The organism is Citrobacter sp. 21OH12SH02A-Citro, from assembly GCF_027919895.1.
Lineage (GTDB): Bacteria > Pseudomonadota > Gammaproteobacteria > Enterobacterales > Enterobacteriaceae > Citrobacter > Citrobacter braakii.
The window spans coordinates 346,029-807,401 of the sequence record NZ_CP114801.1 but is presented as its reverse complement, the minus strand read 5'-3'; the positions used below and the strand labels follow the sequence as shown (position 1 = coordinate 807,401).

451 protein-coding genes, 7 tRNA genes, 4 rRNA genes, 1 other RNA gene, 10 pseudogenes and 1 riboswitch (2 of these 474 running past the window's edge) are annotated in these 461,373 nt (G+C 52.3%); of the genes and pseudogenes, 214 read left to right on the top strand and 259 right to left on the bottom strand.

Annotation, left to right across the window (positions count from 1 at the left end):
• The 4 genes from O6D90_RS03985 to tkt form a co-directional block, all read right to left on the bottom strand.
• Positions 1-876 carry the 5' portion of a zinc-binding dehydrogenase gene (locus O6D90_RS03985; RefSeq protein WP_016157434.1) on the bottom strand. It extends 402 nt beyond the left edge of the window, so the window shows 876 of its 1,278 coding nt (coding positions 1-876); its start codon is at positions 874-876; its stop codon lies off the left edge, out of view.
• 24 nt (positions 877-900) lie between these two features.
• Complete coding sequence (locus O6D90_RS03980; RefSeq protein WP_016157435.1) at positions 901-2,280, bottom strand: PTS mannitol transporter subunit IICB; 1,380 nt, start codon at positions 2,278-2,280, stop codon at positions 901-903.
• Between the two features lie 27 nt (positions 2,281-2,307).
• Positions 2,308-2,751 (bottom strand): PTS mannitol transporter subunit IIA, encoded by a 444-nt coding sequence (cmtB, locus tag O6D90_RS03975; RefSeq protein WP_016157436.1) that lies wholly within the window; start codon positions 2,749-2,751, stop codon positions 2,308-2,310.
• Between the two features lie 316 nt (positions 2,752-3,067).
• Positions 3,068-5,059 carry a transketolase gene (gene tkt / locus O6D90_RS03970; RefSeq protein WP_016154386.1) on the bottom strand — a complete coding sequence of 664 codons (1,992 nt, stop codon included), beginning with the start codon at positions 5,057-5,059 and terminating at the stop codon, positions 3,068-3,070.
• A gap of 279 nt (positions 5,060-5,338) precedes the next feature.
• Between tkt and O6D90_RS03965 the strand changes: the two genes are divergently transcribed.
• A complete protein-coding gene (locus O6D90_RS03965; protein WP_016157437.1) occupies positions 5,339-6,097 on the top strand; it encodes a M48 family metallopeptidase in 759 nt (252 codons plus the stop codon).
• A 111-nt stretch (positions 6,098-6,208) separates the two neighbouring features.
• Here the strand turns inward: O6D90_RS03965 and speB are convergent, their stop codons facing one another.
• The 4 genes from speB to O6D90_RS03945 all read right to left on the bottom strand — a co-directional run bounded on the left by speB (position 6,209) and on the right by O6D90_RS03945 (position 9,617).
• Positions 6,209-7,129: an agmatinase gene (gene speB / locus O6D90_RS03960; protein WP_016154388.1), complete on the bottom strand. Its 921-nt coding sequence runs from the start codon at positions 7,127-7,129 to the stop codon at positions 6,209-6,211.
• Positions 7,130-7,271: 142 nt separating this feature from the next.
• Positions 7,272-9,248, bottom strand: coding sequence for a biosynthetic arginine decarboxylase (speA, locus tag O6D90_RS03955; RefSeq protein WP_016154389.1), 1,977 nt, complete (start codon positions 9,246-9,248; stop codon positions 7,272-7,274).
• 8 nt (positions 9,249-9,256) lie between these two features.
• Complete coding sequence (gene yqgB / locus O6D90_RS03950) at positions 9,257-9,388, bottom strand: acid stress response protein YqgB (RefSeq protein ID WP_049041971.1); 132 nt, start codon at positions 9,386-9,388, stop codon at positions 9,257-9,259.
• 91 nt (positions 9,389-9,479) lie between these two features.
• Positions 9,480-9,617: a hypothetical protein gene (locus O6D90_RS03945; RefSeq protein ID WP_271143251.1), complete on the bottom strand. Its 138-nt coding sequence runs from the start codon at positions 9,615-9,617 to the stop codon at positions 9,480-9,482.
• Between the two features lie 538 nt (positions 9,618-10,155).
• On the opposite strand from O6D90_RS03945, the gene metK reads away from it, so the two are divergent.
• The 8 genes from metK (at position 10,156) to ruvX (ending at position 17,403) form a co-directional block, all read left to right on the top strand.
• On the top strand, positions 10,156-11,310 hold the full coding sequence (metK, locus tag O6D90_RS03940; RefSeq protein ID WP_003027071.1) for a methionine adenosyltransferase: 1,155 nt from the start codon (positions 10,156-10,158) through the stop codon (positions 11,308-11,310).
• A 398-nt stretch (positions 11,311-11,708) separates the two neighbouring features.
• Positions 11,709-13,103 (top strand): galactose/proton symporter, encoded by a 1,395-nt coding sequence (galP, locus tag O6D90_RS03935; protein ID WP_016154390.1) that lies wholly within the window; start codon positions 11,709-11,711, stop codon positions 13,101-13,103.
• A gap of 77 nt (positions 13,104-13,180) precedes the next feature.
• A complete protein-coding gene (locus tag O6D90_RS03930; RefSeq protein ID WP_016157438.1) occupies positions 13,181-13,678 on the top strand; it encodes a SprT family zinc-dependent metalloprotease in 498 nt (165 codons plus the stop codon).
• Positions 13,679-13,772: 94 nt separating this feature from the next.
• The gene (endA, locus tag O6D90_RS03925; protein WP_016157439.1) at positions 13,773-14,480 is read left to right on the top strand and encodes a deoxyribonuclease I; all 708 of its coding nucleotides are present in this window, start codon (positions 13,773-13,775) and stop codon (positions 14,478-14,480) included.
• Between the two features lie 75 nt (positions 14,481-14,555).
• Positions 14,556-15,287 carry a 16S rRNA (uracil(1498)-N(3))-methyltransferase gene (gene rsmE, locus O6D90_RS03920; protein WP_016154393.1) on the top strand — a complete coding sequence of 244 codons (732 nt, stop codon included), beginning with the start codon at positions 14,556-14,558 and terminating at the stop codon, positions 15,285-15,287.
• A gap of 12 nt (positions 15,288-15,299) precedes the next feature.
• Positions 15,300-16,247 carry a glutathione synthase gene (gene gshB / locus O6D90_RS03915; RefSeq protein ID WP_016154394.1) on the top strand — a complete coding sequence of 316 codons (948 nt, stop codon included), beginning with the start codon at positions 15,300-15,302 and terminating at the stop codon, positions 16,245-16,247.
• Between the two features lie 176 nt (positions 16,248-16,423).
• Entirely contained in the window at positions 16,424-16,987 is a 564-nt protein-coding gene (locus O6D90_RS03910; protein ID WP_016154395.1) for a YqgE/AlgH family protein, read from the top strand.
• The gene (gene ruvX, locus O6D90_RS03905) at positions 16,987-17,403 is read left to right on the top strand and encodes a Holliday junction resolvase RuvX (protein ID WP_003825428.1); all 417 of its coding nucleotides are present in this window, start codon (positions 16,987-16,989) and stop codon (positions 17,401-17,403) included. The genes O6D90_RS03910 and ruvX overlap by 1 nt, the downstream gene beginning before the upstream one ends.
• On the opposite strand, the gene O6D90_RS03900 is transcribed toward ruvX, so the two are convergent.
• Complete coding sequence (locus O6D90_RS03900) at positions 17,400-18,380, bottom strand: type IV pilus twitching motility protein PilT (protein ID WP_016154397.1); 981 nt, start codon at positions 18,378-18,380, stop codon at positions 17,400-17,402. The genes ruvX and O6D90_RS03900 overlap by 4 nt on opposite strands.
• A gap of 17 nt (positions 18,381-18,397) precedes the next feature.
• On the opposite strand from O6D90_RS03900, the pseudogene O6D90_RS03895 reads away from it, so the two are divergent.
• Positions 18,398-18,568, top strand: a pseudogene (locus O6D90_RS03895) (YggS family pyridoxal phosphate enzyme); the annotation flags it as partial.
• Positions 18,569-18,573: 5 nt separating this feature from the next.
• Here O6D90_RS03895 and O6D90_RS03890 read toward each other — a convergent pair.
• From O6D90_RS03890 to O6D90_RS03880, 3 genes and pseudogenes are all read right to left on the bottom strand, one after another.
• A complete protein-coding gene (locus O6D90_RS03890) occupies positions 18,574-18,993 on the bottom strand; it encodes a DUF3828 domain-containing protein (RefSeq protein WP_016157440.1) in 420 nt (139 codons plus the stop codon).
• The gene (locus O6D90_RS03885; RefSeq protein ID WP_369707200.1) at positions 18,993-19,430 is read right to left on the bottom strand and encodes a hypothetical protein; all 438 of its coding nucleotides are present in this window, start codon (positions 19,428-19,430) and stop codon (positions 18,993-18,995) included. Before O6D90_RS03885 ends, O6D90_RS03890 begins: the two co-directional genes overlap by 1 nt.
• A 272-nt stretch (positions 19,431-19,702) precedes the next feature.
• Positions 19,703-19,828, bottom strand: a pseudogene (locus tag O6D90_RS03880) (type IV pili twitching motility protein PilT); the annotation flags it as partial.
• Positions 19,829-19,845: 17 nt separating this feature from the next.
• Here O6D90_RS03880 and O6D90_RS03875 point away from each other — a divergent pair.
• From O6D90_RS03875 to O6D90_RS03840, 8 genes are all read left to right on the top strand, one after another.
• Positions 19,846-20,550 (top strand): YggS family pyridoxal phosphate-dependent enzyme, encoded by a 705-nt coding sequence (locus O6D90_RS03875; protein ID WP_016154400.1) that lies wholly within the window; start codon positions 19,846-19,848, stop codon positions 20,548-20,550.
• 18 nt (positions 20,551-20,568) lie between these two features.
• On the top strand, positions 20,569-21,135 hold the full coding sequence (locus O6D90_RS03870) for a YggT family protein (protein ID WP_016154401.1): 567 nt from the start codon (positions 20,569-20,571) through the stop codon (positions 21,133-21,135).
• A complete protein-coding gene (gene yggU / locus O6D90_RS03865; RefSeq protein ID WP_005123286.1) occupies positions 21,132-21,422 on the top strand; it encodes a DUF167 family protein YggU in 291 nt (96 codons plus the stop codon). The genes O6D90_RS03870 and yggU overlap by 4 nt, the downstream gene beginning before the upstream one ends.
• Before the next feature lie 7 nt (positions 21,423-21,429).
• Positions 21,430-22,023 (top strand): XTP/dITP diphosphatase, encoded by a 594-nt coding sequence (locus O6D90_RS03860; RefSeq protein WP_016154402.1) that lies wholly within the window; start codon positions 21,430-21,432, stop codon positions 22,021-22,023.
• A complete protein-coding gene (hemW, locus tag O6D90_RS03855; protein WP_016157443.1) occupies positions 22,016-23,152 on the top strand; it encodes a radical SAM family heme chaperone HemW in 1,137 nt (378 codons plus the stop codon). Before O6D90_RS03860 ends, hemW begins: the two co-directional genes overlap by 8 nt.
• A 313-nt stretch (positions 23,153-23,465) precedes the next feature.
• Positions 23,466-24,452 carry a TRAP transporter substrate-binding protein gene (locus O6D90_RS03850; protein WP_016157444.1) on the top strand — a complete coding sequence of 329 codons (987 nt, stop codon included), beginning with the start codon at positions 23,466-23,468 and terminating at the stop codon, positions 24,450-24,452.
• A 44-nt stretch (positions 24,453-24,496) separates the two neighbouring features.
• The gene (locus O6D90_RS03845) at positions 24,497-25,000 is read left to right on the top strand and encodes a TRAP transporter small permease (protein ID WP_016157445.1); all 504 of its coding nucleotides are present in this window, start codon (positions 24,497-24,499) and stop codon (positions 24,998-25,000) included.
• Positions 25,000-26,301, top strand: coding sequence for a TRAP transporter large permease (locus O6D90_RS03840; RefSeq protein ID WP_016157446.1), 1,302 nt, complete (start codon positions 25,000-25,002; stop codon positions 26,299-26,301). The genes O6D90_RS03845 and O6D90_RS03840 overlap by 1 nt, the downstream gene beginning before the upstream one ends.
• Positions 26,302-26,364: 63 nt before the next feature.
• Here the strand turns inward: O6D90_RS03840 and ansB are convergent, their stop codons facing one another.
• From ansB to trmB, 4 genes are all read right to left on the bottom strand, one after another.
• Positions 26,365-27,411: an L-asparaginase 2 gene (ansB, locus tag O6D90_RS03835; RefSeq protein ID WP_016154404.1), complete on the bottom strand. Its 1,047-nt coding sequence runs from the start codon at positions 27,409-27,411 to the stop codon at positions 26,365-26,367.
• Positions 27,412-27,599: 188 nt separating this feature from the next.
• Complete coding sequence (locus tag O6D90_RS03830; protein WP_016157447.1) at positions 27,600-28,319, bottom strand: DUF2884 domain-containing protein; 720 nt, start codon at positions 28,317-28,319, stop codon at positions 27,600-27,602.
• A 49-nt stretch (positions 28,320-28,368) separates the two neighbouring features.
• A complete protein-coding gene (locus O6D90_RS03825; RefSeq protein ID WP_016154406.1) occupies positions 28,369-28,695 on the bottom strand; it encodes a YggL family protein in 327 nt (108 codons plus the stop codon).
• A complete protein-coding gene (gene trmB / locus O6D90_RS03820; RefSeq protein ID WP_016154407.1) occupies positions 28,695-29,414 on the bottom strand; it encodes a tRNA (guanosine(46)-N7)-methyltransferase TrmB in 720 nt (239 codons plus the stop codon). The genes O6D90_RS03825 and trmB overlap by 1 nt, the downstream gene beginning before the upstream one ends.
• A gap of 160 nt (positions 29,415-29,574) precedes the next feature.
• On the opposite strand from trmB, the gene mutY reads away from it, so the two are divergent.
• From mutY to O6D90_RS03800, 4 genes are all read left to right on the top strand, one after another.
• The gene (mutY, locus tag O6D90_RS03815; RefSeq protein ID WP_032932009.1) at positions 29,575-30,627 is read left to right on the top strand and encodes an A/G-specific adenine glycosylase; all 1,053 of its coding nucleotides are present in this window, start codon (positions 29,575-29,577) and stop codon (positions 30,625-30,627) included.
• A gap of 27 nt (positions 30,628-30,654) precedes the next feature.
• On the top strand, positions 30,655-30,930 hold the full coding sequence (locus tag O6D90_RS03810; protein ID WP_016154409.1) for an oxidative damage protection protein: 276 nt from the start codon (positions 30,655-30,657) through the stop codon (positions 30,928-30,930).
• Positions 30,931-31,024: 94 nt separating this feature from the next.
• Complete coding sequence (gene mltC / locus O6D90_RS03805; protein ID WP_016154410.1) at positions 31,025-32,110, top strand: membrane-bound lytic murein transglycosylase MltC; 1,086 nt, start codon at positions 31,025-31,027, stop codon at positions 32,108-32,110.
• Positions 32,111-32,320: 210 nt separating this feature from the next.
• Positions 32,321-33,577, top strand: coding sequence for a nucleoside permease (locus O6D90_RS03800; protein ID WP_016157449.1), 1,257 nt, complete (start codon positions 32,321-32,323; stop codon positions 33,575-33,577).
• A 55-nt stretch (positions 33,578-33,632) separates the two neighbouring features.
• On the opposite strand, the gene O6D90_RS03795 is transcribed toward O6D90_RS03800, so the two are convergent.
• Positions 33,633-35,768, bottom strand: a complete 2,136-nt coding sequence (locus O6D90_RS03795; protein WP_016157450.1) for an ornithine decarboxylase — start codon at positions 35,766-35,768, stop codon at positions 33,633-33,635.
• Between the two features lie 468 nt (positions 35,769-36,236).
• Here O6D90_RS03795 and O6D90_RS03790 point away from each other — a divergent pair, with 468 nt between their 5' ends.
• From O6D90_RS03790 to O6D90_RS03780, 3 genes are all read left to right on the top strand, one after another.
• Positions 36,237-36,944, top strand: coding sequence for a DUF554 domain-containing protein (locus O6D90_RS03790; protein ID WP_016157451.1), 708 nt, complete (start codon positions 36,237-36,239; stop codon positions 36,942-36,944).
• A 105-nt stretch (positions 36,945-37,049) separates the two neighbouring features.
• Positions 37,050-37,125: transfer RNA gene (locus tag O6D90_RS03785), tRNA-Phe, on the top strand.
• Between the two features lie 161 nt (positions 37,126-37,286).
• On the top strand, positions 37,287-38,546 hold the full coding sequence (locus O6D90_RS03780; protein WP_016157452.1) for a tyrosine-type recombinase/integrase: 1,260 nt from the start codon (positions 37,287-37,289) through the stop codon (positions 38,544-38,546).
• A gap of 141 nt (positions 38,547-38,687) precedes the next feature.
• On the opposite strand, the gene O6D90_RS03775 is transcribed toward O6D90_RS03780, so the two are convergent.
• The 16 genes from O6D90_RS03775 to O6D90_RS03700 form a co-directional block, all read right to left on the bottom strand.
• Complete coding sequence (locus O6D90_RS03775) at positions 38,688-39,074, bottom strand: hypothetical protein (protein ID WP_146111733.1); 387 nt, start codon at positions 39,072-39,074, stop codon at positions 38,688-38,690.
• 8 nt (positions 39,075-39,082) lie between these two features.
• Entirely contained in the window at positions 39,083-39,409 is a 327-nt protein-coding gene (locus tag O6D90_RS03770; RefSeq protein ID WP_016157453.1) for a hypothetical protein, read from the bottom strand.
• Positions 39,393-41,657, bottom strand: coding sequence for a type VI secretion system Vgr family protein (locus tag O6D90_RS03765; protein ID WP_016157454.1), 2,265 nt, complete (start codon positions 41,655-41,657; stop codon positions 39,393-39,395). The genes O6D90_RS03770 and O6D90_RS03765 overlap by 17 nt, the downstream gene beginning before the upstream one ends.
• Before the next feature lie 55 nt (positions 41,658-41,712).
• Positions 41,713-42,114: a hypothetical protein gene (locus O6D90_RS03760; protein WP_016157455.1), complete on the bottom strand. Its 402-nt coding sequence runs from the start codon at positions 42,112-42,114 to the stop codon at positions 41,713-41,715.
• 6 nt (positions 42,115-42,120) lie between these two features.
• Positions 42,121-42,813, bottom strand: a complete 693-nt coding sequence (locus O6D90_RS03755; RefSeq protein ID WP_016157456.1) for a hypothetical protein — start codon at positions 42,811-42,813, stop codon at positions 42,121-42,123.
• A gap of 2 nt (positions 42,814-42,815) precedes the next feature.
• Positions 42,816-43,004: a hypothetical protein gene (locus O6D90_RS03750; protein ID WP_016157457.1), complete on the bottom strand. Its 189-nt coding sequence runs from the start codon at positions 43,002-43,004 to the stop codon at positions 42,816-42,818.
• A gap of 296 nt (positions 43,005-43,300) precedes the next feature.
• The gene (locus tag O6D90_RS03745; RefSeq protein WP_016157459.1) at positions 43,301-43,948 is read right to left on the bottom strand and encodes a hypothetical protein; all 648 of its coding nucleotides are present in this window, start codon (positions 43,946-43,948) and stop codon (positions 43,301-43,303) included.
• An 86-nt stretch (positions 43,949-44,034) separates the two neighbouring features.
• Positions 44,035-46,656 (bottom strand): type VI secretion system ATPase TssH, encoded by a 2,622-nt coding sequence (gene tssH, locus O6D90_RS03740; RefSeq protein ID WP_218731568.1) that lies wholly within the window; start codon positions 46,654-46,656, stop codon positions 44,035-44,037.
• A gap of 161 nt (positions 46,657-46,817) precedes the next feature.
• On the bottom strand, positions 46,818-47,309 hold the full coding sequence (tssD, locus tag O6D90_RS03735) for a type VI secretion system tube protein TssD (protein ID WP_003024437.1): 492 nt from the start codon (positions 47,307-47,309) through the stop codon (positions 46,818-46,820).
• Positions 47,310-47,325: 16 nt separating this feature from the next.
• The gene (locus O6D90_RS03730) at positions 47,326-48,990 is read right to left on the bottom strand and encodes an OmpA family protein (protein ID WP_016157461.1); all 1,665 of its coding nucleotides are present in this window, start codon (positions 48,988-48,990) and stop codon (positions 47,326-47,328) included.
• 3 nt (positions 48,991-48,993) lie between these two features.
• Entirely contained in the window at positions 48,994-49,635 is a 642-nt protein-coding gene (tssL, locus tag O6D90_RS03725) for a type VI secretion system protein TssL, short form (protein ID WP_016157462.1), read from the bottom strand.
• A 5-nt stretch (positions 49,636-49,640) separates the two neighbouring features.
• On the bottom strand, positions 49,641-50,978 hold the full coding sequence (gene tssK, locus O6D90_RS03720; RefSeq protein WP_016157463.1) for a type VI secretion system baseplate subunit TssK: 1,338 nt from the start codon (positions 50,976-50,978) through the stop codon (positions 49,641-49,643).
• Positions 50,979-51,001: 23 nt separating this feature from the next.
• Positions 51,002-52,531 carry a type VI secretion system contractile sheath large subunit gene (tssC, locus tag O6D90_RS03715; protein WP_016157464.1) on the bottom strand — a complete coding sequence of 510 codons (1,530 nt, stop codon included), beginning with the start codon at positions 52,529-52,531 and terminating at the stop codon, positions 51,002-51,004.
• A gap of 65 nt (positions 52,532-52,596) precedes the next feature.
• On the bottom strand, positions 52,597-53,094 hold the full coding sequence (gene tssB, locus O6D90_RS03710) for a type VI secretion system contractile sheath small subunit (RefSeq protein ID WP_016157465.1): 498 nt from the start codon (positions 53,092-53,094) through the stop codon (positions 52,597-52,599).
• Positions 53,095-53,565: 471 nt separating this feature from the next.
• Positions 53,566-55,428: a bifunctional glutathionylspermidine amidase/synthase gene (gss, locus tag O6D90_RS03705; protein WP_016154486.1), complete on the bottom strand. Its 1,863-nt coding sequence runs from the start codon at positions 55,426-55,428 to the stop codon at positions 53,566-53,568.
• 153 nt (positions 55,429-55,581) lie between these two features.
• Positions 55,582-57,870 carry an FdhF/YdeP family oxidoreductase gene (locus O6D90_RS03700; protein ID WP_016157466.1) on the bottom strand — a complete coding sequence of 763 codons (2,289 nt, stop codon included), beginning with the start codon at positions 57,868-57,870 and terminating at the stop codon, positions 55,582-55,584.
• A 218-nt stretch (positions 57,871-58,088) separates the two neighbouring features.
• Between O6D90_RS03700 and yghU the strand changes: the two genes are divergently transcribed.
• Positions 58,089-58,955 carry a glutathione-dependent disulfide-bond oxidoreductase gene (yghU, locus tag O6D90_RS03695; RefSeq protein ID WP_016154488.1) on the top strand — a complete coding sequence of 289 codons (867 nt, stop codon included), beginning with the start codon at positions 58,089-58,091 and terminating at the stop codon, positions 58,953-58,955.
• Positions 58,956-59,005: 50 nt separating this feature from the next.
• Here the strand turns inward: yghU and hybG are convergent, their stop codons facing one another.
• The 11 genes from hybG to yghX form a co-directional block, all read right to left on the bottom strand.
• A complete protein-coding gene (gene hybG / locus O6D90_RS03690; RefSeq protein ID WP_003024459.1) occupies positions 59,006-59,254 on the bottom strand; it encodes a hydrogenase maturation factor HybG in 249 nt (82 codons plus the stop codon).
• 30 nt (positions 59,255-59,284) lie between these two features.
• A complete protein-coding gene (gene hypA, locus O6D90_RS03685) occupies positions 59,285-59,626 on the bottom strand; it encodes a hydrogenase maturation nickel metallochaperone HypA (RefSeq protein ID WP_016157467.1) in 342 nt (113 codons plus the stop codon).
• Complete coding sequence (gene hybE / locus O6D90_RS03680; RefSeq protein WP_016154490.1) at positions 59,619-60,107, bottom strand: hydrogenase-2 assembly chaperone; 489 nt, start codon at positions 60,105-60,107, stop codon at positions 59,619-59,621. Before hybE ends, hypA begins: the two co-directional genes overlap by 8 nt.
• Complete coding sequence (locus O6D90_RS03675) at positions 60,100-60,594, bottom strand: HyaD/HybD family hydrogenase maturation endopeptidase (RefSeq protein ID WP_016157468.1); 495 nt, start codon at positions 60,592-60,594, stop codon at positions 60,100-60,102. Before O6D90_RS03675 ends, hybE begins: the two co-directional genes overlap by 8 nt.
• On the bottom strand, positions 60,594-62,297 hold the full coding sequence (gene hybC, locus O6D90_RS03670; protein ID WP_003024476.1) for a hydrogenase 2 large subunit: 1,704 nt from the start codon (positions 62,295-62,297) through the stop codon (positions 60,594-60,596). The genes O6D90_RS03675 and hybC overlap by 1 nt, the downstream gene beginning before the upstream one ends.
• Entirely contained in the window at positions 62,294-63,472 is a 1,179-nt protein-coding gene (gene hybB, locus O6D90_RS03665) for a Ni/Fe-hydrogenase cytochrome b subunit (RefSeq protein WP_016154492.1), read from the bottom strand. The genes hybC and hybB overlap by 4 nt, the downstream gene beginning before the upstream one ends.
• Positions 63,462-64,448: a hydrogenase 2 operon protein HybA gene (gene hybA / locus O6D90_RS03660; protein ID WP_003828357.1), complete on the bottom strand. Its 987-nt coding sequence runs from the start codon at positions 64,446-64,448 to the stop codon at positions 63,462-63,464. Before hybA ends, hybB begins: the two co-directional genes overlap by 11 nt.
• 2 nt (positions 64,449-64,450) lie before the next feature.
• A complete protein-coding gene (gene hybO / locus O6D90_RS03655) occupies positions 64,451-65,569 on the bottom strand; it encodes a hydrogenase 2 small subunit (protein ID WP_016154493.1) in 1,119 nt (372 codons plus the stop codon).
• A 189-nt stretch (positions 65,570-65,758) separates the two neighbouring features.
• A complete protein-coding gene (locus O6D90_RS03650) occupies positions 65,759-66,046 on the bottom strand; it encodes a DUF2623 family protein (RefSeq protein ID WP_016154494.1) in 288 nt (95 codons plus the stop codon).
• Between the two features lie 85 nt (positions 66,047-66,131).
• The gene (locus O6D90_RS03645; protein ID WP_016157470.1) at positions 66,132-67,772 is read right to left on the bottom strand and encodes a methyl-accepting chemotaxis protein; all 1,641 of its coding nucleotides are present in this window, start codon (positions 67,770-67,772) and stop codon (positions 66,132-66,134) included.
• 214 nt (positions 67,773-67,986) lie between these two features.
• On the bottom strand, positions 67,987-68,874 hold the full coding sequence (gene yghX / locus O6D90_RS03640) for a YghX family hydrolase (RefSeq protein WP_016157471.1): 888 nt from the start codon (positions 68,872-68,874) through the stop codon (positions 67,987-67,989).
• Positions 68,875-69,029: 155 nt separating this feature from the next.
• Between yghX and O6D90_RS03635 the strand changes: the two genes are divergently transcribed.
• Positions 69,030-70,070: an aldo/keto reductase gene (locus tag O6D90_RS03635; RefSeq protein WP_016154497.1), complete on the top strand. Its 1,041-nt coding sequence runs from the start codon at positions 69,030-69,032 to the stop codon at positions 70,068-70,070.
• 68 nt (positions 70,071-70,138) lie between these two features.
• On the opposite strand, the gene O6D90_RS03630 is transcribed toward O6D90_RS03635, so the two are convergent.
• On the bottom strand, positions 70,139-70,642 hold the full coding sequence (locus O6D90_RS03630) for an ESA_00282 family adhesion-associated protein (protein WP_016154498.1): 504 nt from the start codon (positions 70,640-70,642) through the stop codon (positions 70,139-70,141).
• A gap of 104 nt (positions 70,643-70,746) precedes the next feature.
• On the opposite strand from O6D90_RS03630, the gene O6D90_RS03625 reads away from it, so the two are divergent.
• Positions 70,747-71,151 carry a hypothetical protein gene (locus O6D90_RS03625; RefSeq protein WP_016157472.1) on the top strand — a complete coding sequence of 135 codons (405 nt, stop codon included), beginning with the start codon at positions 70,747-70,749 and terminating at the stop codon, positions 71,149-71,151.
• Position 71,152: 1 nt separating this feature from the next.
• Positions 71,153-71,560 carry a hypothetical protein gene (locus O6D90_RS03620; RefSeq protein WP_016157473.1) on the top strand — a complete coding sequence of 136 codons (408 nt, stop codon included), beginning with the start codon at positions 71,153-71,155 and terminating at the stop codon, positions 71,558-71,560.
• A 71-nt stretch (positions 71,561-71,631) separates the two neighbouring features.
• Here the strand turns inward: O6D90_RS03620 and exbD are convergent, their stop codons facing one another.
• Both exbD and exbB read right to left on the bottom strand, forming a co-directional pair.
• Complete coding sequence (exbD, locus tag O6D90_RS03615; protein ID WP_016154501.1) at positions 71,632-72,057, bottom strand: TonB system transport protein ExbD; 426 nt, start codon at positions 72,055-72,057, stop codon at positions 71,632-71,634.
• 6 nt (positions 72,058-72,063) lie between these two features.
• Complete coding sequence (gene exbB, locus O6D90_RS03610) at positions 72,064-72,798, bottom strand: tol-pal system-associated acyl-CoA thioesterase (RefSeq protein ID WP_016154502.1); 735 nt, start codon at positions 72,796-72,798, stop codon at positions 72,064-72,066.
• A gap of 250 nt (positions 72,799-73,048) precedes the next feature.
• Here exbB and metC point away from each other — a divergent pair, with 250 nt between their 5' ends.
• Together metC and yghB are read left to right on the top strand one after the other, a co-directional pair.
• A complete protein-coding gene (gene metC / locus O6D90_RS03605) occupies positions 73,049-74,236 on the top strand; it encodes a cystathionine beta-lyase (RefSeq protein WP_016157474.1) in 1,188 nt (395 codons plus the stop codon).
• A 131-nt stretch (positions 74,237-74,367) separates the two neighbouring features.
• Positions 74,368-75,027, top strand: a complete 660-nt coding sequence (gene yghB, locus O6D90_RS03600; protein ID WP_016154504.1) for a DedA family general envelope maintenance protein YghB — start codon at positions 74,368-74,370, stop codon at positions 75,025-75,027.
• Between the two features lie 77 nt (positions 75,028-75,104).
• On the opposite strand, the gene O6D90_RS03595 is transcribed toward yghB, so the two are convergent.
• A complete protein-coding gene (locus tag O6D90_RS03595) occupies positions 75,105-76,004 on the bottom strand; it encodes an AraC family transcriptional regulator (RefSeq protein ID WP_141195433.1) in 900 nt (299 codons plus the stop codon).
• A 194-nt stretch (positions 76,005-76,198) separates the two neighbouring features.
• Here O6D90_RS03595 and yqhD point away from each other — a divergent pair, with 194 nt between their 5' ends.
• From yqhD to O6D90_RS03580, 3 genes and pseudogenes are all read left to right on the top strand, one after another.
• Entirely contained in the window at positions 76,199-77,362 is a 1,164-nt protein-coding gene (gene yqhD / locus O6D90_RS03590) for an alcohol dehydrogenase (protein WP_016157476.1), read from the top strand.
• A gap of 306 nt (positions 77,363-77,668) precedes the next feature.
• Positions 77,669-78,496, top strand: a complete 828-nt coding sequence (gene dkgA / locus O6D90_RS03585; RefSeq protein ID WP_016154506.1) for a 2,5-didehydrogluconate reductase DkgA — start codon at positions 77,669-77,671, stop codon at positions 78,494-78,496.
• Positions 78,497-78,544: 48 nt separating this feature from the next.
• Positions 78,545-78,725, top strand: a pseudogene (locus O6D90_RS03580) (hypothetical protein); the annotation flags it as partial.
• Positions 78,726-78,810: 85 nt separating this feature from the next.
• Here the strand turns inward: O6D90_RS03580 and O6D90_RS03575 are convergent.
• Complete coding sequence (locus tag O6D90_RS03575; protein WP_003024532.1) at positions 78,811-80,982, bottom strand: YgiQ family radical SAM protein; 2,172 nt, start codon at positions 80,980-80,982, stop codon at positions 78,811-78,813.
• 199 nt (positions 80,983-81,181) lie between these two features.
• Here O6D90_RS03575 and O6D90_RS03570 point away from each other — a divergent pair, with 199 nt between their 5' ends.
• Positions 81,182-82,657, top strand: coding sequence for a TrkH family potassium uptake protein (locus O6D90_RS03570; RefSeq protein ID WP_016157477.1), 1,476 nt, complete (start codon positions 81,182-81,184; stop codon positions 82,655-82,657).
• Positions 82,658-82,673: 16 nt separating this feature from the next.
• Here O6D90_RS03570 and ftsP read toward each other — a convergent pair whose 3' ends face one another.
• From ftsP to O6D90_RS03550, 4 genes are all read right to left on the bottom strand, one after another.
• On the bottom strand, positions 82,674-84,086 hold the full coding sequence (ftsP, locus tag O6D90_RS03565; RefSeq protein ID WP_016154508.1) for a cell division protein FtsP: 1,413 nt from the start codon (positions 84,084-84,086) through the stop codon (positions 82,674-82,676).
• 71 nt (positions 84,087-84,157) lie between these two features.
• Entirely contained in the window at positions 84,158-84,895 is a 738-nt protein-coding gene (plsC, locus tag O6D90_RS03560; RefSeq protein ID WP_016154509.1) for a 1-acylglycerol-3-phosphate O-acyltransferase, read from the bottom strand.
• 195 nt (positions 84,896-85,090) lie between these two features.
• Positions 85,091-87,349, bottom strand: a complete 2,259-nt coding sequence (gene parC, locus O6D90_RS03555; RefSeq protein ID WP_016157479.1) for a DNA topoisomerase IV subunit A — start codon at positions 87,347-87,349, stop codon at positions 85,091-85,093.
• A 118-nt stretch (positions 87,350-87,467) separates the two neighbouring features.
• The gene (locus O6D90_RS03550; RefSeq protein WP_016154511.1) at positions 87,468-87,863 is read right to left on the bottom strand and encodes a YgiW/YdeI family stress tolerance OB fold protein; all 396 of its coding nucleotides are present in this window, start codon (positions 87,861-87,863) and stop codon (positions 87,468-87,470) included.
• 152 nt (positions 87,864-88,015) lie between these two features.
• Here O6D90_RS03550 and qseB point away from each other — a divergent pair, with 152 nt between their 5' ends.
• The 4 genes from qseB (at position 88,016) to O6D90_RS03530 (ending at position 91,057) form a co-directional block, all read left to right on the top strand.
• Positions 88,016-88,675, top strand: coding sequence for a quorum sensing response regulator transcription factor QseB (gene qseB, locus O6D90_RS03545; protein WP_016157480.1), 660 nt, complete (start codon positions 88,016-88,018; stop codon positions 88,673-88,675).
• The gene (gene qseC / locus O6D90_RS03540; protein ID WP_016157481.1) at positions 88,672-90,021 is read left to right on the top strand and encodes a quorum sensing histidine kinase QseC; all 1,350 of its coding nucleotides are present in this window, start codon (positions 88,672-88,674) and stop codon (positions 90,019-90,021) included. The genes qseB and qseC overlap by 4 nt, the downstream gene beginning before the upstream one ends.
• 109 nt (positions 90,022-90,130) lie before the next feature.
• Positions 90,131-90,712 (top strand): NAD(P)H-dependent oxidoreductase, encoded by a 582-nt coding sequence (locus O6D90_RS03535; protein ID WP_016157482.1) that lies wholly within the window; start codon positions 90,131-90,133, stop codon positions 90,710-90,712.
• Between the two features lie 30 nt (positions 90,713-90,742).
• Positions 90,743-91,057 (top strand): putative quinol monooxygenase, encoded by a 315-nt coding sequence (locus O6D90_RS03530; RefSeq protein ID WP_016154515.1) that lies wholly within the window; start codon positions 90,743-90,745, stop codon positions 91,055-91,057.
• 100 nt (positions 91,058-91,157) lie between these two features.
• Here O6D90_RS03530 and parE read toward each other — a convergent pair whose 3' ends face one another.
• Genes parE through nudF form a run of 5 tightly spaced genes read right to left on the bottom strand, consistent with a single transcriptional unit; the run spans position 91,158 to position 95,563 of the window.
• The gene (parE, locus tag O6D90_RS03525) at positions 91,158-93,050 is read right to left on the bottom strand and encodes a DNA topoisomerase IV subunit B (RefSeq protein WP_016157483.1); all 1,893 of its coding nucleotides are present in this window, start codon (positions 93,048-93,050) and stop codon (positions 91,158-91,160) included.
• Between the two features lie 28 nt (positions 93,051-93,078).
• Entirely contained in the window at positions 93,079-93,660 is a 582-nt protein-coding gene (yqiA, locus tag O6D90_RS03520; RefSeq protein WP_016157484.1) for an esterase YqiA, read from the bottom strand.
• Complete coding sequence (cpdA, locus tag O6D90_RS03515) at positions 93,660-94,487, bottom strand: 3',5'-cyclic-AMP phosphodiesterase (protein ID WP_016154517.1); 828 nt, start codon at positions 94,485-94,487, stop codon at positions 93,660-93,662. The genes yqiA and cpdA overlap by 1 nt, the downstream gene beginning before the upstream one ends.
• 24 nt (positions 94,488-94,511) lie before the next feature.
• Positions 94,512-94,934, bottom strand: a complete 423-nt coding sequence (locus tag O6D90_RS03510) for a DUF1249 family protein (protein ID WP_003024582.1) — start codon at positions 94,932-94,934, stop codon at positions 94,512-94,514.
• The gene (gene nudF / locus O6D90_RS03505; RefSeq protein ID WP_016154519.1) at positions 94,931-95,563 is read right to left on the bottom strand and encodes an ADP-ribose diphosphatase; all 633 of its coding nucleotides are present in this window, start codon (positions 95,561-95,563) and stop codon (positions 94,931-94,933) included. The genes O6D90_RS03510 and nudF overlap by 4 nt, the downstream gene beginning before the upstream one ends.
• 199 nt (positions 95,564-95,762) lie before the next feature.
• Here nudF and tolC point away from each other — a divergent pair, with 199 nt between their 5' ends.
• The 3 genes from tolC to O6D90_RS03490 all read left to right on the top strand — a co-directional run bounded on the left by tolC (position 95,763) and on the right by O6D90_RS03490 (position 99,232).
• A complete protein-coding gene (gene tolC, locus O6D90_RS03500; RefSeq protein ID WP_088583064.1) occupies positions 95,763-97,241 on the top strand; it encodes an outer membrane channel protein TolC in 1,479 nt (492 codons plus the stop codon).
• A gap of 147 nt (positions 97,242-97,388) precedes the next feature.
• Positions 97,389-98,066, top strand: a complete 678-nt coding sequence (locus O6D90_RS03495) for a DUF1190 family protein (RefSeq protein ID WP_016154521.1) — start codon at positions 97,389-97,391, stop codon at positions 98,064-98,066.
• A 5-nt stretch (positions 98,067-98,071) separates the two neighbouring features.
• Positions 98,072-99,232, top strand: coding sequence for a glutathionylspermidine synthase family protein (locus O6D90_RS03490; RefSeq protein WP_016157486.1), 1,161 nt, complete (start codon positions 98,072-98,074; stop codon positions 99,230-99,232).
• Positions 99,233-99,317: 85 nt separating this feature from the next.
• Here O6D90_RS03490 and ygiD read toward each other — a convergent pair whose 3' ends face one another.
• Positions 99,318-100,106, bottom strand: coding sequence for a 4,5-DOPA dioxygenase extradiol (ygiD, locus tag O6D90_RS03485; protein WP_016157487.1), 789 nt, complete (start codon positions 100,104-100,106; stop codon positions 99,318-99,320).
• 147 nt (positions 100,107-100,253) lie between these two features.
• Here ygiD and zupT point away from each other — a divergent pair, with 147 nt between their 5' ends.
• Positions 100,254-101,027 (top strand): zinc transporter ZupT, encoded by a 774-nt coding sequence (zupT, locus tag O6D90_RS03480; protein ID WP_016157488.1) that lies wholly within the window; start codon positions 100,254-100,256, stop codon positions 101,025-101,027.
• A gap of 65 nt (positions 101,028-101,092) precedes the next feature.
• Here zupT and O6D90_RS03475 read toward each other — a convergent pair whose 3' ends face one another.
• Positions 101,093-101,269 carry a hypothetical protein gene (locus O6D90_RS03475; RefSeq protein ID WP_016154525.1) on the bottom strand — a complete coding sequence of 59 codons (177 nt, stop codon included), beginning with the start codon at positions 101,267-101,269 and terminating at the stop codon, positions 101,093-101,095.
• Between the two features lie 397 nt (positions 101,270-101,666).
• Between O6D90_RS03475 and O6D90_RS03470 the strand changes: the two genes are divergently transcribed.
• The 3 genes from O6D90_RS03470 to dsbI are packed head-to-tail and all read left to right on the top strand — an operon-like array spanning position 101,667 to position 104,847.
• A complete protein-coding gene (locus O6D90_RS03470; RefSeq protein WP_016157489.1) occupies positions 101,667-103,463 on the top strand; it encodes an aryl-sulfate sulfotransferase in 1,797 nt (598 codons plus the stop codon).
• A gap of 23 nt (positions 103,464-103,486) precedes the next feature.
• Complete coding sequence (locus O6D90_RS03465; protein WP_016157490.1) at positions 103,487-104,155, top strand: thiol:disulfide interchange protein DsbA/DsbL; 669 nt, start codon at positions 103,487-103,489, stop codon at positions 104,153-104,155.
• Positions 104,156-104,169: 14 nt separating this feature from the next.
• Positions 104,170-104,847 (top strand): protein-disulfide oxidoreductase DsbI, encoded by a 678-nt coding sequence (dsbI, locus tag O6D90_RS03460; protein ID WP_016157491.1) that lies wholly within the window; start codon positions 104,170-104,172, stop codon positions 104,845-104,847.
• An 83-nt stretch (positions 104,848-104,930) separates the two neighbouring features.
• On the opposite strand, the gene ribB is transcribed toward dsbI, so the two are convergent.
• Complete coding sequence (ribB, locus tag O6D90_RS03455) at positions 104,931-105,584, bottom strand: 3,4-dihydroxy-2-butanone-4-phosphate synthase (RefSeq protein WP_271143250.1); 654 nt, start codon at positions 105,582-105,584, stop codon at positions 104,931-104,933.
• A gap of 106 nt (positions 105,585-105,690) precedes the next feature.
• A riboswitch (FMN riboswitch) is annotated at positions 105,691-105,840 on the bottom strand.
• Positions 105,841-105,972: 132 nt separating this feature from the next.
• On the opposite strand from ribB, the gene ubiK reads away from it, so the two are divergent.
• Positions 105,973-106,269 (top strand): ubiquinone biosynthesis accessory factor UbiK, encoded by a 297-nt coding sequence (gene ubiK / locus O6D90_RS03450; RefSeq protein ID WP_003024618.1) that lies wholly within the window; start codon positions 105,973-105,975, stop codon positions 106,267-106,269.
• Positions 106,270-106,303: 34 nt separating this feature from the next.
• Here the strand turns inward: ubiK and glgS are convergent, their stop codons facing one another.
• The 4 genes from glgS to O6D90_RS03430 all read right to left on the bottom strand — a co-directional run bounded on the left by glgS (position 106,304) and on the right by O6D90_RS03430 (position 112,578).
• Positions 106,304-106,510, bottom strand: coding sequence for a cell surface composition regulator GlgS (gene glgS / locus O6D90_RS03445; RefSeq protein WP_019077704.1), 207 nt, complete (start codon positions 106,508-106,510; stop codon positions 106,304-106,306).
• Between the two features lie 307 nt (positions 106,511-106,817).
• Entirely contained in the window at positions 106,818-108,251 is a 1,434-nt protein-coding gene (hldE, locus tag O6D90_RS03440; protein WP_016157492.1) for a bifunctional D-glycero-beta-D-manno-heptose-7-phosphate kinase/D-glycero-beta-D-manno-heptose 1-phosphate adenylyltransferase HldE, read from the bottom strand.
• A gap of 59 nt (positions 108,252-108,310) precedes the next feature.
• The gene (glnE, locus tag O6D90_RS03435) at positions 108,311-111,151 is read right to left on the bottom strand and encodes a bifunctional [glutamate--ammonia ligase]-adenylyl-L-tyrosine phosphorylase/[glutamate--ammonia-ligase] adenylyltransferase (RefSeq protein WP_016157493.1); all 2,841 of its coding nucleotides are present in this window, start codon (positions 111,149-111,151) and stop codon (positions 108,311-108,313) included.
• Positions 111,152-111,276: 125 nt separating this feature from the next.
• Positions 111,277-112,578: an inorganic triphosphatase gene (locus O6D90_RS03430; RefSeq protein WP_016157494.1), complete on the bottom strand. Its 1,302-nt coding sequence runs from the start codon at positions 112,576-112,578 to the stop codon at positions 111,277-111,279.
• Positions 112,579-112,819: 241 nt separating this feature from the next.
• Between O6D90_RS03430 and O6D90_RS03425 the strand changes: the two genes are divergently transcribed.
• Entirely contained in the window at positions 112,820-113,440 is a 621-nt protein-coding gene (locus tag O6D90_RS03425) for a TIGR04211 family SH3 domain-containing protein (RefSeq protein ID WP_016154533.1), read from the top strand.
• A gap of 61 nt (positions 113,441-113,501) precedes the next feature.
• Positions 113,502-114,737, top strand: a complete 1,236-nt coding sequence (locus O6D90_RS03420; RefSeq protein WP_271143249.1) for a multifunctional CCA addition/repair protein — start codon at positions 113,502-113,504, stop codon at positions 114,735-114,737.
• A 52-nt stretch (positions 114,738-114,789) separates the two neighbouring features.
• Here the strand turns inward: O6D90_RS03420 and bacA are convergent, their stop codons facing one another.
• Entirely contained in the window at positions 114,790-115,608 is an 819-nt protein-coding gene (gene bacA / locus O6D90_RS03415) for an undecaprenyl-diphosphate phosphatase (protein WP_016154535.1), read from the bottom strand.
• Positions 115,609-115,694: 86 nt separating this feature from the next.
• Positions 115,695-116,063 (bottom strand): bifunctional dihydroneopterin aldolase/7,8-dihydroneopterin epimerase, encoded by a 369-nt coding sequence (gene folB, locus O6D90_RS03410; RefSeq protein WP_003828442.1) that lies wholly within the window; start codon positions 116,061-116,063, stop codon positions 115,695-115,697.
• A 106-nt stretch (positions 116,064-116,169) separates the two neighbouring features.
• Between folB and plsY the strand changes: the two genes are divergently transcribed.
• Entirely contained in the window at positions 116,170-116,787 is a 618-nt protein-coding gene (gene plsY, locus O6D90_RS03405; RefSeq protein WP_016154536.1) for a glycerol-3-phosphate 1-O-acyltransferase PlsY, read from the top strand.
• A 31-nt stretch (positions 116,788-116,818) separates the two neighbouring features.
• On the opposite strand, the gene ttdR is transcribed toward plsY, so the two are convergent.
• Positions 116,819-117,760 carry an L-tartrate utilization transcriptional activator TtdR gene (gene ttdR / locus O6D90_RS03400; protein ID WP_016157496.1) on the bottom strand — a complete coding sequence of 314 codons (942 nt, stop codon included), beginning with the start codon at positions 117,758-117,760 and terminating at the stop codon, positions 116,819-116,821.
• A 212-nt stretch (positions 117,761-117,972) separates the two neighbouring features.
• Between ttdR and ttdA the strand changes: the two genes are divergently transcribed.
• The 10 genes from ttdA to ureG all read left to right on the top strand — a co-directional run bounded on the left by ttdA (position 117,973) and on the right by ureG (position 126,048).
• The gene (gene ttdA / locus O6D90_RS03395; RefSeq protein ID WP_016154538.1) at positions 117,973-118,881 is read left to right on the top strand and encodes a L(+)-tartrate dehydratase subunit alpha; all 909 of its coding nucleotides are present in this window, start codon (positions 117,973-117,975) and stop codon (positions 118,879-118,881) included.
• Positions 118,878-119,483 carry a L(+)-tartrate dehydratase subunit beta gene (gene ttdB, locus O6D90_RS03390; RefSeq protein WP_016154539.1) on the top strand — a complete coding sequence of 202 codons (606 nt, stop codon included), beginning with the start codon at positions 118,878-118,880 and terminating at the stop codon, positions 119,481-119,483. Before ttdA ends, ttdB begins: the two co-directional genes overlap by 4 nt.
• Positions 119,484-119,531: 48 nt before the next feature.
• The gene (locus O6D90_RS03385) at positions 119,532-120,995 is read left to right on the top strand and encodes an anion permease (RefSeq protein WP_016157498.1); all 1,464 of its coding nucleotides are present in this window, start codon (positions 119,532-119,534) and stop codon (positions 120,993-120,995) included.
• A gap of 123 nt (positions 120,996-121,118) precedes the next feature.
• Positions 121,119-121,943: an urease accessory protein UreD gene (locus O6D90_RS03380; RefSeq protein WP_218731584.1), complete on the top strand. Its 825-nt coding sequence runs from the start codon at positions 121,119-121,121 to the stop codon at positions 121,941-121,943.
• A 10-nt stretch (positions 121,944-121,953) separates the two neighbouring features.
• Positions 121,954-122,256 carry an urease subunit gamma gene (locus O6D90_RS03375; protein WP_016154542.1) on the top strand — a complete coding sequence of 101 codons (303 nt, stop codon included), beginning with the start codon at positions 121,954-121,956 and terminating at the stop codon, positions 122,254-122,256.
• Between the two features lie 9 nt (positions 122,257-122,265).
• A complete protein-coding gene (locus O6D90_RS03370; RefSeq protein ID WP_016154543.1) occupies positions 122,266-122,586 on the top strand; it encodes an urease subunit beta in 321 nt (106 codons plus the stop codon).
• Positions 122,579-124,282, top strand: coding sequence for an urease subunit alpha (ureC, locus tag O6D90_RS03365; RefSeq protein WP_016157500.1), 1,704 nt, complete (start codon positions 122,579-122,581; stop codon positions 124,280-124,282). Before O6D90_RS03370 ends, ureC begins: the two co-directional genes overlap by 8 nt.
• Before the next feature lie 9 nt (positions 124,283-124,291).
• The gene (ureE, locus tag O6D90_RS03360; RefSeq protein ID WP_016157501.1) at positions 124,292-124,750 is read left to right on the top strand and encodes an urease accessory protein UreE; all 459 of its coding nucleotides are present in this window, start codon (positions 124,292-124,294) and stop codon (positions 124,748-124,750) included.
• Positions 124,750-125,421 carry an urease accessory protein UreF gene (locus tag O6D90_RS03355; protein WP_016157502.1) on the top strand — a complete coding sequence of 224 codons (672 nt, stop codon included), beginning with the start codon at positions 124,750-124,752 and terminating at the stop codon, positions 125,419-125,421. The genes ureE and O6D90_RS03355 overlap by 1 nt, the downstream gene beginning before the upstream one ends.
• Positions 125,422-125,430: 9 nt before the next feature.
• Positions 125,431-126,048 (top strand): urease accessory protein UreG, encoded by a 618-nt coding sequence (gene ureG, locus O6D90_RS03350; RefSeq protein WP_016157503.1) that lies wholly within the window; start codon positions 125,431-125,433, stop codon positions 126,046-126,048.
• 48 nt (positions 126,049-126,096) lie between these two features.
• On the opposite strand, the gene tsaD is transcribed toward ureG, so the two are convergent.
• Positions 126,097-127,110 carry a tRNA (adenosine(37)-N6)-threonylcarbamoyltransferase complex transferase subunit TsaD gene (gene tsaD / locus O6D90_RS03345; protein WP_003024694.1) on the bottom strand — a complete coding sequence of 338 codons (1,014 nt, stop codon included), beginning with the start codon at positions 127,108-127,110 and terminating at the stop codon, positions 126,097-126,099.
• 235 nt (positions 127,111-127,345) lie between these two features.
• On the opposite strand from tsaD, the gene rpsU reads away from it, so the two are divergent.
• The 3 genes from rpsU to rpoD all read left to right on the top strand — a co-directional run bounded on the left by rpsU (position 127,346) and on the right by rpoD (position 131,556).
• Positions 127,346-127,561: a 30S ribosomal protein S21 gene (gene rpsU, locus O6D90_RS03340; protein WP_001144069.1), complete on the top strand. Its 216-nt coding sequence runs from the start codon at positions 127,346-127,348 to the stop codon at positions 127,559-127,561.
• A 240-nt stretch (positions 127,562-127,801) separates the two neighbouring features.
• Positions 127,802-129,547, top strand: coding sequence for a DNA primase (dnaG, locus tag O6D90_RS03335; protein WP_271143248.1), 1,746 nt, complete (start codon positions 127,802-127,804; stop codon positions 129,545-129,547).
• A gap of 164 nt (positions 129,548-129,711) precedes the next feature.
• Positions 129,712-131,556: an RNA polymerase sigma factor RpoD gene (gene rpoD, locus O6D90_RS03330; RefSeq protein ID WP_016154549.1), complete on the top strand. Its 1,845-nt coding sequence runs from the start codon at positions 129,712-129,714 to the stop codon at positions 131,554-131,556.
• A 45-nt stretch (positions 131,557-131,601) separates the two neighbouring features.
• Here the strand turns inward: rpoD and mug are convergent, their stop codons facing one another.
• Positions 131,602-132,108, bottom strand: a complete 507-nt coding sequence (gene mug / locus O6D90_RS03325; protein WP_016157505.1) for a G/U mismatch-specific DNA glycosylase — start codon at positions 132,106-132,108, stop codon at positions 131,602-131,604.
• A 125-nt stretch (positions 132,109-132,233) separates the two neighbouring features.
• On the opposite strand from mug, the gene O6D90_RS03320 reads away from it, so the two are divergent.
• Positions 132,234-132,309: transfer RNA gene (locus tag O6D90_RS03320), tRNA-Ile, on the top strand.
• A gap of 284 nt (positions 132,310-132,593) precedes the next feature.
• Here the strand turns inward: O6D90_RS03320 and O6D90_RS03315 are convergent.
• Positions 132,594-133,740 (bottom strand): annotated as a pseudogene (locus O6D90_RS03315) (IS3 family transposase).
• A 63-nt stretch (positions 133,741-133,803) separates the two neighbouring features.
• Between O6D90_RS03315 and O6D90_RS03310 the strand changes: the two are divergent.
• Positions 133,804-134,025 (top strand): annotated as a pseudogene (locus O6D90_RS03310) (phage portal protein); the annotation flags it as partial.
• Between the two features lie 458 nt (positions 134,026-134,483).
• Here O6D90_RS03310 and O6D90_RS03305 read toward each other — a convergent pair.
• The 7 genes and pseudogenes from O6D90_RS03305 to O6D90_RS03275 form a co-directional block, all read right to left on the bottom strand.
• Positions 134,484-135,701, bottom strand: coding sequence for an acyltransferase family protein (locus O6D90_RS03305; RefSeq protein WP_050566580.1), 1,218 nt, complete (start codon positions 135,699-135,701; stop codon positions 134,484-134,486).
• Positions 135,702-136,000: 299 nt separating this feature from the next.
• Positions 136,001-136,200: pseudogene (locus O6D90_RS03300) on the bottom strand (DinI family protein); the annotation flags it as partial.
• A gap of 447 nt (positions 136,201-136,647) precedes the next feature.
• Positions 136,648-136,971, bottom strand: coding sequence for a DUF1889 family protein (locus O6D90_RS03295; RefSeq protein WP_071524484.1), 324 nt, complete (start codon positions 136,969-136,971; stop codon positions 136,648-136,650).
• Positions 136,972-137,084: 113 nt separating this feature from the next.
• A complete protein-coding gene (locus O6D90_RS03290) occupies positions 137,085-138,896 on the bottom strand; it encodes a diol dehydratase reactivase subunit alpha (protein WP_271143247.1) in 1,812 nt (603 codons plus the stop codon).
• Positions 138,897-138,906: 10 nt separating this feature from the next.
• Positions 138,907-139,335: a diol dehydratase small subunit gene (locus O6D90_RS03285; RefSeq protein WP_016154578.1), complete on the bottom strand. Its 429-nt coding sequence runs from the start codon at positions 139,333-139,335 to the stop codon at positions 138,907-138,909.
• A 2-nt stretch (positions 139,336-139,337) separates the two neighbouring features.
• Entirely contained in the window at positions 139,338-139,922 is a 585-nt protein-coding gene (locus tag O6D90_RS03280) for a propanediol/glycerol family dehydratase medium subunit (RefSeq protein WP_016154579.1), read from the bottom strand.
• Between the two features lie 11 nt (positions 139,923-139,933).
• On the bottom strand, positions 139,934-141,601 hold the full coding sequence (locus O6D90_RS03275) for a propanediol/glycerol family dehydratase large subunit (RefSeq protein ID WP_016157510.1): 1,668 nt from the start codon (positions 141,599-141,601) through the stop codon (positions 139,934-139,936).
• 391 nt (positions 141,602-141,992) lie between these two features.
• Here O6D90_RS03275 and O6D90_RS03270 point away from each other — a divergent pair, with 391 nt between their 5' ends.
• Genes O6D90_RS03270 through O6D90_RS03255 form a run of 4 tightly spaced genes read left to right on the top strand, consistent with a single transcriptional unit; the run spans position 141,993 to position 144,508 of the window.
• A complete protein-coding gene (locus O6D90_RS03270) occupies positions 141,993-142,421 on the top strand; it encodes a GlcG/HbpS family heme-binding protein (RefSeq protein WP_003828504.1) in 429 nt (142 codons plus the stop codon).
• 22 nt (positions 142,422-142,443) lie between these two features.
• Entirely contained in the window at positions 142,444-143,607 is a 1,164-nt protein-coding gene (gene dhaT / locus O6D90_RS03265) for a 1,3-propanediol dehydrogenase (protein WP_016157511.1), read from the top strand.
• 16 nt (positions 143,608-143,623) lie between these two features.
• Positions 143,624-143,977 carry a glycerol dehydratase reactivase beta/small subunit family protein gene (locus O6D90_RS03260; RefSeq protein WP_016157512.1) on the top strand — a complete coding sequence of 118 codons (354 nt, stop codon included), beginning with the start codon at positions 143,624-143,626 and terminating at the stop codon, positions 143,975-143,977.
• The gene (locus O6D90_RS03255) at positions 143,978-144,508 is read left to right on the top strand and encodes a cob(I)yrinic acid a,c-diamide adenosyltransferase (RefSeq protein WP_016157513.1); all 531 of its coding nucleotides are present in this window, start codon (positions 143,978-143,980) and stop codon (positions 144,506-144,508) included.
• Here O6D90_RS03255 and dhaR read toward each other — a convergent pair.
• Positions 144,486-146,411 (bottom strand): dihydroxyacetone kinase operon transcriptional regulator DhaR, encoded by a 1,926-nt coding sequence (gene dhaR / locus O6D90_RS03250; protein WP_016154585.1) that lies wholly within the window; start codon positions 146,409-146,411, stop codon positions 144,486-144,488. The genes O6D90_RS03255 and dhaR overlap by 23 nt on opposite strands.
• A 92-nt stretch (positions 146,412-146,503) precedes the next feature.
• Positions 146,504-147,601: a glycerol dehydrogenase gene (locus O6D90_RS03245; RefSeq protein ID WP_016157514.1), complete on the bottom strand. Its 1,098-nt coding sequence runs from the start codon at positions 147,599-147,601 to the stop codon at positions 146,504-146,506.
• A gap of 561 nt (positions 147,602-148,162) precedes the next feature.
• Here O6D90_RS03245 and O6D90_RS03240 point away from each other — a divergent pair.
• Positions 148,163-149,821: a glycerone kinase gene (locus O6D90_RS03240; protein WP_016157515.1), complete on the top strand. Its 1,659-nt coding sequence runs from the start codon at positions 148,163-148,165 to the stop codon at positions 149,819-149,821.
• A 65-nt stretch (positions 149,822-149,886) separates the two neighbouring features.
• Here the strand turns inward: O6D90_RS03240 and cfa are convergent, their stop codons facing one another.
• Entirely contained in the window at positions 149,887-151,041 is a 1,155-nt protein-coding gene (cfa, locus tag O6D90_RS03235; RefSeq protein ID WP_032931831.1) for a cyclopropane fatty acyl phospholipid synthase, read from the bottom strand.
• Between the two features lie 67 nt (positions 151,042-151,108).
• On the opposite strand from cfa, the gene O6D90_RS03230 reads away from it, so the two are divergent.
• A complete protein-coding gene (locus O6D90_RS03230; protein ID WP_016157517.1) occupies positions 151,109-151,957 on the top strand; it encodes a helix-turn-helix domain-containing protein in 849 nt (282 codons plus the stop codon).
• On the opposite strand, the gene O6D90_RS03225 is transcribed toward O6D90_RS03230, so the two are convergent.
• On the bottom strand, positions 151,958-152,731 hold the full coding sequence (locus O6D90_RS03225; protein ID WP_088583066.1) for a siderophore-interacting protein: 774 nt from the start codon (positions 152,729-152,731) through the stop codon (positions 151,958-151,960). It lies immediately after the preceding gene.
• 234 nt (positions 152,732-152,965) lie between these two features.
• Here O6D90_RS03225 and O6D90_RS03220 point away from each other — a divergent pair, with 234 nt between their 5' ends.
• Complete coding sequence (locus tag O6D90_RS03220) at positions 152,966-153,640, top strand: PadR family transcriptional regulator (RefSeq protein ID WP_185654424.1); 675 nt, start codon at positions 152,966-152,968, stop codon at positions 153,638-153,640.
• 53 nt (positions 153,641-153,693) lie between these two features.
• Here O6D90_RS03220 and O6D90_RS03215 read toward each other — a convergent pair whose 3' ends face one another.
• Entirely contained in the window at positions 153,694-155,214 is a 1,521-nt protein-coding gene (locus tag O6D90_RS03215; protein ID WP_016157520.1) for a methyl-accepting chemotaxis protein, read from the bottom strand.
• 430 nt (positions 155,215-155,644) lie between these two features.
• Between O6D90_RS03215 and ygjG the strand changes: the two genes are divergently transcribed.
• The gene (gene ygjG / locus O6D90_RS03210; protein WP_049259762.1) at positions 155,645-157,024 is read left to right on the top strand and encodes a putrescine aminotransferase; all 1,380 of its coding nucleotides are present in this window, start codon (positions 155,645-155,647) and stop codon (positions 157,022-157,024) included.
• Between the two features lie 90 nt (positions 157,025-157,114).
• Here ygjG and O6D90_RS03205 read toward each other — a convergent pair whose 3' ends face one another.
• Positions 157,115-157,447: a tRNA-binding protein gene (locus tag O6D90_RS03205; protein ID WP_016157522.1), complete on the bottom strand. Its 333-nt coding sequence runs from the start codon at positions 157,445-157,447 to the stop codon at positions 157,115-157,117.
• Between the two features lie 209 nt (positions 157,448-157,656).
• Between O6D90_RS03205 and ebgR the strand changes: the two genes are divergently transcribed.
• The 4 genes from ebgR to O6D90_RS03185 all read left to right on the top strand — a co-directional run bounded on the left by ebgR (position 157,657) and on the right by O6D90_RS03185 (position 163,885).
• On the top strand, positions 157,657-158,640 hold the full coding sequence (ebgR, locus tag O6D90_RS03200; protein ID WP_016157523.1) for a transcriptional regulator EbgR: 984 nt from the start codon (positions 157,657-157,659) through the stop codon (positions 158,638-158,640).
• A gap of 207 nt (positions 158,641-158,847) precedes the next feature.
• Positions 158,848-161,940, top strand: a complete 3,093-nt coding sequence (ebgA, locus tag O6D90_RS03195) for a beta-galactosidase subunit alpha (protein ID WP_016157524.1) — start codon at positions 158,848-158,850, stop codon at positions 161,938-161,940.
• The gene (locus O6D90_RS03190; RefSeq protein WP_016154597.1) at positions 161,937-162,386 is read left to right on the top strand and encodes a beta-galactosidase subunit beta; all 450 of its coding nucleotides are present in this window, start codon (positions 161,937-161,939) and stop codon (positions 162,384-162,386) included. The genes ebgA and O6D90_RS03190 overlap by 4 nt, the downstream gene beginning before the upstream one ends.
• Before the next feature lie 65 nt (positions 162,387-162,451).
• Positions 162,452-163,885: an amino acid permease gene (locus O6D90_RS03185; RefSeq protein WP_016154598.1), complete on the top strand. Its 1,434-nt coding sequence runs from the start codon at positions 162,452-162,454 to the stop codon at positions 163,883-163,885.
• Positions 163,886-164,097: 212 nt separating this feature from the next.
• Here O6D90_RS03185 and O6D90_RS03180 read toward each other — a convergent pair whose 3' ends face one another.
• The 5 genes from O6D90_RS03180 to O6D90_RS03160 are packed head-to-tail and all read right to left on the bottom strand — an operon-like array spanning position 164,098 to position 169,725.
• The gene (locus O6D90_RS03180; protein WP_016157525.1) at positions 164,098-165,156 is read right to left on the bottom strand and encodes a glycoside hydrolase family 130 protein; all 1,059 of its coding nucleotides are present in this window, start codon (positions 165,154-165,156) and stop codon (positions 164,098-164,100) included.
• On the bottom strand, positions 165,140-166,723 hold the full coding sequence (locus O6D90_RS03175) for an alpha-glucosidase (RefSeq protein ID WP_016157526.1): 1,584 nt from the start codon (positions 166,721-166,723) through the stop codon (positions 165,140-165,142). The genes O6D90_RS03180 and O6D90_RS03175 overlap by 17 nt, the downstream gene beginning before the upstream one ends.
• Before the next feature lie 11 nt (positions 166,724-166,734).
• Positions 166,735-167,562, bottom strand: a complete 828-nt coding sequence (locus O6D90_RS03170; RefSeq protein ID WP_016157527.1) for a carbohydrate ABC transporter permease — start codon at positions 167,560-167,562, stop codon at positions 166,735-166,737.
• Positions 167,563-168,429 carry a carbohydrate ABC transporter permease gene (locus tag O6D90_RS03165; protein WP_016154602.1) on the bottom strand — a complete coding sequence of 289 codons (867 nt, stop codon included), beginning with the start codon at positions 168,427-168,429 and terminating at the stop codon, positions 167,563-167,565.
• A gap of 9 nt (positions 168,430-168,438) precedes the next feature.
• Positions 168,439-169,725 (bottom strand): ABC transporter substrate-binding protein, encoded by a 1,287-nt coding sequence (locus O6D90_RS03160; protein ID WP_016154603.1) that lies wholly within the window; start codon positions 169,723-169,725, stop codon positions 168,439-168,441.
• A gap of 211 nt (positions 169,726-169,936) precedes the next feature.
• Between O6D90_RS03160 and O6D90_RS03155 the strand changes: the two genes are divergently transcribed.
• From O6D90_RS03155 to O6D90_RS03140, 4 genes are all read left to right on the top strand, one after another.
• A complete protein-coding gene (locus O6D90_RS03155) occupies positions 169,937-170,983 on the top strand; it encodes a LacI family DNA-binding transcriptional regulator (protein WP_016157528.1) in 1,047 nt (348 codons plus the stop codon).
• Between the two features lie 25 nt (positions 170,984-171,008).
• Positions 171,009-172,397: a phosphomannomutase CpsG gene (locus O6D90_RS03150; RefSeq protein ID WP_271143246.1), complete on the top strand. Its 1,389-nt coding sequence runs from the start codon at positions 171,009-171,011 to the stop codon at positions 172,395-172,397.
• Positions 172,394-173,461, top strand: a complete 1,068-nt coding sequence (locus O6D90_RS03145; protein ID WP_016157530.1) for an ABC transporter ATP-binding protein — start codon at positions 172,394-172,396, stop codon at positions 173,459-173,461. Before O6D90_RS03150 ends, O6D90_RS03145 begins: the two co-directional genes overlap by 4 nt.
• A 141-nt stretch (positions 173,462-173,602) precedes the next feature.
• A complete protein-coding gene (locus tag O6D90_RS03140) occupies positions 173,603-175,621 on the top strand; it encodes an FAD-dependent oxidoreductase (RefSeq protein WP_016157531.1) in 2,019 nt (672 codons plus the stop codon).
• A 56-nt stretch (positions 175,622-175,677) separates the two neighbouring features.
• On the opposite strand, the gene rlmG is transcribed toward O6D90_RS03140, so the two are convergent.
• On the bottom strand, positions 175,678-176,814 hold the full coding sequence (rlmG, locus tag O6D90_RS03135) for a 23S rRNA (guanine(1835)-N(2))-methyltransferase RlmG (RefSeq protein ID WP_016157532.1): 1,137 nt from the start codon (positions 176,812-176,814) through the stop codon (positions 175,678-175,680).
• An 83-nt stretch (positions 176,815-176,897) separates the two neighbouring features.
• On the opposite strand from rlmG, the gene O6D90_RS03130 reads away from it, so the two are divergent.
• The 4 genes from O6D90_RS03130 to sstT all read left to right on the top strand — a co-directional run bounded on the left by O6D90_RS03130 (position 176,898) and on the right by sstT (position 181,196).
• Positions 176,898-177,398 (top strand): M48 family metallopeptidase, encoded by a 501-nt coding sequence (locus tag O6D90_RS03130; protein ID WP_016157533.1) that lies wholly within the window; start codon positions 176,898-176,900, stop codon positions 177,396-177,398.
• 72 nt (positions 177,399-177,470) lie between these two features.
• Positions 177,471-178,469 carry a Gfo/Idh/MocA family protein gene (locus tag O6D90_RS03125; RefSeq protein ID WP_016154610.1) on the top strand — a complete coding sequence of 333 codons (999 nt, stop codon included), beginning with the start codon at positions 177,471-177,473 and terminating at the stop codon, positions 178,467-178,469.
• Between the two features lie 271 nt (positions 178,470-178,740).
• Entirely contained in the window at positions 178,741-179,709 is a 969-nt protein-coding gene (locus O6D90_RS03120) for a TerC family protein (RefSeq protein WP_016154611.1), read from the top strand.
• Between the two features lie 242 nt (positions 179,710-179,951).
• Positions 179,952-181,196, top strand: coding sequence for a serine/threonine transporter SstT (sstT, locus tag O6D90_RS03115; RefSeq protein WP_016154612.1), 1,245 nt, complete (start codon positions 179,952-179,954; stop codon positions 181,194-181,196).
• A 14-nt stretch (positions 181,197-181,210) separates the two neighbouring features.
• Here the strand turns inward: sstT and O6D90_RS03110 are convergent, their stop codons facing one another.
• The 3 genes from O6D90_RS03110 to uxaC form a co-directional block, all read right to left on the bottom strand.
• Entirely contained in the window at positions 181,211-181,765 is a 555-nt protein-coding gene (locus O6D90_RS03110; RefSeq protein ID WP_016154613.1) for a YgjV family protein, read from the bottom strand.
• Positions 181,766-181,971: 206 nt separating this feature from the next.
• Positions 181,972-183,459 carry a UxaA family hydrolase gene (locus O6D90_RS03105; protein WP_016157534.1) on the bottom strand — a complete coding sequence of 496 codons (1,488 nt, stop codon included), beginning with the start codon at positions 183,457-183,459 and terminating at the stop codon, positions 181,972-181,974.
• A 15-nt stretch (positions 183,460-183,474) separates the two neighbouring features.
• Positions 183,475-184,887: a glucuronate isomerase gene (uxaC, locus tag O6D90_RS03100; RefSeq protein WP_016157535.1), complete on the bottom strand. Its 1,413-nt coding sequence runs from the start codon at positions 184,885-184,887 to the stop codon at positions 183,475-183,477.
• Positions 184,888-185,359: 472 nt separating this feature from the next.
• On the opposite strand from uxaC, the gene O6D90_RS03095 reads away from it, so the two are divergent.
• From O6D90_RS03095 to O6D90_RS03045, 11 genes are all read left to right on the top strand, one after another.
• Positions 185,360-186,661, top strand: a complete 1,302-nt coding sequence (locus O6D90_RS03095) for an MFS transporter (RefSeq protein ID WP_016154616.1) — start codon at positions 185,360-185,362, stop codon at positions 186,659-186,661.
• A 134-nt stretch (positions 186,662-186,795) separates the two neighbouring features.
• A complete protein-coding gene (gene exuR / locus O6D90_RS03090) occupies positions 186,796-187,572 on the top strand; it encodes a transcriptional regulator ExuR (RefSeq protein WP_016157536.1) in 777 nt (258 codons plus the stop codon).
• 348 nt (positions 187,573-187,920) lie between these two features.
• Entirely contained in the window at positions 187,921-188,583 is a 663-nt protein-coding gene (gene yqjA, locus O6D90_RS03085) for a DedA family general envelope maintenance protein YqjA (protein WP_003024820.1), read from the top strand.
• Between the two features lie 18 nt (positions 188,584-188,601).
• Positions 188,602-188,970, top strand: a complete 369-nt coding sequence (mzrA, locus tag O6D90_RS03080; protein ID WP_029139667.1) for an EnvZ/OmpR regulon moderator MzrA — start codon at positions 188,602-188,604, stop codon at positions 188,968-188,970.
• A 147-nt stretch (positions 188,971-189,117) separates the two neighbouring features.
• Positions 189,118-189,486 (top strand): DUF1090 domain-containing protein, encoded by a 369-nt coding sequence (locus O6D90_RS03075; RefSeq protein ID WP_016154619.1) that lies wholly within the window; start codon positions 189,118-189,120, stop codon positions 189,484-189,486.
• A gap of 33 nt (positions 189,487-189,519) precedes the next feature.
• Entirely contained in the window at positions 189,520-189,825 is a 306-nt protein-coding gene (locus O6D90_RS03070; protein WP_003024832.1) for a DUF883 family protein, read from the top strand.
• Positions 189,826-189,827: 2 nt separating this feature from the next.
• Complete coding sequence (locus O6D90_RS03065) at positions 189,828-190,223, top strand: phage holin family protein (RefSeq protein WP_016157537.1); 396 nt, start codon at positions 189,828-189,830, stop codon at positions 190,221-190,223.
• Positions 190,223-190,522 (top strand): YqjK-like family protein, encoded by a 300-nt coding sequence (locus O6D90_RS03060; protein ID WP_003024845.1) that lies wholly within the window; start codon positions 190,223-190,225, stop codon positions 190,520-190,522. The genes O6D90_RS03065 and O6D90_RS03060 overlap by 1 nt, the downstream gene beginning before the upstream one ends.
• A gap of 174 nt (positions 190,523-190,696) precedes the next feature.
• Positions 190,697-191,089 carry a DoxX family protein gene (locus O6D90_RS03055; protein ID WP_005131473.1) on the top strand — a complete coding sequence of 131 codons (393 nt, stop codon included), beginning with the start codon at positions 190,697-190,699 and terminating at the stop codon, positions 191,087-191,089.
• A gap of 71 nt (positions 191,090-191,160) precedes the next feature.
• The gene (gene yqjG, locus O6D90_RS03050; protein WP_016154622.1) at positions 191,161-192,147 is read left to right on the top strand and encodes a glutathionyl-hydroquinone reductase YqjG; all 987 of its coding nucleotides are present in this window, start codon (positions 191,161-191,163) and stop codon (positions 192,145-192,147) included.
• A gap of 124 nt (positions 192,148-192,271) precedes the next feature.
• Positions 192,272-192,637 carry a DUF805 domain-containing protein gene (locus O6D90_RS03045; RefSeq protein WP_016154623.1) on the top strand — a complete coding sequence of 122 codons (366 nt, stop codon included), beginning with the start codon at positions 192,272-192,274 and terminating at the stop codon, positions 192,635-192,637.
• 64 nt (positions 192,638-192,701) lie between these two features.
• Here O6D90_RS03045 and yhaJ read toward each other — a convergent pair whose 3' ends face one another.
• Complete coding sequence (gene yhaJ, locus O6D90_RS03040; RefSeq protein WP_016154624.1) at positions 192,702-193,598, bottom strand: DNA-binding transcriptional regulator YhaJ; 897 nt, start codon at positions 193,596-193,598, stop codon at positions 192,702-192,704.
• 104 nt (positions 193,599-193,702) lie between these two features.
• Here yhaJ and O6D90_RS03035 point away from each other — a divergent pair, with 104 nt between their 5' ends.
• Positions 193,703-194,404, top strand: a complete 702-nt coding sequence (locus O6D90_RS03035; protein ID WP_016157539.1) for a pirin family protein — start codon at positions 193,703-193,705, stop codon at positions 194,402-194,404.
• Positions 194,405-194,430: 26 nt separating this feature from the next.
• Positions 194,431-194,580, top strand: a complete 150-nt coding sequence (locus tag O6D90_RS03030; protein WP_016157540.1) for a hypothetical protein — start codon at positions 194,431-194,433, stop codon at positions 194,578-194,580.
• A gap of 53 nt (positions 194,581-194,633) precedes the next feature.
• On the opposite strand, the gene O6D90_RS03025 is transcribed toward O6D90_RS03030, so the two are convergent.
• The 8 genes and pseudogenes from O6D90_RS03025 to O6D90_RS02990 all read right to left on the bottom strand — a co-directional run.
• Positions 194,634-195,944, bottom strand: coding sequence for a serine dehydratase subunit alpha family protein (locus O6D90_RS03025; RefSeq protein WP_016157541.1), 1,311 nt, complete (start codon positions 195,942-195,944; stop codon positions 194,634-194,636).
• Positions 195,945-195,968: 24 nt separating this feature from the next.
• Positions 195,969-197,300 (bottom strand): amino acid permease, encoded by a 1,332-nt coding sequence (locus tag O6D90_RS03020; RefSeq protein WP_016157542.1) that lies wholly within the window; start codon positions 197,298-197,300, stop codon positions 195,969-195,971.
• A 326-nt stretch (positions 197,301-197,626) separates the two neighbouring features.
• On the bottom strand, positions 197,627-198,991 hold the full coding sequence (tdcG, locus tag O6D90_RS03015; protein ID WP_016157543.1) for an L-serine ammonia-lyase: 1,365 nt from the start codon (positions 198,989-198,991) through the stop codon (positions 197,627-197,629).
• Between the two features lie 87 nt (positions 198,992-199,078).
• Positions 199,079-199,474, bottom strand: a complete 396-nt coding sequence (locus O6D90_RS03010) for an enamine/imine deaminase (RefSeq protein WP_016157544.1) — start codon at positions 199,472-199,474, stop codon at positions 199,079-199,081.
• 13 nt (positions 199,475-199,487) lie between these two features.
• Positions 199,488-201,782, bottom strand: a complete 2,295-nt coding sequence (pflB, locus tag O6D90_RS03005) for a formate C-acetyltransferase (RefSeq protein WP_016154631.1) — start codon at positions 201,780-201,782, stop codon at positions 199,488-199,490.
• Positions 201,783-201,810: 28 nt separating this feature from the next.
• Entirely contained in the window at positions 201,811-203,019 is a 1,209-nt protein-coding gene (gene tdcD / locus O6D90_RS03000; RefSeq protein WP_016154632.1) for a propionate kinase, read from the bottom strand.
• Between the two features lie 31 nt (positions 203,020-203,050).
• Positions 203,051-204,382: a threonine/serine transporter TdcC gene (tdcC, locus tag O6D90_RS02995; protein ID WP_016154633.1), complete on the bottom strand. Its 1,332-nt coding sequence runs from the start codon at positions 204,380-204,382 to the stop codon at positions 203,051-203,053.
• Between the two features lie 22 nt (positions 204,383-204,404).
• Positions 204,405-204,947, bottom strand: a pseudogene (locus O6D90_RS02990) (pyridoxal-phosphate dependent enzyme); the annotation flags it as partial.
• A gap of 56 nt (positions 204,948-205,003) precedes the next feature.
• Here O6D90_RS02990 and O6D90_RS02985 point away from each other — a divergent pair.
• Positions 205,004-205,701, top strand: a protein-coding gene (locus O6D90_RS02985) for an IS1 family transposase (RefSeq protein ID WP_151884388.1) whose coding sequence is annotated in 2 segments (ribosomal slippage) — positions 205,004-205,253 and positions 205,253-205,701 — 699 coding nt in all. Because the reading frame shifts where the segments join, the coding sequence is not laid out codon by codon here.
• A gap of 2 nt (positions 205,702-205,703) precedes the next feature.
• On the opposite strand, the pseudogene O6D90_RS02980 reads toward O6D90_RS02985, so the two are convergent.
• From O6D90_RS02980 to garP, 7 genes and pseudogenes are all read right to left on the bottom strand, one after another.
• Positions 205,704-206,171 (bottom strand): annotated as a pseudogene (locus O6D90_RS02980) (pyridoxal-phosphate dependent enzyme); the annotation flags it as partial.
• A gap of 98 nt (positions 206,172-206,269) precedes the next feature.
• Positions 206,270-207,208: a transcriptional regulator TdcA gene (gene tdcA, locus O6D90_RS02975; protein ID WP_003828596.1), complete on the bottom strand. Its 939-nt coding sequence runs from the start codon at positions 207,206-207,208 to the stop codon at positions 206,270-206,272.
• A gap of 989 nt (positions 207,209-208,197) precedes the next feature.
• An RNA gene (gene rnpB, locus O6D90_RS02970) (RNase P RNA component class A) lies at positions 208,198-208,574 on the bottom strand.
• A gap of 32 nt (positions 208,575-208,606) precedes the next feature.
• Positions 208,607-209,752, bottom strand: coding sequence for a glycerate 2-kinase (gene garK / locus O6D90_RS02965; RefSeq protein ID WP_032931837.1), 1,146 nt, complete (start codon positions 209,750-209,752; stop codon positions 208,607-208,609).
• Positions 209,753-209,817: 65 nt separating this feature from the next.
• Positions 209,818-210,708, bottom strand: a complete 891-nt coding sequence (gene garR / locus O6D90_RS02960) for a 2-hydroxy-3-oxopropionate reductase (protein WP_016154635.1) — start codon at positions 210,706-210,708, stop codon at positions 209,818-209,820.
• Between the two features lie 30 nt (positions 210,709-210,738).
• On the bottom strand, positions 210,739-211,509 hold the full coding sequence (gene garL, locus O6D90_RS02955; RefSeq protein WP_016157546.1) for a 2-dehydro-3-deoxyglucarate aldolase: 771 nt from the start codon (positions 211,507-211,509) through the stop codon (positions 210,739-210,741).
• 15 nt (positions 211,510-211,524) lie between these two features.
• Entirely contained in the window at positions 211,525-212,859 is a 1,335-nt protein-coding gene (garP, locus tag O6D90_RS02950; protein WP_003024898.1) for a galactarate/glucarate/glycerate transporter GarP, read from the bottom strand.
• Between the two features lie 403 nt (positions 212,860-213,262).
• On the opposite strand from garP, the gene garD reads away from it, so the two are divergent.
• Positions 213,263-214,834, top strand: coding sequence for a galactarate dehydratase (gene garD / locus O6D90_RS02945; RefSeq protein ID WP_016157547.1), 1,572 nt, complete (start codon positions 213,263-213,265; stop codon positions 214,832-214,834).
• A gap of 59 nt (positions 214,835-214,893) precedes the next feature.
• Here the strand turns inward: garD and O6D90_RS02940 are convergent, their stop codons facing one another.
• On the bottom strand, positions 214,894-215,703 hold the full coding sequence (locus tag O6D90_RS02940; protein WP_016157548.1) for a DeoR family transcriptional regulator: 810 nt from the start codon (positions 215,701-215,703) through the stop codon (positions 214,894-214,896).
• 267 nt (positions 215,704-215,970) lie between these two features.
• On the opposite strand from O6D90_RS02940, the gene kbaZ reads away from it, so the two are divergent.
• The 12 genes from kbaZ (at position 215,971) to O6D90_RS02880 (ending at position 226,395) form a co-directional block, all read left to right on the top strand.
• Positions 215,971-217,248 carry a tagatose-bisphosphate aldolase subunit KbaZ gene (kbaZ, locus tag O6D90_RS02935; RefSeq protein WP_032931839.1) on the top strand — a complete coding sequence of 426 codons (1,278 nt, stop codon included), beginning with the start codon at positions 215,971-215,973 and terminating at the stop codon, positions 217,246-217,248.
• Between the two features lie 19 nt (positions 217,249-217,267).
• Positions 217,268-217,741: a PTS N-acetylgalactosamine transporter subunit IIB gene (agaV, locus tag O6D90_RS02930; protein WP_016157550.1), complete on the top strand. Its 474-nt coding sequence runs from the start codon at positions 217,268-217,270 to the stop codon at positions 217,739-217,741.
• Positions 217,742-217,751: 10 nt separating this feature from the next.
• Positions 217,752-218,531, top strand: a complete 780-nt coding sequence (gene agaW, locus O6D90_RS02925; protein ID WP_016157551.1) for a PTS N-acetylgalactosamine transporter subunit IIC — start codon at positions 217,752-217,754, stop codon at positions 218,529-218,531.
• A complete protein-coding gene (gene agaE, locus O6D90_RS02920; RefSeq protein WP_003024929.1) occupies positions 218,521-219,399 on the top strand; it encodes a PTS N-acetylgalactosamine transporter subunit IID in 879 nt (292 codons plus the stop codon). Before agaW ends, agaE begins: the two co-directional genes overlap by 11 nt.
• A 16-nt stretch (positions 219,400-219,415) precedes the next feature.
• A complete protein-coding gene (gene agaF, locus O6D90_RS02915; protein ID WP_016157552.1) occupies positions 219,416-219,850 on the top strand; it encodes a PTS galactosamine/N-acetylgalactosamine transporter subunit IIA in 435 nt (144 codons plus the stop codon).
• The gene (nagA, locus tag O6D90_RS02910) at positions 219,847-220,980 is read left to right on the top strand and encodes an N-acetylglucosamine-6-phosphate deacetylase (protein ID WP_016157553.1); all 1,134 of its coding nucleotides are present in this window, start codon (positions 219,847-219,849) and stop codon (positions 220,978-220,980) included. The genes agaF and nagA overlap by 4 nt, the downstream gene beginning before the upstream one ends.
• A 301-nt stretch (positions 220,981-221,281) precedes the next feature.
• The gene (locus O6D90_RS02905; RefSeq protein WP_016157554.1) at positions 221,282-222,436 is read left to right on the top strand and encodes an AgaS family sugar isomerase; all 1,155 of its coding nucleotides are present in this window, start codon (positions 221,282-221,284) and stop codon (positions 222,434-222,436) included.
• A 12-nt stretch (positions 222,437-222,448) separates the two neighbouring features.
• Positions 222,449-223,324 (top strand): tagatose-bisphosphate aldolase subunit KbaY, encoded by an 876-nt coding sequence (gene kbaY, locus O6D90_RS02900; RefSeq protein WP_016157555.1) that lies wholly within the window; start codon positions 222,449-222,451, stop codon positions 223,322-223,324.
• 185 nt (positions 223,325-223,509) lie between these two features.
• Entirely contained in the window at positions 223,510-223,986 is a 477-nt protein-coding gene (agaB, locus tag O6D90_RS02895) for a PTS galactosamine transporter subunit IIB (RefSeq protein WP_016157556.1), read from the top strand.
• A gap of 54 nt (positions 223,987-224,040) precedes the next feature.
• Positions 224,041-224,841: a PTS galactosamine transporter subunit IIC gene (agaC, locus tag O6D90_RS02890; protein WP_016157557.1), complete on the top strand. Its 801-nt coding sequence runs from the start codon at positions 224,041-224,043 to the stop codon at positions 224,839-224,841.
• Complete coding sequence (agaD, locus tag O6D90_RS02885; protein WP_016157558.1) at positions 224,831-225,622, top strand: PTS galactosamine transporter subunit IID; 792 nt, start codon at positions 224,831-224,833, stop codon at positions 225,620-225,622. The genes agaC and agaD overlap by 11 nt, the downstream gene beginning before the upstream one ends.
• Positions 225,623-225,675: 53 nt before the next feature.
• Positions 225,676-226,395, top strand: coding sequence for a galactosamine-6-phosphate isomerase (locus O6D90_RS02880; protein ID WP_016157559.1), 720 nt, complete (start codon positions 225,676-225,678; stop codon positions 226,393-226,395).
• A 149-nt stretch (positions 226,396-226,544) separates the two neighbouring features.
• On the opposite strand, the gene rsmI is transcribed toward O6D90_RS02880, so the two are convergent.
• Entirely contained in the window at positions 226,545-227,408 is an 864-nt protein-coding gene (gene rsmI, locus O6D90_RS02875) for a 16S rRNA (cytidine(1402)-2'-O)-methyltransferase (protein ID WP_016154652.1), read from the bottom strand.
• A gap of 63 nt (positions 227,409-227,471) precedes the next feature.
• On the opposite strand from rsmI, the gene O6D90_RS02870 reads away from it, so the two are divergent.
• Genes O6D90_RS02870 through dolP form a run of 4 tightly spaced genes read left to right on the top strand, consistent with a single transcriptional unit; the run spans position 227,472 to position 231,086 of the window.
• Entirely contained in the window at positions 227,472-229,523 is a 2,052-nt protein-coding gene (locus O6D90_RS02870) for a penicillin-binding protein activator (RefSeq protein WP_271143245.1), read from the top strand.
• Positions 229,481-229,876: a YraN family protein gene (locus O6D90_RS02865; protein ID WP_016157561.1), complete on the top strand. Its 396-nt coding sequence runs from the start codon at positions 229,481-229,483 to the stop codon at positions 229,874-229,876. Before O6D90_RS02870 ends, O6D90_RS02865 begins: the two co-directional genes overlap by 43 nt.
• Before the next feature lie 34 nt (positions 229,877-229,910).
• Positions 229,911-230,501 carry a DnaA initiator-associating protein DiaA gene (gene diaA / locus O6D90_RS02860; protein ID WP_003024948.1) on the top strand — a complete coding sequence of 197 codons (591 nt, stop codon included), beginning with the start codon at positions 229,911-229,913 and terminating at the stop codon, positions 230,499-230,501.
• A 9-nt stretch (positions 230,502-230,510) separates the two neighbouring features.
• Positions 230,511-231,086 carry a division/outer membrane stress-associated lipid-binding lipoprotein gene (dolP, locus tag O6D90_RS02855; protein WP_003024954.1) on the top strand — a complete coding sequence of 192 codons (576 nt, stop codon included), beginning with the start codon at positions 230,511-230,513 and terminating at the stop codon, positions 231,084-231,086.
• A gap of 50 nt (positions 231,087-231,136) precedes the next feature.
• Here dolP and O6D90_RS02850 read toward each other — a convergent pair whose 3' ends face one another.
• Both O6D90_RS02850 and O6D90_RS02845 read right to left on the bottom strand, forming a co-directional pair.
• Positions 231,137-231,772 (bottom strand): NAD(P)H-binding protein, encoded by a 636-nt coding sequence (locus tag O6D90_RS02850; protein WP_016154656.1) that lies wholly within the window; start codon positions 231,770-231,772, stop codon positions 231,137-231,139.
• Positions 231,773-231,809: 37 nt separating this feature from the next.
• Entirely contained in the window at positions 231,810-232,238 is a 429-nt protein-coding gene (locus O6D90_RS02845) for a YhbP family protein (protein ID WP_016157562.1), read from the bottom strand.
• Positions 232,239-232,281: 43 nt separating this feature from the next.
• Between O6D90_RS02845 and O6D90_RS02840 the strand changes: the two are divergent.
• Positions 232,282-232,591: pseudogene (locus tag O6D90_RS02840) on the top strand (GIY-YIG nuclease family protein).
• Here O6D90_RS02840 and O6D90_RS02835 read toward each other — a convergent pair.
• Positions 232,578-233,081, bottom strand: a complete 504-nt coding sequence (locus O6D90_RS02835) for a GNAT family N-acetyltransferase (RefSeq protein ID WP_016157563.1) — start codon at positions 233,079-233,081, stop codon at positions 232,578-232,580. The pseudogene O6D90_RS02840 and the gene O6D90_RS02835 overlap by 14 nt on opposite strands.
• Positions 233,075-233,599: a ubiquinone anaerobic biosynthesis accessory factor UbiT gene (gene ubiT, locus O6D90_RS02830; protein WP_016154660.1), complete on the bottom strand. Its 525-nt coding sequence runs from the start codon at positions 233,597-233,599 to the stop codon at positions 233,075-233,077. Before ubiT ends, O6D90_RS02835 begins: the two co-directional genes overlap by 7 nt.
• 219 nt (positions 233,600-233,818) lie before the next feature.
• Between ubiT and ubiU the strand changes: the two genes are divergently transcribed.
• The 3 genes from ubiU (at position 233,819) to O6D90_RS02815 (ending at position 236,789) form a co-directional block, all read left to right on the top strand.
• Positions 233,819-234,814, top strand: coding sequence for a ubiquinone anaerobic biosynthesis protein UbiU (ubiU, locus tag O6D90_RS02825; protein ID WP_016154661.1), 996 nt, complete (start codon positions 233,819-233,821; stop codon positions 234,812-234,814).
• A gap of 8 nt (positions 234,815-234,822) precedes the next feature.
• Positions 234,823-235,701 carry a U32 family peptidase gene (locus O6D90_RS02820; protein ID WP_016157564.1) on the top strand — a complete coding sequence of 293 codons (879 nt, stop codon included), beginning with the start codon at positions 234,823-234,825 and terminating at the stop codon, positions 235,699-235,701.
• A gap of 80 nt (positions 235,702-235,781) precedes the next feature.
• The gene (locus O6D90_RS02815; protein WP_016154663.1) at positions 235,782-236,789 is read left to right on the top strand and encodes a luciferase-like monooxygenase; all 1,008 of its coding nucleotides are present in this window, start codon (positions 235,782-235,784) and stop codon (positions 236,787-236,789) included.
• An 89-nt stretch (positions 236,790-236,878) separates the two neighbouring features.
• On the opposite strand, the gene mtr is transcribed toward O6D90_RS02815, so the two are convergent.
• The 12 genes from mtr to O6D90_RS02755 form a co-directional block, all read right to left on the bottom strand.
• On the bottom strand, positions 236,879-238,123 hold the full coding sequence (gene mtr / locus O6D90_RS02810; protein WP_016154664.1) for a tryptophan permease: 1,245 nt from the start codon (positions 238,121-238,123) through the stop codon (positions 236,879-236,881).
• A 153-nt stretch (positions 238,124-238,276) separates the two neighbouring features.
• Entirely contained in the window at positions 238,277-240,208 is a 1,932-nt protein-coding gene (locus O6D90_RS02805; RefSeq protein ID WP_016157565.1) for a DEAD/DEAH family ATP-dependent RNA helicase, read from the bottom strand.
• Positions 240,201-240,281 (bottom strand): protein YrbN, encoded by an 81-nt coding sequence (gene yrbN, locus O6D90_RS02800; protein WP_010723222.1) that lies wholly within the window; start codon positions 240,279-240,281, stop codon positions 240,201-240,203. The genes O6D90_RS02805 and yrbN overlap by 8 nt, the downstream gene beginning before the upstream one ends.
• Before the next feature lie 106 nt (positions 240,282-240,387).
• On the bottom strand, positions 240,388-241,272 hold the full coding sequence (gene nlpI / locus O6D90_RS02795; protein WP_003024982.1) for a lipoprotein NlpI: 885 nt from the start codon (positions 241,270-241,272) through the stop codon (positions 240,388-240,390).
• A gap of 109 nt (positions 241,273-241,381) precedes the next feature.
• Complete coding sequence (pnp, locus tag O6D90_RS02790) at positions 241,382-243,514, bottom strand: polyribonucleotide nucleotidyltransferase (protein WP_008785911.1); 2,133 nt, start codon at positions 243,512-243,514, stop codon at positions 241,382-241,384.
• A 246-nt stretch (positions 243,515-243,760) separates the two neighbouring features.
• Entirely contained in the window at positions 243,761-244,030 is a 270-nt protein-coding gene (gene rpsO / locus O6D90_RS02785; RefSeq protein ID WP_000059465.1) for a 30S ribosomal protein S15, read from the bottom strand.
• A gap of 272 nt (positions 244,031-244,302) precedes the next feature.
• Positions 244,303-245,247, bottom strand: a complete 945-nt coding sequence (gene truB, locus O6D90_RS02780; RefSeq protein WP_016157566.1) for a tRNA pseudouridine(55) synthase TruB — start codon at positions 245,245-245,247, stop codon at positions 244,303-244,305.
• The gene (gene rbfA / locus O6D90_RS02775) at positions 245,247-245,651 is read right to left on the bottom strand and encodes a 30S ribosome-binding factor RbfA (protein ID WP_003024988.1); all 405 of its coding nucleotides are present in this window, start codon (positions 245,649-245,651) and stop codon (positions 245,247-245,249) included. Before rbfA ends, truB begins: the two co-directional genes overlap by 1 nt.
• Before the next feature lie 220 nt (positions 245,652-245,871).
• The gene (gene infB / locus O6D90_RS02770) at positions 245,872-248,562 is read right to left on the bottom strand and encodes a translation initiation factor IF-2 (protein WP_016154667.1); all 2,691 of its coding nucleotides are present in this window, start codon (positions 248,560-248,562) and stop codon (positions 245,872-245,874) included.
• A gap of 24 nt (positions 248,563-248,586) precedes the next feature.
• Positions 248,587-250,074 carry a transcription termination factor NusA gene (gene nusA / locus O6D90_RS02765; protein ID WP_003024992.1) on the bottom strand — a complete coding sequence of 496 codons (1,488 nt, stop codon included), beginning with the start codon at positions 250,072-250,074 and terminating at the stop codon, positions 248,587-248,589.
• A gap of 28 nt (positions 250,075-250,102) precedes the next feature.
• Positions 250,103-250,555 carry a ribosome maturation factor RimP gene (gene rimP, locus O6D90_RS02760; protein WP_003024996.1) on the bottom strand — a complete coding sequence of 151 codons (453 nt, stop codon included), beginning with the start codon at positions 250,553-250,555 and terminating at the stop codon, positions 250,103-250,105.
• A 207-nt stretch (positions 250,556-250,762) separates the two neighbouring features.
• Positions 250,763-250,839, bottom strand: a tRNA-Met gene (locus O6D90_RS02755).
• A 334-nt stretch (positions 250,840-251,173) separates the two neighbouring features.
• Here O6D90_RS02755 and argG point away from each other — a divergent pair.
• Positions 251,174-252,517, top strand: a complete 1,344-nt coding sequence (argG, locus tag O6D90_RS02750) for an argininosuccinate synthase (RefSeq protein ID WP_003024998.1) — start codon at positions 251,174-251,176, stop codon at positions 252,515-252,517.
• Positions 252,518-252,721: 204 nt separating this feature from the next.
• On the opposite strand, the gene O6D90_RS02745 is transcribed toward argG, so the two are convergent.
• From O6D90_RS02745 to O6D90_RS02735, 3 genes are all read right to left on the bottom strand, one after another.
• Positions 252,722-252,808, bottom strand: a tRNA-Leu gene (locus O6D90_RS02745).
• A gap of 9 nt (positions 252,809-252,817) precedes the next feature.
• Complete coding sequence (secG, locus tag O6D90_RS02740; RefSeq protein ID WP_003025000.1) at positions 252,818-253,150, bottom strand: preprotein translocase subunit SecG; 333 nt, start codon at positions 253,148-253,150, stop codon at positions 252,818-252,820.
• Positions 253,151-253,317: 167 nt separating this feature from the next.
• Positions 253,318-254,211, bottom strand: a complete 894-nt coding sequence (locus tag O6D90_RS02735) for a LysR family transcriptional regulator (RefSeq protein WP_016154668.1) — start codon at positions 254,209-254,211, stop codon at positions 253,318-253,320.
• Between the two features lie 148 nt (positions 254,212-254,359).
• On the opposite strand from O6D90_RS02735, the gene iadA reads away from it, so the two are divergent.
• Positions 254,360-255,493: a beta-aspartyl-peptidase gene (gene iadA / locus O6D90_RS02730; protein ID WP_016157567.1), complete on the top strand. Its 1,134-nt coding sequence runs from the start codon at positions 254,360-254,362 to the stop codon at positions 255,491-255,493.
• A 10-nt stretch (positions 255,494-255,503) separates the two neighbouring features.
• The gene (dcuC, locus tag O6D90_RS02725) at positions 255,504-256,970 is read left to right on the top strand and encodes a C4-dicarboxylate transporter DcuC (protein ID WP_016157568.1); all 1,467 of its coding nucleotides are present in this window, start codon (positions 255,504-255,506) and stop codon (positions 256,968-256,970) included.
• 45 nt (positions 256,971-257,015) lie between these two features.
• Here the strand turns inward: dcuC (O6D90_RS02725) and glmM are convergent, their stop codons facing one another.
• The 4 genes from glmM to rlmE form a co-directional block, all read right to left on the bottom strand.
• Positions 257,016-258,353 (bottom strand): phosphoglucosamine mutase, encoded by a 1,338-nt coding sequence (gene glmM, locus O6D90_RS02720; protein ID WP_016157569.1) that lies wholly within the window; start codon positions 258,351-258,353, stop codon positions 257,016-257,018.
• A complete protein-coding gene (gene folP, locus O6D90_RS02715) occupies positions 258,346-259,194 on the bottom strand; it encodes a dihydropteroate synthase (protein ID WP_016157570.1) in 849 nt (282 codons plus the stop codon). Before folP ends, glmM begins: the two co-directional genes overlap by 8 nt.
• 98 nt (positions 259,195-259,292) lie before the next feature.
• Positions 259,293-261,227, bottom strand: coding sequence for an ATP-dependent zinc metalloprotease FtsH (gene ftsH / locus O6D90_RS02710; RefSeq protein ID WP_019077783.1), 1,935 nt, complete (start codon positions 261,225-261,227; stop codon positions 259,293-259,295).
• Positions 261,228-261,326: 99 nt separating this feature from the next.
• The gene (gene rlmE, locus O6D90_RS02705) at positions 261,327-261,956 is read right to left on the bottom strand and encodes a 23S rRNA (uridine(2552)-2'-O)-methyltransferase RlmE (RefSeq protein ID WP_003025015.1); all 630 of its coding nucleotides are present in this window, start codon (positions 261,954-261,956) and stop codon (positions 261,327-261,329) included.
• A gap of 125 nt (positions 261,957-262,081) precedes the next feature.
• On the opposite strand from rlmE, the gene yhbY reads away from it, so the two are divergent.
• Positions 262,082-262,375, top strand: coding sequence for a ribosome assembly RNA-binding protein YhbY (gene yhbY / locus O6D90_RS02700; RefSeq protein WP_003025016.1), 294 nt, complete (start codon positions 262,082-262,084; stop codon positions 262,373-262,375).
• 153 nt (positions 262,376-262,528) lie between these two features.
• Here yhbY and greA read toward each other — a convergent pair whose 3' ends face one another.
• Entirely contained in the window at positions 262,529-263,005 is a 477-nt protein-coding gene (gene greA, locus O6D90_RS02695; RefSeq protein WP_016154674.1) for a transcription elongation factor GreA, read from the bottom strand.
• 248 nt (positions 263,006-263,253) lie between these two features.
• On the opposite strand from greA, the gene dacB reads away from it, so the two are divergent.
• The gene (dacB, locus tag O6D90_RS02690) at positions 263,254-264,687 is read left to right on the top strand and encodes a serine-type D-Ala-D-Ala carboxypeptidase (protein WP_016157571.1); all 1,434 of its coding nucleotides are present in this window, start codon (positions 263,254-263,256) and stop codon (positions 264,685-264,687) included.
• A 95-nt stretch (positions 264,688-264,782) separates the two neighbouring features.
• Here the strand turns inward: dacB and cgtA are convergent, their stop codons facing one another.
• The 4 genes from cgtA to rplU form a co-directional block, all read right to left on the bottom strand.
• Entirely contained in the window at positions 264,783-265,955 is a 1,173-nt protein-coding gene (gene cgtA / locus O6D90_RS02685; protein WP_016154676.1) for an Obg family GTPase CgtA, read from the bottom strand.
• Positions 265,956-265,970: 15 nt separating this feature from the next.
• Positions 265,971-266,936, bottom strand: coding sequence for a DMT family transporter (locus tag O6D90_RS02680; RefSeq protein WP_016154677.1), 966 nt, complete (start codon positions 266,934-266,936; stop codon positions 265,971-265,973).
• A gap of 127 nt (positions 266,937-267,063) precedes the next feature.
• On the bottom strand, positions 267,064-267,321 hold the full coding sequence (rpmA, locus tag O6D90_RS02675) for a 50S ribosomal protein L27 (protein ID WP_003025030.1): 258 nt from the start codon (positions 267,319-267,321) through the stop codon (positions 267,064-267,066).
• A 19-nt stretch (positions 267,322-267,340) separates the two neighbouring features.
• The gene (gene rplU / locus O6D90_RS02670; RefSeq protein ID WP_003025032.1) at positions 267,341-267,652 is read right to left on the bottom strand and encodes a 50S ribosomal protein L21; all 312 of its coding nucleotides are present in this window, start codon (positions 267,650-267,652) and stop codon (positions 267,341-267,343) included.
• 257 nt (positions 267,653-267,909) lie between these two features.
• On the opposite strand from rplU, the gene ispB reads away from it, so the two are divergent.
• Both ispB and sfsB read left to right on the top strand, forming a co-directional pair.
• Positions 267,910-268,881: an octaprenyl diphosphate synthase gene (ispB, locus tag O6D90_RS02665; RefSeq protein WP_019077785.1), complete on the top strand. Its 972-nt coding sequence runs from the start codon at positions 267,910-267,912 to the stop codon at positions 268,879-268,881.
• A gap of 222 nt (positions 268,882-269,103) precedes the next feature.
• Positions 269,104-269,388 carry a DNA-binding transcriptional regulator SfsB gene (gene sfsB / locus O6D90_RS02660; protein WP_016154679.1) on the top strand — a complete coding sequence of 95 codons (285 nt, stop codon included), beginning with the start codon at positions 269,104-269,106 and terminating at the stop codon, positions 269,386-269,388.
• A 59-nt stretch (positions 269,389-269,447) separates the two neighbouring features.
• Here the strand turns inward: sfsB and murA are convergent, their stop codons facing one another.
• The 7 genes from murA to mlaF form a co-directional block, all read right to left on the bottom strand.
• Complete coding sequence (murA, locus tag O6D90_RS02655) at positions 269,448-270,707, bottom strand: UDP-N-acetylglucosamine 1-carboxyvinyltransferase (protein ID WP_003839949.1); 1,260 nt, start codon at positions 270,705-270,707, stop codon at positions 269,448-269,450.
• Positions 270,708-270,760: 53 nt separating this feature from the next.
• The gene (gene ibaG, locus O6D90_RS02650) at positions 270,761-271,015 is read right to left on the bottom strand and encodes a BolA family iron metabolism protein IbaG (RefSeq protein WP_003025040.1); all 255 of its coding nucleotides are present in this window, start codon (positions 271,013-271,015) and stop codon (positions 270,761-270,763) included.
• Between the two features lie 169 nt (positions 271,016-271,184).
• Positions 271,185-271,478, bottom strand: a complete 294-nt coding sequence (gene mlaB / locus O6D90_RS02645; RefSeq protein ID WP_016154680.1) for a lipid asymmetry maintenance protein MlaB — start codon at positions 271,476-271,478, stop codon at positions 271,185-271,187.
• Positions 271,478-272,113 (bottom strand): phospholipid-binding protein MlaC, encoded by a 636-nt coding sequence (gene mlaC / locus O6D90_RS02640; RefSeq protein ID WP_016154681.1) that lies wholly within the window; start codon positions 272,111-272,113, stop codon positions 271,478-271,480. Before mlaC ends, mlaB begins: the two co-directional genes overlap by 1 nt.
• 18 nt (positions 272,114-272,131) lie before the next feature.
• Entirely contained in the window at positions 272,132-272,689 is a 558-nt protein-coding gene (mlaD, locus tag O6D90_RS02635; protein WP_016154682.1) for an outer membrane lipid asymmetry maintenance protein MlaD, read from the bottom strand.
• A 4-nt stretch (positions 272,690-272,693) separates the two neighbouring features.
• On the bottom strand, positions 272,694-273,476 hold the full coding sequence (mlaE, locus tag O6D90_RS02630; RefSeq protein ID WP_003025053.1) for a lipid asymmetry maintenance ABC transporter permease subunit MlaE: 783 nt from the start codon (positions 273,474-273,476) through the stop codon (positions 272,694-272,696).
• A gap of 7 nt (positions 273,477-273,483) precedes the next feature.
• Positions 273,484-274,296 (bottom strand): phospholipid ABC transporter ATP-binding protein MlaF, encoded by an 813-nt coding sequence (mlaF, locus tag O6D90_RS02625; RefSeq protein ID WP_016154683.1) that lies wholly within the window; start codon positions 274,294-274,296, stop codon positions 273,484-273,486.
• 214 nt (positions 274,297-274,510) lie between these two features.
• Here mlaF and O6D90_RS02620 point away from each other — a divergent pair, with 214 nt between their 5' ends.
• From O6D90_RS02620 to npr, 11 genes are all read left to right on the top strand, one after another.
• Positions 274,511-275,488: a calcium/sodium antiporter gene (locus tag O6D90_RS02620; RefSeq protein ID WP_016157573.1), complete on the top strand. Its 978-nt coding sequence runs from the start codon at positions 274,511-274,513 to the stop codon at positions 275,486-275,488.
• A 13-nt stretch (positions 275,489-275,501) separates the two neighbouring features.
• Positions 275,502-276,488 (top strand): arabinose-5-phosphate isomerase KdsD, encoded by a 987-nt coding sequence (kdsD, locus tag O6D90_RS02615; RefSeq protein ID WP_016154685.1) that lies wholly within the window; start codon positions 275,502-275,504, stop codon positions 276,486-276,488.
• 20 nt (positions 276,489-276,508) lie between these two features.
• Positions 276,509-277,075 (top strand): 3-deoxy-manno-octulosonate-8-phosphatase KdsC, encoded by a 567-nt coding sequence (kdsC, locus tag O6D90_RS02610; RefSeq protein WP_016157574.1) that lies wholly within the window; start codon positions 276,509-276,511, stop codon positions 277,073-277,075.
• Entirely contained in the window at positions 277,072-277,647 is a 576-nt protein-coding gene (gene lptC / locus O6D90_RS02605; protein WP_016154687.1) for an LPS export ABC transporter periplasmic protein LptC, read from the top strand. The genes kdsC and lptC overlap by 4 nt, the downstream gene beginning before the upstream one ends.
• A complete protein-coding gene (gene lptA / locus O6D90_RS02600; RefSeq protein ID WP_016154688.1) occupies positions 277,616-278,164 on the top strand; it encodes a lipopolysaccharide ABC transporter substrate-binding protein LptA in 549 nt (182 codons plus the stop codon). The genes lptC and lptA overlap by 32 nt, the downstream gene beginning before the upstream one ends.
• A 6-nt stretch (positions 278,165-278,170) precedes the next feature.
• The gene (gene lptB / locus O6D90_RS02595) at positions 278,171-278,896 is read left to right on the top strand and encodes an LPS export ABC transporter ATP-binding protein (RefSeq protein ID WP_003025073.1); all 726 of its coding nucleotides are present in this window, start codon (positions 278,171-278,173) and stop codon (positions 278,894-278,896) included.
• A gap of 46 nt (positions 278,897-278,942) precedes the next feature.
• On the top strand, positions 278,943-280,376 hold the full coding sequence (gene rpoN, locus O6D90_RS02590) for an RNA polymerase factor sigma-54 (protein ID WP_016154689.1): 1,434 nt from the start codon (positions 278,943-278,945) through the stop codon (positions 280,374-280,376).
• 22 nt (positions 280,377-280,398) lie between these two features.
• Positions 280,399-280,686: a ribosome hibernation promoting factor gene (gene hpf / locus O6D90_RS02585; RefSeq protein ID WP_003025078.1), complete on the top strand. Its 288-nt coding sequence runs from the start codon at positions 280,399-280,401 to the stop codon at positions 280,684-280,686.
• Between the two features lie 83 nt (positions 280,687-280,769).
• Positions 280,770-281,261, top strand: coding sequence for a PTS IIA-like nitrogen regulatory protein PtsN (gene ptsN, locus O6D90_RS02580; protein WP_016154690.1), 492 nt, complete (start codon positions 280,770-280,772; stop codon positions 281,259-281,261).
• Positions 281,262-281,306: 45 nt separating this feature from the next.
• Entirely contained in the window at positions 281,307-282,161 is an 855-nt protein-coding gene (rapZ, locus tag O6D90_RS02575; RefSeq protein WP_003025085.1) for an RNase adapter RapZ, read from the top strand.
• The gene (gene npr / locus O6D90_RS02570) at positions 282,158-282,430 is read left to right on the top strand and encodes a PTS phosphocarrier protein NPr (RefSeq protein ID WP_003828770.1); all 273 of its coding nucleotides are present in this window, start codon (positions 282,158-282,160) and stop codon (positions 282,428-282,430) included. The genes rapZ and npr overlap by 4 nt, the downstream gene beginning before the upstream one ends.
• A gap of 86 nt (positions 282,431-282,516) precedes the next feature.
• On the opposite strand, the gene mtgA is transcribed toward npr, so the two are convergent.
• The 4 genes from mtgA to O6D90_RS02550 form a co-directional block, all read right to left on the bottom strand.
• Positions 282,517-283,236, bottom strand: a complete 720-nt coding sequence (gene mtgA, locus O6D90_RS02565; protein ID WP_016157575.1) for a monofunctional biosynthetic peptidoglycan transglycosylase — start codon at positions 283,234-283,236, stop codon at positions 282,517-282,519.
• Complete coding sequence (gene elbB, locus O6D90_RS02560) at positions 283,233-283,886, bottom strand: isoprenoid biosynthesis glyoxalase ElbB (RefSeq protein ID WP_016154692.1); 654 nt, start codon at positions 283,884-283,886, stop codon at positions 283,233-283,235. Before elbB ends, mtgA begins: the two co-directional genes overlap by 4 nt.
• 229 nt (positions 283,887-284,115) lie before the next feature.
• Positions 284,116-286,452, bottom strand: a complete 2,337-nt coding sequence (gene arcB, locus O6D90_RS02555; protein ID WP_016154693.1) for an aerobic respiration two-component sensor histidine kinase ArcB — start codon at positions 286,450-286,452, stop codon at positions 284,116-284,118.
• A 167-nt stretch (positions 286,453-286,619) separates the two neighbouring features.
• Positions 286,620-287,549, bottom strand: a complete 930-nt coding sequence (locus tag O6D90_RS02550) for a TIGR01212 family radical SAM protein (RefSeq protein ID WP_049040958.1) — start codon at positions 287,547-287,549, stop codon at positions 286,620-286,622.
• Positions 287,550-288,233: 684 nt separating this feature from the next.
• Here O6D90_RS02550 and gltB point away from each other — a divergent pair.
• From gltB to O6D90_RS02530, 4 genes are all read left to right on the top strand, one after another.
• Positions 288,234-292,694, top strand: a complete 4,461-nt coding sequence (gene gltB, locus O6D90_RS02545; RefSeq protein WP_016157576.1) for a glutamate synthase large subunit — start codon at positions 288,234-288,236, stop codon at positions 292,692-292,694.
• 12 nt (positions 292,695-292,706) lie between these two features.
• Positions 292,707-294,125, top strand: coding sequence for a glutamate synthase small subunit (locus tag O6D90_RS02540; protein WP_016154696.1), 1,419 nt, complete (start codon positions 292,707-292,709; stop codon positions 294,123-294,125).
• A gap of 184 nt (positions 294,126-294,309) precedes the next feature.
• Complete coding sequence (gene codB / locus O6D90_RS02535) at positions 294,310-295,560, top strand: cytosine permease (protein ID WP_016154697.1); 1,251 nt, start codon at positions 294,310-294,312, stop codon at positions 295,558-295,560.
• Positions 295,550-296,830 (top strand): cytosine deaminase, encoded by a 1,281-nt coding sequence (locus tag O6D90_RS02530; protein WP_016157577.1) that lies wholly within the window; start codon positions 295,550-295,552, stop codon positions 296,828-296,830. Before codB ends, O6D90_RS02530 begins: the two co-directional genes overlap by 11 nt.
• Positions 296,831-296,892: 62 nt before the next feature.
• Here the strand turns inward: O6D90_RS02530 and nanQ are convergent, their stop codons facing one another.
• The 6 genes from nanQ to nanR form a co-directional block, all read right to left on the bottom strand.
• Positions 296,893-297,360, bottom strand: coding sequence for an N-acetylneuraminate anomerase (gene nanQ / locus O6D90_RS02525; RefSeq protein ID WP_016157578.1), 468 nt, complete (start codon positions 297,358-297,360; stop codon positions 296,893-296,895).
• A 2-nt stretch (positions 297,361-297,362) separates the two neighbouring features.
• Positions 297,363-298,232 (bottom strand): N-acetylmannosamine kinase, encoded by an 870-nt coding sequence (gene nanK / locus O6D90_RS02520; protein WP_016157579.1) that lies wholly within the window; start codon positions 298,230-298,232, stop codon positions 297,363-297,365.
• Positions 298,229-298,918 carry an N-acetylmannosamine-6-phosphate 2-epimerase gene (locus O6D90_RS02515; protein WP_016157580.1) on the bottom strand — a complete coding sequence of 230 codons (690 nt, stop codon included), beginning with the start codon at positions 298,916-298,918 and terminating at the stop codon, positions 298,229-298,231. The genes nanK and O6D90_RS02515 overlap by 4 nt, the downstream gene beginning before the upstream one ends.
• 47 nt (positions 298,919-298,965) lie before the next feature.
• Positions 298,966-300,456: a sialic acid transporter NanT gene (gene nanT / locus O6D90_RS02510; protein ID WP_016154702.1), complete on the bottom strand. Its 1,491-nt coding sequence runs from the start codon at positions 300,454-300,456 to the stop codon at positions 298,966-298,968.
• Between the two features lie 116 nt (positions 300,457-300,572).
• Positions 300,573-301,466, bottom strand: a complete 894-nt coding sequence (gene nanA / locus O6D90_RS02505; RefSeq protein ID WP_016157581.1) for an N-acetylneuraminate lyase — start codon at positions 301,464-301,466, stop codon at positions 300,573-300,575.
• Positions 301,467-301,600: 134 nt separating this feature from the next.
• On the bottom strand, positions 301,601-302,392 hold the full coding sequence (gene nanR / locus O6D90_RS02500) for a transcriptional regulator NanR (protein ID WP_016154704.1): 792 nt from the start codon (positions 302,390-302,392) through the stop codon (positions 301,601-301,603).
• A gap of 359 nt (positions 302,393-302,751) precedes the next feature.
• Between nanR and dcuC (O6D90_RS02495) the strand changes: the two genes are divergently transcribed.
• Complete coding sequence (gene dcuC / locus O6D90_RS02495) at positions 302,752-304,119, top strand: anaerobic C4-dicarboxylate transporter DcuC (RefSeq protein WP_016157582.1); 1,368 nt, start codon at positions 302,752-302,754, stop codon at positions 304,117-304,119.
• 44 nt (positions 304,120-304,163) lie between these two features.
• Here dcuC (O6D90_RS02495) and sspB read toward each other — a convergent pair whose 3' ends face one another.
• From sspB to zapE, 5 genes are all read right to left on the bottom strand, one after another.
• On the bottom strand, positions 304,164-304,667 hold the full coding sequence (gene sspB / locus O6D90_RS02490) for a ClpXP protease specificity-enhancing factor (protein WP_016154706.1): 504 nt from the start codon (positions 304,665-304,667) through the stop codon (positions 304,164-304,166).
• Positions 304,668-304,672: 5 nt separating this feature from the next.
• Positions 304,673-305,311 carry a stringent starvation protein SspA gene (gene sspA, locus O6D90_RS02485; RefSeq protein ID WP_003025132.1) on the bottom strand — a complete coding sequence of 213 codons (639 nt, stop codon included), beginning with the start codon at positions 305,309-305,311 and terminating at the stop codon, positions 304,673-304,675.
• Between the two features lie 316 nt (positions 305,312-305,627).
• Positions 305,628-306,020 (bottom strand): 30S ribosomal protein S9, encoded by a 393-nt coding sequence (rpsI, locus tag O6D90_RS02480; RefSeq protein ID WP_003025138.1) that lies wholly within the window; start codon positions 306,018-306,020, stop codon positions 305,628-305,630.
• Between the two features lie 15 nt (positions 306,021-306,035).
• Positions 306,036-306,464 carry a 50S ribosomal protein L13 gene (gene rplM, locus O6D90_RS02475; RefSeq protein ID WP_003025141.1) on the bottom strand — a complete coding sequence of 143 codons (429 nt, stop codon included), beginning with the start codon at positions 306,462-306,464 and terminating at the stop codon, positions 306,036-306,038.
• A 218-nt stretch (positions 306,465-306,682) separates the two neighbouring features.
• Positions 306,683-307,810: a cell division protein ZapE gene (gene zapE / locus O6D90_RS02470; protein ID WP_016157583.1), complete on the bottom strand. Its 1,128-nt coding sequence runs from the start codon at positions 307,808-307,810 to the stop codon at positions 306,683-306,685.
• Positions 307,811-308,002: 192 nt separating this feature from the next.
• On the opposite strand from zapE, the gene zapG reads away from it, so the two are divergent.
• The 3 genes from zapG to degS all read left to right on the top strand — a co-directional run bounded on the left by zapG (position 308,003) and on the right by degS (position 311,094).
• Positions 308,003-308,401, top strand: a complete 399-nt coding sequence (gene zapG / locus O6D90_RS02465; protein ID WP_003025147.1) for a Z-ring associated protein ZapG — start codon at positions 308,003-308,005, stop codon at positions 308,399-308,401.
• A 168-nt stretch (positions 308,402-308,569) separates the two neighbouring features.
• Positions 308,570-309,937, top strand: a complete 1,368-nt coding sequence (gene degQ, locus O6D90_RS02460; protein WP_016157584.1) for a serine endoprotease DegQ — start codon at positions 308,570-308,572, stop codon at positions 309,935-309,937.
• Positions 309,938-310,026: 89 nt separating this feature from the next.
• Positions 310,027-311,094 (top strand): outer membrane-stress sensor serine endopeptidase DegS, encoded by a 1,068-nt coding sequence (degS, locus tag O6D90_RS02455; RefSeq protein ID WP_003025154.1) that lies wholly within the window; start codon positions 310,027-310,029, stop codon positions 311,092-311,094.
• Between the two features lie 119 nt (positions 311,095-311,213).
• Here the strand turns inward: degS and mdh are convergent, their stop codons facing one another.
• Positions 311,214-312,149 carry a malate dehydrogenase gene (gene mdh / locus O6D90_RS02450; RefSeq protein WP_008785953.1) on the bottom strand — a complete coding sequence of 312 codons (936 nt, stop codon included), beginning with the start codon at positions 312,147-312,149 and terminating at the stop codon, positions 311,214-311,216.
• A 436-nt stretch (positions 312,150-312,585) separates the two neighbouring features.
• Between mdh and argR the strand changes: the two genes are divergently transcribed.
• Both argR and yhcN read left to right on the top strand, forming a co-directional pair.
• The gene (argR, locus tag O6D90_RS02445) at positions 312,586-313,056 is read left to right on the top strand and encodes a transcriptional regulator ArgR (protein ID WP_003025162.1); all 471 of its coding nucleotides are present in this window, start codon (positions 312,586-312,588) and stop codon (positions 313,054-313,056) included.
• Positions 313,057-313,431: 375 nt separating this feature from the next.
• Positions 313,432-313,698, top strand: coding sequence for a peroxide/acid stress response protein YhcN (gene yhcN / locus O6D90_RS02440; protein ID WP_003025165.1), 267 nt, complete (start codon positions 313,432-313,434; stop codon positions 313,696-313,698).
• 56 nt (positions 313,699-313,754) lie between these two features.
• Here the strand turns inward: yhcN and O6D90_RS02435 are convergent, their stop codons facing one another.
• The 4 genes from O6D90_RS02435 to aaeX all read right to left on the bottom strand — a co-directional run bounded on the left by O6D90_RS02435 (position 313,755) and on the right by aaeX (position 317,269).
• Complete coding sequence (locus tag O6D90_RS02435; protein ID WP_016154709.1) at positions 313,755-314,033, bottom strand: barstar family protein; 279 nt, start codon at positions 314,031-314,033, stop codon at positions 313,755-313,757.
• Between the two features lie 119 nt (positions 314,034-314,152).
• A complete protein-coding gene (aaeB, locus tag O6D90_RS02430; RefSeq protein WP_016157585.1) occupies positions 314,153-316,120 on the bottom strand; it encodes a p-hydroxybenzoic acid efflux pump subunit AaeB in 1,968 nt (655 codons plus the stop codon).
• Between the two features lie 5 nt (positions 316,121-316,125).
• A complete protein-coding gene (aaeA, locus tag O6D90_RS02425) occupies positions 316,126-317,058 on the bottom strand; it encodes a p-hydroxybenzoic acid efflux pump subunit AaeA (RefSeq protein WP_016154711.1) in 933 nt (310 codons plus the stop codon).
• A 7-nt stretch (positions 317,059-317,065) separates the two neighbouring features.
• On the bottom strand, positions 317,066-317,269 hold the full coding sequence (gene aaeX / locus O6D90_RS02420) for a p-hydroxybenzoic acid efflux pump operon protein AaeX (protein WP_003025177.1): 204 nt from the start codon (positions 317,267-317,269) through the stop codon (positions 317,066-317,068).
• A gap of 184 nt (positions 317,270-317,453) precedes the next feature.
• Here aaeX and aaeR point away from each other — a divergent pair, with 184 nt between their 5' ends.
• Positions 317,454-318,383, top strand: a complete 930-nt coding sequence (gene aaeR, locus O6D90_RS02415; RefSeq protein ID WP_016157586.1) for an HTH-type transcriptional activator AaeR — start codon at positions 317,454-317,456, stop codon at positions 318,381-318,383.
• A gap of 94 nt (positions 318,384-318,477) precedes the next feature.
• Here aaeR and tldD read toward each other — a convergent pair whose 3' ends face one another.
• The 8 genes from tldD to csrD all read right to left on the bottom strand — a co-directional run bounded on the left by tldD (position 318,478) and on the right by csrD (position 330,912).
• Entirely contained in the window at positions 318,478-319,923 is a 1,446-nt protein-coding gene (tldD, locus tag O6D90_RS02410; RefSeq protein WP_016157587.1) for a metalloprotease TldD, read from the bottom strand.
• Positions 319,924-320,070: 147 nt separating this feature from the next.
• A complete protein-coding gene (gene yhdP / locus O6D90_RS02405) occupies positions 320,071-323,871 on the bottom strand; it encodes an AsmA2 domain-containing protein YhdP (protein WP_016157588.1) in 3,801 nt (1,266 codons plus the stop codon).
• A gap of 114 nt (positions 323,872-323,985) precedes the next feature.
• A complete protein-coding gene (gene rng / locus O6D90_RS02400; RefSeq protein ID WP_003828822.1) occupies positions 323,986-325,455 on the bottom strand; it encodes a ribonuclease G in 1,470 nt (489 codons plus the stop codon).
• On the bottom strand, positions 325,445-326,038 hold the full coding sequence (locus O6D90_RS02395) for a Maf family protein (protein ID WP_016157589.1): 594 nt from the start codon (positions 326,036-326,038) through the stop codon (positions 325,445-325,447). The genes rng and O6D90_RS02395 overlap by 11 nt, the downstream gene beginning before the upstream one ends.
• A gap of 7 nt (positions 326,039-326,045) precedes the next feature.
• Positions 326,046-326,534, bottom strand: a complete 489-nt coding sequence (gene mreD, locus O6D90_RS02390) for a rod shape-determining protein MreD (protein WP_003025196.1) — start codon at positions 326,532-326,534, stop codon at positions 326,046-326,048.
• The gene (gene mreC, locus O6D90_RS02385; protein ID WP_016154716.1) at positions 326,535-327,557 is read right to left on the bottom strand and encodes a rod shape-determining protein MreC; all 1,023 of its coding nucleotides are present in this window, start codon (positions 327,555-327,557) and stop codon (positions 326,535-326,537) included.
• Between the two features lie 64 nt (positions 327,558-327,621).
• Positions 327,622-328,665, bottom strand: a complete 1,044-nt coding sequence (gene mreB / locus O6D90_RS02380) for a rod shape-determining protein MreB (RefSeq protein ID WP_000913396.1) — start codon at positions 328,663-328,665, stop codon at positions 327,622-327,624.
• 306 nt (positions 328,666-328,971) lie between these two features.
• Entirely contained in the window at positions 328,972-330,912 is a 1,941-nt protein-coding gene (gene csrD, locus O6D90_RS02375; RefSeq protein WP_016154717.1) for an RNase E specificity factor CsrD, read from the bottom strand.
• 225 nt (positions 330,913-331,137) lie between these two features.
• Here csrD and O6D90_RS02370 point away from each other — a divergent pair, with 225 nt between their 5' ends.
• The 12 genes from O6D90_RS02370 (at position 331,138) to O6D90_RS02315 (ending at position 341,612) form a co-directional block, all read left to right on the top strand.
• The gene (locus O6D90_RS02370; RefSeq protein ID WP_016157590.1) at positions 331,138-332,112 is read left to right on the top strand and encodes an MDR family oxidoreductase; all 975 of its coding nucleotides are present in this window, start codon (positions 331,138-331,140) and stop codon (positions 332,110-332,112) included.
• A 119-nt stretch (positions 332,113-332,231) separates the two neighbouring features.
• On the top strand, positions 332,232-333,236 hold the full coding sequence (gene msrP, locus O6D90_RS02365; RefSeq protein ID WP_016157591.1) for a protein-methionine-sulfoxide reductase catalytic subunit MsrP: 1,005 nt from the start codon (positions 332,232-332,234) through the stop codon (positions 333,234-333,236).
• Complete coding sequence (msrQ, locus tag O6D90_RS02360) at positions 333,237-333,836, top strand: protein-methionine-sulfoxide reductase heme-binding subunit MsrQ (protein WP_016157592.1); 600 nt, start codon at positions 333,237-333,239, stop codon at positions 333,834-333,836.
• Between the two features lie 392 nt (positions 333,837-334,228).
• Positions 334,229-334,699: an acetyl-CoA carboxylase biotin carboxyl carrier protein gene (accB, locus tag O6D90_RS02355; protein ID WP_003025210.1), complete on the top strand. Its 471-nt coding sequence runs from the start codon at positions 334,229-334,231 to the stop codon at positions 334,697-334,699.
• Positions 334,700-334,709: 10 nt separating this feature from the next.
• Complete coding sequence (gene accC / locus O6D90_RS02350) at positions 334,710-336,059, top strand: acetyl-CoA carboxylase biotin carboxylase subunit (protein ID WP_003828838.1); 1,350 nt, start codon at positions 334,710-334,712, stop codon at positions 336,057-336,059.
• Between the two features lie 107 nt (positions 336,060-336,166).
• Positions 336,167-336,409 (top strand): YhdT family protein, encoded by a 243-nt coding sequence (locus O6D90_RS02345; protein ID WP_016154721.1) that lies wholly within the window; start codon positions 336,167-336,169, stop codon positions 336,407-336,409.
• On the top strand, positions 336,399-337,850 hold the full coding sequence (gene panF / locus O6D90_RS02340; protein ID WP_016157593.1) for a sodium/pantothenate symporter: 1,452 nt from the start codon (positions 336,399-336,401) through the stop codon (positions 337,848-337,850). Before O6D90_RS02345 ends, panF begins: the two co-directional genes overlap by 11 nt.
• A 12-nt stretch (positions 337,851-337,862) precedes the next feature.
• A complete protein-coding gene (prmA, locus tag O6D90_RS02335; protein ID WP_046275075.1) occupies positions 337,863-338,744 on the top strand; it encodes a 50S ribosomal protein L11 methyltransferase in 882 nt (293 codons plus the stop codon).
• A gap of 360 nt (positions 338,745-339,104) precedes the next feature.
• Positions 339,105-340,070 carry a tRNA dihydrouridine synthase DusB gene (gene dusB / locus O6D90_RS02330; protein WP_003025224.1) on the top strand — a complete coding sequence of 322 codons (966 nt, stop codon included), beginning with the start codon at positions 339,105-339,107 and terminating at the stop codon, positions 340,068-340,070.
• Between the two features lie 25 nt (positions 340,071-340,095).
• Entirely contained in the window at positions 340,096-340,392 is a 297-nt protein-coding gene (fis, locus tag O6D90_RS02325; RefSeq protein ID WP_000462905.1) for a DNA-binding transcriptional regulator Fis, read from the top strand.
• A gap of 88 nt (positions 340,393-340,480) precedes the next feature.
• Entirely contained in the window at positions 340,481-341,365 is an 885-nt protein-coding gene (gene yhdJ / locus O6D90_RS02320; protein ID WP_016157595.1) for an adenine-specific DNA-methyltransferase, read from the top strand.
• A gap of 82 nt (positions 341,366-341,447) precedes the next feature.
• Positions 341,448-341,612: a DUF2556 family protein gene (locus O6D90_RS02315; RefSeq protein WP_003025279.1), complete on the top strand. Its 165-nt coding sequence runs from the start codon at positions 341,448-341,450 to the stop codon at positions 341,610-341,612.
• 40 nt (positions 341,613-341,652) lie between these two features.
• On the opposite strand, the gene envR is transcribed toward O6D90_RS02315, so the two are convergent.
• A complete protein-coding gene (gene envR / locus O6D90_RS02310; protein ID WP_016157596.1) occupies positions 341,653-342,315 on the bottom strand; it encodes an acrEF/envCD operon transcriptional regulator in 663 nt (220 codons plus the stop codon).
• A gap of 413 nt (positions 342,316-342,728) precedes the next feature.
• Here envR and O6D90_RS02305 point away from each other — a divergent pair, with 413 nt between their 5' ends.
• From O6D90_RS02305 to O6D90_RS02275, 7 genes are all read left to right on the top strand, one after another.
• The gene (locus O6D90_RS02305; protein ID WP_016157597.1) at positions 342,729-343,892 is read left to right on the top strand and encodes an efflux RND transporter periplasmic adaptor subunit; all 1,164 of its coding nucleotides are present in this window, start codon (positions 342,729-342,731) and stop codon (positions 343,890-343,892) included.
• Between the two features lie 11 nt (positions 343,893-343,903).
• Entirely contained in the window at positions 343,904-347,017 is a 3,114-nt protein-coding gene (locus O6D90_RS02300; RefSeq protein ID WP_016157598.1) for an efflux RND transporter permease subunit, read from the top strand.
• A 272-nt stretch (positions 347,018-347,289) separates the two neighbouring features.
• Positions 347,290-347,511 (top strand): lipoprotein, encoded by a 222-nt coding sequence (locus O6D90_RS02295; protein ID WP_003025292.1) that lies wholly within the window; start codon positions 347,290-347,292, stop codon positions 347,509-347,511.
• 460 nt (positions 347,512-347,971) lie between these two features.
• Positions 347,972-348,997 (top strand): amino acid ABC transporter substrate-binding protein, encoded by a 1,026-nt coding sequence (locus tag O6D90_RS02290; RefSeq protein ID WP_003025295.1) that lies wholly within the window; start codon positions 347,972-347,974, stop codon positions 348,995-348,997.
• A 69-nt stretch (positions 348,998-349,066) separates the two neighbouring features.
• Positions 349,067-350,248, top strand: a complete 1,182-nt coding sequence (locus tag O6D90_RS02285; RefSeq protein ID WP_016157599.1) for an amino acid ABC transporter permease — start codon at positions 349,067-349,069, stop codon at positions 350,246-350,248.
• Between the two features lie 9 nt (positions 350,249-350,257).
• Positions 350,258-351,361 carry an amino acid ABC transporter permease gene (locus O6D90_RS02280; protein ID WP_016157600.1) on the top strand — a complete coding sequence of 368 codons (1,104 nt, stop codon included), beginning with the start codon at positions 350,258-350,260 and terminating at the stop codon, positions 351,359-351,361.
• Between the two features lie 7 nt (positions 351,362-351,368).
• Positions 351,369-352,127: an amino acid ABC transporter ATP-binding protein gene (locus O6D90_RS02275; RefSeq protein WP_016154732.1), complete on the top strand. Its 759-nt coding sequence runs from the start codon at positions 351,369-351,371 to the stop codon at positions 352,125-352,127.
• Positions 352,128-352,211: 84 nt separating this feature from the next.
• Here O6D90_RS02275 and rrf (O6D90_RS02270) read toward each other — a convergent pair.
• The 7 genes from rrf (O6D90_RS02270) to O6D90_RS02240 all read right to left on the bottom strand — a co-directional run bounded on the left by rrf (O6D90_RS02270) (position 352,212) and on the right by O6D90_RS02240 (position 357,655).
• Positions 352,212-352,327: ribosomal RNA gene (gene rrf / locus O6D90_RS02270) — 5S ribosomal RNA — on the bottom strand.
• A gap of 38 nt (positions 352,328-352,365) precedes the next feature.
• A tRNA-Thr gene (locus O6D90_RS02265) sits at positions 352,366-352,441 on the bottom strand.
• 14 nt (positions 352,442-352,455) lie between these two features.
• Positions 352,456-352,571 (bottom strand): 5S ribosomal RNA (rrf, locus tag O6D90_RS02260).
• Positions 352,572-352,667: 96 nt separating this feature from the next.
• Positions 352,668-355,574, bottom strand: a 23S ribosomal RNA gene (locus O6D90_RS02255).
• Between the two features lie 207 nt (positions 355,575-355,781).
• Positions 355,782-355,857, bottom strand: a tRNA-Ala gene (locus O6D90_RS02250).
• A 108-nt stretch (positions 355,858-355,965) separates the two neighbouring features.
• Positions 355,966-356,042: transfer RNA gene (locus tag O6D90_RS02245), tRNA-Ile, on the bottom strand.
• A gap of 71 nt (positions 356,043-356,113) precedes the next feature.
• A 16S ribosomal RNA gene (locus O6D90_RS02240) occupies positions 356,114-357,655 on the bottom strand.
• Together the 16S, 23S and 5S rRNA genes with 3 tRNA genes alongside form the textbook arrangement of a ribosomal RNA operon.
• A 469-nt stretch (positions 357,656-358,124) precedes the next feature.
• Here O6D90_RS02240 and O6D90_RS02235 point away from each other — a divergent pair.
• Complete coding sequence (locus O6D90_RS02235; RefSeq protein ID WP_016154733.1) at positions 358,125-358,679, top strand: gamma carbonic anhydrase family protein; 555 nt, start codon at positions 358,125-358,127, stop codon at positions 358,677-358,679.
• Here O6D90_RS02235 and O6D90_RS02230 read toward each other — a convergent pair.
• From O6D90_RS02230 to dprA, 6 genes are read right to left on the bottom strand one after another with little or no spacing between them, the layout of a single operon-like run.
• Complete coding sequence (locus O6D90_RS02230) at positions 358,655-358,912, bottom strand: DUF1488 domain-containing protein (RefSeq protein WP_016154734.1); 258 nt, start codon at positions 358,910-358,912, stop codon at positions 358,655-358,657. The two genes, O6D90_RS02235 and O6D90_RS02230, sit on opposite strands and share 25 nt — an antisense overlap.
• Positions 358,909-359,730 carry a shikimate dehydrogenase gene (gene aroE / locus O6D90_RS02225; RefSeq protein WP_016154735.1) on the bottom strand — a complete coding sequence of 274 codons (822 nt, stop codon included), beginning with the start codon at positions 359,728-359,730 and terminating at the stop codon, positions 358,909-358,911. Before aroE ends, O6D90_RS02230 begins: the two co-directional genes overlap by 4 nt.
• A gap of 1 nt (position 359,731) precedes the next feature.
• Positions 359,732-360,304, bottom strand: coding sequence for an L-threonylcarbamoyladenylate synthase type 1 TsaC (gene tsaC / locus O6D90_RS02220; protein WP_016157601.1), 573 nt, complete (start codon positions 360,302-360,304; stop codon positions 359,732-359,734).
• Positions 360,305-360,308: 4 nt separating this feature from the next.
• Positions 360,309-360,851 carry a DNA topoisomerase family protein gene (locus O6D90_RS02215; protein WP_016154737.1) on the bottom strand — a complete coding sequence of 181 codons (543 nt, stop codon included), beginning with the start codon at positions 360,849-360,851 and terminating at the stop codon, positions 360,309-360,311.
• Positions 360,852-360,877: 26 nt separating this feature from the next.
• Complete coding sequence (gene smg / locus O6D90_RS02210; protein WP_003031162.1) at positions 360,878-361,351, bottom strand: DUF494 family protein Smg; 474 nt, start codon at positions 361,349-361,351, stop codon at positions 360,878-360,880.
• Positions 361,323-362,447 (bottom strand): DNA-protecting protein DprA, encoded by a 1,125-nt coding sequence (gene dprA, locus O6D90_RS02205; protein ID WP_016157602.1) that lies wholly within the window; start codon positions 362,445-362,447, stop codon positions 361,323-361,325. The genes smg and dprA overlap by 29 nt, the downstream gene beginning before the upstream one ends.
• A gap of 129 nt (positions 362,448-362,576) precedes the next feature.
• On the opposite strand from dprA, the gene def reads away from it, so the two are divergent.
• From def to mscL, 5 genes are all read left to right on the top strand, one after another.
• Positions 362,577-363,086, top strand: coding sequence for a peptide deformylase (gene def, locus O6D90_RS02200; protein ID WP_003031159.1), 510 nt, complete (start codon positions 362,577-362,579; stop codon positions 363,084-363,086).
• Positions 363,087-363,100: 14 nt separating this feature from the next.
• Positions 363,101-364,048: a methionyl-tRNA formyltransferase gene (fmt, locus tag O6D90_RS02195; RefSeq protein ID WP_016157603.1), complete on the top strand. Its 948-nt coding sequence runs from the start codon at positions 363,101-363,103 to the stop codon at positions 364,046-364,048.
• A gap of 51 nt (positions 364,049-364,099) precedes the next feature.
• Positions 364,100-365,389 (top strand): 16S rRNA (cytosine(967)-C(5))-methyltransferase RsmB, encoded by a 1,290-nt coding sequence (gene rsmB, locus O6D90_RS02190; RefSeq protein ID WP_271143244.1) that lies wholly within the window; start codon positions 364,100-364,102, stop codon positions 365,387-365,389.
• 21 nt (positions 365,390-365,410) lie between these two features.
• Positions 365,411-366,787, top strand: coding sequence for a Trk system potassium transporter TrkA (gene trkA / locus O6D90_RS02185; protein WP_003031153.1), 1,377 nt, complete (start codon positions 365,411-365,413; stop codon positions 366,785-366,787).
• 141 nt (positions 366,788-366,928) lie between these two features.
• Positions 366,929-367,342 carry a large-conductance mechanosensitive channel protein MscL gene (gene mscL / locus O6D90_RS02180; protein ID WP_016154742.1) on the top strand — a complete coding sequence of 138 codons (414 nt, stop codon included), beginning with the start codon at positions 366,929-366,931 and terminating at the stop codon, positions 367,340-367,342.
• Here mscL and arfA read toward each other — a convergent pair.
• The 33 genes from arfA to O6D90_RS02015 all read right to left on the bottom strand — a co-directional run bounded on the left by arfA (position 367,339) and on the right by O6D90_RS02015 (position 384,278).
• Positions 367,339-367,557: an alternative ribosome-rescue factor ArfA gene (gene arfA / locus O6D90_RS02175; protein WP_016157605.1), complete on the bottom strand. Its 219-nt coding sequence runs from the start codon at positions 367,555-367,557 to the stop codon at positions 367,339-367,341. The genes mscL and arfA overlap by 4 nt on opposite strands.
• A gap of 56 nt (positions 367,558-367,613) precedes the next feature.
• Positions 367,614-368,039, bottom strand: coding sequence for a Zn(2+)-responsive transcriptional regulator (zntR, locus tag O6D90_RS02170; RefSeq protein ID WP_016154744.1), 426 nt, complete (start codon positions 368,037-368,039; stop codon positions 367,614-367,616).
• A gap of 10 nt (positions 368,040-368,049) precedes the next feature.
• The gene (locus O6D90_RS02165) at positions 368,050-368,418 is read right to left on the bottom strand and encodes a DUF1992 domain-containing protein (RefSeq protein WP_016157606.1); all 369 of its coding nucleotides are present in this window, start codon (positions 368,416-368,418) and stop codon (positions 368,050-368,052) included.
• A gap of 106 nt (positions 368,419-368,524) precedes the next feature.
• Positions 368,525-368,908, bottom strand: coding sequence for a 50S ribosomal protein L17 (rplQ, locus tag O6D90_RS02160; protein ID WP_001216370.1), 384 nt, complete (start codon positions 368,906-368,908; stop codon positions 368,525-368,527).
• Between the two features lie 40 nt (positions 368,909-368,948).
• On the bottom strand, positions 368,949-369,938 hold the full coding sequence (locus tag O6D90_RS02155) for a DNA-directed RNA polymerase subunit alpha (protein WP_003031139.1): 990 nt from the start codon (positions 369,936-369,938) through the stop codon (positions 368,949-368,951).
• A 25-nt stretch (positions 369,939-369,963) separates the two neighbouring features.
• Complete coding sequence (gene rpsD / locus O6D90_RS02150; RefSeq protein WP_003031138.1) at positions 369,964-370,584, bottom strand: 30S ribosomal protein S4; 621 nt, start codon at positions 370,582-370,584, stop codon at positions 369,964-369,966.
• A 33-nt stretch (positions 370,585-370,617) separates the two neighbouring features.
• Positions 370,618-371,007: a 30S ribosomal protein S11 gene (rpsK, locus tag O6D90_RS02145; protein WP_003031137.1), complete on the bottom strand. Its 390-nt coding sequence runs from the start codon at positions 371,005-371,007 to the stop codon at positions 370,618-370,620.
• 16 nt (positions 371,008-371,023) lie between these two features.
• Positions 371,024-371,380, bottom strand: coding sequence for a 30S ribosomal protein S13 (gene rpsM, locus O6D90_RS02140; protein ID WP_003031135.1), 357 nt, complete (start codon positions 371,378-371,380; stop codon positions 371,024-371,026).
• 146 nt (positions 371,381-371,526) lie between these two features.
• On the bottom strand, positions 371,527-371,643 hold the full coding sequence (gene rpmJ / locus O6D90_RS02135) for a 50S ribosomal protein L36 (protein WP_000868187.1): 117 nt from the start codon (positions 371,641-371,643) through the stop codon (positions 371,527-371,529).
• A 30-nt stretch (positions 371,644-371,673) separates the two neighbouring features.
• Positions 371,674-373,005, bottom strand: a complete 1,332-nt coding sequence (gene secY / locus O6D90_RS02130; protein ID WP_001118864.1) for a preprotein translocase subunit SecY — start codon at positions 373,003-373,005, stop codon at positions 371,674-371,676.
• A 7-nt stretch (positions 373,006-373,012) separates the two neighbouring features.
• Positions 373,013-373,447 (bottom strand): 50S ribosomal protein L15, encoded by a 435-nt coding sequence (gene rplO / locus O6D90_RS02125; protein WP_003031132.1) that lies wholly within the window; start codon positions 373,445-373,447, stop codon positions 373,013-373,015.
• 3 nt (positions 373,448-373,450) lie between these two features.
• Positions 373,451-373,630: a 50S ribosomal protein L30 gene (gene rpmD / locus O6D90_RS02120; protein ID WP_001140434.1), complete on the bottom strand. Its 180-nt coding sequence runs from the start codon at positions 373,628-373,630 to the stop codon at positions 373,451-373,453.
• A gap of 3 nt (positions 373,631-373,633) precedes the next feature.
• On the bottom strand, positions 373,634-374,137 hold the full coding sequence (rpsE, locus tag O6D90_RS02115) for a 30S ribosomal protein S5 (RefSeq protein WP_003031131.1): 504 nt from the start codon (positions 374,135-374,137) through the stop codon (positions 373,634-373,636).
• 14 nt (positions 374,138-374,151) lie between these two features.
• On the bottom strand, positions 374,152-374,505 hold the full coding sequence (rplR, locus tag O6D90_RS02110; protein WP_000358960.1) for a 50S ribosomal protein L18: 354 nt from the start codon (positions 374,503-374,505) through the stop codon (positions 374,152-374,154).
• A 9-nt stretch (positions 374,506-374,514) separates the two neighbouring features.
• Positions 374,515-375,048 carry a 50S ribosomal protein L6 gene (gene rplF, locus O6D90_RS02105; RefSeq protein ID WP_003031129.1) on the bottom strand — a complete coding sequence of 178 codons (534 nt, stop codon included), beginning with the start codon at positions 375,046-375,048 and terminating at the stop codon, positions 374,515-374,517.
• Positions 375,049-375,060: 12 nt separating this feature from the next.
• Positions 375,061-375,453, bottom strand: coding sequence for a 30S ribosomal protein S8 (gene rpsH / locus O6D90_RS02100; protein WP_003031127.1), 393 nt, complete (start codon positions 375,451-375,453; stop codon positions 375,061-375,063).
• Between the two features lie 30 nt (positions 375,454-375,483).
• A complete protein-coding gene (rpsN, locus tag O6D90_RS02095; protein ID WP_003031125.1) occupies positions 375,484-375,789 on the bottom strand; it encodes a 30S ribosomal protein S14 in 306 nt (101 codons plus the stop codon).
• Between the two features lie 14 nt (positions 375,790-375,803).
• Positions 375,804-376,343 (bottom strand): 50S ribosomal protein L5, encoded by a 540-nt coding sequence (gene rplE / locus O6D90_RS02090; RefSeq protein WP_003031123.1) that lies wholly within the window; start codon positions 376,341-376,343, stop codon positions 375,804-375,806.
• A gap of 14 nt (positions 376,344-376,357) precedes the next feature.
• Positions 376,358-376,672 carry a 50S ribosomal protein L24 gene (gene rplX, locus O6D90_RS02085; protein WP_003031122.1) on the bottom strand — a complete coding sequence of 105 codons (315 nt, stop codon included), beginning with the start codon at positions 376,670-376,672 and terminating at the stop codon, positions 376,358-376,360.
• A gap of 10 nt (positions 376,673-376,682) precedes the next feature.
• Positions 376,683-377,054 (bottom strand): 50S ribosomal protein L14, encoded by a 372-nt coding sequence (gene rplN / locus O6D90_RS02080; protein WP_000613954.1) that lies wholly within the window; start codon positions 377,052-377,054, stop codon positions 376,683-376,685.
• A 163-nt stretch (positions 377,055-377,217) separates the two neighbouring features.
• Complete coding sequence (rpsQ, locus tag O6D90_RS02075; RefSeq protein ID WP_003031120.1) at positions 377,218-377,472, bottom strand: 30S ribosomal protein S17; 255 nt, start codon at positions 377,470-377,472, stop codon at positions 377,218-377,220.
• Positions 377,472-377,663 (bottom strand): 50S ribosomal protein L29, encoded by a 192-nt coding sequence (gene rpmC, locus O6D90_RS02070; protein WP_000644742.1) that lies wholly within the window; start codon positions 377,661-377,663, stop codon positions 377,472-377,474. The genes rpsQ and rpmC overlap by 1 nt, the downstream gene beginning before the upstream one ends.
• Positions 377,663-378,073 (bottom strand): 50S ribosomal protein L16, encoded by a 411-nt coding sequence (gene rplP, locus O6D90_RS02065; protein ID WP_000941212.1) that lies wholly within the window; start codon positions 378,071-378,073, stop codon positions 377,663-377,665. The genes rpmC and rplP overlap by 1 nt, the downstream gene beginning before the upstream one ends.
• Before the next feature lie 12 nt (positions 378,074-378,085).
• Entirely contained in the window at positions 378,086-378,787 is a 702-nt protein-coding gene (gene rpsC / locus O6D90_RS02060) for a 30S ribosomal protein S3 (protein ID WP_000529945.1), read from the bottom strand.
• Positions 378,788-378,804: 17 nt separating this feature from the next.
• Positions 378,805-379,137: a 50S ribosomal protein L22 gene (rplV, locus tag O6D90_RS02055; RefSeq protein WP_000448832.1), complete on the bottom strand. Its 333-nt coding sequence runs from the start codon at positions 379,135-379,137 to the stop codon at positions 378,805-378,807.
• Between the two features lie 14 nt (positions 379,138-379,151).
• The gene (rpsS, locus tag O6D90_RS02050) at positions 379,152-379,430 is read right to left on the bottom strand and encodes a 30S ribosomal protein S19 (RefSeq protein WP_001138115.1); all 279 of its coding nucleotides are present in this window, start codon (positions 379,428-379,430) and stop codon (positions 379,152-379,154) included.
• A 16-nt stretch (positions 379,431-379,446) separates the two neighbouring features.
• Positions 379,447-380,268 carry a 50S ribosomal protein L2 gene (gene rplB / locus O6D90_RS02045; protein WP_016154746.1) on the bottom strand — a complete coding sequence of 274 codons (822 nt, stop codon included), beginning with the start codon at positions 380,266-380,268 and terminating at the stop codon, positions 379,447-379,449.
• A gap of 17 nt (positions 380,269-380,285) precedes the next feature.
• A complete protein-coding gene (gene rplW / locus O6D90_RS02040; RefSeq protein ID WP_000617546.1) occupies positions 380,286-380,588 on the bottom strand; it encodes a 50S ribosomal protein L23 in 303 nt (100 codons plus the stop codon).
• On the bottom strand, positions 380,585-381,190 hold the full coding sequence (gene rplD / locus O6D90_RS02035) for a 50S ribosomal protein L4 (RefSeq protein WP_003031119.1): 606 nt from the start codon (positions 381,188-381,190) through the stop codon (positions 380,585-380,587). The genes rplW and rplD overlap by 4 nt, the downstream gene beginning before the upstream one ends.
• Before the next feature lie 10 nt (positions 381,191-381,200).
• Positions 381,201-381,830: a 50S ribosomal protein L3 gene (gene rplC / locus O6D90_RS02030; protein ID WP_003031117.1), complete on the bottom strand. Its 630-nt coding sequence runs from the start codon at positions 381,828-381,830 to the stop codon at positions 381,201-381,203.
• Between the two features lie 32 nt (positions 381,831-381,862).
• A complete protein-coding gene (gene rpsJ / locus O6D90_RS02025; RefSeq protein WP_001181005.1) occupies positions 381,863-382,174 on the bottom strand; it encodes a 30S ribosomal protein S10 in 312 nt (103 codons plus the stop codon).
• Positions 382,175-382,380: 206 nt separating this feature from the next.
• Positions 382,381-382,764, bottom strand: a complete 384-nt coding sequence (locus O6D90_RS02020) for a hypothetical protein (RefSeq protein ID WP_016157607.1) — start codon at positions 382,762-382,764, stop codon at positions 382,381-382,383.
• Complete coding sequence (locus O6D90_RS02015) at positions 382,764-384,278, bottom strand: peptidoglycan-binding protein (RefSeq protein ID WP_016157608.1); 1,515 nt, start codon at positions 384,276-384,278, stop codon at positions 382,764-382,766. Before O6D90_RS02015 ends, O6D90_RS02020 begins: the two co-directional genes overlap by 1 nt.
• A 166-nt stretch (positions 384,279-384,444) precedes the next feature.
• Here O6D90_RS02015 and gspC point away from each other — a divergent pair, with 166 nt between their 5' ends.
• From gspC to O6D90_RS01955, 12 genes are read left to right on the top strand one after another with little or no spacing between them, the layout of a single operon-like run.
• Positions 384,445-385,242: a type II secretion system protein GspC gene (gene gspC / locus O6D90_RS02010; RefSeq protein WP_016157609.1), complete on the top strand. Its 798-nt coding sequence runs from the start codon at positions 384,445-384,447 to the stop codon at positions 385,240-385,242.
• Between the two features lie 17 nt (positions 385,243-385,259).
• Positions 385,260-387,245, top strand: coding sequence for a type II secretion system secretin GspD (gene gspD / locus O6D90_RS02005; protein ID WP_016157610.1), 1,986 nt, complete (start codon positions 385,260-385,262; stop codon positions 387,243-387,245).
• 6 nt (positions 387,246-387,251) lie between these two features.
• Positions 387,252-388,742 carry a type II secretion system ATPase GspE gene (gene gspE, locus O6D90_RS02000; protein WP_016157611.1) on the top strand — a complete coding sequence of 497 codons (1,491 nt, stop codon included), beginning with the start codon at positions 387,252-387,254 and terminating at the stop codon, positions 388,740-388,742.
• Positions 388,739-389,950 carry a type II secretion system inner membrane protein GspF gene (gene gspF / locus O6D90_RS01995; RefSeq protein ID WP_016157612.1) on the top strand — a complete coding sequence of 404 codons (1,212 nt, stop codon included), beginning with the start codon at positions 388,739-388,741 and terminating at the stop codon, positions 389,948-389,950. The genes gspE and gspF overlap by 4 nt, the downstream gene beginning before the upstream one ends.
• Before the next feature lie 54 nt (positions 389,951-390,004).
• A complete protein-coding gene (gene gspG / locus O6D90_RS01990) occupies positions 390,005-390,397 on the top strand; it encodes a type II secretion system major pseudopilin GspG (RefSeq protein WP_047358922.1) in 393 nt (130 codons plus the stop codon).
• Positions 390,398-390,402: 5 nt separating this feature from the next.
• Complete coding sequence (gspH, locus tag O6D90_RS01985) at positions 390,403-390,894, top strand: type II secretion system minor pseudopilin GspH (RefSeq protein WP_016157613.1); 492 nt, start codon at positions 390,403-390,405, stop codon at positions 390,892-390,894.
• Positions 390,891-391,277, top strand: a complete 387-nt coding sequence (gene gspI, locus O6D90_RS01980; RefSeq protein WP_016157614.1) for a type II secretion system minor pseudopilin GspI — start codon at positions 390,891-390,893, stop codon at positions 391,275-391,277. The genes gspH and gspI overlap by 4 nt, the downstream gene beginning before the upstream one ends.
• The gene (locus O6D90_RS01975) at positions 391,261-391,833 is read left to right on the top strand and encodes a type II secretion system protein GspJ (RefSeq protein ID WP_016157615.1); all 573 of its coding nucleotides are present in this window, start codon (positions 391,261-391,263) and stop codon (positions 391,831-391,833) included. The genes gspI and O6D90_RS01975 overlap by 17 nt, the downstream gene beginning before the upstream one ends.
• A complete protein-coding gene (gspK, locus tag O6D90_RS01970; protein ID WP_016157616.1) occupies positions 391,830-392,816 on the top strand; it encodes a type II secretion system minor pseudopilin GspK in 987 nt (328 codons plus the stop codon). Before O6D90_RS01975 ends, gspK begins: the two co-directional genes overlap by 4 nt.
• Before the next feature lie 10 nt (positions 392,817-392,826).
• Positions 392,827-393,972: a type II secretion system protein GspL gene (gspL, locus tag O6D90_RS01965; protein WP_016157617.1), complete on the top strand. Its 1,146-nt coding sequence runs from the start codon at positions 392,827-392,829 to the stop codon at positions 393,970-393,972.
• Entirely contained in the window at positions 393,969-394,436 is a 468-nt protein-coding gene (gene gspM, locus O6D90_RS01960) for a type II secretion system protein GspM (protein WP_016157618.1), read from the top strand. The genes gspL and gspM overlap by 4 nt, the downstream gene beginning before the upstream one ends.
• Positions 394,433-395,212 carry a prepilin peptidase gene (locus tag O6D90_RS01955; protein ID WP_016157619.1) on the top strand — a complete coding sequence of 260 codons (780 nt, stop codon included), beginning with the start codon at positions 394,433-394,435 and terminating at the stop codon, positions 395,210-395,212. Before gspM ends, O6D90_RS01955 begins: the two co-directional genes overlap by 4 nt.
• 37 nt (positions 395,213-395,249) lie before the next feature.
• Here O6D90_RS01955 and bfr read toward each other — a convergent pair whose 3' ends face one another.
• The 11 genes from bfr to fkpA all read right to left on the bottom strand — a co-directional run bounded on the left by bfr (position 395,250) and on the right by fkpA (position 403,454).
• Positions 395,250-395,723 (bottom strand): bacterioferritin, encoded by a 474-nt coding sequence (gene bfr / locus O6D90_RS01950; RefSeq protein WP_016154761.1) that lies wholly within the window; start codon positions 395,721-395,723, stop codon positions 395,250-395,252.
• A 71-nt stretch (positions 395,724-395,794) separates the two neighbouring features.
• Positions 395,795-395,989, bottom strand: a complete 195-nt coding sequence (bfd, locus tag O6D90_RS01945; protein WP_003031111.1) for a bacterioferritin-associated ferredoxin — start codon at positions 395,987-395,989, stop codon at positions 395,795-395,797.
• 185 nt (positions 395,990-396,174) lie between these two features.
• Positions 396,175-397,359, bottom strand: coding sequence for an elongation factor Tu (tuf, locus tag O6D90_RS01940; protein WP_003031109.1), 1,185 nt, complete (start codon positions 397,357-397,359; stop codon positions 396,175-396,177).
• A gap of 69 nt (positions 397,360-397,428) precedes the next feature.
• Positions 397,429-399,543: an elongation factor G gene (fusA, locus tag O6D90_RS01935; RefSeq protein ID WP_016154762.1), complete on the bottom strand. Its 2,115-nt coding sequence runs from the start codon at positions 399,541-399,543 to the stop codon at positions 397,429-397,431.
• 96 nt (positions 399,544-399,639) lie between these two features.
• Positions 399,640-400,110 (bottom strand): 30S ribosomal protein S7, encoded by a 471-nt coding sequence (rpsG, locus tag O6D90_RS01930; RefSeq protein ID WP_016154763.1) that lies wholly within the window; start codon positions 400,108-400,110, stop codon positions 399,640-399,642.
• A 95-nt stretch (positions 400,111-400,205) separates the two neighbouring features.
• Complete coding sequence (gene rpsL, locus O6D90_RS01925) at positions 400,206-400,580, bottom strand: 30S ribosomal protein S12 (protein WP_003023654.1); 375 nt, start codon at positions 400,578-400,580, stop codon at positions 400,206-400,208.
• A 125-nt stretch (positions 400,581-400,705) separates the two neighbouring features.
• Positions 400,706-400,993, bottom strand: a complete 288-nt coding sequence (gene tusB, locus O6D90_RS01920) for a sulfurtransferase complex subunit TusB (protein ID WP_016157620.1) — start codon at positions 400,991-400,993, stop codon at positions 400,706-400,708.
• 7 nt (positions 400,994-401,000) lie between these two features.
• The gene (tusC, locus tag O6D90_RS01915; RefSeq protein WP_016157621.1) at positions 401,001-401,360 is read right to left on the bottom strand and encodes a sulfurtransferase complex subunit TusC; all 360 of its coding nucleotides are present in this window, start codon (positions 401,358-401,360) and stop codon (positions 401,001-401,003) included.
• Positions 401,360-401,746, bottom strand: a complete 387-nt coding sequence (tusD, locus tag O6D90_RS01910) for a sulfurtransferase complex subunit TusD (RefSeq protein ID WP_016154766.1) — start codon at positions 401,744-401,746, stop codon at positions 401,360-401,362. The genes tusC and tusD overlap by 1 nt, the downstream gene beginning before the upstream one ends.
• Complete coding sequence (locus tag O6D90_RS01905) at positions 401,746-402,468, bottom strand: helix-turn-helix transcriptional regulator (protein WP_003023643.1); 723 nt, start codon at positions 402,466-402,468, stop codon at positions 401,746-401,748. The genes tusD and O6D90_RS01905 overlap by 1 nt, the downstream gene beginning before the upstream one ends.
• A gap of 167 nt (positions 402,469-402,635) precedes the next feature.
• On the bottom strand, positions 402,636-403,454 hold the full coding sequence (fkpA, locus tag O6D90_RS01900; RefSeq protein WP_016154767.1) for an FKBP-type peptidyl-prolyl cis-trans isomerase: 819 nt from the start codon (positions 403,452-403,454) through the stop codon (positions 402,636-402,638).
• A gap of 232 nt (positions 403,455-403,686) precedes the next feature.
• On the opposite strand from fkpA, the gene O6D90_RS01895 reads away from it, so the two are divergent.
• Positions 403,687-403,905 carry a protein SlyX gene (locus tag O6D90_RS01895; RefSeq protein WP_003023639.1) on the top strand — a complete coding sequence of 73 codons (219 nt, stop codon included), beginning with the start codon at positions 403,687-403,689 and terminating at the stop codon, positions 403,903-403,905.
• Between the two features lie 49 nt (positions 403,906-403,954).
• Here the strand turns inward: O6D90_RS01895 and slyD are convergent, their stop codons facing one another.
• The 4 genes from slyD to kefG form a co-directional block, all read right to left on the bottom strand.
• Positions 403,955-404,560, bottom strand: coding sequence for a peptidylprolyl isomerase (gene slyD, locus O6D90_RS01890; RefSeq protein ID WP_003023634.1), 606 nt, complete (start codon positions 404,558-404,560; stop codon positions 403,955-403,957).
• Positions 404,561-404,654: 94 nt separating this feature from the next.
• Entirely contained in the window at positions 404,655-404,855 is a 201-nt protein-coding gene (locus O6D90_RS01885; protein ID WP_016154768.1) for a YheV family putative zinc ribbon protein, read from the bottom strand.
• A gap of 8 nt (positions 404,856-404,863) precedes the next feature.
• Positions 404,864-406,669: a glutathione-regulated potassium-efflux system protein KefB gene (kefB, locus tag O6D90_RS01880; protein WP_016154769.1), complete on the bottom strand. Its 1,806-nt coding sequence runs from the start codon at positions 406,667-406,669 to the stop codon at positions 404,864-404,866.
• Positions 406,669-407,220 carry a glutathione-regulated potassium-efflux system ancillary protein KefG gene (gene kefG / locus O6D90_RS01875; protein ID WP_003023629.1) on the bottom strand — a complete coding sequence of 184 codons (552 nt, stop codon included), beginning with the start codon at positions 407,218-407,220 and terminating at the stop codon, positions 406,669-406,671. Before kefG ends, kefB begins: the two co-directional genes overlap by 1 nt.
• A gap of 132 nt (positions 407,221-407,352) precedes the next feature.
• Here kefG and O6D90_RS01870 point away from each other — a divergent pair, with 132 nt between their 5' ends.
• The 4 genes and pseudogenes from O6D90_RS01870 (at position 407,353) to O6D90_RS01855 (ending at position 411,565) form a co-directional block, all read left to right on the top strand.
• Positions 407,353-409,254, top strand: a complete 1,902-nt coding sequence (locus tag O6D90_RS01870; protein WP_016157622.1) for an ABC transporter ATP-binding protein — start codon at positions 407,353-407,355, stop codon at positions 409,252-409,254.
• 104 nt (positions 409,255-409,358) lie between these two features.
• Positions 409,359-410,427, top strand: a pseudogene (locus O6D90_RS01865) (hydrolase).
• Entirely contained in the window at positions 410,424-410,642 is a 219-nt protein-coding gene (locus O6D90_RS01860) for a YheU family protein (protein ID WP_003023615.1), read from the top strand. The pseudogene O6D90_RS01865 and the gene O6D90_RS01860 overlap by 4 nt, the downstream one beginning before the upstream one ends.
• Positions 410,643-410,695: 53 nt before the next feature.
• Entirely contained in the window at positions 410,696-411,565 is an 870-nt protein-coding gene (locus tag O6D90_RS01855; RefSeq protein ID WP_003827751.1) for a phosphoribulokinase, read from the top strand.
• A gap of 93 nt (positions 411,566-411,658) precedes the next feature.
• On the opposite strand, the gene O6D90_RS01850 is transcribed toward O6D90_RS01855, so the two are convergent.
• Positions 411,659-412,066 (bottom strand): OsmC family protein, encoded by a 408-nt coding sequence (locus tag O6D90_RS01850; protein ID WP_016154773.1) that lies wholly within the window; start codon positions 412,064-412,066, stop codon positions 411,659-411,661.
• Positions 412,067-412,374: 308 nt separating this feature from the next.
• Here O6D90_RS01850 and crp point away from each other — a divergent pair, with 308 nt between their 5' ends.
• Together crp and O6D90_RS01840 are read left to right on the top strand one after the other, a co-directional pair.
• Positions 412,375-413,007, top strand: coding sequence for a cAMP-activated global transcriptional regulator CRP (crp, locus tag O6D90_RS01845; protein WP_000242758.1), 633 nt, complete (start codon positions 412,375-412,377; stop codon positions 413,005-413,007).
• A 51-nt stretch (positions 413,008-413,058) separates the two neighbouring features.
• A complete protein-coding gene (locus O6D90_RS01840) occupies positions 413,059-415,146 on the top strand; it encodes a YccS/YhfK family putative transporter (RefSeq protein ID WP_016154774.1) in 2,088 nt (695 codons plus the stop codon).
• A gap of 42 nt (positions 415,147-415,188) precedes the next feature.
• On the opposite strand, the gene argD is transcribed toward O6D90_RS01840, so the two are convergent.
• From argD to ppiA, 5 genes are all read right to left on the bottom strand, one after another.
• Positions 415,189-416,406 (bottom strand): bifunctional acetylornithine/succinyldiaminopimelate transaminase, encoded by a 1,218-nt coding sequence (gene argD / locus O6D90_RS01835; protein WP_016157624.1) that lies wholly within the window; start codon positions 416,404-416,406, stop codon positions 415,189-415,191.
• An 85-nt stretch (positions 416,407-416,491) separates the two neighbouring features.
• On the bottom strand, positions 416,492-417,055 hold the full coding sequence (gene pabA / locus O6D90_RS01830; RefSeq protein WP_016154776.1) for an aminodeoxychorismate synthase component 2: 564 nt from the start codon (positions 417,053-417,055) through the stop codon (positions 416,492-416,494).
• Between the two features lie 31 nt (positions 417,056-417,086).
• Positions 417,087-417,689, bottom strand: coding sequence for a putative adenosine monophosphate-protein transferase Fic (locus O6D90_RS01825; protein WP_016157625.1), 603 nt, complete (start codon positions 417,687-417,689; stop codon positions 417,087-417,089).
• A complete protein-coding gene (locus O6D90_RS01820) occupies positions 417,679-417,846 on the bottom strand; it encodes a YhfG family protein (protein ID WP_016157626.1) in 168 nt (55 codons plus the stop codon). The genes O6D90_RS01825 and O6D90_RS01820 overlap by 11 nt, the downstream gene beginning before the upstream one ends.
• A gap of 106 nt (positions 417,847-417,952) precedes the next feature.
• A complete protein-coding gene (gene ppiA, locus O6D90_RS01815; RefSeq protein ID WP_003023595.1) occupies positions 417,953-418,525 on the bottom strand; it encodes a peptidylprolyl isomerase A in 573 nt (190 codons plus the stop codon).
• 264 nt (positions 418,526-418,789) lie between these two features.
• Here ppiA and tsgA point away from each other — a divergent pair, with 264 nt between their 5' ends.
• The 6 genes from tsgA (at position 418,790) to O6D90_RS01785 (ending at position 426,029) form a co-directional block, all read left to right on the top strand.
• Entirely contained in the window at positions 418,790-419,971 is a 1,182-nt protein-coding gene (tsgA, locus tag O6D90_RS01810) for an MFS transporter TsgA (protein WP_016154778.1), read from the top strand.
• 327 nt (positions 419,972-420,298) lie between these two features.
• On the top strand, positions 420,299-422,842 hold the full coding sequence (nirB, locus tag O6D90_RS01805; RefSeq protein WP_016154779.1) for an NADPH-nitrite reductase large subunit: 2,544 nt from the start codon (positions 420,299-420,301) through the stop codon (positions 422,840-422,842).
• Positions 422,839-423,165, top strand: coding sequence for a nitrite reductase small subunit NirD (gene nirD, locus O6D90_RS01800; RefSeq protein ID WP_016154780.1), 327 nt, complete (start codon positions 422,839-422,841; stop codon positions 423,163-423,165). Before nirB ends, nirD begins: the two co-directional genes overlap by 4 nt.
• A 187-nt stretch (positions 423,166-423,352) precedes the next feature.
• Positions 423,353-424,162 carry a nitrite transporter NirC gene (gene nirC / locus O6D90_RS01795; protein WP_016157627.1) on the top strand — a complete coding sequence of 270 codons (810 nt, stop codon included), beginning with the start codon at positions 423,353-423,355 and terminating at the stop codon, positions 424,160-424,162.
• Between the two features lie 11 nt (positions 424,163-424,173).
• On the top strand, positions 424,174-425,547 hold the full coding sequence (cysG, locus tag O6D90_RS01790; RefSeq protein ID WP_016157628.1) for a siroheme synthase CysG: 1,374 nt from the start codon (positions 424,174-424,176) through the stop codon (positions 425,545-425,547).
• A 311-nt stretch (positions 425,548-425,858) separates the two neighbouring features.
• The gene (locus O6D90_RS01785) at positions 425,859-426,029 is read left to right on the top strand and encodes a YhfL family protein (RefSeq protein WP_016154783.1); all 171 of its coding nucleotides are present in this window, start codon (positions 425,859-425,861) and stop codon (positions 426,027-426,029) included.
• A 309-nt stretch (positions 426,030-426,338) separates the two neighbouring features.
• Here the strand turns inward: O6D90_RS01785 and trpS are convergent, their stop codons facing one another.
• The 12 genes from trpS to O6D90_RS01725 all read right to left on the bottom strand — a co-directional run bounded on the left by trpS (position 426,339) and on the right by O6D90_RS01725 (position 436,501).
• Positions 426,339-427,343, bottom strand: coding sequence for a tryptophan--tRNA ligase (trpS, locus tag O6D90_RS01780; RefSeq protein WP_016154784.1), 1,005 nt, complete (start codon positions 427,341-427,343; stop codon positions 426,339-426,341).
• On the bottom strand, positions 427,336-428,094 hold the full coding sequence (gph, locus tag O6D90_RS01775) for a phosphoglycolate phosphatase (protein ID WP_016157629.1): 759 nt from the start codon (positions 428,092-428,094) through the stop codon (positions 427,336-427,338). Before gph ends, trpS begins: the two co-directional genes overlap by 8 nt.
• Positions 428,087-428,764, bottom strand: a complete 678-nt coding sequence (gene rpe / locus O6D90_RS01770; protein ID WP_003023561.1) for a ribulose-phosphate 3-epimerase — start codon at positions 428,762-428,764, stop codon at positions 428,087-428,089. Before rpe ends, gph begins: the two co-directional genes overlap by 8 nt.
• Before the next feature lie 17 nt (positions 428,765-428,781).
• Positions 428,782-429,618, bottom strand: coding sequence for an adenine-specific DNA-methyltransferase (gene dam / locus O6D90_RS01765; protein ID WP_016154786.1), 837 nt, complete (start codon positions 429,616-429,618; stop codon positions 428,782-428,784).
• A gap of 117 nt (positions 429,619-429,735) precedes the next feature.
• Positions 429,736-431,022: a cell division protein DamX gene (gene damX / locus O6D90_RS01760; protein WP_016157630.1), complete on the bottom strand. Its 1,287-nt coding sequence runs from the start codon at positions 431,020-431,022 to the stop codon at positions 429,736-429,738.
• Between the two features lie 96 nt (positions 431,023-431,118).
• On the bottom strand, positions 431,119-432,207 hold the full coding sequence (aroB, locus tag O6D90_RS01755) for a 3-dehydroquinate synthase (RefSeq protein ID WP_016154788.1): 1,089 nt from the start codon (positions 432,205-432,207) through the stop codon (positions 431,119-431,121).
• Between the two features lie 57 nt (positions 432,208-432,264).
• Positions 432,265-432,786: a shikimate kinase AroK gene (gene aroK, locus O6D90_RS01750; RefSeq protein ID WP_003023552.1), complete on the bottom strand. Its 522-nt coding sequence runs from the start codon at positions 432,784-432,786 to the stop codon at positions 432,265-432,267.
• Positions 432,787-433,190: 404 nt separating this feature from the next.
• On the bottom strand, positions 433,191-434,438 hold the full coding sequence (hofQ, locus tag O6D90_RS01745) for a DNA uptake porin HofQ (RefSeq protein WP_016157631.1): 1,248 nt from the start codon (positions 434,436-434,438) through the stop codon (positions 433,191-433,193).
• Entirely contained in the window at positions 434,341-434,754 is a 414-nt protein-coding gene (locus tag O6D90_RS01740; RefSeq protein ID WP_016154790.1) for a HofP DNA utilization family protein, read from the bottom strand. The genes hofQ and O6D90_RS01740 overlap by 98 nt, the downstream gene beginning before the upstream one ends.
• Positions 434,744-435,199 (bottom strand): hypothetical protein, encoded by a 456-nt coding sequence (locus tag O6D90_RS01735; protein WP_016157632.1) that lies wholly within the window; start codon positions 435,197-435,199, stop codon positions 434,744-434,746. Before O6D90_RS01735 ends, O6D90_RS01740 begins: the two co-directional genes overlap by 11 nt.
• On the bottom strand, positions 435,183-435,722 hold the full coding sequence (locus O6D90_RS01730) for a PilN domain-containing protein (protein ID WP_016157633.1): 540 nt from the start codon (positions 435,720-435,722) through the stop codon (positions 435,183-435,185). The genes O6D90_RS01735 and O6D90_RS01730 overlap by 17 nt, the downstream gene beginning before the upstream one ends.
• Positions 435,722-436,501 (bottom strand): hypothetical protein, encoded by a 780-nt coding sequence (locus O6D90_RS01725; protein ID WP_016157634.1) that lies wholly within the window; start codon positions 436,499-436,501, stop codon positions 435,722-435,724. Before O6D90_RS01725 ends, O6D90_RS01730 begins: the two co-directional genes overlap by 1 nt.
• A gap of 120 nt (positions 436,502-436,621) precedes the next feature.
• On the opposite strand from O6D90_RS01725, the gene mrcA reads away from it, so the two are divergent.
• Positions 436,622-439,174 (top strand): peptidoglycan glycosyltransferase/peptidoglycan DD-transpeptidase MrcA, encoded by a 2,553-nt coding sequence (mrcA, locus tag O6D90_RS01720; protein WP_016157635.1) that lies wholly within the window; start codon positions 436,622-436,624, stop codon positions 439,172-439,174.
• 58 nt (positions 439,175-439,232) lie between these two features.
• Here the strand turns inward: mrcA and nudE are convergent, their stop codons facing one another.
• On the bottom strand, positions 439,233-439,793 hold the full coding sequence (gene nudE, locus O6D90_RS01715; protein WP_016157636.1) for an ADP compounds hydrolase NudE: 561 nt from the start codon (positions 439,791-439,793) through the stop codon (positions 439,233-439,235).
• 322 nt (positions 439,794-440,115) lie between these two features.
• Between nudE and igaA the strand changes: the two genes are divergently transcribed.
• The 4 genes from igaA (at position 440,116) to hslO (ending at position 444,297) form a co-directional block, all read left to right on the top strand.
• Positions 440,116-442,251 (top strand): intracellular growth attenuator protein IgaA, encoded by a 2,136-nt coding sequence (igaA, locus tag O6D90_RS01710; RefSeq protein WP_032931903.1) that lies wholly within the window; start codon positions 440,116-440,118, stop codon positions 442,249-442,251.
• Between the two features lie 62 nt (positions 442,252-442,313).
• The gene (gene yrfG, locus O6D90_RS01705) at positions 442,314-442,982 is read left to right on the top strand and encodes a GMP/IMP nucleotidase (RefSeq protein WP_016157638.1); all 669 of its coding nucleotides are present in this window, start codon (positions 442,314-442,316) and stop codon (positions 442,980-442,982) included.
• A 10-nt stretch (positions 442,983-442,992) separates the two neighbouring features.
• Positions 442,993-443,394, top strand: a complete 402-nt coding sequence (gene hslR, locus O6D90_RS01700) for a ribosome-associated heat shock protein Hsp15 (protein ID WP_271143243.1) — start codon at positions 442,993-442,995, stop codon at positions 443,392-443,394.
• Between the two features lie 24 nt (positions 443,395-443,418).
• Complete coding sequence (hslO, locus tag O6D90_RS01695) at positions 443,419-444,297, top strand: Hsp33 family molecular chaperone HslO (RefSeq protein ID WP_016157640.1); 879 nt, start codon at positions 443,419-443,421, stop codon at positions 444,295-444,297.
• A gap of 82 nt (positions 444,298-444,379) precedes the next feature.
• Here hslO and O6D90_RS01690 read toward each other — a convergent pair whose 3' ends face one another.
• Positions 444,380-446,098 carry a DUF4153 domain-containing protein gene (locus O6D90_RS01690; protein ID WP_016157641.1) on the bottom strand — a complete coding sequence of 573 codons (1,719 nt, stop codon included), beginning with the start codon at positions 446,096-446,098 and terminating at the stop codon, positions 444,380-444,382.
• A 378-nt stretch (positions 446,099-446,476) separates the two neighbouring features.
• Here O6D90_RS01690 and pckA point away from each other — a divergent pair, with 378 nt between their 5' ends.
• Positions 446,477-448,099: a phosphoenolpyruvate carboxykinase (ATP) gene (gene pckA / locus O6D90_RS01685; RefSeq protein ID WP_016154801.1), complete on the top strand. Its 1,623-nt coding sequence runs from the start codon at positions 446,477-446,479 to the stop codon at positions 448,097-448,099.
• A 74-nt stretch (positions 448,100-448,173) separates the two neighbouring features.
• Here pckA and envZ read toward each other — a convergent pair whose 3' ends face one another.
• Both envZ and ompR read right to left on the bottom strand, forming a co-directional pair.
• A complete protein-coding gene (envZ, locus tag O6D90_RS01680; protein ID WP_006687412.1) occupies positions 448,174-449,526 on the bottom strand; it encodes a two-component system sensor histidine kinase EnvZ in 1,353 nt (450 codons plus the stop codon).
• Positions 449,523-450,242, bottom strand: coding sequence for a two-component system response regulator OmpR (gene ompR, locus O6D90_RS01675; protein ID WP_001157751.1), 720 nt, complete (start codon positions 450,240-450,242; stop codon positions 449,523-449,525). Before ompR ends, envZ begins: the two co-directional genes overlap by 4 nt.
• Positions 450,243-450,467: 225 nt before the next feature.
• Between ompR and greB the strand changes: the two genes are divergently transcribed.
• From greB to O6D90_RS01645, 6 genes are all read left to right on the top strand, one after another.
• Positions 450,468-450,941, top strand: a complete 474-nt coding sequence (gene greB / locus O6D90_RS01670; RefSeq protein ID WP_016157642.1) for a transcription elongation factor GreB — start codon at positions 450,468-450,470, stop codon at positions 450,939-450,941.
• Positions 450,942-451,039: 98 nt separating this feature from the next.
• Positions 451,040-453,373, top strand: a complete 2,334-nt coding sequence (locus O6D90_RS01665; protein WP_016157643.1) for a Tex family protein — start codon at positions 451,040-451,042, stop codon at positions 453,371-453,373.
• Between the two features lie 432 nt (positions 453,374-453,805).
• A complete protein-coding gene (gene feoA, locus O6D90_RS01660; RefSeq protein WP_003023519.1) occupies positions 453,806-454,033 on the top strand; it encodes a ferrous iron transporter A in 228 nt (75 codons plus the stop codon).
• A gap of 18 nt (positions 454,034-454,051) precedes the next feature.
• Positions 454,052-456,370, top strand: a complete 2,319-nt coding sequence (gene feoB / locus O6D90_RS01655; protein WP_016157644.1) for a Fe(2+) transporter permease subunit FeoB — start codon at positions 454,052-454,054, stop codon at positions 456,368-456,370.
• Positions 456,371-456,381: 11 nt separating this feature from the next.
• Complete coding sequence (feoC, locus tag O6D90_RS01650; RefSeq protein WP_003023516.1) at positions 456,382-456,618, top strand: [Fe-S]-dependent transcriptional repressor FeoC; 237 nt, start codon at positions 456,382-456,384, stop codon at positions 456,616-456,618.
• 236 nt (positions 456,619-456,854) lie between these two features.
• Complete coding sequence (locus O6D90_RS01645; protein ID WP_016157645.1) at positions 456,855-457,817, top strand: Rpn family recombination-promoting nuclease/putative transposase; 963 nt, start codon at positions 456,855-456,857, stop codon at positions 457,815-457,817.
• A gap of 44 nt (positions 457,818-457,861) precedes the next feature.
• Here O6D90_RS01645 and bioH read toward each other — a convergent pair whose 3' ends face one another.
• A complete protein-coding gene (gene bioH, locus O6D90_RS01640; protein WP_271143242.1) occupies positions 457,862-458,632 on the bottom strand; it encodes a pimeloyl-ACP methyl ester esterase BioH in 771 nt (256 codons plus the stop codon).
• 37 nt (positions 458,633-458,669) lie between these two features.
• Between bioH and gntX the strand changes: the two genes are divergently transcribed.
• From gntX to gntT, 3 genes are all read left to right on the top strand, one after another.
• Complete coding sequence (gene gntX / locus O6D90_RS01635) at positions 458,670-459,353, top strand: DNA utilization protein GntX (RefSeq protein WP_016157647.1); 684 nt, start codon at positions 458,670-458,672, stop codon at positions 459,351-459,353.
• Positions 459,354-459,411: 58 nt separating this feature from the next.
• Positions 459,412-459,987, top strand: a complete 576-nt coding sequence (gene nfuA, locus O6D90_RS01630; RefSeq protein WP_003023509.1) for a Fe-S biogenesis protein NfuA — start codon at positions 459,412-459,414, stop codon at positions 459,985-459,987.
• A gap of 379 nt (positions 459,988-460,366) precedes the next feature.
• Positions 460,367-461,373 carry the 5' portion of a gluconate transporter gene (gene gntT / locus O6D90_RS01625; protein WP_003023507.1) on the top strand. It continues 310 nt past the right edge of the window, so 1,007 of the gene's 1,317 nt are visible here — the first part of the coding sequence; the start codon lies at positions 460,367-460,369; its stop codon lies beyond the right edge, outside the window.

The following is a 461,373-nucleotide window of genomic DNA, read 5'->3' as shown; positions in this document are numbered from 1 at the left end:
GTCCGTAGGGCCGGCAAAAAAATTCAGGCAACCATCTTCCGCGAGTAAATCATCAGCCATCTCAACAACTGCAGGCACTGCCGCATACACAAAGACATCATCAAAACCTGCGTCATGAGTTAACGCTCGCAGCATCGCTGTCGGAGAATCCATGCCAGTAGTATTCACATAGATGAGCTCAATCCCCTTTTCTGCCGCCAGCTCAACGGGCAACAGTTTTTTAGCCTGCGCCAGTCGTGCTTCGTCAATGTCGACCACCACCACGCGTGACGGCTGAATATTTCCGTTAATGGCATAATCTATTGCACCAATACCCATCGGCCCGGCGCAGGCCAGAAGCGCAATGTTCCCCCCTGGCTTAATCCCCATGCGATGCTCATAAACGTAAGGCGTGGTATGAAAATTCGCGTTATACGCGCCAATAATGCAGCACATCGGTTCTGCCAATGAGGCGGCGGCAAAATAAGAGCCGTGGTAAGGCAAAACGCATCCCAGGTTAATCGCCACTTCCGGGATAATCATATATGTCGCATTGCCGCCAAAATATTCGTAGCTGTATCCCGCTGAATATCCACTTGGCAATCCCATCGCGGGTTGCAACACAAAACGCTGACCTTTCTTATATTTATCCGTCAGGTTTTTCCCCACCTCAACAATGATACCTGCACATTCATGTCCGGTAATAACCGGATGATTTTCCAGATCGTCCGGTACGCGTTTATGATCGCTCCCCAATGCTGCTGCTTTCCAGGTGGACAAACAAACGCTATCGGATATTACGCTTACTAACAATTCATTATCTGTAATTGCAGGCAGTTCAAATTCGCGGATACGAATATCCTGCTTGCCATATATGGCAGCAACTTTCGTTTTCATATTCACTCCAAAAATAGAAGAAGGCTAGTTCGCAGTAATGCGTTTAAATAAATCATCCAACAATGGGTCACCAATATAGTTCTTAATCAGCACTAATGGCTTTTCACTTACACGTTTAACACGACCTTCAAGACTGGCATGGGTGACAATAATATCGGCATCTTGCGGAACGTTTTCGATAGCATAATGCGTCACAGTAATATTCAATCCCGCTTTCTCCAGACGCTTACGAAACGTGGTTGCCCCCATAGCACTGGAACCCATTCCTGCATCACAGACAAAAGCGACGCGTTTAATGTTTTTATAAGAGAATTTCCCTTCCTGCTTCATCGCTTTGACGGCTCTGGCTGATTCAGCAAAGTCATCTTCACTTTCTGTTTCAACGTTCTTTTCCATTTTCAGGATGACAGAGGTAATAACAAAAGTAACAACGGTTCCCGCGGTAACTCCTGCAATGGTCGCGAGGAAAGAACCTTTCGGCGTTAATGCCAGATAGGCAAATATGGATCCTGGGCTTGGCCCCGCAACTAACCCACCGTCCAGCAGGTGGAATACCCACGTCCCGGTCATTCCCCCGGCAATCATCGCGATCAGGGTCAGAGGCTTCATCAGCACATACGGGAAATACAGTTCATGAATACCACCGAGGAAGTGGATAATCATGGCGCCTGGTGCAGACTTTTTACTCATTCCTTTACCAAAGATAGCAAAGCCGAGTAACAAACCTAATCCCGGCCCTGGGTTAGATGCCACCATGAAGAAAATTGATTTTCCCGTTTCAGAAGCTTGCTGCATCCCCAACGGATAATACACCCCCTGATCGATAGCATTGTTCAGAAAGAGGATTTTTGCCGGCTCATTGATTACGGATAGCAACGGCAGATAGCCCGCATGAACCAACGCTTCAATACACTCCTTCACGAAATTATTGGCAATGAGAACCGCCGGGCCGATAACTTCAAACCCCAGCAAGCATAAGAGCATTCCCGCAATACCAAGAGAGAAATTATTGATAACCATCTCGAAGCCTGCAGGAATGCGTTTTTCCAGCAGACGGTCGATATGCTTAATCACCCAACCGCCAAGCGGCCCCATTACCATCGCGCCAAGGAACATCGGGATATCCGCGCCCACAATAACGCCAATAGAACCAATGCCCCCCATTACCGCACCGCGTTTCCCGCCAACCAGATGTCCCCCTGTGGAGCCAATCATGACGGGCAGTAAATAGGTAATCATCGGACCGACAATTTTAGCGAAATGCTCATTCGGCATCCAACCGGTAGGAATAAATAATGCGGTAATAAAACCCCAGGCAATAAACGCACCGATGTTGGGAATGACCATTGCAGTCAAAAACCCACCAAAAGCCTGGACTTTGGCACGAGCAGACTTGTTTTCCATAATAATGTCCTGAAAGGAAACCGTTAATTATGCTTGAGCGATAATATCCGCCAATTGTTTTTCTGATTTAGCCGCTAACAAAGCGGTTAGTGCTTCCTCTTCACATAATAATTCGCTTAAGGCCTGAATAGCGCCAATGTGTGAATCAGCATTAGCCGCCGACAATCCGATTAATAATCTGATACCTTCATCATCTTCGGCAAATTTCACTTCCTGTTTGAGAAGCGTTAATGACATACCGGTTTTTAACGCGCCACACTCCGGTCGAGCGTGCGGCATGGCGACGCCTGGCGCTAAAATATAATAAGGACCATTGTTAATCGTTGAGTCTTTAATGGCCTGAATATAATCTGAATTGACATAATGATTGGCAAGTAAGGATGACATAGAAAAGTCAATTGCCTCCTGCCAGTTCTTTGCTGAATTTTTTATTGAGATAGATGATTCGGGAAAGTAATCAATCAGCCGCATACATTTTCCTTATTTTATTTTTAGGGTACGAGTTAGCGTTAAAAATAAAATACGCGCACGGCGAAATGAAATCAATCGAGGAGAAAACTACATACAGCGCAGAATGTTTTTTGGTGATGCCTTTAAAAACAATGGATTGAGAAAAGAAATATAAAAATCAACGGTAATAATGTGATTCAAGTTGCAAATATGAAACATCGCTAAATATCATATTTGTGATGCAAATCTACATTTTCGGGTTGCGCACGATCAAATAAATTTACTTACTTTAAAAAAACGGGCCGCATAAGCGACCCGTTTTCACCTGTAATCAAAATTACAGCAGTTCTTTTGCTTTCGCGACAACGTTGTCGACAGTGAAGCCAAACTCTTCAAACAGCAGCTCAGCCGGTGCAGACTCACCAAAGGTAGTCATACCAACGATAGCGCCGTTCAGGCCCACGTATTTGAACCAGTAGTCTGCGATACCCGCTTCCACTGCAACACGTGCGGAAACAGCTTTCGGCAGTACGGACTCGCGATAAGCGGCATCCTGTTTGTCGAACGCGTCGGTAGACGGCATGGAAACCACGCGCGCTTTAACGCCTTCAGCGGTCAGTTTGTCCCAGGCAGCCACAGCCAGCTCAACTTCAGAACCGGTAGCGATGAAGATCAGTTCCGGCTGACCGGCGCAATCTTTCAGCACGTAACCACCGCGCGCGATGTTCGCCAGCTGCTCTTCGGTACGTTCCTGCTGTGCCAGGTTCTGGCGGGAGAGGATCAGCGCGGTTGGACCGTCCTGACGCTCTACACCGTATTTCCATGCAACGGCAGATTCAACCTGGTCACACGGACGCCAGGTGCTCATGTTCGGGGTCACGCGCAGCGAAGCTACCTGCTCTACCGGCTGGTGAGTCGGGCCGTCTTCGCCCAGACCGATGGAGTCGTGGGTATAGACCATCACCTGACGCTGTTTCATCAGCGCAGCCATACGCACCGCGTTACGGGCATATTCCACAAACATCAGGAAGGTGGAGGTGTACGGCAGGAAGCCACCGTGCAGGGAGATACCGTTAGCGATAGCGGTCATACCGAATTCACGTACACCGTAATGGATGTAGTTACCGGCAGTATCTTCGTTGATAGCTTTAGAACCAGACCACAGAGTCAGGTTACTTGGTGCCAGGTCAGCGGAGCCGCCGAGGAATTCAGGCAGCAGAGGACCAAACGCTTCAATCGCGTTCTGAGACGCTTTACGGCTGGCGATTTTCGCCGGGTTAGCCTGCAGCTTAGCAATGAACTCGTTCGCTTTTGCATCGAAGTCAGACGGCATTTCACCTTTCATACGACGGGTGAATTCAGCGGCTTCCTGCGGGAAGGCTTTCGCATAAGCAGCGAACTTCTCGTTCCATGCAGCTTCTTTTGCCTGGCCTGCTTCTTTCGCATCCCACTGCGCGTAGATTTCAGACGGAATTTCAAACGGCGCGTATTTCCAGCCCAGCTGTTCGCGGGTCAGTGCGATTTCTGCATCACCCAGCGGCGCACCGTGAGAGTCGTGGGTACCAGCTTTATTCGGGGAACCGAAACCGATGATGGTTTTGCACATCAGCAGGGACGGTTTGTCGGTCACAGCGCGAGCTTCTTCAACTGCGCGCTTAATCGCGTCAGCATCGTGACCATCAACGCCACGAACCACGTGCCAGCCGTAAGCTTCGAAACGCTTAGCGGTGTCATCGGTGAACCAGCCTTCAACGTGGCCATCGATAGAGATGCCGTTGTCATCGTAGAACGCTACCAGTTTACCCAGCTTCAGCGTACCGGCCAGGGAACATACCTCGTGAGAGATACCTTCCATCATGCAGCCGTCGCCCATGAAAGCATAGGTGAAGTGGTCAACGATGTCGTGACCAGGACGGTTAAACTGCGCCGCCAGCGTTTTTTCGGCGATAGCCATACCCACAGCATTCGCAATGCCCTGACCCAGAGGACCGGTAGTGGTTTCAACACCCGCGGTGTAACCCACTTCCGGGTGACCCGGCGTTTTGGAATGCAGCTGACGGAAGTTCTGCAGCTCGGACATCGGCAGATCGTAGCCGGTGAGGTGCAGCAGGCTGTAAATCAGCATGGAGCCGTGGCCGTTGGACAGCACGAAGCGGTCACGGTCAGCCCAGGACGGGTTAGTCGGGTTGTGGTTCAGGAAATCACGCCACAGGACTTCGGCAATGTCAGCCATACCCATCGGGGCACCCGGGTGACCGGATTTGGCTTTCTGTACTGCGTCCATGCTCAGCGCACGAATAGCATTGGCAAGCTCTTTACGTGAGGACATTTTGACTCCAGATCGGATAATGAAGGCTGAGCCCTTAACGACTTGACGACAGCGCGTTTTGGGCTACGCCGGAAAAAAGTGCCAACAATGTAACCCAAGCCGCGTGTCATGTACATGGAGCATCCTTTTACCGCTTCAGAAATCTCTGGATCATGCGCGCAAGTTGCGCAATCTTCTCGCCCGCTGAATGTTCTTTTCTTTATACTAAGGCCGAGCGTCGGTTTACCTGCAAACGACGCATTTTTTAGAAAAATCCTGACTTTGTGCGGAAGAGAAAAAATGAAAATTCGCGCTTTACTGCTTGCTACGAGCATGGCGGCGGCATTGACCGGCTGCCAGAACATGGACTCAAACGGACTGCTTTCTTCTGGCGCAGAGGCTTTTCAGGCCTATAGTCTGAGCGATACTCAGGTAAAAGCGCTGAGCGATCAGGCCTGTAAAGATATGGACAGCAAGGCTACTATCGCCCCTGCCAGCAGCGAGTACACAACGCGTCTTGGCAAAATCGCCGCCGCGCTTGGCGACAACATTAACGGCCAGCCGGTGAACTACAAAGTCTATATGGCGAAAGATGTGAATGCCTTTGCCATGGCGAACGGTTGTATCCGCGTGTACAGCGGCCTGATGGACATGATGACCGATAACGAAGTCGAAGCGGTGATCGGCCACGAAATGGGCCACGTCGCGCTGGGTCACGTGAAAAAAGGCATGCAGGTCGCGCTGGGCACTAACGCCGTACGTGCAGCAGCGGCTTCCGCTGGCGGCATTGTCGGCAGCCTGTCGCAGTCGCAATTGGGCGATCTTGGCGAGAAACTGGTGAACTCGCAGTTCTCCCAGCGTCAGGAATCCGAAGCAGATGATTACTCGTATGATTTGTTGCGCAAACGTGGGATCAATCCGGCAGGACTGGCCACCAGCTTTGAGAAACTGGCTAAACTGGAAGCAGGACGCCAAAGCTCAATGTTTGACGATCACCCGGCATCTGCAGAACGTGCGCAACACATTCGCGATCGCATGAGCGCAGACGGGATAAAATAATCCTCGAACAGTGCCGGATGGTGGCGTGAACGCCTTATCCGGCCTACAAATTCAGCAATAATGTAGGCCGGACTAGCGTCAGCGACATCCGGCAAAATAGTCCAAAACCCGTTATTCGCCTTTCTTCGCCGCCTGGATATACAGCATTTCCAGTGCCAGCGTAGCCGCCGCCAGCGCGGTGATCTCTGACTGATCGTAGGCCGGAGCTACTTCCACCACATCCATCCCGACGATATTCAGATCTTTCAGACCACGTACCAGCTTGATCGCGCGATCGGAAGTCAGACCGCCGATCACGGGCGTACCGGTTCCTGGAGCAAACGCCGGATCGAGGCAGTCGATATCAAAGGTCAGATACACCGGCATATCACCAACAATCTGCTTAACCTGGGCGATGATGTCATCTACGCCGCGATCGTTCACCTGGCAAGCATCCAGCACGGTAAAGCCGTTATCTTTGTCGAACTCGGTACGAATACCGATCTGCACAGAGTGATTCGGATCGATCAGACCTTCGTTCGGCGCAGTGTAGAACATGGTACCGTGGTCGAATTCACAGCCGTTAGCGTAGGTGTCGGTGTGGGCATCAAAGTGCACCAGCGCCATTTTACCAAAGTGTTTAGCGTGCGCGCGCAGGAGCGGCAGCGTGACGAAGTGGTCACCGCCGAAAGAGAGCATGCGCTTACCAGCAGAAAGCAACTTCTCAGCATGCGCCTGCAGTTTTTCACTCATTTCACGGGCATCACCGAACGCATAAACCAGATCGCCGCAGTCCACCACGTTCAGGCGCTCGCGCATATCGAAGTCCCACGGGAAGCGATTGTGTTCCCACGCCAGGTTAGTGGAAACCTGACGGATCGCAGCCGGACCATGACGACCGCCCGCGCGGCCAGATGTTGCCATATCAAACGGTACGCCGGTGATCACCCAATCGGCGTCGCTGTCGTACGGCATGAAGTTCATCGGCAGACGCAAAAAACCAAAGGCGTTAGAAACCAGGGAGTTGTCGTATTGATGACCTAAGGTGCTCATGTACTGACCTCTTTTAAAATCGGTGAAAAAAAATCCCCTCCGCGTCGTTAAGCCCGACGAGGAAGGGATTGATTTACGTGACTACTTGTATAGGCGAATTATCGCCGTTAATTTGTTCAGGTTCAAGTGAACCCCAACAGCATTACTCGTCTTCGAGATAGGTATATCCGTACAGTCCTGCCTCAAACTCTTCGAGGAACTGCTGCTGCAACTCGGTATCCAGATCGGTGTTTTTCACCTGGTCACGGAACTGCGTTAGCAGGGTGTTCGGATCCAACTGCACGTATTGCAGCATATCCGCCACGGTATCCCCTTCGTCAGACAGCTCAACTTCCACGCTGCCGTCAGGGAAGACGAACACGTCAACCGCTTCAGTATCACCGAACAGGTTGTGCATGTTGCCAAGGATCTCTTGGTACGCACCCACCATAAAGAAGCCCAGCATCGGTGGGTTCTCCGGGTCGTATTCCGGCATCGGCATGGTGGTCGCAATGCCGTCACCATCAACATAGTGGTCGATAGCGCCATCAGAGTCACAGGTGATATCCAGCAGCACCGCACGGCGCTCAGGAGCCTTGTTCAGCCCTTCCAGCGGCATCACCGGGAACAGCTGATCGATCCCCCACGCATCCGGCATCGACTGGAACAGCGAGAAGTTGACGTAAATCTTATCCGCCATACGCTCCTGCAACTCGTCGATAATCGGACGGTGCGCGCGGTTGCTCGGGTCGAGTTGTTTTTGCACATCGTGACACATGTTCAGATAGAGCTGTTCTGCCCACGCGCGTTCCTGCAGGCTAAAGGTGCCTGAAGAGTACCCAACGTGAATATCGTGCAGATCCATCTGGCTGTCGTGCAGCCATTCACGCAGCGAACGACGGGTTCCCGGCTCATGCATCTCTTGCCAGGTTTCCCACATGCTTTGCAGGGCACGCGGCGCATCGTCAGCCGGAGGCGTTGCTTCGGTATGCTCGCTACGCTCAACGCCGATAATATTAGACACCAGCACGGTATGATGCGCGGTAACAGCGCGACCGGATTCGGTAATTACCGTCGGGTGCGGCAGACCGTGCTCTTCACAGGCGTCGCCAATGGCCCAGATGATGTTGTTCGCGTATTCGTTCAGGCCGTAGTTTACGGAGCAGTCAGACTGCGAACGGGTACCTTCGTAGTCCACGCCCAGGCCACCGCCCACGTCGAAGCACTGGATATTTACGCCAAGCTTGTGCAGCTCAACGTAGAAACGCGCCGACTCACGTACGCCGGTGGCAATATCACGAATGTTCGCCATCTGTGAGCCGAGGTGGAAGTGCAGCAACTGAATACTGTCCAGACGACCGCGCTCGCGCAGCATTTCTACCAGTTGCAGCACCTGGTTTGCCGCCAGGCCGAATTTCGATTTCTCTCCGCCGGAGGACTGCCATTTGCCGGACCCTTGCGACGCCAGACGCGCACGCACGCCCAGACGCGGAACAACATTCAGTCGTTCAGCTTCATCCAGCACGATAGCGATTTCAGACATCTTCTCGATGACCAGGTAGATCTTATGGCCCATCTTTTCGCCAATTAGCGCCAGGCGGATGTATTCGCGGTCTTTATAGCCGTTACACACGATCACGCTGCGGGTCATTCCAGCATGAGCCAGAACGGCCATCAGTTCAGCTTTAGAACCGGCTTCCAGCCCCAGCGGTTCGCCGGAGTGGATCAGCGATTCAATCACGCGACGGTGCTGGTTAACCTTGATCGGGTAAACGAGGAAATAGTCACCGTTGTAGCCGTAAGACTCACGGGCGCGCTTAAACGCGGCGTTAATCGAACGCAGACGGTGTTGCAGGATCTGCGGGAAGCAGAACAATGCAGGCAAACGCTGGCCCTGCGCTTCACGGGCTTTCACCAACTCAGCAAGGTCAACGCGCGCTTCTGGTACGTCGGGATCCGGGCACACGCTGATGTGGCCCAGTTCATTGACGTCATAGTAGTTATTACCCCACCAGGCAATATTGTAAGTACGCAGCATCTTGCTGGCTTCCTGGGAACTCATTGCAACCTCCTGCATGGAGCGTAGTACACCGTGTTCGCCTGCTGACGAAGGCGAACCCAAAGAAATGTCGTCAGACATAGCGAACCTCAAATTTTATTAACAAGTGTAAAACAGTTGACTACTATCGCAATCCGAAGACGCGATAACAACCCAAATACAGGCAGAATTTCCAGCAGATAGTGCTGACGCTCCGACTGTGCGACCGGTTTCTTTTTCATATCAATGTAAACACGTAACCGAACTTAATGCTGACGGTTCGGCGAAACCACGAGAAAACTCTTGTTTACCAAGAGCGCCCTTGTTCAGTTCTTAGTGACCGTTGCCGGCCCTGGAGTCCTGAGAAGCGCCGAGATGGGTATAACATCGGCAGGTATGCAAGATGCAGATTGCGGGGGACATATGTACACCAGAAGGGTGCGACAGATTCAGCAGAATACAACGGTTCATTATCTCGTATCACCTCCACGGTTGCTCCTGACGGAACGAACCCACAAGCCAAAGCTAAAGTTTTAACCCGGCTGGAAGTGGCAACACGATGAAAACGTCGTGTGCTTTTTTGTCTATCCTCAATAAATCGAGTTGCGGGAAGGCGGCAACGCAGTGAATCCCCGGGCGCTTACAGGAGTAAGTGACTGGGCGAGTATTGCCAACGCACATGCAACTTGAAGTATGACGGATATGAGCCGCGCGCCGCGTTTTATACCGACAACAGTACGAAAAAGCAAAAGATAAATACGCGCATTGCCAGCACCGTCAGGAAAAATTTCCAGTTACATTTTCAGTACAATGCGAGCTCAATCAAAAAAAGCTGGAAATCAGGCGCAGAACCGACTTAAAATAGCCGTCCAGATGTTAATCCATCTATACCGATTAACACTCAGACTGCCAGTGTCCGTCATCTGCAGACTCATGGTAGAATCTTCTACACATGGCTATTCCACTCGACAGTTTGAGCTAACTACATTCTCCTTAGGTGAAATTAAATATGGCAAAACACCTTTTTACGTCCGAGTCCGTATCAGAAGGGCATCCTGACAAAATCGCTGACCAAATCTCTGATGCCGTGCTGGATGCAATCCTGGAGCAGGATCCGAAAGCACGCGTTGCCTGCGAAACCTACGTCAAAACCGGCATGGTTTTAGTTGGCGGTGAGATCACCACCAGCGCATGGGTTGATATCGAAGAGATCACCCGTAACACGGTTCGCGAAATTGGCTATGTGCATTCCGACATGGGCTTTGATGCCAACTCTTGTGCGGTACTGAGCGCGATTGGTAAACAGTCTCCGGACATCAACCAGGGTGTTGACCGTGCGGATCCGCTGGAACAGGGCGCAGGCGACCAGGGTCTGATGTTTGGTTATGCAACCAACGAAACCGACGTGCTGATGCCAGCCCCGATTACCTATGCTCACCGTCTGGTGCAGCGTCAGGCTGAAGTGCGTAAAAACGGCACCTTATCCTGGCTGCGCCCGGATGCAAAAAGCCAGGTAACCTTCCAGTATGACGACGGTAAAATCGTCGGTATTGATGCGGTTGTTCTGTCGACTCAGCACTCTGAAGATATCGATCAGAAATCGCTGCAAGAAGCCGTTATGGAAGAGATCATCAAGCCGGTACTGCCGACTGAATGGCTGACAGCTTCAACCAAGTTCTTCATCAACCCAACCGGTCGTTTCGTTATCGGCGGTCCAATGGGTGACTGCGGTCTGACGGGTCGTAAAATCATCGTTGATACCTACGGCGGCATGGCCCGTCACGGCGGCGGCGCATTCTCTGGTAAGGATCCGTCTAAAGTTGACCGTTCCGCAGCTTATGCAGCCCGCTACGTAGCGAAAAACATCGTTGCCGCTGGCCTGGCTGACCGTTGTGAGATTCAGGTTTCCTACGCAATCGGCGTGGCTGAACCGACCTCTATCATGGTGGAAACGTTCGGTACTGAAAAAGTGCCTTCAGAACAGCTGACCCTGCTGGTGCGTGAGTTCTTCGACCTGCGCCCGTATGGCCTGATTCAGATGCTGGATCTGCTGCACCCGATTTACAAAGAAACCGCCGCTTACGGTCACTTTGGTCGCGAACATTTCCCATGGGAAAAAACCGACAAAGCCGCCCTGCTGCGTGAAGCTGCCGGTCTGAAGTAATACCTCTACGGCTCAACGCTTATGAAGACCAGCCTCGCGCTGGTCTTTTTTTATGTCATTTGCTCTCCCATCCCCCATCGCTATAACCACGCTAATTTCATTTGCTTCAATAAAAAATGAAAGCGATTACATAGCACGGTATTTCTATACACCTTGAATTCACATCTGTTAGTTACCAGCATTGCATCACTGTTACATCATATTTCAGCATTGTCTTAAAATCAGCCAATCAACTTTATTCTATAATAATAAATAATGTTAACTTTCAATTCATTAAGCAATAATTCACATGAATGTTAGTGTAACCGATTACACTAATGTGATGTGATTCGCATTTTTTTACCCCGTACTCACCTACCCTTAACATCAACAAAACTAGCTACCCAACGGAGGGCATCATGCCTGACAATAAAAAAACGGGGCATTCCAACAAAGCCATGACATTTTTTGTCTGCTTCCTGGCAGCCCTGGCTGGATTACTTTTTGGCCTGGATATCGGTGTTATTGCCGGTGCTTTACCATTCATCACCGACGAGTTCCAAATTACCCCACACACTCAGGAATGGGTGGTGAGTTCCATGATGTTTGGTGCGGCAGTGGGCGCCGTCGGCAGCGGTTGGCTCTCCTTCAAGCTGGGGCGTAAAAAAAGCCTGATGATCGGCGCAATCCTGTTTGTTGCCGGTTCGCTGTTCTCCGCCGCAGCGCCAAACGTTGAAGTGCTGCTGGTTTCCCGCGTGCTGCTCGGCCTGGCAGTCGGCGTTGCGTCTTATACCGCACCGTTGTACTTGTCCGAAATCGCCCCGGAAAAAATTCGCGGCAGCATGATTTCTATGTATCAGTTAATGATCACTATCGGTATTTTAGGTGCGTATCTTTCCGATACGGCGTTTAGCTACAGCGGCGCATGGCGCTGGATGCTGGGCGTGATCATCATCCCTGCCCTGTTACTGCTGGTTGGCGTCATCTTCCTGCCGGACAGCCCGCGTTGGTTTGCGGCTAAACGTCGTTTTGTCGATGCCGAACGCGTTCTGTTGCGTCTGCGTGACACCAGCGCTGAAGCCAAACGCGAGCTGGATGAAATTCGTGAAAGCCTGCAAGTGAAGCAGAGCGGCTGGGCGCTGTTTAAAGAAAACAGCAACTTCCGCCGCGCGGTATTCCTTGGCGTCCTGTTACAGGTGATGCAGCAGTTCACCGGGATGAACGTCATTATGTATTACGCGCCAAAAATCTTTGAGCTGGCGGGTTACACCAACACCACCGAACAGATGTGGGGGACCGTTATTGTCGGTCTGACCAACGTGCTGGCAACCTTTATCGCCATTGGCCTGGTTGACCGCTGGGGCCGAAAACCTACGCTGATCCTCGGCTTTATCGTCATGGCCGTCGGTATGGGCGTGCTGGGTACAATGATGCACGTGGGTATTCACTCGCCAGCCGCACAATACTTCGCTGTCCTGATGCTGCTAATGTTTATCGTTGGCTTTGCGATGAGCGCCGGTCCGCTGATTTGGGTACTGTGCTCTGAAATCCAGCCGCTGAAAGGTCGCGATTTCGGCATCACCTGCTCTACCGCAACTAACTGGATTGCCAACATGATTGTCGGCGCAACCTTCCTGACGATGCTGAACTCGCTGGGCAGCGCCAACACCTTCTGGGTCTACGGTGGCCTGAACGTACTGTTCATCTTCCTGACCCTGTGGCTGATCCCTGAAACTAAAAACGTCTCTCTGGAACACATTGAACGTAACCTGATGAAAGGTCGTAAACTGCGCGAAATTGGCGCACACGACTAATCTCGTTAGGCTTCCTCCCCCGTGGGAGGGAGCCTTCCTCTTGCAGTCCCTTCCCTGTCGCACTATCCTCTGGCGTTATGAAAACCTCCCGTCTCCCGATCGCCATCCAGCAAGCCGTTATGCGCAGCCTGCGGGAAAAACTCGCTCAGGCCAATCTCAAGCTCGAACGCCAATACCCGGAACCAAAGCTGGTTTACCAACAGCGCGGAACCGCCGCGGGTACCGCGTGGCTACAAACCTACGAAATTCGTCTTAATCCAGTTTTGCTGATGGAGAATGTTGACGCGTTCGTTAACGAAGTGGTGCCCCATGAACTGGCGCATCTACTGGTGTGGAAACACTTTGGCCGCGTACCGCCGCACGGGAAAGAGTGGAAATGGATGATGGAGAGCGTGCTGGGCGTACCGGCCCGGCGCACGCATCAGTTTGAGCTGCAATCCGTGCAGCGTAAGACCTTTACATACCGCTGTAAGTGTCAGGAACACCAACTGACCGTCCGCCGCCATAACCGCGTTGTACGCGGCGAAGCCACCTACCGCTGCGTTCACTGCGGTGAACCGCTGGTTGCAGAATAATCTTCAGAATTATCAGGAACTTTTCTGATCTAACTGATTGCATACAGGAATGACTTTCGCTACGTTGCGGGCTCGTTTTGACACGGAGTTCGTGATGTACCGTAATCTTTCTTTTGCTGCGGCCCTGTTAGCCGCTGCGTTTTCAGGCTCGGTTTTAGCCGAAGGCATCAACAGTTTTTCTCAGGCAAAAGCAGCAGGCGTTAAAGTTAACGCCGATGCGCTAGGCGATTTCTATTGCGGATGTAAAATTAACTGGCAAGGAAAAAAAGGGGTCGTTGACCTCGAATCCTGCGGCTATAAAGTGCGAAAAAATGAAAACCGCGCCAGTCGAATTGAATGGGAACACGTTGTCCCCGCCTGGCAATTTGGTCATCAGCGCCAGTGCTGGCAGGACGGAGGGCGTAAAAACTGCGCTAAAGATCCGGTCTATCGCAAAATGGAAAGCGATATGCATAACCTGCAGCCCGCGGTGGGTGAGGTCAATGGCGATCGCGCAAACTTTATGTACAGCCAGTGGAACGGTGGCGAAGGCCAATATGGACAATGCACCATGAAGGTTGACTTCAAAGAGAAAGTTGCCGAGCCACCAGCCCGCGCCCGTGGCGCCATCGCGCGTACCTATTTTTACATGCGCGACCAATACAACCTGACGCTCTCCCGCCAGCAAACTCAGCTTTTTAATGCCTGGAATAAGCAGTATCCGGTCACCGATTGGGAGTGTGAGCGCGACGAACGCATTGCGAAGGTACAGGGGAACCATAACCCCTATGTGCAACGCGCTTGCCAGGCGCAAAAGAGCTAACCTACACTAGCAGCAATATTTTTTAACCATGCCCTGGCCTTTTGCAGCCCAGGGCCATGACGCGGATGTTTAACTATGCGCATTCCTCGCATTTATCACCCTGAGCCACTCACTTCCGGCAGCCAAATTTCACTGTGTGAAGATGCAGCCAACCATATCGGCCGCGTACTGCGTATGGGGCCAGGCCAGGCGCTACAGCTGTTTGATGGCAGCAATCAGGTATTCGACGCCGAAATCACCCACGCCAGTAAGAAAAGCGTGGACGTGAAGGTGCTTAACGCTGAACTCGACGATCGAGAATCGCCGCTGCACATCCACCTGGGCCAGGTGATGTCGCGGGGTGAAAAAATGGAATTTACTATCCAAAAATCGATCGAACTGGGTGTAAGCCTCATTACGCCACTTTTTTCTGAGCGCTGCGGCGTTAAACTGGACAGCGAACGTCTGAACAAGAAGCTCCAGCAGTGGCAGAAAATCGCCATTGCCGCCTGCGAACAGTGCGGTCGTAATCGGGTGCCTGAAATTCGCCCGGCGATGGATCTGGAAGCGTGGTGCGCCGAACAGGATGAAGGTCTGAAACTGAACCTGCATCCCCGCGCCAGCGCCAGCATCAATACGCTGCCGCTCCCGGTGGAACGCATCCGCTTGCTGATTGGCCCCGAAGGTGGGCTGTCGGCAGATGAAATTGCCATGACCGCACGGTATCAGTTTACTGATATTCTGTTAGGACCTCGCGTTCTGCGTACTGAGACAACTGCGCTCACCGCCATCACCGCGCTACAGGTGCGTTTTGGCGATCTGGGCTAACGGAGAAGAACAATGATCAAGCTCGGCATCGTGATGGATCCCATCGCAAGCATCAACATCAAGAAAGATTCCAGCTTCGCTATGCTGCTGGAAGCGCAACGTCGCGGTTACGAAATTCATTATATGGAAATGGCCGATCTCTATCTTATCAACGGTGAAGCCCGCGCCCGTACGCGTACCCTGAGCGTAGAGCAGAACTACGACAAATGGTATGAGTTCAATAGCGAGCAGGATCTCCCGCTGGCAGATCTGGACGTCATTCTGATGCGTAAGGATCCGCCGTTTGATACCGAGTTCATCTACGCAACCTATATTCTGGAACGTGCAGAGGAGAAAGGGACGCTAATCGTCAACAAACCGCAGAGCCTGCGCGATTGTAACGAGAAGCTGTTCACCGCATGGTTTGCCGACCTGACGCCGGAAACGCTGGTTACGCGTAACAAAGCGCAGCTGAAAGCCTTCTGGCAAAAACACAGCGACATCATTCTCAAACCGCTGGACGGCATGGGCGGCGCATCTATTTTCCGCGTCAAGGAAGGCGATCCGAACCTTGGCGTTATTGCCGAAACACTGACCGAGCACGGTACCCGTTATTGCATGGCGCAGAACTATCTGCCGGCAATTAAAGACGGCGATAAACGCGTGCTGGTGGTCGATGGCGAACCCGTTCCGTACTGCCTGGCGCGTATTCCACAAGGCGGCGAAACCCGTGGCAACCTGGCAGCCGGCGGTCGTGGCGAGCCGCGTCCATTAACCGACAGCGACTGGGAAATTGCACGTCGCATTGGGCCAACGCTGAAAGCAAAAGGTTTGATTTTTGTCGGTCTGGATATCATTGGCGACCGTCTGACGGAAATTAACGTCACCAGCCCAACCTGTATTCGTGAAATTGAAGCGGAGTTCCCGGTTTCGATTACCGGTATGCTGATGGACGCCATCGAGGCACGTTTGCAGAAATAAATAAGTTGCCGGATGGCGATGCCTTCGCGTCTTATCCGGCCTACATTCGCACCCCGTAGGCCGGATAAGGCGAAGCCGCCATCCGGCAAAGCTATCTTCAGAGGGTGACATCTTCGCGCTTTGCCCACATACTGGGCTCTGTTGCTTTTTTGAACCAGGAAACAGAACCTCTGACAATGAATTTACAGCATCACTTTCTAATTGCCATGCCTGCTCTCCAGGATCCGATTTTCCGCCGTTCCGTGGTGTATATCTGTGAACACAATGAGAACGGAGCAATGGGGATTATCGTCAATAAGCCTCTGGAAAACTTACAAATTGAAGGGATTCTGGAAAAGCTGAAGATTACTCCAGAAGCGCGCGATCCTGCCATTCGTCTGGACAAACCGGTGATGCTCGGCGGCCCGCTGGCGGAAGACCGTGGATTTATTCTACACACCCCGCCGTCACGCTTTGCCTCCAGTATTCGCATTTCAGATAACACTATCATCACCACCTCCCGCGATGTACTTGAAACCCTGGGTACACAGGAGCAACCATCTGAAGTGCTGGTTGCGCTGGGCTATTCATCATGGGAAAAAGGTCAACTGGAACAAGAGCTACTGGATAACGCCTGGCTCACTGCTCCCGCAGACCTCAACATCTTATTTAAAACGCCGATTGCCGACCGCTGGCGCGATGCGGCGAAGCTTATCGGGATTGATATTCAGACCATGCCTGGCGTGGCGGGACACGCCTGATGAGCGGAACATTACTCTCTTTTGATTTTGGTACGAAAAGTATCGGCGTCGCGGTTGGTCAACGCATTACCGGTACAGCGAGACCCTTGCCCGCCATCAAAGCACAGGACGGCACGCCAGACTGGAGTTTGATTGAACGCCTGCTAAAAGAGTGGCAGCCGGACGAAATCATTGTCGGCCTGCCGCTCAATATGGATGGCACCGAACAACCCCTTACTGCGCGCGCGCGCAAATTCGCTAACCGCATTCACGGTCGCTTTGGCGTAACCGTAACGCTGCACGATGAACGTTTGAGCACCGTCGAAGCCCGCTCAGGCCTGTTTGAGCAAGGCGGATACCGGGCGTTAAATAAAGGCAAAGTAGATTCCGCTTCTGCCGTTATTATCCTTGAAAGCTATTTCGAGCAGGGCTACTAAAGTCGCCCCTGCGCCTGGCGCTGCTGCTGACTTTGTGCAAACGTCTGCATACCTGTCTGCTGCCCGGTTTGAATCACACCGGGTAGCTGATGCGTTTTCCCTTCGCGGATCAAATTGCCCACGGCGGGCGTGTTGACGAGCAGTTCAAATAGCGCCACGCGTCCTCCCTGCTTATCTTCCTCCAGCTTTTGCGAAAGTACCGCCCGCAGGCTGTCTGCCAGCTGGTTACGCACCGGATCTTTCTCCTGTGCGGGAAAGGTGTCCACCAGCCGCGCGATGGCCTGCGCCGCCCCTCGCGTATGTAAGGTTGCCAACACCAGATGCCCGGTCTCCGCTGCCGTTAAGGCCAAACGAATAGTTTCCACGTCGCGCAGCTCGCCCAGCAAAATGACGTCGGGATCTTCGCGTAACGCGCCGCGCAAACCGGCAGCAAAAGAAGCGCAGTGTACGCCCACCTCCCGCTGTTGAATAAGACAACGCTGGCTGGTGTAGCGATATTCAATCGGATCTTCCAGCGTCAGAATATGCCCCGCAATATGTTGATTAAGGTACTCCACCATCGCCGCCAGGGTGGTTGATTTACCGCTGCCGGTGGCTCCAGTGACCAGAACTAATCCATTTTCACCGTGCAGCAGTTCAGGTATGGCCTCCGGAGTCTGAAGATCGTCTAAACGAGGACATTCAAGCGGTAGCAATCTTAGCGCCAGCGAGGTGCCCTGCTGATGAGCAAATGCGCTGGCGCGTAGACGCCGGGAGTCCGCCAGCGTAAGGGCAAAATCAATCTGCCCCTGTTCCCGCCACTGTACCTGTTGTTGCTCACTGAGCCAGCACATCAGCAGATTCTCCACGTCAGGGGGAGTAAATGGTGCTATTTCGACTTTTCCACGTATGCGCCAGCGCGCCGGCCATGCATTGCACAGGTGTAGATCCGACACGTTATGCTTTACACTAAGGGCCACTATTTCTTCCATATTCATATGAACATCCTCGGAAAATGAACGATATCGCGCATAACCTGGCACATGTCCGGGACAAAATCTCAGCCGCCGCGACGCGTTGCGGGCGGTCTTCAGAAGAAGTGATATTGCTTGCAGTCAGCAAAACCAAACCTGCGAGCGCCATCGAAGAAGCCATCGTCGCAGGATTATTTTCAATTGGTGAAAACAACGACTAATAGCGAGTAGTCACGCTCTTGATTTTCCATACACCTTTTTCTTCTACCATGCAGTCAATAACTTTTTGAGATGACTCACCTGTTCCAAATGTCAAATAGACATTGGTACAAATAGGATCAGCTATAATTAGATCAATACTAATATGCTTACTCCAGTCTTTATCGGCAAAATCCTGAACTTTTAGAAAATAATCCTCTTCAAGCTCATTGCTTCTATAAGCTTGCTTTAATTTATTCAATGTATCAATAATAACATAAGGCTCTAATGCCGTCGGTTCATCTGCAACTGGGATGATATTATGAGCAATCTGCTTGATATACCAGGCATTGAATTTTAATGCCTGAGTATCAGCAGGTATTATTCCTGCCATAGCAAACGATGAGAATAGAAAAGTAAATAATATCAATCGTTTCATCAGTTATGCCTATAGAGTTTATACGAGGGCTGATTTTTACGATAACCAGGTCCGGGATACACGCCATGTTCCTGTTTGAAATCTGACCACCAGTAATGTCCATCAAAAATCGCCATGTGCCCTGCTGTATTTCCTCCAGTATATGGTTGAATTATAGCAACATCACCTTTAATAGGATTGCCATATACTTCACGAAAACCAGCCAATACTAAATATTTCCCCATATTTTTAGCATTATCATGATGCAAGGATACGCCTCCATGTTCGATTGCTGCTGTTACTGCCCTGGCACAATAACCTGTAGCGTGCGCATGAGCATTATTCCTAACAAAATTTATAGCGGCTTCTTTATTCCACATTTGCAAAACCTCATTTATAAACGAAGAGTATGAAATATCACAAAGCGAACCATCACCTTGAACATTAAATGCTTCCAACTCTATTTATTGACATCACAAATATGCCCGCAAGCTGTATTTCCGATGTGTATTTCCGCTTAATAACAAATGAGGTTATAATATTTACCTTACCAAATATCTAATTTTTTGCTTTATTAGAAATAAATATCATCCCAAATTTTATAACTGTAGAATATTTACACTGGGGCAAACTGGAGCTGAATAAAACGAATTGAAATCCTGTCAGTTAAATCTGTTTACGTCCTCCTACAGACTCACATTTTTATACTCAGCCTATCTGCAGCCTTACCAGGCGTAGTAAATGGTGCGGTTTCGACTTTTCCACCTATGCGCCAGCGCGCAGGCCATGCATTGCACAGGTGTAGATCCGACACGTTATGCTTTACACTAAGGGCCACTATTTCTTCCATATTCATATGAACATCCTCGGAAAATGAACGATATCGCGCATAACCTGGCACATGTCCGGGACAAAATCTCAGCCGCCGCGACGCGTTGCGGGCGGTCTTCAGAAGAAGTTATGTTGCTTGCAGTCAGCAAAACCAAACCTGCGAGCGCCATCGAAGAAGCCATGACCGCAGGGCAGCGTGCCTTCGGTGAAAACTATGTCCAGGAAGGGGTGGATAAGATCCGCTACTTTCAGGAAAAAGGCGTTAACGATCTGCAGTGGCACTTTATCGGCCCGCTGCAGTCGAACAAAAGTCGTCTGGTAGCTGAACATTTTGACTGGTGCCATACGATTGATCGTCTGCGTATCGCTGCCCGTCTGAGCGAACAGCGCCCGGCGGAACTGCCGCCGCTCAATGTGTTGATTCAGATTAATATCAGCGATGAGAACAGTAAGTCAGGTATTCCGCTTGCAGAGCTTGACGCACTGGCCGCTGAGGTCGCCGCGCTGCCACGCATTACCCTGCGTGGTCTGATGGCGATTCCGGCGCCAGAGTCAGATTATGTAAGGCAGTTTGAAGTTGCACAGCAAATGGCGGTAGCATTTGCCGGGTTGAAAACACGCTACCCAAGTATCGACACGCTCTCACTGGGGATGTCTGATGATATGGATGCTGCCATTGCGGCGGGTAGCACGATGGTGCGCATCGGCACTGCCATTTTTGGTGCTCGTGATTACACTAAAAAATAAGGAAAACTAAGGAACACCATGAATACGTTGACCTTCCTGCTCTCAACGGTAATTGAGCTGTATACCATGGCGCTGCTGCTGCGCGTGTGGATGCAATGGTCTCGCTGCGATTTCTACAACCCGTTCTCGCAGTTTATTGTGAAAATCACTCAGCCCATTATTGGGCCGTTACGCCGTATTATTCCCCCGATGGGGCCAATTGACAGCGCATCGGCATTAGTTGCGCTCGTTCTGAGCTTTATCAAGGCCATCGTGCTGTTTAAGGTGGTTACGTTCCAGCCGATCATCTGGATCGCCGCCGTGCTGATTGTTCTGAAGACCATCGGACTGCTGATTTTCTGGGTTCTGCTGGTAATGGCGATTATGAGCTGGGTCAGCCAGGGCCGCAGCCCTGTGGAGTACGTGCTGATTCAACTGGCGGATCCGCTGCTGCGTCCTATTCGTCGCTTACTTCCAGGCATGGGCGGGATCGATTTCTCGCCAATGATCCTGGTTCTGCTGCTGTATGTCATTAACATGGGCATCGCAGAAGTGTTACAGGCGACAGGTAACATGCTGCTGCCGGGGCTGTGGATGGCGCTATGAGTGCCGTTACCCCCTGCGATGACGGTCTGGTTTTACGGCTCTACATTCAGCCTAAAGCCAGCCGTGACAGTATTGTAGGTTTACATGGCGACGAGCTAAAAGTCGCCATTACCGCCCCACCGGTTGATGGGCAAGCCAATAGCCATCTGGTGAAGTTTCTCGGCAAACAGTTCCGTGTGGCAAAAAGCCAGGTCGTCATTGAGAAGGGCGAGCTTGGTCGTCACAAACAGGTTAAAATCATTCATCCGCAACAGATCCCGCCCGAAATTGCGGCACTAACTGATTAGGTATCCCATGCAAAAAGTTGTCCTCGCGACCGGCAACGCCGGTAAAGTGCGTGAACTCGCCTCTCTTCTGAGTGATTTCGGTCTTGATGTTGTTGCTCAAACGGATCTGGGTGTTGATTCTGCAGAAGAGACCGGGCTGACGTTTATTGAGAACGCCATTCTGAAGGCACGTCATGCCGCGCAAATTACCGGTTTACCCGCCATTGCTGATGACTCCGGTCTGGCGGTAAATGCCCTTGGCGGCGCGCCGGGCATCTATTCAGCCCGCTATTCCGGCGAAGATGCAACCGATCAGCAGAACCTGGAAAAACTGCTCCACACCCTGCAGGATGTTCCTGATGACAAGCGCCAGGCACAATTCCACTGCGTGCTGGTGTATATGCGCCATGCAGACGATCCAACACCTGTGGTTTGCCACGGACGCTGGCCGGGCGTTATTGCCCGTGAACCTGCCGGAAACGGTGGTTTTGGCTACGACCCAATCTTCTTTGTGCCCTCTGAAGGGAAAACCGCCGCCGAACTGACCCGCGAAGAAAAGAGCGCGATTTCTCACCGCGGACAAGCGCTGAAGCTGCTGCTGGATGCCCTGCGTAATGGTTAAGCTTCCGCCGTTAAGTCTTTACATTCACATCCCGTGGTGCGTGCAGAAATGCCCGTACTGCGACTTCAACTCGCATGCGCTAAAAGGCGAAGTCCCTCATGACGACTATGTGCAGCATCTGCTGAGCGATCTGGATTCTGAGGTGGCCCACGCCCAGGGCCGTGAGGTAAAGACGATTTTTATCGGTGGTGGTACGCCGAGCCTGCTTTCTGGCCCGGCAATGCAAACGCTGCTCGACGGCGTGCGCGCACGGCTGAATCTCGCCGCAGATGCAGAAATCACGATGGAGGCGAATCCCGGTACGGTGGAAGCCGATCGCTTTGTGGATTATCAACGTGCTGGCGTAAACCGTATCTCCATTGGTGTACAGAGCTTTAGCTCCGCCAAACTCGAACGTCTGGGACGTATTCACGGGCCGGAAGAAGCCAAACGTGCAGCGCACCTGGCGAGCGGTCTGGGACTACGCAGCTTTAACCTCGACCTGATGCACGGTTTACCGGATCAGACGCTGGAAGAGGCGCTGGGCGATTTACAGCAGGCCATCGCGCTCAACCCACCGCATCTTTCCTGGTATCAGTTGACCATCGAACCGAATACGCTGTTCGGGTCCCGACCACCGGTATTACCGGACGACGACGCGCTGTGGGATATTTTTGAGCAAGGCCACCAGTTGCTTACCGCCGCGGGGTATCAGCAGTACGAAACCTCAGCCTACGCCAGACCGGGTTATCAGTGTCAGCACAACCTAAATTACTGGCGTTTTGGCGACTACTTAGGCATTGGTTGCGGCGCGCACGGCAAAGTCACTTTCCCAGACGGTCGCATCCTGCGCACTACCAAAACGCGACATCCGCGCGGATACATGCAAGGACGTTATCTGGAAAGCCAGCGAGATGTCGCCGAGGCCGATAAGCCGTTTGAGTTCTTTATGAACCGTTTCCGGCTGCTGGAAGCCGCGCCTCGCGCGGAGTTCACGCAATATACCGGGCTTACCGAAGACGTTATTCGTCGACAGATCGATGAGGCCATTGCCCAGGGCTATCTGAGTGAATGCGATGAACACTGGCAGATTACCCAACACGGTAAGCTATTTTTGAATTCTCTGCTGGAGCTGTTTCTGGCGGAGTAATCTCTGTGCGCCTGTCGGCGCATTTTCTTCTACAAATTCCTCTAAATATTGTACTCGGAAAAACCGAGTACAATGCACGTCATTTATTGACAATACCCATATTAATTATTTTATTCATTTTAAATAGCCTCTTCACCAACATAAATATATTGAACACAGCGCACAAAATAAGATCAAACTGCTGCCATGCAAAAGGTATGTGATCTATATAGTGGATAGATGTCTGACAACTATATTAATTTATCATACAGAAAAAGGTGAACCATCATCAGATGTCAACCAATTACTGTACCTTAAAGCACGGAGCTTACTTATGAAAATCAAAACCTTTTCCCGCTCGCTAGTCTGTGCGTCCTTGTTGGCGCTACTTAGCACTGGCGCAAATGCTGCTGAAAAAGTGACTCTCAAACTGGCACACAACCTTGAACGTAGCCATGTGGTTCACCAGGCTTTCGAAGAAATGGCCAAAGAGGTAAAACAACTCTCCGACGGTAAAATGATTGTACGTATATATCCCAGTAGCCAAATGGGTAATGCCCGAGAAACGATGGAGTTGTTACAAAATGGCGCGTTGGATATGACAAAAGGTTCTGCCAGTGATTTAGAGTCATTTGATAATATTTATGCCATTTATAATTTACCTTTCTTATTTAAAGATCAAAACCATTTCAATAACGTTGTATTTGGTGAGGTAGGTAAAGACATTATGGAATCCACAAAAGAAAAGGGATTCTTTGCGTTATCTGCTTACGTTGCCGGCACGCGTAGTTTTTATGCCAAAAAACCTATTACCAAACCAGAGGATCTGAAAGGTCTGAAAGTCCGCGTTCAACCCAGCCCCACAACCATTAAAATGGTTGAACTGATGGGCGGATCGCCGACCCCCATTTCCTTCGGTGAGGTTTATACCGCTATGCAACAAGGTGTAGTGGATGGCGCAGAGAATAACGTTCCATCGTGGGTGCAAACACGTCATATCGAAATAGCTAAAGTCTTCTCCGAAGATGAGCACGCCTCTATTCCAGATTTTCTCGTTATCTCAACCAAAACATGGAATAAGCTGACCCCGGAGCAACAACAGATCCTTCGTCAAGCGGCTAAAAATTCCGAGGCTTATCAACAAAAGTTGTGGGATAAAATCGATGCTGATACCCGCGCTCAAGCAAAAGCTATGGGTGGCGAGATTATCAAAGTTGATAAAGCCCCTTTCCGCGCCGCTGTTCAACCGCTGTTTGATGACTTCAAAAAAGACCCAAAACATGCAGCCCTGCTGGCGAAGTTTGAAGACGCAGTACAATAACCCTTTGGGCCATTAATTGGCCCTGTTTCACCAGGAAACTCACCATGATATTTAACCGCCTTAAGCTTGCGGTAGACCGCGTCATTGCCGCATTTTCGGTCATCGTAATGATTGCGCTGGTCATGTGCGTAGTCTGGCAAGTTTTTAGCCGCTACGTGCTCAATCAGCCCAGCACCTTAACTGACGAACTGGCACGCTTCTTAATGATCTGGGTCGGATTATTAGGTGCAGCCTATACCGTAGGCGCCCAGCGCCACCTGTCTATCGATCTACTGTTCATGTCGATTAATAAACGTAAACAGGCGTTATTGAGCTTATTCATTAATCTGCTGATTTTTGGCTTTGCAGGTTCAGTCATCGTTACAGGCGGTATCAAGCTGATTAATAAAACGCTGGCAACGGTGCAAGTTTCTGCGGCCATGCAAATTCCAATGGGTTACGTGTATATCATCCTGCCGCTAAGCGGCGCAGTCATGATGTTCTATGCCCTGTGGTTTATTCACCAAAATATTCAGCAACTGAAACAATCTTCGCAGGGAGTAATTTGATGGAAGGCTATATCGCACTAACCCTGTTTGGCTGCTTCTTTGTCCTGGTGTTCATTGGCGTACCTATTTCGTTCTCTATCGGTATCGCCACTGTAGCCTCAATGCTGCTGATGTTTCCTTGGGATGTTGCCGTTATCACTGTCTCTCAACGTCTGGCAAACGGATTAGATAATTTTGCCCTATTGGCGATCCCGTTTTTCATTTTCGCAGGTACGCTGATGAACAGCGGTGGGATCGCCATCCGGCTAATTAACCTGGCGCAGGTGATGGTTGGGCGAGTTCCCGGCTCACTTGGTCATGTCAACGTGCTGGCAAACATGATGTTTGGTTCGATATCCGGCTCTGCCGTTGCCGCAGCTGCAGCCGTTGGCGGTACGCTTAATCCTATTCAGACAAAGCAAGGATACGACCCAACCTTCTCGACAGCCGTTAACGTTTCCTCCTGCATTACCGGGCTGTTAATTCCACCCTCAAATGTGTTAATTGTGTTTTCTCTTACTGCTGGCGGTGTTTCAGTTGCTTCGTTGTTTATGGCAGGTTATTTACCAGGGATCCTGATGGGGCTTTCGATCATGGTGGTATGCGCCATTATCGCCAAACGCCGTGGTTATCCCCTGTCGGAAAGGCCAACCTGCGCGCAGGCAGTAAAAGCACTTCTGGATGCGCTACCGAGTCTGTTACTGGTCATCATTGTGATGGGGGGTATTTTAGGTGGGATCTTTACCGCAACAGAAGCCTCAGCGATTGCGGTCGTCTACACCTTCATTCTCTCGGTGCTGATTTACCGGGAAGTAAAATGGCGCGATTTACCAAAGCTGATCCTGGAATCAGTCGTGATGACCTCTATCGTACTGTTACTGATCGGCTTCTCTGTCGGCATGTCCTGGGCGATGACCAATGCCGATATTCCCTACATGATCAGTGACACATTAATGGGTATTTCCGATAATCCACTGATTATCCTACTGTTAATCAATATTGTACTACTGGTTGTTGGGATCTTTATGGATATGACACCGGCAGTCCTGATCTTTACCCCCATTTTCTTGCCAATCGCTCAAGAGTTAGGTATGGATCCGGTACATTTCGGCATCATGATGGTCGCCAACCTGTGCATTGGTCTGCTGACACCGCCGGTAGGAAGTGCATTGTTTGTAGGCTGTTCGATTTCTGGCGTGAAGATCCAGCAATTGATCAAACCCCTGCTGCCGTTTTACGCCGCATTGCTGGTTGCACTGATGATGATCGTATACATTCCACAGATCTCTCTGTTTATTCCACAGATGCTGGGGTTGATGTAAATACGAAGAGTAACTATCTCTGGAGAATGCCCCAACGCTACGGGAGGGGCATTTTTTATGCCATTAATACTGATTAAACATTTCCTGGATCTGCTTAGGATCCTTGGTTTGGGTCAGAGCCAGTTGCAGCAGAACACGCGCTTTTTGCGGGTTCAGAGAGCCTGAAGCCACAAATCCGTATTTCGCATCATCAACTTCAGCATCCTGGGTGGTGGCGCCCGTTGGTACACGGGATGAGCGCACCACAACAGTACCTTTATGCGCGGCAGTTGCCAGCGTATCGAAAATGGTTTTATACAGGTTACCGTTACCTACACCCGCACTGACGATCCCGGCGTAACCCGCGTCTACCAATGCTTTGGCTGGCAGATCGGAGGCGTTAGCGTAGTTGTAAACAATCCCAACTTTCGGCAGCTCGGTCAGCTTAGATACATCGAACGGCGTGGATGTGGTGTGTTTTCGCGCAGGCGTACGCTGGTAGTCGATTTTACCGTTATGGATATAACCCAGCGGACCATAGTTAACGGATTTGAAAGTAGCGACATCCGTAGTGTTAGTTTTGGTCACGTCGCGACCATCCATAACGGTGTCGTTCATCACCACCAGCACACCACGGTTGGCAGAGGCTTTGTCTGCGGCGGTTACCACGGCGTTATACAGGTTGAACGGGCCATCAGCGCTCATACCTGTAGACGGACGCATTGCGCCGACCAGCACCACCGGCTTGTTGCACTTGACGGTGAGATCGAGGAAATAGGCGGTTTCTTCCATGGTATCCGTACCATGTGTTACCACGAAGCCGTCAGTTTTATCACACTCGGTATTAATCTTTTTCGCCAGCGTTAGCCAGACTTCGTCATTCATATCCTGGGAGCCGATGTTTACCACCTGCTCGCCTTTCACAACGGCGATATCTTTCAACTGAGGTACGGCATCAACCAAATTTTCTACGCCGACTTTGCCTGCCGTGTAGTTAGATTTTGTTGCGGAGTCACCACCGCCGGCAATCGTCCCGCCGGTAGCTAAAATAGTGATGTTTGGCAGTGCAAGCGCCGCGCCGCTGAAACCCATAACCAGTGCGGCAAGTGCCGTTCTCTTGAAAAACTCCATGTTATTTCTCCAGTTACTTGAATTTGCAGCATTATGTCTATCTTACAGATGAATAATGTGACGCCATCCAATTAACCAGATTTATATCTCCATCAAATTGTTATTCTTAGAGATGGATATCAAAAAAACAGAAAAATACAAAATAAAACGACACAGAATGTTTCTGTGCCGTTAAAAAGAGGTGAAGATTATTTCAGAGTGCTAACCAGCGTTTTACGATCGTTTTCCAGCGTCACGACGCGGGCGCAGACATCTTTGCCAAACTGCTGGAAGTCTTGTTCCTGATTCTTCCATTCGTTCTGAATTGAGGTTTGCAAACCTCCGAGGCTTCCGAGCACGCCCTGCAGCGGATTACCACCGCCTTTGAGCACAGCTTTCGCCCCCATCTCGTTGATGCTGTCCTGCAAAATACCGCCCATCGCCTGATTGACCAGCTGTTGTCCATCCGCGCGGACCTGATCAATCGCCTTATAATGGAAGGTCAGGCCGTCAGTGCGATGCTCAATAATGCGGTTCATCTGCTCTTTCAATTGCGCATCCAGCTTAGTTAAGCGGCCACGCATGTTGCTGCTTTCGCCGACCTCTTTGGCGATGATTTTATCCAGCGCCACGCGACCTTTCTCCACGCGCGCTCTGGCACCTTCATCAATCCACGGCAGGCTGCTACGCAACGCCGCCTGATAATCTTTAGCCTGCTCACGCTGCGCGGCGTTCAGGTTGTACTGTTTACCGTTAAAGGTGACATCACCGGCCTGGGTAATGACCAGGTTGCCGTTCTCACCCTTCACCTGTACCGTTTGTGGACTCAAAATCACATCGTCACGCGGGGTGACGCTGCACTGATAATCAGCATGTGCGGCCATCGCCGTGAACGTTAGGACTGCCGCCAGCAGCGTTTTGCGCATCATATCTTTCCCTCAATACAAATTGGGCCGGCATTTGCCGACCCTTTGCTACTTAGTCCCACCAAATATCGAAAAGTTCGCTGGTGCGCACTTCTTCGAGTTTGTGCTCTTCCAGCCACTTACGCACGATAGCCTGATGTTCTTCGGTGCATTTGCCGATTTCCTGCAGACAGATCAGACCTTCCCAGGCCAGATAGCCGCTGCCGTCAAAGGCCAGCTTGTTCGGTTCGATAACTTCATTGATAAAATCATCAACGATTTGATCGACCTGCTCTCCAGATGTACCTTCCGGGAAACGCCATGCAACCGAAAATCCTACTTCCTGGAATTCGTCGATGTGCATTTTTTTACGCAGACGACGGCTACGGTTCTTTGCCATTATTTCACCCTCTCGAACATTAAGTCCCATACGCCGTGGCCAAGACGATGACCACGTTGTTCAAATTTGGTTACCGGGCGCGATTCCGGGCGCGGTACATAATCGTTACTCTCTGACTGGTTTTTATACCCGTCAATCGAGGACATCACTTCAAGCATGTGCTCCGCATAGGCTTCCCAGTCGGTTGCCATGTGGAACACGCCGCCCAGCTTCAGCTTGCTTAAGATATGCTCAGCAAACGGTACCTGAACGATACGGCGTTTATTATGACGTGCTTTATGCCACGGGTCAGGGAAAAACAGCTGAACCATAGATAAAGAATTGTCAGGAATCATTTTATGCAGGACTTCGACGGCATCATGGCACATGACACGCAGGTTCTCGACGCCCTCTTCATGAGCTGAAGCCAGACACGCGCCAACGCCCGGTGAGTGAACCTCAATGCCGAGGAAATTTTGCTCCGGACGCGCTTTCGCCATCGCCACCAGCGAAGCCCCCATACCAAAACCAATTTCAAGCGTGACTGGCGCATCGCGACCAAACAGCGCAGCGAAATCCACAGGTTCTTCGCTGAACTCAACGCCCATCACCGGCCAGTAGTTTTCCAGCGCGTGTTCCTGCCCTTTCGTCAGTCGCCCCTGGCGACGAACAAAACTACGAATCCGGCGCAGAGGGCGGCCGTTTTCATCAAATTCCGGTGAAATGACGTCGTTCTTCATAAAAGTTTAGTCTGCTGTGTTTGAGTTCTGAAAACGGGCATTATCCAAAGTTAGTTGCCGGATGCAAGTAAAGGAAGAAAGTGAGCAGCGGAAAGTTCCGGTTTACACCCCGTTGCCGCTGTGCTGCAATCTTGCCCCCGGCAATAATGAAACGGTAATCATGCAAGCGTCTCAATTCTCGGCTCAGGTTTTGAGCTGGTACGACAAATACGGGCGGAAAACGCTGCCCTGGCAAATTGATAAGACGCCTTACAAAGTATGGCTCTCTGAGGTGATGCTGCAACAAACTCAGGTTGCGACCGTTATCCCCTACTTTGAGCGCTTTATGGCGCGCTTCCCAACGGTAACGGATTTAGCCCATGCGCCGCTGGATGAAGTCCTGCATTTATGGACCGGGCTGGGCTATTACGCTCGAGCGCGTAATCTGCATAAAGCCGCGCAACAGGTTGTGACGCAGCACGGCGGCTCATTCCCGCAAACCTTTGATGAAGTGGCCGCCCTGCCAGGCGTCGGACGTTCAACTGCAGGCGCGATCCTTTCGCTCTCCCTGGGTCAGCATTTTCCGATTCTTGACGGTAACGTCAAACGTGTGCTGGCTCGCTGTTATGCTGTAAGCGGCTGGCCGGGTAAAAAAGAGGTCGAAAAGAAACTGTGGGAGTTGAGCGAGCAGGTTACGCCAGCCCATGGGGTTGAACGGTTTAATCAGGCGATGATGGATTTAGGCGCCATGGTCTGTACGCGCTCAAAACCCAAATGTTCCCTGTGTCCGTTGGAAAATGGCTGTGTGGCGAGCGCCAATGCAAGCTGGGCGCTGTACCCGGGTAAAAAGCCCAAACAGACATTACCAGAACGGACGGGCTATTTTTTACTGATGCAGCATGAAAACGAGGTGTTGCTCGCGCAGCGACCACCCAGCGGCTTATGGGGTGGCTTATACTGTTTTCCGCAGTTTGATGATGAGGATGGGCTACGCGACTGGCTGGCGCAACGGCAAATTAACGCAGATAATCTGACCCAACTTAATGCGTTTCGCCATACCTTTAGCCATTTCCACTTAGATATTGTGCCTATGTGGCTTCCCGTGTCCTCATTCACCTCATGCATGGATGAAGGCAACGCGCTCTGGTATAACTTAGCGCAACCGCCGTCGGTCGGACTGGCGGCCCCCGTGGAGCGTTTGTTACAGCAATTACGTGCCGGCACACAGGTTTAACGTACCGGTCGATAAAGAGGATTTTTTATGAGCAGAACGATTTTTTGTACTTTCCTGCAACGCGAAGCAGAAGGACAGGATTTTCAGCTGTACCCGGGCGATCTGGGAAAACGCATCTATAACGAGATTTCTAAAGAAGCATGGGCGCAATGGCAGCATAAACAAACCATGCTGATTAACGAGAAGAAACTCAATATGATGAACGTTGAACACCGTAAGTTACTGGAACAGGAGATGATTAACTTCCTGTTTGAAGGTAAGGATGTGCATATTGAAGGCTATACGCCTGAAGAAAAAAAATAAGCATCGCTTGCTGGCAATCTCGTAGGCCGGATAGGGTGCTTGCACCGCCATCCGGCAAAACGATACAACAACAAACACAACACGCACTCCCGGAATGATGAAAAAATTTCTCGCGCTTGCCGTTATCGCGCCGTTGCTCATCTCCTGTTCCAGTTCGACCAAAAAAGGCGATTCCTATAACGAAGCCTGGGTCAAGGATACCAACGGTTTTGATATTCTGATGGGGCAATTTGCCCATAACATTGAGAATCTGTGGGGATTTAAGGAAGTGCTGATTGCGGGTCCGAAGGACTACGTAAAGTATACCGATCAGTATCAAACCCGCAGCCATATCAATTTTGATGACGGTACGATAACCGTCGAGACCATTGCCGGGACAGATCCAGCCGGACATCTGCGTCTAGCGATTATCAAGACGTTGCTGATGGGTGATGATCCGGGTTCTATCGACCTCTATTCCGATGTCGACGACATTAAGATTTCCAAAGAGCCGTTCCTGTACGGGCAGGTAGTCGATAATACCGGCCAGCCTATTCGTTGGGAGGGACGTGCAACCAATTTTGCCAACTACCTGCTACAAACGCGACTGAAAAAGCGCAGCAATGGCTTGCGTATCATCTATAGCGTGACGATCAATCTGGTCCCGAACCACCTTGATAAGCGCGCGCATAAATACGTCGGCATGGTACGTCAGGCTTCACGTAAGTATGGCGTCGACGAGTCACTGATTCTGGCCATCATGCAAACCGAATCCTCGTTTAACCCGTATGCGGTCAGCCATGCCGATGCGCTGGGACTCATGCAGGTGGTACAACACAGCGCCGGAAAAGATGTGTTCCGTTCGCAGGGGCGCTCAGGCACGCCAAGCCGTAGCTTCTTGTTTGACCCGGCCAGCAACATTGATACCGGTACTGCCTATCTGGCAATGCTGAATAATGTCTATTTGGGCGGCATTGATAATCCGACCTCGCGTCGCTATGCGGTGATCACCGCGTATAACGGCGGCGCGGGCAGCGTGCTGCGCGTGTTCTCGAACGATAAAATACAGGCCGCAAACATCATTAACAGCATGTCCCCTGGGGACGTTTATCAAACGCTGACCACCCGACACCCATCTGCTGAATCACGCCGATATCTTTACAAGGTCAATTCCGCACAAAAATCATATCGTCGCCGCTAATGTATCCCTCTCTTGCCCCCTAAAACGGGGGCCTGAAGAGGGAAAAACGTTAACTCCATCACTCTTTTGCTTTGCAATCCGAAATTGTTTGCAAATATTTGTCACAGGTAACAAAAAAAGAGTGCCTCTCGTTGATAGAATCACATCATATAGCCACGGCAAATGTGCCTTTTAAAACATTCATCCGCATTACGGTGTGAGGAAATTAACATGAATCTTAAGCTGCAGCTGAAAGTTCTCTCGTTTCTGCAGTTCTGCTTATGGGGTAGTTGGCTCACTACCCTCGGCTCCTATATGTTTGTCACCCTTAAATTTGATGGTGCATCCATTGGCGCGGTGTACAGCTCGCTGGGGATCGCCGCCGTGTTTATGCCTACGCTGTTAGGGATCGTGGCTGACAAATGGATCAGTGCGAAATGGGTGTACACCATTTGTCACCTGGTCGGCGCAGCAACGCTGTTCGCCGCAGCGGAAGTCACCACGCCAGGCGCCATGTTCTTTGTGATCTTGCTTAACTCCCTGGCCTATATGCCAACGTTGGGGTTAATCAACACCATCTCTTACTATCGCCTGCAATCAGCCGGGATGGATATTGTTACAGACTTCCCGCCAATCCGTATCTGGGGCACCATCGGCTTTATTCTGGCGATGTGGGCGGTAAGCTTCTCCGGCTTTGAACTGAGCCATATGCAGCTGTATATCGGCGCGACGCTGTCCGTCGTATTGGCGCTGTTTACCCTGACGCTGCCGCATATCCCGGTCGCCAATCAGCAGAAAAACCAGAGCTGGTCTTCCATGTTGGGCCTGGATGCCTTCGCGCTATTTAAAAACAAGCGTATGGCGATTTTCTTCATCTTCTCTATGATGCTGGGCGCAGAGCTGCAAATTACCAATATGTTCGGTAATACCTTCCTGCACAGCTTCGATAACAATCCGCTGTTCTCCGGCAGCTTCATCGTTGAACACGCGTCAGTGATGATGTCGATTTCGCAGATCTCCGAGACGCTGTTTATCCTGACCATCCCGTTCTTCTTAAGCCGTTACGGTATTAAGAACGTGATGCTTATCAGTATCGTGGCGTGGATGCTGCGCTTTGGCCTGTTTGCCTACGGCGATCCAACACCGTTCGGTACCGTGCTGCTGGTTCTGTCGATGATTGTTTACGGCTGCGCCTTCGACTTCTTCAACATCTCTGGCTCCGTGTTTGTAGAGAAAGAAGTTCGCCCTGAAATCCGCGCCAGCGCACAAGGCATGTTCCTGATGATGACCAACGGCTTCGGTTGTATTCTGGGCGGTCTGGTGAGCGGTAAAGTAGTTGAACACTATACGCTGAACGGTATTACCGATTGGCAGACCGTGTGGCTGATCTTCGCAGGTTACTCGCTGGTTCTGGCTTTTGCCTTCGTTGCGCTGTTTAAATACAAACACGTACGCGTTCCGGCAGGCGCCCAGACTATCGCGCACTAATCTTTATTGATTAAATAGGGTCACCTGATAGTGGCCCTATTTGGTCAGATGACGCTTACTTCAGAACATATCCATACAGACGTTTAATACCGTCTGCATCCGTTTCACTGTAAACCCCTTGCAGCTCCGGCGAGAAGCCCGGCAGCAGGTTTATGCCCTCTTCCAATGCCAGGAAGTAACGTTGCACCGCCCCGCCCCATACTTCGCCCGGTACCACGCACAGGACGCCCGGAGGATAAGGCAGCGCGCCTTCTGCCGCAATGCGACCAGCGGCATCACAAATACGCACCAGTTCAACATCACCGCGGATAAAGGCGCTGTTAGCATCCTGCGGGTTCATCGCCACGGTAGGTAAACTCTCCTGACGGAACATCGCTTTTTGCAGATCTTTCACATCAAAGCTGACGTACAGTGAGTGCATCTCCTGACACAGTTCACGCAGCGTGTAATCCCGGTAACGTACCGGATACTTGTTGAAGATGGTGGGCAGCACGTTTGCCAGCGGCGTATCGTCTTCAATATGTTGTTCAAACTGCGCCAGCATCGCGACCAGTTGCGCCAGTTTCTCAGCGCTTTCTGCCGGGGTCAGCAGGAACAGAATCGAGTTAAGGTCGCATTTCTCCGGCACGATACCGTTTTCACGCAGATAATGCGCCAAAATCGTCGCCGGAATACCAAACTCAGTATATTGCCCGGTTTGCGCATCAATGCCCGGAGTGGTTAACAGCAGTTTGCAGGGATCGACAAAATACTGGTCGCGTGCATATCCAGAAAAACCATGCCATTTAGCACCAGGTTCAAAGCTAAAGAAGCGACGCTCGCTGGCAATCACCTGTGTCGGATAGCTTTCCCACGGTTTGCCATCCACTATCGGAGGAATAAACGGTTGAAGCAGCTTACAGCGGGTAATAATCGCTTTGCGGGCCTCGATCCCCAGCATCACACATTCCGCCCATAGCCGACGGCCGCTCTCGCCTTCATGGATTTTGGCGTTAACGTCCAGCGCCGCAAACAGCGGGTAAAACGGGCTGGTGGAAGCATGCAGCATAAACGCATTGTTCAGACGCTTATGCGGGCAGAACCGCGCCTGGCCGCGAATATGGTTATCCTTTTTATGGATCTGCGAGGTTTGCGAGAATCCGGCCTGCTGTTTGTGTACCGACTGAGTGACAAAGATCCCCGGATCGTTAGCATTGAGCTCTAGCAGCAGCGGCGACCCATCGGCCATCATCGGGATAAATTGCTCGTAACCGACCCATGCGGAATCAAACAGGATGTAATCGCACAGGTGACCGATCTTGTCGATCACCTGCCGGGCGTTGTAGATCGTACCGTCATAGGTACCCAACTGAATGATCGCCAGACGGAACGGGCGCGGTTGATCAGCCTTTTGCGGCGCAACTTCTCGAAGTTGCTGGCGCAGATACTCCTCATCAAAGCAGTGCTCATCAATGCCGCCAATAAAGCCAAACGGATTACGCGCCGCTTCCAGATAAACCGGCGTAGCACCCGCCTGGATCAGCGCCCCGTGGTGGTTCGATTTATGATTATTGCGGTCAAACAGCACCAGATCGCCGCGCGTCAGCAGCGCATTGGTGACCACTTTATTGGCCGCAGAGGTCCCATTCAGCACAAAGTAGGTTTTATCCGCGTGGAAAACTTTCGCGGCAAATTTCTGCGCATGTTTCGCTGATCCTTCATGAATCAACAGATCGCCAAGCTTAACGTCAGCATTGCACATATCCGCGCGAAACAGATTCTCACCAAAGAACTCATAGAAATGTCGGCCCGCAGGATGCTTCTTAAAAAACTCACCGTGTTGGTGTCCCGGGCAGGCAAACGTGCTGTTCCCCATTTCGACATACTGGGTAAGCGTGTCATAGAACGGCGGCAGCAAATCTTCCTCATACTGACAGGCAGCAGATTCCAGCTCCAGCCAGTCCTGAGCCTGACCGCGAATTACCGCATTAACGCCCGCAGGCACATCAACATCAGACTCTGCGAACAGAAACACAGGTAGATGAAAACCGGTGCGTTTCAGCAAAGCCAGGATCCCACTGCGGCTGTCCGCAACGGTAATGACGACTGCCGCAACGTCAGTAAAATCGGTACTGTCCAGCGACACCACCTGACGATGGCTGGACAGACAAGAAACCAGTTCACTACTGGCGGCAATTTTCATTGATTTCATAAGCGCAATAACCCGTTTCGGGAAAATCAAAAGTCCCGGACAACGCCGCATGGCTTTGCCCACGAAATGACAGGTCAAACTGGTTACCAGCCCCGACCGCCAGACATCAGTAAAAGCAGATAGCCTCTGATTTTACTGTTATCCTGCAGTGAGCGTGCGCTGCCCTCACCGCATGGTGGGAGCGTAAAGATAAGTCGCGGGAAGGGGCAAACGTCGCGCAAAAAGGCGATGTTGAAGGCGATGTAGGGGGAGTAATATCATCCCAGGCAGCCCCATTCAGACAGGAGAAATTTCGCGCAATCATGGCACCTTTCAATTACAGGCGCAAGATAAAATCTTGCGCGAAAACCTTACAGATCAGCAAGCATTTCGTCTGAAAGTTGCGGCATAATAATGCAATCTGAAACATAATTTCACCCAGCTAATTGCCTTTAGTATCAAGACGATGATGGGTATGCAGGAGCAAATGTGGTAATCGGACCCTTTATTAATGCCAGCGCTATTTTATTTGGTGGCATTCTCGGCGCGCTGCTCAGCCAGCATATACCAGAACGCATTCGGGTCTCCATGACCTCTATTTTCGGGCTGGCCTCGTTAGGGATTGGTATCTTGCTGGTTATCAAATGCGCCAATCTACCGGTGATGGTTTTGGCAACACTCGTCGGCGCATTAATTGGCGAGTTTTGTCATCTCGAAAAAGGGATCAATGCTGCGGTAGCCAAAGCGCAGCAGCTTTTCACCCGCTCGGACGCCAACGTTACGCACGAATCCTTTATTCAAAGCTATGTGGCTATCATCGTGCTGTTTTGCGCCAGCGGTACCGGGATCTTCGGTGCGATACATGAAGGGATGACAGGCGACCCGAATATTTTAATCGCCAAGTCATTTTTGGATTTCTTCACGGCCATCATTTTTGCCTGTTCGCTGGGAATCGCGGTATCCGCCATTTGCATGCCGATGCTGGCAATCCAGCTAACGCTTGCCACCTGTGCAGCACTGATTTTACCCCTGACGACGCCAGCTATGATGGCCGATTTCAGCGCCGTAGGCGGTCTATTGCTGCTGGCAACCGGTTTGCGTATTTGCGGCATTAAGATGTTTGCGGTTGTGAATATGCTTCCAGCCCTGCTGCTGGCAATGCCGCTTTCCGCCGCCTGGACGGCATTTTTTGGCTGAGAATGCGTGCATTAGCAGCAATGTGGTGATAGATTGTGCAGTCTGCATTGATTTGAAGAAATTTCGTTGACGAAGCGAAGTGAATCGGGTTTAATGCGCCTCGTTGCCCGGATAGCTCAGTCGGTAGAGCAGGGGATTGAAAATCCCCGTGTCCTTGGTTCGATTCCGAGTCCGGGCACCAAAATTTAGTTTCATGGCGTTCCTATAAGTCCTGAAACGTTATAAAATCAGTCAGTTAAAGAAACCTGATGGTACTGAAAAGTTCCGTCAGGTTTTTTGACATCCGTCGTTTTTGGGGGCTTAATTGGGGGCCTGTTGGTTCGATAAACTACGGAGCCCCCAATGCCTCTCACCGATACCGCCATTCGCAACGCAAAGCCGCTCAATAAACCTTACAAGCTCAGCGACGCGCAGGGCCTGTACCTGCTGATTAAACCCAACGGCTCTAAACTCTGGCAACTCAAGTACCGCTTTGGCGGCAAGGAGAAGAAGCTGGCGTTTGGCCCTTACCCGACTGTTACGCTGGCGAATGCACGTAAACTGCGTGAAGAAACCAGAGCCGTACTCAGCGCGGGCGACGATCCGGGGGTGAAGAAGCAGCAGGAGAAGCAGGCGAAGAAAAGCGGTAATACCTTTGAGGAGGTCGCCCGCAAGTGGCTGGCGGGCAATATCCGCTGGACGGAGCATCACGCCGCCAAGATCCTGCGTTCACTGGAGCTTCATGTATTCCCGCTGATCGGCAAAATCCCCGTTGCCGACCTGAAAACTGCCGATCTGTTGATCCCTCTGCGAGTAGCGGAGAAAAAAGGTAATCTGGAGACCGCCGCACGGATACAGCAGCGCACCACGGCAGTCATGCGCTACGCGGTACAGGAGAGTCTGATCGCCAGCAATCCTGCCAACGATCTGACAGGAGCCATCGCGCCGCCGCCGAAAAACCACTACCCCGCCCTGCCGCTGGAAAAAATGCCGGAATTGCTGGAGAGGCTGGAAAGTTATTCCGGCAGACTGTTAACCCGTCTGGCGGTGCAGCTTAACCTGCTGATCTTCATTCGCTCCAGCGAACTGCGCTTTGCCCGCTGGACGGAGATCGATCTGGATGGCGCAATGTGGACGATCCCGGCGCAGCGTGAGCCGATCCCCGGTGTGCGCTATTCCGAGCGTGGCGCAAAGATGAAAACGCCGCATCTGGTGCCGCTGTCAAAACAGGCGGTGACGGTACTGAAACAGCTAAAACTGCTGTCCGGCAACAGTGAATTGCTGTTTCCCGGCGATCACGATCCGCGCAAGCCAATGAGCGAAAACACCATCAACAAGGCGCTGCGGGTAATGGGCTATGACACGAAGGTGGATGTGTGCGGTCACGGCTTTCGCACCATGGCCTGTAGCGCGTTGATTGAGTCCGGGCGCTGGTCGAAAGACGCCGTGGAACGGCAGATGAGCCATCAGGAGCGCAACAACGTTCGCGCGGCATATATTCACAAGGCGGAGCACCTCGACGAACGCACGCAAATGATGCAGTGGTGGTCGGACTGGCTCGACGCCTGTCAGCAGAAGTTTGTTGCGCCGTATCGGTATGACAGGCTGGTTCAGGTAGCCTGAATCTGTTAACAAGCCACGCAGGAAAGCAGATCTCAGCAGATCTGCTTTTATCCTTTTTGGTGCAATTGTTTTCAATAACAGGATTTACGGCGACTGTTTAATTATGACGCAGACGTTTTATTTAACTCCGCAGATTCCCGTTCACTTAGCCATTGTGCTACAAGCCTTCCCGGAAGCGGGTTTTAAATCATAAGAATTACGCTCTCCATAGGCTGTATAAAGGCAAACTTCATTATCCCGTCCGAATAAAATAACAAAAAAACCTTCTTTATTATTCTCATACTCAGGGGCAGAAACCAGAAAATCCTCATCAGAGAAATGGCCTTCTCTGAACCAGCGGACCGTCAGCCGAAATTTCAGCCCCGGTTGCCACGCGGGAAGTTTATCGGGTATCCAGCAGCTTTCGTCATGCCGATCAGGACGATCGTCCGGCTTCACCGCTGATACTGAACATATCCAGTATGCCGATCCCCCTAACGGCGTTAGTGCTGCACTCGCAATATCACGACGTTCCGTGACCGCCAGCATCCGGTATGTTACGCCACCGTATATAGCCGCTCATTTTCGTTATCCTGCGCCAGAATCGCAACGCAGATCGCCGCCAGTATCGCCGCAAACCCGCGAAGCAGCGGGCCAAATACGCGACGATGTTCCAGCAGGCCAGCTATCAGCCCCACCAGCGTGAGCAAGGGGACGATCGCCACGCCAACGATGCCAACGCCCAACGCCTGCCAGCCGTCTCCGCCGCCCAGTTTGTACTGCACCCATAAAAAGGTAATAAAAACTGCGCCCAAAAAGCCGAGTAGCGCGCCTATTATGGCGTTAATGCGTTTTAAGGATGATGTTTCAGGTGAGCGGTACATGCAATCCCTCGATATGACTGTCCCACTGAGTATTCTCAACAGATAAGAATAACATTATAGATATCAGGGAATATACATACCAGATGCAAAGAAAAAGCAATGCCGTTTTACTCACCAATATAGCTGAAGGAACAGATCTGTTCGCCCTAACGGGTATCTCCACTTTTCCTTTGCTGGCAAAAATTTTAATCCCCATCCACTGAGCGAAAAGACTTATTGTTTCTTTCACACCAAGGCGGAATTTTTTAGCGACACTGACATCCGCGTCCGCTCCAGAGGTTACAATGATATTCTCACCTGATGAGAGTTGGATACTGGCGGGAGTCACCTGAGCGATACCGGCAGGAGCAGAAAAAAGTAAAGCCTGTTTCTTGAGGTCTGTCATAGACTCCATCAACAATGCTTTTTGCCTCTCGATATCAGCCAGTTCTGCTTTCGCTTTTTCTGCCGCAGAATGAATACCTTTCGCATCCTGAAGCGCAGCTTGTAAGTTCGCTACTGCTTCATGCATATCTAACTGCAAACCTCCAGCTAATTCCTGACGATCGGCGCTGATAAAAATCCCCTTCCCTGCCCGAATAGCTCCCCACTGGTCTGTACGTAGTTCAAAGCCCTCTCCCCGCATCGCGCGCTGCGCATCCACGTTATGCCCCAGGTTCAGCTGCGTCTTCCCGCCGTACTCAGTGCTGAGCTTGATGTGCTCCTCGCCCCGTTTGTCCTCCATGCGCAGTTTGTTATTGGCGGGCGTGCGGATGACGTTGCGGGTGTGGTTTGCCTCCGTCACGTGGTCAGGATGTCGGGAGTCATGCAGCGCATGGGCGATATAAGGCCGGTCCGGATCCCCTTCATGGAACGCCACCGCCACTTCTGTGCCCTGTATCAGCGGGAAGTGAATACCGTAGGTGTCGCCGCCATAGGGTTTGGCAAGGCGTACTGGCATACTTTCGTAGCCCTGTTGTTTATCATCACGATCCGCATCAAACTTAACCCAATAAAGCCCGCTCTGATTCAAATGAGCATATTCATCATTCTTTTTCGGGCTTGAAACACGTGCCATTAGCGTGCCGCTAATCACTGGCCGCGGTTTTAGTGGAGGTCTCCAACAGCGCGTTTCACTGTAAACGGTCGCCATCAACACCACTTGTAGTGCTTCCTTTCGGCTTGCGCTGAATGAAACCGCCGTAACCAGCAAGCTGTTACACACACTGGCAGGAAGCGTTGGGACAGGTGTGGATTCCGTAATATTCAGGACCTGAGCCGGGCTGAGGCTTACATCGGTTGATAATCCAGTGATTGTGGCTTGTGAGGAGAGATAACGCTCATGTTCCAGACGAGCCCAAAAATTCCCTGTCTCAGGCGATGGAGATACCTTATCACCCGTTTCAAGATGGCGCGGGCGATAGTGGTAAACATCCCCGTAAGTCACCCCGTCACCGTCACCGTAAGTCATATCGGCTTGTGCAGAAAATAATATTTTCTGTGCCTGACGATGGTTATAGTCCCCAGCAGTAACCGATGCCTGCACCGCAGACTGGTGGAACTGAATATCCCAGACTGAGTCGATACCATTGTCATTCATTCCGGAGGGACTATTCAGCGGTAATGTTTTGCCAAACTTCCATGCGCTTTGTTTATCAGCAAAATAGATCACTTCAGTACCAGCATCAGGCTGAAGCCTGAAGAAGAAGAATATTCCCACTTCAGAGAGCAAACGTTCAATAAAAACCAGATCGCTTTCGTGATACTGATTAATTTGCTCTCGTTTTGGATATTCCATTGCCAAATCAAAATTATATTCCCAGTCTTTTAAACCATGCTCCTGTAAAATTTGACTAACAACGTCCGGAACTGACATATTTATAAAAAAACGGTGCGTGCGAAATTGATTTTTCAACAACGCGACAAAAGGTTCAATGATTAACTGATAGGTTGCCTGGTCTTTTGAACCACTTATACGATGGAAAGATGTCACAATACCATGTACCACTTTTCGGGCAGTTAACTCACTTAACCTCCCTATTCCCATGGTCAATGTAGTCGATTTTCTAAGTATCGACTCTGCTGCAATGTCTTTATCATTGCTGGAAAAATGAACTACATATCGATACAGCGAACTCATTTCCTCCGTACCACTAAAATTAATAACATCCAGTACAGACTTGCATGAAGGGATATACAATTGATAACGGTTTAACGTATTTTCAGATATAAATGACATCCCACCACCCAGTGATTCGGACATTCCCATATATTTAACCCTTGTAATTTTATAAAGAGCTATTTTCAGAAAGTAAAAGTTACTCTCAACGCATTGTCTTTATTAAAACAACTATATCCGCTTTCTTATTTGTGACAATGGAAAAAGTAAATCGAAGATTATCGCTAGATATCCAAAGCTCTTCCCTACCATTATCACTATAATCATAAAGATGAAAACCAAGACCTGTTAGATAATTACGAATAACTTCTGCATCACCACCGTGAAAAATAATAAGATTTGTTTCCCGAGTACTTCCCTCAGGAGAAATATATTCGAAATAATAATTATTTGAGATCCTTGGGGCCTGCTTGATATCAACATCTGTGTAGAAATAGTAATCAAAAAAATCACTTTCCCGATATTCTAATTTATCTGGCCAGGGTATTAAAAGAGGTGACAAGGAAATCAAAGCAATAGTCACCAGTAATATTTTATAGTAGCTCATTACCATTCACCTCGACAAAAATGAATAATAACCGCCATCCCCGCTGATCACTTGTACCCGACCAGAAGTGAAATCACTCCACGGCTGCACCCATGTCATAAACGAAGGCAAACTCCCTTTATAGGGTTTATGAACAGCACAATTATCCGACGGGTCTGGAAACAGTAATGGTAAAAATCCTTTATTCTTATAATTGCCTATCGGCCCATAAAAATCCCATCGATTCAGTGCTCGCTCTTTACTGACTAACCTTAGTCTTGACTGGTAGTCTGAGGGAAGAATTGCCCTGTAGAAGCCTAAAAGATCAGAGGTAAGATCCTCTCCGCTAAAACCACTGTCGGTATACCAACTAAAACACCAATTAGCTTGCAAACTTTCAAACAAGCGCGCCGTCGTCATCATCATGGCCAACGCAACGCTGTTTTTCTCACATGCAGATAAACCTTGTTTGATACGCCACTTAACAAACTTTCCTGTACCAAACTGGCGATGGTATACAAACATTTTTTGGCTATAAGCGACTTCATAATAACCATCACAGCCTGATTCACCTCGTTTTATATCTATCATCAGGTTTTTGATATCACTTCCCTGTGCATGGCCTATATCTATCCATCCCAATATTTCGCTATAAACAAGCCCTGTTTTACGAGTCGATGTCCACTCAGAAGGTTCAATAATATCGTTACGTTTACTCATTATTAAACTCCAGCATCATTAGCTCTTAACTCAAACTCAATACTACAAGTAGATCGGACAGAATAATGGTAGAGAACGCTTAACTGCTCCAGCCCCTCAAAACGCACCACATCCAGTGCATGCGGGCATGAAGGAATCGTTAAGCTGTAGCGGTTAAGCGTGGGCCGTGATGTTGTTAGTTCCATATTCATAGAGTTAACTCCATTTAATTAAATATATTTACGTACTTATAAAACCATAATAATACTGACCAACACAATTTCCCATTAACTAAAAAATCACAGATAATCATCCCAATTACTACGCACATGAGGCCAGCCAAATCTCATCATAAAATACCCTAAAACAATCAATAAAATATTTCCCGCGCCCCATAAATATCGAAACGCATCGTTAGAAACAAAAAAAAACCAAATAGAAAAGGCAATGCCAAACATGCATAATAGATTACCCATCAGATATGAAAAATAATACATTAAATATATTACTATTTCTCTAAACTTCCCAGACCATCCAGAAAACATTGGCAAACCTCATTAAAAAAAACCTCATTTGTATTGTGAAGCTCAATTGCTTTTTCAAAAGGTGAAACAAGATCTTCTATCAGAAAATAAAGCAGATCCAGGTCTCCCATATCTTTCAATTTTTGGTAATGGCCAGGACTCCTTGCAGCAAGATAGCGAGATGTATAGATTGCCCTGGATACCTCCGCTCCCAACGTAAGAAGCGAGCCTATACAAGCACCTGAAAAAAATGCCGTGACCAACCGATTAGAAATAACATACCCAATTTTAACGCCAGTTAGCTCTGAAAAAATCATCCTTCCGGCACTATCCCCAACTATTTTTTCCACCATTAAAGAAAAATCCAGTCGAGAAGAAAAATCATTAATAAAAACCCCAACAACCTGACCTATCAACTCCTTATTAAACCCCACTTTATTAATAAGTCTGGCAAACCTGTATTTGTCATCAGCATTCGCTCTGTGATGTTCTGTATCCATAAAATCATAGGCCAGATATCCCATACTCACCGGAAATGATATAAGCCCTTTTGTCAAAGCAGCTATAAATCCAGAATCATCAATGTTAATAGCTTCGAGCATATCTTTGGCAAGCTCTTTAGCACCATCCATATTTAGTCCTGTTGCGCAACGAATATCCCAGTACAATATAAAACCCAGCATTAGTCTTATCTCTGGGTTTTATTTTTCACTCGTTATCAATTATCAATTATCAATTCAATTCCCTCTTCATCACTCCAACTCAAAGTGAGCTGCTGAGGTTTTTGCTGCCGGGAAAGATACGTTAACAACTGCTGGCTGAGCACTGGCAAGATTTGTTGATTCAGCAGGCTATCAATATTCCTCGCCCCCGTATCCGGTAGCAGGCAAGCGGCTGTCAGGGCATCAAAAAGGTTCTCAGATATCGTCGTAGTGATGCCGTAGTGACGCAGTAATCGCTGTCTAACTTGATCCAGTTTCATTTGTACAATCGTACGTAACGCAGGTTCACTGAGCGGATGGTAGATAATAGTCTGGAAGCGAGCCAGTAGCGCCGGCTGGAAATGATCGCGCAAGAGGGGGCGCAGCCGCTCGTGCAGATCGGACTCCGTGGTTTCCGGCTGTTCTTCCAGCATCTGCATCACAGCGTCGCCGCCAAGATTGGAAGTCATCAAAATAACGGTGTTGCGAAAATCAATTTCTCGGCCTTCACCATCTCGCATGAAACCGCGGTCAAATACCTGGTAAAACAGGTTTATGACGTCGCGATGCGCTTTTTCTACTTCATCCAGCAATACCACGCTATAGGGGCGTTTTCGCACTGCTTCAGTCAGGATCCCTCCCTGACCATAACCCACATACCCCGGAGGTGAGCCCTTGAGTTGGCTCACGGTGTGCGACTCCTGATACTCAGACAGATTAATCGTGATCAGCGACTTTTCACCGCCAAAGAGACTGTCAGCCAGGGCCAGCGCCGTCTCCGTTTTCCCGGTTCCGCTTGGTCCAGTTAGCAGAAAAACACCCTGTGGGCCGTTTTCCGGCGTAAGTCCTGTTTTTGATGCCCGCAACCGCTGTGCGATAGTATTTAGCGCGTAATCCTGCCCGACAACGCGGTTTCCCATCTGGGTTTCAAGCGTCAGCAAGTCTGTCTGGGAGTCCTTCATTAGTGAAGACAACGGTACACCGGTCCAGTCGGCGATCACCGTAGCAACTGTACGCGCGTCTACATCCGGAAACAGTAAAGGATGGCCCTGCTGAAGCACACTAAGCTGTTGCTGCAATTCAATCGTTTCCGCCTGACGAGAAATATCACGGCGGCTGGTCAGCAGTTGCTCAGTGAGCGCTATTTCCTGGCCATACTGGGTTTCCAGTTCATCAAGCTCGACAAGCAGGCGATTTTCATGCTGTTCAATGCTGGCCAGCCTTTCATCATGCTGACCATTTCCTACTGCGAGGTCTGCAAGCAACGCCTGTTTTTCAATTTCAAGCGCGGTGATCTCCGACTTCAAGCGCGTAAGGGGTTCAGGAACGGTATCAAGGCACATCCGCACTCTTGCACCTGCGGTATCCAGCAGGTCGACGGCTTTATCGGGTAATTGCCGCCCGGTAAGATAGCGGCGAGAGAGCAGAACAGCAGCTTTAACCGCTTCGTCGGTGATGTGAACGCCATGGTGTTCCGCGTAGCGTGATTTCAGACCACGCAGCATTAAACAAGCAGTGTCATCATCCGGTTCATCCACTTTAACCATCTGAAAACGCCGCTCCAGCGCAGCATCACGCTCAAAATACTGTTTATATTCGCTCCATGTGGTCGCTGCGATGGTTCGCAATTCACCTCTGGCCAGAGCGGGTTTTAGCAGGTTGGCTGCATCAGCTCCCCCCGCCTGATTACCGGCCCCAATGATGGTGTGTGCTTCATCGATAAAGAGCAGAACAGGAGTTGGCGATTGCTGAACGGCATCAATGATATTTTTTAATCGCTGCTCAAACTCACCTTTCACTCCAGCACCTGCCTGCAACAGCCCAAGATCCAGCGTACGTAAGGTTACTGTTTTCAGGCTATCCGGCACGTTACCTTCAGCAATACGCAGCGCCAGCCCCTCCACCAGAGCGGTCTTGCCGACGCCGGGTTCCCCAACCAGAATTGGATTGTTTTTTCGACGACGAGATAGCACATCCACCATTTGCCGAATTTCATTATCACGACCAAATACCGGATCGATATCCCCGGCACGCGCTTTCGCGGTCACGTCTAATGTAAATTTATCGAGCACACCTTGTAATCCGGGCGACAAAGTCGACTGAGCCTGATTTCGACCCGGCTCATCATCAGAGGTAAACTGCGCCAGAGCAGCCTCTTGCTGCCTTTCAGGACGTTCATCCGACTGGACATTTAATAGCGGCAGGAGCCGTTCCAGTTGAGTATGTCCTGCGCTCAGAAGAGGCCACAGGCCGTCACACTTCAGTAGCGAAGGCTTTCCCACCAGCGCCATCAGCAGATGCACACCACGTATCTGCGAATTTTCATCCGTTGCTGCACACAGCCACGCTTGTTGCATTAAAGAGAGGAGTACATCAGACAACTGCGGGCGGCTTTTTACGGAACGAGGCTGAACATCCAGATGCGCCAGCAGCGACTGCCAGAGATTGTCGATATCCCATTCATAACGACGTGCAATGACAGTAATATCTCCCTCCCCCTGTTCCAATAGCTTCAGTAACCAGTGTTCGGGAGTGATTTCTGCATGCGCACGCGTTTGGCATAACGATGCCGCCGCTTCAAGCGCCTGAGCACAATAGGGGTTGAGACGTCGTAATAACACTGCTGACTGGTGTTCCATTTGCTTCCTGACTCCCTGTATTCAGGCACGCTACCGCCCGTGGCCGTAACCCAATGCCCATAAGGTAATAGTGACGTTGATACTCTCTGCTAAATCCCCGCGCCGGATACTCAGCAGAGGGCATAAAAAAACGGATGAGGAAATCCTCATCCGTTAGTGCGTTATGCGGTGGTACGCTCGTTCCAGGCGTCAGAATGGATAATGTTGCCATCCTTATACGTCCAGACGATCTTCTCGTAGCGCAGTTCAATCTGTTCCAGGTGGTTATGCTTCTCTTTAGCCGGATCTTTGATGTCGTACATCACAGGATTTACTTTCACCACTTTCACGTTGTGCAGAGTGGTGTTGAAGTATTCCACTTCCTGACCAGCATCATTGATGCGATACCATTTGAACTCTGCCTGACGCAGGGTCTGACCAGTGGTTACAGCCTTGTACAGATACGGGCTGGAAGCATCGATTTCCTTAGTGAAAAGAAACGGGGTATGGATGCGCGTCCCGGTCAACTTACCGGTGTTGTTATCGGTAGGGATGTACAGGTTATGTTCCTGAGCCACTACTTCGATACTGCCCACACGGTCTTTCACATCAACAGAGCCCTTAATATCCGCACCGCCGTCGTCTTTCAGCCAAAGGTAGACTGGAATTGCCATAACTCTTTCTCCATTTTTACTTCGTTAATGCGTCACCGCCTTGCGGTGACGGTTCCTTCATGCCCGACACCCGACAGGCATCAGCCTGCGGTACCAGACTGATCTCTACACGGCGGTTGGCAGCCCTCCCCTCCGGCGTATCGTTGGTTTTGTAGGGACGTAATTCGCCGTAACCCTGAACAGCAAAACAGCTCTCCGCGACGTCACCGGTATCACGCATCCAGTCGCGAACAGATTCCGCGCGTTTGAGAGAGAGCTGCTGATTAGATTTATCGTCACCCACATCATCGGTATGTCCGGCGATGACTATCAGCCAACCGGGCTTGGCTTTGATATTGACCAAAGCTCGAATGAGTACTTTTGTTGAACCCGCTTTTAACGCCCATTCGCCCGTATCAAACAGCGACATACTGTCCAGTCGAACGGTATGCGGGGAGGTCACTTTCGGTTTTTCAGTTGGCAGCCAGTCGCTGATGGCGGCCTGCAAAGGCGGGATCAATCTCATCCCCTGATACAATCCCATTGAAAGAGAAAGGGGCTCACCACGCTGATACCAGCGATCAAGCCGCTGTGCATCACGACGAAGCTGTTCCTGGGCCTGAATCTTTGGCTCGGCAGGATTGCCAGTAAGATGGCGGTATAACATCAGATGATCGTTTGTGATCCTGATGAGATGTTGGTTATTGATAAAGCTGCACGTCATCGCCAGCCCGACAAAAATGCCGCATAGCAGACCGCTTACGCCCAGCGTTCGTTGAAATGCTGTCAGTGCCCGGCGGCGGGATAAAAAAGGCAATGCTAAATCAGGAAAAGGCAGCAGTACGGGCGCTGCTGATGCCGCAGGAGAAAGCGTTGTTTGAACAGTGATATGCCGTTGCCACAGATTATTTTCGTAAACCGCTAATGAGGTGAAACACACAACCCGTAAAGCAGAGAAAAGAGGCGGAGCATGGCGTTCGGTATCGCCTTGCACCTTCTTCAGCCAGCCCAGTAAATTATCTAACCACACTGCATGTGTTAGATGAGAGTGGCGAGCCGGTCGCTCTTCCGAAGAGAAAGGTGCAAAGTCGTCTAATCCCGTAGCTGACTGCACCTCTGCATCCTGAGGGGTTCGAATAAACCAACGTACAGTCTCATTACATTGAGGAGAATTCAGCCAACAGCACAACCAAAACGGCGGTATACCTGATAACCAACGCCGACTCTGGGTTACCACACGCCGCCAACTGAGTAGCATATGCTTAAGCGCATCTTCATCTTTATGCCGTTCTGGGGTCAATGCCAGCATCACGGACACGCGCATTAGAAGCCCCGGGCGCTGCACAGCTATCTGACGAACCAGAGCAATAAAATGTTCCGGGGACTGGACAGATAAATACCAGCCCTGCGAACTCTCGCAAGAATCGCTACGTCCGGCAAACAATGGCTCATTGTCGCCACACACCAGCACGACAGGCCCACTGAAACTCTCCGGAGGGAGCGCAACTTCATGAGCAGAATGCTCAGGCTTCAACCGACCATACAGACGCCAGCCATAAACGATCCCTGGAATGGAAAGCAATAAAACAATGACGGTAAGGCCGCCCCGGATACCCGCACTTACTGGGCTGAATCCCCAGACCAACAGCAAAGCCAGTACGGCCGCCAGCACATAGTTAACGATCCCTCGCAACTGGGCCATGTCTTAACCCTGCCCAATCAGCTGAGCAATCTGCCCTTGTAAGACATGAGAAAATGTTAGCCACAAAGCCCCCAACGCCAGCACGCCAACAATCCATGCCAGCCACCAGCGGCGCTTACCGCCAGAGAAGCCGGACGCCCGCATGATTACTGGTGAATCGTGTTTTAACTTAAAAGGCATCGCCTGAGTTGACAGCGCTTCAAGAACATCTTCACGACGTTCATCACCCTGCTCACGATAGCGACCCACAAAACCAAGCGTGATTGCGCGATAAAAGCAGGTTAATACGGCGGTATCAGGAACGGGCTCGCGCAGTACGGTACGGATGCGCTCCCAGAGTTCTTCCCCGGCATTGGTGGTATTGAAATAGCGTGCCTGTAAGGGTGTCGCAAGCCAGGTGATATAACCGCTATCCTGCCGGTTACGGTTCAACACGCTTTCATCCAGTAACGCACATTGGGTGTAGAGCATATGTTCAACGCTGTGCTCGCTGTACCCCAGGTCACGCAATGCATTACGCGCAGAATCAACCCATTGGCAGGCCCGGCGATAAAAAGCAGCCCCATCGTCGACTTCCAACCCGCCACGTAGTTGGCTTACAGCAAGCCAGGTAGGCCAGAACACCTGATCAATATCCTTATTCATTTATTTCAATCCCTTAATACGGCGAATAACTCGAGTTGGATCTCTCCCAGCGTTCCCGGCACATAGAAGGCGCAATTACCAGCGTCCAGCATGGCCTGAGCTGCTGGATGATTAACCTCAAGAGCAAAGTATTGATTTTCCAGTCGTAACGGGATGGCTGCGGGTACATGCGTCAGCGGTTTTAACGGAATTCCGCTGAGTGCTACATTGACTACATCAGACACGTCTGCCCTGCTCCCCGCTTTACAGAGCTGTGGAAATTGCGTCAGTAGGACATGCGCAGGGAGATCTGAACGAACGGACAGGTAAAAATCAGCGCCTTCACGCAGTCGAACATCCGACAGTGCACCATTCCAGAACTGTCTCTCCTGCGTCAGCTCAATAGCGACAACACGAGATGGCAGGCTGGCTTCCAGCAGTTCCACCAGCAATGCAAACAGTGGAGGGAATACTTGCTGCGGATTTGCGTGCTGGTATGGCGGCACAACGCTGACATCATTTTCTAATGAAAAGGTCAGCAGGCTGCCCGCTAACCGCGCCAGTTCACGCCACAAAAGTTCGGGATGACGGCCTGGGTTTTGCAGCATTTCTCTCAGTACAGGCTCTGAGCTATTAAGCGCATTTAGCAGCCAAAACAACGAAACATCTGCTACCGCAAAATCTGCCATTCGTTCGTTACTTTCACGACGCAAGGCCATCAGACGGCGACAACGGGCCTGGATACGATGCACCAAATCACTGAGAGAATTGATTAATAAGGGGCTGGCTGAGAGTGAAAGCGATGGCGGTAAAAAATCGCGTCCCAGCTCCCATTGCCCCTGAGCATTACGAGTCAGGCAAGCTACCGGACAGGTCAGATAAGCGCTGTTATCATCGTGGGCATACCTGAGGGTGATAGCATGCCGCAGCACTGCCATATCAGTCCGTTCCTGACCAGAGAGATCCTGCACTGGCAGCCATTCCTGCTGCCAGCGACACGGACGGCTAACGCCGTTGCCTGACGAAAGATTGCCGCCATTAGCCGAAAGCAGCGGCAACGCCAGGACGATATCAACGCTGCTGTAACCAGTAAGATGCGATAAATCACACGCCGGAGGCAGGTTATCTGAAATACCTGTATCCACTAACGTACCGTCAGGAAAACGCACAACCAGATTAACGGGATTCAAACGGGAAACCGTTAGCGCACTTTCATCAAACTCCGCGCTGATGACGCCCCACGGTGATGAAAGTGACATATGAGCCACAACGTCGGCTACATAGGCATCCCAACGTGTCTGTTGCTGAAACTGCTGGGGAGCCAGAAAGGCCCCCTCGCTCCATAACGGGCGATAGATCTTCATCGCACCTCCTGTGCATTGTGTCGTTAAGATTTCGACTTAGGCATTTGTGAAACTAACGACAAACTGACGTCCATACCTTCAACCTGAAAATGCGGAATGGCATACAGGCGCACGCGGAAGAAGCCTGGGTTATCCTCAATATCCTCCACCACAACACGCCCGTCACGAAGCGGGTGTGAAGCCTGCAAGTCATCGCCAGGATCGGTCATTTCGGTTACCAGACTGCGCAGCCAGTTGTTCAGTTCAAGTTCAAGCAGACGGCGATCTTTGGTCGTACCTATATTTTCTCGCTGCAGGATTTTCAGGTAGTGAGCGATACGGGAAAGCAGGAAGATATACGGTAGACGTGAGTTAATCCGGCTGTTAGCCGTCGCTTCCGCTGTATCAAACAGCGCAGGTTTTTGAGCCGAGTTAGCAGAAAAAAAGCAGGCGTAATCACGATTCTTATAATAAGAAAGCGGAATAAAGCCGAGGTTGGCGAATTCAAACTCCCGGGTTTCTGGAATCATCACCTCAGACGGGATCTTCACCTGATTACCTGTCCCCAGATCGTACAGATGGATAGGCAAGTCTTTAACCGCACCACCCGCCTGTGGTCCACGGATCTGGACGCACCAGCCATTCTTGATAAAACTTTTCACCATGTTCACAGCGAAAGAGAAAGAGGCGCTGGTCCACAGATATTTTTCATGATCCGGGCCCTTAACTTCTTCAACATAGTTAAAACTACGTACCGGCACGGTATCAGGACCATACGGCAGGCGACCCAGTACACGCGGCATAGTTAGTCCGATATAGCGTGAATCGTCACTATCACGGAATGCTTTCCACTTGATGTATTCAGCTCGTTCGAAATAATCATTGATATCTTTTATGGCTGCGACTTCTTCCATATTTTCCTTCAGGAAGAATTTCGGCCCAACGGAACCAATGAACGGCATATGACAGGCAGCCGACACGCCAGAAATATTGCGCAGCAGTGCAATATCCTGCGGGCTGTTATCAAATTCGTATGCTGAAATCATTGCCGCAATGGGTTCGCCGCCAGGCTGATCATATTCTTCAATATAAACATGGCGATACAACCCGCTTTGGATAAGTTCCGGCGCGTCGTCAAAATCATCACGCAGCGCATCCTTGCTGATATCCATCATTTCTACACGGACATTTTGGCGAAAATCGATACCGGTGATCATCGAGTGCACACCACGCCAGAGCGATTCTTGTTTTTGAAATTCAGCATGGTGCATAACTTCATTAACCTGGTCGCTAATCTGCTTATCCAGACGAGCAATCTGCTCATCGAGCAGCGTTTTATCCAGGCGTTCTACTGGCTGCGCAGCATCCGCCAGACAAGAGACCAGAACCTGAATAGCGGCGGTCACGCGTTCAGCCGGAGCGGCATCAGAAAGCGCTTCATCGCTCTGCCATGCATCTACATTTTTTAATGTAGAAACCGGGGAAAGATTAATTTTGTCAAAGAGGGATTGATAAACGCTGCGTTCACTGGTCGTGGTGGTCGCGACTGAAGAGGTATGTTCCTGAACAGACATCAACATATTCCTTTTATGATCCTTTACTATTCCTGCCAATTAAGCGGAGGAAACCCTGTATAACGTTAAATCTCTTCTGGCATCATGGTTGCCAGTTCATCACGCAGTTCCTGACTCAGGGCTGGATTTTTGAGGATGATTTCCAGCTCGCGACGAAAAGCAGCGTTATCGAGTAAGTTAGATTTCAGGTCGCGCAGTAAGTTACGCATAGCCAACAGAACACGTAATTGTGGGATATTTCGTGCGACCTGTTCAGGTTCAAAATCGCGGATATTTTTAAAGGTAAGGTTAATATCGTCAGTTCTGTCATCACCAGCTAACGTATTTTTAACACTCATATTTACTACTGGTGCGAACTTAGCTAACACATCATTGAAATTATTTTTATTAATATCAACCTTTTCGCGCTCGGATAATGGTCGTTGTTCTCTACCATTACTGAAATCACCTACAGCCAAAAGTTTTAACGGCAATTCAACCTTTTTCTGAACGCCTCCGGTATGTAAATCTAACTTAATATTAACGCGTGCCGTCGGCACTTCATTCTGAAAACTGTCACCCATACGTCCCTCTCAGACCGGCGGTTCCTGCCGATATTTTACATTTCCTAACGGAGCATTTTCCAATCGCTCAACGTGTTTCTTACATCGTCATTTCTGCGGGCAGTCAACAACGACTGTTAATGACAATTAACAATTATAATTAGTATGCTGACGTAATCCGACATATTACCTGAGATAAAACATGATCAATATCACTAATGCACCAAATAATACATTAGTATTATTCATCTAAAAACAAAATCAAGAAAGTATATTATCTAATACAAGCGGAAGAAATTGATTAACGTTGAAAACATTCATGAAAAGAATGTTTTTGAGCTATAAAATATTAATTAAAGTAATAATTTTAATTATATCCATATTCCATGTAACTTATTTAAATATATAATCAGCGTCAATTTAACTACAAACAGAAAAAAGCCGGAGATATACTCCGGCTTTTCGCATTTCAATCAAGAACACGCAAAAAGATTACTCTTCCTTCACCACAATCAGCGGCTCGATATCGCTCTCTTTTTTAATCACCAGCGACTCATCGCCGCGCAGGCAGGTCCCCCCATAGTTACCGCCTACGGTGAAGGTACAAACCTGAATATATTTACCGGCAATTTTTGGCAGGCACCAAAGCTGCTGATAAATGTTCTTCTGCTCGGCAAACTTACCGCTGGTTTTATCCAGTAACTCTTCCTGATGGCTCACCAGATCGATGTTGCTGCCACAACGTCCTGCAATAGGTTTCACTGCATAACCGGTTTGCGCCAGCTCTTCATTAACAGTGAAATCAGTATCAAGCAGATAGCGGTGGTGTGGGAACAGTTGCCACAGGATCGGCAGAATCGCTTTATTACCAGGGATCACCGTCCACAGAGGTTCAAAGACCAGCACTTCCGGGCGCAGCAACACGTCGATTAAACGCACTTCCTGATTCGTATGCCCGGTACGAATTGGTACCGCGGCGTACTCCGTTTCACTGACCTCTCGCACCTGCTCAATCGCGGTTTCCCACGCCCAGGTTTTCCAGACGCAGTTCACCAGACGACCGTCCCCGTCAATCAGCTGACCGGCGTCATCCCAACGTAGCTCATCGAGGCCACGCAGAATTTTACTGTCAAACCCGGCCTGACGTAGCGCCTGCTGCATAAACTGAGCGTGGTAGTTTTCCTCTATATCTTTATCCTGCATGATGTGGACAAAAGGACGCGCGCGGCTGTGCTTCCAGGCCCCCGCCAGTTCGTTGATCAATCCTTCAGCTGGGTTGTGTCCCTGTCCTGTATAGCCCTGCTCGGCCCATCTTTCGAGGATCAAACCAGCTTCGGTATGGCACGATGCGGAATCGGCGTTGTACTCATACACCTTCAGTCCGCGTTCATCCATACAGAAATCCATACGTCCTGTAATCATATGATGCCGACGACGCTGCCAGGAAAGGCGCAGACGCGGCCAGAGGATTTTCGGGATATCGAACAGCGCCAGCAGGTTGTCATCTTTCAGCACTTTGTCGGTCGCGTGCAGATACATCAGGTGCAGCTCGTTGGTGGCTTTGATCAGCTCCTGCTCTGCACTCTCGGTAATGGTGAAGTACTGATGCGGATCCTGATTAATCACGTGGCCGTTCGCCAGCACGTAGGCTTTCTGCAGCGGATCCTGTTCATCAAGCCATTTACCGTCAAACTGCCCGTTATCTTCCAGTCGCGCGCCGCCAATTTTCAGCGAGTCATTGGCGATCTCCGGCTGCGGCAGGCTGTCACGGGTATCATCGGTCTGGATCATCCAGCCAAGGATGGTGGTGTCGTCAAAGGTATCACGCAAGGTGTAACAACCGTTTTCAACCACCATCTCCAGTTCGCGGGTCCACTGCTGTCCGGGAGGCAACGGCGTATGGAGCACGTTCTGTTCGGCAATACGGATTTTGTTTTCCAGCAACTGGGTGACGACCGCCACATGGCCGGTATCGTTAAACTCACCGCCTTTTTGCCAGATAAGCAGAGCACCGGCTACCGGCGCGCGGGGCGAACCATTCGGAAATGCCTGTAACGGCAGGATATTGTCATTCACCACTTCGCGCAGAAAGCGTAAGGAAAAGATCTCCCAGGCCATGCCTACATCGGTGAAGACCACGCCATAATTAAGGAAGAGAAAGCGGCGTGCGAACTCTACGCACTGCCATTTGTGGCCCATGTATTCGTCGTCGATATAGCTGCGAAATGCCGCATCATCGTCGTAGTCCCGTGGGTCGAGGGAGCTGTAATCTGAAGAGTAGATTGCTACGCCGCCTGGGGCGTAGCCCAATAATGTCCCGAATGGGGCATCCTGACTGGTCGTTCCTTTGCTCATGCACCTTACCTCAAAACAATACAGCCTGAGCAGGTTGGCGTGAATTTTTCGCTCTGATTGCCTGCTCTGCGACACTAACCGGACAGAGGTCAACATCATCATACACCTCAACGCAGCGGCTGGCGCTCAGAGGCGAAAAATTCACAGCAGGAACTACGCTTTTGTCACGGTGACCGGTACGCTTTTATACGCCGGAGTCAAACTTTGTGTGTCCACCGCATCCAGCGAAAGCAGGACATTCGCTTCTGGCAGATAAGCGCCTATTGAGCCCACCGCCATGTTGTAAATCACCACCGTCAAGCCGCACATAATGCGATCCGCACAGGGCTGGCCGCGGTCGTCCAGCGCCTGAACGTTGACCACATCTCCCTGGCTCAGACCGCGAGTCGCCGCTTCTTCAGCGCTTAAAAACACCACATCCCGACGACCGGTAATGCCACGGTAGCGATCGTTCATACCATAAATAGTGGTGTTGTATTGATCGTGGCTGCGCAGCGTCGCCAGAACCAGTGCATCGGCAGGCTGATTTTCTCGCTCTACCGCCCGCTGATGGCTGACGATAAAGTTGGCTTTACCATTCGCCGTTCGCCATTCACGGCGCGAAGCGGGCGTATCCATACGAAATCCGCCCGGCTCGGCAATACGGGCATTGTAATTGTGGAACGCCGGGATCACGGCTTCAATGGCGTCACGGATCAGCGCGTAGTCCCCGGTTAACGCCTCCCAGTTGATCGGCGAAAGCGGCAGAGTGGCGTGTGCCATGCCCGCCACAATCGCGGGTTCCGATTTTAACCAGCGGGAAGCTGGCTTCAGCGCGCCGCAGGAAGCATGGACCATCGACATCGAGTCTTCGACGGTCACCGACTGGATCCCCGTCGCCTGAATGTCGCGCTCCGTTCGACCTAATGCAGGCAGCAGATAATTATGCTTTGCCAGCAGCAAATGCGATCTGTTCAGCTTGGTCGCAACATGGACCTGCAGATCCAAATTTTTCATCGCCGCAAAGGTACGCTGCGGCTGCGGCATCGCCACCGCCAGATTGCCACCCATGCAAATGAGCGCTTTTGCCTCTCCCCGTTCGATGGCCCGAATACTCACCACGCTGGAGCGGCCATGTGTACGCGGCACACGGATAGAAAAATGCGTCTCAAGGCGTTGCAGGAAGTCTTCGGATGCCGCTTCGTTGATCCCCACGGAACGGTCGCCCTGCACGTTAGAATGACCGCGCAACGGGCAGATCCCCGCCCCAGGCTTACCCATATTGCCTTTCAGCAGCAGCAGGTTTACCAGTTGCTGGACGTTCTCAGTACCGTTTTTATGCTGGGTGATACCCAGCCCGTAACAAATAATAGTGGCACGAGATTTACTGTAGCTGTGCGCCAGGTCTTCCATCTGACTGCGCGTCAGGCCCGAGTCCTGTTCCAGCTCCGCCCAGTTATGCTGACGTAAGTCATCATACAACGCTGCATATCCAGCGGTATGCTCATCGATAAACGCATGATCGAGTGTCGGTTGCTGATCCAGTAAGATCCGCGCTTCATCCATTTCGATCAGCGCCTTCATGATGCCTTTGAGCAGCGAGGCGTCACCGCCCATTTTTACCTGGTAGTAGTCGTTGCTCAGTTGCGTCGACTGACCGGTGAACATCTCTTTCGGGCTTTGCGGGAAACTAAAGCGCTCAAGCCCCCTTTCGTTCAGCGGATTGATAGAGATAATTTTAGCCCCGCGTTTGGCAACGTCGCGTAAGGTGGTCAGCATACGTGGATGATTAGTGCCAGGGTTATGCCCGATACAAATCACCAGATCGCAATGGTCAAAATCGTCAAGTTCAACGGTCCCTTTTCCAAGGCCAATGGCCGGCGTTAGCCCTGCGCTGGTCGGTCCGTGGCACATGTTTGAGCAATCAGGAAAGTTGCTGCTGCCATATTCTCGGGCAAATAGCTGATACAGGAACGCCGCTTCATTTGACGTTCTGCCGGAGGTGTAAAACTCAACCTGCTGGGGTGAATCATAGCTGCGCAGACGCTCGCCTATCTCCTGGAAGGCGATATCCCAATCCACCGCCTGCCAGGTATCTGATGCTGCATCGTATTTCATCGGATGCGTCAAACGACCGATATTTTCCAGCTCATAATCGCTGTAGTGCCAGAGTGTGGAAACCGGGTGACGGCTGAAAAATTCCGGTGACGCTTTTTTACTGGTTGTCTCCCAGGAGACCGCCTTAACGCCATTTTCGCACAGCTCCATTGGCGCACGGTGCCCTGGGTCCGGCCACGCACAGCCCGGACAGTCGAACCCTTTCACCTGGTTCATTTTGAACATCGCGATAATGTCGCGGGCGACAGCCTTTTGCGAAAACACCGAAGCAGTGACGGCTTTTACCGCGCCCCACCCACCCGCCGGGCCCTGATAACCGCTTACTCCTGGAACACCATTTTTCATTATTACTGCTTATTCACCGCCAATTTTTAATGGTGAATACGGTAGCAATTTCCGTCCAACATTGATTTCCTCTTCATGGAGTACGGAGCGGGTACAATGAACGGGTTAGATTTATCTTCCCCTTTCAGCACAAAGCGACATAAAGTTCCAATCTGTTAAATTGAGTTCTACCTAACTGCTACACTGCATCAACACAACCACTCAGAAGGCAGGTCAATATGTCAGACAATACCTATCAGCCCGCGAAAGTCTGGACGTGGGAAAAATCGAACGGAGGCGCATTCGCCAATATCAACCGCCCGGTTTCCGGAGCCACCCACGAGAAAACGCTGCCGGTTGGCAAACATCCGCTGCAGCTCTATTCGCTGGGTACGCCAAACGGGCAGAAAGTGACGATCATGCTGGAGGAGTTGCTGGCGCAGGGGGTGAAGGGCGCGGAATACGATGCCTGGATTATCCGCATTGGCGATGGCGATCAGTTTTCCAGCGGCTTTGTTGAGGTGAATCCGAACTCGAAGATCCCAGCGCTACGCGATCACTCGCAAAACCCACCGGTTCGCGTATTCGAATCTGGCGCAATCCTGCTCTATCTGGCGGAAAAATATGGTTATTTCCTGCCGCAGGATTTGGCAAAACGCACCGAAACGCTGAACTGGTTGTTCTGGTTACAAGGCGCAGCACCGTTCCTCGGCGGAGGCTTTGGCCACTTCTATAACTATGCTCCGGTTAAAATTGAGTACGCTATCAATCGCTTCACCATGGAAGCCAAACGCTTACTCGACGTGCTGGATAAACAATTGGCGCAACATCAGTTTGTGGCCGGAGATGAATACACCATTGCCGATATGGCGGTCTGGCCATGGTTTGGCAATGTGGTTCTGGGCAACGTCTACGACGCAGCAGAGTTCCTTGACGCAGGAAGCTACAAGCACGTACAACGCTGGGCAAAAGAGATTGCAGCGCGTCCGGCGGTTAAGCGTGGTCGTATTGTAAACCGCACTAACGGACCGCTGAACGAGCAGCTTCATGAACGCCATGACGCCAGCGACTTCGATACCCAAACCGAAGATAAGCGCCAGAACTAAAATAAATTGCCGGATGGCAACCGCTATCCGGCAATTTCATTCAGGATTTGTCACGCGCTGGTGACGTCGTACTCCATGCGGCGAAGTGCGTCTAACGTGGCTTTAGCTTCATCTTCATCAATGATGCTCATGGCGAACCCTACGTGCACCAGCACCCATTGCCCGACCAGCTCAGCTGTATCACCTTCACAAATCAGGGCAATATTGACATCACGTTTGATGCCGCACACTTCAACCTGCGCAAGCTGGTGAATATCTTCACCAACGGCCAGAACCTGACCAGGGACTCCAATACACATATCTGACTCCGCCCCATAGCAACCTATGGGTTATTCGACTTCAATACTTTTCACTTTCAGTGAATCGCCAGCATCAACCCGCAGACGATCGCCCTGACATTGTGGACACTGCGCATCATGCTGGGTGATTTCCACAACCTGACTGCAATCCCAGCACCATGCCTGGGCTGGCTTGTAATCAATATGCAGCTCACAACCCTGAGCCAGCGTCCCCTGACAGACGATGTCGAAACTGAAACGAACGGCGCTCTCTTCAACGCAGGAGAGCGCCCCGATTTCTAGCCAAACACCGGTTACACGTTTGACACCGTGCTGCTCTGCCTGCTGTTGAACAATCTCAACCGCGCTCTGACAAAGGGACAGCTCATGCATTTTCGCAGTTCCGACGACCCAGCAGCAACGCGCGGCGATTAAGCTGCGGCGCATTCGGATCGCTAACTGGCAGCGATAACAGCATTCGCGCGCAATCGTCAGTCAGACGCATGCCTTCTTGCGCCGACATACTGTGCGAAAGCGGCGACATCAGTGAGCAGGAAAGGTATTGCGATACGCCCTCCAGTTCACCAACGGTAAAGGTCATCTCGCCATACGGCAGACGCAGTCCGATTTTTTCGCTGACTTTACGCACTGGCCAGATCTGGTCCGGTCCGGGGAAAATCAGTGCGCTGAGCATCCAGGGCGTGATAACACACCCCGTCCACTGTCCTTCAAACAGCGTAAATTCAGAGACATATACCGGCATGTTCGGATGCAGGAAAGAGAGATCGTGCATTGAACGCCGGGCAACCTCTTCAAACGCTGCCTGAATTTGCATCTTCGGGGCCGTCTGAAAACCGACAAACTCCTCAGACATGAGCCGCCTCCCGCGGGATCGCTTCAACACCTGATTCGCGAAGCGCGGCAAGAACCTGCTCAAGCGCAGGTTCAATCATCGCTTCAACCGTTGGCGTTAGTCCGATATGCGGCTCCAGCGATTCCGGAATAACACCGACTAACGTCAGCTTTTTCGGAAACTCGCCGGTGAAACGCAGGGCCGACAATACGTCGGCCAGACCAAGCTGGTGCGGTGAGATTTTGTTGGTAAACAGCGCCGGGATCTCTTCATCCCGCAGGACCATCATCGTTCCTGGCGTGTTTTTCTTCGACACAATGGCGTCAGCAATGATCAGATGATCTCTGTTCGCCATATCACCGAGAAGCTCCATCCCAGCTGTACCACCATCCAGAACATCAACAAAGTCTGGCAGGACGTACCGTTGTTCTAATGCCTCAACGATACGTACCCCGATGGCTTCGTCGGTCAGCAAAATATTGCCGACCCCTAAGACTAATATCCGCATTACAGAACCTTAACTGAGACCACTTCGTTCCCATCAACGTCCACCACATGCACCGCACATGACATACAAGGGTCGAAGGAGTGAATGGTACGAACCACTTCCAGCGGTTTGTTTGGATCGGCAATCGGCGTACCTACCAGCGAGCGCTCATACGGTCCCACTTCATCATTAAAGTTACGTGGGCCAGAGTTCCAGGTTGACGGTACTACCGCCTGGTAGTTGCTGATAATGCCATCTTTGATCACCATCCAGTGAGACAGCATACCGCGCGGCGCTTCGAGGAAACCGACACCTTTAAATTCACCCGTTGCCGGGATATCCGGTTTCACGAAGGTAGTGTGGTCGCCTTTGCCGATGTTCACAATCAGCGCATTGTACTGATCCTGCAGAACGTTCTGCAGTTCACAGCAGTGAACGGTACGGCCAATAATACGGCCCAACGTAGAGTGCAGCTGTGACACTTCGATAGTTTTACCGGTCAGCTTGGTGTAAATCGCGATGATTTCATTCAGCTTGGCATGGGTAGACTCGCGTTTGGCCGCCAGTTTACACAGCATGTTGGCCAACGGACCCACTTCAACCGTTTTACCGTAGAAGGTCGGTGCTTTAACCCAGGAGTACTTGCCGTCATCTGACCAACCGGTGTAATCAGGAACCGTTGTGCCTTCCCACGGAGCCTGCGGCGCTTCGTCTTTGTACCACGCGTGTTTCGCACTCTCCTGAATCCCTTTGATCAGGTACTCATCGGAGTGAGAGGTGATCGGACGATAGGTCGACAGATCTTCATTGGTGATGTAACCACCCGGGAACAGGAAGCTGCCGTTTTTACCGTCAGTCGGGAATTCCGGTGCGCTCAGATAGTTAACCGCACCTTGACCACGTTCCAGCCACTCAGGGTAGAACGCAGCAATAACTGCGGTATCAACCTTGTAAACCTGCTCAACGAAGTCGCTCAGCTTATCGATAAAGGACTTGATATACATCAGGCGCTCAAGGTTCAGCACGCCAAGGCCGTCGAGGTTAATTGGGTTAGCAACCCCGCCTACCGCCAGGTTCTGAATGTGCGGCGTTTTACCGCCCAACAGCGCCACAACACGGTTAGCATCACGCTGGCATTCCAGCGCCTGCAGGTAGTGAGCGACCGCAATCAGGTTCACTTCTGGCGGCAGCTGCATCGCCGGGTGACCCCAGCAACCGTTGGCAAAAATGCCTAACTGACCGCTGGCAACAAGGTCTTTGATCTTGTTCTGAACCTTAGTGAACTCTTCTGCGCTGTTCAGGTGCCAGGAGGACACGCCGTTCAGCATGGCAGACGCTTTCGCTGGATCTGCTTTCAGTGCAGAGGTGATATCCACCCAGTCCAGCGCAGAGAGCTGATAGAAGTGAACAATGTGGTCATGCGTGGTGTGCGCGGCCAGAATGATGTTACGGATATACTGTGCGTTCACCGGAACATCAATATTCAGCGCGCTTTCTGCTGCACGAACGGAAGAGATAGCGTGAGTGGTAGTACAAACGCCACAGATACGCTGCACAATCATCCAGGCATCGCGCGGATCGCGGTTTTTCACGATCTCTTCCATGCCGCGCCACATGGTACCGGAAGCCCATGCTTTAGATACCACGCCATTTTCGATTTCGCAGTCGATGCGTAAATGACCCTCAATACGGGTTACCGGATCAATAGTAATTCTCTGGCTCATGCTTTGCTCGCCTCATGACGATTTTGATCGTTTTGTTTTAAAGGAGGAAGTATCGGCAGTAGACGAATGAGTACGATGTATGCACAAATCTCAATAGCCACAAAACCAATAGAAATCAACAGTTCTTCCCAGGTCGGGAAGTAGTGGTAGCCACCACCAGGATTGAACGCCACCAGCGAATAGGACAGACGCCATGTCGCACAACCCAGCAATGCGCTCAGCGCAGACAGATACAGCATGCGCGAGTCGTTACGCAGCTTAGTGACGCGCAGCACCACCAGCGGGAAGACCATCAGCACGACTTCAATCCAGAACATCAGGGAGTAAAGATCGCCTGAGAACGCATAGGACAGCTTATCGCGATAGATCAGTTCGCCAAAGCGCAGAACCACGAAAATCGCCAACAGCACACTGATGGTATTCGTCAGCTTGATGAACAAACTTTTCTCGTCCGGACCATTACCTTTCAGCCCGGCTTGTACCAACGAGCCTTCGAAGATGACGATCGAGAAGCCCATAATAAAAGCGGTTAATACGGAGAAAAGCGGCAACATTTCATAAGCTTGCCATAGCGGATGCACCTTATAGCCCGCAGAAATCATCAATGAACCCATTGAAGACTGGTGCATAGTTGGCAGCAGTGCGCCAAGTGCAATAATAAAGAACATCACTTTGTTCAAACGCTTGAGAGAGACTTTCCACCCCAGACGTTCAAACAGAGCCGGAGCAAATTCCAGCGCCATGATGCCGATATATATGGTCATACAGACCGCCGTTTCGAACAGTACCGAGTTCACGTTGAAGTGGCCCGGAATGTAGAAATACGGCAGGTTCCAGTAACGACCGACGTCAATGGTGATCGACAGACCACCCAGCGAGTAGCCAAACAGGCTCGCCAACAGCGCCGGACGTACCAGTGGATGGTATTGTCCTCTGTTGAAAACATACACCGCCCACGCCAGAGCCCAGCCACCGCACGCGAAGCCGGTACCAATCAGCAGGTCAAACGCGATCCATACACCCCATGGGAAACCGCCGTTCAGATCGGAGACTGAGCCCAATCCGAAGACCAGACGTTTCACGATCAGGAGCATACACAGGACGATAAGCGGCCCAAAAATAATGACCGGTTTGCTGATTATTTTTCCGCCCAGCGGTTTAGGATCATGACTCATGATCGTCTCCTCCATCGTGATGGTCGTTTTTCGTGTTACGACGAACCAGCACGGTTAAGCCCGCCAGCGCAGCCAGGGGTAATATCATGCCCTTGTACAAGGAATGTTGAACATGTTCGGAACGCGCACCGGTTGAAAGATCATCCAGTTTTGGCAGATCCAAATCCTCGTAAGGAACGCCCGTCAGTACCATAACCTGTGTACCACCACCCTCTTTCTCGCCGTACAGATGGGGGTAATACTTCGGTACCGTATGCAGATAGGTATCGCCTGCTTTCACCGTCTGACGCGGATAGTGGTATTCGCTGCCAGGCTTCAGCGCGAGACGTTTTTTCGCCTCAGCCATCAGCTCTTCACGCGTACCAAAAATCACCGCACCGGCAGGGCACACTTCAACACAACCCGGTAAACCGCCTTTATCCAGACGCTCAACACCTTTCTGGTTACACAGTTCACATTTGTGAAGCGCACCAAACGGGTTGTTGTAGTCATACTTAGGCACATTGTACGGGCAGGCGACCATGCAGTAACGACAGCCCGTGCAGACATCTTTGTCATAGTGGACGATGCCAGTTTTCGGATCTTTCTTCAGCGCGGAGACCGGGCAAACGGAGACGCAGTTCGGATCGACACAGTGCATGCACTGCTTCTTAATGTATGCGTAGCCGTTTTCTTCCTGGTCTTTGTTAACGCCTGTTCCGCTACGCCACACCTGGATGATGTTATTGGTATACGGTGACAGTTTGTCGTTGTTCGACCAGGTCTGCTCGCCTTCCGGGTTACGCGCCGGGAAGTTGATATCCTGACACTTGGTGACACAAGCCTGGCAGCCTACGCACAGCGTCGAGTCATAGAGCATCCCAAGAGAACCAGGGATCGGCGGACGGTTTTCTGCAGCCGCATGGCTGATGGACGGCGCAGCGCCCAACAGCAATGCCCCGCTGGAGGCTGCTTTAATAAAGTTACGTCTGTTCACGGTTATTCTCCCCGTGAGTCAGCGTTATCTTTCTTCTGCTGACGCCCCAGTTCACGAACCGCCATCACGCTGACACCGGCAACCAGTCCTACTACGCCACCAAGCAGCCCAATCGCCCCGGCAGAAATATTGCCGCCTTCTTTCATATTGACGTCAGGTTTCTCGGAACGCGGTGTTTGGTTTTCCACATGAGCAAGCTGGTGAATACCTTTATGGAAACCGACACCTTCTTCGTTACAGCCGTAGCAAGGGTGACCGATAGCCACCGGCCACACGCCGCCAACATCGCAGAATTGCAGCGTTGAGCAGTTGCCGTAGGTTTCTGGTCCTTTACAGCCCAGATGGTAGAGGCACCAGCCTTCACGGTGACCTTCATCGCCAAACTCTTTAGCAAAACGACCTGCATCGAAGTGCGGGCGACGTTCGCAGTGTTCGTGAATCAAACGACCATAGGCAAATGTCGGACGGTTTTTGGTATCCAGCTTCGGCGGCTTACCGTAAGTGATGATATGCGCGACCGTTGCAAGGAAGTTGTGCGGGTTCGGAGGACAGCCGGGGATGTTGATGATGGTTTTGCCTGGCAGAACTTCCTGCAAGCCGACGGCCCCCGTTGGGTTAACGCCAGCAGCAGCAACACCACCCCAAGCGGCACAAGAGCCGATGGCAATGATAGCGGCAGCGCCTTCTGCGGCCCGGCGGATGTGATCTACGATCGGCTCACCGGCAACCATGCAGTAAATACCATTGTCTTTCAGTGGGATAGAACCATCTACAACCAAAACATATTGCCCTTTGTACTTCTCCAGAGCGTTATGTTTATTCTCTTCGACCTGGTGGCCGAAAGCCGCAGAGAGTACCTCATGGTATTCCAGAGAGATTGTCTCCAGAACGAGGTTTTCCACTGTAGGGTGTGTCGCGCGAAGTAGCGATTCAGTACAACCCGTACACTCCTGCGCACCAATCCAGATAACCGGTGGACGCTGAGGACGAGAAACTGATTCGGCCATTTCTGCGGCGGCTTTGCTACTGAGCCCCATGGTAGCGGCCAGTGCTGCACAAAGCTTCATGAAATCACGGCGATTGATGCCGTTCGAATTGATGAGAGAGTTATCTCCAGTCATTTTATAGTTATTCCGTTGCGAAGACCTGGCTTTTATTTTGCACCTTTCGCATGTTGCATATTGCGATCGGCGCGCCATTTACCACACTTTTTATATGGTTATGTGCATTATAATACTTCGGCGGAGCAACAAAACGAAGGCGTAGGTCAATAGTGTAATTAATTAAAGCAAGATAATACCCCTTTCGGATCAAGCTTCGAGACGATAGCCAGCCATGAAAAAACGAATTGTTGTACTGGACTGGTTCTCTTTAAAGAAATCCATAACCATCTCTTTATCCAGCCCATAGCGACGCGTGAGGATCCCCGCTTCCCACGCGCTGAGCTGTCGATCGCCCGTCTTTTCAAACATTCGATGAGAAAATCCCAGCACAAAACCGCGTTTATAATCAGCACAAAAATTGGCCGCCGTGCGTGCGCTATCCGCACTTGACGCGTTTAATCCGGCCATCAAGCCTTTTCCAAAATGGTTGTCCATGCATAACCTCCAATCGCTATATAATAAATTATATAGCGATTTTTTAAGCAAAGACCAGAGGTATCACGTACTTTTTTATGCCCGCTTAAAAGGACACCCATTCATCCTTTTTAGCGGCCGCAGACGTTTTGCTGTCTGCTGAAGGGGAAGCGGTGCTGGCGGTGGCGTACTGCACATCGTTTGCTGAAAGGCGGAACTGTTGTACCGAGCGTTGCAGCTCTTCCGTTTGCCGTTCAAGCGCCACAGCTGCGGCGGAAACTTGCTCTACCAGCGCGGCGTTCTGTTGCGTTACGCTGTCCATCTGCGTGATCGCCACGCTCACCTGCGAAATGCCCTTATTCTGTTCTTCTGAGGCAGAAGCAATTTGCTTCATGATAACGGTCACTTCGGTGGCTCCGCGCAGAATCGCCTCCATGGTTAATCCCGTCTCTTTAACCAGTCGAGCGCCCTGATCGACGCGACGCGACGATTCGCCAATCAGCGTCTCAATCTCTTTCGCCGCCCCGGCGCTACGGCTGGCAAGGTTACGCACCTCACCGGCAACAACGGCAAAACCACGCCCCTGCTCACCTGCTCTGGCAGCTTCAACTGCCGCGTTCAGCGCCAGAATATTGGTCTGGAAGGCAATACTATTAATAACAGACGTAATTTCCGCGATCTGTTTAGAGCTGGCGGCAATGCCGTCCATCGTCTCAACCACTTCTGAAACCAGGCTGCTCCCTTTACCTGCCGTCTCTGTCGCCGTATCGGCAAGCTGGCTGGCTTCACGCGCGTTTTCGGCGTTCAGTTTTACCGTTGCGGTCAGTTGCTCCATGCTGGCAGCGGTCTCTTCCAGCGCCGCAGCCTGCTCCTCAGTACGCGATGAGAGATCGTTATTGCCGGTGGAAATTTCCGTAGCCCCTCGCCAGATGTTGTCACTACCTGAGCGAATTGTACTGACGGCTTCGCGCAGGCTGTCCTGCATCGCGCACAATAACGGCACCAGTTGGCCCACGCAGTTACGGCCAAAATCTTCGATTGGATGGCTGAGATCGCCCTGAGCAATCTGCTGGAACTGCTGGCGGATACGTCCCAGGGGTTTCACCATCATGGCGACGAGGTAACGATCTGTGAAGAACAGGAGAGCAATACCGAGGATCACTGCGGTAATAATTAGCGTCCGGATGATAGACGTTTTGCCATCGACCATGACACGCGTGGTATCAAGCCGCTCACCTGCCGTGGCGTTAAAACGTTCGGCACTGGCGCCAAATTCACGGCTCAGCGCTGGCGTAACGGTGCTGGCATGCTCCGCAAAGGCCGTAAGCGTGCCCTGCTGCGCCAGTTGCATTTGCGGAATCACCCCGTTATCCAACAGCGCCTGCCACTTCGTCAGTACCGCCGCGGCAACGTCCGGATCCATAGGCCCCGGAGACAACGTTTTCATCTCCTGGAGTTTTTTGCTCATATTCTCCAGGGACTGCTGCGCTGGTGCAAAATCAGGCGTTCCGCCACTCATTTTGACATCCATGGCGCGACTTAAGCGCGTTACGAAGCGAAAATACTGATCGTTCCCCTGACTGAGCACCGTCATCTGATGGACAAGATGACGGTCAATATCATTGCCTTCAGATATTTTTGATAAAGAATGAAGACTGAATAAACCCACGCCCGACCAGAGCAGGCAAAAAAGTCCCAGTATTGCCAACATGACAATACGAATAGTGAAGTTTTTCAGCAAACGCATAATAATTTCCTTGCCGTTGATGAGGAATTCGCCATCAGGCGATACTTATCCTTGTTATCGGCAGGCAACAGAGAAGATATAATGCATTCTTTATTTTTTTACTTTCTTAAGTACATCCAATATTATTTACACTATATCAACATGAATGCTAATGAAATTAGCTAGCATTATTATTCAGATAATTAACCTGAAGCATTAAATAATCCCTTGTTTTCTATCGTAAATATTTGTTAAACCATGCAAGAGTACGCTCCCAGGCCAAATCAGCGGCAGCATTATCATAACGCGGTGTCGAGTCATTATGAAAACCATGATTAACGCCGGGATAGATATATGCCTCATAGACTTTCTTATTGGCTTTGAGCGCCGCTTCATAGGCAGGCCATCCCTCATTAATTCGGGTATCTAATTGCGCATAGTGCAGTAATAAAGGCGCTTTGATTTTAGGGACATCTGATGCAGGAACCTGACGCCCATAAAAAGGCACTGCGCAGGCCAGTTCAGGAAAAGCAACGGCTGCGGCATTCGATACGCCGCCACCGTAGCAAAATCCGGTGATACCCACCTTTCCCGTCGCGTCTGAATAACGCTGCATAAATTCAATGGCGGCAAAAAAGTCGTTCATCAGCTTTACCGGGTCAACCTGCTGCTGCAACTCCCGACCTTTATCATCATTGCCAGGATAGCCCCCCACTGAACTTAATCCATCAGGCGCGAGTGCAATATAGCCCGCCTTCGCCACCCGCCGTGCCACATCCTCAATATACGGATTCAGCCCACGATTCTCATGCACCACTACTACCGCCGAAACTTTCCCCGTCGCTTTCGCAGGTTTAACCAGATACCCACGCACATCACCATGCCCTTCAGGTGAAGGATAAGTCATGTATTCCGCCAGGATATCAGGATCGGTGAACTCCACCTGCGTTGCGAGGGCATAATTGGGTTTCAATACATTGAATAATGCCAGCGCCGTCATACCACCGACTGCATATTTCGCAGCAAGATTGAGAAACTCGCGTTTCGTTATTTTGCCATGAGCGTAATAGTCATAGTAGTCGAGCAATTCTTGCGGAAAGTCTTTGGCAGTTAGACGCGGCATGGCAGCACTCCAGATCGATGTTTTTTTAAGCAAAGCACAGTGGTCTGTTTTTGCCCAGTTTTTCATTCCAGTGTGACCTGGTGAACGGGATATTCATCATGAACCCGCTAGAATAGAAACGTTGTTTCGAAATTCACCTGCACTAAGGAGATCTCATGGACTGGTTTGCCAATCCTGAACGTTACGAGCAGATGCTCTATCGCTACTGCGGGCGCAGCGGTTTACGTTTACCCGCGCTATCGCTGGGTTTGTGGCACAGTTTTGGGCACGTTCAGGCGCTGGATTCACAGCGCGCTCTGCTGCGTAAAGCATTTGATTTAGGCATCACGCATTTTGATTTAGCCAATAACTACGGGCCGCCTCCGGGCAGCGCAGAAGAGAATTTTGGCCGATTATTGCGCGAGGATTTTGCACACTATCGTGATGAACTGATCATCTCCACCAAGGCAGGCTATGACATGTGGCCAGGGCCATACGGTTCTGGCGGTTCGCGCAAATACCTGCTCGCCAGCCTCGACCAGAGCCTGAAACGCATGGGCCTCGACTATGTCGATATCTTCTACTCGCACCGCGTTGACGAAAATACGCCAATGGAAGAGACCGCCTCAGCGCTGGCCCATGCGGTGCAAAGCGGTAAAGCGCTGTATGTCGGCATCTCATCCTATTCTCCGGAGCGTACGCAGAAAATGGCCGAGCTGATGCGGGAATGGAAAATTCCGCTGCTGATCCACCAGCCTTCTTACAACCTGCTTAACCGTTGGGTAGACAGCAGCGGTCTGCTGGATACGCTGGAATCCAACGGCATGGGCTGCATCGCATTTACGCCGCTGGCCCAGGGGCTGCTGACGGGGAAATACCTCAACGGCATTCCGGAAGGTTCACGCATGCAGCGTGAAGGGAAAAAAGTTCGTGGGCTGACGGAAAATATGCTGACGGAAGAAAACCTTAACAGCCTGCGTTTGCTCAATGAAATGGCGCAACAGCGCGGACAGTCGATGGCGCAAATGGCCTTAAGCTGGCTGCTGAAAGACAATCGGGTAACGTCGGTATTAATTGGCGCCAGCCGACCGGAGCAACTGGAGGAGAACGTTCAGGCGTTGGCTAACCTGACGTTCAGCGCCGAAGAACTGGCGCAGATCGATAAGCATGTCGCGGATGGTAAACTGAACCTGTGGCAGGCCTCATCTGACAAATAGCCGTTTGTAACTCTGTGCCGGGAAGCGGTGTTAGCCTCCCCGGCACGTAACAGGGCCAGCCAATCCCTTCACACCTCTTCCGCTTTGATCTCTGGACGTTGAAATTCCGGCCACACCAGCGCGACAAGCGCAGGATAAGCCTCCAGACTGAACTCCCTGAAGCACTGGCGTAAGTTAAGCACATCCAGATCGGCATGCGGGACTTTCTCACCGCTCAGACAGCGCTTTTTTATATTGTCGTAATATTTATACACCGCAGAGTTGAGATCGCTACAACGCCGCTGTGCATCAAATAGCCCTGGCGTCTCATTTAGCTCTACCATTGTCATCCGCTTGATCGTTGAGTGGATAAAATCGATATATTCGTGATTAACGCGCCAATACCATACTGGGGTAATCGAATTCATCAGTACCGAAAAATGATCTTCCCCCTCTTCTTTACTCAGCATTTCCGGCTGGTTTTCAGAGTGCCCATTTTCTGCATATCGGTTTTTATTTGCACTGCGCATCAACAAAAGTACCCCGCAGGTAAGCAATAGCAGGGTAATAACAGAATAAAATATACTGTTCATATACTGGCTCCATTTTTTTTGATTTTAAAATTACGCCATGCTATTGTCAACGCAGCCTGGTTTATTTAGAACAACATATCATTGGCATCAAAGGATATTTCAACATGCTTCCCGAGCATCTTGTTCCCTCGCGTTTTCACTTATCCAGCTCATCTACTAATACCAGTCCCACAGATAATAGTGAAAATTTGACTCAGGGAAAGAGAACATTAAGCGATTACGAACCCGATATTTTGATTAGCTCTACCGCTAACGGCCAGGCGCGCAATATGTTATTTGAAGAGTGCGATCGCCATTTAAAAGAGCGCCTGTTTCGTGCCGCGAAAATTGAGTCCTTCACTCGCCTGCTCAATTCACTACAAGCGGAAGGCGACATTAACGTTCAAGAATTAAGTAAAATTTTATCGACAAAAACAGCCAGCGTAAATGAACAGGGCAATAAAATTTGGCTTAATTTAATTACGCGTGAGACCAGCGATCCTATTTTTTATTCTCTGGAAGAGAAATAAAATGAAAGATGTTGAGGATAATAATGTTTATTTGGCTTTAGATGACCATAAAAGCGATGAGTTTGTCTTAAAGCAAAATTTGGCCGTATTGATTGCCAATAAAAATGCGACGTTGGAAAGCGTTGCCCAGGAGATGGTCTCTATTCCCGCCGCGCTGGTGCGGATGAAATGGCAAAATCGTCGCGAAATTTATGCGCTGCAGGCTAAAGAAGAGATCTATGGCGCCGCGATTGAAGCCATTATGGAGCAGCTACCAGAACTACGGGACAAAATCATGGCCCGGCTGGAGAGCACATACCAGCATATACTCCAGCGAGAAACAGCCACCTTACGCCTGACGCGTAAACTGTCTGAAGGGAACTACGAACCCACCAGGATAACGGCAGTCGCACTGGATGAGGACAGATAAGGGCGTGTGGGGAGAGTTAAATCAGGAGAGGAAGGCCGGGTAAGGCAACAACCATTACCCGGCAATCAGGATTACTTCGCTTTCACGGTCTCTTCACCGACCAGACCAATCTTCAGGAAACCCGCCTGATGCAGCGTATCCATAACTTTCATCATGGTTTCATAATCGACGGTTTTATCCGCACGGAAGAAAATCGTGGTGTCTTTCTTCCCATCGGTCAGCGTATTTAATTCGCTAATCATGGTGTCATCCGTCACCTGATTGTTGCCAATAAACATACTCTTATCGGCTTTAACAGACAGGTAAACCGGTTTTTCCGGACGCGGCTGCGGCGTGCTGGTGGAAGCCGGGAGATTCACCTTCACATCCACCGTTGCCAACGGTGCGGCCACCATAAAGATGATCAATAAAACCAACATAACATCGATAAACGGCGTCACGTTGATTTCATGCATTTCACCGTTATCGTCCAGGTTTTCATTAAAGCTCATTGCCATGGAACATTATCCTACACGTAATTTCTGCGCAGCACGTACCGGATGGGCAGAAGCGCTAGCGTTCAGGTCCAGATCGCGACTTTGCAGCAACAGTACCTGTGCCGCGACATCGCCCAGCATCGCTTTATAGCTGCCAATCTGACGTGCGAAAATGTTGTAGATAACGACCGCAGGAATTGCCGCGACCAGACCGATCGCCGTCGCTAACAGTGCTTCTGCGATACCCGGCGCAACAACGGCCAGGTTGGTCGTTTGGGTTTGTGCAATCCCGATGAAGCTATTCATGATGCCCCATACGGTACCGAACAGACCCACAAATGGAGAGATAGCCCCGATGGTGGCCAGGTAGCCGTTACCACGTCCCATATGACGACCTACCGCCGCCACACGACGCTCCAGACGGAAGCCGGTACGCTCTTTAATACCTTCGTTGTCGTCGCTGCCTTCTGACAATTCCAGTTCGTTCTGCGCTTCGTAAATCAACTGTGCGCCCAGGCTTTTGCCATCAAATCCTGCAGCAATCTCATTTGCCTGGTCTAAAGAGCGGGCGTCCGCCAGCAGTTGCTGTTCACGCTTAAGGCGGCGTTTCTGAGTAAAGAACTCAAGGCTCTTACTAAAGAAGATAGCCCAGGTGACCACTGATGCCAAAATCAGCCCAATCATCACGCACTTAACCACGATATCGGCGTGCTGATACATACCCCAGACGGAAAGATCCGTCTGCATCAAATTATTACCCACTCTGTATCTCCAGGACGCAAATCACAAAATCTGAGCGTAATGATATCAAAACGACGTCGAATTGATAGTCGTTCTCATTACTATTTACATATTGCCGCACCTTTGGTTTCTTTTCCTTGCGCTTACGCAGTAAAAAAGTCACCAGAAGCATTTTGAGATTATTTTCTACTGTATGACCGTTCTGCAGGATGCGTCATCTTTGATTCATGGTAGTTTAGACATCCAGACGTATAAAAACAGGTAAGACGACATGGCAGATAAGCAACTTGAAACCAAACTCGTTCACGCAGGACGCAGTAAAAAGTACACGCTGGGCGCGGTAAATAGCGTGATCCAGCGCGCTTCTTCGCTAGTGTTTGACACCGTAGAGGCCAAAAAGCAGGCTACGCACAACCGTGCTAACGGTGCGCTTTTCTATGGACGTCGCGGAACCCTGACGCATTTTTCCCTGCAGGAGGCAATGTGTGAACTGGAAGGCGGCGCGGGTTGCGCGTTGTTCCCCTGCGGCGCGGCGGCCGTTGCCAACACCATCCTCGCCTTTGTGGAACAAGGGGATCATGTGCTGATGACCAACACCGCCTATGAACCCAGCCAGGATTTCTGCACCAAAATTCTCGGCAAACTCGGCGTGTCCACCGGATGGTTCGATCCGCTGGTTGGTGCCGATATTGTGAAGCACATACAGCCGAACACTAAAGTCGTATTTCTGGAATCTCCCGGCTCTGTCACCATGGAAGTACATGATGTCCCTGCTATTGTTGCCGCCGTCAGAAGCGTCGCGCCGGATGCGATCATCATAATTGATAACACCTGGGCTGCCGGGGTGCTGTTCAAAGCGCTGGATTTTGGCATCGACATTTCTATTCAGGCTGGTACCAAATATCTGATTGGCCATTCCGACGCCATGGTCGGCACTGCGGTAGCTAATGCCCGTTGCTGGGATCAACTGCGCGAAAATGCCTATCTGATGGGGCAAATGCTGGACGCCGATACCGCCTATATGACCAGCCGCGGACTGCGTACGCTAAGCGTTCGCCTGCGCCAACATCATGAAAGCAGCTTAAAGGTCGCCGAGTGGCTGGCCAGCCATCCGCAGGTCGCCCGCGTGAACCACCCCGCGCTGCCCGGCAGTAAAGGCCACGAATTCTGGAAGCGTGATTTCACCGGCAGCAGCGGACTGTTCTCATTTGTATTGAATAAGAAACTAAATCATGAAGAGCTGGCCGCGTATCTGGACCACTTCAGCCTGTTCAGCATGGCCTACTCCTGGGGCGGTTTTGAGTCGCTGATTCTCGCTAATCAGCCGGAACACATTGCGGCAATCCGTCCGCAAGGCGAGGTGGACTTCAGTGGAACGCTCATCCGTTTGCATATCGGTTTAGAGAATGTTGACGATCTGATTGCCGATTTGGCCGCAGGATTTGCCCGAATCGAGTAAAATTGCCATAGATGGACATATATGCAGACACTTCTGGTGGAAAAGTCTGCAATTGTTGCGTCCGGGATCAAGGCATCCCGGACAATTCAGGAGTACAATCCACACATAAACGCTGTTCCACAGGAAAGTCCATGGTAGTCATTCAAGATATTGTCTCCGCGCTTTGGCAACACGATTTTGCCGCGTTGGCGGATCCGCACGTTGTGAGCGTGGTGTACTTCGTAATGTTCGCCACACTGTTTTTAGAAAATGGCCTGCTGCCTGCCTCCTTTTTACCCGGAGACAGCCTGTTATTGCTGGCAGGGGCGCTGATCGCTCAGGACGTGATGAGTTTTATACCTACCATAGCTATTCTGACTGCCGCAGCCAGTCTGGGCTGCTGGCTGAGCTACATTCAGGGACGCTGGCTGGGCAACACACGGACGGTAAAAGGCTGGCTGGCGCAATTACCTGATAAATATCATCAGCGCGCTACCTGCATGTTTGACCAACACGGGCTGATGGCACTGCTGGCTGGGCGTTTCCTGGCATTCGTTCGTACCTTGCTGCCAACAATGGCGGGAATTTCGGGCCTGCCAAACCGTCGGTTCCAGTTTTTTAACTGGCTGAGCGGTCTGCTGTGGGTCACCGTCGTCACCGGCTTTGGCTATGCGCTGAGCATGATCCCGTTCGTCAAACGCCATGAAGACCAGGTGATGACCTTTTTAATGATCCTGCCGATTGCCCTGTTAACCGCGGGTCTGTTGGGAACCCTGTTTGTAGTGATTAAAAAAAAATACTGTAGCGCCTGAGTATTAACCGTAGGCCGGGGTTCCCCCGGCATTTTCGCCTGATGACGTTTCGCTTATCAGGCCAGCGCTGAGCAAGTTTAACTCCCCTGCATCATTCGAATTCTGGCTGCATCCTCCCCCGGTGTTACGCCAAAGAAACGTTTGAATTCCCGACTGAATTGCGATGCGCTCTCATAGCCGACGCGCATGGCAGCCGCACTGGCCTTCATCCCGTCGTGGATCATCATCATCCGTGCTTTATGCAGACGATAACTCTTCAGGTATTGCAGCGGCGACGTGCTGGTCACCGCTTTAAAATTATGATGAAACGCCGACACGCTCATGTTCGCTTCTGCCGCCAGTTGTTCGACATTGAGATTTTCGGTGTATTTGGTTTCAATGCGCTTCAGCACCCGGCTTATCAAACTGAAATGCGTCTGGCGGCTAACCAGCGCCAGTAATGCGCCGCCGCGCGGCCCGGTCAACACATGGTAGAGGATCTCGCGAATAATCTGTTTCCCCAGAATACGCGCATCCAGCGGTCGCTCCATCACATCCAGCAGGCGCTCAGCGGCGCACAGTATTTCGTCAGAAAGCGTCGCGGAGTTGATCCCGCTGGCCGCCATGGCGGGCTGGAACAGCTCATCTTCCCCAATGTCCATCAACAGCTCCTGCAATTGCAGAATATCGACATTCAGGTAGATACCGGCCAGGGGAACCTCCGGCGTTGCATACGTTTCACATTCAAAGGGTAACGGTACGGTTAGCAACAGGTATTCGTTGGCGTCATAACGAAATACACGTTCATTGATATAACCAATTTTATGTCCCGAAAAGAGAAATATGATTCCTGGCTGATACATTACCGGTGTACGCGCTGCCGGCTCAGTGCCGTGCAGCAGGCGGACATCTGGCAGCAGTTCGCTGAGTTTATTTTCATTGTTTTTCAGCTTCTTAATTTTATCTGTCAGCAGAAGGCAGATCTCATCACGGTTCATAGAGCACCATTTCATCATCGGTTTGCAACCCTGACATAATGCGCAGATTTATCCGTTTTCTCCAGCAGTCTGTAGAAATGGGCAAGACATCGGCAGAAATGAGCATTGAGAGCAGCGCGGCTGACGACCACAATGTTCATCATCCGGCAGACACTCTCCTGCCCTCTTTTTTTACCCACATAAGGGAACGAGCAATGAACAACTTTAATCTCCATACCCCAACCCGCATTCTGTTTGGTAAAGGTGCGATTGCTGAGCTGCGCGATCAAATCCCTCAGGATGCTCGCGTATTGGTTACCTATGGCGGCGGTAGCGTGAAAAAAACCGGTGTCCTGGCACAGGTTCAGGATGCGCTGAAAGGCCTGGACGTGCTGGAGTTTGGCGGTATTGAGCCGAACCCGTCTTATGAAACGCTGATGAACGCGGTAAAAATCGTGCGTGATGAGAAAGTGACGTTCCTGCTGGCGGTAGGCGGCGGTTCGGTGCTGGATGGCACCAAATTCATCGCGGCTGCGGCACAATACGCTGACGGCATCGATCCATGGCGTATTCTGGAAACCCACGGCAACGACGTAACAAGCGCTATCCCGATGGGCTCCGTATTAACCCTGCCAGCAACCGGCTCTGAATCTAACTCCGGCGCGGTCATTTCGCGTAAAACCACCGGCGATAAGCTGGCCTTTATGACCCCATTTGTGCAGCCGGTATTTGCCGTGCTGGATCCGGTTTACACCTATACCCTGCCGCCGCGTCAGGTTGCGAACGGCGTCGTAGATGCCTTCGTACATACCGTTGAGCAGTATGTGACTTATCCGGTAGACGGGAAAATTCAGGATCGCTTTGCCGAAGGTATTCTGCTTACGCTGGTAGAAGAAGGCCCGAAAGCATTGCAGGAGCCGGAAAATTACAACGTGCGTGCGAACGTTATGTGGGCGGCAACCCAGGCGCTGAACGGCCTGATTGGCTCAGGCGTACCACAGGACTGGGCAACGCATATGCTGGGCCACGAACTGACCGCAATGCACGGTCTGGATCATGCTCAAACATTGGCGATCGTTCTGCCAGCGCTGTGGAATGAAAAACGCGATACCAAACGTGCCAAACTGCTGCAATACGCAGAGCGTATCTGGAATATCACCGAAGGTTCCGATGACCAACGCATCGACGCCGCTATTGCCGCAACCCGCGCTTTCTTCGAACAAATGGGCGTACCGACTCGTCTGTCTGACTACGGCCTGGACGGTAGCTCCATCCCAGCGCTACTGGAAAAACTGCAAGCGCACGGCGGTACAAAACTGGGCGAACATCAGGACATTACGCTCGAGGTCAGCCGTCGGATTTACGAAGCTGCCCGCTAAGGTTTTTTCACCTCCGCCTTTCATTTTTGGGTATTTTTATTCTAAATATTTCGAGTTGCATAAAGGCAGCAAAGGAGAGAATCCCCAGGAGCTTACATAAGTCAGTGACTGAGGGTGAAACGACAAACCTGCCGGGAGCAGATTTGAACGCTGCTTGCAGCGGACCTGAAAGGGCGAGGCTCATGGATGGGCCGCGTAATAAAGCCAACGCATATGCAGCTTGAAGTATGACGAGGATAGGCCAGACTTAAGTCACACCTAACTTACCGGGGCTTGCCTCGGTAAACTCAATTCAGGGGAGGAATTATGACCGGTCCAACCATTATTAAACTACAGGATGGTAACGTCATGCCGCAGCTGGGCCTGGGGGTCTGGAAGGCAAGTAACGAAGAGGTCATCACTGCCATTCACAAAGCGCTGGAAGTGGGGTATCGCTCAATTGATACCGCTGCGGCGTACAAAAACGAAGAAGGTGTCGGCAAAGCAATACGCGATGCGGGCGTACCGCGGGAAGAGTTATTCATCACCACCAAGCTGTGGAATGATGACCAGAAACGCCCTCGGGAAGCCTTGCTCGAAAGCATGGAGAAACTCCAGCTCGATTACCTCGATCTTTATCTGATGCACTGGCCAGTGCCGGCGATCGACCACTACGTTGAAGCGTGGGAAAGCATGATCGATCTGCAAAAAGAAGGGCTGATTAAGAGCATCGGCGTGTGTAACTTTCAGATCAATCATCTCCAGCGACTGATGGATGAAACCGGCGTACCACCGGTGATTAACCAGATAGAACTTCATCCGCTTATGCAACAGCGCCAACTGCACGCCTGGAACGCAACGCATAAAATCCAGACCGAATCCTGGAGCCCGCTGGCGCAGGGCGGCAAAGACGTCTTTGATCAAAAGATTATCCGCGATCTCGCGGAGAAATATGGCAAATCACCGGCGCAGATTGTCATCCGCTGGCATCTGGATAGCGGCCTGGTGGTTATTCCGAAATCAGTCACTCCTGCGCGTATCGCAGAAAACTTTAACGTCTGGGACTTCCGCCTGGATAAAGATGAATTAGGCGAAATCGCAAAGCTCGATCAGGGCAAACGTCTGGGACCAGACCCGGACCAGTTCGGCGGTTAACCCCTTCTCTCCTGCCCGACATCTCGTCGGGCCTTTACTGATTTGAATTTCGGCGTAGACCACGTGCACAGCTAATTGAGTCCCATGCGATCTGCCCCACTGGAAGCCGATTGAATCGCAGCAGAACCAATTTTTCGAGCAGTATGAAGGATATCTGTCGTCACACGATCATGAACGGGCGGATGATGCAAAACTGGCCGCATTAGCGGCCAGAATTCGTGAGGCATAATTACTGAGCACTTCTGCCAGATGGCACCTTATCCGGCCGACGGTCTTTCAGGCCCGGTAAACATTTCACTCCCGGGCAAGACAGATTAGCGCCCTGCTACTTTCCCACGTTTTTTGTTCGCGGCAGGCGTCTGGCGCTGATGCGCCACAGGCGTGTGCTTGGTCAACGCCGGACGGGTATGACGGTTCTGGCGACGCGCTTCGCGCATCTCTTCCAGCGTAGGCGCCGGAACCAGACATTCGCGACGACCACCGATCAGATGCTTTTTACCCATATCTTCCAGCGCCTGGCGGATTAACGGCCAGTTGGCTGGATCATGGTAACGCAGCAGCGCTTTATGCAGACGACGCTGTTTATCACCTTTCGGCACCACCACGTCTTCACTCTTGTAACCAATTTTACCCAGCGGGTTTTTCCCGGTGTAATACATGGTTGTGGAGTTCGCCAATGGTGATGGATAGAAGTTCTGCACCTGATCCAGACGGAAACGACGTTGCTTCAGCCACAGCGCCAGATTCACCATATCCTCGTCACGCGTCCCAGGATGCGCAGAAATAAAGTATGGGATCAGGTACTGCTCTTTACCGGCCTGTTTAGAGTAGGTGTCGAACAATTCCTTAAAGCGATCGTAGCTGCCCATCCCCGGCTTCATCATCTTCGACAGCGGGCCTTCTTCAGTATGCTCTGGCGCAATCTTCAGATAGCCGCCCACGTGGTGGGTAGCCAGCTCTTTGATATAGCGCGGATCTTCAACCGCGATGTCATAGCGCACACCTGAAGCGATAAGGATCTTTTTAATGCCTTTCAAATCACGCGCACGGCGATAGAGGTTAATCGTCGGCTCGTGGTTAGTATCCATATGCGGACAAATATCCGGGTAGACGCATGACAAACGACGGCAGGTTTGCTCCGCACGCGGTGACTTACAGCGCAGCATATACATGTTCGCCGTTGGGCCGCCGAGATCGGAAATCACGCCGGTAAAGCCCGGAACGGTGTCGCGAATAGCTTCGATTTCATTGATGATCGAGTCTTCAGAGCGGCTCTGGATGATGCGGCCTTCGTGCTCGGTGATCGAACAGAACGAGCAGCCGCCAAAACAGCCACGCATAATGTTGATCGAGAAACGGATCATCTCGTAGGCCGGAATGCGGCTGTCGCCATACGCCGGATGCGGCACGCGCTTGTACGGCAGCGCAAAGACGCTGTCCATTTCTTCGGTAGAGAGCGGAATGGCTGGCGGGTTGATCCAGATGTAGCGATCGCCATGCTTTTGCATCAGCGCGCGCGCACAGCCTGGGTTGGTTTCGTGGTGCAGGATACGCGACGCATGTGCATACAGCACTTTATCGCCCTTCACTTTTTCGAAGGACGGCAGCAGCACGTAGGTTTTTTCCCACGGTTTCGGGCGCGGCGGCTGTACAGTTACCGCTTTCGCTTCCTGCTTTTTCGGTGCGACAGGTTTGTTGTCGGCACACGGCAAATCCTCGCCGTATGGATGCGGGATCGGGTCAATTTTGCCCGGCGTGTCGAGACGCGTGGAATCCACCCCACTCCAGCCCGGCAGCGCTTCTTTAACCATAATCGCGGTGTTACGCACGTCGCGGATCTGATCGATAGTTTCACCCATCGCCAGACGATGCGCCACTTCCACCAGCGGACGTTCGCCGTTACCGAACATCAGCATGTCGGCTTTTGAATCCACCAGCACGGAGCGACGAACGGTATCAGACCAGTAGTCGTAGTGCGCGGTACGGCGCAGGCTGGCCTCAATACCGCCGAGAATAACCGGCACATCTTTCCATGCTTCCTTACAGCGCTGGGTATAGACCAGCGTCGCGCGGTCCGGGCGTTTGCCCGCCACGTTGTCTGGCGTATAAGCATCGTCATGGCGCAGTCGGCGATCGGCGGTATAACGGTTGATCATCGAATCCATGTTGCCTGCGGTTACACCAAAGAACAGGTTCGGTTTACCCAAACGCATAAAATCGTCTTTGTTGTTCCACTCCGGCTGGGCGATAATCCCAACACGAAAGCCCTGCGCTTCCAGCATACGGCCGCAAATTGCCATGCCAAAGCTGGGATGATCGACGTATGCATCGCCGGTAACCAGAATGATGTCGCAGCTATCCCAGCCAAGTTGGTCCATTTCGTCGCGTGACATCGGCAAAAATGGTGCCGGGCCAAAACAGGCTGCCCAGTACTGCGGCCAGGAGAAAAGGTCTCTGTCCGGCTGGATCAGGGATATTGCGCTCATAGTGCTTCCAAAAATGGTAAAAAAATAATCAAAGGCCGGGGATTATACGCTGTATGTCGGCAAGAAATGAAGTGGAGTCTGAGTCGGACAAGTAGAAAGTGATTTAAATTGTTAAATTTTACGACGCCCATTTTTATCATTCATAATTAACACCATGCCGGCCAGCTGAGATAACTCTTTTTCGGCGGGGGATTTTTCATTGCGACTCAACGATTCACTGCATATTTCCCAGTTACGGGTAGTTGTTCACCTGTGCGGATTTCTGGTTCTTCTCTACAGCTTCTCCATGCTGCCGCCGATGACCATTGCTCTGTTAAATAAAGAGCGGAGCTTTTTCGCTTTTTTCAGCACATTTATGACGTTCTTTACCCTCGGCGGTGGAGCGTGGCTGGCAACCAAACATGCAGGAATTCAACTACGAACCCGGGATGGCTTCGTCATTATCGTCCTGTTCTGGCTGCTGTTTTCGTTTATCAGCGCCATGCCGATGTGGATGGACGATGGCTTAAATCTCTCCTTTGCCGATGCCCTGTTCGAAGGGGTTTCTGGGATAACCACCACTGGCGCTACGGTAATTGACGACGTCAGCGCCTTGCCGAAATCGTATCTGTACTATCGGGCTCAGCTCAATTTTATTGGCGGTCTGGGGGTTATTGTCCTTGCCGTAGCGGTATTACCCCTGCTGGGTATTGGTGGTATGAAGCTGTATCAGTCTGAAATGCCAGGTCCCTTTAAAGAAGAACGCCTCACGCCAAGGCTTGCTGATACCGCACGTACGCTGTGGCTGACCTACGTCATTCTCGGCCTTATTTGTACTCTGGCCTACTGGGTTGCCGGGATGTCGTTTTTCGATGCCTTATGCCACGGGCTGTCGACGGTCTCTCTCGGCGGATTTTCCACCCGTAGTGAGAGCATCGGGTTTTATAACAGCCACGCTATTGAGTTAGTCGCCGGACTGTTTTCACTGCTGTCTGCGTTTAACTTCACCCTCTGGTACGTAGCTATTGTGAAACGTACCTTTAAGCCCTTTCGTCGTAATGCCGAGCTGCGTTTCTTTCTGCTTATTGCGCTGGTTGTCACCTTGATCGCCACCTGGCAGGTCTGGCGGGCGGGTATGTACGGGATAACGGACAGCCTGGTGCATGCCTTTTTTCTGGCCAGCTCCATGCTGACAGATAATGGCCTGTCGACGGCGGATTATGCGCAGTGGCCTTCGCACACGATATTCATGCTGCTCAGCGCCAGTTTCTTCGGCGGTTGTGTCGGCTCGACCTGCGGGGGGATTAAGGTGCTGCGTTTTTTGATTATGTTCAAGCAATGCCGTCAGGAGTTACACCAGCTCGCGCATCCTCGCGCCCTGCTGAATATCAAAGTGGGCAATAACGTGGTAAGCGACCGAGTAGTGCGTTCGGTATGGAGCTTTTTCTTTCTCTACGTTTTATTTACCAGCTTTTTTATCTGGGCGCTCAATCTGATGGGCTACGATCTCTTCTCCTCTTTCGCCACCGTTGCCGCCTGCATCAATAACATGGGGCTGGGATTTGGCATCACCGCAACGACGTTTGGCACCTTAAACGAGGAGGCAAAACTTCTGATGTGCGCGGCCATGATCATGGGGCGTCTGGAGATTTACCCCATTCTGATCCTGTTCTCGCGCATGTTCTGGCGGGCGTAACGGAAACTCCGGCGCATTACGGCGCCGGGTTCACCAACATCTGTCCGATCGAACCACGATCCGCCATTTCCAGCGTCTGACTGTTAAAGTAGAACGGGAAATGAGCCCAGGAAGGTTGTCCATAGTAGACCAGTAATTCAACCTGGCCGTCGACCCAGACGGTATCTTTCCAGCCTCGGTCTTCCGGGAACGGCATTGCGCCATTCACATTACGGATCAGGAACGAGACGCCTTCGATATGGAAAGACTGAGGCATATCCGCTCGTACCGTCCAGCGCTCCCAGGAGCCCTGCTGAGCGGTAATATCCATGCGGTTGACGTCCCACAGCTGACCGTTGATGCCGGGATCGTCATCCAGACTGATATCACGGCTGCGAATCGGTGAACCACTGAGGATTTCCGTTGGCAGCAGGCGCATTGGCAGACTGTCGGTCACCAGCGGCAGGAGGCCGGTCGGGCGCAGCGTCAATACCAGCGTGGAGATGAGAATACTGGAAGGCTCAAAGAATCCGCGGATCCTGTCGACAATGCTGGCCGCCTCACCACAGGTGATAGAGACCTCATTTCCGTTAGTCATATCCACCAGGATCTCACGGCGCTCGCCAGGTGCCAGCGAGAGCTGCTTCACCGAAACGGGCGCAGGTAAAAAGCCCTGATCGCTGGAAATCACATGCAGCGCGCGGCCATCGCTCATTTGCAACTGGTAACGACGCGAGTTTGAAGCGTTCAGCAAACGCAAACGCACCCAGCCGCGAGAGACTTCGACATATGGGCTTTGCGCCCCGTTGACCAGCAGGGTATCACCGACAAAACCACCGCTGCCGGGTTCGCTATATTCCGGCGTACCAAAGTTGTCCAGACGCTTGTCCTGGATAATGATCGGAAAATCATCCACGCCGTAGTGGTTGGGAATAGACAGTGATTTACTCACTTCATCTTCAATCAGCCACATTCCGGCAAGACCGTTATAAACCTGCTGGGCAGTACGATTTGGCGTATTGGCGTGATACCACAGCGTAGCGGCATTCTGACGAATCGGCAGCACTGGTGCCCAGTCTGCATTAGGGGACATCATGCGCGCCGGGCCGCCCATCAGCGGGCCTGGCACCTGTAATCCAGCGACAGTCATCGAGACATTTTCAGTCAGACGGTTGCTGTAGATAAGTTTGACGTCATCCCCTTTCCAGACGCGGATCGTCGGTCCCAGGTAGCGACCGTTAATCCCCCAGACAGGTGCGCGCGTGCCTTGCGTGAAGGACCAGTGGGCGCGTTGCAGCGTCATAAATAACGGCTGCCCCCGACGGGACTCCAGCAGCGGAGGTACGGGTAACGGTTGTTGCTGACCGGCAGCATTAGCCTTCAGCGGAACAGCACCTGCACACAGTGCGATCCCCGATGCCTGAATGAACTGACGCCGACTGAATGACATATAAACTCCATGAAAAACTGGCGATTAACACGCAGGAAATCTTTTCCTGTAACAAACCCGAATTGCGCGGATTAAACCTTACCGGCGGCTTCCCGCTCAGCAACTTCTTTATCGAGTTCTGCGATTTTTTGTTCCATCAGCGTACGGCAATGCGCTGCCAGTTCACGAACCTGATCTTTCCCAAAGTGGCTAATATCTACCGGCGGCAACATCTCTACAATCGCCAGACCATTATTGAGTCGGTTGAGTTTTATCTTATTCGAGGTGGTTGAAACGCACACCGGAATAACCGGGACACCCGCCGCAATCGCCGCATGAAACGCGCCGGTTTTAAACGGCAGCAGACCGCGACCACGGCTACGCGTTCCTTCCGGGAACATCCAGATAGAAATACGACGTTTTTTGAAATGATTCACCACCGCCGCAATGGTGCTGTGCGCTTTGGTACGGTTGTTTCTGTCAATCAGCAGGTTGCCGGTTAACCAGTACAGCAGCCCGAAGAATGGGATCCACAACAGGCTTTTTTTACCTACCGTCACCGTCGGCGGCTGAACAATATTCGCAGCGGTAACCATGTCATAGTTGTTCTGATGATTACAAATATAGATAGCATTACCATAGTTCTGCGCGTCTGCCGGCATGCGGCACTCAACCTTCAGGCCATAAAGGGGAGCCAGGCGGCCAAACATATGACCGAACGTTGCGACGTGTTTTGGATTTCGTGGGCTGAACAGACAGTATATGCAACCGAAAATACAGACCAGAACGCAGTAAATAACAGTAATGATTAAACGAAAAATATATAGCATAACAACCTCTGAGGCCTAAGAGCCTGGCATTTTACGTCACCTGATTCATCACGCAGTATCAGGTTAGGGCTTTGTTAAGGGCGGCTCTCTGGAAAAGCGTATTGTTAATCGCAACGCACGAATAAACAACGGTTTCACGGGAATTTTTAACGTTGGCTCTCCCCGGGCTAAAACAGGGAGAGCCGGACGGTAGCGTTATTCTTCGCTGTCGCCGTGACTGGCGCGTCGAGGCGAGTCAATGTCAATGCGATCGATACGCTGCAGACCACGCATTAGCGTACCGCGACGGCCACGCTCGCCGGTCACTTTCTGCAACTCTTCAGGACGCAGTTTAATTTTGCGCTTACCGACGTGGATAGTCAGCGTGCTTTGTGGCGGCAGCACGTAGAGCTGCGCCAGGCCATCTTCGCCTTTCGCCGCTTCCGCTGAAGGGATATTGATAATCTTGTTCCCTTTGCCTTTTGACAATTGCGGCAAATCGCTTACCGGGAACATCAACATGCGACCGGCTTGGGTGATTGCCAGCAGCATATCGGTTTCATCTTCAATCACAACCGGCGGCATAACGCGCGAATTTTCTGGCAGCGTAATCAATGCCTTACCAGCACGGTTACGAGCTACCAGGTCGTTGAAGGTGCAGACAAAACCGTAACCCGCATCGGATGCCATCAGCAGTTTCTGATCGTCGCCTTCCATCAGCATGTGCTCAACCGTCGCGCCCGGCGGCAGCGTGAGCTTCCCGGTCAGCGGTTCACCCTGTCCACGCGCCGACGGCAGCGTAATCGGGTCGATGGCGTAGCTGCGTCCGGTCGAGTCCACGAACACCACTGGCTGGTTGCTCTTACCCTTCACCGCAGACTTAAAGCTGTCGCCCGCTTTATAGCTTAATCCCGGCGCATCAATGTCGTGGCCTTTCGCGCTACGCACCCAACCACTCTGAGACAGCACAATGGTCACTGGCTCTGACGGCAGCATGTCGTGCTCGCTCATCGCCTTCGCTTCTTCACGTTCCTGCAGAGGAGAGCGGCGTTCGTCGCCATAGGCCTCGGCATCAGCCTGCAGCTCTTTCTTCAGCAGGTTACTCATTTTACGCTCAGAAGCCAGAATGCCTTGCAGCTGATCGCGCTCTTTCGCCAGCTCATCCTGCTCGCCGCGGATTTTCATCTCTTCGAGTTTGGCAAGGTGGCGCAATTTCAGCTCAAGAATGGCTTCAGCCTGGGTTTCAGAAATGCCAAACCGCGACATCAGCTCGGGCTTAGGTTCATCCTCATGACGAATAATTTCGATCACTTCGTCAATGTTGAGGAACGCCACCAGCAAACCTTCAAGGATATGCAGGCGTTTAAGCACTTTTTCCAGACGATAGTTCAGGCGACGACGTACGGTATCACGGCGAAACGCCAGCCATTCGGTGAGGATCTCCAGCAGATTTTTCACCGCCGGACGACCATCAAGACCGATCATATTCAGATTGATGCGGTAGCTTTTTTCCAGATCGGTGGTGGCAAACAGGTGGTTCATCACCTGCTCCATATCCACACGATTGGAGCGCGGGACAATCACCAGACGGGTCGGGTTTTCGTGATCCGATTCGTCGCGCAGGTCGTCTACCATCGGCAGCTTTTTATTGCGCATTTGAGCGGCGATCTGCTCCAGCACTTTTGCCCCGGAAACCTGATGCGGCAGTGCGGAAATCACCACCGCGCCGTCTTCTTTCGTCCATACCGCGCGCATACGTACGGAGCCGCGCCCGTTTTCGTAAATCTTACGAATCTCTGCCCGCGAGGTAATGATCTCCGCTTCGGTCGGGTAGTCCGGCCCCTGCACGATGTCCAGCAACTGATCCAGCGTCGTTTTCGGCTGCTCAATCAGGGTAATCGCCGCTTTCGCCACTTCACGCAGGTTGTGTGGCGGAATGTCCGTCGCCATACCAACGGCAATACCGGTCGTGCCGTTCAACAGAATATTTGGCAGACGCGCAGGCAGCATCTTCGGCTCCTGCATGGTGCCGTCGAAGTTTGGCACCCAGTCCGACGTTCCCTGGCCAAGTTCACCCAGCAGAACTTCCGCATATTTAGACAGGCGGGATTCGGTATAACGCATCGCCGCGAAGGATTTCGGATCGTCCGGCGCCCCCCAGTTCCCCTGCCCGTCGACCAACGGATAACGGTAAGAGAACGGCTGCGCCATCAGTACCATCGCTTCATAACAAGCGCTGTCGCCGTGTGGGTGGTATTTACCCAGTACGTCACCGACGGTACGGGCGGATTTTTTAAATTTGGCGCTGGCATTCAGCCCCAGTTCGGACATCGCGTACACGATGCGACGCTGAACGGGTTTCAAACCATCGCCAATAAACGGCAACGCCCTGTCCATGATGACGTACATGGAGTAGTTCAGATAGGCGGTTTCCGTGAATTCATGCAGCGCCAGGCGCTCTGCCATATCGCTCATTAATCGTGGTTCCTCAACTTTGTACCCCTCTATTGAAGGGCAATATTGCCGCAGATACTACCCTATCTGGCGTGTTGAGTCACAAAGAAAAGGGCCACGAGTGCGGCCCTGATGGGGATTATTTGGCAACTTTGGTAATCTGTTTCACGTCGATTTCAACGGAGTTCCAGTCTTTATCCACTTCACCCTGGATTTCAACCACATCCTGCGGTGTGACGGTTACGCCGTTCCAGCGCTTGTGGTCGATATCCACATTCACCGTGCCAGTCGCATCTTTAAACACATACAGGTCGTCGGAAATACGCTCAACGATGTTCCCGCGCAGGGTAACCCAAGTGTCATCACGCAGTGATTTGGCGCTTTCTACCGTCGCGCTGCTACCATTCGGGCCGACAAATCCGCCATTTTGGCTTTGCGTGGTGGTTGTCGGTCCAGAGAAACCGCCCTGCTGCGCTGCCAGAACAGGTGCGGAACACAGTGCCATTACAGCAACCATTGCAGCTAATTTTTTCATCGTCATGTCTCCCTTTCATTTTGGTTTACGACTATTAAATAAGTTAATCCTTAACAAGTTCTTAAGGCAAAAAAAGATACTTTTTTTGCTGTACAGAGGCTGTAGTCACAAGGTTTACTGACGCTAATGAGAGCGGCTGCAGGGAAGAACATATGCGTATTTTACTGATCGAAGATGACACGTTGATCGGCGACGGCCTGAAAACAGGTCTGAGTAAAATGGGTTTCAGCATCGACTGGTTTACCGAGGGTCGCCAGGGGAAAGAAGCGCTCTACAGCGCCCCTTATGATGCGGTGATCCTCGACCTGACGCTGCCAGGCATCGACGGACGGGAGATCTTGCGCGAATGGCGAGCCAACGGGAAGCAGGAGCCAGTGCTGATTCTGACCGCTCGCGACGCGCTGGCGGAACGCGTTGAGGGTCTGCGTCTCGGCGCGGATGACTATCTGTGCAAACCCTTTGCGCTGATCGAAGTTGCCGCCAGACTGGAGGCACTGGTGCGCCGTGCCAGCGGCCAGGCGAGCAACATATTGCGCCATGGCCATGTGACGCTCGATCCCGGCGCGCTGGTTGCCACGGCGGCAGATGAGCCTTTGTCTCTCAAACCCAAAGAGTTCGCTCTACTGGAACTGCTGATGCGCAATAAGGGTCGCGTCCTGCCCCGCAAACTGATTGAAGAAAAACTGTATACCTGGGACGAAAACGTCTCCAGCAATGCGATTGAGGTACACGTCCATCACTTACGCCGTAAGCTCGGCAGCGACTTTATCCGTACCGTGCATGGCATTGGCTACACCCTGGGTGACGCATGAAACTCACACAACGCCTCAGCCTGCGCGTCAGGCTAACGCTTATTTTTCTGATTCTGGCATCAGCAACCTGGGCCGTTTCCAGCTTTGTAGCCTGGAAGCAGACCACCGACAATGTCGATGAGCTGTTTGATACCCAACTGATGCTGTTCGCCAAGCGGCTCAGTACGCTGGATATCAGCGACGTCACCACCTCAAGCAATATGGCTCGCACGCCGAAGAAGCTCAAGCACGGCCATATTGATGACGACGCGCTGACGTTTGCCATCTTCACCATCGACGGCAAAATGGTATTGCACGATGGCGACAACGGCCAGGATATTCCCTACAGCTACACCCACGAAGGCTTTACCGATGGCCAACTCAAGGGGGACAACGACGCATGGCGTTTTCTGTGGCTGAATTCCGCTGACGGCAAATACCGCATTGTGGTAGGCCAGGAGTGGGAGTATCGAGAGGATATGGCGCTGTCGATCGTCACCGCCCAGTTAACACCGTGGTTGATTGCGCTGCCGCTGATGTTGCTAATCCTGGTGGTCATGATTAGCCGTGAACTCAGGCCGCTGAAAAAACTGGCGCAGGCTCTGCGCTGGCGCTCACCGGAATCGGAGGAGCCGCTCGACCCGAAAGGTGTGCCAAGCGAAGTGCGCCCGTTGGTTGAATCGCTCAATCAGTTGTTTACCCGCACCCATTCCATGATGGTCCGCGAACGGCGCTTCACTTCTGATGCTGCCCACGAGCTGCGCAGCCCGTTGACCGCGCTGAAAGTACAAACAGAAGTGGTGCAACTGTCAGACGACGACCCGCAAACGCGGGAAAAAGCGCTGGTACAGTTGCATGCGGGAATTGAACGCGCCACCCGGCTGGTCGATCAGTTACTGACGCTTTCACGCCTCGACTCCCTCGACAATCTTCAGGATGTGGCGGAAATCTCGCTGGAGGAGCTTTTGCAATCCGCGGTGATGGATATCTACCATCCAGCCCAGCAGGTGCACATCGACGTGCGTTTGCAGATTAACGCGCATAACATCATGCGCACAGGACAGCCGCTGTTACTGAGCCTGATGGTACGAAATCTGCTGGATAATGCGATCCGTTACAGCCCGCGGGGTAGCATTGTGGAAGTGACGCTCAACGCCCGTAATTTTAGCGTCAAGGATAATGGTCCTGGCGTTGCGCCAGAGGTCCTGACGCACATCGGGGAACGCTTTTATCGTCCACCGGGACAAAGCGTGAACGGCAGCGGTCTTGGCCTATCGATTGTCCGCCGTATCGCAATATTGCATGGAATGTCAGCCTCGTTTGGCAACGCTCCGCAAGGTGGCTTTGAAGCGAAGGTCAGTTGGTAATTGCGTTATTATTGCTCAAATAGCAAAAGACTTTGCACATTTTGCTAATTTCACCGCGTCGCTGGTAGGGGTAAAATCGTCTTCAAACGTATTTCCCTGAGGACACAAAATGAGCAACATTCTGATTATCAATGGTGCGAAAAAATTCGCCCACTCCAACGGTCAGTTAAACGACACCCTGACCGAGGTCGCGGATGGCCTTCTGCGCGACCTCGGGCATGATGTTAAAATCGTGCGCGCCGACAGCGACTATGACATTCCTGATGAAGTACAGAACTTCGTCTGGGCCGATGTGGTTATCTGGCAAATGCCTGGCTGGTGGATGGGTGCGCCGTGGACCGTGAAAAAATACATTGATGACGTGTTTACCGAAGGTCACGGTACGCTGTACGCCAGCGATGGTCGCACGCGTTCAGATGCGTCTAAAAAATACGGCTCCGGTGGGCTGATTCAGGGCAAAAAATACATGCTGTCACTGACCTGGAACGCACCGATGGAAGCTTTCACTGAAAAAGATCAGTTCTTCCATGGCGTTGGCGTTGATGGCGTTTATCTCCCGTTCCATAAAGCAAACCAGTTCCTGGGAATGGAAGCGCTGCCGACCTTTATCACCAATGACGTGATTAAAATGCCGGACGTCCCGCGTTATATCGCAGAATATCGCAAGCATCTGAGCGAAATTTTTGGTTAACTGGTAACCTGGAATTAGAAGGAGTTAACCATGCTTACCGTTATTGCAGAAATCCGTACACGTCCAGGTCAACATCACCGCCAGGCGGTACTGGATCAATTCGCTAAAATCGTTCCAACCGTATTGAAAGAAGAAGGCTGCCACGGCTACGCGCCGATGGTCGATCATGCTGCTGGCGTCAGTTTTCAGACCACAGCCCCGGACTCAATCGTGATGGTTGAACAGTGGGAAAGCATTGCGCATCTTGAAGCGCATTTGCAGACACCGCATATGAAAGCCTATAGCGAAGCCGTGAAAGGCGACGTGCTGGACATGAGTATTCGTATTCTGGAGTCTGGCATTTAAGATTGTCGATTTGCCGGATAACGCCATAAACAGACGTATCCGGCTTATATTGCAATCCTCAGGCCTGGTAAGCCCAGCGTCACCAGGCATTCACGGTCAATTACCCTTCGAGATCCGCCAGGTCGCCTTTCTCCTGCAACCAGTTACGGCGATCTTCAGAACGCTTCTTGGCCAGCAGCATATCCATCATTGCGTTGGTACGCTGATCGTCTTCGTCATCGATGATGAGCTGCACCAGGCGGCGGGTGTTCGGATCCAGCGTGGTTTCACGCAGCTGCATCGGGTTCATTTCACCCAGACCTTTAAAGCGCTGCACGTTCGGCTTGCCTTTCTTGCGTTTTAACTGCTCCAGCACGCCCGCTTTCTCTTCTTCCGTCAGCGCGTAATACACCTCTTTACCGAGGTCGATACGGTATAACGGCGGCAGCGCCACATAGACGTGACCGTGTTTCACCAGCGTACGGAAGTGTTTCACAAACAGCGCGCACAGCAGCGTGGCGATGTGCAAACCATCGGAATCCGCATCCGCCAGAATACAGATCTTACCGTAGCGCAGCTGGCTCAGATCATCACTGTCCGGATCGATGCCGATCGCCACCGAAATATCGTGAACTTCCTGCGAAGCCAACACTTCATCGGAAGAGACTTCCCAGGTGTTAAGGATCTTACCTTTCAGCGGCATGATCGCCTGATATTCACGATCGCGCGCCTGTTTCGCCGATCCGCCCGCCGAGTCACCTTCGACGAGGAACAGTTCGGTGCGATTAAGATCCTGTGCGGTACAGTCCGCCAGTTTCCCCGGCAACGCCGGACCGCTGGTCAACTTCTTACGCACCACTTTTTTCGCCGCACGCAGACGACGCTGGGCGCTGGAAATCGCCATCTCAGCCAGCAGTTCGGCTGATTGCACGTTCTGGTTCAGCCACAGGCTGAAAGCATCTTTCACCACGCCAGAGACGAATGCCGCGCACTGCCGCGAAGAGAGGCGCTCTTTGGTTTGTCCGGCAAACTGCGGATCCTGCATTTTTACCGACAGCACGTAAGCACAGCGATCCCAGATATCTTCCGCCGACAGCTTCACGCCGCGCGGCAGAATATTGCGGTATTCACAGAACTCGCGCATTGCATCCAGCAGACCCTGGCGCAGGCCGTTAACGTGCGTACCGCCCTGCATGGTTGGGATCAGGTTCACATAGCTTTCAGTCAGCAGCTCGCCGCCTTCCGGCAGCCAGAGCAGCGCCCAGTCCACGGTTTCTGTTTCACCGCTGAAATTACCGATAAACGGTTTTTCCGGCAGCGTCGGCAAGCCATTTACCGCTTCGCTCAGATAGTCATTCAGGCCATCCTGGTAGCACCAGCGCTGTTCACTGTTATTGACCTCGTCCTTAAAGGTGATCTCAACGCCTGGGCACAGCACCGCTTTGGCTTTCAGTACGTGCGTTAAGCGCGAAACGGAAAAACGCGGGCTGTCAAAGAAGCTTTCATCCGGCCAGAAGTGCACGCTGGTTCCGGTATTGCGTTTACCGCAGGTACCGACAACCTGTAAATCTTGCACCTTATCGCCGTTCTCAAACGCGATGTTGTACACCTGCCCGTCGCGGCGCACGTTCACTTCCACACGCTTCGACAGGGCGTTGACCACGGAGATCCCCACCCCATGTAAACCACCAGAGAACTGATAGTTTTTGTTGGAGAACTTACCGCCTGCGTGCAGACGACAGAGGATCAGCTCTACCGCCGGAACGCCCTCTTCAGGGTGAATGTCTACCGGCATGCCGCGGCCATCATCAATAACTTCCAGAGACTGGTCGGCATGTAAAATCACGTCCACGCGTTTTGCGTAGCCCGCCAGTGCTTCATCCACACTGTTATCAATCACTTCCTGTCCAAGATGGTTCGGACGGGTTGTATCGGTGTACATCCCCGGGCGACGGCGTACCGGCTCAAGCCCAGTGAGTACCTCAATGGCATCAGCGTTATAAGTTTGCGTCATGGTTTAAATAAGCAATTCGAATTGATCGTCAGAAACTGTGCAGTCCAAGGAAATCGACAATCGGGTTGAAATAATCTTCGAAGCCCGTGAATGCGTGGTTTCCGCCCTCAATAACTGTCTGGCGGCAGGAGGCGTAATACGCCACCGCCTGGCGGTAGTCCAACACTTCATCGCCCGTTTGTTGAAGCAGCCAGATCAAATCCGGCGCTTCCAGCGGGTCAATCTGCATGACTTTAAGATCGTAAATATGGCGTGACTCTAGCACATATTGCTGCCCCGTGTAGGGGTTCTCGTTTTGACCGAGATAGTCGACCAGCAGTTCATAAGGTCGGACAGCAGGGTTCACCACCACCGCGGGCAGCATAAAACATTGCGACAGCCAGGTGGCGTAATAGCCTCCTAGCGAGGAACCGACAATTCCCAGCGACTCTCCGCCATGTTCGAGAATGATCGATTCCAGCATCTCTGCGGCCTGGGCCGGATACGGTGGCAACTGGGGTAAGATCATCTCAACGTGCGGATGATGCTCCGCCAGCCAGTTTTTCAGCAAACATGCCTTCGCCGAACGAGGAGAACTATTAAACCCGTGAAGATAAAGAAGCGTAGACATCAGTAGCCTTCTGAAGCGGTATCAGGGTGGAACCGATTACCCTGCAGACGGCGTACCTGAGTCTGCAACGTCCCGTCAGCAAAAAGCTCCAGCGTCCGCCAGCCGGGGCTGATGGTATCTAACGTGAAGTTGGAACAGTGTGGCTTAAACTGCACACAGGTCGACGGCGTCGCCAGCAGGCGGCGTCCGTTCCAGTCCAAATCCAGTTCCTGATGAATATGCCCGCACAACAAATACTTGGCACGAGGATAATTCACCAGCACGTTATCCAGCTCTGCGGCATTACGCAGGCTATGCTGATCGAGCCAGCTACAGCCTGCTGGCAGAGGATGATGATGCAGAAGCAGCAAAGTATTGCGCTCAGGCGCATCGGCAAGTTTACGTTCCAGCCATTCGAGCTGAAATTCGCTTAATTCACCGTGGGGAACGCCGAATACCTGGCTGTCCAGCAACAGGATTTGCCACTGTTCACCAATAAAGACGCGTTTAGCGGGTGAGATCCCCGCGTCCTGTAGCGCGCTGTACATTGCCGGCTGAAAATCGTGATTGCCCGGTAGCCAAACGCAGGGCGCACGAAAGCTTGCGATGCCCTCAGCAAAATGCTGATAGGCCGCAGCGGATTGGTCCTGCGCCAAATCACCAGTCGCGACGATCAGATCGTATTCAGGCGACTCTGCATGTATTGCATCCAGTACGGATTGATAGCTGTCCCAGGTGTTTACACCCAGCAGCGTTTCATGCTTTTCGGCAAACAGGTGAGTGTCTGTAATTTGTAAGATCCTGACTCTGGCCTCACCAGCCAAAGGAAGGGTTAACAGGCTTTCCAAATGGTGTCCTTAGGTTTCACGACGCTAATAAACCGGAATCGCCATCGCTCCATGTGCTAAACAGTACCGTAACCAGTCGGCCAGAAACTGATTAATTTGATGCTTTTCGTCGCGTTGATGCAACTTTTTATTTGGATAATCATACCGCGCTTTGAAGCGAAAGATCTGCTGACTCGAACACACTTCAGCCACCCTCGCGTCATGATACAGGCGGACTGTCAATGACGGCAGGCTCCAGTATGTGACCGCGGGTGCCGTTTGTTCGATCGCGACAAGCGTAGTGTATCGGGTCGATTCAACGATCGTTAACCGATATTGTGCGTTTGCTACCTGATAGCTCACTGTTTCACCGGCTGCATCATTACGTGGCAGCAGGCGGCGCAATTGCGAATAGTTGGTTTCGCACAGGCGCATCATTTCAGGGAAGTCAGGTGTGTAACGCTTCATTTTTTCCACTCAGTTTTTAACTCTTGATAGTGCAGCTGTAACCATTGCAAGGCGATGACAGAAGCCGCGTTGTCGATTTTCCCCTCTTCAACCCATTGATAAGCCTGCTCCCGGCTCACCACATGAACACGAATATCTTCGTTTTCATCAGCCAGACCGTGGATCCCGCTCGCGGTCGTGGCGTCCACTTCGCCAACTAAAATAGACAGGCGCTCACTGGTGCCGCCAGGGCTTGCCAGATAGCTCAGAACGGGCTTGGTACGTTTAACTTCCAGCCCGGCCTCTTCCATCGCTTCACGACGAGCCACATCCTCAACGGTTTCGCCCTCTTCAATCATTCCGGCCACCATTTCCAGGAGCCACGGGCTTTCGCTGGTATCAAACGCCGCGATACGGATCTGCTCGACCAGAACAACTTCGTCCCGCTCAGGGTCAAAGGGTAGCAAGACTGCCGCGTGTCCGCGCTCAAAAATTTCGCGCTTTACCTCACCGCTCATACCGCCGTTAAACAGGCGATGGCGGAACCGATAAAGATCCAGTGAAAAAAAACCGCGGTATAGCGTTTCTCGTGCAATAATTTCTACATCATTTTTAGTGAAAGTCATTGGCAAGTTGTCTGGTTTACGCATTGTGCTGTCCTGAAACCAATAGTGATTAAAATGTGAATTTCAAGGTCGTTTGACTGATGTTTGAACGCCCTTGTGTTAAATTGATGCAAATTAACGCCGTATGGCACGTAACGCCAACTTTTTGAAGTGGCGGATTCTGCTAGAATCAGCAAATATTTTTACAATTTGATCAGCGCTAAATACTGCTTCACAACAAGGAATGCAAATGAAGAAATTGCTCCCCATCCTTATCGGCCTGAGCCTGTCGGGGTTCACTACTTTGAGCCAGGCAGAAAACCTGATGCAGGTTTATCAGCAAGCACGCCTGAGCAACCCGGAATTGCGTAAATCCGCCGCCGATCGCGATGCTGCATTCGAAAAAATTAACGAAGCGCGTAGCCCATTACTGCCGCAACTAGGTTTAGGTGCCGATTACACCTACAGCAATGGCTACCGTGATGCAAATGGCGTCAACTCCAACGCAACCAGCGCGTCATTACAATTGACTCAGACGCTGTTCGACATGTCTAAATGGCGTGCCCTGACGCTGCAAGAAAAAGCAGCAGGCATCCAGGACGTAACGTATCAGACCGATCAGCAAACGCTGATCCTGAATACCGCTACCGCTTATTTTAACGTACTGAACGCGATTGACGTGCTGTCTTACACTCAGGCACAGAAAGATGCGGTCTATCGTCAGTTAGATCAGACCACACAGCGTTTTAACGTGGGCCTGGTCGCCATCACTGACGTACAGAACGCCCGTTCACAATACGATACCGTACTGGCGAACGAAGTTACCGCGCGTAACAATCTCGACAACGCGGTAGAACAGCTGCGCCAGGTGACCGGTAACTACTACCCGGAACTGGCTTCGCTGAACGTTGACGGCTTTAAAACCAACAAACCGCAGGCGGTGAACGCGCTGCTGAAAGAAGCAGAAAACCGCAACCTCTCATTATTGCAGGCGCGTTTGAGCCAGGATCTGGCGCGTGAACAGATTCGTCTGGCGCAGGATGGTCACTTACCGACGCTGGGTTTGACCGCCTCTACCGGCGTTTCTGACACCTCCTACAACGGGTCGAAAACTAACACCTCCCAGTACGACGACAGCAACATGGGCCAGAACAAAATCGGTCTGAACTTCTCGCTGCCGCTGTACCAGGGTGGGATGGTTAACTCGCAGGTGAAACAAGCGCAGTACAACTTTGTTGGCGCGAGCGAACAACTGGAAAGCGCGCACCGCAGCGTGGTGCAAACCGTGCGTTCTTCGTTCAACAACATTAATGCTTCTATCAGTAGCATTAACGCGTACAAACAAGCGGTTGTCTCTGCCCAAAGCTCTTTAGATGCGATGGAAGCAGGCTATTCCGTAGGTACCCGTACCATCGTGGATGTGTTGGATGCCACCACCACGCTGTACAACGCCAAGCAGCAACTGGCGAATGCGCGTTATACCTATCTTATCAACCAGCTTAACGTCAAATCTGCGCTCGGTACGCTGAACGAGCAGGATCTGGTGGCGCTGAATAATACGCTGGGTAAACCGATCCCGACTTCTCCGGATAACGTAGCGCCGCAAAATCCGCAGCAAGATGCCGCTGTGAATGACTTTAACAGCAACGGCAATATGCCTGCGGCTCAACCAACGGCTGCACGTTCAACCAGCAGCAACGGTAACAACCCGTTCCGTAACTGATGCTGATGACGGGGCTTCGGCCCCGTCTGAACGTAAGGCAACGTAAAGATCCACCCCTTCTTCCGCATTCTCGCCTCTTCCCGCTTCAATTTCGACCAGTCATCCTCTATTCTGAGCAGAGTTACCACTGGGTCCTGGAAGACATAAATGAAACGGACAAAATCTATACATCACGCCTCGTTCCGCAAAAGCTGGAGCGCGCGCCACCTGACTCCTGTCGCTCTGGCAGTTACCGCTGTTTTTATGCTCGCGGGCTGTGAAAAGAGTGACGAAACGGTTTCGCTTTATCAGAACGCGGACGACTGCTCTGCAGCTAATCCGGGTAAAAGCGCCGAATGTACCACCGCGTTTAACAATGCGCTGAAAGAAGCTGAACGCACCGCGCCAAAATACGCCACTCGCGAAGACTGTATCGCTGAATTCGGCGAAGGCCAGTGCCAACAGGCACCTGCACAAGCGGGCATGGCGCCGACCGGTGAAGGCCAGGCTCAGGCGCAGAATCAAAGCAGCGGCAGCTTCTGGATGCCGCTGATGGCAGGCTATATGATGGGCCGCATGATGGGTGGCGGTATGGGCGCTCAGCAGCCGCTGTTCAGCTCGAAAAATCCGGCCAGCCCGGCATACGGAAAATATACGGATGCCGGCGGCAAAAACTACGGCGCCGCTACGCCGGGTCGCACCATGACCGTACCGAAAACCGCTATGGCGCCGAAACCGGCTACCACCTCTACCGTAACCCGCGGCGGATTTGGCGAATCTGTGGCTAAACAGAGCACCATGCAGCGTAGCGCAAGCGGTACTACCACTCGTTCAATGGGCGGCTGATCGTCATGGAAAGAGTCAGTATTATTGAGCGCCCGGACTGGCGCGATAAAGCCACCGAATACGGTTTCAACTTTCACACTATGTACGGCGAGCCGTACTGGTGTGAGGATGCATATTATAAGCTCACGCTTGCTCAGGTTGAAAAGCTGGAAGAGGTCACTGCAGAGCTGCATCAAATGTGTCTCAAAGTGGTGGAAAGGGTCATCGCCAGCGATGAGCTGATGACCAAGTTTCGCATTCCGAAGCATACCTGGGGCTTTGTCCGCCAGTCCTGGCAGACACAGCAACCGTCGCTCTATTCGCGTCTCGATCTGGCGTGGGACGGCACGGGCGAGCCTAAGCTGTTAGAAAACAACGCCGATACGCCAACCTCTCTGTACGAAGCTGCGTTTTTCCAGTGGATCTGGCTGGAAGACCAACTCAATGCAGGCAACCTGCCGGAAGGCAGCGATCAATTCAACAGTCTGCAGGAAAAGCTGATCGAGCGTTTCGCCGAGCTGCGTGAGCAGTATGGTTTTCAGTTGCTACATCTGACCTGTTGTCGCGATACGGTGGAAGACCGCGGAACGATCCAGTATCTGCAGGATTGCGCTGCCGAAGCTGAAATCGCCACTGAATTCCTCTATGTCGAAGATATTGGTCTTGGTGAAAAAGGTCAGTTCACGGATATGCAAGATCAGGTCATTGCTAACCTGTTCAAGCTCTATCCGTGGGAATTCATGCTGCGCGAAATGTTCTCCACCAAGCTGGAAGACGCTGGCGTTCGCTGGCTGGAACCAGCCTGGAAGAGCATCATCTCCAACAAAGCGTTATTACCGCTGTTGTGGGAAATGTTCCCGGATCATCCGAATCTGCTGCCTGCGTATTTCGCCGAAGATGACTATCCTCAGATGGATAAATTCGTCGTAAAGCCGATCTTCTCACGTGAAGGCGCGAACGTTTCAATTATCGAAAACGGTAAAACGATCGAAGCAGTGGAAGGGCCGTACGGCGAAGAAGGTATGATCGTGCAGCAATTCCATCAGCTACCGAAGTTTGGCGACAGCTATATGTTGATCGGCAGCTGGCTAATCAACGATCAACCAGCTGGCATTGGCATTCGCGAAGACCGTGCGTTGATCACGCAGGATCTCTCGCGTTTCTATCCGCATATTTTTGTCGAATGACTGAGAGTGCCGGGTGGTAGCTGCGTCTTACCCGGCCTACAGCACGAACTGTAGGCTCGATAAGCGCAGCGCCATCGGGCATTTATCATCCGACCTGCACCGACAACATACTCAAACTTCCCATCTCAATCCCGTCAACAGGAATAGTCACCGGCTCTTTGCCATCCCAGGCACCTAATACATACAGCAGCGGCAGATAGTGATCCGCTGTCGGGTTCGATAACGATCCCCCTTCATGATCGAGATAGTTCACCAGCGGGTGCTGTTCAACCGGTCCCTGCCATGTCAGGTTTGCTTTAACATAATCGTTGAATGAGGTCGCCCACGGATATGGCGTGTTCTCACCGTGCCAACGCGCAGTGCGCAGGTTATGCACCACGTTGCCGCTGGCTACCAGCATAATGCCCTCATCACGCAGTGCCGCCAGCTTGCGGCCAATTTCAAAATGCCAGGCCGCAGGTTTGGTACTGTCAATGCTCAGCTGCACCATCGGAATATCCGCATGCGGGTACATCTTGATCAGCACGCCCCATGAACCGTGGTCAAAACCCCAGGCCTCTTTGTCTAAGGTAACGGGCACCGGGGCCAGCAAGTCAACCAGATGCTGCGCCAGTTCCGGTGATCCAGGAGCCGGGTAATGGGTGTCATACAGCGCCTGCGGAAAACCGCCAAAATCGTGGATTGTTTTAGGCGCTTCCATCGCCGTCACGCCCGTGCCACGAGTGAACCAATGCGCCGAGACCACCACAATAGCTTTCGGGCGCGGCAACGTTTCCCCCAGTTGCTGCCAGGCGCGGGTATAAACGTTATCTTCCAGAACATTCATCGGGCTACCGTGACCCAAAAACAATGCTGGCATACGAGTTGAAGACATGATGATATCCTTACTGAGGGAGTCATTTTGATACCACCACAATACGCTTATTCGGCTGATGAAGAACTCAGATAACCATGATGAAGATCATCAGTTATTTTGACGATCCGACCCGGACAGCAGATTGATAAGGAGTTTTATTTGTCGATGTCAGTACCTTTACTTCTGACTTTACTGGCAGGCGCCGCCACGTTTATCGGCGCATTTCTCGGCGTGTTAGGGCAAAAACCCTCCAACCGCGTACTCGCCTTTTCGTTAGGCTTCGCCGCAGGGATTATGTTACTGATCTCACTGATGGAGATGCTCCCAGCCGCACTGGCTGCTGAAGGCATGTCGCCGGTATTGGGCTACGGAATGTTTATCGTTGGCTTACTGGGATACTTTGGCCTGGACCGCCTATTGCCGCACGCGCACCCTCAGGATCTGGTACAGAAAACCACGCGGCCTCTGCCCGGCTCCATTAAACGTACCGCGATTTTATTAACGCTCGGCATTAGCCTGCACAACTTCCCGGAAGGGATAGCGACGTTTGTTACCGCCAGCAGCAACCTCGAGCTGGGCTTTGGTATTGCCCTTGCCGTCGCATTACACAATATTCCTGAAGGATTAGCCGTTGCGGGTCCAGTCTATGCAGCCACGGGATCCAAACGTACGGCGATATTCTGGGCCGGGATCTCGGGCATGGCGGAAATCCTGGGCGGCGTACTGGCGTGGTTAATTCTGGGAAGCCTGATCTCACCGGTAGTGATGGCGGCAATAATGGCAGCAGTCGCAGGAATTATGGTGGCGCTGTCCGTCGATGAGCTAATGCCGTTGGCAAAAGAGATCGACCCGAATAATAATCCCAGCTATGGGGTACTTTGTGGAATGTCGGTGATGGGATTAAGTCTTGTCATCCTCCAGTCCATGGGAATCGGCTAATTCAGAGGGCGGATGCCACCCTGCTAATTTACAGCATCCGCTCATCCATAGCAGAACGTGAAGGACTATTCCTGTTCCTTAACCGCGCTGTTATCTTCGCCAGAACGACGAAAGAGTTTGTTTCGCGCCTCGAGTAATGCATCCCGGTCTTGCCGAAATGCCCGACAATAACGCTTCATATGGCAATAATAACCAACTGCAACGAGTGCAATTAATACAATCCAGTACCAGGCGATAAACATTCTTTTACCCTTAAAATTTAACATCATTAAACATTTAACGTTAAAATCTTACACAACCTTATTCTGACATACTCATATAGTGGCATATTCCAGAAACAAATATATGATTTCGATCATATAAACCAGCAGCTATGCAAATAGTTAACACCGTTATAAAAAATAAAACAATGTCGACAAGATCACACTGCGCAATAATAAATATTGCCCTTAAAATAACGCACTCATACCATCCCCAAAATAATGAAAATTAGCACCTGCAAAATAATACATTTCATCAATATTAATATATTCACCATAAAAGTAGCATCAGCAATACCATTTTTTATTATATTCACATCGTAAAAACATAATATATTCAGCACTGTTATATTTAAAGATAATATAAGGAGATATATCCATGTTTACACAGTACCGAAAAACACTTCTAGCCGGAACGCTTGCACTGACGTTTGGCTTTGCCGCAGGGAATTCATTTGCCGCAGGTTTCCAACCAGCCCAGCCCGCAGGAAAATTGGGTGCGATAGTCGTTGACCCATACGGAAACGCCCCTCTTACCGCACTGGTTGAATTAGATAGTCACGTTATTTCGGATGTTAAAGTTACCGTTCATGGTAAAGGTGAAAAAGGAGTCCCAATTACCTATACCGTCGGCAAAGAATCCCTCGCCACCTACGATGGGGTTCCTATTTTTGGCCTTTATCAAAAGTTCGCTAATAAGGTCACTGTTGAATATAAAGAAAATGGCAAGGCCATCAAGGAAGATTACGTGGTGCAAACATCTGCCATCGTTAATCACTACATGGATAACCGTTCTATTTCCGATTTACAGCAAACAAACGTTATTAAGGTCGCACCTGGCTTTGAAGACCGTCTCTATCTGGTGAATACCCACACCTTTACCGCACAGGGCGCAGAATTCCACTGGCATGGTGAAAAAGATAAAAATGCCGGTATCCTGGATGCTGGTCCGGCCGGTGGCGCATTACCCTTTGATATCGCACCCTTTACCTTTGTCGTTGATACGGAAGGCGAATATCGTTGGTGGCTGGATCAGGACACTTTCTATGACGGTCATGACATGGATATCAACAAGCGCGGTTACCTGATGGGCATACGGGAGACACCGCGCGGCACCTTCACCGCCGTACAGGGCCAGCACTGGTATGAGTTCGATATGATGGGCCAGATTCTGGCCGACCATAAGCTGCCGCGCGGATTCCTCGACGCATCGCATGAGTCCGTCGAAACGGTGAACGGCACCGTACTGCTTCGCGTGGGTAAACGTGATTATCGTAAGGAAGATGGCATTCACGTACAAACTATCCGCGACCAGATTATTGAAGTCGACAAATCCGGTCGTGTTGTTGACGTGTGGGATCTGACAAAAATTCTCGATCCGATGCGTGATGCACTGCTGGGTGCGTTGGATGCGGGCGCGGTATGCGTCAACGTGGACCTCGCTCATGCCGGCCAGCAGGCAAAACTGGAGCCAGATACCCCCTACGGTGATGCCCTCGGCGTGGGTGCGGGTCGTAACTGGGCGCACGTTAACTCCATCGCCTTTGACGCCAAAGACGACGCCATCATTATCTCTTCCCGCCATCAGGGGGTTGTCAAAATCGGTCGCGATAAACAGGTTAAGTGGATCCTTGCACCGTCTAAAGGCTGGAATAAGGCGCTGGCAAGCAAGCTGTTAAAACCGGTTGATGATAAAGGCAACGCACTGAAATGTGATGAAAATGGCAAGTGCGAGAATACCGATTTTGATTTTACCTACACTCAACACACCGCATGGCTCTCCAGCAAAGGAACGCTTACCATTTTTGACAACGGCGATGGCCGCGGACTCGAACAACCGGCGTTACCAACAATGAAATACTCCCGTTTCGTCGAATATAAAATTGACGAGAAAAAAGGGACCGTCCAGCAAATTTGGGAGTACGGAAAAGAGCGCGGTTATGATTTTTATAGCCCTATCACCTCGGTTATCGAATATCAAAAAGATCGCGACACCATGTTTGGCTTTGGTGGTTCGATTAATTTATTTGACGTTGGACAGCCAACCATCGGCAAAATCAACGAAATTGACTACAAAACAAAAGAAGTCAAAGTCGAAATTAATGTCCTGTCCGATAAGCCAAATCAAACTCACTACCGTGCATTGCTGGTTCATCCACGCCAAATGTTTAAATAATTACGTTAGATTAAGGATTAATTATGTCATCTAAATGGATCACTTCATTATTTAAAAGCGTGGTATTAACCGCCGCGCTTGCCTCACCGTTTGCAGCATCAGCGTTTACTGAAGGCACTGATTATATGGTTCTGGAAAAACCAATTCCCAACGCCGATAAGACGTTGATCAAAGTATTCAGTTACGCCTGCCCATTTTGCTACAAATATGATAAAGCCGTGACAGGGCCCGTGTCAGACAAAGTCGCCGATGTCGTTACTTTCACTCCGTTTCATCTGGAAACCAAAGGGGAATACGGTAAACAGGCCAGCGAAATCTTTGCCGTAATGATTGCCAGGGACATGGCTGCAGGTATTTCATTGTTTGACGCCAAATCACAGTTTAAAAAAGCCAAGTTCGCTTATTACGCCGCCTACCACGATAAGAAAGAGCGCTGGTCAGAGGGTAAAGATCCCGCCTCATTCATCAAAACAGGGTTGGATGCAGCGGGCATGAGCCAGGCTGATTTTGACGCGGCATTGAAGGATCCAGCCGTCCAGCAAACGCTGGAGAAATGGAAAGCAGCATATGATGTCGCCAAAATCCAGGGCGTTCCGGCTTACGTCGTCAATGGTAACTACCTGATCTACACCAAAAATATCAAATCTATTGATTCCATGGCTGAGCTTGTCAGAGAGCTCGCGAAAAAATAAACAGGGACCCGGCTATGGCTTTCATAAAAGGATCGTGGCGAGACTTACGCAATACACCGGTTGATACCCTGGTGAGATGGCAGGAACAGCGCTTTCTGTGGCTGTTGATGGCTTGCGCAATGGGTGGATTGATTATTCTGGCGCACTCGTTCTTCCAAATCTATCTCTACATGGCCCCCTGCGAGCAATGTGTCTACATTCGCTTTGCCATGCTGGTGATGGTTTTTGGTGGATTGATTGCGGCAATCAACCCCAAAAATGTTGCTCTGAAGCTCATCGGTTGTATCGCGGCATTTTACGGCAGCATCCTGGGCATTAAGTTCTCCATTAAACTTAACGGCATTCATTATGCTGTACATAACCCGGACCCGGATTCACTGTTTGGCGTACAGGGATGTTCCACCGATCCGACATTCCCTTTCAATTTGCCTCTGGCCAACTGGGCACCGGAGTGGTTTAAACCCACAGGAGATTGCGGCTATGACGCTCCCATCGTTCCCGACGGCGTGGCGCTCAGCAGTACGCAAAAGTGGTTTGTCGATCTGTACCAGCAGTCAGAAGGCTGGTATCTGATCCCGCCTTGGCATTTTATGAACATGGCGCAGGCCTGTTTGTTGGCCTTTAGTTTGTGCTTACTGTTGCTCGTCATTATGAGCGGCGCATGGGCATTAAAGCGGGTGAGAACCAAATAATCGGAGCAAGAAACAAAAAAACCGAAGCCTGGAAGATGGCTTCGGTTTTTTATGCTTACCGCGACTAACGTGGTAATTTGCGATTAGCTGGCTTTGCGCTCATGCGCCTGACGGTAAGCCACCAGGTCTTCGATAGTAACTACCGCCATATTATGCTTGCCGGCAAATTCGATACATTCTGGCGCACGCGCCATGGTGCCATCGTCATTGGTCAGTTCGCACAGCACGCCTGCCGGTTTAAACCCTGCCAGCGTCATCAGGTCGATGGTTGCTTCAGTGTGACCACCGCGGGTCAACACGCCACCTGCCTGAGCACGCAGCGGGAAAACGTGCCCCGGACGGTTAAGATCGGAAGGTTTAGCGCCATCCTGAATTGCCGCACGCACCGTAGTAACACGGTCCGCAGCGGAAACGCCGGTGGTCACGCCTTCTGCGGCTTCAATGGTCACGGTAAAGCCGGTACCGTAAGCGCTGGTGTTATTTTCCACCATCATTGGCAGATCGAGCTGTTTGCGTCGGTCTTCAGTGATGCACAAGCATACAATACCGCTGCCGTGACGAATGGTCAGAGCCATCTGTTCAACCGTCATGGTTTCTGCCGGGAAAATCATATCGCCTTCGTTTTCACGATCTTCGTCGTCAAGCACCATCACACAGCGTCCTTCACGCAGCGCAGACAGCGCAAGTTCAACACGTTCGAAAGGCGTACCAAAAGAGGAAAGTAGCGTCTGATTCATGGTAAAAAAACCTCACTAAAATTATGGTTACCAGAATCAGGGCAGTCTTAGGAGTACCGTCTAAGCGGCAAAAAAATAACGTGAGCGGGTCCATGCCCGACTGGATCGTTACTCTCTCCCATCCGGACTCTAACCGTCGGCCCCGGAATTACACCGGATCTGCTGACCTTTGAGTTTGCACCCAAAGCGCTCGCGGGCTTTCAACCAGAGTTGATTTACCGCCGGTGGGGAATTTCGCCCCGCCCTGAGAATAAGCGGGTTAACTATAACGCTATTGATTACCTTCATCAACGCCTTTGCTCGTCTTAGCTTCACACAATTCTGGTTTATGCCTGTGCCAGTTCGCACTACAATAGGCAACAACACGTACCAGTTCAGGGAAACCACAATGATTGACCCGAAAAAAATTGAGCAGATTGCTCGTCAGGTTCACGAGTCGATGCCGAAAGGGATCCGCGAGTTTGGCGAAGACGTCGAGAAGAAAATTCGTCAAACGCTGCAGTCACAGCTGACCCGTCTGGATCTGGTAAGCCGTGAAGAGTTTGATGTACAGACTCAGGTTTTGCTGCGTACCCGTGAAAAGCTGGCGCTGCTTGAGCAACGTCTGACTGAGCTGGAATCGCGTGAAAAAACGGCAGAAGTTAAACCTGCTCCCGCGATCCCGTCAGTCGATCCGCAAGAGTAAAAACGACAACGGGCCGCAAGGCCCGTTTTTTCTGTTAGTGTTCCAGTTCTAGCTTCCTGGCCTCCGTCGCCTGCTGGCAGTACAGCGCATAGCGTTTGCAAAACCAGCTACGATGTTCTTCATCCATATTCCCAGTTATCGCCTGGATATCTACGGGATGGCCCTCAGCTTGCATCCTGGCAAAACTACGGGCCAGGAAATCGAAATTGTTCATTGAATACATATTGCTGTTCATGAGCATACCCTCCAGTTATTGAATATCTGTTAAGGCCATATGCTTTTTCTAATTTCAGTATTTCCCTGGATGCGAAGTTATTCTGTACATATTGTGCGCAAAACCACTGCGCTGGTTCACAGTTTCCCACGAAATCTAAGAGGGGTCGGATTTAAGGTCAGCGTGACGCACGCTTATTGTAACGTCATGTAAAAGTAAATCGGGGGGAGAAATCCCCTCTCCCCTTATTCCTTTACTTTAGGTTGAAGAAAACAGCAGCATCAATAGCAAGAAACGTATCGAATCCAAAAGTTCGATACGTTTCCAGCATTTGTTATTTATCGCTGTCTTTTTGGATCTTCTTGATGATATTGGTCGTTGAGCAGCCATCTTCAAAGTTCAGCACCAGCACTTCACCGCCATTCGCCCACACTTCTTTGCTGCCCGCAATATCTTCCGGCTTATAGTCGCCGCCTTTTACCAGCAGATCCGGCAGGATGCCGGCAATCAGACGCTGTGGTGTGTCTTCTTCAAAAGAGACCACCCAGTCGACGGCTTCCAGCGCGCCCAGCACGATCATGCGCTGTTCCAGCGGGTTGACCGGACGCGTTTCGCCTTTCAGACGTTTGGTCGAAGCATCGCTGTTTACCGCCACGATCAGACGATCGCCCAGCTTGCGCGCATTCGCCAGATAGGAAACGTGGCCAGCATGTAGGATGTCGAACACGCCGTTGGTCATCACCACTTTCTCACCGCGCTTGCGGGCGCTGGCAACGGCCTGTTTCAGCTCAGACTCGCTCATCACGCCAAAGCCAGTGTCGGCCCGACCGCGCACGGCGTTTTCCAGTTCAATCGGGGAAACGGTGGAAGTCCCCAGTTTACCGACGACAACACCCGCTGCGGCATTAGCAAAATAGCACGCCTCTTCCAGAGTGTTCCCCGCCGCCAGCGTCGCTGCCAGCACGCCGATCACCGTATCGCCCGCCCCCGTCACGTCATACACTTCCTGCGCCTGCGTCGGCATATGCAGTGGCGATTTGCCCGGTTGCAGCAGTGTCATACCCTGTTCGGAACGCGTGATCAGCAGCGCGGAAAGGTCGAAATCTGCAATCACTTTCATGCCGCGCTCAACCAGTTCATCTTCGCTTTTGCACTTACCGACCACCGCTTCAAATTCAGACAAATTCGGCGTCAGCAGCGTTGCGCCACGATAGCGTTCAAAATCGGTCCCTTTCGGATCGATAAGCACCGGCACCCCAGCCTTACGCGCCAGAGCAATCATCTGCTGCACGCTTGCCAGCGCGCCTTTGGCGTAATCGGAGAGCACCAAAGCGCCAATGGAGCCCAGAGCCTGGTTAATACGCTCATGCAGTGGCTGCGGATCCACGCCTTCAAAACCTTCTTCGAAATCCAGGCGAATCAGTTGCTGGTTGCGGGAAAGCACGCGCAGTTTGGTGATCGTCGGATGAGTTGGCACAGAAACGAAGTCACATTTTACGTTCACATCCGCCAGCGTTTTGCTCAGCGCACGCGCCGCGTCGTCAATCCCAGTCAGGCCAACCAGACGCGAATTCGCTCCCAGAGAGGCAATGTTCATCGCCACGTTTGCTGCGCCACCGGGACGTTCTTCAATGGTATCAACCTTCACCACCGGAACCGGCGCTTCAGGTGAAATACGGCTGGTAGGACCGTACCAGTAGCGATCTAGCATCACATCACCGACAACCATGACTCCTGCACGTTCAAACTCTGGCAGCGTTACTTTCATTCCTGTCTCCTGAGAGATTCTCTGAGGGTCTTAAAATTTGCGCGCGATAATAGCACACTTCACTCGGCAACCAGCCACTTCTGCCAGCTGTCACGCACCAGCGTACGTTCAGCGTCGAAGTGCTCCGGCGCCACATGGCCCGGAAGTTCCTGCAATGCAAGATGATGAAGTTCATCGCGCAGCGTCGTATAAGCACGGGTAAGCGCCAGCGCTTCCTGCTCATCCATAATGTCGTTTTGCGCCAGTAACTCCAGAATGCGCACGTTATCCGACCAGCGCGTCAGCTTCGGTTTTTCATGCGCATAGCGCAGCACCAGGTATTGCGTAATAAACTCAATGTCGGTGATGCCGCCTTCATCCGCTTTGATATCAAAACGATCGCGATGCTTATTGCCCAAATGGGCCCGCATTTTCTCACGCATTTCGCGCACATCGGTCTGCAAGGTTTTCGCATCGCGGACGAGGGTCATGATATCGCGACGAGTCGCATCAAACTGAGAGGTCAACCGAGGGTCGCCGTACACCACTCGAGCGCGCACCAGCGCCTGATGCTCCCACGTCCAGGCTTCGTTGCGCTGGTAATCAGCGAAAGCCTCGGTTGATGTCACCAGCATTCCCGCCGCGCCGGACGGACGCAACCGCGCATCCACTTCATACAAAATACCGGATGAGGTGCGGGTGCTGAAAAGGTGCATAATGCGCTGCGACAGACGCAAATAGAACTGTCGCCCGTCAATCTCACGCTCACCATCCGTCATCACGTCCATAGGACAGTCATGCAGGAAGATCAAATCAAGATCCGAACTGTAGCCCAGCTCCCAGCCGCCCAGTTTGCCATACCCGACGACGGCAAAACCGCGCCCCTCGCGCCCGTCAAGATGAGTGGGTTGCCCGTAGCGAGCGACCATCTGCATCCACGCCTGCTGGACTACCGCATCAATAATAGCTTCCGCCAGCCAGGTTAAGTGGTCGCTCACCTTCATCACCGGCAGCGTACCAGCGATATCTGCCGCGGCAATGCGCAACAGCTGCGTTTGCTTAAACTGACGCAGCGCTTCCAACTGCTGCTCTTCGTCATCTTCCGGCACGCGCAGCAAATACTGGCGCAGTTCATCACGGTAGGCATCCGTCGCGGTGGGTTGATACAGGGTGTTCGGATCCAGCAGTTCATCGAGCAACAGCGGATACCGCGCCAGTTGGCTGGCGATCATCGGCGAAGCGGCACATAACGAAATCAGATGCTTAAGCGCTCCGGGGAATTCGCTCAGCAGCTCCAGATAGGTCGTACGGGTCACAATGCCTACCAGCAGCGGTGTGATGCGCGACAGCGGGACTGAGGCGTCGTCACGCGAACAGACATCGCTCAGCAGATGTGGCATTAAGTGATCCAGCACCTGGCGTCCGCGTGGGCCAATGGTGCGTTTATCCAGCTCTTTGCGAAAATCGGCAATCAGAGACAGCACGCGCCGGCGATCGTCATCCGCCAGATGCGTCAGCACCGGCGTGGTGTCATCTTCCTGTAATGCGTCCTGCCACAGTTCACGCCACTGTTCTGAGAGCGACTCTTCCTGGGTTTCTGCTTCGTCATCGCCAATCAACTCGTTAAACACCCGGCGCACGTTGTCCATATGACTGGCCAGCACATCGGTTAGCTGCTGCCAGTCATCGACGTTCATCCCCCACGCCAGCCGCGCGCGGTTCAGTTCATCGCCTGGCAACGTCTGGGTCTGCTCATCATTGATACTTTGCAGCAGGTTCTCCAGACGACGTAAATAGAGATAGGCTGCACGCAGTTGTTCCGCGTCGGTGTCTGACAGCAGGTGCAACGCATTGATGGCGCTGAGCGTGGGTAACAGCGAGCGGGATTGCAATGACGGCTCGCGCCCACCGCGAATAAGCTGGAATACCTGCACGATAAATTCGATTTCACGAATACCGCCCGCGCCCAACTTAATGTTGTCTTTCAGACCACGGCGGCGCACTTCGCGGGCAATCATTCCTTTCATGTTACGCAGAGACTGGATCACACTGAAATCAATATAGCGGCGGAAAACAAAAGGCCGCAGCATAGCGCGAAGCTCACTGACGTAGGTACCGTCGCAATCGCCCATAATGCGGGCCTTGACCATCGCATAGCGTTCCCAGTCGCGCCCTTGTTCCTGGTAATAATCCTCCAGCGCGGAGAAGCTCAGCACCAGCGGGCCGCTGTCGCCAAACGGGCGTAAACGCATATCTACCCGATAGACAAATCCATCCATTGTGGGCTGATCCAGCACTTTGATGAGCCGCTGGCCCATACGGGTAAAGAACTGCGCGTTATCCAGCTCGCGACGTCCGCCCTGCGTACTACCGTGCTCCGGCCAGGCAAAAATCAGATCGATATCAGAGGAAAAATTCAGTTCGCCGCCGCCCAGTTTCCCCATACCTAAAATCAGCAGCGGTTGCGCAACACCTTGTGGATTACAGGGCGTACCCCATTCACGACAGCAGGCGGCGTATAACCAGTCACGCGCGGCGACGATCAGCGTTTCAGCCAAATGGCTTAGCTGCTGCAAGATACTCTCTTCCGTCACCAGCGACAGCGTCTGCGCCCAGGCGATACGCACCATGATGCGACGGCGAAACAGGCGCAGCTCACGCATCAGCGTGTTTTCATCGCTAACGTCGACCAATGCTTGCTGTAACCAATCAGCATAGTGTTGCCATTCATCCGCCCCGGGTGGCGTGCTTTCCAGTTCGACCAGCCATTCGGGATGGGCAATAATGCTGTCGCGAAAAAAATCACTGAATGTAAGCACTGACTTCGCCTGAATACTAAGCGAGGACTCAGATATTGCTGCTGGCAGCCGCTCAACAACGGTCGGCCAGTACTGCTGTAACGGTGAAGAGAGCTGCTTCATTTATGGATTATCCTTTGAATAGTACCGGGCAGCGGCATGTTGCCTTATCCAGCCTGCATGACGCTTCCGCCCATCGCGTAGGCCTGATAAGCGCAGCGCCATCAGGCATCCCGGCCTCACCCTGATTATCGTTTTCCGCTGTGCAGCCAGAACGGTTCCAAAGCAATCGCCTCGTTGCGGAAGTGTTCAATTTCAATGTATTGGTTAGCCGCAATGGCGTGACGTAAACCCTGCCAGGTGGCGATCCATTCCGATGCGACATTTTCGTCGTAGTATCCCGCCAGCATCAGTATGCTATCAATATTGCGCGTCAGGCGCGGAAGTTGATCGGCGTACTGATCGCCCAGCGGCTGAGCAAAAGCTGTTTTCAGTTCAGCGGCATGGCGCGAGAGATGGGTATCTGAGAAACGCTTAAAGGAGTCGGCTATTTTACCCTGCGCCTTCGCATCAAGGAACGGCTGCCACCCTTTGGTCACCAGCCATTCGGTCAGCGCCAGCTTGGCCATCGCCGTTTGCGTGCTGTAAACCGCGGAAACGGCAGAAACGTCAGACGCAATGATCGCTTCCGACTGGGTCAGCAAATCACGTAAGTGAGCACTCGCTTTTCGCGGCACATTACCGCCAAACAGCATCAGAATGTGACGCACCAGGCCCATCGCAGCCAGCACCTCGGCTTTCGCCCCTTTGACGCCGCGCACCCACAGCTCTTCATGGTACTGCCACTGTGATAATGCCAGCTCCAGCGCCGCTTCCAGCCCTTGCTCAATACTCGCTTTTGCCGGAACCTTCAAAATGCGCGTCGGTTTGAGTTCACGCGGTGCATTCCCCTGAGCCAGATGATAGCCGCGCGCCGCTTTACTCAGGCTGCCCTGGCGTAAACCGGTTTGCGATACCAGCTGGTTTGCCAGCTTCAATACTGCTCGGGTATCGCCGCTTAACAGCTCCAGTTCAAGCTCACAGATAGGTTCAGCCAACTCGCCCGCTTTCACTTCCCCGAGATCGAGGGCCATTTCAATGCGGCTACCGTCGATATCAAGGTGCCATTTCTCACGGTAAAAATCGGTGCTGAAGAGCGGCTGTACCTGAGAGGCAAGTTCAGCGGGCAGTTCGCCATCAGGCCAGACTTCCGTTGGAAACAGGGAGAGATCCAACTCTGGCGCGTTCAGCGCAACGTTAAACTCCGGCCGCTGATGCAGGCCACCCGTCACTCGTCCGGCAATTTTCATGGTCATTTCGTAATGACCGTTCTCACCGCGAATACGCAGCCCCATATCGTGACCACGCAGCCACGCATCGGGCGTTTCGTAGTAGATATTCAGCAACTGGCTGGGCGCATGATGCTCTCCCCCCAGCGTATTCAGACGTTCACGTAGCGCATCTACAGCGTCACTATTGACGATAAATTTTAATTCGATTTCCTGGGCCATGGTCTTGTACTTATGGGTTATGTCACAGTTGAGAAAACTGACTGCGAACTAAGCTCGTTCTTTATGGTCAGTAGATAGTATTTTGCGCCAAATTGCCATGCAACGAGCAATTTGACGGGCGTAAAAGTTTCGAGTGGTGGCAAAAAGGACACAGATGATTCCGATTGATGTCGAATGCTTTGCGTAGAGACACTGATGCCACTACTATCGTTCCACTTTCTATGACAATAACGACAGCCTGATGCCAAAATTACGCCTGATTGGATTAACTTTACTCGCACTTAGCGCCACTGCAGTCTCTCATGCCGAAGAAAAGCGCTATGTTTCTGACGAACTGAACACCTGGGTCCGCAGCGGTCCGGGAGATAATTATCGCCTCGTGGGTACGGTTAACGCCGGCGAGGAAGTCACGCTATTACAGACCGATGCCAACACTAACTACGCCCAGGTGAAAGACAGCACCGGACGTACCGCCTGGATCCCACTGAAAGAGCTGAACAGTACGCCGAGCCTGCGTACCCGCGTTCCCGATCTGGAAAACCAGGTTAAGACCTTGACCGATAAGCTCAATAATATCGACACCACGTGGAATCAGCGCACCGCCGATATGCAGCAAAAAGTGTCGCAAAGCGACAGCGTAATCGACGGGCTGAAACAAGAAAACCAGAAGCTGAGGAACGAGCTTATCGTGGCGCAAAAGAAGGTCAGCGCAGCCAACCTTCAGCTTGATGACAAACAGCGCACCATCATCATGCAGTGGTTTATGTACGGCGGCGGCGTGCTGGGTCTTGGTTTGTTGCTCGGCTTGGTTCTGCCACACATGATCCCCAGCCGTAAACGCAAAGATCGCTGGATGAACTGAATCGCCTTCTCCGCCGCACTGACATATGATTAAGGGATCATAATTTCAAAAGGAAAGTGGCGTGAAGATTTATCTGGTCGGTGGTGCTGTTCGGGATGCGTTATTAGGGCTACCGATTAAAGATAAAGATTGGGTTGTTGTCGGCGCCACGCCGCAAGAGATGCTCGACGCGGGCTACCAGCAGGTAGGGCGCGATTTTCCCGTGTTTCTGCATCCGCAAACCCGGGAAGAGTATGCGCTGGCGCGTACCGAACGCAAATCAGGCTCGGGGTATACCGGATTCACCTGCTACGCCGCGCCGGATGTGACGCTGGAGGCCGATCTTCAGCGTCGCGATCTGACCATCAACGCAATGGCCCGCGATGACGACGGCGAGATTATCGATCCGTATAACGGACGCGACGATCTGGAAAACCGTCTGCTACGCCATGTGTCCCCCGCCTTTAGCGAAGATCCATTGCGCGTGCTGCGCGTGGCGCGCTTTGCTGCCCGCTATGCGCACCTCGGTTTTCGTATCGCTGAAGAAACCATGACGCTGATGCGCGATATGAACGCCGCAGGGGAACTGGAGCACCTGACGCCAGAGCGAGTGTGGAAAGAAACAGAAGGTGCTTTAACCACCCGTAACCCACAGGTATTTTTTCAGGTCCTGCGCGACTGCGGCGCACTGCACGTCCTGTTTCCGGAAGTAGATGCCCTGTTTGGCGTTCCCGCGCCCGCGCAATGGCACCCGGAAATTGATACCGGTATTCACACGCTGATGACGCTGTCGATGGCGGCCATGTTAAGTCCGGAGGTCGACGTGCGTTTTGCCACGCTGTGCCACGATCTTGGCAAGGCATTGACGCCAAAAGCGCTGTGGCCACGCCGCCACGGTCACGGTCCGGCAGGCGTGAAGCTGGTCGAGCAACTGTGCCAACGCCTGCGCGTGCCGAATGACATCCGTGATTTAGCCAAACTGGTAGCCGAGTTCCACGACCTCATTCATACCTTCCCGATCCTGCAGCCGAAAACCATCATTAAGCTGTTTGATTCCATCGATGCCTGGCGCAAACCGCAGCGCGTGGAGCAAATCGCCCTGACCAGCGAGGCCGACGTGCGTGGGCGAACCGGTTTTGAAGCGGCGGATTATCCGCAAGGCAGGCTGTTGCGTGAAGCCTGGCAGGTTGCGCAGGCGGTACCAACGAAAGACGTCGTTGAGGCGGGATTCAAAGGTCAGGCTATTCGCGAGGAACTGACCCGGCGTCGGATCGCGGCGGTGGCCGCCTGGAAAGAACAACGTTGCCCGAAAGCGTAGACAGAGCATTGCCGGATAAGCTTTAACGCCGCTATCCGGCAAGCTAGTAAAATCAGAAGAACACGACGTAAACGGCAGCCGCCACAATAAAGCGGTAAATCGCAAACGGAATAAACGAGATGCGCTTAATCAGTTGCAGGAAGGTTTTGATCGCCACCAACGCCACGATAAACGCCGTCACGAAACCAACTGCAAACATCGGAATATCTGATGCGCTGAGGAACGTCCAGCTTTTGTAGAGATCCAGCGCCGTTGCGCCCATCATCATCGGCACGGCCAGCAGGAAGGAGAATTCGGAGGCCGCGTAACGGCTTACTCCCATCAGCATACCGCCAGAAATCGTCGCCCCGGAACGAGAAAAACCCGGCCACAGCGCCAGACACTGGAAACAGCCAATCATAAACGCCTGGCGATAGGTCATATCATCCAGACCCGGCGCACGCGGCTCTTTCGGCTTCAGGCATTCTGCGGCAATCAGCAGCACGCCCCCTACCACCAGCGCATACATCACGTTGATCGGGTTAAACAGCGATTTGATGATGTCGTGGAAAATCAGTCCCAGTACGACGGCAGGAACCATCCCCAACAGGATATGGCCCAGCGTCAGCCGACCTTTGCCAGTGCCTTCATGTGGGACCTTACCGAAGTGAATGCCAATCAGGCCAAACAGACGTCGCCAGAACATCACCACGACCGCCAGGATAGAGCCCAACTGGATAACCACCTCAAATGTTTTTGCGGTGTCACCCTCAAAACCCAGCAAGTGGCCAACAATAATCATATGGCCGGTACTGGAAACGGGTAAAAACTCCGTCAATCCTTCGACCACACCCAAAATTGCCGCCACCAGCAGCGAGTGCATATCACTCATTAATGAACCTCTAGATAGATAAACCACGGCGAAAACGAGCCGACATAAAGACCCTTTTATACCCGTTTGGTTTAGATATTATTATTTTAATTATTTTCTTTCAGATTATTGCCACGCTCAATGATAACCCCGACGTTCGCCGCACGGGCTACCGCGCCAGGTTTACTGAGTTTGATCCGCACCCATGGAGAATTAAAACGGCTCAGCAGCAGATCCGCCACCTCTTCCGCCACGCGTTCGACCAGCGCAAAGCGCCCGCCTTCCACATGATTAACAACCGTTTGAGCAATATCAGCATAGCTCAGGCAATCAGCCACATCATCGCTTTTAGCCGATTTACGGTTGTCCCACGCCATTTCGATATCGAACACCAACTGTTGTTCGATCGTTTGTTCCCAGTCGTAAACACCAATAGTGGTGATTACAGAAAGTTGCTCTATAAATACAATATCCATCACGACCTGCCTGCTTTTTGGCTAACCCGGATACCACTTCCGGCGAAATATGCGTATTATCCACAGAAGTAGCGTTTTACACGACATTTTCAAAACGGAACAGCTTATGAGTGCAATCGCGCCTGGAATGATTATCTTCGCGTACCTCTGTGGCTCAATTTCCAGTGCTATTCTGGTATGCCGCCTTGCTGGATTACCGGACCCGCGTGACAGCGGATCTGGGAATCCGGGCGCGACAAACGTATTGCGCATCGGTGGCAAAGGAGCCGCCGTCGCGGTGCTGATTTTCGACGTCCTGAAAGGTATGTTACCCGTCTGGGGTGCCTATGCGCTAGGCATTAGCCCCTTCTGGCTGGGATTGATCGCGATCGCCGCCTGTCTGGGTCACATTTGGCCGGTCTTCTTCGGCTTTAAAGGTGGGAAAGGCGTTGCCACCGCCTTTGGCGCAATTGCGCCGATTGGTTGGGATTTAACCGGCGTGATGGCCGGAACCTGGCTGCTGACCGTCTTATTAAGCGGCTATTCATCACTAGGCGCTATCGTCAGCGCGCTGATCGCCCCCTTTTACGTCTGGTGGTTCAATCCCCAGTTCACTTTCCCGGTGTCCATGCTGTCGTGCTTAATTCTGTTACGCCACCATGACAACATTCAGCGTCTGTGGCGTCGTCAGGAGCCAAAGATCTGGACCAAGCTGAAGAAAAAACGCGAAAGAGACCCAGAGTGATTTTAATGTCGGATAGCGACGCAACAGCGTCTTATCCGGCGTGGGGAATGTGATACCCCTCTACCGGTTTGCCTAATCGGTGCTGGCACCACGTCGCCAGAAACTCCACGCACACCCGAAGCTTCACGCTGCGATACAGCGGCTCCTGATAAACCGCCCAGATATTGGCGCTTTGCGCATAGTCCGGCAGCACGCGCACCAGTTCACCGCTTGCCAGAAACGGCTGCAGGTCCCATTCGGAACGCAGCATAATCCCTTTTCCCTGTAGCGCCCACTGCAACACAATCTCGCCGCTGTTAGAGGAAAGATGTCCCGCCACCTTGACCGACTTTTTCTCCTGGCCGTTATCCAGCTCCCACACCCCGTGGGTCATATCGCGTTCTTTAGTGACCAGGCAATCATGACGACTTAATTCCTGCAGCGTTGTCGGCTCACCGTATTTTTGTAAATACGTCGGCGCTGCACATAATATTCTTCTATTTTTCGTTAACAAATGCGCAATATAATAATCCGGAATCTCGTCATTAATACGAATATCCAAATCGATATTATCCTGCGCCAAATCAATTTGCCGATCATAAAGTTCAAAATGCACCTGTAATTCAGGATAGCTATGCATCAGTTCGGTAATAGCCGGTGCAATATAACTGCGCCCAAAGCCAAAGCTACAGCCGATACGAATCATCCCTGCCGGGCGCGTTTTGAGTTGCGTGACGTCATCGACCAGATGCTGATAGCCCGCAAGAATAGCCTGCGCATGTTCATAACAACGTTGACCACTCTCCGTGAGTATCACGCCGCGCGCGGAGCGGCTTAGCAGCGTCGTCCCCAGCGTGGACTCAAGGATCTGAATGCGTTTCGTCACAAACGCGGGTGTTTGGCCCAGCGCCGCGGCGGCGGCACTGAAGCTGCCGCTATGAACAATTTCAACCAGGACCTGCAGGTCTTTCGCGAGGGGATACGTGTTCAGCATGATAGGTATATCCGTAAAGTTGTTAACCGCAGTGTAATTCCCTCATGCGTATTAAACCCTGCCTTTGCGCAATTTTTATTGCTTATCTGAACATCATTCACGATCTGTTAATTGGATATTCACAGTGGCAAATAATATAAACCCACATTTTTAGTGGTAGTTTGTGGCGGAGAATTTATTTCCAGACAAATAAAAGAACTGGAGTTAACAAGATGAGCAATCAAAATAACCAAAATGCGATAACTACGCTGACAAACATTGTCGCCGATTTTACCGCCATGATTTCTACCCGCATGCCTGACGACGTCGTAGATAAATTAAAACAGCTGCGTGAAGGCGAAACTTCACCGATGGGTAAAATCATCTACCACACCATGTTTGACAATATGCAGAAAGCTATCGACCTGAACCGTCCGGCCTGTCAGGACACCGGCGAGATTATGTTCTTTGTGAAGGTCGGCTCCCGTTTTCCGCTGCTGGGCGAACTGCAAAGCATCCTGAAACAGGCCGTTGAAGACGCCACGGTAAAAGCGCCGCTGCGCCATAACGCGGTCGAGATTTTTGACGAAGTGAATACCGGCAAAAATACCGGTACCGGTGTGCCGTGGGTCACCTGGGACATCATCCCTGATAACGACGACGCGGAAATCGAAGTCTACATGGCAGGCGGCGGTTGTACGCTGCCGGGACGTTCAAAAGTGTTAATGCCTTCTGAAGGCTACGAGGGCGTGGTGAAATTTGTCTTCGAAAATATCTCCACGTTGGCAGTCAACGCTTGTCCGCCGGTGCTGGTGGGCGTAGGTATTGCCACCTCCGTGGAAACCGCCGCCGTCCTTTCTCGTAAAGCGGTGCTACGTCCTATCGGATCACGTCATCCGAATCCAAAAGCGGCCGAACTGGAACTGCGTCTGGAAGAAGGGCTGAACCGTCTGGGCATTGGCCCGCAAGGGTTGACCGGGAATAGCTCGGTGATGGGCGTGCATATCGAATCCGCCGCACGCCATCCGTCGACTATCGGCGTTGCCGTTTCTACCGGCTGCTGGGCACACCGTCGCGGCACGCTGTTGGTTCATGCTGACCTCTCCTTCGAAAACCTGTCTCACACCCGGAGCGCGTTATGAAAAAGATCCTCACAACCCCGATCAAAGCCGAAGATCTGGCCGACATTCGCGTTGGCGATGTCATCTACCTGACCGGTACGCTGGTGACCTGCCGTGACGTGTGTCACCGCCGCCTGATCGAACTGAAGCGCCCGATTCCTTATGACCTGAACGGCAAAGCCATTTTCCACGCGGGGCCCATCGTACGTAAGAACGGTGAAAAATGGGAGATGGTCTCCGTTGGCCCAACCACCAGCATGCGTATGGAAGCGTTTGAGAAAGACTTTATCGAGCAGACGGGCGTCAAACTGGTGGTCGGCAAGGGCGGCATGGGACCGCTAACGGAAGCAGGCTGCAAGCAGTTTAAAGCGCTGCACGTAATCTTCCCGGCAGGCTGTGCGGTCGTGGCGGCAACCCAGGTTGAAGAGATCGAAGAGGTACACTGGACCGAACTTGGCATGCCGGAATCCCTGTGGGTATGTCGGGTTAAAGAGTTCGGCCCGCTGATCGTTTCCATCGATACCCACGGCAATAACCTGATCGCCGAAAACAAAAAACTGTTTGCTGAACGTCGCGATCCTATCGTCGATGAAATCTGCGAGCACGTGCACTACATCAAATAACCCTCCCGGAGAGGCGCTGCGCCTCTCCCTTTTCGTAGGGATACAACAATGGCACCTTTAGCTGGTTGGTGGCGATACCTGGCTCCGCTGGTGGTTATCGCCATTATTGCTGTACTGCCCGTCCCCAACGGCCTTGAGAGCCACACCTGGCTCTATTTTGCCGTCTTTACCGGTGTGATTGTGGGCCTTATTCTGGAACCTGTACCGGGCGCGGTGGTAGCGATGATTGGCATTTCGATCATCGCCGTCCTTTCTCCGTGGCTGCTGTTCAGCCCGGAGCAACTCGCGCAGGACGGTTTTAAATTTACCGCCAAATCGCTGTCATGGGCGGTATCAGGTTTTTCAAACTCGGTAATCTGGCTTATCTTCGCGGCCTTTATGTTTGGTACCGGCTATGAGAAAACCGGGCTCGGTCGACGTATCGCGCTGATGCTGGTGAAAAAGATGGGGCACCGGACGCTGTTTCTCGGCTATGCGGTGATGTTCTCTGAACTTATCCTCGCTCCCGTCACGCCGTCCAACTCCGCGCGCGGGGCCGGAATAATCTACCCGATTATCCGCAACCTGCCGCCGCTGTATAACTCGCAGCCCAATAGCGCCAGTTCTCGCTCCATTGGCTCGTACATTATGTGGATGGGCATTGTCGCCGACTGCGTCACCAGCGCCATTTTCTTAACGGCGATGGCGCCGAACCTGCTGTTAATCGGCCTGATGAAAGGCGCGTCCCACACGGCGCTGAGCTGGGGAGACTGGTTCTTAGGCATGCTGCCGCTGAGTATTTTACTGGTGCTGATTGTGCCCTGGCTGGCGTACGTGTTGTATCCACCGGTACTGAAATCCGGCGATCAGGTTCCGCGCTGGGCGGATACAGAGCTAAAAGCAATGGGACCGCTCTGCGCACGCGAGAAAAAGATGTTGGTGCTGATGGTCGGCGCACTGGTGCTGTGGATCTTCGGCGGCGATTACATTGACGCCGCGATGGTCGGATACAGCGTAGTGGCGTTGATGCTGGTACTGCGCATCATTAGCTGGGATGACATCGTCAGTAATAAAGCCGCGTGGAACGTCTTTTTCTGGCTGGCCTCGCTGATAACGCTGGCGGCCGGGCTCAATAACACCGGTTTTATTACCTGGTTCGGCAAGCTGCTGGCAAACGGGTTGAGCGGTTATTCGCCGATGATGGTGATGGTGGCGCTCATTGTGGTGTTCTATTTGCTGCGCTACTTCTTTGCCAGCGCCACGGCGTATACCTCCGCCCTGGCGCCGATGATGATTGCCGCCGCACTGGCAATGCCGGAAATTCCACTTCCGGTCTTCTGCCTGATGGTCGGCGCAGCCATTGGTCTCGGCAGCATTCTGACCCCGTATGCCACCGGTCCTAGCCCTATCTACTACGGCAGCGGCTATTTGCCTACGGTGGATTACTGGCGACTCGGTGCTATTTTTGGCCTGATTTTCCTTGTGCTGCTGGTGATTACCGGTCTGGTCTGGATGCCCCTCGTTTTACTGTAAAACCCCATTGGGGCGGCATATTGTCGCCCCTTTATCCATAAGCTTCTCATATGATCGATTTCCCGATGTGCTGAGGCATACTTTTTTGTATGCAAACACCCTCATGCTGATAAGGGAAACGCTCTGGACACGGTTGCGCACGAGACACTCACACGGGGCTGGCAGGCCGAACTGGATCTGCATTTCACCCGCACTGGGCACAACACGGTGCTCGCCTCGGCGCGTCATCATGGTCCATTGACGGTTCAGCGTCCGTTTTACCCGGAAGAGGACGTCTGCCACCTCTATTTGCTTCATCCACCCGCGGGGATCATCGGCGGGGATGAACTACACATTGCCGTAACTCTCAACGAAAACAGTCATGTGTTAATCACCCAGCCCGGCGCGGGAAAGTTTTATCGCAGCGGTGGGCCGCAGGCGTTGCTGCGCCAACATTTCACGCTCGCCCCGCACGCCACGCTGGAGTGGCTCCCCCAGGATACGATCCTCTTTCCTGGCGCCAACGCCACTATCCAGTCCGTCTTTCACATCGCGTCAGAGAGTCGACTGCTGGCCTGGGATCTGCTGTGTCTCGGGCGACCAGTTATGCAGGAGTCCTTCAGCCACGGCACGCTGCAAAACCGTCTGGAAGTGTGGCGAAATGGGCAGCCGCTGCTGATAGAGCGCTTGCAGTTGCAGAAGGGGGAGCTGAGCGGCGTCGCGCACCATCCCTGGGTAGGCACGTTGCTGTGTTATCCGGCCACTGAAAACATGCTGGAAGGCACGCGCGAGCGGCTGACGCCGCTTGGCGATTACGCCGGGGCAACGCTTAACGACTCACTGCTGACGATCCGCTTTCTTGCCGACGACAACCTGATTGTTCAGCGCGTTATGCGTGACATTTGGCAATTTCTGCGCCCGCTTTTGACACACAAACCGCCCGTACTACCGCGAATCTGGCAAACCTAAGAGACCCCATATGGAACTAACCCCCAGAGAAAAAGACAAGCTGTTGCTGTTTACCGCCGCGCTGGTGGCAGAACGTCGCCTGGCCCGCGGGCTGAAGCTGAACTATCCGGAATCGGTGGCGCTAATTAGCGCTTTCATCATGGAAGGGGCACGCGATGGTCAAACCGTGGCCTCGCTGATGGAAGACGGGCGTCACGTCCTGCGCCGCGATCAGGTGATGGAAGGCGTTCCGGAGATGATCCCAGATATTCAGGTTGAAGCGACGTTTCCGGACGGATCAAAGCTGGTCACCGTCCACAACCCGATCGTTTAAGGAGCGGCAATGATCCCTGGTGAATATCAGATAGCCAAAGGCAATATCGCGCTCAATCAGGGGCGAGAAACCTGTACGATCGTGGTGGAAAATCATGGCGACAGACCCATCCAGGTGGGCTCGCACTATCACTTTTCCGAGGTGAACCCGGCGCTGCGCTTTGACAGGCGTGCTGCACGCGGCTTTCGTCTAAACATTCCTGCGGGTACGGCGGTACGTTTTGAGCCGGGACAAAAACGCGAAGTCGAACTGGTGCGCGTCGCTGGCGCACAAAGGATCGTGGGTTTTCGCAGCGAAGTGATGGGCGCACTGGAGGCAAATGATGAGTGAAATTTCACGGCAGGCGTACGCCGACATGTTTGGCCCAACCACCGGCGATAAGGTACGTCTGGCTGATACCGACCTGTGGATTGAGGTGGAAAAAGACTTCACCACCTACGGCGAAGAGGTCAAATTCGGCGGCGGGAAAGTGATCCGCGACGGCATGGGTCAGGGACAAATGCGCGCGCAAGTGTGTGTGGATCTGGTGATAACCAACGCCCTGATCGTCGATCACTGGGGGATCGTGAAAGCGGATATCGGCATCAAGGACGCCAGGATCTTCGCCATCGGCAAAGCGGGTAATCCCGATATTCAGCCCGACGTCACGATCCCGATAGGCGTGGGAACTGAAGTCATCGCCGGGGAAGGCAAGATCGTCACCGCGGGCGGCGTGGATACGCATATTCACTGGATCTGCCCACAGCAGGCACAGGAGGCGCTGGTTTCCGGCGTAACGACGATGATCGGCGGCGGCACCGGCCCGGCAGCAGGAACTAACGCCACCACCTGCACGCCGGGTCCGTGGTACATCGCGCGCATGCTGCAGGCAGCAGACGCCTTGCCGGTTAACATCGGTTTGCTGGGTAAAGGCAACGGCTCAAATCCTGACGCCCTGCGCGAGCAAATCACCGCGGGCGCCATTGGCCTGAAAATCCATGAAGATTGGGGCGCCACGCCAGCCGCCATCAACTGTTCCCTGGAAGTAGCAGAGGAGATGGATATCCAGGTGGCACTGCACAGCGATACGCTCAATGAGTCCGGTTTCGTTGAAGATACGCTGGCGGCGATTGGCGATCGCACCATTCATACCTTCCACACCGAAGGCGCGGGCGGCGGCCATGCGCCAGATATCATCACCGCCTGCGCGCATCCGAATATTCTGCCCTCCTCCACTAACCCGACGCTGCCCTATACCGTCAACACCATCGACGAGCATCTCGACATGCTGATGGTTTGCCACCACCTCGATCCGGATATCGCCGAAGACGTGGCCTTTGCCGAATCACGCATTCGCCGGGAAACGATCGCTGCCGAAGATGTGCTGCATGACATTGGCGCGTTTTCCCTGACCTCGTCCGATTCACAGGCGATGGGGCGCGTGGGCGAAGTGATCCTGCGCACCTGGCAGGTGGCGCACCGCATGAAGGTTCAGCGTGGTCCGCTGGCAGAAGAAACAGGCGACAACGACAACCAGCGCGTTAAACGCTACGTCGCCAAATACACCATCAACCCGGCGCTAACCCACGGCATCGCCCACGAAGTTGGCTCCGTTGAGCCTGGCAAGCTGGCCGATCTGGTGCTGTGGTCCCCAGCCTTTTTTGGCGTAAAACCAGCGACGATCGTAAAGGGCGGGATGATCGCGTGTGCGCCGATGGGCGATATCAACGCCTCGATCCCCACCCCGCAGCCGGTGCATTACCGCATGATGTTCGGTGCACTTGGCGCGGCGCGGCATCGTACTCGGCTGACCTTTATTTCGCAGGCCGCTAACGCGCAAAACATGCCACAGCAGCTCAATTTGCAAAGCGCCATCGCCGTCGTCAAAGGCTGTCGGACGGTGAAAAAGGCCGACATGATCCACAATGGCCTGCAACCCAATATCACCGTCGATGCTCAGACTTATGAGGTGCGCATTGATGGCGAACTTATCACCAGCGAACCGGCAGACGTTTTGCCGATGGCGCAACGCTATTTCCTGTTTTGAGGAGTGACGATGATCTACCTGACCCAACGCCTTGACCACGCCCACCGCGTCACCGCAAGCGTCACGCTACCCATTGATATTCGAGTAAAAAGCCGTGCCAGAGTGACGCTGAACGACGGTCGCGAAGCCGGGCTAATGCTTCCGCGCGGTTTGCTGTTACGCAGTGGTGATCTGCTGACCACCGAAGATGGCAGCGAGGTGATCGAAGTGATCGCCGCGCCGGAGTCGGTTTCCGTGGTGCGCTGCGCCGATCCTTTCCTGCTCGCCAAAGCCTGTTATCACCTCGGCAATCGCCACGTTCCGCTGCAAATTCTGCCGGATGAGTTGCGCTACCATCACGATCATGTGCTGGACGCCATGTTGCGCCAGTTCAGCCTGGAGGTGACGTTCGCTCAACTACCGTTTGAACCGGAAGCAGGCGCTTATGCCAGTGAATCACACGGGCATCATCACGCCCATGCGCACTGATGCATAACATCCAACAGCTGCGTCTGATGCAGCTTGCCAGCAGCGCTCTCCCGGTGGGGTCGTTTACCTGGTCCCAGGGTCTGGAGTGGGCGGTTGAAATCGGCTGGGTGAAAAGCGCCGATGACTTCTCTGACTGGCAAATCCAGCAGATGGAGCAGAACTTCTTTACCGTCGACCTACCGCTACTGGCGAGACTGTATCGCGCCTGCGAGCAGGACGATCTCGCTGCAGCACGCCGCTGGAGCGCTTACCTGTTGGCCTGTCGGGAAACCCGCGAACTACGGGATGAAGAACGCAGTCGGGGCACGGCGTTTACGCGGCTGGTCACCGACTGGGAAGCAGATTGCTCGCGGGAGTGGCGCGCGCTCTTTGTCGACAGCCAACTCTGCGGTATGGCCTGGCTGGGCGTGCGCTGGAAAATCCCCCTGACGGAGCTGGCATTAAGCCTCGGCTACAGCTGGATTGAGAGCGCAGTGATGGCTGGCGTCAAACTGGTTCCATTTGGGCAGCAGGCGGCCCAGCGTTTGATCATTGCGCTCTGCAATCGGTATGCGCAAGGTCTGGCACAGGCGCTGGCGTGTCCTGACGCCAGCCTCGGCTCCGCAACGCCGTTGGCGGCCATCGCATCTGCCCGGCATGAAACCCAATATTCCCGATTATTCCGCTCCTGAGGAGAAAAAATGAGTAACAACAAGCATCCCCTGCGCGTGGGCGTTGGCGGCCCGGTTGGCTCCGGCAAAACGGCGCTGCTGGAAGCGTTATGCAAAGCCATGCGCAGCAGCTATCAACTGGCGGTGGTAACCAACGATATCTATACCAAAGAAGATCAGCGCATTCTCACCGAGGCAGGCGCCCTGGAGCCAGACAGGATCGTCGGCGTGGAAACCGGCGGTTGCCCGCATACCGCTATCCGTGAAGATGCGTCGATGAATCTGGCCGCCGTAGAGGCGCTGAGCGAGAAATTCGGCAATCTGGATCTGATTTTTGTGGAAAGCGGCGGCGATAACCTGAGCGCCACCTTCAGCCCGGAATTAGCGGATCTGACGATCTATGTGATCGACGTTGCCGAAGGTGAGAAGATCCCGCGTAAGGGTGGCCCGGGGATCACCAAATCTGATTTTCTGGTGATCAATAAAACCGATCTGGCCCCTTACGTGGGCGCCTCGCTGGAGGTGATGGAGCGCGATACCCTACGCATGCGCGGCGAGCGTCCGTGGACGTTTAGTAATTTAAAATCCGGAGAGGGTCTGGAAAAAATTATCGCGTTTCTGGAAGAGAAAGGGATGCTACGGGAGTAGAGTATTGCCCGGTGGCGCTACGCTTACCGGGCCTACAATATTATGTGCTTATGCCGCCGGTAATTCCGCCAGCGGCCAGCGAGGACGCACGGTCACGCCAAGATCCGCCGTTGCACCCGCTTTAAAACGCACCATGCCCGCGTAGGCGATCATCGCCCCGTTATCGGTGCAAAATTCCGGACGCGCGTAAAACACTTCGCCACGACGCTTTTGCATCATCTCGGCCAGTTTTGCGCGCAGCGTACGGTTAGCGCTCACGCCCCCCGCCATCACCAGACGTTTAAAACCGGTTTGATCCAGCGCGCGTTTACACTTGATCATCAGCGTATCAACCACAGCATCTTCAAACGCACGGGCGATATCTGCACGCGTCTGATCGTCATTTTCGTTATTACGAATGGTATTCGCGGCGAAGGTTTTCAGGCCGGAGAAGCTGAAATCCAGACCCGGACGGTCGGTCATCGGGCGCGGGAAGACAAAGCGTTTTTCAACGCCTTGCGATGCAAGCTTTGACAACATTGGGCCGCCAGGATAATCCAGCCCCAGCAGCTTGGCCGTTTTATCGAACGCTTCACCAGCGGCATCATCTATCGATTCACCCAGTAATTCATACTGCCCAATACCGGTGACGCTGATCAGCTGCGTGTGACCGCCGGAAACCAGCAGCGCAACGAACGGGAAAGCAGGGGGATTATCTTCCAGCATCGGCGCCAGCAGATGCCCTTCCATATGGTGCACAGGAATTGCCGGTACGCCCCAGGCGAACGCCAGCGAACGTCCTACGGTTGCGCCGACCAGCAGCGCGCCAACCAGACCAGGACCTGCGGTATACGCCACCGCATCAATCTCTTTTGCCGTCAGTCCCGCTTCTTTCAGCGCGGCCTGGATCAGCGGTACGGTTTTACGTACGTGATCGCGCGAGGCCAGTTCTGGCACTACGCCGCCGTAGTCAGCGTGTAATTTCACCTGACTATACAATTGGTTGGCTAAAAGACCTTTTTCATCGTCGTAAATGGCGATGCCGGTTTCATCGCAGGATGTTTCAATACCCAGTACACGCATGACTTGTTTTACCTCGCTCTATTACCGCGCAGTGTAGGACCAATGCGGGTTGATGTAAAACTTTGTTCGCCCCAGGAGTTCCGCTCGTGTATACTCCTTATCCTTATAAAAGTCCCTTTCAAAATCGCGTCGGTGCTTTACAAAGCAGCAGCAATTGCAGTAAAATTCCGCACCATTTTGAAATAAGCTGGCGTTGATGCCAGCGGCAAACCGAATTTATAAAGGTGAGAGTTACATGCCGGTAATTAAAGTACGTGAAAACGAGCCGTTCGACGTAGCACTGCGTCGCTTCAAGCGTTCATGCGAAAAAGCAGGTGTTCTGGCGGAAGTTCGTCGTCGTGAGTTCTATGAAAAACCGACTACTGAACGTAAGCGCGCTAAAGCTTCTGCTGTGAAACGTCACGCGAAGAAACTGGCTCGCGAAAACGCACGCCGTACTCGTCTGTACTAATCCATTGAGAGCCAAGGCTCTCAATTCAGACAGAGTTGTAGTTGTAAGGCCGTGCTTCCGGAAGGAATGCGCGGCTTGTTTTCGTTTATACGCGTCATCATTCAAGCTGCCTCTGCGTTGGCTGCAGTCGTTCCCTCCAGTCACGTACTGATGTACGCTCCTGAGGATTCGCTCCCTTGCCGTCTTGATGCATCTTGAATGATTTTGTGTATATAAGTCATAAAAAAATAAACGGGGCATATGGCTGGACGAATTCCACGCGTATTTATAAATGACCTGCTGGCAAGAACCGACATTGTCGATCTCATCGACGCGCGGGTAAAGCTGAAGAAGCAGGGCAAAAATTATCACGCGTGCTGTCCGTTCCATAACGAAAAAACCCCCTCTTTCACCGTAAACGGTGAGAAACAGTTTTATCACTGCTTTGGGTGTGGCGCACATGGCAACGCCGTCGACTTTCTCATGAACTACGACAAGCTCGAGTTTGTGGAAACCGTCGAAGAACTGGCCGCAATGCACAACCTTGAAGTGCCCTATGAAGCAGGCAGTGGCCCTAGTCAGATAGAGCGCCATCAACGGCAAAGCCTTTATCAATTGATGGACGGCCTGAACACTTTTTATCAACAGTCTTTGATGCAACCCGCCGCTACCCCCGCGCGCCAGTACCTGGAAAAGCGAGGATTAAGTAGCGACGTGATCACCCGTTTTGCTATTGGTTTTGCGCCCCCCGGCTGGGACAACGTCCTGAAACGGTTTGGCGGCAATGCTGAGAATCGTAAATCGCTGGTCGATGCGGGAATGTTGGTCACCAACGATCAGGGACGCAGTTACGATCGCTTCCGCGAACGGGTGATGTTCCCCATCCGCGACAAACGTGGTCGAGTCATTGGTTTTGGTGGACGCGTGCTGGGCGATGCCCTGCCGAAGTATCTCAACTCCCCGGAAACCGATATTTTCCATAAAGGTCGCCAGCTGTATGGCCTTTATGAAGCCCAGCAGGATAACGCCGATCCGCAGCGCCTGTTAGTGGTAGAAGGCTATATGGATGTGGTGGCGCTGGCGCAATACGGCATTAACTACGCTGTGGCATCCCTTGGGACGTCAACCACCGTCGATCACATCCAGTTGTTGTTCCGCGCGACGAACAACGTAATTTGCTGTTACGACGGTGACCGTGCCGGACGCGACGCAGCATGGCGCGCGCTGGAAACTGCACTGCCCTATATGACAGACGGGCGCCAGCTACGCTTTATGTTTTTACCTGACGGCGAAGACCCCGATACGCTGGTGCGTAAAGAAGGGAAAGAGGCCTTTGAAGCCCGGATGGAGCAGGCGCTGCCACTCTCCGCGTTTTTATTTAACAGCCTGATGCCACAGGTGGATTTGAGTACCCCAGACGGACGCGCACAGCTCAGCACGCTGGCATTACCGCTGATTACTCAGGTACCAGGCGAAACGTTACGCATTTATCTGCGACAGGAGTTGGGAAACAAGCTCGGCATTCTGGATGACAGTCAGCTTGAACGTTTAATGCCAAAACTGGCAGAAAATGGGGCTTCCCGCCCTGTTCCACAGCTAAAACGTACGACCATGCGTATACTTATAGGGTTGCTGGTACAGAACCCGGGTCTCGCCCCGCTGGTTCCGCCGTTAGGCGCACTGGATAGCAATAAGCTGCCTGGACTTGGCTTATTCAGAGAACTGGTCAACACTTGTCTGGCTCAGCCAGGTCTGACCACCGGACAACTTTTAGAACACTATCGTGGCACAAATGATGCTGCGACCCTTGAAAAACTGTCGATGTGGGACGATATAGCAGATAAAGATATCGCAGAAAAAACTTTCACCGACTCACTCAACCATATGTTTGATTCGATGCTTGAGCTGCGCCAGGAAGAGTTGATAGCTCGTGAGCGCACACACGGTTTAAGCAACGAAGAACGCCGGGAACTCTGGACGCTGAACCAGGAACTGGCCAAGAAATAACAGAAAGACAAAAGTATTTAACGGCTTAACTGCCGAATATCGCTCGGGAAGCCCCCGACAGCCGCACGGAGAGGCAGCGGCAAAATATAAGTATGCCCTCGTTTTGCCGTTGGCGGTTTTACCGCCCAACACCAATCAAACGAATTAAGTGTGGATACCGTCTTATGGAGCAAAACCCGCAGTCACAGCTGAAGCTACTTGTCCAACGTGGTAAGGAGCAAGGCTATCTGACCTATGCCGAGGTCAATGACCATCTGCCGGAAGATATCGTCGATTCAGATCAAATCGAAGACATCATCCAAATGATCAATGACATGGGTATTCAGGTGATGGAAGAAGCACCTGATGCCGATGATCTGCTGCTTGCTGAAACCTCCAACAGCACCGATGAAGACGCGGAAGAAGCGGCTGCCCAGGTTCTGTCCAGCGTTGAGTCCGAAATCGGTCGTACAACTGACCCGGTCCGCATGTACATGCGTGAAATGGGTACCGTTGAACTGTTAACCCGTGAAGGCGAAATCGACATCGCTAAACGCATCGAAGACGGGATTAACCAGGTTCAATGCTCCGTTGCCGAATACCCGGAAGCCATCACCTACCTGCTTGAGCAATACGATCGTGTAGAAGCTGAAGAAGCGCGTCTTTCCGATCTGATCACCGGCTTTGTCGATCCGAACGCGGAAGAAGACATGGCGCCAACGGCGACACACGTCGGTTCTGAGCTCTCTCAGGAAGAGATGGATGACGATGCAGACGAAGATGAAGAAGATGACGACGACAGCAGCGATGACGACAACAGCATCGACCCTGAATTAGCGCGTGAAAAATTCGGTGAACTGCGTACTCAGTACGAAATCACTCGCGACACCATCAAAGCGAAAGGCCGCAGCCATGCTGCCGCGCAGGAAGAAATTCAGAAGCTGTCTGAAGTGTTCAAACAGTTCCGCCTGGTGCCGAAGCAGTTCGACTACCTGGTAAACAGCATGCGCGTCATGATGGACCGCGTGCGTACTCAGGAACGTCTGATCATGAAGCTCTGCGTTGAGCAGTGCAAAATGCCGAAGAAAAACTTCATCACCCTGTTCACTGGCAACGAAACCAGCGAAACCTGGTTCAACGCGGCAATCGCGATGAACAAACCGTGGTCTGAAAAACTGCACGACGTGGCAGATGACGTTCACCGCGGACTGCAGAAACTGCAGCAGATTGAAGAAGAAACCGGCCTGACCATCGAGCAGGTTAAAGACATCAACCGTCGCATGTCCATCGGTGAAGCGAAAGCCCGCCGTGCGAAAAAAGAGATGGTTGAAGCGAACTTACGTCTGGTTATCTCTATCGCCAAGAAATACACCAACCGTGGTCTGCAGTTCCTGGATTTGATTCAGGAAGGTAACATCGGTCTGATGAAAGCGGTTGATAAGTTTGAATACCGTCGTGGTTACAAGTTCTCTACCTATGCAACCTGGTGGATCCGTCAGGCGATCACCCGCTCGATCGCGGATCAGGCACGTACCATCCGTATCCCGGTACATATGATTGAGACCATCAACAAGCTCAACCGTATCTCCCGTCAGATGCTGCAAGAGATGGGCCGCGAGCCGACGCCGGAAGAGCTGGCTGAACGCATGCTGATGCCGGAAGACAAGATCCGTAAAGTGCTGAAGATCGCTAAAGAGCCTATCTCCATGGAAACGCCGATCGGCGACGATGAAGATTCGCATCTGGGTGATTTCATCGAGGATACCACCCTCGAGCTGCCGCTGGATTCTGCTACCACCGAAAGCCTGCGTGCCGCAACGCACGACGTTCTGGCTGGCCTGACCGCCCGTGAAGCGAAAGTTCTGCGTATGCGTTTCGGTATCGATATGAATACCGACCACACGCTGGAAGAAGTCGGTAAACAGTTCGACGTTACCCGCGAACGTATCCGTCAGATCGAAGCAAAAGCGCTGCGTAAACTGCGGCACCCGAGCCGCTCTGAAGTGCTGCGTAGCTTCCTCGACGATTAATCTCGCCGCATAAGCATAAACGCCACCGCAAGGTGGCGTTTTTCTTTATAGTCCCCGCCTGGCCAGGGCGTCGTTCACTTCCCGATACGCCTCCACCAGTTTATCCAGCGTAATCCGGCTTAACCCGCTGGGATTCGGCAAAACCCATATTTTCGTCGCGCCAATAGTCAGCGTTTGTTTTCCCCACTGCGCCCCACGCTGGCTGAGGCCCTGCTCAAATGCCTGCTTCCCAAGGATTGCGAGTGCAGCAGGCTGATACTCTTCTATTTTCTCAATGAGCTTACGACCGCCGTTGCGCATCTCTTGTAGCTTCACTTCATTGGCTTGCACCGTCGGTCTGTCGACAAATTTAGTCACGCCACAACGGAAGTCCAGCAGGTGTTGTGCCTCTTCGGGTTTGAGCTGGCGATCGGTAAATCCCGCCTGATGGATGACCTTCCAGAAGCGATTAGCGGGATGTGCAAAGGGGAATCCTGTACCTGCGGAAGATAACCCCGGATTGATGCCGCAAAACACCACCCGCAGCCCCGGCGCCAGTATGTCCTTAACCATAATTACTCCCATCAATACATCAGAGGAACAAGTATAACGGACTGAAAATACATTGTTTATAAAAACAGCATCCGTACGCTTATGTCTGGATTGCAACGCGGAGTTACTTTATAATCCACCGCCACGGCCCCTTAGCTCAGTGGTTAGAGCAGGCGACTCATAATCGCTTGGTCGCTGGTTCAAGTCCAGCAGGGGCCACCAAATTTTAGCTTTATAATCATAAAGATATAAGGTAATGGAGAGATAGCCGACTAACCTATCTAGCCCGCCGTCCCTTTTTTGTCCCCTCATGTTTAAACCTGTCGAGTACACAAGGTAATTACTGCCTAATTTTTAGGCAGTAAATTGCGCATAAATTATTCTTCAAAAATTCTCCATAACAGGATTGAAGCTATCATGGCAAAATTTTACTCACTTATTAATAGCCCTTTGGATACCCTTTTAGCATTGATTGGTGTTGCTCTGTTTGAATCGCCACAGATAATCTAGACACTTCCGAGCTGTTGATAATACTGGTTTTCGTATTCTGTCGGTGACATCTGATCGCTTGAACCATGCCGACGCTTACTGTTATAAAACATTTCGATGTAATCAAAAATATCGCTACGGGCTTCTTCACGCGTTCCGTAGATCTTTTTCTTTATCCGTTCGCGTTTCAGTAGCTGGAAAAGCTCTCTGCAACCGCGTTATCATGACAGTTACCGCGACGGCTCATGCTACCTTCCAGACCGTGTGACTTCAGGGACGACTGCCACTCATGACTTGTGTATTGACTGCCCTGGTCTGAGTGAATCAGCACCTGTTTTTGGGGATTACGCCGCCATACAGCCATCAGCAGTGCGTTCAGAACAATATCTTTTGTCATCCGGGGTCGCATTGACCAGCCGATAACTTTGCGCGAGAACAGGTCAATAACTACGGCCAGATACAGCCAGCCTTCGTGGGTTCGGATTTAAGTTATGTCCGTTACCCAACGTTCATCCGGTGCTTCCGGGTTGAACTGTCGCTGGAGTCTGTTGGGTGTCACGATACTGGCTTAACCTTTACGCGCTCGTGAGCGTCGATACCCGACCTGAGCCTTTATCCCGGCACGCTTCATCAGCCGCCAGACTCTGTTCACTCCGCACTGTTGCCCGCTGTCCCGCAGGTCCAGATGGATCTTGCGATAGCCATAAACACAACCGGATTCCAGCCAGAACTGTTTGATCTGTCCCGTCAGTCTCAGATCTGCCTGGTGGCGCTGAGAATGCGGCTGCTGAAGCCAGGCGTAAAAACCACTGGGATGAACATCCAGCACCCAACAGAGCAGACGAACAAGCCAGCAACAGTAGTTGTCACGGATAAAGGCGTACCTCAGTCGGACAGCTTTGCGAAGTACGCCGCGGCTTTTTTTAATATGTCCCGTTCGTCAGTAACCCGCTTCAGCTCCTTCTGGAGTCGGCGGATCCCGGTCTGAGCATCTGACTGCTCTTTGTTGGTGGAAGAGTCCGGCCCGTACTTCTTTATCCAGGCATAAAGACTGTGGGTAGTGATATCGAGACGTGTTGCAACACTGGAAGCAGAATGGCCACGATCAACAACCTGTTTAACTGCTTCAATTTTAAACTCTTCAGGATAACGCTTACTGCTAATGTGCACCTCTCTTTAAGCCATTTTAAATGACTCCGAGTTGTCTGTTAAACTCGTGGCGATTCAAAATTCAGTGCCGCTGACCTGCTCGGCGCGCACTGCATCCCATTCCAGCTTATGGGCGGTAAGCCCGAGAAAGTCGGCTCAGTGGGTGATGTTGAGAAGGTGGCAAAGGTCTTTGTGCGTAACGAACTGACCCCGCTACAGGCGCGGTTTATGGAGTTTAACGAGTGGGCGGGTGAAGAGATTATCCGCTTCGAAAAATATACCCTCGGCGACAACGAGTAACCTCAAAACAGTCGCCGGCTTTACCCATACTGCACACAACGCCCTCAGCGCCACGACACGCCGTTACCGCTTAATCTCGCGTTACTCATCCACAACCAAAACAACACCACAGGGACGCGCTCAAACGCTCGAAAAATAAAATAAATACCTACCTCAGCGCGCAATGCTATCCTCGCCACGCCTGCCCGCTTTATGGGGCGGTTTTAATGCAGATGCATGACCACTCTGGATCTGCGCCAGCTCTGGCATTACACGTCCAGAACTAGCAAGCTTTGCGAATACACAACCATGCTTCTTATACATGCACAGCTAAAAACAGAAAATAACATAAAAAACCGGCATCAAGATGCCGGTTTAGTTCATATCATATCGTATCATGCTTGCACTACTGGCCTATAAATGTGCTGAAAATACTATTAAGTAAAACATCCATGATCATCGTTCTGCTGAAGCCCTGTTTAATTAGCTTTATCAAGGCGTCCCCCCCACACCATCCGCTTGTAATTTATTGCGAATAACTTAAATTTCTCAGGAAATTTTGACGCCAACATTATTGACTTTCTGTCTACATATGAATAAAAGGGCATTGATATCAAAATAGTTATCATAGAAGTTAAGATAAATGTAACAAACGCACCAACGGACGGCGACGCAATGTTTTTGTAAACCCAAAAACCAACTATAGATATAACAAATGGATGAAGCAAGTATATTGAAAATGACAACTTCCCAATAAACAAGACTACATTTTTGCTCATCCCCCTTAAACATCTCCCATTCACAAAGACAGAAGCAATAATCAAAAAAGAACCAAGCGATATTGTAAACTCAGGCCATTGTATGAATATACTGCATTGAAACTGAAGGTAGAGGTAAAATTCAACCAGATCTTTATATGCTGTGCTCGCCGGTCCATACCCAACAAGATAAAGGCCAATAAACAACATAAGAAGTGATATAAACTTGCTTAACCCTCCATTATTTTCACTAATCTCGAAGGTTGATAAAAACACACCAGAAAGGAAAAGCCCATAATAAATCACATTAATACTACCAGACAAAAACATGCAAACAAATGAAATAAACGACAACCAGCGAAGAATGGTCTTATTCTCACCAAACAGAGATATAAATCCGTATACCAATATAGAACCAAAAAACTCAATACCAATAGTCCACAGAACATAGTTATACTTTATATTACCAAAAAGCATAGCACCAAATGAAGCATCCCATATGGCAGACACTATATTTCCATCAAAACTAAACGCAGTCATTAACGGCATTGATGCTGCGGGGCTATCCTTATCCGGAAAAAATCCCAATAACATTATAAAATAGCAAATAATCACAGATGCTGCTACGGGAACCCCAAGCCTAATGTATCTCTTCAATGCTGATGCTTGTATATAGCGTATTTCGTTATTATTTTTTTGGCAACTCAGTGACAAAACCAACCCGCTCAAAACAAAGAATAAGCTAACAGCGGATCCCCCCTTATAGAAAAAAGTAAAAGGGCTATTGAATAAATTTTCTTGCCACTTGCTATCAAACATACTGCCAGAATGCACCGAAGGTATAAACATTAAAAATGAATGCGATAAAACGACAGCCATGGCTGCCACACCTCTTATCCCATCAAAGATTTTTACATTATTTTTCTCATTATCACTCATGCAAAAAACCTTTTATAATAAAAAAATGTCATTTCGATTAACGTATTGGTTATTATTGTGTTATACCTGAAAATCAACCTTTAAAACGCAGCATTATAGCACCTTAAGCCTGTTGTATGAATATCATTATTGTTTTGTTGACAGGAATGGTTCCGCTTACGCCCCACCTAACCTTCGGAGCACTGAGTCGTGCTCCTAATGAGGTTGGAATAAGGGGAGATTCAAAAAATAACTGACTATTCTATGCAGGCAACCTAACAACCAGTATACAACCTGTTTTTCCTCGTAACTTACTCAGCCTTTGTTAATCGTTCTTCTGCATGGGTTGCAGAGAAAACTAGCGAAAAGGAGTTATTTTTCATCAAGTTGCCTCTCACTATTTCTGCAATCAAATCAATGCGATTTTACAGTCCCTTTCTTGACAAGTACCTTCAGCACTCAGACGCGCAATCATTTCGACCCGCTCTATCATAACGTGCTCATTTAGCTCTCTATCCACACAACCGCCACCACGAGGTGGTGTGCAAACATACAGTGGTACATATTGGCAAAAGGTGTGAAAAAAATCACAGTTAAATCCACTCTATGTACATGATATGGATGAATATTAACGGTTACATGTTCTGACAGGAACTCATAATCGCTTGGTCGCTGGTTCAAGTCCAGCAGGGGCCACCAAACACAGCAAGGGCTGGCGAGAAATCGCAGGTCCTTTTTTTTGGGGTTCTTCCGTAGATGTTGGCACGAGCCAAAAGGATTCCTGCTGGAACAAATCAATATCTGTTCGCACCAGAATGTGAAATAAGAGCCGGGAAGAATACGGCAGGCGGGGCCTGAAGATATATTACGGGATGCCTCTGTCCAGCAACAAGCTGGTCACTGTCCCCCTCTGGACGTCGCCATCCAGAGATGGAAACGTCCGTTAGAGTTTGATTCGATAGTCAGCTCAAACTAGCTCTTTGAGCTGCTCCTGCATATAGGTTGAAAAATACTCTGGGTTCTTGATAAGGATGCGGTTACCGGAGGCCACTTTTTCTGCCCATCCGGCCACTTTTTTCGTGAACTCGGGATTCCATCCCTCCTGCTCACCCCGTGCCATCACAGCTTCCGGACTTGCTGGCACACCTAAGTCATGCAAATACTTTAAGATTCCCTTAGCGGTACTTTCATCCATTGAATGGGGTACTGACGCCGAAGTGTTCATACCACCAATAAAATCCAATGCTTTCTCAATTGCTGTTGGCATGCTCTTATCCTTAAAATTAACCACGTGAGAGACACATTTATACTATGTACCCAACTCCGCCGGGATATCAAAGAGAACATCACCTTTATTTGATTTACCCCGCAGCTAAACGCTTGCGGCGGCTGTTTTCTGCACGATTAATTCGCTATCCCGGCCAAAACCAGCCCGGTCGCTACCGCATTACGCGGCCCTTCGGTACCACGGATGTTGCCCTGTCCGGCAACCACGCCGTAATGCGCCAGCGCGTCGGTGATCATCTGCGGGATTTCGAAATCCAGCGAGGAGCCGCCCACCAGCACCACAAAAGTCATATCGCGAATAGAGCCGCCGGGTGACACCTGGCGTAAAGCGCGCAGGCAGTTGGTCACAAAAACTTTCTCTTTGGCCTGTCGGCGCACCAACCGAATTTTTTCCAGCGAGGTCTGGTTATCTACGGGGATCAGCTCGCCGTTTTTCAGATAAACGACTTTGGCAAACACTGACGGACTGAGCGGTTCGCGAAAAAACTCCACCGCGCCGTTCTCGTGGCGAATGCTGAACAGGCTCTCCACTTTTGCCAGCGGGTATTTTTTAATTTCCTCCGCCAGAAACGGATCGCTTAAGCCCAGCTCGGTTTGAATCAACAGGCTGACCATATTTCCCGCGCCAGCCAGATGGACCGCTTTCACAACGCCATCGCTATTGATAATGGCGGCATCGGTGGAGCCTGCGCCTAAATCGAGGATCGCCAGCGGTGCAGCACATCCGGGCGTTGTTAACGCACCGGCGACAGCCATGTTGGCCTCCACGCCGCCGACTTCAACCGGGATGTTTAACCGGACGCTCAGCTCACTGGCGATGGCCTGCATCTGTAAGCGATCGGATTTCACCATCGCCGCAATGCCAACGGCGTTCTCCATTGAACACTCCCCGGCAATACCGCCCTGCACCTTGCGGGGAATAAACGTATCCACCGCCAACAGATCCTGAATATACACCGCGTTCATGTCGTGACCGGTCAGCGAGGCCATCACCTTACGCACTCGCTCCAGCATGCCGCCTGCATGCGTACCTGCTTCACCACGAATATCGCACACGGGCGCACAGGTGCTCATCGCCTGCATAATGGCCTGTGCGCCTTGCGCTACGTCGGCTTCACCGCCACGCTTTTCGCCGCGGATAAAGATCTTACCCGCCGGGATCACCCTTGAGCGCACATCACCCTGCGGGGTTTTCAGCATCACGGCGGAACGGTTGCCAATTAGCGCCCTGGCGATGGGGACGATGGTTTGCGTTTCCTCGGGCGTCAGGGTAAAGAAGGTCGCGATGCCGTAAGGATTCGACAGCACACGCACCACCTGTCCTGGGGCCGCCACTTCCACCGCCGCCAGCACACCTTCCGGCACCTTCTCCAGCAGGGTGACTTCATCTACCACCGGCATTGTTCGACGCAGGCGATTGTTCACCAGCACGCCATCATCTTTTTTCAGGATCGCCGCCACCACGTTGACCCCGCGATCCAGCGCCTCATTGATATACCAAACCGCCTCGAGGAAATCCCTCTCCTCACCGACCAGCGGGATCCAGCCCTGGGTAAACCGATCTTCACTCAACGCCGCCAGCTTCTCCACGGCGATGGTGGTTCCCATTCCCACGCCAACGCCGCCGGGCGTTTGCGGGTTATGCCCAATCATTGTTGATTCGGTAATGATGGTTTCAGTGATGGTTTCCATCGCCACATCGCCAATCACCGGTGCTGCCTCGTTGATGCAGATTTTCGCCACGTCCTGAAGCGACCACGGGGTGTTATTCAGCGCCTGCTGCAGGGAGGCCACCACCCCGGCAATATTGTCCCGTGTACCTTTCATACCGGTCGTGGCGACAATCCCGCTGGCGATAAACCGGCCATGCTGCGCCAACGCCACTTCGGTGGTGGCGTTGCCGATATCAATCCCTGCAATTAACGGCATACAACCTCCGTCACTGGCTGCCTTTACGCAGCTTGTTTCTCTGCTGATACACCTCTGCCGACTCGCGGACAAACCCGGCGTTCACCGTGGCATGCCAGGTATGTTCCAGTTCATCGGCAATGGCCTGAAGCTCGGCGAACGAAGAACGAAACGGCCGCAGCGCGTTGTAAATTTCAAGAATACGGGCATCCGGGATTGCTATAAGCTCCGCCGCACGACGGAAATTACGCGCCACGGCGTGACGCTGCATCTGTTCGGCAATCTGCGCCTGGTACTCCAGCGTTTGCTGAGAAATACGCACATCCTGCGGACCTACACGGCCCGCCAGCACATTCTCAAGGGTAATCTCGGTTAGCGGTTTGCCGGTAGGAGTCTGGATTTTCTCCGGGCAGCGGGTCGCTAATGGATAATCCTGCGCGGTCATGATGTTGTCGTTCATGGTCATTCCCTTACGAGTGCAATATGCAGCGTGACAGGCGCAGCATCCTGCACCACGTGTTTGGTTTCTTTGATATGAAACAGCGCGGCCTTGGCCATAAATTTGGGGCGTACCATCTGGTCATTAACCACTGGCACTGGCGAAGGCGACTCTTTACGTGCATAGCGCGCGGCGTTTTTACCAATCTGGCGATAGGTTTCCAGCGTCAGCAGCGGAGCCTGAGAGAACAGCTCAAGGTTGCTCAGAGGCAGCAGATCGCGCTGATGAATCACCGTGGTTCCTTTCGACTGGATACCAATCCCGATGCCAGAACCGCTGAGATTTGCCGCATCCCATGCCATAAATGAAACATCCGAGGTGCGCAGAATCCTCACCACCCGAGCATGCAGGCCCTCTTCTTCAATGCCGGCAACCAGTTCTTTCAAAATCGCTTTGTGCGGCATATCAATCAATGTTTTGTGCTGATACTTATCAAAGGCCGGGCCGACGCCTATCACGACTTCATCCACGCGTTCGTCCGCTTTAGCCGCCTCGCCTTCGCTCACCTGCAAGGTGAAAACCGGCTTACGTTCAGTTGTGCATTCCACTGTGTACCGCCTTATTCGATCGAGCCGGGCTGAACCACGCCCGCAATATTTTTAATTTCCGCCCAACGTTCGGCAGAGATGCGATAGCCGGTGCCGGGTCCCTGATAATCGTTGATGTCATTAACGGCGCTGACGACGTCGAACTGACGATCCAGAATGGCCGACGTTTGCAGATAATCACCAGTAACACGCTGCCTCAGCATGTTGAGGATATTACTGGCGATGTCTTCGAAGCCGCTGGAACTCAACGCGCCGACGATATCCAGCCCGGTGATATTGCTTTTCATCATCTCTTCCACGGCAGCCAAATCTTCCACCACATTGCGCGCGGGCATATCTTTGCTGCCGTGAGCGTAAGTGGCGGCGTCCACCTCTTCATCGCTAATCAGCGGCAGGCCCAGTTCGCGGAACACCGCCTGAATGGCGCGCGCGGCCTTATTGCGGATGGCGATTGTCTCCTCTTCCGTGACCGGACGCAGGCCCCCGTCAACCATCAGATCGCGTTGCAGAATGTTGTAATCATCGAAGTCTTCAGCGTCGAAGTTCGACCCGGCAAACATGTTGTCGTAGTTCGGTACCGCGCTATAGCCGGAGAAGATAAAGTCGGTGCCCGGCAGCATCTGCATCAGGGTGCGGGCAGTACGACGAATATCGGAGTGGGAAAAGGTCTGGTCATTGGCGGAGGCCACTTCAAGGTCGAGCATCGAGGCAATCAGGTTTTCCGCCAGCACCGCGCGAATCCCCGACGGCACAGCGCCGGTCATGCCGATACAGCTGACCGCACCGTTTTGTAACCCCTGTACGCCCGCGCCTTTGGTGATAAAAATGCAACGCGACTCCAGATAAAGCATCGATTTACTTTCGGAATAGCCCATCAGCGCTTCCGAACCGGTGCCGGAGGTGTAGCGCATCTTCAGACCACGAGAAGCATACGCCGAGGCAAGAAACGCTTTTGACCACGGCGTATCATCGCCATCGGTAAACACCGACTCCGTGCCATATACCGACACCGTTTCGGCGTAGCTGGTTAGCCCGCGCATTCCCAGTTCCAGTTCCGTGGCCTCTTCAACGGAGCATTGCGTCAGCACGCCGGGGCGACCGCATTGGGACCCCACCAGCAGCGCCAGGGCGTTAAACGGCGCATAGCGGGCGATCCCGACCGTTGTTTCCTGTTCGGAAAAACCACGGATCCCCGCTTCAGCAGCGTCGGCAGCAATCTGTACCGGGTTATCTTTCAGGTTGGTCACGTGGCACTGATTGGAGGGGGTGCGTCTGGCGCGCATTTTTTGCAGCGCCATCATCATCTCCACCACGTTCATTTGCGCCATCACCTCCACCGCTTTCGCCGGGGTGATGGCAGTCGTAATGGCAATGATCTCTTCCCGACTGACGTGGATATCCACCAGCATTCTGGCGATCTCCAGCGCGTCGAGCTGCATGGCGCGCTCGGCCTCGGGCACGTTAATCGCGTAATCGGCAATGAACCGGTCAATCATGTCGAACTCGGCGCGGCTCTTGCCGTCCAGCTCAACAATACGACCATTTTCCACCTTCACCGACGAAGCCGGATCGTAAGGGCTTTCCATTGCGATCAGCCCCTCTTCAGGCCATTCGCCAATTAGCCCATCCTGATTTACAGGCCGCTGGGCAAGCACTTCGAATCGTTTTGATCTTCTCATAGTTTATGGACTCAAAAGATAAAAAATAGGGACGCCGGGCCGTATTGCCGGGGACACAACACCCGGCATTCGCCTTTCATCAGCAATAGCCGAACTCTAAATGAGCAGGACAATAAAAAAATAAAAATAATTTCGTTCCAATTTGGTACGTAATAAAAACCCATCGTTTCATATTGAAACGCGGCTCAGGAATATTCACCGTGAATTGTGACGAGGTTAAATGATCATTATCAATAAACGCCACAACAGGAAACTGAACGTAATATTTTTGAAATCCCTACCCTATTGACTTAATAACGCGGGGCGAGAAAATAAGATAAAGCCAATGATAAAAATAGCTGTTGCGCGATATTTTCGTGACCTCAGCCCTACAACCTTTTCAGGAGAGAATGTGAATAAGAGCCAACAAATCGCCACCATTACGCTGGCGGCTGCAAAGAAAATGGCGCAGGCCGTCGAGGCTAAAGCGCTTGAAATCAACGTTCCGGTGGTATTTTCCGTGGTGGATCACGGCGGGAACACGCTGCTAATGCAACGTATGGACGACGCGTTTGTCACCAGCTGTGATATCTCTCTTAATAAAGCTTATACCGCCTGCTGCCTGCGACAGGGTACCCATGAAATTACCGATGCGGTACAACCAGGTGCCTCTCTATATGGCTTGCAGCTCACCAATCAACAACGAATTGTTATTTTTGGCGGCGGTTTACCTGTCATATTAAACGGCAAATTAATCGGTGCCGTTGGCGTAAGTGGCGGTACCGTCGAACAAGACAGATTATTAGCAGAAACCGCATTGAATTGTTTCTCTGAATTATAATTTAAATCTAAGAAGGTATATTATGAGCTATCGTATGTTTGATTACCTGGTGCCAAATGTGAACTTCTTTGGCCCCAATGCTATTTCCGTGGTCGGCGAACGCTGTAAACTGTTGGGCGGTAAAAAAGCGCTGCTGGTCACTGATAAAGGTCTGCGGGCGATTAAAGACGGCGCGGTAGATAAAACCCTCACACATCTGCGTGAAGCCGGTATTGACGTCGTGGTTTTTGACGGCGTTGAGCCAAACCCCAAAGACACCAACGTGCGCGACGGCCTGGAGGTCTTTCGGAAAGAGCATTGCGACATCATCGTTACCGTTGGCGGCGGTAGCCCGCATGACTGCGGTAAAGGCATCGGTATCGCCGCGACTCACGAAGGGGATCTCTACAGCTATGCCGGGATTGAAACCCTGACCAACCCGCTGCCGCCGATCGTTGCGGTGAATACCACCGCCGGGACCGCCAGCGAAGTCACCCGCCACTGCGTGCTGACCAATACCAAAACCAAAGTGAAGTTTGTGATTGTCAGCTGGCGCAACCTGCCGTCGGTCTCTATTAACGATCCGCTGCTGATGCTCGGCAAGCCAGCCCCACTGACTGCGGCCACCGGGATGGACGCCCTGACCCACGCCGTGGAAGCCTACATTTCCAAAGATGCCAACCCGGTCACCGACGCTGCCGCTATCCAGGCGATCCGCCTGATCGCCCGTAACTTGCGTCAGGCCGTGGCGCTGGGCAGCAACCTGAAAGCTCGCGAGAACATGGCCTACGCCTCCCTGCTGGCGGGTATGGCCTTCAACAACGCCAACCTCGGCTACGTTCACGCGATGGCGCATCAGCTTGGCGGTCTTTACGACATGCCGCACGGCGTGGCGAATGCCGTACTGCTGCCGCACGTGGCACGCTATAACCTGATCGCTAACCCGGAAAAATTTGCCGACATCGCAGAGTTTATGGGCGAGAACACGGACGGACTCTCCACCATGGATGCCGCCGAGCTGGCCATTCATGCTATTGCCCGCCTCTCCGCCGACATCGGTATTCCGCAGCATCTGCGCGATCTGGGCGTCAAAGAAGCCGATTTCCCGTATATGGCGGAAATGGCACTGAAGGACGGTAACGCCTTCTCCAACCCGCGCAAAGGGAACGAGAAAGAAATTGCCGAGATCTTCCGTCAGGCATTCTGATAACGCAGGGGGCGCAATGTTACTTTCATCACCGGGCGTACACCTGTTTTATCACTCACGCTGGCAGGGTACTCGCGTGCTTGACGAGTTGTGCTGGGGGCTGGAAGAGCAAGGCGTTCCCTGCCGGGCAATCTGTTGCGACGATCATGACTGCGCGCTGGCGCTCGGCAAACTGGCGGCCAAAAGTTCGGCGCTGCGCGTGGGTCTCGGTCTCAACGCCACCGGTGATATTGCCTTAACCCATGCCCAGTTGCCCGAGGATCGGGCGCTGGTCTGCGGGCATACCCGCGCCGGGACAGCACAGATCCGCACGCTCGGCGCCAATGCCGGTCAACTGGTTAAAGTTCTTCCCTTCAGCGAGATAAAATAAATGTACCGCATCTATACCCGAACCGGTGATAACGGCACGACCGCGCTGTTTGGCGGCAGCCGTATCGATAAAGACGACATCCGCGTTGAGGCCTACGGCACGGTGGATGAACTGATTTCCCAGCTTGGCGTCTGCTATGCCAGCACGCGGCAGGCCGAGCTACGCCAGGAATTGCACGCTATGCAGAAGATGCTGTTCGTACTGGGGGCGGAACTCGCCAGCGATCAGAAAGGACTCACACGCTTAAAACAGCGTATTGGCGAAGAGGATATTCAGGCGCTGGAGCAGCTTATTGACCGCAATATGGCGCAAAGCGGCCCGCTCAAAGAGTTTGTTATTCCGGGGAAAAATCTGGCATCGGCACAGCTGCACGTTGCGCGAACCCTGACGCGTCGGCTGGAGCGGATCCTCATCGCGATGGGCAGAACGCTGACGTTACGCGATGAGGCCAGGCGCTATATCAACCGGCTGTCGGATGCGCTGTTCTCGATGGCCAGAATCGAAGAAACTACTCCAGATGTTTGCGCTTAAACTGGCTGGCATCAATGTCGTACTGCTTCATCTTACGCCACAAGGTGGTGCGACCAATATTCAGCAGTTGCGACATCTCCTGAACACGCCCACTGGTCACGCGGGCGGCATGGATAATCGCCTCTTTCTCGATGGCGGTAAAGGTCAGGCTGGCGGGCAGCAGTGAAGATGCCGTCTCCAGACCCGGGCGTTCGGCAAACAGATAATCCGGCAGATTGCTCAGCCGAATATGGCCGTTATCGCTGCTGATGGCGATGTTTTCAATAATGCTGTTCAGCTCAAAATCATTACCCGGCCACGAATAGGCCACCAGTTGTGCCAACGCGTCGTCGTCGATCTTCAGGCTGGATGAAAAGCGTTTTTTCAGGCTATTCAACCGCGTATAAATCAGCGATGGAATACTGTTACGCCGCGCCCGCAGCGGCGGGATTACGATCTCAAAAGAGTGCAGCGCGTAATACAACTGACGGCTAAAGCGGTTTTGCTCCACCAGATTCGCGAGATCAACCGTGGTGGTGGCGATCACTTTGACATCCACCGGAATCAGCCGCCGGGCATCCAGGCGGGTTAAAACGCCCTGCTTGATCACCTGCAGCAGCGCGGATTGTAACTCCGGCGCCAGATATTCAATTTTTTCCAGAAACAGCGTGCCGCCGTTCGCCAGTTCAAGACGGCTCAGCCGCCCGTTTTCATCATCAGTGGGCGCACTGCCCATAAAATCCTGCCCCAGTACGCTGTTGGCATACAGCTGGCAGTTCACGGCGATATACGGCCCGCTGGCGCGTTCGCTTTCATTGTGAATGGCCTGACTCAGTAGCTCTTTACCGACGCCCTCTTCCCCGCACAGCAGGATCGGGAAACTTCCCCTCGCCGCCTGACGACCAAAGTGGATCAAACGTCGGGTTTCTGGATCGTCTGTCGACATCTGCTCAAAGGTGTGGCTCACCTTGCCGAGCTGGCTGGTCATCAGTTGACGCATTTGCTCCACCGGATGCAGCAGCAGGATAAAGCTGTTGCCCTGCTCTTCAACAATCGGTTTCAGGGTGATGACGGCATCAACAAACTGGTGCTGGCTTTCAAAGGTGACTTCGACATGATTCAGGCCGCGGGCATGTTTGATCGCCCGACGCAGCAGCATGGGGAGATTGAGCAGGTCGTTAATATTCTTCCCCTGGCTGGCCTGCGCGTCGAGATGCAAAAGCAGCGCCGCGCGCGCATTGAGGAACTGCAATACGCCCTGTTCGTTCCAGGCCATCACGCCATCATCCATACTCTCCAGCAGCCCGTACATCTGGTTCAGATGGCGGTTGGATTCAGCCAGCAGGCTGTCAGTCAGCAATGAGTTGCCGACTTCTCTGGCAATCGCCAGCGTCAGGGATAAATCAGAAACGCACTCATGCTCTACCAGACAGCACAGCGAGATGGAGCCAAACAGTCGACCATGGTTATCGAATACTGGCGTAGAGCAGAACGACCACGGATGCAACGCCTGTTTAAAGTGCTGATCGCCAGAGGTTTTTGTCGGTTGCCCCGGCATCGTCGCCAGCGACAACGCGCAGCTGCCAATAATGCTTTCCGCACAGTAACTGCCGTCGCGAAAACCGAGCTCCGCCAGTTGCTCCACCGTCTGCGGATCGCCGCAACGGCTGAGAATACAGGCCGATTCATCCAGAATTAACAGCGCGCACGGACGGCCGTCCATAAACTCCCAGGCATCTTCCAGCGCGGCCTGAGCAATCGTCAGCAGCGCTGTTTTGCGACGACAGATCGACTCAAAGGTCAGGCCCTGCGCCTGATGCGGCGCCTGCCAGGTTTCCCGCTGCATAAACTTGCTGCAACGATGCCATGACTGGGCAATGACCGAAGAGACTTCCTTCCCAATGTCCTGAGTGTGCGTCGTCATATCCCTTTCCGCTGTTTTACCATAGACAACCCCTCCGGCAGAGACTGTCAGAGGGGGGAGAAGATGCCGGATAAAAACTTACCGACGACTGATTAACGCGCCAGCCACTGCTGTCCCAGCAGGTCTGCCGTCAGTATCGCGGCATGTACGCTTTCAGGCGTCACCGAGAACGGCATATTGTGGATGGTTTCACCTTCTGCGCAGGTCGCTTTGGCCACGGCCATGATCTTGCCGTCAATGTCGTCTTTCACGCCCATTTCCGCTAACGTTACCGGCAGGCCTACTTTCTGACAGAAATTCAGCACGGTTTCGATCTCTTCCATCGGGCTGTTTTGCAGCACCAGCTGCGCCAGCGTACCAAAGGCGACTTTTTCACCGTGGTACAAATGGTGACACTCTTCCAGAATCGTAAAACCGTTGTGGATAGCATGCGCCCCTGCAAGACCGCTGCTTTCAAAGCCGATGCCGCTGAGGTAAGTGTTCGCTTCGACAATACGCTCCAGCGCATCAGTCACCACGCCAGCCTGCGCGGCAAAGCGTGCCTTTTCGCCTTCCGCCAGCAGGGTATCATAGCACAGGCGCGCCAGGCTCAGCGCCGCTACGGTGGACTGTCCGCCCGCCATGCTGGTCGCTCTGGCGTCATAACAGGCTTTCGCTTCAAACCAGGTTGAGAGCGCATCGCCCATCCCGGCCACCAGCAGGCGTACCGGCGCTTTGGCAATGATTGCGGTGTCCATCACCACCATATCCGGGTTTTTCGGGTAGATCAGATACTCTTCAAACTCACCGGCTTCGGTATAGATAACGGACAGCGCGCTGGTTGGCGCATCGGTAGAGGCGATAGTAGGGATCACCACCACCGGTAGCTTCTGGTAGTAACCAATCGCTTTGGCGGTATCCAACGTTTTCCCGCCGCCAATCCCAACCACGCCGCGGCAACCGTGCTGTTTCAGAATGGCAATCAGGCGATTAATTTCAATATGGCTGCATTCACCGTTGAAGCGTTCCGCGTGGCAGCTAATGTCGTGGCTGTGCAGGCCATTGAGTACCTTCTCTCCCGCCAGCTTCATCACGAAGTCATCCGCAATCACGAAAAAGCTGTCCGCCAGATTTTTAGCGTATTGACCAAATAAGGTGGAAGCGTCAGGGCCCTGGAGATATTTGGCTGGAGATTGAATAACTTTTAGCATTCCTTTCATCCTCAAATAAGTACATGTTTTTACATGGTGAGCCCTGGCGTTAACCTGTTTGGCCTGTTGCTGTCGGCAAAAACAGGTGGTACCGGAGCGATGCAATAACTGTATGGCGAGGCGTGAACAAAAAAATCTTTCGTCATTTTGTTCTGATATGAAACAGATAAAAACGACGCACGTTCCATTCTGGAACACTTATCCACAAAAATGATAAGGTTTGCGATCCCGATCCGTTCATTTACCCCCAAATCTCCGGCAAACACGAAGCTCAGTTCCTCTTTTACTCATGCAGTTGAATTAAAACCGGCAAAAAAAGGCTGGCTGCGCCGTATGAGCGGCGCTGATCGCAGGAGAAAAAAGTCGAGCGAGCTCGCATTATGATCATTCCCCGCTTTTTTAAGTTTCATTTCGGAACAAAAAACAGCATCAACGTTCCGTAATGAAACTCATTTTAGCGTTGTTTTTTTCCACGCTGACTTCGCCAGAATCTCTTCATTGCCTCCGCACCATGATCCTACATTCGGGGGTTTGTCTTTCACTCAACCTCGAGGAGCCGTTATGTCTCAATTCTTTTTTAACCAACGCACCCATCTCGTGAGCGACGTCATCGACGGGGCGATTATCGCCAGCCCATGGAATAACCTGGCGCGTCTGGAAAGCGATCCGGCCATTCGCATCGTGGTCCGTCGTGACCTTAATAAAAATAACGTAGCGGTCATTTCCGGCGGCGGTTCGGGACACGAACCCGCGCACGTTGGGTTTATCGGTAAAGGCATGCTAACCGCTGCGGTCTGCGGCGACGTTTTCGCCTCCCCGAGCGTGGATGCAGTACTGACCGCCATTCAGGCGGTGACCGGTGAGGCTGGCTGTTTGTTGATTGTGAAAAACTACACCGGTGACCGTCTTAATTTCGGTCTCGCCGCCGAGAAGGCGCGTCGCCTTGGCTATAACGTTGAAATGCTGATTGTCGGCGACGACATCTCCCTGCCGGATAACAAACACCCACGTGGCATTGCGGGAACTATCCTGGTGCATAAAATCGCAGGCTATTTTGCCGAACGCGGCTATAACCTCGCCACCGTCCTGCGTGAAGCGCAGTACGCAGCCAGCAACACCTTTAGCCTGGGCGTAGCTCTTTCCAGCTGTCATCTGCCGCAAGAAACCGACGCAGCCCCTCGTCATCATCCGGGTCATGCGGAGCTGGGTATGGGCATTCACGGCGAACCAGGCGCATCGGTTATCGACACCCAAAACAGTGCGCAAGTGGTGAACCTGATGGTGGATAAACTGCTGGCCGCCCTGCCTGAAACCGGTCGTCTGGCGGTGATGATTAATAATCTTGGCGGCGTTTCCGTGGCCGAAATGGCCATCATCACCCGCGAACTCGCCAGCAGCCCGCTGCACTCGCGTATCGACTGGCTAATTGGCCCGGCCTCGCTGGTCACTGCGCTGGATATGAAAGGCTTCTCACTGACGGCCATCGTGCTGGAAGAGAGCATCGAAAAAGCACTGCTCACCGAAGTGGAAACCAGCAACTGGCCGACGCCGGTCCCACCGCGTGAAATCAGCTGCGTAGCGTCATCTCAGCGTAGCGCCCGCGTGGAATTCCAGCCTTCGGCAAACGCCCTGGTGGCCGGGGTTGTGGAGCTGGTCACCGCAACCCTTTCCGATCTGGAGACTCATCTGAATGCGCTGGACGCCAAAGTCGGCGATGGCGATACCGGTTCGACCTTTGCCGCCGGCGCGCGTGAAATTGCCAGCATGCTGAATCGCCAGCAGCTGCCGCTGGATAACCTTGCCACGCTGTTCGCGCTGATTGGCGAACGTCTGACCGTGGTGATGGGCGGTTCCAGCGGTGTGCTGATGTCAATCTTCTTTACCGCCGCCGGGCAGAAACTGGAACAGGGCGCTAACGTTGTCGAAGCGCTAAATACGGGGCTGGCGCAGATGAAGTTCTACGGCGGCGCAGACGAAGGCGATCGCACGATGATTGATGCGCTGCAACCGGCCCTGACTTCGCTGCTCACACAGCCGAAAAATCTGCAGGCCGCATTCGACGCCGCGCAAGCGGGAGCCGAACGAACCTGTTTGTCGAGCAAAGCCAATGCGGGTCGCGCATCGTATCTGAGCAGCGAAAGCCTGCTCGGAAACATGGACCCCGGCGCGCACGCCGTAGCGATGGTGTTTAAAGCGCTGGCAGAGAGTGAGCTGGGCTAAGATGTAACAAGGAGCGCTTCTCAGGTATTTACTGCCTGATGGCGCTTCGCTTATCAGGCAGAACGTTAACGATAAACGCGGATCCCGCCCTCTACGCCGCGACTAAACAGCACCTGCCAAAGTTCAATATCTCTGGCGCGGAAAGCCCCGGCGCAGGCGCATAAATAGTAGTTAAACATTCTTCTGAAGGTGGCGGAATAACGTGATGACAGCTCCGGCCACGCTTGATTAAAGCGCTCGTGCCACGCCATCAGCGTTTTATCGTAATCGCTGCCAAAGTTATGCCAGTCTTCCATCACAAACCGTGATTCGCTGGCTTCGGCAATATGGGAGATCGCCGGTAAGCAGCCGTTCGGGAAAATGTATTTATTGATCCACGGATCGACGCTCATCCCTTTTTTATTGCTACCAATGGTGTGTAGCAGGAACAGTCCGTCCGGTTTTAAACAACGGTCGGCGATGCTGAAATAGGTGTCGTAGTTTTTTGGCCCGACGTGTTCAAACATCCCCACGGAGACAATGCGATCGTAGTGTTTATCGAGGTCGCGATAATCCTGCAGCAGAATCTTAACGTCCAGTCCTTCACAGCGCTGCTGCGCCATTTTTTGCTGCTCTTTGGAAATGGTGACGCCTTCCACCGCCACGCCATAATGACGCGCCGCATATTCCGCCAGCCCGCCCCAGCCACAACCAATATCGAGTAAACGCATGCCCGGTTTCAGTTGTAGCTTCTCACAGATCATTTTTAATTTGGCATTTTGCGCATCGTCTAGTGTGGTTGCGTCTTTCCAGTAAGCGCAGGAATATTGCATATGCGGATCAAGCATCAGTGCAAAGAGATCGTTACCAATATCATAATGTTCTTTGCCAACAATCCACGCGCGGCTCCGCGACTGCAAATTAAACAGGCGTGCGCTGGCAATACGTAAAATATCTTTCAGGTTACCCGGCATCTGCTGGTCAAGTTTTGCTTTCAGGATTTTGCAGAACAGAATATCGAGTCGCTCGCAGTCCCACCAGCCTTCCATATAGCTTTCACCAAGCCCTAACGAGCCTTGTTGCAGTACCCGTTTAAAGAAACCGGCATGATGAAGTTGAATGTCCCAGGTACGGGAGCCATTAATCCTGATATCCGCTTGCGAAAGCAGCTCTTTTCCCATTCGGGTCCAGTTATCATTTGTTTCATTGACGATGACAGCATCTGAACAAAGCGAGTTCATGGTATTTACCAAAGGTGGGCTAAAAATTCTTACGCAAGATTATTATGGAAAAAAGAGTGTATGTATTATGATCCGCGGACAAGATCTATCGAGCAGCGGACACACCATCGGGAGCATTGACGATCTATTTATGGAAACTCTCGTGCAAAAACAGTGGAACTCCTTCCCGGATAACTCCATGACGGAACTGCCGCAGGATGTTTACTTTCGCTCGTATGTCCTGGAAGCCAATCATCATGTTCCACAGCATTCACACTCTTTTATGCAGTTTCATTTCGCCCGCAAAGGCAGTATGCGTATTGATGTTGCCGGCAAGTGCTGGATAATCCCGGCGCATTATGGCATCTGGATCCCGAATCATACGGAGCATGCGGTTTGGGCATTGGATGATGTGTATTTAGAGAATCTGGATATTAAACCGAGCTTTCTTGAAGAGAGCATCAATGAATGTAAAGTGGTGGCTATCAGTGATTTCGCCAGAGAGTTTATTCATTACGCCACGAATTTAATTTCGGGCCATTATGATAGCCAGTCAAAAGAGGGCAAGCTGGTTAGCGTCCTGGTCGACATTATTCTGCAGCTTCCGGAAGTCGCTTTTGTATTACCCTGGCCGCAGGATCGCGAATTAACCAAAGTTTGCCGAACAATACAAGAATCCCCGGCGCTGGAGCATTCGGTTGAATACTGGGCGCAGCATCTGGGTATGTCTGCCCGTACCTTTTCACGCCATTTCAAAAAAGAAACCGGATTGCCTTTCAGCGTCTGGAAGCAAAAAATGCGTATTCTGGAATCCGTATTAATGCTGAAGAAAAATAAAAGCGTGACCGCCGTGGCGCTCGACGTAGGGTATTCAAGCACCGCGGCATTTAGCTACGCATTCCGCCAGGCGTTTGGCGTGCCGCCATCTAATTACTGATTAACGACGCTGATGCCAGTAAGCCGCTGCGCGAACAAGTTGCTGATCGAACGCCTCGCTTTCAAAGCGAGCACTCAGGTTTTTGACCACCTTACCTTCGCCGGTAATCCAGATGTAGTAATCATCTGCAGGTACGCTTAGCTGCGATAAGTGTTCATTCACCGCCTGTTCGTCATGGCCGATAAACCACTGAATAGTAAATCCGTCGAGATGAGCAAAATAGTCCTGGTACGCGGCATCCTGCACACTTACCAGCGCCGTGACGTTCGGACGTACCGCTAAACGGCTGAGCGACTCCAGGCGTCGGCGCAGCGCAGGCATTCCCGATTCATCACACACGTAAAGCTGATACGCGTAGTCTTCTGGCACCACCAAAGAACCGCGCGGTCCGCCTACCGTCAGCTTGTCACCCTCGCGGGCATTCATCGCCCACGTACTTGCCACGCCACCGTCATGAATATAGAAATCCAGTGCCAGCTCATGGCGTGCTTCGTCATACAACGGCGTGTAATCACGGGATATCGGACGCACGCCGTCAGCCCAGACAATACCTTCATCGGTGACAACCGGCGGCACAAAGTGGCTGCCCGGTTCAGGGAAAAAGACCTTGGTATGGTCATCAAAGCCGTGTGAGCTAAAACCATCCAGAGCGTCACCGCCCAGTACAATGCGCTGAAATCCCGCGCTAATACGTTCGACGCGCAGGACGGTAAGTTCCCGAAAACGCAGTTCATTGCGAACGCGCTGCGGGTAGCGTGAGGTGTTTTTTGTCATTTTTTCGCCTTCGGAAGATAATACGATATATCTAATTTAATTTTTAAATGATAATGATTGCTAATCAGAAAGATTGCAAGCACTTTTTTGATATAGTCGCCTTCTGACTAAACGGCTAACACACACCTTTAAAAAAGATAAAAATCATAAAGTTAAACAAAAAACATTTTATAGTCTTGCACCAAAACAATATTTAGATATAAATTAGATATATCTAAAACACATCAGGAGACGATGATGCAAAACCATCATGAAGGTTGCTGCAAGCATACAGAGCACCAACACGAAGGCTGCTGCAAGGGTGAAGGGCATCACCACGAAGGCCGCCACAACGAACACCATGCAGGTTGCTGCAAAGGTGAAGAACATCGCCATGAAGGCTGCAACAAAGAACATCACCACGAACAGGGTTGTGGACACCGCCACGGTCGCAGCGGCGGTCGTCGCCAGCGCTTCTTCGGTCACGGAGAATTACGCCTGGTCATTCTGGATATCCTGACCCGCGACGCCAGCCACGGCTATGAGCTGATTAAAGCGATTGAAACCCTGACTCAGGGCAACTATACCCCGAGCCCGGGCGTCGTCTATCCGACGCTGGATTTCTTGCAGGATCAAGAGCTGATCACCATCAGCGACGAGGAAGGCGGGCGTAAACAGATTGCGATCACAACCCAGGGCCAGCAGTGGCTGGATGAAAACCGTGAGCATCTGGAACATATCCACGAACGTATTAAAGCCCGCTGCGTGGGTTTTGAATTACGCAAGAACCCGCAGATGAAACGCGCGCTGGAGAACTTCAAAGCCGTGCTGGACCTACGGGTCAATCATGGTGATACCAGCGATGCGCAGATCAAAAAAATCATCGGTATTATCGATCGCGCTGCGCTGGATATTACTCAACTGGATTAATCTACAGAGCAGGCGGAACGCGTTCACCCTGCGTTCCGCCTTTATCGTTAATATTAATGCAGCACCGTAACCGCATCTTCCAGACGACCAGCGCGATGTTTCACCATCGCGGAAATCTGGGCGCTCTCTTCAACCAGTTCGGCGTTTTTCTGCGTAATGTTGCTTAATTCATTCACTGCGCGAGTCAGGCTCGAAAGACCATCTGACTGTTCCAGCGTTGAGTGACTGATTTGGGCGATCAACTGCGTCACGTTTTGCACCTGCGCCACAATATCATCCATCGTGCGCCCTGCGGCGTGAACCTGGTCGGATCCGGACTGCACCTTATCGGCGCTGGCATCAATCAGCTTGCGGATATCATTGGCTGCACTGGCGCTGCGGCTGGCAAGATGACGCACTTCTCCCGCCACCACGGCGAACCCTTTCCCCTGCTCACCCGCCCGTGCGGCTTCAACAGCGGCGTTCAGGGCCAGAATATTAGTCTGGAAAGCAATATCGTTAATCAGCGTGGTAATGGTGCCGATCCGCTGGGTGCTGTTGGCGATATCGTCCATAGTTTTGATGACGGTATCCATCGCCTCGCCGCCGTGCGTCGCCGCGCTGCTGGCTGCAATGGAGAGCTTGTCGGCCGCGGCGGCGGTCTCTGAGTTTTGCTTCACCGATGCCGCCATCTGATTCATAGTGGTCACCGTTTCCTGCACGTTCTCTACGGTCTGCTGCGTATGCTTGTTTAAATCATCGCTGCCCTTCGCCAGCGTTTCGCTGTCGCTGCGCACACAGCTCACCTGACTGGAGACATCATGGATGAGCCAACGGCACATTAGCCCCAGTTGCCCAACCGCTCGCAGCATCAGGCCCAGTTCATCACTGCGGTTAAGATGCGACACGCTGTTTCGTTCACCGGTCGCCACTTTTAGCGCCTGACGAGCGACATTCTCAATAGGACGCACAATCTGCCATTCGAAAATAGCCGTTCCCAGCATCATCACCAGCGCGCTTATCAGCAGTAACGGCCATTCGGCGCCCATTTGCTGCAATGCGGCCGCCAGTACGATAAACATAATTGCCATTACGCTGCGCACTCGCCAGCAAATCGGCAGCGCCGGGAGTTTACCCAGCCAGCCTTTGCGTACCACCAGTCCTTTATGGATACGTCGGTTGCAACGCCCTTCATTTAGCGCTTTATATAAAGGCTCTACCGCCGCAATCTCCTCGTCAGTGGCCCGGGTACGAATCGACATATATCCGGTGACACGACCTTCCCGTACCATCGGCACCGCATTGGCCCTTACCCAGTAGTGATCGCCATTCTTACGCCGGTTTTTCACAATCCCGCTCCATGGCTCGCCCTGTTTCAGGGTGTACCACATATCCGCAAACGCCGCTTTTGGCATATCCGGATGACGAACCAGATTGTGCGGCTTATCGAGCAATTCATTCAGTTGATAGCCACTGACCTGGACAAAGGTATCGTTCGCGTGGGTGATATAGCTTTGTAAATCGGTGGTCGACATGAGGGTGATATCATCATCCAGCGGTGTATTTTGCTGACTAACGTAGGGATGAGAAGACATGATTGCGTCCTGTGCAGGTTATCTGGTTGTTAACTCTTTCGGCTTATGTTATTTCGGCGATAATTTTTTTATCTTTAGTTGTTAAATTTGATTTAGATCGCAATTTGCGATTAAACCTCAAAATCTGTACGCATTCTAATCCATTGATTTAAAATACTTTCATCCAGTAACTATTCAACTACACTTCTACCAACGCACCGTCACAGTGCAAATATTGCTCACTTTTAGCGCAGAAAAGTGCTTTTCCGATCTGTTTTCGCGGTCTTAACCTGGGCAAAATGCCAGTAAATGTTAAACATCAGCATTAAATGTTGCGTGAATGAGATGTTTCCTGGTGTTTATCCCGATTTTTGCTAAGCGCGCCGGAATGGCGCAATCACTGCAATACTTAAATCAGTATCATGTGATACGCGAGCTCCGGGAGCATATTTTGAACAGGTTACCTTCCAGCGCATCGGCCCTGGCCTGCAGCGCACACGCACTGAATCTCATCGAAAAGCGCACGCTTGATCATGAGGAAATGAAATCATTAAACCGAGAGGTGATTGAATACTTCAAGGAGCATGTCAATCCGGGGTTCTTAGAGTATCGAAAATCTGTAACTGCAGGCGGGGATTACGGAGCCGTAGAGTGGCAAGCGGGAAGCCTGAATACGCTTGTCGACACCCAGGGGCAGGAGTTCGTCGATTGCCTGGGTGGATTTGGAATTTTCAACGTGGGGCACCGTAATCCAGTCGTGGTTTCCGCCGTACAGAATCAACTCGCGAAACAACCTCTGCACAGCCAGGAGCTACTTGACCCTCTGCGGGCCATGCTGGCAAAAACCCTCGCCGCGCTGGCGCCAGGTAAACTGAAATACAGTTTTTTCTGTAACAGCGGGACCGAGTCGGTTGAAGCCGCTCTGAAGCTGGCGAAAGCGTATCAATCGCCGCGCGGTAAATTTACGTTCATTGCCACCAGCGGCGCATTCCACGGCAAATCACTGGGAGCACTGTCCGCCACGGCTAAATCAACCTTCCGCAAACCGTTTATGCCGCTGCTGCCTGGTTTCCGCCATGTGCCGTTTGGCGATATTAACGCGATGCGCACCATGCTCAGCGAGTGTAAAAAGACTGGTGACGACGTTGCAGCCGTGATCCTCGAACCTATCCAGGGTGAAGGGGGCGTGATCCTGCCACCGCAAGGGTATTTGCCCGCCGTGCGTAAACTTTGCGATGAGTTTGGCGCGCTGATGATCCTTGATGAAGTGCAGACCGGCATGGGTCGTACCGGCAAAATGTTCGCCTGCGAGCACGAAAACGTGCAGCCCGACATTATGTGTCTGGCCAAAGCGCTGGGCGGCGGCGTGATGCCAATTGGCGCAACTATTGCCACTGAAGAGGTGTTTTCCGTTCTGTTCGACAATCCCTTCTTGCATACCACCACGTTTGGCGGCAACCCGCTCGCTTGTGCGGCTGCGTTAGCCACCATTAACGTCCTGCTGGAGCAAAATTTACCGGCTCAGGCGGAGCAGAAAGGCGATATGTTGCTGGATGGTTTCCGCCAGCTTGCGCGGGAGTACCCAGACCTGGTGCATGATGTACGCGGTAAAGGCATGCTGATGGCAATTGAGTTTGTCGATAATGAAATCGGCTACAACTTTGCCAGTGAGATGTTCCGCCAGCGGGTACTGGTTGCCGGCACGCTCAACAATGCAAAGACGATCCGTATCGAACCGCCGTTAACGTTAACGATCGAGCAATGCGATCTGGTATTGCGATCGACGCGCAAAGCCCTGGCAGCATTACGGGTGAGCGTGGAGCAGGTGTAATACATGTCGGATGGCGCTGCGCATCTCAGGCTTACGGGATCAAATGTAGGTCGGATAAAAGCGTAGCGGCCATCCGGCAATTAGCACAACTTAAACAATCCGCACACCCGCAGGCATAAGGCGTTCTGGCGTCAGCAGCACGCTTTCGCTGCCATCGTCCGTCTCAGCGCACAGCAACATGCATTCTGACGTTTCCCCGCGCATTTTGGCCTTTTGCAGATTACACAGCACCACCACCGTTTTCCCCATCAATTCCTCTTCGCTGTAATAAGGCACCAGGCTGGTCACGGTTTGCAGCGTACGCTCTCCCACATCCACCTGCACGATATACAGCTTATCAGCATTGTCATGGCGCTTTACCTGTGCGATTTTTCCAACACGTATTTCCATTCGGGCAAAATCAGCAAATGCGACGGTATCCATTGTGTTCTCCTTTGGTAAAACTTTACTAAATAATAGCAAAATATTTTCCGGGGATGGTTCTCAAAAGCGGGAAAATGACGTAGTCATCACACTCTGAAAGCCCAGTTTTACCCCAGGCATGTCAATTAAACGTACTTTTTTTACTGAAAACAGATGAATAGATAAGCACTTCATTTACAATGCGCAGGTAACTCAGGGAAAAGGCAAACATGGCAACACTTAAAGACATCGCAATCGAAGCTGGCGTGTCCCTGGCGACAGTGTCCCGGGTTTTAAACGATGACCCCACGCTGAATGTAAAAGAAGAGACCAAGCATCGCATTCTGGAGATCGCGGAAAAACTGGAGTACAAAACCAGCAGTGCTCGTAAAAACCAGACCAGCGCGCTCGGCCCCCAGCATATTCTGGCGCTCTACAGCTACCAGCAGGATTTGGAAATCAACGATCCTTACTATCTCGCGATCCGTCACGGAATAGAAACCCAGTGTGAGAAGCTGGGGATCGAACTGACCAACTGCTATGAGCACAGTGGGCTACCGGAGAGCAAAAACATTACCGGCATTCTTATTGTCGGCAAGCCTTCTTCGGCTTTGCGTAATGCAGCAGCAGCGCTTACCGACAACATCTGCTTTATCGATTTCCATGAACCCGGCAGCGAATATGACGCCGTCGATATCGATTTGGCCCGCATCAGTAAAGAGAGTATCGACTACTTCATCGCCCAGGGCGTCACTCGCATTGGCTTCATCGGCGGTGAAGACGAACCCGGCAAGGCAGATATCCGTGAAGCCGCGTTTGTCGAATACGGTCGTCTGCAGCAGGTCGTTTCTGAACAGGACATCTATCGCGGCGGTTTCTCCAGTTCATCAGGGTATGAACTGGCAAAAAAAATGCTGGCGAAAGCCGACTATCCCGGTGCCCTGTTTGTGGCTTCAGACTCGATCGCTATTGGCGTTCTGCGCGCCATTCACGAGCGTGGCCTGAACATTCCGCAGGACATTTCGCTGATTAGCGTTAATGATATCCCGACAGCGCGCTTCACCTTTCCTCCGCTTTCCACCGTTCGCATCCATTCAGAAATGATGGGCAGTCAGGGCGTCAACCTGCTGTTTGAGAAAGCCCGCGACGGGCGTGCGCTTCCTCTGCTGGTTTTTGTTCCCAGCAAGCTGAAACTGCGCGGCACCACCCGCTAAAATCCCCAGTAAACACGCCCGGTTTCTTCTGATGCCGGGCGCGCATTGTCATGCATTATTTTCTGCGCCCCCATTATTTTCGTGATCCAGTTAAAGTAAATCACCTCACTTGCTATATTTTAGTAAAACTTTTACTAAAATCACCATCAATTACACTTACTCACCATTACAATGAATGGTTCCGATTTTTCTCCACCGGGAGGCCTTATGAATCGCTGGGAAAACATTCAGCTCACCCACGAAAATCGACTGGCGCCACGCGCATATTTTTTCTCTTATGACTCCGTTGCGCAGGCTCGCTCGTTTGCCCGCGAAACCAGCAGCCTCTTTCAGTTGCTAAGCGGTCAGTGGAATTTTCAGTTCTTTGAGCATCCGCTGCAGGTGCCGGAAATCTTTACGTCGCAGTTGATGAATGACTGGGGCAGCATCACCGTCCCAGGCATGTGGCAGATGGAAGGACACGGCAAACTGCAGTATACCGACGAAGGTTTTCCTTTCCCGATTGATGTCCCCTACGTTCCGACCAATAACCCCACCGGAGCCTACCAGCGCATTTTCTCCCTCAGCGAAGGCTGGCAGGGCAAACAAACGCTGATTAAATTTGATGGCGTAGAAACCTACTTCGAAGTTTACGTGAATGGTCAGTACGTCGGTTTCAGCAAAGGCAGCCGCCTGACGGCTGAATTTGATATCAGCGCGGTGGTAAAGACCGGTGACAACCTGCTGTGCGTTCGCGTAATGCAATGGGCTGATTCCACTTACGTTGAAGACCAGGACATGTGGTGGTCGGCGGGAATTTTCCGCGACGTCTATCTGGTAGGCAAACAGGCGACCCATATTCAGGATTTTACCGTTCGCACCGAGTTCGATGATGACTATCGCGACGCCACCCTCACCTGCGACATTGCGCTGGAAAACCTGGCTGCCACGCCAGCGATGGCGTCGCTCGAATACACCTTGTTTGACGGTGAGCAGGCGCTGCATAGCGGTGTGATTAACAATCTGGCAGTGGATCAACACACCCGCACCGCTTTTAATTTCAAGGTTAGCGCGCCGCAGCAGTGGTCAGCGGAATCACCGTATCTTTATCATCTGGTGATGACGCTGAAAGATGCCAACGGCAATCTCCTTGAGGTCGTGCCACAGCGGGTCGGATTCCGCGATATCAAAGTTCGCGACGGTCTGTTTTACATCAATAACCGCTACGTGATGCTGCATGGCGTTAACCGCCACGATAACGATCATCTTAAAGGCCGTGCGGTTGGCATGGATCGCGTTGAAAAAGATCTGCTGTTAATGAAGCAGCACAACATCAACTCCGTGCGTACCGCCCATTACCCGAACGATCCGCGCTTCTATGAATTGTGCGATATCTACGGTCTGTTCGTGATGGCCGAAACCGACGTTGAATCTCACGGCTTCGCCAATATCGGCGATATCAGCCGGATAACCGACGATCCGCTGTGGGAAAACGTCTACGTTGAGCGCATCGTGCGCCACATCCATGCACAAAAAAACCACCCGTCGATCGTCATCTGGTCGCTCGGCAACGAATCCGGATACGGCTGTAACATCCGCGCCATGTATCACGCCGCGAAAGCGCTGGATGACACGCGTCTGATCCATTACGAAGAAGATCGTGACGCCGAAGTGGTGGATATCATCTCCACCATGTACACCCGTGTGCCGCTGATGAATGAGTTTGGCGAATATCCACATCCTAAGCCGCGCATCATCTGCGAATATGCTCACGCCATGGGCAACGGTCCCGGCGGGCTTACGGAATATCAGAACGTCTTTTATCAGCATGACTGCATTCAGGGACACTATGTCTGGGAGTGGTGCGATCACGGGATTCAGGCCAAAGATGACGACGGCAACGTCTGGTACAAATATGGCGGCGACTACGGCGACTATCCGAACAACTACAACTTCTGCCTTGATGGCCTGATTTATTCCGATCAAACCCCGGGGCCGGGTCTGCAGGAATACAAGCAGGTGATTGCGCCAGTAAAAGTACGCGCACAGGATCTGGCTCGCGGCGAGCTACGGGTAGAAAACAAACTGTGGTTTACCACGCTTGACGACTACACCTTGCATATTGAGGTTCGCGCCGAAGGAGATACGCTTTCTGCTCAGCAGATAAAACTGCGCGACGTCCCTCCTAACAGCGATACCCTCGTGCAATGCACACTGCCGGAGCTGGATGCGCGCGAAGCGTTCCTCAACGTCATCGTGACGAAAGATTCCCGTACGGCATACAGCGAAGCCGGGCACCACATCGCGACTTATCAGTTCCCGCTGAAGGCCAGAACGGCGGCTGCCGTACCGTTTAGCCAGCAAAACGCTATTCCTCTGACGCTGGAAGACAGCCGCCAGAGCTGCACCATACGCGGTTATAACTTCCTTCTGACCTTCTCAAAACTGAACGGTAAGCCCATTAGCTGGACCGTTAACGGTGAGGAGCTGATTACCCGTGAACCGAAGATTAATTTCTTCAAACCAACCATTGATAACCACAAACAAGAGTTCGAAGGCCTTTGGCAACCAAATCATTTACAGATTATGCAGGAGCATCTGCGCGATTTTGCCATTGAGCAAACCGATGACGCGCTGTTGATAACCAGCCAGACGATTATCGCCCCGCCGGTATTTGATTTCGGTATGCGCTGTACCTACCGCTGGAGGATTGCCGCAGACGGTCAGTTGAACGTGGAGCTTTCCGGCCAGCCTTACGGCGAGTACCGGGACATTATTCCGTGCATCGGCTTCACGATGTGCATCAACGGCGATTTGGGGCAGGTGGCGTATTACGGACGTGGTCCCGGTGAAAACTATGCCGATAGCCAGCAGGCCAACATCATCGATATCTGGCGCAGCAGCGTGGATGAGATGTTCGAAAACTATCCGTTCCCGCAAAACAACGGCAATCGTCAGGACGTGCGCTGGGCAACGCTAACCAACCGCCACGGCAACGGTCTGCTGGTGGTTCCGCAGCACCCTGTCAACCTGAGCGCCTGGCGCTATACGCCAGAAAATATCTTTACCGCACAGCACTGTAATGCGCTGCAGCGCAGCGATGACATCACCCTGAATCTGGACCACCAGGTGCTGGGCTTAGGCTCCAACTCGTGGGGAAGCGAGGTGCTTGATTCCTGGCGCGTCTGGTTCCGTTCGTTCAGCTACGGCTTCACGTTGTTGCCGGTTTCCGGTAGCGAATCTAGCGCTCAAACCGCCGCCAGCCGCGTCTTTGGTGCCGGGTTCTTTTCCACGAATTTGCACAGTGAGAATACAAAATGAGGATCATCGACAACTTAGCGCAGTTCCAACAAATTTACGCATCCGGGAAGAAGTGGCAGCGCTGCGTCGAAGCGATTGAAAATATTGATAATATTCAACCAGGCGTCGCCCACTCTATCGGTGATTCCCTGAGCTATCGCGTGGAGACAGACTCCGCGACCGATGCGCTGTTTACCGGTCATCGTCGTTATTTTGAGATCCATTACTACCTGCAAGGACAGCAAAAAATAGAGTATGCCGCCAAAGAGGATCTCCAGGTGGTTGAATATTATCGCGATGAAACCGATCGCGAATATCTGAAAGGCTGTGGAAAAACCGTAGAAGTGCGCGAAGGACAAATGGTTATTTGTGACAACCATGAAGCCTATCGTTTTATTTGTAATAACGCAGTGAAAAAAGTCGTACTCAAAGTCACCATCGAAGATGGTTATTTTCATAATAAATAAAAACACAGGCGGCGCCGACGTTGCGCCGCCAGTACCCTATAATAATCAGGAATCGGAGATGTGCTATGTCTGATACCAAACGTAATACCATCGGCAAGTTCGGCTTACTTTCACTCACCTTTGCCGCGGTTTATAGTTTTAATAACGTTATCAACAATAATATTGAGCTTGGTCTGGCATCCGCACCGATGTTTTTCCTCGCGACGATCTTCTACTTTATTCCGTTCTGCTTAATCATCGCTGAATTTGTTTCCCTGAATAAAAACTCCGAAGCCGGTGTCTATGCATGGGTGAAAAGTTCGCTGGGCGGACGTTGGGCATTTATTACCGCCTACACCTATTGGTTCGTTAACCTGTTCTTTTTTACCTCGCTGTTACCCCGTGTTATCGCCTACGCCTCATATGCTTTTTTAGGCTACGAATACATTCTGACGCCGTTCGCAACCACTGTATTAAGTATGGTGCTGTTTGCCTTCTCCACCTGGGTTTCGACCAACGGCGCAAAAATGTTAGGACCAATTACTTCGGTCACCTCCACATTGATGCTGCTGCTGACCCTGTCCTACATCCTGCTGGCGGGTACTGCGCTGGTTGGCGGCGTACAGCCTGCTGACCCTATCACCGTAGACGCAATGATCCCGAATTTTAACTGGGCCTTCCTCGGTATCACCACCTGGATCTTTATGGCGGCAGGCGGTGCGGAGTCGGTGGCAGTGTACGTCAACGACGTCAAGGGCGGGTCCAAATCGTTCGTGAAGGTTATTATTATTGCCGGGATTTTTATTGGCGTGCTCTATTCCATCTCCTCGGTACTGATCAACGTCTTCGTGAGCAGCAAAGAGCTGAAGTTTACCGGTGGTTCGGTACAGGTATTCCACGGCCTGGCGGCATACTTTGGCCTGCCGGAACTGATCGTTAACCGCTTTGTCGGCCTGGTCTCCTTTACCGCGATGTTCGGCTCTCTGCTGATGTGGACCGCAACGCCGGTGAAAATTTTCTTCTCTGAAATTCCGGCGGGTATTTTCGGTAAAAAAACCGTCGAACTGAATGAAAACGGCGTTCCGGCCCGCGCAGCCTGGATTCAGTTCCTGATTGTTATCCCGCTGATGATTATCCCAACACTCGGCTCCAATACCGTGCAGGATTTAATGAACACTATCATCAACATGACCGCCGCCGCATCAATGCTGCCGCCGCTGTTTATTATGCTGGCTTACCTGAATCTGCGCGCAAAACTGGACCACTTACCGCGCGACTTCCGTATGGGTTCGCAAAAAACCGGCATTATTGTGGTATCGATGCTGATTGTCCTTTTCACCATCGGGTTTATTGCCTCGACCTTCCCGACCGGCGGTAACATCATGACCATTATATTCTATAACGTCGGGGGGATTGTTATTTTCCTCGGTTTTGCCTGGTGGAAATACAGTAAATACATCAAAGGGCTAACCAAAGAAGAAAAAGCTATTGAGGCGGCCCCCGCGTCAGATATTAATTAAAATATTAATAACGATAAGCGCAATCTGTTTTCTTGCGCACCTGAAATACAATGTGAAATTAAATACACAGACTTGCAGGGCATTTATTGCCCTGCAAGTCTGTTGCGTATTTTCATTATTTGCAGAAAAGATTCGTCCACCAGCGGCCGCAACGTGTGAATCGATACCCCTTGCCAGAAGGAGGTTTAGCAACCCAGGACGCTCTGCGGCATTTATTTAACCCCCAGATGCCGCCACAGTTTGTCCAGCGGCATTGTCGCCAGCGCCACACACTCATCGGCGGCGCCGTACCAGACGTGCAGCGTCTCATCGCGGATCAGCGCCCCACAGGTGAATACCACGTTGCCGAAGAAGCCTTCGCGCTCGTAGGGCGCATCTGGCTCCAGCAACGGCACCGGTGATTTCGCCAGAATGCGGGTCGGCTCGTTGAGATCCAGCAGCAGCGCGCCAAGGCAGTAGCGCTGATCGGCATCCACACCGTGGTAGATCTCCAGCCAGCCGCGATCGGTTTTTAATACCGGCGCGCCGCCGCCTGATTTACGGCAGTCCCAGGCATCGCCGGACCGTCCCAGCAGGTGGCGATGGTTGCCCCAGTGCAGCATATCCGGCGACTCGCAGATCCAGATTTCCGGATGACCGAAGTGACACGGGGCCGGACGGGTCAGGGCGTGATATTTACCGGCGATCTTTTCCGGGAAAAAGCAGACGTCGCGGTTGTCCGGACAGAGGATCAACCCTTTTTTCTCCACCGTGACAAAATCTTTGGTCACCGCCAGCGCGGTAGAGATCCCCAGCGACGACACCGCCGAGTAGTTGATGTACGCGGTATCATCGATGCGGGTGATCCGCGCATCTTCGCAGCCGAACTCTTCATATTGCGTATCGGCGATGATAAACGGCTGGCTGTCAATCCGGAAGTTCACCCCGTCGCGGCTGCGCGCCAGGCGCAGATGCGACATGGAGGTCAGCCACACCCGCGCCGGATCGCTTTTCAGCACGATCACCCGAGGATCGCTGAAATCATAGCGTTCATCGCGACGATCGAAACTCGCGGTGGCCTGTACCCAGCCCGCATCGGTTTTTTCCAACAGCGGTACGACACGCTGCTGCGGGTCGGAATTGATCACGCTTTCCGCCACCCGCAGCAGCAGAACGATCTCCCCGTCACACTCCGTTACGCCAGCATTGAAAACACAATCGACCTTCCTGCCGGGCAGTGAAGGCGTCACGTCAGCCGGGGTAATCAACGGGTTTTTATTGTGCCTGTCCATGTACTCTCCTTTTGATCAAACATTGATTCTTGCCAATCCATTGCGCGTCCTCCCCGTACAGCACTTCAGCCTCAATCTCCTGCCACGGATTGCGAACGGGCGCACCAAAGTTGATGGCGACCCAGACCTGCTCCGCCGCCGTCGAACGGGTAAACCAGACGCATTCGTCAGTGAGGTCAAGCGAGTCCTGCTGTCCCTGATGCAGCGCCGCAACGCGGCGGCGCAGGGCGATAAGCAGCCGGTACTGATGCCAGAACGATGTTTCATCCTGCTGCTGGCGCTCCGCGTTAATCAGGGCGATATCGCCGCCGACGGGCATCCACGGCGCGACGGAGGAAAATCCGCCAAAGGGGGCGTCGCGCCAGGGCAGCGGCGCGCGCGAACCATCCCGCGAATGTTCAATAGCCAGCGCCAGCGCCTGCTGTGGGCTGCTGCCTGCGGCAAGGGCGGTGCGGTAATGGGTTTTTCCCTGAATATCAAAAAGCTGCTCTGCCGTTTGCGGACGGTAGTCGGTCACCCCCAGCTCTTCTCCCTGGAAGATAAACGGCACGCCGCTCACCGTTAGCTGAAGCGCCAGCACCGCCAGCGCCCGCCCGGTATCGCGCTCGTTTTCGCCAAAGCGGCTGATCATCCGCGACATATCATGGCTGGAGAAAAACAGCGTCGGTAAACCCGACTGCGCAGCCAGCGTGGTTTTTAACTGGCTGAAAAGACGGGAAACATCAAAGTTTTTCTGGCTACCGATATTGAAATTAAACACCACGTCCATCAGCTGCGGGCTTTGATAGCGGCTGAGCACGTCAGGGTCTTCGCTGCCGATTTCGCCAATCAGGAAATAGTCACCCTGCGCCCGAACATGGGCACACAGCCGTTGCAGCGTCTCCGGGAGTCGCGGCTGATTGATGTCAAATTCATGGCGCTGCTCGCCGTTCTCTTCCGGGTTATCAGGCCCAATGCCGTCGGTAGTAAGAAAGTTGATGACGTCAAAGCGAAAACCGTCCACCCCCTGCGTAACCCAGAAATCCACTACCCGGTAAATTTCCTGTTCCACCGCCGGGTTGGCCCAGTTGAGATCCACCTGGCCGGGCGCGAATTTATGGTAATAAAATTCGCCGGTGTCAGGCTCCGCGGTCCACGCGCTGCCGGAAAAGAAAGAACGCCAGTTATTCGGCTGGCGGCGAAAAAGGAAATAATCACGATAGCGGCTGTCCGGATTATTCCACGCATCGCAAAACCAGGGATGTTCTGAGGAGACGTGATTGACCACCAGATCGATAATCACCCGAATGCCTCTGGCGTGGCAGCCGTCAACCACCCGGCGAAAATCGTCGAGAGTGCCGAAACGGGCGTCAACGGCGCAGTAATCGCTGATATCGTAGCCGTTATCCACCAGCGGAGAGGGATAAAACGGCGTGATCCACACCGCGCCGATGCCCAGCGCCTGCAAATAATCCAGCCGGGAAATCAGGCCCGGAAAATCGCCCAGCCCGTCGTTATTGCCGTCGCAAAACGAAGGCAGATAAATTTGATAACAGGTACACGCCTGCCACCACGGTTGCTTTTTCACCGTCACGTTCCTTATTTCAGTGATAACGACATGCCTTCGAGGAAGTATTTTCTGAACAGAATAAACAGGACAACGATTGGCAGCATCTGCACCACCGACCCCGCCAGCACCGGTCCCAGGTAGATGCCGTAGGATTTGCTGAAGGTGGCGAGCAGCACCGAAAACGGCATTTTGTCCACTTCGCGCATCACGATCAGCGGCCAGAGGAAGTTGTCCCATGAGCTGGAAAAGGTGAACAGTGCGACAATCGCCAGAATGGATTTATTCAGCGGCATCATCACATGCCGCAAGATCCCCCACAGGCTGGCGTGATCGAGCCTTGCGGCATACAGGTAATCATTCGGCGTGCCTTTAAAGCTCTGCGAAACCATAAAAATGCCCCAAGCGCTCATCGCATACGGCAGGATCATCGCCCCGTAGCTGTTGATCAGCCCCAGTTCACGCATCAGGACAAACTGTGGAATAATGAACATAAAGACCGGGAAAACCATCTGCACAATCAACAGGTTGCGAAACGCATTTTTGCCGCGAAACTCGGTTTTCGCGACGGCATATCCCACCAGCATTGAGGTCAGCGTGACGCAGACGGTAATGGTGAGCGACACGAACAGCGAGTTAACCAGGGTGCGCAAAAAAGGTTTGTCCGCCCGGTTGCTGTTATCGAACAGAAAAGCGTAATTCTCCAGCGTCAGATGACCGGAAAACAGCCCGGTCGTGTAGATTTGCGCCGTCGGTTTCAACGAGGAGATCACCATCCAGATAAAAGGATAAAGCCAGGTGAGCGCCAGCAAAAACATCACGGCGTGAATGAGCAGCGTTAAGGGAGTCATTTTCTTCATTCACACAATCTCGATATGTTTTTCGAATACTTTGCGGAAGACCCAGATTGCGAGGAAACTGCATGCCGCAACGATAATCGACATGGTCGCCGCCCAGGTTGGCTTCATTTTCTGGAACGCCACTTCATACATCACCACCATCGGACTGGTGGTGCTGTTGAGCGGCCCGCCGCCGGTGATAAGATACGGCTCGGTAAAGATGCTGAACGCCACGGTAATCGCCAGCACCATCACCATCACGATTTGCGCGTTCATCATCGGCAGGGTAATCGCCCAACTTTGCTTAAACTTCCCGGTTTTATCCAACTGCGCCGCGCTGTAAATATCCGCGGGGATCGCCACCATCCCGGAATAGAGAATCAGCCCGTAATAACCGACGAATTTCCAGGTGACAATTAACGCAATGGATAACATGGCGCAGTCAGGGTTGGTAAACCAGGGCACAGAGATGCCGAAACTGGCCTGTAAAAATTGATTGACCGGCCCGTATTCGCTGAACAGTTTTGCAAAGACGATGGAATAGGCCACCCCCGAAGAGATATTCGCCAGTAAAAAGCTCAGGGCAATAAAACTTTTCCCGTACTTAATTTTTCGTAATCCCGCGGCAAACAGCAGCGAGGCAAGAAAGACAATCGGGATATACCACATTAAAAAACGGCACACGTTCCACATCGACTGCCAGAATAACGCGTCATGAAACACGCCAATGATATTCTGTAATCCGCTAAACGTCGGCGTGCCAATAAATTGCCAGTTCGTCACGCTAAGCACGACCAGCCAGCACAGCGGATAAAACCAGAACAGCAACGAATAACCGATCCACGTGGAGGCCAACAGGCCTCCGGTGCGGGATTCATATCCAGCCATTTTTTCCCCTTATTTCGCCAGCAATGTGTTAATTTCCTGCGCGGATTTATCGAGGGTGGCTGCCGGATCGGCGTGGTTGAAAATGACCTGCTCCAGCATCTGCGTCATGCTGCGCTGAATCTCCGTGGTTTGCGTAGTGGCCGCTGGCGGCAGCGCGACGTCCACGTAAGAAGCGATCGCCTTCTCCAGCGGGTTTTTCTCAAAGTAATTCACAAACAGCGGATTACTCATTAAATCACTGCGTGCTGGCGGCATACCGGTCAGCTCCAGCCAGCTCCGGTCGTGCTCGGCGTTGTTAAAGACCCACTGAATAAACGCCCACGCCTGCGCTTTGCGCTTGCTGGAACTGAAGATCACCACCCCTTTGCTGTCGCCGAACGTATACGGGTGCGCGTCGCCTTTCTCGGTGAGCATCGGCCCAATTTGCAGCGTTTTGAGGATCTCCGGATACTGCTTGTGATAGCGAGCGATATCCCACGGACCGCGCGCGGACGCCAGCACCTGCCCGGTCGCTAACGGATCGTCGGCGGCGGTGAAGTCGTAGCTGCTCCACTTGCTGTTAAAGACTTTCCCCATAAAGGTCAGTACCGCCTGTCCGGCAGGATCGGCAAACGTCGCCTGATGACCCGCGAGGTAAGGTTTACCGCCGTTTTGCGCATAATAAAGCGGAATAAAATCGAACCAGCGTTCCCACCAGTTTTTCCCGGCGGTCATCTGGATAACATAGCCGTTATTATCCGCCGCCCGGCGCTCTGCCAGCTGATAAAGCTCATCATAACGGGTCGGAACATGATCAAAACCATACTGCTTGAGTAAATCGCCCCGCCACCACCAGACGATAGGATTAATATAGATTGGCAGAACGTGTTGCTCGCCGTTTAATTGCCAGGCAGGAATAATTTTGCCCATCTGTCGGTTATTAACGAGTTCATTAAAACCACTCATTTTAGACAGGTCTTCAAGCTGACCAATTTCCACTAACTGGCTGGCAAAACCGATAAAGATATTACTGGAAATATCGGGTTCCGTGCCGGAAGCCAGCGCGTTCATTATTGCCTCTTCAGAACTGCTGGCGGCAGGAATGGGCGTAAATTCGACCGGGGTATGCGCCGGGTCTTTATTCCATTCTTTAACCATAGTATTCCAGAAGGCTTCTTCATTTTCGTTTGGTGCCACCCACATTTTAATTGGCGTTTTTGCTGTCTCTGCGGATTTTTTATCATCCGGACCGCAGCCAGAAATACAAAATGCGAATAGTACACAGGCTGTTAATTTAGCTAATTTTACAACTCTCACGATAACTCTCCATTTACTTTCAATAAGTATTGATTTACCGCTACCCTGCTATTGAATGGAGCGTAAATTAACACCCCCTTTTTATGTTTAACGTTAAACAAATCACAAAACGATTTTTGTTTAACGTTAAACTTTGCATCAACGTTCAACGCAATGGACGATAGAAATAAATAATTCACGCCAATATATAAACCAAGCAAATATATTAAACATGAAAATAAACGTTAATGATAATAAAGATAAGAAACGTATTACGATAAAATCATTGGCCAAGATTATGGGTATTTCCCATACCACGGTGTCGAACGCATGGAATAATCCGGAAAAATTATCTCCGGAGCTGCGCCAGCGAATTTTGCAATATGCCAGCGAGCTTGGCTTTCAGGGACCGGACAAGCTGGCGCGCGCGCTGCGTACCGGTAAATCTGACACCATCGGCGTGATATTCAACGACTCTATGAGTTACGTGTTTATCGATCCCCACGACATTGCGCTGATGCGGGGGATCGCCGTCCAGTGTGAAGAACAAAACGTCAATCTGGTCTTGATCCCTTTGCGTAAGCGGCAACAGACGCCGCTCAACACCCTGGTTGATGGCTATATTCTCAACGCCACGCATAACAATGCAGCCATGATCCAGCACGCGCTGGCTCATGGGCGTCCGGTGGTCACGCTCGATTTTCAGTTTCCCGACCACAGCAGCGTCTCCATCGATAACGCCTGCGCCATGCGCGATATTGCCCGCTATCTGGCCGATAAAGGTCATCGACATTTCGGCATCATCGCCTTTCCGTCACAGCCCTCCGCGCAGGGAATGTGCGATCTGACCGCCCCCGTCACCGGCGACAACCTGCTGATGCTCTCCCGCGTGAATGTCTGCCGGGAGGTTTTCCAGCAGCGCGGCTTCGCCCTTGATACGTGCTGGCTGTATCAAACCCGACACGATGAAGAACACGGCGAACAGGCGGCCAAAGCGTTACTGGAAACCCATCCGGAGATCACTGCGCTTATCTGCCTTTCCGATCGCTTCGCCGTCGGCGCGATCCACTACTGCCAACGGCAGCAACTGGCGGTTCCGCAGCGGGTTGCCGTTACCGGTTTCGATAATCTCGCCGTTGAGGTGGCGGGAATACGCCTGACCACCATCGCGCAAGACGCGGAAAAGAAAGGGGAAATGGCCGTCAAATTGCTGCTCACCAGAGGACCGGTGACCCACTATGAATTGCCTTACCAGCTCATCATTCGGGAGTCAGCCTGACTCATTAATTACAGAAGAGTAGATTATGGATGAACTAACCTGTTTTAAAGCCTACGACATTCGCGGTGAGGTTGGCGTCAACCTGACGCCGGATATCGCCTTTCGCATCGGTCGCGCTTACGCCGCCTGGCGCCATCCGCGCCGGGTAGTGATCGGCGCCGACATTCGCCTTAGCTCGGAATCGTTAAAATCCGCCGTGACCGACGGGCTGATTTCCAGCGGCGTGGATGTTATCGACATTGGTCTGTCAGGCACCGAAGAGATCTATTTCGCCACCCGGGAACTGCGTGCCGACGGCGGCATTCAGATTACCGCCAGCCATAACCCGGCGCAGTACAATGGTATGAAACTGGTGCGCGAAGAGGCGCGTCCGATCAGTAACGACAACGGCCTGCTGGAGATAAAAGCGCTGGCGGAGCGCAACGACTTTGCACCGATCGTCCATCGTGGCAGCCTCATCCCTTATGATAATCGCCCCGCCTGGATTGCCTGCCTGCTGCGCTTCCTTCAGCATCCGCCGACTCGCCCGCTACGTATTGTGACCAACGCCGGACATGGCACCGTCGGGCCTGCGCTTGACGCGATCGCCGACGGGCTGGCCCGTGCGGGCGTTCAGATTGAGTTTATTCGCCTGCACCATCAGCCGGACGGTCATTTCCCGGCAGGCGTGCCGAATCCGATGCTGACGGAAAACCGCCTCATCACCCAGCAGGCGGTTATCGAAAATCAGGCTGATTTCGGCATCGCCTGGGATGGCGATTTCGATCGCTGCTTCTTCTTTGATGAGTGTGGCCGCTTTATTGAGAGCTACTACCTGGTTGGCCTGTTCGCCGAGCACTTCCTGCAACGCTCCGCAGGCAGTCATATCATTCTGGACCCGCGCCTGACGTGGAATACGCTGGACGTTGTAACTCGCTGCGGCGGAATCCCGGTCATCAGCAAAACCGGGCACGCCTTTATCAAAGCGCGGATGCGCGAAGAGGACGCGGTCTACGGCGGAGAAATGAGCGGCCACCACTACTTCCGCGATTTTGGCTATTGCGACAGCGGGATGATCCCACTGGTATTGCTGCTGCAAATTATCGGCAGCGACAGCCGTCCGCTGTCGGCGTATATCGAACACGCCCAGGTGCGCTTTCCGGTTTCCGGCGAAATCAATCTGACGGTGGCCGATCCGCCATCTGTCATGCAATCCATCGCCGCTCACTATCTGCAAGCCGGCGGCCTGCGTGACGATTGCGACGGGTTGAGCATCGACTTCGTTGACTGGCGCTTCAACTTACGCGCCTCCAACACCGAGCCGCTGCTGCGCCTGAACGTGGAAACCCGCGCGGATACGGCACTGCTGGCGCGCAAAACCGATGAAATTTTAACGCTGATTGCAGCCTGGGATTCTGACAAGGAGAGGTTATGACCGCGCTAAGCCTGAGCAATATTCATAAAGCATGGGGCAAGAACACCATCATTGAAAATCTGTCGCTGGAGATCGCCTCCGGGGAGTTCATTGTGCTGGTTGGCCCTTCCGGATGCGGGAAATCCACGCTGCTGCGGATCATCGCCGGACTGGAAATCCCCGACGGCGGTAAACTGGTGATGGGGGGAAAAGAGGTCACCAGGCTTGCGGCGGGCAAACGCAACCTGTCGATGGTGTTTCAGTCCTACGCCCTCTACCCGCATATGACCGTCAGGGAAAATCTGTCATTCGGTTTACGTAATATCAATACGCCCGCCGCCGAGATTGATAAGCGGGTCGCTCACGCCGCCAGCATGCTGAAGCTGGAAGAAATGCTGGACAGGCTGCCGCAGAATCTGTCCGGCGGGCAGCGCCAACGTGTGGCGATCGGGCGTTCTATTGTCCAGCAACCGGAACTGTTTCTGTTTGATGAGCCGCTGTCTAACCTGGATGCCGCGTTGCGGGTCGGGATGCGCCAGGAGATCCAGCAACTGCATAACACCCTGAAAAACACCATGATCTATGTAACGCACGATCAGGTGGAGGCGATGACGCTGGCCGATCGCATCGTGGTGCTTTACAAGGGAAAAATTGAGCAGGTGGGCACGCCGCTGGAGCTGTATAACACCCCGGCAAACCTGTTTGTCGCTGAGTTTATCGGCACGCCGAAAATCAATGTTCTGCCAGCGGTATGGTGTGAAGGCGCTCTGCATATCGCCGATAACCTCGTCTTCCGCCTCACCCGTCAGCCCGCAGGCGTTAGCGACGGGGACAAACTGTTTGTCGCCATCCGCCCGGAGCATATGCAGTACCAGCAGACCGGGGATTTCACATTGCAAGGTCGTACCCGGCTGTGTGAATTACAGGGCGACTCCACGCTGGTGTGGTTGGATTTGGCCGGCCACCCCGTGTGCCTGAAGTCTTTTCAACAGCTTAGCTTCATGCCGGATACACCGCTTACGCTCACCGTACAAGAGTCGCACCTGCACCTCTTTGACGGCCTGGGTAAACGACTGGCGTTCTGACCCACTTGCCCTTGCGTCCGCAGGGGCATTTTTTGAATCCCATCACAATCACGGCATTCCCCTTTTCCCTTTTACGCGGCGAAGGCTAAATTATTAACTCATCCGACCACATAACAATAATTTTACATACTGGACACCTTTATGAGCTATCCGTCGCTGTTCGCCCCGCTCGATTTAGGCTTCACCACGCTTAAAAACCGCGTGCTGATGGGTTCAATGCATACCGGGCTGGAGGAGTATCCCGACGGTGCAGAACGGCTGGCCGCGTTCTACGCCGAACGCGCCCGTCACGGCGTAGCGTTAATTGTGAGCGGAGGTATTGCGCCTGCGCTTTCCGGCGTGGGGATGGAAGGCGGCGCGATGCTGAACGACACCAGCCAACTTGCACATCATCGCGTCATTACCGACGCCGTGCATGACGAAGGCGGCAAAATCGCCCTGCAAATCCTGCATACCGGGCGTTACAGCTACCAGCCGCATCTGGTGGCACCTTCTGCCATTCAGGCGCCAATCAACCGCTTTACGCCGCATGAGCTGACGCACGATGAGGTGCTGCAGTTGATTGAAGATTTCGCCCACTGCGCTCAACTGGCGCGGGAAGCGGGCTATGATGGCGTCGAAGTGATGGGCTCGGAAGGCTATCTCATCAACGAATTCCTGACTCTGCGTACCAATCAGCGCAATGACGAATGGGGCGGCGAGTATGCCAACCGCATGCGTTTTGCCGTGGAAGTGGTGCGCGCGGTACGCCAGCGTGCCGGTAATGACTTTATTATTATCTTCCGCCTGTCGATGCTCGATCTGGTGGAAAACGGCGGAACCTTCGACGAAACCGTCCAACTGGCGCAGGCGATAGAAGCCGCAGGGGCGACCATTATTAACACCGGTATTGGCTGGCATGAGGCGCGTATTCCCACTATTGCCACCCCGGTGCCGCGCGGTGCGTTTAGTTGGGTGACACGTAAGCTGAAAGGGCATGTGACGATCCCACTGGTCACCACCAACCGCATTAACGATCCTCAAGTCGCCGATGACATTCTGGCCCGTGGCGATGCCGATATGGTGTCGATGGCCCGTCCGTTCCTCGCCGATGCCGAACTGCTGTCAAAAGCGCAAACCGGGCGAGCGGATGAGATCAATACCTGTATCGGCTGTAACCAGGCCTGCCTGGATCAGATCTTCGTCGGCAAAGTCACCTCTTGCCTGGTGAATCCGCGCGCCTGCCATGAGACCAAAATGCCGATCGTTGCCGCCACTGTGCCGAAAAATCTGGCGGTTGTCGGAGCAGGTCCTGCAGGCCTCGCCTTCGCCATAAATGCCGCCGCACGCGGTCATCACGTGACGTTGTTTGACGCGCATAGCGAGATTGGCGGGCAGTTTAATATCGCTAAGCAGATCCCCGGCAAAGAAGAATTTTATGAAACCCTGCGCTACTACCGCCGGATGATCGATGTGACTGGCGTGTCGCTGAAGCTGAATCACTTTGTCAGCGCACGCGATCTGTACCCCTTCGATGAAGTGATCCTCGCCAGCGGGATCGAGCCTCGCATGCCACCGATCGAGGGGATCGACCACCCTAAAGTACTGAGCTATCTTGACGTCCTGCGCGATAAAACGCCGGTGGGCAAACGCGTGGCGATCGTTGGCTGCGGCGGGATAGGTTTTGATACCGCCATGTATTTGAGCCAGCCCGGTGAGCCCACCAGCCAAAACATTGCGGAATTCTGCGTGGAATGGGGGATCGACACCAGCCTGCAACAGCCTGGCGGCTTACGCCTGGAAGGCCCGCACTTATCCCGCAGCCCGCGCCAGATAGTGATGTTGCAGCGCAAAGCCAGCAAACCGGGACAAGGTTTAGGGAAAACGACGGGCTGGATCCATCGCGCCACCCTGCTCTCACGCGGCGTGAAAATGATCCCGGCAGTTAGCTATCAGAAAATTGATGATGATGGCTTACACGTTGTGCTGAACGGCGAACCGGTGATCTTTAACGTGGATAACGTGGTGATTTGCGCCGGACAAGAGCCGCGCCGTGAGCTGGTCGATCCGCTCCACGCGGCGGGTAAAACGGTGCATCTGATCGGCGGCTGCGATGTGGCGATGGAGCTGGATGCCCGACGCGCTATTGCGCAAGGGACGATGCTGGCGCTGGAAATTTAACAGTATGTATTTCGTAGGCCGGATAAGGCGGTCACGCCGCCATCCGGCACACACGATTAGCGGCGGCGACCGGTTTTGACCGCTTTCAGTACCACGAATTTATTATTGGTGGCGATGGTCACGCAGTTGCCGAAAATCTTCTTCAGCTTGTGGAAGTAGTCAAGGTGACGGTTAGCCACAATGTACAGCTCACCGTTGATTTTCAGGCAGCGACGAGCGTGGTGGAACATCTCCCAGGCAATGTTATCCGTCAGCGCGTGCTTCTGGTGGAACGGTGGGTTACACAGCACGGCGTTAAAGCGGAACGGTTCGACGCCCGACAGCGCGTTGTTGATCATAAACTCACAGCGATCCAGCGCTTCAGGCATGTTACTTTCCACGTTCAAGCGGCTTGAAGCCACCGCCATCGGCGATTCATCAACAAATACCACGCTGGCTTCCGGGTTCTTCGCCAGCAGCGTCATACCGATGACGCCGTTACCACAGCCGAGGTCAACAATCTCCCCTTCGAGGTTTTCCGGCAGATGCTCGATAAAAAAGCGCGCGCCGATATCCAGTCCGGTACGGGAGAAGACGTTGGCGTGGTTATGGATAGTCCATTCGGTACCTTCCAGCTTCCAGCTTAGCGTTTGCGAGGCAGCGGCCAGCTCAGGTTTGCTGAACGTACAGTTGATTAAACGGGCTTTTTTCCACGCCAGCGTCGTGGTGGTTGGACCCAACACTTTTTCGAACAGCTCCAGCGTCGAGGTATGCACATCACGCGCTTTTGCCCCGGCGATGATACGCGTTTGCGGCGTTACCACTTCGCGCAGCGCGCGCAGTTGCTGCTCCAGCAGCGCCATGGTTTTTGGCAGCTTAATCAGCACCACGCCCGGCGCCTGCGGGTAGTCAGCCGTACTGTCGAGGAACTTGACGCTCGACTCGGCAATATCGTTATGACGCAGGTTCTCGCGTGTGGCAAGCTCGCTGAGATAGGAGTCGCCAATGCTGTACGGCGAATGTTGCGCCAGCGCACAGCCCAGCGCGCCAAAGGTATCATTCAGGATTAGCACCGGGCCGCTAATCTCGGTATCGTCCAGCTGTTGCAGCAGATATTCATCTGCCGCTTCCCACGCCAGCAGCGGGTTAACGTCATCCGTTTCCGGGAAACGTTTAAGTGACAGCGAACGGAAACCGTTGTCTATGTGGCTCATCGGCCCTCCTGAATGGTAAAATTTCGGCGTATCCCTGAAAAGGGTGCGTGAGTATACACTTTTTATGATTGGCATGGGCAAAGATGAACCAACTAACTTATCTCCAGGGCTATCCGGAGAATTTACTTTCTCAGGTGAGAACGCTGATTGCTGAACAGCGTCTGGGCGCAGTGCTGGAGAAGCGCTATCCGGGGACGCATGATTTCGCGACCGACAAAGCGCTCTGGCAATATACTCAGGATCTGAAAAATCAGTTCCTGCGTAATGCCCCGCCGCTGAATAAAGTCATGTATGACAGCAAGATACACGTTCTGAAGAATGCGCTGGGGCTGCATACCGCCGTATCTCGCGTGCAGGGCGGTAAGCTAAAAGCCAAAGCGGAGATCCGCGTTGCCACCGTGTTTCGCAATGCCCCTGAACCTTTTTTACGCATGATCGTCGTCCATGAACTGGCGCATCTGAAAGAAAAAGAGCACGACAAAGCGTTTTACCAGCTGTGCTGTCATATGGAGCCTCAGTATCATCAACTGGAGTTCGATACCCGCCTGTGGTTAACGCAACAATCGTTAAAGCAAACTGCGTAGTCGCGCACTGGCTTTGTCTTCAGGGCATGCTAAATTGACGAAAGGATCCCTTTTCGCAGCCTGAAGGCCATTATGATACGTTTCGCAGTAATTGGCACAAACTGGATCACCCGCCAGTTTGTCGATGCCGCCCATGAAACCGGCAAATATAAGTTAACCGCGGTCTATTCCCGTAGCCTTGAACAGGCGCAGACCTTCGCCAACGATTACCCCGTCGAGCATCTGTTTACCTCACTGGAAGCGATGGCGCAAAGCGAGGCGATCGACGCCGTCTACATCGCCAGTCCAAACTCCCTGCACTTCCCGCAGACCGAGCTGTTTTTGCGGCACAAAAAGCATGTTATTTGCGAAAAGCCGCTGGCCTCAAACCTGGCGCAAGCCGAAGCCGCTATCGCCTGCGCGCGCGAAAATCAGGTCGTGCTGTTTGAAGCGTTTAAGACCGCCAGCTTGCCTAACTTCCTGCTGTTGCAGCAATCTCTACCCAAAGTCGGAAGAATCAGGAAAGCGTTTATTAATTACTGCCAGTACTCCTCGCGTTATCAGCGCTATCTGGACGGTGAAAATCCGAACACGTTTAATCCGGCGTTCTCAAATGGCTCGATTATGGATATCGGTTTTTACTGCCTGGCCTCAGCGGTTGCGCTGTGGGGTGAACCGCAAAGCGTTCAGGCCAGCGCCAGTCTGCTGGAAAGCGGCGTAGATGCCCACGGCGTGGTGGTGATGAATTACGGTGATTTCAGCGTCACACTCCAGCACTCAAAAGTAAGCGACTCGGTGTTAGCCAGTGAAATTCAGGGTGAGCAGGGATCGCTGGTGATCGAGCATATCTCCGAGTGTCAGAAAGTGTGCTTCGTTCCTCGCGGGGGGAAAACCCAGGATCTGACAACGCCTCAGCACATCAATACTATGCTGTATGAGGCAGAGGCTTTTGCTCATTTGGTTGAATCCGGCGAAGTGGATCACCCCGCACTGGCCGTCAGCCGTATCACCGCCAAACTGCAAACAGAGATTCGCCGCCAGACCGGCGTGATTTTCCCGGCAGACGAAGCGGTAACATCGCTGACTGCGTAAAGGTATGTAAAACGAATGTTGCAGGCCATTGACTGAATGCATGGCCTGTAATATTTTGTAACCCGCAAAGGGGAGTAACTTCGTTGTCGGTTGATCGTCATTACGATGTGTGAAAAACCACATCCGGTCGCCGGGCGATAACAAAGGAATACGCCATCGTATTCCTTTGTTGTTGTAAGTGAGACCTTGCCGAATGGCAAGGTCTATGCATAAAAAGCAGCGGCTAACGTCATTCGGCGTTGGCCGTTTTTTTTATGCATGGGGAAATACAATGAATACTGTCGGCACACCGTTGTTATGGGGTGGCTTCGCTGTCGTGGTGGTAATTATGCTGGCCATCGACCTGCTGTTGCAGGGTCGTCGTGGCGCGCATACGATGTCGATGAAGCAGGCTGCGGCCTGGTCAATCGTTTGGGTAACGCTGTCGTTACTGTTTAACGCCGTCTTCTGGTGGTACCTGGCACAAACCCAGGGCCGCGCCGTTGCCGACCCACAGGCGCTGGCGTTCCTTACCGGCTATTTGATCGAAAAATCGCTGGCAGTAGATAACGTCTTTGTCTGGTTGATGCTGTTCAGCTACTTCTCCGTACCGCCTGCGTTGCAGCGTCGGGTACTGGTGTATGGCGTGCTGGGAGCCATTGTTCTGCGTACGATCATGATCTTCGCCGGCAGTTGGCTTATCACCCAATTTGAGTGGCTGTTGTACGTGTTCGGTGCATTCCTGCTGTTTACCGGCGTGAAGATGGCGCTGGCGAAAGAAGATGCTTCCGGTATTGGCGACAGACCGTTAGTACGCTGGCTGCGCGGTCATTTGCGCATGACCGATACCATCGAAGATGAAAAATTCTTCGTGCGTAAAAACGGCCTGCTGTTTGTTACGCCGCTGATGCTGGTGTTGATTCTGGTTGAGCTGAGCGACGTCATTTTCGCCGTCGACAGTATTCCGGCTATCTTTGCCGTCACTACCGACCCGTTCATCGTGCTGACCTCAAACCTGTTTGCTATTTTGGGTCTGCGCGCAATGTACTTCCTGCTGGCGGGCGTGGCGGAGCGTTTCTCCATGCTGAAGTACGGTTTGTCGGTCATTCTGGTGTTTATCGGTATTAAGATGCTGATCGTCGATTTCTACCATATCCCGATCGCTATCTCGTTAGGCGTGGTATTTGGCATTCTGTTTGTGACGCTGATTGTGAACGCCTGGGTCAACCACCAGCACGATAAAAAGCAGCAAATACAGTAAGTTTCATCTGCTAGCTGAAAAGCCCGACAGCACACTGCGTGCGTCGGGCTTTTTGTTTATCATGTCAAAATAATGTTAACTCAAAGTTATAAAATATGATCTCAACGCGAAATCCAGGATATTTCGCTTCCAGAACCCTGTTCTTTCCTTATACTCAGCCATGCAAACATTTGCCTCATCCTGAAAGATGCGTCTACAGAACGCACAAAGGCAGGGCAACAACACAATGAAAGGATTACTACATGACTACGCAACGTTCATCGGGGCTATTCTCGCGCCTGGCGCAAGGGAGCCTGGTTAAACAAATTTTGATCGGTTTGGTTCTGGGGATTTTACTGGCACTGGTGTCAAAACCTGCGGCAGAAGCCGTTGGTTTACTGGGTACTCTGTTCGTCGGCGCGTTAAAAGCCGTCGCACCAATTCTGGTTCTGATGCTGGTAATGGCTTCTATCGCCAACCACCAGCACGGGCAAAAAACCAATATCCGCCCAATCCTGTTCCTCTACCTGCTCGGAACATTTTCCGCAGCGTTAGCGGCCGTTGTCTTCAGCTTCGCCTTCCCATCGACACTGCATCTTTCCAGCAGCGCCAGCGATATCGTACCGCCGTCCGGCATTATTGAAGTGATGCGTGGCCTGCTAATGAGCATGGTTTCTAACCCAATTGATGCACTGCTTAACGCCAACTACATCGGCATCCTGGTTTGGGCCGTCGGTCTGGGCTTTGCGCTGCGTCACGGTAATGAAACGACCAAAAATCTGGTCAACGATATGTCCAACGCTGTTACCTTTATGGTGAAGCTGGTGATTCGTTTCGCGCCGATCGGTATCTTCGGCCTGGTCTCCTCCACGCTGGCAACCACTGGTTTCGCCACGCTTTGGGGCTACGCACATCTGCTGACCGTGCTGGTAGGCTGTATGCTGCTGGTAGCGTTAGTGGTCAACCCGCTGCTGGTATTCTGGAAAATTCGCCGCAACCCATATCCGTTAGTGCTGGCCTGTCTGCGTGAAAGCGGCGTGTACGCCTTCTTTACCCGCAGCTCCGCGGCAAACATTCCGGTGAATATGGCGCTGTGTGAGAAGCTGAACCTGGATCGTGATACCTATTCAGTGTCTATCCCGCTGGGAGCCACCATCAATATGGCAGGCGCGGCTATCACCATCACCGTGTTGACGCTGGCGGCGGTCAATACGTTGGGTATTCCGGTCGATTTACCGACGGCGCTGTTACTGAGCGTGGTGGCGTCGCTGTGCGCCTGCGGCGCATCTGGCGTGGCGGGGGGTTCTCTGCTGCTGATCCCACTGGCATGTAATATGTTCGGTATCCCGAATGACATCGCCATGCAGGTCGTTGCCGTTGGCTTTATCATCGGCGTATTGCAGGATTCCTGTGAAACGGCGCTGAACTCTTCTACAGACGTCCTGTTTACCGCTGCGGCCTGCCAGGCTGAAGACGAACGTCTGGCAAATAACGCCCTGCGCGGCTAATCTCTGCCCCTCCGTCACCGGACGGAGGGGTTCTCTTCTTGTACGCTTTTTTCAATTTTGAATGGATCAATTCCGCGTTTTTGCATCCGCCGGAAGCGAATAATGTTCAGGCCGTTCATCACCAGAAAACTACCTTCGATCATCGTCCCACCAATCGATCCCAACCAGAAATTATGGATAACCCAACAGGCGGTTGCGCACCACATTACGCAGCGCACGGTCAGCCCCTGGCAGCGAAACAGCGCCCAGGTGCTGGCCAGCGTGCCAATAATCGGCAACAGCTCCATCGCATGCTGTAATTTCGCCAGCCCGAGAACCAGGGTGAGGATAATAAAAACGGTCATTACCCATAGTTTGCGGGTATGCATCGAGACGAGTGTGCGGATGGTGTTTAGCTCTGCACTCATTCCCGCAGGCCAGGCGCCCATCAGAAAAAAATGCACGCCAATGGTGGCGCTGTAGACGGCAAGTTGCAGCCGGAAACGGCGCTCATCTCGATTGAAAAAGGTGGTAATGCCGATCAAAAAGGCGATGACACCTACGCCCTGGGCCAGCCAATACGCGGTCATGGGAGATCCTTGTGAGGAAACGCAAAAACAAACGGCGCTCCATATTATGAAACGCCGTTTTTAAAATCCACTCCATTTCGATTACCCAATAGATTTCGTGCTACCGCAAGGCGGTAAGTTCAGACATCCCCGGGAGCTTACTGGAGTAAGTGACCGGGGTGAATGGACGCAGCCAACGCGGCTGTCACGCGAAAGATGAAGGGTAATTACAATGTTACGCCGCTTTTGAAAATAGCCAGTTCCCGGAAATCGTTGCGCTCGTTGCAGGTTTGCTTGCCATTGGCGAACTCAACGATCGTATCGACAAACTCGCTCAGCAGCTGAGGCATCGCTTTACCGTGGATCAGCTGTCCGGCGTCAAAATCGATCCAGTGTTTTTTCTTGGCCGCCAACTCGCTGTTGGTCGCAATTTTCACCGTCGGCACAAAACCGCCGTACGGCGTACCGCGGCCGGTGCTGAACAGCACCATATGACAGCCCGCGCCCGCGAGGGCACTGGTAGCAACCGCATCGTTACCCGGCGCGCTCAGTAAGTTCAGGCCGTGTGTCTTCAGGCGTTCGCCGTAGCGCAGTACGTCCACCACCTGGCTGGAGCCCGCTTTTTGCGTGCAGCCCAGAGATTTATCTTCCAGCGTGGTGATCCCGCCCGCTTTGTTGCCCGGCGATGGATTCTCGTAAATCGGCTGGTCGTGAGCAATGAAGTACTGCTTAAAGTCATTGACCATGGTCACCAGCTTGCCGAAGGTTTCTTCGTCACGGCAGTGGTCCATCAGCAGCTGCTCGGCACCGAACATTTCCGGTACTTCAGTCAGCACGGTGGTGCCGCCGTTGGCAATCACGTAGTCGGAAAAACGCCCCAGCATCGGGTTGGCGGTAATACCGGACAGGCCGTCAGAGCCGCCGCATTCCAGACCAAACTTCAGCTCGCCCAGCTTACCCGGCTCACGCTTATCGTTACGCATCACGTTGTACAACTGATGGAGATGTTCAATCCCCGCTTCCACTTCGTCTTCCTGATGTTGGCAGACCATAAAGTGAACACGCTCAGGATCGTACTCGCCTAAAGTTTCGCGGAAGGCATCAACCTGGTTGTTTTCACAGCCCAGGCCGACCACCAGCACCGCACCCGCATTCGGGTGGCGCACCATATTTTGCAGCATGGTACGGGTGTTGATGTGGTCGTCACCCAGTTGCGAACAGCCGTAGGTGTGACTGAAAAGATGCACGCCGTCGATACCCTCGGCGTCGTTGGTCTCTTTCAGAAAGCGGTTCTGCATCTGACGCGCCATAGCGTTGACGCAGCCGACCGTCGGCAGGATCCACAGTTCGTTGCGCACGCCGACCTCGCCGTTGGCGCGACGGTAGATCTGTACATCGCGATCGGCGGGTTGAACAAGCTCTGCCTGAAAATCAGGGTGGTAGCTATACGTGTCCAGGTCGCTCAGATTCGTGCGCGTGTTGTGAGCATGAATATGCTCACCCGCCGCCACGTCCACCAATGTATGACCGATTGGCAAACCGTATTTAATGACGTTTTCGCCTTGCGCAATATCGCATAAAGCGAATTTATGGCCACGAGAAACCGCTTGGCGCAGGATTACCGCTTGCCCATCAACGGTGACTTCGGTTCCTTCAGCCAAATCAGCGAGCGCTACCGCGACGTTATCCAGCGTATGGATCTTGATGTATTGCATACCTTCACCCAGGCCTTAGTTCAGTTCAATGGCGAAATAATCACGCGCATTGTTGAAGCAAATATTTCTGACCATTTCACCCAACAGCTGGATATCTGCCGGCGCTTCACCTGCAGCAACCCAACGGCCAATCATCTGGCACAGGATGCGACGGAAGTATTCATGGCGCGTGTATGACAGGAAGCTACGGCTATCGGTCAGCATGCCGACGAAACGGCTCAGCAGACCGAGCTGGGCCAGTTGCGTCATCTGACGTTCCATACCGTCTTTCTGATCGTTGAACCACCAGCCGGAACCGAACTGCATCTTGCCCGGCATACCTTCGCCCTGGAAGTTGCCGATCATGGTGCCCAGCACTTCGTTATCGCGCGGGTTCAGGCAGTAGAGAATGGTTTTCGGCAGCAGGTTCTGTTCGTTCTGCTTGCTCAGCAGTTTGGACAGCTCTTCGGCCATCGGGCGATCGTTGATGGAGTCGAAGCCGACATCCGCACCCAACAGTTTGAACTGACGCAGGTTGTTATTACGCAGCGCGCCGATATGGTACTGCTGTACCCATTCACGACGCGCGTATTCCGCACCGAGGAACACCAGCACCGCGGTTTTAAACTGGGCAACTTCATGCTCGCTCAGCGTTTCACCCGCCAGGCGGCGTGCCAGAATGCTATCCAGTTCAGATTCGTTAGATTCAGCAAACAGCACCACGTCCAGCGCGTGGTCAGAGACTTTACAGCCGTGAGCCGCAAAGTGATCCAGACGTTTGGTCAGCGCAGCTTGCAGGTCGCTGAAGCGGCGGATATCCGTGTCAGACACCTCACCGAGCTTCGCCATATAGTCGTTAAAGGTCGCCTGCTCAATGTTAAAGGCTTTATCCGGACGCCAGCTCGGCAGCACTTTCACATCAAAGCTTGCGTCTTTAGCAACGGCCGCGTGATGCTCCAGAGAGTCGATCGGGTCATCGGTGGTACCGACCATTTTCACGTTCATCTGCTGCATGATGCCGCGCGCGGAGAATTTGTCCTGCGCCAGCAGTTCATTGCACTGGTTCCAGATTTCGTCAGCCGTTGCCGGAGACAGCAGCTTACCTGTAATACCAAACGGGCGACGTAATTCGAGGTGGGTCCAATGGTACAACGGGTTACCGATTGTGTGCGGAACCGTGGCGGCCCAGGCGTCAAACTTCTCGCGATCGGAGGCATCGCCGGTACACAGGCGCTCAGCGACGCCGTTAGTACGCATCGCACGCCATTTGTAGTGGTCACCCTTCAGCCAGATGTCATACAGGTTATTAAAACGGTAGTTTTCCGCGATTTGTTGCGGTGGCAAATGGCAGTGGTAGTCGAAGATTGGCTGGTCTTTGGCGTAATCATGATACAGACGGCGGGCAAATTCGGTGTCCAACAGGAAATCTTCAGTCATAAACGGGGTCATTATCGTCTTCCTCTCAGCGAGTGCGTCAGATTGCTTATGTTTTGATGTTGACAAAGTTATCACACCAATTTCCATACACTGAAGATATTTTCGTGAGTTAGATCAACAAATGGCGACAAAAAAATTACTCTCAAAGAGGTAAACCGCGCGCCAAGCCGCACCAGCACTGGCTTTGCTGAATCGAAATAATGACCACACGAAGATTCACACTTTTGTGATGGCACTCACCTTTTAAAGCTGTATGACAAGTTATCTTTTTGCCGTCGCGATACATAAGCCGACGGAATGCAAATTACCGATGTATCACCATCGGATTAACCGGTACGGAAACCGAATTAGCACAAATATTGACATGGCAGAGTTCGGGGAGTACCGGCTTTTTTTCGGTTACCCCCTCGTAAAAGAACATCCTCCTCCCTGAACTGGAAGATGACCGCTCGTTCGCGGACATAACAAAACGATGAGGTTTTACATGCGTAAAATTAAAGGGTTACGTTGGTACATGATCGCACTGGTGACGCTTGGCACCGTGCTGGGTTACCTGACACGTAACACTGTGGCGGCAGCTGCGCCAACTCTGATGGAAGAGTTACACATCTCCACCCAACAGTATTCCTATATCATCGCAGCGTATTCTGCTGCTTACACCGTAATGCAACCCGTTGCCGGCTATGTGCTCGATGTGCTCGGCACAAAAATTGGTTACGCGATGTTCGCCGTTCTGTGGGCCGTCTTCTGTGGCGCGACCGCACTGGCTGGCAGCTGGGGTGGACTGGCGCTGGCGCGAGGCGCAGTCGGTGCCGCTGAAGCTGCGATGATCCCTGCGGGTCTGAAAGCCAGTTCTGAATGGTTCCCGGCAAAAGAACGTTCAATCGCCGTGGGTTACTTTAACGTCGGTTCCTCTATCGGCGCGATGATTGCTCCGCCGCTGGTCGTCTGGGCTATCGTCATGCACAGCTGGCAGATGGCCTTCATTATTTCTGGTGCCCTGAGCTTCATTTGGGCCATGTGCTGGTTGGTATTTTACAAACACCCACGCGACCAGAAAAAACTGTCTGATGAAGAACGTGATTACATTCTGAATGGTCAGGAATCACAGCATAAAAACAGCACCGCCAAGAAAATGTCTCTCGGTCAGATCCTGCGTAACCGCCAGTTCTGGGGCATCGCGCTGCCGCGTTTCCTGGCAGAGCCGGCCTGGGGCACCTTCAACGCCTGGATCCCGCTGTTCATGTTTAAAGTCTACGGCTTTAACCTGAAAGAGATTGCGATGTTTGCCTGGATGCCGATGCTGTTTGCTGACCTGGGCTGTATCGTAGGGGGTTACTTACCGCCGCTGTTCCAGCGCTGGTTCGGCGTTAACCTGATCGTTTCCCGTAAAATGGTCGTCACCATGGGCGCATTGCTGATGATTGGCCCAGGGATGATCGGTCTGTTCACCAGCCCGTACATTGCTATCGCCCTGCTGTGCGTCGGCGGCTTTGCTCACCAGGCGCTGTCCGGTGCGCTGATCACGCTCTCTTCTGACGTATTTGGTCGTAATGAAGTGGCAACCGCGAACGGTCTGACCGGTATGTCCGCATGGCTTGCAAGTACGCTGTTTGCGCTGGTCGTTGGCGCGCTGGCTGACACCATCGGCTTCAGCCCGCTGTTCGCCGTACTGGCGGTATTCGACCTGCTCGGCGCGTTAGTCATCTGGACGGTATTGCAGAACAAATCGGCCAGCGAGGTAGAGTCAGCTTCGCAAACTGGCGATCCCGCTGCGCAAAGTTAACCAGACACGATTTAACAAGGTTATGTAATGCTAAGCCGCCAGTCATCTGGCGGCTTTTTTATCGCCGCGAGTGGAGCCGTAATCGCAAAAGTGGTATAACAAATAGAGTCTGCCGTATCATGCCTGGAGCGCATATGGAAATCACCGAACCACGACGTTTGTACCAACAACTTGCCGCTGATCTGAAAGAACGCATTGAGCAGGGTGTCTACCTGGTGGGTGACAAACTCCCCGCCGAGCGCTTTATCGCCGATGAAAAAAATGTCAGCCGCACCGTGGTTCGTGAAGCGATTATCATGCTCGAGGTTGAGGGCTACGTTGAAGTGCGTAAAGGATCGGGGATCCACGTCATTTCAAACCAACCCAAACACTATGTCGCGCCAGATGAAAGTCTGGAGTTCGCCAGCTACGGTCCGTTTGAGCTGCTCCAGGCTCGCCAGCTCATAGAAAGCAATATTGCTGAGTTTGCCGCCACCCAGGTGACCAAACAGGACATCATGAAACTGATGGAAATTCAGGAGAAGTCGCGTAACGAAAAAAGCTTTCGTGACTCCGAGTGGGATCTCCTGTTCCATGTGCAGGTCGCGCTGGCAACACAGAACTCTGCCCTGGCCGCGATTGTTGAAAAAATGTGGACTCAGCGTATTCACAACCCCTACTGGAAGAAGCTGCACGACCACATCGACCTGCGTACGGTAGATAACTGGTGCGACGACCATGACCAGATCCTGCGGGCGCTGATTCGCAAAGATCCACACGCCGCCAAACTGGCGATGTGGCAGCATCTTGAGAACACAAAGCAGATGCTGTTTAACGAAACCAGCGATGATTTTGAATTCAACGCAGACCGTTATCTTTTTACCGATAATCCCGTCATTCATCTCGATACGGCAGCTAACGGCGCAAAATAAACAATCTTAACGATGCAGGCGCGACAAAGCGCCTGTTTCTGACGCTTGGTAAGCATTAGGTATAAAGTGTCAGCCTGTGTAAATCCTCTCGCCTCCCTCCATTGCGATAAGCAAAATCACAGGACAACACCCGTAATTTCTATAACGGACTACGTTGACCTTTGTTACAATTAGTTGTTATTTGAATTTTTGTGTTTGAGAGCTTGCTTACTTCACAACTTTACAGGGAATAGTTCAGGCCGTGAATTTGTGTCAGACCGCGATCCATGTAAAAAACACCAATAAAATTGCGGCGTTACAAACTCCAGAATACCGGCATGACGACAACCGATTCTCCAGGAATATTGAATGGAACTACTGACTCAATTATTGAATGCTTTATGGGCTCAGGATTTTGAAACGCTGGCCAATCCCTCCATGATTGGCATGCTCTATTTCGTACTGTTTACCATTTTGTTTCTGGAAAACGGACTGCTGCCAGCAGCCTTTTTACCTGGCGACAGTCTACTGGTACTGGTCGGCGTACTTATCGCTAAAGGCGCGATGGGTTTTCCGCAAACGGTACTGCTGCTCACCACCGCGGCCAGCCTGGGTTGCTGGCTCAGTTATATCCAGGGGAGATGGCTGGGAAATACCCGCACCGTTCAAAACTGGCTATCTCATCTACCCGCCCACTACCATCAGCGCGCACATCATCTGTTCCATAAGCATGGCTTGTCTGCCCTGTTGGTCGGTCGCTTTATCGCGTTTGTCAGAACATTACTGCCGACCATCGCAGGATTGTCCGGTCTGAACAATGCGCGCTTTCAGTTCTTTAACTGGATGAGCGGACTGCTTTGGGTTCTGATTCTCACAACGCTTGGCTATCTGCTGGGCAAAACGCCAGTGTTTCTCAAATATGAAGATCAGCTGATGTCTTGTCTGATGCTGCTTCCCGTGGTGTTACTGGTGTTTGGTCTGGCAGGTTCACTGGTTGTGCTTTGGAAAAAGAAATACGGGAACCGAGGGTAAATTATGCTGAAATCATGCATAACACTCCGACGACTGGCCTGGACGACTACTTTTATGCTGTTTATCGGCGCGCTGCTCCTGACCTGGTCGGTCATCCGCCAGCAGGAGTCAACGCTTGCCATTCGTGCTGTAAACCAGGGAGCCACCATGCCTGATGGCTTCTCTATCTGGCATCACCTGGACGCCAACGGCATTCGCTTTAAAAGCATTACTCCGCAAAATGACGCGCTGCTGATCACCTTTGATTCCAGCGCGCAAAGCGCAGCCGCAAAGGTCGTGCTGGACCGAACGTTACCGCACGGTTTCGTTATTGCTCAGCAGGATGATGATAATCAGGCGGTACAGTGGTTATCCCGCTTACGTGATACCCCGCACCGTTTTGGTTAATCTCCAGGAATCTGAATTAGATCACTCACTTTGGTGATTTCATCATTTAGCGCCTATGATTAATAAACTGGGTTTATGACCCATTGCTTTATTATTCTGGAGCATCGGCCAAAGCCACAAGGTCGAATCACAATGGAAGGTTCAAGAATGAAATACCGCATCGCTTTAGCAATTAGTCTTTTCGCTCTCAGTGCCGGCAGTTACGCCTCCACCCTCTGTCAGGAAAAAGAACAGGATATTCAGCGGGAGATAAGCTATGCCGAAAAGCACAACAATCAAAACCGCATCAATGGTCTGAACAAAGCGCTGAGCGAAGTTCGGGCAAATTGTACTGACAGCAAACTGCGCGCCGACCATCAGAAAAAAATCGCCGAGCAGAAAAATGAGATAGCCGAGCGTCAACGTGATTTGGCCGAGGCGAAGCAAAAAGGCGATGCGGATAAGATAGCCAAGCGCGAACATAAGCTTGCTGAAGCTCAGCAAGAGCTGAAAGAACTCGAGACACGCGATTACTAAGTACGGTAACTAGCCACTCAACTGGAGAAAACTATGTCGAAAGATAATGCTACGGAAAACCTGCGCGCTGAGCTGAAATCTCTTGCGGATACGCTTGAAGAAGTACTTAGCTCCTCTGGCGATAAGTCGAAGGAAGAGATGAGTAAAATTCGCAGCAAAGCCGAACATGCGTTACGCGAGAGCCGCCATCGTCTGAGCGAAACCAGCGATGTGATTGCCAAACAGACCCGTGAGGCCGCGGCAAAAGCCGATAACTACGTACGCGAAAACCCATGGACAGGCGTCGGCATTGGCGCAGCAGTCGGTGTGGTGCTTGGTGTACTGCTGTCGCGCCGTTAATAATGGCAGACTCTCAACACGCACAAGGTCCAGGCAAAGGCGTACTGGGTATTGGACAGCGGATCCTGACGATTCTCGTTGAGATCGTAGAGACGCGGCTGCGGCTGGCCGTCGTTGAGCTGGAAGAGGAAAAAGCCAATCTCATCCAGATCCTGCTGATGCTTGGGCTGACCATGCTGTTCGCGGCGTTTGGTCTGATGAGTCTGATGGTGCTTATCATCTGGGCCATAGACCCGCAGTATCGCCTGAACGCCATGATTGCCACCACCGTTGTGCTGTTGCTTTTAGCGCTTATCGGCGGGCTATGGACGCTGAGTAAAGCGCGTAAAACAACGCTGCTACGCCATACGCGCAATGAACTCGCTAACGACAGGCAGGCCCTGGAGGATGATGCATAATGAGCAGTAAAGTCGAACGTCAACAACGTAAGGCGCAACTGCTTGGACAGATCCAGCAGCAAAGGCTGGATCTGTCTGCCACTCGCCGCGACTGGCTGGAAGCCACCGAAGTCTACGATCGTGGCTGGAAGACGCTGCTGAACCTGCGTGGCTGGGTGTTGGTCGGAAGCAGTATTATGGCGGTTCGCACCATTCGTAACCCGAATCTGCTGGTACGCTGGGCTAAACGCGGCTTCAGCGTGTGGAGCATCTGGCGTCTGGTTAAATCGACCATCAGACAACAGCAACTGCGCGGCTAATCACCTCTCCTTCCCCTAACCTCAAATTTTTTGAAAATTTCTGACAGTTTTCCTTGCTAACAATTGTCATTAGCCGCGTTTATGATTCTCTCCATCGACAGCAACGACGCACTCTGCGACGTCGTTGCACAAAAAAACACAATAAGCCGCCTGAGTGGTTTCCTGGAGAGTATGATGAAGAAATTAGAAGATGTTGGTGTACTGGTAGCGCGCATTCTGATGCCAATCCTGTTTATTACCGCAGGTTGGGGGAAAATCACCGGATATGCGGGTACCCAACAGTACATGGAAGCCATGGGCGTCCCAGGATTTATGTTACCGCTGGTTATCCTGCTTGAGTTTGGCGGCGGTCTGGCCATCCTGTTTGGTTTCCTGACCCGCACTACCGCGCTGTTCACCGCGGGCTTCACGCTGCTGACGGCGTTCCTCTTCCACAGCAACTTTGCGGAAGGTATGAACTCTCTGATGTTTATGAAAAACCTGACCATCGCAGGCGGCTTCCTGCTGCTGGCTATCACCGGTCCGGGCGCATTCAGCATCGACCGTGTACTGAATAAAAAATGGTAAGCGAGCTATACTAAACGCATCAAAAAGCGAGGAGACATCTCCTCGCTTTTGCTATCTGAGGAGGCGAAAACATGGGACAACTCATTGACGGCGTATGGCATGACACCTGGTATGACACCAAATCAACCGGGGGAAAATTTCAACGCTCTGCATCAGCTTTCCGTAACTGGCTCACCGCGGATGGCGCACCGGGTCCAACGGGCGAAGGGGGTTTCGCCGCCGAAAAAGACCGCTATCATCTCTACGTTTCTCTGGCCTGTCCGTGGGCGCATCGCACGCTGATCTTGCGTAAACTCAAAGGGCTGGAACCGTTTATTTCCGTTTCCGTTGTGCATCCGCTGATGCTGGAAAACGGCTGGACCTTTGACGATAACTTCCCGGCGGCAACCGGCGATACCCTGTATCAGCACGAATTTCTTTATCAACTCTATTTACACGCCGATCCGCACTACAGCGGTCGGGTGACCGTTCCGGTGCTGTGGGACAAAAAGAACCACACCATTGTCAGCAACGAATCTGCAGATATCATCCGTATGTTTAACACTGCGTTTGATGCGCTGGGCGCGAAAGCCGGGGATTACTATCCACCCGCTCTGCAAACTAAAATCGACGAGCTCAACGGCTGGATTTATGACAACGTCAATAACGGCGTGTATAAAGCCGGATTTGCCACCAGTCAGGAAGCCTACGACGACGCCGTAGAAAAAGTCTTTCAATCTCTGGCGCGACTGGAGCAGATCCTTGGGCAACATCGCTACCTGACCGGGGACCAGTTAACAGAGGCCGATATTCGCCTGTGGACCACGCTGGTGCGCTTTGATCCTGTGTATGTGACGCACTTCAAGTGCGACAAACACCGGATTAGCGACTATCTGAACCTGTACGGTTTCCTGCGCGATATCTACCAGATGCCAGGCATTGCGGAGACCGTTAATTTCGATCACATCCGCAATCACTACTTCCGTAGCCACAAAACCATTAACCCGACCGGCATTATTTCTGTCGGACCGTGGCAGGACCTCAACGAACCCCACGGGCGTGATGACCGTTTTGCCTGAATGACACGGGTCCCCTTTGGGGGCCAAATAATTAATACTGCAAATATTTACCAGTATTCCATTCGCAGCTATTCTTAATTTGATTGCTTTAAAAACAAGTAATTGAATACAGAACGAGGCAAAAATGGATTGGTATTTAAACGTATTAAAGAACTACTTTGGTTTTGGGGGCCGCGCGCGTCGTAAAGAATACTGGATGTTTGTGCTGGTCAACATCATCTTTACGTTCGTGCTGGGCATTCTGGACAGAATGCTTGGCTGGGAACGCGCCGGAGGGGAAGGCATATTAACGACGATTTATGGGGTTCTGGTCTTTATCCCGTGGTGGGCGGTGCAGTTCCGGCGTTTACATGACACCGACCGCTCGGCCTGGTGGCTACTGGTGCTGCTGATCCCGATCGTAGGCTGGTTGGTAATCATCATTTTCAACTGTCAAAACGGAACTCAGGGGAGCAACCGCTTCGGCGCTGACCCGAAACAACTGTCCTGATGTAATACACCATCTTGTCGGCCGGATAAGGTGCATTTGCACCGCATCCGGCGTAACAGCCCTGCTATTTACCCGCAAACAGCTTGGGAATTTCCCGCAAACACCAGGATTTCGCTTCGCCCATGCTGTCTCGACGCCAGGCCATAATAATATCAATTTCGCTTGTCGATTCCGGGCTAACCACACGCAACCGACCCGCCGCAATGTCCTCTTCCACCAGCGGGTATGGCATCGTCGCCACGCCAAGGCCGGCCAACAGCGCCTGGCGTTTATCTTCTATCGAACTCACCGTCAGACGCGGCTGTTTATCCAGCAGTTGAACCGTCAGCACCGGGCGTTCGCGGGCCGTGTCCGCCACCGCGATTCCACGGTACTTCACGCGGGTGACTTCCGATAACGGTTCCGGTTCCTGATGAATTGGATGATCCGGGGCCGCCACATATACGTTCATCAGCGAGTACAGCTTGCGCGAGTTGATTTCCGAAGATGAGCGAAAATGCATATCCGGCGCAATCACGATATCCGCCCGCCCCTGCTCCAGACGCTCCCACGCCCCGGCCAGAACTTCGGTAATAACGGAAAGCTGGGTATTGGCCTTCCCGGCAAGTCTGTCGATCAGCGGGAAAAACGCCGCCGTCGGCACCAGCGCTTCGGTGACGATGGTCAGATGCGTTTCCCAACCGCGAGCCAGCGCTTCGGCATCGGTGGTCAGCTTATCCGCAGCTTCCAGCAGTACACGCCCACGTTCCAGCAGCATACGCCCGACGTTGGTGAATTTTGTGCGATGACCTGAACGGTCGAACAGCACGACGTCCAGCTCTTCCTCCAGCTTCTGCATGGTATAGCTGAGCGCGGAAGGAACGCGCCCCAGTTCGTCCGCTGCGGCGGCAAAGCTGCCACGCCGGTCTATTGCGTCCATGACGCGTAACGCCTCAAGCGTTAAAGCCCTTTCTTTGGCCATCTCGTTCTCATTCAGGAAATTTGAACATACCGGGCAGAATATCTGGCTAACAATGCAGCGTCTAGCCATTTAACATAAAAGGAAGTAAAGAGAGGTCAAGAACTATGATTACTACCCGTACAGCCAAACAATGCGGGCAAGCAGACTACGGCTGGCTGCAGGCCCGTTATACCTTCTCCTTTGGACACTATTTTGATCCTAAACTGCTGGGTTATGCCTCGCTGCGTGTTCTGAACCAGGAAGTTCTGGCACCGGGAGCCTCTTTCCAGCCACGTACCTATCCGAAGGTGGATATCGTCAATCTGATCCTCGAAGGGGAAGCGGAGTATCGCGACAGTGAAGGTAACCATATCCAGGCCAAGGCAGGAGAAGTTTTACTGCTCGCCACACAGCCGGGAATTAGCTACAGCGAACACAATATCAGCAAAGATAAACCGTTAACCCGAATGCAGCTCTGGCTGGATGCCTGCCCGCAGCGCGAAAACGCCTGCGTACAGAAAGCCACGCTGAGTGCCGGTAAGCATCAGTTGCTCGCCTCGCCGGATGGAGAACAAGGCAGCCTGCATCTGCGTCAACAGGTATGGGTGCACCACGTTGAACTGCAACAAGGTGAATCGCTGAGTTTTCAGTTACATGGGCCGCGGGCTTACTTACAGTCGATCCACGGCAGATTCCATGCGGTGACATCTGGCGCCGAAAAGGAAGCGCTCACCTGCGGCGATGGCGCATTTATTCGTGACGAAACTAACATAACGTTAGTCGCCGATACCGCGCTGCGCGCTTTGCTGATAGATTTGCCCGTATAGTCAGGGAAAACAATGGAGTACGACTATTGAGCAAGAAATCATCAAAAAAACGCCAGCCGCAGGTTGAGCCGAAAAAACAGGATACTGTGACCTTTGGCTATGAAGAAATGCTGACAGAGCTGGAAGCGATTGTGGCGGATGCCGAGCTACGGCTGGAAGACGAAGAAGCCGCCTGAAAAGGCGGCTTAGAGTTATGCCGGGGGCGATTCCGCCTTACCCGGCCTGCAGATTAATGTGCCTTACTGGCCATGATCTCAATGATCTGCTTGTCGGTTTCCTGCATCGAGCGACACGCCAGCGCACACAGGTTCGTGATAGATTGCTCCACATTATGTGCCACAATCCCTTCATTGCCGGTCACAGCGGTATCATCCAGCGCCATCAGCACCGCTTTCCACGCCGCAGATGCGCTGGTTGAAACTTTCATCGCGCAGCTGTTTGAGGCGCCATCGCAAATCATTCCGCTCACGTCGCCAATCATGCTGCTGATTGCCATCGCGATGGTGTTGTAGCGACCATCAACGATCCACGCCATCCCCGCCGCGGCGCCCATCGCCGCCGTGGTTGCCGCACACAATGCAGACAAACGCGGAAGCTGATGATGGATGTAGATAGCGCTCAGGTGAGACAACATCAGCGCACGCGCCAGTTTCTCTTCATCCGCACCAAAGTGCTCAGCCACCACCATTACCGGAACGGTCGCGGTAATCCCCTGATTACCGGAGCCCGAGTTGCTCATTGCCGGAAGCGTCGCCCCGCCCATTCGCGCATCCGATGCCGCACTGGTGCGGATCAGAATAGAGGTGGAGAGATCGTTCGCCAGCAGGCCACGCGCGCACTGCTTCTCAAGCGTGGTTCCGATGTGCAAGCCCCAGTTACCGCGCAGCCCTTCCTGGGACAGCGCACCGTTCAGTTTCGCCGCATCGAGAATAAAGCGGATTGACTCAAACGGTACCGCGTTCACGAACGCCAGAATCTCTTCCAGCGACGTGTGGGACAATACCGCCAGCGGTGACTCCTGCTCCTCTTCCTGAGCGTTCTGTTCTGTCGTGAACACCACGCCTTTATTGGTCTCAATGTGCACAATGTTGGTATGACCACCAACAATCGTCACGCACGCCCATCCTTCAGCGCTATAAACCTTCGCACGGGAGAAAAGAATGTCCTCGCATGGCTCCTGCAGCATCACCGCGACCTTCCCGGCGGTAAGCATCGCTTTCGCATCGGCAATCGCTTGAAGCGAGGCGTCTTTCAGTACCTCTAAACCGGCGTGGGCATTTCCCCCCAGCGCACCCAGTGCCGCCGCGACAGGCAGCCCAACCATTCCGGTACCCGGCACGGTAACGCCCATGCCGTTTTTCATCAGGTTCGGTGAGACCCACGCATCAATGCGTTCAACCGCGCCGTCCAGCTCAGAGGAGGCGACCGCTGCCGCCAGAGCCAGAGAGATAGGTTCCGTGCAGCCCAGCGCAGGCTTAACTTCTTCCTGCACCGCGCGGATAAAACTATCCCATAATGGATTCAATGTAGTCTCAAACATAACAACAACCTTTGCTCAGATATCTCAGGAAAATGCCAGGAACGGAGAAACGCACAGCAGCAGGCCCGTGACAATAATCAGATACAGGGAAGCGCCTTTGTATTTGTGCAGTGCAGGAACTTTGTAGACCAACCAGGCCGGGATCAGACATCCCACCATGCCGAAGATAGGGCTACAAATAGAAGTGAAGCTCAGTACCGGCGCATTGAGCACAATGGCTCCCCACGCCAGCAGGATAGCGAAAACCATAATGCCGCGCTGAACCAGGGTCTCATTGATTTTCTCGGCTGGCATTTTGCGGCGCAGAACGTTCATCACGATCCCTTGAGTGGCTTCACGGAACCCTAAGTAAACGCCGAAGAAAGCGGTCATTACGGCAAAGATGTTCAGAATAACGCTGACGATTTTCACCCAGCCAGCACCCGCGCCGCTGATAAACTGCGCGGCAATCGCCAGAGCGGAAATGTTCTGCTCATAAGCTTTAACCGCTTCGTCATGGCCCATCGCCAGCGTGAAGGAAACGGCGTAGAAAAAGACGGTCACAAACAGAATACCGAACGCAATATTCATGGCTCGCAGGGCTTTATGGCGTGCCACTTCAATGGATTTATTGCGAGAACGATAGGAGATAACCATCGGGCTTAAGGTCTGAATAAACAGAATCGAGGTCAGGGTAAACGGCAGCGTGATAATCGCGTTTTTGATCAGCAGCGCCATCGGCGGCAGTGAACCTACGTTATATAAATGCCACATCCCAACCATCGACACGCCAAGCGCCGCCACCACCAGCAGCTTGGTCAGTACCATACCGGTGGAGATTTTAAACAGCAGTTTTTCCCCGCGGGACGAGATAGCCACCAGGATGCAAATCAGCACCAGGCCATAGAACGGGCTGTCGGACAGTAACCCTTCAGTAACACCAAAAGTATGCAGGTAGGAGGCGCTATCGTTGGTGATGGCGGTGGAATAGACGAACATCCAGATAACCAGCATCACAAAATACAACGCACCTAACAGGATGCCCCAGTTCTTACCCAGATAGCCGCTGATTACGCTCGGGTAGTCTTTACACTCTGGGGACTCAGCCAGCGTATTAATAAACAGACGCTGGAACAGATACATGGCTGGGTAGCCGATGATAGAGGAGAGCAAAAACACCCACAGCCCCATCAAACCCACCTGGACGGGAAGAAAAACAATCCCCGCACCAATTGCCATACCGATACTCATAATGACCCAGCCGGTGTCCATGCTGTCGAATTTAATGGCTTCGCGCCATTCACTTTCGGTCATTCCCGCCCGACGTGCCGGAGCAGATGCGTCGAGTATTACGCTGTTATTCGTTGCCGTTTCCATAATTTTCCGCTCAATATGTAGGTAGAGGTTTTTATATTTTTTTCGTACTGCCTCAATGCGATACGCAGTACTACGGTGCAGGTGAGCTATTGGAGTAATGAGGAAATCATACGCGCAGGATCAGAGAAAAACTTCACAAACAAACCCCTGTAATTTCTAAAAGTTAAGAAATATTTTCTCTTTTATTTCCATATAAAGAATTGAATTTCTATATTTGAAGCAGATCACAACAAAAAAGGCGCACTAACGTGCACCTTTTTTTATCATGCCATATTGATTAATTTATTGCTGGATAGCGCTGCGCTGACCAGGCACGGCTTTTCACCTCAGGTACAAACCACTTTAATTGCCAGCCCACCGCGTGAGGTTTCACGGTATTTGTCGTTCATATCTTTGCCCGTTTCATACATGGTCTCGATCACTTTATCGAGCGAAACGCGTGGTTCTGACGTTCGACGTAGCGCCATGCGCGCGGCGTTGACGGCTTTTACTGCGTTGATCGCATTACGTTCAATGCACGGTATTTGCACCTGTCCGGCTACCGGATCGCAGGTCAGCCCCAGGTTATGCTCCATGGCGATTTCCGCTGCAATGCAGACCTGCGACGGGCTACCGCCCAGCAGTTCTGTCAGCCCGGCAGCCGCCATTGAACAGGCTACGCCAATCTCACCCTGGCAGCCCACCTCAGCACCAGAAATAGAGGCGTTCATCTTATACAGCGCGCCTATCGCCCCCGCGGCCAGCAAATAGCGGGCAATGGAGTTCGCATTCACCGGACGGCGGAACTTGTCGTAATAGGCCAATACGGCGGGAATAATCCCACATGCACCGTTGGTCGGCGCCGTCACAACCCGGCACCCGGCGGCGTTTTCTTCGCTCACGGCCAGCGCGAACATGTTGATCCAGTCAATAACGTTCATCGGGTCGCTGGACAGATTATCGCTGGAAACCAGCAACCGACGTAATGCCACGGCGCGACGCGGAACGTTAAGCGGCCCCGGCAGGACGCCTTCGGTGTTCATTCCGCGCTCAATCCCGGCGTGCATGACGTCCCAAATGGCGGCAAAGCCAGCATCGATTTCCTCTTTGCTGCGCATCGCCAGCTCGTTTTGCATCATCAAGCCGGAAACAGACAGCCCATTGCGCTCGCACAGTTTCAGCAGTTCGCTGGCGGAATGAAAATTGTAGGGCACGTGTGCTTCAACATCATGCACCTGCCCAAATTGCTCCTCTTCAATGATAAAACCACCGCCGACGGAGTAATAGGTTTTGCTTAATAGCCTCTCGGTGCCGTTCCACGCGGTGATACGCATGCCATTTTCATGGCGCGGCAGCGTTTCGGTATGAAAGAGAATATTTTCATCTGGAGAGAAATCGACAACATGCGTGCCCTCAGCAACCGGCAAACGTCCGGTACGGGCCACTTCCTGAGTAAAACCAGCGATTGAGTCTATATTAACGTTTTGCGGACTGTTACCGGCCAGCCCCATCATGATCGCGACATCTGTCGCATGACCTTTCCCGGTCAGGGAAAGCGATCCGTAAAGATCCGCCACAATATGCGTGGTTCTGGGGAGTTCGCCGCTGCTGACCAACAGATCGATAAAGCTTTTACCTGCGTTCATTGGCCCCACGGTATGGGAGCTGGAAGGTCCAATGCCAATCTTGAAAATATCGAATGCGCTAATCATATCCACACCCTCGGATTGCCGTTCAGTGAAGACCAGGTTTCACACTCATTAAGGATTGGGGCGATCCTGAGATCGCCCCGCAAGGGATTACAGCGTGTCGCCACGTACGGCGATGGCTTCAATCTCCAGCTTCACATCCTTTGGTAAGCGGGCGACCTGTACGCAACTGCGCGTGGGGTAGATAGCCTGATGCTCATCAAAGAACTGCTGGTACACCTGGTTAATGGTGGCGAAGTCGTTCAGGTCGGATACGAAAACGGTAGTCTTCACGATATCGCTCACTTTCAAACCTGCGGACTCGACGATCGCTTTCACGTTTTCCAGGCTTTGACGTGCCTGATCGGCCACGTTTTCTGCCACTTCACCGGTCTGTGGACACACCGGGATTTGACCTGACGTCAACACCATGCTGCCCAGGTCCACGCCCTGTACGTAAGGCCCAATCGCCCCTGGCGCACATTCGGTTGCAATAACTTTTCTCATAATCCCTCCGGCGTCAGAGCGCCTGGGTGAAAGTACGTGAAATAACATCTTGCTGCTGTTCACGGGTCAACGCGTTGAAGCGCACCGCATAGCCAGACACGCGGATCGTCAGGTTTGGATAGTTTTCCGGGTGCTCAATGGCATCCATCAACATTTCACGGTTCATAACGTTAACGTTCAGATGCTGCCCACCTTCCACATGCGCTTCATGGTGGAAGTAACCGTCCAGCAGACCAACCAGGTTGGTTTTACGCACCCCATCTTCTTTGCCCAGTGCAGCCGGCACAATGGAGAAGGTGTACGAGATACCGTCTTTGGCATAGGTAAACGGCAGTTTGGCCACTGAGGTTAACGACGCAACCGCGCCTTTACGATCGCGGCCGTGCATCGGGTTAGCCCCTGGCGCAAACGGCGTACCTGCGCGACGTCCGTCCGGTGTGTTACCGGTTTTCTGTCCGTACACCACGTTGGAAGTGATGGTCAGGATGGACTGCGTCGGCACCGCATTACGGTAGGTTGGCAACACCTTAATTTTCTTCATGAAGCGTTCGACCAGGTCGCAGGCAATGCTGTCTACTCGCTCGTCATTGTTGCCGTATTGCGGATAGTCGCCTTCGATTTCGAAATCGACAGCCAGACCGTTTTCATCACGAATCGGTTTCACGCGGGCGTATTTGATAGCCGACAGAGAATCCGCCGCCACGGACAGACCCGCCATACCACAAGCCATCGTGCGATAGACATCACGATCGTGTAGCGCCATCAGCGAAGCTTCATAGCTGTACTTGTCGTGCATATAGTGGATGATGTTCAGCGCGCTGATGTACTGCACGGCCAGCCAGTCCATAAAGTGGTCCAGGCTCTCCATCACCGTATCGTAATCCAGCACGTCATCCATCAGCGGTGCCGTTTTCGGCCCAACCTGAATTTTCAGCTTCTCATCCACGCCGCCGTTGATTGCGTACAGCAACGTTTTGGCGAGGTTGGCACGCGCACCGAAGAACTGCATTTGTTTGCCGATAACCATCGGGCTTACGCAGCAGGCAATGGCATAGTCATCGCTGTCAAAGTCGGCACGCATCAAATCGTCGTTTTCATACTGCAAAGACGAGGTGATGATAGACACCTGGGCGGCGTACTTTTTGAAGGCAATCGGCAGCGCTTCAGACCACAGCACCGTCAGGTTCGGCTCAGGCGCCGGTCCCATAGTGTGCAGCGTATGCAGGTAGCGGAACGAGTTTTTCGTCACCAGCGTGCGGCCATCCAGCCCCATGCCGCCGATAACTTCAGTCGCCCAGATAGGGTCGCCTGAGAACAGGGTGTCGAATTCCGGCGTGCGCAGGAAGCGCACCATACGGATCTTCATAATGAAGTGGTCGATCAGCTCCTGCGCCTGCTGCTCGTTTAAAATTCCCGCTTTGAAATCGCGCTCGATGTAGATGTCGAGGAACGATGCGGTACGGCCCAGCGACATTGCGCCGCCGTTCTGAGATTTCACCGCAGCCAGGTAAGCAAAGTAAACCCACTGCACCGCTTCCTGCGCATTACGCGCCGGGCGGGAGATATCGCAGCCGTACTTCGCTGCCATTTCCTGCATCTGTAGCAGGGCGCGACGGTGCTCAGACAGCTCTTCGCGCAGGCGAATCGTGGCTTCAAGATTCTGGCCCCACTCCAGGTTCGACTGGAGATCGGCAAACTGCAGTTCACGCTCACGTACCAGGTAGCGAATACCGTACAACGCGACGCGGCGATAGTCGCCGATGATACGACCACGGCCATAGCCATCCGGCAGACCGGTCAGCACGCCGGATTTACGGCAGCGCAGCATATCCGGAGAGTAGGCGTCGAATACGCCCTGGTTATGGGTTTTACGCAGTTCAGTAAACTGGTATTCAAAATCAGCATCCATCTCACGACCATAAGCATCAAAAGAGCTTTTGATCATGTTGATGCCGCCAAACGGATGCAGAGCGCGCTTGAGCGGCTTATCCGTTTGCAGACCAACGATTTTTTCCAGTTCTTGTTCAATATAACCCGCATCATGTGCGGTTATCGTGGTGGCAATATTGGTATCGAAATCAACCGGCGCGTGCGTCGAGTTTTCAATACGGATGCCCGCCATAACTTTTTCCCACAATGCAGTGGTCGCTGGCGTTGCTTCGGCGAGGAAAGATTCATCCCCTTCATAAGGCGTATAGTTGTGCTGAATAAAATCACGGACATTAATTTCTTCTTTCCAGTCCGTACCTTTAAAGCCATTCCAGGCTTCGGCATACAGCATATCGCTGGTATCGATATTTACCTTCATGAAAAATAATCTCTCTGCTGAAAATTAATTATGCAAATTCTACTGGTATATTAATTTTGCCTAACGCAATGGCATCACGCGCAATCATTTTCTCTTCATTTGTGGGAATAACCGCACAAATAACACGAGCATCTTTATTAGAGATAATTCTTTCGCCATGGGAATTTGGCAGGCTATTCATCTCGCTGTCGATATTCACCCCTAAAACGGCGAGATGCTCGATAACCAGACGACGAATTAATACCGAGTTCTCACCTATTCCACCGGTGAAAATAATCCCATCAAGACGATGCAGCGAAGCGGCATGTCCGGCGATATGGCGCGCGATACGATGCACAAACGTTTTAATCGCCAACTGCGCACGCTCATGTCCCTCGTGCCAGGCTTTTTCTAACGTACGTAAGTCAGAGGACAAACCGGAAATACCCAGTAAACCGGACTCTTTATTCACAACGCGCTCAAGGTCGCTCAGCGTCTGGTTGGTTTCGCTGGCAATCCACGCCATGGCGCCGAAATCGACGTCACCGCTGCGTGTGCCCATCATCAGTCCTTCCAACGGCGTCATGCCCATTGAGGTATCAACGCTCTGCCCGTTACGCACCGCGCAGATTGACGCGCCGTTCCCCAGGTGAGCCACAACCAGACCGGAGTCATCACTCTGCAACTCAAGAAGCTCATGCGCTCGCTGAGATACATAGCGGTGCGACGTACCGTGGAAGCCATAACGACGAACGCCTAACTCCTCAAAATATTTCCACGGTAGACCGTAAAGATAGGCCTCAGGGGCCATCGTCTGGTGGAAGCTGGTATCAAATACCGCAACCTGCTGCACGCCTGGGAAAAGGTGCTGTGCGGATTCAATCCCACTGAGGTTCGCATAATTATGTAACGGTGCTAAAGGCGATACCCGGCGAATATTATCGATAACGTCGTCAGTAATAATTGCTGATTCGGTAAAGATATTTCCACCGTGGGCAATGCGGTGGCCAATTAAGGCCACGCTGTCCATTAAATTACGTTTTTCCAGTTCAACGGCGATTGCTTTTAATGCGTCTTCGTAGCTGTGGTGAGCCAGCTTAGCTGGCTCTCCTCCATTAATTGCTATGAACGCATTTTCAGAGTTAATACCGTCCGCGATTCCCGCCATTAAAACTTCACAGTTCGCTGCATCCAGCACTGAGAATTTAATGGAAGACGAACCACAGTTAATAACCAGTACTACCGGAAACTCATTCATTTCACTACTCCGCTCATCCTGAGCTTAAGGATTAAAACAGTTTGTAGACAATGTTCAGGATAGTCAGCAGACCAATCACGGTAACAAACACGTTATCCAGACGGCCACGGTATTTCGCCAGTGACGGTGCTTTACGGATGGCATACATCGGCAGCAGGCAGAGCAGAGAGGCAATAATCGGCGCGCCCATTGCTTCAATCAGGTCCAGGATGTTCGGGTTGGCGTAAGCCACAACCCAGGTGGAGCCCATGATGAAGATCATGCTGATGGTATTAAGTTTGCCAGCGGAAACCTTAGTTTTATCGCCTTTGTAACCAAACTTCAGCACCAGACCGTTCAGACCTTCCAGCGTGCCCAGGTAGTGGCCGAAGAAAGATTTGAAGATAGCAACCAGTGCGATGATTGAAGCGCCGTACTCCAGAACGGTCGCGAAGGTGGACTTCGAACCGGACAGTGAAGCGAAGTGGTTCGCCAGGTAAGACAGTACTGGAATGTTCTGCGCTTTCGCATCCGCCATGTTTGCCGGAGAGAGCGTGAACAGGCAGCTAAAGGCAAAGAACATCACCACGGCAACCATCAGCATACTGGCGCGGGAGATGATTTTTGAACATTTCTGCTCGGTAAATTCGCGACCGTAATCTTTCTCATACTCTTCACGTTTAGAGACCACGAAGGAAGAAACGATTGGTGAAAAGTTGAAAGAGAACACCATGATGGAAATACCCAGCCACACGGTAACCAGGATGCCGTCATGGCCAGTCAGAGCGATATTGCTGAGATCAACCTGATCGATAACCGCAGAGTTCCAGTAAGGAATCAGAGACAGAGAGATCAGCACCAGGCTGGCAATAAACGGCCATACCAGGTAGCTCATCACTTTAACCATCAGATCCTTACCAAACCAGATAACGAATGCCATCAGCAGCAGCAGGAACAGTGCCACGAAGCCACGGTTTAACGCTGGCATCTGCAACTGGTTTTCCCAAAAGGTCATAAAGGTGTTGGTAATGGTGACGCCATAAATCCACAGCAGCGGACAAATCGCAAAGAAGTAGAGGAACGTGATAACCACGCCGCCCGTTTTACCAAAGTGCTCTTCAACCGTTTCTGTGATATTACCGGAAGGGTTAGAACCGGAAAGACACAGGCGTGCCAGCGCACGGTGGCAATAGAAGGCGATGGGGTATGCTAACACCAGCATTATCAGAATGGGGATCAGTCCGCCAAAACCTGCGCGGATAGGGAAGAACAGCACCCCGGCGCCGATGGCTGTACCAAATAAACCCAGTGTCCAGGTGGTGTCCGATTTGCGCCAGGACGACTGTTTTGTCTGGCTGGATACAATGCTATCAGTAGTACTCATATCCTATCCTCAACGAAGTATATTAAGCGTCAACTAAACCAGTAATTTGAGATACACGAGAAAGGTCGATATTACCGCCAGAAATAATGCTGACTGTTTTTCTGTTCTGGATATAGCTATCTAATTTCCCGCTTAATAATGCTGCGCAAGCCAGCGCGCCGGCACCTTCAGTCACAACTTTATTTCGCTGAATTAATGCCACCATGCTGTTGCGAATTTCATCTTCGCTGACCAGGACAATGTCATCCACCAACTCACGAACAATTTCATACGTTAAAGTACCCGGGCGGGAAACGTCACAACCATCCGCCAGGGTGCCGGTCGTTCGGTGCGTGGTTATTTCTCCAGCGTGGAAAGAAGCCGCCATGCCATGAACATTTTCAGACTGTACGCCAATAATTTTAATAGTCGGGTTAATAGATTTAATTGCCACCGCAATACCAGCAATCAGTCCGCCACCGCCAATTGGCACAATCACGTTATCGACATCGTACAGATCTTCCAGAATTTCCAGACCAATAGTGCCCTGACCAGCAATCACTTTCGGGTCATCATATGGCGGAATAGGTGATGCTGCCAACTTACTGATTTAGTGTATGATGGTGTTTTTGAGGTGCTCCAGTGGCTTCTGTTTCTATCAGCTGTCCCTCCTGTTCAGCTACTGACGGGGTGGTGCGTAACGGCAAAAGCACCGCCGGACATCAGCGCTATCTCTGCTCTCACTGCCGTAAAACATGGCAACTGCAGTTCACTTACACCGCTTCTCAACCCGGTACGCACCAGAAAATCATTGATATGGCCATGAATGGCGTTGGATGCCGGGCAACCGCCCGCATTATGGGCGTTGGCCTCAACACGATTTTCCGCCATTTAAAAAACTCAGGCCGCAGTCGGTAACCTCGCGCATACAGCCGGGCAGTGACGTCATCGTCTGCGCGGAAATGGACGAACAGTGGGGATACGTCGGGGCTAAATCGCGCCAGCGCTGGCTGTTTTACGCGTATGACAGGCTCCGGAAGACGGTTGTGGCGCACGTATTCGGTGAACGCACTCTGGCCACACTGGAGCGTCTTCTGAGCCTGCTGTCGGCCTTTGAGGTCGTGGTATGGATGACGGATGGCTGGCCGCTGTATGAATCCCGCCTGAAGGGAAAGCTGCACGTTATCAGCAAGCGTTACACTCAGCGCATTGAGCGGCATAACCTGAATCTGAGGCAGCACCTGGCAAGGCTGGGACGGAAGTCGCTGTCGTTCTCAAAATCGGTGGAGCTGCATGACAAAGTCATCGGGCATTATCTGAACATAAAACACTATCAATAAGTTGGAGTCATTACCGGCGGAATAAAGATACGGCCTTCAGTTTCCACAATCTCGCTAACCTTAGCGATGGTGTCGTTGAAGTTGTCGCCGTGCAGCACAACCTCTGCGGAATAATCGCAGGTTGCAGCAACTTTAGACTTCGGCGCGCCTTTCGGCATGACCACTTTGCCGTCGATTCCGAGCATGGCGCAGGAGAGAGAAACCCCTTGCGCATGGTTACCTGCAGAGCAAGCCACCACGCCCTTACATCTTTCAGCTTCGGTTAATGAACTGAGCTTGTTAAACGCACCACGGATTTTAAATGAACCGGTACGCTGCATATTTTCAAACTTGAGGAAAATTTCCCCTTTGCAACGTTCACTAAAATAGTTAGAGCGAGGCATTCCCGTTTTATAAATTTTCCCCGCCAGTCTTTTTTTCGCTTCGAGGATATCTTCAATTGCAACTGGGAGATCGTATGTAATGTGCATTAGAACCTCTTACTAGGGTATTAAAGTAAATAGATAGCCGTGACCATTGTCAGATATAGACAGATGGCGTTGATTTCGTGTTAAAACAAATTCAATCTTTAATCAATTTCAATTAATTGCCTTCGTCTCCGACAATTATATGATGAATACTCTTTGGCTAATTCCACCAAAATAGATGCTGCTTTTTTAATTCGATAATTTTTCGACCATACGGCGGCATAACGCGCGACGGGTAAGGTTTCTTCTACCGGGATAGTAATAAACTGGTTTGAGCCAAATGGTGTGGTCATATCGCAGGGAATTACTGTTAAGAAATCAGCATTGAGAACAAGATTATAAATCGTAACGACGGAGTCTGTTTTAACGATGTTTTCACTGCTGATGCCATTATTTTGTAACGTGGTTAGAAGTTCACTGTAGTACCCCATATTCGTTTGTGGCAACACCCACTGTTCGTTTTTCAACGCGCTCAGCGAGGTGATGCCGGTGCATGTTCGGGACTTGCTGGCAACCAGGATGAAGTCTGACTCAAAGAGCGGTTCAACATGCAGATCGTGCAGTTTCATCTCATCACTCAGCGTACCGATCGCGAAGTCCAGACGCCCGTCACGAATCGCAGGTAAGAACGAGGAGAGCTGAGCTTCATACATGGAAACCTGCGCTTTCGGGAACACTTCTTTGAATTTTTTAATCATGCCGGACATGATGGTGAAGGCAATCAGTGAAGGAAAGCCAAACGACACATCAACGACCGCATTGCTCGTCATGCTGTTCATCTCATCAACCATGTTCTTCATTTCACGGGTAATAGATTCAGACCATGAGAGCATAACCTGACCTGCCTGAGTTAAAGTCACACCAGTATTTTTGCGTACGACTAACTCAATACCGAAATAAGCTTCTACATCATTAATGATTTTGCTGACAGCCGGTTGAGTTAAACCTAATTCTTTTGCAGCTGAGCCGATAGAACCACTTCTAATGACTTCCTGAAAGACCACTAAGTGCTGTGTTTTAGGGAGTGTAATAGTATTCATATCGACCTGCGCTAATTACTTTGTTGACGGCAGGAAGTGTACCAAATTAAGCGAACGAGGATATGTGCTACCACTCACAAATCCCCTTGACTTACATTTTGTAAGACTATTATTTAAATTGAAATCACTTAATAATCATATAGATATGAAATATCGATCTCACTTTATCCTGACTTTAATCAAAAAAAGATGGGGGGATAACGATTTTTTATGGCTATAACAACACCATTTTCCCTGCTATTTCTTAAAACCACGAAAGGCTATATTTCAATCAATTACAGAGTAATTACCAGGCAAAACAGCGCTTAAATTTAATAAGCAACTTATCAAATATAATTATATTTTATCGTTTATAGTGGTCAAATAACGTTATGCATCACGTTTTTTAGCCTTATTTGTTTGTAAAGAAACATTGCATTTATTAATATTTAAACCAAAACATACAAATAATCATCACATGCAACATTGCATTAACAGTAGTTTTGTACAATTTATCAGCCAGTAATTTTGTGATGGCGATCGATTGCGTTCGATTATTCTCGATAAAAACGTATCGCGCAGCGTTTTGTGCTAGTCATCACAAAAAAGGAAATATCCCGCAAGCCATTCCCTTAGATAAAAGAAGTTCAGCGCGTAAATAAGGTCAAATAACGATGAGATGAATGGGAAATAAAGGCCAGATTCGTGGTGAACCAACTACAACACGACAGGAAAAACGTCTGCCGGATGGCAGTGTAAACGTCTTATCCAGTCTATAAAGCAAAAAACCTCGCCGAAGCGGGGTTTTTATAAAGAGTGAAGTTGACCGATAAGCCGAGTTCTTTTGAGCATAGCGTCGTGGACAGTCTGCCTATAAAGCAAAAAACCTCGCCGAAGCGGGTTTTTTATAAAGAGGTGAAGCTGACCGATAAGCCGCGTTCTTTTGAGTATAGCGTCGTGGACAGTCTGCCTACAAAGCAAAAACCCCGCCGAAGCGGGGTTTTATAAGGAGGTGAAGCTGACCGATAAGCCGGGTTCTGTCGTGGACAGTCATTCATCTAGGCCAGCAATCGCTCACTGGCTCAAGCAGCCTACCCGGGTTCAGTACGGGCCGTACCTTGTGAACCCCTATTTGGCCTTGCTCCGGGTGGAGTTTACCGTGCCACGGACTGTTACCAGCCGCGCGGTGCGCTCTTACCGCACCCTTTCACCCTTACCTGATCCCACTTGCGTGGGCCATCGGCGGTTTGCTCTCTGTTGCACTGGTCGTGGGTTTCCCCCCCAGGCGTTACCTGGCACCCTGCCCTATGGAGCCCGGACTTTCCTCCCCTCCGCCCGTCTCCCCCGAAGAGGACGACGACGAAGCGGCGACTGTCTGGTCAGCTTCGGCGCGCAGTATAGAGGGTTTGCGGGGCATTGTCACCCCGCACTGCGCATTCCTATCGCCAACGTGGCGGCGATGTTTCTTGAAGCGCGATAAATATTATCAAATGCCCCACGAAAGGCCTCTTCCAGCGTGCTGATGGTGGTTAATACGCTAAACACCGCATCGATACCATATTGATGCACCACCTCCACATCGCGCGTCAGGCTGCCGCCAATACCAATTACCGGCTTGTGGTACTTCTTCGCGACATTCGCCACACCCACTGGCACTTTGCCGTGAATGCTCTGGCTGTCAATCCGCCCTTCTCCGGTCACCACCAGCGTACAGTCATGAATATGCTCTTCCAGATTGAGCGCCTGGGTCACAATCTCAATACCACTGCGCAGCTCCGCACCTAAAAAAGCCATTAATGCGGCACCCATTCCGCCAGCCGCACCAGAGCCAGGAACGTCTTTCACATCAACCCGCAGCGATTTTTTAATGATGTCGGCATAGTGAGACAGATTGCGGTCCAGTTCGATAATGCGTTCTTCCGTCGCCCCTTTCTGCGGGCCAAAAATGCGCGAAGCGCCAGTATCACCGGTGAGTGGATTAGTCACATCGCAGGCCACGCGAATTGAGCAGGTTTTTAAGCGCGGATCCAGGCCCGATATATCGATGGTGTTCAGACTCTCCAGGCTTCCACCACCGTTGCCAATCTCTGTCCCGTTGGCGTCGCAGAGTTTCGCCCCCAGCGCCTGCACCATACCCGCGCCGCCGTCGTTGGTCGCACTGCCGCCAATACCAATAATGATGCTCTGCGCACCGCTATCCAGCGCCTGCAAAATCAACTCCCCGGTGCCGCGCGACGTGGTGACTAACGGGTTACGCTTTTCAGGTGGAACCAACGCCAGACCGCTGGCTGCCGCCATTTCGATAAACGCGGTTTTACCATCTCCAGACATGCCCCAGCAGGCATTCACTTTTTCGCCCAGCGGCCCTGTCACCCACGCTGAATGTTCACTCCCCTGCGTAGCGGCAATCATGGCTTCGACCGTTCCTTCACCGCCATCGGCAACCGGGACAGAAACATATTGCGCATCGGGGAAAATTTCCCGAAATCCTTTTTCTATTGCCTGAGCTACCTCGGTGGCAGAAAGGCTTTCTTTATAAGAGTCTGGGGCAATTACGATTTTCATAGTTATGTAGCCTGACAGTGCCGCGCAAGGCAAGAAATACAGGGCGCGCATCCGCGCCCTTCTTGTTAGCGAGTGACTTCCACTTTCGCCAGTTTTTCGTAGTAGCATGCGAGTGCGCTATGATCGGCGGTGCCCAGCCCATCTGCGCGTAGCGCCTGCATCATCTCCATGACTGCAGCAGTCAGCGGTAACTGAGCGCCAACGCCATGAGAGGTATCCAGCGCGTTCGCCAGATCTTTAATATGCAGGTCGATACGGAAACCCGGCTTAAAGTTTCTGTCCATAACCATCGGCGCTTTCGCATCCAGTACGGTGCTTCCCGCCAGCCCACCACGGATCGCCTGATACACCAGATCCGGGTTTACGCCCGCTTTGGTCGCCAGCGTCAGCGCTTCCGACATCGCCGCAATGTTCAGCGCCACAATCACCTGATTCGCCAGCTTGGTGACGTTACCTGCGCCGATATCACCGGTATGTACCACGGAACCTGCCATCGCCTTCATCAGATCGTAATATTTGTCAAAAATCGCTTTATCACCGCCAACCATCACCGACAGAGTACCGTCGATGGCTTTCGGTTCGCCACCGCTTACCGGCGCGTCCAGCATATCCACGCCTTTCGCTTTCAGCGCGTCGCTGATTTCACGGCTGGCTAACGGCGCGATGGAGCTCATGTCGATCAGCACTGTCCCCGGTTTCGCCCCTTCAATAATGCCGCCCTCTCCCAGCGCCACTTCTTTCACATGCGGAGAATTCGGCAGCATGGTGATGATCACATCGCACTGCTCGGCAATATCTTTCGCCGTGGCGGCGGTTTCTGCGCCTGCGGCAATCACTTCCGCAATGGATTCCGGGTTACGGTCAGCAACCACCAGCGAGTAACCTGCCTTGAGGAGGTTTTTACTCATTGGTTTACCCATAATACCGAGGCCAATAAAACCAACTTTCATTGTCATGTCTTTATCTCTCTCTACTGTCGAGGGGGGTTATTTCTTAAAAGAATCAGCCAATTTTTGCGTGGCTGAACGGAACACGCCAAGATCGCTGCCAACGGCAACAAACGTCGCGCCCCACTCCAGATAACGACGCGCATCCGCCTCTACCGGGGCCAGAATGCCGCTTGGTTTGCCGTGTGCTTTCGCGCGGGCAAAAATGTGCTGGATAGCTTTCTGCACATCAGGATGTGACGCATTGCCGAGGTGGCCTAACGCCGCAGCCAGATCGCTTGGGCCGACGAAGACCCCGTCGACACCTTCTGTCGCCGCGATTGCGTCAACGTTATCAACGCCCTGCTGACTTTCGATCTGCACGATGATGGTGATGTTCTTATTCGACTGCGCAAAGTAGTCCGGTACGGTGCCAAACATATTGGCGCGATGGGATACGGACACGCCGCGAATACCTTCCGGCGGATAGCGGGTCGACGCCACGGCGTTCACCGCCTCTTCTTCCGTCTCCACGAACGGGATCAGGAAGTTGTAAAATCCGATATCCAGCAGGCGTTTGATAATTACCGGCTCGTTGGTCGGTACGCGCACTACCGGCGCGCTGGTGCTGCCTTTCAGCGCCATCAATTGCGGGATAAACGTCGATATGTCGTTCGGCGCGTGTTCGCCGTCCAGCACCAGCCAGTCAAAACCCGCCAGGCCTAAAACTTCGGTACTGATTGGGCTGGCTAATGCAGACCAGCAGCCAATCTGAATCTGTTGCGCCGCGAGAGCCGCTTTAAACTTATTCGGAAAAATCGTGTTATTCATCGCTTACACCTTTGTTTATTTCTGCAATTCCATACGTTTAATGTCACCGACAATAAACAGGTAGCAAACCATTGCCATCAGCGCCGAGCACCCTACAAACATCAGCGCAGCATTAAATGAGTGCAGCTCGCTCACCAGATACCCAATCACCAGCGGGGTGACGATGGAAGCCACATTGCCAAATACGTTAAATACCCCACCGCACAGACCGACAATCTCTTTCGGCGCAGTATCGGAAATCACCGGCCACCCCAGCGCTCCGAAGCCTTTACCGAAGAACGCCAGCGCCATCAGTGCCACCACCAAGGTGGTGTTATCGGTGTAGTTACACAGAATAATGGTCGAGGCGAGCAGCATTCCGAGCACAATCGGCAGCTTACGTGCCAGAGTGATGCTGAAGCCACGTTTAATCAGATAATCAGAGAACACGCCGCCGAGTACGCCACCGGCAAATCCGCACAGCGCAGGAATCGAAGCCACCAGGCCCACTTTCAGGATCGACATGCCTTTTTCCTGTACCAGGTAAATCGGGAACCAGGTGAGGAAAAACCAGGTAATTGTGTTGATAAAATACTGTCCGAAGAACACGCCGAGCATCATACGGTTAGTGAGCAACTGCTTGATATAATGCAATTTAGGACCGCCTGACTTCACATCACCCGGCTTTTTATGGTCCATATCCACGACCGCGCCGTTTTCAGAGATAAACTTCAGCTCTTCTTGCGACATACGCGGGTGATCGGTTGGGTTATGAATAAACTTTACCCACAGTCCGGTGAGCACAAAACCAATCACGCCCATCACGGTAAAGACGTGTTCCCAGCCCCAGGCGAAGGTCAGCCAGCCCAGCAGCGGCGAAAACAGCGCCAGAGAGAAATACTGTGCGGAATTAAAAATTGCGGACGCCGTACCGCGCTCTTTCGTCGGGAACCAGGCCGCCACGATACGGGCATTCGCCGGGAAGGACGGCGCTTCCGAGAAGCCCAGCATAAAGCGCATGATGAACATTGAAATACCAGCCCAGGCCAGCGGGAACATGTCTACAAAGCCCTGCAGGAAGGTAAACAGCGACCAGAAGAACAGGCTGTAGGTATAGACTTTCTTTGAACCGAACTTATCCAGCAGCCAGCCGCCGGGGATTTGCATTAACAGGTAAGCCCAGCCGAAAGCGGAGAAAATGTACCCCATTGAGATGGCACTGAGCTGTAACTCTTTCGCCACTTCCGTGCCGGCAATTGACAGCGTTGCACGGTCCGCATAGTTAACGGCTGTAACGATAAATATTATCAGCAATATTAAGTAACGGGTGTGCGTGCCTTTCTTTTTCTCGACAACTGTATCCAGAATCATTCTAATTACCTCGGGTACATTAAATTTTTATTATTATTGGGTAGATATTCCTGGTGATAAATTACTGATAATAAGAACGCATAATAATTTATCAGACGCTATGAAACCGTGATTTAGTATAATCAGCAGCGCAACGTTAATCATTGTGCAAGCGCTCATTAAACATGCGTTATTAAAATAATGTTTTGGGCATATGCACACATACATGGGCGCTAATGCACACATTTACGTATTGCTACCCCTGGTGGGGCGGCCTTGCTGAGTTTAAGTGATCATCATCACATTCTTGGCGATAAACTCCTGACATTCTTATTTCACGATACCGAATCTTTATTACTTATAATTAGATTCAAAATATAAATATCCACACTATTATCACCACCTTGTTGGAGAATACTGGACAATGGCCGACATCGAAATCAGACAAGAATCGCCAACGGCGTTTTATATTAAAGTTCACGAAACAGATAATGTGGCGATAATTGTCAATGACAATGGTCTGAAAGCTGGGACGCGTTTTCCAGACGGACTGGAACTCATTGAACATATTCCTCAGGGACATAAAGTGGCGCTCCTGGATATTCCTGTTCGCGGCGAAATCGTGCGTTATGGCGAAGTGATAGGCTATGCCGTTCGCGATATCCCTCGCGGCAGTTGGATTGATGAATCAATGGTTGAGCTACCCAAGGCCCCGCCGCTGGAGACGCTGCCGCTGGCAACCAAAGTGCCAGAGCCGCTGCCGCCTCTTGAGGGTTACACCTTCGAAGGTTATCGCAATGCGGACGGTAGTGTCGGCACCAAGAATCTGCTCGGTATTTCCACCAGTGTGCACTGCGTGGCGGGCGTGGTGGATTATGTGGTGAAAATCATTGAGCACAATCTGCTGCCCAAATACCCGAACGTTGACGGCGTGGTCGGACTCAATCATCTGTACGGCTGCGGCGTGGCGATTAATGCCCCAGCCGCCATCGTGCCGATTCGTACCATTCACAATATTGCGCTAAACCCGAACTTTGGCGGTGAAGTGATGGTCATTGGCCTCGGCTGCGAAAAACTGCAGCCAGAGCGCCTGCTGGAAGGCACGCACGATGTGAAAAGTATTCCGGTCGACAGCGCCAGCATCGTCAGCCTGCAGGATGAAAAACACGTTGGCTTTCAATCGATGGTTGCCGATATTTTGCAGGTGGCCGAACGCCATCTGGCAAAACTCAATCAACGCCAGCGTGAAACCTGCCCGGCGTCAGAACTGGTGGTCGGCATGCAGTGCGGCGGCAGTGATGCGTTTTCAGGCGTGACGGCCAACCCGGCGGTCGGTTATGCCTCCGACCTGTTAGTACGCTGCGGCGCCACTGTAATGTTCTCTGAGGTTACCGAAGTGCGCGATGCCATCCATCTTCTGACCCCACGTGCGATTAACGAAGAAGTAGGTAAACGCCTGCTTGAAGAGATGGCCTGGTACGATAACTACCTTGATATGGGCAAAACGGATCGCAGCGCCAACCCTTCTCCAGGCAACAAGAAAGGCGGTCTGGCAAACGTGGTGGAAAAAGCGCTGGGTTCTATTGCCAAGTCTGGCAAGAGCGCGATTGTCGAAGTCTTGTCGCCGGGTCAACGCCCAACCAAACGCGGCCTGATTTACGCGGCTACACCCGCCAGTGATTTTGTCTGCGGTACGCAGCAGGTCGCTTCCGGGATCACCGTGCAGGTGTTCACCACCGGTCGCGGTACGCCGTACGGCCTGATGGCCGTGCCGGTGATAAAAATGGCGACCCGTACCGAGCTGGCCAACCGTTGGTTTGACCTGATGGACATCAACGCAGGCACCATCGCCACCGGCGAAGAAACCATTGAAGACGTGGGTCTGAAACTGTTCGAGTTTATTCTCGACGTCGCCAGCGGGCGTAAGAAAACCTTCTCGGATCAATGGGGACTGCATAACCAACTGGCGGTGTTTAACCCGGCGCCAGTGACCTGATTCCTGAAAGCTAAATTCGATTACAGGTCGGGGAGTTCGCAAACTTCCCGACTTTTTTATCAGATACTCACCAGAACAACCTCAATCCCATGTTTACGTAAACCTTCCAGACTATCCTCTGGAATACCTTCATCAACAATAATCATATCAATCCGCTGGGTATCAATGATCTTATGCAGGCTGGAGCGGTTAAACTTCGTCGAGTCAGTAACGACAATGATACGCTCAGCCACTTCACACATCCGACGGTTGAGACGCGCTTCATCTTCGTTGTGTGTGCTAACACCACGCTCTAAATCGATGGCATCAACGCCAAGAAACAGCATGTCGAAGTGATAATTTTGTAGCGATTGCTCTGCCTGATCGCCATAAAATGATTGCGACTGACGACGCAAATGGCCGCCGGTCATCAGCAGCTCAACCCCTTCGGCTTCCAGTAACGCATTGGCGACATTCATACCGTTAGTCATAGCAATGACGTTGGTTTGCTGGCGCATCAGGCGGGCAATTTCATACGTCGTGGTACCGGAGTCGAGAATCACGCGGTGCCCCGGTTTGATCAACTCCGCGGCGGCTCTGGCAATACTGCGTTTTACCGCCGTATTGAGTGAGCTCTTATCTTCAACAGAAGGCTCCACAACAAGCGCATTGCTTTCGCAAATCAGTGCTCCACCATAGGCGCGTACCGCAATCCCCTGTTTTTCCAGAAAGGCGAGGTCGTTACGAATAGTGACCGTGGAGACGCCAAAAAATAAAGAAAGATCGTTAACCTGAACGCTTCCCTGCTGCCGTAATCGCTGGATGATCTGCTCACGTCTTTCGCTAGTGCCGATAACGCGCTTGTCTGCAGAGGACTCGGTGTTACTCATATGAAATCCTTTAGTTGAATCTTTCGTTTTATTTCGTTTTGTCTATTAACGCCTTTCTTTTACGTGAATGCAAGCCCCGTAAACGGGTAAGAGCCAGACAGACTTACGCTGAAACCTTTCATTGCGTTTCTTTTGTGAAACAGATCGGAAAACCATTATCTTTCGTTTTATTTTTATACCACCATGATGCAGTATTAAATGAAACAAAACGAAAGAATGATGTCGCAGTTATCTGACCTGGAGAGGAAAGTGAAACATCTAACTAAAATGGTCGAGCAGCATAAATGGGGGAAGGCAAACGGGATTTATGCCGTTTGTTCCGCACATCCAATCGTACTGGAAGCCGCAATACGCTACGCCCATGCCAATCATACACCGCTGTTGATCGAAGCAACCTCTAATCAGGTTGACCAGTTTGGCGGCTATACGGGGATGACTCCAGCCGATTTTCGCAGTTTTGTCTGCCGTTTAGCCGACTCGCTTAATTTTTCTCAGGATATGCTGATTTTCGGCGGGGACCATCTTGGGCCAAACCGTTGGCAAAATCTGCCAGCAGAAGAGGCAATGGCCAACGCTGACGATCTGATCAAGAGTTATGTCGCCGCAGGCTTTAAAAAGATCCACCTCGATTGCAGCATGTCGTGTACTAACGACCCGGTTCCCCTGACTGATGAAATCGTCGCCGAGCGCGCCGCACGCCTGGCAAAAGTAGCCGAAGAAACCTGTATGGCACATTTTGGTGAGTCTGACCTGGTCTATGTGATCGGCACAGAAGTTCCGGTTCCTGGTGGCGCTCACGAAGCGTTAACCGAACTGGCGGTAACAACGCCGGATGCCGCACGTGCAACGTTACAGGCCCATTATCACGCCTTTGAAAAGCGCGGGCTGGAAGGTATCTGGCCGCGTATTATCGCCCTGGTGGTACAACCTGGCGTTGAATTCGACCACACACACATCATTGATTATCAACCGCAGAAAGCCGTGGCACTCAGCAAAATGGTGGAAGACTACGACACGCTGGTTTTTGAAGCGCATTCTACCGATTACCAAACGCCACAGTCCTTGCGCCAACTGGTGATAGATCACTTCGCCATTCTGAAAGTGGGACCCGCGCTGACATTCGCCCTGCGCGAAGCACTGTTTTCGTTAGCCGCTATTGAAGAAGAATTGCTGCCAGCAAAAGCCAGTTCAGGCCTGCGACATGTGCTGGAAAGCGTGATGCTTGATCGACCAGAATACTGGCAGAGCCACTATCACGGCGATGGCAACGCGCGCCGTTTGGCCCGCGGTTATAGCTACTCCGATCGGGTTCGTTACTACTGGCCGGACAACCAGATTGATGAAGCATTCGAACGTCTGGTGCGTAATCTGGCGGATGACCCCATTCCACTGCCGCTAATTAGCCAGTATTTACCCTTGCAGTACGTAAAAGTGCGCGGGGGAGATCTCAGCGCCACACCGCGAGAACTCATCATTAACCATATTCAGGACATACTGCAGCAATATCACTGCGCCTGCCTGGGTGCTCCAGATCGTAACGAATAACAAAAAAGAGAAAAATACCATGCCAAACATTGTATTAAGTCGCATTGATGAACGTCTGATTCACGGTCAGGTTGGTGTGCAATGGGTCGGATTTGCGGGGGCAAATCTGGTGCTGGTCGCTAACGATGAAGTGGCTGAAGACCCAGTACAGCAAAACCTGATGGAAATGGTACTGGCAGAAGGGATCGCCGTACGCTTCTGGTCACTACAAAAAGTGATCGACAATATTCACCGTGCCGCCGATCGCCAGAAAATTCTGCTGGTTTGCAAATCGCCTGCGGATTTCTTCCGTCTGGTTGAAGGCGGTGTTCCTGTTAACCGTATCAACGTTGGCAATATGCACTATGCCAACGGCAAGCAACAAATCGCCAAAACGGTTTCTGTAGACGCTGCCGATATTACGGCGTTCAACGGGCTAAAAGCCGCTGGGGTGGAGTGCTTCGTTCAGGGCGTTCCAACAGAAGCCGCCCAGGACCTCTATAAACTTCTCTGAGGTATTCACAATGGAAATTAGTCTGTTGCAGGCTTTTGCGTTGGGTATTCTCGCCTTTATTGCAGGCCTGGATATGTTCAACGGGTTAACGCACATGCACCGCCCGGTTGTTCTCGGGCCGCTGGTCGGCCTGATTCTGGGCGATCTGCATACCGGTATTTTGACAGGTGGTACGCTGGAACTGGTGTGGATGGGCCTGGCCCCGCTGGCTGGAGCTCAGCCACCAAACGTGATTATCGGCACTATCGTGGGAACCACGTTTGCCATAACGACAGGAGTAAAACCCGAAGTTGCCGTAGGAGTGGCGGTACCGTTCGCCGTAGCGGTACAGATGGGGATTACCTTCCTGTTCTCTGTGATGTCAGGGGTGATGGCTCGGTGCGATCGCATGGCAGCAAATGCCTATACCGCAGGAATTGAGCGGGTCAACTATTTGGCGTTGCTGGCGCTGGGGACCTTCTATTTTTTATGCGCGTTCCTGCCGATTTACTTTGGTGCGGAACATGCCAAAACCGCTATAGATGTTCTGCCGACTCGTCTGATTGACGGCCTCGGCGTGGCAGGCGGCATCATGCCAGCTATCGGCTTCGCCGTACTGCTGAAAATCATGATGAAAAACGTCTATATCCCCTACTTCATCCTGGGTTTTGTAGCCGCAGCCTGGCTCAAACTCCCTGTGCTGGCGATCGCAGCAGCAGCACTGGCAATGGCGCTGATCGATTTTCTGCGTAAATCACCTGAACCTACAGCTCCCGCAGCACAAAAAGAGGAATTCGAAGATGGCATCTAATCAAACGGCTCTGCCGAACGTTTCCGAAACCGAAGAAACGCTGCTGTCCGGCACCAATGAAAACGTCTACGAAGACCAGAATATCGGTGCCGAGCTGACGAAAAAAGATATCAACCGTGTTGCCTGGCGTTCAATGTTATTACAAGCCTCTTTTAACTACGAACGTATGCAGGCATCAGGATGGTTGTACGGCCTGTTACCTGCACTGAAAAAGATCCATACCAACAAGCGCGATCTGGCGCGTTCGATGAAAGGCCATATGGGCTTCTTCAACACGCACCCGTTCCTGGTCACGTTTGTTATCGGGATTATCCTTGCGATGGAACGCTCCAAGCAGGATGTAAACAGTATTCAAAGCACCAAGATTGCCGTAGGCGCTCCACTTGGCGGTATCGGTGATGCCATGTTCTGGTTAACGTTATTGCCTATTTGCGGTGGTATCGGGGCCAGTCTGGCGCTGCAAGGTTCTATTCTTGGCGCAGTTGTCTTTATTGTTATGTTTAACGTGGTTCATCTTGGTCTGCGCTTTGGGCTAGCACACTATGCTTATCGAATGGGCGTTGCTGCCATCCCGCTAATTAAAGCTAACACCAAAAAGGTTGGACATGCTGCATCCATCGTTGGGATGACGGTGATCGGCGCGCTGGTAGCGACCTATGTTCGCCTGAGCACTACGCTGGAAATTACTGCTGGCGACGCGGTTGTGAAACTGCAAACAGACGTTATAGACAAATTGATGCCAGCATTTTTACCGCTGGTCTACACATTGACTATGTTCTGGCTGGTCCGGCGTGGCTGGAGTCCTCTTCGTCTTATCGCCATTACCGTGGTGCTTGGCGTCGTAGGTAAGTTCTGTCACTTCCTGTAAATATAAGGGGTTGTAGATGTTAGGTATTATTTTGACGGGCCATGGCGGGTTTGCCAGCGGAATGGAAAAAGCGATGAAACAGATTTTGGGTGAACAGACTCAGTTCATCGCCATCGACTTTCCGGAAACCTCAACCACGGCCTTACTCACCTCGCAACTTGAACAGGCAGTGAGTGAACTGGATGCTCAGCAAGACATCGTGTTTCTAACAGACCTGTTGGGCGGGACGCCATTTCGCGTAGCTTCCACACTGGCCATGCAAAGGCAAGGTACTGAAGTGATCACCGGTACCAATCTACAACTGCTACTGGAGATGGTGCTGGAGCGCGACGGCCTGAGCAGCGAAGCGTTTCGTGTGCAGGCGTTGGAGTGCGGACACAGGGGTTTAACCAGTCTGGTGGACGAGCTGGGACGCTGTCGCGAGGAAAACCCCGTTGAGGAAGGGATATGACAAAGCGATTGCGCGCCAGGCGTCTACTAACCGAACAGGGATGGCTGGATGATCATCAATTACATATTAAAGACGGTATCATTGCAGCAATAGAGCCAATCCCATCCGGTGTTATGGAGCGCGACGCTGAACTGCTTTGTCCAGCTTACATTGATACCCACGTACACGGTGGTGCGGGCGTCGATGTTATGGATGAGGCACCGGATACGCTCGACAAACTGGCGATGCACAAGGCGCGTGAAGGGGTAGCCAACTGGCTACCCACTACCGTCACCGCTCCACTACCGGATATTCACAATGCGCTGGAGCGTATTGCCCGTCGCTACCATTGCGGCGGGCCTGGCGCACAGGTGCTGGGCAGTTATCTTGAAGGCCCATATTTTACGCCGCAGAACAAAGGGGCGCACCCGCCTGAGCTTTTCAGGGAACTGGAGCTCAGTGAACTGGCTGAACTGATTACGGTTTCCCAGCACACATTGCGCGTCGTTGCGCTGGCACCAGAAAAAACTGGCGCATTGCAGGCTATCGAATATCTGAAGCGGCGCAACGTCCGAGTGATGCTGGGCCACAGCGCAGCCAACTGGGAACAAACCCGCGCGGCCTTTGATGCAGGTGCTGACGGATTAGTTCACTGCTATAACGGTATGACTGGCTTACATCACCGGGAGCCCGGTATGGTTGGCGCAGGGTTAACCGACCCTCGCGCCTGGCTGGAGCTTATCGCTGACGGACACCATGTCCACCCGGCGGCCATGAAGCTGTGCTGCTGTTGCGCGAAAGAGAGACTGGTGCTGATCACAGATGCCATGCAGGCAGCAGGAATGCCTGACGGGCGCTATTCGCTCTGCGGTGAGCAAGTGGAAATGCGCAGCGGAATTGTGCGTACCACGTCCGGTGGCCTGGCTGGCAGCACGCTCTCGGTTGATGCAGCCGTACGAAATATGATCGAGTTCACCGGGATAACGGCAGAAGAGGCAATTCATATGGCCTCTCTCCACCCTGCACGTCTGTTGGGAATCGATCGCCAACTGGGATCGTTAGCAGTGGGTAAACGTGCCGACGCGATCGCGCTTAATAGCGGGCTGCATTTACAACAGATCTGGATTCAGGGTCAGGCTCTCCCCCTTTGACCTTTCATTTTGTCTTGTGTTGGCCTGCGATCCTTGATCGCAAGGCCTTTCTTTTCCTTTCGCTTAAGGAAATACTCAACCACCTTACAACAACTCTTATCTTTATAGATCAATAAGATAATTACATCCCTCGCTCTCACGATCACAATTTTCGTTTTATTTCATTTCATCTTATTGACCTTTCGATTTCTTTTCTATAGATTTTAATTAATAGATTATATGAGCAAGTGAAACGAAACGAAAGATAGCGATATTTTCGCCAGCGTCTTATGTGGATTTTACAAGACTAAGGACTTAAGTTATGCCAGAAACCTATACCCCTGTTACTGCGGTAACGGGCACCTGGACCGAAGAAGAGATCCGTCAACAACCTGCCAGTTGGATCCGTTCTCTCACCAATATCGACAATATTCGATCCGCCATTGATAGCTTTCTTGCGCCATTGTTGCGCAAAAACGATCTGCGGATCGTACTAACCGGGGCCGGGACCTCAGCATTCATTGGCGACATCATCGCCCCGTGGCTGGCAAGCTACACCGGAAAAAACATCACTGCCGTTCCGACCACTGACCTGGTCACCAATCCGATGGATTATCTGAATCCCGCACATCCACTGCTGCTAGTTTCTTTCGCTCGCTCAGGTAACAGCCCAGAAAGCGTTGCTGCAGTAGAACTGGCTAATCAGTTTGTATCTGAGTGTTATCACCTGCCAATCACCTGTAACGAAGCTGGTTGCCTGTATCAAAACGCAGTCGCAAGCGACAATGCCTTTGCTCTGTTAATGCCCGCAGAGACACATGACCGTGGTTTTGCCATGACCAGCAGCATTACCACCATGATGGCCAGTTGCCTGGCAGTATTCGCCCCAGAGAAAATCAATAGTCAGACCTTCCGCGACGTAGCCGATCGGTGCCAGGCGATCCTGACTTCACTGGGCGATTTCAGCGACGGTGTGTTCGGCAATGATCCGTGGAAACGGATCGTCTACCTTGGTAGCGGTGGATTACAGGGAGCTGCGCGTGAATCGGCACTGAAAGTTCTGGAACTGACTGCGGGTAAACTGGCTGCATTTTATGATTCCCCGACCGGCTTTCGTCACGGTCCAAAGTCGCTGGTTGATAACGAAACGCTGGTAGTGGTTTTTGTTTCCAGCCACCCCTATACACGTCAGTACGATCTCGATCTATTGGCAGAGTTACGCCGCGATCGTCAGGCGCTACGAGTTGTCGCAATTGCCGCACAAACCCATGAAGTGATTGAAGCTGGCCCACATATTCTGCTGCCGCCAGCACGCTCTTTCATTGATATGGAATTAGCGTTCTGCTTCCTGATTTACGCCCAGGTCTTTGCTTTGACGCAATCCATTAACATCGGCAATACACCGGATACGCCTTCTGCCAGCGGCACTGTGAACCGCGTTGTACAGGGCGTTGTTATTCATCCCTGGAACGCCTAAAAGGATCGTTATATGAGCATTATTTCCACAAAATATCTCCTGCTGGATGCACAAAAAAAAGGCTACGCCGTACCCGCCTTCAACATTCACAACGCCGAGACGATCCAGGCGATCCTTGAAGTATGCAATGAAATGCGATCGCCCGTGATCCTCGCCGGAACCCCAGGTACCTTTAAGCATATTGCACTGGAAGAGATCTATGCACTATGCAGCGCTTATTCCACCAGCTACGACATGCCGCTGGCGTTACATCTCGATCATCATGAGTCTCTGGACGATATTCGCCGCAAAGTAAATGCAGGAGTACGCAGCGCAATGATCGACGGCAGCCATTTCCCGTTTGAAGAAAACGTGAAGCTGGTGAAATCCGTCGTAGATTTTTGCCATGCCAAAGATTGCAGCGTCGAAGCAGAGTTAGGTCGCCTCGGCGGTGTTGAAGATGACATGAGCGTGGATGCCGAAAGCGCCTTCCTCACCGATCCACAAGAAGCCAAACAGTTTGTTGAGCGTACCGGCGTAGACAGCCTTGCAGTCGCCATTGGTACGGCTCACGGCCTCTACACCAAAACGCCTAAAATCGATTTCCAACGGCTGGGTGAAATTCGTGAAGTAGTCGACGTTCCACTGGTACTACATGGCGCAAGCGATGTCCCTGACGAATACGTCCGCCGCACGATCGAACTTGGTGTGTGCAAAGTTAACGTTGCTACCGAGCTGAAGATTGCCTTTGCCGATGCAGTCAAAGCGTGGTTTGCGGAAAATCCACAAGGTAATGATCCCCGTTATTATATGCGGGTCGGTATGGATGCGATGAAAGAAGTGGTGCGTAGCAAAATTAATGTATGCGGCTCAGCAAACAAATTGATGGCTGTCCGCGAATTATCGTGACCATCGTTATATTTCTTTTTTATTCTTGAGTGCTATCTGCATAATGTCTTTTAGCACTCATTATTCGAATAATAGAGATATATAGCGTTTAAATTACGCTGAATAAATTCACAAACTTGATACTGCAATAATAATATATTTCAATAATCTATGTAATTCAATCTTTTTATGGTGAGGATTAAAATATGAGTGGTCCAAAAATTCTGTTAACCCGCATTGATAACCGATTAGTACATGGACAGGTTGGTGTCACATGGACATCCACAATTGGTGCTAACTTGTTGGTCGTTATTGATGATGACGTTGCTCAAGATGAGATTCAGCAGAAATTAATGAGCATCACTGCTGAAACTTACGGTTTTGGCATCCGCTTTTTTTCCATAGATAAAACCATAAACGTTATCGGTAAGGCCGCACCACATCAGAAAATTTTTCTTATTTGTCGGACGCCACAAACAGTAAGAAGATTGCTCGAAGGAGGTATTCAACTGAACGATGTCAATGTGGGTAACATGCATTTCTCTGAAGGCAAAAAACAGATAAGCAGCAAAGTTTACGTTAATGAACAAGATCTTGATGACCTGCATTTTATAAAAAAACAGGGTGTTCATATTTTTATTCAGGATGTCCCTGGAGATCAAAAAGAACAGATTCCTGATTAAAAGGCTAAACAACTTTTTCATAATAAAAGGATTTATTTTCTTGAGGTGATATATATGCATGAAATAACCCTTATTCAGGGTATATCCCTGGCTGCATTAGTTTTCTTTCTTGGAATCGACTTTTGGCTGGAAGCCTTGTTTTTATTCAGACCGATTATTGTATGTACTTTAACCGGCGCTATTCTGGGTGATATTCATATTGGCCTAATAACAGGTGGTTTGACCGAGTTGGCTTTTGCTGGCCTAACCCCCGCAGGAGGCGTACAGCCACCCAATCCAATAATGGCCGGTTTAATGACCACTGTTATCGCATGGTCTACCGGCGTGGATGCCAAAACAGCCATCGGTCTTGGTTTGCCCTTCAGCCTTCTAATGCAATACGTAATATTGTTCTTTTACTCAGCATTCTCTCTGTTTATGGCAAAAGCCGATAACTGTGCGAGAGAAGCAAACACAAGCGCATTTACGCGTCTGAACTGGCTGACAACACTGATTGTTGCTTCTTCATACGCCATCATCGCCTTCCTGTGTACGTATCTGGCACAGGGCGCTATGCAGTCACTGGTAAAAGCCATGCCCGCCTGGTTAACACATGGATTTGAAGTGGCGGGGGGCATTTTGCCTGCTGTTGGTTTTGGTTTGTTGCTCCGCGTGATGTTCAAAGCACAGTACATACCTTACCTGATTGCTGGCTTCCTCTTCGTCTGCTACATCCAGGTTAACAACCTACTGCCCGTCGCCGTATTGGGCGCAGGCTTCGCCGTATATGAATTTTTCAATGCGAAAGCCAAACAGCAGGCTCAACTTGCCACTAATAAAAACAATGAAGAAGAGGACTATAGCAATGGGATCTGAAATCAGTAAAAAAGACATTACTCGCCTTGGCTTTCGCTCGTCATTTCTTCAGGCCAGCTTTAACTATGAAAGGATGCAGGCAGGTGGTTTTACCTGGGCTATGCTCCCGGTACTAAAAAAAATTTATAAGGATGATAAAGCCGGTCTAAGCGCGGCGATGAAAGACCATTTAGAATTTATCAATACCCATCCTAATCTGGTCGGTTTTCTAATGGGATTATTGATCTCAATGGAAGAAAAGAGGGAAAACCGCGACACAATTAAAGGCTTGAAAGTGGCGCTATTTGGACCTATCGCCGGGATCGGCGATGCCATTTTCTGGTTCACCTTACTGCCTATTATGGCGGGGATCTGTTCATCTTTCGCCAGCCAGGGAAACATACTGGGACCAATTTTGTTTTTCGCCGTTTATTTGATGATCTTTTTCTTGCGCGTCGGCTGGACGCATGTCGGTTACTCGGTAGGTGTTAAAGCTATCGACAAAGTACGAGAAAATTCGCAGATGATCGCCCGCTCAGCAACGATCCTCGGGATCACAGTTATTGGCGGGCTTATCGCATCCTATGTGCACATTAACGTTGTAACTTCTTTTGCAATCGACAGTACCCACAGCGTGGCATTACAGCAGGATTTTTTCGATAAAGTATTCCCGAATATTTTACCGATGGGCTACACGTTACTGATGTACTACCTGTTGCGGGTGAAAAAAGCACATCCAGTACTGTTAATCGGCGTGACGTTTGTACTGTCAATTATCTCTTCAGCACTCGGCATACTTTAAACGAAATAAGGGTGAAGCAGCCTGCAACACCCTACTTCAAAAGGACTCGAAAAATGCAATATATTCAGTATTGCGACAATTATGACGTATTGAGCGATCGCGCCAGCGAACAGTTAATTACGCTGATACAGAATAAACCTGATGCAACCATCTGTCTGGCAACAGGAGGCACCCCCCTTCTCACATATCGCTACTTTGTCGAGAAAATTAACCAACGTAATATCGATTTTAATCGAGTGGTTTTCGTGAAATTGGATGAGTGGGTCGGTATTCCGTTGAACTCTCCTGCAACGTGTGAATCTTTCCTGCAACAACACATCGCTCAACCGCTGGGTTTACGAGCTGAACAGTTGGTTGGTTTTCAATCTGAAAATGTTAACGAGCAGGAATGCGAGCGCATCACAGAGATTATTGCCAGCCGAGGCGGCCTCGATTTATGTCTGCTCGGAATAGGCAAAAATGGCCATTTGGGATTGAATGAACCCACAGAGCTCCTGGAGCCGTTTTGCCATATCAGCGTACTTGAGGAGAAAACGCGCCATCATGACATGTTAAAAACAGCTGGTAGTCGTGTGACTCACGGCATTACGCTGGGATTGAAAGACATCCTGAATGCAAAAGAGATTTTGTTGCTGATAGCAGGTGAAGGGAAGCACGATGCGGTAGAAAAATACCTAGCCGCCTCCGTTACTACTACTATTCCTGCTTCATTTTTATGGTTGCACCGCAATGTCAGTTGCCTGATTGACGGCTCACAATATCCTGATAAATAAAATTTACAGCAACCGCCACATCCCCCTGACGCAGCAACGCGTTGCAGTTTACCTTTTAACTGCAACGCTTTCAGCGATTTCTTCCGACATTTCTTCCGACATTTCTTCCGACATTTCTTCCGACAAGCCGGTGATTAATCCAGGCCTTCTTACTCCCCCTGCTGTTCCAGCGCGTACTTATACAGCGCATTCTTCTTCACGCCGTGGATCTCAGCGGCCAGTGCGGCGGCCTTTTTCAGCGGCAGCTCTGCCTGCAATAAGGCCAGCGTACGCAGCGCATCGGCCGGAAGGTCGTCTTCTTGCGCTTTGTGTCCTTCGACAATCAGCACCATTTCGCCTTTTCGACGATTTTCATCTTCCTTGACCCACGCCAGCAGTTCGCCGACCGGCGCGCCGTGAATGGTTTCCCAGGTTTTGGTCAACTCACGCGCCAACACCACGTAGCGGGATTCGCCCCAGACGGCAACCATGTCTTCCAGGCTATCCAGCAAACGGTGGGTAGATTCATAAAAAATAAGCGTACGCGGTTCAGCCTCAATGGCTTTCATCGCATCACGACGCCCTTTCGATTTGGCAGGCAGAAAACCTTCATAGCAAAAGCGGTCTGAAGGCAGACCTGCAGCGCTCAGGGCAGCAATCGCCGCGCAAGGGCCTGGCAGGGGAACAACGCGGATCCCTGCTTCGCGACAGGTCCGTACCAGATGGTAGCCAGGATCGTTAATCAGCGGCGTTCCGGCATCGGAAACCAGCGCAATGTTTTGCCCTTCTTTAAGCTTCGCCACCAGCGTTTCGGCCTTTTGCTGCTCGTTGTGATCATGTAAAGCGAACAAACGCGCGTTAATCGCGAAGTGTTGTAACAAGAGTCCTGTATGACGAGTGTCTTCAGCGGCAATCAAATCAACGGCTTGTAAAACTTCGAGCGCTCGTTGGGTAATATCAGCCAAATTTCCTATAGGAGTAGGTACAATAAAGAGTTGGCCTTGAGAATTATCCGCCGATTCGTGTTGTTTCATTGTGTCGTCCGTATTGCCGATTTAATATTGAGCATTGAGTAAAAAAATATCACTGGATACAGTATGGTACCCTCAACATTTTCTCGTTTGAAAGCCGCACGCGCGCTACCAGTCATTCTGGCTGCACTGATTTTTGCAGGCTGTGGCACCCAGGCACCAGACCAGAGTGCAGCCCATATGCAGGGCACTGCGCAGGCTGATTCCGGCTTTTATCTGCAACAAATGCAGCAAAGCTCAGATGATAGCAAGACCAACTGGCAATTACTCGCCATTCGTGCACTGCTGAAAGAAGGCAAGAGCCAGCAGGCTTTCGAGCTGTTCAACCAGCTACCACAGAAGCTAAGCGATACCCAGCGTCGTGAGCAGTCACTGCTGGCCGTCGAAATTAAGCTCGCGCAGAAAGATGTCGCTGGCGCACAGGCCCTGCTGGATAAGCTAACCCCCGCCGATTTTGATCAAAACCAGCAGGCGAGATACTGGCAGGCGCAAATCGACGTCAACCAGGGTCGTCCATCGCTGACTTTACTGCGCGCCCTGATCGCCCAGGAACCGCTGCTGGCCGCGAACGCTAAGCAGAAAAACATGGATGCCACCTGGCAGGCGCTGTCATCCATGACCCAGGAGCAAGCGCAGACGCTGGTCATCAATGCGGATGAAAACGTGCTGCAAGGCTGGTTAGATCTCCAGCGCGTCTGGTTCGATAACCGTAACGATCCAGACATGATGAAAGCCGGTATTGCTGACTGGCAGAAACGTTATCCACAAAACCCGGGGGCAAAACTGTTGCCAACGCAGTTGGTTAACGTGCAGAGCTTTAAACCCGCTTCCACCAGCAAAATTGCTCTGCTGTTGCCGCTGAACGGTCAGGCCGCTGTATTTGGCCGTACTATTCAGCAAGGCTTTGAAGCCGCGAAAAATATGGGTACTCAACCCGTAGCGGACCCTGCTGTTGCCGCGCCTGCTGCGGATACAGCGGCTGCGACGACCACGGAACAGCCGCAAACGACTGACGGTGTTGCCAGCCCAGCTCAGGCGTCAGTAAGCGATCTGACCAACGAGACGCCAGCACAGCCAGAAGCTACAGCCCCACAACCAACAGCGCCTGCGCAGCCAACAACCGCCAGCGCACCAGCGAATCCGTCCGCGGAGCTGAAAATCTACGACACGTCATCACAACCGCAGAATCAGATCCTGACTCAGGTTCAGCAGGATGGCGCCAGCATCGTGGTTGGCCCACTGTTGAAGAACAATGTTGAAGAGCTGATGAAAAGCAACACGCCATTAAACGTCCTGGCGCTTAATCAGCCGGAGTCGGTGAAAAACCTGCCGAACGTCTGCTACTTCGCTCTGTCGCCAGAAGATGAAGCGCGCGACGCAGCACGCCACATTCGCGATCAAGGAAAACAGACGCCGCTGTTGTTGATCCCGCGGAGTTCGTTAGGCGATCGCGTTGCCAACGCCTTTGCACAGGAGTGGCAAAAACTGGGTGGCGGCGTGGTGCTGCAGCAGAAGTTCGGCTCCACCGCTGAGCTGAAAATGGGCGTCAACGGCGGCTCGGGGATTTCCCTGACGGGCAGCCCGGTGGCCTCTTCTGTACCCGCGCAGCCTGGCGTGACGATTGGCGGTCTGACCATTCCGGCAGCACCTACCGATGCGCAAATCACCGGCGGCAGCGGTCGTGTTGATGCCGTATATATTCTGGCAACGCCAGAAGAAATTGCATTTATAAAGCCGATGATCGCCATGCGCAACGGTAGCCAGAGCGGTGCCACGCTGTACGCCAGCTCCCGTAGCGCGCAGGGAACTGCCGGCCCGGATTTCCGTCTGGAGATGGAAGGCTTGCAGTACAGCGAAATTCCGATGCTGGCAGGCGCTAACGCCCCTCTCATGCAGCAGGCGCTGGGCGCGGTTCGTAACGACTACTCGCTGGCACGTATGTACGCGATGGGCGTCGATGCCTGGTCGCTTGCCAACCACTTCTCGCAAATGCGTCAGGTGCAGGGTTTCGAAATTAACGGCAACACCGGAGCCTTAACCGCAACGCAGGATTGTGTGATTAACAGGAAGTTATCATGGCTCAAATACCAGCAAGGACAAGTCGTCCCCGCCAGTTAACGAGTAAACAGACCGGTGACGCGTGGGAATCCACCGCGCGTGACTGGCTGCAGAGCAAGGGACTGCATTTTATCGCCGCCAACGTGCGTGAGCGTGGCGGCGAAATCGACCTGATAATGCGTGAAGGCAACACCACCGTATTTGTTGAGGTTCGCTATCGGCGCTCAGCCCAGTTTGGCGGTGCAGCGGCGAGTGTGACCCGGAGCAAACAACACAAATTATTACAGACTGCCCGCTTGTGGCTTGCGCGCCACAATGGAAGTTTTGATACTGTGGATTGCCGGTTCGATGTGTTAGCCTTCACCGGAAATGATGTTGAGTGGTTTAAGGACGCGTTCAACGACCGCTCATAGTTGAAGATTCAGAGCCTGGTTCTTAAGGATTAGCGTGTTAGATAGAATTAAAGTCTGCTTTACAGAAAGCATTCAAACTCAGATAGCTGCGGCTGAAGCACTTCCGGATGCGATCTCCCGTGCAGCCATGACGCTGGTTCAGTCCCTGCTCAATGGCAACAAAATTCTCTGTTGTGGTAATGGGACGTCCGCTGCCAACGCACAGCATTTTGCTGCCAGCATGATCAATCGTTTTGAAACAGAACGCCCAAGTTTACCTGCGATTGCACTAAATACTGATAATGTGGTCTTAACTGCGATTGCCAACGATCGCCTGCACGACGAAGTTTATGCAAAACAAGTCCGTGCGCTGGGACATGCAGGTGATGTTCTACTGGCAATCTCTACGCGTGGTAATAGCCGCGATATCGTAAAAGCCGTTGAAGCTGCCGTGACACGCGACATGACAATTGTCGCACTGACCGGGTATGACGGAGGGGAGCTGGCCGGGTTACTGGGGCCGCAGGATGTTGAAATCCGTATCCCTTCACACCACAGCGCCCGCGTTCAGGAAATGCATATGCTGACGGTCAACTGCCTTTGCGATCTCATCGATAACACGCTTTTCCCTCACCAGGATGATTAAGGAGTACACATGAAGGCATTTTCGCCGCTTGCTGTGATTATCGCTGCCCTGCTGCTGCAAGGCTGTGTCGCTGCCGCCGTTGTCGGAACTGCTGCTGTCGGCACCAAAGCCGCGACGGATCCTCGCAGTGTAGGCACCCAGGTAGATGACGGAACCCTGGAATTACGCGTCAATACCGCGTTGTCGAAAGATGCCCAGATCAAGAAAGAGGCGCGTATCAACGTGAGCGCGTATCAGGGTAAAGTGCTGCTGGTCGGTCAGTCGCCAAATAGCGAACTGTCTGCGCGAGCAAAACAGATTGCGATGGGCGTAGAAGGTACCACTGAGGTCTTTAACGAGATCCGTCAGGGTCAGCCAATCGGCCTGGGCGATGCGTCTAACGATACCTGGATAACCACTAAAGTACGTTCCCAGTTGCTGACCAGCGATCAGGTGAAATCCTCTAACGTGAAAGTCACCACCGAAAACGGGGAAGTGTTCCTGTTGGGTCTGGTAACTGAACGTGAAGCGAAGGCTGCGGCAGACATCGCCAGCCGGGTAAGCGGCGTGAAACGCGTCACTACGGCTTTTACGTTTATTAAGTAAGACAAGCTACAAATGCCGGATGGTGACGCCAGAGCGTCCTCTCCGGCATTTTATTTGGCTCTTTCGCGCAGTTCGGAAGAGGTCAGGATCGAAACGCCCTCATGTCCAGGCGCCAGTGCCTCCGCCAGCATAGCCCTGGCTACATCACGCGCCTCAATCGACTTCCAGTTCCCCGGCAGCAGCCGAAATAACGGCGCTAAAAACCTCTCATTCGCCCGCTGTTTATCCCGCTCTCCGAGTAACATTGAAGGCCGAACAATCGTCAGCCGCGGCCAATTTTGCGCGATCAGGGCCTGCTCCATTTCCCCTTTCACCCGGTTATAAAAAAACGGTGAATTGGCATTGGCACCCATCGAACTGACCACCAGCATATGCTGAGCGCCCAACCGACGCCCCGTCAGGGCCGTGTCCACCACCAGCGTATAGTCAGCATGGATAAACGCTTCTTTGCTACCCGCTTCACGCCGGGTGGTTCCCAGACAACAAAAGACAATATCTACCGGATCGGTGACCTGCGCCAGCGCATCGGTTAACTGCGGATCATAGGGATTATAGACGCCAGCCGTATCAGCCAGCGGTCGACGCGTCGGTGCCGTGATGGCATTGACCCGGGGTTCATTGAGCAGCATACGCAGCAAATTTCCGCCTACCAGCCCCGTTGCGCCTGTTATTAATACCTGACTCATCGCTAATCTTCCCCTGACTCTTTAATCACTCTATTAACTATAGATCACGTTGCCAGTGCATTTTTTTGCCAAAGCCCAGCGTGTTGTCCGTGAATTTGACTTCATCCAGTCGAATCTCCCACACGGGCGCAGGCAGCATTCTGGCGACCGGGAAACGGCGGTTGTAGGCGTTACGCGCGGCTTCACTCTCCTGCCCTTCAAGACGCCGGATTTCCCCTTTAAACTGTACGCCACGAATCAGGGCGACCGTTTTGGGCTGACCATTTACCGTGCCGGCAATCGGCGCGCGCGGCCCGGACATCTGCGCATGGCGCGTTTTTTCTTCGGTCAGCACATAGAACACCATCTTCTGCGCATCAAACAGGTAAAACGCATTGGCGCACCATAATTCACCGTCATGATGTACACACCAGGTCACGACGTGCTGCTTTGCCAGCCAGCGGGTCACCGCAGTCAGTGTTTCCATTTCTGTTCTCTTTTATACTGTAGGCCTGAAAATTATCACGTCGATGGTGACAATGACACCCTGGTATCTGTACCTGATCCGTACTGCGGACAACGCCTTATACACCGGAATAACCACCGATGTGCAGCGCCGCTATAAGCAGCATCAAAGTGGGAAAGGCGCGAAGGCGCTGCGCGGAAAGGGGGAACTCACGTTGGCATTTGCGGCTCAGGTCGGCGACCGTTCGCTGGCCCTGCGCTTAGAATATCGCGTCAAACAGCTTACAAAGCGGCAGAAAGAGCGCCTTGTTGAAGGCGAAGGGCTTGAGGCACTACTGAGCAGCCTGCAAACCCCCGGCGCTTAAAAACGATTGAAGTAGTCGTGGTATTCCACAAGGCCCGTCACCCCCTCCAGCGCATCGTCCGCCAGGCGATGAACCTGGAACGCGCTTTCGGTGCCCGGCCAGCGGCAACGCAGGTCATGATGGGCAGCCAGCTCAAAACCAAAGCGGCTGTACAGCGCCGGATCGCCCAGCGTAACCACCGCGGCGTAACCAAACTCGTTCAGGGAATCGAGTCCTTCATAGACCAGCTGACGCGCCAGGCCCTGCCCACGGTAGTTTTCATCCACCGCGAGCGGCGCCATGCCGACCCATTGCAGGTCTTCGCCCTGGACATCGACAGGGCTGAACGCGACGTAACCCACTACCTGACCTTCGTCATCGGTAGCAACCAGACCCAGCGTTATGAAACCGTCTTCACGCAGGTCGTGCACTAATTTCGCTTCCGCATCGCTCTCAAATGAACGACGCAGCAATGCATCAATACCTGGGGCATCAATGGGAATTTCAACTCGAATCAGCATGGCTCACCTACCGAAGTCTGTTTGGTTTCTGGCGACGTTTTCATTCCCGCCTCAACAAAATCCGCCAACTGCATCAGCATGACGCGCAACGCTTTAGGCATCTGATCCAGTTCGATGGCGTCCATCAGATTTTTAACATACAGCCCTAATTCTGTATCACCTTCAATCACCAGGCGACGCTGGAAGAACAGCGTATCCGGATCCTGCTTACGCGCCGCGATCATCAGGAGATCGCTGGCATCCGCGCTAAAACTCACATCCGCCTCTGCATTCTGGCTGACGATAAGTTTATCGTTCTCAACAGAGGTATACCATTTAAGGCCAATGTCACGCACATGAATGCTCAGCCAGCGACCGTCGAGAAACTCCAGCTCCCCATCGGCCAGCGCCTGACTAAACTGCCAGCTCAGGACCTGCTCCAGAACCTGGCGCTTCAGCGCAAAGGGCGTCAGTTTAACCGGTACACTCATCAGAGAAGGACCAAAATGTACTAAGCGTGAACGCAGTTTATCCAACACGAGCTTTACTCCCTGTTTCAATTATCCTGCTATTTTGCCATATCAAATAAACGACATAGCGGCATAAATCAACAATTCGCTACGAAATTGTTACCTCTTATTGGTATCACCAATACGACTTTAACTGCCTCAAATCAAAAATTGTCTCAGCAAGGTTAACTAAAATCCCTCTTCGTTAACATTTCTGCGCCCTTTACGGCGCAACGTTCAGGATAAATTATGGAGCTGCTCTGCCCTGCCGGAAACCTCCCGGCGCTTAAGGCGGCCATCGAGAACGGCGCTGATGCGGTCTACATCGGGCTGAAAGATGATACCAACGCCCGTCATTTCGCCGGCCTTAATTTTACCGAGAAAAAATTGCAGGAAGCGGTGAGTTTTGTCCATCAGCACCGCCGTAAGCTGCACATCGCGATTAACACCTTTGCGCATCCGGATGGTTACGCGCGCTGGCAACGTGCCGTAGATATGGCGGCGCAACTGGGTGCGGATGCGCTGATCCTCGCCGACCTCGCCATGCTTGAGTATGCCGCAGAGCGCTACCCGCATATTGAGCGTCATGTCTCTGTTCAGGCATCTGCAACCAATGAAGAGGCGATTAATTTCTATCATCGCAACTTTGATGTCGCCCGCGTGGTGCTGCCGCGCGTACTGTCTATTCACCAGGTGAAGCAACTCGCTCGCGTCACGCCAGTTCCCCTGGAAGTGTTCGCCTTTGGCAGTCTGTGCATTATGGCGGAAGGCCGCTGCTATCTTTCATCCTATCTGACGGGCGAGTCTCCTAATACGGTTGGCGCCTGCTCTCCTGCTCGTTTTGTTCGCTGGCAGCAGACCCAACAAGGGCTGGAATCCCGTCTTAATGAAGTGCTGATCGACCGTTATCAGGACGGAGAAAACGCCGGTTATCCGACGCTGTGTAAAGGCCGCTATCTGGTTGATGGCGAGCGCTATCATGCGCTGGAAGAACCCACCAGCCTGAATACGCTGGAGCTGCTGCCAGAACTGCTGGCGGCCAATATTGCCTCGGTGAAAATCGAAGGGCGTCAGCGTAGCCCGGCCTACGTCAGCCAGGTGGCGAAAGTGTGGCGCCAGGCGATCGACCGCTGTATGGCCGACCCGCAAAACTACGCCCCACAGGCCGCGTGGATGGAAACGCTCGGTTCAATGTCCGAAGGCACGCAGACCACGCTTGGCGCGTATCACCGTAAATGGCAGTGAGAGAAGCAATGAAATATTCCTTAGGGCCGGTGCTGTGGTACTGGCCGAAAGAAACGCTGGAAGATTTTTATCAGCAGGCCGCCACCAGCCAGGCCGACGTTATCTATCTTGGCGAAGCGGTGTGCAGTAAACGCCGCGCTACCAAAGTAGGCGATTGGATCGATATGGCGAAATCGCTCGCTGGCAGCGGTAAACAGGTGGTGCTGTCAACGCTGGCGCTGGTGCAGGCCTCCTCTGAGCTGGGAGAACTGAAGCGCTATGTCGAAAACGGCGACTTCCTGCTGGAAGCCAGCGATCTCGGCGTGGTAAACATGTGTGCCGAGCGTAAGCTGCCGTTTGTCGCCGGGCATGCGCTCAACTGCTACAACGCGGTAACCCTGCGTTTGCTGCTCAGGCAGGGCATGGTGCGCTGGTGTATGCCGGTAGAACTGTCCCGTGACTGGCTGGTCAATCTGCTTAACCAGTGTGAAGAGCTGGGTATTCGCAATCAGTTTGAAGTAGAGGTACTGAGCTACGGGCATCTGCCGCTGGCGTACTCTGCCCGCTGCTTTACCGCACGCTCTGAAGACCGTCCAAAAGACGAGTGTGAAACCTGCTGCATCAAATACCCGAATGGGCGCGATGTGCTGTCGCAGGAGAATCAGCAGGTCTTTGTCCTCAACGGCATCCAGACTATGAGCGGCTATGTTTACAACCTCGGCAACGAGCTGACATCGATGCAGGGTCTGGTTGATATTGTGCGTCTGTCCCCTTCAGGCAGCGACACGTTCGCCATGCTCGATGCCTTCCGCTCCAATGAAAATGGCACTGCCCCATTACCGCTTGCTGCCCACAGCGACTGCAACGGCTACTGGAAACGGCTGGCAGGTCTTGAACTACAGCCGTGATTAATAGCTCACTTTGTTAACAACATTCGCTAATCTTTAATGCAGTATTAAAAGATTAACCGGTAACAAAGTGAGCCGTTATGACTGACAAAACTATTCCGTTCTCGGTGCTGGATCTGGCGCCGATCCCTGAAGGATCTTCGGCAAAAGAGGCCTTCACACACTCGCTTGATCTCGCTCGACTGGCCGAAAAGCGCGGCTACCACCGTTACTGGCTGGCAGAACATCACAACATGACCGGCATCGCCAGCGCTGCGACCTCTGTGCTGATTGGCTATCTGGCGGCCAATACCACCACGCTGCATCTTGGTTCTGGCGGCGTTATGCTGCCCAACCATTCGCCGCTGGTGATCGCCGAGCAGTTCGGTACCCTGAATACGCTGTATCCGGGACGAATCGATCTCGGGCTTGGCCGCGCGCCGGGTAGCGACCAGCCGACCATGCGCGCGTTGCGCCGCCATATGAGTGGTGATATCGATAACTTCCCGCGCGACGTAGCTGAACTGGTGGACTGGTTCGACGCCCGCGATCCTAATCCCCATGTACGCCCGGTTCCCGGCTACGGCGAGCAGATCCCGGTCTGGTTATTAGGCTCCAGTCTGTACAGCGCACAGCTGGCAGCCCAGCTCGGCCTACCATTTGCCTTCGCCTCGCACTTTGCTCCGGATATGTTGCATCAGGCGCTGCATCTGTATCGCACCCAGTTCAAGCCCTCAGCGCGTCTGGCAAAGCCGTATGCGATGGTGTGCATCAACATCATTGCCGCCGACAGCAACCGCGATGCCGAATTTCTTTTCACCTCAATGCAGCAGGCGTTTGTGAAACTGCGTCGTGGCGAAACCGGCCAGCTACCGCCACCGGTAGAGAATATGCATCAGCTGTGGTCCGCTTCTGAGCAGTACGGCGTACAACAGGCGCTGAGCATGTCGCTGGTTGGTGATAAGGCGAAAGTGCGACACGGTCTCGACGCCATTTTGCGTGAAACCCAGGCCGATGAAATTATGGTTAACGGCCAGATTTTTGATCATCAGGCACGTCTACATTCGTTTGACCTGGCGATGCAGGTGAAAGAAGAGTTGGTGGGGTAATCGTTGTTTTGCCCGGTGGCATTTGGCTTACCGGGCCTACGAGATCGTATAGGCCGGATTAGGCGCAACCGCCATCCGGCACTAAAAGGTTACTGGTACACAGGCAACAAATTCACGCTCGACAGAATATGGATAACCGCGTTGCCGATACCGAATACCAGGATCAGCGCAATCATCGGCTTGCCGCCCCAGACACGGAATTTCGGGCTGCCGAAACGCTCGCGGGATTTACGGGCCAGCAGCGCCGGAACAATGGCGGCCCAGATGGTCGCGGCAAGCCCTGCATAGCCAATGGCGTACAGGAAACCGTTCGGCCACAGCAGGCCACCGACAATCGGCGGGACAAACGTCAGCAATGCCGTTTTAAAACGTCCCATTGCCGAGTCATCAAAGCCAAACAGATCCGCCAAATAGTCAAACAGACCGAGCGTGACCCCGAGGAATGAACTCGCCACCGCAAAGTTGGAGAACACCACCAGCAGCAGATCCAGACTGCGGCTGTTCAGCACGCCGCTCAGCGCCTGTACCAGCACATCAATGTTACCGCCCTGCTGCGCAATACCGATAAATTCCGGACGCGGGATGTTACCCATCGTCCCCAGCAACCATACGGTATACAGCACCAGCGCCAGCAGCGTGCCGTACACCAGGCACTTAACGATGGTCTTCGGATCTTTGCCGTAATACTTCATCAGGCTCGGGACGTTGCCGTGATAGCCGAATGAGGCCAGGCAGAACGGTAACGTCATCAGCAGGTACGGCGTATACGAAGCGTTGCTCTGCGCCACGTTAAACAGCGTCGTGGGCGTAACATGCCCCAGCAGACTGCCGAAGGTCAGGAAAAAAGTAATCACCTTCGCGCCCAGCACAATCGCCGTCATGCGGCTAACCGCTTTGGTGCTTAACCACACCACGAACGCCACCAGCAGCGCAAAACCAAGACCCGCCGCACGCGCCGGAACGTTCAGCGACATCTCCGAGAAGGTGTGATGCAGGATCGAACCACTCGCCGAGATATACGCATAGGTAAGGATATAGAGAACGAAAGCAATCGAGATGCCGTTCACAACGTTCCAGCCTTTGCCCAGCAGATCTTTCGTGATGGTGTCAAAGCTGGAACCAATGCGGTAATTGAGGTTAGCTTCTAGGATCATCAGTCCGGAGTGCAGCATGCAAAACCAGGTGAAGATCAGCGCCGCCATTGACCAGAAGAACCACGCCCCGGACATGACCACTGGCAGAGAAAACATCCCTGCGCCAATAATGGTGCCGCCGATGATCACCACGCCGCCAAGCAGCGAAGGTGACGTTTGGGTGGTGGTTAGTGTTGCCATTTAGCCATCTCTCCAGTCATTTATATTGTGACTACATTTCAATGTGCTGCACTGTACCAGTACACGAGTACAAATGAAATAAAAAAAGCCCCGATTGTTGAGATCGGGGCTGTATATTTTACTTTACGGTATTAAACCGTAATTTCGCATGGATTACGCATCACCACCGAAACGACGACGACCAGCGGAATCATCACGACGCGGAGCAGAAGAATCGTCACGACGCGGACCGCGGTTGCCTTCACGACGTTCGCCGCTGAAACGACGACCTTCGCTACGACCGCCTTCACGACGCTCACCGCTGAAACCACGACCTTCGCCACGACCACCTTCACGACGCTCACCGCTGAAACGGCCACCGCCACGACGCTCACCACCGGTGTGCGGAACTGCATCGCCAACCAGTTGCATGTTCATCGGCTTGTTCAGGATGCGAGTACGGGTAAAGTGCTGCAGCACGTCGCCCGGCATACCTTTCGGCAGCTCGATGGTTGAGTGGGAAGCAAACAGCTTGATGTTACCGATGTAACGGCTGCTGATATCGCCTTCGTTAGCAATCGCACCAACGATATGACGGACTTCAACACCGTCATCACGGCCCACTTCAATGCGGTACAGCTGCATATCGCCAACGTCACGACGTTCACGACGCGGACGGTCTTCACCACCACGGTCATTACGGTCACCACGCGGGCCACGATCGTTGCGGTCACGCGGACCACGATCGTCACGGTCGCGGAATTCGCGTTTCGGACGCATCGGCGCATCTGGCGGCAGGATCAGCGGACGTTCGCCCTGAGCCATTTTCAGCAGTGCGGCTGCCAGCGTTTCGATATCCAGTTCTTCTTCCGGCTGCATTTTCGCCAGCAGAGCACGGTACTGATCCAGATCGCTGCTTTCCAGCTGCTGCTGTACTTTAGCGGCGAATTTTTCCAGACGGCGTTTGCCCAGCAGGTCTGCGTTCGGCAGTTCTACTTCCGGAATAGTCAGCTTCATGGTGCGTTCGATGTTACGCAGCAGACGACGCTCACGGTTCTCAACGAACAGCAGCGCACGACCCGCACGGCCCGCACGACCGGTACGGCCGATACGGTGAACGTAAGATTCGGAATCCATCGGGATGTCGTAGTTAACAACCAGGCTGATACGCTCAACGTCCAGGCCACGGGCCGCAACGTCGGTAGCAATCAGAATATCCAGACGGCCATCTTTCAGACGCTCCAGAGTCTGCTCACGCAGGGACTGGTTCATGTCGCCGTTCAGTGCAGCGCTGCTATAACCGCTACGCTCCAGCGCTTCAGCCACTTCCAGGGTCGCATTTTTGGTACGAACGAAGATAATCGCCGCATCAAAGTCTTCTGCTTCCAGGAAACGCACCAGCGCTTCATTTTTACGCATGCCCCAGACGGTCCAATAGCTCTGGCTGATGTCAGGACGGGTAGTTACGCTGGACTGAATGCGTACTTCCTGCGGCTCTTTCATAAAGCGGCGGGTAATACGACGAATCGCTTCCGGCATAGTCGCGGAGAACAGAGCGGTCTGATGACCTTCCGGGATCTGCGCCATGATGGTTTCAACGTCTTCGATGAAGCCCATACGCAGCATTTCATCAGCTTCGTCCAGTACCAGACCGCTCAGTTTGGAGAGGTCCAGAGTACCGCGCTTCAGGTGATCCAGCAGACGGCCCGGCGTACCGACAACGATCTGTGGTCCCTGACGCAGGGCACGTAATTGCACGTCATAACGCTGGCCGCCGTACAGGGCAACCACGTTCACGCCGCGCATGTGTTTAGAAAAATCCGTCATGGCTTCTGCAACCTGAACCGCCAGTTCGCGGGTCGGTGCCAGCACCAGAATCTGAGGTGCCTTCAGCTCAGGATCAAGATTGTTGAGCAGCGGTAAAGAGAACGCTGCAGTTTTGCCGCTACCCGTCTGGGCCATACCCAGAACATCGCGGCCGCCCAGCAGATGCGGAATGCACTCTGCCTGGATTGGAGATGGTTTTTCGTAACCCAGATCGGTAAGGGCTTCAAGGATAGGAGCCTTCAGGCCCAGATCTGCAAAAGTGGTTTCGAATTCAGCCATGTAGTACGTGTGCCTCAAAATTAATGGCGGCCAGTCTACATAACTCATCATGAAATTGATCTGCAATTTTCATTGAAAAGTGTGAACCGGCTCAAAGTAGGTGTATTAACGAACAACAACGCCCTCACCCGTGAAGGTGATGGCAATCAAAAAAGATTACGGGCTGATGTGTACGTCAGCTATTGCTGGTCCGATTCTGCCAGGTCATCTTGGTCCTGGCCCAGGAGCGATAATTCCAACAATGCGTATCGGTGCTCAACAAAGTTATGAACGTTGTTAGCCACCGCCAGTTTGAACAATGCCGTAGCGTTGTCCAAATCCCCCAGACTTAGGTAGTACTTACCTAAATAGAAGTTGGTTTCACTGAGATGCTCAGCGAGCGAGGTGTTATCCGTTGCGTCCGCCTTTAGGCGTTCCATCAGCGTTGCTTCGCTAATGTTGCCCAGGTAGAACTCGACAATGTTCCATCCCCATTGCTCTTTATCCGATTTCTCAAAGCGTTGCTTTAACGCTTCTTTAGCCTGCTTCTCATCGAGCTTCTGCTCGGCGAGATAAAGCCACAGACTACGGAAAGGATCATTGGGATCGTCTTGATAAAACGCTAGCAGATCATCTTGCGCTAACTTGTCGCGACCGCCGTAATACAATGCGATACCGCGATTTAAGTGCGCGTAGTTGTAAGTTGGATCAAGCTCAAGTACAGAATCAAACGCTTCATAGGCAGCATCAAAATTGCCTGCCTGCGTTAAATATATACCTAAGTAATTGAATACTTCAGGCATATCTGGTCGGATTGCCAGCGCTTGTGAAAAATCATTTCGCGCCAGTGCCCTCAGACCGAGACTATCATACAACACTCCGCGCTCATATAAAAGCTGTGCGCGTTCGTCATCGGTTAAAGCCCGACTGGCAAGAATTTGTTCCATACGTGCCAGAATCACTTCCTGCTGCAAAGTCGGTTGCAATGGTACTGCGAGGACTTCACTCTTACGCCAGGCGGAATTACTGCATCCAGCCAGCGTGAGTGCTGTCGCAACGAAACACCAGCGCAAAAAAGGCTTCATTTCCCACTCCCGAAGACAACGATTGAATGAACGTCCAGGTTCCCCGGTTGCTAACAAGGCGTCCTGCCGGGTTAAAAGCCCTCCGCTTTCACGGAGGGCAATGGCAACCTTACTCGCCCTGGCTTGCCGGAGCTTCCGGTTCGCCTGCAGGCTGAGACTGCTCAGTTGCTTCTTTAATGCTCAGACGTACACGGCCCTGGCGATCTACTTCCAGAACTTTGACCGGTACTTCCTGGCCCATCTGCAGGTAATCGGTCACTTTCTCAACGCGTTTGTCAGCGATCTGAGAGATGTGTACCAGACCTTCTTTACCGCCACCAATGGCAACGAATGCGCCAAAGTCAACGATACGGGTCACTTTACCATTGTAGATACGGCCTACTTCGATCTCTGCGGTGATCTCTTCGATACGACGGATAGCATATTTCGCTTTCTCGCCGTCGGTCGCAGCAATCTTCACAGTACCATCATCTTCAATTTCAATGGTGGTGCCGGTTTCTTCGGTCAGAGCACGGATAACAGAACCGCCTTTACCGATAACGTCTTTGATCTTGTCCGGGCTGATCTTGATGGTGTGGATACGCGGAGCGAACTGAGAAATGTCACCACGCGGTGCGTTGATCGCTTGTTCCATCACACCCAGGATGTGCAGACGCGCACCTTTAGCCTGGTTCAGAGCAACCTGCATGATCTCTTTGGTGATACCTTCAATTTTGATATCCATCTGCAGTGCAGAGATACCGTCGCGGGAACCCGCCACTTTGAAGTCCATATCGCCCAGGTGGTCTTCGTCGCCCAGGATGTCAGACAGAACAACAAAGTTGTCGCCTTCTTTCACCAGACCCATCGCGATACCCGCAACGGCAGCTTTGATCGGCACGCCTGCGTCCATCAGCGCCAGAGAAGCACCACATACGGAAGCCATGGAAGAAGAACCGTTAGATTCGGTGATTTCAGAAACCACACGTACGGTGTACGGGAATTTATCCAGTTCCGGCATCACTGCCAGTACGCCACGCTTCGCCAGACGACCGTGACCAATCTCACGACGCTTCGGAGAACCGACCATACCGGTTTCACCTACGCAGTACGGAGGGAAGTTGTAGTGGAACAGGAAGTTGTCAGTACGCTCGCCCATCAGCTCGTCAAGGTTCTGCGCATCACGAGTGGTGCCCAGGGTCGCAGTAACCAGCGCCTGAGTTTCACCACGGGTGAACAGTGCGGAACCGTGGGTACGCGGCAGAACGCCAGTACGCACGTCCAGACCACGGATCATGTCTTTTTCACGACCATCGATGCGCGGCTCGCCTGCCAGTACGCGGCTGCGAACAACATTTTTCTCGATAGCGTGCAGGATTTCACCCAGTTCGTTAGCGTCCAGGGTTTCGTCTTCAGCCACCAGAGTTGCGATGGTTTCAGATTTGATCACGTCAACCTGAGCGTAACGCTCTTGTTTGTCGGTGATACGGTAAGCATCGCTCAGACGAGCTTCTGCCAGTGCGGCAACGCGTGCGTTCAGCGCTTCGTTGACGGCTTCTGGCTGCCAGTCCCAACGCGGTTTGCCAGCTTCTTTCGCCAGCTCGTTGATAGCCTGAATAACAACCTGCTGCTGTTCGTGGCCGAATACTACAGCGCCCAGCATCTGGTCTTCGCTCAGCAGTTCAGCTTCGGATTCAACCATCAGTACGGCAGCTTCAGTACCAGCAACAACCAGGTCCAGCTTGCTTTCTTTCAGTTCGTCCTGAGTCGGGTTCAGTACGTACTGGTCATTGATGTAACCAACACGTGCAGCACCGATCGGGCCGTTGAACGGGATACCAGACAGAGTCAGCGCAGCAGATGCACCAATCATTGCCACGATATCCGGGTTAACCTGCGGGTTAACGGAAACAACGGTCGCGATAACCTGAACTTCGTTAACGAAGCCTTCCGGGAACAGCGGGCGAACCGGGCGGTCAATCAGACGCGCGATCAGAGTTTCGCCTTCACTCGGACGGCCTTCACGACGGAAGAAGCTACCCGGGATACGGCCAGCAGCGTAGGTACGCTCCTGATAGTTAACGGTCAGTGGGAAAAAGTCCTGGCCTGGTTTCGCTTTTTTCTGGCCAACAACGGTAACGAATACCGCAGTGTCATCCATGCTAACCATAACAGCGGCAGTCGCCTGACGCGCCATCATGCCGGTTTCCAGCGTAACGGTATGCTGACCGTACTGGAATTTACGAACGATCGGATTAAGCAAATTAATATCCTTTCTCTATTTTTTGACGACACATTTTTGCGCCATCGTTAATACCCGATCTTCTGCGCATCCTCGCGACTAATGACAACCCTAACCCATAAGCATGAGTAAAGCCTCTCATTAGCCGCGCGAACCTCTGCAACGGAAGATCATTCATAGCAACAATACATTAGTTTCCAGCGAATTGCTGCCATCTGCTGGAAAAAAGGGGCCATGAAGGCCCCCTCTTTCTGAAACTCGAAAGAATTAGCGACGCAGACCCAGACGCTCGATCAGCGCGGTGTAACGTGCAACATCTTTACGTTTCAGGTAGTCGAGCAGTTTACGACGCTGAGAAACCATGCGCAGCAGACCACGACGGCTGTGGTGATCTTTTTTGTGCTCTGCAAAGTGGCCCTGCAGGTGGTTAATCTGTGCAGTCAACAGAGCAACCTGAACATCGGTAGAACCGGTGTCGTTTGCATCACGACCAAACTCAGAAACGATTTTAGCGGTAGCTTCAGTACTTAGAGACATTTTAAAACTCCAAAGTGTTAAGAATGAAAGGATGCCGATCTCTAATTCAGCTATCCCAGTGTATACACGCCTTCTTCAAACTGACCCTGCGCTGGCTGTGTCCGCTCACCTCGGTCACTTACCTGAGTAAGCTCCTGAGGATCCTCAGACCTGCCGCCTTGATGCAGCTCGAATGATTTTGTGTACACGCCACGCAGATTGTTAAACAATTTACGCGACGTTAAGCGGCAGTATTCTACTCGCAGCGCCCTTTTATCGCAAGACAGAGAGCGCTATGCAGGATACTCAACCACCAGGCGACGAGGGGCGACACGACCTTCATCGTCCATCTCCCCCATGCCGATAAACTTGCCGTCATCGCCTTCCGTCACGCGCACCAGCCCTTCAAGCGGCGCACCTGACGTCCGTACCGGGTTACCATTTTTAAAGTAAACCGAGGATGTTAAAGGCAAATTAACAACAGGGTAGTCCGATGCAGGACTGTCCATTGGCATCAGCAAAGGATCAAGCAGCTGCGCCGCCGGAATGTTCTGCTGTTCGGCCTGTTCAACCAGCGCATGCAGATGTTCCAGCGTAACCATACGATCCACCGGATACTTGCTGACCGTCAGACGACGCAGATACGTTACGTGCGCGCCGCAGCCCAGCTTCTCACCGAGATCGTCAACGATGGTGCGAATATAAGTGCCTTTGGAGCAGTGAACTTCCAGCTCCAGCTCGTTACCTTCGTGGCGAATAAACAGCAGCTCATAGACGGTAATCGGGCGCGCTTCACGCGGCACTTCAATGCCCTGACGCGCATATTCGTACAGCTTTTTACCCTGGTACTTCAGTGCCGAATACATTGACGGAATCTGCTCGATATCGCCGCGGAAAGTCTCCAGCGCGCTCGCAAGCTGCTCTGCGCTGAAGGTTACCGGACGCTCCTGCACGATTTGCCCATCGGCATCGGAGGTGTCGGTACGCTGGCCCAGACGGGCAACCACACGATAGCGTTTGTCAGAATCCAGCAAATACTGGGAAAACTTAGTCGCTTCACCGAGGCAGATAGGCAGCATGCCTGTTGCCAGCGGATCCAGCGCGCCGGTATGTCCCGCGCGGTTGGCATTGTAGATGCGCTTTACTTTTTGCAGTACGTCATTGCTGGACATGCCCTGCGGCTTATCCAGCAGCAGAACACCGTGAATGTCGCGACCACGACGACGAGGACGACTCATCAGTCCTCCTTGCTGTCGTCCGCTGGGTTCACACGACGCTCATCGTCATGTTTCACCACGCTGGTCACCAGGTTGGACATGCGCATTCCTTCAACTAACGAATTGTCGTAGAAGAAGGTCAGCTCAGGCACGATACGCAGACGCATTGCTTTTCCCAGCAAAGAGCGGATAAAACCAGAGGCTTCCTGCAGTGCCTTAATGCCGTTTTTCACGGCAGCTTCGTCCTGATCGTTGAGGAAAGTCACGAACACTTTAGCGTATGCCAGGTCTCGGGACATCTCAACACCCGATACGGTGGTCATCATACCAACACGCGGGTCTTTGATTTCGCGTTGCAGGATGAGTGCGATTTCTTTCTGCATCTCCTGCGCGACACGCTGTGGGCGACCAAATTCTTTCGCCATAATAAATTCTCCAGAATAAAGACAAAAAAGGGGCCATAAGCCCCTTTTTAAATTTCTTGCCGGGTGGCGCTTCGCTTCCCCAGCCTACACTTAATCATCTTCTAAGGATTTTGGGTTGCAGTAAGGCGGCAAACTCGTAAATCCCCGGGAGCATAGATAACTATGTGACCGGGGTGATCGAGCGCAGCCAACGCAGTTGCGGCCCAAAAGACGACGAAGATTATGCGATGGTACGTTTGATCTCGATAATCTCGAACACTTCGATCATATCGCCAACGCGAACGTCGTTGTAGTTCTTAACGCCGATACCACATTCCATGCCGTTACGGACTTCGTTGACGTCATCTTTGAAGCGGCGCAGGGATTCCAGCTCGCCTTCATAGATAACCACGTTGTCGCGCAGTACGCGGATTGGGTTGTGACGTTTAATCGTGCCTTCGGTAACCATACAGCCTGCGATAGCGCCGAATTTCGGTGATTTGAACACATCACGAACTTCAGCCAGACCAATGATCTGCTGTTTCAGTTCCGGAGACAGCATGCCGCTCATCGCTGCTTTCACTTCGTCGATCAGATGATAGATGACGGAGTAGTAACGCAGATCCAGGCTTTCTGATTCGATAACTTTACGTGCAGAGGCATCAGCACGAACGTTGAAGCCAACCAGAATCGCGTTGGATGCCGCAGCCAGGGTCGCGTCGGTTTCGGTGATACCACCTACGCCAGAACCGATAATCTTCACTTTTACTTCGTCGGTAGACAGTTTCAGTAAAGAGTCGGAAATCGCTTCTACAGAACCCTGAACATCGGCCTTCAGAACGATGTTCACTTCGTGAACTTCGCCTTCGGTCATGTTAGCGAACATGTTCTCCAGTTTAGATTTCTGCTGACGAGCCAGTTTAACTTCACGGAATTTGCCCTGACGGTACAGTGCAACTTCACGGGCTTTCTTCTCGTCACGAACAACGGTAACTTCGTCACCCGCAGCCGGAACACCGGACAGACCCAGGATTTCCACCGGAATGGATGGACCCGCTTCCAGTACTTCCTGACCCAGTTCGTTACGCATCGCACGAACGCGGCCGTATTCGAAACCACACAGTACGATGTCGCCTTTGTTCAGCGTACCTTCACGTACCAGCACGGTAGCAACCGGACCACGACCTTTATCCAGGAAGGATTCGATAACCGCACCGCTCGCCATACCTTTACGCACAGCTTTCAGTTCCAGTACTTCGGCCTGCAGCAGGATAGCATCCAGCAGTTCGTCGATACCGGTACCCGCTTTCGCAGAAACGTGGACGAACTGGCTCTCGCCGCCCCAATCTTCCGGCATGATGCCGTACTGGGACAGTTCGTTTTTAACGCGATCTGGATCCGCTTCTGGTTTATCGATTTTGTTGACTGCAACCACTACCGGCACACCTGCCGCTTTCGCGTGCTGGATAGCTTCGATAGTCTGCGGCATCACGCCGTCATCTGCTGCAACAACCAGAACAACGATATCCGTTGCCTGAGCACCACGAGCACGCATGGAGGTAAACGCGGCGTGACCCGGGGTATCCAGGAAGGTGATCATACCGTTGTCAGTTTCAACATGGTACGCACCGATGTGCTGAGTAATGCCGCCCGCTTCGCCAGAGGCAACTTTCGTGGAGCGAATGTAGTCCAGCAGAGATGTTTTACCGTGGTCAACGTGACCCATGATGGTCACTACCGGTGCGCGCGGTTCTGCCGCAGCGCCGGTGTCACGGTCGCTCATTACTGCTTCTTCCAGCTCGTTTTCACGACGCAGGATAACTTTGTGGCCCATCTCTTCGGCAACCAGCTGTGCGGTTTCCTGGTCGATGACCTGGTTAATGGTCGCCATTGCGCCCAGCTTCATCATCGCTTTGATGACCTGAGAACCTTTGACTGCCATCTTGTTCGCCAGATCGCCAACGGTGATGGTTTCGCCGATCACAACGTCACGGTTAACGGCCTGAGCCGGCTTCTGGAAGCCCTGCTGCAGAGCGGAACCTTTACGCTGCTTACCGCCTTTACCGCCGCGAACCGCTGCACGCGCTTCTTCACGGTCAGCTTTAGATTCAGCGTGTTTGTTACCTTTCTTCGCCGGACGCGCTGCTTTCGTGCTGCGAGTACGACCACGGCCGCCTTCTACTTCACGATCGTTCTCGTCTTCTGCCTGGCGAGCATGCTGAGAGGTGGTGACGTGATAATCGCTGGTATCTTCAACAGGTTCAGCGTTATTCACACCATTCTTCTCGTTTTCTTCCGCCATACGGCGAGCTTCTTCCGCTACGCGGCGCGCTTCTTCTTCAAGCTTGCGACGTGCTTCTTCTTCCGCTTTACGCTTCAGTTCTGCGGCTTCATTTTCACGGCGGGCTTTTTCGGCCTGGGCGGTTTTAGTCATATCGTCGGTCTGTTGATTGCTCACTTTGTCTTTTTCCGCAGCTTCACGTTTCGCTTTATCAGCGGCTTCACGCTTAGCTTGTTCTGCGGCCTCACGTTCGGCTTTTTGTTGCGCCTCGCGTTTGGCAGCTTCTTCTGCCTCACGACGGGCTTGCTCTTCCGCTTCACGCTGCGCCTGCTCTTCCGCGGCAAGGCGTTCAGCCTCTTGCGGATCGCGTTTCACAAAGGTGCGTGTCTTGCGGACTTCGATTTGTACCGATTTGCTTTTTCCACCGGTACCTGGAATATTGAGAGTACTGCGCGTTTTACGCTGCAATGTCAACTTATCGGGCGCTGAGCCGTTTTCACGGTTCAGATGCGCCAGTAAGGTTTGTTTCTCTTGTGCGGACACAGAGTCGTCAGCAGACTTCGGGATACCTGCATCAGCAAATTGCTGTACCAGGCGATCCACGGAGGTCTGTATCTCTGCAGCCAGCGTTTTTACGGTTACATCTGTCATACTGTTCCTTCCTGCTACAGTTTATTACGCTTCGTCGCCGAACCAGCAAATATTACGGGCAGCCATAATCAGCTCACCGGCTTTTTCGTCGGTCAACCCTTCGATATCAGCCAGATCATCAATGCCCTGTTCAGCGAGATCTTCCAGCGTACAAACACCACGGGCAGCCAGTTTGAAAGCCATCTCACGATCCAATCCTTCCAGATTCAGCAGATCGTCAGCCGGTTTGTTATCACCGAGACTTTCTTCCTGGGCCAGTGCCAGAGTGGTCAGTGCGTTTTTAGCACGCTCGCGCAGCGCTTCAACGGTCTGTTCATCCAGGCCGTCAATTTCCAGCAGCTCTTTCATTGGCACGTAGGCCAGTTCTTCCAGCGTCGCAAAACCTTCTTCTACCAGAACCGTCGCGAAATCTTCATCGATATCGAGATATTTGGTGAAGGTATCAATGGCTGCATGTGCTTCAGCCTGATGCTTCGCCTGCAGGTCATCAACGGTCATCACGTTGAGTTCCCAACCGCTCAGTTGTGAAGCCAGGCGGACGTTCTGACCATTACGTCCAATCGCCTGAGCCAGGTTACCGGCTTCAACCGCGATATCCATGGTGTGTTTGTCTTCATCCACCACGATAGAAGCGACGTCTGCTGGCGCCATTGCGTTAATCACGAACTGCGCCGGGTTATCATCCCACAGGACGATATCGATACGCTCGCCGCCCAGTTCAGTAGAAACCGCCTGAACGCGCGCACCGCGCATACCCACACAGGCGCCGACCGGATCAATACGCTTGTCGTTGGTCTTAACGGCGATTTTCGCACGTGAACCCGGATCGCGAGCAGCCGCTTTAATTTCGATCACTTCTTCGCCAATTTCCGGCACTTCAATGCGGAACAGCTCTATCAGCATTTCCGGTTTGGAACGGGTTACGAACAGCTGCGCACCGCGCGCTTCCGGGCGTACAGAGTAAAGAACGCCACGAATACGGTCACCTGGGCGGAAGTTTTCACGCGGCAGCATGTCTTCACGCAGGATCACGGCTTCAGCATTGCTGCCCAGATCCAGAGAAATGTTGTCGCGGTTAACTTTCTTCACCACACCGGTGACGATTTCGCCTTCGTGTTCGCGGAACTGATCGACAACCATTGCGCGTTCGGCTTCACGTACTTTCTGTACGATAACCTGTTTCGCGGTCTGGGTGGTGATACGGTCAAAGGTGACAGATTCAATCTGATCTTCAACATATTCGCCCACGTTCAGGCTTTCGTCTTCGAAGCGTGCCGCTTCCAGCGTAATTTCTTTGGTCGGCTGAGTAACTTCTTCTACGATTACCCAACGACGGAAGGTATCGAAATCACCGCTTTTACGATCGATTTCTACGCGAACGTCGATCTCTTGCTCATATTTTTTCTTTGTTGCTGTAGCCAGCGCACTTTCCAGCGCTTCAAAAATTTTCTCGCGTGGCAGCGCTTTTTCGTTGGATACGGCTTCAACAACAGCCAAAATTTCTTTGTTCATCGCGGGCTTTTCACCTCAATCCAGACTGTTAAAAGTGGGGAACCAGGTTCGCCTTCTGGATATTACTCAGCGCGAACACTTCATCTTTACCTTCGACTGTGACCGTGATCATCTCACCATCCACCGCTTTGATAACGCCCTGCCATTTACGACGGTTTTGTACCGCCATACGAAGAACCAGCGTCACTTCTTCACCCAGGAAACGCACGTAGTGTTCAGCTGTGAACAGAGGACGGTCGAGACCCGGAGAGGAGACTTCCAGGTTGTAGGCAACGGTGATTGGGTCTTCGACATCCATCACGGCGCTTACCTGATGGCTCACATCAGCACAATCATCAACATTGATGCCATCTTCACTATCAATATAGATGCGCAGTGTGGATGTGCGACCACGAATAAATTCGATGCCGACCAACTCGTAGCCCAGGGCTTCAACTGGCGCTGTAATCATCTCTGTTAATTTTTGCTCTAATGTGGACAAGCCCACCCCCAAGACATAAAAAAAGGGCCTAAAGCCCAGTTATTCTGTAGTCAGATAACAAAAAACCCCGATAAATCGGGGCTTTATATAACTGAACCCTATAACCGCACCTGCGGTTCGGAAAACCTTCCGAAAGAATTTTTTTCAAATCCAGCTACGAAGGCCTAAGTCTTCACAGTATATTTGAAAAAGAACTCTAAGGGAAAGTGGTTGCGGGGGCCGGATTTGAACCGACGACCTTCGGGTTATGAGCCCGACGAGCTACCAGGCTGCTCCACCCCGCGCCTGAAACGTGGCAAATTTTACTCGTTTTGGGTAAAAAATGCAAATACTGCTGGGATTTGGTACCGAGGACGGGACGTAAAATCTGCGCACAGTATATTGATTCACTATGCGGTATGTCAACCTTGTTACGACTATGCAAATCAATGAATGCTGTCCAGCGAATATTCGACCAGATAAATGTGTCACCCGCGCCGTTATTTAACGAAATTATCACTAAACTCTTCCTGTCATCCAGAAAAGATGATTAAATGAAAACTCACTTATTTTGCATAAAAATGCAATTAGTATAATAAGCCGACCTCTTCACCAGTCTATCAAGCAGGGTTTTATTTTATGACGACGATTCTCAAGCATCTCCCGGTAGGTCAACGTATTGGTATCGCTTTTTCCGGCGGCCTGGACACCAGTGCAGCACTGCTGTGGATGCGACAAAAAGGGGCTGTCCCATATGCATATACTGCGAATTTGGGCCAGCCGGATGAGGATGACTATGACGCCATTCCTCGCCGTGCAATGGAATATGGTGCTGAGAATGCTCGCCTGGTAGATTGCCGTAAGCAGCTGGTTGCCGAAGGGATTGCTGCGATTCAGTGCGGTGCATTCCACAACACCACCGGCGGACTGACCTATTTCAATACCACTCCGCTGGGCCGTGCTGTCACCGGCACCATGCTGGTTGCGGCCATGAAAGAAGATGGCGTAAATATCTGGGGTGACGGTAGCACCTATAAAGGTAACGATATTGAACGTTTCTATCGTTACGGTCTGCTGACCAACGCCGAACTGCAGATTTACAAACCATGGCTGGATACCGATTTTATCGATGAACTCGGCGGTCGCCATGAGATGTCCGAATTTATGATTGCCTGTGGTTTCGACTACAAGATGTCCGTTGAGAAAGCGTACTCCACGGACTCCAATATGCTCGGGGCGACCCACGAAGCAAAAGACCTCGAATTTCTGAACTCCAGCGTCAAAATCGTCAACCCGATTATGGGCGTGAAATTCTGGGATGAGAGCGTGAAGATCCCGGCAGAAGAAGTCACCGTGCGTTTTGAGCAGGGTCATCCGGTTGCGCTGAACGGTAAAACCTTCAGCGACGACGTTGAGATGATGCTGGAAGCCAACCGCATCGGCGGTCGTCACGGTCTGGGTATGAGCGATCAGATTGAAAACCGTATCATTGAAGCGAAAAGCCGGGGCATCTACGAAGCTCCGGGGATGGCATTGCTGCACATCGCCTATGAGCGTCTGCTGACCGGGATTCACAACGAAGACACCATCGAGCAGTATCACGCGCACGGTCGCCAGCTTGGTCGTCTGTTGTATCAGGGCCGCTGGTTTGACTCTCAGGCGCTGATGCTGCGTGACGGTCTGCAGCGTTGGGTTGCCAGCCAGATTACGGGTGAAGTGACGCTGGAACTGCGTCGCGGTAATGATTACTCAATCCTCAACACCGTGTCTGACAATCTGACTTACAAACCAGAACGTCTGACGATGGAAAAAGGCGACTCAGTATTCTCTCCGGATGATCGTATCGGTCAGTTGACCATGCGTAATCTGGATATCACTGATACCCGCGAGAAGCTGTTCGGTTATGCGCAGTCTGGCCTGCTGACCGCCTCTTCCACAACCGGCCTGCCGCAGGTTGAGAATCTGGAAAACAAGGCAAAGTAAATATTCATCATCTTCAGGCCGCGAAAGCGGCCTTTTTTATGCGCAGAAAATAGGGATGTTCTGTGACCCTGAGGCCTGATAAGCCAGGCATCATCAGGTATTGTAATAGTCGGATGGCGTCCTAAATGTCTTATCCGACCTACAGAACTACCACAAATGACAGACGAAAAAAAAGACGCTTTGCAGCGTCTTTTTTTTGGAATTTGGTACCGAGGATGGGACTCGAACCCACAAGCCCGTTAGGGCACTACCACCTCAAGGTAGCGTGTCTACCAATTCCACCACCTCGGTACAGAATACTTAGCGTGGGATATCGCTGGTCGGCTGAGCCGGAGCAGCTGGCTGAGTTTGCTCGGTTTTCGCCGGTGCACTCAGATTTTCCCACTCACTTCCTTTATTGGTCTTATTGCTGTTCATGTTACCCAGCACCAGACTGATGATGAAGAACAAGGTTCCCAATACAGCTGTCATGCGGGTCATGAAGTTACCAGAACCACTTGAACCAAACAGAGTACCAGAAGCGCCTGCGCCAAAAGAGGCTCCCATATCAGCGCCTTTGCCTTGCTGCAGCATGATCAAGCCTACCAGGCCAATTGCCACAATAAGGAAAACTACTAAAAGAGCTTCGTGCATAATCAACCTGTTCCTTGCGGAGTTGCCGCGTACAATGCTTCGACCATTAAAGCGGGAATGTTTACTGTTTCCCACTGAAGCGGGTGTGAATACTAACCAAAGCGAATAACCTTCGCAAGGGCAATTTGTTGGCATTGTATCAACTGCGGAAAAAATCGCCATATCAATCAAAAACGCAGCAACTTCTCCCAGCATCTCTGCATGACGGCGCGTTGATCGTCAAGATTCGCCCATACCACAACGGGGATTTCACAAATCAGGTCAGCGTTTTCTGGCCAGCAGTGAATAATTTGCTGGTTCACCAACTCTTCCGCCACCATCGATTCGGGTAACCATGCCATTCCCATATGCCGCAGCACCATTTCTCGTATCGTTTCGCTTAAACCACTCTCAAACACTTTTTTCAGACGTGGGCGGACGCGTTGTTCAGCTGGCTCAATAATGCGTCTGACAAAGGTGTAGTCGCTATAGCATAGCCATGGGATCGGCACATGCGGATCGTTAAGCGCATTAGCCAACTGCGCAGAAATAACCGGTATAAATCGCTCATACCGCCATAGTGAACGTTTTAACCCTCCGGCAATCTCCAGCCCCGGCTGCGAAGACGGTAAATCGTAGGTCACCAGAAGATCGATTTGCCGATCTATCAAGGCGTTAAAGTGGTTGTCTATCCCCTGAATACTGGCATTAACCGTAAAATTTAACTGCGGTTCGCTCTGCCGCAGATAGTTGATCATATCCGGCAGGATATTCACCGATAGCGTATGCAGGCTAACCATCACCAGCGTATTGTCCGTTGCTGGCGTCATCGCCGATAGCTCGTGGCGCGCCTCTGTTAGTGTACTGAGGACGTGCCGGGCATAGGGTTCAAAGCGTTCACCATAGCGTGTCAGCGTAACGGGGGTCGTGGTCCGGTCAAACAACGGCACCCCTAACACCTCTTCCAGCGCCTTTATACGCCGACTGAGTGCGGGTTGAGTAATATGCCGCTGCGCCGCGGCCTGAGAGTAGTTTCCATGCTGACTCAATGCCAGAAAATCTTCCAGCCACTTACAATCCACGTTGAACTCTCCACCATGCCATAACCGCATCCTCCAATACCAAATCGGTAATAGTCATAGTTATAGTAATGGCTTTATGGTGGGCATCATAACAACAATATTCCTTTTCACCTGCCGACTCTCACCCACGACGTTTGACAGGACCGATATGTTTACTTTATTGACCAATGCCCGTGTTTTTTCTCCCGAGGATTTAGGCCTCTGCTCCCTGCTCATTCATGCCGACCGAATTGTGGCGGTAGAAAAAGATATTTCCCTGTTTGATGGCGTCGACGAGGTCGTCGATTGTCATGGCAAATGGGTTATCCCAGGCATAATCGATCAGCATGTCCATCTTACCGGTGGCGGTGGCGAGGCTGGATTTGCCAGCCGAACGCCAGCCGTCAAGCTACGCGATCTGATTCAGGCAGGTATTACCACGGTTGTCGGCGTGTTAGGTACCGATGCCATTTCTCGTTCGCCCAAAGACCTCTACGCCAAAATGCAGTCTCTCAACCTTGAGGGATTACGCGCATTTATGCATACGGGAGCCTACGCGGTACCCAGCCCAACCATTACGCGATCCATCCGCGATGACATGACCTTTATTCCAGCGATACTTGGCGTCAAAATCGCCCTCGCCGATCACCGTGGTTCTTACCCCTCTTTCCAGGAATTGCTGAGAATAGTAAGCGATATCCGCGTGGCTTCCCTGCTGGCAGGCAAAAAAGGGTTACTGCATGTACATCTTGGGAATCTGCCGGAAGGGATGTCACAGCTTAGTGAGCTGTGTGATGCAGGCATTCCGATTCACCACATTTCACCGACCCATGTTGCGAGAACAGCGCCCTTGTTCGAACAGGCGATTGCGTTCGCTCATCGTGGCGGCCATATCGACGTTACGTCTGGCGGTAGTCGCTTTATGCCTCAGGAGCAGGCAATCCTCCACGCTCTGGAAGCCCAGGTTCCAGCCGATCGCATCACGATCAGCTCTGATGGTAATGGCAGCGTTCCGCGCTTTAACGCCCAGGGTATTGTGGAAGGCTTAAGCGCGGCACCGGTCGCTGGTAACCTTAATCTTCTTCCTCGTCTGATTGATGTGGGGATCCCGGTGCCACAAGCGATCGCGATGTTGACGGCAAACGTTGCTCGCTCGTTGGGTATTTCCGGCGGCGTGCTCTGCGCCGGGGAACGTGCTGATATCTGTGTACTCAATGATGACCTCTCGCTGGCCCATCTGTTCGCTGCGGGTAAGCCGTTGCTGCGGGATGGCGAGTGCCTGGTTACTGGCAACTTCGAGTAAGGGGGCAAGAATGTCATTATTACTGGCGCTAATTGCCATCATTTTTGCCGGACGTCTGATCCTCAAAAAATATCACCCCCAGTCAGTGTTGCTGTTGACCGGGATTGTGCTGCTGCTTATCGCGCATTTTAGCGGGATGACCACGCTCAGTGACCTGGTGAAAAAAAGCACCGGATTCGGCCCCTTTGATGCCTTCGAGTTTATTCGCGATACCCTGAGCGTGCGCCTCGGCGGCCTTGGGCTGCAAATTATGCTGATTGGTGGTTTCGCTACATATATGTCGGCCATTGGCGCAAGCCAGGTGCTGGTTCGGGTGACATCTCGCCCTTTGCAACGCCTGAACTCACCGTATCTGCTGTTGGGGCTGGCGCTGTTGCTGGGTCAATTCCTGTCGCTGTTTATCAGCAGCGCCACCGGGCTGGGTCTGCTGTTGATGGCGACGCTCTACCCTCTGCTGACCCGTCTTGGCTGTAGCCGCGCTGCCGTTGCCGCCGTTATCGCCAGTACCTGTGCGGTTGAATTTGGTCCAGGTTCCGGCAACTCGGTTCTCGCCGCCAAAACCGCAGGCATCGAGGTGGTGAACTATTTCGTGCAGGATCAGTTGCCGATCGTCGTCCCCGTTATTCTGTTCATCGCCCTGTTACATATTGTTGTGCAACGCTTTTTCGACCATCGGGAAAGCAGTGACGGTGTGGCTCAGCAGATGCAGACATTAACGTCGACCGATGAAACTGAAGCACCGATCGCCTGGCTTTTTCTGCCCATGCTACCTCTGGTGTTGATGCTGGTGTGCAGTGATTTAGTATTCAGTTCGCTCAAAATTACGCTGGATACCGCCGTACTGATAAGCCTCGCCATTACCCTGGTTTGTGAGTATTGCCGTCATCGTAAGGCGCGCGAGGTGATGGCAGGCGTACAAAAAGTCTTTGACAGCATGGGCAGCGTTTTTGCCACCGTCGTCACGCTGATTATCGCCGGTGAAGTCTTTTCAGCCGGACTGAAAGCTATTGGCGCCGTCGATGCGCTGCTGTCGCTTTCCGGTGAATTTGGCCTCAGCGCCGCCTCTATTATCCTGCTGATGACCCTTATCACCTTTGCAATTTCAGCGCTAATGGGCTCCGGAAATGCGGCGTTTTTCTCCTTCGCCCCAATGGTACCGGACATCAGCCGTCATATCGGTAGCGACATCGCAGTCATGATGTTGCCTATCCAGATATCGGCGGGTATTGGTCGTACGTTATCCCCCATTGCCGGCGTCATCATTGCTATCGCGGGAATTGCAGGCGTCTCACCTGTGGACATTGTTAAGCGCACCGCGATTCCGATGCTGGGCGGTTGGTTACTGATGATTGCGCTGACCTTTGCCCGGTCAGGGCATTTGCTGGCAGTTTTGCCGTGGCTGGCAGTCCTTGTAATATTAATGATCGGTGGTTACTTCTGGCAGCGCCGACATAAACAGTCGCTTCCCGTACAGTAATAAAAAACCGGAGTCCCAGACTCCGGTTTTCACTGTTTTTAGTGATTACACCGCTTTGACGGCATCGGCAATACGGTGAGCGAATTCAGTCACCTGCGCTTCATCTTCACCTTCAACCATCACGCGAATTAACGGTTCTGTACCTGACTTACGCAGCAGAACACGTCCGCGATTGCCCAGTGCAGCTTCAACTTCAGCCATCACCGCTTTCACGTTTTCATGTTCCAGCGGATCGCCGCTACCTGCAGTGTAACGTACGTTAACCAGCAGTTGCGGGAACATTTTCATGCCGCTGCACAGGTCGTGCAAACTCATATGATTGCGCACCATCGCCGCCAGTACCTGCAGACCTGCAACAATACCGTCACCGGTGGTGGTTTTGTCCAGCAGGATCACATGGCCTGAGTTTTCAGCACCGATACGCCAGCCTTTTTCCTGCATTTTTTCCAGTACGTAGCGGTCGCCGACTTTCGCACGGGCAAACGGAATACCCAACTGTTTCAGCGCCAGCTCGAGGCCCATATTGCTCATCAGCGTGCCTACCGCGCCACCGCGCAGTTGCCCCTGACGCAGGGCTTCACGGGCAATGATGTACATGATCTGATCGCCATCGACCTTATTGCCTTCGTGGTCAACCATAATGACGCGGTCGCCGTCACCATCCAGCGCAATACCCAGATCAGCTTTTTCCGCCATCACGCGCGCCTGCAGGGCACGGACGTCGGTAGCGCCGACTTCTTCATTGATATTCACACCGTTTGGCTCACAACCAATAGCAATCACGTTTGCGCCCAGCTCACGCAGTACATTTGGCGCAATGTGGTACGTCGCACCATTAGCGCAATCCACCACAATTTTAAGCTCACTCAGACTCAATTCATTCGGGAAGGTGCCTTTGCAAAACTCGATATAACGACCGGCAGCATCAACGATGCGGGTAGCTTTACCCAGTTCAGCCGAGTCCACGCAGGTGATCGCTTTTTCCATTTCGGCTTCGATAGCTTCTTCAACCGCATCCGGCAGTTTGGTCCCATCGATGGAGAAGAATTTAATTCCGTTGTCATAGTACGGGTTGTGCGAAGCGGAGATAACAATCCCGGCTTCAGCACGGAAGGCACGCGTCAGATATGCAACAGCAGGTGTTGGCATTGGGCCTGTGAAAGAAGCCGACAGTCCGGCGGCAGCCAGACCCGCTTCCAGTGCGGACTCCAGCATATAGCCAGAAATACGCGTATCTTTGCCAATAATAATTTTACGTGAACCATGACGTGCCAGCACTTTTCCTGCAGCCCAACCCAGTTTGAGCACAAAGTCAGGGGTAATTGGGGCGTCGCCTACGCGACCACGGATCCCATCGGTGCCAAAATATTTACGATTACTCATAGCGTTTATTTTCCTTTGCAGACAATGTGGCTTCCACCACACGCATCGCTTCTACGGTTTCTTTGACGTCATGGACACGAACGATATGCGCCCCTTGCATTGCGGCAATGACCGCACACGCAAGGCTACCGCTCAGGCGTTCGGATGGCCCCACATTCAGCAACTGGCCAACCATTGATTTTCGTGACATCCCAGCCAGCAATGGCAGATTAAAATGATGAAACTCAGCCAAACGTGCCAGTAATGTGTAGTTGTGAGTGAGATTTTTACCGAATCCGAACCCGGGGTCGAGCAACAATTTATCTTTTGTGATTCCAGCCCGCTCGCAGCGTGCTATTTGTTCAACAAAGTAACGATTTACATCAGCAAAAACATCCTCGTACTTTGGTGCTTCCTGCATGGTTTTCGGCTGACCCTGCATATGCATCAGACAAACCGGTAATCCGGTTTCTGCTGCGGCTTCCAGCGCCCCAGGCTCCGAGAGTGAGCGAATGTCATTAATGATATGTGCGCCGACTCTGGCGCACTCGCGAATCACTTCTGCTTTTGAAGTATCGACCGAAATCCACACTTCAAAACGCTGAGCAATCGCCTCCACCACCGGGATCACTCGCTGCAACTCTTCTTCCACGCTCACATCGGCCGCACCTGGACGCGTGGATTCACCACCCACATCAATGATAGTCGCCCCGGCGTTAATCATCAGGTTTGCGTGTTTTACCGCCTCAACCAGAGAGTTGTGCGCACCACCATCGGAAAAGGAATCTGGCGTGACGTTCAAAATCCCCATGACGTGCGGATGGCTGAGATCCAGTGAAGACCCCTGAGCAAAGAGTTTCATAGTTTTATCCCTGATAACATCTTGAATATACAAATAAGAAAAACCCCGGGGCAAGCCCCAGGGTTTTAAATTAGAACACGGTCATCATCAACGATAACTTATTTGTCGCCCAGTTGCTCTGACATGGTGCCAGAGTCCGGCGCACGCGGTTCATCAACCGGACGCGGCGCACTCGGCTTGCCGGTGCTGCCAGAGTTGTTGTTAGAAGAACCCGGTTCTTCCCAACCCGCTGGCGGACGTACCTCGCGGCGAGCCATCAGATCATCAATCTGCGGCGCATCGATGGTCTCATATTTCATGAGCGCATCTTTCATCGAGTGCAGAATGTCCATGTTTTCGTTCAGCAGACGACGCGCACGGTCATAGTTACGCTCAATCAGCAGTTTAACTTCCTGATCGATAATACGAGCCGTTTCATCGGACATATGTTTAGCTTTCGCCACAGAACGTCCCAGGAACACTTCGCCTTCTTCTTCAGCGTACAGCAACGGACCGAGTTTCTCGGAGAAGCCCCACTGAGTAACCATGTTACGCGCCAGGTTAGTCGCGACTTTAATGTCGTTCGACGCACCGGTAGAAACATGTTCAACACCGTAGATGATCTCTTCGGCCAGACGACCGCCGTACAGCGTGGAGATCTGACTTTCCAGTTTCTGACGGCTGGCGCTGATAGCGTCGCCTTCAGGCAGGAAGAAGGTCACACCCAGCGCACGACCGCGCGGGATAATCGTCACTTTGTGCACCGGATCGTGTTCCGGTACCAGGCGACCGATAATCGCGTGGCCTGCTTCGTGATACGCGGTAGATTCTTTCTGCGCTTCCGTCATCACCATGGAGCGACGTTCCGCACCCATCATGATTTTGTCTTTCGCTTTCTCGAATTCAACCATCGATACAACACGCTTGTTGCCACGAGCTGCAAACAGCGCCGCTTCGTTGACCAGGTTCGCGAGATCTGCACCGGAGAAGCCAGGCGTACCACGTGCAATGATTGCCGCATCGATATCCGGAGACAGCGGTACGCGACGCATATGCACTTTCAGGATCTGTTCACGACCGCGGACATCCGGCAGACCAACCACAACCTGACGGTCGAAACGGCCTGGACGCAGCAGCGCAGGGTCAAGAACGTCCGGACGGTTAGTTGCCGCGATAACGATAATGCCTTCGTTACCTTCGAAGCCGTCCATCTCAACCAGCATCTGGTTCAGTGTCTGCTCACGTTCATCGTGACCACCGCCCAGACCTGCACCACGCTGGCGGCCTACGGCGTCGATTTCATCGATGAAGATGATGCACGGTGCCGCTTTCTTGGCTTGTTCGAACATGTCACGCACACGAGATGCACCGACACCCACGAACATTTCCACGAAATCAGAACCGGAAATGGTGAAGAAAGGAACCTTCGCTTCACCTGCGATAGCTTTCGCCAGCAGGGTTTTACCCGTACCCGGAGGACCGACCATCAGGACGCCTTTCGGGATTTTACCGCCCAGCTTCTGGAAACGGCTCGGTTCGCGCAGATACTCAACCAGCTCAGCAACTTCTTCTTTTGCTTCGTCGCAACCAGCAACGTCCGCAAAAGTCGTTTTGATCTGATCTTCCGTCAGCATGCGCGCTTTGCTCTTGCCGAACGACATGGCACCTTTGCCACCACCGCCCTGCATTTGACGCATGAAGAAGATCCAGACACCAATCAGCAGCAACATTGGGAACCAGGAAATGAAGATAGAAGCCAGCAGGCTCGGCTCTTCAGGCGGTTCACCAACAACCTTGACGTTTTTGGTCAGCAGGTTATCAAGCAGCTTCGGATCGTTAACCGGAATGTAGGTCGTGTAACGGTTACTATCTTTCTTGGTAACGTTAATCTCACGTCCGTTGATCTTCGCTTCACGAACCTGGTCCTGATTGACCTCTTGCAGGAAGGTAGAGTAATCAACCTTACGGCCATTAGACTCGCTGGGCCCAAAGCTCTGGAATACTGACATCAGCACAACGGCAATGACCAGCCAGAGAATTAGGTTTTTCGCCATGTCACTCAAGGGATTAACCTCATATTACAACTGTGTTAAAAACAGCGTCAGGATACTCTATATCCAGTTTCTTTCAAACTTTCGTTTGAAATCTACCGGTTATGGTTTACGCCCGGTCGCTACAATATACACTTCACGCGAACGGGCGCGAGAAGAGTCCGGCTTACGAACTTTGACCTTCGTAAACAGGGAGCGAATCTCTCTTAGATACTCATCGAAGCCTTCGCCCTGGAACACCTTCACTACAAAACTACCACCTGGCGCTAATACATCACGAGCCATTCCAAGCGCCAGCTCTACCAGATACATGGCCCGGGGAATATCCACCGCCGGTGTTCCACACATATTTGGCGCCATATCAGACATGACAACTTGTACTTTACTGTCACCTACGCGCTCAAGTAACGCTTTCAGGACTAATTCATCACGAAAGTCGCCCTGAAGGAAGTCCACACCAACGATTGGATCCATAGGTAAAAGATCGCAAGCGATAATGCGGCCAGTGTTGCCGATCTGCGTAACCGCATATTGCGACCAGCCACCGGGTGCAGCACCGAGATCAACAATCGTCATCCCCGGTTTAAAAATTTTGTCACTTTGCTGTATTTCATCAAGTTTAAACCAGGCACGGGAACGTAACCCCTTTTTCTGCGCCTGCTGAACATATTTATCGCTAAAGTGTTCCTGAAGCCAGCGACTCGAGCTGGCAGAACGCTTTTTACCTGTCATTTCACATTCCCAAAGGGCAGTTCATCGTAACCAATGGTGTAAATTTCTACACAGCTATTTGGCGATATATGGGAGATGGCGGTAGAATGACCCGTTTTCAATCCCAACGTAAGCAAAAATATACGATGAATCTGAGTACTAAACAAAAACAGCACCTGAAAGGTCTGGCACATCCGCTCAAGCCTGTAGTTATGCTTGGCAACAATGGTTTGACCGAAGGGGTACTGGCCGAGATTGAACAAGCGTTAGAGCACCATGAACTTATCAAGGTGAAAATCGCCTCGGAAGATCGCGATACTAAAACCTTGATCGTGGAAGCTATCGTACGCGAAACCGGCGCCTGCAATGTACAGGTCATCGGTAAAACGCTGGTACTGTATCGCCCGACTAAAGAACGTAAAATCTCGCTGCCACGCTAAGAATATCCCAAAGTTGCACACGAAGTTTGTGTAAAACGCGGGATTTTCCGCTAGCAGGAGAGCAAAATGCCACGCTCTCTTCGTTGATAAAAGGCCGCTAAGCGGCCTTTTTCCTTTCTTTACAATGTATCAACATCTTAACCAAGATGCGAATTACAGGTATTCTACCTTCGTTACTTCATATTCAACTTCACCGCCCGGCGTTTTAATAACCACCACGTCATCCTGCTCTTTACCGATTAGGCCACGAGCAATAGGCGAGTTCACCGAAATCAGGTTCTGTTTAAAATCGGCTTCATCATCGCCGACAATACGCCAGGTCTGCTCTTCGTCGTTATCGAGATTCAGCACGGTAACCGTCGCGCCGAAAACTACGCGACCATTGTTCGGCATTTTTGTGACGTCGATAACCTGCGCGTTGGACAGTTTAGCTTCGATATCTTTAATGCGCCCTTCGCAGAAACCCTGCTGTTCGCGCGCCGCGTGATACTCTGCATTTTCTTTCAGGTCGCCATGCTCGCGCGCATCTGCGATAGCGGCAATGATTTCAGGACGGCGCACCGATTTCAGAAAATCCAGTTCTTCGCGCAGTTTTTCAGCACCACGTAAGGTCATTGGGATAGCTTGCATTTGTTATACCTCTTGAACATTCCTGTAGGGGGCGGCTGCTCTCACCCCGGCTGCTAAGCCCACTCTGGCATACGCCATGCCAGAGTCAGAAGCAAAAAAATACCGACCCGGGGCTCAGGGTCCCAGGTCAGCTACAATTCTCTATTTGATGATCATTTTACCCTGGAGTTCCCTATGGGTCATCGTTTACTTTTTGGGGCGTTGCGCCGTAGTATGACGGCCTGTTTCCAGGTTGTTAGCGCGAGATTATGCGATTTTCCAGATTTACCATTGGATTGACTGCCAGTATAGCGTTCAGCGTTCAGGCTGCGAACGTCGACGAGTATATCAATCAGCTCCCTGCCGGGGCCAACCTCGCCCTTATGGTACAGAAGGTTGGCGCACCTGCTCCTGCTATTGATTACCATAGCCAGCAGATGGCGCTGCCGGCCAGTACCCAGAAAGTGATCACCGCGCTGGCGGCATTGATTCAGCTCGGGCCTGACTTTCGTTTTACCACCACGCTTGAGACTAAAGGCAACGTGGAAGGCGGCGTTTTGAAAGGTGACTTAGTGGCGCGATTTGGTGCCGATCCGACGCTAAAACGTCAGGATATTCGCAATATGGTGGCAACCCTGAAAAAATCAGGCGTGACGCAAATTGCCGGAAATGTCTTGATCGACACCTCCATTTTCGCCAGCCATGATAAAGCGCCGGGCTGGCCCTGGAACGACATGACGCAGTGTTTTAGCGCACCGCCCGCAGCAGCCATTGTCGATCGTAACTGTTTCTCGGTTTCACTCTATAGCGCGCAAAAACCTAACGATCTCGCCTTTATCCGCGTGGCATCTTACTACCCGGTCACCATGTTCAGTCAGGTGCGTACTCTCGCTCGTGGCTCTGCCGAAGCGCAATATTGTGAACTGGACGTGGTTCCAGGCGATCTCAACCGCTTTACGTTGACCGGATGCCTGCCCCAACGAGCCGATCCGCTGCCGCTGGCATTCGCTATTCAGGACGGCGCCAGCTATGCCGGGGCGATTATCAAAGATGAGCTAAAACAAGCCGGTATCACTTACAGCGGGACTCTGTTGCGCCAGACGCTGGTCAACGAGCCGGGGACCGTGGTAGCCAGCAAGCAGTCGGCGCCGCTGCACGACCTGCTTAAGATTATGCTGAAAAAATCGGACAACATGATTGCCGATACCGTTTTCCGTATGATTGGCCATGCACGATTTAACGTGCCAGGTACCTGGCGAGCAGGTTCTGATGCCGTACGCCAGATTCTGCGTCAGCAAGCGGGTATTGATATCGGCAACACCATTATTGCCGACGGTTCTGGTCTCTCGCGCCATAACCTGATTGCCCCAGCGACCATGATGCAGGTGCTGCAATATATCGCTCAGCACGATAACGAGCTGAACTTTATCACCATGCTGCCGCTGGCAGGCCATGACGGCTCTTTGCAATACCGTGCGGGTCTGCATCAGGCTGGCGTAGATGGCAAAGTATCGGCGAAGACAGGCTCACTGCAGGGGGTCTATAACCTGGCAGGCTTCATCACCACGGCAAGCGGTCAGCGCATGGCATTTGTGCAGTATCTGTCTGGTTATGCTGTAGAGCCAGCTGATCAGCGTAATCGCCGTATTCCACTGGTCCGCTTCGAAAGCCGGTTATACAAGGATATTTATCAGAATAACTGAGTATGTTTGCCGGATGGCAGCGCTAACGCACCTAATCCGGCCTTCTGAAACCTGGAAAAAAAACCCCGGCAACATGGCCGGGGTTTTTAATGTGATTAACGCTTGTAGATGAACTCAACGCCTTCTTCGTCGTCTTCGTCCCAATCGTCATCCCAGTCATCTTCTGCTTCGTCTTCGACTTCAGCGAGTTGCTGGCGGTGATAATCATCCCACATGAACTCGACTTTCTCTGGCTGTTTCGCTTCTTCCGCCTGAACAATCGGGTTCTCGATGATAAAGGTCATCACATCCCAGCAGAGATCCTTCACGCCCAACTGGCTGGCGGCGGAGATCAGGTAATATTTACCTTCCCAGCCCAACGCTTCGGCGATCGCTTTCGCTTTCTCTTCCGCTTCAGCCTTGTCCAGCAAATCAATTTTGTTGAACACTAACCAACGCGGTTTAGACGCCAGATCCTGGCTGTATTTTTCAAGCTCGCCAATTATGATACGGGCATTTTCAACCGGATCGGAACCGTCAATCGGATCGATATCAATGAGGTGTAGCAGTACGCGGCAGCGTTCCAGGTGTTTCAGGAAGCGGATACCCAAGCCTGCGCCTTCAGCCGCGCCTTCAATCAGACCCGGAATGTCGGCAACCACAAAGCTCTTTTCGTTGTCCATACGCACCACACCCAGACTCGGAACCAGAGTGGTGAACGGATAGTCAGCGACTTTCGGCTTCGCCGCGGACACCGCACGGATAAACGTCGATTTACCGGCGTTTGGCATGCCCAGCATCCCCACGTCCGCCAGCAGCATCAGCTCCAGCATCAGATCGCGTTTATCGCCCGGTGTACCCATCGTTTTCTGACGCGGAGTACGGTTGACCGAGGATTTGAAACGGGTGTTGCCCAGACCGTGCCAGCCGCCTTTAGCGACCATCAGACGCTGACCGTGTTTGGTCATGTCGCCCATGGTTTCGCCCGTGCCCTGATCGATTACACGCGTACCTACAGGCACTTTAATCGTGACATCTTTACCACGCTTGCCGGTGCAATCACGGCTCGCGCCATTCTGTCCACGTTCCGCGCGGAATGATTTTTCAAAACGGTAATCGATCAGCGTGTTCAGGTTTTCGTCGGCTTCCAGCCAAACGTCACCACCGTCACCACCGTCTCCACCGTCCGGACCGCCTTTTGGGATGTACTTTTCGCGGCGGAAGCTGACGCAACCATTACCGCCATCACCTGCAACGACCAGAATCGATGCTTCATCAACAAACTTCATTTTACTCTCCGTAAATCATTCGCCTGAGCGGGGCTGCGAAACCACCGTTTCATGCTTACGTAAACCGCCCCAAATTCGATGACCAATGGCGGAATACATCGCGCCCGCAACCACGATAAACGCACCGAGATAACCTAATAGGTTTAGCATCGGTCTGGCGAAGAAATCGGGCCAGGCCAGTGATAATAAATCTGAAAATAACAACGTAAACAGCGGAGTGAGCGTAATAATGGCGCTCACCTGTGCCGCCTGCCAACGCGCCATCGCTTCCGCGAGAGCACCGTATCCTACCAGCGTATTCAGGCCGCAGAATACAAGGCATGCCAGCTGCCAGTCACTGAGCTGCGTGATGACACCGGGTTTAGCCAACGGCAACAACGCAATAGTACATAAAGTGTACAGTAAAAACAGGATCTGCGGTGATGCCAGACGGCGCAATAACACCTTTTGCGCGACCCCATAGCTCACCCAGACCATCGCCGCACCAACACCAAAGATAACGCCCCAGGTGTAATCGGTGAGTCGGGTAAAAATTTCGATCAGACTGGTATTAAAAAACAGAACCAGACCGCTCAGAAGCATAATGGCGCCAATCACCTGCGTACCGCGCATCTTTTCTTTTAGGATAAAGACGCTGGCAATCATCATACCAACCGGTGACAGCTGACCGATAACCTGCGAAGCCGTTGGGCTCAAATATTGCAAGGATGAACTAAACAGAATGAAGTTACCGAACAACCCACCGGTAGCGATAGCCAACAGGATCAGCCAACGCGCTTTGCGAAAAATACGCAACGGAGGGAGCTTTTTTTTAACCGCAAGAATAGCGCCAAGGCCAATGCTTGCCATTAAAAAACGGTAGAACACCACGGTAGGAGGCTCCATCACCTCCAGCACTTGCTTCATCGCTATTGGCAAAGCGCCCCAACATACTGCCGTTGTGAGTGCTAACAGAATACCAATACCTGCCTGCTGCTTCATGCCGTATTCCCTGCAAGGGCTCGTTTCCGGGTTATCACGGCGCGACGAGCGTATTTACCGGCCGTCGAATGTAAAAAGCCCCGCAACGTGTTGCGGGGCTTTTATCCGTTACCGGGACGCGAAAAACTTATTCAGCAACGATGCTGATGAATTTACGGTTTTTCGGGCCTTTCACTTCAAATTTCACTTTACCGTCTGCTTTAGCAAACAGAGTGTGGTCTTTGCCGCAACCAACGTTGGAACCAGCGTGGAATTTAGTACCACGTTGACGAACGATGATGCTACCAGCCAGAACTGTTTCACCGCCGAAGCGTTTTACGCCCAGACGTTTAGCTTCTGAATCGCGACCGTTACGAGTCGAGCCGCCAGCCTTTTTATGTGCCATTTAATCTGCTCCCCTTAACTTAAGCGCTGATGCCAGTGATTTTTACATCAGTGAACCACTGACGATGGCCCTGCTGCTTACGGTAGTGTTTACGACGACGAAACTTAACAATTTTAACTTTCTCGCCACGACCGTGAGCAACAACTTCAGCTTTGATAACGCCGCCATCAACGAAAGGAACGCCGATTTTGACTTCTTCACCGTTTGCGATCATCAGAACTTCTGCGAATTCAACAGATTCGCCAGTTGCGATGTCCAGCTTTTCCAGGCGAACGGTCTGACCTTCGCTTACTCGGTGTTGTTTACCACCACTTTGGAAAACCGCGTACATAAAAAACTCCGCTTCCGCGCACACCTTTTTGATGATTCAGAGTGCGCTATAAATATTCACAATAGGGCGCGAATATTACGCAAAACGCGAGCCTTTGACAAGTGCTACGTCAATACATGAAGAAAAAAAACACAACATGTACGGTAACGTTTATCTATGGCGTTTTTTCAGTACAATCAGCATATATTTATAACCCTAAACCCGACGTTACCTTCCGATACAGTGAGGTAATCGGGGCGAGAAGCCCGGCTTTTGCGATGAATTTAGAAAAAATCAATGAGTTAACCGCGCAAGATATGGCGGGGGTCAATGCGACAATCCTTGAACAGCTCAATTCCGACGTGCAGCTGATCAATCAACTGGGGTACTACATCGTTAGCGGCGGCGGAAAACGCATTCGCCCAATGATCGCCGTACTCGCCGCGCGTGCAGTTGGCTACCAGGAAAATGCGCACGTTACGATTGCAGCCCTCATCGAGTTTATCCACACCGCGACCCTGTTGCACGACGATGTTGTGGATGAGTCCGACATGCGCCGCGGAAAAGCCACGGCGAATGCGGCGTTTGGCAATGCGGCCAGCGTGCTGGTCGGCGATTTTATCTATACCCGCGCTTTTCAGATGATGACCAGCCTCGGTTCGCTGAAAGTGCTGGAAGTCATGTCGAAAGCGGTCAACGTCATCGCCGAAGGTGAAGTCTTGCAGTTGATGAACGTCAACGACCCGGACATCACTGAAGAAAACTATATGCGCGTTATCTACAGTAAGACCGCGCGTTTGTTTGAAGCGGCTGCCCAATGCTCTGGCATTCTGGCTGGTTGCAGCGAAGAACAAGAGAAAGGGTTGCAGGATTATGGCCGTTATCTCGGTACTGCTTTCCAGTTAATTGACGATTTGCTGGATTACAACGCGGATGGTGAGCAACTGGGTAAAAACGTCGGTGATGACCTCAACGAGGGTAAACCAACGCTGCCGCTGCTGCATGCCATGCGCCACGGCACCCCTGAACAAGCACAAATGATCCGCCAGGCTATTGAGCAGGGTAATGGCCGTCACCTTCTGGAGCCTGTTCTGGAAGCGATGAACGCCTGTGGTTCCCTGGAGTGGACTCGCCAACGTGCAGAAGAAGAGGCTGATAAGGCCATCGCTGCGCTGCAGGTACTGCCTGATACGCCGTGGAGAGAAGCGCTGATTGGTCTGGCGCATATCGCCGTACAGCGCGACCGTTAATACCCTGCGGCATCTTTCATCATCCCGTGCCCTGCGCGGGATGCTTTTATAAATTCCAATAAACACTTCCCCCCTCTCCAGCAACCTTCGCATAAATTTGGCATATTCTGAATATACCCACACTTTACATGAACATTTTAGAACATTCGTTCTCCGGGCGTTATAGTGTCTCCACAACCGATCGTGGAACCATAAGTCGATAACCAAAGGAGAGATGAGTTTATGGAAAACAAGCTGATTGACTGGCATCCGGCCGATATCATCGCCGGACTGCGCAAGAAAGGGACCTCAATGGCCGCTGAATCACGTAAAAATGGATTAAGCTCATCAACGCTGGCCAATGCGTTAACACGCCCATGGCCAAAAGGTGAGTTGATTATCGCCCGATCGTTGGGAACCGACCCGTGGGTGATTTGGCCGTCACGCTATCACGATGCAAAAACACATGAATTTATCGACAGAACGCGGATGATGAGGGGACGCAAAGAGAAACAGAATCCTGAATGAACACTGATGAGTAGTAACCCCCGGTTCACAGAACTGGGGGTTACAAGAGACGTAGACGATTACTCGCCTTTCACGCGCTCAATGTTTGCGCCCAGCGCGCGCAGTTTATCTTCGATGCGCTCATAGCCGCGATCGATGTGATAAATACGATCGACTACCGTCGTACCTTCAGCAATACACCCTGCCAGCACGAGGCTTGCAGATGCGCGCAGATCGGTCGCCATAACCTGTGCGCCGGAGAGCGTTTCCACGCCGTGGCAAATCACGGTATTGCTTTCGATTTCTGCGTGAGCGCCCATACGGCTCAGCTCAGGCACGTGCATAAAGCGGTTCTCAAACACGGTTTCCGTGATGAAACCCGTACCTTCTGCCACCAGGTTCAGCAACGTGAACTGGGCCTGCATATCGGTAGGGAACGCCGGGTGCGGCGCTGTGCGCACATTGACCGCTTTCGGACGTTTACCGTGCATGTCCAGGCTGATCCAGTCGTCACCGACTTCGATATCCGCTCCCGCATCACGCAGCTTCGCCAGAACGGCATCCAGCGTGTCAGGTTGTGCATTACGGCAGATAATTTTGCCGCGAGAAATTGCCGCTGCCACCAGGAAAGTACCGGTTTCGATGCGGTCAGGCAGAACGCGATACACACCGCCGCCGAGGCGCTCAACGCCTTCGATGGTAATACGATCGGTACCCTGGCCTGTTATTTTTGCGCCCAGCGCAATCAGGAAGTTCGCGGTATCCACGATCTCCGGTTCACGCGCGGCGTTTTCGATGATGGTAGTGCCTTCGGCAAGCGTTGCTGCGCACATGATAGTGACCGTCGCGCCGACGCTCACTTTGTCCATGACGATATGCGCGCCTTTCAGGCGGCCATCAACGGACGCTTTCACATAGCCTTCTTCAAGCTTAATAGTCGCGCCTAACTGCTCCAGACCAGTAATGTGCAGGTCAACCGGACGCGCGCCGATGGTGCAGCCGCCCGGCAGTGAAACCTGGCCCTGGCCAAAGCGGGCAACCAGTGGCCCAAGCGCCCAGATGGATGCACGCATGGTTTTGACCAAATCGTACGGCGCACAGAAGACGTTCACGTCACGCGCATCAATGTGCACAGAACCATTACGCTCAACTTTCGCCCCCAACTGGCTCAGCAGCTTCATTGAGGTGTCAACATCCTTCAGTTTCGGGACGTTCTGGATCTCTACAGGTTCTTCAGCCAGCAGCGCCGCAAACAGGATCGGCAGCGCGGCGTTTTTAGCGCCTGAAATTGTGACTTCGCCCTGGAGCTTGGTTGGCCCCTGAACACGAAATTTATCCATTATTCTGTTCTCTGTTAAGAATTTATCTTCGCTACCGGCATATCACCCGTAGCTCAAAAACCGTTAAGTTTGCGATCGCGCGCCCATTCCGCTGGAGTAAACGCCTTAATCGACACGGCATGAATGCGGTTGTCCGCAATGTACTCCATCAACGGGCCATAGACCGATTGCTGTTTCTTGACCCGGCTCATGCCTTCAAACATCTCACCCACGGCAATAACCTGAAAGTGACTGCCGTCGCCAGAAACGTGGACTTCCTGGAGGGAGAGTGCATTCATCAGCACGCTCTGAATTTCATTATTTTCCATGGGCTCTTCATTCGTCAGATAGTGAAAACAGCCCAACATCTTAGAGCAAAGTGGCGCTGTCATAAATAAGCAAAAAGCCCCGCTGATAAATCAGACAAGGCTTTAGTGGCAGATCCCCCGCAGAGGATTTGCCGGATGGCGGCACAAGACCTTATCCGGCTTACAAAAATTAACGCGGAAGAACGTCGTCAGGCAAATTGTAAAGCTGCGCCAGCGTGTACACTTTATCGTTAACGCCAGCGAGCGAAACGCTGTTCCCCTGCTGCTTGCCCTCATTAATCAGGTGCAGCAGTAATGCCAGACCACCGGTATCCACCCGGGAAATCTGGTTCAGGTCGATGCAGGATACCCCTTTCATCGCCTCAACTCGCGCATCCCATAATGGGTTTAACACGTCCTGATCCAGCTCTCCCACCAGCACCAGCTTGTCGCCTTCACGCATCCAGGTGAGTGACTGCGTCATTATTTTTTCTCTTCCAGCGTGATTTTCTGCTGAGAAATAGATTTCAACTGTGCCGTCAGGCCATCAATACCTTTCGTACGCAGCAGGTCGCTCCACTCATTCTGTTTGGTGGTGATCATACTTACGCCTTCAGCAATCATGTCATACGCCTGCCAGTTACCCGTCTGGGAATTTTTACGCCACTGGAAATCCAGACGTACCGGAGGACGACCGTTTGGATCGATGATGGTTACGCGGATAGGCACGATGGTCGCATCACCCAGCGGCTGCTCAGGGGCAATCTGATAGGTCTGGCCGTGGTACATCGCCAGCGCCTGACCGTAAGCCTGCTTCAGATATTCACGGAATGCGGCGAAATAGGCGTCACGCTGAGCCGGTGTCGCATCTTTGTAGTAGCGGCCCAGTACCAGTGCGCCTGCATACTTAACCTGCACGTAAGGCAGCAGTTCCTGATCGACCACCTGACGCAGGTAATCCGGGTTGGAACGGATTTTAGGTTGCTCGTTCTTCAGACGGTCAAACGTCTTCTGCGCCGCCTCATCCATCAGTTTGTACGGGTTCGTCTGGTCCGCTGCGGTTGCCGCGCTAAGTGGAGCAATCACCAGCATAGCCACCATCATCAATCGTTTAAACATACGTCGATTCTCCTGAGATTATTTCGTTGCGCCCGCAGGCGTAGTGGCTTCATTATTGCCTTCAGTTGCGGCTGGCGCATCGCCAGAATTCTTATTGTCATCACCTTTACTGTTGCTGTTGTAAAGGAACTGACCAATCATATCTTCCAGCACCATCGCAGATTTCGTGTCCTGAATCGTACCGCCATCTTTGAGGATAGACGTTCCCAGCTCAGGATCTTCAAAACCTACGTTCAATGCCAGATACTGTTCGCCCAACAGACCGGAAGTACGGATGCTCAGAGAACTGGTGTCAGGAATATGGTTAAAACGCGATTCAATTTCCAGCGTCACGCGCGGCAGGTACGTTTTCTGATCTAACGAGATGTCCGATACGCGTCCTACCACGACCCCGCCAATCCGCACCGGAGAGCGCTCTCTCAGACCGCCGATATTATCAAAGGTCGCATAAATCGTATAAGTCGGTTCAGTACGCATTGAGGTGACGTTCGCCGCCTTCAGGCAGACAAACAGCGCGGCCAGCAGCGCAACCAGCAGGAATAACCCGACCCAAATTTCATTTTTTTTCGTTTGCATGAACTCAATTCCCAAACATCAGTGCGGTCAGCACAAAATCCAGCCCCAGAACGGCAAGAGAGGCGTGCACTACGGTGCGTGTCGTTGCCCGGCTAATCCCGGCAGAGGTCGGGATAGCATCATAACCATTGAACAATGCAATCCATGTGACCGTAATGGCAAACACCACGCTCTTAATCAGACAGTTGACCAGATCCAGACGCCAGTCGACGGCATTTTGCATAGCCGACCAGAAAAAGCCTGCATCAATACCTTTCCAGCTTACGCCAACCAACGACCCACCCCAGATCCCCACCGCGACAAATATAATCGTCAGCAGCGGCAATGAAATCACACCGGCCCAAAAACGTGGGGAGATCACTCGGCGCAGTGGGTCGACGGCCATCATTTCCAGGCTGGAAAGCTGCTCGGTCGCCCGCATCAGGCCAATCTCTGCGGTTAAGGCCGATCCGGCCCGCCCGGCAAACAACAGCGCCGCAACCACCGGCCCCAGCTCACGTAGCAATGACAGCGCCACCAGCATACCGAGGCTGGTTTCCGCACTGTAGGTCGTCAGCACCAGGTATCCCTGCAACCCCAGCACCATGCCGATGAACACGCCAGAAACAATAATGATCAGCATCGATAAGACACCGACATTATAGAGCTGGCGTATCAGCAGCGGCGCATGTTTGCGAAACTCCGGCTTGCCGACAACTGCATTGAACAACATTAATCCGGCTCGCCCGAACGTCCTGAGGGTTTTTATTCCCCGATGTCCGAGTGATGCCAGCGCATTTAACAACATGGGTGGCTTAACTCCCTGTTTTGAGTAAATCGATGTGGTAGTCGCCCGCCGGGTAACGGAACGGAACCGGTCCATCGGCAATGCCATCGAGGAACTGACGCACACGCGGATCGGCATTTTCTTGCAGCGCCTGAGCACTACCGTAGGCCACTATTTTTTTGTCCGCCATAATATAGGCGTAATCCGCAATACTCAGCACTTCTGGCACATCATGGGAAACCACCACGCAGGTGACGCCCAGCGCGCTGTTCAGTTCAGAAATCAGCTTCACCAGCACGCCCATGGTGATGGGATCCTGGCCGACGAACGGCTCATCAAACATAATAAGGTCTGGCTCCAGCGCGATAGCACGTGCTAACGCGGCACGACGCGCCATCCCACCGGATAATTCAGAAGGCATTAATTTTGCCGCGCCCCGCAGGCCAACGGCCTCGAGCTTCATCATTACCGTGCTTTTCAGCAGCGGCGCAGGCAGCGTTGTATGCTCGCGCAACGGGTATGCAACGTTGTCAAACACATTCATATCAGTAAACAGCGCACCAGACTGGAATAGCATGCTCATGCGCTTACGCACGGTAAATAAACGCGAACGGGACATGGCCGGGACATTTTCGCCGTCAAACAGGATCTCGCCCTTATCCGGGGAGATTTGTCCGCCGATCAGACGCAACAGCGTCGTTTTGCCGATGCCTGATGGCCCCATGATCGCCGTCACCTTACCACGCGGCACTGTCAGGGAAATATTATCAAAGATGCAGCGGTCGCCTCGGGAAAAGCTGACATCGCGCATATCGATTAGATTCGCCACAGACTGACCCATTGATTCATCCTTTACTATTGCCTCGTTGATCGAAGAGCTTGGCGCTCAATTTAGCCCTGAACCCAACATATTTACAGATTATTACCTGTCCTGGTTAGCGAAAGCTGGCATTTGTTTTACTTTTTAGCCGCATAAAGTCAAAATTAAGAATTCGTGACGGCTTCCAGAAATCCTTCAAGTGGACCGGCGAGTATACCTGAAGAAAGGACTTTAGATGCTTTTAGCGACGGCGCTGTTAATAATTGGTTTACTTCTGGTGGTCTACGGTGCCGACCGACTGGTATTTGCCGCATCCATTTTATGTCGAAACTTCGGTATTCCCCCCATTATCATCGGGATGACCGTGGTCAGCATTGGTACATCGTTACCCGAGATAATTGTCTCCGTTGCCGCATCGATGAACGGGCAGCTTGATTTAGCCGTCGGTACCGCCATCGGCTCTAACATTACCAACATTCTGCTTATTTTAGGCCTGTCGGCGCTGATTCATCCTTTTACCGTGCATTCTGATGTTCTGCGTCGTGAATTACCGCTAATGTTGCTGGTAAGCATCTTAGCCGCATCGGTCCTGTATGACGGGCAATTGAGTCGCAGCGATGGTTTCTTTCTTCTGCTTCTGGCCGTGCTATGGCTGTTATTCATTGTTAAAATCGCCCGTCTGGCTGAGCGACAAGGTAACGACAGCCTGACCCGCGAGCAGATCGCGGAACTGCCGCGCGAAGGCGGGTTACCGGTCGCGTTTTTGTGGTTGGGTATTGCGCTAATTATTATGCCAATGGCAACGCGTATGGTGGTAGATAACGCAACCGTACTGGCGAACTACTTCGCCATGAGCGAACTCACCATCGGGCTGACGGTTGTCGCCATTGGTACCAGCCTGCCGGAGCTGGCAACGGCAATTGCGGGTCTGCGTAAAGGCGAAAACGATATTGCCGTCGGCAACATCATCGGCGCGAACATTTTTAATATTGTTATCGTCCTCGGACTGCCGGCGCTGATTACGCCGGGGGAAGTTAATCCGATGGCCTTCAGCCGTGACTATAGCGTCATGCTGCTGGTGAGCGTAATTTTTGCACTACTCTGCTGGCGACGTCCGCGCCAGATTGGTCGCGGCGCGGGTGCGCTGCTGACCGGCGGTTTTATCATATGGCTGGCGATGCTGTATTGGTTATCGCCACTTCTCGTTGGATAACTGGAAACGCATTATGTCGCACTTAGAGTTGCAACCGGGTTTTGACTTTCAGCAAGCAGGCAAGGAAGTCCTGGCAATTGAACGTGAAGGCCTGGCGGAGCTTGATCAGTACATCAACCAAAATTTTACTCTCGCCTGCGAGAAAATATTCAGCTGCCCGGGCAAAGTTGTGGTGATGGGGATGGGGAAATCCGGACACATCGGGCGGAAAATGGCGGCCACATTTGCCAGCACCGGCACCCCCTCATTTTTCGTGCATCCAGGCGAAGCCGCACATGGCGATCTGGGCATGGTCTCGCCGCAGGATGTAGTCATCGCCATCTCTAACTCCGGTGAATCCAATGAGATAGCGGCGTTAATCCCGGTGTTAAAACGTCTTCATGTACCGCTTATCTGCATGACCGGTCGTCCGGAAAGCAGCATGGCGCGTGCGGCAGATGTGCATCTGTGTGTTAAAGTGCCTAAGGAAGCTTGCCCGTTAGGCCTGGCGCCGACCAGCAGCACGACCGCAACGCTGGTGATGGGCGATGCGCTAGCCGTGGCATTATTAAAAGCGCGTGGCTTTACCGCGGAAGATTTTGCGTTATCTCATCCCGGTGGCGCACTAGGCCGTAAGCTTTTACTGCGCGTTAACGATATTATGCATACGGGCGATGAGATCCCGCATGTGACTAAAAGCGCCAGCCTGCGTGACGCCTTACTTGAGATCACGCGTAAAAATCTCGGCATGACCGTCATTTGCGATGATGACATGAAGATTGACGGTATTTTCACCGATGGCGATTTACGTCGCGTCTTCGATATGGGCGTTGATGTTCGCCAGTTAGGCATTGCCGATGTGATGACCCCTGGCGGCATTCGCGTGCGTCCGGGCATTCTTGCCGTCGATGCCCTGAATTTAATGCAGTCCCGCCATATCACCTCGGTAATGGTTGCTGATGGCGACCGGTTACTTGGTGTGTTACATATGCATGATCTGCTGCGTGCAGGTGTAGTGTAAGAAACTCAAGGATAAAGAAAATGAGTAAAGCAGGTGCGTCGCTTGCGACCTGTTATGGACCCGTCAGCACAGACGTTATCACCCGGGCAGAGAACATCCGTTTGCTGATCCTGGATGTGGATGGCGTACTGTCTGATGGTCTGATTTATATGGGCAACAACGGTGAAGAGCTAAAGGCTTTTAACGTCCGCGATGGTTACGGAATTCGCTGTGCGCTCACTTCCGGTATCGAGGTTGCCATTATTACCGGACGAAAGGCTAAACTTGTAGAAGATCGCTGTGCCACATTGGGGATCATGCATTTGTATCAGGGGCAGTCAGACAAACTGGTCGCCTTTAACGATCTCCTTAGCAAACTGGCGATCGCTCCTGAAAATGTTGCGTACGTTGGCGATGATCTGATCGACTGGCCGGTGATGGCACAAGTGGGATTAAGCGTGGCGGTGGCGGATGCTCATCCTTTGCTGATCCCGCGGGCCGATTATGTCACCCGCATCGATGGGGGACGCGGCGCGGTACGTGAAGTCTGCGATTTATTACTCCTGGCGCAGGGCAAACTGGACGAGGCCAAAGGGCAATCGATATGAGCAAAACCAGACGTTGGGTTATCATTCTACTGTCGCTGGCTGTCCTTGTGATGATTGGTATTAATCTGGCAGACAAAGACGACACCGCTGAGGTCGTCGTAAATAACAACGAGCCAACCTATAAGAGCGAACATACTGATACCGTTGTGTATAGTCCCGAAGGCGCACTGAGCTATCACTTGATCGCGCAAAACGTTGAATATTATTCGGAACAAGCGGTTTCGTGGTTTACTCAACCGGTATTAACCACATTTGATAAGGATAAAGTACCGACCTGGACGATCAAGGCTGATAAAGCCAAATTGACCAACGATCGGATGCTATATCTGTACGGCCATGTTGAGGTCAACGCCCTGGTGCCCGACTCTCAACTACGCAGAATTACGACCGATAACGCACAGATTAACCTGGTGACACAAGACGTCACTTCCGATGATCTCGTCACGTTATATGGCACAACATTTAACTCCAGCGGACTGAAGATGCGCGGCAACTTACGCAGCAAGAACGCCGAGCTGATTGAAAAGGTTAGAACCTCATATGAAATCCAAAACAAACAAACTCAGCCTTAATCTTGTGCTTGCCAGCGCACTTCTGGCCGCCAGCATCCCGGCATTCGCCGTCACCGGCGATACCGAGCAGCCGATTCACATTGAGTCGGACCAGCAGTCTCTTGATATGCAAGGCAACGTGGTGACCTTTACTGGCAACGTGATTGTGACTCAGGGCACCATCAAAATTAACGCCGATAAAGTCGTCGTAACCCGCCCTGGCGGTGAAGACGGTAAAGAAGTCATTGATGGCTACGGTAATCCTGCAACCTTTTACCAGATGCAGGACAACGGTAAACCGGTTAAAGGCCACGCCTCACACATGCATTATGAACTGGCGAAAGACTTCGTCGTTCTCACCGGTAAGGCTTACCTGGAACAGCTCGATAGCAACATCACGGGCGATAAGATCACCTATCTGGTGAAAGAGCAGAAAATGCAGGCCTTCAGCGATAAAGGCAAACGCGTCACCACCGTTCTGGTACCGTCGCAGTTGCAGGACAAAAACAAGGCTCCGGCAGAGAAAAAAGGTAACTGATTCGTTATGGCAACATTAACTGCAAAGAACCTTGCAAAAGCCTATAAGGGCCGCCGTGTGGTGGAAGATGTCAGTCTGACCGTCAACTCCGGGGAGATCGTCGGTCTGCTCGGTCCTAACGGTGCGGGCAAGACAACGACCTTTTACATGGTGGTCGGCATTGTCCCACGTGATGCGGGCAACATTATCATTGATGACGAAGACATCAGCCTGCTGCCTCTGCATGCGCGCGCGCGTCGCGGCATCGGCTACTTGCCGCAGGAAGCGTCTATTTTCCGTCGCCTGAGCGTGTTTGATAACCTGATGGCGGTGCTGCAAATTCGTGACGATCTTACCAGCGAGCAGCGGGAAGATCGCGCCAACGAGCTGATGGAAGAGTTCCACATCGAACACCTGCGTGACAGCATGGGACAGTCGCTCTCCGGTGGTGAACGACGCCGCGTGGAGATCGCCCGCGCACTGGCCGCGAATCCGAAATTTATCCTGCTGGATGAACCGTTTGCCGGTGTTGACCCGATTTCCGTTATTGATATCAAACGGATCATCGAACATCTGCGCGACAGCGGGCTTGGGGTGCTGATTACCGACCATAACGTTCGCGAAACGCTGGCAGTGTGTGAGCGCGCCTACATCGTGAGTCAGGGCCACCTGATCGCGCATGGCACGCCAACAGAAATACTGCAGGATGAGCACGTTAAACGCGTATACCTTGGGGAAGACTTCAGACTCTGATAGGGTAGAAGACTTCACGTCACCGCAGGAGAGAACAACTCTGAACATGAAGCAAGGTTTGCAACTCAGGCTTAGCCAACAACTGGCGATGACGCCTCAGCTACAACAGGCTATCCGTCTGTTGCAGCTGTCCACGCTGGAACTTCAGCAAGAACTTCAGCAAGCGCTGGAAAGTAACCCACTGCTCGAGCAAACCGATCTTCACGACGAAATTGATACCCAGGAAAAACAGGACAGCGAATCCCTCGACACCGCAGATGCTCTCGAACAAAAAGAGATGCCAGAGGAGCTGCCACTTGACGCCAGTTGGGATGAAATTTACACCGCCGGTACGCCTTCTGGCACCAGCGGGGATTACATCGACGACGAACTGCCTGTGTATCAGGGTGAGACCACGCAATCGCTGCAGGATTACCTGATGTGGCAAGTGGAGCTGACCCCGTTCTCGGATACCGATCGCGCAATTGCGACATCCATTGTTGATGCGGTAGACGAAACCGGTTATCTCACCGTAACCCTGGACGATATTCTCGAAAGCATGGGCGATGACGACGTCGGCATGGACGAAATCGAAGCCGTGCTTAAACGCATTCAGCGTTTTGATCCCGTGGGCGTGGCGGCCAAAGATCTCCGCGACTGCTTATTGATCCAACTTTCACAGTTTGATAAAGCCACGCCGTGGCTGGAAGAAGCGCGCCTGATCATCAGCGATCACCTCGATCTGTTAGCCAACCATGACTTCCGCACGCTGATGCGCGTAACCCGGCTGAAAGAAGATGTGCTGAAAGAAGCCGTCAATCTTATTCAGTCCCTGGACCCCAGACCTGGGCAGTCTATCCAGACCGGGGAGCCAGAATACGTTATTCCGGATGTACTGGTGCGTAAGCATAACGATCGCTGGGTGGTCGAACTCAACGGCGACAGCATTCCACGGTTGCAGATTAACCAGCACTACGCCGCCATGTGCAACAGCGCGCGCAACGACGCTGACAGCCAGTTTATTCGTAGCAATCTGCAGGATGCAAAGTGGCTGATTAAAAGCCTGGAAAGTCGCAATGATACGCTGCTGCGCGTCAGTCGCTGTATCGTTGAACAGCAGCAAGCCTTCTTTGATCAAGGCGAAGAGTTTATGAAACCGATGGTGCTGGCGGATATCGCCCAGGCCGTCGAGATGCACGAATCGACCATTTCCCGAGTGACCACGCAAAAGTATCTGCACAGTCCGCGCGGCATTTTTGAATTGAAGTATTTCTTTTCCAGTCACGTTAACACTGAAGGCGGAGGCGAAGCCTCATCCACAGCTATACGTGCACTGGTGAAGAAATTAATTGCTGCGGAAAACCCCGCGAAACCGCTGAGTGACAGCAAGTTAACCTCTATGCTGTCAGAACAGGGTATCATGGTGGCACGCCGCACTGTTGCGAAGTACCGAGAGTCTTTATCCATTCCGCCGTCGAACCAGCGCAAACAGCTGGTCTGACCCAACCGATAAGGAAGACACTATGCAGCTCAACATCACTGGAAACAACGTCGAAATCACTGAAGCCTTACGCGATTTTGTTAATACAAAATTCGCCAAGCTAGAACAATATTTCGACCGGATTAATCAGGTCTATATTGTGTTGAAAGTGGAGAAGGTGACACATATCTCGGACGCAACACTGCATGTGAACGGTGGCGAAATTCATGCCAGCGCGGAAGGTCAGGATATGTACGCCGCCATTGACGGTTTAATTGATAAACTGGCTCGGCAGTTAACAAAACATAAAGATAAACTGAAACAGCACTAACTTGTCCGGGCAGTTAGCGGGTGCAGGACGGCCTGTTGTGTAGCACAACGGGCCATTTGTACAGTTAGCGCTTAGGTGAAATTATGACAAATAACGATACGACTCTACAACTGAGCAATGTTCTTAACCAGGAATGTACACGCGCTGGCGTTCACTGCCAAAGCAAGAAACGCGCGCTGGAAATCATCAGCGAACTGGCGGCAAAACAGCTCAGCTTGCCCTCTCAGGTGGTATTTGAAGCCATTCTGACGCGTGAAAAAATGGGCAGTACCGGCATCGGTAATGGAATTGCTATCCCGCACGGAAAGCTGGAAGAAGACACGATGCGCGCAGTTGGCGTGTTTGTGCAACTTGAAACGCCAATTGCTTTCGACGCCATTGATAATCAACCCGTCGATCTGCTTTTCGCCCTGCTGGTTCCGGCAGACCAAACCAAGACGCATTTGCATACGTTGTCGCTGGTCGCCAAACGTCTGGCCGATAAAACCATCTGCCGCCGCCTGCGCGCAGCACAGAGTGACCAGGAGTTGTATCAAATCATCACGGACACCGAAGGTGGACTGGATGAAGCATAACAACCCAATGGCATCCTTTTTTGTCGTTGTGAGGAGAAACAGTACATGGTACTGATGATCGTCAGCGGTCGTTCGGGGTCAGGAAAATCTGTCGCCCTGCGAGCGCTGGAAGATATGGGTTTTTACTGCGTGGATAACCTTCCCGTAGTGCTGTTGCCCGATCTGGCTCGTACTCTGGCCGATCGCCAGATTTCTGCGGCCGTCAGCATTGATGTGCGCAACATGCCTGAGTCCCCAGAGATTTTCGAGCAGGCAATGAACAATCTGCCTGAAGGCTTCTCACCACAGTTGCTGTTCCTTGACGCCGATCGTAACACCCTGATTCGCCGCTACAGCGACACGCGTCGCCTGCATCCTCTTTCCAGCAAGAACTTATCTCTGGAGAGCGCTATCGATAAGGAAAGCGATTTGCTGGAGCCGCTGCGCTCTCGTGCTGACCTGATCGTGGATACCTCCGAAATGTCCGTGCACGAACTGGCGGAAATGTTGCGTACCCGCCTGCTGGGCAAGCGTGAACGCGAATTGACGATGGTATTCGAATCCTTTGGTTTCAAACACGGTATCCCAATTGACGCGGATTACGTCTTTGACGTGCGCTTCCTGCCTAACCCGCACTGGGATCCGAAGCTGCGCCCGATGACCGGTCTTGACCGCCCCGTTGCCGCCTTCCTTGACAGGCACACAGAAGTACACAATTTTATCTACCAGACTCGCAGCTATCTTGAGCTATGGTTACCCATGCTGGAGACCAACAACCGCAGCTACCTCACCGTAGCTATCGGCTGTACCGGCGGGAAACACCGTTCGGTGTATATTGCAGAGCAACTGGCAGACTACTTCCGCTCACGCGGTAAAAACGTACAGTCACGCCATCGTACGCTGGAAAAACGTAAATCATGACCGTGAAGCAAACCGTTGAAATCACGAATAAGCTGGGTATGCATGCTCGCCCAGCCATGAAACTGTTTGAATTGATGCAGGGTTTTGAAGCAGAAGTTTTGCTGCGTAATGATGAAGGAACGGAAGCCGAGGCAAACAGTGTTATCGCTCTGCTGATGCTGGATTCCGCCAAAGGGCGTCAGATAGAAGTTGAAGCCACGGGTCCACAGGAAGTGGAAGCCCTGGCAGCGGTGATTGCCCTGTTTAATTCAGGATTTGATGAAGATTAGTCGAGTAACTGAAGCGCTGCGCTCATCAGGCCTACACGGCAACGTCACACTCCCGTAGGCCGGATCCGTATCCGGCAATAAACCCATTAATACAGCTTATTTTCCCGCATAAACGACTCACCGCCTAGCTGGCGCATTTGGCGCATAATCCACGCCTGACGGCTACGTACATAACCAGAAGGCGCATTCGCTTTAAAACGCAAAGGATTGGGTAATACCGCAGCCAGCAAGGCCGCTTCAGACAGACTCAGCCGACTGGCTGGCTTATGGAAATAGCGCTGCGCCGCTGCCTCCACGCCGAAAACCCCATCACCAAACTCAGCAATATTCAGGTAAACGGTCAGAATACGCTTCTTGCTCCAGACGGTTTCCATACCCAGCGTTAGCCCGGCTTCGAGACCTTTACGCACCCAGCTACGTCCATCCCACAGAAAGAGGTTTTTTGCCGTCTGTTGCGATAACGTCGACGCCCCGCGAATACGGTTTTCATTACGTTCGTTGTGCGCCAGCGCTTTCTCTATGGCGGAAACATCGAATCCCCAGTGCTCGGGAAACTTCTGGTCCTCCGCGGCGATCACCGCCAGTCCCATCCACGGTGAGATCTCATCCATGCTCACCCAGTCTGAGTGCGCCACATAACCGAAATCACCGGACAGCCATGCGCTCAGTTGCCGCTCGACCATCACGGCAGAGAAAGGGACTGGCATCACGCTGAAAAGTGCGATGCCCCCGCCCCAGAATACGGCGAGGACAACGACCGCCCGCAGAAAGATACGTCGCAGAAAGGCGGTAACTCCTTTTCTCATTCAGCCAGCACCAGCACACGTGATACCAGTTTATCGATACCACTCGCGGCCTGAGCGATATCCTGCGCCAGCATATAGGCGGGAGTAGTGACGATTTTGTTGTCTTCATCAACGACAATGTCATCAACCGGACAAGGCACATGCTCAGCGCCCATCTCTTCCAGCACCTCTGCCGTATCAATATCAGTACCGATGGTCAGACGCAGCGGAAAGTCAAAAATTTTAGGTAACATGGCAGGCGCAATGCACATAAATCCCAGCGGCTTACCCGCCTGATGCATAGCCACCGCCAGCGCAGCTAAGTCGCTATCAACCCGGCACTCACTGCCCTGGCTGGCAAAATTGCTCAGATTTTTGGCCGCGCCAAACCCGCCTGGCACGATCAACGCATCCAGTTCCGTTGAGACTGCCTGAGCAAGTGGGCGAATATCACCGCGTGTTATACGGGCGGCTTCAATCAGCACATTACGCGTTTCCTGCATCGGCTCGCCGGTCAGATGATTAATCACATCCGCTTGTTGTTTATCCGGTGCGAAACAGACGGCCTGAGCGCCGTTGCGGGCAATCGCCAGAAGCGTGAGAACAGTTTCATGGATCTCTGCGCCGTCATACACGCCGCATCCGCTGAGCACTACACCCACTTTTTTCATCGTGATACTCCTTTCTCAACTGGCTGAAACATATTAGTTATTATGATTTAAATGCTACGCTTCACACATTTAACTGATTCATGTAACAAATTATTTAAGATTTGCTATCTTAACTGCGTGCGGCCTGAAAATTAGGGCTGCGCCCTTGTAAACAATGATAATAATTTACGGCGCAGCCACGATTTCCCTGGTGTTGGCGCAGTATTCGCGCACCCCGGTCAAGCCGGGGTCATTTTTTTTCCACGCTCGCCACCCAGGCCTTCAATACCGCCACGTCGTGCTGCCACTCCTGCTTCATCTCTTCAATCCATTCAGCAACATTATCTTCCCAGGCTGGAAGATCTGGCGACTGGATTTGCTGACCTAACTGTTGCAGGTGGCGCAGCCCCACGGAACCTGCCGCGCCTTTAATTTTATGGCCTTCCTCAACAACGCCTTTTTTATCCCGTGCGGTCAGATTGGACTCCAGCACGCTCAAATATCCCGGCATCATCTTCTCAAACACCGCCAGCCCGTCGGTTATTAACTTCGGTCCCACCAGCTCGAGGTATTGTTCCAACATAGGAATATCTAACAGCGCTTGCGATTTACTGCTCTCTTCAGATGTCACAGTGCTCTCCTCTTTGTTTCGGGTATCCCAGTATTTTTTGATCATGGCGGTTAACGCCGGAACCGACAGCGGCTTACTCAGCACGTCGTCCATTCCCGCGTCCAGATACTCTTTTTTATCTTTCAGAACGTTGGCGGTAAGCGCAACCAGCGGCGGCAGGTCCTCACGGGCGTATTTTTGCGTCAGCTCGCGCGAGATATCCAGACCGGTCATATCCGGTAGCTGAATATCCAGCAGCACCAGGTCATATTCGCCCGGCGTGAACATTTCCAGCGCGGCTTTCCCGGTCATGGCGACATCCACGCTGTTGCCCAGTTTTTCCAGCACTGAACGCGCGACAATAACGTTCAGTTCGATATCTTCCACCAGCAGCACATTCAGGGCTGGCAGCGGCATGTCGTCGTCTTCAAAGGCGTCTTCAATCTCTTCCGCTACCGCAGGCGCATGCACGGTCAGCGTAAAGATGGAGCCTTTGCCAGCCTGGCTGGAGACCGTAATATCACCGCCCATGTTTTTCGCCAGACGCTTCGATACGGCCAGTCCAATCCCGGTTCCCGTTGCCGGTTTGCCGCCATTGCTGTCCTTCACCTGATAATACATGGCGAAGATTTTATCTTGCTCATCCTGCGGAATACCGATCCCGGAATCTTCAACTTCGAAATGCAGTATATTCCCCTGGTCATAGCGCGCCCGCACGGTTACCTGCCCCTGCTGGGTAAACTTCACGGCGTTGCTGATCAGATTCCACAGAATCTGGCGCAAACGCGTGCCGTCGGTAATGACCTTATGCGGCAGTGGTAACGTCGGCTCAAGTACAAAACGCAGCCCTTTTTGCTGCGCCTGCAGGCCAGAGAGGTTTTCCAGATCCGCCATAAAGCTGGTGAAATCGATCGGCTGGTTATCGAGCTGAACTTTACGTCGCTCCATTTTATCCATGTCGATAATATCGTTGAAAATATTCCCCAGCGTCACGGCAGAGACGTGGATTGTTTTCAGGTATTTTTCCTGCTCAGCGGTCAGATCCGTATCCAGCAGGATCCGGCTTAAGCCGACAATGCCGTTAAGCGGGGTGCGCAGTTCGTGGCTGATGGTAGAAATGAAGGTGGTCTTATCGCGGCTGGCGCGCTCTAACGCATCCTGATAACGCTTACGCTCGGTAATATCGCGCCCAAAACCCATCAGACCATGCCGCTTACCTACGCGGTCATAGTAAGGTACTTTGCGAATTTCAAAGCAGGCTTTGCGCCCGTCAGGATAGTCCAGCCACTGTTCGTAGGTGAGCGAGACGTTATGACGGAACACCTTCTCGTCGGTTTCAATGACCTTTTCTGCCGCCTCAGGGGAGTAAACATCAGCCGGTTTTAAATTCACCAACTGCTTTTCGCTCTTGCCGGTCAGCAGTTCCATGGCACGGTTACAGCCGGAAAATTCTTTATCTTCATTACGATAAAAAACCAGATCCGGCGAGGCATCAAGGAAAGAGCGTAAAAAGGAAGACTGCTGCTCAAGCTGAATCTGCGCTTCTTCGCGCTCTTTGATTTCAACCTTCAACTGCTCGAACGTATCCTGGCGCTCCGCTTCGGCTTTTTCGCGCTCAACAATTTCCTGATTAAGCTGGGCAATATTATCTTTTAACTGCACATTGAGCTTGAGATCGCGCTCGCGCATCTCTTCCAGCTTTTGTACCAGTCGTGACAAGCGTTGCCGGGACTCTTCCAGTTGCTCCACCACCACTGACAGAAAATAGACGGCCCAGGGGGTAATCAACAGACCAAAAAAGATAGAGCGGATAACATCAATGCTTTCTACCTGGCCATGCAGCACCATGGTGACAGCCATCTGCACCACAATCGCCAACACGACCAGCGCCAGCGCCAATAACAGCGAAAAGCGCACCAGACCCAATTTCATCATCAGGTCGACGTAATATTGCGCCAGCATACGGATTTGCTTCATAGAGGGTTCCTTCACGACAACTTGGCACAATAATACTCAATTCTCAGCGTGACGTTGAAGATTGTGCAAGAAATGCGGAGGTTATCGGTGAAATGACCGAGGAGAGATTCAACGTGGGCCTGATAAGCGTAGCGTCATCAGGCAAGCAGGCGCAGATTGCCGGATGGTTAGCTCCCAGGCTGAATCCACGGAGTGCCAAGCGCAGAGCCTTGAACACCATGAGCATTGAGATAGCGATCCAGTTCGACCATCCCGGTCCAGCGGTTTTCACACCATAGCGGAGCCAACAGCATTGGGCGACGCGCGCTGGCAGAGATTCGATGATAAATCACCTCTGGCGGCGTATGGCGGATCATCTCCCCGGCGGTAACCGTGTAGTCGTCCAGTTCAATTCCGTTCAGCCGTCCAGCTTCCCAGGCCTTTGCCATCGTACTGCCTTTCACAATATGCAGCGGATGCAGCTTAATACCGTCAACGCCCGTCTCCACCACTCGTTCCATGGTTTGCAGACAGTCTGCCTGTCCTTCTCCCGGCAGACCAACAATCAGGTGTGAGCACACTTTCAGCCCGCGCTCGCGCGCCAGCCGCGTAGTGTTCTGATAGCAGGCAAAATCATGGCCGCGGTTAATCCGGTGCAGAGTTTTGTCATGCGCGGTTTGCAGACCGAGCTCCAGCCATACCTCATAGCCGAGGTCTTTATACTCACAAAGCAGATCGAGTACCGCATCCGGCACGCAGTCGGGGCGCGTCCCAACGCATAACCCGACGATGTTGGCCTGGCTGACCGCCTGTTGATACATCGAACGCAGCACCTGTACTTCCGCAAAGGTGCTGGTATAAGCCTGGAAATAGGCCAGATAGCGTCTGGCGCGATTGACCAACTGCGCCTGATGCTCAAGCTGCTCGGCAATTGAATGGTGCTGCTGTGCTTCATCGGCAAACGAGGCGACATTACAGAAAGTACATCCGCCGCGTCCGATGGTGCCATCACGGTTTGGACAGCTAAAGCCGCCGTGCAGCGTGAGTTTATGAACCTTTTGCCCATAACGGCGAGAAAGATCCCCACCAAACATATTGACTAATTTCTGTAACTGCATAATCTGGTAGACCGCGCCTTGAAAAGAGGCCAAAGCCTGCCATTTTTTGCCCCAGTCGGCGATGACCTGGATCAATCGCCCTGGCGAGCCTTTATTTATTGCATAACAAATCAAAATAATCGAAATTTCATTCACTCAAAATATAATTACTTTTCCTTATATCCAGCTGTTTTTTTTATCTTCTTATACTCTCAGCGTAAAAACAGTATCTTTAAGACGCCAAAACTCTAAAAACCAGCATAAAATGCCAAGTATATCGATAAACAAAGGGAGGACGAGAGATATCCGGCCTCTCTTACAGTGAGACAGATCACACTTCCCAGGGCATCCTCCTCAGGTTATATCAATGTATAAAACCCTTTTATTTCAATATTTTCATAAAGTTAATTACCCGATAGCACATTTTTGCATAAATAAGATTGCCATTTGACCTGTGTGTGGATTCCCGATAACTTGGAAATCCGCTGGAAGCTTTCTGGATGAGCAGTCTGCTCATCATATTTATGCAGTAATTGAGATTCCCTCTGAAGCAAGTCCTCAAACTTGTTTGACCTGTGCGAAAAGGATAAAGAGGGCGAATGCGAGGTAAGCGTATGACACGCAAACCCCGTCGCCATGCTCTTGGTGTGCCCGTGCGCAACGGTCCAGATGGGAATCCCGCAGAGCCTGGGGAGGTTCACTGATATGTTGTACGATAAATCCCATGAGAGGGATAACTGTGGTTTCGGCCTGATCGCCCACATAGAAGGCGAACCTAGCCACAAGGTAGTGCGTACCGCCATACACGCACTGGCCCGCATGCAGCACCGTGGCGCAATTCTTGCCGATGGAAAAACCGGCGATGGTTGCGGCCTGCTGTTACAAAAACCTGACCGCTTTTTCCGCATCGTAGCGCAAGAGCGCGGCTGGCGTTTAGCCAAAAACTACGCCGTCGGCATGATCTTTTTAAATAAAGACGCTGAGCTGGCAGCGGCTTCTCGTCGCATTGTAGAAGAAGAATTACAGCAGGAGACCCTGTCGATTGTCGGCTGGCGCGACGTGCCGACTAACGAAGGTGTTCTCGGTGAAATTGCGCTCTCCTCCCTGCCTCGTATCGAGCAAATTTTTGTTAATGCCCCTGCGGGCTGGCGTCCGCGTGATATGGAGCGTCGCCTGTTCATCGCGCGCCGTCGTATCGAAAAACGCCTCCAGGAAGATAAAGACTTCTACGTCTGTAGCTTGTCGAACCTGGTCAATATCTATAAAGGTCTGTGTATGCCGGCGGATCTGCCGCGCTTTTACCTGGACCTGGCGGACCTGCGTCTGGAATCGGCCATCTGCCTGTTCCACCAGCGCTTCTCCACCAACACCGTACCACGCTGGCCGCTGGCGCAACCGTTTCGCTACCTGGCGCACAATGGTGAAATCAACACCATCACCGGCAACCGCCAGTGGGCGCGCGCCCGTACCTATAAATTCCAGACGCCGCTGATCCCTGATCTGCACGACGCCGCACCGTTCGTTAACGAAACCGGCTCCGACTCCAGCTCAATGGATAACATGCTGGAACTGCTGCTGGCTGGCGGGATGGATATCATCCGCGCCATGCGTTTACTGGTGCCGCCGGCCTGGCAGAACAACCCGGATATGGACCCGGAGCTGCGCGCGTTCTTCGACTTTAACTCCATGCACATGGAGCCGTGGGATGGTCCGGCGGGTATCGTTATGTCCGACGGTCGCTTTGCCGCCTGTAACCTTGACCGCAACGGCCTGCGTCCGGCGCGCTACGTCATCACCAAAGACAAGCTGATTACCTGCGCTTCTGAAGTCGGGATCTGGGATTATCAGCCGGATGAAGTGGTTGAGAAAGGTCGCGTCGGCCCTGGGGAGTTGATGGTTATCGATACCCGCAGCGGGCGCATTCTGCATTCGGCTGAAACCGATGACGATCTGAAAAGCCGCCACCCCTACAAAGAGTGGATGGAGAAGAACGTCCGCCGTCTGGTGCCTTTCGAAGACCTGGCTGACGATCAGGTCGGCAGCCGTGAACTGGACGATGACACCCTCGCCAGCTACCAGAAACAGTTTAACTACAGCGCTGAAGAGCTGGATTCCGTTATCCGCGTGCTCGGTGAAAATGGTCAGGAAGCGGTCGGTTCAATGGGTGATGATACCCCGTTTGCCGTGCTCTCCAGCCAACCGCGCATCATTTATGACTACTTCCGCCAGCAGTTTGCCCAGGTCACCAACCCGCCGATCGACCCGCTGCGTGAAGCGCACGTCATGTCGCTGGCCACCAGCATCGGTCGTGAGATGAACGTCTTCTGCGAAGCCGAAGGTCAGGCGCACCGTCTGAGCTTTAAGTCGCCGATCCTGCTGTACTCCGATTTCACCCAGCTCACCACCATGAAAGAGGAGCATTATCGCGCTGACCGACTGGATATCACCTTCGACGTGACGGAAACCACGCTCGAAGAGACCGTCAAAGCATTGTGCGATAAGGCTGAACAGATGGTGCGTAACGGCACAGTGCTACTGGTGCTCTCTGACCGTAATATCGCAAAAAACCGCTTGCCGGTTCCGGCACCGATGGCCGTTGGCGCAGTACAAACACGTCTGGTAGAACAAAGCCTGCGTTGCGATGCCAACATCATCGTTGAAACCGCCAGCGCCCGTGACCCGCACCATTTTGCCGTTCTGCTCGGTTTTGGCGCGACAGCCATTTATCCGTATCTGGCGTATGAAACGCTGGGACGTCTGATCGACACTCAAGCGATTGCCAAAGATTACCGGACCGTGATGCTGAACTACCGTAACGGCATCAACAAGGGTCTGTACAAAATCATGTCCAAAATGGGCATCTCGACCATCGCCTCTTACCGCTGCTCGAAGCTGTTTGAAGCCGTTGGTCTGCACGATGATGTTGTGGCTTTATGCTTCCAGGGCGTGGTCAGTCGCATCAGCGGCGCGGGTTTTACCGACTTCCAGCAGGATCTGCTGAACCTCTCCAAACATGCCTGGCTGGCGCGTAAGCCTATCAGCCAGGGCGGTTTGCTGAAGTACGTTCACGGCGGCGAATACCACGCCTACAACCCGGACGTGGTGCGCACGCTGCAACAGGCAGTACAAAGCGGCGAGTACAGCGACTATCAGGAATATGCAAAGCTGGTCAATGAGCGTCCGGCGGCCACGCTGCGCGATCTGCTGGCGATTACACCTGGCGATGAAGCCGTAAGCATTAGCGAAGTAGAACCCGCAACCGAACTGTTTAAACGCTTTGATACCGCAGCGATGTCTATCGGGGCATTAAGCCCGGAAGCACACGAGGCGCTGGCCGAAGCCATGAACAGCATCGGCGGTAACTCGAACTCCGGTGAAGGCGGCGAAGATCCGGCACGCTACGGCACTAACAAGGTGTCGCGCATTAAGCAGGTGGCTTCCGGTCGCTTTGGCGTAACCCCAGCGTACCTGGTCAATGCTGATGTCATTCAGATTAAAGTCGCTCAAGGCGCGAAGCCGGGCGAAGGCGGTCAGTTACCGGGTGATAAAGTCACCCCGTACATCGCCAAACTGCGTTATTCGGTGCCGGGCGTGACGCTGATCTCCCCACCGCCACACCACGATATCTACTCTATCGAGGACTTAGCGCAGCTGATTTTCGACCTGAAACAGGTCAACCCGAAAGCGATGATCTCGGTGAAGCTGGTTTCCGAACCGGGCGTCGGCACTATTGCGACCGGCGTGGCGAAAGCCTATGCGGATCTGATTACGATTGCCGGTTACGACGGCGGTACCGGGGCAAGCCCACTCTCCTCGGTAAAATACGCGGGCTGCCCGTGGGAGCTGGGGCTGGTGGAAACTCAGCAGGCGCTGGTGGCTAACGGTCTGCGTCACAAGATCCGTCTGCAGGTCGATGGCGGTCTGAAAACCGGCGTCGATATCATTAAAGCGGCAATTTTGGGTGCAGAAAGCTTCGGTTTCGGCACCGGCCCCATGGTCGCGCTGGGCTGTAAATACCTGCGTATTTGCCATCTGAACAACTGCGCAACCGGCGTGGCAACTCAGGATGACAAACTGCGTAAGAACCACTATCACGGCCTGCCGTTCAAAGTGACTAACTACTTTGAATTTATCGCCCGCGAAACCCGCGAGCTGATGGCGCAACTGGGCGTGAAACGTCTGGTGGATCTGATTGGTCGTACCGACCTGCTCAAAGAGCTGGAAGGGTTTACCGCCAAGCAGCAGAAACTGGAGCTGTCTCGTCTGCTGGAAACCGCTGAACCGCATCCAGGTAAAGCGCTGCATTGCACTGAAAACAATCCGCCGTTTGATAACGGCGTGCTGAACGCCCAGCTGCTACAGCAGGCGAAACCGTTTGTCGACGAGCGCCAGAGCAAAACCTTCTGGTTCGATATCCGCAACACCGACCGTTCCGTCGGCGCATCGCTGTCGGGCTATATCGCTCAGACGCATGGCGATCAGGGGCTGGCATCTGACCCGATTAAAGCGCACTTCAGCGGTACCGCAGGCCAGAGCTTCGGCGTGTGGAACGCGGGCGGCGTGGAGCTGTATCTGACCGGCGATGCCAACGACTATGTCGGTAAAGGCATGGCGGGCGGCCTGCTGGCAGTGCGTCCTCCGGTTGGCTCTGCTTTCCGTAGCCATGAGGCGAGCATCATTGGTAACACCTGCCTGTATGGTGCTACCGGTGGCCGCCTGTTTGCTGCGGGTCGTGCGGGTGAGCGTTTTGCGGTGCGTAACTCCGGCGCTATTACCGTGGTTGAAGGTATTGGCGACAACGGCTGTGAATATATGACCGGCGGCATCGTGTGTATTCTCGGCAAAACCGGCGTCAACTTCGGTGCAGGCATGACCGGCGGATTCGCCTACGTGCTCGACGAAGACGGTGAATTCCGCAAACGCGTGAACCCGGAACTGGTAGAAGTACTGAGCGTGGACTCGCTGGCTATTCATGAGGAACACCTGCGCGGTCTGATTACCGAGCATGTACAACATACCGGTTCTTCACACGGCGAAGAGATCCTGGCGAACTGGCCAGCATTCTCGGCGAAATTCGCGCTGGTAAAACCGAAATCCAGTGATGTGAAAGCACTGTTGGGTCACCGTAGTCGTAGCGCAGCAGAGCTGCGTGTGCAGGCGCAGTAAGGGGTAGCAGCAATGAGTCAGAACGTATACCAATTTATCGACCTGCAGCGCGTTGATCCACCGAAGAAACCGCTGAAGATCCGTAAGATCGAATTTATCGAGATCTACGAGCCGTTTTCCGAAGGCCAGGCCAAAGCACAGGCTGATCGCTGTCTTTCCTGCGGCAACCCGTACTGCGAGTGGAAGTGCCCGGTACATAACTACATTCCGAACTGGCTTAAGCTGGCGAATGAGGGACGTATTTTTGAAGCGGCAGAACTGTCGCACCAGACTAACACTCTGCCGGAAGTCTGTGGCCGAGTGTGCCCGCAGGATCGTCTTTGTGAAGGATCCTGCACGCTAAACGATGAGTTCGGTGCGGTAACTATCGGCAACATCGAGCGCTATATCAACGATAAAGCGTTCGAGATGGGCTGGCGTCCGGATATGACTGGCGTTCGCCAGACGGACAAGCGCGTGGCGATCATCGGTGCAGGTCCGGCGGGCCTGGCCTGTGCTGATGTGCTGACCCGCAACGGCGTGAAGGCGGTGGTATTTGACCGCCACCCGGAAATCGGCGGTCTGCTGACCTTCGGGATCCCGGCATTCAAGCTGGAGAAAGAGGTCATGACCCGTCGCCGTGAAATCTTCACTGGTATGGGCATTGAGTTCAAACTAAACGTGGAAGTGGGCCGCGACGTGCAGCTTAACGATCTGCTGAAGGATTACGATGCCGTGTTCCTTGGTGTAGGTACCTATCAGTCGATGCGCGGTGGGCTGGAAAACGAAGACGCTTCCGGCGTATTTGATGCCCTGCCGTTCCTGATCGCCAATACCAAACAGTTGATGGGATTTGGCGAAAGCAGTGACGAGCCGTACATCAGCATGGAAGGCAAACGCGTCGTTGTTCTCGGCGGTGGCGATACCGCGATGGACTGCGTGCGGACCTCGGTTCGCCAGAACGCGGCACACGTAATCTGCGCCTATCGCCGCGACGAAGAGAACATGCCGGGTTCCAAACGCGAGGTGAAAAACGCGCGTGAAGAAGGCGTCGAGTTCCAGTTCAACGTCCAGCCTTTAGGCGTGGAAGTGAATGCCAACGGTAAAGTGTGCGGCGTGAAAATGGCGCGCACCGAAATGGGCGAACCGGATGCGAAGGGTCGTCGCCGCGCGGAGATCGTCGCTGGTTCCGAGCACGTTGTTCCAGCTGATGCGGTGGTACTGGCGTTTGGATTCCGCCCGCACAGTATGGAGTGGCTGAAAGAGCACAGCGTCGAGCTGGATTCTCAGGGCCGTATTATTGCTCCGGAACGCAGCGATAACGCCTTCCAGACCAGCAACCCAAAAATCTTCGCAGGTGGCGATATCGTTCGTGGTTCGGATCTTGTAGTCACCGCGATTGCCGAAGGTCGTAAAGCGGCAGACGGTATCCTGAACTACCTGGAAGTGTAAGTAAGCATCTTCTGGCATCTCATCTTCAAACGCTGATGAGATGCCAGATTCCTCGCAACCCCCCTGCCCCTCCCCTCTATCAACACCGTGAAAGAGAACTAAAAAAACATACGGAAACGTTTGCTTTATTCTGAGAACTGTATATTATGCGGCGGATTTTTTGGGCAAAATTCATGGAGGCGTTGTGTCGCAGGACAACAATTATAGCCAGGGCCCCGTCCCTCTGGCGGCGCGGAAGGGCGTGATTCCACTAACGTTTGTCATGTTGGGACTCACATTTTTTTCCGCCAGTATGTGGACCGGTGGCACACTCGGTACCGGTCTTTCCTATAATGATTTCTTCCTTGCAGTTCTCTTCGGTAATCTTCTCCTCGGTATTTACACTGCATTTCTCGGTTTTATCGGCGCAAAAACAGGGCTCTCAACCCACCTTCTGGCACGTTACTCATTTGGTTTGAAAGGTTCATGGCTTCCCTCACTGCTCTTAGGCGGTACACAGGTAGGCTGGTTTGGCGTTGGTGTGGCCATGTTTGCTATCCCGGTTGGCAAAGCGACGGGGATTGACGTCAATGTTCTGATTGCGGTTTCCGGTCTGTTGATGACCCTGACTATCTTTTTTGGCATCTCGGCGCTGACCGTTTTATCTATCATCGCCGTACCTGCCATCGTCGTTCTTGGCAGCTACTCCGTCTGGCTGGCGGTGAGCGATGTTGGCGGTTTAGACCATTTAAAAGCGATAGTGCCGCAGACACCGCTGAATTTCTCCACCGCACTGGCGCTGGTGGTCGGCTCATTTATCAGCGCAGGCACGTTAACCGCCGACTTTGTCCGCTTTGGCCGCAACGCCAAAGGTGCGGTACTGATTGCCATGGTGGCATTTTTCCTTGGCAACTCGTTGATGTTTATCTTCGGCGCTGCGGGTGCCGCCGCTGTTGGACAGGCGGACATCTCTGACGTAATGATTGCTCAGGGCCTGCTGCTGCCCGCAATTGTGGTTCTCGGCCTGAATATCTGGACCACCAACGACAACGCGCTCTACGCTTCAGGTTTGGGATTTGCCAATATTACCGGCCTTTCCAGCCGTTCGCTGTCGGTGGCTAACGGTATTATCGGCACACTGTGCGCACTGTGGCTTTACAATAACTTTGTCGGTTGGCTGACATTTTTGTCGGCAGCGATTCCTCCAATTGGTGGAGTGATTATCGCCGACTATCTGCTGAACCATCGCCGATATGCCGACTTCAGCAAAGCACAATTTATTTCCGTAAACTGGATAGCTATCCTGTCCGTTGCACTGGGCATTGCCGCCGGTCACTATATTCCCGGTATCGTGCCCGTCAACGCCGTACTCGGCGGCGTATTCAGCTATATCCTGCTGAACCCACTTTTCAATCGCAGCCTTGCTAAATCACCAGAGGTCAGCCATGCAGAATAATAACATCACCATTCGTCAGGCGCGTTTACAGGGACGCGAAGGATTGTGGCAGCTCACGGTTGAAAACGGACGCTTCAGCCGAATTGAGGCTCAGGACGCCGCTACGTTGCCACAGGGTGAAGTGCTTGATGCCGAAGGTGGCCTGGCAATCCCACCGTTCGTAGAGCCACATATCCACCTGGATACCACGCAAACCGCGGGGGAGCCGAGCTGGAACCAGTCTGGTACGTTATTTGAAGGCATTGAGCGCTGGGCCGAACGTAAGGCAATGCTCACTCACGATGACGTGAAAGCGCGCGCCATGCAGACTCTTAAGTGGCAGATGGCCAACGGCATCCAGTATGTCCGCACTCACGTTGACGTTTCCGACCCAACGCTGACCGCGCTGAAAGCCATGCTGGAGGTGAAGCAAGAAGTCGCTCCGTGGGTAGAGCTACAGATTGTCGCGTTCCCGCAAGAGGGCATTCTTTCTTATCCCAACGGTGAAGCGTTATTAGAGGAAGCCGTGCGTTTGGGGGCCGACGTCATTGGCGCTATCCCCCACTTTGAATTTACGCGTGAATATGGCGTGGAGTCGTTGCACAAAATTTTCGCCCTCGCGCAAAAATACGACAGACTTATCGACGTGCACTGTGACGAAATTGACGATGAGCAATCACGCTTTGTTGAAACCGTCGCGGCGCTGGCCCATCGCGACAATATGGGCGAGCGCGTGACCGCCAGCCATACTACGGCAATGCACTCCTATAACGGCGCGTATGCTTCCCGTCTTTTCCGCCTGTTGAAAATGTCCGGCATTAACTTTGTCGCGAATCCACTGGTGAATATTCACCTGCAAGGGCGCTTTGACACGTATCCTAAACGCCGCGGCGTTACACGCGTCAAAGAGATGCTGGAGGCAGAGATCAACGTCTGCTTCGGCCATGATGACGTCTTCGATCCGTGGTATCCGCTAGGCACCGCGAATATGCTGCAGGTACTGCACATGGGGTTACATGTGTGCCAGCTGATGGGATACGGACAAATTAACGATGGCCTGAATCTGATCACCACCCACAGCGCGAAAACCCTGCACCTGCAGGACTACGGTCTGAGCGTGGGGAATTCCGCGAACCTGGTGATTTTACCGGCAGAGAATGGGTTTGACGCGGTTCGTCGCCAGACACCTGCACGTTATTCCATTCGTCACGGGCGAATCATTGCCGAGACTGTGCCGAGCCAAACGACGCTGCATCTGACGCAGCCGGAAGCGGTGACGTTTAAGCGCTAGGTTGTAATATCCGGTGTCGGATGGCGCAAGCCTTGCCATCCGACACACCGTCACTCTCATCGTTAGGTATGTAATAAACTGGCGCGCACCTTGATCACCACCTTTTTGATGTCCATCGGAGCCTGTACCACGCAGCCCGGCTTATGCGGCTCGCCCGGCATAAAAATCACAAATCTTCCCGGCTTCAGTACCATCGCCTGCTCATCGGCAATCTGGCTACACAGCTGATAATCATCCTCCACGTGCATTTCTTCGCACTGACGAGCAGAATCAGTCATCCCGAACAGAATGCGTTCTTCACCGGATAACAGCACCTGAATATCAATGTACTCCCTGTGCAGTTCCGCTTTCTTTTGCTCCGGGCTCTGCGTTGCAAATTGCATAACATTCATAAAAATATTATCGCCCTGCAACTCGTAGCGCCCTGGCGTTTTCTCCTGCAGATTCGCCGCAACAGCCAGCGTTAACGCCTGCTGCAAAACCGGATGTAATCCGGCAGAAGGCAATGAACGCAACTCAGCTGACATCATAATCAATCTCCCTGGGCCAACAGCGCGGCCCCCAGTAATCCAGCGTCATGACGGTAATGCGCCGCCCGTAATTCTACGTGGTAAGCCGAAGGCTCTTGTGCCAGATAGTTTTCCACCAGCGCCAGATACCCTTCTGCCAGCCCCACGCTGCCGCCAATCACCACAATCTGGCAATCGATCGTGGCCTTCACATCGGCGACAAGCCTTGCCAAAGTACGTGCCGAACGATGGATCAACCGACTGGCCTGCTCATCACCCTGCCCGGCGCGGCTAAAAATGGTTTTGGCGTCGCATCCAGCAAGCGTGCCTTCGGCAGCCGTCGCGATCCCACGACCGGAAGCGATCGCCTCGACACAACCCACACGCCCGCAACCGCACACCGGCCCATGCGGATCAGCCAGCGTATGTCCCAGGTGCCCGGCCAGACCGCCAATCCCGGTCAGCAACTTCCCATCACTTACCACCCCGCCGCCTACACCGGTGGAGACGGTGATAAACACCATATCGCGATACTCTCCGCCAAGCGCATGATACTCAGCCCACGCCGCGGCCTGCGCGTCATTGACTGCCAGCGTCGGCAAAGCGGTGAGATCTTTTAGCGTTTGCACCAGAGGAAAATGCAGCAGCCCGCCGAGGTTGTGCGGGTTCAGCGCCAGTAGAGAACCGTCGCGGATAATCCCCGTTGAGGCGATCGCCACCCGCGTTGCCTGCCCCTGTAGCGGCGCAACCAGTGCTTGTAACGCAGCACGCAGAGCATCCGGTGTTTTGCTGGCGGGCGTCGGCAATTCATGACGCTCTTGAATTTGCAGGCTGCTGTCTACCAGTGCGACAGCCAGTTTGGTGCCGCCAATATCAATCGACAGCGTGGTCATAGCACCGCCTTTTTAAGCGCTGTGTTGTACCACTGGCAAATGTGCTCCAGCCGGGTAATGGCTGAGCCGACTGTCACCGCCCAAGCGCCATGACGCATCGCCTCAGCGGCCTGCGCTGGCGTGTTGTAACGTCCTTCAGCAATCACCCGACAACCCGCGTCGCTTAAAGAGTTCACCAGAGCCAGATCCGGCTCTTCGGGCGTTTCTGGCGTGGTATAACCAGAAAGGGTAGTGCCAATGATTTCGGCACCGAGTTTCTGGCAGGCCATGCCATCCGCCATGGACGAACAGTCAGCCATCGCAAGGCGTTGGTGATGATGAATACGTGCCAGTAAGGTTTCTACAGGTACCGGACGTACGCGATCGGTACCGTCGATGGCGATGATGTCAGCGCCTGCCTGCGCTAACGCATCAACATCCTCCAGATATGCGGTGATGCGGACCGGAGAGTCATCAAGGTCACGTTTGAGAATGCCGATAATCGGCACCGAAACTACCGCCCTGGTCGCTTTCAGGTTTTCCACCCCTTCAATGCGTAACGCCACCGCGCCAGCCTGTTCCGCGGCCAGCGCCATCGCCGCAACAATTTCCGGTTTATCTAACGGGCTGTCAGGAACAGGCTGGCAGGAGACAATCAGCCCGCCGTTCGCGGCAATCTTGATATCCAGTTGTTCAAGTAACGACATGCTTATTCCCTTATGACTATTGCCCGGCGCAGGACCGGGCAAACGGATTAACTTTTGGATTTCACCATGGTGCTTTTGTCGCCGCCGAACGGCACGGCCCCGCTAAACGGTTTGCCATCAATGGCATCATGCGTACGCAATGCTTCAGGCCGCAGCCAGCGCTGTACGCGAGACGGCATATCGAGACCAATCAGCAGGATCACCACAAATGTCAGGCCGAAAGAGAGCGATCCCAACGCGGTGCCCAGATCCAGTCGTTGGGCAATCAGCGCACCGATGATCGGTGCCAACGCCCCGCCCAGTGCACCCACGTTGTAGGTGAAGCCCAGACCCGCCGCACGCTGGTCGGTATCGAAATAGCCGCCAATCAGTTTTGGTAAGATCCCGGAGATCCCCTGACCGAGCATTTGCTGGAAAAACAGCAGTAAACCCAGTACCCAGACGTTTGAGCCGCCAATCGCAAACACTGGAATAATCAGCAACTGCGAAGCCAGCAGACTGCAGACATAGGCCTTACGCGTGCCCAGCCAGTCGCCAAGAAAACCACCGACGCAACAACCGACCGCCGCGCCAAAGCCGCTAAAGAAGAGCACCCTGGCGACAGTGGAAGGGTCATACAGCAATTCGGTTTTCAGATAGGTTGGCAGCAGCGCCTGAATCGGCCACGAGTAAAGGAAGGCAAACAGCACAACCACCATCAGCATGACGCCCGTCGGCCAGCGTTTCCCGCTGCTTTGCACCATAAAACTAATGAAGATAAACGCGCATATCAGGCCAAGGACCGCCACGATAGCCGCATTTTGCAGGTTGCCTGCAAAGCAGAACCACAGCGCGGTTGCGGCGGCAAGAGTCATCACAATATTGATAACCCGATGTTCGCCCCGGTAGAGAATGTCCACCATCGTGCGTACCGGCGCTTTGCCTTCGTGTTTCTCTTTCCAGTCTTCCGCTTCCGGAATATTTTTACGCAGCCAGAGGGCGAAGATAATCGGCAAAATGCCGATGAAGAACAGCGCGCGCCATCCCCAGACCGGAACCACCAGGCTGTAGACCTGGGCGGCGATCACTGCGCCTACAGAGAAGCCGGAAATCAGGAAGCCGCTGGCTTTGTTTCGCAGGTGCCTGGGCCAGCTTTCAATAACATAAGTTGCGCTGGAGCCGTACTCACCAGCCATCCCCATACCGATAACCAGGCGGGCGATAAACATGGTGGTGTAGCCCGGCGCGAAGCCGCAGGCCAGCGTCCCCACAGAGAACAGAATGATACTGGTGACCATCGCCAGGCGGCGTCCATAACGGTCGCCCATCGCGCCCAGCATTAACCCACCAAACCAGCGGGAGATAAAAGCGGCCGAGATCAGACTGGCCGCCTGCACCGTCGTCAGTCCGAATTCGCCTTGTACTTCCGTCAGCACAAGGGCGATTAATACAAAATCAAAACCATCAAGCAAATATCCCAGCCAGGCGGCGGAAAATGCCCGCCATTGCGCCCGATTGAGATGGCGATACCACGGGATGCTCTGGGTAGAAGTACTCATTTTACTCTCCCGACGATCTTTATTTTCGTTGTGGTGCCGGATGGCGGATTCGCCTTATCCGGCCTACGAGTCTTGTTTTTGCAGGCCGGATAAGCATTGTGCTATCCGGCGTCCGATCAGTCGCGTTCCAGCATTAATTGCTGGGCCAGCGCTTTCAGTTCCGGCAGATATTGTTCATCTACCGGGGCAAATGGTTTACGGCACAGCGGAACAGAAACCACGTCCATATAGTGCAATACCGTCTTCAGGCCGCGGAACACGCCAACCTTAATGAGCAGATCGATAACCTTATTGCACTCGGTTTGCAGCTTTTGCGCAGTCCGGATGTCGCCTTCTTTGAGCGCTTTCACAATTCCCTGATAACGCCATCCCATAATGTTGTAAGTGCTACCGATACCGCCATCAGCGCCCGCCAGCAGACCAGAAGCGAAGATCTCGTCATAACCGTTATAAAGCACCAGATCGGGGTGAGCGCGGCGGATCTGTTCCATCTGATAGAGATCGCCTGAGGTTTGCTTCAGCGCGCCAACGCCCGGCAACGTCACCAGCGTGTTGATCTGATCCAGCGTCAGTTTTACGCCGCTCAGCGCCGGGATGTTATAGACCACCATCGGCAAGCCATCAGCGGAATCAATAATTGCGCGGTAGTGATCGCAGTGCTCTTCAAAACTGAACGGATAGTAAAACGGTGTGACGGCTGAAACCGCATCAAAGCCGTAGCGATGCGCGGCACTCGCCAGCTGTTGGCTCTCTTCGGTACTCACTGTGCCAACGTGAGCGATCAGCGTCACCTTGCCTTTCGCTTCTTCGGCAACAATTTCCAGTACCTGCTCTCTCTCAACGCGGTTTTGGACAAATGCCTCACCCGTAGACCCACCGACATACAGCCCGTCGATCCCTTGCCCAATGTTGAAACGCACCAGGCGGCGCAGGCTCTCAATGTCCAGTCGCTGTTGGCTATCGAATGGGGTTAACAACGCTGGCATTACGCCTTTTAAATCTCTTGCCATAGCTACCTCTGATGATGATTAGTGTTATCTGACTGCATACCTTTATACCTGTTATACCAGATCAAATAAGCAGCAATACAATACAGAACGCTTATAGTGCGATCTGCCTCACTAAACGATCGTCAGGATCGCGATTACTTACGCAATTTTTTACTTTTGCTGAAGGCGTGCCAGGTAGCGGAAACGCTGTTGAGATGTTCTTGCAGTGCGCGGTCAGCTTCCTCAGGGTCGCGCTGACGAATCGCGTCGACAATAGCGATATGCTGCTGATAACTCACGTTATTGTGCTCATACAACTCTTGGTCGGCTACGGTCGGACGGGCGGCAATCAGCCAGTCTAACAGCGCAACATGGATAGCCATAAAGATGGGATTGCCCGGGATCTCCGCCAGTATGCGGTGAAAATCAACGTCCGAGCGAATGAACAGCGTATTGTCATCGAGTGACTGGCTGTTGATCTCCAGTGCTTTCGCCAGTCTGTCGATTTGCTCATCCGTCGCATGTTCTGCGGCGTATCGTACCAGGCTGGATTCAAAGAACAGTCGCAGCTGTTCGAAGTGGGCAATGCCGCCGGGATGCGCGAGGAAATCTTTCGCCATACCGGACAGCTCGCTGATAATGGTATCAGCTGAAGGACGCGAAACGCGGGCGCGCTCGCCATTGTTGATTTGCACCAGACCTTTGCGTTTTAACGCTGCCAGCGCTTCTCGTACAGAAGGACGGCCCACGTTAAAGAAGGCCATCAGTTCCCGCTCAGACGGTAACTGTTCGCCCTCGCCAAATTCCCGACGACGAATCATCTGCTCCAGTTCTTCTTCAACCATTTCAGACAGCTTTTTACGCGCCAGCGGGCGGTTGCGTAAGCTACGGCCAATGGTGGATGGAGAGTCTTCAGCTTGCGAATCAAATGCGTTCATAGGGCCCATTCAGCTAAGTCGTGGTGACAAATAACAGCGGGTTTATCCTAACACAGAATCGAAAGCAGGGTGAAATGATGGTCAATCAGACTGTCGGGCTTATTGGCGGTCTAACGCATCCGGATATTTTGTTACGCTAAAACATTCAGCTTATCTTTAATTGAAAACAATCATATTCGCTTCGTGAAATTTATGAATATGAACGTGATAAATTATCATAACCATCTATTTTATAACGATAAATAATTTAAACATCGAATTAAAAATAAGATATTCACTCCATAAAAATCGCCCGAAAAAATATAACATCCGTTTGGACAACAGCGTTATTACCGGATTTATCTTCTTCTCTGGCATGGAGTGAAACAATGTTCGGCATCATTATCTCTGTCATCGTTTTATTAACGATGGGTTACCTGATCCTCAAAAACTACAAACCGCAGGTAGTGCTGGCAGCCGCAGGGATCTTCCTGATGCTCTGCGGCGTCTGGCTAGGCTACGGCGCGCTGGTCGATAACGACAAGAGCAGCGGCTATCTACTGGTCGATATTTACAACGAAATTCTGCGTATGCTTTCCAATCGGGCGGCCGGACTAGGGTTATCAATCATGGCGGTAGGTGGTTATGCCCGTTATATGGACAGGATGGGGGCCAGCAGAGCGATGGTTAGCCTGTTAAGCCGTCCGCTTAAGCTAATCCGCTCACCCTATGTTGTTCTTGCCGCCACCTATGTGATTGGTCAGATCATGGCGCAGTTCATCACCAGCGCTTCCGGGTTAGGTATGCTGCTGATGGTGACGCTGTTCCCGACGCTGGTCAGTCTTGGCGTGAGCCGTTTATCCGCGGTGGCGGTCATTGCCACTTCAATGTCAATTGAATGGGGCATTCTGGAAACCAACTCTATTTTTGCCGCGCAGGTAGCGGGCATGAAAATCGCTACCTACTTCTTTCACTATCAGTTACCCGTCGCATCGTGCGTTATCGTCGCCGTCGCTATTGCACATTTTTTCGTTCAGCGGCAGTTTGATAAAAAAGCATTCCCGGAAAGCAACGGATTCGCTGAACAAAAGACGCTGGAAAACGTGCCACCTCTCTATTACGCCATTCTACCCGTCATGCCGCTGCTTCTGATGTTGGGCTCGCTTGCCCTGGCACATATGGGGTTAATGAAAACAGAGCTGAATCTGGTGGTGGTCATGCTGATGAGCATGACGCTGACGATGTTTGTCGAGTTCCTGCATAAACATAATCTGCGCGAAACGATGGATGACGTGCAGGCCTTCTTTGACGGCATGGGAACCCAGTTTGCCAACGTTGTCACGCTGGTGGTCGCCGGTGAGATCTTTGCGAAAGGGTTGACGACTATCGGGACTGTCGACGCTGTAATAAAAGGTGCAGAGCATTCCGGCCTTGGCGGTATCGGCGTGATGATCATCATGGCCGTGGTCATTGCCGCCTGTGCGATTGTCATGGGGTCAGGTAACGCGCCGTTTATGTCTTTTGCCAGCCTGATTCCAGATATTGCCGCCGGACTACATATCCCTGCGGTAGTGATGATTATGCCGATGCATTTTGCTACTACGCTGGCCCGGGCGGTATCCCCCATTACAGCGGTCATTGTGGTGACATCAGGTATTGCGGGCGTATCGCCCTTTGAGGTGGTAAAACGTACGGCCATTCCGATGGCGGTGGGATTTGTGGTCAATATGATAGCCACCATCACGCTGTTTTACTGATCCCGAAGGCAGAAAACAGAACAGGCCCCAAAGGGCCTGTTTTTTTATTTCACTACGCGTAGCGCTGGACGCCCACCGCGAGGCGGCGGCGGAGTGTCATCCGGATCGTTGTCGTCGCCATTGTCAGGCTTATCGCCATCAATGACCGACATGACCGTTTCACTCTCAAAACCAGGTGCGTCGTTGTCGTCATCATTTAAGCTGGCGACATCTTCGTCGTAGGCGGCTTCCGGCTCAAACATAGTACCGGCGCCATTTTCACGAGCATAAATTGCCAGAACTGCCGCCAGCGGTACAGAAACCTGACGCGGCACACCACCGAAGCGCGCGTTAAAGCGCACTTCATCGTTAGCCAGTTCCAGGTTACCCACCGCACGCGGTGCGATATTCAGAACAATTTGCCCATCACGCGCATATTCCATAGGAACCTGCACGTCCTGAAGCGTCACATCCACCACCAGGTGCGGCGTAAGCTGGTTGTCTAACAACCACTCATAGAATGCGCGCAGCAGATACGGACGGCGTGGTGTTAGCTGTGGCAAATCCATACAGGTTAACCCCGGCCCAGACGCATTTCACGTTCAGGCTCAGTCAGAGAAGCCAGGAAAGAATCACGTTCAAAGACGCGAGTCATGTACCCTTTCAGTTCTTTCGAACCTGCACCGTTGAATTCAATGCCCAGCTGCGGTAAACGCCACAGCAGCGGCGCCAGGTAGCAGTCTACCAGGCTGAACTCATCGCTCAGGAAGTAAGGTTTCTGGCCAAATACTGGTGCAATTGCCAGCAGTTCTTCGCGCAGACGCTTACGCGCGACTTCGGCTTCAGAAGCAGAACCGTTCACGATGACGTTCATCAGCGTGTACCAGTCTTTTTCAATACGCTGCATGTACAGGCGGCTTTCACCACGCGCAACCGGGTAAACCGGCATCAGCGGCGGATGCGGGAAGCGCTCATCCAGGTATTCCATAATGATGCGAGATTCCCACAGGGTCAGCTCACGATCCACCAGTGTCGGTACGCTCTGATTCGGGTTGAGGTCGATCAGATCCTGCGGTGGATTGTCCTTCTCCACATGCTCAATCTCGAAACTAACACCTTTCTCAGCCAGCACAATGCGGACCTGATGGCTATAGATGTCAGTAGGACCAGAAAACAGCGTCATTACCGAACGTTTGTTGGCAGCGACAGCCATGAAAACCTCCAGGTATATTCAGAATTTTTACTGCTACCAGCCACTAAGTGGCCAGCCAGAAGTGATGTCACCCATATTCGGGAAAGCCATTACTGTTCAAAATACAAACAAAAAATGAACGATACCGGACATTTGGGCAGAAAATTGGATGATAGTTTACCAGATTTTGTGACCTTTGTGGTGAGTCGATTCTTGAAATGGGGAAAAAGAGGTGGCAATCAGCGGATTACCGTGGTTATACGGAGAGCAGTAACGATAAAAAAACCCGCCGAAGCGGGTTTTTTCGCAAATTGTTGCCTGCCGAAGCAGAGTACAATTAACGTTTGGAGAACTGAGGACGACGACGTGCTTTACGCAGACCGACTTTCTTACGTTCAACCTGACGAGCATCACGGGTAACGAAGCCAGCTTTACGCAGTTCGCCACGCAGGGATTCGTCGTACTCCATCAGAGCGCGGGTGATACCGTGACGGATCGCACCAGCCTGACCAGAGATACCACCACCTTTAACAGTGATGTACAGATCCAGTTTCTCAACCATGTCGACCAGTTCCAGCGGCTGACGAACTACCATGCGGGCAGTTTCACGACCGAAGTACTGTTCCAGAGAACGTTGGTTGATTACGATTTTACCACTGCCCGGTTTGATGAAAACGCGAGCTGCGGAACTTTTGCGGCGACCAGTGCCGTAGTATTGATTTTCAGCCATTGCCTATAATCCCGATTAGATGTCAAGAACTTGCGGTTGCTGTGCCGCGTGGTTGTGCTCGTTGCCAGCGTAAACTTTCAGTTTACGGAACATAGCACGACCCAGCGGGCCTTTTGGCAGCATGCCTTTAACCGCGATTTCAAGCACACGCTCAGGACGGCGAGCAATCATCTCTTCAAAGGTCGCTTGTTTGATACCGCCGATGTGACCGGTGTGGTGATAGTACACTTTGTCAGTACGCTTGTTGCCAGTTACAGCAACTTTGTCAGCGTTCAGAACGATGATGTAATCACCGGTATCTACGTGCGGAGTATATTCCGCTTTGTGCTTACCGCGCAGGCGCAGAGCCAGTTCGGAAGCCAGACGGCCCAGAGTTTTACCGGTCGCGTCAACAACATACCAGTCGCGTTTTACGGTTTCTGGTTTAGCTGTAAAAGTTTTCATTAAAAGCTTACCCAAATAAATAAGTTACACGTTGGTGAACACCCAAACGTTTTGTCAGTTGAGGTTCACACGACATTGTCCAGCAAACCTACCCCTTCGAATAGCCTATGCCGGCGCATAGAAAGTTTTGGGAAAAAAACTCTCTCGTAACGTGGGGTCGCAAGATTATAGAGAAGTCAGGGTCAAAGATCGACCCCTTTATGTGATTTGCAGCAGGTTTAACCGGCTAAATGTTCCCGCTTCAGATACTCTTCGCTTTGCATCTCCTGCAAACGCGACAAACAACGCTGAAATTCAAACTTCAGACGCTCGCCCTGATAAATTTCATAAAGTGGTGAGGCCGCACTGACCACCAGCTTAACGTGGCGTTCGTAGAACTCATCCACCAGTGCGATAAAACGCCGCGCTTCGCTCTCCATCAGCGTCGTCATGACCGGCACATCAGACAACAGCACCGTATGAAAAAGACGCGATAGCGCAATGTAGTCATGCTGACTACGCGCATCGACACAGAGCGTAGTGAACGACACCGCCAGCGTTTGGTTTTCGACGGCCAGCGTCTGCATCGGACGATGATTGATCTCCAACGTCGGCGCATGTTCACTTTTCGTTCCCGCTAATGCCAGCCAGAGCTTGTCCATCTGCTGGCGGGTTTCCTCATTCAGTGGCGACAACCACAAATGCGCCTGCGTTAAGGTGCGCAGACGATAATCGACGCCAGCATCGACATTCATGATGTCACAATGCTGTTTGATGGCATCAATGGCAGGAAGAAAACGCGTACGTTGCAAACCATTGCGATACAGCTCATCAGGCGGAATATTGGAGGTTGCCACCAGCGTAATACCACGGGCAAACAGCGCCTTCATCAGACCCCCGAGCAGCATGGCGTCGGTGATGTCAGAAACAAAAAATTCGTCAAAGCACAGCACGTCCGTTTCAGCCTTAAAGCGGTCGGCAATGATTTCCAGCGGATCGCTCTGCCCCTGCAGGGCCGTAAGCTCTTCATGGACACGCAGCATAAAACGGTGAAAGTGCAAACGCTGTTTACGCCCGCCCGGCAGGCTATGGAAGAACAGATCCATCAGCCACGTTTTTCCGCGCCCGACTCCGCCCCACATATACAGACCACGCACCGGCGCATTGGTCGATGACTCACGTTTTCCCAGCAATTTGCCAAAACGCGCCATCAGTCCGCTCTCCTGCGGCGCAGGACGTGCTGGCGTCGAAAGCGCCTGGAAAATTGTTTCCAGTCGATTCACTGCTTCTTGTTGTACGTTGTCGGGCTGATGACTGCCGTCTTTGAGGGCTTGCTGGTAACGCGATGTCGGGGAAAGGCTTTGCATGATGTTATTGTTATTCCTTGAGAATCGATGTGCCGTCGCTCACGGTTGACGAAAAAAAGGCCGTTCTACATTACGTGATATAAACACGGGATTCCACTTCTACGGGATTAGCGGTTATAGTGGCATAATCAGGCGCAGGCATGGAGCCTAAAGCCAACACCCTACGGAAACACAAGACAACGGGAGATGTTCATGACCTGGGAATATGCGCTAATTGGGTTAGTCGTCGGTATCATTATTGGTGCTGTAGCCATGCGTTTTGGTAATCGTAAATTACGCCAACAGCAGGCATTGCAGTACGAACTGGAAAAAAATAAAGCTGAGCTGGAAGAGTACCGCGAAGAGCTGGTGAGCCACTTTGCCCGCAGCGCTGAACTGCTGGATAACATGGCGGACGATTATCGTCAGATCTACCAGCATATGGCGAAAAGCTCCAGCAACCTGCTGCCGGGTATGTCACCGGAAAATAATCCGTTCCGTAATCGTCTGGCAGAGTCCGAAGCGGGTAACGATCAGGCGCCGGTTCAGATGCCGCGTGACTATTCTGAAGGCGCATCTGGCCTGCTGCGTAGTGGCGCAAAGCGCGACTAACTGCACATCGTTAAGAAATTTATTGGGCGCAGCAATTGCGCCCTCCGCTTCTCTTCCTGTCCCAGCTATTATTTAGTCGTTAGCCTCATTGTGACCAAACCGAAAATTCAATAACATCAAACTGTTTTGAATCATCTTCCGTTTACTCAAGGTACGAGAGCAGGATCCATGAAAAAACAAACCCAGCTGTTGAGTGCATTAGCGTTAAGTGTCGGGTTAACTCTCTCGGCGCCATTCCCAGCCGCAGCGTCGATTCCCGGCCAGGTTCCCGGTCAGGCTGCGCTCCCCAGCCTCGCCCCGATGCTGGAGAAAGTGTTACCTGCCGTGGTGAGCGTAAGGGTCGAAGGCACCGCCGCTCAGGGGCAGAAAGTCCCGGAAGAGTTCAAAAAGTTTTTTGGTGATGAACTTCCCGATCAACCAGCACAACCTTTTGAAGGGCTGGGTTCCGGGGTCATCATTGATGCCGCCAAAGGCTACGTCCTGACCAATAATCACGTCATCAATCAGGCGCAAAAAATCAGCGTCCAGCTTAACGATGGCCGTGAGTTCGACGCTAAGCTTATCGGCAGCGACGACCAGAGCGATATCGCTCTGCTGCAAATTCAACACCCCAGCAACCTGACGCAAATTGTCATTGCCGACTCCGACAAACTCCGCGTCGGTGATTTCGCGGTGGCCGTGGGTAACCCGTTTGGTTTGGGGCAAACGGCCACCTCCGGCATCGTATCGGCTTTGGGTCGCAGCGGGTTGAACCTGGAAGGTCTGGAAAACTTTATTCAGACCGACGCCTCCATCAACCGGGGTAACTCCGGCGGCGCGTTGCTTAACCTCAATGGTGAGCTGATTGGCATTAACACCGCGATTCTGGCCCCCGGCGGCGGTAGCATCGGTATTGGTTTTGCGATCCCGAGCAATATGGCACGCACGCTGGCGCAGCAGTTGATGCAGTTTGGTGAAATCAAACGTGGTCTGCTGGGAATTAAAGGCACCGAAATGACTGCCGATATCGCCAAAGCGTTCAAACTGGACGTGCAGCGCGGCGCGTTTGTCAGCGAGGTTCTGCCTAACTCTGGCTCCGCAAAAGCAGGAGTGAAGTCTGGTGATGTCATTACCAGCCTCAACGGCAAACCGCTCAACAGCTTCGCCGAACTGCGTTCACGCATAGCGACAACCGAACCAGGGACCAAAGTCAAACTGGGCCTGCTGCGTAACGGTAAACCGCTGGAGGTTGAAGTAACCCTGGATACCAGTACATCATCGTCCGCCAGCGCGGAGATGATTGCTCCTGCGTTGCAAGGGGCTACGCTCAGTGACGGTCAGCTTAAAGACGGCACCAAAGGCATCAAAATTGATAACGTTGAAAAAAGCAGCCCAGCCGCGCAGGCCGGTCTGCATAAAGATGACGTTATCATTGGCGTTAACCGCGATCGTGTAAACTCGATCGCCGAAATGCGTAAAGTGCTGGAAACGAAACCGTCGATCATCGCTCTGCAGGTAGTTCGTGGTAACGAGAGTATTTACCTGCTCCTGCGTTAACGCATGCAACCGGACATCAGCCTCCCGTGTGATGTCCGGTAAACTCGTGATATGCTGCTGCCGTTCCCTTTATTAATGATGCCGCCATCATGTTTGTGAAGCTTTTACGTTCGGTCGCGATTGGTTTAATCGTCGGCGCTATTCTGCTGGCCGCGATGCCCTCTCTGCGAAAAATAAATACGCTTACCGCGCCACAGTTCGACAGTGCAGATGAAACGCCCGCCAGCTATAACCCGGCGGTTCGCCGTGCAGCGCCTGCCGTCGTTAACGTTTATAACCGTAGTATGAACAGCACAGCACATAACCAGCTTGAGATCCGCACACTCGGCTCAGGCGTTATCATGGATCAGCGCGGCTATATCATTACCAATAAGCACGTCATTAATGATGCCGACCAAATCATCGTCGCGTTGCAGGATGGGCGTGTATTCGAAGCGCTGCTAGTGGGTTCTGATACGTTAACCGATCTTGCGGTGCTGAAAATCAACGCGACTGGCGGACTGCCGACAATTCCAATTAATAACAAACGCGTGCCGCACATCGGCGATGTCGTCCTCGCCATTGGTAACCCGTACAACCTTGGGCAAACCATCACTCAGGGGATTATCAGCGCCACCGGTCGTATTGGCCTGAACCCGACTGGACGGCAAAACTTCCTGCAAACGGATGCCTCCATCAACCACGGCAACTCCGGCGGCGCGTTGGTCAACTCGCTGGGCGAGTTAATGGGTATTAACACGCTGTCATTTGATAAGAGCAACGATGGCGAAACCCCGGAAGGGATCGGCTTTGCTATTCCGTTTCAGTTGGCAACCAAAATCATGGATAAGCTGATTCGTGACGGGCGCGTGATTCGTGGCTACATCGGCATCAGCGGTCGCGAAATTGCGCCACTGCACGCCCAGGGCGGCGGGATGGATCAAATTCAGGGGATTGTAGTTAACGAAGTAGCCCCAGACGGTCCGGCAGCACAGGCTGGAATTCAGGTTAACGATCTGATTATTTCGGTCAATAACAAACCGGCGGTATCTGCGCTGGAGACCATGGACCAGGTGGCAGAGATTCGCCCTGGTTCGGTTATCTCTGTTGTCGTGATGCGTGATGACAAGCAGTTGACGCTGCAGGTAACGATTCAGGAATACCCGGCTACAAACTAAATCACAAACGAAATGATGTAAAAAAACCGGAGATAGCTCCGGTTTTTTTATGCGTCAAATTCGCGATATTTGTAGGACGGATAAAGCGTAAACACCGCCATCCGGCCTACATAAAGGCGTTATTTAACGAACTCTTCACCCAGGGTGATATCTTTCTTCAGCGTATCCAGCATACCTTCCAGCGAGCTCTGCTCAAATGCGCTCAGCTTGCCGATAGACTGGCGTTCTTCTACGCCGTTTTTACCCAACAGCAGCGGCTGAGAGAAGAAGCGAGCATACTGGCCGTCGCCTTCAACGTAAGCACATTCAACCACGCCTTTTTCGCCGCTCAGCGCGCGAACCAGTGACAGGCCGAAACGTGCTGCGGCCTGACCCATAGACAGAGTTGCAGATCCGCCACCGGCTTTAGCTTCCACAACTTCTGTACCCGCATTCTGGATACGTTTGGTCAGGTCAGCCGCTTCTTGCTCAGTGAAGCTCACGCCAGGGATTTGTGACAGCAGCGGGAGAATGGTCACGCCAGAGTGGCCGCCAATAACCGGGACTTCAACGTCACCAGGCTGCTTGCCTTTCAGTTCCGCAACAAAGGTGTTGGAGCGGATGATGTCCAGCGTGGTCACGCCAAACAGTTTGTTCTTATCGTATACGCCTGCTTTTTTCAGCACTTCTGCAGCGATAGCAACGGTCGTGTTCACCGGGTTGGTGATAATACCGATACATGCTTTCGGGCAGGTTTTAGCAACCTGCTGCACCAGGTTCTTCACGATACCGGCGTTAACGTTGAACAGGTCGGAACGATCCATACCCGGTTTACGTGCAACACCCGCAGAGATCAGTACCACATCAGCACCTTCCAGTGCAGGGGTAGCGTCTTCGCCGCTGAAGCCTTTGATTTTCACAGCAGTAGGGATATGGCTCAAATCAACGGCCACGCCAGGCGTTACTGGAGCGATGTCGTACAGGGAGAGTTCTGAACCTGAAGGCAGTTGGGTTTTTAACAGTAATGCTAGCGCCTGACCGATACCACCAGCAGCGCCGAGGACTGCAACTTTCATCCTAAACTCCTTATTATATTGATAAGCAAAGTGTCTATTGCTCCGCGGCGGCGACCTTAATTCACAAATCCAACGAATACAACAACCACGCGTCAAGAATGCGTAGTCACGCAAATTTGGCTTTTATGCATTTAACTTACGTAAAATAAAACCTAAGTTACGTAATTCAAAACCACCCGCACAGTAGAGCAACTTTCCAACAGGTGCTGACAATATACCCTACCCACCTCTCAAAACAACATCAATTTGATAACATTTAATTTACTTTTAACCTTATTTGCGAGCCGTGACACAGGCATGTTTCTTGATAACGAAATTTGATAAAATTCCGCTCTTTCATAACATTATTTCAGCCTTGAACAAGGCAGACTGTTTGCATAAAAATTCATCTGTATGCACAATAATGTTGTTTCTACCGCCATATTACGGGTGACTTATGCGAAGCTCGGCAAAACAAGAAGAATTAGTAAAGGCGTTTAAAGCGCTGCTTAAAGAAGAGAAGTTCAGCTCTCAGGGCGAAATCGTCCTCGCGTTGCAGGATCAGGGCTTTGATAATATCAATCAGTCCAAGGTTTCTCGCATGCTGACCAAGTTCGGCGCCGTGCGTACCCGCAATGCGAAAATGGAAATGGTGTACTGCCTGCCGGCAGAGTTAGGGGTACCTACAACATCCAGTCCACTGAAAAATCTGGTATTGGATATCGATTACAACGATGCAGTTGTGGTTATTCATACCAGCCCTGGCGCTGCTCAGTTGATTGCACGTCTGCTGGACTCATTAGGTAAAGCGGAAGGTATTCTGGGTACAATTGCCGGTGACGATACCATCTTCACCACCCCAGCTAAGGGTTTTACGGTAAAAGATTTGTACGAAGCCATTCTGGAACTGTTCGAACAAGAGCTGTAATACTTCCTCCCCGTCGCCTCGCGGCGGGGGAAAAACCTCTGTTTCCCCCTCCTTCCTCTATTATCCACTGCCATTGATTTAACAAATGGTGCGTTTAACCGTCAAAAGTCATTCACATAGCGAATATGAAGAGTTAAAAACGCACATTTTGCAAAAATTCATATCTCAATGATTTAATTGAATTTATTATAAAATTGATGCTTAAAACCCTATTTTTAATTCCGTTTTGTTATAAAAAATATTTTTCTTAATACTTAACCCGCACGGAAACAATTAGCGTGGTATTAATTTATCGAGTGATTAGTGTATACTTGATTTTGTGATGAGGGTCACGAAACGCAGACCCCAATAAAAGAATTCGACGAGGTAAATATCATGAAAATCAAAACAACTATTGCAACCTTAAGCCTTCTTTCTGTTCTCTCTTTCGGTGCAAGCGCCGCAGTGACTCAGGTGAACTCACAAGAAGCACAGAACCTGCAATCCATGGGCAGCATCTCCGTATCTCAGATCGGTAGCTCACCAATGGACATGCGTCAGGCTATCGCCGCTAAAGCTGAAAAAGCGGGTGCCAGCAGCTATCGCGTCACCGAACTCCGTGAAGGCGCTCACTGGCACGCGACTGCAGAACTCTACAAATAAACCCTCGTCGTCTAGTCCGACGACTTGCCCCCGCCTGCCGGGGGCTTTTTTATGCCTTACATTGAGTGACGAACGTTAAAGCGCAGCTGTCCTTCCAGCTCTTCTTCCGCTTCATCGAACAGTAAAATCAGCGCGCCGTATCGCCTGCGTAACTTGTCCGGCAAATGAACAAATTCAATCTCCAGCGGCAGCGGTAAAACGTCCCCGATAACCACCTCCCACAGAGAATCTAAATCAACCACCTTTTCCCGGGCGAGACCGAACGCGCGCGTAAACTCACGGTAGAAATCCCCCTGGTCTTCTATCTCGTCAAAATCAAATGTATAGATGTTCATCTATAGCCACCATCCCGACGCCAGTCACTCTACAGACCATCAATATGCAGGAACCTCCTGCATTTTCAGGTAAGTATAGCCATAAAAAAACCGACGCTTTTAGCGTCGGTTTCCAACTCTTAATTACTTGTTAGCGCATGCTGGTATTTGTGCAGCATCCCGCTAAGTCGTTTTACCGGCTCGGTCACCTGCGGCGGCGCTTGCCAGATGATTAATTTCTCCTGATAGATCTCAAGCTCTTCCAGCAGCTGGCTAAAGTAGCGTCGGCGCTTGTCGTCGTTTCCTGCGGAAATCACGTGATCCGCAGTGCGACGAAGCTGGCGATGGAACGCGGATAGATCCTCGTTTACCGGTATCGGCGCATCGCGCAGGCGCTGATGCGCAATGATCATCGTTAGAGCCAGGCGAAACTTCGCCAGGTCGCCGGGAAATTTGTTCATCAGCAAAAATAGCTGCTGATAAAGCGCCGGGAGATGGTTTTCTTTACGACGTACCACGTTGGTGGTCATCGCTGAAACCGCCGCCGAGACAAACTGGTTGAGCAACACGCGACCCGTTCTGTCACGAGAGTTATCGCGCACCAACAGAATGACGATAAATGCCAGCACGCAGCCAACAATTTGCCCCAGCGCACTATCAAGGAACTGGCTAAAGTGGAAGGTCATCGGGTTATCCAGCACGATGATATTAATAGTGCTGGCCAGAGCCCCCATTGATCCCAGTCGTCGTTTCTGTACCTCTATACCCAGAAAGAACCCCAGCACCGCCAGGCTCAGGCACAGTAACAACATGCTTTGTTGCGTATTGGGGATAATCACCAGGAAATAGAGCGCCCCGAGCGGTAACGCCGCCAACGTACCGTAAATAAAGTCTATCGCCACCATGCGCGGGTTGGGCAAACGCATTGCCAGCGAAGTGACAACCGCAATCATCACCATTGCGCCGCTGCCGGAGGTCCATCCGGTCCACAGCCAGAATAAAGTTCCCAGCACACAAGAAAGCGTGGTGCGCCAGAAGTTGACCATCGCATGATGGCGCTCGGCAGACTCCACCTTCACTACTGGCTCACCTTGCAGGATCTCTTCTTCCGTGGCGCTAATTTTGGTATTACTCACTACACCGCGTTTGAGCAACAGGTAGCGCGTCGCGGCGCCTGCCCAACTATATATCGTGATCGGCGTTTCGCGTTCGCCGGTCCAGGCAATCACCCGCCGCATCCGCTTCAACTGTTTATGAACATCCTGCACCGTTTCAACCGGCATATTGAACAACTCGCGGAAGGTATCAGTGATCAGTTCGGGTCGAGTGTTCTGAATAAGATAGGTTTCGCAGGACTGCGTGATGAGCGTGAGTGACAGCGTGTTCAATGCTTTGAGTCTGCGGTTAGCCCGCCCCCAGCGTGAGGACTCCATATTCAGGTTACTTCGCATGCCTTCCAGTGCCGCCGTACGCCGGACTAAATCGCCCCAGGCTTTGTCCACTTCTTCACTGTCACCATGCTTAATGCACAACTGCATAAGCTGATACTGCGCCACCAGCAGGCTGTCCAGTTCGACATCAATCTCCTGTTTCACCGAACGGGGCGAAAAGAGCAGATCGGCCACAATAGCACAGACAATCCCCATCACTATTTCACTACAGCGTTCGAGCGCAAATTGCGGCGTCAGCAGTGGTTCAGCCTGGATGGTAATGACGATGATCAGCGCCGTATAGCCCGAAAGTCCCCAGGCATAGGAGTTTTCGATCTTCACAAGCGACGAGATCCAGGTACAAAAACCGGCCCAGATACAACACACCAGGATCATCAATAACGGGGCGCGGATCATGCTGATGATAATGATCAGTGCAGCAATACAGCCGATAAATGTCCCGACAATACGCAGCATGCCGCGATAGCGTATAGCACCAGAATAGGGCTCTCCGCCAGCGGCAAAGGCCGGGCCAGCCGCCACAATGGCGGCGGTCAGCACCGCCCAGCGCGGGGTCTCAAGTTGGAAGTGAAAGCCAACGAACAGCGCCAGTACAATCGCGCACGCCAGTTTCACCGCAAAGCGGATATGCTGGTTGGCAATAGAGAAAATGCCCATCACGATTAGCCAAACTCGCGCAGGCGGTGCGCCATTTTACGGAAGAAGGATTCCCGGCTTGCATCGCGATCCTGCTTGCCGGTAATGACGACGGTAGCCGTAGTCCCCGCAGGCCACAGGGTTCCCTGCTGCTCATCAAGACGAATTCGCACCGGTACACGCTGCGCCAGACGCACCCATTCGAGATTGGAATCAATGGTCGCCATACCCTTTGCGTCCCGCGTGCTGCTGGCATTCGTTACGCCAGCCGCCACGCTATCAACGGTGCCCTTCAGCACATGATTACTGCCCAGCGGGGTGATCTCTGCGCGATACCCAGGGCGGACGCCTTCCAGCTTGGTTTCTTCCATATAGGCCAGCACATAAAAAGAATGCTGTTTGACCAACGCCACCGCCGTAGAGCCGCGAGTAATAAATTCGCCGCTGTAGACGTTCAGGTTAGTCACCCAGCCATCTGCTGGAGCGCGAATGACGGTACGTTCCAGATCTAATTTCGCCAGGTCGCGGGTCGCCTGCGCTTTCGCAAGCTGGTGTAATACGGTTTGCAGGACATTGTTTGACTGGTCGATCTCTTCACGAGACATAGCCTGCACGCCCAGCCGGTTACGACGGCTGGCTTCCTGGCGTTTTTCCTGTGATAACACCTGATAGTAGGCGACGTCTGCTTCCGCTTCTTCGAGCGCTTTTTTATAGCGCGGCTGATCGATGGTAAACAGGACCTGGTCTTTCTTCACCAGTTGATTATCATGAACGTTAACGTTAGTGATAAGCCCGGCGACATCCGGGGCTATTGCCACAACGTCGGCGCTGAAGCGCGCATCACGCGTCCACGGCGACTCGGTGTAGAACACCCATGCGCGGAAAATGGCGATGAAGGCCAGAATGACCAGTACGAGAGTCGTGGCCGTACGGGAGAGTTTTCTTGTTAGTGTTTTCACTTCAACCTCAAACGAACAGGCGCGTTATTAAATAGAACAGGCAGCAATACAGCGCGGTGTTAAACAGAGCCGGGTGCCAGACAAAATCATAGATGCCAGTTGGAACCAGTACCCGGCGCACCAGCCAGAAAATCGCCAGTGACAAAAGTAATTCGAAAAAAATCGGTGGGAAGGACAGACCAAACACCACGATAACGGGAAACAGACTCATGTTGACCTTGGTAGCTTAAGAGAGTGCAGGTGATAGATTTTCTAGCGTATGTCACCGCAGAGAAGGGCAAGGATGAGCCAGGCGAGAGCGACATAGCTGTTATTTGAATAATAATATATTAACGTAACTGTTATGCTGTTATCTATATTATGTGATCTAAATCACTTTTAAGTCAGAGTGAACAATGGAACGATTAAAACGTATGTCGGTGTTTGCCAAAGTTGTCGAACTGGGCTCCTTCACCGCCGCCGCAAGACAGCTACAAATGAGCGTTTCATCGATAAGCCAGACGGTCTCTAAACTGGAAGATGAGCTACAGGTCAAGCTGCTAAACCGCAGCACACGCAGCATTGGGCTAACCGAAGCCGGTAAAATTTATTATCAGGGTTGCCGCCGGATGCTGCACGAAGCACAGGATGTTCACGAGCAGCTTTATGCCTTTAACAACACGCCCATCGGCACCTTGCGCATTGGCTGTTCTTCAACCATGGCACAAAATGTCCTCGCTGGGTTGACCGCAACGATGCTGAAAGAGTATCCAGGATTGACGGTAAATCTGGTAACAGGCATCCCGGCACCGGATTTAATCGCCGACGGTCTGGACGTGGTTATTCGCGTCGGCGCGTTGCAGGACTCCAGCCTGTTTTCACGTCGCCTGGGAACCATGCCGATGGTGGTCTGCGCCGCTAAAAGCTATCTCGCTCAGTTTGGCGTGCCGGAAAAACCCGCCGATCTCAGCAACCACTCGTGGCTGGAATACAGCGTGCGCCCGGATAATGAATTCGAACTTATCGCTCCGGAGGGGATCTCTACCCGCCTGATCCCAGAAGGGCGCTTCGTGACTAACGATCCGATGACGCTGGTGCGCTGGCTGGCAGCAGGCGCGGGTATTGCCTATGTGCCGCTGATGTGGGTGATCAATGAGATCAATCGTGGCGAAGTGGAGATCCTGCTGCCCCGCTACCAGTCGGATCCACGTCCGGTCTATGCACTGTATACCGAAAAAGACAAACTACCGCTCAAGGTCCAGGTGGTGATTAACTATCTGACGGATTATTTTGTCGATGTGGCGCAGCTGTTTCAGGGGATGTACGGCCGGGGCAAAGAGAAATAAAAAAGCCCGGTAGCGCTTTGCTTACCGGGCCTACATTCAGTGCCAACGCACATTCCAGGCCGGATACGCTGAGCGCTATCCGGCGACCGGGTCGTTACGCGGTGCCACCTACGGTCAAGTTATCCACCTTCAGCGTCGGCTGGCCCACGCCCACCGGCAAGCTCTGTCCTTCTTTACCGCAAACGCCAACCCCGTTATCCAGTTTCAGGTCGTTACCCACCATCGAAATCTGCTGCATCGCTTCGATACCGGAGCCAATCAGCGTTGCGCCTTTCACCGGTTTGGTCACTTTACCGTTTTCAATCAGATACGCTTCGGACGTCGAGAATACAAATTTCCCAGAGGTGATATCCACCTGACCGCCGCCAAAGTTAGGCGCATAAATACCGTATTCAACGGATTCGATGATTTCCTGCGGCGTGGATTTCCCCGGCAGCATATAGGTGTTGGTCATACGCGGCATCGGCAGGTGCGCGTAAGATTCACGGCGACCGTTACCCGTTGGCGCTACGCCCATCAGGCGCGCATTCAGTTTGTCCTGCATGTAGCCTTTCAGAATGCCGTTTTCGATCAGCACGTTGTACTGACCCGGTGTCCCTTCGTCATCGATAGCCACAGAACCACGACGGTCCGCCATTGTGCCATCATCCACAACGGTACACAGTTCTGATGCCACCAGTTCACCCATGTGACCGCTGAATACCGAGGTGCCACGGCGGTTAAAATCACCTTCCAGACCATGACCGACCGCTTCATGCAGCAGAACGCCAGGCCAGCCAGCGCCGAGTACCACCGTCAGCGTACCTGCAGGCGCTGCTACCGCGGACAGATTGACTAACGCCATGCGTACGGCCTCTTTCGCCCACGCGTCGGCACGGACTTCACCATCGAGGTCGCCAAGGAAATAGTCATAGCCAAAACGACCGCCGCCACCGCTGGCGCCGCGCTCACGCTTACCGTCCTCTTCGACCTGTACGCTTACGGACAAACGTACCAGCGGGCGGACGTCAGCGGCCAGCGTACCATCAGTCGCGGCCACCAGGATCAGTTCATAAACACCGGTCAGGCTGGCGGTCACTTCCTGGACGCGTTTGTCGGTGGCACGGGCCACGTTGTCTACGCGGCGCAGGATATCGAGTTTTTCTTCACGGCTCATGCTCTGCAACGGATCAACCGAGGTGTAAAGCGCCTGATGCTCCACGGCCCCCAGCGTTTTTACTTTGCCGTCACCGTTGTCACGCACGATAGTACGCGCGGCATGAGCGCTTTGTTCCAGCGCCAACAGGCTAATCTGGTCTGCATAGGCAAACCCTGTTTTCTCGCCGCTGATGGCGCGCACGCCAACGCCCTGATCGATATTGTAAGAACCATCTTTAATGATGCGGTCTTCTAAAACCCAGGATTCGTGATAGCTCGACTGAAAATAGAGATCGCCGTAATCAAGACGGCGTTCGGCCAGTTGGCCCAGGATGGCAAACAGATCCTGATGTTTCAGGCCATTTGCCGCTAGCAATTGTTCACTTACCAGGTTCAGACTCATCGTTTTGATTACTCATTTAATTCTGCCGGATAGCGGAAAAAACGCCTTATCCGGCCTACGTTGTTAGGCTGCTGTAGGCCGGATAAGCGCTGCGCCATCCGGCAATACTATGTACTGAGATTGGGGCAATTACTCGCCCCCGTCAAATCATTGCTGGCTTTCTTTGCGCGGCTGACGCAGAACTTCGTTAATTTGCGGCTTATCGACCGGACCAGTGATGCGATAGCGCAGAATCGAGACTTTGCTCCACAGCGGCCCCAGCACCTTACTGGCGGCAAACACCGCCGCACCAACAATCGGGTTGACGGCAAACGCGGCGGCAACGCCTACGGTGGCAGATATTTCTGGTGCAACAATGGCTTCCATGTCCAGATCCCGGCGTACCAGGTTCACTGAACCTTTCATCGCAATATCGGCTTCCAGACCGTCCACCAGCGTGTCGTCGGTATGCATCACACCATCTTTGATCCACGCCGTGCTGCGAATCGAGTCGAAATAGAAGCCTTCGCTGAAGGTGTCGCTAAAATCAAAGCGCAGTTTACGCAGTAACGCATCGAAGCTTAGCAGGCGTAACAGTTGCCCCGCATGTCCCGTACTGAGTTCGGTAAGTTCGCCTTTGCCCAGCCGGGTACGCAAAATACCATTCAGCGAGGCTACATCAGGATCCCACGGCGGATTACGCCAATGCAGATCATACTCCACGTTGAATGAAGAATTGCGAATCGGCGTTGATACGCCAAAGAAACCGGCTGCGGAGTCAATTTTATTGCCGCTCAGTTTACCCTTTAGCGACGTTCGCTCCTTGCCCGGCGCATTCACCCACACGCCGTCGGTGGTCAGTCTGGCAAAACCCGTATCCAACAGACCGTTACTCAAGGTCAGCGTGTCGCCTTTAATCGCTACATCGGCGTCAATGCGCCCGTATTTCTGTCCCCACATCCAGCACTCGGCACAGCGCAGCTGAAGGTCCGGCCAGCCACGGAAGCTGACGTTGTCGATGGCTGAGAACGGCGAGGCTGGCGTACTATTTTGTGACGGTTTCGCCGCACTTGGGTTGTAATAAAGATACTTAATATTGGCCAGCCACGGCGCATTATTGCGCATAGCCAGCGTGGCGTTAATTTCACGGCCCTGCGCCTGCACGCTGGAGCCATTGCTCGCAGGCTCAGAAACGATACTCAAATTATTCCACTGTTGACCGCCCAGGGATAACGATGGCGTACGCACCGTGATGCGCTGCGGGAAGTTAGCGTTGCTGCCCACGTTATCCACAGCGCCTTTCTGGAATAACGCCAGCCATTGCGCGCCATCCATAGGGGGAAGATTAAGCTCTATGCCTTGTTGATCGGGTAACGCTGGCACGGTGCGGCTTTCCGACGCCCAGATTGCGCGGTCAAGCGTCAGTTTCTGATTCAGCAGCCAGCGGCTATTAAAATGATTCTTGCTGCCAGCGTTGCCGGTCAGATCAAAGCTGCGCAGATTGCCGTTGGCCTTAACGTTCACCGGCAACGCCTCACCGGCCGCCTTATTCAGTGGAGAAGGTAAGTGACTACTTACATTCTTGAGATCGCCCTTTAACTCAACGTTGTAGGTTGGCCCGGCATGATACGGAAGATCGATTCCTACCTTGCCATTCCACGCTATGCTACCGTTCAACGCGTCGTTGACCTGCGCCGGTAAAATCCCCATGCGGCTTGGCTGCCAGTCACCTTGCAGATTCACGGCTACCTGATAGGCTTTCGCCCCTTCGGTCGTGGAAAAGTCGACGTTCAGCGGCTGATTAAACCAGTTCGCGGTCATCGGCTCGCTCTTCAGATCACCGTTGATAAAGCTGAATTTACCATTCAAATTCTTCAGCGTGCTGTCGAGCGGTTTAATAAACAGGCTGTTATTACGCAGGTTGACGTCACCTTTGGCGGTAACCAGCGAGCCGTCTAGCGGAATATCAAGATGTAAGCGAGCATTCACATCGCCGTCAATCTGCAGTTGCTCAAGCGTAGCGCCGAGTGAATCCTTCAAAGGCGTCTCATCAAAATAAGGTCCAACCGCCTTGCCCGGCCCGTTGATGTCGGCATCAATCAGCAGTTTTTCTTTGGCATAGTCGGGGATGTTAGCCGTCAGATTACTGGCCTTCACACCGCCCAGATTAACGCTATCGGTCTTCATCCACAGACCGTCGTTAATGAAGTTCAGTTCAATATTAAGGTCAGTCAGCGCGGGCCAGTCGGGCTGGAAAGCAAACTTCGCATTGCGAAGCGGCACCAGTACCTGGAACTGCCCTTCATTGTGTAGATACGGGAACAGATGCGGGTCGCCGCCATACACCAACGTGGCGTTATCCGCTTCGCCGCCCTGAATAGCGCCGCTGAGGTAATCAACCAGCTCTTTGCCCATCAGGTTTTCCGGGAAGTAACGCCAGGCCTGAGAGCCATCGTCGGTGCTGATACCTGCCAGAATGCCCAACCATGGCTCATCATTGGCGGGCTGCAGATAGCGAAAACCACCGCGTGCGTGTACCGCTTTCGCTTTAACATCAATGTTGCGCCCATCTAACTGGAAACCTTTATCATTCTTCAGCCAGCTTAGCGTCGCTACGCCGTCCTCTATTTCCAGCGGTGCGCGAAAGACGGTTTCATACGGCATTTTAGCTTGCTTCATGGAAGCAGTGAGCGCCCCGTTTTCAACGCTGCCCGCGAGCGTACCGGAGAAATGTTCTGCCCCTGGCAGCAGCTTCCACTGTTTCCAGGCCAGATTGGTCCACGAGGACTGGAAACGGGTTTTTTCTGTTGCCTGTAACGGGATATCCAGCGCCAGCACATCTATTTTGCCGCTCGGCTGCGTGGCCCGCCAGATATCCCCCAGCGCAGGCGATAACTTGGCCGCCATCGGACGCAGCCCTTCTAACCCGGCCAGCTCCAGATTGCTGGCGCGGATGCGTAGCTCGTCGCTGCGTTTGTTATTCTCGCCGCCGACTTCCTGTTCAGGGATCCAGGCCAGCGTTAACGCCCCGCTTGGCCAGGGTTTATCATCCATCGTGATACGGGTATCGGGAATGGAGAATTGCCAGCCCGACTGTTCGCGGCTGATGTGCGCCGTCAGGTTATCGACGGAGAGCGTGTGCGTACGACTCTCTCCCAGCCAACTTGCCCCACCTTTTTTCAGCCAGACATCGCCGCCGGAAACGACACCTTTTCTGATCGTCATCCATGCTTCCAGGCTAAAACGCGCGGTTTGCAACGCGACATTATCCTGCATCCATTTACCCAGCCACGGCTTGACGTCAATATCGTCGGCCTGCAGCCAGACCCGACCGTTATTCAACAGCCCGTTGTCATCACGCAGATCCATTCGAACCTGCATAACACCGTGCTGCCCGGTCAAACTGGAGAGACTGACCTGGCCTTCAGCGCGATGTCGGTTTTTACCGTTAAGCCAGGTAAGCTGCGGGATCGCCAGTTCTGCACGCTGGCCTGAGAGGGTTAAAAAGCTAATCTGGCTGTCGCGTAGATCGAAATGATCAAACTGACGCAGGAAGAGATCGCTCAGGTGGCCGGCTTCAATTCCATCACCGCTTTCGCTGCGCTGGATGGGGGTGTTGGTACGCAGCTGCAACTGCCAGAAGGTGAGATCGCGAAACTGCCAGCGCATGTGCAGCAAGCTTTGCCAGACATCCAGCGCTAATGTGACCCGCTTTACCGAAAATTCACCGCCATCTTTAAGCTGCGCATGGATATCGCGCGCTTCAAGAGTAGGACCGAAATTTTGCCAGCTAGCGGAAAGTTGGCTGGCGGAGACGGGCAGACCGGTAGCGGATTCAATCTTGTCAAGGATGGCCGGACGCCAGCTATCAAGATGAGGCAGCGCAAGGCGCAGCCCACTGACCAGCAGCGCTGCGATGACAACGAATGCGGCTCCAGTGAGCAGTAATATCCCCGGCAATCGCCTCACGCGCCTCTCCTTGTCTACCAAAAAATGTGACTCACAAAACCGTCTTGCCGGATGGCGGCGTGAACGCCTTCTCCGGCCTGCAAGGTATCGCCATTGGGCGTTTACCAGGCCAGATTACATCATGACAACGTCGAACTGCTCCTGGTTATACAGCGGTTCGACTTGTACTTTAACCTGTTTGCCGACAAAGATTTCCACTTCCGCCAACGCATGTGACTCTTCCCCCTTCAGGGTTTCAGCCACTGCCGGAGATGCATAAACCAGGAAACGATCGGAGTCATATGCATGGTGTACCCGCACGATTTCGCGCATGATTTCATAGCATACAGTTTCCACGGTTTTCACCGTACCGCGCCCATGACAGGTCGGACACTCGTTGCACAGCACATGTTCCACGCTTTCACGCGTGCGTTTGCGCGTCATCTCCACCAGGCCCAGCTGTGAAAAACCGTTGATGCTGGTTTTTACGCGATCCTTGCTCAGCGCCTGTTCCAGAGAGTGCAGCACCCGTCGACGGTGATCTTCATTATTCATGTCGATAAAATCGATAATGATAATGCCGCCGAGGTTACGCAGACGCAGCTGACGAGCAATGGCCTGCGTTGCTTCAATATTAGTATTAAAGATAGTGTCGTCTAGATTACGATGCCCAACAAACGCTCCGGTATTGATATCGACGGTGGTCATTGCTTCAGTTTGATCGATGATCAGATAGCCGCCGGATTTCAGTTCAACCTTGCGTTCCAGCGCGCGTTGGATTTCATTCTCAACGTCAAAGAGATCAAAAATGGGCTGGCGCCCGCTGTAATGTTCCAGCTTGCTGGTCATCTCGGGGATATATTCCGCTGTGAACTCCAGCAACGCTTCATAGGTCAGACGAGAGTCAACGCGGATCCGGTCAAGCTGGGCATCCGCAAAATCACGCAACACGCGCTGCGCCAGCGCCAGTTCGCCGTACATCTGGTAGCGCGTTTGCGGGCGCTTTTTACGCTCCATGACTTTAGTCCAGACGCGCTTCAGGTAGGCAGCATCCGAGGCTAGATCCTCCTCGCAGACGCCTTCCGCCGCTGTGCGAATGATGAATCCGCCCTGTTCATCGCAGTAATCCGCCACCACTTTTTTCAGGCGTTCGCGTTCGGTTTCGCTTTCGATACGTTGGGAAACGCCAACGTGCGAAGCACCCGGCATAAAGACGAGGTAACGGGAAGGAAGCGTGATGTCCGTCGTCAGGCGTGCGCCCTTAGTTCCCAACGGATCTTTTACTACCTGCACCATCAGATCCTGGCCCTGGCGCACCAGTTCAGAAATGTCGCGCACGGTGAACTGTTTTTGTTCTTCACCCGCCACGCATTCGGTGTGCGGCATGATGTCTGAAGCGTGAAGAAATGCGGCTTTATCCAGTCCAATATCTACAAAAGCCGCCTGCATACCCGGAAGTACACGACTTACACGACCTTTGTAGATATTGCCTACGATTCCGCGTCGCGCCTCACGTTCAATATGAATTTCCTGCAGAATACCGCCATCAATGTAAGCCACCCGAGTTTCCGATGGCGTTACGTTTACCAACAATTCAGCCGTCATGTTTATCCCTTTTCTCACGCAGTGCGTTAAAATTGGTCAGCAACTCATACGTTTCTACCAGCGGTAAGCCGACTACGGCGTGATAGCTGCCATTGATCTTCCTGACAAAACAGCCACCCAACCCTTGAATACCGTATGCACCTGCTTTATCCATTGGTTCACCGCTGGCAACATAGCCCGCGATGTCCTCATCGGTTAGTGCTCTGAACGTCACTTCCGTCACCACCAGACAGTCCAGACTGTGCCGGCGGTCGGCCAATGCCACGGCGGTCATGACCTGATGCGTTTTGCCCGACAGTTTGCGCAGCATTACTGCGGCATGGGCGGCGTCGTGTGGTTTTTCCAGCACTTCGCCATTAAGGATAACAATGGTATCCGCACCCAATACAGGCAAATCACGCTGCGCCAGCGCCACGCCAGCCTGCGCTTTTTCGCGTGCCAGACGCGAAACATACTGCTGCGCGCTCTCCTGCGGGTGTCGCTGTTCTTCAATCCCAGGCACCAGCCGTTCAAAGGTAACACCAAGCTGAGCGAGCAGTTCCTGACGACGTGGAGAACCAGAAGCAAGATACAGAGTATTCATATCAACCTTATTGCACCGCAAACTGCTGACGGACCTTACGCATCAGTAAGAATAGCCATGGCCAAAGCACACCATTCACTACACTACTCCAGAACACTTCGGGTCTGAAAGAGACATTGATCACTAAAAACTCGGCCCAGAAAACAATAATATCCACGACCAGTGATAACAACATGACCACCAGCGCCTGTTGCCAGAGCGCGAGGTTACGGAATAGTTGGAATTTCAGCGCGACCAGATAAGCAATGATACTCATCGACAATGCGCGCACGCCAAGCGTGGAGCCGCTGATGAGATCCAGTATGGCACCCACCACAAACCCCGTGCCCACATTTACGCGATGCGGCAGCGCCAGGATCCAGTACAACAAGATGAGCAGTACCCAGTTTGGCCGGAAAACCAGAATATCGTCCGGCCAGGGCATGACTTGCAGCAACAGTGCAATAAGGAACGAGAGCCAAATCACCCAACGTCCCTGGCTACGATAGCTTGCCACTTACTGTCCTCCCGGCTTACGCGGAGCAGGTTGTGGCGGCGTGGTACCCGCAGGCGCTGGAGTCACGCCTGTGGCGGGAGCTGGCACTGGCGCAGGCGGCCCCATGGCATCTGGTGCAGGCAGAACTTGCGGCATCATTTGCATCAGACGTTCATTGGCAACGCGGTGCACTTCTTCTGGCGTCATCGGATTTGCGCCGTTACGATCGGCGCCCCACAACAGCAGCAGATAACGCAGACGCTGCAGACCCGCGGTCGGGCGTGCCTGAATCACGGTATAAGCGCGCTGAGTGTCCAGCTTAACGGAAGAAACAACACCAACCGGATAGCCTTCAGGGAAACGCCCCCCCAGACCCGAGGTAACCAGCACATCGCCAACGCGAATGTCGGTGTTGGCCGGCAGGTGTTCGAGCTGAAGATCGTCGGTGCAGCCGTTACCGGCAGCGATCACGCGGATATCGTTACGCAGTACCTGAATGGGCAGAGCATGCGTCGCATCGCAAATCAGCAGCACGCGGCTGGTCAGTTTAGCCACCGCTACGACCTGACCCACAACGCCTTTGTCGCTAATAACCGGCTGACCTTCGTAGACACCATTAACGCTCCCTTTGTCGATCACCACCTGATCGCTGTAAGGGTCATTAACCGTTGAGATGACCTGCGTCACCATCTTTTGTTCGTCCTGACGCAGCGGCGATCCCAGCAGCTCACGCAAACGCGCGTTCTCCTGTTTATATTGCCCCAGCATCAGCAGCTCGCTGTTTTTCAGCAGCAGTTCCTGACGCAACGCCCGATTTTCAAGTTCGAGTTGGTCACGCGAAGCCAGCGTTTGCGAAACGCCGTCGAGTAATTCACGAGGACCATTTGAGATAAAGTAGAAAGGACTGACGGCGGTATCCATGTACGTTCGGATTTGGCTAAACGTACCCAGGCGGCTGTCGGCAATAATAACGCCGAGCGCCACCAGCACCGCCAGAATAAGGCGAATCTGTAGCGACGGGCCACGGCTAAAAATTGGCTTCATAGTCTATGCGTATTCTCGTATCAGAGCGGAAGGGCAACCCGCGGGCTACCCTACCTGCATCCGATTACTCTTCGCTGAACAGGTCGCCGCCGTGCATATCGATCATTTCCAGCGCCTTGCCGCCACCGCGCGCCACGCAGGTCAGCGGATCTTCAGCAACAACAACTGGAATACCGGTTTCTTCCATTAACAAACGGTCAAGGTTACGCAGCAGAGCACCGCCACCGGTCAGTACCATGCCGCGTTCGGAGATGTCAGACGCCAGTTCTGGCGGACACTGTTCCAGTGCAACCATCACCGCACTCACGATACCGGTCAGCGGTTCCTGCAGGGCTTCAAGAATCTCGTTGGAGTTCAGGGTAAAGCCGCGTGGAACACCTTCTGCCAGGTTACGGCCGCGAACTTCGATCTCGCGCACTTCGTCGCCCGGATAAGCGGAACCGATTTCGTGTTTAATACGTTCTGCGGTGGCTTCACCGATCAGAGAACCGTAGTTACGACGAACATAATTAATGATGGCTTCGTCAAAGCGGTCGCCGCCAATACGTACAGAAGAGGAGTAAACCACGCCGTTCAGGGAGATAACCGCAACTTCAGTTGTACCACCACCGATATCCACAACCATAGAACCGGTTGCTTCAGAAACTGGCAGACCCGCCCCGATCGCAGCCGCCATCGGCTCTTCGATCAGGAATACTTCACGGGCACCTGCGCCCTGGGCGGATTCACGGATCGCGCGGCGTTCAACCTGAGTTGCTCCAACCGGTACACATACCAGTACGCGCGGGCTTGGGCGCATGAAGCTATTGCTGTGCACTTGTTTGATAAAGTGCTGGAGCATTTTTTCAGTCACGAAGAAGTCAGCGATAACGCCGTCTTTCATTGGGCGAATGGCAGCGATATTGCCCGGTGTACGACCCAGCATCTGCTTCGCGTCATGGCCCACTGCGGCTACGCTTTTTGGCGAGCCGGCACGATCCTGACGAATGGCCACAACAGAAGGCTCATTCAATACGATGCCTTGTCCTTTTACATAAATAAGGGTATTCGCGGTACCCAGGTCAATGGACAGGTCATTGGAAAACATGCCACGAAATTTTTTCAACATACTAAGGGATAATCCTGAAAGCTGGGGCGGAAAACAAAATCCGCTTACTTTACCAACCACACGCAGCAGCGACAAGGCGCAAAAATCATCTGCTACGGTGAAAATTAGTGCAGTTCGTTTCCTTTGTTACAAAATCGGCCTGAGTCCATCAGGGCTGAATAAATCAGCAGCACTCCTCGCTTTTGTTTGCAACCTGTCAAAGGTCATTCACCTGCATGTTTGCTGTTACAACCTGGCGAGCAGACAAGCACACCCCCAGAAGGCACAGCGCGCGTTATTCTACGTGAAAACGAATTAAACGGCAGGTTAAACCGAGTATCTTTGCGAATATTTTTTCACGTTAGTGTCAAGTGGCTGTGATGCGGCAAAAAAATCCCCTTGCCCACCCGCAACTCCGCGTTCCGTCAGCGTATGCCACTCGCTACGCGAACGAACGCCCGTGGCGTAAACCTGCGTTGGTGTTCCAGAACAAGCCTCCACCAGGCTTTGCACCAGGAGCTGGTTTTCGGTTCGCTTATCAATATTCCTCACCAGGCTTGGATGCAGCTTCAATAACTCAACGTTAAGCTCTTTGATCCAACTGGTGCTCACCAGCGTTAAACCCGCCTGCGTAACGGCAATTCGCACCCCCAGCGCATTCATCAATCTGATGACGGGCTGTAACCGGCTGATATGTTGACAGACATCTGCCTCTGCAAGTTCAATAATTATGCGTTTGCGTAATGATTTTTCGCACTGCATCAGCGTATCACGTAGCCAGCGCTGAAAACGTGGGCGAATTAGCGATTCAACCGTTGTCTGCATCGCCAGGTTTTCCTGCGGCCAGTAGCCCAACAGTAAGATCAGACGGCTGATTTGCAGACGGTCATATTCTTCAGCCAGGCCAAACTGCAGGACCATCGGCATATATTCCGCCGAAATAACCTCTTCGCTGCCATCAAAAATACGGCACATCAGCTCCCGGTGGTGCACCCGTCCTTCACGGGTTACCGCAGGCTTTTGATAAATTCTGGGTCCACCCCGGCTGAGCATCTGTTCGATCAGCGTTCGCCAGCGTACGTTACCCCGACCTTTTTCCGGTAGTGAGTCATCATAGACCGACCAGCTGTTCCCACCCTGCAATACCGAGTTCCGCGTGGCGGCTTCGGCGTGATCCATCACTTGTTCCGTCGACTGACCGCTGCGGCAAACACAAATGCCAATATGAACCATATCGGCACGGTCGATCATTTTATTAGCCGGAAGCGCATCTACCGCTTTTAATAATTGCCCGGCAATACTTTCCGCCTCTTTCAGCGTGCGGTGTGGCAACAGGATGGCAAAATCGCTACGGTGGTAGCGCGCCAGCAACGCGCCCGGATAGCGCGTCATAAAAGTCGACAACAAATTGATTAGCGTTGAAATTTGTTCTTCCGCAAGGGTAATTCCCCAGCTATCGCGCAGCAGCGTAAAGTCCGGCAGGCGTACCATCATCACGACGCCATGCGATCCCACTTTTTCCTGATCTTCCAGCAGCGTTGCCAGTTGGTTATCAAAGAACAGGCGGTTGCTTAGCCCGGTTTTTGTATCCTGCGCCACATAGGAACGAATCAGCGTATCCAGTCGGCTACGTTGCTCGCGGGCACTTTGAATTTCGGTCAGCAGCATATCGAGCGCGCTACTGGTACGCGCAGGCCATTCATAAACAGTCCCCCGCACGTTCGGTCCACGTTCGCCGTTAAGAATGCGCGTTGAACGAATCTCCAGCAACTCTTGACCTGAAAGCTGACGCTGAAGCCAGCGCACAGACAAAAAGAGCATCAGTATAATGAAAGCAATCGCCAACGTGAGCGGTGCGGTAGTCATCAGCGAATGGAAATAGTTGCCCATTGGATCCTGATAAACCAGACGCAGCGACATGCCCGGGTGTTTGACCAACGGGACGGTGACATCACGATACAGATTGTTCGTCCCAGCCGGGCGGTAGCTGCTGGTTCGGGAGTGGTCATACACCACGTGTTCGCCCTGAAGCAGTTCGACGCGCACGATATCAACCGAAACCATCAGTTCATCGATTTGCGGGGTTAGCGCAACGACATCGCGGGAGACAAGGTGCGTATCAATCGCCGTCGCCACCGCCTGAACACGGGTGGTGAACTTATATTGAATCGCGTTATAGAAACTCAGCGAGCAGCCGATCAGAGTTACGAAGATCGTTAACCCTGTAAGCAGCGTCACAAAAGCTGAAAATTTCGTCGTTAATCGCATCCTTGTGTTAACTCCGACAGTTATGAAACAGGCATGAAAGTGATAAAGCGGCGCGAAAATGCAAAACTGAACGCAAAATCCGTCCATTTATACAAACAGTGTGGGCATACTACCAAATTAGGTATATCTGGCAATTTATTGCGCGGAATCGGCATCATGTTTTGATTAGCGAGTATAGTCTTCATTAATAATTTTCCAATCCACTATACGAATTGAGGACAGGTTATGCAGGCTTTGATCTTAGAACAGCAGGACGGAAAAACCCTCGCATCCGTTCAACCCCTCGACGAAAATCAGCTACCGGAAGGCGATGTGACGGTGGATGTCCACTGGTCAAGCCTGAACTATAAAGACGCCCTGGCTATCACCGGCAAGGGTAAAATCATTCGCAATTTTCCGATGATTCCTGGTATCGATTTCGCCGGTACCGTGCGCGCAAGCGAAGATCCCCGTTTTCATGCCGGTCAGGAAGTTTTACTGACCGGCTGGGGCGTGGGTGAAAATCATTGGGGTGGACTGGCCGAACGCGCACGCGTGAAAGGCGACTGGCTGGTTGCGCTGCCACAAGGGCTGGACGGACGTAAAGCCATGGTCATCGGGACCGCTGGCTTTACCGCCATGCTGTGCGTCATGGCGCTTGAAGATGCAGGTATTCGCCCGCAAGACGGTGAGATTGTCGTCACCGGCGCCAGCGGCGGCGTGGGCAGCACGGCCGTGGCGTTACTGCATAAGCTGGGTTATCAGGTTGCGGCGGTTTCGGGTCGCGAAAGCACTCACAACTACCTGAAGAGTCTGGGCGCTAACCGTATCCTTAGCCGCGATGAATTTGCTGAATCTCGCCCGTTGGAAAAACAGCTGTGGGCTGGTGCGGTTGATACCGTTGGCGACAAAGTTCTGGCAAAAGTCCTGGCACAGATGAACTACGGTGGCTGCGTTGCTGCCTGCGGCCTGGCTGGCGGTTTCGCTCTGCCGACGACGGTGATGCCATTCATTTTGCGTAACGTTCGTTTGCAAGGGGTGGACTCGGTGATGACCCCGCCGGCACGCCGGGCAGAAGCCTGGGCGCGTCTGGTTAAGGATCTACCGGACTCTTTCTATGCTCAGGCCGCCACGGAGATTACGCTGGCGGATGCGCCGAAGTTTGCCGATGCCATCATCAATAACCAGGTGCAAGGTCGTACGCTGGTGAAGGTGAAGTAACAGGCTCTGGCGCAGAAATTTACACTTAATTAACGAAATTTCGCGGCATATCTATAGACTCCCTGCCATATTAACTACGCGTCCCCTGTCAGTTATGACGCGTAAGCCGGGAGTCTGTTATGAAGAAATTACGTCCATTTACAGAAGCCGACGTCACTGACGAGTCGGCTTTTTTTATGCAACGCCGCCAGGTACTGAAAGCATTAGGAATCAGCGCCGCCGCGTTGTCTTTCCCCCTCTCTGCGCAGGCTGACCTTCTTAGCTGGTTTAAGGGGAATGACCGCCCGCCCGCGCCCGCGGGTAAGCCGCTTGATTTCAGTAAACCCGCCGCCTGGCAAAATTCGCTTCCTTTAACGCCAGCGGATAAAGTTTCTGGCTACAACAACTTCTATGAGTTCGGTCTCGATAAAGCGGATCCGGCAGCCAATGCTGGCAGTCTGAAAACCGATCCGTGGACGTTAAAAATCAGTGGTGAGGTGGCAAAACCACTCACCCTCGATCACGATGCGCTGACCGCCCGTTTCCCACTGGAAGAACGGATTTACCGGATGCGCTGTGTGGAAGCCTGGTCAATGGTCGTGCCGTGGATTGGTTTTCCGTTACATAAACTGCTGGCGCAGGTTGAACCCACCAGCAACGCAAAATATGTCGCCTTCGAAACGATCTACGCGCCGGATGAGATGCCAGGACAAAAAGATCGCTTTATTGGCGGCGGGCTGAAGTATCCCTATGTTGAAGGACTGCGTCTGGATGAAGCTATGCATCCACTCACTCTCCTTACCGTGGGGGTTTATGGAAAAGCTCTTCCCCCACAAAATGGCGCGCCCATTCGCTTAATTGTGCCGTGGAAATACGGATTTAAAGGCATTAAGTCGATCGTGAGTATTAAACTAACCCGCGAACGCCCCCCGACAACCTGGAATCTGGCCGCCCCCAATGAATATGGATTTTATGCCAACGTAAATCCGCATGTCGATCACCCGCGCTGGTCCCAGGCCACTGAGCGTTTTATTGGCGCAGGCGGTATTCTGGACGTTCAGCGCCAACCCACGCTGCTGTTTAACGGTTACGCCGACGAGGTCGCTTCGCTGTACCGTGGTCTTAACCTGCAGGAGAATTTTTGAGTGCGCCTGACTGCAAAGCACATTACCGGACTGAAAGTTTGCCTGCATCTTGCCGGCTTTTTACCGTTTGTCTGGCTATTTTGGGCGGTGAATCACGGTGGTCTGAGCGCAGACCCAGTCAAAGATATCCAGCACTTTACCGGTAGGACAGCTCTGAAATTCTTGCTGGCGACCTTGCTGGTCTCTCCCCTCGCGCGCTACGCTAAACAGCCATTATTGATACGCACACGGCGCCTGTTAGGGCTATGGTGTTTCGCCTGGGCAACGTTACATTTAACCAGCTACGCACTCCTGGAACTGGGCATTCATAATCTGGCGCTGTTAGGACGGGAATTAATCACGCGACCTTATTTGATGCTGGGCATTGCCAGTTGGGGCATATTATTCGCCCTCACGTTAACCTCCACCCAGTCGGCTCAGCGAAAACTGGGCAAAAATTGGCAGTATTTGCACAACTTCGTCTATCTTGTGGCGATCCTGGCACCCATACATTATCTGTGGTCGGTAAAAATTATCTCCCCTCAACCGATTATTTATGCAGCACTCGCTGTGGTGTTGTTAGCCTGCCGTTACAAGAAGTTTCGCCAGTGGTGGCGGTAGTTTCACGTTATGTGCAGTGCGTTACAAAATGTGGACGATCCGATTTTCTTTACATGTTAACGGTTGATTATCTTCCCTGATAAGACCAGTATTTAGCTGCCAATTGCTACGAAATAGTTATAATGTGCGACTTTGCTATCCCCGGTAGCGTTTTTAGAGCGCTGAAAGGGTGACATTCGCATGTTGAAGGTATATTTTGTCTTTTACCCGAAAATGGCAGAAGATAGCCGCACAATGACTAACAAGTCTGGCAATCTCACTTAATGGCAACCGCACCCAGTGCAATGCCTGAGATGCGTGGCATCTTGTCACTCACTGTTATAAAAATGCTATACAGACGGCGGTAAAACGCTTGTCACAATCTCACTAAACAAAGAGTACGGAACCCACTCATGGATATTCGTAAGATTAAAAAACTGATCGAGCTGGTTGAAGAATCAGGCATCTCCGAACTGGAAATTTCTGAAGGCGAAGAGTCTGTACGCATCAGCCGTGCGGCGCCAGCTGCAAGTTTTCCAATGATGCAACAGGCTTATGCTGCACCAGTGATGCAGCAGCCAGCTCTGTCTAACGCTGTCGCACAAACTGCCTCTCCAAGTATGGAAGCTCCGGCAGCAGCGGAAATCAGTGGTCACATCGTACGCTCCCCAATGGTTGGTACGTTCTACCGCACCCCGAGCCCAGATGCGAAAGCGTTCATCGAAATCGGCCAGAAAGTGAATGCGGGCGATACCCTGTGCATCGTTGAAGCCATGAAAATGATGAACCAGATCGAAGCCGACAAATCCGGCGTAGTGAAAGCGATTCTGGTAGAAAGCGGTCAACCGGTAGAATTTGACGAGCCGCTGGTCGTCATCGAATAACGAGGCGAACATGTTGGATAAAATTGTTATCGCCAACCGCGGTGAGATCGCCCTGCGTATTCTGCGTGCCTGTAAAGAGCTGGGCATCAAGACTGTCGCTGTGCATTCAAGCGCGGATCGCGATTTAAAACACGTATTGCTGGCGGATGAGACGGTCTGTATTGGCCCGGCTCCGTCCGTAAAAAGCTATCTGAACATCCCGGCTATCATTAGCGCTGCTGAAATCACCGGCGCAGTGGCAATTCACCCGGGCTATGGCTTCCTCTCTGAGAATGCCAACTTTGCTGAACAGGTAGAACGTTCCGGCTTTATCTTCATCGGCCCGAAAGCCGACACCATCCGCCTGATGGGCGACAAAGTGTCCGCAATTACCGCGATGAAGAAAGCTGGCGTACCGACAGTCCCAGGCTCTGACGGCCCGCTGGGCGACGACATGGACGCTAACCGCGCTCATGCTAAACGCATCGGTTATCCGGTTATTATCAAAGCCTCCGGCGGCGGCGGCGGTCGCGGTATGCGCGTCGTGCGCAGCGATGCCGAACTGGCACAATCCATCTCCATGACCAAAGCGGAAGCGAAAGCGGCTTTCAACAACGACATGGTTTACATGGAGAAGTACCTGGAAAACCCACGCCACATCGAAATTCAGGTGCTGGCGGATGGTCAGGGTAACGCGATTTATCTGGCAGAACGTGACTGCTCCATGCAACGTCGTCACCAAAAAGTCGTCGAAGAAGCACCAGCACCGGGCATTACTCCGGAACTGCGTCGCTACATCGGCGAGCGTTGCGCCAAAGCGTGCGTTGATATCGGCTATCGCGGGGCAGGTACTTTCGAGTTCCTGTTCGAAAACGGCGAGTTCTACTTCATTGAAATGAACACCCGTATTCAGGTTGAACACCCGGTAACCGAAATGATCACCGGCGTTGACCTGATCAAAGAGCAGCTGCGCATCGCTGCGGGACAACCGCTGTCCATCAAGCAGGATGAAGTTGTGGTTAAAGGCCATGCGGTAGAATGCCGTATCAACGCCGAAGACCCGAACACCTTCCTGCCAAGCCCGGGTAAAATCACGCGTTTCCACGCGCCGGGTGGCTTTGGTGTGCGCTGGGAGTCTCATATTTACGCAGGCTACACCGTACCTCCGTACTATGACTCAATGATCGGTAAGCTGATCTGCTATGGCGAAAACCGCGACGTAGCGATCGCCCGTATGAAAAACGCATTGCAGGAACTGATCATCGACGGTATCAAAACCAACGTTGATCTGCAGATCCGCATCATGAATGACGAGCATTTCCAGCACGGTGGAACCAATATCCACTATCTGGAGAAAAAACTCGGACTTCAGGAAAAGTAAGCGTGCGTTAACTGAAAAGGCCGGAAATTCCGGCCTTTTGTTTTTCTCCCCTCCCGCACGTGCCATAAGGTACAATCCCCGCTTTCTTTATCCACAAGGGACAAAAAATGGACGCTCGTTTTGTTCAGGCCCATAAAGAGGCGCGCTGGGCGCTGTGGCTGACCCTTTTATATCTTGCCACATGGTTAGTGGCCGCTTACTTACCAGATTCCACGCTCGGTTTTACCGGCTTACCACACTGGTTCGAAATGGCCTGCCTGCTAACGCCGCTGGTTTTCATCGTGCTGTGCTGGGCGATGGTGAAGTTTATCTATCGCGACATTCCGTTGGAGGATGACGATGCAGCTTGAAGTTATTTTGCCGCTGGTCGCCTATCTGTTGGTGGTCTTCGGTCTTTCCGTTTACGCCATGCGTAAGAGATCGACCGGCACTTTCCTGAATGAATATTTCCTCGGCAGCCGCTCGATGGGCGGGGTCGTATTAGCCATGACGCTAACGGCAACCTACATTAGCGCCAGCTCGTTTATTGGCGGTCCTGGCGCCGCTTACAAATACGGGCTGGGATGGGTGCTGCTGGCGATGATCCAGTTGCCCGCCGTTTGGCTTTCTCTGGGGATTCTTGGTAAGAAATTCGCGATTCTGGCGCGCCGTTATAATGCCGTTACCCTCAACGATATGCTGTTTGCCCGCTACCAGAGTCGCCTGCTTGTGTGGCTGGCAAGCCTTAGCCTGCTGGTCGCGTTTGTCGGAGCAATGACCGTACAGTTTATTGGCGGCGCACGTTTGCTTGAAACCGCTGCGGGTATACCTTACGAAACCGGTTTGCTTATTTTTGGCGTCAGTATCGCATTGTATACGGCGTTCGGCGGTTTTCGCGCCAGCGTACTGAACGACACCATGCAGGGTATGGTGATGCTGATTGGTACTATTGTTCTGCTGGTCGGCGTCGTTCATGCTGCCGGTGGCCTCAGCAATGCGGTGGTAACCCTGCAAACTATCGACCCTAAACTGGTCTCGCCGCAAGGCGCGGATGACATTCTGTCACCCACGTTCATGACCTCATTCTGGGTACTGGTGTGCTTTGGCGTAATTGGGCTGCCGCATACAGCAGTACGCTGCATCTCTTATAAAGACAGCAAAGCTGTACACCGCGGCATTATCATCGGCACCATCGTAGTGGCGATCCTGATGTTTGGTATGCATCTGGCGGGTGCGTTGGGGCGTGCGGTGATCCCTGATCTGACAGTGCCGGATCTGGTTATCCCTACGCTAATGGTCAAAGTGTTGCCGCCGGTAGCTGCTGGGATCTTCCTCGCGGCCCCCATGGCCGCGATCATGTCGACGATCAATGCCCAATTGCTGCAAAGTTCCGCTACGATCATTAAGGATCTGTACCTGAACCTGCGTCCGGAACAGCTGAAAAACGAAACCCGGCTGAAGCGCATGTCGGCAGTGATTACCCTGTTGCTCGGCGCGTTACTGCTACTGGCTGCCTGGAAACCACCAGAAATGATTATCTGGCTTAATCTGCTGGCGTTTGGCGGGCTGGAAGCCGTCTTCCTGTGGCCGCTGGTGCTGGGCCTGTACTGGGAGCGGGCAAACGCGGCGGGCGCTTTGAGCGCGATGATTATCGGCGGCGTTCTTTATGCCGTACTCGCTACATTTAACATTCAGTACCTGGGTTTCCACCCGATTGTGCCCTCGTTACTGATAAGCTTGCTGGCTTTCCTGATCGGCAACCGTTTCGGTTCTGCCGTCCCGCAAGCCGCCATATTGACTACTGATAAATAAAAGAGTTTTGCCATGCCATGGATCCAACTGAAACTGAACACGACCGGTGCCAACGCTGAAGAGTTGAGCGATGCGCTGATGGAAGCGGGCTCCGTTTCCATTACTTTCCAGGACACGCATGATACGCCGGTATTTGAGCCTCTGCCGGGCGAGACTCGCCTGTGGGGAGATACCGACGTTATCGGCTTGTTCGATGCAGAAACCGACATGAAAGAAGTGGTTGCCATCCTGGAGCAGCATCCGCTGCTGGGTGCAGGCTTCGCGCATAAAATCGAACAGCTCGAAGACAAAGACTGGGAACGCGAATGGATGGATAACTTCCACCCGATGCGCTTTGGTGAACGTTTGTGGATTTGCCCAAGCTGGCGCGATGTCCCGGATGAGAATGCCGTCAACGTGATGCTGGACCCGGGTCTGGCGTTTGGTACCGGCACTCACCCCACCACTTCCCTATGCCTGCAATGGCTGGACGGTCTCGATCTAAACGGCAAAACCGTCATCGACTTCGGCTGCGGCTCCGGCATTCTTGCCATTGCGGCACTGAAGCTGGGTGCGGCAAAAGCCATCGGCGTAGACATCGATCCACAAGCAATTCAGGCCAGCCGTGATAACGCCCAGCGTAATGGCGTTTCTGAGCGTCTGGAGCTTTATCTGCCGAAAGACCAGCCAGAGGCGATGAAAGCCGACGTGGTGGTCGCAAACATCCTCGCAGGCCCATTACGTGAACTGGCACCGTTAATCAGCGTACTGCCCGTTGAGGGCGGTTTACTGGGGCTTTCTGGCATTCTTGCCAGCCAGGCGGAAAGCGTCTGTGAGGCCTATGCCGAACTCTTTACGCTCGATCCGGTTGTCGAGAAAGAAGAGTGGTGCCGCATTACCGGTCAGAAAAAATAATCCCCTCTCGTTACCGTTGGTAACGCAATAATCGCTCTTTTTTTCGCAAAAGGATTTGCGGAAATGAGAGCGAGATCGCATTACAAAGCCACTATTTGCTCACAAAAACAGCTTTTTATCCTGATAACCTGAGGCTGGCCGTAATAAAAAAAGAGAAGTTTTCGGAATTTATAAACGGATGAAAAATTAGCACAACCACGTATCAAACTGATTATTAAAGATTTTAATTTGAAACTGTGTACTTAACCAGCAATTCATTGATCCACCTCAGTGGATTGGTCAAAGTTTGGCCTTTCATCTCGTGCGAAAAATGCGTAATATACGCCGCCTTGCAGTCACAGTATGGTCATTTCTTAACTCATGCGCATCGGACAATACCAGCTCAGAAATCGCCTGATCGCAGCACCTATGGCTGGCATCACTGACAGACCATTCAGGACGCTGTGCTATGAGATGGGAGCAGGATTGACGGTATCCGAGATGATGTCTTCTAACCCGCAGGTTTGGGAAAGTGACAAGTCTCGTTTACGGATGGTGCACGTTGATGAGCCAGGAATTCGCACGGTGCAAATTGCCGGTAGCGACCCTGTTGAGATGGCCGATGCCGCACGTATTAACGTGGAAAGCGGCGCCCAGATTATTGATATCAATATGGGGTGTCCGGCTAAAAAAGTGAATCGCAAGCTCGCAGGTTCAGCCCTCTTGCAGTACCCGGATCTAGTGAAATCAATACTAACCGAGGTCGTCAATGCAGTGGACGTTCCTGTCACACTCAAGATTCGCACCGGCTGGGCTCCGGAACACCGTAACTGCGTAGAGATTGCCCAACTGGCTGAAGACTGTGGCATTCAGGCTCTGACCATTCATGGACGCACCCGCGCCTGTTTGTTCAATGGAGATGCTGAGTACGACAGTATTCGGGCAGTTAAGCAGAAAGTTTCCATTCCGATTATCGCGAATGGCGACATTACTGACCCGCATAAAGCCAGAGCTGTACTTGACTATACGGGGGCGGATGCCCTGATGATAGGACGTGCAGCTCAGGGAAGACCCTGGATCTTTCGGGAAATCCAGCATTATCTGGACACTGGGGAGCTGCTGCCCCCGCTGCCTCTGGCAGAGGTGAAGCGCTTGCTTTGTGCGCACGTTCGGGAACTGCACGACTTTTATGGTCAGGCAAAAGGGTACCGAATTGCGCGTAAACACGTATCCTGGTATCTCCAGGAACACGCTCCGGATGACCAGTTTCGGCGCACATTCAACGCCATTGAAGATTCCAGCGAACAGCTGGCGGCGTTGGAGGCATACTTCGAAAATTTTGCGTAAACAGAAATAAAGAGCTGACAGAACTATGTTCGAACAACGCGTAAATTCTGACGTACTGACCGTTTCTACCGTTAACTCTCAGGATCAGGTAACTCAAAAGCCCCTGCGTGACTCGGTTAAACAGGCACTGAAGAACTATTTTGCTCAATTGAATGGTCAGGATGTTAACGATCTCTATGAGCTGGTACTGGCTGAAGTAGAACAGCCCCTGTTGGACATGGTGATGCAATACACCCGCGGTAACCAGACCCGTGCTGCCCTGATGATGGGCATCAACCGTGGTACGCTGCGTAAAAAACTGAAAAAATACGGCATGAACTGATACTAATCAGCGAAATGTTTGTTTTAAAAGGCGCTACTCGGCATGGGGAAGCGCCTTTTTTATTAACGTCACACGGGAGGCTTTGGCGATGAACGCAAGATGTGAACCTGTCTATTTTGGCGATGAATCTAAAAAGATAATCCTGGGTGATGCTCTGACCGAACTGAAAAAGCTGCCGTCAGAAAGCGTCGATCTCATTTTCGCCGACCCACCTTATAACATCGGTAAAGACTTTGACGGGATGGTGGAATCCTGGGACGAAGAGGCATTTTTGGCATGGCTGTTTGAGTGCATTGACGAGTGCCATCGCATTCTCAAATCACACGGCACCATGTACATCATGAACAGTACGGAGAACATGCCGTACATCGATCTCAAATGCCGCCAGCTCTTTACCATCAAGAGCCGTATCGTGTGGTCATACGATAGCTCCGGGGTGCAGGCCAAAAATCACTTTGGTTCGATGTATGAACCGCTTCTGATGATGGTAAAAGATCAGAAAAACTACACGTTTAATCGTGATGATATTTTGGTTGAAGCCAAAACGGGCGCTAAACGTGCACTGATAGACTACAGAAAGAACCCGCCCCAACCTTACAACCAGAAAAAAGTACCAGGCAATGTCTGGGAGTTTCCACGCGTTCGTTATCTGATGGACGAATACGAAAATCACCCCACTCAAAAACCCAAAGCCCTCCTTGAACGCATCATTCTGGCTTCCTCCAGTCCAGATGACAGCGTGCTGGATCCGTTTGCCGGTAGCTTCACGACCGGTGCCACTGCCGTGGAATTAGGTCGCAAGTTTGTCGGGATTGAAATCAATGCCGAGTACGTAAAAATGGGGCTCAGAAGAATGAGCATTGGTTCGCATTTTTCAGAGAATGAACTTGCAAAGGTGAAAAAGCGGAAGACAAAAAATCTGTCTAAAAAGAGTCGATTAACAGCAAAGAGCGGCGATCTTTCAGCAAAGTAAAGGCATTGTAAGTCTGCTTTTCAGCTTGCAGATTTCGTGTATATTCCCTGCACGCTTGGGCATGAATACACAGGGTTTGGTAATGATTCGCAAGTATTGGTGGCTGGTTGTTTTTGCGGTCTTCGTTTTTCTCTTTGATGCGCTGCTCATTCAGTGGATAGAGCTGATGACAACGGAGCACGATAAGTGCCGGAATATGAATTCTGTAAACCCCCTCAAGCTGGTCAACTGCGTCGACCTCGAATAGCACGACGAAAAATACATCGACAGCCGTCAGGCCCTGGCGGCTAAAACTCCCCTGGCTGATTTTCACTCTGCATTAATTGCATTACACAGCCATCTGGGCTTAACATTTTTAATACGTTATCAACTAATACTGGTGCTTGCCCATACAAATCATAACTCACTGGATTCATTAACCAGTTTTTTATTATTCCGCTAAAGCTACCGTGCAGAATAATGATGATGACATCTAAATCCAGACTGGTAGCAATCAGATTTTCATCCACGCATTTTTGCAGTGAATCACGAATGCTTTGATGACTGAGACCTATTTTATCGCGAATGGTCTGTTCTGATATCATATCGTTATGAAATTCACATTTATGATATAAAATTTGCATTAATGCCTGCTGGCGAGGATTCTGTGCAATATATTGTAATCCCACCACAAACTTTTCACGCAGTCGCTGTAAAGGATTATCACCCCAACGACCAATAAGTTTATCCTGAATAAGATCGCGTAATGAAGGTTGTTGTAACCATAGCGCATTGAACAATTGCGTCTTATTTTCAAAATGCCAATAGAGCGCCCCCCGCGTCACGCTGGCGGCATCCGCAATGTCGTTTAACGTCGTATTGCTAACACCACGCACGGCAAACTGCATAATCGCTGTTTCTATCAGGTGCTGTCGTGTTTTGAGGGCATCAGCTTTCGTTTTTCTGGCCATGGTTTCGACTGTCTGAGGTAAGGTAGAGAATGATTAACTTTCTTATGTAATATTTGCTAAACGGAACAAATGTATCACTTAGCGTTTATTTAGACGAGTTCTAAAACAGTTAATTATGGATATTGCACACGAATAAACAAAACAAATAACAACCACCAATATATTCACCAACCAAATACTTATTTCAATATGTGTTTATGCGCATCATTGCATTACTATTAAAACCATAATGAAACAACCGAAGATTAATCCTTTTTTGTTTTTACGTGCCGTGTATCGCGCCCATAAATAAGTATTGCTTACATCGCAAGCTAATAATTTGTAGGATAGCCAACCATTATTTTTACTTGTGCGCGTTATCGCCTCTGCGTTACCCGGTTAATAACGAGCGTTCGGTTTTTTAAGGAATAGAAATGACGAAAAATGCCAGGTTTTCACTCCTGCCCTCATTCATCATCATGTCCGCTGTATTACTCGCCGGTTGTAACGATCAGGGAGAAACACAAGCTCACCCCGCAGAGCCGCAGGTGAATGTCCATGTCGTCGAAAAGGCGCCTTTAGCCGTGACGACCGAATTACCTGGGCGCACAACAGCATTTCGTATTGCTGAAGTCCGTCCTCAGGTCAGCGGGATTGTACTTAAACGGAATTTCACCGAGGGAAGCGATGTTGAAGCCGGTCAGTCGCTTTATCAGATCGATCCCGCGACTTACCAGGCCGACTACGACAGCGCCAAAGGCGAACTGGCAAAGAGTGAAGCGGCAGCAGCTATCGCACATTTAACGGTAAAACGTTATGTCCCGCTGGTTGGCACTAAGTACATCAGCCAGCAAGAGTACGATCAGGCCATTGCTGATGCTCGCCAGGCCGATGCCTCCGTTATCGCGGCAAAAGCGGCGGTCGAAAGCGCTCGTATCAACCTGGCCTACACCAAAGTGACATCGCCCATTAGCGGACGTATCGGTAAATCTAACGTCACCGAAGGCGCATTAGTCACGAATGGCCAGGCAACTGAACTTGCTACCGTGCAACAACTTGATCCTATTTACGTCGACGTAACACAGTCCAGTAATGACTTTATGCGCCTCAAACAGTCCGTTGAGCAAGGGAGCCTGCATAAAGACAGCGCCAGCAGTACCGTCGAACTGGTGATGGAAAATGGTCAGTCGTACCCGCTGAAAGGTGCATTGCAGTTCTCTGATGTCACCGTTGATGAAAGTACCGGATCCATCACCCTCAGGGCCGTATTCCCTAACCCACAGCACACGCTGCTGCCGGGCATGTTTGTGCGTGCTCGTATTGATGAAGGCGTCCAGCCGAATGCCATTCTCGTTCCCCAACAAGGGGTAACGCGTACGCCACGCGGTGATGCAACGGTGATGGTTGTCAATGACAAGAGTCAGGTCGAGGCTCGCACCGTCGTTGCTACACAGGCGATAGGTGATAAGTGGTTAATCAGCGAGGGCTTACAGCCTGGCGATAAGGTTATCGTCAGCGGATTGCAGAAAGCGCGTCCCGGCGTAAAGGTTAAAGCAACCACCGATACCGAAACTCCAGCCGCAAAAACTGCGCAATAAGGTAACCGGACATGGCTAACTTTTTTATCAATCGCCCTATTTTTGCCTGGGTTCTGGCCATCATTCTGATGATGGCAGGGGCTCTGGCAATCATGCAACTGCCCGTTGCACAGTATCCGACCATTGCACCTCCTGCGGTCGCTATTTCTGCCACCTACCCAGGTGCGGATGCGCAGACAGTACAAGACACGGTTACGCAGGTTATCGAACAGAATATGAACGGTATCGATAACCTGATGTATATGTCCTCCACCAGCGATTCCTCCGGGAGCGTCACCATTACTCTGACTTTTGAGTCGGGTACTGACCCGGATATCGCACAGGTCCAGGTGCAAAACAAATTACAGTTAGCGATGCCCTTACTGCCACAGGAAGTACAGCAGCAGGGGATCAGCGTCGAGAAATCCAGTAGCGGTTTCCTGATGGTGGCGGGTTTTGTCTCCGATAATAACAATCTGACGCAGGATGATATTTCCGACTATGTGGCGTCTAACGTTAAAGACGCAATAAGCCGAACAGCAGGTGTCGGCGATGTCCAGATGTTTGGTGCACAGTACGCAATGCGCATCTGGCTCGACAGCAACGCAATGAACAAATATCAGTTGACTCCGCTGGACGTTATCAATCAACTGAGAACGCAAAACAATCAGATTGCCGCAGGCCAACTGGGAGGCGCACCATCCGTCCAGGGTCAACAACTTAATGCCTCCATTATCGCTCAGACACGCCTGAAAACGCCGGAAGAGTTTGGCCGCATAACGCTGAAGGTGGGCCAGGATGGCTCAATGGTTCACCTCAGAGATGTAGCCCGCATCGAACTCGGCGGCGAAAACTATAACATGGTGACGAAAATTAATGGTCAGCCTGCAACAGGCCTGGGCATTAAGCTGGCGACCGGTGCAAACGCGCTGGATACTGCCGCAGGCGTCAAAGCAAAGCTGGCTGAGTTACAACCTTTCTTCCCGCAAGGTTTGCAAGTGGTTTACCCCTATGACACTACACCATTTGTAAAAATCTCGATTAACGAGGTGGTGAAAACGCTGTTTGAAGCCATCATCCTCGTCTTCCTGGTGATGTACCTGTTCCTGCAAAATCTGCGCGCCACGCTGATTCCAACTATCGCAGTGCCTGTCGTGCTGTTGGGAACATTCGCGATCCTCGCCGCATTCGGATTCTCCATCAACACGCTAACGATGTTCGGAATGGTGCTGGCCATCGGCCTGCTGGTCGATGACGCCATCGTGGTAGTAGAAAACGTCGAACGCGTCATGGCGGAAGAGAAACTGCCGCCCAAAGAGGCGACGCAGAAATCCATGGTCCAGATCCAGGGCGCACTGGTCGGGATCGCGATGGTGCTCTCGGCGGTATTTATCCCCATGGCGTTCTTTGGCGGCTCGACCGGCGCCATTTACCGCCAGTTCTCTCTGACCATTGTTTCAGCGATGGCGCTTTCTGTTCTGGTCGCCCTCATTCTTACGCCAGCGCTTTGTGCAACGCTGCTAAAACCCGTTTCCGCCGGACATGTTGAAAAGAAAGGCGGTTTTTTCGGATGGTTTAACGCCCTGTTCGATAAAAGCGTCGGGCATTACAGCAATAGTATCAGCGGTATTCTGCGCAAAACCGGACGCTACTTGTTGCTATATGTTCTTATCGTCGGCGGAATGGCTGTTCTGTTTTTACGCCTCCCTACCTCCTTCTTGCCCGAAGAGGATCAGGGGGTCTTTATGACAATGGTGCAACTTCCTGCCGGTGCGACACAGACGCGCACACAGCAGGTGCTGGATCAGATTCAGAATTACTACCTGAACCAGGAAAAAGCGAACGTAAAATCGGTGTTCACCGTTAATGGCTTCAGCTTTAGCGGCCAGGGACAGAACTCCGGTATCGTCTTTATTAGCCTCAAACCATGGGAAGAGCGTTCGGGCGATGAAAACGGCGTGACGGCTATCGTCGAACGTGCGACCAGGGCGTTCAGCCAGATTAAAGATGGACTGGTGTTCCCGTTCAACATGCCTGCCATTCTTGAACTGGGTACCGCGACCGGCTTTGATTTTCAGTTAATTGATCAGGCTAACCTCGGTCATACAGAACTGACGAAAGCCCGGAACCAGTTGCTGGGTATGGTGAGAGAACATCCGGATTTGCTGGTGCGCGTGCGCCCTAACGGTCTGGAAGATACCCCGCAATTTAAGCTGGATATTGATCAGGAAAAAGCCCAGGCGTTAGGCGTAAGTCTGTCGGATATAAACCAAACGATTTCCACGGCCCTTGGCGGCACCTATGTGAACGATTTTATCGATCATGGCCGAGTGAAAAAGGTATACGTTCAGGCTGACGCGCCGTTCCGTATGTTACCCAACGACATCAACAATCTCTACGTACGTAGTGGGAATGGTGAAATGGTGCCATTCTCTGCGTTCAGTTCGTCGCATTGGATTTATGGTTCACCTCGCCTGGAGCGTTACAACGGTATGCCATCAATGGAAATACTGGGAGAGGCCGCGCCGGGTCGAAGCACCGGTGAAGCCATGGCGCTCATGGAAAACCTGGCAGCACAGCTGCCAACCGGTATCGGCTATGACTGGACGGGGATGTCATATCAGGAACGGCTCTCCGGCAATCAGGCACCTGCGTTATACGCTATTTCGTTAATCGTCGTCTTCCTGTGTCTCGCCGCATTGTATGAGAGCTGGTCTATTCCATTTTCAGTCATGTTGGTTGTACCGCTCGGCGTGGTCGGTGCGCTTCTGGCGGCGTCCATACGCGGTCTGAATAACGACGTTTACTTCCAGGTAGGTCTGCTGACTACCATCGGTCTTTCCGCCAAAAACGCTATCCTTATCGTGGAGTTTGCCAAAGACCTGATGGATAAAGAAGGTAAAGGGTTGATTGAAGCCACACTGGAGGCGTCACGCATGCGTCTTCGTCCAATCCTGATGACATCCCTGGCGTTTATTCTGGGGGTTATGCCTCTGGTTATCAGCCACGGAGCGGGTAGCGGGGCACAGAATGCGGTTGGTACAGGCGTAATGGGAGGCATGCTGACCGCGACATTGTTGGCAATCTTCTTCGTCCCCGTCTTCTTCGTTGTCGTCAGACGGCGTTTTAGTCGGCGCAACGTTTAATTTGTAAAATAAAGGCGTCTTCGGACGCCTTTTTCACCCAAGATGCCCCTCTTTATTTATTAATAAGATAGCCATTTATTTCTAATAAACCCTTCCTGAAAAACTCGCCAATCACCTTTCTTTTTATCCATTATTTTTACAATCCACATGAATTGAGATTATTCCTCATGTCAGTATTTTTTTAAGAAGTGGTAAAATAATCGCCGAGTTCGCAGATGGCTTAGCGTTTGTCTTTGCTCAATTAGCGAAACGCTTATTTTTGAGGTAACACCATGAAAAGATTAATATCCGTTGCATTGCTTACCGCATTCCTGGCCGGCTGTGCACACGATTCTCCTTGCGTACCTGTATACGACGATCAGGGGCGCCTGGTTCATACCAATACCTGTATGAAAGGCACCACGCAGGATAACTGGGAAACAGCCGGTGCCATCGCCGGTGGCGCAGCAGCCGTTGCCGGGCTGACGCTTGGGATAGTCGCCCTGACCAAATAAATCTTCTTAAAAGCGCGGTGGGTACCGCGCTTTTTGCAATAAGAATTAAATCTTTATATAAGACAAAACGTTGGTATATAGCACTCAACGTATAATAAAATTATTATAGATTTGCCTCACATATCCACGATTTGAAATTAGCATTTTTTCAGTTCTTCGTAACAGCGCGCTTTCTTTTCATTATTCTCACGTCATCAATATTAACGTACGAAATCGTTATCACGCGTCCGGTTTGATTTTTAAATTTTTTGCGCCGAAATGTGGCTTACGTTTCAATTTTGCACCACTTCAGGGCGCTGCATTTATTTTTTCCTGTCTACACTCTGGATATTGCGTCGAATAATCGTGCGCAAAAACCTGGCACTACCTTTGCTTAAAAGAGTATGGCCATAGCCACAGACAGGTAAAAGACGTTTTCAGAACGTTTCCATAACAATAATTCCTCCACACAGGATGCTCTATGAAAAAGATGATAATAGCCAGCCTGGCTGCGGCCGGCGTGCTGCTTGCGGTTGCAAATCAGGCACATGCCGGCGCAACACTTGATGCCGTAAAGAAAAAAGGTTTTGTGCAGTGTGGGATCAGTGACGGGTTGCCTGGCTTTTCTTATGCCGATGCAAGCGGTAAGTTCTCAGGTATTGATGTCGACGTATGTCGTGGCGTTGCCTCCGCCGTATTTGGCGATGATAGCAAAGTAAAATATACCCCGCTCACCGCCAAGGAACGCTTTACCGCACTACAATCAGGTGAAGTCGACATGCTCTCTCGTAATACCACCTGGACCTCCTCTCGTGACGCAGGAATGGGAATGTCTTTCACTGGCGTAACGTATTACGACGGCATTGGTTTTCTTACCCACAATAAAGCGGGTCTCAAGAGTGCTAAAGAGCTGGATGGCGCAACGGTTTGTATCCAGGCAGGAACAGATACCGAACTGAACGTGGCTGACTACTTTAAAGCCAACAACATGAAGTACACCCCTGTCACTTTTGACCGCTCGGATGAATCAGCTAAAGCTCTGGAATCTGGACGCTGCGACACGCTGGCTTCCGACCAGTCTCAGTTGTACGCCCTGCGAATCAAGTTGAGTAATCCTGCGGAATGGATTGTCCTGCCAGAAGTTATTTCTAAAGAACCGCTGGGACCTGTTGTACGTCGTGGAGACGATGAGTGGTTCTCCATTGTTCGCTGGACGCTGTTCGCCATGCTGAATGCGGAAGAAATGGGCGTTAACTCGAAAAACGTCGATGAAAAAGCGGCTAATCCTGCAACGCCGGATATGGCACACCTGTTAGGCAAAGAAGGGGATTATGGTAAGGATCTGAAGCTTGATAACAAATGGGCTTACAACATTATCAAGCAGGTAGGTAACTACTCGGAGATCTTTGAGCGTAACGTGGGATCGGAAAGCCCACTGAAGATCAAACGTGGACAGAACAACCTCTGGAATAACGGTGGCATTCAATATGCGCCACCGGTGCGCTAATACGTAGTGATGTAACGGGCGCCGCGACTGCGGCGCTCAGTCCAGAGTCATAGTTACCGAGGTTTTCTTATGTTCCATCGCCGCTCAATCGTAAAAGGATCGTTATCCTTTTCTAACCCTGCGGTCCGCGCCTGGTTATTTCAAATACTTGCCGTCATTGCAGTCATCAGCATTGCGGTCTATCTCATCCATAACACGATAAATAACCTGAATAATAGCGGTATTACCTCGGGATTCTCTTTTCTCGATCGCAGCGCCGGATTTGGTATTGTCCAGCATCTGATCGATTACGAGCAAGGCGATACGTATGGCCGTGTTTTTATCGTTGGCCTGCTCAATACGCTATTGGTTTCTGCACTGTGCATTGTTTTTGCATCAATTCTCGGTTTCTTTCTCGGACTGGCACGCCTGTCAGATAACTGGTTATTACGAAAGCTCTCGACGATCTACATCGAAACGTTCCGCAATATACCGCCGCTGCTGCAGATCTTCTTTTGGTATTTCGCCGTATTACGTAACCTGCCCGGCCCACGTCAGGCCGTTAACGCGCTGGACTTGATGTTTCTGAGTAACCGGGGACTCTATATTCCGGCACCGCAAATAGGAGAAGGATTTTTTGCCTTTTGCGGCGCTGTAATTATCGCTATCGTCGTCACTATCGGGCTATTTCGCTACAACAGAATGCACCAGACTAAAACCGGTCAGCTACGCCGGACCTGGTCCACGGCTCTGGCGCTGATCGTGCTTTTACCGATGATCTCACAGTGGCTGTTTGGCGCAGCGCTTCACTGGGATATCCCCGCCCTTCGCGGTTTTAACTTCCGTGGCGGTATGGTGCTTATTCCCGAACTGGCTGCCCTGACGCTGGCGCTTTCAGTGTATACCTCGGCGTTTATTGCAGAAATTATTCGAGCGGGAATCCAGGCCGTTCCTTATGGCCAACATGAAGCAGCACGCTCGTTGGGTCTACCAAATCCGGTGACACTGCGCCAGGTGATCATCCCACAGGCGCTACGCGTCATCATTCCCCCATTAACCAGCCAGTATCTGAATATCGTCAAAAACTCCTCACTTGCGGCCGCTATTGGCTACCCGGATATGGTTTCACTGTTTGCCGGCACGGTACTCAATCAAACAGGGCAAGCCATTGAAACTATTGCTATCACGATGTCGGTGTACCTGATCATCAGCCTGAGCATTTCTCTGCTGATGAATATTTATAACCGCCGTATTGCACTGATTGAGCGCTAAGGAGCCATGATGACAAAAGCACTGCTGTCTCACCCCTCGCGTCAGAATAGTAACCCGGCAAGCCGCAGTCTACTCTGGATGCGTAAAAACCTGTTCTCCAGTTGGTCAAATAGCCTGCTCACGCTGCTGTGCGTTTGGCTGATTTGGTCATTTCTTCCGCCACTGCTGAACTGGGTATTCTTTCAGGCCAACTGGGTCGGTTCAACCCGCGCAGACTGCACCAAAGCTGGGGCTTGCTGGGTGTTCATTCATGAACGCTTTGGGCAATTCATGTATGGACTTTATCCCCACGATCAGCGCTGGCGCGTAAATCTGGCCCTGATCATTGGCCTGGCCTCTATCGTCCCTATGTTCTGGAAATCTATTCCCCACCGTGGCCGCTATATCGCCGTCTGGGCCGTCGTTTATCCCGTGGTGGTCTGGTGGTTGATGTACGGTGGTTTTTTCGGACTTGAGCGCGTAGAAACCCGACAGTGGGGCGGATTAACACTGACGCTTATCATTGCATCCGTGGGGATTGCGGGCGCGCTTCCGTGGGGTATTTTACTGGCGCTTGGACGCCGGTCTCATATGCCAGTCGTGCGGATTTTATCCGTCATTTTCATTGAGTTCTGGCGCGGTGTGCCGTTGATTACCGTCCTTTTTATGTCCTCGGTCATGCTTCCTCTGTTTATGTCCGAAGGGACCAGTATCGACAAACTTATCCGGGCGCTGGTCGGCGTGATTCTTTTCCAGTCGGCGTATGTCGCAGAAGTGGTTCGCGGAGGGTTACAGGCCCTACCAAAAGGTCAGTATGAAGCCGCTGAATCACTGGCGTTAGGGTACTGGAAAACGCAAGGGCTGGTCATTCTTCCGCAAGCCCTCAAGCTGGTTATTCCGGGTCTGGTTAACACGATTATCGCCCTGTTTAAGGATACCAGTCTGGTCATCATCATCGGCCTGTTTGATCTCTTCAGTAGCGTGCAGCAGGCAACTGTGGACCCTGCATGGTTGGGTATGTCGACGGAAGGATATGTTTTCGCTGCACTGATTTACTGGATCTTCTGTTTTAGCATGTCGCGTTACAGCCAACATCTGGAAAAACGTTTTAACACCGGGCGTACACCGCACTGAGGAATTTATGAGCCAATTATTAATGCCGTCTACCGACGCGATGATTACGCTGGAAAACGTCAACAAATGGTACGGACAGTTTCACGTCCTGAAAAACATCAACCTGAAGGTAAAGCAGGGAGAACGCATCGTATTATGCGGACCTTCCGGTTCGGGTAAATCGACAACTATCCGCTGTATCAACCATCTTGAAGAGCATCAGCAAGGACGTATTGTGGTGGATGGGATCGAACTCAATGAAGATATCCGCAATATTGAGCGCGTCAGACAAGAAGTTGGCATGGTTTTTCAGCACTTTAATCTCTTTCCTCATTTGACGGTCCTGCAAAACTGCACGCTGGCACCGATCTGGGTGCAAAAGATGCCAAAAAAAGAGGCTGAAGCTCTGGCAATGCACTACCTTGAGCGAGTTCGCATTGCTGAACATGCGCATAAATATCCTGGGCAAATCTCTGGTGGGCAGCAACAGCGCGTGGCCATTGCACGCTCGCTGTGCATGAAACCTAAAATTATGTTATTCGATGAACCCACATCAGCGTTGGATCCTGAAATGGTAAAAGAAGTGCTTGATACCATGATAGGTCTGGCACAATCAGGCATGACCATGCTGTGTGTTACCCATGAAATGGGCTTTGCCCGCACAGTGGCCGACCGGGTGATCTTTATGGATCTTGGCGAGATTGTTGAACAGGCAGCACCGGATGAGTTTTTTGCTCACCCCAAATCTGAACGCACTCGTGCGTTTTTGTCGCAGGTTATCCATTAAAGCCATGCGCCGGATACAACCCGGCGTTTAACAGATAAAACAAAAGGCCCAGTCTTTCGACTAGGCCTTTTGTTTTTATTTGATGTCTGGCAGTTCCCTACTCTCGCATGGGGAGACCCCACACTACCATCGGCGCTACGGCGTTTCACTTCTGAGTTCGGCATGGGGTCAGGTGGGACCACCGCGCTACAGCCGCCAGACAAATTCTTTTCTAAGTGCCAAACTTTAACCGAAAAACTGGTGCTGATACCCAGAGTCGAACTGGGGACCTCACCCTTACCAAGGGTGCGCTCTACCAACTGAGCCATATCAGCACACTAAATTTGATGCCTGGCAGTTCCCTACTCTCGCATGGGGAGACCCCACACTACCATCGGCGCTACGGCGTTTCACTTCTGAGTTCGGCATGGGGTCAGGTGGGACCACCGCGCTACAGCCGCCAGGCAAATTCTGTCTATCAACACACCTCTCAGGTCTGTCGATGTAATCTGTAATCAAGCTGAATTTCGTGTCTCTTCGCCAAAACACCTTCGGCGTTGTAAGGTTAAGCCTCACGGTTCATTAGTATCGGTTAGCTCAACGTATCGCTACGCTTACACACCCGACCTATCAACGTCGTCGTCTTCAACGTTCCTTCAGGACCCTTAAAGGGTCAGGGAGAACTCATCTCGGGGCAAGTTTCGTGCTTAGATGCTTTCAGCACTTATCTCTTCCGCATTTAGCTACCGGGCAATGCCATTGGCATGACAACCCGAACACCAGTGATGCGTCCACTCCGGTCCTCTCGTACTAGGAGCAGCCCCCCTCAATTCTCCAGCGCCCACGGCAGATAGGGACCGAACTGTCTCACGACGTTCTAAACCCAGCTCGCGTACCACTTTAAATGGCGAACAGCCATACCCTTGGGACCTACTTCAGCCCCAGGATGTGATGAGCCGACATCGAGGTGCCAAACACCGCCGTCGATATGAACTCTTGGGCGGTATCAGCCTGTTATCCCCGGAGTACCTTTTATCCGTTGAGCGATGGCCCTTCCATTCAGAACCACCGGATCACTAAGACCTGCTTTCGCACCTGCTCGAGCCGTCACTCTCGCAGTCAAGCTAGCTTATGCCTTTGCACTAACCTCCTGATGTCCGACCAGGATTAGCTAACCTTCGTGCTCCTCCGTTACTCTTTAGGAGGAGACCGCCCCAGTCAAACTACCCACCAGACACTGTCCGCAACCCGGATCACGGGTCTACGTTAGAACACCAGCCATTAAAGGGTGGTATTTCAAGGTTGGCTCCATGCAGACTGGCGTCCACACTTCAAAGCCTCCCACCTATCCTACACATCAAGGACCAGTGTTCAGTGTCAAGCTATAGTAAAGGTTCACGGGGTCTTTCCGTCTTGCCGCGGGTACACTGCATCTTCACAGCGAGTTCAATTTCACTGAGTCTCGGGTGGAGACAGCCTGGCCATCATTACGCCATTCGTGCAGGTCGGAACTTACCCGACAAGGAATTTCGCTACCTTAGGACCGTTATAGTTACGGCCGCCGTTTACCGGGGCTTCGATCAAGAGCTTCTCCTTACGGATAACCCCATCAATTAACCTTCCGGCACCGGGCAGGCGTCACACCGTATACGTCCACTTTCGTGTTTGCACAGTGCTGTGTTTTTAATAAACAGTTGCAGCCAGCTGGTATCTTCGACTGATTTCAGCTCCATGAGTAAATCACTTCACCTACATATCAGCGTGCCTTCTCCCGAAGTTACGGCACCATTTTGCCTAGTTCCTTCACCCGAGTTCTCTCAAGCGCCTTGGTATTCTCTACCTGACCACCTGTGTCGGTTTGGGGTACGATTTTGTGTTACCTGATGCTTAGAGGCTTTTCCTGGAAGCAGGGCATTTGTTACTTCAGCACCGTAGTGCCTCGTCATCACACCTCAGCGTTAACAAGACTCCGGATTTACCTGGAATCTCCGCCTACATGCTTAAACCGGGACAACCGTCGCCCGGCTAACATAGCCTTCTCCGTCCCCCCCTCGCAGTAACACCAAGTACAGGAATATTAACCTGTTTCCCATCGACTACGCCTTTCGGCCTCGCCTTAGGGGTCGACTCACCCTGCCCCGATTAACGTTGGACAGGAACCCTTGGTCTTCCGGCGTGCGGGTTTTTCACCCGCATTATCGTTACTTATGTCAGCATTCGCACTTCTGATACCTCCAGCATGCCTCACAGCACACCTTCAACGGCTTACAGAACGCTCCCCTACCCAACAACACATAGTGTCGCTGCCGCAGCTTCGGTGCATGGTTTAGCCCCGTTACATCTTCCGCGCAGGCCGACTCGACCAGTGAGCTATTACGCTTTCTTTAAATGATGGCTGCTTCTAAGCCAACATCCTGGCTGTCTGTGCCTTCCCACATCGTTTCCCACTTAACCATGACTTTGGGACCTTAGCTGGCGGTCTGGGTTGTTTCCCTCTTCACGACGGACGTTAGCACCCGCCGTGTGTCTCCCGTGATAACATTCTTCGGTATTCGCAGTTTGCATCGGGTTGGTAAGTCGGGATGACCCCCTAGCCGAAACAGTGCTCTACCCCCGAAGATGAGTTCACGAGGCGCTACCTAAATAGCTTTCGGGGAGAACCAGCTATCTCCCGGTTTGATTGGCCTTTCACCCCCAGCCACAAGTCATCCGCTAATTTTTCAACATTAGTCGGTTCGGTCCTCCAGTTAGTGTTACCCAACCTTCAACCTGCCCATGGCTAGATCACCGGGTTTCGGGTCTATACCCTGCAACTTAACGCCCAGTTAAGACTCGGTTTCCCTTCGGCTCCCCTATTCGGTTAACCTTGCTACAGAATATAAGTCGCTGACCCATTATACAAAAGGTACGCAGTCACCCCATAAAGAGGCTCCCACTGCTTGTACGTACACGGTTTCAGGTTCTTTTTCACTCCCCTCGCCGGGGTTCTTTTCGCCTTTCCCTCACGGTACTGGTTCACTATCGGTCAGTCAGGAGTATTTAGCCTTGGAGGATGGTCCCCCCATATTCAGACAGGATACCACGTGTCCCGCCCTACTCTTCGAGTTCACAACACATGCACTTTTGTGTACGGGACTATCACCCTGTACCGTCGGACTTTCCAGACCGTTCCACTACCACACATGCTGATTCAGACTCTGGGCTGCTCCCCGTTCGCTCGCCGCTACTGGGGGAATCTCGGTTGATTTCTTTTCCTCGGGGTACTTAGATGTTTCAGTTCCCCCGGTTCGCTTCATTACGCTATGTATTCACGTAATGATAGTGTGACGAATCACACTGGGTTTCCCCATTCGGAAATCGCCGGTTATAACGGTTCATATCACCTTACCGACGCTTATCGCAGATTAGCACGTCCTTCATCGCCTCTGACTGCCAGGGCATCCACCGTGTACGCTTAGTCGCTTAACCTCACAACCCGAAGATGTTTCGTAAAACACTTCAGTGTTGCGAAAATTTGAGAGACTCGAACACACCGCTTTTCATTTCTTATTACGGAGAAATGAAACAGTGTGTCGTTTCAATTTTCAGCTTGATCCAGATTTTTAAAGAGCAAAACTTCGCAGTGAACCTTTTCAGGTACACTCTGAAGTTTTCTTGTTTTTTTGCAGTAAAGGATGGTGGAGCTATGCGGGATCGAACCGCAGACCTCCTGCGTGCAAGGCAGGCGCTCTCCCAGCTGAGCTATAGCCCCATCGTAGTTAAATCTCGTTTAACCTTAATTTCTGTTGAGGCAAGACGTGGTGACGCGAAGCATACTGAAGTATGTGAGCGTCGCCGCAACGCAGCATCAGCAGAAATTTGGTAGGCCTGAGTGGACTTGAACCACCGACCTCACCCTTATCAGGGGTGCGCTCTAACCACCTGAGCTACAAGCCTGCAGAGATTTTCTTACTGCTAATTTTCATCAGACAATCTGTGTGAGCACTACAAAGAACGTTTCTTTAAGGTAAGGAGGTGATCCAACCGCAGGTTCCCCTACGGTTACCTTGTTACGACTTCACCCCAGTCATGAATCACAAAGTGGTAAGCGCCCTCCCGAAGGTTAAGCTACCTACTTCTTTTGCAACCCACTCCCATGGTGTGACGGGCGGTGTGTACAAGGCCCGGGAACGTATTCACCGTGGCATTCTGATCCACGATTACTAGCGATTCCGACTTCATGGAGTCGAGTTGCAGACTCCAATCCGGACTACGACATACTTTATGAGGTCCGCTTGCTCTCGCGAGGTCGCTTCTCTTTGTATATGCCATTGTAGCACGTGTGTAGCCCTACTCGTAAGGGCCATGATGACTTGACGTCATCCCCACCTTCCTCCAGTTTATCACTGGCAGTCTCCTTTGAGTTCCCGGCCGAACCGCTGGCAACAAAGGATAAGGGTTGCGCTCGTTGCGGGACTTAACCCAACATTTCACAACACGAGCTGACGACAGCCATGCAGCACCTGTCTCAGAGTTCCCGAAGGCACCAAAGCATCTCTGCTAAGTTCTCTGGATGTCAAGAGTAGGTAAGGTTCTTCGCGTTGCATCGAATTAAACCACATGCTCCACCGCTTGTGCGGGCCCCCGTCAATTCATTTGAGTTTTAACCTTGCGGCCGTACTCCCCAGGCGGTCGACTTAACGCGTTAGCTCCGGAAGCCACGCCTCAAGGGCACAACCTCCAAGTCGACATCGTTTACGGCGTGGACTACCAGGGTATCTAATCCTGTTTGCTCCCCACGCTTTCGCACCTGAGCGTCAGTCTTTGTCCAGGGGGCCGCCTTCGCCACCGGTATTCCTCCAGATCTCTACGCATTTCACCGCTACACCTGGAATTCTACCCCCCTCTACAAGACTCTAGCCTGCCAGTTTCGGATGCAGTTCCCAGGTTGAGCCCGGGGATTTCACATCCGACTTGACAGACCGCCTGCGTGCGCTTTACGCCCAGTAATTCCGATTAACGCTTGCACCCTCCGTATTACCGCGGCTGCTGGCACGGAGTTAGCCGGTGCTTCTTCTGCGAGTAACGTCAATCACTGCGGTTATTAACCACAATGCCTTCCTCCTCGCTGAAAGTACTTTACAACCCGAAGGCCTTCTTCATACACGCGGCATGGCTGCATCAGGCTTGCGCCCATTGTGCAATATTCCCCACTGCTGCCTCCCGTAGGAGTCTGGACCGTGTCTCAGTTCCAGTGTGGCTGGTCATCCTCTCAGACCAGCTAGGGATCGTCACCTAGGTGAGCCGTTACCCCACCTACTAGCTAATCCCATCTGGGCACATCCGATGGCAAGAGGCCCGAAGGTCCCCCTCTTTGGTCTTGCGACGTTATGCGGTATTAGCTACCGTTTCCAGTAGTTATCCCCCTCCATCGGGCAGTTTCCCAGACATTACTCACCCGTCCGCCACTCGTCACCCAAGGAGCAAGCTCCTCTGTGCTACCGTTCGACTTGCATGTGTTAGGCCTGCCGCCAGCGTTCAATCTGAGCCATGATCAAACTCTTCAATTTAAGTTTGATGCTCGTGAATTAAACTTCGTAATGAATTACGTGTTCACTCAGAGACTTGGTATTCATTTTTCGTCTTGCGACGTTAAGAATCCGTATCTTCGAGTGCCCACACAGATTGTCTGATAAATTGTTAAAGAGCAGGTGCGACGCGCTTTAGCGCTCTGTCGCGAGGTGGCGTATATTACGCTTTCCTCTTTCAGAGTCAACCCTCATTTTCAGGTTTTTCTCTTCAACCGAACCGGCTGTTTGCGTGAAGTGATTCACATCCGCCGTGTCGATGGAGGCGCATTATAGGGATCCCATTTTTTAGCACAAGTATTTTTTGGATCTTTTTTGCTGAGTGCTTGTTTTTCACCCCTTTCGCTATATTCCTGCGCAATTTGGCTGATTTTTGATAGCTAAATCACTTGCACAGTCTCAATAATCCAACCAAAGTCTTCATTACTGCTCTATTTTCATTGAGGTAAACATGTCTGATGTATTACGTCCTTATAAGGATCTTTTCCCACAGATCGGAAAACGCGTGATGATCGACACCAGTAGCGTCGTCATTGGTGATACTCGTTTGGCTGATGACGTCGGGATTTGGCCGTTGGTTGCGATTCGTGGCGACGTCAACTATGTACAAATCGGCGCCCGTACAAACATTCAGGACGGCAGCGTTCTCCATGTCACACATAAATCCACATCTAATCCGCAAGGTAATCCATTGATCGTGGGTGAGGATGTGACGGTCGGTCATAAAGTCATGCTACACGGCTGCATCGTTGGCAACCGCGTATTGGTCGGTATGGGATCAATTTTACTGGACGGCGTAGTGGTAGAAGACGACGTTATGATTGGGGCAGGAAGCCTGGTGCCGCAAAACAAACGCCTGGAGAGTGGATATCTGTACCTGGGTAGTCCGGTTAAACAGATCCGGCCATTAAGTGACGAAGAGAAAGCAGGCTTAAAATACTCTGCTAACAACTACGTTAAATGGAAAGATGAGTATTTAAATCAGAGTAACCAAACCCAACCCTGAGAGTCTTCCTGCTGGTCCTGGATCAATGCTTCGGCCTCTTCTTCCAGGTCCCAGCGATGCTGTTGAAAGGTTTCCAGGCATTGTTCAGGCGTGCAACCGCCAAAGCGGGACGCCAACGTTTCTCCTGATATAGCACATGTTAACTGCATACCATGGACCAACGCCGGGAAAACAACGGCGCTAATATCCGTCCGCCATTCTTCTCGATCGGGAAACTGGATCGCCTGATTCATGCCGACATTTCCTGTTGCATGCTTTTGATGACGGGCTCAATCTGTGGCAATACACCATGCCAGAGTAAAACGGCGTGCGCTGCTTGTCCCACCAGCATCCCCAGACCATCGGCATACTGTTTCGCCCCATGTTCAGCACACCAGGAAAGGAACGGTGTATTCCCTTGCTGATAAAACATGTCATAGCAATAGACAGATGAGTGAATAAGCGATGTCGGAATGGCTGGTACCTCACCGCTAATTCCGCTGGATGTCGCATTAATAATTAAATCAAAACTGTAATTATCAAGCTCGTCCATACCCACCGCCTGCACGCTGCCGGTATGGGAGAAGATTTGTGCCAGTTCTTCTGCGCGCGAAGCAGTACGGTTAACGATGGTTACCGCACAATCCAGAGAAAGAAGAGGTAATAAAACCCCACGGGATGCGCCACCGGCACCAATCAACAGAACTCGCGATCCGGGGCGAATGAAAGATAAACGTTCAAGATCGCTTAATAAGCCGATACCATCCGTGTTATCTCCCAGTAAACGCCCATCCTCAAGTCGTTTAAGAGTGTTGACCGCTCCAGCAAGCGATGCCCGCTCCGTTAATTCATCGGCACGCGCAAACGCCTCTTCCTTAAAAGGCACAGTGACATTTGCCCCCTTCCCGCCCTCAGCAAAAAAGGCATTCAGCGTATTCACAAAATCATTGATAGGTGCCAGTACACGTCCATAGGAATGATCAATTTTCAACTGCTCTGCAAATTGCTGATGAATAAAGGGCGATTTACTGTGCGCTATCGGATTACCAAAAACAGCATAGGCTTCTTTCATATTACCCCTGTCGAAACTGTTCACCGGTCAGAGCATCACGGATCTCCGAAGGATTCAAACGCCCTCCGGTCTCCCCTTCAACTACGGGAAAGTCTGTACCAAACTGCGCGCGGACTTCCTCTACCGTTCTGCAAGGCGGAAAGCCACTCAAATTAGCACTGGTGGAGACTAACGGTTTGCCATAAGCCTGGCACAATGCAACCACCAGCGGATGATCGGTGACTCGCACGGCCAGCGAGTCAAAACGACCGGTCAACCAACGAGGCGTAGTCGCGGGCGCAGGGAAAACGAAGGTGACAGGACCAGGCCAGCGAGCGAACACGGCCTCACGTTGAGCATCTGTAAGCGTGCTATCGTCAATATAGGGCTTAAGCTGGTCAAAATTAGCCGCAATCAAAATTAAGCCTTTATCGACTGGGCGTTGTTTTAGCTCCAACAGACGGGTAACAGCCGTTTCGCTGTCGGGATCGCAGCCGACACCAAATACAGCTTCTGTTGGATAGGCGATGACTTTTTCTTGTTTCAGAACCGCTATCGCAGCAGCGATAGGGCCTGTGGGCAGGTTATTATTCACTTTTTTATTCCGCCGAGAACGGCTTTCCACATTGTTTACTGGCACAGAAATGCTTCACACCCTGCGCGGTTTTCTTTTCGATGAGTAGCGGATAATGGCACTCAGGACACTCTCCGGCTAACGGTTTGAAGTTAATGACAAACTGGCACTCCGGATAGCGATCGCAGGAGTAAAATGTTTTGCCATAACGGGAACGCCGCTGGACCAGGTGGCCAGTCTGGCATTGAGGACAGACTATTGCTGTTTCATCTGGCTTGTCGATAAGTTCGGTGTGTTCACACGTTGGATAATCGCTGCATCCAATAAACATCCCGAATCTTCCCTGTCTCAGCACCAGCTCGGCGCCACATGCAGGACAAAGCTTACCCTCCAGAACTTTGACAATATGTCCGTCCGCGGAAGATTTCAACGGACGGATGTAATCGCATTCTGGATAGTGTGAACAACCGAGAAACGGACCGTGCTTCCCGGAACGAATAACCAGTTCAGCCCCGCATTGTGGGCAGGGCTCGTTTTTACGCACCGTAAACAGTGCTGATTTAGCCATAACAACTCATACTGAATGAAGATTGATTAATGCAGCATACCTTCATTCACTTCAAAGAGTAATTCTTCCATTTGCTGATAGGCATTTTCACAACCTGGAATATTGAAAAGCACCATCAGGATCACCCACTTCAGGTCTTCCAGATCGAACTCTGCCGTATCCAGCGCGAGTACGCGCTCAATGACCATTTCTCGTGTTTCGAGGTTTAGCACCTGAATCTGTTCCAGGAATAGCAGGAACCCTCTACAGCTTGCATCCAGTCGATCGCACTCTTCTGCGGTATAAATACGTATAGAAAGAGGATCAGATGCCAGCTGCATAGGTTCGGCAAGACCATCCTGATAATCAGCAAGCTTTTCCAGCCAAAGTAACGCGTTGTAGATGTCTTCACGATCAAAACCAGCGTCGGTAAGATCCCGTTCCAGTTTGTCCTGATCCACACGCAGCTCAGCTTCGTTATGGATATATGTCTCAAACAAATACATTAGTACGTCGAACATGGCATGCCCTCCTCAATCGGACATAGCCGCCGGGTACAGCTGCGATCCATCCTGCTAACTCCAGTTCGAGCAGTTGAGCCACTACCTCTGGCACAGGTTGGCCGGCACGTTCAGCGACGACGTCAACAGGTGTTACCTCATCTCCTACGTTAGCCAGGAGCTCCGGAAATGGCAATGCCACCTCTTCGTGATCTGGCGAATAAATTGATTTTTCAGGTTCATCTGGCAACCATTGCAGCCCATATTGCAAATTTTCCAGAATTTCTTCTGGGGCCGTCACAAGCGTGGCTCCCTGCTGAATAAGCCAATGTGGACCTTCACTTCCCGGACTCCCAATCGGTCCAGGCAACGCAAAAACCTCCCGCCCTTGTTCCAGTGCGCAACGCGCAGTGACCAGTGACCCGCTACGCTGAGCAGCTTCTACAACCAGGACTCCTTTACTTAGACCACTAATAATGCGATTTCGTCGGGGAAAATTGCGCGGCAAAGGAAGCGTATCTAATGGGAACTCAGACACCAGTGCGCCTCCAGCCTCAATCAGTCGTTTAGCCAGACGGACATGCTGTCGTGGATGAATGGTCTCAAGCCCATTTCCCAGCACCGCAATACTCGTGCCCTCTCGGTTTATCGCAGCATTGTGCGCCACACCATCAATCCCCCGGGCCAGGCCGCTGGTGATCGTCACGCCGCATGCTGCAAGCTTTTCACAAAACAGCCGCCCCCAGCGTTCGCCATACCAGGAGTGCTGTCGGCTACCGACGACGGCAACCTGAAACGAGCTAAGGCATATGGGATTTCCTGCAACAAAAAGCACCCCAGGATAATCCTCAATTGCACGGAGCTGTGCCGGATAATGCTCGCTGTCGGCAACCACAAAATGATGGTTGAGCTGTTCAAGCCAGCGCAGCGTTTTTTCCAGCGTCTGATCTGGAAAGGTTAAAAAGCGCCGGGCCTGGCGGGGAGAGAGTCCAGCATGATGAAGTACCACGTTGTTAATACACGGCTGAGTATTGAGCCAGTGGGCAACGCGCACCATCTCATCACCATACAGTTCATTCACTTGTGCTAAACGTAGCCAAATCTCGATTTTGGTCATCCCTGTTCCCCTGCCACAAGCAGTCCTGGCAATCTTTGCGATTGGTCACTGATGCTGTCAATCAGAGGGGGTTTTGTCTAGAATAGAGGTAATAATCTTTTCAACTCCTGAACACAACTCTGGATAACTATGTCAGTTTTGCAAGTGTTACATATTCCGGACGAGCGCCTTCGCAAAGTCGCAAAACCGGTCGAAGAAGTGAATGCAGAAATTCAGCGTATCGTTGATGATATGTTCGAAACGATGTACGCCGAAGAAGGTATCGGTCTGGCAGCAACTCAGGTCGATATTCATCAGCGCATCATTGTTATTGATGTCTCTGAAAATCGCGACGAGCAGTTGGTACTCATTAACCCAGAGCTGCTGGAAAAAGACGGCGAAACAGGTATTGAAGAAGGCTGCCTGTCTATTCCCGAACAGCGTGCGTTAGTACCGCGCGCAGAGAAAGTAAAAATTCGTGCGCTCGATCGCAACGGCAAATCTTTTGAACTGGAAGCCGATGGCCTGCTGGCTATCTGCATTCAACATGAAATGGATCACCTGGTCGGTAAACTGTTTATCGATTATCTGTCTCCGTTGAAGCAACAACGCATTCGTCAGAAAGTTGAAAAACTCGACCGCCTGAACGCCCGAGCTTAAGGACAAGAATCAACGTGTCAGACTCACTACGTATTATTTTTGCGGGTACACCTGACTTTGCAGCGCGTCATCTCGACGCGCTGTTGTCTTCTGGACATAACGTCGTTGGCGTGTTTACCCAACCGGACCGTCCGGCGGGACGCGGTAAAAAGCTGATGCCCAGCCCGGTAAAAGTGCTGGCGGAAGAAAAAGGGATACCGGTTTTCCAACCCGTCTCTCTTCGTCCTCAGGAAAACCAGCAGCTGGTTGCTGATTTACGCGCAGACGTGATGGTAGTGGTAGCATATGGCCTGATACTGCCAAAAGCCGTACTGGAAATGCCGCGTCTGGGTTGTATCAACGTTCACGGTTCCCTGCTTCCACGCTGGCGTGGCGCAGCCCCAATCCAGCGCTCACTGTGGGCAGGCGACGCCGAAACTGGTGTGACCATCATGCAGATGGATGTTGGCCTCGACACCGGTGATATGCTGCTTAAGCTGTCCTGCCCGATAACTGCAGAAGATACCAGCGGTTCGTTATACGATAAGCTGGCAGATTTAGGACCTCAGGGGCTGATTGAAACGCTAAAACAGCTGGCGGCTGGCACCATAAAACCCGTTGTACAAGATGAATCACTGGTTACGCATGCAGAAAAACTCAGCAAAGAAGAGGCCCGTATCGACTGGTCGCTTTCAGCCGCTCAGTTGGAACGCTGCATCCGCGCCTTTAACCCGTGGCCAATGAGCTGGCTTGAAATCGACGGCCAGCCAGTGAAAGTCTGGCAAGCTACGGTTATTACAGCGAACACACAGGTCGCACCAGGCACTATTCTTGAGGCGACAAAACAGGGTATCCAGGTCGCAACGGGCGACGGCATCCTGAATCTCGTCTCTTTGCAACCTGCCGGTAAAAAAGCCATGAGCGCGCAGGATCTGCTTAATTCGCGCCGGGAATGGTTTGTACCCGGTAACCGTCTGGTATGACGGTTCATCTCGTTAAGCCCGGTATCTCCGGGCATTTTTATTTTTGCGCTTATGAAAAAACATCTTAATTTACGCAGTATGGCGGCCCAGGCCGTCGAACAGGTTGTCGAAAAGGGACAATCATTAAGCAACGTGCTGCCCGCCATGCAGCAAAAAGCTGCCGATAAAGACAAAGCACTGTTGCAGGAGCTTTGCTTCGGCGTGTTGCGTACACTCTCCCAACTGGAGTGGATGATCCAGCAGTTGATGGAACGTCCAATGACGGGCAAACAGCGCACCGTTCACTATCTGATCATGGTGGGCTTCTACCAACTGCTGCATACTCGTATTCCACCGCATGCTGCTTTGGCAGAGACCGTAGAAGGCGCGGTCGTTATTAAGCGTCCGCAGCTTAAAGGGCTGATCAACGGCGTGCTGCGCCAGTTTCAGCGCCGTCAGGAAGAGCTGCTGGCTGAATTCTCTCAAAGCGATTTACGTTTCTTACACCCCTCCTGGCTGGTGAAACGTATTAAGACCGCTTATCCGCAGCAGTGGGGAGCCATTCTTGAAGCCAATAACCAGCGACCGCCGATGTGGTTACGTGTCAATCGTAATCATCATACGCGCGATGCCTGGCTGGACCTGCTGACCGAAGCGGGATTAACCGGTTTCCCGCATCCAGATTACCCGGATGCAGTGCGTCTGGAAACGCCAGCTCCTGTGCACGCCCTCCCTGGTTTTGATGAAGGCTGGGTAACCGTCCAGGATGCTTCCGCTCAAGGATGCATAAATTATCTGTTGCCGGAGGACGGTGAACAGATCCTCGACCTATGCTGTGCACCGGGGGGCAAAACCACTCACATTCTGGAAGTTGCTCCGCACGCTAACGTAATGGCTGTCGATGTTGATGAAAAACGCTTATCGCGCGTTTTCGACAATCTAAAACGTCTGGGTATGAAGGCAACCGTAAAACAGGGTGATGGCCGCTATCCACAGCAGTGGTGCGGTGAACAACAGTTTGACCGTATTTTGCTGGACGCTCCGTGTTCTGCCACCGGAGTGATCCGTCGCCATCCGGATATCAAATGGCTGCGTCGCGACCGGGATATTGCTGAACTTGCCCAGTTGCAGGCTGAAATCCTGAATGCAACCTGGCCACATCTTAAACCTGGCGGCACGCTGGTTTATGCAACCTGCTCTATCCTGCCAGAAGAAAACCAACAGCAAATTGCCGCCTTCCTTGCTCGCACGCCAGATGCGGTATTAAGCGTAACCGGTACGCCGGAAAAACCTGGACGTCAGAATTTACCGAGTGCGGAAGATGGTGATGGCTTCTTTTACGCTAAGCTAATCAAAAAGTGATGAGATAACGGGTCGCGACTGATGAAAATTATCATTCTGGGCGCAGGGCAAGTTGGCGGTACGCTGGCTGAAAACCTGGTCGGAGAGAACAACGATATCACGGTAGTCGATACCAATGGTGAGCGCCTACGTAGCCTACAGGACAAGTTTGATCTCCGTGTCGTGCAAGGGCATGGTTCGCATCCCCGCGTTCTACGTGAAGCCGGTGCCGACGATGCCGATATGCTGGTTGCCGTAACCAGCTCAGATGAAACAAATATGGTTGCCTGCCAGGTAGCTTATTCACTGTTTAACACGCCTAATCGTATCGCTCGTATTCGTTCACCGGATTACGTTCGTGATGCGGACAAGCTATTTCAATCTGATGCGGTGCCTATCGATCACCTGATTGCGCCTGAGCAACTGGTTATCGATAGCATTTATCGCCTGATTGAATATCCGGGCGCATTGCAGGTAGTGAATTTTGCCGAAGGAAAAGTCAGCCTGGCCGTGGTGAAAGCCTATTACGGTGGGCCGCTGATTGGTAATGCGCTGTCGACAATGCGTGAGCATATGCCGCACATCGATACCCGCGTTGCGGCGATTTTCCGTCATGACCGACCGATCCGTCCGCAAGGTTCTACCATTGTTGAAGCGGGTGATGAAGTTTTCTTCATCGCGGCCTCGCAGCATATTCGCGCCGTAATGAGCGAATTACAGCGTCTGGAAAAGCCTTACAAACGCATTATGTTAGTGGGCGGTGGGAATATTGGCGCGGGGCTGGCACGGCGACTAGAAAAAGATTACAGCGTCAAACTGATTGAACGTAATCAACAGCGCGCATCCGAGCTTGCAGAGAAACTGCAAAATACGATCGTCTTTTTTGGTGATGCCTCGGATCAAGAGCTGCTGGCGGAAGAACATATCGATCAGGTTGATCTGTTCATTGCGGTAACCAACGATGATGAAGCGAATATCATGTCGGCGATGCTTGCCAAACGGATGGGCGCCAAGAAAGTGATGGTGTTGATCCAACGCAGAGCATACGTCGATCTGGTGCAAGGCAGCGTGATCGATATTGCGATTTCACCGCAGCAGGCAACCATCTCTGCGCTGCTCAGTCATGTGCGTAAAGCGGATATTGTTGGTGTATCTTCACTGCGCCGTGGCGTCGCGGAAGCCATTGAAGCCGTTGCACACGGTGATGAAACAACGTCACGGGTTGTGGGTCGCTCAATTGATGAAATTAAACTTCCACCAGGAACCATTATTGGCGCCGTTGTGCGTGGTAACGATGTGATGATTGCCAATGATAACCTGCGTATTGAACAGGGCGATCACGTAATTATGTTCCTGACAGATAAAAAGTTTATTACCGACGTCGAGCGACTATTCCAGCCAAGTCCGTTCTTCCTGTAATAATTTGGGCGCTGAAACTGCGCCTAAATTATTTCCCTCTATTTTTCATGGTTTAATAAATTTCTATTTAGGCAATACATAAATGGAAATTGCCTAAACATTTGTTAAACTTATAAACGTCAGCTGCATAGGGAGAATAAGATGAGCATTATTAAAGAATTTCGCGAATTCGCGATGCGCGGGAATGTTGTCGATTTGGCAGTGGGTGTCATTATTGGTGCGGCATTTGGGAAGATTGTTTCATCACTGGTTGCCGATATCATCATGCCGCCGCTGGGGTTGTTAATTGGTGGAATTGATTTTAAACAGTTTGCTTTAACACTACGTGATGCACAGGGAGATATCCCTGCAGTCGTTATGCATTACGGTGTATTTATTCAGAATATCTTTGATTTCGTTATTGTTGCGTTTGCTATCTTTATGGCAATCAAGCTGATCAACAAACTGAACCGTAAAAAAGCGGAAGAGCCAGCAGCACCGCCAGCGCCATCGAAAGAAGAAGTATTGCTGAGTGAAATTCGTGACCTGCTGAAAGAACAGAATAACCGCTCTTAAGCACTCACTGAAACAAGAAGGCCAGTGGTAAAAAAGTGAATGACTTTCTTGCCACTGGCCTCCCAGTTACCCCGATTACCATGTTTACCTTTACGTAGATAACTTCCTTTCCCTTTCTTATTTTTCTCAACGCGCTGCCTGAACAGTGGGTCATGTAGAAGCGCCTCAATGGCGTTATCTTTTATCTGCCCTTTAGTGTGCTGATAACGACTCATAATACCTCCGGTTGTCGTAATTTACGCCGCGAGTGTAGACCTGACCGTTCAATAAATCAACAGCCTGATGGTGATCCACTGGCGCCTTGCTCAAGTGCTTCAAGGATAGAGCAGTACACGCTGCTGTGTGCCTTGCCACAACACGCGTCATTCAATCGCTGCAGCGACCGTTGCATCGCCTGAAGCTCAGCTATTCTCGCTTCCACTTCCTGCAATCTTTCCTGGACGATCCCTTTTGATTCCTGGCAGGTATGGTGTTCGGGATCGATGCGGATCGAAAGCAGTTCGCGGATCGATTCCAGAGTGAAACCAAGCTGACGGGCATAGCGAATAAACTTTAGACGCTGAAGATCGCTTTCCGTATAGAGACGAAACCCGCCTTCTGTACGTATTTCATGTTCCATCATCTGCTGCTTTTCATAGTAGCGGATAGTATCAGGCGTCACGTCAGCCAGTTTCGCTAATTCACCAATACGGTACATGCTATCTCCGCTATTCGTCGTTGATCTTCTGTAGCAGCTTATCTGCGTATTCACCGTGTAAAAACTCGGTGCTGAGTCCAGCCTGCCGTAGTTTCAGTTCCAGTAGTGACAGTCTTCGACTCACTTCCTGATAATGGGGATCATCTTTGCGGATCCCTGCAAGTATTTCAAGCAGCTGTATTGCCTCTCTGCGCTGCTCTAGCTCAGGAGGAAGACATCCCGCATTTTTTAATAAACGGAATCCGGCTCGAAGTTCAGGCGGAATGTGGGAATCATCGTCAAGAACCAACGGTTCTCCAGTACCATGCAAACCATCAAACTCACCTTTAGACTGTGCATCAATAATATGGCGCTCTGCCCACTGGTCCAGTAACCACATACAACACTCCAGTGATGAACAAAAAGAGTACAGATATTGTAGGTAAGTGGGGATATGACGGATATAAAAAAACCCGCCGAGGCGGGTTTTTTTACGTTACTACAGATTACTCTGCAGCAGCTTCTGTTTTCTCTGAACGATCAACCAGCTCGATGTATGCCATCGGCGCGTTGTCGCCTGCACGGAAGCCACACTTCAGAATGCGAGTGTAACCACCGGCGCGGCTCGCGAAACGCGGGCCCAGTTCGTTAAACAGTTTTGCCACGATCTCGTTATCACGAGTGCGGGCGAATGCCAGACGACGATTAGCTACGCTATCAGTCTTGGCAAGAGTAATCAGCGGCTCAACTACGCGACGCAGCTCTTTCGCTTTCGGCAGAGTCGTCTTGATGATTTCATGACGAACCAGTGAACCTGCCATATTGCGGAACATAGCCTGGCGATGGCTGCTGTTGCGGTTCAGTTGACGACCACTCTTACGATGGCGCATGACCTTATCCTTCTCAGTAAAACCTTAACCTGTGATCCGGTTACTCGTCAGCGATGCTTGCCGGTGGCCAGTTTTCCAGGCGCATGCCCAGAGACAGTCCACGGGAAGCCAGCACGTCTTTAATCTCAGTAAGAGATTTTTTACCAAGGTTAGGCGTCTTAAGAAGCTCAACCTCAGTACGCTGTACCAGATCACCGATATAGTGGATAGCTTCTGCTTTGAGGCAGTTAGCAGAGCGGACAGTCAATTCCAGATCGTCAACAGGGCGCAGCAGGATCGGATCGAATTCTGGTTTCTCTTCTTTAACTTCCGGCTGACGTACATCACGTAAGTCAACGAAAGCTTCAAGTTGTTCAGCCAGAATGGTTGCCGCACGACGAATCGCCTCTTCAGGATCGATTGTACCGTTGGTTTCCATTTCGATGACCAGCTTGTCCAGGTCGGTACGCTGTTCTACACGCGCTGCTTCAACATTGTAGGCAATACGCTCTACAGGGCTGTAGCATGCGTCGACCAGCAGACGGCCGATTGGGCGCTCATCTTCTTCCGAATGAATTCGGGTAGAAGCCGGCACATAACCACGACCGCGCTGAACTTTGATACGCATGCTAATAGATGCATTCTCATCGGTCAGGTGGCAGATCACGTGCTGTGGCTTGACGATTTCGACATCACCATCATGGGTAATGTCGGCTGCAGTCACAGGGCCAATGCCAGATTTATTCAAGGTAAGAATAACGTCATCTTTACCCTGAACTCTCACCGCCAGCCCTTTCAGGTTGAGCAGGATTTCCAGGATATCTTCCTGAACGCCTTCTTTGGTGCTGTACTCATGTAGTACACCATCAATCTCAACCTCGGTCACCGCGCAACCCGGCATCGATGAGAGCAGAATACGGCGCAGTGCGTTACCCAAAGTATGGCCAAAGCCACGCTCTAAAGGCTCAAGGGTCACCTTGGCGTGCGTCGAACTCACTTGCTCGATATCTACCAGGCGCGGTTTTAGAAACTCTGTCACAGAACCCTGCATTGTGTCCTCTCTTTGGTACTAAGCTTTACTTGGAGTAAAGCTCGACGATCAGGTGTTCGTTAATGTCCGCAGACAGATCAGAACGCTCCGGCTTACGCTTGAACGTACCTTCCATCTTGCCAGCATCAACTTCCAGCCAGGTTGGCTTTTCACGCTGCTCAGCCAGCTCCAGAGCGGCTTTCACGCGAGACTGCTTCTTCGCTTTCTCACGAATGCTAACAACGTCATTCGGACTAACCTGATAAGAAGCGATGTTAACAACACGACCGTTTACCATAATTGCTTTATGGCTGACCAGCTGACGTGCTTCTGCACGAGTGGCACCGAAGCCCATACGGTATACAACGTTGTCCAGACGACCTTCCAGCAGACCCAACAGGTTTTCACCGGTGTTGCCTTTCAGACGTGCTGCTTCTTTGTAGTAGTTACGGAACTGACGCTCCAGCACACCGTAGATACGGCGAACTTTTTGCTTTTCACGCAACTGCACACCATAGTCAGACAGACGCGGTTTACGCGCACCGTGCTGGCCAGGAGCTTGTTCAATTTTACACTTGGTATCGATCGCGCGAACGCCAGACTTAAGGAATAAGTCAGTGCCCTCACGACGGCTCAGCTTGAGCTTAGGACCCAAATATCTTGCCATTTTCTTTCTCCAACAATCCTAGAAACGACAGCGTTATACGCGACGTTTTTTCGGCGGACGACAACCGTTATGAGGGATCGGAGTCACATCAGTAATATTAGTGATGCGGAAACCAGCGGCGTTCAGAGCACGAACAGTAGATTCGCGACCTGGACCCGGTCCTTTGACCATAACTTCCAGATTCTTGATACCGTATTCTTTTACGGCTTCAGCGCAACGCTCTGCTGCAACCTGAGCTGCAAACGGAGTGGATTTGCGAGAACCACGGAAACCGGAACCACCGGCTGTTGCCCAACCCAGTGCGTTACCCTGACGATCAGTAATGGTAACGATGGTGTTGTTAAAAGAAGCATGGATATGAGCCACGCCGTCAGAGACTTGTTTTCTTACACGTTTACGTGCACGAATTGGTGCCTTTGCCATTATTCAATCACCCCGATTATTTCTTGATCGGTTTGCGCGGACCCTTACGGGTACGTGCGTTGGTCTTGGTACGCTGACCGCGAACCGGGAGACCACGACGATGACGCAAACCGCGATAGCAACCAAGGTCCATAAGGCGCTTGATGCTCATGCTAACTTCACGGCGCAGATCACCTTCAACGACAAATTTGGCAACTTCGTCACGCAGCGTGTCGATTTGTTCTTCAGACAGCTCACTGATCTTAACATCTTCAGCGATACCCGCGGCAGCCAGAATGGCTTTAGAACGGGTCTTGCCGACGCCGTAGATCGAAGTTAATGCGATCACAGCATGTTTCTGATCAGGAATGTTAATGCCTGCTATACGGGCCACTATGCACTCCTACTATTTAATATGTACGCACCATGCTGAAAAGCCCGTTTTCAGGATACTCAAATGGAAACGCACAGACATACAAAAGATTGGCTGGCTAATCTAGCCAGCTCAACCCAACTTTGCAAGAAAAATATGCGAATAAATCAGCCTTGGCGCTGTTTATGCTTCGGCTCGGCACTGCAAATCACACGGATGACACCATCACGCTTAACGATTTTGCAGTTACGGCATAATTTCTTGACGGAAGCACGAACTTTCATTTTTACTCTCCGTAACTTCTCGGGCGACTGTTAACGGCCGTAGCCTTTCAGATTCGCCTTCTTCAATGCAGACTCGTACTGACTTGACATCATCAGAGTTTGCACTTGAGCCATAAAGTCCATAATCACGACAACAACGATAAGCAGTGAGGTCCCACCGAAGTAGAACGGTACTTTCATTGCATCACGCATGAACTCCGGGATCAGGCAGATAAAGGTAATGTAGAGCGCACCAACCAGAGTCAGGCGGGTCATTACTTTATCGATATACTTCGCCGTTTGCTCTCCCGGACGAATTCCTGGTACAAATGCACCGGACTTCTTCAGGTTATCTGCTGTTTCACGCGGGTTGAAAACCAACGCCGTGTAGAAGAAACAGAAGAATATGATTGCAGACGCATAGAGTAACACATAAAGCGGTTGCCCAGGCTGCAAATACAGCGAAATTGTTGTCAGCCAGTTCCAACCAGTCCCGCCCCCGAACCATGACGCGATGGTCGCTGGGAACAGAATAATACTGGAAGCGAAGATTGCCGGGATTACCCCCGCCATATTCACTTTCAGCGGTAAATGTGTGCTCTGTGCAGCATAGACACGACGACCTTGCTGACGTTTCGCGTAGTTTACCACAATGCGGCGTTGACCACGCTCAACAAATACAACAAAGAACGTCACTGCAAATACTAATACTGCAACCAACAGCAACACGAGGAAGTGCAGGTCGCCTTGACGCGCTTGCTCGATAGTATGGGCAATGGCTGGCGGGAGTCCCGCGACAATACCGGCGAAGATAATGATTGAGATACCGTTGCCGATACCACGTTCAGTAATCTGTTCGCCCAACCACATCAGGAACATCGTCCCTGTAACCAGACTTACAACAGCGGTGAAATAGAATGCAAAGCCTGGATTCATTACCAGGCCCTGCATACCAGGCATATTCGGCAGACCGGTAGCAATACCGATCGACTGGAATATTGCCAGCACCAGAGTACCGTAGCGGGTGTACTGGCTGATCTTACGACGACCAGACTCCCCTTCTTTCTTAATTTCTGCCAGCGTTGGATGAACCACCGTCAGCAGCTGGATAATAATCGACGCCGAAATATACGGCATGATCCCCAGAGCAAAGATAGAAGCACGGCTGAGAGCACCACCAGAGAACATGTTAAACATTTCAATGATGGTGCCTCGCTGTTGCTCAAGCAGTTTGGCAAGTACAGCGGCATCAATACCAGGGATCGGAATGAAAGAGCCAATACGGAACACAATCAGCGCGCCGATTACAAACAGCAGTCTGCGTTTCAGCTCGCCTAAGCCACCTTTGGCACTTTGAAAATCTAATCCCGGTTGTTTAGCCATCTGCTACTTATTCCTCGATTTTACCGCCAGCAGCTTCGATAGCAGCACGAGCGCCTTTAGTAACACGCAGGCCACGAACAGTTACCGGAGTAGTGACTTCACCAGCCAGAATCACTTTCGCGAACTCGATCTGGATACCGATAATGTTAGCTGCTTTCAGCGTGTTCAGGTCTACAACACCGCCTTCAACTTTAGCCAGGTCAGACAGACGAACTTCGGCTGTAATCGCTGCTTTACGTGAAGTGAAGCCGAATTTCGGCAGACGACGGTACAGAGGCATCTGACCACCCTCGAAACCGCGACGTACGCCACCGCCAGAACGAGACTTCTGACCTTTGTGACCACGACCACCGGTTTTACCGAGGCCAGAACCGATACCACGACCCAGGCGGCGAGCCGCTTTTTTAGAGCCTTCGGCCGGAGACAGAGTATTTAAACGCATCTCTTACTCCTCAACTTTAACCATGAAGGAAACCGCGTTGACCATACCACGAACAGCAGGAGTATCCTCGCGCTCTACGGTGTGACCAATACGACGCAGACCCAGGCCAAGCAGCGTTGCCTTATGTTTCGGCAGACGACCGATTGCACTGCGGGTTTGAGTAATTTTAATAGTCTTTGCCATGGTTTATTTCCCCAGAATTTCTTCAACGGATTTACCACGCTTGGCAGCGACCATTTCCGGAGATTTCATATTTTCCAGGCCATCGATAGTTGCACGAACCACGTTAATCGGGTTAGTAGAACCATAGGCTTTAGCCAGAACGTTACGAACTCCAGCGACTTCCAGAACGGCGCGCATTGCACCACCGGCGATGATACCGGTACCTTCGGAAGCCGGCTGCATGAATACACGAGAACCCGTGTGAGTACCCTTAACCGGGTGCTGCAGGGTGCCGTGGTTCAGCGCGACGTTAATCATATTGCGACGGGCTTTTTCCATCGCTTTCTGGATCGCTGCTGGAACTTCACGCGCTTTACCGTAACCAAAACCAACGCGACCGTTACCATCACCAACTACAGTCAGAGCTGTGAAGGAGAAAATACGACCACCTTTAACGGTTTTAGATACGCGGTTAACCGCGATCAGCTTTTCCTGCAGTTCGCCAGCTTGTTTTTCGATGTGAGCCATCTTACACCTCTACCTTAGAACTGAAGGCCAGCTTCACGGGCAGCATCTGCCAGTGCCTGGACACGACCATGATATTGGAACCCGGAACGGTCAAAAGAAACATCTTTGATGCCTTTTTCCAGAGCGCGTTCAGCAACAGCTTTACCTACAGCTGCAGCAGCGTCTTTGTTACCGGTGTACTTCAATTGTTCAGCGATAGCTTTTTCTACAGTAGAAGCAGCTACCAGAACTTCAGAACCGTTCGGTGCAATTACCTGTGCGTAAATATGACGCGGGGTACGATGTACCACCAGGCGAGTTGCGCCCAGCTCCTGGAGCTTGCGGCGTGCGCGGGTCGCACGACGGATACGAGCAGATTTCTTATCCATAGTGTTACCTTACTTCTTCTTAGCCTCTTTGGTACGCACGACTTCGTCGGCGTAACGAACACCCTTGCCTTTATAAGGCTCAGGACGACGGTAGGCGCGCAGATCTGCTGCAACCTGACCGATCAGCTGTTTATCAGCGCCTTTCAGCACGATTTCAGTCTGAGACGGACATTCTGCAGTAATACCCGCAGGCAGCTGATGGTCAACAGGGTGAGAGAAACCTAAAGCCAGGTTTACTACATTCCCTTTAACCGCTGCACGATAACCTACACCAACCAGCTGTAGCTTCTTAGTGAAGCCTTCGGTAACACCGACAACCATTGCATTCAGCAGGGCACGCGCGGTACCAGCCTGAGCCCATCCATCTGCGTAACCATCACGCGGACCGAAGGTCAGTGCATTATCTGCATGATTTACTGCAACAGCATCGTTGAGAGTACGAGTCAGCTCGCCGTTTTTACCTTTGATCGTAATAACCTGACCGTTGATTTTTACATCAACGCCGGCAGGAATAACGACCGGTGCTTTAGCAACACGAGACATTTTTTCCTCCGATTAGGCTACGTAGCAGATAATTTCGCCACCAAGACCAGCCTGGCGCGCTGCACGATCAGTCATAACACCTTTAGAGGTAGAAACAACTGCGATACCCATGCCAGCCATAACTTTCGGCAGCTCGTCTTTACGCTTATAAATGCGCAGACCTGGGCGACTGACACGCTGAATGCTTTCTACAACAGCTTTACCCTGGAAATACTTAAGAGTAAGTTCCAGTTCCGGCTTGGTGTCGCCTTCAACTTTAAAATCTTCAATAAAACCTTCTTCCTTCAGCACGTTGGCAATTGCCACTTTCAGCTTGGAGGAAGGCATGGTGACCGCAGCTTTATTCGCGGCCTGACCGTTACGGATACGGGTCAGCATATCCGCGATCGGATCTTGCATGCTCATCTGTCTTTACTCCCGTGATTCAATTGGTAATTACCAGCTAGCCTTTTTCAAGCCTGGTACTTCACCGCGCATAGCGGCTTCACGCAGTTTGATACGGCTCAACCCGAACTTGCCCACATAGCCATGCGGACGACCTGTTTGACGGCAGCGGTTACGCTGACGGGACGGGCTGGAATCACGCGGCAGAGACTGCAGCTTGAGAACTGCGTTCCAACGATCTTCGTCGGTCGCGTTCACATCAGAGATAATAGCTTTCAGTTCAGCGCGTTTTGCGAAGTACTTATCAGCTAAAGCTACGCGCTTTACTTCGCGTGCTTTCATTGATTGCTTAGCCATTCAGTAACCCTACCTTACTTGCGGAACGGGAAGTCAAAGGCAGCCAGCAGAGCACGGCCTTCTTCATCAGATTTCGCAGTAGTGGTAATGGTAATATCCAAACCACGCACGCGGTCGACTTTATCGTAGTCGATTTCTGGGAAGATGATCTGCTCACGGACACCCATGCTGTAGTTACCACGACCGTCGAAAGACTTAGCGGACAAGCCACGGAAGTCACGGATACGTGGAACAGCAATAGTGATCAGGCGCTCAAAGAACTCCCACATGCGTTCGCCACGCAGAGTTACTTTACAGCCGATCGGATAGCCCTGACGGATTTTGAAGCCTGCAACTGATTTGCGTGCTTTGGTGATCAGCGGTTTTTGACCGGAGATTGCTGTCAGGTCAGCTGCTGCGTTATCCAGCAGTTTCTTGTCAGCGATCGCTTCACCAACACCCATGTTCAGGGTGATCTTCTCGACCCGAGGGACTTGCATGACAGAATTGTAGTTAAACTCAGTCATGAGTTTAGCGACTACTTCGTCTTTGTAGTAATCATGCAGTTTCGCCATCGTACTACTCCAAATTACTTGATAGTTTCGCTGTTAGATTTAAAGAAACGGACTTTTTTGCCGTCTTCGAATCTAAAGCCTACACGGTCAGCCTTGCCGGTTGCCGCGTTGAAGATAGCAAGGTTAGAGATCTGAATAGCTGCTTCTTTCTCTACAATGCCGCCTGGTTGGTTCAGGGCCGGAACCGGCTTCTGATGTTTCTTAACCAGGTTGATACCTTCAACAATGACCTTGCCGGAAGACAGGACATTCTTAACTTTACCGCGTTTACCTTTATCTTTACCGGTTAACACGATAACTTCGTCATCACGACGGATCTTCGCTGCCATGATTCGCTCCTTAGAGTACTTCTGGTGCCAGAGAGATAATTTTCATGAACTTCTCGTTACGAAGTTCACGAGTTACCGGCCCAAAAATACGCGTACCGATAGGTTGCTCGCTGTTATTGTTTAAAATAACGCATGCATTACCATCGAAGCGAATGACAGAACCGTCCGGGCGACGAACACCCTTCTTGGTGCGCACCACTACCGCCTTCAGCACATCACCTTTTTTGACCTTACCACGCGGAATTGCTTCCTTGATGGTGATCTTGATGATATCGCCGACGCCTGCGTAGCGACGGTGCGAGCCACCCAGAACCTTGATACACATTACGCGACGTGCACCGGAGTTGTCGGCGACGTTCAGCATAGTCTGTTCTTGGATCATTTTAGTGCTCCGCTAATGTCAACTACTACTGAGACCCGAAAATCAGGTCGTTAAAAAAGCCCCATATCGGGGGCGCGGCATTATAACACCGCTTCAACGATATGGGTAGAAAAAATAAACGGCTCATCGCTGAGCCGTTTATTCGTTGAGAATGCCTACTGTATTACAGAACGGCTTTCTCTACAACGCGAACCAGCGTCCAGGACTTAGTCTTGGACAGCGGACGGCATTCGCGGATTTCAACCACGTCACCAGTACCGCATTCGTTGTTCTCGTCATGTACGTGCAGTTTGGTCGTACGCTTAATGAATTTACCGTAGATCGGGTGTTTCACAAAACGTTCGATAGCAACAACGATGGATTTCTCCATTTTATCGCTAACAACGCGACCTTGCAGAGTACGGATTTTATCGGTCATTACGCACCCGCCTTCTCAGTCAGTAAAGTCTTAACGCGTGCGACATCACGACGCACTTGCTTCAACAGGTGAGACTGTTGCAGCTGGCCACTTGCAGCCTGCATACGCAGGTTGAACTGCTCACGCAGCAGATTCAGCAGCTCGGTGTTCAGCTCTTCAACACTCTTCTCACGCAGCTCTTTTGCTTTCATTACATCACCGTCTTAGTTACAAAGGTGGTTTTAATCGGCAGTTTCGCTGCTGCCAGCTTGAATGCTTCACGGGCCAGCTCTTCCGGTACGCCGTCCATTTCATACAGGACTTTACCCGGCTGAATCAAGGCAACCCAATACTCCACGTTACCTTTACCTTTACCCATACGCACTGCCAGCGGCTTTTCAGTGATCGGTTTGTCCGGGAATACACGGATCCAGATCTTACCTTGACGCTTAACTGCACGGGTCATAGCACGACGTGCTGCTTCGATCTGACGGGCAGTCAGACGACCACGGCCAACAGCTTTCAGACCGAAGCTGCCGAAGCTAACATCCGTACCCTGCGCCAGACCGCGGTTACGGCCTTTGTGCATTTTACGGAATTTTGTACGCTTTGGTTGTAACATCAGCGACGCTCCTTATTTACGGCCTTTACGCTGCTGCTTTTTAGGTTGCGCAGCCGGTTTTTCCGGTTGTTCAACAGCAGCCATACCACCCAGGATCTCGCCTTTGAAGATCCACACTTTAACGCCGATTACACCGTAAGTGGTGTGCGCTTCAGAGGTGTTGTAGTCGATGTCAGCACGCAGAGTGTGCAGAGGTACGCGACCTTCGCGGTACCATTCGGTACGTGCGATTTCCGCGCCGCCCAGACGGCCGCTAACTTCAACTTTAATACCTTTAGCGCCCAGACGCATTGCGTTCTGTACAGCACGCTTCATAGCACGACGGAACATAACACGACGTTCCAGCTGAGAAGTGATGCTGTCAGCAACCAATTTTGCATCCAGTTCAGGTTTACGCACTTCGGCGATATTGATCTGAGCAGGAACGCCAGCAATATCCGCTACGACTTTGCGCAGTTTTTCTACGTCTTCACCTTTCTTACCGATAACGATACCCGGGCGAGCGGTGTGAATGGTCACACGGATGCTCTTAGCCGGACGCTCGATAACGATACGAGATACAGACGCTTTAGCCAGTTCCTTAGTCAGGTACTGACGTACTTTAAAATCGCTGTCCAGGTTGTCAGCGAATTCTTTGGTGTTCGCAAACCAGGTTGAGTTCCATGGTTTTACAATACCCAGGCGAATACCATTAGGATGTACTTTCTGACCCATTGCTAGTCTCCAGAGTCTCAGCGATCGGACACAACCACAGTAATGTGGCTGGTGCGCTTCAGGATGCGATCTGCACGACCTTTTGCACGCGGCATAATGCGCTTCATGCTCGGGCCTTCGTCTACGAAAATTTTCGTAACTTTCAGATCGTCAATGTCAGCGCCATCGTTGTGTTCAGCGTTAGCAATGGCAGATTCCAGGACTTTCTTGACCAGTACAGCCGCTTTCTTATTGGTGTAGGTCAGAATATCCAGAGCCTGCGACACTTTCTTACCGCGAATCAGGTCTGCAACAAGGCGAACCTTCTGAGCAGAAGAACGAGCATGGCGATGTTGAGCTAAAGTTTCCATCTCTTCCTCCTACCTTATTTCTTCTTCGCTTTTTTATCAGCAGCATGGCCGCGATAAGTACGAGTCGGTGCGAATTCACCCAGTTTGTGACCGACCATTTCGTCGGAAACAAATACCGGAACGTGCTGACGACCATTATGGACAGCGATGGTCAAACCGATCATGTTAGGAAAGATCGTTGAACGACGGGACCAAGTGCGCAGGGGCTTCTTGTCTCCGCTTTCCACCGCTTTCTCTACCTTCTTCAGCAAGTGCAGGTCAATAAAAGGACCTTTCTTGAGAGAACGTGGCATGGCTTATCCTCTAAAATTATTTGCTACGGCGACGTACGATGAATTTATCAGTACGCTTGTTGCTGCGGGTCTTCTTACCTTTGGTCTGAACGCCCCACGGAGTTACCGGGTGCTTACCAAAGTTACGACCTTCACCACCACCATGTGGGTGGTCGACTGGGTTCATCGCAGTACCGCGAACGGTAGGACGAACACCACGCCAGCGTGCAGCACCTGCTTTACCCAGAACGCGCAGCATATGCTCAGCATTGCCAACTTCGCCCAGAGTTGCACGGCAGTCTGCTTCGACTTTACGCATTTCACCAGAACGCAGACGCAGGGTGACATAAGCACCATCACGAGCAACGATCTGAACGTAAGTACCAGCGGAACGTGCCAGCTGACCGCCTTTACCTGGTTTCATTTCTACGTTATGAACGGTAGAACCAACCGGGATATTGCGCATCGGCAGGGTGTTACCTGCTTTGATTGCAGCATCAACGCCAGATTGAACCTGGTCGCCAGCTTTCAGGCCTTTAGGGGCCAGGATGTAACGGCGTTCACCGTCTTTGTACAGAACCAGCGCGATGTTCGCGGAGCGGTTCGGATCGTACTCAAGACGTTCAACAACTGCCGGGATACCGTCTTTGTTACGTTTGAAGTCAACAATACGATAAGCCTGCTTGTGACCACCACCGATGTGACGAGTGGTGATGCGGCCATTGTTGTTACGACCACCGGATTTGCTGTTTTTTTCAACCAGCGGAGCAAAAGGTTTGCCCTTGTGCAGCTCTGGGTTGACCACTTTAACAACGTGGCGACGACCCGGAGATGTCGGTTTACATTTAACAACTGCCATTGTATTACTCCTCCGACTTACTCAGCGCCGCCGACGAAGTCCAGATTCTGGCCTTCCTTCAGGGTGACGTAAGCTTTTTTCCAGTCGCTACGACGACCGATACGCTGTCCGTGACGTTTAACTTTCCCTTTAACTACCAGGGTGTTAACGACTTCGACTTCGACTTCAAACAGTTTCTGCACAGCAGCTTTGATTTCTGCTTTGGTCGCGTCTTTAGCAACTTTGAGAACGATGGTGTTAGTTTTTTCCATCGCAGTAGACGCTTTTTCAGAAACGTGCGGTGCGCGCAGCACTTTCAGCAGACGTTCTTCACGAATCATGCCAGCATCTCCTCAACTTGCTTAACAGCATCAGCAGTCATTACGACTTTGTCGAAGGCGATCAGGCTAACCGGGTCGATACCAGTTGCATCGCGTACGTCAACCTTATGCAGGTTGCGCGCAGCCAGGAACAGGTTTTCGTCCAGCTCACCGGTGATGATCAGCACATCTTCCAGAGCCATGTCTTTCAGTTTCTGTGCCAGCAGCTTAGTTTTAGGCGCTTCTACAGAGAATGATTCGACAACGATCAGACGATCCTGACGTACCAGTTCGGACAGAATGCTTTTCAGCGCGCCGCGGTACATCTTTTTGTTAACTTTTTGACTGTGGTCCTGTGGACGAGCAGCGAAGGTCACGCCACCTGAACGCCAGATCGGGCTCTTGATAGAACCTGAACGCGCACGGCCGGTACCTTTCTGGCGCCACGGCTTTTTGCCTGAACCAGTTACTTCAGCACGAGTCTTCTGAGCACGAGTACCCTGACGAGCACCAGCTGCATAAGCAACAACAACCTGGTGAACCAGCGCTTCGTTGAAATCACGACCGAAGGTAGTTTCGGAAACAGTCAGCGCGCTCTGCGCGTCTTTCAATACTAATTCCATTGCTATCCCCTTACGCCTTCACAGCTGGTTTAACGATCAGGTCGCAACCGGTCGCACCCGGAACACCACCTTTAACCAGCAGCAGGTTGCGCTCAGCGTCAACACGTACTACGTCCAGGCTCTGAACGGTTACACGTTCGTTGCCCAGCTGACCTGCCATTTTCTTGCCTTTGAACACTTTGCCCGGAGTCTGGTTCTGACCGATAGAACCCGGAACGCGGTGGGACAAGGAGTTACCGTGAGTAGCGTCCTGGGTACGGAAGTTCCAGCGCTTAACGGTACCAGCGAAACCTTTACCTTTAGAGGTACCGGTTACGTCAACTTTTTTAACGTCAGCAAACAGTTCAACGCTAATGTTCTGACCAACGGTGTATTCTTCACCATCTGCCAGACGGAACTCCCACAGGCCGCGGCCAGCTTCTACGCCAGCTTTAGCAAAGTGACCAGCTTCCGGCTTAGTTACGCGGTTAGCTTTTTTAGCACCGGTGGTAACCTGAACAGCGCGATAGCCATCGTTAGCCAGATCTTTAACCTGAGTAACGCGGTTTGCTTCAACTTCGATAACGGTTACTGGGATAGATACGCCATCTTCAGTGAAGATGCGGGTCATACCCACTTTTTTACCGACTAAACCAATCATTGTATCAACCTCTCAATCGCTCGATGACCTGATTAACCCAGGCTGATCTGCACGTCTACACCGGCAGCCAGGTCCAGACGCATCAGAGCATCAACGGTTTTTTCAGTTGGCTCAACGATGTCAACCAGACGCTTGTGAGTACGGATCTCGTACTGATCACGCGCGTCTTTGTTGACGTGCGGGGAGATCAGAACGGTGAAACGCTCTTTGCGGGTCGGCAGCGGGATCGGACCACGAACCTGCGCACCAGTGCGCTTGGCAGTCTCGACGATTTCCGCGGTTGATTGATCGATCAGACGATGATCAAACGCTTTCAAACGGATACGGATTCTTTGGTTCTGCATGAGACCAGAGCTCCAATTATTTTATAGACGAAATAGTTACTCCTCAAACCCATTACGATTGATGGGAGAGTGTAACCGTTCTTACGTAGCCCCCTGATTGGGAGCGTTGTTGACGGTAAACCGCCACAGTTCATATCGAACTACCCGTCAGATTTGACAGGCTGGCGTATTATACGTATAGCCGGTACGGATGCAAGTGATTATGGCTATTTGCCATCGATTTCTCTCAGCGCTTGTTGCACACGTGAGCGCAATACTTCGCCATCCGGCACTTCCTGCCCGGACGCTTCATCATAGGGTATCTCTTCCAGCATACTGTCACCCTCTTCGTTCTGGGTGGGTAAATCGATGCGTATCGGCAGAGGTTTCCGCTTAAAAATGTAATGCACATCCGAGAGTCGATACGCCTGAGAATCGGGCACTCCCTGCGTGGTGGTTGTCGGATGGCGCACCAACCAGACATAATGTCCATAGTAGCCGCACATTAGCATCAGGCTGACCCACAACAGCCAGCAACAGGAATGCAGCGCCTGCCGCCAGCGGCAACTCAACACTGTTTTCGCATCAATGGGTTGATAGATGTGCATCATCACATACGCTCCTTAGATGACACATGTGTGAGCACAGGTGCCGCCTCATTGATTAATACCGGCGCGTCTCCAAGACTCTGACGTAGCCTTATCAGCGTCTCTTTTCCCGGCTTACCATCCACAGGCAAATTCTCCCGCTGCTGGAATGCTTTGACCTTTTCGATTAACCATGGCGTCCATGAGCCTGATTTATCGCCGGGAACGCCCAGTGCGCGGCTCAGCATCGTATCAAACCAGATGATGGTTTCCGCCGGACTCTTTTCACCGATCTGCATTTTCCTGTCAGGCGTTAAATTGAGCATCAGGGTATAATTTCCCTGCCAGTGCTTCGCCAGCCACTCCTGACTGACGATCCAGGTTTTATTATCAATGATAAGATCCAGCTCGTTTCCTGATACACGCATCACAACACCGTAGACCGGTTGTTTATCGATATTCAAATGCGCGATCCACGGCAACCCGCGCCTGATGAGGTTATCTAAACGTTCCTTGCCGCTTTCGCACACCAACTCAGCGCGATCGGCCTGGTCACACCATGCCTCGTCATGCGCTGTGTCGAATCCCCAGACGCTGAATAATTGCTGCATGGCGTCGCGTAATCCTCCCCGTGCATCGCTAATATCCGGCAGGTTTTCCTTTTTTTGCGTCATCGCCACCGTTAACCCGGCAGGCACAGGAAGTTGAAGGGGAAAAACATCGACCGCCAGCCAACCGAACGTCAAAGCCAGCGCAGCGTAAAGTCCGGGCAATATTCCCTTGCGCAATACGCAAGAGCGGAGAGTAAATGTTTCCAGCAACAATTTTTCCTGTTGAGCGGTTAACACATCCGCTTGCCTGTCCGTTGCCATTTTTCTCGCCGCCCGGGCGATGCGCCTCAGCAACGCCAGGTTTCCCTGCACTGCCCGAACCGCTTTGCGCACAAATTCATGACGCATGCGCACAGGCTCGCCATCCGCCTCACGCAGTTGCTGTTGGTGCATAAAATCAAGATATTCATCGTCCGTCGGCGCAGCGATGATCGCCGACAGCGTAATACGCCGTTTAAGTCGTCGGTTACGCCTGAGCGCTTCGCCCCCCACCAGTAGCAAGCTGGCGCCAGCGTCAAATGAAGCCGCCAGATGACGGAAATTATCGACAAATGCCGGAAGATGTCTGGCGAGTGCGTCAGCATTATCAATGACAATTATTATTGGTTGCGCTGCCGGACTAAGGGCAGGCATCAGCGTTGACCAGAAACGGCTAATTCTCACATCTCGCCAGTCTGGCTGGAGTTTTCCGTGCGTACACGCCGTGTGTGTCAATTGACAGAAACCAGATAAACCGGTGGCGGTAAACACCACTACCCTGCCGGGAAAATCCTTACCTAACTGATAAATAAGCGTCGATTTACCACACCCCGGTTTGCCGCATAATACGCCCACATCGCCAGCGCCCAGCTCATGAATAAAGATATTCTTGATAAGGGTATGTTGCGAAAAAGAGTAAATTGCATACGGTAATTCGCGTTCAGTCATCGATAAGTTCCAGTAATTGATGCGGGTATTTAACTTATTATATGCCAGGTAAATATTATCAATTTTTTATATTTGAATTAAACGACATGTTCCGACGATTAAATTGAAAACCTGAAAGTAAGCCTATATCATGCTTCTCCCGAAAAGAACAGGCGTGCTATTAACAATGGATGTTATCGCGAAGCAATTTACCTTTATATTTAAGAGAAAGCGTAACGATGTGCTGTACTGCGTTATGTTTTTTGTCGGTGTCATTGTTATTATTCATTCGTCATATGCCTATAGATTATTTATTGATTCTATCAATACGAAAAACAAAACCAGTCAATCAATAACGTCCGTTGTCCTCAGGCTGCCAATGAATTTACCGAAAAACAGTAGGGAAAACGCGACTGATAATAAAGAAGATGTCTCAATTAAAAATTCGATGCTCGATCTCCAGCTAAATGGCATTATTGCGAGCACGCTAAAAACACGTTCACAGGCTATTATCACCATTAATGAGAAAGCAAAATTTTACAGTACCGGAGATAAGCTTGACGATCTCCCTGACGTAAAAATTACGGATATTGATAATAATAGCGTGACGATTGATAACAATGGAGCCCGGCAACGCATCGTTTTTATTGATGAGCCTGATATATCCTCCAGGGCACCGGCACCATCGCTGCCACATGACAGCGCGCCACATTCCCTCAGTGACATCATTATTACTAACTTTATCTATCAGCAGGAAGCGCTACAGGGCGTCAGATTAAACGCCCGTGGTCCGGTTGAACGTTTTATAGCAACCGGACTCAGGCCTGGCGATATTGCGATCAAAATGAACAACCATCCGCTAACTCAGGAAGCGTCAGCAAAAGCGGCACTACAGGAATTTGTAACCTTAAACTCTGCCCAGTTCACCGTAATACGAAACGGTCAGGAAGCGCTGGTGAATGTATCCGTTACTGAGAATGATTAACCTTAAGGACGACAAAATTGCGCAAAGGAATTAAAAAAACGGCTGCATGGATACTGGCGCTACAGTTTTGCTCCTTTCCATTTCAAACCATGTCAGCGCAATATTCGGCAAACTTCCAGGATGCGGATCTCCGGGAGTTTATTACCTCGGTCAGTAAGCAAATGGGCAAAACCATTCTGATCGATCCGTCCGTCCAGGGAAAAATCTCCGTTCGCAGCTTTGACAGTTTCAACGAGGAGGAATACTACCAGTTTTTTCTCAGCGTTCTCGATATCTACGGCTACTCGGTTATCACCCTGGATAACGGCCTGCTGAAGGTTGTTCGCTCCGCAACGCTTAAGACCGCGCCGGGAAAAGTATTGGCACAGTCGCAACCGGCGGTTGGCGATGAATTTATCACCCGCGTCGTGGCGCTGAAAAATGTCCCGGTACGCGATCTGGCTCCGCTATTACGCCAGATGATGGACAGCGGCGGCATTGGCAACGTCGTACACTATGATCCTTCTAATGCGCTGTTGATCACCGGTAAAGCCAATATAGTCAATCGCATCCTTGAGGTTGTGAAACGGGTCGATGTTATCGGTACTCAGGAACGTGAGCTTATCAAACTGCGCTACGCCTCGGCAGTTGATTTATCTGACGTAATTAACAGCCTGATTCGCGAAGAGTCAAAGGAAAACCCAACGCAGATCCTGCTGCCTAAAATTGTCGCCGACAAGCGCACCAACGCCCTTCTTATCAGCGGGCCGGACAATGTGCGCCAGCGGATGAAATCTTTAATCGCTAAACTGGATATCGAACAGACCACGCAGGGCAATACTCGCGTGTTCTATTTGAAATACGCCAAAGCCACTAAAATCGTTGAAGTGCTGACCGGCGTGTCAACCAAACTGACGGAAGACAAGCAGTCGTCTTCGCAGAGCGTGGCTACCCCTTCCCGGGATGTCTCGATTAACGCCGATGAACAAACCAACTCGGTGGTCATTACCGCAGACCAGAGCACCATGCAGGAGCTGGAAAAAGTCATCGCTCGTCTGGATATTCGCCGCGCACAGGTACTGGTTGAAGCCATCATTGTGGAAGTCCAGGATGGCAACGGCCTGAATCTTGGCGTGCAATGGGCCAACAGCAACGTCGGCGGTCAGCAGTTTACTAAAACGGGGCTGCCGATTTTCGACGCCTCAAGAGGCGCGCGCCAGTTTGATAAAAACGGTTCGATGACCAGTGACAACCCTATTGCCAGCGCGTTAAGCAGTTTTAACGGCCTGGCGACGGGCTTCTTTGAGGGGGACTGGAGCGTCCTGCTCACCGCGATCTCCTCCGACAACAAAAACGATATCCTCGCCACCCCCAGCATTGTGACGCTGGATAACAAAGAAGCATCGTTTAATGTCGGCCAGGATGTGCCGGTGCTTTCCGGCTCGCAAACGACCTCCGGCGACAACGTCTTTAATACGGTCGAACGTAAAACCGTCGGCACCAAACTGAAGGTCACACCGCAAATCAACGAAGGCGACGCGGTGCTGATGGAGATCGAGCAGGAGGTGTCGAGCGTCGATACCGCCTCCGGTAACGCCAGCGATCTCGGTCCGACGTTCAACACCCGTACTATCCAGAATGCCGTGCTGGTCAAAAGTGGCGAAACCGTGGTGCTGGGTGGCCTGCTGGATGATTCAAGCAAAGAGCAGGTTTCCAAAGTACCGCTGCTGGGCGATATCCCTGTTCTCGGACAGCTATTCCGCTACACCTCAACGGAAAATGCGAAGCGTAATTTAATGGTCTTTATCAGGCCGACCATTATTCGCGACGACGAGGTTTATCGTTCGCTCTCAAAGGATAAGTACACCCGATTTCGTGATTTACAGCAGCAGCGTATTGATAAGCAATCCAGTGGATTGGTCGGCGTGAAGGACGAAGAACGCCCGATGCTTAAAGAGCTGAATTTCGATGTGCCGACCGACGCGCCCAACGACCAGCCATCGCGCAATCCCTTCCGGGAATGATCCAACATGACTGACTTATGGACGCGCATTCCTCCCCAGCATCCTCTGCCGCTTAATTACGCACAGGGGCAAAAATTTGGTATCGCGGTCGCGGTGGATGAATTGTTCTACCGCACCGACACGCCGCTGGAAAACGTGCTTGAGGCCAGCGTTGCCTGTCAGCGCTTCAGCCGCCTGACGCCAGCGCAATTTGACGACCACCTGGAGCAACTTTTCCAGCACGGCGCCGGAGAGTCCCGGCAGATTGCCCAGGATATCGATCAGGAGATCGACCTGACGGCGCTGAGCGAGGAGTTACCCGACAACGCCGATCTGCTCAGTGATGAAAACGACGCACCGGTTATCCGACTGATCAACGCGGTCCTTCATGAAGCCGTGAGGGAAGGCGCGTCGGATGTGCATATCGAAACCTTCGAAAAATCTCTGGTGGTGCGTTTTCGTATCGACGGCGTCCTTAAGCCAGTCCTTCAGCCCGCTAAAAAACTGGCGCCGCTGCTGATTTCGCGTATCAAAGTAATGGCACGACTGGATATTGCCGAAAAACGACTGCCGCAGGATGGGCGTATTTCCCTGCGCCTCGGACGCAAAAATATTGATGTCCGCGTTTCGACGTTACCCTCGCAGTATGGCGAAAGAGCCGTGCTGCGTCTGCTGGATAAAAACAGTCTGCGCCTGACGCTGGAGAATATGGGGCTATCGGCGGTGGATAGCCTGCGGCTGAAGGGTTTAGTACAGCAGCCGCACGGCATCATTCTTGTCACCGGCCCGACGGGGTCGGGAAAAAGCACCACGCTGTATGCGATTCTCGCCGAGCTGAATTCCCCCCAGCGTAATATCCTGACCGTCGAAGATCCCATCGAGTACGAGCTGGAAGGCGTCGGACAAACCCAGGTAAACAGCCGGGTGGATATGTCTTTCGCCAGGGGACTGCGCGCCATCCTGCGCCAGGATCCGGACATCGTCATGGTCGGCGAAATTCGTGACGCCGAAACCGCGCAGATAGCGGTTCAGGCATCGCTCACCGGACATCTGGTGCTTTCCACCCTGCACACTAACAGCGCCTGCGGTGCGATCACCCGATTACGGGACATGGGCGTTGAACCTTTCCTGCTCTCATCATCGCTAAGCGGCGTTATCGCCCAACGCCTGGTGCGTCGCCTCTGTCCGGCCTGCCGCGCGCATGCCCCCATTCCTGACTCTCAGAAATCCCCCCTGCACGCGCTCGATCCCACCGCTCAGACAATCTGGCAGGCTTGCGGATGCGGCGAATGTCGGGGAACTGGCTACCAGGGGCGACTGGCGATTCATGAAATTATGCTGGTGGATAAAACTATGCGCAGCATCATCCATCGCGACGCCGATGAACACGCCCTGGAGCAGTGCCTGCGCCAGCAAAGCCGGAGCCTGCGGGAGAACGGCCTGCTGCGCGTGCTGGCAGGCGAAACCACGCTTGAGGAAGTCATGCGCGTCACCTCTGCCCAAGAGGATACACGATGAAATATCAGTGGCAGGCAATGGATGACAGCGGCACGACTCACCATGGAACGCTGGATGCCGCCAGCAGCAAAGAGGCGCGCGAGGCGCTGCGCGCCCAGGGTCTGCACCCGCTGGTGTTAAATGAGAAAAAGGTCATTTCGCTGTTCCGGACGATAAAAAAAACGCCTCGTTTACGGCTTAGCGGCAGTGAACTGGCGCTGTTCACCCGCCAGCTCGCCACACTGGCCAACGCTTCACTACCGCTTGAAGAGGCGCTGTTCGTTATTGGCCGGCAGAACAAAAATAATAAACTGGGGCTGGTGCTACACGACCTGCGCGAACGGATCCTCGCCGGACATACGCTTTCCGAATCGCTGGCCGCCTGGCCGCGAATCTTCGATACCGTTTACCGCACGCTGGTGAAAGCCGGTGAAAAAAGCGGACAGCTCGGCTGTGTGCTGGAAAAGCTGGCTGACTACAATGAGTTACGCCAGGCAACACGCAGTAAACTCATCCAGTCAATGGTGTACCCTTCCCTGCTGACCAGCGTGGCGATCGCCGTCGTCGCTATCCTGCTCACTACCGTAGTGCCCAAAATTGTGGAGCAGTTTCTGCATATGAAAGAAGCGCTGCCGATGTCCACGCGCGTGTTGCTGGCAATCAGCGATGCCATGCGCCACTACGGACTGTGGGTAATCGCATTGCTGCTGATTGCCTTTTTCCTGTTTCGCCACTGGCTCACCCGCCCCGGCAAACGCCATCTGTTTGACCGCTGGCTTCTTGATTTCAAACCCAGTCGCGCCCTGCTGCGCGCTATCCACTGCGCCCGTTATTTGCGCACCCTGAGCATTCTTAATATCAGCGGCGTTCCGCTGCTGGAAGGGATGACGCTGGCAACCGAAGGCATCGGTAACCGAGAAATCAGTCAGCGGCTGGGTCAGGCCGCGGAGCGCGTGCGCCAGGGCTCAGGCTTTCATCTCGCTCTGGAAAAATGCGATATCTTCCCGCCGATGATGCTCTACATGATTGCCTCCGGGGAAAAAAGCGGCCAACTCAGCGAGCTAATGGCGCGCGCCGCCGATCAGCAGGAAACACTGCTACAAAACCGCATTGCGCTGACGCTGGCGCTGTTTGAACCCGCGCTGATTATTACGATGGCGATGATTGTGCTGTTCATCATCGTCTCGGTTCTGCAACCCATTTTGCAACTCAACTCATTGGTAAGTTAAGGATAAAACGTGAATAGTGATGCACATAAGCAGCGAGGATTTACGCTGCTGGAGATGATGGTGGTGCTGGTTATTTTGGGCATCCTCGCAAGCCTGGTCGTCCCCAGCTTAATGGGCAATAAAGACAAAGCCGATCACCAGAAAGCCGTCAGCGACATCGTGGCGCTGGAGAATGCGCTGGATATGTACAAACTGGATAACTATCGCTATCCGCTGACGGCGCAGGGGCTAAAGGCGCTGGTCGAAAAACCGACCGCCAGCCCAATCCCGGAAAATTACAACGCGAAGGGATATATCAAGCGTCTGCCACAGGATCCCTGGGGTAATGAGTATCTGCTGGTAAGCCCTGGTGAACACGGCGATTACGATATTCTCTCCGCAGGTCAGGACGGTGAACCCGGCACCGCTGACGACATTACTAACTGGGAACTGGGTAAAGCGAAATAATCGGAATGAGGCAGAAGGGATTCACGCTACTGGAAGTCATTCTGGTGCTGACGATTATCGCGCTTGGCGCCTCGCTGGTGATGATGACCTACGGGCGACAAAATGATACCGCGAAAGCTATTACCGCAGTTGAACAGCTGGCGGCGCTGACTGAATATGCCGCCGACTGGTCAACCATGGAAGACCGCAGTACCGGTATTGAGATCCGCGAACAAGGCTGGCGCATCGTCACACCAATCGGCAATGGCTGGCAGACGCCAACCCAGTTCTATCGCCTGGCGACCGAGGGAAAGTGGGAAAGTGACTGGCAGGTGGCTCTGTTCCCGGCGTCGCTCGCCAGGCAATCCGTCGGCACGCCGCAAATTCTGATTCACCCGGACGGTGAAATTACGCCGTTTACGCTACACATCCGCAGCCGTAAAAATAACAGGCTGCTGTTCACGCTCGCCAGTACCGGCGGGCTGCCGCTGGTGCTCACCCGAGGCGAAAGCCGATGAGCCAAAGGCAATCAGGAATGACGCTTCTGGAAGTGCTACTGGCGATATTCATTTTCGCCACCTGCTCTCTCGCGCTACTCAACAGCCTGCACGGTCAGGTTAGCGCCACCGCAAAAATGGAAGAACAGGTGCTTGCCGGTTGGGTAGCGGATAATGTGCTCAAAACCTATCAACTGACCGGGCAGATCCCCGCTAAAACAGCGACAGGCAGCAGCATTATGGGTAAACGCCGCTGGGACTGGTCGTTGACAGTCTCACCCGCCGATGCTTCCGGCCTCAGCACCTGGACAGCAGACGTCGCTCTTGAGGACAAACAGCAGATCCGCCTGCAGCGCTTTATCCCCTCGCCGCAAGGAGGACCGCAAAATGTCTCCCGGCCCTGAGAAACAGCGCGGCTTTACCCTGCTGGAAGTTTTACTGGCTATTGCTCTGTTCGCCATGCTCAGCCTGCTGACGGCGCAGATGCTGACGACGACAATTGACAGTAACGAGCAGACCAAAAAGCATCAGCAGCGTTTTTCCGCTATCGTGCGTACCGTCAATTTGCTGGATAAAGATATCCGACAGCGGGTGCCGGTAACCCAATTGCAGGGCGAAAAAGAGACGCTGATGCTGACGACAGCCAGCAGTAACAGTTATCCTGGCGCCTGCTGCGCGCCCGATATCCAGCGAGTTCAGTGGTATCTGCAGGATCATACTTTATACCGCACGCTCTGGCGCTACCCGGAAGATGCAACCGCAGCTATCACTCAGCCGATGCTCAATGATGTGAACGCCTTCACGTTGCGTTATTACAACAGTAAAGAGAAAGCGTGGACGGACACGGCGACAATCCCATCTCCTGGCGCGATGGAAGTCACTCTTAAACTTGCTGATTCCGGCACGATAACTCGTCTGACGCTCTTGCCAGAGAACCGCCAGCCAGGAGAACAGCAATGACCCGGCAAAAGGGCGTGGCGCTGCTGGTAGTGCTGATGATCCTGGCAATTATGGCGGCGCTGGCCAGCGAAATGACCGTGCGCTACCAGATCAACCTCAAACGTACCAGCTACACCCGGATGCGGCTACAGCAAAACTGGCTGGCAGAGCTGGCTGAAAGCCAGGCCATGCGTATTCTTGAACAGGACCTGCGGGATAATGAGAAATACCTCACTCACGAGCAGCTCTGGGCGCAGCCGCAGCGTATTCAGCTCGCCAGCGGCGATGTTGTTAGCTGGCAGCTATCTGACGAGCAGGCCTGTTACAACATTAATGCGCTGATTAACGCCCCGACCGATCGAATGAAAGAGCCGCCCGCCAGCGTGAGCGTCTTTCTCGCGCTGCTGGACAACGTCGGCGTCACCAATGCCCAAGCTGAGGCGCTGGTTGATGCTATCGCCGACTACATCGATAACGACGATATCCCACGCGCCTCCGGTGCCGAAAATGAGTATTACCAGACAAGTAACGACCCCCACACCATTGGCGGACGACGTATCTGGTCAATCAGTGAGCTCAAACAAATCAAAGGGATGACGCTTTCTCTTTACCAGCAAATCTCCCCGCTACTCTGCGCGCTGCCTGATGATGAGCTAAAAATCAACATCAACACCCTGACGCGCCGGGATGCACCGTTGCTTGCGGCGATGCTCAATAATGCTGTCCCGCCACGCGAGATTGAGCGCTTTTTTGATACCCCGCGCAAAGGACGAAAAATCAGCATTGAGACGCTGTTAAAGACATTCGATAAGGATAATCCAGCTCATAAGCTGTCGCAGTCCACATTCAAAAGCATTGCGGTGGCGACCAGTCGTTACTTCCGCCTTGAAACGACTATCGAACAGGGCGATAGCGCCGGGAGCACCATCAGCCAGCTGGAATACGATCCCAAAAGAAAGGCTCTGTTTATTACAGCCCGCAAAAGCGTGGCGCGCGACCATTAAAGGGAACTAAATGACGCCAGACACATTACTGCTACGTCCGCTGCCGGGAAAACTGGAATGGTGCTGCCCCAACGAGGCACAGCCTCCGGTTATTGTTGAACAGGCGGCTTACCTCCAGCCGAACGCGCTGGCCGACCTGCCGGATGCCGGTAACGCCTGCCTGTTCCTGTCACCTGATTATTTCTGTTTTCGTCGCGTCGAATTACCAACGGAAAACTACAAAATCAGTGAACAAACGCTGGGCTGGCTGGTGGAGGACGCCGTTGTCGGTGATACAGATAGCCTGCACTGGACGGTTCTCGCCAGAGAAGAAAACACGCTCCATCTGGCCGGGATCGCCAGGACTACGCTGAACGATCTATTGACGACTTTCCGCACAGCTGGCGTGACGTTGACGTATATCGTTCCGGATGGTTTCTGGCTGCCGTATGTCACGGATAGCTGGAGTCTGCTAAAACAAGATGAGCGATGGTTAATCCGTTACGACGCGTGGAAAACAGGCGTGCTGAGTGAAGCACTGCTCACGCATTTACTCGCCAGCCATACAGAGCAAAAAATCATCAGCGCCAGCCCGCTTCCTGTGCCTCACGCTTATGTCGAATACCTTGACTGGCAGCCGCCGCTGGCGTGCGCCTGCAATGGCGATAATATTCAGGACATTAACGTATTACACGGCAGCTTCCGCCCTTTGCCCCCGACACAACCGACCCCGCGTCTGCTGAAATATGCCGCCATAGCAACATTTGCCCTGGCAATAGCGCTCTTCTCAGGGCTGAAAGGGGTGATGCTCTGGCAGCTTCATCAACAGAAACAGGCGCTCTCAGCTGAAGGTGCCACCCTGTGGAACCGCTATTTCCCAGGTGATAACCGCAACAGCAATTTTAAATATTTCTTCGAATCGTCCGCGAGGGATCGCTATCCGGATGTGCTGACGTTACTGACTCAGCTTCAGACCCGATTAAGCACATTGCCGGGGCTTACCATCCGCGAGGTCAACTACCGGCTCGAACAACGCCTTTTTACCCTGACGCTCAACGTTCGCGATCCGGAACATCTTCGCCGCTTTATGGTGCAGACAAACGACGAATTTATCCTGACTCAACCGCCAGAAGGGACGACAGGTAGCGTCCGGCTGACCCTGAAGGAGCGCAAATGAATATGAATAGCTGGTGGAGCGAAAAAAACGGCAGAGAGCAACGCAGTCTGATATTCCTCGCCGTTTTCTGTCTGCTGGCGGGATTCTGGTACGGCGTGGTTCAGCCCCTGGATAACGCTATTTCACAGCAGAGGCAGGAAAATGATCGTCTCAGGAGTGAGATCCTGTGGGTAAATGAGGCGATTCAGCGTCGCGGATTAGTTGCAAGTAGACCGGGCACAAAGACCGATCCGGCACTGATACAACATAGCGCGCAGCAGGCAGGTCTGAATATCAGCGTTGTGACATCCACTCCCGATCATTTTGCGATCTCGCTTCCCGTTGTCAAAACCGAACCATTATTTGCGTGGCTTAATACCCTACAAAATGAGGGAATACAGGTTTCGCAACTCACGTTTAGCGCCCGCCCGGTCGCCGGGGAGATTGCGGTGGAAGCCCTTGAACTCTATCCGGTGGGGAAATGACGGAACTCATTAACATTGCAGCAATGGCATTTGTCGGGCTGATAGTCGGCAGCTTTATGAATGTAGTGGTTTATCGACTGCCGATCATGATTGAGCATCGGCACAGCGAAACATGGAATATCGCCTGGCCTCCGTCGCACTGTCCGCACTGCCAGCACAGGCTATCGGTGCGTAACACTATTCCACTATTCAGTTGGCTGTGGCAGCGGGGGCGTTGCCAGGCCTGCGCTAAGCCAATTTCATGGCGTTACCCACTGACTGAACTGGCGTGTTCTTGTGTTTTTGCGCTTATCGCCGCGTTTGTCCCTTCAATGTCTGATGCGATTGCCATCATGACGCTGTTCTGGTTTATTTTCGCACTGGCGCAAATTGATCTCCGGACGTACCTGCTGCCGGATGTGCTGACGCAGCCGCTGCTCTGGCTCGGTCTGATGTATCACAGCGTTTACGACAGAGAGATGTTACCCGACGCGCTGTACGGCGCTGTCGCTGGCTATCTGACGCTATGGCTGGTCTGGTGGGGATGCAAAATACTCGCGGGCAAAGAGGGCATCGGCCTGGGTGACGCTAAGCTACTGGCGGCGATGGGTGCCTGGTGTGGATGGCCAGCGCTACCGCCCATTTTACTCGCTGCATCATTGCTGGGCATTGTCTGGTGGCTGATCCTACGCCTTACCCGAAGGACGTCGATACCGCTTATCGCGTTCGGTCCGTGGCTTGGACTGGCAGGCTGGTTGATTTTCAGCGCGCAAAGCTCAGGTGTTATCGGGTACTGAAAGGAGCGGCAGGCCTGCCGCTCTGCAAAGTTTGCGTCTACGCTTCGCGAATCTGTGCCTGAAGATAGTTCTGGAGTCCCATCTTCTGGAGCAGATCCAGTTCCGTTTCCAGCCAGTCAATGTGACCTTCTTCATCAGCAAGGATTTCGATCATCATATCCCGGCTAACGTAGTCATGGACGCTGTCGGCATAGGCAATGGCTTCACGTAAATCTTTAGCCCCATCGAGTTCGAGTCGAAGATCGGATTGCAGCATCTCTTCAACATCTTCGCCTATACCCAACTTACCAAGATCCTGTAAGTTTGGGAGCCCTTCTAAGAATAAAATACGCTCAATATATTTATCAGCGTGTTTCATCTCATCGATAGATTCATGGTACTCAACATCATTGAGGCGAGTCAGTCCCCAGTTTTTGAACATACGAGCATGGAGAAAATACTGGTTGATTGCGACAAGCTCATTTCCCAATAGTTTATTGAGATAATTTATGATTTTAACATCACCTTTCATTTTATAGTCCCTCCGCTTCCACTCTTAGAGCGTAGATGGGGCTACAGGGATGTCAAAAAAAAGAGTGTGACTTAGGCGATCTCTTTAAATTCTGGCATTTGCGTTAATTCATCCTGCATGACTTCGCGGGCAGCACGAATGCACTTACCGCATTGATTTCCAACAGGAATAAATTTACGCAATTGCTGAAAGGACTGAGGATGAAACTGGCGAACAGCCTGACGTATTTTTTTATCACTTATCGCATTACACAAACAAACGTACATGATCGCTCCCGTTCAATTTCTGCGCAAAGTGTAAATGAGAATAGTTATGATTACAATAGCACAACGCTATTTACGCAGCGGGAGAATGAATGAAAAATGCGAATAAATATGACAACTGCTAAATCGCGGACAGCAAAAAGGGCGCCGAAGCGCCCTTTTTAAGCTCAAAGCTAATTAATCAATAATTAGCTCATTACTTTAGCAACAACGCCCGCACCAACAGTACGGCCGCCTTCACGGATTGCGAAACGCAGACCGTCGTCCATCGCGATTGGGTGGATCAGGGTAACAACCATTTTGATGTTGTCGCCCGGCATTACCATCTCAACGCCTTCCGGCAGTTCGATGGTACCAGTCACGTCAGTAGTACGGAAGTAGAACTGCGGACGGTAGCCTTTGAAGAACGGAGTATGACGGCCGCCTTCGTCTTTGGACAGAATATACACTTCAGATTCGAACTTGGTGTGCGGCTTGATAGAGCCCGGCTTAGCCAGTACCTGACCACGTTCGATTTCTTCACGTTTGATACCACGCAGCAGAACACCAACGTTCTCACCAGCACGGCCTTCGTCCAGCAGTTTGCGGAACATTTCAACGCCAGTACAGGTAGACTTAGCAGTCTCTTTGATACCAACGATTTCAACTTCTTCACCAACTTTGATGATACCGCGCTCTACACGACCGGTAACAACGGTACCACGACCGGAGATGGAGAATACGTCTTCGATAGGCAGCAGGAACGGCTTGTCAATCGCACGCTCTGGTTCCGGGATGTAAGAATCCAGGAAGCCAGCCAGTTCGATGATTTTCGCTTCCCACTCTGCTTCGCCTTCCAGCGCTTTCAGAGCAGAACCACGAACGATCGGAGTGTCGTCGCCCGGGAAATCGTACTGAGACAGAAGTTCACGAACTTCCATTTCTACCAGTTCCAGCAGCTCTTCGTCATCAACCATGTCGCATTTGTTCAGGAACACGATGATGTACGGAACGCCTACCTGACGACCCAGCAGGATGTGCTCACGAGTCTGCGGCATCGGGCCGTCAGTCGCAGCAACAACCAGGATCGCGCCGTCCATCTGCGCAGCACCGGTGATCATGTTTTTAACATAGTCGGCGTGGCCCGGGCAGTCTACGTGTGCGTAGTGGCGAGTCGGGGTGTCATATTCAACGTGAGAAGTGTTGATGGTGATACCACGAGCTTTTTCTTCCGGCGCGTTATCGATCTGGTCGAATGCACGAGCAGCACCGCCGTAGGTTTTAGCCAGTACGGTGGTGATTGCAGCGGTCAGGGTAGTTTTACCGTGGTCAACGTGGCCGATGGTGCCGACGTTAACGTGCGGTTTTGTACGTTCAAATTTTTCTTTAGACACGGCTATATTCCTTACTATAGTGCTCTCCCCTGGGGAGAGAGCACGGGACTTAGGTTTTAATCCTGTGGCTTATTTACCACGGGCTTCAATAACGGCCTGAGCAACGTTGTTCGGCGCATCGTCGTACTTCAGGAACTCCATGGAGTAAGAAGCACGGCCTTTGGTCAGAGAACGCAGCTGGGTTGCATATCCGAACATTTCAGACAGCGGAACTTCAGCATGGATAACAACGCCAGTGACGTTGGATTCCTGACCACGAAGCATACCACGACGGCGGCTCAAGTCACCGATTACGTCACCGGTGTTCTCTTCCGGAGTCTCTACTTCAACCTTCATGATAGGCTCAAGCAGAACTGGTTTCGCTTTCTTAAAGCCATCTTTGAAGGCGATAGAAGCGGCCAGTTTAAACGCCAGCTCAGAGGAGTCAACGTCATGGTAAGAACCGAAGTGCAGACGCACGCCCAGATCAACAACCGGGTAACCAGCTAGCGGGCCAGATTTCAGCTGTTCCTGGATGCCTTTATCAACGGCCGGGATGTATTCGCCAGGAATTACACCACCTTTGATGTCGTTGATGAACTCGTAGCCTTTCGGGTTTGAACCCGGCTCCAGCGGGTACATGTCGATAACAACATGACCGTACTGACCGCGACCACCAGACTGCTTAGCGTGTTTACCTTCGATATCGGTAACTTTCGCGCGAATCGCTTCACGGTAAGCAACCTGAGGTTTACCGACGTTCGCTTCAACGTTGAATTCACGCTTCATACGGTCAACGATGATGTCGAGGTGCAGCTCACCCATACCGGCGATAATGGTCTGGTTAGATTCTTCGTCAGTCCAAACGCGGAATGACGGGTCTTCTTTAGCCAGACGGCCCAGAGCCAGACCCATTTTTTCCTGGTCAGCTTTGGTTTTCGGTTCTACCGCGATGGAGATTACCGGCTCAGGGAATTCCATACGCTCCAGAATGATCGGGTGATCCGGGTCACACAGAGTGTCACCAGTGGTCACGTCTTTCAGACCGATAGCAGCAGCGATATCGCCCGCGCGAACTTCTTTGATCTCTTCACGTTTGTTAGCGTGCATCTGTACGATACGGCCAAAACGCTCGCGTGCAGTTTTCACTGAGTTCAGGATGGTGTCACCGGAGTTAACCACACCAGAGTACACGCGGAAGAAGGTCAGGTTACCCACGAACGGGTCGGTAGCGATTTTGAATGCCAGAGCAGCAAACGGCTCTTCATCGCTAGCATGACGCTCAGCCGGAGTATCTTTACCGTCGTCCAGAATACCGTTGATCGCAGGTACGTCGACTGGGGATGGCAGGTAATCAATTACCGCATCCAGCATCGCCTGAACACCTTTGTTCTTGAACGCAGAACCACAGGTTACCAGGATGATTTCGTTGTTCAGAACGCGCTGACGCAGAGCTTTTTTGATCTCTTCTTCAGTCAGTTCTTCACCACCCAGGTATTTCTCCATCAGCTCTTCTGAAGCTTCCGCAGCGGACTCGATCAGGTTCTGGTGCCATTCTTCAGCCAGTTCCTGCATGTCAGCCGGGATATCTTCATAAGTGAAGGTTACGCCTGCATCTTCTTCGTTCCAGTTGATGGCTTTCATTTTCACCAGGTCAACAACACCGGTGAACGCTTCTTCAGCGCCAATCGCCAACTGCAGCGGAACAGGGTTCGCGCCCAGACGGGTTTTGATCTGACCAACAACTTTCAGGAAGTTCGCACCCATACGGTCCATTTTGTTAACGAACGCAATGCGTGGAACTTTATATTTGTTTGCCTGACGCCATACGGTTTCAGACTGAGGCTGAACACCACCAACTGCGCAGTAAACCATTACTGCACCATCAAGCACACGCATGGAACGTTCTACTTCGATAGTGAAGTCAACGTGCCCCGGAGTGTCGATGATGTTTACGCGATGCGGTTCATACTGCTTAGCCATACCAGACCAGAATGCAGTAGTCGCTGCGGAGGTGATAGTAATACCACGCTCCTGCTCCTGTTCCATCCAGTCCATGGTGGCTGCGCCGTCATGAACTTCACCGATTTTATGGTTTACACCGGTGTAGAACAGAATACGTTCGGTAGTAGTGGTTTTACCGGCGTCGATGTGCGCACTGATACCGATATTACGGTAGCGCGCGATGGGTGTTGTACGAGCCATTTGATTCCTCGTTTATCTTTTAGGCGTTCAATTTAAGTAGCCCAAAGCGGGCTGCTTACTAGAAGCGCCCGCCTGGTGACTAAAACTCCGAAGGGATTACCAACGGTAGTGTGCGAACGCCTTGTTGGCTTCTGCCATACGGTGAACGTCTTCACGTTTCTTAACTGCAGTACCTTTGTTTTCTGCAGCATCAGAAAGTTCGTTCGCCAGGCGCAGAGCCATGGATTTATCACCGCGTTTACGAGCAGCTTCAACGATCCAACGCATTGCCAGGGCATTACGGCGAACCGGACGGACTTCAACTGGAACCTGATAAGTAGAACCACCAACGCGGCGAGACTTAACTTCGACAGTCGGACGCACGTTTTCAAGGGCTACTTCAAAAGCTTCCAGGCCATCTTTACCAGAACGCTGAGCCAGGGTCTCCAGCGCGCTGTATACGATGGTTTCTGCAGTAGATTTTTTACCATCTACCATCAGGATATTTACAAATTTAGCCAGCAGCTCTGATCCGAACTTAGGATCCGGCAGAATTTTACGCTGACCAATGACGCGACGACGTGGCATGGGAATACTCCGTTGTTAATTCAGGATTGTCCAAAACTCTACGAGTTTAGTTTGACATTAATATAAAACGTTTGGCCTTACTTAACGGAGAACCATTAAGCCTTAGGACGTTTCACGCCATACTTGGAGCGTGATTGCTTACGGTCTTTAACGCCGGAGCAGTCAAGCGCACCGCGAACGGTGTGGTAACGAACACCCGGGAGGTCTTTTACACGACCGCCACGGATCAGGATCACGGAGTGCTCCTGCAGGTTGTGACCTTCACCACCGATGTAGGAAGTCACTTCAAAACCGTTAGTCAAACGCACACGGCATACTTTACGCAGTGCGGAGTTTGGTTTTTTAGGAGTGGTAGTATATACACGAGTACATACGCCACGTTTCTGCGGGCATGCTTCCAGTGCAGGCACGTTGCTCTTTGCAACTTTGCGTGCGCGTGGTTTGCGTACCAGCTGGTTAACTGTTGCCATTAAATAGCTCCTGGTTGTAGCTTTCGCTTCGTAAACACGTAATAAAACGACCTCATACAATATGAGGACGCAGAATTTTAGGTCGGTGTCGAAAAGGTGTCAAGAAATATACAACGATCCCACAATTACCAGGACATCTGGCTGGGATGCTTCACCGTAAGTCTGACGAAGTCAGTATAGCTAACCCTGACGACACTGTCTGAAATTTGACCACCTAAGCCGCGAGCTTTAATGTCTTCTTCCAGTACATAGACCTTAATGGAGGCATTTTGCAGACTTTCAAGGAAACGGCTCCCTTCTATTGCCGCGGTCACGCCATCCTGAAGCAATAAAAGTTCATCGTCTTTATCAATCAGGCGAAGAAGAGAGGAGAAATCGGTAAGCCACGCGGAGCGATGTAATGTGTGCAGCATGAGTATCTCAAAACCTTAAAATGACGTCATATTTGCCTAGCTCACGGCGTAAATCTTCCGGTTCTAACGCTGTCGCATCGACCACAAAATCCCCCCCCTGCTGGAGGCCCCGCTCGCGTAACGAGGCGGCACAAAGCCAACATTGATCGATATCGTACAACCCTAACAGCTTGAAGGTTGCGATATAGTCGCGAGCCAGCACGACATCCGGCTGTTGTCCCTGGAGGATTTGAAAAACGCCATCGCCGATAAAAAATACGCCGAGGTCTTCCGTTAACGCCGATGTCGCCAGTAAGGCATCTAACCCTTCGCGGCCAGACGAACTGCCATGCGGCACGGTAGAAAAGACAAAAGCAACACGTTTCATTAAAACTGCACCACGCGATCGCAGGTCAGGGATGCCTCAGCCAGCGAACCCAGCCCGCTGAGGTTAAAACCTGATTGTAAATTAGCCCCTGCCAGTCCCAGTCGCTTCGCTTCTGTTTCATCAACGACGCCACGACGCAGCGCCGCAGCTACGCAGATATTCAGCGTCACGCCATGCTGCTGGTTCAGCTGTTGCCAGGCCCGCACCAGATCATATTCATCACTGGCAGGTGAAGTCAGGAAGTTGGCGTTATACACACCTTCACGATAGAAAAAGACGCTGCATAGCTCATGCCCTTCTTTGAGTAACGCGTGAGCAAATTGCAACGCGCTGCTCGCCTGCTGCGTGCCATAAGCTGGCCCCGTCACCATAATGGCAAAACGCATTACTTGTCTTGCCCCTGGAAATCGCCGCTTTTGAACTGACGAATATAGAGGTAAACCGTGTGCTTGGAGATGTTCAGCCGATCGGCGACCTGGTTAATGGCATCTTTAATATCGAAGATACCTTTCTCATACAGATTCAGGACAATCTGGCGATTCTTGGCATTGTTGGAAACATTACGATCGGCATTCACTTCTTCAATCGTGAATTCCAACGTTTGGGTAACCAGGTCTTCCACCGAAGAAGCGAAGTTAACGGCAGAACCCACTTCCGGGGTTTCCGGAGGAATAAAGGTATTCATTATCTGCGAGAATGGAACATCAAGGTTCATGTTGATGCACAGCAGACCAATCACGCGATGCTCACGGTTGCGAATGGCAATCGTCACCGACTTCATCAAGACACCGCTTTTCGCACGTGTGAAGTAACACTTCGACACGCTGCTATCCGCACCCGTCATATCATGCAGCATACGCAACGCAAGGTCAGTAATCGGCGAGCCAATTTTGCGGCCCGTGTGTTCACCGTTAGCAATGCGGATGGCAGAGCATTTCAAATCCTGCAAAGAGTGCAATACGATTTCACAATGGGAACCAATGAGCATCGCCAACCCGTCCACAACCGCTTCGTAGGATTTGAGGATATCGAAATCGGTTTGATCGAAAGGACGTTGATCCAGTAAATCTAGCTCACTGGTTTCGTTGGTTAAAAGCGACCTGGACATGAAAAAAAGCACTCCTTTTCAGGAGCCTGTCGTTATGTTGTCAGGGCAGGCTCATCACTATTATAGGGGCATCTAAAGTAATACAGCGCACAAGGCGCTTTCCAGTATTAATTATATCCTGTCGATAATAAAAAACCGCCGCCCTGTGGGCGGCGGTATCTGGTTACTTACTTTTTGCTGCTGTCCGCAGCTTTAGCTGCCGGTGCAGCATCTGGCTGCGCATCGGCTTTCGGTGCCGGTTTGATGTCTAACAGTTCAACATCAAAGACCAGCGTAGAGTTAGCCGGAATGCCCGGTACGCCGGTTTTGCCATAAGCCAGATCCGGCGGGATAACCAGCTGGATTTTGCCGCCTTTCTTGATGTTTTTCAGGCCTTCGGTCCAGCCAGGGATAACACCGTCAAGACGGAAAGAGAGCGGCTCACCGCGGGTATAAGAGTTATCAAACTCTTTACCATCAATCAGCGTACCTTTGTAGTTGACTACCACGGTATCGCTATCTTTCGGTGCAGCGCCGGTACCTTCTTTCTCTACTTTATAGACCAGGCCAGTAGAAGAGGTTTTAACGCCCTTCTCTTTAGCAAATTTCTCGCGGTAAACTTTACCTTTGGCTTCATTGTCAGCCGCGTCTTTTTCCATTTTCGCCTGAGCGGAGCTCTTCACGCGTGCTTCAAACGCCTGCAGAGTTTGTTCGATTTCCTGGTCAGACAGTTTGCTCTTGTCTGCAAACGCATCCTGAACGCCAGCGATCAGCTGATCTTTATCCAGTTTGATGCCCAGTTTTTCCTGCTCTTTCAGAGAGTTTTCCATATAACGACCCAGGGACGCGCCCAGCGCGTAAGCGGCTTTTTGGTCGTCATTCTTGAATGCTGCTTTGCTGTCAGCAGTAGCGGCTGGTTTCGCAGCGTCAGCAGCGAAGGTGATCGGGGCATGCAGAGCAACAGCCATTGTGGTCGCCAGCAGCGTTACTTTAAACAGTGATTTCATCCATATCTCCAGGGCCGGGGCATCTCACCCCAAGGTTAGCTAACATAAAAATGTACTATAAAGCGTTGCAGAACAAATCAACATACGGGCACGCCCTATTATCACCACTTTTCAGACTCTTTTTGTTTAAATTAGTTTCGTGACCGAAGATTGAGTGCTGTGCAAACAGGCAAAGTTAAGTAGAATTCGCCGCAGTCCGCGATCTGCCGGAGAAAAAAGAAAGAGGTGAATCATGCAGGATACAACAATGGAAACTCGCCTGGCTGAACTGGAAAGTCGCCTGGCATTTCAGGAGATAACCATTGAAGAGCTCAACGTGACGGTGACCGCGCATGAACTGGAAATGGCAAAACTCCGCGACCATCTGCGTTTATTGACGGAGAAGCTCAAAGCAACGCAGCCGTCCCACATCGCGTCGCAGTCTGAAGAGACCCCGCCGCCACATTATTGAGACATAAAAAAAGCGGGATATTCCCGCTTTTTTTTATGCCGTATAACGATTAGTGGCAACCGCAACCGCCGCCGTTACCTTTACCGCCACCGCCGCAGCAGCCTTCGCCACCGTGCTCGTGACCATGGTCGTGACCGTGACCACCGCAGCAACCGTCATGACCGTGGTCATGATCGTGGTCGTGACCGTGCGCACCGTGAACGTGGCCGTGAGCCAGCTCTTCTTCGGTCGCTTCGCGGATAGCGACAACTTCTACGTTGAATTTCAGGTTCTGGCCAGCCAGCATGTGGTTACCGTCAACCACAACGTGGTCGTCTTCCACTTCGGTAATTTCTACCGGTACTGGACCCTGGTCAGTTTCAGCCAGGAAACGCATGCCAACCTGCAGTTCGTCAACGCCCATGAAGACGTCTTTAGGAACGCGCTGCACCAGGTTTTCGTCGTACTGACCGTATGCGTCGTTTGCGCCAACAGCAACATCGAATTTGTCGCCAACTTCATGACCGTCCAGCGCTGTTTCCAGGCCAGAAATCAGGGAACCGTGACCATGCAGGTAGTCCAGCGGTGCACTCACCGGAGACTCATCAACCAACACACCGTCTTCTGTACGTACCTGATAGGCCAGGCTGACCACCAGGTCCTTTGCTACTTTCATGATATCTCCTGAGCATGGAAAGAATAGTGGCGCAGATTGTAGCGGAATTCTGCACCCGTGTACCCTCTAGCTTAAAAAAAGCTGCGCCATATCGCTAGTCCGGATGAAAAATCCCGATCACTTGCTCTTCTTTGCGAACGTGCTCGCGCGCCTCTTTATCGGCTTCCCGCATCTGATGACCGCACTTAACACACTCAACAATATCGATATTATTTTCGCGCCACATCGCCAGCGTATCCTGCGCCTGGCAGGACGGACATTTTGCGCCTGCGATAAAACGTTTACGAATTGCCATGGTTACCTCTACTCAAATTCATCCCAGCCATCCAGTTGACGTCGCTCTTGCTGCATCTCTCGTTGGAAAATCTCCTCAAGCTCGCGCCGGGCTTCCCTGGCTCGGGAGATTTGTACCGTATCCGTGTGCATGGGGATCAGTTCCCGCAACATGCGCATATCCAGCCGCCGAAAATGCAGCTGAGCGCGCTGAGCCTGGTGCGGATGCATGCCTAACGTAACCAGCGTTTTTCGCCCTAACTCCAGCGCACTGGAAAACGTTTCGCGGGAAAACTGCGTCACACCAGCCTGTAATAACTCATGCGCCTCTACACGTCCGCGCGCACGCGCAAGAATATGCAAATGCGGAAAATACTGTTGGCACAGCTCCACCAGCTTCATAGTGTCTTCAGGTTCATTACAGGTAATAACAATAGACTGTGCGGCTTCTGCACCCGCGGAACGCAACAGATCCACCTGCGTGGCATCACCGTAATAGACCTTATAGCCATATTTGCGCATTAAATTCACTGCGCTGATATCTCTTTCCAGGACGGTAATACGCATTTTATTGGCCATCAACAGACGACCAATAACCTGACCAAAGCGCCCGAAACCCACCACAATCACCTGCGGTTTATCATCTTCCACCCAGGGTTTTTCATCTTCTTCATCCGTGCCGTTAAACTGGCGGGAGAGCCATTTATCAATCAACTTCATCACCAGCGGCGTGGTCATCATCGACAGCGTGACGGTCACCAACAACAGCGCCATTTGGTCACCCTGAAACAGCCGTTGGGAAGAGGCCGTTGAAAACAGCACGAAAGCGAATTCACCGCCCTGACTTAAAACTCCGGCAAACTGCATCCGTTCTGAGCTTCTCATGCCGTTAAGACGCGCCAGTACATACAGCACCAGCATTTTTACTACCACCAGCACCATCACGCTCGCCGCCACCCACAAAATATGGGTATAGAGCACGCCAAGGTTAAGCGACATACCTACGGAGATAAAAAACAGGCCAAGCAACAGGCCTTTAAACGGATCGATTGCCGTTTCCAGCTCATGTCGGTATTCGCTTTCCGCCAGCAGAACGCCCGCGATAAAGGTCCCCAGCGCCATCGACAGACCCAGCGCATCCATAAATAAAGCAGAACCCAGCACTAACAGCAGCGTGGCGGCGGTGAACACTTCCCGCACGCCAGAATCCGCAATAAAGCGGAAAACCGGACGCAGCAAATAGCGCCCGCCAATCAGCATGCCGGCAAAGGCCAGCACCTTCATCCCTACTTTGATCCAGTCAAAATGTTCGTCAGCAGACCCCGCCAGCAGCGGAACCAGCGCCAATGCGGGGATCACCGCCAGATCCTGAAATAGCAGCACCGAAAAGCCCAGTTGTCCGGATTCACTGCGATTCATGCCTTTTTCGCGCATCAACTGTAGCGCCATAGCAGTCGATGACATCGCCAGACCAATGCCGCCAACCACTGCTGCCTGCCAGGAGAACGCTGTAAGCATCAGTAGCCCTGCCAGCACGACCGCGCTTAGCATCACCTGCGCGGCGCCGACGCCAAAAATTGAACGCCGCAATTGCCACAGTTTGGCTGGATTCAGTTCCAGCCCAATGATGAACATCAGAAAAACTACGCCCAGTTCGGAAAAGTGTAAGATTTCATCCACATCGCTGATGAACCCTAATCCCCATGGGCCGATAGCAATCCCCGCCAGCAAGTAACCCAGCACCGGACCGATACCCAGCTTTGAGGCCAGCGGAACGGCAGCCACCGCCGCGAAGAGGAACAACACGCCGGCAGTCAATAAATCAGAACCTTCCATCAGCGGCCTCCCACAGGGATCGGATTCGCCAGCCAGTCACCATACGCTTTCGCATGGCTGTCCAGCTCCTGCTTCGTTTGCCGTCTGGCCCAGTAGACAATGATAGGGCTCATCCAGTGCATGCGGCACATACCGGCCGTTAGCTCAAAAGGGCGCAGTACATCGCTCATTGGATAACGGTTTAGCGCGTCATAGCGGTAGGCGCTTTCCGGCTCTCCGGTAGTGATAACGCTCCGCCAGTACTTTCCCGCCAGTTGATTCCCCCCGGGGCCGCTGGCAAATCCTCGGCTCAGTACGCGGTCAAGCCACTCCTTTAACAAAGCCGGGCAACTATAGGTGTAGAGCGGATGCTGAAAAACAATCACATCATGCTCGCGCAGCAGCGCCTGCTCATGCGGAATGTCGATAAAAAAGTCAGGATAGTGCGCGTACAGGTCGTGCACGGTAACATTGCTGAGCTGCATGGCCGGTTTAAGCAGTACCCGGTTCGCGACCGAGTCCTGAGATTCCGGATGGGCATACAGCAGCAAGACTTTCGCTGGCTGGAACATCATCCCCCTCCCGGTTTTGTCTTTTGTCTATTTTCGACGTTTTGGGCTACCATTGCGCCTCGGTGCGGCAAATGGCCCACACATTACATTATCATAATGATAAATTAACATAGTCTGAACATACGGCGCCTTATGATTGTTTTCTCATCGTTACAAATTCGTCGCGGCGTGCGCGTCTTGCTGGAAAATGCCACGGCCACCATTAATCCAGGGCAGAAAGTTGGCCTGGTAGGTAAAAATGGCTGCGGTAAATCTACCCTGCTGGCATTGCTGAAAAATGAACTCAGCGCCGACGCCGGAGGATTTACCTATCCGGGAAACTGGCAGCTCGCGTGGGTTAATCAGGAAACGCCTGCGTTGCCACAGCCGGCGTTGGAGTATGTGATTGACGGCGACCGCGAGTATCGTCAACTGGAAGCACAGTTGAACGATGCCAACGAACGTAACGATGGACACGCCATTGCCACCGTCCATGGCAAGCTGGATGCCATCGACGCCTGGACTGTGCGCTCACGCGCCGCCAGCCTGCTGCATGGCCTCGGCTTCTCCAACGAACAGCTTGAACGTCCCGTCAGCGATTTTTCCGGTGGCTGGCGTATGCGTCTCAACCTGGCTCAGGCGCTGATTTGCCGTTCAGACCTGCTGCTGCTCGATGAACCGACCAACCACCTCGATCTCGACGCGGTGATCTGGCTGGAAAGATGGCTGAAAAGCTATCAGGGCACGCTGATTTTGATCTCCCACGACCGCGACTTCCTCGACCCGGTGGTGGATAAAATTATTCATATCGAACAGCAAACGATGTTCGAGTACACCGGCAACTACAGCGCGTTTGAAATCCAGCGAGCGACCCGCCTCGCACAGCAACAGGCAATGTACGAAAGCCAGCAGGAGCGCGTGGCGCATCTGCAAAGCTATATCGATCGTTTCCGCGCTAAAGCCACCAAAGCAAAGCAGGCGCAGAGCCGTATCAAAATGCTGGAACGCATGGAGCTGATTGCCCCTGCGCACGTGGACAACCCGTTCCACTTCAGCTTCCGCGAGCCGGAAAGCCTGCCGAACCCGCTGTTAAAGATGGAAAAGGTCAGCGCCGGCTACGGCGACCGCGTCATTCTCGATTCGATCAAACTGAATCTGGTGCCGGGGTCTCGCATCGGCCTGCTCGGACGCAACGGCGCGGGTAAATCTACGCTGATTAAGTTGCTGGCCGGCGAACTGGCCCCCATCAACGGCGAGATTGGCCTGGCAAAAGGCATCAAGCTGGGTTACTTCGCACAGCACCAGCTGGAGTTTTTGCGCGCCGATGAATCACCGATTCAGCACCTGGCGCGCATGGCGCCGCAGGAGCTGGAGCAGAAACTGCGAGACTACCTCGGCGGATTCGGCTTCCAGGGCGATAAAGTCAGCGAAGAGACTCGCCGCTTCTCCGGAGGTGAAAAAGCGCGTCTGGTGCTGGCATTGATCGTCTGGCAGCGCCCGAACCTGCTGCTGCTTGATGAACCGACCAACCACCTGGATTTGGATATGCGTCAGGCGCTGACCGAAGCGCTGATCGATTTCGAAGGCGCACTGGTTGTGGTCTCGCACGACCGTCACCTGATTCGCTCTACTACCGATGACCTCTATCTGGTGCACGACAAGAAAGTCGAGCCGTTTGATGGCGATCTTGAGGATTATCAGCAGTGGCTGAGCGATGTGCAAAAACAGGAAAACCAGAGCGACGAACCGGTAAAAGAGAGCGTTAACAGCGCCCAAGCACGTAAAGACCAGAAGCGTCGCGAAGCTGAACTACGCACCCTGACGCAACCGCTACGTAAAGAGATTACCCGTCTGGAAAAAGAGATGGAGAAACTGCACGCACAGCTGGCGCAGGCGGAAGAAAAACTCGGCGATAGCGAACTGTACGACCAAAGCCGCAAAGCCGAACTCACAGCATGCTTGCAGCAGCAGGCCAGTGCGAAATCCGGACTGGAAGAGTGCGAGATGGCCTGGCTGGAGGCTCAGGAACAGCTTGAGCAGATGCAGGCCAAGTAATCATGAGTGCCGGATAAGGCGAAGCCGCCATCCGGCACTATAGCCGATGATTGCCTGCTGACTGACTCGCGACAAAATCACATATTGGCTAACCCGCACGCGCTGTGCGCGGTATAGTTATTCTTTCCGATTATTAGTTGCTCTGGTGTTATGGTTGAAATCACGTCCACAGAAATAACTCCACCTACCGACGATTCACGAGAATTCCGTCCGATGCGCGGTATCAGTAACCGCCATCTGCAGACGATGCTGCCGCGTTTAATTCGCCGCAAGGTGAAGTTCGACGCCCACTGGCAGCGTCTGGAATTGCCCGACGGTGATTTTGTCGATCTGGCATGGAGTGAAGATCCGCAACAGGCGAAACATAAACCGCGCCTGGTGGTTTTTCACGGTCTGGAAGGCAGTCTGAACAGCCCGTACGCACATGGCCTGATTGAAGCAGCGCAAAAGCGCGGCTGGCTGGGCGTGGTGATGCATTTTCGCGGCTGCAGCGGCGAACCCAATCGTCTGAACCGTATTTATCACTCCGGTGAAACAGAAGATGGCACCTGGTTTTTACACTGGCTGGCACGTGAGTTCGGTCGCGTGCCGACCGCGGCGGTAGGCTATTCGCTCGGTGGAAACATGCTGGCCTGTCTGCTGGCAAAAGAAGGTACTGAGATTCCAATTGATGCCGCGGTTATCGTTTCCGCGCCTTTCGTGCTGGAAGCCTGTAGTTACCATATGGACAAGGGATTCTCCCGGGTCTATCAGCGCTACCTGCTAAACCTGTTGAAAGCCAATGCCTCGCGTAAGCTAGAGGCGTATCCAGGATCGCTGCCGGTGAGTCTGGGCCAGTTGAAATCTCTGCGTCGCATTCGCGATTTTGACGATCTGATCACCGCCAAAATCCACGGTTTCGCCGATGCTATAGACTATTACCGTCAGTGTAGCGCTATGCCGTTGCTCAACCAGATCGCCAAACCCACGCTGATTATCCATGCCAAAGACGATCCGTTTATGGATCATCACGTGATCCCTAAACCGGAAAATCTGCCCTCACAGGTAGAGTATCAACTGACGGAACACGGCGGCCACGTCGGATTCATTGGCGGCACGGTGCGCCGTCCTGAGATGTGGCTGGAATCCAGAATCCCGGACTGGCTGACAACGTATCTGGAGGCATCATCATGATCATCCCCTGGCAAGATATCTCCCCGGACGCACTGGACAATCTGATTGAAAGCTTTGTCTTGCGCGAAGGCACCGATTATGGTGAACATGAACGCTCGCTCGAACAAAAAGTCGCCGACGTCAAACGCCAACTACAATCTGGTGAAGCCGTGCTGGTATGGTCCGAACTGCATGAAACGGTCAACATTATGCCGAGGAAGCAGATTCACGAGTAATCCGTAACCGACGGCCGACTATAATAAAAATTCAACCTATTCATGGAGTTGTTATGTCTGCCAAACATCCGGTGATTGCGGTAACAGGGTCCAGCGGCGCGGGGACCACCACCACCAGCCTCGCGTTTCGTAAAATTTTCGCGCAGTTAAATCTGCGCGCCGCCGAGGTGGAAGGTGACAGTTTTCATCGTTATACCCGTCCGGAAATGGACATGGCGATTCGCAAAGCGCGCGATGCCGGGCGGCATATCAGCTATTTCGGCCCCGAAGCTAATGACTTCGGTCTGCTGGAGCAAACCTTCATCGAATACGGCCAGACGGGCAAAGGTCAGTCGCGAAAATATCTGCACACCTACGATGAGGCCGTACCGTGGAATCAGGTTCCGGGTACATTTACGCCCTGGCAGCCGCTGCCTGAACCGACGGATGTCCTGTTCTATGAAGGACTGCACGGCGGCGTCGTAACCCCACAGCAAAACGTGGCCCGGCATGTCGATCTGCTGGTTGGCGTAGTGCCGATCGTGAACCTGGAATGGATTCAGAAGCTGACCCGCGATACCAGCGAGCGGGGACACTCGCGCGAAGCGGTGATGGACTCGGTGGTGCGCTCAATGGACGATTACATCAATTACATTACGCCGCAGTTTTCCCGTACGCACATTAACTTCCAGCGCGTACCGACCGTTGATACCTCCAACCCCTTTGCCGCCAAAAGTATTCCATCCCTGGATGAAAGCTTTGTCGTGATTCATTTTCGGAACCTGGAAGGGATCGACTTCCCGTGGCTACTGGCCATGCTGCAGGGATCATTCATTTCCCATATCAATACGTTGGTTGTTCCGGGCGGGAAAATGGGTCTGGCGATGGAATTGATTATGCTGCCGCTGGTCCAGCGACTGATGGAAGGCAAAAAGATAGAGTAAGGTGTTATTTTGCCGGATGGCGGCTGATGCCTTATCCGGCCTACGCGTTTATATCCTGTAGGCCTGATAAGTGAAACGCCATCAGGCATGACATCACGAAGCAGCAACCACTTCATAGGAGTGGGTAATGTTCACCGCCTTTTCCAGCATCAGCGCCACAGAGCAATATTTTTCCGCAGAGAGATCGACTGCGCGCGAAACGGACGCATCTTTCAGATCGTTACCCGTTACGATGAAATGCAGGTTAATGTGGGTAAACAGGCGCGGCGCTTCATCACGACGCTCTGAGGTCAGTTTCACTTCGCAGTTGGTCACATCCTGACGACCTTTTTGCAGGATCGAAACCACATCAATTGCGCTGCAACCGCCCGCAGCCATTAATACCATTTCCATCGGGCTCGGCGCTTTATCACCGGAGTTACCGTCCATCAAAATTTGGTGACCAGAGGCGGACTCACCGAGGAAGGTTAACCCCTCAACCCACTTTACACGCGCTTGCATATTTCGTAACTCCAATGTTTCAATTTTCCTGACAGATTACGCGTACATAACAATTCTCGCAACGGAAGGCGACCTGCGTCATGCTGAAGCGAGACACCAGGAGACACACGGCGAAAGCTATGCTAAAACAGTCAGGATGCTACAGTAATACATTGACGTACTGCATGTATGCAGAGGACATCACATTACAGGCTGCAGTTAATTTTTGACAGCCCCTTTCCCAGGTAGCGGGAAGCATATTTTTGCAAACCCAGAGGCAGCGTCGTTTTCTGGCTCTGGAGACAGCTTATAACAGAGGATAACCGCGCATGGTGCTTGGCAAACCGCAAACAGACCCGACTCTCGAATGGTTCTTGTCTCATTGCCATATTCATAAGTACCCATCGAAGAGCACGCTGATTCACCAAGGTGAAAAAGCGGAAACGTTGTATTACATCGTTAAAGGCTCAGTGGCAGTGCTGATCAAAGATGAAGAAGGGAAAGAAATGATCCTTTCTTATCTGAATCAGGGCGATTTTATTGGTGAATTAGGCCTCTTCGAAGAAGGTCAGGAACGTAGCGCCTGGGTACGTGCCAAAACCGCATGTGAAGTCGCTGAAATTTCATACAAAAAATTTCGCCAATTAATCCAGGTCAACCCGGATATTCTGATGCGCCTGTCTTCACAGATGGCTCGTCGCCTGCAGGTCACGTCTGAAAAAGTCGGCAACCTAGCCTTCCTCGACGTAACGGGTCGTATCGCGCAGACTCTGCTGAATCTGGCGAAACAGCCTGATGCGATGACCCACCCGGACGGCATGCAGATTAAAATCACCCGTCAGGAAATCGGCCAGATCGTTGGCTGCTCCCGTGAGACCGTTGGTCGTATTCTGAAGATGCTGGAAGATCAAAACCTGATCTCCGCACACGGTAAGACCATCGTCGTCTACGGCACCCGTTAACCCCATCGAAGTGGCGCGTTACTCAGTGATGCGCCACTTTTGTTTACACCGATGTGGCGAAGACTGATATACCATCCAGAGATCAACTACGCACTACGGCAGACGCTGGTGCTATGTTTACCTGTGGCTGTTGGTCTGATCATCGGTCAGCTTCATCTGGGACTCCTCTTCTCCCTGGTCCCTGCCTGTTGCAACATTGCCGGCCTTGATACCCCGCACAAGCGCTTTTTCAAACGTTTAGCTATTGGCGCGTCTTTGTTTGCCGGTTGCAGTCTGATCATGCAGTTGCTGCTGGCACAGGCCATACCGCTGCCGCTTATCCTCACCGGACTGACGCTGATTCTTGGCGTAACCGCCGAGCTAAGCCCTCTGCATGCCCGACTGTTACCGGCCTCACTTATCGCCGCGATTTTCACGCTAAGCCTGGTCGGGAACATGCCCGTCTGGGAACCGTTGCTGATCTATGCGCTGGGCACGTTATGGTACGGCCTGTTCAACTGGTTCTGGTTCTGGATGTGGCGCGAGCAGCCGCTCCGTGAATCGCTCAGCTTGTTGTACCGTGAATTAGCCGATTACTGTGAGGCCAAGTACAGCCTGCTGACCCAGCATGCCGATCCGGAAAAAGCGCTGCCTCCCCTGCTGGTTCGCCAGCAGAAAGCGGTGGATCTGATTACCCAGTGCTACCAGCAAATGCATATGCTGTCGGCGCATCGCAACAACGATTACAAGCGCCTGCTGCGTGCCTTTCAGGAGGCACTGGACTTGCAGGAGCATATTTCCGTCAGCCTCCACCAGCCGGAAGAGGTGCAAAAGCTGGTCGAACGTAGCCACGCCGAACAGGTGATTCGCTGGAATGCGCGCACCGTCGCCGAACGCCTTCGGGTACTGGCCGATGATATTTTGTATCACCGCTTGCCGACCCGTTTTTCGATGGACAAGCAGATTGGCACGCTGGAGAAAATCGCCAACCAGCATCCGGACAATCCGGTGGGACAATTTTGCTACTGGCACTTCAGCCGTATTGCCCGCGTGCTACGCACCCAGCGACCGCTGTACGCCCGAGATTTAATGGCGGACAAGCAGCGTCGGTTGCCGCTGATCCCGGCCCTGAAAAACTATCTGTCGTTGAAATCACCGGCGCTGCGTAATGCCGGACGCATCAGTGTCATGCTGAGTATCGCCAGCCTGATGGGCAGCGCTTTACACCTGCCAAAGCCTTACTGGATTTTGATGACGATCCTGTTCGTCACGCAAAATGGCTACGGAGCAACCCGGGTGCGTATTTTACACCGTTCAGCAGGAACGCTCGTTGGACTGGTCATTGCCGGGGTCACCCTGCACTTTCATATTCAGGAAGGTTACACGCTGGCAGGCATGCTGCTGATTACCCTGGGTAGCTATCTGATCATGCGCAAAAACTACGGCTGGGCTACCGTCGGCTTTACGGTCACGGCGGTATACACCCTGCAACTGCTGACGCTGAACGGAGAGCAGTTTATCGTGCCGCGGTTTGTCGATACGGTTATTGGCTGCTTAATCGCCTTTGGCGGTACCCTCTGGCTGTGGCCGCAGTGGCAGAGCGGCCTGCTGCGTAAGAACGCCCATGATGCGTTAGAAGCCGATCAGGAGGCCATTCGCCTGATCCTCAGCAACGATCCGCAGGCCACGCCGCTGGCGTATCAACGCATGCGGGTCAATCAGGCGCATAACACGTTGTTCAACTCACTGAACCAGGCGATGCAGGAGCCAGGATTCAACTCGCACTACCTGGCGGACATGAAACTGTGGGTCACGCATAGCCAGTTCATCGTCGAGCACATCAACGCGATGACCACACTGGCAAGGGAACATACAATGCTGACGCCGGATTTAGCGCAGCGGTATCTGGAATCCTGTGAAATTGCGCTCCAGCGCTGTCAGCAGCGGCTGGAATATGACGGACCGGGAAGCTCAGGCGATGTGAATATTCTCGAAGCGCCAGAGATGCTGTCCCACGGTCCGTTAAGCACCCTTGAGCAGCATCTGCAACGGATACTGGGGCATCTGAACACCATGCACACCATTTCGTCGGTAGCATGGCGTCAGCGACCGCACCACGGAATCTGGCTGAGCCGCCGTCTGCGGGACATGAAAGGTTAAGATCGACTGCCGGATGCGCTGTGCTTATCCGGCAACAGGTAATCAGGCAACGACTTTCGCTACCGCCTGTGCGAAACGCTGCATCCCTTCATCGATATCCGCCTGCTCAACTACCAGCGACGGCGCGAAACGCATCACGTCCGGTCCGGCGTTGAGTACCATCACCCCTTCGTGCGCGGCGGCATACAGGAAATCGCGCGCCCGGCCTTTAAACTGCGGCTTCAGCTCGGCGCCAATCAGCAGCCCCATCCCGCGAATCTCGCTGAAAATGTCGAACTGTTGATCAATTTTGTGCAAATGTTGGACAAACGCCTGACGTTTAGCCTGAATACCTTCTAACACTTCCGGCGTGTTGATGATATCAAACGCGGCCCCCGCAACTGCGCAGGCCAGCGGATTGCCACCATAAGTGGAACCGTGCGAACCCACATGAAATGCGGAGGCAATCTCTTGGGTGGTCAGCACCGCGCTCACCGGGAAGCCGCCGCCGAGAGCCTTCGCGCTGGTGAGGATATCCGGCGTCACGCCGTAGTGCATATAGGCAAACAGATCGCCGGTACGGCCCATCCCGCTCTGCACTTCATCCAATACCAATAGCGCCTGGTGTTGGTCGCAAAGTTCACGCAAACCTTGCAGGAATTCCGGCGTTGCCGCAGTGACGCCACCTTCCCCCTGAATAGGCTCAACCACCACCGCACAGGTGTGATCGTCCATCACCGCTTTGACCGCATGCAGATCGTTAAACGGTACATGGATGATATCCGCTGGTTTTGGTCCAAAACCGTCAGAATATTTCGGCTGCCCGCCGACGGACACTGTAAACAGCGAACGGCCGTGAAACGCATTATGGAAGGCAATGATTTTGGTTTTGAACGGGCTATGGCGCACGCAGGCATAGTGGCGCGCCAGCTTAAAGGCGGTTTCGTTAGCTTCGGTACCCGAGTTCATGAACAGCACGCGCTCGGCGAAGGTCGCATCAATGATTTTACGACCCAGGCGCAACGCCGGTTCGTTGGTGAAAACGTTGCTGGTATGCCACAGGGTTTCACCCTGGGTTTTTAACGCCTCCACCAGGGCCGGATGGCAATGCCCTAGTGCAGTAACTGCAATGCCGCCCGCGAAATCAACATACTCTTTGCCCTGTTGATCCCAGACTCGACTCCCTTTCCCTTTTACCGGGATAAACTCAGCCGGTGCATAAATCGGCAGAATCACTTCATCGAATGTCGCGCGCGTAATTGCAGTTTGTTCAGTTGCCATGTCATTGCCACCCTGTTAAGCAGAAATGTTAGTGAAATTATAATCACAAAATATGAATAAAAAATCACTGAATAGCAACCACAAATCACCGGTTGAGGAAATTAGCCAGCAGTTGATGCCCCTGTTCGCTGAGAATACTCTCCGGGTGAAACTGCACCCCTTCCATATCCCACTCGCGGTGACGAATGCCCATAATCTCCTGCGTTTCACTCCAGGCTGTCACCTCAAAGCAGTCAGGAAGCGTCGCGGGGGCAACCACCAGAGAATGGTAGCGCGTCACCGTTAATGGGTTGGCGAGCCCCTGAAAAACACCCTGCCCGTTATGCGTAATTGGCGAGGTTTTACCGTGCATCACTTTAGCTGCCCGAACCACTGTCGCGCCAAAGGCCTGCGCCATAGCCTGATGTCCCAGACAAACACCCAGCAGGGGCGTCTTGCCCGCGAAATGACGAATAACATCCAATGAGATCCCAGCGTCATCCGGCGTGCAGGGGCCTGGGGATATTACGATTTTTTGCGGGCTTAGCGCGTCGATTTGCGCCAGCGTCAGTTCGTCGTTGCGCCTGACAAGGACATCAGCGCCCAGTTCGCAGAAGTATTGGTACAGGTTCCAGGTAAAAGAATCATAGTTATCGATAAGCAGGATCATGGCGGCTCCGGTACATAAGAACCGCGCTATTCTACTCAGTTTCCGGGGCTTCGCTTACCACTTTACGAAATATCGCCCGAAGCGCAGACAGGTCACCCATCGCCCCACTCTGATTAGCCAGGTTCCACTCCTCAACCGGAATGTCATCCCAGCTCAATATATACCCGGCATGAATCGCTAACTGTTCGAAAAAAATTCGCTGTGCCAGACCGCTGCCAATACGAAACGGATGCAGCACGTTGATTTCGCAATAATAGTGCGCAAGACGATCCACAAACTTATCTTCCGGTAACCCCACCAACCAGGACTCGTCTTCCAGGTCCTGCATCAGCGCATTGCCCTCTTTCTCGATATAAGCGAAATGGCAAAAGCGGGTCTCGCCCTGGTAAATATCCACTTCTCGCAGATGTCCCGCCCAGTCAAAAATATCCCGATACAGTTGGCGATGAATGGCGCACAGATGCGGCAAGCCCCGTTTAAGCGGGCCTAATTCGATAGTGGCCGCACGCAGCGCCGTCAGTTCATACGCCGCCTGCGCCAGGCGCTGCGCCTGATGAATCCCCAGACGGTTACGCATGACATTCAGGCCCGGATACAAATAGGGATCGCGTCCATCACCGAATTTATCGCTCATAGTGCCCCCTCAACTCTTCAAGACGCGCCAGGGCGTCTTCCGTGCTCAGAGTCACCCGTGGAATATCCACGCCTTCCAGCCGCCGACTGGCCTGGAAATTGGCATTTCGCCGTTGTTCCCAGAGTCTGGACTTTTGTTTATCGGTGAGTTTTTTCACGTGACCTCCCTGAATGAGCCGACACTTGCCACAAGTATAAGCGGCAATTTCAGGTTACGCAGAGAAGGGAAAGAACGCGGACAGGAACTGCCCGCGTAAAAGACGTTTACGGCAGGACTTTGGCAGACAGGATAACAATCGGTTTTGACGGGACATTCTGGTAAGGACCAACATCATGGGTCTGCACCTGAGAGATCTTATCCGCGACATCCATACCTTTCACAACTTTACCGAAGACCGCGTACCCAAAGTCGCGCTGGCCGTGATCGAGGAACGCATTGTCTGCAATATTGATAAAGAACTGGCTGGTCGCGCTGTCTTTATCTGCTGTACGCGCCATGGCAATCGTGCCGCGGGTATTACGCAGTCCGTTATCAGCTTCATTCTTGATTGGCGGGTTAGGTTTCTTCTGCTGCATCTGCTCGGTAAAACCGCCGCCCTGCACCATGAAGCCAGGGATCACGCGGTGGAACGTGGTGTTGTTATAGAAACCGCTGTTGACATAATCGACAAAGTTTTGCACTGAAACTGGGGCTTTCTGACTGTTCAGCTCCAGCTCAATGTTACCGGCAGAGGTTGTCAGCAGGACATGCGGGTCACCTTTTGCTGCCAGTGCTGCGGGAGAAAGAGCAGAAAGAGCGAGAACAGCTGCAACAGCCGCCAGAGTCGATTTGAGCATGAGAATTCCTTAACAAGAGCAGAAATGAAGCAAGTGAATTGATTCTAAAGAGCCTTCAAGAACAAGGCCATCCCTTTACTTAATTTTACGTACTTGAAACAAATGTAACCTTATAGCCTCAAGATTCAATGCGATCTAGATCACATAAAAAAATGTAACGTAGCAAGTAATTACCAATAAACATTTAAATGCATCACTAAAGCGCCTAAAATCTGCCCGCTCACGGCGCAGTCAATGCGCCTAACACTTCTATACAGGCCAGTCATGACTAACAGCAATCGCATCAAGCTCACATGGATTAGCTTTCTCTCCTACGCCCTGACAGGCGCGTTGGTAATTGTCACCGGGATGGTGATGGGAAACATCGCAGATTACTTCCATTTGCCCGTTTCCAGTATGAGTAACACCTTCACCTTTCTGAATGCCGGCATTCTGATCTCTATTTTTCTGAATGCATGGCTGATGGAAATTGTGCCACTGAAAACCCAGTTGCGCTTTGGCTTTATCCTGATGGTTCTGGCGGTCGCCGGACTGATGCTCAGCCATAGCCTGGCCTTGTTCTCAGCCGCCATGTTTGTACTGGGTCTGGTGAGCGGTATCACCATGTCGATTGGTACGTTCCTGGTGACTCAGATGTACGAAGGTCGCCAGCGCGGTTCCCGCCTGCTGTTTACTGACTCCTTCTTCAGCATGGCCGGCATGATTTTTCCGATGGTGGCAGCATTCCTGTTAGCGCGCAGCATCGAATGGTATTGGGTTTATGCCTGCATCGGCCTGGTATACGTCGCCATTTTCCTGCTGACCTTCGGTTGCGAATTCCCGGCGCTGGGTAAACACGCGCAGCAACCGGACGCGCCTGTGGTAAAAGAAAAATGGGGCATTGGCGTGCTGTTCCTGGCGATCGCCGCGCTGTGCTACATCCTCGGTCAGTTGGGCTTTATCTCCTGGGTGCCGGAATACGCCAAAAGTCTGGGCATGAGCCTGAACGACGCAGGTAAACTGGTCAGTGACTTCTGGATGTCTTACATGGTTGGCATGTGGGCATTTAGCTTTATCCTGCGTTTCTTCGATTTGCAGCGCATCCTGACCGTACTGGCGGGTGTGGCTACCGTCCTGATGTATCTGTTTATCACCGGTACGCCGGAGCATATGCCGTGGTTCATTCTGACGTTGGGCTTCTTCTCCAGCGCGATTTATACCACCATCATTACCCTCGGCTCCCAGCAGACGAAGGTCGCATCACCTAAACTGGTTAACTTCGTTCTGACCTGTGGCACCATCGGTACTATGCTCACCTTCGTGGTCACTGGCCCTATCGTGGCGCACAGCGGTCCGCTGGCGGCATTGCAGACGGCTAACGGCTTGTATGCGGTCGTATTCGTGATGTGCTTTATTCTTGGGTTCGTCACGCGTCATCGCCAGCATAACGCACCCGCAACGCATTAATCTGAGTGCCGGATGGCGATGCTAACGTATCTTATCCGGCCTACAAGACAAGCTGTTCGTAGGCCGGATAAGGCGCAGATGCCCTCCGGCCTATTCCCGCGCCCTCTTCTTCCACTCGTGATGTAGGCCAATTCTTACAAAAACCCCTCAATTTGTACGCTATTTATACAAACATGAAAAGCCTGTTAATTCCGTAACTTATAAAAATGCAGTTAAATCAGCTATATACCTCTTAAGGAGTATATAAAGGCGAATTTGATTTGCATCAATAAGCGGGGTTGCTGAATCGTTAAGGTAGGCAGTAATAGAAAAGAAATCGAGGCAAAAATGAGCAAAGTCAGACTCGCTATTATCGGTAATGGTATGGTCGGCCATCGCTTTATTGAGGATCTTCTTGATAAATCCGACGCTGCCAATTTTGATATTACCGTCTTCTGTGAAGAACCCCGCAAAGCGTACGACCGAGTCCACCTGTCGTCCTACTTCTCCCACCACACCGCCGAAGAACTTTCTCTGGTGCGTGAAGGATTCTACGAGAAGCATGGCGTTAAGGTGTTAGTGGGCGAGCGCGCAATCACCATCAACCGCCAGGAGAAGGTGATCCACTCCAGCGCGGGTCGTACGGTCTATTACGATAAGCTGATCATGGCGACAGGCTCTTATCCGTGGATCCCACCGATTAAAGGTTCGGAAACCCAAGACTGCTTCGTTTACCGCACCATCGAAGACCTCAACGCCATTGAGTCTTGCGCGCGCCGTAGCAAACGCGGTGCCGTCGTCGGCGGTGGCCTGCTGGGCCTGGAAGCCGCCGGGGCGCTGAAAAGCCTCGGTGTTGAAACCCACGTGATTGAATTTGCCCCAATGCTGATGGCCGAACAACTGGATCACATGGGTGGCGAGCAGTTACGTCGCAAAATTGAAAGCATGGGCGTGCGTGTGCACACCAGCAAAAACACTAAAGAGATCGTCCAGGAAGGCACCGAAGCGCGCAAAACCATGCGTTTTGCCGACGGTAGCGAACTGGAAGTCGATTTCATCGTCTTTTCTACCGGTATTCGCCCACGCGACAAACTGGCCACCCAATGCGGTCTCGACGTTGCGCCGCGCGGTGGTATTGTGATTAACGATACCTGCCAGACTTCTGATCCGGACATCTATGCCATCGGCGAATGCGCCAGCTGGAACAACCGCGTGTATGGTCTGGTCGCTCCAGGCTACAAAATGGCGCAGGTTGCCGTTGACCATATTCTCGAAACCGAAAATGCCTTTGAAGGCGCGGATCTGAGCGCCAAGCTGAAGCTGCTTGGTGTTGACGTCGGCGGGATTGGCGACGCGCATGCGCGCACGCCGGGCGCCCGTAGCTACGTCTATCTCGACGAAAGCAAAGAAGTCTACAAACGCCTCATCGTTAGCGAAGATAACAAAACCCTGCTCGGGGCGGTTTTAGTCGGTGACACCAGCGATTACGGCAACCTGCTGCAGCTGGTGCTGAACGCCATCGAACTGCCGGAAAACCCAGACTCACTGATTCTGCCAGCTCACGCGGGCAGCGGTAAGCCGTCTATCGGTGTCGATAAACTGCCGGACAGCGCGCAGATTTGCTCCTGCTTCGACGTCACCAAAGGCATGCTGATCGCCGCTATCAACAAAGGCTGCCACACCGTTGCGGCGCTGAAAGCTGAAACCAAAGCTGGTACCGGCTGCGGCGGGTGTATCCCGTTGGTAACGCAGGTCCTGAACGCTGAACTGGCGAAACAGGGGATCGAAGTTAACAACAACCTGTGTGAACACTTCCCGTACTCGCGTCAGGAACTGTTCCATCTGATCCGTGTAGAAGGAATTAAAACCTTCGAAGAGCTGCTGGCAAAACACGGGAAAGGCTACGGCTGTGAAGTGTGTAAACCAACCGTAGGTTCCCTTTTGGCCTCCTGCTGGAATGAGTACATCCTCAAACCACAGCACACGCCGCTGCAGGACACTAACGACAACTTCCTGGCGAACATCCAGAAAGACGGTACCTACTCCGTGATCCCGCGCTCCGCGGGCGGAGAAATAACTCCTGAAGGCCTGGTGGCTGTGGGCCGTATCGCGCGTGAATTTAACCTGTATACCAAAATCACCGGTTCTCAGCGTATCGGCCTGTTCGGCGCGCAAAAAGATGACCTGCCGGAAATCTGGCGTCAGCTGATTGAAGCGGGCTTTGAAACCGGTCACGCATACGCCAAAGCCCTGCGTATGGCGAAAACCTGCGTAGGCAGTACCTGGTGCCGTTATGGCGTCGGCGATAGCGTCGGATTCGGCGTGGAGCTGGAAAACCGCTACAAGGGCATTCGTACCCCGCACAAAATGAAATTCGGCGTCTCCGGCTGTACCCGTGAATGTGCGGAAGCTCAGGGCAAAGACGTGGGTATCATCGCCACTGAGAAAGGCTGGAACTTGTACGTTTGCGGTAACGGCGGGATGAAACCTCGTCATGCAGACCTGCTGGCAGCGGATATCGACCGCGAAACGCTGCTCAAATACCTTGATCGTTTCATGATGTTCTACATCCGTACCGCTGACAAACTGACCCGAACCGCACCATGGTTAGACAACCTGGAAGGCGGTATCGAATATCTGAAATCGGTCATCATCGACGACAAACTGGGGCTAAACCAGCACCTGGAAGAAGAGATGGCCCGTCTGCGTGAAGCGGTGGTCTGCGAGTGGACAGAGACGGTTAACACCCCATCCGCACAGGTTCGCTTCAAACACTTTATCAACAGCGATCAACGCGATCCGAATGTCCAGGTTGTGCCTGAACGTGAACAACATCGTCCGGCCACGCCCTATGAGCGTATCCCGGTGACTCTGGTGGAGGAAAACGCATGAGCCAGTGGAAAAACATCTGCAAAATCGATGACATTCTGCCTGCAACAGGCGTCTGCGCCCTGTTAGGTAGCGAGCAAGTTGCGATTTTCCGCCCGTATCACAGCGACCAGGTGTTTGCGATCAGCAACATCGACCCATTCTTCGAGTCCAGCGTGCTTTCTCGTGGGCTGATTGCTGAACATCAGGGCGAATTGTGGGTCGCCAGCCCGCTGAAAAAACAGCGCTTTCGCTTAAGCGACGGTCTGTGCATGGAAGACGAACAGTTCTCCGTGAAACATTACGAAGCCCGAGTGAAAGACGGCACGGTGCAACTGCGCGGTTAATAAATTTTTGGGAGGCGCAACGCCTCCCCTTTTTTGACGTATTTGTAGGTCTTTTATTTGTAGGCCTGATAAGCGTAGCGCCATCCGGCAATTGCACAAGCACATTGCCGGATGGCGGCATAAATGCCTTATCCGGCCTACGGTTACGATTTCTTTTTATTGTTTGTACTTCAAGGATAATCAACACATGTTCACAGACACTATTAATAAGTGTGCGGCTAACGCTGCGCGCATCGCACGCCTCTCGGCTAATAACCCGCTCGGATTCTGGATCAGTTCGGCAATGGCAGGAGCCTATGTGGGTCTCGGCATCATTCTTATTTTCACCCTCGGTAATCTGCTCGACCCGTCCGTACGTCCTCTGGTAATGGGTGCAACCTTTGGTATTGCCTTAACGCTGGTTATTATCGCCGGTTCTGAACTGTTCACCGGACACACGATGTTCCTGACGCTTGGCGTTAAAGCGGGCACCATCAGTCACGGTCAGATGTGGGCAATCCTGCCAAAAACCTGGCTGGGTAACCTGGTCGGATCCGTGTTTGTCGCTCTGCTTTACAGTTGGGGCGGCGGTAGCCTGCTGCCGGTCGATACCAGCATCGTCCATTCGGTGGCGTTGGCGAAAACGACCGCGCCAGCAACGGTCCTGTTCTTTAAAGGCGCGCTGTGTAACTGGTTGGTTTGTCTGGCAATCTGGATGGCAATTCGTACCGAGGGCGCAGCAAAATTCCTCGCTATCTGGTGGTGTCTACTGGCGTTTATCGCTTCCGGTTACGAGCACTCGGTTGCCAACATGACGCTGTTTGCCCTCTCCTGGTTCGGCCACCACAGCGAAGCCTATACCCTGTCAGGAATTGGTCATAACCTGTTGTGGGTGACACTCGGTAATACTTTGTCCGGTGTCGTATTCATGGGATTGGGTTATTGGTATGCTACGCCAAAATCGGAGCGTCCTGCTCCGGCAAAAATCAACCAGCCAGAGGCTACTGCCAATAATTAAGGGGTAATGTCGTGGATCATTTGCCTATATTTTGTCAACTACGTGACCGCGACTGCTTGATCGTCGGCGGTGGTGATGTCGCAGAACGCAAAGCGCGGTTACTGCTGGAAGCGGGCGCCCGTATAACGGTTAATGCGCTGGCGTTTATTCCGCAGTTCACCGTATGGGCAGATGAAGGCATGCTGACGCTGGTTGAGGGACCGTTCGACGAGTCCCTGCTCGACACCTGCTGGCTGGCTATTGCCGCCACCGATGACGATGCCGTCAACCAAAGCGTCAGCACCGCCGCAGAATCACGTCGTATTTTCTGCAACGTGGTCGATGCGCCAAAAGCAGCCAGTTTTATCATGCCCTCCATTATCGACCGCTCGCCGCTGATGGTGGCGGTCTCCTCCGGCGGTACATCGCCGGTGCTTGCCCGTCTGCTACGTGAAAGACTTGAATCTGTGCTGCCTCAGCATCTGGGCCAGGTCGCGCAATATGCAGGCAAGTTACGCGCCCGAGTGAAAGAACAGTTTGCCAGCATGGGTGAACGTCGCCGCTTCTGGGAAAAATTGTTCGTGAATGACCGCCTGGCGCAGTCGCTGGCGAACAGTGACCAGAAAGCCGTCGAGGAAACCACCGAGCAGTTGCTCAGCGAACCGTTGGACCATCGAGGCGAAGTAGTGCTGGTTGGCGCCGGTCCTGGCGATGCCGGGCTGCTGACGCTGAAAGGTCTACAGCAGATCCAGCAAGCGGATGTCGTGGTTTATGACCGTCTGGTATCCGACGACATCATGAACCTAGTACGCCGCGATGCCGACCGGGTGTTCGTCGGTAAACGCGCGGGCTACCACTGCGTACCGCAGGAAGAAATTAACCAGATCCTGCTGCGTGAAGCGCAACAGGGCAAACGCGTCGTGCGCCTGAAAGGTGGCGACCCGTTCATCTTTGGCCGTGGTGGCGAAGAGCTGGAAACCCTGTGTCATGCCGGTATTCCATTCTCCGTTGTGCCAGGTATTACCGCAGCATCCGGTTGTTCCGCCTATTCCGGCATTCCACTGACCCATCGAGATTACGCCCAGAGTGTACGTCTGGTCACCGGGCACCTGAAAACCGGCGGCGAGCTGGACTGGGAAAACCTGGCGGCAGAGAAACAGACGCTGGTGTTCTACATGGGCCTCAATCAGGCGGCTACTATCCAGGAAAAACTGATCGAATTTGGCATGCAACCCGATATGTCTGTCGCGCTGGTAGAAAACGGTACCTCCGTGAAGCAACGCGTTGTTAACGGGGTGCTTTCGCAACTCGGCGAACTGGCGCAGCAGGTTGAAAGCCCGGCGCTGATTATCGTCGGCCGCGTGGTTGGACTACGCGATAAGCTGAACTGGTTCTCGAACCATTAATTGAATGCTCAAAAATGCCCTGATATTGGACTGCCCCTATAAAGTTGGACAGTTCATATTCAGGGCATTTATTTATCTTCCGATAGAAATAAATCAAAAACCGATACACGCTATATACTCGCCTCAGTAGCCCAACCGTTAATCATTAATTAAATATATCTTTAAAACATTTAAATTCATTGAAATAATATTTTATATAAAACTTGTTATGTCCTAATCCGGACTACTTTAAATTTATTTTAGTTGATATCTTAACCGCCGAGAAATGGATTTCATCCATTTAAAAATAGATATCTTACAAGGATTTTAACATGCTGAAATTTGCAAAAATCACTATCGTTGCTGGTGTTCTGGCTACGCTGACCGCGTGTACTGGTCATGTCGATAACAAAAAAGATAACTGCACCTACGATTACTTCCTGCATCCGGCAATTTCTATTTCTAAAATTATTGGTGGCTGTGGCCCGGCTGCAGATCTGTAACAGAAGCGATTGCGCAGATACAAAAAAACCGGGAAATCCCCGGTTTTTATATTTATAGGTTAAATGCTCATTCACACGTTACCGCACTTCTCGCCGAGCAGGTAGCGGGCCAGGGTTGTCAGTCCCCTCCTCTTTTAAATATCCGACGCATTTTATATCTTCAGTAAATTGAATATTTATATCTTCATTAAAGTGATTGATATAAGGAAATATGCAAACGGCGAGGCGCTTCATATTTTTTGAGATTCACCAGCGAACAGGCGAAAAAAAACCGGGTAGAACCCGGTTTCTTCAGCAACGCAGAGCGCATTACGGCTTGGCGACAAAACCAATCGCTTCGTAAACCGCTTTCAGCGTAACAGACGCGCGTGCGCTGGCTTTTTCCGCGCCATCTTTCATCACCTGCTGCAGGAAAGCTTCATCGTTACGGAAACGGTGATAACGCTCCTGAAGCTCGGTCAGCATGCCGGAAACGGCCTCTGCGACTTCACCTTTCAGATGACCATACATCTTGCCTTCAAAGTGCTGTTCCAGCTCCGGAATGCTCTGGCCGGTGACGGCAGAGAGGATATCCAGCAGGTTGGAAACACCCGCTTTATTCTGCACGTCGTAGCGTACAACAGGCGGCTCTTCGGAGTCGGTCATCGCACGTTTGATTTTCTTAACCACGGATTTCGGATCTTCCAGCAGGCCGATCACATTGTTGCGGTTGTCATCCGACTTGGACATTTTCTTCGTCGGCTCCAGCAGCGACATCACGCGCGCACCGGATTTAGGAATGAACGGCTCAGGCACTTTGAAGATGTCGCCATACAGGGCGTTGAAGCGCTGGGCGATATCGCGGCTTAGTTCCAGATGCTGTTTCTGATCTTCGCCAACCGGTACCTGGTTGGTCTGATACAGCAGGATGTCTGCCGCCATCAGCACCGGATAATCAAACAGACCGGCGTTGATGTTCTCCGCATAGCGTGCGGATTTATCTTTGAACTGGGTCATACGGCTCAGCTCGCCGAAATAGGTGTAGCAGTTCAGCGCCCAACCTAATTGTGCGTGTTCCGGTACATGAGACTGGACGAAAATGGTGCTTTTTTCAGGATCGATACCGCATGCCAGATACAGCGCCAGCGTATCGAGCGTTGCTTTACGCAGCTGCTGAGCATCCTGACGAACGGTGATGGCATGTTGGTCAACGATGCAGTAGATGCAATGGTAGTCATCCTGCATGCTCACCCACTGACGCAGCGCACCCATATAGTTGCCAATGGTCAATTCACCTGAGGGCTGTGCGCCACTAAAAACGATGGGCTTAGTCATTTTTTGATTCCTGATTTTCGCTATGCGGAAGCCCGAGAACGGGCAGTAGTTCATTAATACGGTCGTAAATAACGTCGGGTTGGCTCAGCGCGATCGACTCGCCGTAGTTGTAGCCATAAGTCAGACCAACGGACGGACAGCCAGCAGCTTTTGCCGCCTGAATATCATTACGTGAATCCCCTACGAAGAGCAATTGCTCAGGCTTAATGCCAAGCTTGCTTGCTACCAGCAGTAGCGGATCCGGATGCGGTTTTTTATTCTGCACGTCGTCACCACCGATGACCACGCTAAAGTATTTGGCGATATCTAACGCCTCAAGCAATGGCGCGACAAACGGGGTCGGTTTGTTGGTCACCAGACCCAGCGGCAATCCTTTCGCATGCATCGCGCCCAGCGTGTCGGCAACATCAGGGAACAGGAATGTCCCCTCTTCTGCGACATCGCCGTAGTATCTGTCGAACAGCTTACGCAAAATACGCACCTGTTCTTCAGCGGGGATATCATCATCAACGGGCAGTTTACCCATTGTCTTACGTAGTGTGGCGCGCTCCTGACGCGACCACGCCAGCGCGCGCTCCATCAGTACATCTGCACCGTTGCCAATCCAGGTGATAACGCGTTCTTCACCGGCAATCGGCAGTTCCAGCGCATACAGCGCCATATCCACCGCTGCGGTTAATCCCGGCGCGCTGTCGACCAGCGTACCGTCGAGGTCAAATGCAACGCCCCGAATATCCTGAAACTTATCCATGACTTACCTTCGCCAGTTCATTGCGCATTTCATCAATGACTTTTTTGTAGTCTGGTTGGTCGAAAATAGCAGAGCCTGCGACAAACATATCTGCACCCGCCGCCGCGATTTCACCAATGTTGTTCACCTTGACGCCGCCGTCCACTTCGAGGCGGATATCGTAGCCAGATTCATCAATACGACGACGCACTTCGCGCAGCTTATCCAGCGTTTGTGGGATAAAGGACTGCCCGCCAAAGCCTGGGTTAACGGACATCAGCAGGATCACATCGAGCTTATCCATGACGTAGTCCAGATAGCTCAGCGGTGTTGCCGGGTTAAACACCAGGCCCGCTTTACAGCCATGCTCTTTGATCAGCTGTAAAGTGCGATCGACGTGCTCGGAGGCTTCCGGGTGAAAAGTAATGATGCTCGCGCCGGCGGCGGCGAAGTCCGGGACAATACGATCGACCGGTTTCACCATCAGATGAACGTCAATCGGGGCAGTAATGCCATATTTACGCAGCGATTTCAGTACCATCGGGCCGATGGTCAGGTTTGGTACGTAGTGATTGTCCATGACATCGAAGTGCACGACGTCGGCACCGGCAGTCAGCGCTCTCGCGGTGTCCTCACCCAGGCGGGCAAAATCAGCCGACAGAATTGAGGGGGCGATCAAATACTGTTTCATCCGCTTCTCCTTGAGAATTATTTCTTCGCAGGCGTTACAACTCCTGGTTTATACAGTGCCAGCAGTTCGTTCACCTTTTTACGCGTGCCGCCATTGCTGCTAATGCTGCGCCGCACTTTGACCTGAAAATGTTTCGCCGATCGGTACCATTCGCGGGTATCGGGCGTGTCATGGTTCGAAATTAACACCGGGATCTGCTTACTGACCAGCTTTTCTGCCATCTCGGCCAGATGTGCCTGCTCTTTTGGGCTAAAGCTGTTGGTATGATACGCGGTGAAATTTGCCGTCGCCGAAAGCGGTGCATAAGGCGGGTCACAATAGACCACAGAGTTGCTATCCGCACGGTCCATGCACTCTTCATAGGAGAGACAATGGAACTCCGCATTCTGCGCTTTTTCAGCAAAATGGTACAACTCGGCTTCCGGGAAGTAAGGTTTTTTATAACGACCAAACGGTACATTAAACTCGCCGCGCAGGTTATAACGGCACAATCCGTTGTAACCAAAGCGGTTCAGATACAAGAACAGCACTGCACGGCGGAACGGATCCTGACTGGCATTAAATTCTTCTCTGAACCGATAGTACACCTCAGCCTGATTAGTTTCAGGCATAAACAGCTCACGCGAAGCCTGCACATACTCATCGGTACGTGTCTTCACGATGTTATAGAGACTGATGAGGTCGCTGTTGATATCGGCAAGAATATAACGAGAAAAGTCGGTGTTGAGAAACACCGACCCGGCACCCACGAAAGGTTCAATCAGGCATTCACCCTGAGGTAAATGCCGTTTGATATCATCAAGCAGGGGGTATTTTCCCCCTGCCCATTTCAAAAAAGCGCGATTTTTTTTCATGCTGACTAACTAATTACACCTTCTCCGGCTGTGGAGAAAGCTCCGACAGCATCCTGCGCTTTAGTCTTTGTCCCGCAATTGGGCGAAACAGCAAACCATTGCAGAACATATCCTATCTTACTTCAAATCGGCCTGAACCTGGTGCAGCGGTTTTGCCCACGGATTTTTCGCCTGAATATCGGCGGGTAGCGTAGACACTGCACGTTTCGCATCTTCTTTAGACGCATACACGCCTGTTACCAGAACATACCACGGTTGACCGTTACGCGTCGTCTGATACACCACGTAGTTTTTCAGGTTTTCTTTCTTCGCCCAACCGTTAAGGTTGTCGTAGTTAGAAGAACTGCTGAGCTGCAGCGTGTAATGGCTGGACGGCGCAGATTTTAACGCTCCGACATTTCCTGCACTTTTCGCTCCACCAGCAACAGGTGTTGACGTTGTTGCCGTCGCAGTTGGCGCAGGCGTTGTAGTCGCGGTTGCTTTCGGCTCAACGGTCGCCTTCGGCGTAGCGGTAACCACAGGTGCTTTGGTTGTGGTCGTCGGCGCAGTTGCAGTTGGTTTTGCCTGAGCAACAGGTTTCGGCTCTGTCTGCGTCGCTTTCACCGTAGTTTGCGGTTTGCTCTTCGGCTCAATAACGGCCTGTTTACGTTCCTGGTGTGTCGCAGCAGGGCGTTCAGCCGTTTCCGTTTTCGCAGTCTGGCGCACAGCATTACCATTACGAACTGGCGCAACGGTCGCCGGTTCGGTCGGCAGCGTAGAGTTAACCACTACATTGTTAACCTGCTCCTGGCCTTGCGGTTGCGTCAGAGCGTTGTTCAGATCGCCCTGCACTTCAACACGCTGCTGGCCTTCAGTTGCCGCAGGTGTCTGACCTTGAGTTGGGGTAGAGGAAATCGGCGGTAGGGAAACATCCTGCTGGGTATTGCCAGCGGTCTGCTCAGCGCCTGTTGCAGGCGTAGTCGTGCTCGCCTGATCCGTCGCGTTGTTGCCAGAAAGATCGATGCTCTTCTCACCAGATCCAGCCTGCTCACTGGGAGATGATGAGGGGGCTTTCAGCGCAGAACCGATACCGATGATCAGCAGCAACAGCACCAGGACACCGACACCCATCATCATATACTGACGAGAGGCAGGCTTGCTGGCGGGTTTCTTACGCTTGCGCGGACGGCGTTCTACACGCTCTTCATCCACGTCATCGTCATCAGACTCATACTCTTCTTCAATGTCCCGTTCTTCTTCACGCTCTTTACGTGCGCGCGCAGGACGGCGATCGTCAGCATCCAGATCAACATCATCAAAATTGATTTGCGGCTCATTATCGCGTTCAGACGATTGACGAGAACGACCAGTACGACGATCGCTGGGATCGGGTTTCAGCTCGTCTTCTGGTTTGAATTCATCCATTTAACACCCCACTCAAAGGTTAATGCTTACGACTTTGCACATAACCTGAAGCTAAAAGACCTACGTTTCGCAACGCAAGCCAGACCTTTCTTGTTGTTACGCCGGCTGGCAATCAGCAATAGCGTTAAGAACCACCTCGTGCGACACTCCGCCGCGCACTTCACTCTTCCCTAATGCCAGCGGAAGCACTAAACGAATCTCTCCCGCTAACACTTTTTTATCTCGCAGCATGTGCGGCAGATAAGCCTCGCTGGACATTTCACGCGGTCCATTGACCGGCAAGCCCGCTCGCTGCAGCAGCGTAATGATGCGCTGCGTATCAGCGGAGGTAAACTGTCCAAGACGTTCTGACGTACGAGCAGCCATTACCATACCTGCTGCAACGGCTTCACCATGTAACCAATTGCCATAACCCATTTCAGCTTCGATCGCATGGCCAAACGTGTGTCCCAGATTCAGTAAAGCACGTAAGCCCATTTCACGCTCGTCCGCTGCGACAACTTCTGCTTTCAGCTCACAACAACGACGAATACAGTACGCCATCGCCGGACCATCCAGACGCAATAACGCATCCAGATTTTCTTCCAGCCAACTGAAAAATTCACCGTCAAGGATGATGCCGTATTTGATCACTTCCGCCAGCCCCGATGCCAGCTCACGCGCAGGAAGCGTTTTCAGACAATCGAGATCCACCACCACGGACGCCGGTTGGTAAAACGCGCCAATCATGTTTTTACCGAGGGGATGGTTTACGGCGGTTTTGCCGCCAACGGAGGAGTCGACCTGCGACAACAGGGTTGTCGGGACTTGAATAAAACGAACACCACGCTGATAGCTGGCTGCCGCAAAACCGGTCAGATCGCCTATCACGCCGCCGCCAAGTGCGACTAACGTGGTATCACGACCGTGCGGTTTTTGCAGTAACGCAGTGAAAACCGTATCCAGAACCGTCAGGCTTTTATACTGCTCGCCATCGGGAAGGATAACGCTATCAACGTTAACACCCGCCTGTTCAAGTACGCCGCGAACCTTATCGAGATAAAGGGGAGCCAGGGTTTCGTTGGTTACCAACATAACCTGATCGCCCGATTTCAGCGGTAAGAATGAAGCTGGCTCATTAAACAAACCAGCCGCGATGGTGATAGGGTAACTACGTTCCCCGAGAGTGACTGTAATCCTCTCCATTACGCGACATCCACCTTAGTTACTTGTACCCGCAGACGAGTGTGTATTCAGCCAGAATTAGTTGCTTTCCAGCATATGAATAATCTGGTTTGCTACGACTTTTGCGCTCTGATCGTCGGTGCGAATGGTCACGTCAGCAATCTCTTCGTACAGAGGATTGCGTTCGTCAGCCAACGCTTCCAGAACTTCACGAGGCGGCGATTCTACCTGCAGCAGCGGGCGTTTCTTGTCACGTTGAGTTCGCGCAAGTTGTTTTTCAATTGTCGTTTCAAGATAGACCACGACGCCACGCGCGGAAAGACGGTTACGTGTTTCACGTGATTTAACAGAGCCACCGCCAGTTGCCAGCACAATACCCTGTTTTTCCGTCAACTCGTTGATGACTTTTTCTTCGCGATCACGGAAGCCGTCTTCACCTTCTACATCGAAGACCCAGCCCACATCAGCTCCGGTTCGTTTCTCAATCTCTTGATCAGAATCGTAAAATTCCATATTGAGTTGTTGAGCTAACTGGCGCCCAATAGTGCTTTTTCCGGCACCCATAGGCCCAACCAGAAAGATATTGCGTTTCTCTGCCATTTTTTCGGTACTACTAAGACTATTCGTTAATGGTAAACCCGCTTCGCAGACACTCAGCGCAGCAGGACATGAACTGAAACCTCATAAGATATTGCGAGAGTCAGACTGAAAATTATCTCAATACTCAAGCGGGTTTGGCAACTGAATAAATCACCAAACCTTACGCATTTCTGGTCGTGGCAGGCATGCTACCCTGCAAACATCAGACCTGGCGACGTATCGCGCAGCCAAATGACACCAAATAAGCCTATGACACACCACCAGAAAGGCAAAGCGTATTTACTGCCGCATAAGTAAAGAAAAGTACCGACACTCAAATCGGTACTCCTTGTATGCTAAATACACCCGCACGTCAAATCTCTGAAACGTGTTCAGTGCAAAAACAACGGCTTTTCATGCATAAGTTATTGCGTTGAAACCAGTCTGGGCGTAATAAAAACCACTAATTCACGCCGTTCGTCTTCTTTACCATCATGACGAAAGAGAGAGCCAAGCCAGGGGATGTCGCCCAACAGCGGCACGCTGTCGGCTGCGGATTTATTCTTATGTGAAAAAATCCCGCCCAGCGCAATCGTCTCGCCGCTTTTTACCTCGACCTGAGTTTCAATCTCCTGCTTATCAATAGCCAGAACTTCGCCATCCGCCTGCTGTAGCACCTGCCCGGGAACATTCTGGCTGATATGCAGTTTCAGTCTGATTCGTCCTTTCTGCAATACGGTGGGCGTGACTTCCATCCCTAATACAGCTTCCTTGAACTCGACGGATGTCGCGCCGCTTTCACCGCTGGAGACCTGATAAGGGATCTCACTACCCTGCTTAATACTGGCAGGTTGCAGGTGAGAAGCCAGTAAGCGTGGACTGGCGATGATGTCCAACTGCTGTTTTTGCTCCAGCGCAGACAGCTCCAGCTCGAGTAAACGACCGTTAATACGGCCAATGTTAAATCCCACACGGGATGTGGCTGTGGATACAGAAAGATCGCTGGCAAGCGTTGTGACGTTCCCCACCGCCCCCGATTGCTGTGCGTCAGCCAGCGACCACTTCACCCCCAGCTCACGCAAGCTTTTTTCATTAATCGTCACGATATGCGCCGCCAGTTCGACTTGTGCAACCGGCAGATCCATTTGCGCCACCCACGTTTCCAGTGCGTTAAGCGCAACGCTATTATCACGCAGCAGTAAGCGGTTGGTGCGTTTATCCACCGTCATGCTTCCTTTGGCGCTGAGCAGCTTTTCTCCGGCTTTTGCCAGCTCGGAGGCATCAGCATATTGCAAAATGATACTGCGATGTTCCAACGGCAGGCTGGCCTGAAGCCGTGCCTGCTCATTGTCCTGACGAGCCGCATTTTCACTCTGCCATTGAACAGAATGCACATGCAGAATGTTGCCTTCCTGACGTAATACCAGCCCGGCGCTTTTCACCACTGTTTGCAATGCCTGCTTCCAGGGCACATCCGTCAAATGCAGTGACAGCACACCGCTGACATCCGGTGAAACTACCAGGTTTTTCTTTTCCTGTTCGGCCAGCGCCTGCAATACCTGCACAACCGGCACATCATCGACCACCAGCGTCACGTTTTGTGATTTCGCCGCCAGTACGCTCTGAATCCCGACCACCAGTACGAGTACTATCCATGCCATCCATCGCTTCATTTATCGCTCCTTGTCGTTGCCACTGCCACTGCGACGGCTCGCAGTTTTTCCCTGTGTCGAGGGTTACGCTCTGGGCCGTTATCTGCGTAACCGTCCAACCGTTTTTCAGGACATCATTTCGCTCAACCCGCTGCCATTTTTTCTGGCTATCCTGAACAATGCCAATGGGTCGCGCGCCCTGGCTCAATATTCCCTGATAGCGCCATGCCGACAGCTCAGCAATTTGGCAACGGTCCTCCGGTGGCAGGAAGGGATTACGCATACCGGTGAGTATCAGTACGCTTACGCACGCCAACAGCCAGCGTTCAACCATCATTCAGGCGCTCCAGTTGTAGTGTTAACAGCAGCTCCGCACCTTCTGCGTAAAGAGAAAACCGGCTGACGTTCATCCCTTGCTCCGCTAATTGGTCAAACATCGGCGGGATGACATCCCAGCCTGGCTTCAGCGTCATTTCTCCGCCCTGTGCGGAGGGTTGCCAGTGGATAAGATGTGCAAGAGGAGTCTGAAACAGCAGTGGGGAGAACGGAATCAGCGTCTCTTCAGGCTCTTCTGGCGATGCCGCCAGCAGATATAAATTTCGCCATTGTGCCTGAATGGCCGCTCGTTGCTGATTTAGCGCCTCTTGTTGCATAACCCGTTTCTGCGCGGTGGAGCTGAGGCATAACATGACGACGATGAGCAGTCCCAGCATCCAGCCACAGCCGCAGATGAGCCGAAAGCGCGGCGACTGCGCTAACCAGCTATCACAAAGCGTTTTCATGCGCACCGCTCCGCATCAGTCGATAGTGGAATTGCCAGCGTCCCTGCGCATCCTGCTGCGTTTCGCCAGGGCTACCCAATTTAAACAGCGGCAGCTGGCGTAATTGCGCTTCCAGCGCCTTCAGCGCGGCAAAGCTCAGCGTGTTTCCCGTCAGTTCCAGTGTCTCCTGCTGCCAGGTTATTTTTGTTAACCACGCCTGCTCCGGCAGTAATTCCGCCAGCCCTTGCAAAACCCGCTGCCAGCTTCGGGTCTGCTCACGCTGTTTGTTCCGCGCTTGAACCTGTTGCCATCGTTGCTGGCGCTGCTGCACACGCGACTTTAGCGCCATTAAAGCCTCGGCCCGCGTCTTTTCGGCATCCGCTAACAACAATTCGACCTGGTTTTCTACGCTCAAAACGCTGTAATAGCGCAACAACACGCCGCTACTAAGCAGTAGCGAAGCGCCAAATAAAAAACTCCAGAAGCGTAGGCAGGCGCGACGTCGCGTCTGGCGCCAGGGCAGAAGATTGATGGTCGCTATCATCAACATGTGCCTCCCATAGCGAGTCCCAGTGCAATGGTGAAGCGATGGCTTTGCGTTGGAATTGGCGGCTGGCGTACAGACACCACGCTTAAAGGATCGAAGCCGCTGGGATCGCATAGCGCAATGGCTGTCGTGGAAAGCGATAATGTCGCGGCAAGCTCGTCGATACAGCCAATATCGCCCGTTGATTTACGCCCCCATGCCGAACGGGTCGCCCATAGCCACTGGGTGTCATCACGCCATACCAGACACTGATGACGTTCTGGCAGGTAAGGTATAAATCGCTGTAACGCGCTGGCATCCGGCGTAATCGCCGTAACCTGCACCTTCAACGTTTGGATAAGCGTCAGAAGCGCTGAAATCTCTTTGCTTTGCGCGGCAGTGACGTTAAACGCCGGGCTTAACGTGTCTTCGCTATAATCAAAATGCAGCGCATCCGGCGCCATATCCAGCTCACGCGCCATCGAACCGGATAACCATGCGGCTTGCTCCGGCTCGCGCAGCATCATTTCCGGACGAGGGTACTTTTTTTGTAACGTCCTGTTGGCAGGAAAGGAGAGATGAATATGGTGTCGGCGAGGAAGCTCCCGGCTCCACGGCAGTAGCGCTGCGACAAGCTGTTCAGGCTCGCGAATATGGCCATCGACGATAACCTGAGGCGTCAGCGGTATACGCCACCAGCGCTGGAGAAACCAACCGGATGCGTCGTGAACTACGGCGACAGCCAGCGCTTCATGTTGCTGAATATGCAGACCAATTTTCCAGATATTGAAAGCCATTGCTGATGATCTCCTTATCACCCGTTGCTTTAACGGGTATATCAATGCGTCTGGCTTGCCTTTATACTACCGCGCGTTTGTTTATAAACTGCCCAAATGCCACTAAATGGGAAATCTCCAGTGAAGTTCGTAAAGTATTTATTAATCCTTGCAGTATGTTGCATCCTGCTGGGAGCAGGCTCGATTTATGGCCTCTACCGCTATATTGAGCCGCAATTACCTGACGTCGCGACGCTCAAAGATGTGCGTTTACAGATCCCGATGCAGGTTTACAGCGCTGATGGCGAGCTGATCGCGCAATATGGCGAGAAACGTCGAATCCCGGTCACCCTGGATCAGATGCCGCCGGTAATGGTTAAAGCCTTTATCGCTACCGAAGACAGTCGTTTTTATGAGCACCACGGGGTAGACCCGGTGGGGATCTTCCGTGCTGCCAGCGTCGCGCTGTTCTCCGGCCATGCATCACAAGGGGCCAGCACCATCACCCAACAGTTGGCGAGAAACTTCTTCCTGAGCCCGGAACGTACGCTGATGCGTAAGATCAAAGAAGTGTTCCTGGCGATCCGCATTGAACAACTGCTGAGTAAAGATGAGATCCTCGAACTGTATCTGAACAAGATTTACCTGGGGTATCGCGCTTATGGCGTTGGTGCTGCCGCGCAGGTCTATTTCGGTAAGACGGTTGATCAGCTCAGCTTAAGTGAAATTGCGGTGATTGCCGGTCTGCCAAAAGCGCCGTCAACCTTCAACCCCCTCTATTCGATGGAAAGGGCAACCGCGCGACGTAACGTCGTACTGTCGCGTATGTTGAGCGAAAACTACATCACGCAGGCTCAGTACGATCAGGCGCGCGGCGAAGCCATTGACGCCAACTACCACGCGCCGGAAATCGCCTTCTCCGCGCCGTATCTCTCTGAGATGGTGCGCCAGGAGATGTATAATCGTTATGGCGAGAAAGCCTATGAGGACGGGTATCGCATCACCACCACCATTACGCGCAAAGTACAGCAGGCTGCTCAGCAGGCAGTACGTAACAACGTAATGGATTACGACATGCGCCACGGTTACCGCGGCCCGTCAAACGTGCTGTGGAAAGTGGGTGAAAGCAGTTGGGACAGCAAGAAAATCACCGATACGCTGAAAGCGCTACCGACTTATGGTCCCCTGCTACCGGCGGTTGTTACCAGCGCCAATCCGCAGGAAGCCATTGCCGCGCTGGCGGATGGTACGTCAGTGTCATTACGGATGGATGGCATGCGCTGGGCGCGTCCTTACCGCTCGGATACCCAGCAAGGCCCGACGCCGCGCAAAGTGACTGATGTGGTGCAAACCGGGCAGCAAATCTGGGTACGCCAGGTTGGCGATGCCTGGTGGCTGGCACAAGTACCGGACGTCAACTCCGCACTGGTCTCCATCAATCCGCAAAACGGCGCGGTGCTGGCGCTGGTCGGTGGTTTTGACTTCAACCAGAGCAAGTTTAACCGTGCAACCCAGGCGTTACGCCAGGTGGGTTCCAACATCAAACCATTCCTGTATACCGCCGCGATGGATAAAGGTCTGACGCTGGCGAGCATGCTCAACGACGTGCCGATCTCCCGCTGGGATGCCGGCGCGGGTTCCGACTGGCAGCCGAAGAACTCACCGCCGCAATACGCCGGTCCTATCCGCTTACGTCAGGGGCTGGGTCAGTCGAAAAACGTGGTGATGGTACGCGCCATGCGCGCGATGGGCGTGGATTACGCGGCAGAGTATCTGCAACGTTTCGGCTTCCCGGCACAGAACATTGTGCACACCGAGTCGCTGGCGCTGGGTTCTGCCTCATTCACGCCGTTGCAGGTGGCGCGCGGTTATGCAGTGATGTCGAACGGCGGCTTCCTGGTCGATCCGTATTTCATCAGTAAAATCGAAAGCGATATGGGCGGCGTTATCTTCGAGGCGAAGCCGAAAATTGCCTGTCCGGAATGCGATATTCCGGTGATTTATGGTGATACCCAGAAATCTAACGTGCTGGAAAACAGTAACGTCGAAGATGTCGCCGTCTCGCAGGAACAGCAGAATGCCGCCGTGCCTATGCCTCAGCTTGAGCAGGCAAACCAGGCGCTGGTCGCGCAAAGCGGAACGCAGGAGTACGCTCCACACGTGATCAACACGCCGCTGGCCTTCCTGATTAAAAGCGCCCTGAACACCAATATATTTGGTGAGCCGGGCTGGATGGGAACCGGTTGGCGTGCAGGTCGCGATTTACAGCGCCATGATATCGGCGGGAAAACCGGGACCACCAACAGTTCTAAAGATGCATGGTTCTCCGGCTACGGGCCAGGCGTGGTGACGTCGGTATGGATCGGGTTTGATGACCATCGCCGCAATCTCGGACACACGACGGCTTCTGGGGCGATCAAAGACCAGATCTCCGGCTACGAAGGCGGCGCAAAGAGCGCACAGCCTGCCTGGGATGCCTATATGAAGTCCGTGCTGGAAGGCGTGCCTGAGCAGCCGCTGACGCCGCCGCCGGGTATCGTGACGGTCAATATCGATCGCAGCACCGGTCAACTGGCAAGCGGTGGCAACAGCCGCGCAGAATACTTCATTGAAGGCACTCAGCCGACGCAACAGGCGGTGCATGAGGTGGGGACGACCATTATTGATAATGGTGAGACGCACGAACTGTTCTGATCCCTGACCGATCAAAAAAAGGCGCTTCGGCGCCTTTTTTATTATTCGTGAAGAGAAATTAAAGCCGCCCCTGTCCTTTCAGCCATTCGCGTACGAGGAACAGCGCACTCACATTACGCGCTTCGTGAAAATCAGGATCTTCCAGCAGGTCCATCATATGCGCCAGCGGCCAGCGCACCTGTGGTAATGGTTCAGGCTCATCACCTTCCAGCGATTCAGGATATAAGTCCTCCGCCACCACGATGTTCATCTTGCTGGAGAAATAGGACGGCGCCATGCTGAGTTTCTTTAAAAACGTCAGATCTTTTGCGCCAAACCCCACCTCTTCTTTCAGCTCCCGATTCGCCGCTTCGTACACGCTTTCGCCAGGATCGATTAACCCCTTGGAAAAACCCAATTCGTAAGATTCGGTCCCGACCGCGTATTCGCGGATGAGGATCAGGTGGTCGTCCACAATCGGCACAATCATTACCGCTTCACGCGTGGACGGGCGCATACGTTCATAAACGCGGCGTACGCCATTGCTGAACTCAAGGTCCACGCTTTCGACTTTAAACAGCCGGGATTGGGCGACGGTTTCCACTTTCAAAATCGTGGGTTTCTGTAATGATTTGCTCATTGTGAGGATCTTTGCTGTGAAATCTGGGGTTATTGTGCGATATACCGCACGGTTTCGGCAATGTGAATTGCCGTTTATTTACATTTATGTAACGTACTAAAAGTTAATCCTTATTTCAAATTAAAAGTCAATAGGTTGAAATAACTCCAGGAATTTGCTGATATTCCATTTTTAGTGATTTTGCTATGATTCGCATTTACTGGGCTGTACTTAAAGATGCTCAAGTTCGACTCCACACTTGCCGATAGCCAACCACAGAATCACGAATATTGAACAGGGTGCGACTGACCACGCCTGACAGACTAAGTAAGATGGGGAAAGCATGAGCACCATTCTGATTTTTTTAGCTGCTTTGCTGGCCTGCTCATTGCTTGCAGGATGGCTACTCAGAACGAAATCCAGACGGAAAAATTTACCCTTGAGCAACGTCTTCTCAGACGCCTCGAAGCGTAAACTCACGCCTGAAGAGCGCAGTGCAGTCGAAAACTATCTCGAAAGCCTTAGTCAAATTCAGCAGGTACCTGGTCCAACGGGCGCCAGCTCCGCGCCCGTGTTATTAACGCTGAATGCCCAAAGTAATAGCGTCATCGTACTTACGCACGCGATTACACGTTACGGCATTACTACCGACGATCCTAACAAATGGCGTTACTATCTTGATTCCGTTGAGGTACATCTTCCCCCTTTCTGGGAACAATACATCAATGACGAAAACAGCGTTGAGCTAATCCACACCAATACGATACCGCTGGTTATCTCCCTGAACGGCCATACGCTGCAGGAATATATGCAGGAAGCGCGTGGCTATGCGTTACAGCACACCACTTCTACCCAGGCGTCCATTCGCGGTGAAGAAAGCGAGCAGATTGAACTGCTGAATATTCGCCAGGAAACCCATGAAGAATATGCGCTCAGCCGCCCGTCGGGATTGCGCGAGGCGTTACTGATTGCTGCATCGTTCCTGCTGTTCTTTTTCTGTTTGATAATCCCGGATACGTTTGTTCCGTGGACAGTTGGTGGCGCGGTGCTGCTACTGGCTGCGGGTCTGTGGGGGCTGTTTGCCCCACCGTCTAAAACCGCCCTGCGGGAAATTCATTGTCTGCGCGGTACGCCGCGTCGCTGGGGGCTGTTTGGCGAAAACGACCAGGAGCAAATTAATAATATCTCGCTAGGTATTATTGATCTGATTTATCCACCGCACTGGCAACCTTACATCGCACAAGATCTTGGCCAGCAAACGGATATTGATATTTATCTCGATCGCCACGTTGTTCGCCAGGGACGTTTTTTATCGCTGCATGACGAAGTCAAAAACTTCCCGTTACAGCACTGGCTGCGCAACGCCGTCATCGCGGGCGGCTCGTTGCTGGTGCTGCTGATGCTGCTGTTTTGGATCCCGCTGGATATGCCGATAAAGCTTACGCTTTCCTGGATGAAGGGCGCACAAACTATCGAAGCCACCAGCGTTAAACAGCTTGAAAACGCGGGCGTTCGCGTGGGTGACACGCTGCATCTGAGCGGTACGGGTATGTGTAACATTCATACCCAGGGGAGCTGGAATGCGCAGCCTTCCGCGCCGTTTATGCCTTTCGATTGCACGCAAATTATCTGGAATGACGCGCGCGCATTACCGCTGCCTGAGTCCGATCTGGTGAATAAAGCCACCGCGCTCACGCAGGCGGTGAACCGCCAACTGCACCCCAAAGCGGATGATGACTCTCGCGTCAGCGCATCGTTACGCTCGGCAATTCAAAAATCCGGAATGGTGTTACTGGACGATTTTGGCGAGATCGTCCTGAAAACGGCTGATCTGTGCGCGGCCAAAGATGAATGTGTACGTTTAAAAAATGCACTGGTTAACCTTGGTAACAGTAAAGACTGGACGGCGCTGGTGAAACGGGCGAACGCAGGCAAACTGGATGGCGTGAACGTGCTGCTGCGTCCGGTAAGCGCGGAGTCGTTGGATAATCTGGTGAATACCTCTACGGCGCCGTTTATTTCACGCGAGACTGCGCGAGCGGCCCAGACGCTGAATAGCCCAGCCCCTGGCGGTTTCCTGATTATCAGCGACGAAGGCAGCGATCTGGTCGATCAACCGTGGCCGACAACCTCGCTATATGACTATCCCCCACAGGAACAGTGGAACGCCTTCCAGCGTCTGGCGCAGATGCTGATGCAGACGCCGTTTCGCGCGGAGGGGATCGTCACCAATATTTCGACCGACGCCAATGGCACCCAGCACATTGGCCTGCACCGTATCCCGGATCGTTCAGGATTATGGCGCTACCTTGGCACGACGCTGCTGATGTTCTCCATGCTCGGATGCGCTGTCTACAACAGCATACAGGCTTTCAGACGCTACCAGCGTCACCGCTCCCGCATCACGGAAATTCAGAGCTACTACGAAAGTTGCCTGAATCCAACGCTGATTGACAACCCGGAAAGCCTGATTCGATAACACGCTCGCGCGACAGGATATGCTACCCTGTCGCGCATCATGTTTTCTTCTGGGGAGTTTCCATGCAGATCAATATTGCCTGGCAGGATGTCGATACCGTGTTGTTAGATATGGACGGCACGCTGCTCGACCTGGCATTCGATAACTATTTCTGGCAAAAACTGGTGCCGGAAACCTATGGCGCGAAACAGGGTATCTCTCCCCAGGAAGCCCAGGACTATATTCGTCAGCAGTATCATGCCGTGCAGCATACGCTAAACTGGTACTGCCTGGATTACTGGAGCGAATGCCTGGATCTTGATATTTGCGCCATGACAACGGAACAGGGACCGCGCGCCGTTTTGCGTGAAGATACTGTACCGTTTCTTGATGCCTTAAAAGCCAGCGGCAAGCGCCGTATTTTGCTCACCAACGCGCATCCCCATAACCTGGCGGTGAAGCTGGAGCATACCGGTCTGGCCTCACACCTTGATTTATTACTTTCCACCCACACATTTGGTTATCCCAAAGAGGATCAGCGGTTATGGCACGCTGTGGCTGAAGAAACGGGAATGAGTGCAGAGAAGACGCTGTTTATTGATGACAGCGAACCCATTCTCGACGCCGCTGCTCTGTACGGTATTCGTTACTGCCTCGGCGTGACCAATCCCGACTCAGGCATCGCGGAAAAACAGTACGCACGCCATCCGTCACTGAATGACTACCGCCGACTGATCCCCTCACTGATGTGAAGGAGACGCCATGAAAGAAAAGCCCTCTGCTGAAGTCAGGCTGGATAAATGGCTGTGGGCTGCGCGCTTTTACAAAACGCGTGCGCTAGCCCGCGAAATGGTTGAAGGCGGTAAGGTGCATTACAACGGCCAGCGCAGCAAACCGAGCAAGATTGTCGAGCTGAACGCCATCCTCACCCTGCGCCAGGGAAATGACGAGCGAACGGTCATTATCAAGGCTATTACCGAGCAGCGTCGCCCGGCCACGGAAGCCGTTACGCTGTATGAAGAAACCGCGGAAAGCGTAGAAAAACGCGAAAAAGTGGCGCTGGCGCGTAAACTTAACGCGTTAACCATGCCGCACCCGGACAGGCGACCGGACAAGAAAGAGCGCCGCGACCTGTTACGATTTAAACATGGCGACAGCGAGTGACTGTCACCTGCAAGAGAGATGATTATGCCGCAACATGACCAATTACATCGTTATCTGTTTGAAAACTTTGCCGTGCGCGGCGAGCTGGTGACCGTTTCGGAAACCCTGCAACAGATCCTCGAAAATCATACTTACCCGCAGCCGGTCAAGAACGTACTGGCTGAACTGCTGGTCGCCACCAGCCTGCTCACCGCCACGCTGAAGTTTGCCGGTGATATCACCGTACAGCTGCAGGGCGATGGTCCGCTGAGCCTGGCCGTCATAAACGGCAACAACAATCAGCAGATGCGCGGCGTGGCCCGTATGCAGGGCGATATCCCTGAAGGCGCTGATCTTAAAACGCTGGTAGGCAACGGCTACCTGGTGATCACCATTACCCCAGAAGAAGGGGAGCGCTATCAGGGCGTGGTTGGTCTGGAAGGCGACACGCTGGCCGCCTGTCTGGAAGATTACTTCATGCGTTCTGAACAGTTGCCGACACGTCTGTTTATCCGTACTGGCGACGTCGATGGCAAACCCGCTGCTGGCGGGATGCTTCTGCAGGTAATGCCGGCGCAAAACGCGCAGGCAGATGATTTCGATCACCTGACAGCCCTGACCGAAACCATCAAAACTGAAGAGCTGTTAACGCTCCCGGCCAACGAAGTGCTGTGGCGCTTGTACCACGAAGAAGAGGTTACTCTCTACGATCCGCAGGACGTTGAGTTCAAATGCACCTGTTCACGCGAACGCTGCGCTGGCGCACTGAAAACGCTGCCGGACGAAGAAGTGGACAGCATTCTGGCGGAAGAAGGCGAGATCGATATGCACTGCGATTACTGCGGGAGCCACTATCTGTTTAACGCCATGGACATTGCTGAGATCCGCAGCAACGCTTCCCCGGCGGACCCGCAGGTACATTAATCACCACTGCCTATCCGGCCCACTATCGTCGACCGGATAGGCGTTCGCACCGCCATCCATCAAAACGCTATCCGCAACACGCTCACTCGTTGTAATAATTCATCGGCAATCGAGTGCCATTAATGGTGATATCACGCCAAACTCTGGGGGCTGAATCCAGTTGATGATTCGCCACCGCCTGCAGCAGTTTATCCTTATTGAATTCTGCAGGTAGCTGACCTGATGCGAAGAGTTCCCATTTATCCTCTTTCCTGGCAAAGACCAGACTCTCACCATCGCCAAAAGCATACAGCACCTGCTCAGGCTTACCATCCGCATTGAGGTCCTGATCGACCAGGACGCAAGCATCCTGCTCAACGCAGGATGTAATGCGGTAGCTCTGCCCTTTGACAAACGCCCAGAAGGTCTCATCGGGTTGCCTGCTACCTGGAGCTATCATCACTTTCGGCGCTAGTTGAGTGGCAGTCAGGTTCTGCATGGGATCGCGACGTCCTTGCAGCAGAGAATTTAAGTCGCGCCGACGCTTACTGTCTTGGTTAAACGCCGCATCTTTTTGTAATGCCTCCAACGCCGCACGTCCCGGTTTTCCGCTCTTACCCAACATATACAGGCTGACCTGATCCGGCTTAATTTTGCCGCTGTGATACAGCCCCATATGGCTGTTGACGCTGATGCGCCAGGCATCAATAACCGGCGACGACAGCAAAATCAACAGCCCCAACGCCAGCAACGACACGCAAAGAATCACCTTCCCCTGAAGCTCAAGCGGATTGCGCCCACGGCGTAAAATACTCGCCAGATAGCCAAACGACCAGAGCAGCAGCACGCAGACCACCAGCACGCCATATAAGCGCTCGGGCGTCCAACCGTACTGTTGAATTCGCACCCACAGTGACCAACCGGCAATCAGCATATAGATGGGCGCGACAACCAGGGCGCATTTGATCAGGTAGCGTAACGCGGCTGGATAGGGAAGCGCCTCTTTCTGCGGCTCGCGAACGATAGCCATCAACAGCAGCAGGAGCAGCGCCAGCGTTGACATCAACCCGGCCGCAGACACCCGCTGCGAGATAGCCTCCAGGCCGGTGAAGGGCAAGGTCAGTACAAACATCAGCGCCAGCAGCGCGACCAGGGGTAACAGACCGGTGGCGATCAAAGTCAGTAACTTTTGGACCGCCGCAACCAAACGCGACTGCGTGCGGGTCAGTACCACCGCCAGTGCGGTAACCAGGCCAAAGGCCACGTAGCCAAACCAGTCGGTATCAAAGAAAAGCGTGTCGAAGAAGGTAATACCAACGAGCTTAAACATCTCGCTCCATAGCAGGAGCACCATCCAGAACAGACCGTTGGCGACAAAGACAATCAGTAACGTCAGCGCATTAAGCCACAAACTAGCATAAAACTGCGCATAGCGGGCCTGCTGGCGGGATGCGTGGAGCGAGTACTGAATCCATGGCAATGCCAGCATCGCCATCAGCAGTAAGCGCCAGCCGTACAACATAAAAATATCATTTTGCCGCCACTTATCGCTGCCCTCGACTTGCCACTTTAGCCAGACGCTCATCGCCAGCACGACAACAAAGATCAGCGCCATCCAGTACCACAGCGCACGTTGTTTGAAAGAGACAACGGTGAGTAAAAGCGCCGAGGAGAGAGCAATTGTCGCGGGCATGCCATAGAACAGCCAGCCGTCATTATGCGGCACCAGATATGTCATCAGCAGGTAGCACAATATCCCCTGTAACAGGCCGATAGATATCATGCCCCAGCGAGTAGTACGTGAAAGTTCAACACTATCCATGTCGTCACCCAGAATGAAGAGAAAAGGTAATTATTGCATCAACTTCACAATTTTGAGCATTGATAGGCCGATCCCGGACCACTGCGACGGGAAGTGAATCGATATTGTTTATGTATGAGTTACGTTATTTTCTTACGTGAATGCGATTACACTCACAAGTTTCCCGCCAAAAACACTCTCCATTAACGTTTTAAGAACATTTTCCACAACAAAAAAGGGTTTCCTGCCATAATATCCGCCTCTTTGTGACAGGAGTCGCAGCGCATTCGGTTATCCGTGATTTTCCCGGATGCGTAAATCTATGAGCCTTGTCGCGGTTAGCAATCCCTAAAAAACCTTACTATTCCCGGTAATACATATTGGCTAAGGAGCAGTGAAATGCGTGTGAACAACAGTTTAACCCCGCAAGATCTCAAGGCTTATGGTATCAATGACGTTCAGGATATCGTTTACAATCCAGACTACGACACGCTTTTCCAGGAGGAACTTGATCCAAACCTGGAAGGTTATGAGCGTGGCGTGTTAACAAACCTGGGCGCCGTTGCCGTTGATACCGGTATCTTTACCGGACGTTCGCCAAAGGATAAGTATATTGTCCGTGACGACACCACGCGCGACACGCTCTGGTGGTCCGACAAAGGTAAAGGTAAGAACGACAACAAACCGCTCTCCCCGGAAACCTGGCAGCATCTGAAAGGATTAGTCACCCAGCAGCTTTCCGGTAAGCGTCTGTTTATCATTGATGCATTCTGCGGCGCTAACGCCGATACCCGCCTTTCCGTACGCTTCATTACCGAAGTAGCCTGGCAGGCGCATTTTGTTAAAAACATGTTCATCCGCCCAAGCGACGAAGAGCTGGTTGATTTCAAACCTGATTTCATCGTGATGAATGGCGCTAAATGCACTAACCCGCAATGGAAAGAGCAGGGTCTGAACTCCGAAAACTTCGTGGCTTTCAACCTGACTGAGCGTATCCAGTTGATTGGTGGCACCTGGTACGGCGGCGAAATGAAGAAAGGTATGTTCTCCGTAATGAACTACCTGCTGCCGCTGAAAGGCATTGCCTCCATGCACTGCTCGGCAAACGTCGGGGAAAAAGGTGATGTGGCAGTCTTCTTTGGCCTGTCCGGTACAGGTAAAACAACGCTGTCCACCGATCCGAAACGCCGCCTGATTGGCGATGACGAACACGGCTGGGATGACGACGGCGTGTTTAACTTTGAAGGCGGTTGCTACGCGAAGACCATCAAACTGTCTAAAGATGCCGAGCCGGAAATCTACAACGCAATCCGTCGTGACGCGCTGCTGGAAAACGTCACCGTGCGCGCAGATGGTTCCATCGACTTCGACGACGGTTCCAAAACCGAAAACACCCGCGTGTCCTACCCGATTTATCACATCGATAACATCGTTAAGCCGGTGTCAAAAGCGGGTCACGCCACCAAAGTGATCTTCCTGACCGCCGATGCGTTTGGCGTGCTGCCGCCGGTCTCTCGTCTTACGGCAGACCAAACCCAGTACCACTTCCTGTCTGGCTTCACCGCCAAACTGGCCGGTACAGAACGTGGCGTCACCGAACCGACCCCAACCTTCTCAGCCTGCTTTGGCGCAGCATTCCTGTCACTGCACCCAACGCAGTACGCAGAAGTACTGGTGAAACGTATGCAGGCGGCAGGTGCGCAGGCATATCTGGTTAACACCGGCTGGAACGGTACCGGCAAGCGTATCTCTATCAAAGATACCCGCGCGATTATCGACGCTATCCTGAACGGTTCGCTGGATGACGCAGAAACGTTCCGTCTGCCGATGTTTGACCTGGCTATCCCAACCGAGCTGCCGGGCGTGGATACTCGCATTCTCGATCCGCGTAATACCTATGCTTCTCCGGAGCAGTGGCAGGAAAAAGCCAACGCGCTGGCAAAACTGTTTATCGAGAACTTCGAGAAATACACCGATACCCCTGCGGGTGAAGCGCTGGTTAGCGCCGGACCGAAGCTGTAACAAAGAGTGCCGGATGGCGGTTTCGCCTTATCCGGCCTACAGCAACAAAAAGGGAGGCATTTCGCCTCCCTTTCTTATGCGTCTTTCGTGGTGCCCTGCGCGCGAGTGAAGGGAACCGGAAGCCAGGCGCGGATCGACAACCCTCCTCGTTCACTGGTGCCAATTTCCAGCATACCGTTATGGTTATCGATAATACGCTGCACAATCGCCAGACCCAGGCCCGTGCCGCTGGTACTACGCGCGCTGTCGCCGCGGACAAACGGCTGGAACAGGTGTTTACGCTGCTCCGGCTTGATGCCCGGACCATCATCTTCTACCTGGAACCAGGCGCGATGCGTCTCCGTACCGCTGCTGACCTTAATCCAGCCGTTGCCGTAACGGGCGGCGTTAACCACCATATTGGCAACCGCACGCTTGATCGACAGCGGGTGCATTTTCACCTGAATGCTGCCCGGCAGCAGCGCAGTTTCGATTTCACGTTCATAGCCGCTTTCCGCTGCGACCACTTCGCCTAACACCGAGTTCAGATCCGCCATCTCCATCGGCATCTCCTGACCAGTACGCAGATAATCGATAAACTGCTCGATAATGGCATTACACTCTTCGATGTCCTTATTGATGGACTCCGCGAGATAACCATCCTCTTCGCCCATCATTTCGGTCGCCAGACGAATACGCGTCAGCGGAGTACGTAAATCGTGGCTCACGCCCGCCATTAACAGCGTACGGTCATCGGCCAGTTGCTTCACCCCCGCGGCCATATGGTTAAAGGCTCGGGTAACGGAGCGCACCTCTGAAGCGCCATACTCACGCAGCGGCGGCGGAATGATACCTTTCCCCACCTGCAGCGCCGCATGTTCAAGATCCACCAGCGGTCGGTTCTGGATACGGATAAACAGCCACGCGCCACCGATAGCCAACAGCATAATCGCCAGCGTGTAGCGGAACAGCGGTGAGAAATCGCCCTGATGGATCTCCGTCAGCGGCACGCGTACCCAGATATTGGGCGACAGCCAGGTTTTCAGCCATACGACCGGCGAGCTTTTGTTCACCTCAACGCGGACTTCCGTCGGACCACCCAGTTGCTGCGCCATCTGATGGCTTAAGAATTCATAGTGTTGCGCCCAACGCAGTCCAGCTTCTTCAGCGGCCTCGTTGGAATAGAGGGAAATACCCAGCTCACGATAAATTTCCCGGCGGAATGCGGGCGGCACCACCAGTTGCGTACCGTCCTCCAGCTGCAGTTTATCGGTCATCAGCATACGAACTTCGTAGGCCAGGACCTTATTAAACTGCTGGAGGCTCGGCAGTATCGCGAAGTTCAGCACTACCAGGTAAGTCGTCACCAGGCTGGCAAACAGCAAGGTGACGATGAGCAATAACGTGCGGGCAAACGAACTTCGTGGCGAGAAGCGCATTCGCCTCATGCTTTAGAACCGTCCGGAACAAAGACGTAGCCGAGACCCCACACGGTCTGAATGTAGCGCGGATGCGCCGGGTCCTCTTCCACCATACGACGCAGACGAGAAATCTGGACGTCGATAGAACGCTCCATCGCCGAATATTCACGACCACGGGCCAGGTTCATCAGCTTATCGCGGGACAGCGGCTCGCGCGGGTGGCTTACCAGCGCTTTCAGTACCGCAAATTCCCCGCTGGTGAGCGGCATTGGCTCATCTTCACGGAACATTTCACGCGTACCGAGGTTCAGTTTAAACTTACCAAAAGCAATGACCGCTTCTTCCTGAGAAGGCGCGCCCGGCAGTTCGTTCGCCTGACGACGCAGTACAGCGCGAATACGCGCCAGCAGTTCTCGCGGGTTAAACGGTTTCGGAATGTAATCGTCAGCGCCAATTTCCAGCCCAACGATACGATCGACTTCTTCACCCTTCGCCGTGACCATAATGATCGGCATCGGGTTGCTTTGACTGCGCAGGCGACGGCAAATAGACAGGCCATCTTCTCCCGGCAGCATTAAATCCAGCACCATCAGGTGAAAGGACTCACGGGTCAGCAGACGATCCATCTGCTCAGCGTTAGCGACGCTTCGAACCTGGAAGCCCTGCTCGGTCAGATAACGCTCCAGAAGCGCACGCAAGCGCATGTCGTCATCGACCACCAGAATCTTATAGTTCTCTTGCATTGTTATTACTCCCAAAGGTTCGCAACAATTAAGTGTATATTCTTAAGAAAGCTAACGTGAGTCACCAGCGAATTCTGGTATGAATTCCAGGCTAAATTGTTACAAAGCATATTAAACAGCAGCTTAAGTATACAATGTTTCTCGCAATACATTATTTATTCTGTTGATATGCTCGCGTAATACTAATTGTGCGCATCATCACAGAGTCGAAGGTAAAACAATAAGATGAAAACGCCCCTGATAACCCGCGAAGGGTATGAAAAACTCAAACAAGAGCTGAATTACCTCTGGCGTGAAGAGCGCCCGGAAGTCACCAAAAAGGTTACCTGGGCCGCAAGTCTGGGTGACCGCAGCGAAAATGCCGACTACCAGTATAATAAAAAGCGTCTGCGTGAGATCGACCGCCGTGTCCGTTATTTGACCAAGTGCATGGAGAATTTGAAAATCGTCGATTACTCCCCGCAGCAAGAGGGCAAAGTCTTCTTTGGCGCGTGGGTCGAGATTGAAAATGACGATGGCGACATCCGTAAATTCCGTATTGTCGGCTACGATGAGATCTTCGGTCGTAAAGATTACATTTCTATCGACTCACCGATGGCGCGGGCGCTGCTGAAAAAAGAGGTCGGCGATCTCGCGATAGTCAACACCCCTGGTGGTGAAGCCAGCTGGTACGTGAACGAAATTAAATACGTTAAGTGAGACCGGAACAATCCGAAGCCCCGGTAGATGACTGGCATTTTTGCCAGTCAATCCGTATAACTATCCCCTGATTTTTTATCCTATAGACGAAGCTATCCATGATGAATGATTCTTTCTGCCGCATTATCGCAGGTGAAATTCAGGCTCGTGCTGAACAGGTAGAAGCTGCCGTTCGCCTGCTTGACGAAGGGAACACCGTGCCGTTTATCGCACGTTATCGTAAGGAAATCACCGGCGGTCTGGACGATACGCAACTGCGTAATCTGGAGACCCGTCTGGGATATCTGCGTGAACTGGAAGACCGCCGTCAGGCAATCCTGAAATCTATCGGCGAGCAAGGCAAACTGACCGACGATTTGGCGAACGCGATCAACGGCACGTTAAGTAAGACCGAACTCGAAGATCTCTATCTGCCGTACAAACCTAAGCGCCGCACTCGTGGGCAGATAGCCATTGAGGCCGGACTGGAGCCGCTGGCAGATCTGCTGTGGAACGAACCGTCCCATGACCCGGAAACCGAAGCTGCAAAATATCTCAACGCCGAAAACGGCGTGGCCGATACCAAAGCCGCCCTCGATGGCGCACGCTACATTCTGATGGAGCGCTTCGCCGAAGACGCTGCGCTGCTGGCAAAAGTGCGTGATTATTTGTGGAAAAACGCCCATCTGGTTGCCGCCGTGGTTAGTGGGAAAGAAGAGGAAGGCGCTAAGTTCCGCGATTACTTCGATCACCACGAACCTATTTCTACCGTTCCATCCCACCGTGCGCTGGCCATGTTCCGTGGTCGTAACGAAGGCGTGTTGCAGCTTTCACTAAATGCCGATCCGCAATTCGATGAGCCGCCAAAAGAGAGCCACGGCGAGCAGATTATCCAGGATCACCTGGGACTGCGCCTGAACAACGCCCCCGCTGACAGCTGGCGTAAAGGCGTTGTTAGCTGGACGTGGCGCATCAAAGTGCTGATGCACCTTGAAACTGAGCTGATGGGTACCGTACGTGAACGTGCGGAAGATGAAGCGATCAACGTCTTTGCCCGTAACCTGCATGACCTGCTGATGGCCGCCCCGGCCGGGCTGCGAGCCACAATGGGTCTCGATCCGGGACTGCGTACCGGCGTAAAAGTGGCGGTGGTTGACGGTACCGGCAAGCTGGTCGCGACCGACACTATTTATCCGCATACCGGCCAGGCAGCCAAAGCCGCCGTTGCCGTGGCGGCGTTGTGTGAAAAATACAACGTTGAGCTGGTCGCGATTGGTAACGGTACGGCGTCGCGCGAAACCGAGCGTTTCTTCCTCGACGTGCAGAAACAATTCCCGAAAGTGACCTCGCAGAAGGTGATCGTCAGCGAAGCCGGGGCATCGGTTTACTCTGCTTCCGAGCTGGCGGCGCTGGAGTTCCCGGATCTCGATGTTTCGCTGCGTGGCGCGGTGTCTATCGCCCGTCGTTTGCAGGATCCGTTGGCGGAGCTGGTGAAAATCGATCCGAAATCTATCGGCGTGGGCCAGTATCAGCACGATGTTAGCCAGACGCAGCTGGCGCGCAAGCTGGATGCGGTGGTGGAAGACTGCGTGAACGCCGTCGGTGTCGATCTGAATACCGCTTCCGTGCCGCTGCTGACCCGCGTTGCTGGCCTGACGCGCATGATGGCGCAAAATATCGTCGCCTGGCGCGATGAGAACGGTCAGTTTCAGAACCGTCAGCAACTGCTAAAAGTTAGCCGCCTGGGGCCAAAAGCCTTTGAACAGTGCGCAGGCTTCCTGCGTATCAACCATGGCGATAACCCACTGGATGCTTCTACCGTTCACCCGGAAGCTTATCCGATTGTGGAACGCATTCTGGCCGCAACCGAGCAATCGCTGCGTGACCTGATGGGCAACAGCAACGAACTGCGCAATCTGAAAGCAGCCGATTTTACCGACGAACGCTTCGGGGTACCGACCGTCACCGACATCATCAAAGAGCTGGAAAAACCAGGCCGCGACCCGCGTCCTGAATTTAAAACCGCGCAGTTTGCTGATGGCGTAGAAACCATGAACGATCTGCTGCCGGGAATGATTCTGGAAGGGGCAGTCACTAACGTCACGAACTTCGGCGCGTTTGTTGATATTGGCGTTCATCAGGATGGTCTGGTGCATATCTCTTCATTGTCGAATAAGTTCGTCGAAGATCCACACACCGTGGTGAAAGCGGGCGACATTGTGAAGGTGAAAGTGCTGGAAGTTGACCTGCAACGTAAGCGTATCGCACTGACCATGCGTCTGGACGAGCAGCCGGGTGAAACCAATGCGCGTCGCGGCGGCGGGAATAACGATCGCACTCAAAGCAATCGCCCGGCGCCAAAAGCCGCGAAACCTCGTGGTCGTGATGCACAGCCTGCGGGTAACAGCGCCATGATGGATGCGCTGGCGGCGGCAATGGGTAAAAAACGCTAGTGTGACTTTTGTGCCGGATGGGGGGTGTAACCTCCTTATCCGGCTAACTTGTTGCAATTAATTTGTAAGCCGGATAACACGCGTGAGCGTCGCCATCCGGCATATTTAGTCTCTTTCCCGCTTTCTACCGCCATATATTTATCACTTCATTAACAGATGAAACCTTAATTAAACATTAAGATCCTCACTAATTATTTCCGTGAATCATTCGTTCTCAACCAGAATAAATATTGAGGAATATCAAAATTGGCGCAAATTATTATCCAATTGTACATTCCGTCACATTTATTCTATTGATGATAGAAACCATTCTCATTATCATTGATCTGTTGATTATTTACTCTTTCCTTACGTTGGCTAATCATCTGGCCTCATGCCGCCTTGTCGCCCCATGAGGTAATCATCCAGTTAGCGAGATATAAGTAGGTCCCTATGCAATTCACTCCTGACAGTGCGTGGAAAATTACCGGTTTTGCCCGTGAAATCAGCCCGGCTTATCGTCAGAAACTGTTGTCACTTGGCATGCTACCCGGCTCCTCTTTCAACGTGGTACGCGTCGCCCCACTCGGCGATCCTATCCATATCGAAACGCGTCGCGTAAGTCTGGTATTGCGTAAGAAAGATCTGGCGTTATTAGAAGTGGAAGCGGTTTCCTGTTAATACAGTGAGTCTATAAAAATGAAAAAACTAACCATTGGTTTAATTGGCAATCCTAATTCCGGCAAGACAACTTTATTCAACCAGCTTACCGGCGCACGCCAGCGTGTAGGCAACTGGGCAGGCGTTACCGTTGAGCGTAAAGAAGGTCATTTCGCAACGACGGACCACCAGGTCACGCTGGTTGATTTACCCGGCACCTATTCTCTGACGACAATCTCATCCCAGACCTCTCTCGATGAGCAGATCGCCTGTCACTATATTTTAAGCGGCGACGCGGATCTGTTGATCAACGTGGTCGATGCTTCAAACCTTGAACGCAACCTCTACCTGACGTTGCAACTGCTTGAGCTGGGCATCCCCTGCATCGTCGCGTTGAATATGCTGGATATTGCCGAGAAGCAGCAAATCCGTATTGATATCGATGCCCTCTCCGCTCGCCTTGGCTGCCCGGTGGTTCCGCTGGTATCCACCCGCGCCCGCGGCATTGAAGCGCTGAAACTGGCGATCGATCGCTACAAAGAAAACGACACCGTCGAGCTGGTTCATTATGCCCAGCCGCTGCTGCAGGAAGCGGATTCCCTCGCCGATGCAATGGCCAAAGATATGCCGTTAAAACAGCGCCGCTGGCTGGGCCTGCAGATGCTGGAAGGCGATATCTACAGCCGGGCCTACGCGGGTGATGCCGCGCAAAACCTTGATGCCGCCATTGCACGTCTGAGCGAGACAATGGACGATCCGGCACTGCATATCGCCGATGCGCGCTATCAGTGCATTGCCGCTATCTGCGATACCGTCAGCAATACCCTAACGGCAGAGCCGAGCCGCTTCACCACCGCAGTAGATAAAATCGTCCTCAACCGCTTCCTCGGGCTGCCGATTTTCCTGTTCGTGATGTACCTGATGTTCCTGCTCGCCATCAACATTGGCGGCGCGCTGCAACCGTTGTTTGACGTCGGCTCCGTAGCGCTCTTTATCCATGGGATTCAATGGATTGGCTACACGCTGCACTTCCCGGACTGGCTCACTATCTTTTTGGCGCAAGGTCTTGGCGGCGGGATTAACACCGTGCTGCCACTGGTACCGCAAATCGGCATGATGTACCTGTTCCTCTCCTTCCTTGAAGACTCCGGTTACATGGCGCGCGCCGCGTTTGTAATGGACCGTCTGATGCAGGCGCTGGGACTGCCGGGCAAATCGTTTGTCCCGCTGATCGTCGGCTTTGGCTGTAACGTACCGTCAGTGATGGGCGCACGTACGCTGGACGCCCCGCGTGAACGTCTGATGACTATCATGATGGCACCGTTTATGTCCTGTGGCGCTCGCCTGGCGATTTTCGCCGTCTTTGCCGCAGCGTTCTTTGGTCAGAACGGTGCGCTGGCGGTCTTCTCACTGTACGTACTGGGTATCGTTATGGCGGTATTGACCGGTCTGATGCTCAAACACACCATCATGCGTGGCGAAGCAACGCCGTTCGTGATGGAGCTACCGGTGTACCACGTGCCGCACATTAAGAGTCTGATTATTCAGACCTGGCAACGCCTGAAAGGCTTCGTTCTGCGTGCGGGTAAAGTCATCATCATCGTCAGCATTTTCCTCAGCGCGTTTAACAGTTTCTCGCTGAGCGGAAAAATCGTCGACAACATCAACGACTCTGCTCTGGCTTCCGTCAGCCGCGTAATCACGCCGGTCTTCAAGCCGATTGGCGTTCACGAAGATAACTGGCAGGCAACCGTAGGTCTGTTCACCGGCGCGATGGCGAAAGAAGTGGTTGTCGGTACGCTGAACACGCTCTATACCGCAGAAAACATTCAGGAAGAAGAGTTCAACCCGGCAGATTTCCACCTCGGTGACGAGCTGCTCGGCGCGGTAGATGAGACCTGGCAAAGCCTGAAAGACACCTTCAGCCTGAGCGTACTGGCTAACCCTATTGAAGCCAGCAAGGGCGACGGTGAAATGGCTACGGGTGCAATGGGTGTGATGGGCGAAAAATTTGGCAGCGCTGCCGCCGCTTACAGCTACCTGATTTTCGTGCTGCTGTATGTGCCGTGTATTTCGGTAATGGGCGCTATTGCACGTGAATCCAGCCGTGGCTGGATGAGCTTCTCGATTCTGTGGGGCCTGAACATCGCCTACTCTCTGTCGACGCTGTTTTATCAGGCGGTCAGCTACAAAGAGCACCCGACCTACAGCCTGGTGTGCATTTTAGCTGTCATCCTGTTTAACATTGTGTTGCTGGGCCTGCTGCGTCGAGCTCGCAGTCGCGTGGATCTCGCACTGCTGGCGACCAACAGGACGGCAAGCTCCTGCTGTTCCAGCACCACTGGCGACTGCCACTAAGGTTATCGACAATGGCATCGCTTATTCAGGTTCGTGATTTATTGGCTTTGCGGGGACGCATGGAGGCAACTCAAATTAGCCACACGCTGCACACCCCGCAGCCCATGATTGACGCCATGCTGAATCAGTTAGAAAAGATGGGCAAAGCGGTGCGGATTCAGGAAGATGCCGACGGGTGTCTTTCCGGAAGCTGCAAGAGCTGCCCGGAAGGTAAAGCCTGCCTGCGCGAGTGGTGGGCTTTGCGCTAGTTCGATGCCGGATGGCGCTACGCTTCCGGTCTAAAAATGACTGCAAACGTCCTGGCCGGATAAAGCGTTTATGCTGATATCCGGCTTTTTGCGTAATGGATTCCACAAAGATGTCTCTGTTTCAGCAAAGCAGATCTATCCTCCAGCCTGGCGCGCATCGTTATCAACTCGTGGATGATTACTGGCGACCAGGGAAGTAGAGTCTCGTCATCTTGTTTCTCAGGTGACGGATCGCCATGAATACTGACACGACTGCTACGCCGCATGACGCGATTTTTAAAACGTTCTTAAACCACCCTGCTACCGCACGCGACTTTCTTCGGCTCCATCTTCCAGCCTCTTTGCAAAAACTGTGCGATTTGAACACGCTACAACTGGAATCGGGCAGCTTTATTGAGGACGATTTGCGCGCGTACTATTCCGATGTGCTGTGGTCATTAAAAACCCGCGAAGGCGATGGCTATATTTACACCATCATTGAGCATCAGAGCACCGCCGATACCCATATGGCATTTCGGCTGATGCGTTATGCTATTGCGGTTATGCATCGTCATTTGGCTACAGGTCACAAGAAACTCCCGCTGGTGATACCCATGCTTTTTTATCATGGCACGGCTAGTCCATACCCCTACTCACTCTGCTGGCTGGACGAATTTGACGACCCAAAGGCTGCCAGACAACTTTATACCGCAGCGTTTCCACTGATCGATATCACCGTGGTTCCCGATGACGAGATCATGCAGCATCGCCGGATGGCGCTGTTGGAACTCATCCAAAAACATATTCGTAAACGCGATTTGATGGGGCTGGTAGAAAAACTGGCCATCCTGATTATTAAAGGACACGCTAATGACAGCCAGTTGAAAGCCTTGTTTAATTATCTAATGCAGGTCGGGGACACCGCACATTTTACCGAGTTTCTTCATGAGGTCGCCGAACGTTTACCCCAACATAAGGAAAAGTTGATGACTATCGCCGAAAGATTACGACAAGAAGGGCATCTTAATGGTCTTCAGGAAGGTCATATGAAAGGGTTACAAGAGGGGTTACAAGAAGGGTTACAAACGGGCTTACAACAAGGTAAACGAGAGGAAGCTTTACGTATTGCATCAACCCTGCAGGCTGATGGTATAGACCCGCTGACCATCTTCAGAATTACCGGCCTGACCGCTGAGGATCTGGCTACGCGCAGCCATTAATCTCAAGCCCGGTAAGCGTGGCTCTACCGGGCAACACAACAGATTTATAGGCGTTTTTTTAACGCCACCAGCGCTGCGCAGAACTCTGCAGGATGCGAGATAAACGGTGCATGCGCCGCTTTAGCAAATATCAACGACTCGCTATGCGGCCACAGGGCATCGAGCATTGGGACCACTTTGCGCGGAACCAGTCCATCAAGATAGCCGTACAACCGCAGAAAAGGCATGTCCACAGCGCACAGAGGCTCACGCAGATCGACCGTTTTCAGGATCTCCAGTCCGCCATTGAGCACCTCGACCTTCGGCATGGGTAACGCCAGCACTGTTTTCTTCAGTGCTCGCGCATCCTGACGCGCGGTGTCCGTGCCCATCGTCTGCAACGCCAGAAAACGTTCCACCGTACGCTGGAAATCTTCGCTCAACTGCTGCTGGAAACCTGCCAGCACTTCTGGCTTGATACCCGGCCACTCGTCACGCGCGCTAAAGCAAGGGGAAGACGCCACGGTCACCAGCGCCTGAACACGTTCAGGATGGGTTAACGCCACCTGGCTTGCGACCAGCCCGCCCAGACTCCAGCCGAGCCAGATGGCTTTCTCCGGCGCCTGTTTTACTACCCGCTCAGCCATCTCTTCCAGCGACATTACGCCGAACCCCTGGCTGCGACCAAATCCCGGTAAGTCGACAAGATGCAGCGTGAAATGCGAACTCAGTTCCTCGCTTATGCAATGCCACACTTGCGCATTCAGTCCCCATCCGTGCAGCAGCACAAGATGGCAATTTCCCGAACCCTGGGTCTGCCACCAGATGTCATTCATCAGTTATTGTTCTCTTTTAGCCTGAAAGGATGCTTCTATGCTAACAGTACCGGGATTGTGCTGGCTATGCCGAATGCCCCTGACGTTAGGGCATTGGGGGATCTGTTCAGTCTGCACACGGGCAACGCATCAGCACGTCAGCCGGTGCCCTCAATGTGGACTCCCTGCCGCGCATACTGTCGTTCCCTGCGGGCGCTGTCTGCAAAAACCACCGCCGTGGCAGCGACTGGTTACCGTCAGCGACTATGCTCCGCCGTTGAGCGGGCTTATCCACCAGCTCAAGTTTTCCCGACGTGGCGAAATGGCCCCCGCTCTTTCACGCTTGCTGTTGCTGGAGGTATTACAGGCCCGGCGCGTCAGCGGTCTTCCTCTGCCGGACAGGCTCGTCAGCGTCCCGCTCTGGCAACGCCGGCACTGGCGCAGAGGGTTTAATCAGAGCGACTTACTGTGTCGTCCCCTGGCTCGCTGGCTAGACTGCGACTGGGACAGCCGGGCCATCACGCGGGTTCGGGCAACCGCCACACAGCACCATCTCAGCGCCCGATTACGTAAACGTAACCTGAAAAACGCCTTTCGCCTTGAATTGCCAGTGCAGGGACTCCATATGGTCATTGTGGATGATGTCGTCACTACCGGAAGTACCGTCGCGGAAATCGCGCAGCTGCTTTTACGCAACGGCGCGGCGACTGTCCAGGTATGGTGCCTGTGTCGAACCTTGTAGAGCCTCGATGATGGGCGTATTATAACCAAGTAAAATAGTCAACTATTAGGCCATTACTATGATCCATATTTCCGATGCTGCACAAGCGCACTTTGCCAAACTGCTGGCAAATCAGGAAGAAGGGACACAAATCCGCGTATTTGTGATTAATCCCGGCACGCCTAACGCTGAATGCGGCGTTTCTTATTGTCCGCCGGACGCCGTGGAAGCAACCGACACCGCCATTAAATTTGACCTGCTGACCGCATATGTTGATGAACTGAGCGCACCGTATCTGGAAGATGCAGAAATCGATTTCGTTACCGACCAGTTAGGCTCCCAGCTGACCCTGAAAGCACCAAACGCCAAAATGCGTAAAGTTGCCGATGATGCGCCGCTGATGGAACGCGTGGAGTACATGCTGCAATCGCAGATCAACCCACAGCTGGCAGGTCACGGTGGTCGCGTCTCTCTGATGGAAATCACCGATGAAGGCTACGCTATTCTGCAGTTTGGCGGCGGATGTAACGGCTGTTCAATGGTGGATGTAACGCTGAAAGAAGGTATCGAGAAGCAGCTGCTGGCTGAATTCCCTGAACTGAAAGGCGTTCGCGATTTAACCGAACACCAGCGCGGCGAGCACTCTTACTACTAACGCCTCAACCTGTAGAGTTTCCGTAGGCCCGTTAAGACGCATCCGCGCCGCCATCGGGCATTGATGCCGGATGGCAGCGTAATCGCGTTATCCGGCCTACAACCTTGCATTTCTCCGCATATTTCCTGCAACAATCCCCCTCATAATTTGACCAGCCTCTCATAATTTAAATTTTGCCTGCCCAGGTGATTTTCAAGCGCCGTATGTTACCCGTATCATTCGCATCAGCACCTAACACACACATAACAGCCAGCTAAACTGATTAGTTTTGAAGGCAACCAGCATTGGTGCTGAGAATGCTCTGTTCCCGGTCGGGACAATCGGAATTTGTCATCTAAACACTGACGTTACCCATAACAAAGTAAAGGCCAGGTAAATCATGCCATTAGTCATCGTTGCTATCGGTGTAATCTTGTTACTCCTCCTGATGATCCGTTTCAAAATGAACGGTTTCATCGCTCTCGTCCTGGTGGCGCTTGCTGTCGGATTGATGCAAGGGATGCCACTGGATAAAGTCATCGGTTCGATTAAAGCCGGCGTCGGCGGAACCCTTGGCAGCCTCGCCCTGATTATGGGTTTTGGCGCCATGCTGGGCAAAATGCTGGCGGACTGCGGCGGCGCACAGCGCATCGCAACCACCCTGATTGCTAAATTCGGCAAAAAACATATTCAGTGGGCGGTGGTATTAACCGGCTTCACCGTCGGTTTTGCCCTGTTCTACGAAGTCGGCTTCGTGCTGATGCTGCCGCTGGTGTTCACCATCGCCGCTGCTGCCAACATCCCGCTGCTGTATGTTGGCGTGCCGATGGCTGCTGCGCTGTCCGTAACTCACGGCTTCCTGCCGCCGCACCCAGGTCCGACCGCTATTGCCACCATTTTCCACGCAGATATGGGTAAAACCCTGCTGTTTGGTACGATTCTGGCAATCCCGACCGTTATTCTCGCCGGTCCGGTGTACGCTCGCTTCCTGAAAGGTATCGATAAGCCAATCCCGGAAGGTCTGTACAGCGCGAAAACGTTTACCGAAGAAGAGATGCCTGGCTTTGGCGTCAGCGTCTGGACCTCCCTGGTACCGGTTATCCTGATGGCGATGCGCGCCGTGGCGGAGATGATTCTGCCAAAAGGCCACGCTTTCCTGACGGTGGCAGAATTCCTGGGTGACCCGGTTATGGCAACGCTTATCGCGGTGCTGATTGCGATGTTCACTTTTGGTCTGAACCGTGGACGTTCGATGGATCAGATCAACGACACGCTGGTGTCCTCCATCAAAATCATCGCGATGATGCTGTTGATCATTGGTGGTGGCGGTGCCTTCAAACAGGTCCTGGTGGATAGCGGCGTGGACAAGTACATCGCGTCAATGATGCACGGTTCAAACGTTTCTCC

Coding starts and splice junctions, on each gene's coding strand:
- O6D90_RS03980 (WP_016157435.1), bottom strand. CDS start 2,280: ATGGAAAACAAGTCTGCTCGTGCCAAAGTCCAGGCTTTTGGTGGGTTT.
- cmtB (WP_016157436.1), bottom strand. CDS start 2,751: ATGCGGCTGATTGATTACTTTCCCGAATCATCTATCTCAATAAAAAAT.
- tkt (WP_016154386.1), bottom strand. CDS start 5,059: ATGTCCTCACGTAAAGAGCTTGCCAATGCTATTCGTGCGCTGAGCATG.
- O6D90_RS03965 (WP_016157437.1), top strand. CDS start 5,339: ATGAAAATTCGCGCTTTACTGCTTGCTACGAGCATGGCGGCGGCATTG.
- speB (WP_016154388.1), bottom strand. CDS start 7,129: ATGAGCACCTTAGGTCATCAATACGACAACTCCCTGGTTTCTAACGCC.
- speA (WP_016154389.1), bottom strand. CDS start 9,248: ATGTCTGACGACATTTCTTTGGGTTCGCCTTCGTCAGCAGGCGAACAC.
- yqgB (WP_049041971.1), bottom strand. CDS start 9,388: ATGAAAAAGAAACCGGTCGCACAGTCGGAGCGTCAGCACTATCTGCTG.
- O6D90_RS03945 (WP_271143251.1), bottom strand. CDS start 9,617: ATGAACCGTTGTATTCTGCTGAATCTGTCGCACCCTTCTGGTGTACAT.
- metK (WP_003027071.1), top strand. CDS start 10,156: ATGGCAAAACACCTTTTTACGTCCGAGTCCGTATCAGAAGGGCATCCT.
- galP (WP_016154390.1), top strand. CDS start 11,709: ATGCCTGACAATAAAAAAACGGGGCATTCCAACAAAGCCATGACATTT.
- O6D90_RS03930 (WP_016157438.1), top strand. CDS start 13,181: ATGAAAACCTCCCGTCTCCCGATCGCCATCCAGCAAGCCGTTATGCGC.
- endA (WP_016157439.1), top strand. CDS start 13,773: ATGTACCGTAATCTTTCTTTTGCTGCGGCCCTGTTAGCCGCTGCGTTT.
- rsmE (WP_016154393.1), top strand. CDS start 14,556: ATGCGCATTCCTCGCATTTATCACCCTGAGCCACTCACTTCCGGCAGC.
- gshB (WP_016154394.1), top strand. CDS start 15,300: ATGATCAAGCTCGGCATCGTGATGGATCCCATCGCAAGCATCAACATC.
- O6D90_RS03910 (WP_016154395.1), top strand. CDS start 16,424: ATGAATTTACAGCATCACTTTCTAATTGCCATGCCTGCTCTCCAGGAT.
- ruvX (WP_003825428.1), top strand. CDS start 16,987: ATGAGCGGAACATTACTCTCTTTTGATTTTGGTACGAAAAGTATCGGC.
- O6D90_RS03900 (WP_016154397.1), bottom strand. CDS start 18,380: ATGAATATGGAAGAAATAGTGGCCCTTAGTGTAAAGCATAACGTGTCG.
- O6D90_RS03890 (WP_016157440.1), bottom strand. CDS start 18,993: ATGAAACGATTGATATTATTTACTTTTCTATTCTCATCGTTTGCTATG.
- O6D90_RS03875 (WP_016154400.1), top strand. CDS start 19,846: ATGAACGATATCGCGCATAACCTGGCACATGTCCGGGACAAAATCTCA.
- O6D90_RS03870 (WP_016154401.1), top strand. CDS start 20,569: ATGAATACGTTGACCTTCCTGCTCTCAACGGTAATTGAGCTGTATACC.
- yggU (WP_005123286.1), top strand. CDS start 21,132: ATGAGTGCCGTTACCCCCTGCGATGACGGTCTGGTTTTACGGCTCTAC.
- O6D90_RS03860 (WP_016154402.1), top strand. CDS start 21,430: ATGCAAAAAGTTGTCCTCGCGACCGGCAACGCCGGTAAAGTGCGTGAA.
- hemW (WP_016157443.1), top strand. CDS start 22,016: ATGGTTAAGCTTCCGCCGTTAAGTCTTTACATTCACATCCCGTGGTGC.
- O6D90_RS03850 (WP_016157444.1), top strand. CDS start 23,466: ATGAAAATCAAAACCTTTTCCCGCTCGCTAGTCTGTGCGTCCTTGTTG.
- O6D90_RS03845 (WP_016157445.1), top strand. CDS start 24,497: ATGATATTTAACCGCCTTAAGCTTGCGGTAGACCGCGTCATTGCCGCA.
- O6D90_RS03840 (WP_016157446.1), top strand. CDS start 25,000: ATGGAAGGCTATATCGCACTAACCCTGTTTGGCTGCTTCTTTGTCCTG.
- ansB (WP_016154404.1), bottom strand. CDS start 27,411: ATGGAGTTTTTCAAGAGAACGGCACTTGCCGCACTGGTTATGGGTTTC.
- O6D90_RS03830 (WP_016157447.1), bottom strand. CDS start 28,319: ATGATGCGCAAAACGCTGCTGGCGGCAGTCCTAACGTTCACGGCGATG.
- O6D90_RS03825 (WP_016154406.1), bottom strand. CDS start 28,695: ATGGCAAAGAACCGTAGCCGTCGTCTGCGTAAAAAAATGCACATCGAC.
- trmB (WP_016154407.1), bottom strand. CDS start 29,414: ATGAAGAACGACGTCATTTCACCGGAATTTGATGAAAACGGCCGCCCT.
- mutY (WP_032932009.1), top strand. CDS start 29,575: ATGCAAGCGTCTCAATTCTCGGCTCAGGTTTTGAGCTGGTACGACAAA.
- O6D90_RS03810 (WP_016154409.1), top strand. CDS start 30,655: ATGAGCAGAACGATTTTTTGTACTTTCCTGCAACGCGAAGCAGAAGGA.
- mltC (WP_016154410.1), top strand. CDS start 31,025: ATGATGAAAAAATTTCTCGCGCTTGCCGTTATCGCGCCGTTGCTCATC.
- O6D90_RS03800 (WP_016157449.1), top strand. CDS start 32,321: ATGAATCTTAAGCTGCAGCTGAAAGTTCTCTCGTTTCTGCAGTTCTGC.
- O6D90_RS03795 (WP_016157450.1), bottom strand. CDS start 35,768: ATGAAATCAATGAAAATTGCCGCCAGTAGTGAACTGGTTTCTTGTCTG.
- O6D90_RS03780 (WP_016157452.1), top strand. CDS start 37,287: ATGCCTCTCACCGATACCGCCATTCGCAACGCAAAGCCGCTCAATAAA.
- O6D90_RS03775 (WP_146111733.1), bottom strand. CDS start 39,074: ATGCTGGCGGTCACGGAACGTCGTGATATTGCGAGTGCAGCACTAACG.
- O6D90_RS03770 (WP_016157453.1), bottom strand. CDS start 39,409: ATGTACCGCTCACCTGAAACATCATCCTTAAAACGCATTAACGCCATA.
- O6D90_RS03765 (WP_016157454.1), bottom strand. CDS start 41,657: ATGGGAATGTCCGAATCACTGGGTGGTGGGATGTCATTTATATCTGAA.
- O6D90_RS03760 (WP_016157455.1), bottom strand. CDS start 42,114: ATGAGCTACTATAAAATATTACTGGTGACTATTGCTTTGATTTCCTTG.
- O6D90_RS03755 (WP_016157456.1), bottom strand. CDS start 42,813: ATGAGTAAACGTAACGATATTATTGAACCTTCTGAGTGGACATCGACT.
- O6D90_RS03750 (WP_016157457.1), bottom strand. CDS start 43,004: ATGAATATGGAACTAACAACATCACGGCCCACGCTTAACCGCTACAGC.
- O6D90_RS03745 (WP_016157459.1), bottom strand. CDS start 43,948: ATGGATGGTGCTAAAGAGCTTGCCAAAGATATGCTCGAAGCTATTAAC.
- tssH (WP_218731568.1), bottom strand. CDS start 46,656: ATGGAACACCAGTCAGCAGTGTTATTACGACGTCTCAACCCCTATTGT.
- tssD (WP_003024437.1), bottom strand. CDS start 47,309: ATGGCAATTCCAGTCTACCTTTGGCTGAAAGACGACGGCGGTGCGGAT.
- O6D90_RS03730 (WP_016157461.1), bottom strand. CDS start 48,990: ATGGCCCAGTTGCGAGGGATCGTTAACTATGTGCTGGCGGCCGTACTG.
- tssL (WP_016157462.1), bottom strand. CDS start 49,635: ATGAATAAGGATATTGATCAGGTGTTCTGGCCTACCTGGCTTGCTGTA.
- tssK (WP_016157463.1), bottom strand. CDS start 50,978: ATGAAGATCTATCGCCCGTTATGGAGCGAGGGGGCCTTTCTGGCTCCC.
- tssC (WP_016157464.1), bottom strand. CDS start 52,531: ATGTCTGTTCAGGAACATACCTCTTCAGTCGCGACCACCACGACCAGT.
- tssB (WP_016157465.1), bottom strand. CDS start 53,094: ATGGGTGACAGTTTTCAGAATGAAGTGCCGACGGCACGCGTTAATATT.
- gss (WP_016154486.1), bottom strand. CDS start 55,428: ATGAGCAAAGGAACGACCAGTCAGGATGCCCCATTCGGGACATTATTG.
- O6D90_RS03700 (WP_016157466.1), bottom strand. CDS start 57,870: ATGAAAAATGGTGTTCCAGGAGTAAGCGGTTATCAGGGCCCGGCGGGT.
- yghU (WP_016154488.1), top strand. CDS start 58,089: ATGTCAGACAATACCTATCAGCCCGCGAAAGTCTGGACGTGGGAAAAA.
- hybG (WP_003024459.1), bottom strand. CDS start 59,254: ATGTGTATTGGAGTCCCTGGTCAGGTTCTGGCCGTTGGTGAAGATATT.
- hypA (WP_016157467.1), bottom strand. CDS start 59,626: ATGCATGAGCTGTCCCTTTGTCAGAGCGCGGTTGAGATTGTTCAACAG.
- hybE (WP_016154490.1), bottom strand. CDS start 60,107: ATGTCTGAGGAGTTTGTCGGTTTTCAGACGGCCCCGAAGATGCAAATT.
- O6D90_RS03675 (WP_016157468.1), bottom strand. CDS start 60,594: ATGCGGATATTAGTCTTAGGGGTCGGCAATATTTTGCTGACCGACGAA.
- hybC (WP_003024476.1), bottom strand. CDS start 62,297: ATGAGCCAGAGAATTACTATTGATCCGGTAACCCGTATTGAGGGTCAT.
- hybB (WP_016154492.1), bottom strand. CDS start 63,472: ATGAGTCATGATCCTAAACCGCTGGGCGGAAAAATAATCAGCAAACCG.
- hybO (WP_016154493.1), bottom strand. CDS start 65,569: ATGACTGGAGATAACTCTCTCATCAATTCGAACGGCATCAATCGCCGT.
- O6D90_RS03650 (WP_016154494.1), bottom strand. CDS start 66,046: ATGGACAACCATTTTGGAAAAGGCTTGATGGCCGGATTAAACGCGTCA.
- O6D90_RS03645 (WP_016157470.1), bottom strand. CDS start 67,772: ATGCGTTTGCTGAAAAACTTCACTATTCGTATTGTCATGTTGGCAATA.
- yghX (WP_016157471.1), bottom strand. CDS start 68,874: ATGCCGCGTCTAACTGCCAAAGACTTTCCGCAAGAATTGCTCGACTAC.
- O6D90_RS03635 (WP_016154497.1), top strand. CDS start 69,030: ATGGACTGGTTTGCCAATCCTGAACGTTACGAGCAGATGCTCTATCGC.
- O6D90_RS03630 (WP_016154498.1), bottom strand. CDS start 70,642: ATGAACAGTATATTTTATTCTGTTATTACCCTGCTATTGCTTACCTGC.
- O6D90_RS03625 (WP_016157472.1), top strand. CDS start 70,747: ATGCTTCCCGAGCATCTTGTTCCCTCGCGTTTTCACTTATCCAGCTCA.
- O6D90_RS03620 (WP_016157473.1), top strand. CDS start 71,153: ATGAAAGATGTTGAGGATAATAATGTTTATTTGGCTTTAGATGACCAT.
- exbD (WP_016154501.1), bottom strand. CDS start 72,057: ATGGCAATGAGCTTTAATGAAAACCTGGACGATAACGGTGAAATGCAT.
- metC (WP_016157474.1), top strand. CDS start 73,049: ATGGCAGATAAGCAACTTGAAACCAAACTCGTTCACGCAGGACGCAGT.
- yghB (WP_016154504.1), top strand. CDS start 74,368: ATGGTAGTCATTCAAGATATTGTCTCCGCGCTTTGGCAACACGATTTT.
- O6D90_RS03595 (WP_141195433.1), bottom strand. CDS start 76,004: ATGAACCGTGATGAGATCTGCCTTCTGCTGACAGATAAAATTAAGAAG.
- yqhD (WP_016157476.1), top strand. CDS start 76,199: ATGAACAACTTTAATCTCCATACCCCAACCCGCATTCTGTTTGGTAAA.
- dkgA (WP_016154506.1), top strand. CDS start 77,669: ATGACCGGTCCAACCATTATTAAACTACAGGATGGTAACGTCATGCCG.
- O6D90_RS03575 (WP_003024532.1), bottom strand. CDS start 80,982: ATGAGCGCAATATCCCTGATCCAGCCGGACAGAGACCTTTTCTCCTGG.
- ftsP (WP_016154508.1), bottom strand. CDS start 84,086: ATGTCATTCAGTCGGCGTCAGTTCATTCAGGCATCGGGGATCGCACTG.
- plsC (WP_016154509.1), bottom strand. CDS start 84,895: ATGCTATATATTTTTCGTTTAATCATTACTGTTATTTACTGCGTTCTG.
- parC (WP_016157479.1), bottom strand. CDS start 87,349: ATGAGCGATATGGCAGAGCGCCTGGCGCTGCATGAATTCACGGAAACC.
- O6D90_RS03550 (WP_016154511.1), bottom strand. CDS start 87,863: ATGAAAAAATTAGCTGCAATGGTTGCTGTAATGGCACTGTGTTCCGCA.
- qseB (WP_016157480.1), top strand. CDS start 88,016: ATGCGTATTTTACTGATCGAAGATGACACGTTGATCGGCGACGGCCTG.
- qseC (WP_016157481.1), top strand. CDS start 88,672: ATGAAACTCACACAACGCCTCAGCCTGCGCGTCAGGCTAACGCTTATT.
- O6D90_RS03535 (WP_016157482.1), top strand. CDS start 90,131: ATGAGCAACATTCTGATTATCAATGGTGCGAAAAAATTCGCCCACTCC.
- O6D90_RS03530 (WP_016154515.1), top strand. CDS start 90,743: ATGCTTACCGTTATTGCAGAAATCCGTACACGTCCAGGTCAACATCAC.
- parE (WP_016157483.1), bottom strand. CDS start 93,050: ATGACGCAAACTTATAACGCTGATGCCATTGAGGTACTCACTGGGCTT.
- yqiA (WP_016157484.1), bottom strand. CDS start 93,660: ATGTCTACGCTTCTTTATCTTCACGGGTTTAATAGTTCTCCTCGTTCG.
- O6D90_RS03510 (WP_003024582.1), bottom strand. CDS start 94,934: ATGAAGCGTTACACACCTGACTTCCCTGAAATGATGCGCCTGTGCGAA.
- nudF (WP_016154519.1), bottom strand. CDS start 95,563: ATGCGTAAACCAGACAACTTGCCAATGACTTTCACTAAAAATGATGTA.
- tolC (WP_088583064.1), top strand. CDS start 95,763: ATGCAAATGAAGAAATTGCTCCCCATCCTTATCGGCCTGAGCCTGTCG.
- O6D90_RS03495 (WP_016154521.1), top strand. CDS start 97,389: ATGAAACGGACAAAATCTATACATCACGCCTCGTTCCGCAAAAGCTGG.
- O6D90_RS03490 (WP_016157486.1), top strand. CDS start 98,072: ATGGAAAGAGTCAGTATTATTGAGCGCCCGGACTGGCGCGATAAAGCC.
- ygiD (WP_016157487.1), bottom strand. CDS start 100,106: ATGTCTTCAACTCGTATGCCAGCATTGTTTTTGGGTCACGGTAGCCCG.
- zupT (WP_016157488.1), top strand. CDS start 100,254: ATGTCAGTACCTTTACTTCTGACTTTACTGGCAGGCGCCGCCACGTTT.
- O6D90_RS03475 (WP_016154525.1), bottom strand. CDS start 101,269: ATGTTTATCGCCTGGTACTGGATTGTATTAATTGCACTCGTTGCAGTT.
- O6D90_RS03470 (WP_016157489.1), top strand. CDS start 101,667: ATGTTTACACAGTACCGAAAAACACTTCTAGCCGGAACGCTTGCACTG.
- O6D90_RS03465 (WP_016157490.1), top strand. CDS start 103,487: ATGTCATCTAAATGGATCACTTCATTATTTAAAAGCGTGGTATTAACC.
- dsbI (WP_016157491.1), top strand. CDS start 104,170: ATGGCTTTCATAAAAGGATCGTGGCGAGACTTACGCAATACACCGGTT.
- ribB (WP_271143250.1), bottom strand. CDS start 105,584: ATGAATCAGACGCTACTTTCCTCTTTTGGTACGCCTTTCGAACGTGTT.
- ubiK (WP_003024618.1), top strand. CDS start 105,973: ATGATTGACCCGAAAAAAATTGAGCAGATTGCTCGTCAGGTTCACGAG.
- glgS (WP_019077704.1), bottom strand. CDS start 106,510: ATGCTCATGAACAGCAATATGTATTCAATGAACAATTTCGATTTCCTG.
- hldE (WP_016157492.1), bottom strand. CDS start 108,251: ATGAAAGTAACGCTGCCAGAGTTTGAACGTGCAGGAGTCATGGTTGTC.
- glnE (WP_016157493.1), bottom strand. CDS start 111,151: ATGAAGCAGCTCTCTTCACCGTTACAGCAGTACTGGCCGACCGTTGTT.
- O6D90_RS03430 (WP_016157494.1), bottom strand. CDS start 112,578: ATGGCCCAGGAAATCGAATTAAAATTTATCGTCAATAGTGACGCTGTA.
- O6D90_RS03425 (WP_016154533.1), top strand. CDS start 112,820: ATGCCAAAATTACGCCTGATTGGATTAACTTTACTCGCACTTAGCGCC.
- bacA (WP_016154535.1), bottom strand. CDS start 115,608: ATGAGTGATATGCACTCGCTGCTGGTGGCGGCAATTTTGGGTGTGGTC.
- folB (WP_003828442.1), bottom strand. CDS start 116,063: ATGGATATTGTATTTATAGAGCAACTTTCTGTAATCACCACTATTGGT.
- plsY (WP_016154536.1), top strand. CDS start 116,170: ATGAGTGCAATCGCGCCTGGAATGATTATCTTCGCGTACCTCTGTGGC.
- ttdR (WP_016157496.1), bottom strand. CDS start 117,760: ATGCTGAACACGTATCCCCTCGCGAAAGACCTGCAGGTCCTGGTTGAA.
- ttdA (WP_016154538.1), top strand. CDS start 117,973: ATGAGCAATCAAAATAACCAAAATGCGATAACTACGCTGACAAACATT.
- ttdB (WP_016154539.1), top strand. CDS start 118,878: ATGAAAAAGATCCTCACAACCCCGATCAAAGCCGAAGATCTGGCCGAC.
- O6D90_RS03385 (WP_016157498.1), top strand. CDS start 119,532: ATGGCACCTTTAGCTGGTTGGTGGCGATACCTGGCTCCGCTGGTGGTT.
- O6D90_RS03375 (WP_016154542.1), top strand. CDS start 121,954: ATGGAACTAACCCCCAGAGAAAAAGACAAGCTGTTGCTGTTTACCGCC.
- O6D90_RS03370 (WP_016154543.1), top strand. CDS start 122,266: ATGATCCCTGGTGAATATCAGATAGCCAAAGGCAATATCGCGCTCAAT.
- ureC (WP_016157500.1), top strand. CDS start 122,579: ATGAGTGAAATTTCACGGCAGGCGTACGCCGACATGTTTGGCCCAACC.
- ureE (WP_016157501.1), top strand. CDS start 124,292: ATGATCTACCTGACCCAACGCCTTGACCACGCCCACCGCGTCACCGCA.
- O6D90_RS03355 (WP_016157502.1), top strand. CDS start 124,750: ATGCATAACATCCAACAGCTGCGTCTGATGCAGCTTGCCAGCAGCGCT.
- ureG (WP_016157503.1), top strand. CDS start 125,431: ATGAGTAACAACAAGCATCCCCTGCGCGTGGGCGTTGGCGGCCCGGTT.
- tsaD (WP_003024694.1), bottom strand. CDS start 127,110: ATGCGTGTACTGGGTATTGAAACATCCTGCGATGAAACCGGCATCGCC.
- rpsU (WP_001144069.1), top strand. CDS start 127,346: ATGCCGGTAATTAAAGTACGTGAAAACGAGCCGTTCGACGTAGCACTG.
- dnaG (WP_271143248.1), top strand. CDS start 127,802: ATGGCTGGACGAATTCCACGCGTATTTATAAATGACCTGCTGGCAAGA.
- rpoD (WP_016154549.1), top strand. CDS start 129,712: ATGGAGCAAAACCCGCAGTCACAGCTGAAGCTACTTGTCCAACGTGGT.
- mug (WP_016157505.1), bottom strand. CDS start 132,108: ATGGTTAAGGACATACTGGCGCCGGGGCTGCGGGTGGTGTTTTGCGGC.
- O6D90_RS03305 (WP_050566580.1), bottom strand. CDS start 135,701: ATGAGTGATAATGAGAAAAATAATGTAAAAATCTTTGATGGGATAAGA.
- O6D90_RS03290 (WP_271143247.1), bottom strand. CDS start 138,896: ATGCCGTTAATTGCAGGGATTGATATCGGCAACGCCACCACCGAAGTG.
- O6D90_RS03285 (WP_016154578.1), bottom strand. CDS start 139,335: ATGAACGACAACATCATGACCGCGCAGGATTATCCATTAGCGACCCGC.
- O6D90_RS03275 (WP_016157510.1), bottom strand. CDS start 141,601: ATGAGAAGATCAAAACGATTCGAAGTGCTTGCCCAGCGGCCTGTAAAT.
- dhaT (WP_016157511.1), top strand. CDS start 142,444: ATGAGCTATCGTATGTTTGATTACCTGGTGCCAAATGTGAACTTCTTT.
- O6D90_RS03260 (WP_016157512.1), top strand. CDS start 143,624: ATGTTACTTTCATCACCGGGCGTACACCTGTTTTATCACTCACGCTGG.
- O6D90_RS03255 (WP_016157513.1), top strand. CDS start 143,978: ATGTACCGCATCTATACCCGAACCGGTGATAACGGCACGACCGCGCTG.
- dhaR (WP_016154585.1), bottom strand. CDS start 146,411: ATGACGACGCACACTCAGGACATTGGGAAGGAAGTCTCTTCGGTCATT.
- O6D90_RS03245 (WP_016157514.1), bottom strand. CDS start 147,601: ATGCTAAAAGTTATTCAATCTCCAGCCAAATATCTCCAGGGCCCTGAC.
- O6D90_RS03240 (WP_016157515.1), top strand. CDS start 148,163: ATGTCTCAATTCTTTTTTAACCAACGCACCCATCTCGTGAGCGACGTC.
- cfa (WP_032931831.1), bottom strand. CDS start 151,041: ATGAACTCGCTTTGTTCAGATGCTGTCATCGTCAATGAAACAAATGAT.
- O6D90_RS03230 (WP_016157517.1), top strand. CDS start 151,109: ATGATCCGCGGACAAGATCTATCGAGCAGCGGACACACCATCGGGAGC.
- O6D90_RS03225 (WP_088583066.1), bottom strand. CDS start 152,731: ATGACAAAAAACACCTCACGCTACCCGCAGCGCGTTCGCAATGAACTG.
- O6D90_RS03220 (WP_185654424.1), top strand. CDS start 152,966: ATGATGCAAAACCATCATGAAGGTTGCTGCAAGCATACAGAGCACCAA.
- O6D90_RS03215 (WP_016157520.1), bottom strand. CDS start 155,214: ATGTCTTCTCATCCCTACGTTAGTCAGCAAAATACACCGCTGGATGAT.
- O6D90_RS03205 (WP_016157522.1), bottom strand. CDS start 157,447: ATGGATACCGTCGCATTTGCTGATTTTGCCCGAATGGAAATACGTGTT.
- ebgR (WP_016157523.1), top strand. CDS start 157,657: ATGGCAACACTTAAAGACATCGCAATCGAAGCTGGCGTGTCCCTGGCG.
- ebgA (WP_016157524.1), top strand. CDS start 158,848: ATGAATCGCTGGGAAAACATTCAGCTCACCCACGAAAATCGACTGGCG.
- O6D90_RS03190 (WP_016154597.1), top strand. CDS start 161,937: ATGAGGATCATCGACAACTTAGCGCAGTTCCAACAAATTTACGCATCC.
- O6D90_RS03185 (WP_016154598.1), top strand. CDS start 162,452: ATGTCTGATACCAAACGTAATACCATCGGCAAGTTCGGCTTACTTTCA.
- O6D90_RS03180 (WP_016157525.1), bottom strand. CDS start 165,156: ATGGACAGGCACAATAAAAACCCGTTGATTACCCCGGCTGACGTGACG.
- O6D90_RS03170 (WP_016157527.1), bottom strand. CDS start 167,562: ATGAAGAAAATGACTCCCTTAACGCTGCTCATTCACGCCGTGATGTTT.
- O6D90_RS03165 (WP_016154602.1), bottom strand. CDS start 168,429: ATGGCTGGATATGAATCCCGCACCGGAGGCCTGTTGGCCTCCACGTGG.
- O6D90_RS03155 (WP_016157528.1), top strand. CDS start 169,937: ATGAAAATAAACGTTAATGATAATAAAGATAAGAAACGTATTACGATA.
- O6D90_RS03150 (WP_271143246.1), top strand. CDS start 171,009: ATGGATGAACTAACCTGTTTTAAAGCCTACGACATTCGCGGTGAGGTT.
- O6D90_RS03145 (WP_016157530.1), top strand. CDS start 172,394: ATGACCGCGCTAAGCCTGAGCAATATTCATAAAGCATGGGGCAAGAAC.
- O6D90_RS03140 (WP_016157531.1), top strand. CDS start 173,603: ATGAGCTATCCGTCGCTGTTCGCCCCGCTCGATTTAGGCTTCACCACG.
- rlmG (WP_016157532.1), bottom strand. CDS start 176,814: ATGAGCCACATAGACAACGGTTTCCGTTCGCTGTCACTTAAACGTTTC.
- O6D90_RS03130 (WP_016157533.1), top strand. CDS start 176,898: ATGAACCAACTAACTTATCTCCAGGGCTATCCGGAGAATTTACTTTCT.
- O6D90_RS03125 (WP_016154610.1), top strand. CDS start 177,471: ATGATACGTTTCGCAGTAATTGGCACAAACTGGATCACCCGCCAGTTT.
- O6D90_RS03120 (WP_016154611.1), top strand. CDS start 178,741: ATGAATACTGTCGGCACACCGTTGTTATGGGGTGGCTTCGCTGTCGTG.
- sstT (WP_016154612.1), top strand. CDS start 179,952: ATGACTACGCAACGTTCATCGGGGCTATTCTCGCGCCTGGCGCAAGGG.
- O6D90_RS03110 (WP_016154613.1), bottom strand. CDS start 181,765: ATGACCGCGTATTGGCTGGCCCAGGGCGTAGGTGTCATCGCCTTTTTG.
- O6D90_RS03105 (WP_016157534.1), bottom strand. CDS start 183,459: ATGCAATACATCAAGATCCATACGCTGGATAACGTCGCGGTAGCGCTC.
- uxaC (WP_016157535.1), bottom strand. CDS start 184,887: ATGACCCCGTTTATGACTGAAGATTTCCTGTTGGACACCGAATTTGCC.
- O6D90_RS03095 (WP_016154616.1), top strand. CDS start 185,360: ATGCGTAAAATTAAAGGGTTACGTTGGTACATGATCGCACTGGTGACG.
- exuR (WP_016157536.1), top strand. CDS start 186,796: ATGGAAATCACCGAACCACGACGTTTGTACCAACAACTTGCCGCTGAT.
- yqjA (WP_003024820.1), top strand. CDS start 187,921: ATGGAACTACTGACTCAATTATTGAATGCTTTATGGGCTCAGGATTTT.
- O6D90_RS03075 (WP_016154619.1), top strand. CDS start 189,118: ATGAAATACCGCATCGCTTTAGCAATTAGTCTTTTCGCTCTCAGTGCC.
- O6D90_RS03070 (WP_003024832.1), top strand. CDS start 189,520: ATGTCGAAAGATAATGCTACGGAAAACCTGCGCGCTGAGCTGAAATCT.
- O6D90_RS03065 (WP_016157537.1), top strand. CDS start 189,828: ATGGCAGACTCTCAACACGCACAAGGTCCAGGCAAAGGCGTACTGGGT.
- O6D90_RS03060 (WP_003024845.1), top strand. CDS start 190,223: ATGAGCAGTAAAGTCGAACGTCAACAACGTAAGGCGCAACTGCTTGGA.
- O6D90_RS03055 (WP_005131473.1), top strand. CDS start 190,697: ATGAAGAAATTAGAAGATGTTGGTGTACTGGTAGCGCGCATTCTGATG.
- yqjG (WP_016154622.1), top strand. CDS start 191,161: ATGGGACAACTCATTGACGGCGTATGGCATGACACCTGGTATGACACC.
- O6D90_RS03045 (WP_016154623.1), top strand. CDS start 192,272: ATGGATTGGTATTTAAACGTATTAAAGAACTACTTTGGTTTTGGGGGC.
- yhaJ (WP_016154624.1), bottom strand. CDS start 193,598: ATGGCCAAAGAAAGGGCTTTAACGCTTGAGGCGTTACGCGTCATGGAC.
- O6D90_RS03035 (WP_016157539.1), top strand. CDS start 193,703: ATGATTACTACCCGTACAGCCAAACAATGCGGGCAAGCAGACTACGGC.
- O6D90_RS03025 (WP_016157541.1), bottom strand. CDS start 195,944: ATGTTTGAGACTACATTGAATCCATTATGGGATAGTTTTATCCGCGCG.
- O6D90_RS03020 (WP_016157542.1), bottom strand. CDS start 197,300: ATGGAAACGGCAACGAATAACAGCGTAATACTCGACGCATCTGCTCCG.
- tdcG (WP_016157543.1), bottom strand. CDS start 198,991: ATGATTAGCGCATTCGATATTTTCAAGATTGGCATTGGACCTTCCAGC.
- O6D90_RS03010 (WP_016157544.1), bottom strand. CDS start 199,474: ATGAGAAAAGTTATTGCAACCGAATGTGCGCCAGGGGCGATTGGGCCT.
- pflB (WP_016154631.1), bottom strand. CDS start 201,782: ATGAAGGTAAATATCGATACCAGCGATATGCTGTATGCCGAAGCCTGG.
- tdcD (WP_016154632.1), bottom strand. CDS start 203,019: ATGAATGAGTTTCCGGTAGTACTGGTTATTAACTGTGGTTCGTCTTCC.
- tdcC (WP_016154633.1), bottom strand. CDS start 204,382: ATGAGTACTACTGATAGCATTGTATCCAGCCAGACAAAACAGTCGTCC.
- tdcA (WP_003828596.1), bottom strand. CDS start 207,208: ATGAATACTATTACACTCCCTAAAACACAGCACTTAGTGGTCTTTCAG.
- garK (WP_032931837.1), bottom strand. CDS start 209,752: ATGAAAATCGTAATTGCCCCAGACTCTTATAAAGAAAGCCTTTCTGCC.
- garR (WP_016154635.1), bottom strand. CDS start 210,708: ATGACAATGAAAGTTGGTTTTATTGGCCTCGGTATTATGGGTAAACCA.
- garL (WP_016157546.1), bottom strand. CDS start 211,509: ATGAATAACACGATTTTTCCGAATAAGTTTAAAGCGGCTCTCGCGGCG.
- garP (WP_003024898.1), bottom strand. CDS start 212,859: ATGATTCTGGATACAGTTGTCGAGAAAAAGAAAGGCACGCACACCCGT.
- garD (WP_016157547.1), top strand. CDS start 213,263: ATGGCCGACATCGAAATCAGACAAGAATCGCCAACGGCGTTTTATATT.
- O6D90_RS02940 (WP_016157548.1), bottom strand. CDS start 215,703: ATGAGTAACACCGAGTCCTCTGCAGACAAGCGCGTTATCGGCACTAGC.
- kbaZ (WP_032931839.1), top strand. CDS start 215,971: ATGGTCGAGCAGCATAAATGGGGGAAGGCAAACGGGATTTATGCCGTT.
- agaV (WP_016157550.1), top strand. CDS start 217,268: ATGCCAAACATTGTATTAAGTCGCATTGATGAACGTCTGATTCACGGT.
- agaW (WP_016157551.1), top strand. CDS start 217,752: ATGGAAATTAGTCTGTTGCAGGCTTTTGCGTTGGGTATTCTCGCCTTT.
- agaE (WP_003024929.1), top strand. CDS start 218,521: ATGGCATCTAATCAAACGGCTCTGCCGAACGTTTCCGAAACCGAAGAA.
- agaF (WP_016157552.1), top strand. CDS start 219,416: ATGTTAGGTATTATTTTGACGGGCCATGGCGGGTTTGCCAGCGGAATG.
- nagA (WP_016157553.1), top strand. CDS start 219,847: ATGACAAAGCGATTGCGCGCCAGGCGTCTACTAACCGAACAGGGATGG.
- O6D90_RS02905 (WP_016157554.1), top strand. CDS start 221,282: ATGCCAGAAACCTATACCCCTGTTACTGCGGTAACGGGCACCTGGACC.
- kbaY (WP_016157555.1), top strand. CDS start 222,449: ATGAGCATTATTTCCACAAAATATCTCCTGCTGGATGCACAAAAAAAA.
- agaB (WP_016157556.1), top strand. CDS start 223,510: ATGAGTGGTCCAAAAATTCTGTTAACCCGCATTGATAACCGATTAGTA.
- agaC (WP_016157557.1), top strand. CDS start 224,041: ATGCATGAAATAACCCTTATTCAGGGTATATCCCTGGCTGCATTAGTT.
- agaD (WP_016157558.1), top strand. CDS start 224,831: ATGGGATCTGAAATCAGTAAAAAAGACATTACTCGCCTTGGCTTTCGC.
- O6D90_RS02880 (WP_016157559.1), top strand. CDS start 225,676: ATGCAATATATTCAGTATTGCGACAATTATGACGTATTGAGCGATCGC.
- rsmI (WP_016154652.1), bottom strand. CDS start 227,408: ATGAAACAACACGAATCGGCGGATAATTCTCAAGGCCAACTCTTTATT.
- O6D90_RS02870 (WP_271143245.1), top strand. CDS start 227,472: ATGGTACCCTCAACATTTTCTCGTTTGAAAGCCGCACGCGCGCTACCA.
- O6D90_RS02865 (WP_016157561.1), top strand. CDS start 229,481: ATGGCTCAAATACCAGCAAGGACAAGTCGTCCCCGCCAGTTAACGAGT.
- dolP (WP_003024954.1), top strand. CDS start 230,511: ATGAAGGCATTTTCGCCGCTTGCTGTGATTATCGCTGCCCTGCTGCTG.
- O6D90_RS02850 (WP_016154656.1), bottom strand. CDS start 231,772: ATGAGTCAGGTATTAATAACAGGCGCAACGGGGCTGGTAGGCGGAAAT.
- O6D90_RS02845 (WP_016157562.1), bottom strand. CDS start 232,238: ATGGAAACACTGACTGCGGTGACCCGCTGGCTGGCAAAGCAGCACGTC.
- O6D90_RS02835 (WP_016157563.1), bottom strand. CDS start 233,081: ATGCTGATTCGAGTTGAAATTCCCATTGATGCCCCAGGTATTGATGCA.
- ubiU (WP_016154661.1), top strand. CDS start 233,819: ATGGAGCTGCTCTGCCCTGCCGGAAACCTCCCGGCGCTTAAGGCGGCC.
- O6D90_RS02820 (WP_016157564.1), top strand. CDS start 234,823: ATGAAATATTCCTTAGGGCCGGTGCTGTGGTACTGGCCGAAAGAAACG.
- O6D90_RS02815 (WP_016154663.1), top strand. CDS start 235,782: ATGACTGACAAAACTATTCCGTTCTCGGTGCTGGATCTGGCGCCGATC.
- mtr (WP_016154664.1), bottom strand. CDS start 238,123: ATGGCAACACTAACCACCACCCAAACGTCACCTTCGCTGCTTGGCGGC.
- O6D90_RS02805 (WP_016157565.1), bottom strand. CDS start 240,208: ATGGCTGAATTCGAAACCACTTTTGCAGATCTGGGCCTGAAGGCTCCT.
- yrbN (WP_010723222.1), bottom strand. CDS start 240,281: ATGAAAATTGCAGATCAATTTCATGATGAGTTATGTAGACTGGCCGCC.
- nlpI (WP_003024982.1), bottom strand. CDS start 241,272: ATGAAGCCTTTTTTGCGCTGGTGTTTCGTTGCGACAGCACTCACGCTG.
- rpsO (WP_000059465.1), bottom strand. CDS start 244,030: ATGTCTCTAAGTACTGAAGCTACCGCTAAAATCGTTTCTGAGTTTGGT.
- truB (WP_016157566.1), bottom strand. CDS start 245,247: ATGAGTCGTCCTCGTCGTCGTGGTCGCGACATTCACGGTGTTCTGCTG.
- rbfA (WP_003024988.1), bottom strand. CDS start 245,651: ATGGCGAAAGAATTTGGTCGCCCACAGCGTGTCGCGCAGGAGATGCAG.
- infB (WP_016154667.1), bottom strand. CDS start 248,562: ATGACAGATGTAACCGTAAAAACGCTGGCTGCAGAGATACAGACCTCC.
- nusA (WP_003024992.1), bottom strand. CDS start 250,074: ATGAACAAAGAAATTTTGGCTGTTGTTGAAGCCGTATCCAACGAAAAA.
- argG (WP_003024998.1), top strand. CDS start 251,174: ATGACGACGATTCTCAAGCATCTCCCGGTAGGTCAACGTATTGGTATC.
- secG (WP_003025000.1), bottom strand. CDS start 253,150: ATGCACGAAGCTCTTTTAGTAGTTTTCCTTATTGTGGCAATTGGCCTG.
- iadA (WP_016157567.1), top strand. CDS start 254,360: ATGTTTACTTTATTGACCAATGCCCGTGTTTTTTCTCCCGAGGATTTA.
- dcuC (WP_016157568.1), top strand. CDS start 255,504: ATGTCATTATTACTGGCGCTAATTGCCATCATTTTTGCCGGACGTCTG.
- glmM (WP_016157569.1), bottom strand. CDS start 258,353: ATGAGTAATCGTAAATATTTTGGCACCGATGGGATCCGTGGTCGCGTA.
- folP (WP_016157570.1), bottom strand. CDS start 259,194: ATGAAACTCTTTGCTCAGGGGTCTTCACTGGATCTCAGCCATCCGCAC.
- ftsH (WP_019077783.1), bottom strand. CDS start 261,227: ATGGCGAAAAACCTAATTCTCTGGCTGGTCATTGCCGTTGTGCTGATG.
- rlmE (WP_003025015.1), bottom strand. CDS start 261,956: ATGACAGGTAAAAAGCGTTCTGCCAGCTCGAGTCGCTGGCTTCAGGAA.
- yhbY (WP_003025016.1), top strand. CDS start 262,082: ATGAATCTGAGTACTAAACAAAAACAGCACCTGAAAGGTCTGGCACAT.
- greA (WP_016154674.1), bottom strand. CDS start 263,005: ATGCAAGCTATCCCAATGACCTTACGTGGTGCTGAAAAACTGCGCGAA.
- dacB (WP_016157571.1), top strand. CDS start 263,254: ATGCGATTTTCCAGATTTACCATTGGATTGACTGCCAGTATAGCGTTC.
- cgtA (WP_016154676.1), bottom strand. CDS start 265,955: ATGAAGTTTGTTGATGAAGCATCGATTCTGGTCGTTGCAGGTGATGGC.
- O6D90_RS02680 (WP_016154677.1), bottom strand. CDS start 266,936: ATGAAGCAGCAGGCAGGTATTGGTATTCTGTTAGCACTCACAACGGCA.
- rpmA (WP_003025030.1), bottom strand. CDS start 267,321: ATGGCACATAAAAAGGCTGGCGGCTCGACTCGTAACGGTCGCGATTCA.
- rplU (WP_003025032.1), bottom strand. CDS start 267,652: ATGTACGCGGTTTTCCAAAGTGGTGGTAAACAACACCGAGTAAGCGAA.
- ispB (WP_019077785.1), top strand. CDS start 267,910: ATGAATTTAGAAAAAATCAATGAGTTAACCGCGCAAGATATGGCGGGG.
- sfsB (WP_016154679.1), top strand. CDS start 269,104: ATGGAAAACAAGCTGATTGACTGGCATCCGGCCGATATCATCGCCGGA.
- murA (WP_003839949.1), bottom strand. CDS start 270,707: ATGGATAAATTTCGTGTTCAGGGGCCAACCAAGCTCCAGGGCGAAGTC.
- ibaG (WP_003025040.1), bottom strand. CDS start 271,015: ATGGAAAATAATGAAATTCAGAGCGTGCTGATGAATGCACTCTCCCTC.
- mlaB (WP_016154680.1), bottom strand. CDS start 271,478: ATGACGCAGTCACTCACCTGGATGCGTGAAGGCGACAAGCTGGTGCTG.
- mlaC (WP_016154681.1), bottom strand. CDS start 272,113: ATGTTTAAACGATTGATGATGGTGGCTATGCTGGTGATTGCTCCACTT.
- mlaD (WP_016154682.1), bottom strand. CDS start 272,689: ATGCAAACGAAAAAAAATGAAATTTGGGTCGGGTTATTCCTGCTGGTT.
- mlaE (WP_003025053.1), bottom strand. CDS start 273,476: ATGTTGTTAAATGCGCTGGCATCACTCGGACATCGGGGAATAAAAACC.
- mlaF (WP_016154683.1), bottom strand. CDS start 274,296: ATGGGTCAGTCTGTGGCGAATCTAATCGATATGCGCGATGTCAGCTTT.
- O6D90_RS02620 (WP_016157573.1), top strand. CDS start 274,511: ATGCTTTTAGCGACGGCGCTGTTAATAATTGGTTTACTTCTGGTGGTC.
- kdsD (WP_016154685.1), top strand. CDS start 275,502: ATGTCGCACTTAGAGTTGCAACCGGGTTTTGACTTTCAGCAAGCAGGC.
- kdsC (WP_016157574.1), top strand. CDS start 276,509: ATGAGTAAAGCAGGTGCGTCGCTTGCGACCTGTTATGGACCCGTCAGC.
- lptC (WP_016154687.1), top strand. CDS start 277,072: ATGAGCAAAACCAGACGTTGGGTTATCATTCTACTGTCGCTGGCTGTC.
- lptA (WP_016154688.1), top strand. CDS start 277,616: ATGAAATCCAAAACAAACAAACTCAGCCTTAATCTTGTGCTTGCCAGC.
- lptB (WP_003025073.1), top strand. CDS start 278,171: ATGGCAACATTAACTGCAAAGAACCTTGCAAAAGCCTATAAGGGCCGC.
- rpoN (WP_016154689.1), top strand. CDS start 278,943: ATGAAGCAAGGTTTGCAACTCAGGCTTAGCCAACAACTGGCGATGACG.
- hpf (WP_003025078.1), top strand. CDS start 280,399: ATGCAGCTCAACATCACTGGAAACAACGTCGAAATCACTGAAGCCTTA.
- ptsN (WP_016154690.1), top strand. CDS start 280,770: ATGACAAATAACGATACGACTCTACAACTGAGCAATGTTCTTAACCAG.
- rapZ (WP_003025085.1), top strand. CDS start 281,307: ATGGTACTGATGATCGTCAGCGGTCGTTCGGGGTCAGGAAAATCTGTC.
- npr (WP_003828770.1), top strand. CDS start 282,158: ATGACCGTGAAGCAAACCGTTGAAATCACGAATAAGCTGGGTATGCAT.
- mtgA (WP_016157575.1), bottom strand. CDS start 283,236: ATGAGAAAAGGAGTTACCGCCTTTCTGCGACGTATCTTTCTGCGGGCG.
- elbB (WP_016154692.1), bottom strand. CDS start 283,886: ATGAAAAAAGTGGGTGTAGTGCTCAGCGGATGCGGCGTGTATGACGGC.
- arcB (WP_016154693.1), bottom strand. CDS start 286,452: ATGAAGCAAATCCGTATGCTGGCGCAATATTACGTCGACCTGATGATG.
- O6D90_RS02550 (WP_049040958.1), bottom strand. CDS start 287,549: ATGCAGTTACAGAAATTAGTCAATATGTTTGGTGGGGATCTTTCTCGC.
- gltB (WP_016157576.1), top strand. CDS start 288,234: ATGTTGTACGATAAATCCCATGAGAGGGATAACTGTGGTTTCGGCCTG.
- O6D90_RS02540 (WP_016154696.1), top strand. CDS start 292,707: ATGAGTCAGAACGTATACCAATTTATCGACCTGCAGCGCGTTGATCCA.
- O6D90_RS02530 (WP_016157577.1), top strand. CDS start 295,550: ATGCAGAATAATAACATCACCATTCGTCAGGCGCGTTTACAGGGACGC.
- nanQ (WP_016157578.1), bottom strand. CDS start 297,360: ATGATGTCAGCTGAGTTGCGTTCATTGCCTTCTGCCGGATTACATCCG.
- nanK (WP_016157579.1), bottom strand. CDS start 298,232: ATGACCACGCTGTCGATTGATATTGGCGGCACCAAACTGGCTGTCGCA.
- O6D90_RS02515 (WP_016157580.1), bottom strand. CDS start 298,918: ATGTCGTTACTTGAACAACTGGATATCAAGATTGCCGCGAACGGCGGG.
- nanT (WP_016154702.1), bottom strand. CDS start 300,456: ATGAGTACTTCTACCCAGAGCATCCCGTGGTATCGCCATCTCAATCGG.
- nanA (WP_016157581.1), bottom strand. CDS start 301,466: ATGGCAAGAGATTTAAAAGGCGTAATGCCAGCGTTGTTAACCCCATTC.
- nanR (WP_016154704.1), bottom strand. CDS start 302,392: ATGGGCCCTATGAACGCATTTGATTCGCAAGCTGAAGACTCTCCATCC.
- dcuC (WP_016157582.1), top strand. CDS start 302,752: ATGTTCGGCATCATTATCTCTGTCATCGTTTTATTAACGATGGGTTAC.
- sspB (WP_016154706.1), bottom strand. CDS start 304,667: ATGGATTTGCCACAGCTAACACCACGCCGTCCGTATCTGCTGCGCGCA.
- sspA (WP_003025132.1), bottom strand. CDS start 305,311: ATGGCTGTCGCTGCCAACAAACGTTCGGTAATGACGCTGTTTTCTGGT.
- rpsI (WP_003025138.1), bottom strand. CDS start 306,020: ATGGCTGAAAATCAATACTACGGCACTGGTCGCCGCAAAAGTTCCGCA.
- rplM (WP_003025141.1), bottom strand. CDS start 306,464: ATGAAAACTTTTACAGCTAAACCAGAAACCGTAAAACGCGACTGGTAT.
- zapE (WP_016157583.1), bottom strand. CDS start 307,810: ATGCAAAGCCTTTCCCCGACATCGCGTTACCAGCAAGCCCTCAAAGAC.
- zapG (WP_003025147.1), top strand. CDS start 308,003: ATGACCTGGGAATATGCGCTAATTGGGTTAGTCGTCGGTATCATTATT.
- degQ (WP_016157584.1), top strand. CDS start 308,570: ATGAAAAAACAAACCCAGCTGTTGAGTGCATTAGCGTTAAGTGTCGGG.
- degS (WP_003025154.1), top strand. CDS start 310,027: ATGTTTGTGAAGCTTTTACGTTCGGTCGCGATTGGTTTAATCGTCGGC.
- mdh (WP_008785953.1), bottom strand. CDS start 312,149: ATGAAAGTTGCAGTCCTCGGCGCTGCTGGTGGTATCGGTCAGGCGCTA.
- argR (WP_003025162.1), top strand. CDS start 312,586: ATGCGAAGCTCGGCAAAACAAGAAGAATTAGTAAAGGCGTTTAAAGCG.
- yhcN (WP_003025165.1), top strand. CDS start 313,432: ATGAAAATCAAAACAACTATTGCAACCTTAAGCCTTCTTTCTGTTCTC.
- O6D90_RS02435 (WP_016154709.1), bottom strand. CDS start 314,033: ATGAACATCTATACATTTGATTTTGACGAGATAGAAGACCAGGGGGAT.
- aaeB (WP_016157585.1), bottom strand. CDS start 316,120: ATGGGCATTTTCTCTATTGCCAACCAGCATATCCGCTTTGCGGTGAAA.
- aaeX (WP_003025177.1), bottom strand. CDS start 317,269: ATGAGTCTGTTTCCCGTTATCGTGGTGTTTGGTCTGTCCTTCCCACCG.
- aaeR (WP_016157586.1), top strand. CDS start 317,454: ATGGAACGATTAAAACGTATGTCGGTGTTTGCCAAAGTTGTCGAACTG.
- tldD (WP_016157587.1), bottom strand. CDS start 319,923: ATGAGTCTGAACCTGGTAAGTGAACAATTGCTAGCGGCAAATGGCCTG.
- rng (WP_003828822.1), bottom strand. CDS start 325,455: ATGACGGCTGAATTGTTGGTAAACGTAACGCCATCGGAAACTCGGGTG.
- O6D90_RS02395 (WP_016157589.1), bottom strand. CDS start 326,038: ATGAATACTCTGTATCTTGCTTCTGGTTCTCCACGTCGTCAGGAACTG.
- mreC (WP_016154716.1), bottom strand. CDS start 327,557: ATGAAGCCAATTTTTAGCCGTGGCCCGTCGCTACAGATTCGCCTTATT.
- mreB (WP_000913396.1), bottom strand. CDS start 328,665: ATGTTGAAAAAATTTCGTGGCATGTTTTCCAATGACCTGTCCATTGAC.
- csrD (WP_016154717.1), bottom strand. CDS start 330,912: ATGCGATTAACGACGAAATTTTCAGCTTTTGTGACGCTGCTTACAGGG.
- O6D90_RS02370 (WP_016157590.1), top strand. CDS start 331,138: ATGCAGGCTTTGATCTTAGAACAGCAGGACGGAAAAACCCTCGCATCC.
- msrP (WP_016157591.1), top strand. CDS start 332,232: ATGAAGAAATTACGTCCATTTACAGAAGCCGACGTCACTGACGAGTCG.
- accB (WP_003025210.1), top strand. CDS start 334,229: ATGGATATTCGTAAGATTAAAAAACTGATCGAGCTGGTTGAAGAATCA.
- accC (WP_003828838.1), top strand. CDS start 334,710: ATGTTGGATAAAATTGTTATCGCCAACCGCGGTGAGATCGCCCTGCGT.
- O6D90_RS02345 (WP_016154721.1), top strand. CDS start 336,167: ATGGACGCTCGTTTTGTTCAGGCCCATAAAGAGGCGCGCTGGGCGCTG.
- panF (WP_016157593.1), top strand. CDS start 336,399: ATGCAGCTTGAAGTTATTTTGCCGCTGGTCGCCTATCTGTTGGTGGTC.
- prmA (WP_046275075.1), top strand. CDS start 337,863: ATGCCATGGATCCAACTGAAACTGAACACGACCGGTGCCAACGCTGAA.
- dusB (WP_003025224.1), top strand. CDS start 339,105: ATGCGCATCGGACAATACCAGCTCAGAAATCGCCTGATCGCAGCACCT.
- fis (WP_000462905.1), top strand. CDS start 340,096: ATGTTCGAACAACGCGTAAATTCTGACGTACTGACCGTTTCTACCGTT.
- yhdJ (WP_016157595.1), top strand. CDS start 340,481: ATGAACGCAAGATGTGAACCTGTCTATTTTGGCGATGAATCTAAAAAG.
- O6D90_RS02315 (WP_003025279.1), top strand. CDS start 341,448: ATGATTCGCAAGTATTGGTGGCTGGTTGTTTTTGCGGTCTTCGTTTTT.
- envR (WP_016157596.1), bottom strand. CDS start 342,315: ATGGCCAGAAAAACGAAAGCTGATGCCCTCAAAACACGACAGCACCTG.
- O6D90_RS02305 (WP_016157597.1), top strand. CDS start 342,729: ATGACGAAAAATGCCAGGTTTTCACTCCTGCCCTCATTCATCATCATG.
- O6D90_RS02300 (WP_016157598.1), top strand. CDS start 343,904: ATGGCTAACTTTTTTATCAATCGCCCTATTTTTGCCTGGGTTCTGGCC.
- O6D90_RS02295 (WP_003025292.1), top strand. CDS start 347,290: ATGAAAAGATTAATATCCGTTGCATTGCTTACCGCATTCCTGGCCGGC.
- O6D90_RS02290 (WP_003025295.1), top strand. CDS start 347,972: ATGAAAAAGATGATAATAGCCAGCCTGGCTGCGGCCGGCGTGCTGCTT.
- O6D90_RS02285 (WP_016157599.1), top strand. CDS start 349,067: ATGTTCCATCGCCGCTCAATCGTAAAAGGATCGTTATCCTTTTCTAAC.
- O6D90_RS02280 (WP_016157600.1), top strand. CDS start 350,258: ATGACAAAAGCACTGCTGTCTCACCCCTCGCGTCAGAATAGTAACCCG.
- O6D90_RS02275 (WP_016154732.1), top strand. CDS start 351,369: ATGAGCCAATTATTAATGCCGTCTACCGACGCGATGATTACGCTGGAA.
- O6D90_RS02235 (WP_016154733.1), top strand. CDS start 358,125: ATGTCTGATGTATTACGTCCTTATAAGGATCTTTTCCCACAGATCGGA.
- O6D90_RS02230 (WP_016154734.1), bottom strand. CDS start 358,912: ATGAATCAGGCGATCCAGTTTCCCGATCGAGAAGAATGGCGGACGGAT.
- aroE (WP_016154735.1), bottom strand. CDS start 359,730: ATGAAAGAAGCCTATGCTGTTTTTGGTAATCCGATAGCGCACAGTAAA.
- O6D90_RS02215 (WP_016154737.1), bottom strand. CDS start 360,851: ATGGCTAAATCAGCACTGTTTACGGTGCGTAAAAACGAGCCCTGCCCA.
- smg (WP_003031162.1), bottom strand. CDS start 361,351: ATGTTCGACGTACTAATGTATTTGTTTGAGACATATATCCATAACGAA.
- dprA (WP_016157602.1), bottom strand. CDS start 362,447: ATGACCAAAATCGAGATTTGGCTACGTTTAGCACAAGTGAATGAACTG.
- def (WP_003031159.1), top strand. CDS start 362,577: ATGTCAGTTTTGCAAGTGTTACATATTCCGGACGAGCGCCTTCGCAAA.
- rsmB (WP_271143244.1), top strand. CDS start 364,100: ATGAAAAAACATCTTAATTTACGCAGTATGGCGGCCCAGGCCGTCGAA.
- trkA (WP_003031153.1), top strand. CDS start 365,411: ATGAAAATTATCATTCTGGGCGCAGGGCAAGTTGGCGGTACGCTGGCT.
- mscL (WP_016154742.1), top strand. CDS start 366,929: ATGAGCATTATTAAAGAATTTCGCGAATTCGCGATGCGCGGGAATGTT.
- arfA (WP_016157605.1), bottom strand. CDS start 367,557: ATGAGTCGTTATCAGCACACTAAAGGGCAGATAAAAGATAACGCCATT.
- zntR (WP_016154744.1), bottom strand. CDS start 368,039: ATGTACCGTATTGGTGAATTAGCGAAACTGGCTGACGTGACGCCTGAT.
- O6D90_RS02165 (WP_016157606.1), bottom strand. CDS start 368,418: ATGTGGTTACTGGACCAGTGGGCAGAGCGCCATATTATTGATGCACAG.
- rplQ (WP_001216370.1), bottom strand. CDS start 368,908: ATGCGCCATCGTAAGAGTGGTCGTCAACTGAACCGCAACAGCAGCCAT.
- O6D90_RS02155 (WP_003031139.1), bottom strand. CDS start 369,938: ATGCAGGGTTCTGTGACAGAGTTTCTAAAACCGCGCCTGGTAGATATC.
- rpsD (WP_003031138.1), bottom strand. CDS start 370,584: ATGGCAAGATATTTGGGTCCTAAGCTCAAGCTGAGCCGTCGTGAGGGC.
- rpsK (WP_003031137.1), bottom strand. CDS start 371,007: ATGGCAAAGGCACCAATTCGTGCACGTAAACGTGTAAGAAAACAAGTC.
- rpmJ (WP_000868187.1), bottom strand. CDS start 371,643: ATGAAAGTTCGTGCTTCCGTCAAGAAATTATGCCGTAACTGCAAAATC.
- secY (WP_001118864.1), bottom strand. CDS start 373,005: ATGGCTAAACAACCGGGATTAGATTTTCAAAGTGCCAAAGGTGGCTTA.
- rplO (WP_003031132.1), bottom strand. CDS start 373,447: ATGCGTTTAAATACTCTGTCTCCGGCCGAAGGCTCTAAAAAAGCGGCT.
- rpmD (WP_001140434.1), bottom strand. CDS start 373,630: ATGGCAAAGACTATTAAAATTACTCAAACCCGCAGTGCAATCGGTCGT.
- rpsE (WP_003031131.1), bottom strand. CDS start 374,137: ATGGCTCACATCGAAAAACAAGCTGGCGAACTGCAGGAAAAGCTGATC.
- rplR (WP_000358960.1), bottom strand. CDS start 374,505: ATGGATAAGAAATCTGCTCGTATCCGTCGTGCGACCCGCGCACGCCGC.
- rplF (WP_003031129.1), bottom strand. CDS start 375,048: ATGTCTCGTGTTGCTAAAGCACCGGTCGTTATTCCTGCCGGCGTTGAT.
- rpsH (WP_003031127.1), bottom strand. CDS start 375,453: ATGAGCATGCAAGATCCGATCGCGGATATGCTGACCCGTATCCGTAAC.
- rpsN (WP_003031125.1), bottom strand. CDS start 375,789: ATGGCTAAGCAATCAATGAAAGCACGCGAAGTAAAGCGCGTAGCTTTA.
- rplE (WP_003031123.1), bottom strand. CDS start 376,343: ATGGCGAAACTGCATGATTACTACAAAGACGAAGTAGTCGCTAAACTC.
- rplX (WP_003031122.1), bottom strand. CDS start 376,672: ATGGCAGCGAAGATCCGTCGTGATGACGAAGTTATCGTGTTAACCGGT.
- rplN (WP_000613954.1), bottom strand. CDS start 377,054: ATGATCCAAGAACAGACTATGCTGAACGTCGCCGACAACTCCGGTGCA.
- rpsQ (WP_003031120.1), bottom strand. CDS start 377,472: ATGACCGATAAAATCCGTACTCTGCAAGGTCGCGTTGTTAGCGATAAA.
- rpmC (WP_000644742.1), bottom strand. CDS start 377,663: ATGAAAGCAAAAGAGCTGCGTGAGAAGAGTGTTGAAGAGCTGAACACC.
- rplP (WP_000941212.1), bottom strand. CDS start 378,073: ATGTTACAACCAAAGCGTACAAAATTCCGTAAAATGCACAAAGGCCGT.
- rpsC (WP_000529945.1), bottom strand. CDS start 378,787: ATGGGTCAGAAAGTACATCCTAATGGTATTCGCCTGGGTATTGTAAAA.
- rplV (WP_000448832.1), bottom strand. CDS start 379,137: ATGGAAACTTTAGCTCAACATCGCCATGCTCGTTCTTCTGCTCAGAAG.
- rpsS (WP_001138115.1), bottom strand. CDS start 379,430: ATGCCACGTTCTCTCAAGAAAGGTCCTTTTATTGACCTGCACTTGCTG.
- rplB (WP_016154746.1), bottom strand. CDS start 380,268: ATGGCAGTTGTTAAATGTAAACCGACATCTCCGGGTCGTCGCCACGTT.
- rplW (WP_000617546.1), bottom strand. CDS start 380,588: ATGATTCGTGAAGAACGTCTGCTGAAAGTGCTGCGCGCACCGCACGTT.
- rplD (WP_003031119.1), bottom strand. CDS start 381,190: ATGGAATTAGTATTGAAAGACGCGCAGAGCGCGCTGACTGTTTCCGAA.
- rplC (WP_003031117.1), bottom strand. CDS start 381,830: ATGATTGGTTTAGTCGGTAAAAAAGTGGGTATGACCCGCATCTTCACT.
- rpsJ (WP_001181005.1), bottom strand. CDS start 382,174: ATGCAGAACCAAAGAATCCGTATCCGTTTGAAAGCGTTTGATCATCGT.
- O6D90_RS02020 (WP_016157607.1), bottom strand. CDS start 382,764: ATGATGCACATCTATCAACCCATTGATGCGAAAACAGTGTTGAGTTGC.
- O6D90_RS02015 (WP_016157608.1), bottom strand. CDS start 384,278: ATGACTGAACGCGAATTACCGTATGCAATTTACTCTTTTTCGCAACAT.
- gspC (WP_016157609.1), top strand. CDS start 384,445: ATGGATGTTATCGCGAAGCAATTTACCTTTATATTTAAGAGAAAGCGT.
- gspE (WP_016157611.1), top strand. CDS start 387,252: ATGACTGACTTATGGACGCGCATTCCTCCCCAGCATCCTCTGCCGCTT.
- gspF (WP_016157612.1), top strand. CDS start 388,739: ATGAAATATCAGTGGCAGGCAATGGATGACAGCGGCACGACTCACCAT.
- gspG (WP_047358922.1), top strand. CDS start 390,005: ATGATGGTGGTGCTGGTTATTTTGGGCATCCTCGCAAGCCTGGTCGTC.
- gspH (WP_016157613.1), top strand. CDS start 390,403: ATGAGGCAGAAGGGATTCACGCTACTGGAAGTCATTCTGGTGCTGACG.
- gspI (WP_016157614.1), top strand. CDS start 390,891: ATGAGCCAAAGGCAATCAGGAATGACGCTTCTGGAAGTGCTACTGGCG.
- O6D90_RS01975 (WP_016157615.1), top strand. CDS start 391,261: ATGTCTCCCGGCCCTGAGAAACAGCGCGGCTTTACCCTGCTGGAAGTT.
- gspK (WP_016157616.1), top strand. CDS start 391,830: ATGACCCGGCAAAAGGGCGTGGCGCTGCTGGTAGTGCTGATGATCCTG.
- gspL (WP_016157617.1), top strand. CDS start 392,827: ATGACGCCAGACACATTACTGCTACGTCCGCTGCCGGGAAAACTGGAA.
- gspM (WP_016157618.1), top strand. CDS start 393,969: ATGAATATGAATAGCTGGTGGAGCGAAAAAAACGGCAGAGAGCAACGC.
- O6D90_RS01955 (WP_016157619.1), top strand. CDS start 394,433: ATGACGGAACTCATTAACATTGCAGCAATGGCATTTGTCGGGCTGATA.
- bfr (WP_016154761.1), bottom strand. CDS start 395,723: ATGAAAGGTGATGTTAAAATCATAAATTATCTCAATAAACTATTGGGA.
- bfd (WP_003031111.1), bottom strand. CDS start 395,989: ATGTACGTTTGTTTGTGTAATGCGATAAGTGATAAAAAAATACGTCAG.
- fusA (WP_016154762.1), bottom strand. CDS start 399,543: ATGGCTCGTACAACACCCATCGCGCGCTACCGTAATATCGGTATCAGT.
- rpsG (WP_016154763.1), bottom strand. CDS start 400,110: ATGCCACGTCGTCGCGTCATTGGTCAGCGTAAAATTCTGCCGGATCCT.
- rpsL (WP_003023654.1), bottom strand. CDS start 400,580: ATGGCAACAGTTAACCAGCTGGTACGCAAACCACGCGCACGCAAAGTT.
- tusB (WP_016157620.1), bottom strand. CDS start 400,993: ATGCTGCACACATTACATCGCTCCGCGTGGCTTACCGATTTCTCCTCT.
- tusC (WP_016157621.1), bottom strand. CDS start 401,360: ATGAAACGTGTTGCTTTTGTCTTTTCTACCGTGCCGCATGGCAGTTCG.
- tusD (WP_016154766.1), bottom strand. CDS start 401,746: ATGCGTTTTGCCATTATGGTGACGGGGCCAGCTTATGGCACGCAGCAG.
- O6D90_RS01905 (WP_003023643.1), bottom strand. CDS start 402,468: ATGTCCAGGTCGCTTTTAACCAACGAAACCAGTGAGCTAGATTTACTG.
- fkpA (WP_016154767.1), bottom strand. CDS start 403,454: ATGAAATCACTGTTTAAAGTAACGCTGCTGGCGACCACAATGGCTGTT.
- O6D90_RS01895 (WP_003023639.1), top strand. CDS start 403,687: ATGCAGGATACAACAATGGAAACTCGCCTGGCTGAACTGGAAAGTCGC.
- slyD (WP_003023634.1), bottom strand. CDS start 404,560: ATGAAAGTAGCAAAGGACCTGGTGGTCAGCCTGGCCTATCAGGTACGT.
- O6D90_RS01885 (WP_016154768.1), bottom strand. CDS start 404,855: ATGGCAATTCGTAAACGTTTTATCGCAGGCGCAAAATGTCCGTCCTGC.
- kefB (WP_016154769.1), bottom strand. CDS start 406,669: ATGGAAGGTTCTGATTTATTGACTGCCGGCGTGTTGTTCCTCTTCGCG.
- kefG (WP_003023629.1), bottom strand. CDS start 407,220: ATGTTCCAGCCAGCGAAAGTCTTGCTGCTGTATGCCCATCCGGAATCT.
- O6D90_RS01870 (WP_016157622.1), top strand. CDS start 407,353: ATGATTGTTTTCTCATCGTTACAAATTCGTCGCGGCGTGCGCGTCTTG.
- O6D90_RS01860 (WP_003023615.1), top strand. CDS start 410,424: ATGATCATCCCCTGGCAAGATATCTCCCCGGACGCACTGGACAATCTG.
- O6D90_RS01855 (WP_003827751.1), top strand. CDS start 410,696: ATGTCTGCCAAACATCCGGTGATTGCGGTAACAGGGTCCAGCGGCGCG.
- O6D90_RS01850 (WP_016154773.1), bottom strand. CDS start 412,066: ATGCAAGCGCGTGTAAAGTGGGTTGAGGGGTTAACCTTCCTCGGTGAG.
- crp (WP_000242758.1), top strand. CDS start 412,375: ATGGTGCTTGGCAAACCGCAAACAGACCCGACTCTCGAATGGTTCTTG.
- O6D90_RS01840 (WP_016154774.1), top strand. CDS start 413,059: ATGTGGCGAAGACTGATATACCATCCAGAGATCAACTACGCACTACGG.
- argD (WP_016157624.1), bottom strand. CDS start 416,406: ATGGCAACTGAACAAACTGCAATTACGCGCGCGACATTCGATGAAGTG.
- pabA (WP_016154776.1), bottom strand. CDS start 417,055: ATGATCCTGCTTATCGATAACTATGATTCTTTTACCTGGAACCTGTAC.
- O6D90_RS01825 (WP_016157625.1), bottom strand. CDS start 417,689: ATGAGCGATAAATTCGGTGATGGACGCGATCCCTATTTGTATCCGGGC.
- ppiA (WP_003023595.1), bottom strand. CDS start 418,525: ATGCTCAAATCGACTCTGGCGGCTGTTGCAGCTGTTCTCGCTCTTTCT.
- tsgA (WP_016154778.1), top strand. CDS start 418,790: ATGACTAACAGCAATCGCATCAAGCTCACATGGATTAGCTTTCTCTCC.
- nirB (WP_016154779.1), top strand. CDS start 420,299: ATGAGCAAAGTCAGACTCGCTATTATCGGTAATGGTATGGTCGGCCAT.
- nirD (WP_016154780.1), top strand. CDS start 422,839: ATGAGCCAGTGGAAAAACATCTGCAAAATCGATGACATTCTGCCTGCA.
- nirC (WP_016157627.1), top strand. CDS start 423,353: ATGTTCACAGACACTATTAATAAGTGTGCGGCTAACGCTGCGCGCATC.
- O6D90_RS01785 (WP_016154783.1), top strand. CDS start 425,859: ATGCTGAAATTTGCAAAAATCACTATCGTTGCTGGTGTTCTGGCTACG.
- trpS (WP_016154784.1), bottom strand. CDS start 427,343: ATGACTAAGCCCATCGTTTTTAGTGGCGCACAGCCCTCAGGTGAATTG.
- gph (WP_016157629.1), bottom strand. CDS start 428,094: ATGGATAAGTTTCAGGATATTCGGGGCGTTGCATTTGACCTCGACGGT.
- rpe (WP_003023561.1), bottom strand. CDS start 428,764: ATGAAACAGTATTTGATCGCCCCCTCAATTCTGTCGGCTGATTTTGCC.
- dam (WP_016154786.1), bottom strand. CDS start 429,618: ATGAAAAAAAATCGCGCTTTTTTGAAATGGGCAGGGGGAAAATACCCC.
- damX (WP_016157630.1), bottom strand. CDS start 431,022: ATGGATGAATTCAAACCAGAAGACGAGCTGAAACCCGATCCCAGCGAT.
- aroB (WP_016154788.1), bottom strand. CDS start 432,207: ATGGAGAGGATTACAGTCACTCTCGGGGAACGTAGTTACCCTATCACC.
- aroK (WP_003023552.1), bottom strand. CDS start 432,786: ATGGCAGAGAAACGCAATATCTTTCTGGTTGGGCCTATGGGTGCCGGA.
- hofQ (WP_016157631.1), bottom strand. CDS start 434,438: ATGAAGCGATGGATGGCATGGATAGTACTCGTACTGGTGGTCGGGATT.
- O6D90_RS01740 (WP_016154790.1), bottom strand. CDS start 434,754: ATGATGGTTGAACGCTGGCTGTTGGCGTGCGTAAGCGTACTGATACTC.
- O6D90_RS01735 (WP_016157632.1), bottom strand. CDS start 435,199: ATGAAAACGCTTTGTGATAGCTGGTTAGCGCAGTCGCCGCGCTTTCGG.
- O6D90_RS01730 (WP_016157633.1), bottom strand. CDS start 435,722: ATGATAGCGACCATCAATCTTCTGCCCTGGCGCCAGACGCGACGTCGC.
- O6D90_RS01725 (WP_016157634.1), bottom strand. CDS start 436,501: ATGGCTTTCAATATCTGGAAAATTGGTCTGCATATTCAGCAACATGAA.
- nudE (WP_016157636.1), bottom strand. CDS start 439,793: ATGAGCAAATCATTACAGAAACCCACGATTTTGAAAGTGGAAACCGTC.
- igaA (WP_032931903.1), top strand. CDS start 440,116: ATGAGCACCATTCTGATTTTTTTAGCTGCTTTGCTGGCCTGCTCATTG.
- yrfG (WP_016157638.1), top strand. CDS start 442,314: ATGCAGATCAATATTGCCTGGCAGGATGTCGATACCGTGTTGTTAGAT.
- hslR (WP_271143243.1), top strand. CDS start 442,993: ATGAAAGAAAAGCCCTCTGCTGAAGTCAGGCTGGATAAATGGCTGTGG.
- hslO (WP_016157640.1), top strand. CDS start 443,419: ATGCCGCAACATGACCAATTACATCGTTATCTGTTTGAAAACTTTGCC.
- O6D90_RS01690 (WP_016157641.1), bottom strand. CDS start 446,098: ATGGATAGTGTTGAACTTTCACGTACTACTCGCTGGGGCATGATATCT.
- pckA (WP_016154801.1), top strand. CDS start 446,477: ATGCGTGTGAACAACAGTTTAACCCCGCAAGATCTCAAGGCTTATGGT.
- envZ (WP_006687412.1), bottom strand. CDS start 449,526: ATGAGGCGAATGCGCTTCTCGCCACGAAGTTCGTTTGCCCGCACGTTA.
- ompR (WP_001157751.1), bottom strand. CDS start 450,242: ATGCAAGAGAACTATAAGATTCTGGTGGTCGATGACGACATGCGCTTG.
- greB (WP_016157642.1), top strand. CDS start 450,468: ATGAAAACGCCCCTGATAACCCGCGAAGGGTATGAAAAACTCAAACAA.
- O6D90_RS01665 (WP_016157643.1), top strand. CDS start 451,040: ATGATGAATGATTCTTTCTGCCGCATTATCGCAGGTGAAATTCAGGCT.
- feoA (WP_003023519.1), top strand. CDS start 453,806: ATGCAATTCACTCCTGACAGTGCGTGGAAAATTACCGGTTTTGCCCGT.
- feoB (WP_016157644.1), top strand. CDS start 454,052: ATGAAAAAACTAACCATTGGTTTAATTGGCAATCCTAATTCCGGCAAG.
- feoC (WP_003023516.1), top strand. CDS start 456,382: ATGGCATCGCTTATTCAGGTTCGTGATTTATTGGCTTTGCGGGGACGC.
- O6D90_RS01645 (WP_016157645.1), top strand. CDS start 456,855: ATGAATACTGACACGACTGCTACGCCGCATGACGCGATTTTTAAAACG.
- bioH (WP_271143242.1), bottom strand. CDS start 458,632: ATGAATGACATCTGGTGGCAGACCCAGGGTTCGGGAAATTGCCATCTT.
- gntX (WP_016157647.1), top strand. CDS start 458,670: ATGCTAACAGTACCGGGATTGTGCTGGCTATGCCGAATGCCCCTGACG.
- nfuA (WP_003023509.1), top strand. CDS start 459,412: ATGATCCATATTTCCGATGCTGCACAAGCGCACTTTGCCAAACTGCTG.